The sequence below is a fragment of the uncultured Kordia sp. genome, assembly GCF_947496985.1.
Taxonomy (GTDB): domain Bacteria; phylum Bacteroidota; class Bacteroidia; order Flavobacteriales; family Flavobacteriaceae; genus Kordia.
Genome location: NZ_CANMEZ010000004.1, coordinates 1 through 461,373, shown reverse-complemented (window position 1 = coordinate 461,373; position 461,373 = coordinate 1). Strand labels below are relative to the sequence as shown.

General features: G+C 31.4%; 419 protein-coding genes, 1 tRNA gene and 1 pseudogene (1 of these 421 only partly in view). 213 read left to right on the top strand and 208 right to left on the bottom strand.

The genetic code is table 11. The features are described 5' to 3' along the window. The 5 genes in view from Q0828_RS13300 to Q0828_RS13280 are tightly spaced (at most 31 nt apart) and all read left to right on the top strand, a layout consistent with a single transcriptional unit that may run on beyond the window. Positions 1-821, top strand: partial view of an MATE family efflux transporter gene (locus Q0828_RS13300; protein WP_298421697.1) — the 3' portion only. The gene continues 556 nt to the left of window position 1, outside the view; 821 of the gene's 1,377 nt are visible here — the last part of the coding sequence; the start codon falls outside the window, past its left edge; the stop codon is at positions 819-821. A 12-nt stretch (positions 822-833) separates the two neighbouring features. Beyond that, on the top strand, positions 834-1,061 hold the full coding sequence (locus Q0828_RS13295) for a hypothetical protein (protein ID WP_298421694.1): 228 nt from the start codon (positions 834-836) through the stop codon (positions 1,059-1,061). After that, on the top strand, positions 1,030-1,899 hold the full coding sequence (locus tag Q0828_RS13290) for a hypothetical protein (RefSeq protein WP_298421692.1): 870 nt from the start codon (positions 1,030-1,032) through the stop codon (positions 1,897-1,899). Before Q0828_RS13295 ends, Q0828_RS13290 begins: the two co-directional genes overlap by 32 nt. Before the next feature lie 31 nt (positions 1,900-1,930). Then, positions 1,931-2,806: a hypothetical protein gene (locus Q0828_RS13285; RefSeq protein WP_298421689.1), complete on the top strand. Its 876-nt coding sequence runs from the start codon at positions 1,931-1,933 to the stop codon at positions 2,804-2,806. 11 nt (positions 2,807-2,817) lie between these two features. Then, entirely contained in the window at positions 2,818-3,390 is a 573-nt protein-coding gene (locus tag Q0828_RS13280) for a phosphatase PAP2 family protein (protein WP_298421686.1), read from the top strand. A 34-nt stretch (positions 3,391-3,424) separates the two neighbouring features. Here Q0828_RS13280 and meaB read toward each other — a convergent pair whose 3' ends face one another. Continuing rightward, positions 3,425-4,510, bottom strand: a complete 1,086-nt coding sequence (gene meaB, locus Q0828_RS13275) for a methylmalonyl Co-A mutase-associated GTPase MeaB (protein ID WP_298421683.1) — start codon at positions 4,508-4,510, stop codon at positions 3,425-3,427. A gap of 165 nt (positions 4,511-4,675) precedes the next feature. On the opposite strand from meaB, the gene Q0828_RS13270 reads away from it, so the two are divergent. The 4 genes from Q0828_RS13270 to Q0828_RS13255 are packed head-to-tail and all read left to right on the top strand — an operon-like array spanning position 4,676 to position 8,096. Further along, a complete protein-coding gene (locus Q0828_RS13270) occupies positions 4,676-5,227 on the top strand; it encodes an RNA polymerase sigma factor (RefSeq protein WP_298421680.1) in 552 nt (183 codons plus the stop codon). Further along, positions 5,224-5,745: a hypothetical protein gene (locus Q0828_RS13265; protein WP_298421677.1), complete on the top strand. Its 522-nt coding sequence runs from the start codon at positions 5,224-5,226 to the stop codon at positions 5,743-5,745. The genes Q0828_RS13270 and Q0828_RS13265 overlap by 4 nt, the downstream gene beginning before the upstream one ends. Continuing rightward, positions 5,726-6,889, top strand: a complete 1,164-nt coding sequence (locus tag Q0828_RS13260) for a hypothetical protein (protein WP_298421675.1) — start codon at positions 5,726-5,728, stop codon at positions 6,887-6,889. The genes Q0828_RS13265 and Q0828_RS13260 overlap by 20 nt, the downstream gene beginning before the upstream one ends. A 16-nt stretch (positions 6,890-6,905) precedes the next feature. Then, positions 6,906-8,096, top strand: coding sequence for a redoxin domain-containing protein (locus tag Q0828_RS13255; protein WP_298421673.1), 1,191 nt, complete (start codon positions 6,906-6,908; stop codon positions 8,094-8,096). An 89-nt stretch (positions 8,097-8,185) separates the two neighbouring features. On the opposite strand, the gene Q0828_RS13250 is transcribed toward Q0828_RS13255, so the two are convergent. Then, positions 8,186-8,383: a hypothetical protein gene (locus Q0828_RS13250; protein ID WP_298421670.1), complete on the bottom strand. Its 198-nt coding sequence runs from the start codon at positions 8,381-8,383 to the stop codon at positions 8,186-8,188. Between the two features lie 161 nt (positions 8,384-8,544). After that, complete coding sequence (locus Q0828_RS13245; protein WP_298421667.1) at positions 8,545-8,733, bottom strand: hypothetical protein; 189 nt, start codon at positions 8,731-8,733, stop codon at positions 8,545-8,547. Between the two features lie 298 nt (positions 8,734-9,031). On the opposite strand from Q0828_RS13245, the gene Q0828_RS13240 reads away from it, so the two are divergent. From Q0828_RS13240 to Q0828_RS13230, 3 genes are read left to right on the top strand one after another with little or no spacing between them, the layout of a single operon-like run. Then, positions 9,032-9,577: a sigma-70 family RNA polymerase sigma factor gene (locus Q0828_RS13240; RefSeq protein WP_298421664.1), complete on the top strand. Its 546-nt coding sequence runs from the start codon at positions 9,032-9,034 to the stop codon at positions 9,575-9,577. Further along, positions 9,561-10,154, top strand: coding sequence for a hypothetical protein (locus tag Q0828_RS13235; RefSeq protein ID WP_298421661.1), 594 nt, complete (start codon positions 9,561-9,563; stop codon positions 10,152-10,154). The genes Q0828_RS13240 and Q0828_RS13235 overlap by 17 nt, the downstream gene beginning before the upstream one ends. Beyond that, a complete protein-coding gene (locus tag Q0828_RS13230; protein ID WP_298421658.1) occupies positions 10,144-11,706 on the top strand; it encodes a hypothetical protein in 1,563 nt (520 codons plus the stop codon). Before Q0828_RS13235 ends, Q0828_RS13230 begins: the two co-directional genes overlap by 11 nt. Before the next feature lie 68 nt (positions 11,707-11,774). Here the strand turns inward: Q0828_RS13230 and Q0828_RS13225 are convergent, their stop codons facing one another. The 8 genes from Q0828_RS13225 to Q0828_RS13190 form a co-directional block, all read right to left on the bottom strand. Further along, positions 11,775-12,416, bottom strand: coding sequence for a response regulator transcription factor (locus Q0828_RS13225; protein ID WP_298421656.1), 642 nt, complete (start codon positions 12,414-12,416; stop codon positions 11,775-11,777). A 91-nt stretch (positions 12,417-12,507) separates the two neighbouring features. Then, positions 12,508-13,155 (bottom strand): ATP-binding protein, encoded by a 648-nt coding sequence (locus Q0828_RS13220; RefSeq protein WP_298421653.1) that lies wholly within the window; start codon positions 13,153-13,155, stop codon positions 12,508-12,510. 773 nt (positions 13,156-13,928) lie between these two features. Then, positions 13,929-14,636, bottom strand: coding sequence for a hypothetical protein (locus tag Q0828_RS13215; RefSeq protein WP_298421649.1), 708 nt, complete (start codon positions 14,634-14,636; stop codon positions 13,929-13,931). 230 nt (positions 14,637-14,866) lie between these two features. Beyond that, positions 14,867-15,796: a hypothetical protein gene (locus Q0828_RS13210; RefSeq protein WP_298421646.1), complete on the bottom strand. Its 930-nt coding sequence runs from the start codon at positions 15,794-15,796 to the stop codon at positions 14,867-14,869. A gap of 357 nt (positions 15,797-16,153) precedes the next feature. Further along, on the bottom strand, positions 16,154-17,080 hold the full coding sequence (locus tag Q0828_RS13205; RefSeq protein WP_298421644.1) for a hypothetical protein: 927 nt from the start codon (positions 17,078-17,080) through the stop codon (positions 16,154-16,156). A gap of 190 nt (positions 17,081-17,270) precedes the next feature. Further along, a complete protein-coding gene (gene msrA / locus Q0828_RS13200; RefSeq protein WP_298421641.1) occupies positions 17,271-17,915 on the bottom strand; it encodes a peptide-methionine (S)-S-oxide reductase MsrA in 645 nt (214 codons plus the stop codon). Between the two features lie 56 nt (positions 17,916-17,971). Next, entirely contained in the window at positions 17,972-18,535 is a 564-nt protein-coding gene (locus Q0828_RS13195) for a hypothetical protein (protein ID WP_298421636.1), read from the bottom strand. Positions 18,536-18,631: 96 nt separating this feature from the next. Next, positions 18,632-18,985 carry a DUF6249 domain-containing protein gene (locus tag Q0828_RS13190; RefSeq protein WP_298421633.1) on the bottom strand — a complete coding sequence of 118 codons (354 nt, stop codon included), beginning with the start codon at positions 18,983-18,985 and terminating at the stop codon, positions 18,632-18,634. Between the two features lie 418 nt (positions 18,986-19,403). On the opposite strand from Q0828_RS13190, the gene Q0828_RS13185 reads away from it, so the two are divergent. Continuing rightward, on the top strand, positions 19,404-19,988 hold the full coding sequence (locus Q0828_RS13185) for a sigma-70 family RNA polymerase sigma factor (RefSeq protein WP_298421631.1): 585 nt from the start codon (positions 19,404-19,406) through the stop codon (positions 19,986-19,988). Next, the gene (locus Q0828_RS13180; RefSeq protein ID WP_298421629.1) at positions 19,972-20,364 is read left to right on the top strand and encodes a hypothetical protein; all 393 of its coding nucleotides are present in this window, start codon (positions 19,972-19,974) and stop codon (positions 20,362-20,364) included. The genes Q0828_RS13185 and Q0828_RS13180 overlap by 17 nt, the downstream gene beginning before the upstream one ends. 112 nt (positions 20,365-20,476) lie before the next feature. On the opposite strand, the gene Q0828_RS13175 is transcribed toward Q0828_RS13180, so the two are convergent. From Q0828_RS13175 to Q0828_RS13140, 8 genes are all read right to left on the bottom strand, one after another. Further along, on the bottom strand, positions 20,477-22,654 hold the full coding sequence (locus Q0828_RS13175; protein ID WP_298421626.1) for a S8 family serine peptidase: 2,178 nt from the start codon (positions 22,652-22,654) through the stop codon (positions 20,477-20,479). Between the two features lie 30 nt (positions 22,655-22,684). Then, complete coding sequence (locus tag Q0828_RS13170; RefSeq protein ID WP_298421622.1) at positions 22,685-23,602, bottom strand: hypothetical protein; 918 nt, start codon at positions 23,600-23,602, stop codon at positions 22,685-22,687. A gap of 531 nt (positions 23,603-24,133) precedes the next feature. Then, entirely contained in the window at positions 24,134-27,502 is a 3,369-nt protein-coding gene (secA, locus tag Q0828_RS13165; protein WP_298421619.1) for a preprotein translocase subunit SecA, read from the bottom strand. 71 nt (positions 27,503-27,573) lie between these two features. Further along, positions 27,574-27,795 carry a DUF2795 domain-containing protein gene (locus Q0828_RS13160; RefSeq protein WP_046755590.1) on the bottom strand — a complete coding sequence of 74 codons (222 nt, stop codon included), beginning with the start codon at positions 27,793-27,795 and terminating at the stop codon, positions 27,574-27,576. Between the two features lie 128 nt (positions 27,796-27,923). Further along, positions 27,924-28,499, bottom strand: a complete 576-nt coding sequence (locus Q0828_RS13155) for a cob(I)yrinic acid a,c-diamide adenosyltransferase (protein WP_298421610.1) — start codon at positions 28,497-28,499, stop codon at positions 27,924-27,926. A 270-nt stretch (positions 28,500-28,769) separates the two neighbouring features. Beyond that, on the bottom strand, positions 28,770-29,582 hold the full coding sequence (locus tag Q0828_RS13150) for a class I SAM-dependent methyltransferase (RefSeq protein ID WP_298421607.1): 813 nt from the start codon (positions 29,580-29,582) through the stop codon (positions 28,770-28,772). A gap of 167 nt (positions 29,583-29,749) precedes the next feature. Beyond that, positions 29,750-30,514 (bottom strand): class I SAM-dependent methyltransferase, encoded by a 765-nt coding sequence (locus Q0828_RS13145; protein WP_298421604.1) that lies wholly within the window; start codon positions 30,512-30,514, stop codon positions 29,750-29,752. 3 nt (positions 30,515-30,517) lie between these two features. Next, positions 30,518-32,380: an ABC-F family ATP-binding cassette domain-containing protein gene (locus Q0828_RS13140; protein WP_298421602.1), complete on the bottom strand. Its 1,863-nt coding sequence runs from the start codon at positions 32,378-32,380 to the stop codon at positions 30,518-30,520. A 112-nt stretch (positions 32,381-32,492) separates the two neighbouring features. Here Q0828_RS13140 and Q0828_RS13135 point away from each other — a divergent pair, with 112 nt between their 5' ends. The 36 genes from Q0828_RS13135 (at position 32,493) to Q0828_RS12960 (ending at position 76,991) form a co-directional block, all read left to right on the top strand. Beyond that, positions 32,493-33,293, top strand: a complete 801-nt coding sequence (locus Q0828_RS13135; RefSeq protein WP_298421597.1) for a polysaccharide biosynthesis/export family protein — start codon at positions 32,493-32,495, stop codon at positions 33,291-33,293. 4 nt (positions 33,294-33,297) lie between these two features. Next, positions 33,298-35,751 (top strand): tyrosine-protein kinase, encoded by a 2,454-nt coding sequence (locus tag Q0828_RS13130; protein WP_298421594.1) that lies wholly within the window; start codon positions 33,298-33,300, stop codon positions 35,749-35,751. Between the two features lie 53 nt (positions 35,752-35,804). After that, positions 35,805-37,664 (top strand): carbamoyltransferase, encoded by a 1,860-nt coding sequence (locus Q0828_RS13125; protein ID WP_298421591.1) that lies wholly within the window; start codon positions 35,805-35,807, stop codon positions 37,662-37,664. A gap of 5 nt (positions 37,665-37,669) precedes the next feature. Continuing rightward, positions 37,670-38,809, top strand: a complete 1,140-nt coding sequence (locus tag Q0828_RS13120) for an SGNH/GDSL hydrolase family protein (RefSeq protein ID WP_298421588.1) — start codon at positions 37,670-37,672, stop codon at positions 38,807-38,809. Positions 38,810-38,816: 7 nt separating this feature from the next. Continuing rightward, positions 38,817-38,966: a DUF5989 family protein gene (locus tag Q0828_RS13115; protein WP_173427043.1), complete on the top strand. Its 150-nt coding sequence runs from the start codon at positions 38,817-38,819 to the stop codon at positions 38,964-38,966. Between the two features lies 1 nt (position 38,967). Further along, entirely contained in the window at positions 38,968-39,345 is a 378-nt protein-coding gene (locus Q0828_RS13110; protein WP_298421583.1) for a hypothetical protein, read from the top strand. Between the two features lie 22 nt (positions 39,346-39,367). Next, the gene (locus Q0828_RS13105) at positions 39,368-40,258 is read left to right on the top strand and encodes an ABC transporter permease (protein ID WP_298421580.1); all 891 of its coding nucleotides are present in this window, start codon (positions 39,368-39,370) and stop codon (positions 40,256-40,258) included. Continuing rightward, positions 40,258-41,523 carry an ABC transporter ATP-binding protein gene (locus Q0828_RS13100; protein ID WP_298421577.1) on the top strand — a complete coding sequence of 422 codons (1,266 nt, stop codon included), beginning with the start codon at positions 40,258-40,260 and terminating at the stop codon, positions 41,521-41,523. Before Q0828_RS13105 ends, Q0828_RS13100 begins: the two co-directional genes overlap by 1 nt. Further along, the gene (locus Q0828_RS13095; protein WP_298421574.1) at positions 41,523-42,050 is read left to right on the top strand and encodes a methyltransferase domain-containing protein; all 528 of its coding nucleotides are present in this window, start codon (positions 41,523-41,525) and stop codon (positions 42,048-42,050) included. The genes Q0828_RS13100 and Q0828_RS13095 overlap by 1 nt, the downstream gene beginning before the upstream one ends. Before the next feature lie 5 nt (positions 42,051-42,055). Beyond that, positions 42,056-43,531 (top strand): glycosyltransferase, encoded by a 1,476-nt coding sequence (locus tag Q0828_RS13090; protein WP_298421571.1) that lies wholly within the window; start codon positions 42,056-42,058, stop codon positions 43,529-43,531. A gap of 20 nt (positions 43,532-43,551) precedes the next feature. Next, positions 43,552-44,466, top strand: a complete 915-nt coding sequence (locus Q0828_RS13085) for a glycosyltransferase family 2 protein (RefSeq protein WP_298421568.1) — start codon at positions 43,552-43,554, stop codon at positions 44,464-44,466. Then, complete coding sequence (locus Q0828_RS13080; protein ID WP_298421565.1) at positions 44,466-45,494, top strand: glycosyltransferase family 2 protein; 1,029 nt, start codon at positions 44,466-44,468, stop codon at positions 45,492-45,494. Before Q0828_RS13085 ends, Q0828_RS13080 begins: the two co-directional genes overlap by 1 nt. Next, positions 45,495-46,640 carry a glycosyltransferase gene (locus Q0828_RS13075; protein WP_298421563.1) on the top strand — a complete coding sequence of 382 codons (1,146 nt, stop codon included), beginning with the start codon at positions 45,495-45,497 and terminating at the stop codon, positions 46,638-46,640. It abuts the gene before it with no gap. Next, entirely contained in the window at positions 46,637-47,839 is a 1,203-nt protein-coding gene (locus Q0828_RS13070) for a glycosyltransferase (RefSeq protein WP_298421561.1), read from the top strand. The genes Q0828_RS13075 and Q0828_RS13070 overlap by 4 nt, the downstream gene beginning before the upstream one ends. Positions 47,840-47,905: 66 nt before the next feature. Next, positions 47,906-48,910, top strand: a complete 1,005-nt coding sequence (locus tag Q0828_RS13065) for an N-acetylneuraminate synthase family protein (RefSeq protein ID WP_298421559.1) — start codon at positions 47,906-47,908, stop codon at positions 48,908-48,910. 141 nt (positions 48,911-49,051) lie between these two features. Next, the gene (gene neuC, locus Q0828_RS13060) at positions 49,052-50,209 is read left to right on the top strand and encodes a UDP-N-acetylglucosamine 2-epimerase (protein ID WP_298421556.1); all 1,158 of its coding nucleotides are present in this window, start codon (positions 49,052-49,054) and stop codon (positions 50,207-50,209) included. Between the two features lie 83 nt (positions 50,210-50,292). Next, positions 50,293-50,991 carry an acylneuraminate cytidylyltransferase family protein gene (locus Q0828_RS13055; RefSeq protein WP_298421553.1) on the top strand — a complete coding sequence of 233 codons (699 nt, stop codon included), beginning with the start codon at positions 50,293-50,295 and terminating at the stop codon, positions 50,989-50,991. Next, on the top strand, positions 50,988-52,559 hold the full coding sequence (locus tag Q0828_RS13050; protein WP_298421509.1) for a hypothetical protein: 1,572 nt from the start codon (positions 50,988-50,990) through the stop codon (positions 52,557-52,559). Before Q0828_RS13055 ends, Q0828_RS13050 begins: the two co-directional genes overlap by 4 nt. Continuing rightward, entirely contained in the window at positions 52,544-53,944 is a 1,401-nt protein-coding gene (locus tag Q0828_RS13045; RefSeq protein WP_298421507.1) for a glycosyltransferase, read from the top strand. The genes Q0828_RS13050 and Q0828_RS13045 overlap by 16 nt, the downstream gene beginning before the upstream one ends. Beyond that, entirely contained in the window at positions 53,944-55,080 is a 1,137-nt protein-coding gene (locus tag Q0828_RS13040; protein ID WP_298421504.1) for a glycosyltransferase family 4 protein, read from the top strand. The genes Q0828_RS13045 and Q0828_RS13040 overlap by 1 nt, the downstream gene beginning before the upstream one ends. A gap of 114 nt (positions 55,081-55,194) precedes the next feature. Beyond that, positions 55,195-56,019: a hypothetical protein gene (locus Q0828_RS13035; protein ID WP_298421501.1), complete on the top strand. Its 825-nt coding sequence runs from the start codon at positions 55,195-55,197 to the stop codon at positions 56,017-56,019. 81 nt (positions 56,020-56,100) lie between these two features. After that, positions 56,101-57,111 carry a glycosyltransferase family 2 protein gene (locus Q0828_RS13030; protein WP_298421498.1) on the top strand — a complete coding sequence of 337 codons (1,011 nt, stop codon included), beginning with the start codon at positions 56,101-56,103 and terminating at the stop codon, positions 57,109-57,111. Then, a complete protein-coding gene (locus tag Q0828_RS13025; protein ID WP_298421495.1) occupies positions 57,104-57,655 on the top strand; it encodes a serine acetyltransferase in 552 nt (183 codons plus the stop codon). The genes Q0828_RS13030 and Q0828_RS13025 overlap by 8 nt, the downstream gene beginning before the upstream one ends. Continuing rightward, complete coding sequence (locus Q0828_RS13020) at positions 57,655-58,764, top strand: glycosyltransferase (RefSeq protein WP_298421492.1); 1,110 nt, start codon at positions 57,655-57,657, stop codon at positions 58,762-58,764. The genes Q0828_RS13025 and Q0828_RS13020 overlap by 1 nt, the downstream gene beginning before the upstream one ends. Continuing rightward, positions 58,765-59,814 (top strand): exostosin family protein, encoded by a 1,050-nt coding sequence (locus Q0828_RS13015; RefSeq protein ID WP_298421489.1) that lies wholly within the window; start codon positions 58,765-58,767, stop codon positions 59,812-59,814. A gap of 78 nt (positions 59,815-59,892) precedes the next feature. Continuing rightward, positions 59,893-60,966 carry a glycosyltransferase gene (locus Q0828_RS13010; RefSeq protein WP_298421486.1) on the top strand — a complete coding sequence of 358 codons (1,074 nt, stop codon included), beginning with the start codon at positions 59,893-59,895 and terminating at the stop codon, positions 60,964-60,966. Then, the gene (locus Q0828_RS13005) at positions 60,966-62,282 is read left to right on the top strand and encodes a hypothetical protein (RefSeq protein WP_298421483.1); all 1,317 of its coding nucleotides are present in this window, start codon (positions 60,966-60,968) and stop codon (positions 62,280-62,282) included. Before Q0828_RS13010 ends, Q0828_RS13005 begins: the two co-directional genes overlap by 1 nt. After that, positions 62,279-63,235 carry a glycosyltransferase family 2 protein gene (locus Q0828_RS13000; RefSeq protein ID WP_298421479.1) on the top strand — a complete coding sequence of 319 codons (957 nt, stop codon included), beginning with the start codon at positions 62,279-62,281 and terminating at the stop codon, positions 63,233-63,235. The genes Q0828_RS13005 and Q0828_RS13000 overlap by 4 nt, the downstream gene beginning before the upstream one ends. After that, complete coding sequence (locus Q0828_RS12995) at positions 63,232-64,836, top strand: hypothetical protein (protein ID WP_298421476.1); 1,605 nt, start codon at positions 63,232-63,234, stop codon at positions 64,834-64,836. Before Q0828_RS13000 ends, Q0828_RS12995 begins: the two co-directional genes overlap by 4 nt. Before the next feature lie 9 nt (positions 64,837-64,845). Further along, positions 64,846-65,814, top strand: a complete 969-nt coding sequence (locus Q0828_RS12990; RefSeq protein ID WP_298421473.1) for a hypothetical protein — start codon at positions 64,846-64,848, stop codon at positions 65,812-65,814. Further along, positions 65,815-66,822: a glycosyltransferase family 4 protein gene (locus Q0828_RS12985; protein WP_298421470.1), complete on the top strand. Its 1,008-nt coding sequence runs from the start codon at positions 65,815-65,817 to the stop codon at positions 66,820-66,822. Positions 66,823-66,917: 95 nt separating this feature from the next. Then, positions 66,918-68,195, top strand: a complete 1,278-nt coding sequence (locus tag Q0828_RS12980; RefSeq protein ID WP_298421467.1) for a phenylacetate--CoA ligase family protein — start codon at positions 66,918-66,920, stop codon at positions 68,193-68,195. A gap of 7 nt (positions 68,196-68,202) precedes the next feature. After that, positions 68,203-69,600, top strand: a complete 1,398-nt coding sequence (locus Q0828_RS12975) for a sugar transferase (RefSeq protein ID WP_298421464.1) — start codon at positions 68,203-68,205, stop codon at positions 69,598-69,600. A gap of 281 nt (positions 69,601-69,881) precedes the next feature. Then, positions 69,882-72,695: a DUF6493 family protein gene (locus tag Q0828_RS12970; protein ID WP_298421460.1), complete on the top strand. Its 2,814-nt coding sequence runs from the start codon at positions 69,882-69,884 to the stop codon at positions 72,693-72,695. 44 nt (positions 72,696-72,739) lie between these two features. Then, positions 72,740-74,086 (top strand): SWIM zinc finger family protein, encoded by a 1,347-nt coding sequence (locus tag Q0828_RS12965; protein ID WP_298421457.1) that lies wholly within the window; start codon positions 72,740-72,742, stop codon positions 74,084-74,086. Between the two features lies 1 nt (position 74,087). Further along, positions 74,088-76,991: a DUF6493 family protein gene (locus Q0828_RS12960; protein WP_298421454.1), complete on the top strand. Its 2,904-nt coding sequence runs from the start codon at positions 74,088-74,090 to the stop codon at positions 76,989-76,991. On the opposite strand, the gene Q0828_RS12955 is transcribed toward Q0828_RS12960, so the two are convergent. Together Q0828_RS12955 and Q0828_RS12950 are read right to left on the bottom strand one after the other, a co-directional pair. Further along, the gene (locus Q0828_RS12955; protein ID WP_298421450.1) at positions 76,983-78,155 is read right to left on the bottom strand and encodes a DUF4105 domain-containing protein; all 1,173 of its coding nucleotides are present in this window, start codon (positions 78,153-78,155) and stop codon (positions 76,983-76,985) included. The two genes, Q0828_RS12960 and Q0828_RS12955, sit on opposite strands and share 9 nt — an antisense overlap. Positions 78,156-78,157: 2 nt before the next feature. After that, complete coding sequence (locus Q0828_RS12950; RefSeq protein WP_298421447.1) at positions 78,158-79,216, bottom strand: PorV/PorQ family protein; 1,059 nt, start codon at positions 79,214-79,216, stop codon at positions 78,158-78,160. A 143-nt stretch (positions 79,217-79,359) separates the two neighbouring features. On the opposite strand from Q0828_RS12950, the gene Q0828_RS12945 reads away from it, so the two are divergent. Further along, the gene (locus Q0828_RS12945; RefSeq protein WP_298421444.1) at positions 79,360-80,112 is read left to right on the top strand and encodes a CDP-alcohol phosphatidyltransferase family protein; all 753 of its coding nucleotides are present in this window, start codon (positions 79,360-79,362) and stop codon (positions 80,110-80,112) included. Positions 80,113-80,121: 9 nt separating this feature from the next. Here Q0828_RS12945 and Q0828_RS12940 read toward each other — a convergent pair whose 3' ends face one another. Then, the gene (locus Q0828_RS12940) at positions 80,122-80,589 is read right to left on the bottom strand and encodes a hypothetical protein (protein WP_298421441.1); all 468 of its coding nucleotides are present in this window, start codon (positions 80,587-80,589) and stop codon (positions 80,122-80,124) included. 260 nt (positions 80,590-80,849) lie between these two features. On the opposite strand from Q0828_RS12940, the gene Q0828_RS12935 reads away from it, so the two are divergent. After that, entirely contained in the window at positions 80,850-83,003 is a 2,154-nt protein-coding gene (locus Q0828_RS12935; RefSeq protein WP_298421438.1) for a right-handed parallel beta-helix repeat-containing protein, read from the top strand. A gap of 78 nt (positions 83,004-83,081) precedes the next feature. On the opposite strand, the gene lptB is transcribed toward Q0828_RS12935, so the two are convergent. The 4 genes from lptB to Q0828_RS12915 all read right to left on the bottom strand — a co-directional run bounded on the left by lptB (position 83,082) and on the right by Q0828_RS12915 (position 86,040). Beyond that, complete coding sequence (gene lptB, locus Q0828_RS12930) at positions 83,082-83,822, bottom strand: LPS export ABC transporter ATP-binding protein (protein ID WP_298421435.1); 741 nt, start codon at positions 83,820-83,822, stop codon at positions 83,082-83,084. 88 nt (positions 83,823-83,910) lie between these two features. Next, positions 83,911-84,261, bottom strand: coding sequence for a carboxymuconolactone decarboxylase family protein (locus Q0828_RS12925; protein ID WP_298421432.1), 351 nt, complete (start codon positions 84,259-84,261; stop codon positions 83,911-83,913). Beyond that, on the bottom strand, positions 84,254-85,051 hold the full coding sequence (gene tatC, locus Q0828_RS12920) for a twin-arginine translocase subunit TatC (protein ID WP_366523593.1): 798 nt from the start codon (positions 85,049-85,051) through the stop codon (positions 84,254-84,256). Before tatC ends, Q0828_RS12925 begins: the two co-directional genes overlap by 8 nt. Before the next feature lie 20 nt (positions 85,052-85,071). Continuing rightward, the gene (locus Q0828_RS12915; RefSeq protein ID WP_298421426.1) at positions 85,072-86,040 is read right to left on the bottom strand and encodes a KpsF/GutQ family sugar-phosphate isomerase; all 969 of its coding nucleotides are present in this window, start codon (positions 86,038-86,040) and stop codon (positions 85,072-85,074) included. A gap of 86 nt (positions 86,041-86,126) precedes the next feature. On the opposite strand from Q0828_RS12915, the gene Q0828_RS12910 reads away from it, so the two are divergent. After that, complete coding sequence (locus Q0828_RS12910; protein WP_298421422.1) at positions 86,127-88,334, top strand: ATP-dependent DNA helicase RecQ; 2,208 nt, start codon at positions 86,127-86,129, stop codon at positions 88,332-88,334. Between the two features lie 84 nt (positions 88,335-88,418). On the opposite strand, the gene Q0828_RS12905 is transcribed toward Q0828_RS12910, so the two are convergent. The 3 genes from Q0828_RS12905 to Q0828_RS12895 form a co-directional block, all read right to left on the bottom strand. Beyond that, positions 88,419-89,093: a response regulator gene (locus Q0828_RS12905; protein WP_298421418.1), complete on the bottom strand. Its 675-nt coding sequence runs from the start codon at positions 89,091-89,093 to the stop codon at positions 88,419-88,421. Positions 89,094-89,111: 18 nt separating this feature from the next. Further along, positions 89,112-90,857 (bottom strand): sensor histidine kinase, encoded by a 1,746-nt coding sequence (locus Q0828_RS12900; protein ID WP_298421993.1) that lies wholly within the window; start codon positions 90,855-90,857, stop codon positions 89,112-89,114. 337 nt (positions 90,858-91,194) lie between these two features. Continuing rightward, a complete protein-coding gene (locus Q0828_RS12895) occupies positions 91,195-91,398 on the bottom strand; it encodes a hypothetical protein (protein ID WP_298421415.1) in 204 nt (67 codons plus the stop codon). Between the two features lie 462 nt (positions 91,399-91,860). Between Q0828_RS12895 and Q0828_RS12890 the strand changes: the two genes are divergently transcribed. Both Q0828_RS12890 and Q0828_RS12885 read left to right on the top strand, forming a co-directional pair. Continuing rightward, positions 91,861-92,793, top strand: coding sequence for a peptidylprolyl isomerase (locus tag Q0828_RS12890; protein WP_298421412.1), 933 nt, complete (start codon positions 91,861-91,863; stop codon positions 92,791-92,793). Positions 92,794-92,910: 117 nt separating this feature from the next. Beyond that, a complete protein-coding gene (locus Q0828_RS12885) occupies positions 92,911-93,447 on the top strand; it encodes a YfiT family bacillithiol transferase (protein WP_298421409.1) in 537 nt (178 codons plus the stop codon). A gap of 54 nt (positions 93,448-93,501) precedes the next feature. Here Q0828_RS12885 and Q0828_RS12880 read toward each other — a convergent pair whose 3' ends face one another. Next, positions 93,502-93,933 carry a DUF1330 domain-containing protein gene (locus Q0828_RS12880; protein WP_298421405.1) on the bottom strand — a complete coding sequence of 144 codons (432 nt, stop codon included), beginning with the start codon at positions 93,931-93,933 and terminating at the stop codon, positions 93,502-93,504. A gap of 80 nt (positions 93,934-94,013) precedes the next feature. Then, a complete protein-coding gene (locus Q0828_RS12875) occupies positions 94,014-94,568 on the bottom strand; it encodes a thioredoxin family protein (RefSeq protein ID WP_298421401.1) in 555 nt (184 codons plus the stop codon). A gap of 45 nt (positions 94,569-94,613) precedes the next feature. Here Q0828_RS12875 and Q0828_RS12870 point away from each other — a divergent pair, with 45 nt between their 5' ends. After that, a complete protein-coding gene (locus tag Q0828_RS12870) occupies positions 94,614-94,949 on the top strand; it encodes a tRNA-binding protein (protein ID WP_298421398.1) in 336 nt (111 codons plus the stop codon). Positions 94,950-94,969: 20 nt separating this feature from the next. Here Q0828_RS12870 and Q0828_RS12865 read toward each other — a convergent pair whose 3' ends face one another. Further along, entirely contained in the window at positions 94,970-97,495 is a 2,526-nt protein-coding gene (locus Q0828_RS12865; RefSeq protein ID WP_298421395.1) for a M14 family metallopeptidase, read from the bottom strand. 248 nt (positions 97,496-97,743) lie between these two features. On the opposite strand from Q0828_RS12865, the gene ychF reads away from it, so the two are divergent. The 7 genes from ychF (at position 97,744) to Q0828_RS12830 (ending at position 105,886) form a co-directional block, all read left to right on the top strand. Continuing rightward, positions 97,744-98,835, top strand: coding sequence for a redox-regulated ATPase YchF (gene ychF, locus Q0828_RS12860; protein WP_298421392.1), 1,092 nt, complete (start codon positions 97,744-97,746; stop codon positions 98,833-98,835). A gap of 178 nt (positions 98,836-99,013) precedes the next feature. Continuing rightward, positions 99,014-99,814, top strand: coding sequence for a hypothetical protein (locus Q0828_RS12855; RefSeq protein WP_298421390.1), 801 nt, complete (start codon positions 99,014-99,016; stop codon positions 99,812-99,814). 141 nt (positions 99,815-99,955) lie between these two features. Then, positions 99,956-101,812, top strand: a complete 1,857-nt coding sequence (locus Q0828_RS12850; protein WP_298421387.1) for a DNA topoisomerase IV subunit B — start codon at positions 99,956-99,958, stop codon at positions 101,810-101,812. Between the two features lie 7 nt (positions 101,813-101,819). Beyond that, entirely contained in the window at positions 101,820-102,296 is a 477-nt protein-coding gene (locus Q0828_RS12845) for a hypothetical protein (RefSeq protein WP_298421381.1), read from the top strand. After that, complete coding sequence (locus tag Q0828_RS12840; RefSeq protein ID WP_298421378.1) at positions 102,296-104,920, top strand: DNA gyrase/topoisomerase IV subunit A; 2,625 nt, start codon at positions 102,296-102,298, stop codon at positions 104,918-104,920. The genes Q0828_RS12845 and Q0828_RS12840 overlap by 1 nt, the downstream gene beginning before the upstream one ends. Before the next feature lie 188 nt (positions 104,921-105,108). Further along, positions 105,109-105,513, top strand: a complete 405-nt coding sequence (locus Q0828_RS12835) for a DUF2541 family protein (RefSeq protein WP_298421375.1) — start codon at positions 105,109-105,111, stop codon at positions 105,511-105,513. A gap of 211 nt (positions 105,514-105,724) precedes the next feature. Further along, positions 105,725-105,886 carry a hypothetical protein gene (locus tag Q0828_RS12830; RefSeq protein WP_298421372.1) on the top strand — a complete coding sequence of 54 codons (162 nt, stop codon included), beginning with the start codon at positions 105,725-105,727 and terminating at the stop codon, positions 105,884-105,886. Between the two features lie 393 nt (positions 105,887-106,279). Here Q0828_RS12830 and Q0828_RS12825 read toward each other — a convergent pair whose 3' ends face one another. From Q0828_RS12825 to Q0828_RS12805, 5 genes are all read right to left on the bottom strand, one after another. Further along, a complete protein-coding gene (locus Q0828_RS12825) occupies positions 106,280-106,723 on the bottom strand; it encodes a hypothetical protein (RefSeq protein ID WP_298421369.1) in 444 nt (147 codons plus the stop codon). Positions 106,724-106,805: 82 nt separating this feature from the next. After that, positions 106,806-107,585 carry a hypothetical protein gene (locus Q0828_RS12820; RefSeq protein WP_298421366.1) on the bottom strand — a complete coding sequence of 260 codons (780 nt, stop codon included), beginning with the start codon at positions 107,583-107,585 and terminating at the stop codon, positions 106,806-106,808. 98 nt (positions 107,586-107,683) lie between these two features. Continuing rightward, positions 107,684-108,547 carry a DUF2807 domain-containing protein gene (locus Q0828_RS12815; protein WP_298421363.1) on the bottom strand — a complete coding sequence of 288 codons (864 nt, stop codon included), beginning with the start codon at positions 108,545-108,547 and terminating at the stop codon, positions 107,684-107,686. 163 nt (positions 108,548-108,710) lie between these two features. Beyond that, entirely contained in the window at positions 108,711-109,130 is a 420-nt protein-coding gene (locus Q0828_RS12810) for a DCC1-like thiol-disulfide oxidoreductase family protein (RefSeq protein WP_298421360.1), read from the bottom strand. A gap of 142 nt (positions 109,131-109,272) precedes the next feature. After that, on the bottom strand, positions 109,273-111,444 hold the full coding sequence (locus Q0828_RS12805; protein WP_298421358.1) for a DNA mismatch repair protein MutS: 2,172 nt from the start codon (positions 111,442-111,444) through the stop codon (positions 109,273-109,275). A gap of 145 nt (positions 111,445-111,589) precedes the next feature. Between Q0828_RS12805 and Q0828_RS12800 the strand changes: the two genes are divergently transcribed. Next, positions 111,590-112,255: a uracil-DNA glycosylase gene (locus Q0828_RS12800; protein ID WP_298421355.1), complete on the top strand. Its 666-nt coding sequence runs from the start codon at positions 111,590-111,592 to the stop codon at positions 112,253-112,255. Between the two features lie 7 nt (positions 112,256-112,262). Here Q0828_RS12800 and Q0828_RS12795 read toward each other — a convergent pair whose 3' ends face one another. Beyond that, a complete protein-coding gene (locus Q0828_RS12795; protein ID WP_298421352.1) occupies positions 112,263-114,662 on the bottom strand; it encodes an outer membrane beta-barrel protein in 2,400 nt (799 codons plus the stop codon). Positions 114,663-114,943: 281 nt separating this feature from the next. On the opposite strand from Q0828_RS12795, the gene Q0828_RS12790 reads away from it, so the two are divergent. Together Q0828_RS12790 and Q0828_RS12785 are read left to right on the top strand one after the other, a co-directional pair. After that, positions 114,944-115,981 (top strand): sensor histidine kinase, encoded by a 1,038-nt coding sequence (locus Q0828_RS12790; RefSeq protein WP_298421349.1) that lies wholly within the window; start codon positions 114,944-114,946, stop codon positions 115,979-115,981. Beyond that, positions 115,978-116,685: a LytTR family DNA-binding domain-containing protein gene (locus tag Q0828_RS12785; protein ID WP_298421347.1), complete on the top strand. Its 708-nt coding sequence runs from the start codon at positions 115,978-115,980 to the stop codon at positions 116,683-116,685. Before Q0828_RS12790 ends, Q0828_RS12785 begins: the two co-directional genes overlap by 4 nt. 168 nt (positions 116,686-116,853) lie before the next feature. Here the strand turns inward: Q0828_RS12785 and Q0828_RS12780 are convergent, their stop codons facing one another. Further along, complete coding sequence (locus Q0828_RS12780; protein WP_298421345.1) at positions 116,854-117,357, bottom strand: hypothetical protein; 504 nt, start codon at positions 117,355-117,357, stop codon at positions 116,854-116,856. 272 nt (positions 117,358-117,629) lie between these two features. Here Q0828_RS12780 and Q0828_RS12775 point away from each other — a divergent pair, with 272 nt between their 5' ends. The 22 genes from Q0828_RS12775 (at position 117,630) to Q0828_RS12670 (ending at position 145,014) form a co-directional block, all read left to right on the top strand. Next, positions 117,630-118,532, top strand: coding sequence for a hypothetical protein (locus Q0828_RS12775; RefSeq protein ID WP_298421342.1), 903 nt, complete (start codon positions 117,630-117,632; stop codon positions 118,530-118,532). A gap of 182 nt (positions 118,533-118,714) precedes the next feature. Next, complete coding sequence (locus tag Q0828_RS12770; protein ID WP_298421339.1) at positions 118,715-120,118, top strand: AraC family transcriptional regulator; 1,404 nt, start codon at positions 118,715-118,717, stop codon at positions 120,116-120,118. 84 nt (positions 120,119-120,202) lie between these two features. Then, positions 120,203-120,892 (top strand): DUF2695 domain-containing protein, encoded by a 690-nt coding sequence (locus Q0828_RS12765; protein WP_298421335.1) that lies wholly within the window; start codon positions 120,203-120,205, stop codon positions 120,890-120,892. A 35-nt stretch (positions 120,893-120,927) separates the two neighbouring features. Continuing rightward, entirely contained in the window at positions 120,928-121,620 is a 693-nt protein-coding gene (locus Q0828_RS12760) for a hypothetical protein (RefSeq protein WP_298421332.1), read from the top strand. Positions 121,621-121,809: 189 nt separating this feature from the next. Beyond that, positions 121,810-122,505: a DNA alkylation repair protein gene (locus tag Q0828_RS12755; RefSeq protein WP_298421329.1), complete on the top strand. Its 696-nt coding sequence runs from the start codon at positions 121,810-121,812 to the stop codon at positions 122,503-122,505. Continuing rightward, complete coding sequence (locus Q0828_RS12750; protein ID WP_298421326.1) at positions 122,502-123,083, top strand: hypothetical protein; 582 nt, start codon at positions 122,502-122,504, stop codon at positions 123,081-123,083. Before Q0828_RS12755 ends, Q0828_RS12750 begins: the two co-directional genes overlap by 4 nt. A 177-nt stretch (positions 123,084-123,260) precedes the next feature. Continuing rightward, positions 123,261-124,211: an SDR family oxidoreductase gene (locus Q0828_RS12745; RefSeq protein WP_298421323.1), complete on the top strand. Its 951-nt coding sequence runs from the start codon at positions 123,261-123,263 to the stop codon at positions 124,209-124,211. 9 nt (positions 124,212-124,220) lie between these two features. Then, positions 124,221-125,135: a response regulator transcription factor gene (locus Q0828_RS12740; RefSeq protein WP_298421321.1), complete on the top strand. Its 915-nt coding sequence runs from the start codon at positions 124,221-124,223 to the stop codon at positions 125,133-125,135. A 227-nt stretch (positions 125,136-125,362) separates the two neighbouring features. Next, positions 125,363-125,932 carry a helix-turn-helix domain-containing protein gene (locus tag Q0828_RS12735; protein ID WP_298421318.1) on the top strand — a complete coding sequence of 190 codons (570 nt, stop codon included), beginning with the start codon at positions 125,363-125,365 and terminating at the stop codon, positions 125,930-125,932. A 26-nt stretch (positions 125,933-125,958) separates the two neighbouring features. Continuing rightward, positions 125,959-126,711 (top strand): CPBP family intramembrane glutamic endopeptidase, encoded by a 753-nt coding sequence (locus tag Q0828_RS12730; protein ID WP_298421315.1) that lies wholly within the window; start codon positions 125,959-125,961, stop codon positions 126,709-126,711. Between the two features lie 129 nt (positions 126,712-126,840). Then, positions 126,841-127,590 (top strand): hypothetical protein, encoded by a 750-nt coding sequence (locus Q0828_RS12725; RefSeq protein WP_298421312.1) that lies wholly within the window; start codon positions 126,841-126,843, stop codon positions 127,588-127,590. 72 nt (positions 127,591-127,662) lie between these two features. Continuing rightward, complete coding sequence (locus tag Q0828_RS12720; RefSeq protein ID WP_298421309.1) at positions 127,663-128,715, top strand: histidine kinase; 1,053 nt, start codon at positions 127,663-127,665, stop codon at positions 128,713-128,715. Beyond that, the gene (locus tag Q0828_RS12715; RefSeq protein WP_298421304.1) at positions 128,708-129,478 is read left to right on the top strand and encodes a LytTR family DNA-binding domain-containing protein; all 771 of its coding nucleotides are present in this window, start codon (positions 128,708-128,710) and stop codon (positions 129,476-129,478) included. The genes Q0828_RS12720 and Q0828_RS12715 overlap by 8 nt, the downstream gene beginning before the upstream one ends. A gap of 226 nt (positions 129,479-129,704) precedes the next feature. Beyond that, positions 129,705-130,076 (top strand): BlaI/MecI/CopY family transcriptional regulator, encoded by a 372-nt coding sequence (locus Q0828_RS12710; RefSeq protein WP_298421301.1) that lies wholly within the window; start codon positions 129,705-129,707, stop codon positions 130,074-130,076. Beyond that, positions 130,073-132,877 (top strand): ankyrin repeat domain-containing protein, encoded by a 2,805-nt coding sequence (locus tag Q0828_RS12705; protein WP_298421298.1) that lies wholly within the window; start codon positions 130,073-130,075, stop codon positions 132,875-132,877. The genes Q0828_RS12710 and Q0828_RS12705 overlap by 4 nt, the downstream gene beginning before the upstream one ends. 122 nt (positions 132,878-132,999) lie before the next feature. Further along, a complete protein-coding gene (locus Q0828_RS12700) occupies positions 133,000-134,037 on the top strand; it encodes a helix-turn-helix domain-containing protein (protein ID WP_298421295.1) in 1,038 nt (345 codons plus the stop codon). Positions 134,038-134,211: 174 nt separating this feature from the next. Then, positions 134,212-134,565, top strand: a complete 354-nt coding sequence (locus tag Q0828_RS12695) for a hypothetical protein (RefSeq protein WP_298421292.1) — start codon at positions 134,212-134,214, stop codon at positions 134,563-134,565. Between the two features lie 28 nt (positions 134,566-134,593). Next, positions 134,594-135,067, top strand: coding sequence for a YHS domain-containing (seleno)protein (locus Q0828_RS12690; protein ID WP_298421289.1), 474 nt, complete (start codon positions 134,594-134,596; stop codon positions 135,065-135,067). A gap of 212 nt (positions 135,068-135,279) precedes the next feature. Next, a complete protein-coding gene (locus Q0828_RS12685) occupies positions 135,280-137,394 on the top strand; it encodes an FAD-dependent oxidoreductase (RefSeq protein WP_298421286.1) in 2,115 nt (704 codons plus the stop codon). A gap of 303 nt (positions 137,395-137,697) precedes the next feature. Beyond that, positions 137,698-139,398: a patatin-like phospholipase family protein gene (locus Q0828_RS12680; RefSeq protein ID WP_298421283.1), complete on the top strand. Its 1,701-nt coding sequence runs from the start codon at positions 137,698-137,700 to the stop codon at positions 139,396-139,398. 423 nt (positions 139,399-139,821) lie between these two features. Continuing rightward, complete coding sequence (locus Q0828_RS12675; RefSeq protein ID WP_298421280.1) at positions 139,822-144,660, top strand: immunoglobulin-like domain-containing protein; 4,839 nt, start codon at positions 139,822-139,824, stop codon at positions 144,658-144,660. A gap of 228 nt (positions 144,661-144,888) precedes the next feature. Further along, a complete protein-coding gene (locus Q0828_RS12670) occupies positions 144,889-145,014 on the top strand; it encodes a hypothetical protein (protein WP_298421277.1) in 126 nt (41 codons plus the stop codon). Between the two features lie 426 nt (positions 145,015-145,440). Here Q0828_RS12670 and Q0828_RS12665 read toward each other — a convergent pair whose 3' ends face one another. Then, complete coding sequence (locus Q0828_RS12665) at positions 145,441-146,001, bottom strand: biopolymer transporter ExbD (protein ID WP_298421275.1); 561 nt, start codon at positions 145,999-146,001, stop codon at positions 145,441-145,443. 178 nt (positions 146,002-146,179) lie between these two features. Between Q0828_RS12665 and Q0828_RS12660 the strand changes: the two genes are divergently transcribed. The 3 genes from Q0828_RS12660 (at position 146,180) to Q0828_RS12650 (ending at position 148,711) form a co-directional block, all read left to right on the top strand. Then, complete coding sequence (locus Q0828_RS12660) at positions 146,180-148,114, top strand: hypothetical protein (protein WP_298421271.1); 1,935 nt, start codon at positions 146,180-146,182, stop codon at positions 148,112-148,114. 114 nt (positions 148,115-148,228) lie between these two features. Further along, positions 148,229-148,411: a hypothetical protein gene (locus Q0828_RS12655; protein ID WP_298421269.1), complete on the top strand. Its 183-nt coding sequence runs from the start codon at positions 148,229-148,231 to the stop codon at positions 148,409-148,411. 156 nt (positions 148,412-148,567) lie between these two features. Beyond that, a complete protein-coding gene (locus tag Q0828_RS12650; RefSeq protein ID WP_298421266.1) occupies positions 148,568-148,711 on the top strand; it encodes a hypothetical protein in 144 nt (47 codons plus the stop codon). 88 nt (positions 148,712-148,799) lie between these two features. On the opposite strand, the gene Q0828_RS12645 is transcribed toward Q0828_RS12650, so the two are convergent. From Q0828_RS12645 to Q0828_RS12635, 3 genes are all read right to left on the bottom strand, one after another. Continuing rightward, positions 148,800-149,936, bottom strand: a complete 1,137-nt coding sequence (locus Q0828_RS12645) for a sodium:calcium antiporter (protein ID WP_298421264.1) — start codon at positions 149,934-149,936, stop codon at positions 148,800-148,802. Between the two features lie 120 nt (positions 149,937-150,056). Continuing rightward, on the bottom strand, positions 150,057-151,301 hold the full coding sequence (locus Q0828_RS12640) for a S41 family peptidase (RefSeq protein WP_298421261.1): 1,245 nt from the start codon (positions 151,299-151,301) through the stop codon (positions 150,057-150,059). 102 nt (positions 151,302-151,403) lie between these two features. Beyond that, the gene (locus tag Q0828_RS12635; protein ID WP_298421256.1) at positions 151,404-152,093 is read right to left on the bottom strand and encodes a pseudouridine synthase; all 690 of its coding nucleotides are present in this window, start codon (positions 152,091-152,093) and stop codon (positions 151,404-151,406) included. A gap of 67 nt (positions 152,094-152,160) precedes the next feature. On the opposite strand from Q0828_RS12635, the gene Q0828_RS12630 reads away from it, so the two are divergent. The 7 genes from Q0828_RS12630 to Q0828_RS12600 all read left to right on the top strand — a co-directional run bounded on the left by Q0828_RS12630 (position 152,161) and on the right by Q0828_RS12600 (position 157,317). Next, the gene (locus Q0828_RS12630; RefSeq protein ID WP_298421253.1) at positions 152,161-152,286 is read left to right on the top strand and encodes a hypothetical protein; all 126 of its coding nucleotides are present in this window, start codon (positions 152,161-152,163) and stop codon (positions 152,284-152,286) included. After that, positions 152,258-152,791, top strand: a complete 534-nt coding sequence (locus Q0828_RS12625) for a GNAT family protein (RefSeq protein ID WP_298421251.1) — start codon at positions 152,258-152,260, stop codon at positions 152,789-152,791. Before Q0828_RS12630 ends, Q0828_RS12625 begins: the two co-directional genes overlap by 29 nt. A 33-nt stretch (positions 152,792-152,824) precedes the next feature. Then, positions 152,825-153,181, top strand: coding sequence for a hypothetical protein (locus Q0828_RS12620; protein ID WP_298421248.1), 357 nt, complete (start codon positions 152,825-152,827; stop codon positions 153,179-153,181). 15 nt (positions 153,182-153,196) lie between these two features. Then, positions 153,197-153,700 (top strand): hypothetical protein, encoded by a 504-nt coding sequence (locus Q0828_RS12615; RefSeq protein WP_298421246.1) that lies wholly within the window; start codon positions 153,197-153,199, stop codon positions 153,698-153,700. Beyond that, positions 153,690-154,418, top strand: coding sequence for a DKNYY domain-containing protein (locus Q0828_RS12610; RefSeq protein ID WP_298421243.1), 729 nt, complete (start codon positions 153,690-153,692; stop codon positions 154,416-154,418). The genes Q0828_RS12615 and Q0828_RS12610 overlap by 11 nt, the downstream gene beginning before the upstream one ends. A gap of 52 nt (positions 154,419-154,470) precedes the next feature. Further along, complete coding sequence (locus Q0828_RS12605; RefSeq protein ID WP_298421240.1) at positions 154,471-156,033, top strand: protein adenylyltransferase SelO; 1,563 nt, start codon at positions 154,471-154,473, stop codon at positions 156,031-156,033. 63 nt (positions 156,034-156,096) lie between these two features. Then, positions 156,097-157,317 (top strand): bifunctional alpha/beta hydrolase/OsmC family protein, encoded by a 1,221-nt coding sequence (locus tag Q0828_RS12600; protein ID WP_298421238.1) that lies wholly within the window; start codon positions 156,097-156,099, stop codon positions 157,315-157,317. Between the two features lie 69 nt (positions 157,318-157,386). On the opposite strand, the gene Q0828_RS12595 is transcribed toward Q0828_RS12600, so the two are convergent. Continuing rightward, positions 157,387-157,998, bottom strand: a complete 612-nt coding sequence (locus Q0828_RS12595; RefSeq protein WP_298421235.1) for a DEAD/DEAH box helicase — start codon at positions 157,996-157,998, stop codon at positions 157,387-157,389. A gap of 328 nt (positions 157,999-158,326) precedes the next feature. Between Q0828_RS12595 and Q0828_RS12590 the strand changes: the two genes are divergently transcribed. After that, on the top strand, positions 158,327-158,887 hold the full coding sequence (locus tag Q0828_RS12590; protein WP_298421232.1) for a porin family protein: 561 nt from the start codon (positions 158,327-158,329) through the stop codon (positions 158,885-158,887). A gap of 72 nt (positions 158,888-158,959) precedes the next feature. Here the strand turns inward: Q0828_RS12590 and Q0828_RS12585 are convergent, their stop codons facing one another. From Q0828_RS12585 to Q0828_RS12575, 3 genes are all read right to left on the bottom strand, one after another. Next, positions 158,960-161,143 carry a T9SS type A sorting domain-containing protein gene (locus Q0828_RS12585; protein ID WP_298421229.1) on the bottom strand — a complete coding sequence of 728 codons (2,184 nt, stop codon included), beginning with the start codon at positions 161,141-161,143 and terminating at the stop codon, positions 158,960-158,962. Positions 161,144-161,198: 55 nt separating this feature from the next. Then, positions 161,199-162,413, bottom strand: coding sequence for a multidrug effflux MFS transporter (locus Q0828_RS12580; protein ID WP_298421226.1), 1,215 nt, complete (start codon positions 162,411-162,413; stop codon positions 161,199-161,201). A gap of 1,055 nt (positions 162,414-163,468) precedes the next feature. After that, entirely contained in the window at positions 163,469-163,690 is a 222-nt protein-coding gene (locus Q0828_RS12575; protein ID WP_298421223.1) for a helix-turn-helix transcriptional regulator, read from the bottom strand. Positions 163,691-163,827: 137 nt separating this feature from the next. On the opposite strand from Q0828_RS12575, the gene Q0828_RS12570 reads away from it, so the two are divergent. Beyond that, positions 163,828-164,025 carry a hypothetical protein gene (locus Q0828_RS12570; protein ID WP_298421220.1) on the top strand — a complete coding sequence of 66 codons (198 nt, stop codon included), beginning with the start codon at positions 163,828-163,830 and terminating at the stop codon, positions 164,023-164,025. A 17-nt stretch (positions 164,026-164,042) separates the two neighbouring features. On the opposite strand, the gene Q0828_RS12565 is transcribed toward Q0828_RS12570, so the two are convergent. The 4 genes from Q0828_RS12565 to Q0828_RS12550 form a co-directional block, all read right to left on the bottom strand. Next, positions 164,043-166,910, bottom strand: coding sequence for an ATP-binding protein (locus Q0828_RS12565; protein ID WP_298421217.1), 2,868 nt, complete (start codon positions 166,908-166,910; stop codon positions 164,043-164,045). 938 nt (positions 166,911-167,848) lie between these two features. Further along, positions 167,849-167,980 carry a hypothetical protein gene (locus tag Q0828_RS12560; protein ID WP_298421214.1) on the bottom strand — a complete coding sequence of 44 codons (132 nt, stop codon included), beginning with the start codon at positions 167,978-167,980 and terminating at the stop codon, positions 167,849-167,851. Between the two features lie 228 nt (positions 167,981-168,208). Continuing rightward, positions 168,209-168,847, bottom strand: coding sequence for a hypothetical protein (locus Q0828_RS12555; RefSeq protein WP_298421211.1), 639 nt, complete (start codon positions 168,845-168,847; stop codon positions 168,209-168,211). Positions 168,848-168,878: 31 nt separating this feature from the next. Continuing rightward, the gene (locus Q0828_RS12550; RefSeq protein WP_298421208.1) at positions 168,879-169,100 is read right to left on the bottom strand and encodes a helix-turn-helix transcriptional regulator; all 222 of its coding nucleotides are present in this window, start codon (positions 169,098-169,100) and stop codon (positions 168,879-168,881) included. A gap of 138 nt (positions 169,101-169,238) precedes the next feature. On the opposite strand from Q0828_RS12550, the gene Q0828_RS12545 reads away from it, so the two are divergent. Further along, positions 169,239-169,439 (top strand): hypothetical protein, encoded by a 201-nt coding sequence (locus Q0828_RS12545; RefSeq protein WP_298421205.1) that lies wholly within the window; start codon positions 169,239-169,241, stop codon positions 169,437-169,439. A gap of 19 nt (positions 169,440-169,458) precedes the next feature. Here Q0828_RS12545 and Q0828_RS12540 read toward each other — a convergent pair whose 3' ends face one another. From Q0828_RS12540 to Q0828_RS12515, 6 genes are all read right to left on the bottom strand, one after another. Further along, the gene (locus Q0828_RS12540; protein ID WP_298421202.1) at positions 169,459-169,878 is read right to left on the bottom strand and encodes a hypothetical protein; all 420 of its coding nucleotides are present in this window, start codon (positions 169,876-169,878) and stop codon (positions 169,459-169,461) included. A 13-nt stretch (positions 169,879-169,891) separates the two neighbouring features. Next, the gene (locus Q0828_RS12535) at positions 169,892-170,392 is read right to left on the bottom strand and encodes a hypothetical protein (protein WP_298421200.1); all 501 of its coding nucleotides are present in this window, start codon (positions 170,390-170,392) and stop codon (positions 169,892-169,894) included. Between the two features lie 5 nt (positions 170,393-170,397). Continuing rightward, on the bottom strand, positions 170,398-171,594 hold the full coding sequence (locus tag Q0828_RS12530; protein ID WP_298421197.1) for an XRE family transcriptional regulator: 1,197 nt from the start codon (positions 171,592-171,594) through the stop codon (positions 170,398-170,400). A gap of 500 nt (positions 171,595-172,094) precedes the next feature. Beyond that, a complete protein-coding gene (locus tag Q0828_RS12525) occupies positions 172,095-173,363 on the bottom strand; it encodes a M18 family aminopeptidase (protein WP_298421194.1) in 1,269 nt (422 codons plus the stop codon). Positions 173,364-173,481: 118 nt separating this feature from the next. Further along, positions 173,482-175,779 carry a S41 family peptidase gene (locus Q0828_RS12520; protein ID WP_298421191.1) on the bottom strand — a complete coding sequence of 766 codons (2,298 nt, stop codon included), beginning with the start codon at positions 175,777-175,779 and terminating at the stop codon, positions 173,482-173,484. Between the two features lie 156 nt (positions 175,780-175,935). Further along, a complete protein-coding gene (locus Q0828_RS12515; protein WP_298421188.1) occupies positions 175,936-177,930 on the bottom strand; it encodes a serine hydrolase in 1,995 nt (664 codons plus the stop codon). 202 nt (positions 177,931-178,132) lie between these two features. Here Q0828_RS12515 and Q0828_RS12510 point away from each other — a divergent pair, with 202 nt between their 5' ends. Continuing rightward, positions 178,133-179,146: a histidine kinase gene (locus Q0828_RS12510; protein WP_298421185.1), complete on the top strand. Its 1,014-nt coding sequence runs from the start codon at positions 178,133-178,135 to the stop codon at positions 179,144-179,146. Next, positions 179,146-179,841 (top strand): LytTR family DNA-binding domain-containing protein, encoded by a 696-nt coding sequence (locus tag Q0828_RS12505; protein WP_298421182.1) that lies wholly within the window; start codon positions 179,146-179,148, stop codon positions 179,839-179,841. The genes Q0828_RS12510 and Q0828_RS12505 overlap by 1 nt, the downstream gene beginning before the upstream one ends. 47 nt (positions 179,842-179,888) lie before the next feature. Here Q0828_RS12505 and Q0828_RS12500 read toward each other — a convergent pair whose 3' ends face one another. The 12 genes from Q0828_RS12500 to Q0828_RS12445 form a co-directional block, all read right to left on the bottom strand. Then, positions 179,889-181,541, bottom strand: coding sequence for a tetratricopeptide repeat protein (locus Q0828_RS12500; protein WP_298421179.1), 1,653 nt, complete (start codon positions 181,539-181,541; stop codon positions 179,889-179,891). Between the two features lie 50 nt (positions 181,542-181,591). Further along, a complete protein-coding gene (locus Q0828_RS12495; RefSeq protein ID WP_298421177.1) occupies positions 181,592-182,881 on the bottom strand; it encodes an amidohydrolase in 1,290 nt (429 codons plus the stop codon). Positions 182,882-182,988: 107 nt separating this feature from the next. Then, positions 182,989-183,741, bottom strand: coding sequence for a LytTR family DNA-binding domain-containing protein (locus tag Q0828_RS12490; protein WP_298421173.1), 753 nt, complete (start codon positions 183,739-183,741; stop codon positions 182,989-182,991). Then, positions 183,722-184,816, bottom strand: coding sequence for a histidine kinase (locus tag Q0828_RS12485; protein WP_298421170.1), 1,095 nt, complete (start codon positions 184,814-184,816; stop codon positions 183,722-183,724). The genes Q0828_RS12490 and Q0828_RS12485 overlap by 20 nt, the downstream gene beginning before the upstream one ends. 263 nt (positions 184,817-185,079) lie before the next feature. Then, positions 185,080-187,500 carry a hypothetical protein gene (locus Q0828_RS12480; protein WP_298421167.1) on the bottom strand — a complete coding sequence of 807 codons (2,421 nt, stop codon included), beginning with the start codon at positions 187,498-187,500 and terminating at the stop codon, positions 185,080-185,082. 239 nt (positions 187,501-187,739) lie between these two features. Next, the gene (locus tag Q0828_RS12475) at positions 187,740-189,098 is read right to left on the bottom strand and encodes a DUF1302 family protein (protein WP_298421164.1); all 1,359 of its coding nucleotides are present in this window, start codon (positions 189,096-189,098) and stop codon (positions 187,740-187,742) included. Next, entirely contained in the window at positions 189,058-189,861 is an 804-nt protein-coding gene (locus Q0828_RS12470) for an outer membrane lipoprotein-sorting protein (protein WP_298421161.1), read from the bottom strand. Before Q0828_RS12470 ends, Q0828_RS12475 begins: the two co-directional genes overlap by 41 nt. Positions 189,862-189,863: 2 nt before the next feature. Further along, complete coding sequence (locus Q0828_RS12465; protein ID WP_298421156.1) at positions 189,864-192,191, bottom strand: MMPL family transporter; 2,328 nt, start codon at positions 192,189-192,191, stop codon at positions 189,864-189,866. Positions 192,192-192,238: 47 nt separating this feature from the next. Continuing rightward, positions 192,239-192,640, bottom strand: coding sequence for a MarR family winged helix-turn-helix transcriptional regulator (locus tag Q0828_RS12460; protein ID WP_298421153.1), 402 nt, complete (start codon positions 192,638-192,640; stop codon positions 192,239-192,241). A gap of 131 nt (positions 192,641-192,771) precedes the next feature. Continuing rightward, positions 192,772-193,662: a hypothetical protein gene (locus Q0828_RS12455; RefSeq protein WP_298421150.1), complete on the bottom strand. Its 891-nt coding sequence runs from the start codon at positions 193,660-193,662 to the stop codon at positions 192,772-192,774. Between the two features lie 43 nt (positions 193,663-193,705). After that, positions 193,706-194,911 (bottom strand): serine hydrolase, encoded by a 1,206-nt coding sequence (locus Q0828_RS12450; protein WP_298421147.1) that lies wholly within the window; start codon positions 194,909-194,911, stop codon positions 193,706-193,708. Positions 194,912-194,935: 24 nt separating this feature from the next. Then, a complete protein-coding gene (locus Q0828_RS12445; protein ID WP_298421144.1) occupies positions 194,936-196,768 on the bottom strand; it encodes a beta-lactamase family protein in 1,833 nt (610 codons plus the stop codon). A 186-nt stretch (positions 196,769-196,954) separates the two neighbouring features. On the opposite strand from Q0828_RS12445, the gene Q0828_RS12440 reads away from it, so the two are divergent. Both Q0828_RS12440 and Q0828_RS12435 read left to right on the top strand, forming a co-directional pair. Then, entirely contained in the window at positions 196,955-198,637 is a 1,683-nt protein-coding gene (locus Q0828_RS12440) for a sensor histidine kinase (protein WP_298421141.1), read from the top strand. Between the two features lie 4 nt (positions 198,638-198,641). Next, positions 198,642-199,340, top strand: a complete 699-nt coding sequence (locus Q0828_RS12435; protein WP_298421137.1) for a response regulator transcription factor — start codon at positions 198,642-198,644, stop codon at positions 199,338-199,340. A 36-nt stretch (positions 199,341-199,376) separates the two neighbouring features. Here the strand turns inward: Q0828_RS12435 and Q0828_RS12430 are convergent, their stop codons facing one another. Further along, on the bottom strand, positions 199,377-200,717 hold the full coding sequence (locus Q0828_RS12430) for a DEAD/DEAH box helicase (RefSeq protein WP_298421133.1): 1,341 nt from the start codon (positions 200,715-200,717) through the stop codon (positions 199,377-199,379). Between the two features lie 66 nt (positions 200,718-200,783). Next, positions 200,784-201,125: a hypothetical protein gene (locus tag Q0828_RS12425; RefSeq protein ID WP_298421131.1), complete on the bottom strand. Its 342-nt coding sequence runs from the start codon at positions 201,123-201,125 to the stop codon at positions 200,784-200,786. Positions 201,126-201,504: 379 nt separating this feature from the next. Between Q0828_RS12425 and Q0828_RS12420 the strand changes: the two genes are divergently transcribed. Continuing rightward, a complete protein-coding gene (locus Q0828_RS12420; RefSeq protein WP_298421128.1) occupies positions 201,505-202,065 on the top strand; it encodes a DUF4494 domain-containing protein in 561 nt (186 codons plus the stop codon). A gap of 29 nt (positions 202,066-202,094) precedes the next feature. Here Q0828_RS12420 and Q0828_RS12415 read toward each other — a convergent pair whose 3' ends face one another. The 6 genes from Q0828_RS12415 to Q0828_RS12390 form a co-directional block, all read right to left on the bottom strand. Beyond that, positions 202,095-203,150, bottom strand: a complete 1,056-nt coding sequence (locus Q0828_RS12415; RefSeq protein WP_298421125.1) for a helix-turn-helix domain-containing protein — start codon at positions 203,148-203,150, stop codon at positions 202,095-202,097. Between the two features lie 34 nt (positions 203,151-203,184). Continuing rightward, complete coding sequence (locus tag Q0828_RS12410) at positions 203,185-204,291, bottom strand: type 1 glutamine amidotransferase domain-containing protein (protein ID WP_298421123.1); 1,107 nt, start codon at positions 204,289-204,291, stop codon at positions 203,185-203,187. A 173-nt stretch (positions 204,292-204,464) separates the two neighbouring features. Beyond that, a complete protein-coding gene (locus tag Q0828_RS12405; protein ID WP_298421120.1) occupies positions 204,465-207,815 on the bottom strand; it encodes a CHAT domain-containing protein in 3,351 nt (1,116 codons plus the stop codon). A gap of 20 nt (positions 207,816-207,835) precedes the next feature. Further along, positions 207,836-208,537, bottom strand: coding sequence for a hypothetical protein (locus tag Q0828_RS12400; RefSeq protein WP_298421117.1), 702 nt, complete (start codon positions 208,535-208,537; stop codon positions 207,836-207,838). Between the two features lie 108 nt (positions 208,538-208,645). Continuing rightward, positions 208,646-209,572, bottom strand: coding sequence for a sugar kinase (locus tag Q0828_RS12395; protein ID WP_298421114.1), 927 nt, complete (start codon positions 209,570-209,572; stop codon positions 208,646-208,648). 5 nt (positions 209,573-209,577) lie between these two features. After that, entirely contained in the window at positions 209,578-210,558 is a 981-nt protein-coding gene (locus Q0828_RS12390; protein ID WP_298421110.1) for an SPFH domain-containing protein, read from the bottom strand. Between the two features lie 300 nt (positions 210,559-210,858). Here Q0828_RS12390 and Q0828_RS12385 point away from each other — a divergent pair, with 300 nt between their 5' ends. Further along, on the top strand, positions 210,859-212,913 hold the full coding sequence (locus Q0828_RS12385) for an ATP-binding protein (protein WP_298421106.1): 2,055 nt from the start codon (positions 210,859-210,861) through the stop codon (positions 212,911-212,913). Between the two features lie 83 nt (positions 212,914-212,996). On the opposite strand, the gene Q0828_RS12380 is transcribed toward Q0828_RS12385, so the two are convergent. From Q0828_RS12380 to Q0828_RS12365, 4 genes are all read right to left on the bottom strand, one after another. Next, a complete protein-coding gene (locus Q0828_RS12380; protein ID WP_298421103.1) occupies positions 212,997-213,773 on the bottom strand; it encodes a DUF6503 family protein in 777 nt (258 codons plus the stop codon). Positions 213,774-213,803: 30 nt separating this feature from the next. Beyond that, complete coding sequence (locus Q0828_RS12375; RefSeq protein WP_298421100.1) at positions 213,804-214,355, bottom strand: thioredoxin family protein; 552 nt, start codon at positions 214,353-214,355, stop codon at positions 213,804-213,806. Positions 214,356-214,431: 76 nt separating this feature from the next. After that, positions 214,432-215,007 (bottom strand): carboxymuconolactone decarboxylase family protein, encoded by a 576-nt coding sequence (locus tag Q0828_RS12370; protein ID WP_298421098.1) that lies wholly within the window; start codon positions 215,005-215,007, stop codon positions 214,432-214,434. A gap of 145 nt (positions 215,008-215,152) precedes the next feature. Next, the gene (locus Q0828_RS12365) at positions 215,153-215,731 is read right to left on the bottom strand and encodes a TetR/AcrR family transcriptional regulator (RefSeq protein ID WP_298421095.1); all 579 of its coding nucleotides are present in this window, start codon (positions 215,729-215,731) and stop codon (positions 215,153-215,155) included. A 235-nt stretch (positions 215,732-215,966) separates the two neighbouring features. On the opposite strand from Q0828_RS12365, the gene Q0828_RS12360 reads away from it, so the two are divergent. The 4 genes from Q0828_RS12360 to Q0828_RS12345 all read left to right on the top strand — a co-directional run bounded on the left by Q0828_RS12360 (position 215,967) and on the right by Q0828_RS12345 (position 218,986). Continuing rightward, the gene (locus tag Q0828_RS12360; protein WP_298421092.1) at positions 215,967-216,827 is read left to right on the top strand and encodes a DUF5694 domain-containing protein; all 861 of its coding nucleotides are present in this window, start codon (positions 215,967-215,969) and stop codon (positions 216,825-216,827) included. A gap of 172 nt (positions 216,828-216,999) precedes the next feature. Next, positions 217,000-217,413 carry a nuclear transport factor 2 family protein gene (locus Q0828_RS12355; RefSeq protein WP_298421090.1) on the top strand — a complete coding sequence of 138 codons (414 nt, stop codon included), beginning with the start codon at positions 217,000-217,002 and terminating at the stop codon, positions 217,411-217,413. A 6-nt stretch (positions 217,414-217,419) separates the two neighbouring features. Beyond that, entirely contained in the window at positions 217,420-218,391 is a 972-nt protein-coding gene (locus Q0828_RS12350) for an alpha/beta hydrolase (RefSeq protein WP_298421087.1), read from the top strand. A gap of 64 nt (positions 218,392-218,455) precedes the next feature. After that, positions 218,456-218,986 carry a TetR/AcrR family transcriptional regulator gene (locus Q0828_RS12345; protein WP_298421084.1) on the top strand — a complete coding sequence of 177 codons (531 nt, stop codon included), beginning with the start codon at positions 218,456-218,458 and terminating at the stop codon, positions 218,984-218,986. Here the strand turns inward: Q0828_RS12345 and Q0828_RS12340 are convergent. The 9 genes from Q0828_RS12340 to Q0828_RS12300 all read right to left on the bottom strand — a co-directional run bounded on the left by Q0828_RS12340 (position 218,970) and on the right by Q0828_RS12300 (position 228,443). Then, entirely contained in the window at positions 218,970-219,857 is an 888-nt protein-coding gene (locus Q0828_RS12340) for an EamA family transporter (RefSeq protein WP_298421081.1), read from the bottom strand. The two genes, Q0828_RS12345 and Q0828_RS12340, sit on opposite strands and share 17 nt — an antisense overlap. A 503-nt stretch (positions 219,858-220,360) precedes the next feature. Further along, a complete protein-coding gene (locus tag Q0828_RS12335; protein ID WP_298421078.1) occupies positions 220,361-222,520 on the bottom strand; it encodes a DUF5916 domain-containing protein in 2,160 nt (719 codons plus the stop codon). A gap of 3 nt (positions 222,521-222,523) precedes the next feature. Further along, positions 222,524-222,958, bottom strand: coding sequence for a nuclear transport factor 2 family protein (locus Q0828_RS12330; RefSeq protein WP_298421075.1), 435 nt, complete (start codon positions 222,956-222,958; stop codon positions 222,524-222,526). Positions 222,959-223,058: 100 nt separating this feature from the next. Further along, a complete protein-coding gene (locus Q0828_RS12325; protein WP_298421073.1) occupies positions 223,059-224,108 on the bottom strand; it encodes a helix-turn-helix domain-containing protein in 1,050 nt (349 codons plus the stop codon). 367 nt (positions 224,109-224,475) lie between these two features. After that, positions 224,476-225,267, bottom strand: a complete 792-nt coding sequence (locus Q0828_RS12320; RefSeq protein WP_298421070.1) for an SDR family NAD(P)-dependent oxidoreductase — start codon at positions 225,265-225,267, stop codon at positions 224,476-224,478. A 3-nt stretch (positions 225,268-225,270) separates the two neighbouring features. Continuing rightward, positions 225,271-226,245 carry an LLM class oxidoreductase gene (locus Q0828_RS12315; protein WP_298421067.1) on the bottom strand — a complete coding sequence of 325 codons (975 nt, stop codon included), beginning with the start codon at positions 226,243-226,245 and terminating at the stop codon, positions 225,271-225,273. 13 nt (positions 226,246-226,258) lie between these two features. Continuing rightward, positions 226,259-227,269 (bottom strand): zinc-binding alcohol dehydrogenase family protein, encoded by a 1,011-nt coding sequence (locus tag Q0828_RS12310; protein WP_298421064.1) that lies wholly within the window; start codon positions 227,267-227,269, stop codon positions 226,259-226,261. Positions 227,270-227,288: 19 nt separating this feature from the next. Then, positions 227,289-228,146 (bottom strand): DUF4437 domain-containing protein, encoded by an 858-nt coding sequence (locus Q0828_RS12305; RefSeq protein ID WP_298421062.1) that lies wholly within the window; start codon positions 228,144-228,146, stop codon positions 227,289-227,291. A gap of 6 nt (positions 228,147-228,152) precedes the next feature. Next, positions 228,153-228,443 carry a putative quinol monooxygenase gene (locus Q0828_RS12300; RefSeq protein WP_298421059.1) on the bottom strand — a complete coding sequence of 97 codons (291 nt, stop codon included), beginning with the start codon at positions 228,441-228,443 and terminating at the stop codon, positions 228,153-228,155. Between the two features lie 165 nt (positions 228,444-228,608). Between Q0828_RS12300 and Q0828_RS12295 the strand changes: the two genes are divergently transcribed. Beyond that, positions 228,609-229,490, top strand: a complete 882-nt coding sequence (locus Q0828_RS12295; RefSeq protein WP_298421056.1) for an AraC family transcriptional regulator — start codon at positions 228,609-228,611, stop codon at positions 229,488-229,490. A gap of 98 nt (positions 229,491-229,588) precedes the next feature. On the opposite strand, the gene Q0828_RS12290 is transcribed toward Q0828_RS12295, so the two are convergent. The 4 genes from Q0828_RS12290 to Q0828_RS12275 all read right to left on the bottom strand — a co-directional run bounded on the left by Q0828_RS12290 (position 229,589) and on the right by Q0828_RS12275 (position 232,102). Then, a complete protein-coding gene (locus Q0828_RS12290) occupies positions 229,589-230,050 on the bottom strand; it encodes a cold-shock protein (RefSeq protein ID WP_298421053.1) in 462 nt (153 codons plus the stop codon). Between the two features lie 179 nt (positions 230,051-230,229). Continuing rightward, a complete protein-coding gene (locus tag Q0828_RS12285) occupies positions 230,230-230,421 on the bottom strand; it encodes a cold shock domain-containing protein (protein WP_298421050.1) in 192 nt (63 codons plus the stop codon). Positions 230,422-230,534: 113 nt separating this feature from the next. Next, entirely contained in the window at positions 230,535-231,641 is a 1,107-nt protein-coding gene (locus Q0828_RS12280; protein WP_298421047.1) for an alkene reductase, read from the bottom strand. A gap of 68 nt (positions 231,642-231,709) precedes the next feature. After that, positions 231,710-232,102, bottom strand: coding sequence for a DUF3574 domain-containing protein (locus Q0828_RS12275; protein WP_298421043.1), 393 nt, complete (start codon positions 232,100-232,102; stop codon positions 231,710-231,712). A gap of 142 nt (positions 232,103-232,244) precedes the next feature. Here Q0828_RS12275 and Q0828_RS12270 point away from each other — a divergent pair, with 142 nt between their 5' ends. Continuing rightward, positions 232,245-233,867, top strand: a complete 1,623-nt coding sequence (locus tag Q0828_RS12270; protein WP_298421041.1) for an FAD-dependent oxidoreductase — start codon at positions 232,245-232,247, stop codon at positions 233,865-233,867. 61 nt (positions 233,868-233,928) lie between these two features. On the opposite strand, the gene Q0828_RS12265 is transcribed toward Q0828_RS12270, so the two are convergent. Next, positions 233,929-234,858 carry a hypothetical protein gene (locus Q0828_RS12265; RefSeq protein ID WP_298421038.1) on the bottom strand — a complete coding sequence of 310 codons (930 nt, stop codon included), beginning with the start codon at positions 234,856-234,858 and terminating at the stop codon, positions 233,929-233,931. Between the two features lie 70 nt (positions 234,859-234,928). Continuing rightward, entirely contained in the window at positions 234,929-236,242 is a 1,314-nt protein-coding gene (locus Q0828_RS12260; RefSeq protein ID WP_298421035.1) for a hypothetical protein, read from the bottom strand. A gap of 390 nt (positions 236,243-236,632) precedes the next feature. Between Q0828_RS12260 and Q0828_RS12255 the strand changes: the two genes are divergently transcribed. The 4 genes from Q0828_RS12255 to Q0828_RS12240 all read left to right on the top strand — a co-directional run bounded on the left by Q0828_RS12255 (position 236,633) and on the right by Q0828_RS12240 (position 239,227). Continuing rightward, a complete protein-coding gene (locus Q0828_RS12255; protein ID WP_298421032.1) occupies positions 236,633-237,115 on the top strand; it encodes a hypothetical protein in 483 nt (160 codons plus the stop codon). Between the two features lie 179 nt (positions 237,116-237,294). Further along, the gene (locus Q0828_RS12250; RefSeq protein ID WP_298421029.1) at positions 237,295-237,777 is read left to right on the top strand and encodes a hypothetical protein; all 483 of its coding nucleotides are present in this window, start codon (positions 237,295-237,297) and stop codon (positions 237,775-237,777) included. After that, positions 237,770-238,555 (top strand): ATP-binding protein, encoded by a 786-nt coding sequence (locus Q0828_RS12245; RefSeq protein ID WP_298421026.1) that lies wholly within the window; start codon positions 237,770-237,772, stop codon positions 238,553-238,555. Before Q0828_RS12250 ends, Q0828_RS12245 begins: the two co-directional genes overlap by 8 nt. A gap of 3 nt (positions 238,556-238,558) precedes the next feature. Beyond that, the gene (locus tag Q0828_RS12240) at positions 238,559-239,227 is read left to right on the top strand and encodes a response regulator transcription factor (protein ID WP_298421024.1); all 669 of its coding nucleotides are present in this window, start codon (positions 238,559-238,561) and stop codon (positions 239,225-239,227) included. Positions 239,228-239,232: 5 nt separating this feature from the next. On the opposite strand, the gene Q0828_RS12235 is transcribed toward Q0828_RS12240, so the two are convergent. Genes Q0828_RS12235 through Q0828_RS12220 form a run of 4 tightly spaced genes read right to left on the bottom strand, consistent with a single transcriptional unit; the run spans position 239,233 to position 242,491 of the window. Next, the gene (locus tag Q0828_RS12235) at positions 239,233-239,802 is read right to left on the bottom strand and encodes a hypothetical protein (RefSeq protein ID WP_298421021.1); all 570 of its coding nucleotides are present in this window, start codon (positions 239,800-239,802) and stop codon (positions 239,233-239,235) included. A 9-nt stretch (positions 239,803-239,811) separates the two neighbouring features. Beyond that, complete coding sequence (locus Q0828_RS12230; RefSeq protein WP_298421018.1) at positions 239,812-241,551, bottom strand: CocE/NonD family hydrolase; 1,740 nt, start codon at positions 241,549-241,551, stop codon at positions 239,812-239,814. A 60-nt stretch (positions 241,552-241,611) separates the two neighbouring features. After that, positions 241,612-242,061 carry a nuclear transport factor 2 family protein gene (locus Q0828_RS12225; RefSeq protein ID WP_298421014.1) on the bottom strand — a complete coding sequence of 150 codons (450 nt, stop codon included), beginning with the start codon at positions 242,059-242,061 and terminating at the stop codon, positions 241,612-241,614. A 7-nt stretch (positions 242,062-242,068) separates the two neighbouring features. Then, positions 242,069-242,491, bottom strand: coding sequence for a nuclear transport factor 2 family protein (locus Q0828_RS12220; RefSeq protein ID WP_298421011.1), 423 nt, complete (start codon positions 242,489-242,491; stop codon positions 242,069-242,071). Between the two features lie 114 nt (positions 242,492-242,605). Between Q0828_RS12220 and Q0828_RS12215 the strand changes: the two genes are divergently transcribed. Then, positions 242,606-242,761 carry a hypothetical protein gene (locus Q0828_RS12215; protein WP_298421008.1) on the top strand — a complete coding sequence of 52 codons (156 nt, stop codon included), beginning with the start codon at positions 242,606-242,608 and terminating at the stop codon, positions 242,759-242,761. 32 nt (positions 242,762-242,793) lie between these two features. Here the strand turns inward: Q0828_RS12215 and Q0828_RS12210 are convergent, their stop codons facing one another. Both Q0828_RS12210 and Q0828_RS12205 read right to left on the bottom strand, forming a co-directional pair. Continuing rightward, entirely contained in the window at positions 242,794-243,552 is a 759-nt protein-coding gene (locus Q0828_RS12210) for a type 1 glutamine amidotransferase domain-containing protein (RefSeq protein ID WP_298421006.1), read from the bottom strand. 106 nt (positions 243,553-243,658) lie between these two features. Beyond that, positions 243,659-244,696, bottom strand: coding sequence for a helix-turn-helix domain-containing protein (locus Q0828_RS12205; RefSeq protein WP_298421003.1), 1,038 nt, complete (start codon positions 244,694-244,696; stop codon positions 243,659-243,661). Positions 244,697-244,797: 101 nt separating this feature from the next. Here Q0828_RS12205 and Q0828_RS12200 point away from each other — a divergent pair, with 101 nt between their 5' ends. Beyond that, positions 244,798-245,979 carry a tetratricopeptide repeat protein gene (locus Q0828_RS12200; RefSeq protein ID WP_298421001.1) on the top strand — a complete coding sequence of 394 codons (1,182 nt, stop codon included), beginning with the start codon at positions 244,798-244,800 and terminating at the stop codon, positions 245,977-245,979. A gap of 31 nt (positions 245,980-246,010) precedes the next feature. Here Q0828_RS12200 and Q0828_RS12195 read toward each other — a convergent pair whose 3' ends face one another. Then, the gene (locus Q0828_RS12195; RefSeq protein WP_298420998.1) at positions 246,011-246,256 is read right to left on the bottom strand and encodes a hypothetical protein; all 246 of its coding nucleotides are present in this window, start codon (positions 246,254-246,256) and stop codon (positions 246,011-246,013) included. Between the two features lie 156 nt (positions 246,257-246,412). Between Q0828_RS12195 and Q0828_RS12190 the strand changes: the two genes are divergently transcribed. The 6 genes from Q0828_RS12190 to Q0828_RS12165 all read left to right on the top strand — a co-directional run bounded on the left by Q0828_RS12190 (position 246,413) and on the right by Q0828_RS12165 (position 252,204). Then, entirely contained in the window at positions 246,413-246,796 is a 384-nt protein-coding gene (locus tag Q0828_RS12190; protein ID WP_298420995.1) for a BlaI/MecI/CopY family transcriptional regulator, read from the top strand. Continuing rightward, positions 246,789-248,120 carry a M23/M56 family metallopeptidase gene (locus tag Q0828_RS12185; protein ID WP_298420992.1) on the top strand — a complete coding sequence of 444 codons (1,332 nt, stop codon included), beginning with the start codon at positions 246,789-246,791 and terminating at the stop codon, positions 248,118-248,120. The genes Q0828_RS12190 and Q0828_RS12185 overlap by 8 nt, the downstream gene beginning before the upstream one ends. 98 nt (positions 248,121-248,218) lie before the next feature. Further along, the gene (locus tag Q0828_RS12180) at positions 248,219-249,163 is read left to right on the top strand and encodes a peptidoglycan DD-metalloendopeptidase family protein (RefSeq protein WP_298420989.1); all 945 of its coding nucleotides are present in this window, start codon (positions 248,219-248,221) and stop codon (positions 249,161-249,163) included. Positions 249,164-249,232: 69 nt separating this feature from the next. Next, positions 249,233-249,940 (top strand): hypothetical protein, encoded by a 708-nt coding sequence (locus Q0828_RS12175; protein ID WP_298420986.1) that lies wholly within the window; start codon positions 249,233-249,235, stop codon positions 249,938-249,940. 16 nt (positions 249,941-249,956) lie between these two features. Next, positions 249,957-250,820, top strand: a complete 864-nt coding sequence (locus Q0828_RS12170; protein WP_298420983.1) for a LytTR family DNA-binding domain-containing protein — start codon at positions 249,957-249,959, stop codon at positions 250,818-250,820. Between the two features lie 274 nt (positions 250,821-251,094). After that, complete coding sequence (locus Q0828_RS12165) at positions 251,095-252,204, top strand: acyltransferase (RefSeq protein ID WP_298420980.1); 1,110 nt, start codon at positions 251,095-251,097, stop codon at positions 252,202-252,204. Here Q0828_RS12165 and Q0828_RS12160 read toward each other — a convergent pair. The 5 genes from Q0828_RS12160 to Q0828_RS12140 all read right to left on the bottom strand — a co-directional run bounded on the left by Q0828_RS12160 (position 252,201) and on the right by Q0828_RS12140 (position 258,669). Further along, positions 252,201-254,030, bottom strand: a complete 1,830-nt coding sequence (locus Q0828_RS12160; RefSeq protein ID WP_298420978.1) for an ankyrin repeat domain-containing protein — start codon at positions 254,028-254,030, stop codon at positions 252,201-252,203. The genes Q0828_RS12165 and Q0828_RS12160 overlap by 4 nt on opposite strands. Positions 254,031-254,164: 134 nt before the next feature. Beyond that, positions 254,165-254,839, bottom strand: coding sequence for a DUF4386 domain-containing protein (locus tag Q0828_RS12155; RefSeq protein WP_298420976.1), 675 nt, complete (start codon positions 254,837-254,839; stop codon positions 254,165-254,167). A 100-nt stretch (positions 254,840-254,939) separates the two neighbouring features. Further along, the gene (locus Q0828_RS12150; RefSeq protein ID WP_298420974.1) at positions 254,940-257,021 is read right to left on the bottom strand and encodes a DUF2306 domain-containing protein; all 2,082 of its coding nucleotides are present in this window, start codon (positions 257,019-257,021) and stop codon (positions 254,940-254,942) included. A 145-nt stretch (positions 257,022-257,166) separates the two neighbouring features. Further along, positions 257,167-257,733, bottom strand: a complete 567-nt coding sequence (locus tag Q0828_RS12145) for a LytTR family DNA-binding domain-containing protein (RefSeq protein WP_298420972.1) — start codon at positions 257,731-257,733, stop codon at positions 257,167-257,169. Between the two features lie 300 nt (positions 257,734-258,033). Continuing rightward, positions 258,034-258,669, bottom strand: a complete 636-nt coding sequence (locus tag Q0828_RS12140; protein ID WP_298420969.1) for a peroxiredoxin-like family protein — start codon at positions 258,667-258,669, stop codon at positions 258,034-258,036. Between the two features lie 231 nt (positions 258,670-258,900). Between Q0828_RS12140 and Q0828_RS12135 the strand changes: the two genes are divergently transcribed. After that, complete coding sequence (locus Q0828_RS12135) at positions 258,901-261,408, top strand: T9SS type A sorting domain-containing protein (protein ID WP_298420967.1); 2,508 nt, start codon at positions 258,901-258,903, stop codon at positions 261,406-261,408. A gap of 50 nt (positions 261,409-261,458) precedes the next feature. After that, entirely contained in the window at positions 261,459-261,833 is a 375-nt protein-coding gene (locus tag Q0828_RS12130) for a hypothetical protein (protein WP_298420965.1), read from the top strand. 89 nt (positions 261,834-261,922) lie between these two features. Here Q0828_RS12130 and Q0828_RS12125 read toward each other — a convergent pair whose 3' ends face one another. After that, positions 261,923-263,899, bottom strand: coding sequence for a dehydrogenase E1 component subunit alpha/beta (locus Q0828_RS12125; RefSeq protein ID WP_298420962.1), 1,977 nt, complete (start codon positions 263,897-263,899; stop codon positions 261,923-261,925). A 117-nt stretch (positions 263,900-264,016) separates the two neighbouring features. After that, a complete protein-coding gene (locus tag Q0828_RS12120; protein WP_298420959.1) occupies positions 264,017-264,724 on the bottom strand; it encodes a sulfotransferase family protein in 708 nt (235 codons plus the stop codon). A gap of 282 nt (positions 264,725-265,006) precedes the next feature. On the opposite strand from Q0828_RS12120, the gene Q0828_RS12115 reads away from it, so the two are divergent. The 7 genes from Q0828_RS12115 to Q0828_RS12085 all read left to right on the top strand — a co-directional run bounded on the left by Q0828_RS12115 (position 265,007) and on the right by Q0828_RS12085 (position 270,283). After that, on the top strand, positions 265,007-265,957 hold the full coding sequence (locus tag Q0828_RS12115; protein WP_298420957.1) for a 2-oxoglutarate and iron-dependent oxygenase domain-containing protein: 951 nt from the start codon (positions 265,007-265,009) through the stop codon (positions 265,955-265,957). 160 nt (positions 265,958-266,117) lie between these two features. Continuing rightward, positions 266,118-266,468, top strand: a complete 351-nt coding sequence (locus tag Q0828_RS12110; protein WP_298420955.1) for a translation initiation factor — start codon at positions 266,118-266,120, stop codon at positions 266,466-266,468. Continuing rightward, positions 266,465-267,400: a DUF1835 domain-containing protein gene (locus Q0828_RS12105; protein WP_298420953.1), complete on the top strand. Its 936-nt coding sequence runs from the start codon at positions 266,465-266,467 to the stop codon at positions 267,398-267,400. Before Q0828_RS12110 ends, Q0828_RS12105 begins: the two co-directional genes overlap by 4 nt. Next, the gene (locus Q0828_RS12100) at positions 267,393-268,262 is read left to right on the top strand and encodes a nucleoside phosphorylase (RefSeq protein WP_298420951.1); all 870 of its coding nucleotides are present in this window, start codon (positions 267,393-267,395) and stop codon (positions 268,260-268,262) included. Before Q0828_RS12105 ends, Q0828_RS12100 begins: the two co-directional genes overlap by 8 nt. Before the next feature lie 14 nt (positions 268,263-268,276). Beyond that, positions 268,277-269,131 carry a substrate-binding domain-containing protein gene (locus tag Q0828_RS12095; protein WP_298420949.1) on the top strand — a complete coding sequence of 285 codons (855 nt, stop codon included), beginning with the start codon at positions 268,277-268,279 and terminating at the stop codon, positions 269,129-269,131. 344 nt (positions 269,132-269,475) lie between these two features. After that, positions 269,476-269,634 (top strand): hypothetical protein, encoded by a 159-nt coding sequence (locus Q0828_RS12090; RefSeq protein ID WP_298420947.1) that lies wholly within the window; start codon positions 269,476-269,478, stop codon positions 269,632-269,634. Positions 269,635-269,869: 235 nt separating this feature from the next. Then, positions 269,870-270,283 (top strand): hypothetical protein, encoded by a 414-nt coding sequence (locus tag Q0828_RS12085; protein WP_298420945.1) that lies wholly within the window; start codon positions 269,870-269,872, stop codon positions 270,281-270,283. 67 nt (positions 270,284-270,350) lie between these two features. Here the strand turns inward: Q0828_RS12085 and Q0828_RS12080 are convergent, their stop codons facing one another. The 8 genes from Q0828_RS12080 to Q0828_RS12045 form a co-directional block, all read right to left on the bottom strand. After that, a complete protein-coding gene (locus Q0828_RS12080) occupies positions 270,351-271,007 on the bottom strand; it encodes a LytTR family DNA-binding domain-containing protein (protein ID WP_298420943.1) in 657 nt (218 codons plus the stop codon). 5 nt (positions 271,008-271,012) lie between these two features. After that, positions 271,013-272,014, bottom strand: a complete 1,002-nt coding sequence (locus Q0828_RS12075) for a histidine kinase (RefSeq protein ID WP_298420942.1) — start codon at positions 272,012-272,014, stop codon at positions 271,013-271,015. Positions 272,015-272,021: 7 nt separating this feature from the next. Continuing rightward, positions 272,022-272,927, bottom strand: a complete 906-nt coding sequence (locus Q0828_RS12070) for a tetratricopeptide repeat protein (RefSeq protein ID WP_298420941.1) — start codon at positions 272,925-272,927, stop codon at positions 272,022-272,024. A gap of 247 nt (positions 272,928-273,174) precedes the next feature. Then, positions 273,175-273,804, bottom strand: coding sequence for a class I SAM-dependent methyltransferase (locus Q0828_RS12065; protein WP_298420940.1), 630 nt, complete (start codon positions 273,802-273,804; stop codon positions 273,175-273,177). A 78-nt stretch (positions 273,805-273,882) separates the two neighbouring features. Further along, positions 273,883-275,331, bottom strand: coding sequence for a nuclear transport factor 2 family protein (locus Q0828_RS12060; protein ID WP_298420939.1), 1,449 nt, complete (start codon positions 275,329-275,331; stop codon positions 273,883-273,885). Positions 275,332-275,431: 100 nt separating this feature from the next. Beyond that, on the bottom strand, positions 275,432-276,310 hold the full coding sequence (locus Q0828_RS12055) for a helix-turn-helix transcriptional regulator (protein ID WP_298420938.1): 879 nt from the start codon (positions 276,308-276,310) through the stop codon (positions 275,432-275,434). Positions 276,311-276,422: 112 nt separating this feature from the next. Continuing rightward, a complete protein-coding gene (locus Q0828_RS12050; protein ID WP_298420937.1) occupies positions 276,423-278,624 on the bottom strand; it encodes a TonB-dependent receptor in 2,202 nt (733 codons plus the stop codon). Between the two features lie 79 nt (positions 278,625-278,703). Continuing rightward, a complete protein-coding gene (locus Q0828_RS12045; protein WP_298420936.1) occupies positions 278,704-279,021 on the bottom strand; it encodes a DUF6660 family protein in 318 nt (105 codons plus the stop codon). A gap of 93 nt (positions 279,022-279,114) precedes the next feature. Between Q0828_RS12045 and Q0828_RS12040 the strand changes: the two genes are divergently transcribed. Next, positions 279,115-279,783: a TMEM175 family protein gene (locus Q0828_RS12040; RefSeq protein ID WP_298420935.1), complete on the top strand. Its 669-nt coding sequence runs from the start codon at positions 279,115-279,117 to the stop codon at positions 279,781-279,783. 76 nt (positions 279,784-279,859) lie between these two features. On the opposite strand, the gene Q0828_RS12035 is transcribed toward Q0828_RS12040, so the two are convergent. The 3 genes from Q0828_RS12035 to Q0828_RS12025 form a co-directional block, all read right to left on the bottom strand. Beyond that, a complete protein-coding gene (locus Q0828_RS12035) occupies positions 279,860-280,192 on the bottom strand; it encodes a hypothetical protein (protein ID WP_298420934.1) in 333 nt (110 codons plus the stop codon). Positions 280,193-280,219: 27 nt separating this feature from the next. Beyond that, complete coding sequence (locus Q0828_RS12030) at positions 280,220-281,533, bottom strand: DEAD/DEAH box helicase (protein ID WP_298420933.1); 1,314 nt, start codon at positions 281,531-281,533, stop codon at positions 280,220-280,222. 107 nt (positions 281,534-281,640) lie between these two features. Then, a complete protein-coding gene (locus Q0828_RS12025; RefSeq protein ID WP_298420932.1) occupies positions 281,641-282,561 on the bottom strand; it encodes a hypothetical protein in 921 nt (306 codons plus the stop codon). Between the two features lie 79 nt (positions 282,562-282,640). Here Q0828_RS12025 and Q0828_RS12020 point away from each other — a divergent pair, with 79 nt between their 5' ends. Continuing rightward, positions 282,641-283,720 carry an adenylate/guanylate cyclase domain-containing protein gene (locus Q0828_RS12020; protein ID WP_298420930.1) on the top strand — a complete coding sequence of 360 codons (1,080 nt, stop codon included), beginning with the start codon at positions 282,641-282,643 and terminating at the stop codon, positions 283,718-283,720. Between the two features lie 90 nt (positions 283,721-283,810). Here the strand turns inward: Q0828_RS12020 and Q0828_RS12015 are convergent, their stop codons facing one another. From Q0828_RS12015 to Q0828_RS12000, 4 genes are all read right to left on the bottom strand, one after another. After that, positions 283,811-284,011: a helix-turn-helix transcriptional regulator gene (locus tag Q0828_RS12015; RefSeq protein ID WP_298420928.1), complete on the bottom strand. Its 201-nt coding sequence runs from the start codon at positions 284,009-284,011 to the stop codon at positions 283,811-283,813. Next, entirely contained in the window at positions 284,011-284,460 is a 450-nt protein-coding gene (locus Q0828_RS12010) for a hypothetical protein (protein ID WP_298420926.1), read from the bottom strand. The genes Q0828_RS12015 and Q0828_RS12010 overlap by 1 nt, the downstream gene beginning before the upstream one ends. Positions 284,461-284,716: 256 nt before the next feature. Further along, positions 284,717-285,439, bottom strand: coding sequence for a hypothetical protein (locus Q0828_RS12005; RefSeq protein WP_298420924.1), 723 nt, complete (start codon positions 285,437-285,439; stop codon positions 284,717-284,719). Between the two features lie 138 nt (positions 285,440-285,577). After that, positions 285,578-286,312, bottom strand: a complete 735-nt coding sequence (locus Q0828_RS12000; protein WP_298420922.1) for a hypothetical protein — start codon at positions 286,310-286,312, stop codon at positions 285,578-285,580. 623 nt (positions 286,313-286,935) lie between these two features. Between Q0828_RS12000 and Q0828_RS11995 the strand changes: the two genes are divergently transcribed. Next, a complete protein-coding gene (locus Q0828_RS11995) occupies positions 286,936-288,138 on the top strand; it encodes a TlpA disulfide reductase family protein (RefSeq protein WP_298420915.1) in 1,203 nt (400 codons plus the stop codon). A 32-nt stretch (positions 288,139-288,170) separates the two neighbouring features. Here Q0828_RS11995 and Q0828_RS11990 read toward each other — a convergent pair whose 3' ends face one another. Both Q0828_RS11990 and Q0828_RS11985 read right to left on the bottom strand, forming a co-directional pair. Then, entirely contained in the window at positions 288,171-288,560 is a 390-nt protein-coding gene (locus Q0828_RS11990) for a hotdog domain-containing protein (protein WP_298420914.1), read from the bottom strand. Positions 288,561-288,757: 197 nt separating this feature from the next. After that, entirely contained in the window at positions 288,758-289,657 is a 900-nt protein-coding gene (locus Q0828_RS11985; protein ID WP_298420913.1) for a DUF72 domain-containing protein, read from the bottom strand. 161 nt (positions 289,658-289,818) lie between these two features. Between Q0828_RS11985 and Q0828_RS11980 the strand changes: the two genes are divergently transcribed. After that, the gene (locus tag Q0828_RS11980) at positions 289,819-290,238 is read left to right on the top strand and encodes a glyoxalase (protein ID WP_298420911.1); all 420 of its coding nucleotides are present in this window, start codon (positions 289,819-289,821) and stop codon (positions 290,236-290,238) included. 97 nt (positions 290,239-290,335) lie between these two features. Continuing rightward, complete coding sequence (locus tag Q0828_RS11975) at positions 290,336-290,581, top strand: hypothetical protein (RefSeq protein ID WP_298420909.1); 246 nt, start codon at positions 290,336-290,338, stop codon at positions 290,579-290,581. Here the strand turns inward: Q0828_RS11975 and Q0828_RS11970 are convergent. The 5 genes from Q0828_RS11970 to Q0828_RS11950 all read right to left on the bottom strand — a co-directional run bounded on the left by Q0828_RS11970 (position 290,578) and on the right by Q0828_RS11950 (position 297,489). Further along, a complete protein-coding gene (locus Q0828_RS11970) occupies positions 290,578-291,261 on the bottom strand; it encodes a DUF2461 domain-containing protein (protein ID WP_298420908.1) in 684 nt (227 codons plus the stop codon). The two genes, Q0828_RS11975 and Q0828_RS11970, sit on opposite strands and share 4 nt — an antisense overlap. A gap of 75 nt (positions 291,262-291,336) precedes the next feature. Then, complete coding sequence (locus Q0828_RS11965) at positions 291,337-291,576, bottom strand: hypothetical protein (RefSeq protein ID WP_298420906.1); 240 nt, start codon at positions 291,574-291,576, stop codon at positions 291,337-291,339. Between the two features lie 132 nt (positions 291,577-291,708). Further along, on the bottom strand, positions 291,709-292,815 hold the full coding sequence (locus Q0828_RS11960; protein ID WP_298420904.1) for an FAD-dependent monooxygenase: 1,107 nt from the start codon (positions 292,813-292,815) through the stop codon (positions 291,709-291,711). After that, the gene (locus Q0828_RS11955; RefSeq protein WP_298420902.1) at positions 292,802-294,787 is read right to left on the bottom strand and encodes a LodA/GoxA family CTQ-dependent oxidase; all 1,986 of its coding nucleotides are present in this window, start codon (positions 294,785-294,787) and stop codon (positions 292,802-292,804) included. The genes Q0828_RS11960 and Q0828_RS11955 overlap by 14 nt, the downstream gene beginning before the upstream one ends. A 14-nt stretch (positions 294,788-294,801) precedes the next feature. Next, positions 294,802-297,489, bottom strand: a complete 2,688-nt coding sequence (locus Q0828_RS11950) for an FAD-binding protein (RefSeq protein ID WP_298420900.1) — start codon at positions 297,487-297,489, stop codon at positions 294,802-294,804. Between the two features lie 245 nt (positions 297,490-297,734). Between Q0828_RS11950 and Q0828_RS11945 the strand changes: the two genes are divergently transcribed. Continuing rightward, entirely contained in the window at positions 297,735-299,054 is a 1,320-nt protein-coding gene (locus Q0828_RS11945; protein ID WP_298420898.1) for a DEAD/DEAH box helicase, read from the top strand. Positions 299,055-299,113: 59 nt separating this feature from the next. On the opposite strand, the gene Q0828_RS11940 is transcribed toward Q0828_RS11945, so the two are convergent. The 11 genes from Q0828_RS11940 to hisG all read right to left on the bottom strand — a co-directional run bounded on the left by Q0828_RS11940 (position 299,114) and on the right by hisG (position 310,398). Continuing rightward, positions 299,114-301,327: a chondroitinase-B domain-containing protein gene (locus Q0828_RS11940; protein ID WP_298420896.1), complete on the bottom strand. Its 2,214-nt coding sequence runs from the start codon at positions 301,325-301,327 to the stop codon at positions 299,114-299,116. 97 nt (positions 301,328-301,424) lie between these two features. Continuing rightward, positions 301,425-302,213 (bottom strand): tRNA pseudouridine(38-40) synthase TruA, encoded by a 789-nt coding sequence (locus tag Q0828_RS11935; protein ID WP_298420894.1) that lies wholly within the window; start codon positions 302,211-302,213, stop codon positions 301,425-301,427. 28 nt (positions 302,214-302,241) lie between these two features. Then, on the bottom strand, positions 302,242-302,625 hold the full coding sequence (locus Q0828_RS11930; protein WP_298420892.1) for a hypothetical protein: 384 nt from the start codon (positions 302,623-302,625) through the stop codon (positions 302,242-302,244). 167 nt (positions 302,626-302,792) lie between these two features. After that, positions 302,793-303,392 (bottom strand): bifunctional phosphoribosyl-AMP cyclohydrolase/phosphoribosyl-ATP diphosphatase HisIE, encoded by a 600-nt coding sequence (gene hisIE / locus Q0828_RS11925; protein ID WP_298420890.1) that lies wholly within the window; start codon positions 303,390-303,392, stop codon positions 302,793-302,795. 151 nt (positions 303,393-303,543) lie between these two features. Then, the gene (gene hisF, locus Q0828_RS11920; protein WP_298420888.1) at positions 303,544-304,299 is read right to left on the bottom strand and encodes an imidazole glycerol phosphate synthase subunit HisF; all 756 of its coding nucleotides are present in this window, start codon (positions 304,297-304,299) and stop codon (positions 303,544-303,546) included. Positions 304,300-304,308: 9 nt separating this feature from the next. After that, positions 304,309-305,028 (bottom strand): 1-(5-phosphoribosyl)-5-[(5-phosphoribosylamino)methylideneamino]imidazole-4-carboxamide isomerase, encoded by a 720-nt coding sequence (gene hisA, locus Q0828_RS11915; protein WP_298420886.1) that lies wholly within the window; start codon positions 305,026-305,028, stop codon positions 304,309-304,311. Between the two features lie 170 nt (positions 305,029-305,198). Then, positions 305,199-305,780, bottom strand: coding sequence for an imidazole glycerol phosphate synthase subunit HisH (gene hisH / locus Q0828_RS11910; RefSeq protein WP_298420884.1), 582 nt, complete (start codon positions 305,778-305,780; stop codon positions 305,199-305,201). A gap of 80 nt (positions 305,781-305,860) precedes the next feature. Then, positions 305,861-306,994, bottom strand: a complete 1,134-nt coding sequence (gene hisB, locus Q0828_RS11905; RefSeq protein WP_298420882.1) for a bifunctional histidinol-phosphatase/imidazoleglycerol-phosphate dehydratase HisB — start codon at positions 306,992-306,994, stop codon at positions 305,861-305,863. 168 nt (positions 306,995-307,162) lie between these two features. Continuing rightward, positions 307,163-308,209 carry a histidinol-phosphate transaminase gene (hisC, locus tag Q0828_RS11900; RefSeq protein WP_298420880.1) on the bottom strand — a complete coding sequence of 349 codons (1,047 nt, stop codon included), beginning with the start codon at positions 308,207-308,209 and terminating at the stop codon, positions 307,163-307,165. A gap of 48 nt (positions 308,210-308,257) precedes the next feature. Continuing rightward, the gene (hisD, locus tag Q0828_RS11895) at positions 308,258-309,541 is read right to left on the bottom strand and encodes a histidinol dehydrogenase (RefSeq protein WP_298420878.1); all 1,284 of its coding nucleotides are present in this window, start codon (positions 309,539-309,541) and stop codon (positions 308,258-308,260) included. After that, complete coding sequence (gene hisG / locus Q0828_RS11890; protein ID WP_298420876.1) at positions 309,541-310,398, bottom strand: ATP phosphoribosyltransferase; 858 nt, start codon at positions 310,396-310,398, stop codon at positions 309,541-309,543. The genes hisD and hisG overlap by 1 nt, the downstream gene beginning before the upstream one ends. A gap of 346 nt (positions 310,399-310,744) precedes the next feature. On the opposite strand from hisG, the gene Q0828_RS11885 reads away from it, so the two are divergent. Next, positions 310,745-311,578 carry an OmpA family protein gene (locus Q0828_RS11885; RefSeq protein ID WP_298420874.1) on the top strand — a complete coding sequence of 278 codons (834 nt, stop codon included), beginning with the start codon at positions 310,745-310,747 and terminating at the stop codon, positions 311,576-311,578. A 56-nt stretch (positions 311,579-311,634) separates the two neighbouring features. Beyond that, positions 311,635-312,198: a hypothetical protein gene (locus tag Q0828_RS11880; protein ID WP_298420871.1), complete on the top strand. Its 564-nt coding sequence runs from the start codon at positions 311,635-311,637 to the stop codon at positions 312,196-312,198. 127 nt (positions 312,199-312,325) lie between these two features. Here Q0828_RS11880 and Q0828_RS11875 read toward each other — a convergent pair whose 3' ends face one another. From Q0828_RS11875 to Q0828_RS11815, 13 genes are all read right to left on the bottom strand, one after another. Further along, complete coding sequence (locus Q0828_RS11875) at positions 312,326-313,141, bottom strand: prohibitin family protein (RefSeq protein WP_298420869.1); 816 nt, start codon at positions 313,139-313,141, stop codon at positions 312,326-312,328. Between the two features lie 29 nt (positions 313,142-313,170). Then, complete coding sequence (locus Q0828_RS11870; RefSeq protein WP_298420868.1) at positions 313,171-315,087, bottom strand: VWA domain-containing protein; 1,917 nt, start codon at positions 315,085-315,087, stop codon at positions 313,171-313,173. Between the two features lie 123 nt (positions 315,088-315,210). Next, positions 315,211-315,753, bottom strand: coding sequence for a hypothetical protein (locus Q0828_RS11865; protein ID WP_298420867.1), 543 nt, complete (start codon positions 315,751-315,753; stop codon positions 315,211-315,213). A gap of 22 nt (positions 315,754-315,775) precedes the next feature. Continuing rightward, positions 315,776-316,522 carry a 3-oxoacyl-[acyl-carrier-protein] reductase gene (fabG, locus tag Q0828_RS11860; protein WP_298420865.1) on the bottom strand — a complete coding sequence of 249 codons (747 nt, stop codon included), beginning with the start codon at positions 316,520-316,522 and terminating at the stop codon, positions 315,776-315,778. Between the two features lie 229 nt (positions 316,523-316,751). Beyond that, positions 316,752-319,727, bottom strand: a complete 2,976-nt coding sequence (locus tag Q0828_RS11855; protein ID WP_298420863.1) for a M16 family metallopeptidase — start codon at positions 319,725-319,727, stop codon at positions 316,752-316,754. A 271-nt stretch (positions 319,728-319,998) separates the two neighbouring features. Further along, positions 319,999-320,247: a hypothetical protein gene (locus Q0828_RS11850; protein WP_298420861.1), complete on the bottom strand. Its 249-nt coding sequence runs from the start codon at positions 320,245-320,247 to the stop codon at positions 319,999-320,001. Between the two features lie 195 nt (positions 320,248-320,442). Continuing rightward, complete coding sequence (gene sucD / locus Q0828_RS11845; protein WP_298420859.1) at positions 320,443-321,315, bottom strand: succinate--CoA ligase subunit alpha; 873 nt, start codon at positions 321,313-321,315, stop codon at positions 320,443-320,445. Positions 321,316-321,461: 146 nt separating this feature from the next. After that, complete coding sequence (locus Q0828_RS11840; protein WP_298420857.1) at positions 321,462-322,406, bottom strand: UDP-3-O-(3-hydroxymyristoyl)glucosamine N-acyltransferase; 945 nt, start codon at positions 322,404-322,406, stop codon at positions 321,462-321,464. 81 nt (positions 322,407-322,487) lie between these two features. Beyond that, entirely contained in the window at positions 322,488-323,054 is a 567-nt protein-coding gene (efp, locus tag Q0828_RS11835) for an elongation factor P (RefSeq protein WP_298420855.1), read from the bottom strand. Positions 323,055-323,072: 18 nt separating this feature from the next. After that, positions 323,073-323,858, bottom strand: coding sequence for an acyl-ACP--UDP-N-acetylglucosamine O-acyltransferase (gene lpxA / locus Q0828_RS11830; RefSeq protein ID WP_298420853.1), 786 nt, complete (start codon positions 323,856-323,858; stop codon positions 323,073-323,075). Between the two features lie 57 nt (positions 323,859-323,915). After that, entirely contained in the window at positions 323,916-325,337 is a 1,422-nt protein-coding gene (locus Q0828_RS11825; protein ID WP_298420851.1) for a bifunctional UDP-3-O-[3-hydroxymyristoyl] N-acetylglucosamine deacetylase/3-hydroxyacyl-ACP dehydratase, read from the bottom strand. Continuing rightward, positions 325,330-326,358, bottom strand: coding sequence for a UDP-3-O-(3-hydroxymyristoyl)glucosamine N-acyltransferase (lpxD, locus tag Q0828_RS11820; RefSeq protein ID WP_298420849.1), 1,029 nt, complete (start codon positions 326,356-326,358; stop codon positions 325,330-325,332). Before lpxD ends, Q0828_RS11825 begins: the two co-directional genes overlap by 8 nt. 24 nt (positions 326,359-326,382) lie before the next feature. Next, positions 326,383-327,612 (bottom strand): HD domain-containing protein, encoded by a 1,230-nt coding sequence (locus Q0828_RS11815; RefSeq protein WP_298420847.1) that lies wholly within the window; start codon positions 327,610-327,612, stop codon positions 326,383-326,385. 92 nt (positions 327,613-327,704) lie between these two features. On the opposite strand from Q0828_RS11815, the gene Q0828_RS11810 reads away from it, so the two are divergent. From Q0828_RS11810 to Q0828_RS11770, 9 genes are all read left to right on the top strand, one after another. Then, on the top strand, positions 327,705-329,252 hold the full coding sequence (locus Q0828_RS11810; RefSeq protein WP_298420845.1) for a response regulator: 1,548 nt from the start codon (positions 327,705-327,707) through the stop codon (positions 329,250-329,252). Between the two features lie 52 nt (positions 329,253-329,304). Next, a complete protein-coding gene (tsaE, locus tag Q0828_RS11805) occupies positions 329,305-329,748 on the top strand; it encodes a tRNA (adenosine(37)-N6)-threonylcarbamoyltransferase complex ATPase subunit type 1 TsaE (RefSeq protein ID WP_298421990.1) in 444 nt (147 codons plus the stop codon). Positions 329,749-329,964: 216 nt separating this feature from the next. Next, on the top strand, positions 329,965-330,126 hold the full coding sequence (locus Q0828_RS11800; protein WP_298420843.1) for a hypothetical protein: 162 nt from the start codon (positions 329,965-329,967) through the stop codon (positions 330,124-330,126). Between the two features lie 100 nt (positions 330,127-330,226). Further along, positions 330,227-330,643 (top strand): hypothetical protein, encoded by a 417-nt coding sequence (locus tag Q0828_RS11795; RefSeq protein WP_298420841.1) that lies wholly within the window; start codon positions 330,227-330,229, stop codon positions 330,641-330,643. 167 nt (positions 330,644-330,810) lie between these two features. After that, positions 330,811-330,963 (top strand): hypothetical protein, encoded by a 153-nt coding sequence (locus tag Q0828_RS11790; RefSeq protein ID WP_298420839.1) that lies wholly within the window; start codon positions 330,811-330,813, stop codon positions 330,961-330,963. 253 nt (positions 330,964-331,216) lie between these two features. After that, positions 331,217-331,450 carry a hypothetical protein gene (locus tag Q0828_RS11785; protein WP_298420837.1) on the top strand — a complete coding sequence of 78 codons (234 nt, stop codon included), beginning with the start codon at positions 331,217-331,219 and terminating at the stop codon, positions 331,448-331,450. Positions 331,451-331,714: 264 nt separating this feature from the next. Next, complete coding sequence (locus tag Q0828_RS11780; RefSeq protein ID WP_298420836.1) at positions 331,715-332,242, top strand: hypothetical protein; 528 nt, start codon at positions 331,715-331,717, stop codon at positions 332,240-332,242. Positions 332,243-332,299: 57 nt separating this feature from the next. Next, a complete protein-coding gene (locus Q0828_RS11775; RefSeq protein ID WP_298420834.1) occupies positions 332,300-333,499 on the top strand; it encodes an alanine dehydrogenase in 1,200 nt (399 codons plus the stop codon). A 2-nt stretch (positions 333,500-333,501) separates the two neighbouring features. Beyond that, positions 333,502-333,888: a hypothetical protein gene (locus Q0828_RS11770; protein ID WP_298420831.1), complete on the top strand. Its 387-nt coding sequence runs from the start codon at positions 333,502-333,504 to the stop codon at positions 333,886-333,888. A 4-nt stretch (positions 333,889-333,892) separates the two neighbouring features. Here the strand turns inward: Q0828_RS11770 and Q0828_RS11765 are convergent, their stop codons facing one another. Both Q0828_RS11765 and Q0828_RS11760 read right to left on the bottom strand, forming a co-directional pair. Beyond that, positions 333,893-336,736 (bottom strand): pitrilysin family protein, encoded by a 2,844-nt coding sequence (locus Q0828_RS11765; protein WP_298420829.1) that lies wholly within the window; start codon positions 336,734-336,736, stop codon positions 333,893-333,895. 84 nt (positions 336,737-336,820) lie between these two features. Next, complete coding sequence (locus Q0828_RS11760; RefSeq protein WP_298420827.1) at positions 336,821-337,987, bottom strand: proline dehydrogenase family protein; 1,167 nt, start codon at positions 337,985-337,987, stop codon at positions 336,821-336,823. Positions 337,988-338,084: 97 nt separating this feature from the next. On the opposite strand from Q0828_RS11760, the gene aroB reads away from it, so the two are divergent. After that, a complete protein-coding gene (gene aroB, locus Q0828_RS11755) occupies positions 338,085-339,152 on the top strand; it encodes a 3-dehydroquinate synthase (protein ID WP_298420825.1) in 1,068 nt (355 codons plus the stop codon). 134 nt (positions 339,153-339,286) lie between these two features. Beyond that, positions 339,287-339,562, top strand: coding sequence for a hypothetical protein (locus tag Q0828_RS11750; RefSeq protein ID WP_298420823.1), 276 nt, complete (start codon positions 339,287-339,289; stop codon positions 339,560-339,562). Between the two features lie 6 nt (positions 339,563-339,568). Here the strand turns inward: Q0828_RS11750 and Q0828_RS11745 are convergent, their stop codons facing one another. Then, the gene (locus Q0828_RS11745; RefSeq protein ID WP_298420821.1) at positions 339,569-340,081 is read right to left on the bottom strand and encodes a DinB family protein; all 513 of its coding nucleotides are present in this window, start codon (positions 340,079-340,081) and stop codon (positions 339,569-339,571) included. Positions 340,082-340,185: 104 nt separating this feature from the next. Continuing rightward, complete coding sequence (locus tag Q0828_RS11740) at positions 340,186-340,539, bottom strand: DUF983 domain-containing protein (protein WP_298420819.1); 354 nt, start codon at positions 340,537-340,539, stop codon at positions 340,186-340,188. Between the two features lie 95 nt (positions 340,540-340,634). Between Q0828_RS11740 and Q0828_RS11735 the strand changes: the two genes are divergently transcribed. After that, positions 340,635-341,498, top strand: coding sequence for a helix-turn-helix transcriptional regulator (locus Q0828_RS11735; RefSeq protein ID WP_298420817.1), 864 nt, complete (start codon positions 340,635-340,637; stop codon positions 341,496-341,498). Between the two features lie 138 nt (positions 341,499-341,636). Here Q0828_RS11735 and Q0828_RS11730 read toward each other — a convergent pair whose 3' ends face one another. From Q0828_RS11730 to Q0828_RS11720, 3 genes are all read right to left on the bottom strand, one after another. Next, positions 341,637-344,225 carry a phosphoenolpyruvate carboxylase gene (locus Q0828_RS11730; RefSeq protein WP_298420816.1) on the bottom strand — a complete coding sequence of 863 codons (2,589 nt, stop codon included), beginning with the start codon at positions 344,223-344,225 and terminating at the stop codon, positions 341,637-341,639. A gap of 141 nt (positions 344,226-344,366) precedes the next feature. Beyond that, the gene (locus Q0828_RS11725) at positions 344,367-344,846 is read right to left on the bottom strand and encodes a winged helix-turn-helix transcriptional regulator (protein ID WP_007093644.1); all 480 of its coding nucleotides are present in this window, start codon (positions 344,844-344,846) and stop codon (positions 344,367-344,369) included. A gap of 87 nt (positions 344,847-344,933) precedes the next feature. Beyond that, positions 344,934-346,073, bottom strand: coding sequence for a M14 metallopeptidase family protein (locus Q0828_RS11720; RefSeq protein WP_298420812.1), 1,140 nt, complete (start codon positions 346,071-346,073; stop codon positions 344,934-344,936). Positions 346,074-346,381: 308 nt separating this feature from the next. On the opposite strand from Q0828_RS11720, the gene Q0828_RS11715 reads away from it, so the two are divergent. The 4 genes from Q0828_RS11715 to Q0828_RS11700 all read left to right on the top strand — a co-directional run bounded on the left by Q0828_RS11715 (position 346,382) and on the right by Q0828_RS11700 (position 348,894). Further along, complete coding sequence (locus tag Q0828_RS11715) at positions 346,382-346,792, top strand: helix-turn-helix transcriptional regulator (protein ID WP_298420810.1); 411 nt, start codon at positions 346,382-346,384, stop codon at positions 346,790-346,792. 70 nt (positions 346,793-346,862) lie between these two features. Then, positions 346,863-347,240, top strand: coding sequence for a hypothetical protein (locus Q0828_RS11710; RefSeq protein WP_298420808.1), 378 nt, complete (start codon positions 346,863-346,865; stop codon positions 347,238-347,240). Between the two features lie 21 nt (positions 347,241-347,261). Next, positions 347,262-348,113 (top strand): AraC family transcriptional regulator, encoded by an 852-nt coding sequence (locus tag Q0828_RS11705; RefSeq protein ID WP_298420806.1) that lies wholly within the window; start codon positions 347,262-347,264, stop codon positions 348,111-348,113. Positions 348,114-348,183: 70 nt separating this feature from the next. Next, a complete protein-coding gene (locus Q0828_RS11700; RefSeq protein WP_298420804.1) occupies positions 348,184-348,894 on the top strand; it encodes a metallophosphoesterase in 711 nt (236 codons plus the stop codon). A gap of 232 nt (positions 348,895-349,126) precedes the next feature. Here Q0828_RS11700 and Q0828_RS11695 read toward each other — a convergent pair whose 3' ends face one another. Both Q0828_RS11695 and Q0828_RS11690 read right to left on the bottom strand, forming a co-directional pair. Then, the gene (locus Q0828_RS11695) at positions 349,127-349,927 is read right to left on the bottom strand and encodes an alpha/beta fold hydrolase (protein WP_298420802.1); all 801 of its coding nucleotides are present in this window, start codon (positions 349,925-349,927) and stop codon (positions 349,127-349,129) included. Beyond that, positions 349,928-350,788: an alpha/beta fold hydrolase gene (locus tag Q0828_RS11690; protein WP_298420800.1), complete on the bottom strand. Its 861-nt coding sequence runs from the start codon at positions 350,786-350,788 to the stop codon at positions 349,928-349,930. A gap of 181 nt (positions 350,789-350,969) precedes the next feature. Here Q0828_RS11690 and Q0828_RS11685 point away from each other — a divergent pair, with 181 nt between their 5' ends. Further along, the gene (locus Q0828_RS11685) at positions 350,970-353,885 is read left to right on the top strand and encodes a T9SS type B sorting domain-containing protein (protein WP_298420798.1); all 2,916 of its coding nucleotides are present in this window, start codon (positions 350,970-350,972) and stop codon (positions 353,883-353,885) included. A 65-nt stretch (positions 353,886-353,950) separates the two neighbouring features. Here Q0828_RS11685 and Q0828_RS11680 read toward each other — a convergent pair whose 3' ends face one another. From Q0828_RS11680 to aroC, 18 genes are all read right to left on the bottom strand, one after another. Next, positions 353,951-354,250 carry a hypothetical protein gene (locus Q0828_RS11680; protein WP_298420796.1) on the bottom strand — a complete coding sequence of 100 codons (300 nt, stop codon included), beginning with the start codon at positions 354,248-354,250 and terminating at the stop codon, positions 353,951-353,953. Positions 354,251-354,283: 33 nt separating this feature from the next. After that, positions 354,284-354,571: a hypothetical protein gene (locus tag Q0828_RS11675; protein WP_298420794.1), complete on the bottom strand. Its 288-nt coding sequence runs from the start codon at positions 354,569-354,571 to the stop codon at positions 354,284-354,286. 46 nt (positions 354,572-354,617) lie between these two features. Next, positions 354,618-354,881 (bottom strand): hypothetical protein, encoded by a 264-nt coding sequence (locus Q0828_RS11670; protein ID WP_298420792.1) that lies wholly within the window; start codon positions 354,879-354,881, stop codon positions 354,618-354,620. A gap of 84 nt (positions 354,882-354,965) precedes the next feature. Continuing rightward, positions 354,966-356,726 (bottom strand): AraC family transcriptional regulator, encoded by a 1,761-nt coding sequence (locus tag Q0828_RS11665; protein WP_298420790.1) that lies wholly within the window; start codon positions 356,724-356,726, stop codon positions 354,966-354,968. Between the two features lie 192 nt (positions 356,727-356,918). Beyond that, entirely contained in the window at positions 356,919-357,167 is a 249-nt protein-coding gene (locus Q0828_RS11660; RefSeq protein ID WP_298420788.1) for a hypothetical protein, read from the bottom strand. Between the two features lie 20 nt (positions 357,168-357,187). Further along, entirely contained in the window at positions 357,188-357,448 is a 261-nt protein-coding gene (locus Q0828_RS11655) for a hypothetical protein (RefSeq protein WP_298420786.1), read from the bottom strand. A 236-nt stretch (positions 357,449-357,684) separates the two neighbouring features. Continuing rightward, positions 357,685-357,909, bottom strand: coding sequence for a hypothetical protein (locus tag Q0828_RS11650; RefSeq protein ID WP_298420784.1), 225 nt, complete (start codon positions 357,907-357,909; stop codon positions 357,685-357,687). Positions 357,910-357,967: 58 nt separating this feature from the next. Beyond that, complete coding sequence (locus Q0828_RS11645; protein WP_298420782.1) at positions 357,968-358,255, bottom strand: hypothetical protein; 288 nt, start codon at positions 358,253-358,255, stop codon at positions 357,968-357,970. Between the two features lie 88 nt (positions 358,256-358,343). Next, the gene (locus tag Q0828_RS11640) at positions 358,344-360,098 is read right to left on the bottom strand and encodes an AraC family transcriptional regulator (RefSeq protein ID WP_298420780.1); all 1,755 of its coding nucleotides are present in this window, start codon (positions 360,096-360,098) and stop codon (positions 358,344-358,346) included. A gap of 156 nt (positions 360,099-360,254) precedes the next feature. Continuing rightward, positions 360,255-361,412 carry a tyrosine/phenylalanine carboxypeptidase domain-containing protein gene (locus Q0828_RS11635; protein WP_298420778.1) on the bottom strand — a complete coding sequence of 386 codons (1,158 nt, stop codon included), beginning with the start codon at positions 361,410-361,412 and terminating at the stop codon, positions 360,255-360,257. A gap of 15 nt (positions 361,413-361,427) precedes the next feature. Next, positions 361,428-362,255 (bottom strand): N-formylglutamate amidohydrolase, encoded by an 828-nt coding sequence (locus tag Q0828_RS11630; RefSeq protein ID WP_298420776.1) that lies wholly within the window; start codon positions 362,253-362,255, stop codon positions 361,428-361,430. Between the two features lie 20 nt (positions 362,256-362,275). After that, positions 362,276-362,779 (bottom strand): hypothetical protein, encoded by a 504-nt coding sequence (locus Q0828_RS11625; RefSeq protein WP_298420775.1) that lies wholly within the window; start codon positions 362,777-362,779, stop codon positions 362,276-362,278. Positions 362,780-362,915: 136 nt separating this feature from the next. Next, positions 362,916-363,185, bottom strand: a complete 270-nt coding sequence (locus Q0828_RS11620; RefSeq protein ID WP_298420774.1) for a hypothetical protein — start codon at positions 363,183-363,185, stop codon at positions 362,916-362,918. A gap of 17 nt (positions 363,186-363,202) precedes the next feature. Next, a complete protein-coding gene (locus Q0828_RS11615; protein WP_298420772.1) occupies positions 363,203-364,183 on the bottom strand; it encodes an RDD family protein in 981 nt (326 codons plus the stop codon). Between the two features lie 102 nt (positions 364,184-364,285). Beyond that, positions 364,286-365,107 (bottom strand): sulfurtransferase, encoded by an 822-nt coding sequence (locus Q0828_RS11610; RefSeq protein ID WP_298420770.1) that lies wholly within the window; start codon positions 365,105-365,107, stop codon positions 364,286-364,288. After that, the gene (gene gshB, locus Q0828_RS11605; RefSeq protein WP_298420768.1) at positions 365,107-366,138 is read right to left on the bottom strand and encodes a glutathione synthase; all 1,032 of its coding nucleotides are present in this window, start codon (positions 366,136-366,138) and stop codon (positions 365,107-365,109) included. Before gshB ends, Q0828_RS11610 begins: the two co-directional genes overlap by 1 nt. A gap of 64 nt (positions 366,139-366,202) precedes the next feature. Continuing rightward, a complete protein-coding gene (locus Q0828_RS11600) occupies positions 366,203-367,651 on the bottom strand; it encodes a dicarboxylate/amino acid:cation symporter (RefSeq protein WP_298420766.1) in 1,449 nt (482 codons plus the stop codon). A 27-nt stretch (positions 367,652-367,678) separates the two neighbouring features. Continuing rightward, positions 367,679-368,749 (bottom strand): chorismate synthase, encoded by a 1,071-nt coding sequence (gene aroC / locus Q0828_RS11595; RefSeq protein ID WP_298420764.1) that lies wholly within the window; start codon positions 368,747-368,749, stop codon positions 367,679-367,681. Positions 368,750-368,933: 184 nt separating this feature from the next. Between aroC and Q0828_RS11590 the strand changes: the two genes are divergently transcribed. Then, complete coding sequence (locus Q0828_RS11590; RefSeq protein ID WP_298420762.1) at positions 368,934-369,770, top strand: UDP-2,3-diacylglucosamine diphosphatase; 837 nt, start codon at positions 368,934-368,936, stop codon at positions 369,768-369,770. 112 nt (positions 369,771-369,882) lie between these two features. Here Q0828_RS11590 and Q0828_RS11585 read toward each other — a convergent pair whose 3' ends face one another. Further along, positions 369,883-372,801, bottom strand: coding sequence for an FAD-binding and (Fe-S)-binding domain-containing protein (locus Q0828_RS11585; protein WP_298420760.1), 2,919 nt, complete (start codon positions 372,799-372,801; stop codon positions 369,883-369,885). A 193-nt stretch (positions 372,802-372,994) separates the two neighbouring features. Between Q0828_RS11585 and Q0828_RS11580 the strand changes: the two genes are divergently transcribed. From Q0828_RS11580 to Q0828_RS11570, 3 genes are all read left to right on the top strand, one after another. After that, a complete protein-coding gene (locus Q0828_RS11580; RefSeq protein ID WP_298420758.1) occupies positions 372,995-373,468 on the top strand; it encodes a hypothetical protein in 474 nt (157 codons plus the stop codon). Positions 373,469-373,547: 79 nt separating this feature from the next. Next, on the top strand, positions 373,548-374,699 hold the full coding sequence (locus Q0828_RS11575) for a TlpA disulfide reductase family protein (RefSeq protein ID WP_298420756.1): 1,152 nt from the start codon (positions 373,548-373,550) through the stop codon (positions 374,697-374,699). A gap of 152 nt (positions 374,700-374,851) precedes the next feature. Continuing rightward, positions 374,852-374,933 (top strand) — tRNA-Tyr (locus Q0828_RS11570). 106 nt (positions 374,934-375,039) lie between these two features. Here the strand turns inward: Q0828_RS11570 and Q0828_RS11565 are convergent. Beyond that, positions 375,040-376,188: a hypothetical protein gene (locus tag Q0828_RS11565; protein ID WP_298420754.1), complete on the bottom strand. Its 1,149-nt coding sequence runs from the start codon at positions 376,186-376,188 to the stop codon at positions 375,040-375,042. 12 nt (positions 376,189-376,200) lie between these two features. Beyond that, a complete protein-coding gene (locus Q0828_RS11560) occupies positions 376,201-376,851 on the bottom strand; it encodes a rhomboid family intramembrane serine protease (RefSeq protein ID WP_298420752.1) in 651 nt (216 codons plus the stop codon). Positions 376,852-376,907: 56 nt separating this feature from the next. Here Q0828_RS11560 and Q0828_RS11555 point away from each other — a divergent pair, with 56 nt between their 5' ends. Continuing rightward, positions 376,908-377,804, top strand: a complete 897-nt coding sequence (locus Q0828_RS11555; protein ID WP_298420750.1) for a lysophospholipid acyltransferase family protein — start codon at positions 376,908-376,910, stop codon at positions 377,802-377,804. On the opposite strand, the gene Q0828_RS11550 is transcribed toward Q0828_RS11555, so the two are convergent. The 3 genes from Q0828_RS11550 to Q0828_RS11540 all read right to left on the bottom strand — a co-directional run bounded on the left by Q0828_RS11550 (position 377,805) and on the right by Q0828_RS11540 (position 381,331). Further along, positions 377,805-378,275, bottom strand: a complete 471-nt coding sequence (locus tag Q0828_RS11550; protein WP_298420748.1) for a hypothetical protein — start codon at positions 378,273-378,275, stop codon at positions 377,805-377,807. Between the two features lie 598 nt (positions 378,276-378,873). After that, a complete protein-coding gene (gene glmM, locus Q0828_RS11545; RefSeq protein ID WP_298420746.1) occupies positions 378,874-380,262 on the bottom strand; it encodes a phosphoglucosamine mutase in 1,389 nt (462 codons plus the stop codon). 7 nt (positions 380,263-380,269) lie between these two features. Next, entirely contained in the window at positions 380,270-381,331 is a 1,062-nt protein-coding gene (locus Q0828_RS11540; protein ID WP_298420744.1) for an acyltransferase, read from the bottom strand. 58 nt (positions 381,332-381,389) lie between these two features. On the opposite strand from Q0828_RS11540, the gene Q0828_RS11535 reads away from it, so the two are divergent. Together Q0828_RS11535 and ggt are read left to right on the top strand one after the other, a co-directional pair. Further along, positions 381,390-381,974: an acyl carrier protein phosphodiesterase gene (locus Q0828_RS11535; RefSeq protein ID WP_298420742.1), complete on the top strand. Its 585-nt coding sequence runs from the start codon at positions 381,390-381,392 to the stop codon at positions 381,972-381,974. 10 nt (positions 381,975-381,984) lie between these two features. After that, entirely contained in the window at positions 381,985-383,688 is a 1,704-nt protein-coding gene (ggt, locus tag Q0828_RS11530; protein ID WP_298420741.1) for a gamma-glutamyltransferase, read from the top strand. Between the two features lie 224 nt (positions 383,689-383,912). Here the strand turns inward: ggt and Q0828_RS11525 are convergent, their stop codons facing one another. Next, the gene (locus Q0828_RS11525) at positions 383,913-384,716 is read right to left on the bottom strand and encodes a hypothetical protein (protein WP_298420739.1); all 804 of its coding nucleotides are present in this window, start codon (positions 384,714-384,716) and stop codon (positions 383,913-383,915) included. Between the two features lie 261 nt (positions 384,717-384,977). On the opposite strand from Q0828_RS11525, the gene Q0828_RS11520 reads away from it, so the two are divergent. Next, positions 384,978-385,646 (top strand): DNA alkylation repair protein, encoded by a 669-nt coding sequence (locus tag Q0828_RS11520; protein ID WP_298420737.1) that lies wholly within the window; start codon positions 384,978-384,980, stop codon positions 385,644-385,646. Between the two features lie 244 nt (positions 385,647-385,890). Here the strand turns inward: Q0828_RS11520 and Q0828_RS11515 are convergent, their stop codons facing one another. Continuing rightward, on the bottom strand, positions 385,891-386,415 hold the full coding sequence (locus Q0828_RS11515; protein ID WP_298420735.1) for a hypothetical protein: 525 nt from the start codon (positions 386,413-386,415) through the stop codon (positions 385,891-385,893). A gap of 87 nt (positions 386,416-386,502) precedes the next feature. Between Q0828_RS11515 and Q0828_RS11510 the strand changes: the two genes are divergently transcribed. The 5 genes from Q0828_RS11510 to uvrA all read left to right on the top strand — a co-directional run bounded on the left by Q0828_RS11510 (position 386,503) and on the right by uvrA (position 394,315). Continuing rightward, complete coding sequence (locus tag Q0828_RS11510; RefSeq protein WP_298420733.1) at positions 386,503-387,378, top strand: DUF4846 domain-containing protein; 876 nt, start codon at positions 386,503-386,505, stop codon at positions 387,376-387,378. Between the two features lie 26 nt (positions 387,379-387,404). Next, positions 387,405-388,115, top strand: a complete 711-nt coding sequence (locus Q0828_RS11505) for a hypothetical protein (RefSeq protein ID WP_298420731.1) — start codon at positions 387,405-387,407, stop codon at positions 388,113-388,115. A gap of 123 nt (positions 388,116-388,238) precedes the next feature. Then, positions 388,239-390,962: a reprolysin-like metallopeptidase gene (locus Q0828_RS11500; RefSeq protein WP_298420729.1), complete on the top strand. Its 2,724-nt coding sequence runs from the start codon at positions 388,239-388,241 to the stop codon at positions 390,960-390,962. Between the two features lie 80 nt (positions 390,963-391,042). Continuing rightward, positions 391,043-391,420: a hypothetical protein gene (locus Q0828_RS11495; RefSeq protein WP_298420727.1), complete on the top strand. Its 378-nt coding sequence runs from the start codon at positions 391,043-391,045 to the stop codon at positions 391,418-391,420. 60 nt (positions 391,421-391,480) lie between these two features. Then, positions 391,481-394,315: an excinuclease ABC subunit UvrA gene (gene uvrA, locus Q0828_RS11490; protein ID WP_298420725.1), complete on the top strand. Its 2,835-nt coding sequence runs from the start codon at positions 391,481-391,483 to the stop codon at positions 394,313-394,315. Positions 394,316-395,008: 693 nt separating this feature from the next. Here the strand turns inward: uvrA and Q0828_RS11485 are convergent. Both Q0828_RS11485 and Q0828_RS11480 read right to left on the bottom strand, forming a co-directional pair. Next, the gene (locus Q0828_RS11485) at positions 395,009-395,194 is read right to left on the bottom strand and encodes a hypothetical protein (protein WP_298420723.1); all 186 of its coding nucleotides are present in this window, start codon (positions 395,192-395,194) and stop codon (positions 395,009-395,011) included. 61 nt (positions 395,195-395,255) lie between these two features. Continuing rightward, positions 395,256-396,164, bottom strand: a complete 909-nt coding sequence (locus Q0828_RS11480; RefSeq protein ID WP_298421987.1) for an NAD(P)/FAD-dependent oxidoreductase — start codon at positions 396,162-396,164, stop codon at positions 395,256-395,258. Positions 396,165-396,362: 198 nt separating this feature from the next. Between Q0828_RS11480 and Q0828_RS11475 the strand changes: the two genes are divergently transcribed. Further along, positions 396,363-396,737, top strand: a complete 375-nt coding sequence (locus Q0828_RS11475) for a transcriptional repressor (RefSeq protein ID WP_298420721.1) — start codon at positions 396,363-396,365, stop codon at positions 396,735-396,737. Positions 396,738-396,768: 31 nt separating this feature from the next. On the opposite strand, the gene Q0828_RS11470 is transcribed toward Q0828_RS11475, so the two are convergent. The 3 genes from Q0828_RS11470 to Q0828_RS11460 are packed head-to-tail and all read right to left on the bottom strand — an operon-like array spanning position 396,769 to position 398,611. Beyond that, positions 396,769-397,650 (bottom strand): DUF5777 family beta-barrel protein, encoded by an 882-nt coding sequence (locus tag Q0828_RS11470; RefSeq protein WP_298420717.1) that lies wholly within the window; start codon positions 397,648-397,650, stop codon positions 396,769-396,771. Beyond that, the gene (locus tag Q0828_RS11465; RefSeq protein WP_298420715.1) at positions 397,640-398,185 is read right to left on the bottom strand and encodes a YceI family protein; all 546 of its coding nucleotides are present in this window, start codon (positions 398,183-398,185) and stop codon (positions 397,640-397,642) included. The genes Q0828_RS11470 and Q0828_RS11465 overlap by 11 nt, the downstream gene beginning before the upstream one ends. Positions 398,186-398,194: 9 nt before the next feature. Then, positions 398,195-398,611, bottom strand: coding sequence for a hypothetical protein (locus Q0828_RS11460; RefSeq protein ID WP_298420713.1), 417 nt, complete (start codon positions 398,609-398,611; stop codon positions 398,195-398,197). Between the two features lie 205 nt (positions 398,612-398,816). Between Q0828_RS11460 and Q0828_RS11455 the strand changes: the two genes are divergently transcribed. From Q0828_RS11455 to Q0828_RS11375, 17 genes are all read left to right on the top strand, one after another. Next, positions 398,817-399,935 carry a LytTR family DNA-binding domain-containing protein gene (locus Q0828_RS11455; protein ID WP_298420711.1) on the top strand — a complete coding sequence of 373 codons (1,119 nt, stop codon included), beginning with the start codon at positions 398,817-398,819 and terminating at the stop codon, positions 399,933-399,935. Positions 399,936-400,122: 187 nt separating this feature from the next. Further along, a complete protein-coding gene (locus Q0828_RS11450) occupies positions 400,123-400,812 on the top strand; it encodes a TIGR00730 family Rossman fold protein (protein ID WP_298420709.1) in 690 nt (229 codons plus the stop codon). 41 nt (positions 400,813-400,853) lie between these two features. Further along, the gene (locus tag Q0828_RS11445; RefSeq protein WP_298420707.1) at positions 400,854-402,119 is read left to right on the top strand and encodes a T9SS type A sorting domain-containing protein; all 1,266 of its coding nucleotides are present in this window, start codon (positions 400,854-400,856) and stop codon (positions 402,117-402,119) included. Beyond that, a complete protein-coding gene (locus Q0828_RS11440) occupies positions 402,120-404,936 on the top strand; it encodes a metalloprotease (RefSeq protein ID WP_298420705.1) in 2,817 nt (938 codons plus the stop codon). 71 nt (positions 404,937-405,007) lie between these two features. Further along, the gene (locus Q0828_RS11435) at positions 405,008-405,475 is read left to right on the top strand and encodes a hypothetical protein (RefSeq protein WP_298420703.1); all 468 of its coding nucleotides are present in this window, start codon (positions 405,008-405,010) and stop codon (positions 405,473-405,475) included. Positions 405,476-405,666: 191 nt separating this feature from the next. Continuing rightward, positions 405,667-408,078 (top strand): alpha-ketoacid dehydrogenase subunit alpha/beta, encoded by a 2,412-nt coding sequence (locus Q0828_RS11430; RefSeq protein ID WP_298420701.1) that lies wholly within the window; start codon positions 405,667-405,669, stop codon positions 408,076-408,078. 199 nt (positions 408,079-408,277) lie between these two features. Further along, positions 408,278-408,703, top strand: coding sequence for a MarR family transcriptional regulator (locus Q0828_RS11425; protein WP_298420699.1), 426 nt, complete (start codon positions 408,278-408,280; stop codon positions 408,701-408,703). A 60-nt stretch (positions 408,704-408,763) separates the two neighbouring features. Further along, complete coding sequence (locus tag Q0828_RS11420; RefSeq protein WP_298420697.1) at positions 408,764-409,195, top strand: nuclear transport factor 2 family protein; 432 nt, start codon at positions 408,764-408,766, stop codon at positions 409,193-409,195. A gap of 271 nt (positions 409,196-409,466) precedes the next feature. Further along, complete coding sequence (locus tag Q0828_RS11415) at positions 409,467-410,369, top strand: phosphatidylinositol-specific phospholipase C (RefSeq protein ID WP_298420695.1); 903 nt, start codon at positions 409,467-409,469, stop codon at positions 410,367-410,369. 191 nt (positions 410,370-410,560) lie between these two features. Next, complete coding sequence (locus Q0828_RS11410; protein ID WP_298420693.1) at positions 410,561-411,358, top strand: DUF1853 family protein; 798 nt, start codon at positions 410,561-410,563, stop codon at positions 411,356-411,358. A gap of 19 nt (positions 411,359-411,377) precedes the next feature. Then, positions 411,378-411,851, top strand: a complete 474-nt coding sequence (locus Q0828_RS11405) for a hypothetical protein (protein ID WP_298420691.1) — start codon at positions 411,378-411,380, stop codon at positions 411,849-411,851. Positions 411,852-411,940: 89 nt separating this feature from the next. Continuing rightward, a complete protein-coding gene (locus tag Q0828_RS11400) occupies positions 411,941-413,137 on the top strand; it encodes a helix-turn-helix domain-containing protein (protein ID WP_298420689.1) in 1,197 nt (398 codons plus the stop codon). A 174-nt stretch (positions 413,138-413,311) separates the two neighbouring features. After that, positions 413,312-413,809, top strand: a complete 498-nt coding sequence (locus Q0828_RS11395; protein ID WP_298420687.1) for a DoxX family protein — start codon at positions 413,312-413,314, stop codon at positions 413,807-413,809. A gap of 26 nt (positions 413,810-413,835) precedes the next feature. After that, positions 413,836-414,327: a hypothetical protein gene (locus Q0828_RS11390; protein WP_298420685.1), complete on the top strand. Its 492-nt coding sequence runs from the start codon at positions 413,836-413,838 to the stop codon at positions 414,325-414,327. Positions 414,328-414,360: 33 nt separating this feature from the next. Next, positions 414,361-415,251, top strand: coding sequence for a DUF2807 domain-containing protein (locus tag Q0828_RS11385; protein ID WP_298420683.1), 891 nt, complete (start codon positions 414,361-414,363; stop codon positions 415,249-415,251). Positions 415,252-415,652: 401 nt separating this feature from the next. Continuing rightward, positions 415,653-416,834 carry a cytochrome c peroxidase gene (locus tag Q0828_RS11380; RefSeq protein WP_298420680.1) on the top strand — a complete coding sequence of 394 codons (1,182 nt, stop codon included), beginning with the start codon at positions 415,653-415,655 and terminating at the stop codon, positions 416,832-416,834. Positions 416,835-416,912: 78 nt separating this feature from the next. Continuing rightward, on the top strand, positions 416,913-417,806 hold the full coding sequence (locus Q0828_RS11375) for a hypothetical protein (RefSeq protein ID WP_298420678.1): 894 nt from the start codon (positions 416,913-416,915) through the stop codon (positions 417,804-417,806). Positions 417,807-417,849: 43 nt separating this feature from the next. On the opposite strand, the gene Q0828_RS11370 is transcribed toward Q0828_RS11375, so the two are convergent. From Q0828_RS11370 to Q0828_RS11360, 3 genes are all read right to left on the bottom strand, one after another. Then, positions 417,850-418,515 (bottom strand): YkgJ family cysteine cluster protein, encoded by a 666-nt coding sequence (locus tag Q0828_RS11370; RefSeq protein ID WP_298420676.1) that lies wholly within the window; start codon positions 418,513-418,515, stop codon positions 417,850-417,852. Positions 418,516-418,517: 2 nt separating this feature from the next. Further along, positions 418,518-419,117, bottom strand: a complete 600-nt coding sequence (locus Q0828_RS11365; protein ID WP_298420674.1) for a hypothetical protein — start codon at positions 419,115-419,117, stop codon at positions 418,518-418,520. 74 nt (positions 419,118-419,191) lie between these two features. Then, positions 419,192-420,748: a DUF4157 domain-containing protein gene (locus Q0828_RS11360; RefSeq protein ID WP_298420672.1), complete on the bottom strand. Its 1,557-nt coding sequence runs from the start codon at positions 420,746-420,748 to the stop codon at positions 419,192-419,194. Positions 420,749-420,918: 170 nt separating this feature from the next. On the opposite strand from Q0828_RS11360, the gene Q0828_RS11355 reads away from it, so the two are divergent. After that, positions 420,919-423,252 (top strand): AAA family ATPase, encoded by a 2,334-nt coding sequence (locus Q0828_RS11355; RefSeq protein WP_298420670.1) that lies wholly within the window; start codon positions 420,919-420,921, stop codon positions 423,250-423,252. 10 nt (positions 423,253-423,262) lie between these two features. Beyond that, positions 423,263-424,156, top strand: coding sequence for a retron system putative HNH endonuclease (locus Q0828_RS11350; protein WP_298420668.1), 894 nt, complete (start codon positions 423,263-423,265; stop codon positions 424,154-424,156). 21 nt (positions 424,157-424,177) lie between these two features. Here the strand turns inward: Q0828_RS11350 and holA are convergent, their stop codons facing one another. Continuing rightward, the gene (holA, locus tag Q0828_RS11345) at positions 424,178-425,182 is read right to left on the bottom strand and encodes a DNA polymerase III subunit delta (RefSeq protein ID WP_298420667.1); all 1,005 of its coding nucleotides are present in this window, start codon (positions 425,180-425,182) and stop codon (positions 424,178-424,180) included. 60 nt (positions 425,183-425,242) lie between these two features. Between holA and Q0828_RS11340 the strand changes: the two genes are divergently transcribed. The 5 genes from Q0828_RS11340 to Q0828_RS11320 are packed head-to-tail and all read left to right on the top strand — an operon-like array spanning position 425,243 to position 428,800. Next, the gene (locus tag Q0828_RS11340) at positions 425,243-425,689 is read left to right on the top strand and encodes a type I restriction enzyme HsdR N-terminal domain-containing protein (RefSeq protein ID WP_298420665.1); all 447 of its coding nucleotides are present in this window, start codon (positions 425,243-425,245) and stop codon (positions 425,687-425,689) included. Between the two features lie 3 nt (positions 425,690-425,692). Next, positions 425,693-426,361: a class I SAM-dependent methyltransferase gene (locus tag Q0828_RS11335; RefSeq protein ID WP_298420663.1), complete on the top strand. Its 669-nt coding sequence runs from the start codon at positions 425,693-425,695 to the stop codon at positions 426,359-426,361. A gap of 59 nt (positions 426,362-426,420) precedes the next feature. Further along, positions 426,421-427,422 (top strand): glycosyltransferase family 2 protein, encoded by a 1,002-nt coding sequence (locus Q0828_RS11330; RefSeq protein WP_298420661.1) that lies wholly within the window; start codon positions 426,421-426,423, stop codon positions 427,420-427,422. Positions 427,423-427,465: 43 nt separating this feature from the next. Then, positions 427,466-428,215, top strand: coding sequence for a hypothetical protein (locus tag Q0828_RS11325; RefSeq protein WP_298420659.1), 750 nt, complete (start codon positions 427,466-427,468; stop codon positions 428,213-428,215). Between the two features lie 15 nt (positions 428,216-428,230). Continuing rightward, positions 428,231-428,800 carry a hypothetical protein gene (locus Q0828_RS11320; RefSeq protein ID WP_298420657.1) on the top strand — a complete coding sequence of 190 codons (570 nt, stop codon included), beginning with the start codon at positions 428,231-428,233 and terminating at the stop codon, positions 428,798-428,800. A 45-nt stretch (positions 428,801-428,845) separates the two neighbouring features. On the opposite strand, the gene Q0828_RS11315 is transcribed toward Q0828_RS11320, so the two are convergent. Beyond that, entirely contained in the window at positions 428,846-429,970 is a 1,125-nt protein-coding gene (locus Q0828_RS11315; RefSeq protein WP_298420655.1) for a hypothetical protein, read from the bottom strand. A gap of 366 nt (positions 429,971-430,336) precedes the next feature. Between Q0828_RS11315 and Q0828_RS11310 the strand changes: the two genes are divergently transcribed. Next, complete coding sequence (locus Q0828_RS11310; RefSeq protein WP_298420653.1) at positions 430,337-431,218, top strand: OmpA family protein; 882 nt, start codon at positions 430,337-430,339, stop codon at positions 431,216-431,218. An 87-nt stretch (positions 431,219-431,305) separates the two neighbouring features. On the opposite strand, the gene Q0828_RS11305 is transcribed toward Q0828_RS11310, so the two are convergent. The 4 genes from Q0828_RS11305 to Q0828_RS11290 form a co-directional block, all read right to left on the bottom strand. After that, a complete protein-coding gene (locus tag Q0828_RS11305; protein ID WP_298420650.1) occupies positions 431,306-431,833 on the bottom strand; it encodes a glutathione peroxidase in 528 nt (175 codons plus the stop codon). A gap of 181 nt (positions 431,834-432,014) precedes the next feature. Further along, on the bottom strand, positions 432,015-433,469 hold the full coding sequence (locus Q0828_RS11300; RefSeq protein WP_298420648.1) for an FAD-binding oxidoreductase: 1,455 nt from the start codon (positions 433,467-433,469) through the stop codon (positions 432,015-432,017). Next, positions 433,469-434,512 carry an endolytic transglycosylase MltG gene (gene mltG, locus Q0828_RS11295; RefSeq protein WP_298420646.1) on the bottom strand — a complete coding sequence of 348 codons (1,044 nt, stop codon included), beginning with the start codon at positions 434,510-434,512 and terminating at the stop codon, positions 433,469-433,471. The genes Q0828_RS11300 and mltG overlap by 1 nt, the downstream gene beginning before the upstream one ends. Before the next feature lie 19 nt (positions 434,513-434,531). Then, on the bottom strand, positions 434,532-435,155 hold the full coding sequence (locus tag Q0828_RS11290; RefSeq protein WP_298421984.1) for an L-threonylcarbamoyladenylate synthase: 624 nt from the start codon (positions 435,153-435,155) through the stop codon (positions 434,532-434,534). A 228-nt stretch (positions 435,156-435,383) separates the two neighbouring features. Here Q0828_RS11290 and Q0828_RS11285 point away from each other — a divergent pair, with 228 nt between their 5' ends. The 8 genes from Q0828_RS11285 (at position 435,384) to Q0828_RS11250 (ending at position 443,856) form a co-directional block, all read left to right on the top strand. Continuing rightward, entirely contained in the window at positions 435,384-436,253 is an 870-nt protein-coding gene (locus tag Q0828_RS11285) for an alpha/beta hydrolase (protein ID WP_298420644.1), read from the top strand. A 245-nt stretch (positions 436,254-436,498) separates the two neighbouring features. Beyond that, on the top strand, positions 436,499-439,723 hold the full coding sequence (locus tag Q0828_RS11280) for a VIT domain-containing protein (RefSeq protein ID WP_298420642.1): 3,225 nt from the start codon (positions 436,499-436,501) through the stop codon (positions 439,721-439,723). 206 nt (positions 439,724-439,929) lie between these two features. Then, positions 439,930-440,898, top strand: a complete 969-nt coding sequence (locus Q0828_RS11275; protein WP_298420641.1) for a hypothetical protein — start codon at positions 439,930-439,932, stop codon at positions 440,896-440,898. Next, the gene (locus Q0828_RS11270; protein WP_298420639.1) at positions 440,895-441,869 is read left to right on the top strand and encodes a glycogen-binding domain-containing protein; all 975 of its coding nucleotides are present in this window, start codon (positions 440,895-440,897) and stop codon (positions 441,867-441,869) included. The genes Q0828_RS11275 and Q0828_RS11270 overlap by 4 nt, the downstream gene beginning before the upstream one ends. A 165-nt stretch (positions 441,870-442,034) precedes the next feature. Further along, positions 442,035-442,364, top strand: coding sequence for a metalloregulator ArsR/SmtB family transcription factor (locus Q0828_RS11265; protein WP_298420637.1), 330 nt, complete (start codon positions 442,035-442,037; stop codon positions 442,362-442,364). Next, complete coding sequence (locus Q0828_RS11260; protein ID WP_298420634.1) at positions 442,357-442,803, top strand: SRPBCC domain-containing protein; 447 nt, start codon at positions 442,357-442,359, stop codon at positions 442,801-442,803. The genes Q0828_RS11265 and Q0828_RS11260 overlap by 8 nt, the downstream gene beginning before the upstream one ends. Positions 442,804-442,858: 55 nt before the next feature. Further along, a complete protein-coding gene (locus Q0828_RS11255) occupies positions 442,859-443,365 on the top strand; it encodes a TlpA disulfide reductase family protein (RefSeq protein WP_298420632.1) in 507 nt (168 codons plus the stop codon). Between the two features lie 5 nt (positions 443,366-443,370). Continuing rightward, positions 443,371-443,856: a hypothetical protein gene (locus tag Q0828_RS11250; protein ID WP_298420630.1), complete on the top strand. Its 486-nt coding sequence runs from the start codon at positions 443,371-443,373 to the stop codon at positions 443,854-443,856. Positions 443,857-443,878: 22 nt separating this feature from the next. Here the strand turns inward: Q0828_RS11250 and Q0828_RS11245 are convergent, their stop codons facing one another. From Q0828_RS11245 to Q0828_RS11235, 3 genes are all read right to left on the bottom strand, one after another. Beyond that, positions 443,879-444,763 carry a TlpA disulfide reductase family protein gene (locus Q0828_RS11245; protein WP_298420628.1) on the bottom strand — a complete coding sequence of 295 codons (885 nt, stop codon included), beginning with the start codon at positions 444,761-444,763 and terminating at the stop codon, positions 443,879-443,881. Between the two features lie 49 nt (positions 444,764-444,812). After that, entirely contained in the window at positions 444,813-447,152 is a 2,340-nt protein-coding gene (locus Q0828_RS11240) for a UvrD-helicase domain-containing protein (protein ID WP_298420626.1), read from the bottom strand. Positions 447,153-447,359: 207 nt separating this feature from the next. Beyond that, complete coding sequence (locus Q0828_RS11235; protein WP_298420624.1) at positions 447,360-448,376, bottom strand: hypothetical protein; 1,017 nt, start codon at positions 448,374-448,376, stop codon at positions 447,360-447,362. Between the two features lie 147 nt (positions 448,377-448,523). Here Q0828_RS11235 and Q0828_RS11230 point away from each other — a divergent pair, with 147 nt between their 5' ends. From Q0828_RS11230 to Q0828_RS11200, 7 genes and pseudogenes are all read left to right on the top strand, one after another. After that, positions 448,524-449,771, top strand: coding sequence for a hypothetical protein (locus Q0828_RS11230; protein ID WP_298420622.1), 1,248 nt, complete (start codon positions 448,524-448,526; stop codon positions 449,769-449,771). Between the two features lie 73 nt (positions 449,772-449,844). Then, on the top strand, positions 449,845-450,006 hold the full coding sequence (locus Q0828_RS11225; protein ID WP_298420620.1) for a hypothetical protein: 162 nt from the start codon (positions 449,845-449,847) through the stop codon (positions 450,004-450,006). 154 nt (positions 450,007-450,160) lie between these two features. Then, positions 450,161-451,429 carry an amidohydrolase gene (locus tag Q0828_RS11220; protein ID WP_298420619.1) on the top strand — a complete coding sequence of 423 codons (1,269 nt, stop codon included), beginning with the start codon at positions 450,161-450,163 and terminating at the stop codon, positions 451,427-451,429. 75 nt (positions 451,430-451,504) lie between these two features. Continuing rightward, entirely contained in the window at positions 451,505-454,501 is a 2,997-nt protein-coding gene (locus Q0828_RS11215; protein WP_298420617.1) for an ATP-binding protein, read from the top strand. Next, positions 454,494-455,138: a response regulator transcription factor gene (locus Q0828_RS11210; RefSeq protein ID WP_298420614.1), complete on the top strand. Its 645-nt coding sequence runs from the start codon at positions 454,494-454,496 to the stop codon at positions 455,136-455,138. Before Q0828_RS11215 ends, Q0828_RS11210 begins: the two co-directional genes overlap by 8 nt. Before the next feature lie 105 nt (positions 455,139-455,243). Then, complete coding sequence (locus Q0828_RS11205) at positions 455,244-459,671, top strand: BspA family leucine-rich repeat surface protein (RefSeq protein ID WP_298420613.1); 4,428 nt, start codon at positions 455,244-455,246, stop codon at positions 459,669-459,671. A 5-nt stretch (positions 459,672-459,676) separates the two neighbouring features. Beyond that, positions 459,677-461,373 (top strand): annotated as a pseudogene (locus Q0828_RS11200) (hypothetical protein); the annotation flags it as partial.

Genomic DNA, 461,373 nt, shown 5'->3' with positions numbered 1-461,373 from the left:
TCCCTAAATGGGGAATTATTGGTGCAGCCATAGGAACATTGGCTTCACGTGTGATTATGTTGGCGTTTATTTGGATATTATTACGTTATAAGAAAAAATTCAACCCGTATGTAACGAATTTCAATTTCAAAGAAATAAAAAAATCAGTACTTAAAAAAATTATAGATCTTGGTTTTCCATCATCATTACAAATGCTTTTTGAAGTTGCCATATTTACGGCAGCAATTTGGTTATCAGGTGTTTTAGGTAAAAACTCTCAAGCAGCAAACCAAATCGCATTAAATTTGTCATCTATGACTTTTATGGTGGCGATGGGATTAAGTGTTGCAGCAACCATTAGAGTAGGAAATCAGAAAGGATTAAAGCGTTTCCCTGACTTGCGTCGAATTGCTTTGTCATTGTTTCTTTTAGTTCTCATAATAGATGTTATCTTCGCAATCATGTTTATGGTTTTCAACAATTGGTTTCCAACTTTATATGTTGATGAAACTGATGTAAAAAACTATGTAGACAATCAAGAAGTAATCGCTATTGCAGCAAAACTATTATTAGTTTCTGCATTTTTCCAAATATCAGATGGTATTCAAGTAGTTGGATTGGGTGTTTTACGTGGATTACAAGATGTGAAAATTCCAACATTAATTACGTTTATTGCGTATTGGGTTGTAGGTTTTCCAACATCATATTTTTTAGGTTTATACACTTCATTAGAAAGTGCAGGAATATGGATTGGCTTATTAGTCGGATTAAGTGTTTCTGCAATATTATTGTATATTAGATTCAATTATTTATCAAAAAAACTCATTCGCAATAAAGCATAACATTACGCACATATGGAATTCCCAAAATTTTTATTAGGTGATAATACCGATTATCCCGACGCTATTTTTATCATACATACCGAATTTCCAAGATTCATCATCAATTTGGAAAATGATGAAGTAGAGTGGTTGGAAGAATTTGATAAAGAAGACGAAAAAGAATTAGCTTCTGAAGCTGAAAATTTAGTACAAGCAGCAAACGATTTTTATGACCGAGAATTATCAAGATATGATGACTAAATTACCAAAAACAATTTGTGCAATAGCGTTTCTAGGATTCGCTTTCACTTCATGTGAAATCCCAAAAGTTGAAAAAGTAGATACATTATCCAATGTGTACAAAGAACTTTCAACAACTACAAACGGACAAGTTGACTCATTAGTAAATGGAGTACTTGCAATTGAAGAACTTAAAGACTTTGACAACGCTCTTAAAGTAGTTTCAGTTACGTTAGAAGATGAAATGCAAGCTATTAGAGCTTTAATGAATGTTGCTATTGACGAAATTACATCTCCAGTTCCGTTAGCATTAGACAATAAAAACACCTTATTTCTTCACAGTAAAAATAACATGACAGCTTCTAGTTTTGCGCAAAGAGATACTACGCAATTCAAAACAGGTTATAAATTAGTTTTTGCTAATAAAGGTGAAAATTATGATGAATTACGCACACTTTGGAAACAAGTTGGAAACAAATACGAACCAATGTTCAAAAACGATTCCATAACACAAAAAATCAAAGACAGGATAGAAGCATCGTTTATTGGTAACTTAAAAACGTTACAAGACATTGAATATGTTGTATTAATAGATGACGTATTGTTAATTCCACCAGTAATTGATTATGAACAAGAAGGATATTCAAGTGGGTACGTAGTAAGTCATGTATATACCTATGAAGTAGAAACCTTTGAAAAAGTTGAACAAATGATGGTTATAGCATCCAATGGTGATCAAATTGAATACAGAACATATTCGGATAAGGTTTCAGCAAACACTACAATCATTAACAAAAAATTACGTGAAGATTTATTATCAGAACGTACAAGAGTAATGGATTCAATCTTTGATTTCTAATCAAATTTTATACATTCAAAACAACCGTTTTATGAAGAAAATTTACACCAATATCCTGTTAGGATGTGCTGTTATGTTACTTGTTTCCTGTGGACGTAATTATCCACCAAATGTAGATTCAAGAACAAATGTTTACAAACAATTATCTACTGCAAACAATGGAGAAGTTGATTCTTTAGTGAAAAAAGTACAGAACATTAAAGAAACATTAGATCATAACAAACCGTTAAAAATAGTACGAACTTCTGATGAAATGGATATTATTACGGCGTTTATTGAAGCTTCCATTGATGGAGAGCTCAATGCTGATTCGTTAGGAATGACAGCGGAAAACACAATCTTTTTATCTAGTAATGATAATGTTGGAAATGTAAATTTTAGTACAGAAGATTCTATTTTTGTAAAGAAAGGATATTATGAGCAATTTAGACGTTCAATAACTGGTTATAAATTCTCGGATGCTTCTGAAATATGGCGTGCTGCAAGTAATAATTACATCGTAGACGAAGCACGTATATATAATGATTCTATTACTGAAGAACGAAAAAAATCAGTAGAATTAGCGTTTGATGATAATTTACAAATCTTAAGAAATTTAAAATATGTAATTTTTGAAGAAGATGCTTTATTAATTCCGCCAGTAGTTGAAATAGAAAAAAAAGGATTTACAAGTGGTTATGTACTCACACATTTATATGCGTATGACATAGAAACACAAAAAAAAGTAGGGCAGACGATGTTAGTTTCTAGCAATACAGATGAAATAAGTTACACTTCTTTTTCAGAAGGAAGCAATATTTCTCAATTTGAAGGAAATATGATTACTGGACAATTAAGAATGAATCTTATAGGCCAAAAAGCTAAGATGATTGATTCTATATTCATCAAAAAACCTCAAGATTTATAAAAAAAGGAAGTATGATTGATCAATTAGTCAACTACGATACAGAATTATTTTTATTTTTAAATGGACTCGGAACACCAACTTGGGACGGTTTTTGGTTATTTATTACAAATAAATACTACGCAATACCGTTGTATGCTTTTTTATTAGTCTTAATTCTAAAAACACATAAGAAAAAAGAGATATTCTTTACGTTGTTATTAGTTGCTGTATTGATTACGATTACTGATCAAACGGCAAATCTATTTAAAAAGACTTTATTTTTACGTTTAAGACCTTGTCAAACAGACTTAATAGATTACATGCGTTTGGTAAAAGACGGTTGTGGAGGAAGATATGGATACTTTTCAGGGCATGCGTCTAATGCTATGGCACTGGCTACATTTATTGGACTTGTCTTAAGAAATCATTATAAATACCTCATTTTTATCATTCTATTTTGGGCAGCTTTAGTTGGCTATAGCCGAATATACATTGGTGTCCATTATCCAGGAGATGTTTTTACAGGAATGATTGTAGGAGGAATCTATGGTGGAATGATATTTAAATTTCGAGAATTCTTGATAAAGAAATATGCACAAAATTGAATCGTATGTAATTATGTGTAGTGTATTAAAAATATTATGAATTCAATAACTTCAACAATTGTTGTGCAGCGTTAAAAGGAGAAATAGTACTATTTTCAGTTGCATTTAAATAATTATCCAATACATTTTTTACATTTTCATTGTTGTAAAAATTATGTTTCAGACGTTCTTCAATAGTTTGTAGCAACCAAAAACGATTTTGTTGCTTTCTATGATTTTCAAAATAATCATTGGCTTTAGTGCTTTGTTGAAAATCTTCAATCATTTGCCAAACATCATCAATTCCTTGTTGTTTCAACGCGGAAGCTGTCACTACTTTAGGAAGCCATTCTGAAGCTTTTTGAGGATATAAGTGTAATGCACGCTTAAATTCGGTTCGTGCCATTTGCGCACGTTTTACGTTGTCACCATCGGCTTTATTAATTACAATTGCATCTGCCATTTCAATAATTCCGCGTTTAATTCCTTGCAATTCATCTCCAGCTCCAGCCAATTTCAACAACAAAAAGAAATCTACCATACTATGGACAGCGGTTTCACTTTGTCCAACACCAACAGTTTCAATAACAATAGTATCAAAACCACAAGCTTCACACAAAATGATTGTTTCACGAGTTTTTCTGGCAACGCCACCAAGCGAATCTCCAGAAGCTGACGGACGAATAAAAGCATTTTCATCCTTTACCAAATCTTCCATACGGGTTTTATCGCCTAAAATACTTCCGCTCGAAATAGAACTACTTGGGTCTACAGCTAATACAGCCACTTTTTTGCCAATTCCAGTTAAATATTTTCCAAATGCTTCAATAAACGTACTTTTTCCAACACCTGGAACGCCTGTAATTCCAATACGAATAGAATTATTTGCATGTGGCAAACACTTTTCTATAATTTCAGTAGCTTTTGCTAAATGTTTGGTGTTTTTACTTTCTATGAGTGTAATAGCTCTACTAAGCGCTACTTTATCATGATTCAAAATCCCTACAACCAATTCATCTACAGAAGGTTGCTTTCTTCTATTTTTCTTAATAGAAGCCACCGAAATTTTACTAATAAAATCTGGTTGTGAAATACCATCTTTTTCATGTAAAGCAGATGTATGTTTTGATTTTGAATTCAAAAGAAGTACAGTTTTAAATAATAAAACGAAATTACAATATATTTTTTGTTTTTACTTAAAAGAACTATTTTCAAACATTACTCTTATAATTTTCAAAATAATTTTCACAAAAATGAAACGCTCCAAAAATAGCGTCGTCTTTACAATAGAACACAAACAAAAAGAATGAGCCAACAGCATTTAGGAATCTTAAAAAAATGTATGCGAGGAAATCGGAAAGCACAGATGAAGCTCTACGATTTATACGCAGACGCTATGTATATAGTTACCTGTCGTTACATTTCTAATAGAGAAGACGCAAAAGATGTAATGCAAGAAGCGTTTTTGAAAGCGTTTACACGATTATCACAATATAAAGGAGAAGTTGCTTTTGGCGCTTGGTTAAAACGAATTATGATCAATCAATGTATTGATACCCTAAAAAAACGTTCGTTGGTGTATGAAGAAATAAACGATCAAACGATGACTATTGTTGATGAAGATAGTTCTTGGCATATTAACGAAAATGTTACAAAACAGGAAGTAACTCTAGCTATTGAAAATTTACCAACGAAATACAAATATGTAGTGCAATTGTATTTAATAGAAGGATACGATCATCAAGAAATTTCGGAAATACTAGAAATTCCCGTCAGAACCTCACGAACACAATTAATGAGAGGAAAAACAAAGTTAAAAAACAATTTAAATGATCTTTTAAAACATAAAATATCATGAAAAACATAAAAGATATATTAAACGAAAATGATGAAACTATGGAAACACCAATGTTACCTACAGGACATCGTAATGAATTTTTAGAAAAACTCTCAACTAGAGAAGGAATTACTTCTACAGAAAAAAAGTTTCACTATTGGAAAAGTATTGCTGCAGCATGTGTTTTACTATTGGGAATTGGAGCTTTTATATATTCAAATTCTTCCGGAGAAGAAGTGCAAGAATCTTCTTTGTTTGTAGAAATGAAATCTATTGAGAATCAATATTTACAGAATATTGCTAAAGAATGGGAGTCGTTTCAACTCACAGCAACGGATAAAAGCTTAGTAAAAAAGTACAAAGAACGCTTGGAAAACTTAGACGCGTCGTACCAAGAATTGAAACAAGAATTTTTAGTACAAAAAAATAGCTTGACAACACTTGAAAAAATGATTAAAAACTTGCAAATGCGTTTATCACTTTTGCAGGAAATTCAACAACATTTAAAACGTTTAGAAGATGAACAAAAAAATATATAGTCTCGTAATTTTATTGTTAATCAGTTCGCTTGGACTGGTGGCACAAACAAGAAAGAAATACCAAAAAACATTTTCAGTAGATAAAAAGACAAGTTTAATTTTTCAAACAAATAACATTGATGTCACCTTTAAAGTGTGGGATAGGGATGAAGTGAAAGTTGATTTTAGTGTTGATTTCAAAAACTATTCTGAAGAAGAAATAGGCGCTATTTCTAGTGGAATAGCGGTTGAAGCTAATATGAAGTTTAGTAGGAGAGATGCGAAATATTTACAAATTCAAAATACTTCACCAACTTCTATTGGAAGACTTTCATATCAAATTAAATCTGGAGAAATTCATGTAAATGATATACCCTGGCCGAAGGAAAAACGCAATCGTTACCGAAGTGTCAACGATATAAATAAAGAAGTTTCAAATGATTCTAAAGGGTTTGATGACATTGAAGGTTATGTTGTATTCAAGAATGATAGTATAGCTTTAAAAGACATTAAAAACACCAATCGAAAGGAAATACAAAGCATTCAAGGTTCTTATGTAATCTATGTACCAAAATACATGAAACTAGGTTTATCTGTATACAAAGCGAATATTAATTTTGAAGGCACATTTACAAGTTTGATTAGTGCTATATTTCTGGAAAGTAAAGTTCAAGCCACAGAATTACTTCATAAAAATAATGTGTTTAGTTTTACAAATGGAGCCTTTAAGGTAAAAAAGATTATCGGCGGAAACTTTTCATTTAAAAATGTAACTAGCGCTCTCATTGGTCAAATTGAGAATGCTGTTTTAGAAACTGAGTTTTCAAAGTTAGCTATTGGAGAGATAACTAAAAATGTTAAAATCAAAGACTTTAAAAGCAATTTCTTTATCTATAATTTAGGAGATGAGTTTGATTCAATTCTTATGACTTGTGAATATTCTGACATCAAAATGTATATTGATAAAACGCAGAAACATTATATGGAAGCTGTTGGAAACAATGCCGTTATGAACGATGACGGCATGAAAATTGTCATGCAACCCAATAGAGACGGAAAGAAACTAAAAATGTTCACACGAGGAGAAACTGACGAAAAAGCAAGAAAAAATACCTTCAAATTAGATCTTGTTCACGGTTTTGTAACCTTACTTTACAACAAATAAACTAACAAACTACAAAATGAAAAATATAACAATAGTGTTGATGCTTCTCGCATTGACCAGTACAACGTATGCACAATCTAACCTGAAAATAGGGGATAAAATACCAACTATTGAATTCAAAAACCTATTGAATTCAGAAGCTGTAACAGTTTCTTCTACAAATTTAAAAGGAAAAGTAATTGTTCTTGATTTTTGGGCAACTTGGTGCGGACCTTGTATTCCAGCCATGAAAAACTTGATCGATTTACAAGATGATTTTCCAAATGATATGCAAGTCATAGGTATCGCAGAAGACAAACCAGAACGTTTGCAACGTTTTATAGATAATACACCTTCAAAAGCTTGGTTTGCTTTGCAAACGAAGGAACTAGAAGAATTGTTTCCATATAAAATTTTATCACATGCAATTATCATCAATCCAAAAGGAGAAATTGTAGCAATTACTTCTACAGATAATATTACAAAAGATATAATACAAAAGGTAAAAGATGGAAAAACAATTTCGTTGCCATTTAAACAAGAAAACACAAAATTTGATTATGACGCTGATCCGTTTCCGCAAAAAAATACTGGTTTAAAACGAGTATTATTAAAAGGAGGAATAGAAGGTGTTGCTTCGTATTCTAAAGGGTATTTAAAAGATAAAACATACAATGGTAGACGTATAACTATTATAAATCAAACCGTTCCGAGTATGTATCGAAATTTATATCAAATGACGTATAACAGAACAGTTTTTAATATTGATGAAGAAAAATACAGCTATGAAAATCCTAAAAATAAATACTGTTTAGATATAATTACTGAAAAGGCAGATGGTAGTATGCATGAATTGGGGATTAAAAAATTAAACGAAACCTTTCCTGTAAAAGCCAAGTTAGAAAAGCAAAAAATCCCTGTATACGTGTTAAGTGTTATAGATAAAACAAAGCTGAAAAAGCTAGTTTCAACAGCTAAAGAGCGTAATTTTGAATATAGAGGATATGAATTTCATGCAAAAAAAATACCTATGAAAGAATTTGCAGCGTATATAGAAAATGAAACGCCTGTTCCTGTTGTTGATGAAACTGGTTTCTCAGCATTGTTAGATATTGATTTTGTATTTGACCCACAGAAAAAAGGTTCGTTTAAAGAAGAGCTTGCCAAATTAGGGTTGAAACTCTCTAAAGCTGAGCGTGAAGTAGAGCTATTGGTTATTTATGAATAGTTAAAACGCTTCATTTTAGTATTTTAAAATATAAAAAGAAACTGTCTAAAAAGTTTTTGATAATAACTACTTTTTAGACAGCTAAAAAATTATATTATTGAACCACAGAGTAATGTTTTGAAACATGGTTCACATGTCTCCAAATGACTTGCAGGACAATCTAATGTTTTTGGACATAGTTTAACTGTTTCAGGCCAGTCAGTTTTTCCACCTGTAAGTGTATTATTAGAAAAATTTGAAATTGCTTTTTTATTAAGCTGTAGTAATGTTAGATTCCTTTTTTTCATAATGTATGATTTTAATGATTTATGACACTAAATAAGAAAGAAATACTTGCTATAAAAAATTAAAGAACCTTTGATTATCGAATTAAAGGGATGAAGTTTATGACAATAAAAAAGCGAACATTTGTTCGCTTTTTTATTACATGTATTTGATATTTAGGAGCTTAGCAAACCTGCCATCTGCTACATCCTGGACCTTTGCTAAAACATGCATTATCAAAAGTACACATTGGATTATTTGATGGTCCACAATGAAATGTATTGCCCGTTCCTCCTTTTGTTTTGTTTACTGTAAAATTGCTTACAGTCTTCTTACGAATTACTAACTTACTTTTTGGAATTCTTTTTTTCATGATAAAAATTTTTATGGTTAATCTAAAATTAGTAGAATTTGTAATAAATAGCTTACGGTTTATCCATAGAATTTACATAGAAGTAATAAAAAGCAAATAAATCAAGAAAATATATGGATGATTATAATATGTAATCAAGCTTTGTAAAATCTAGCGTAAGCGAAAAAAGGAATAGAATATAAAAGAAATAAATGTGTCAATTGACACATTTATTTTAAATTTTTGTCACATTGTAATAATTCATGCGTATTTAGAAATGTATAGCAATAACCAAAACTAAAAAAGCTAACTAGTAAGTATGTCTCAAACTGAGCTCATCGAGAAGTGTAAGAGTAATGACAGGAAAGCACAACTGCATCTGTACAGGCAGTATTGTGAAGGAATGTTTATTGTTGCCAACCGATTCTTGAAACATACGCAAGATGCAGAAGATGCCATGCAAGAAGCATTCATTAATGCATTTCAAAAAATTGATCAATACACGGCTCAAGTAAGTTTTGGAGCTTGGTTAAAAAAGATTGTCATTAATAAGAGTTTAGACAAATTAAGAGCTAAACAACAACATTATATTACCATAGACGAAGCGCAGCTAGAAGTAGTTGCCGACGATAGTAATTGGGAAACTAGTGATACAACAACTTTAGAAGAAGTAAAAAAAGAAATTGAAAATCTGCCCGAAAAGTATAGAATTGTCATCATTCTATTTTTGTTAGAAGGATATGATCATCAAGAAATTTCGGAAATACTAAACATTTCTACAACTGCATCACGAACACAATTATTACGAGGGAAAAAAAAGTTACAACAAGCGTTAAAAAAAAGGAATAATGGGACAGGATATTAAAGATTTGTTGAAAAAAGAACAATTGCACATTCAAAATGGCTTATCAGACGGACATGAAGCTCGTTTTTTAGATCGATTGGATAGAGCATTGCCACAAACAGAAGAGAATATAGCTTTTAAAAAGACTCCATTTTCTATCTATAAAATTGCTGCAGCCGTAATTCTACTTATAAGTTTAGGCGGATTAGCATATCAACAATTACAATCAGATCCAGCGATACGAGGAAAAGAAGTTGTCACTAATGAGGCAAAGGAATCGCAAGATCCTTCTCTTAAGAGTTTAGGTGATATTTCTCCCGATTTGAAAAAGATTGAAGACTACTATTTAGCAAGCATTAATTATGAATTGACACAGGTAGAAGTTTCTGAAATTGGAAAACAGTTATTTGAAAGCTACATGGATAAACTTTCATTATTAAATGAAGAACAAAAAGTACTTCAAAACGAATTGACAGAAATTGGTCCTAATGAAGAAACTATTAATGCAATGATTGACAATCTACAATTTAGACTAAAATTGCTATACCAATTAAAGGAAAAATTAAACGAATTAAAAACATCAGAAAATGCCATATAGAAGAAATTATAGACAATGTTTACTGTTAGTAGCATTACTAGCCATCACATTTGGATATTCACAATCAAAAAAACGAACAAAAAAGGAAGTTTTTACTGTAAATAAAGACGTAACCTTAGAAATTAATACATCACATGCAGATGTAGAGTTTGATACTTGGAACAAAAATAAAATAGAAATTGAAGCTATTATTGAGGTAGAAGATGCTACTGAAGAAGAAATTGAAAAGTACTTTAAGAAATGGAATTTTAAAGCCATTGGAAACAGTGAAAAAGTAACGGTTACTTCAAAAGGAAGTCATTCTTTACTAGGGAATGGAGGGCAATTTGTGTTTGCAGATCCAGGAATGATAGAACAAATACAGACACCTATCTTAGCAAATATTCCTAATTTTCAGATTGAAGCTATTCCAGATTTGCCATTAATGGTGATTGAATCTATGGATGATATTAAGTTTGACTATGACGAATATAAAAAAGATGGTGAAGCTTATATGAAGAAATGGCAGAAGCAATGGAAAAATAACTTCGACGAAGAAAAGTTTAAAGAAGGAATGGAGAAGTGGCAAAAAAGTTTTGAAAAGCAACAAGATAAACTTATTGAGTTGCAAGGCCAAATTTTAGAAAAAGCTGAAAAACGAGAGAAAAAGGAAAAAACAGAAAAGAAAGAGAAAAAGGAGAAGCAAGAAAAAATAATGTTTTTAAATGGTACAGCTAAGGAATATCAAGAAAAGTTAGCACAAATAGAAGAGTTAGTAAAAATTTCTGGTGATGTAAAAAAATATAAATTAAAAGAATTGTTAAAAGAAAAAAATGAACTTTTAGAACTTCTAGAAGCAACAGAAAACGGACAATTTCTTAAGCTAAATGGAAATCTAAATTTTAATATTAATACCAATGATGATAATGTGTTTTTTATTTCTTCTGGTAATAAGCGTTTAAAAGTTAAGAAGACTATAAAAATTAAAATGCCTAAAAAAGCAAAATTAAAACTCAATGTTCGTCATGGAGAAGTAACAATTGCTTCTACAAGTGAAAATATGAATGCAAAGCTGTCTTACGCAGCTTTGTATGCTAATGTTATAGATGGTGCAAATACGACGATAGAATCGTCGTATGCGCCTATTCATGTTACTAAATGGAATAAAGGTTCGTTGAAAGTAAATTTTGTTGACAATGTAGATTTACAATTGGTAAAAGATATTAATTTGATGGCAAACTCATCTAAAATAAACGTTGGAACGCTAGGAGAGAAGGGAATTATTAGTGGAACTATAGGGAAATTATTAATTCATAATATCAGTGATTCGTTTCAAACCTTAGATATTATTTTAGAAAATACAGATGCACGTATTCAATTACCAGCAACTGCATTTAAGTTATATTATATAGGTTCAAATTCTCGTATTTCATATCCTGAAACAGTAGTTGGAACTGAAAATAAAACACAGTTTAATACAATTATTCGAGGATATCAAAACAATAATAATAGCAATAGAGAAATCAACATCAATGCAAAATACAGCGAAGTTGTGTTAAATAAAAAGTCTTAATTTATAGTTTGCAGCTTATAAAAATCTATTAAGACGTTAATAAAACTTTTAACTGAGCGTAGTCGAAGTTACGGTAAGTAAATTTTATTTTTTATCGCGTAAATCACGAGCCCGATTCTATTCTTAACACTTAGTTTTTCAAATAAGGCATCACGATATCCATCAATTGTTTTAGGACTCAAACACATTTGATCTGCAATTTGTTTATACGTCATTTCTGTACAAACCAACTTCATAAAAGCAATTTCATTTTCTTTTAATTTTGTACCAGAACTTCCTTTACCGTTCAATGAACCAATTAAAATATTCGTAACATGTTTTGAATGATAAAAACCATTTGTAGTCACTTCATTCAACGCCATTTCTAAGACGCTTTTTTCAACATCTTTCATTAAATATCCTTTGGCACCTGCACGTAACATTTGAATAATCGTACGTTCATCTTCTTCAATAGAAAGCCCTAAAACATCAATGTTTGGATAGTGTTCTGTAACCCAAGTAGTCGTTTCAATACCATTCATCAATGGCATATTAATATCCATTAATACAATATCTGGTTGACTGGAACTCTCTTCTAAACGCGTGATGAGTTCTTTCCCATTTTTGCATAAATAGTTTACCTTAAAACGATCAAACGAATCAACTAAACCACCAATGGCTTGTGATAATAATACATGATCTTCTACGATGGCAACAGAATAGGTTTTCAAAATGTTGTGGTTTTATTTAATGGTTGTTTAATTTTTAGATTCAATGTTTTTACACTGAACTTGTCGAAGTGCAATACTTTATCATCTGCGTTTAAAGATAATGAATAATCGTTAGTTTTGTTCCTTTTTCTAACTCAGATTCTAGCTCTATTTCGGCTCCGATAAGCTTCCCTCTACTTTTCATGTTTTGTAATCCAATACCTTTGTTTAGATTGTTATTAGATTTCTCAAAACCTTTTCCGTTGTCTTTTGCAATGATTGTCAGTACTTTATTTTCATACGCTAAGCTCACATCTAATTGTGACGCTTTTGCATGTTTGATGGTATTTGAAAAGAATTCTTGTAAAATTCGAAATAGAATGATTTCGGCTTTATCATCAATTATTTCTTCATCTCCGTTAATGGTAAGTGTAGCTTCGATAAAATTTAACCGATTAAAGCGTGCTACTTCCAAGCTCAACGCTTCGGGAAGCATAATATTTTTCAATGCATCCGGATTAATCAGTTTTGAAAGTGCGCGTAATTCAGTTAAGCTTTTGGAAATAGTATCACTGACTTCAGCAACATTTTCATTGGTATTATCAAGTTGATGCAGTTGTATTTTGGCAAGTGTAAGGAGTTGCCCGATATTGTCGTGCAACTCCCAACTTATATTTCTAAGTGTTTGTTCTCTAATTTCTATTTGTGTTTCAGCAATAGCGTTTTCAAACTCGCGCTTGGCTTGTTGTTTTTCCGCCAAAAGTTTATTTTTTCGCTTGATGAATACTGAAAAGAAAATTATTATAATAATAATTAAGACCAATAGAGTCAGCGTAGATATAACTATTGTAGTGTCAATATTTATTTTTTCTTCATGCATATAAAACCAATTGTAAATAAAAGATACATCATAATAGCTAAAATATTCTTCACAAAAAACAAAATGTATAATTCAGTTTCACTTATATAGTTATTTATCAGAACTCTTATTGGTATAGCAGCTACAAAGTAAACTAAAAGACCAGAACTTATCCAGAATAATAAATTCTTTTTTAAGTGTAATATCTCTTCAGAATTCAATATTTCTATAAAGTATAACATTATTGTTATTAACAATAAACTTGCAGCTATTATATATGATATACTTGAGTATTCCGTATAAAAATTTTCAAAAAAGATAACATTTATTATAAATGATAATAAGTAGAAAATAAAGAAATATTTAGTCCATTTCTTAAACTTTTCAGATTGTATAGATTTATAATATAATAGAAATAAGAAAGAAAAATTTATTAAATTATAAATGTTATAAAGAATAAGATTGTTACCATCAATATATGCTTTATATAGTGTTCCTAGTTGTTCATTTAAAAATGTATAAATTAGGATTAACAAAAAATATATTAAAAAAGAGTCTTTATACTTATTGATAAATATAATTCCTGTAAATATTGCCAACAATTCAAAATATTGAATTGAACTACCTAATAAGTTTACTAACTCTTGATCAATCATAATTAGATATATATAATATTAATTATCTTTTTTTCTTGGTGGAGGAGAAGCATTTCCTTCATTAAATGAAACACTTGTACCATCATCATCATTTTCTGGATTAGAACTTTTCTGAACTAATTTTTCATTAACTTCATAATTTAAATTTGAAATAGCAGCATTGTATCTCTTCTCTGGATAATATTCATCTACAAGTAATCTCTTGATGATTTTGTATTTTCCTGCATATGGCTTTTGTGGATCATCTGGAGCTATATAAAATGGTAAGTTTTTCATATTTCCATCTTTTTCGGATATGTCAACCTCTATTGTAGGTGTAAAGAAAACGGTTTGTTGATTAGAATAAAGATCATGTGTCTTATAGGCACCAAAATAAACTCGAATACCAGATATAGCTTTATTATTAGGATTTTTGGCTTGAATATTCTCAAGAAACTTCATATATTCCCTCATCTTTTCATATGAAAACCAAACAAATTGAGTATCAATAAAATCAGAATCATTGGTACTATTAACCATTATTTCATTAATTACAGGATAGCGTTCATTTTTATAATTTTCATGTAATGAAACTGCCTGCGCAACTGTTATAATACCATTTGGTGGATTTGGACTAGGATTAACATTAGGAGGCTCAGTATTTCCGCCACCAAATTTTTTACAAATAAAATAACCGATTGCAACACCTATTATAAGTGGTACAGTTAATTGTAGTAAATTTTCCATAAGGTTGTAGTTTTTGTTTATTTTTTGTTCGGTTAAAATTAGCCAAACTTTTTAGAATAAAAACTGGGATATGAAAATTGGGTGTTTTTCCCTTTTCATTAAAAGTGGTTAATGTAATAAATATAAGAAAAAAACTACAAATATTTTTTTTATAACTAAATATTTTAATAAGAATGTAGAAGATAAGCTATTTTGGAGACTTTCAAAATAGTAGGCTTGGAGGAATAAAACTATTTTTTTACAGGAGGAGGAGAAGCATTTCCCTCATTGAATATTAGGCTTTCACCTTCATTATCATTAGTTTCTTTTAGAGATAACTCAGTTTTTATAAAGTTTTTAAATTTTTCTCCTTTCGTATTTATAATTGATTGTTGTTGTGTACTTGCCGTTAAAAACACAGTTTGTGTATTTGACTTTAATTCTAAGTTTGGATCATTATTGTATACTCCAAAGAAAACATCAATTCCTGTAATGGCTAGGTTAGAGGTAGCTGATTTCTTTTTTAGATATGAAATATATCCTTTAATTTCCTGAAATGAATACCAAACTGCTTTTGTGTAATAGTCCTTTGTTACTTTGGCAGCAAAAGGAGTAATGTATTGACTTTCATAGTTGTTAAATAATTCAACAGCTTCATTGTAGGATAGATATCCATTTGGTGAAAGCATTATATTTTGATCATTTTTGGAACCTTTTTTTAGTTTTAAAGATTGATCAATGTGTTTAAATGTCAAAAACTCTCCGTTTTCAATCGTAAATGATTCTTGGTAATCTAAAGAAGCATTTCGTATAGATGGCATTAAAAAAGTAGTTCTTTTACCAGTAATATCAGCTCCAAATATAAAGTTTACACCTGTGATGGGAATGTTATTAGTTGTAGCAAGTTTTTCTAAATGTGCAATGTACTTAGTAATTGTTTCTAATTCAAAATGAATGGTTTTGTCTTCAAATGTAGTTTTCTCGGCCCTAATTTGAGAAAGTCTAGTAATGTGATCATTTTGAAAAAGTGTGGCTGCATCATAGTTGGAAATAATCTTTTCAGGAACTTCCAAAACAGTGTTTAACTGTTCTTCTTCGTCTGGATTTTTTGTCACGCAACTTAGGAAAAATGTAGTACACACAAGTCCTAAAGAAACAAATGACAACATTTTTTTCTTCATGGTTATAGTTTTTACGATAATTATTAAATGGTACTCAGTACAATTCCATTGTTTATGGAATTAATCAATTTGTAGTTTTGAGGGACATTTTTTTAAATTATTATGAATGATTTATAATAAAAAAACGTTTTGTGATGTAATTACAGGTTCAAAAGTAAGAAAAACTCAATGAGACTGAAGAGAAGTTGTATAACTGTCTGTTTTTTGTGTGTGATTGTCAATTTTGACTATTTCAAATATAAAAAATAACAATAGAGGCTATCTAAAAAATATTAAAATTGTCATTATGAGAAAGCGAATCAAGTTCGTTTTGACAATTTTTTACTTTTTGATAACCTCTTTTAAAATTAAATAAATTTAACCTTTAGGTGGAGGAGATAATTCACCGTCATTAAATGTCAAACTTCCATTTGTACTTTCGTCACTATCTTTAGCAAAGAAACCATCTTGTGTATAGCTTTGTAATGTTTCTCCTTTTACATTGATAATAGATTGTTTTCCTGTACTTGCTGATAAAAACAACGTTTGTGCATTCGATTTTAATTCCAAACTTGTGTCATTGTTATACACACCAAAGAATACATTAATTCCAGTGATAGCTAGTTTATGATCGTTGGATTTCTTCTTTAGATACTTGATATATCCTTTTATTTCTTCCAATGAATACCAAACCGCTTTTGTATAATATTCTTTAGTTACTTTGGCTGCAAACGGTTGAATATAGTTTGTTTGATAATTATTAAATAGGTGAGTGGCTTCATTAAAAGATAAATACCCATCTGTTGACAATATCAAATTTTCATCATTTTGAGAACTAACCTGTATTTTCAATTTAGTATTAATTTGTTTGAATGTTAAGAATTGTCCGTTTTCAATAGTAAACGATTCTTGATAATCCAATTCGGCATTTCGTGTAGATGGCATTAGAAACGTAGTTCTGTTGCCATTCGCATCAGCACCAAATACAAAACTAACACCAGTTACAGGAATATTTTTAGTAGTTGCTAAATTTTCTAAATGATTGATGTAGCTTTCTAATGTAGTCAATTCAAAATGAATTGCTTTGTCTTCAAAACGAGTATTTTCTTTTCCAATTTGTGACAAACGTGTTGTTTGATCGTTTTGAAATAATGTTGCTGCTTGTGCATTAGAAATTACTTTTGCAGGTGTTTCCAAAGCAGTTTCTAATTGTTGTTCTTCTGCTTGATTTTTTGTTTCACAACTTAGGAAAAACGTAGTACATACCAATCCTAAAGAAGCAAATGCGATGATTTTTTTCTTCATAATAATAAAATGTTTAATTCTTTAAATTTTTGAATAAACGCGTTTTGTATGTAATTACTTTGTAAAAGTAGGAAAAAGACTTTTATTTAACGAAGATTTTTTATAAGCGTAGTATGTTTTTTATAAGCGTTGAATTTTATCTTGATAATATTTCTAAAACATAAAAAAACCGACAATTCTTAATTCAGAATTAATGTGTTTCTTTTTTTAATAGTTCAGGGAATTTCTTTTGGAAACGCTTCAATCTAGGAATAGAAACTCCTCTAATATATGGATTGTTTGGATTATTTGCTTCATAGTCTTGATGATATGCTTCTGCATCATAAAAAGCAGTATATTTAGTAACTTCTGTTGTAATTGTTCCAGCGAATACTTTATCGGCTATAAGTTTCTTGATGTAGTTATCTACTATTTTTTTCTCTTTTACATCTTTATAAAAAATTGCCGAACGATATTGCCTACCAGCATCAGGACCTTGTCGATTTAATGTAGTAGGATCGTGCGAACCAAAAAATACTTTTACCAAAGTTTGATACGAAACTACTTTTGCATCGTAATATACTTTTACAGCTTCTGCATGATCGGTTCTTCCAGCGCTTACCAATTGGTAGTTAGCTGTTTCTGCTTTTCCTCCGGCATATCCGGAAACGACTTCTTTGACACCTTTTACACTTTCAAAAATTGCTTCAACGCACCAAAAGCATCCACTAGCAAAGTATGCAGTTTCATATTTATCTAATTGTTGTTGTGGTAATTTTTCTTTGTTTGCTGAATTTGAATTACAACTTAATGTAAAGAAGAATAATGTTAATATAGTTAATACGATTGATTTCATTTGTGATTTTTTAAGTAAGTCGACTCATAATTAAAAACTTACGAAAAAGAATTAGTTTATCCTTTTCCATGTCCTATTAGCGTTCCAATACTTTGATTAATTATAAAGATAATGAGCATTATACAAGCTACTATAACAATCGTTTTTAATCTAGTTTTAAACTCAATTTTTTCTTTCTTTTTTTGAGTTGTTAAGATACGAAACACTTCTATGATTTTTTCTTTATGAAAGTATAAAATCCCTAAAAGCATTAAAAAATATATAATAGCATTTACCAACGCGGCATATGCATCTAAAAATATGATATCAAATACAATGATATTTACTAAGATTGGAATTAAAATGATAACGCCAAGCAATCTTGTTTTTTTGAATAGTAAGCAGACAGCACCAATTAATTGTGAAACTCCAACGAATAAAATATAGCTAAATGAATGCCCCATAAATACCCATGCAAGATCAAAACTACTTACATCAACTATTGGAGTTGCTGCAACTTCTGCAGGAATCATACCTTTTCGATAGAATTGTCCGCCCATAATTTTACCAAAGCCATAAAGGCTTATAAATAAGAATACGTACCAGCGAAAAGAAATTTCTAAATAATCACGATATCTCATAAAAATTGATTTTAAATAGCAAAACGACTGCCAATTCGAGAATTAACAATCGTTTTGTCAGATTAACTAACTGTGTTTCTTGATGATGAAATGAAATTAATGCTCTTTTTCTACTAATTTTTTTGTTACAAAGAAACCAGTAAATAAGGAAATTCCACCAACTAAGAAAATTGTTCCTGGGTACGCAACTTCTTCAGGTAAATGAAATACGCTGTGCATCATGTTTCCAATGAAAATACCTAGTCCAATTCCCATCATTAAAACAGCAAAGTTTAGGACTAGTACTTTCCAAGTTGGAGTTAATGATTTTTTTGAATTGAAAAAGATAGATGCATCTGCACCTTTTTCTATAAGTGCTAAACGTTCTTTATTTCTTGATGAAATATACAAATAGTAGATTCCAAAAATTACTCCGAAAATTGCTGGCACTATAATTACTTCTGATCCCATAATAAATTATTTATTTGAATTTAGTTTTTATGTATTTGCCCATTATGACGAACCCTTTTTCGTTTTGGTTACAGAAAATTGTATTTTTTTTATTTTGAAAGTTTAATGATTTATTGAAAATGCTTGTAGTATTGAATACTGAGATACTAGTATTGATAGACTTTAAAAGATATTCTGAAGTTTTCGTAAAGCTGATTAATGAGTCAATAAAAAGTGAAACTTATAAGTATAATAGCTTATATTTTGAATTTATATGAAGAAAAAAATACTAGTAACTGAAGTTGAAGATGTACTTAGTCGAAAATGTATATATTATAATAATTGTTGAATTTAAAGTTTGGTTTCACCCAAATACTCAAATCAAATTTATTTTAATAAAAGTGTAACCGTTTTATAAAAGTGATCGTCTTAACTACAAATGACTCAAAAAACTGACCAAGATTATATTCTAGAGATTCGCTCTGGAAATGTGAATGCGTATGCTATGCTTGTAAATAAATACAAGGATATGATGTTTACATTGGCGTTACGTATGGTTGGAAATAGGGAAGATGCGGAAGAAGTTGCACAAGATACGTTTGTAAAAGCATATAAAGCATTGGATACTTTTAAAGGAACATCTAAATTTTCAACCTGGTTATATAGAATTGTGTACAATACAAGTTTGGATTGTATTAAAAAGAATAAAAGAGTCGTTTTATCAGAACATATTGATGAAATTCATGAGGCTGACATTGGTGTCATGCAAGATGCGATGAGTTATTTGGAAGCAAAAGAGAAGAAACAAACTATTGAAAATGCATTATTGCAATTACCAGAAGAAGAACGTGTGTTATTAACTTTGTTTTATTTTGAAGAATTATCATTAAAAGAAATCTCGGAAATTGTTAAGATATCCTATGATAATGTAAAAATAAAGTTACACCGGAGTAGAAAAAAACTATATCATATTTTAAAAAATGTCGTAGAACCTATATATTTGAGTCATGGAAGCAGAAAATAAAAAATTAGATCAGTTTACAAAGGAAGTCATTCAGGATGCTGGATTGGCAAGTCCTTCTGTAGATTTTTTAGCAAATGTAATGGCAGAAGTTTCCAAAGAAAAAACCGCTATTAAAGTCTATAAACCTTTAATAAACAAAGTTGGTTGGCTTATTATAGTTGCTTTATTTTTAATATTTTCTTTCGTGTTAACACGTTTTTCACTTGGTTTTTCTATTCTTGGCGATTGGGATTTATCAAGCTTGATGATTAAAAAACATGAAATGAAAATTGATATTCCTGTTACGTACGCCTATTGTTTCTTCTTTTTATTGGTATTTGTAATTATTCAAGTAAATATTATTAGTAAACGTTTTTCAAGAAGTTTAGAAAACTGATTTTGACTTCGAGAGTCTCAGTCTACGATTTATTTCATTCTAAATTTATGCAAAAAAATATCTGACAAACCCGAAAGTTTGCCAGATATAAAACTAGGTACTTAGAAAAAATTTATTGTTTAATAACTCTATTTATATATACGCTATCTTGTGTATCTCTAATTTTAACAATATAGATACCAGCTTGTAAGCTAGAAAGGTCTAATTGGTATTGATTTAGATCTTTTTGATTAATTGCTTTTGTATAAACCATTGAGCCACTAATATTATATACTTCAATTGCAGCGATGGAATGATCTTTAAGTCGAACGTTTAACAAATCTCGTGTTGGATTTGGATAGGCTTCAAAACTATTGACATTACTTGTAATACTAGCATCATCGTCTTCATATACGGTACTGTCTGTTTTATATCGAACAATTGGTCTATCTGTATTTTGCGCTACAGCACGATTTACAAAATTACCAGAACAACCTTCAATGTATGCTCTAAATTTTGAACCAGATAAAGCATCAAAACCTGCTTCTAATAATACTTCGTCTCCAGCATGATAAGTTGCTTCTGCTCCAGAAAAGATGCTATTATTTGCAGTAATCGTAAAATCAGCTTCTTTGTTATCAACTCCAGTAGTTACATCAGTAGCAACAGTAATGTTTGGTGGGCAACTGGCTGTTGCAATTCCAGTAACAATTAAAGAATAATTTTGACTGCTAGCAAGTGATCCTTTGTGCGTAATAGTAATTGTATATGTACCTGAAGCACCATTTACATCAACTCTTTCATACGGATCTACAGTATTATCTCCTGTTGTATTTGTTGTAATAGACGTTAGTTTGTAAGGATTATATGTTGTTCCTCCTTTAGTAATTCTAATATCTAGATCGTTTACCAATACTGGAGTTGTCAAATTTGCAGTTCCTGTATTTGCTGTTCCAGCAGGATCTGTCCACGAAATAGAAGCTATTAAAGGATTTACACCATCAGATGTTACTGTAGTTGAGTATACAGCACCAGATGTTAATGTATTTTCTTCAATAATGGAACTTGTAGATGCGTCCGTAATAACTTCGGCAGCTCTTTTTGTATTCATAAGTCCCCATCCAAAAATAACATCTGGTCCAGATGCTCCTGCATCATCGGCAGTATGAAGTGCAAGTCCTTTTAATGTAGCAGCTTTCATGAAGTTTGGATTCAAGTTTTTATAATGTTGCTGTAATAAAAGTAAAGAACCTGTTACACTTGGTGTTGCCATTGAAGTTCCTGAAATAGAGTTGTAGGCTGTGTTACTATTATCATAAGTAGAGTATACGCTTACACCGTTTCCAGCAATATCAGGTTTTATTCTAAGGTCGTCTGTTGGACCTTGGCTACTAAAACTAGCAATGCTAACACTAATTAAATCTCCATTAGTATTTACATTAGCATCATTAGTAGCGGCAACTACCAAACCATTTTTGGCAGCAGCTCTTGGACCTAGTTTATCATAAGTAGAATTTCCATTTAATGGATTTCCGTTATATGAATTATTAACGCCATCATTTCCTGCCGCTTTTACCATTAGATAGAAAGGTGCATTATACATAATATTATCCCAATTTCTAGAAGTCGTTGTATATGCTCCAAACTGCCAATCTGGTAAAAATGCTGGATGCGCTCCATATGAATGATTAGAAAGTAACATTCCATTTCCAGCTGCAGCGCTAGCTTCTGATAGATCACTGTTCCAGTCGTTTGTAATAGCGTTAGATTGGTTTGCCATTCCTTTTGCAGCAGGTACAACTCCTGCAGCAGCAATGGTACCTGTAACATGTGTGGAGTGAAAACTATTTCCATTTAAAGGAATAACTCCATCGCCAACCATTACTCTAGAACCATATTCTTGATGTGAAGTTCTAACTGGACCTCCATCCCAAACATATGCTGTCATGCTTTGTCCATTTAAATTTAATCCAAGGCTTCCGCCAGAATTAAGATGGTTTGCACGACTTGATTTAGACGCATTTACATTACTCGTTTTATAATATATAGGTGTTCTATCTCGTGTCATTCCCATGAGTTCACTTATAGAACCATCTTCATTTTCAATAAAAATTTCCCATCCTTGTTGTCTAGCATAATCTAGTACATTTCTTTTCTGTTCTTCAAATTCACTTTCATATTGTGCTTGAAGCATATTCAGTTCTTGAATATTCGATTTTTCTTTTATAATCTCTATTTCTTCACGTGTTTGTCCAAAGACAGTAACAAAAGCAAATAGAAACAATAAAATTGTTATTTTGATATGTTTCATAATTTAATATGTTTTAAATTAAACTATAAACTACTTATTAATCTTTGCTTCTAAAGCCTGAATTCTTTTCTCTTGCATGATGACATACAACATTAATTCTTCAATCTTTTCTTGTTGAATTTTTGTGATTTCTCCAAGTGATAATCCTTCTTCTTCTACAGTAGCTGCAGATGGAACGTTTGGTAAGTGATTGTTTTCATTAATATATGCTTCAACTTCCATCAATGGAGTTAATACATAATTGTCATCAAAAACATAATCTGCCCAACCTGTACGTACACGTACTTCATCAGATAAGATTCCGCCAGCTACAAATAAGTTGTAGTTGCTTATGTTTGTGCCTCCAATAGTAGTTGGCATGTTTAGCGTTCCTACAGATAATTTTTGAGAAAAATATCCTTTTCCTCTAAAGAAACCACCAAAAGTGTTGTTTCCATTTATCTCATCAACTCCTACAACTCCAGCTGCAAAACCTCCATTTACAGAGTTATTTCCTGCCCAAGCACCTTTTAAGTTACCATATACTCCAGCAATTTGTAGCGCATTAGATCCACTTGTTCCACTTAAATCAGTAATAAATCTACCAGCCATTGTGCTAGAAGTTTGAAAAGATGATCTTGCTGTAGATACTGTAATGCTACTAGCCATACCTAAGGTATTACTTGAAGCTGCCCAGTTGCTATTGTATCCAATATGACCTGTAGTTGTAGAGTTTGTACTACTATAATTAGATGTAGCTCTATACGTTTGTGCAATTTGAGCTCCCTTAACTCCAGATCGCACTCCGCCATCTACATCTAGTTTTACATTGGTAGCAGTTCCTACTGCTACTGGTGGAGCCGTAGTTCCGATTCCGACATTTGTACCATTGTCATTTACTTGTGATTGAACATTTACTGTAAAAAATAGTAATAATGGTAACACGATTGATAGTGTAACTTTTTTCATGATTAAATTGTTTTAATTAGTGTATTGGTTAATTTACAGACTAAAACTAGATATAAATATCTTACATGCTAAAGAAGATAAGCTTTTATGTTTTATGGTTTTTTGTATTTTTTATTAAGAAAAAAATAGTATTTTATGTAAATAAAAGACTATATAGTTAGTAGGTTATTAGTTTTTGTTAAATTATTGAAAATAATTATTTTAGTTTAAATATCTATAAAATAGATTGTTACGCTCTTTTTGGTAAGGTTTTTATTTTGTAAGAAAATCATAATGTGAAATTAATCTTAACAAGTTAGAAACTTAAAGACAGATAAATTATAGTATTTCATTTAATATTTTAGGCTTTTATTTTATTTGATTGTTTTTTAATTTTTAGCAAAATATTTTAGGTGCATTTATATTTAAAACAAAAAAACTCCCATGTTTCCATGAGAGTTTTTATATATTCTAGACTTAGAGAATCTCAAATGCCTTAGTTTTTTTATTTTTTATAAAAAATAAACTAAGATACTATTCTGAAAATAGTAATTATTCTTCAATAATTACCCATTGACCTTTTGCGATTAATGGCTCTGCTTGTTTGTATTTTACAGTTTTATTTTCACCTGTCATTACGTTTTTGATAGTAACACGTTCATTACGACCAATTTTTGGCTTATCACGAACAATTGTTTCAGTTACTTGTGGACGTTGTTGCTGTGATTGTTGCATAGCTTGACGTTGTGCTGCTGCTTTTTCATCACTATTTAATACTTCTTCTTTTGAAGTTGTATAGTTATCTTTTTTACGTTTTTGCTCACGTGCCTCACGTACACGATCAGGATTATTATCTGCTAGTTCTCCCTTGAATAAGAAAGAAAGAATTTCACGATTTACTTTATCAATCACTTCTTTGAATAATTCGAATGCTTCAAATTTGTAGATTAATAGTGGATCTTTTTGCTCGTGAACTGCTAATTGAACAGATTGTTTCAATTCGTCCATTTTACGTAAGTGTGTTTTCCAAGCATCATCAATAATTGCTAATGAGATATTTTTTTCAAAATCAGTTACCAATTGTTTTCCTTGAGAATCATATGCATCTTTTAAATCACTTACAACATTTAATTCTTTAGTACCGTCCGTAAATTTAACAACAATACGTTCGTATTTATTTTCAGGATTTTCATATACATCTTTTATAACAGGAAAAACAGCTTCTGCGTTTTTCTCCATTTTTTCATTATAGCTCTTAAAAGCTGCTGTATATACTTTTCCAATAATTTCTTCTTCGGTCATTTTTGTAAACTCATCTTCTGATACTGGACTAGCAATAGAGAAGTAGCGAATTAACTCAAATTCGAAGTTTTTATAATCATTTGCAGCTTTGTTAGTTTGTGTGATAATTTCGGTAGTATCATATACCATATTCGAAATATCCACTTTTAAACGCTCTCCATGTAATGCATGTCTACGACGTTTGTAGACAACTTCACGTTGTGCGTTCATTACATCATCATATTCTAATAAACGCTTACGAATTCCAAAGTTGTTTTCTTCTACTTTTTTCTGAGCACGTTCAATAGATTTTGTCATCATGGAATGTTGAATTACTTCACCATCTTTCAATCCCATTCTATCCATCATTTTGGCAACTCTTTCAGAACCAAATAAACGCATTAAGTTATCTTCTAGAGAAACATAGAACTGTGAACTTCCTGGATCTCCTTGACGTCCAGAACGACCACGTAACTGTCTGTCTACACGGCGTGAATCATGTCGTTCCGTACCTACAATTGCCAATCCTCCAGCTGCTTTTACTTCATCACTTAACTTAATATCCGTTCCACGACCTGCCATGTTTGTTGCAATAGTAACTTGTCCTGGAATACCAGCTTCGGCTACAATATCAGCTTCTCGTTGGTGTAATTTCGCATTTAATACGTTGTGTGGAATTTTTCGAATCGAAAGCATTCTTCCTAATAATTCCGAAATTTCTACAGAAGTAGTACCAATTAATACAGGTCTTCCTTGTTTAGACAATTCAGTTACCTCATCAATAATGGCATTATATTTTTCACGTTTTGTTTTGTAGATTAAATCTTCTTTGTCTTTACGAGCAATTGGTCTGTTTGTTGGAATTTCTACAACGTCAAGTTTATAGATTTCCCATAATTCGCCAGCTTCCGTAACCGCCGTACCTGTCATTCCAGACAGTTTACGGTACATTCTAAAGTAGTTTTGTAAAGTTACTGTTGCGAATGTTTGCGTAGCATCTTCAATTTTTACATTTTCTTTAGCTTCAATTGCTTGGTGAAGTCCGTCAGAGTATCGACGTCCATCCATAATACGACCAGTTTGCTCATCAACAATTTTTACTTTGTTATCCATTACTACATATTCTACATCCTTTTCAAATAGGGTATAGGCTTTTAGTAATTGACTCATTGTATGAATACGCTCACTCTTGATTCCAAAGTCTCTAAATAATTCTTCTTTTAGTTCAACTTCTTTGTCTTTTTCTAATTCTTGTGCTTCAATTTTGGCAATTTGTCCTCCAATATCAGGCATAACAAAGAAATCTTTGTCATTGCTTCCGCTAGATAAATATTCAACTCCTTTGTCTGTTAAATCAATTTGATTATTTTTCTCTTCAATCACGAATAGTAATTCTGCATCAATTTTGTGCATTTCGCGATTGTTGTCTTGCATGTAATAGTTCTCTGTTTTTTGGAGTAATTGTTTTACACCTTCTTCACTTAAAAACTTGATTAATGCTTTATTTTTTGGTAAACCTCTGTAAACTCTTAATAACAAAACACCACCTTCTTTGGTATCGCCTTCTTTAATCAGTTTTTTAGCTTCAGCTAAAACACCTGTTAAGTATTGGCGTTGCGTTCTTACTAATTCGGCTACTTTAGGTTTTAAATCATTGAATTCATGTAAATCTCCTTGTGGAATTGGTCCAGAGATAATTAATGGTGTACGCGCATCATCAACCAGTACAGAATCGACCTCATCTACAATAGCATAGTTGTGTGGACGTTGTACTAAATCATTAGGTGAATGCGACATGTTATCACGCAAGTAATCAAAACCAAATTCATTATTTGTACCATAAGTAATGTCAGCAGCATAGGCCTTTCTTCTTGCTTCCGAGTTTGGTTGATGGTAATCTATACAATCAATTGTAAATCCATGGAATTGGAAAATTGGAGCCATCCAAGCGCTATCACGTTTTGCTAAGTAATCATTCACGGTTACTAAATGCACACCTTTGCCAGTTAAAGCATTTAAATATACAGGAAGCGTTGCTACCAACGTTTTTCCTTCTCCTGTTTGCATTTCGGCAATTTTACCTTGATGCATTGTAATACCACCGATTAGCTGTACGTCATAGTGAATCATATCCCAAGTGACTTGCTTTCCGGCTGCATCCCAAGAGTTTTGCCAAATAGCATTATCACCATCTAGTGTAATGTAATCAACTGTTCCTGATAATTCTCTGTCGTATGGAGTCGCTTTTACGGTAAGTTCATTATTATGAGCAAAGCGTTTTGCTGTTTCTTTTACCACTGCAAATGCTTCTGGTAAAATTTCTAGTAATACACCTTCCGTTATTTCGTATTCTTCGTCTCTAAGTTTATCAATTTGTTGATAAATATCTTCTTTACGCTCAATATCTGAACTTGATTCTGCTTCTTCTGTTAAAGCAGTTATTTGAGCATTATTTTCTTTACATGCTTCTGCTATTTGCGATTTGAAGTATATAGTACGTGCTCTAAGTTCGTCAATAGACAACTGAGATAGTTGTTGTTCGTGCGACTTAATTTTATTTATGATAGGCTGTAAGCCTTTTATATCTTTCTTGGATTTGTCTCCAACAAAAATTTTCAACATTGAATTTAAAAAACTCATGGTTTATTTTGGTTTTATATTAAACCAAAAAAAAGCCTCGAAATTGAGACTTTTTCCTTGTTTAACTTGTTTTAATATTCATCTTCATTCCAGAGATAATCATCATCTGTAGGATAATCTGGCCAAATTTCTTCGATAGATTCATAGGAATCACCTTCGTCTTCAATGGATTGTAGGTTTTCCACAACCTCTAAAGGAGCTCCTGTTCTAATTGCATAGTCAATCAACTCATCTTTTGTAGCGGGCCAAGGTGCATCACTTAAATGAGATGCTAGTTCTAATGTCCAATACATATTTTTAGATATTATTTTTTTGCAAAAATAAATTTTTAAATGAGAAAGTCAAGTAAAAAAATCATTATTTACACATTATTTTTAAGAACGTTTTTTAAAGAACATCTATTTCCTTAAAAATTAAATAGTTATGAATTCTTCTTAGGAATCCATTTTATTTCATTCGCTTGTAAGTCATTGGACAATTTTCGTGCCAACACAAAAAGGTAGTCAGAAAGTCGGTTTAAGTACTTTAATGAATTTTCATCAAAAGGCTCTAATTCGTAAAGCGCTGATGCTAAGCGTTCTGCTCTACGACATACGCAGCGGGCAATGTGACAGAATGACACCGTTTGGTGTCCGCCAGGTAATACAAAGTGTGTCATTGGTGGCAAAGCAGCATCCATCGTATCCATTTCACGTTCTAAGGCGGTAATATTATCTTCAGAAATTTTTGGAATATTTAAACGATCTTTCCCGTTTTTTAAAGTTGCCTTTTCAGGATCAGTAGCCAACACGGCACCAACTGTAAATAACAAATCTTGAATATCCATTAATACATTTTGATAATGCGGATTAATTTCTTGATCTCTTATAAGACCAATGTATGAATTCAATTCGTCAACTGTACCATAACTATCAATTCGGATATGATGCTTGGGAACACGCGTACCACCAAATAGTGCAGTAGTTCCTTTATCTCCAGTTTTAGTGTATACTTTCATCTTTTTCCTTTTCTAGCTTTTCTTTAAAATGATTTTGTAATCGCTTTTTAGTTTTCTTGTTTTTTATGTAAACAAAAATGCCACCTATAACAAGTGCAACAAGAAGCTTCAAACTAATCATTCTCCTTTTCTTTTTTCTTTTCGTAATAGTTATCCCTGAAATTTCTTCCTTTACGATTATACAGTTTATTCTTGTTCCTTTTGTTATTTAGTAATAGTAAAGGAAACACGATACTTACAATTATAAAAACCCAAAGTAACATAGTATGTTTATTTTTTCTGCATGTGCATTGTTAGATGCATGCAAGTGTATAATTGATGCTCATTAGTTTGCGATTTCTCCCAATCTTTTTGATGCAATTTTTTAATATAATTTAATTTCTTTTTTGAACCAATTGGAATTAAGTTTAGAAAGAAGGCCCATTTGGATGAACCTAAGATTCCATGACGCTCTATTACATTGAATTCCTTGTGAAAACGTTGAACAGTTTTCTTTGAAAAAGGCCATTCCCAATCAGCATCAGACTGAAAAGGTCTGTATATTGCTCTAATTACTTTTAACGGCCAACTAGTTTTTAACGGATCGTATGAAATTAATTGTCCGTTTGGCGCTAACTTTTCTTGTAGTTTATCAAATAACATGTCTAAACTCTCAAAGTGATGTAAAACCCCGTAAGCATAGATAATATCAAAGTCTTTTTCTTTAAAATCAGGCGATAAAAAATCAACTTCTTTTGCTTCTGCATTTGGTAAATCTTTCAAGCGTTCATTCAGTTTTGCAATTGCTTCATCACTTAAGTCAATTCCTAAGTAGCTTTTAGCATTTTCAGCTAAATATAAACTTAAGTAATTTCCAGCAAAACATCCTAAATCCAATACTTTTTTATCTGATAAATCACCTAACCAAACTTTATGTCTGTCATAAACTTGTTCACTGATTTTTAATTCTTTTCTAAAATCAGAAAGCAATTTATTTCGCATATACGACCAAATTTTAGTCGCAAAATTCTTCTTTTTTGTATTGTAGAATTCTTTCTGTCTTTTGTTGACTTCTAATACTTTTTCTAATTGTGTATTGCTCACTTTATTAGGTTTTTAATTGGGAGAAATGCAAATTAACAAAAATTGTCATTAAATTACTTCTTTTGTTTGATATTTAGTGTTACTCTACTTTTATGGTGTTGGTAGTTTGGTTTCTGAGTCCTTTGTAGTATTAGCAAATTAATGAAATAAGTGTTAGCGCGTTCAACTTACAGTCTTATTACAAAATGTTCCTTTGCCTGTTCTTTTCTAAAGAAAACAAATCCCCAAAAAAACGTATCAATAGTTACGGTAACTTTTGAGTGGTTTTTAATACTTTCCCAAGCTTCTATCATTTCCTTACTCCAATGAATATCATCAAATATAAAAACCGAATCGTTATGTATGTTGTTTAGTAATTGATTAAAGTAGGAGAGTGTTGCTTCTTTTTGATGATTTCCATCAAAGTAGATTAAGTCATAGGTTTTGTCTGCGATTTTTGGAAATGTTTTTTGAAATTCATCAATATGAATCTTAATGTTTTTTGCTTGGTATTTTTTAAGTTGTTTTTGTGCGATAGTTGCTGTTTCAGGACAGCCTTCAAGCGTATCAATAGTCGTTGCTTCTTTCATAGCAATAGTAGCAATTCCTAAAGAAGTTCCTAATTCAAGGCATTTTTTTATATCTAAATAAGGAATTAAGCGTGCTAATAGTTTTGCTCTTTTTGGTGTAATTCCTGCATTTTTAGCTATTGCTGAGATTTTTCTTGTATTGGATGAGAATACTCTACTTCCTGCTCCAAAATCTGTAATTTCAATAGTATTATCATTTTGAAGCAACTCTTTCCGGTAACTATCAATAGTATTATAAATTTCCTTCGATTTTGTATCGTAAAAACATTTTGTCACCAAATCATACACAAATGGAGAATGTACACCGTGCTCATTGGTTGATTTTGCTAAGAATTTAAAATACGAAAGAATTTGATACCACATAGTTTATTCTTCTATTTTGGAAGCCAATTCAAACCAACGCTCTGTTTTTTCTTCAGATTCATTGATGATTTTCTGCAATTCTAATGATTTCTCTTGAATTTCGTCTTGTGATAATTCGCTAGTAACAAACAATTGTTCAAGTTTATCTTTTTCTTCTTCTAAACGTTGAATGTCTTTTTCTAAACGTTTGTATTCTTTCTGCTCATTATAGCTTAGTTTTTCGCTATCGTCTTGTCGCCACGATTTTTTTTCTTTTTTCTCTATAGAAGTCTTCGTATCTGGAACAATACTATCTTCATATACTCTAAAATCAGTGTAATTCCCAGGAAAATCTTCAATCAGGCCATTTCCTCTAAAGATAAATAGGTGATCAACAATTTTATCCATAAAGTATCTATCATGTGAAACAACTAGTAAACAACCAGGGAAATCGAGTAGAAAACTTTCTAATACATTTAATGTAACAATATCCAAATCGTTTGTAGGTTCATCCAGAATCAAGAAGTTAGGGTTTTGAATCAAAACTGTACATAAATATAAGCGTTTCAATTCTCCTCCAGAGAGTTTTTCTACAAAATCATACTGACGCTTTCTGTCGAATAAGAAGCGTTCTAATAATTGTGCAGCAGAAATTAAACGACCTTTCTTTAACGGAATATATTCTCCATATTCTTTAATAATGTCAATTACTTTCTGACCTTCTTTCGGGTTGATTCCGCTTTGCGTATAATATCCAAATTTAATAGTTTCTCCTACGATTACTTTTCCGGCGTCAGGCTTTAACGCTCCTGTAATCATATTTAGAAACGTAGATTTCCCAGTTCCGTTTTTTCCAATAATTCCAATACGCTCGCCGCGTTTGAATACATATTCGAATTTATCTAACAATACTTTGTCTTGGAATGATTTGGAAATATTATGCAACTCAAGAATCTTACTTCCCATACGTTCCATGTTGATTTCCAATTGCACTTCATGTTCGTTACGACGTTTGTGTGCTTTTTCTTTAATGTCGTAAAAATCATCAATTCTAGATTTCGATTTTGTTGTACGTGCTTTTGGTTGACGACGCATCCAATCGAGTTCTTTTTTGTATAAGTTTTTAGCTTTTTCTACAGAAGCTTGTTCAGATTGAACACGTGCTTCTTTTTTATCTAAATAATAAGAATAGCTTCCTTTATAATTGTATAATTGACCATTTTCAAGCTCTACAATTTCATTACATACACGTTCTAAAAAGTAGCGATCGTGCGTTACCATGAATAACGTTATACTTTCTTTTTTGAAATATTCTTCTAACCATTCAATCATCTCTAAATCTAGATGGTTTGTAGGCTCATCTAAAATTAATAAATCAGGTCTATTGATAAGAACCGTTGCTAAGCCCAACCTTTTTTTCTGTCCTCCAGACAAGTTGCTAACTTTCTGAGAAAGATTTTCCAGCTTTAGCTTAAATAGAATTTGTTTGTATTGTGTTTCAAAATCCCAAGCATTATGTGCGTCCATTTTTTCAAATGCTTTTTGATACGCTTCTGTATCATCAGGATTTAATAATGCTTTTTCATAATTATGAATAATATCCAAAATAGGATTTTCGGAAGCAAAAATGGTTTCTTCTATTGTAAGGTTTGGATCTAAATTTTCATTTTGAGAAAGAAATGCCATGTGAATTCCTTTTCGCGAAATAATTTGTCCGCTATCAGATTCTTCTCTGCCAGTAATGATATTGAGTAATGATGTTTTTCCGGTACCATTCTTTGCAATGAAAGCTACCTTTTGATCTTTGTTGATTCCAAAAGATATATTTTCAAATAATACACGTTCTCCAAAAGATTTAGAGATATTTTCAACGGATAAATAATTCACTTTATTGATATTTTTTACAAATTAAAAATAAAAAGATCATATATCTTGCATAGAATTTTATTATTAATGCGTAAAAGTTATATTTGCTAATTGAACAAATAGATTTTTTTTAATGAAATTGAAAGCCTCAATATCTATTCTACTTTTATTATGTTTCCTGTCTTCTTGTGTAACAAACAAAGAACTTACTTACTTTGGTGATAAAGAAAAAGATAAGGAACTCATACAGCAAAGTATTAAGGTTAACCAGAAACCATATAAGCTTCAAATTGGTGATTTATTATCGATAAACATCAAATCTTCAGATCCGAAATTAACAGAAATGTTTCAACCTAGTACTAATGATAATGCAAATGCAGCACAATCAGAACAAGGATTGTATTACAATGGTTTTACTGTTGATATGCATGGAAATATAAAAATCCCACTTATTGGAGAGCTTAATGTTTTAGGATATACTACGGATGAAATAAGTAAGATAGTCCGTGAAAAGTTATTAGATGAGTATTTTACAGAAGAGGCAAATATTTTTGTGGTAATAAAACTTGCTGGTTTAAGATTTACAGTAACTGGTGAAGTCGGAAGTACTGGAATTTATACTTTATACCAAGATCGAGTAAATATTATAGAAGCCTTAGCAAGTGGAGGAGATATAAGTACTCTTGGAAATAGAAAAGATGTATTGGTGATACGTCAGTATCCGCAAGGTCAAAAAATACACCATATAGATTTAACGAGTGCAGAGGCATTTAATTCTCCTTATTATTACATAAAACCTAATGATATGATTTATGTAAAACCATTAAAACAGAAATCATTAGGAACTGGAACAACATTAGTGCAGTCTATTACTACTGTTGTTACCGTTTTGTCGTTGGTAACAAGTATTATAATATTATCTAGAAATTTATAGCCACATGGAAGAGGAATTCGAAGAATCAGTATCGCAAAATTCTTTTGATATAAAAGCATTTGCATTACGAGCATTGAGTTATTGGTATCTTTTCGTAATTACTATGGGAATTGCTTTTGTGATTACATATTTCTACAATAAAAGATTACAACGAATTTATAATGTTGAGAGTTTAATTTCAATTAAAGAAGAGCAAAACCCTTTCTTTTCTGCAAATACTAGTTTAGTATTTAATTGGGGAGGAACTAGCGATAAAATTGAAACCATCAAAATTATTCTTGAATCTAGATCTCATAATGAAGAAATTGTTAGTTTACTACAGTCATATATTCATTACTTACGAAAAGGCGAGTATAGATATGAAGATATATATAAAAAAGCTCCATTTAGAGTAGAATTAGATGAACTTCATAACCAAATGATTGATCAGATAATCAAAATAAAATTTATTGATGATAATTCATATGAACTTTCTTTTGATTTTGAAGACAAAACGACATTTAATGTAATTAATTATACAGCAAATGAAATTTCTAGAGAATCAGTTATATCTAAGGAGTTTAAAGAGTCGTATAATATTAATGATACAGTTTTACTACCGTTTTTAAAGTTTAAGTTAATAAAAATTCCAGAAATAAAGTGGAATACCGGACAGGATTACTATCTGCGTTTTTCTTCAATTAAATCTGAGGTAAATAAGTATAAAAACATAAATGTTTTTCTAAAAACAAAAGGAGCTTCATTATTGGTATTGAGTCTTGTTGGGCCGAATAGAGAAATTTTAGCCGATTATTTAAATGCTACTGCAGATGTTTTAAGAGAAAAACAGTTAGAGCAAAAGAATCAATTTGCAGTTAATACGATTGCTTTTATTGATAAAATGATGGTGGGTGTAAAAGATTCATTAGAATCCGAAGAAGATAGAATTAGAGAGTTTAAACAACGAAATCAGGTTTTAAATCCTTCAGCAGAAGGAGATGCTTTATTTACAAAGTTAAGTAGTTATGATGATCAGATAAGTGGCTTAAATTTAAAATTACGATACTGCGAACTTTTAAAAAATTATTTAATTAACGCAGAAGATTATTCAAATTTACCAGCGCCAGCTTCATCAGGTATTACAAATCAAAACATTATACAAGGAGTTACTAAAATTGTAAATCTTTCAGTTACAAGGGCACAGCGAGCAAAAACAACCAAGAATCCAATTTTTTTAAAAGATATTGATCGATCTATAGAAGCAACAAAAAACGTGTTGTTAGAAAGTATTATTACAGAAAAAACATCTATTGAGTTAAATCAGCAAGATGTGAGATCTAGAACAGCTAGAGCGCAAGCAGAATTTAGAAAATTACCTGCTGAAGAACAAGAATTATTCAACATACAACGTAGTTATGAAATAAGTCAGGCTTCATATACAATGTTGCTTACAAAACGGAATGAAGCTGGAATTGCTAAAGCATCTAACGTTTCTGATATTAAGGTGATTGATAGAGCACGTGATCTTGGGCAAGCAGCAATAGCTCCTGATACACAAAAAAATTACTCCATAGCACTTTTTATAGCATTATTACTTCCTGCTTTATTTGTTTTTTTGACAACAATTCTTGATACTAATATTCATACTCCAGACGATTTAAAATCTAACTCAACTATTCCAATTCTTGGAATTATAGGAAGAAGTAAAGTTGCTAATAATTTAGCTGTATTTAATAGCCCTAAGTCATCTGTGGCGGAATCTTTTAGAGGAATTCGATCGAGTCTACAATATATCTATAAGGATTTAGATATAAATAAAACAAAAACAATTATGGTAACTTCTTCAGTCAGTGGAGAAGGAAAAACCTTTTGCTCAATAAATGTGTCTTCTGTTTTTTCCTTAATGGGAAAAAAGACAGTTTTAGTTGGACTGGATTTGCGTAAACCTAAGATATTTGATGATTTTGGAATTACAAACGATTTTGGTGCCGTAAACTACTTAATTGGTCAAAAAACATTACAGGAAGTTGTGCAGTCTACAGGATATGAAAATTTAGATGTAATTACTTCTGGACCAATTCCGCCAAATCCTTCAGAATTATTAATCAGTTCACAAATGGATAAATTCATGGAAGAACTTCATGAAAGTTATGATTATGTTATTTTGGATACGCCACCTTTAGGATTGGTTTCTGATGCTGTAGATTTAATAAAATATGCAGATGCAACAATGTATTTGGTTCGACAAGAATACACTAAAAAGGCAATGCTGAATGTCATTAATGAAAAGTACAAGAAAAAAGAAATAACAAATATAAGCTTTGTATTAAATGATTTCCGTCAAAAAGCCAAATATGGATATAGTTACGGATATGGTTATGGATACGGCTACGGTTATGGAAACTATGGAAATGGTTATCATGAAGATGAACGAAAGTCATTTATGACTAGATTGAAAAATCTGTTCAAAAAAAGTTAAACTAGACAACCCCAAATTAAGGAATGTGTAATGCATTTCGGAATAAAGCGATTATGACGATATTAGGAATATCCGCATTTTACCACGACTCTGCCGCAGCAATTGTTCAAGATGGGAAAATTATGGCTGCTGCGCAAGAAGAACGTTTCACACGTAAGAAACACGATCCTGCGTTTCCAACAAATGCAGTACGTTACTGTTTAGAACACGTTGGAAAAACAATAGATCAATTAGATGCGGTTGTTTTTTATGACAAACCATTATTGAAATTTGAGCGATTGTTAGAAACCTATTATGGTTTTTCGCCAAAAGGTGTTGCTTCATTCATTACTGCAATTCCCGTATGGTTAAAGGAAAAAATGTTTTTAAAGAAACTAATTAAAGATGAGTTAAAAGAAATTCACTCATATGATAAGAAAAAACTAAAACTACTTTTTCCAGAACATCACTTGTCACACGCAGCAAGTGCTTTTTATCCTTCTCCATATAAAAAAGCAGCAATTTTAACTTTGGATGGAGTAGGAGAATGGGCTACAGCTTCTATTAGTTTGGGTGATGGAGAAAATATTACAATGTTGAAAGAATTGCAATTTCCGCACTCAGTCGGATTATTATATTCAGCATTTACTTATTTCTTAGGATTTAAAGTGAATTCAGGAGAATACAAGCTTATGGGGTTAGCGCCATATGGAAACCCGAATTCAGAACGTGTGCAAAAATTTAAAGAAATCATTAAAACCAAACTAATCAAGATAAATGAAGATGGTTCTATTTGGTTAGATCAGAAATACTTTAACTATGCGGTTGGTTTGCGCATGGTATATGATGATAAATGGGAAGTGCTATTTGGTTTTCCAAGACGAACGTCTGAATCTGAATTTGAACAACAACATTCTGATTTAGGCCTAGCAATACAAGAAGTAACAGAGGAAATTATTATCAAATTAGCGAAACATGCTAAAGAAATTACCGGAGCTGACTATTTATGTATGGCAGGTGGAGTTGCATTGAATTGTGTTGCAAACGGAAAACTCCAAAACGAAAATATATTTAAAGAGATATTCATTCAACCTGCAGCAGGAGATGCTGGTGGTGCTTTAGGAGCTGCATTAACTGCAAATTATCTATATTTCGAGCAAGAACGAGAAATAGTTTCAAATGACGCCATGAAAGGTTCGTATTTAGGTCCTGAATTCTCAGATTTAGATGTTGAAAATATCAATAGAAAATACAATGCAAAAGCTACGCATTTTTCTAATTTTAATGAATTAACAAAAGAAGTAGCAAAATATATTTCAGAAGGAAATGCAATAGGTTGGATGCAAGGACGTATGGAATTTGGACCAAGAGCTTTAGGGAGAAGAAGTATTTTAGGAGATGCCCGAAATCCAGAAATGCAGAAAAAACTAAACCTAAAAATTAAATATAGAGAATCATTCAGACCATTTGCGCCATCAGTATTGTCAGAAGATGTAAACGAATTTTTCGATTATAAAGGAATTTCGCCATATATGTTGTTGGTACATAAAATTCACTCAAAAATAAAAAATGAAGTTCCTGTAAATTATCATGAATTACCAATTCGTGAAAAACTATATGTAGAGCGTTCATCATTACCAGCAATTACACATATTGATTTCTCTGGGAGAATTCAAACAGTTCACAAAGAAACCAATGCTGAATATTGGGAATTGATTAATGAGTTCAAAAAAATCACAAATGTTGGAGTAGTTGTAAACACGAGTTTTAATGTTCGGGGCGAACCAATAGTTTGTACGCCAGATGATGCATATCGTTGTTTCATGCGTACAGAAATGGACTATTTAGTTATTGGGAATTACGTATATAAAAAAGAAGAACAGCAAAGTTGGGACGATCCTGATGATTGGAAAGAAGAATTTTTATTAGACTAATTATTGTGTGGAAAACGATAAAATATAATCTCATTGTTTTACTAGTACTTTTAGTATTAGTGGAAGCTTTGTTGTGGTTTTTTCCAGTGTCAGATCCGTATGAGAATGCTAAGAAAAATATGTTTTTTCCAACAATTGGTAACATGTATATAGAATCGCAGTTTGATCGAAATATGAAACTGCAATTCTCTACAGAAGATGGATTGTTAGGATTTGAAAACTATAAAGAAGTTACCGACTTTACGATTAATAACTATGGTTTTCGTGGAGAAGATTTAAAAATGCCTAAACCAAATAGTGAATATAGAATATTTGCAATAGGAGGAAGTTCTACAGAAAATCTATATGTAGATGATAAAGATGTTTGGACGCAGGTTTTGCAAGAAAATTTAAATCGTGAAAACTATCAAAATAAAATTGTAAAAGTATACAATGCAGGTAAATCTGGTGATAACATCCAAGATCATGTAGCTATGTTAGTGCATAGAATTGTGCATTTACAACCTGATGAAGTAATTGTGTTTTGTGGAGTTAATGATGTTACCAGGCTAATGTTAGATGATAATCCCTTAAAATATAATATAACAAAGCAGAAAAAAGAAGAAATTGGTTTCCGAAAAATGTTGGGTATATTTATGTATGAATTTCAAATTCCAAGACGTTTATTTTATGCGTTTAAAAGCGAAGATGAAAATTTAGAAACCATTGGAATTCAATCAAAATATGCAAAAAAAGCAGCGAAAACGCAAGCGAGACTGATTGAAAATAAATTACCTACAGTAGATTATGGTAATTATGTGAATAAAATAAAATCACTTATAGGTATATGTCAAGCTAATGATATAAAGCTTATATTTGCGACGCAAGTAGTGACTTGGGATACGAGTGAAAAAGCCTTAAAAAAATGGCATTGGATGACGTCTCGCGGAGGCATTCGTTACAATGCAGAAAAGTTGCAGCAAAAAGTAGATAGTATCAATATGATTACTGTAAATGAAAGTGTAAAATTTAACATTCCAGTATTTAAAACAGATTCTATCATTTCAAAAACTAGTACCTATTTATATGATGATTGTCATTTTAATCCGGCAGGAAACAAAAAAATGGGAGAAGAACTAGCTAAATTTATAAAAGACACAAAATAACTATCATATGGAATTCTTGAAAGATATATTTAACTTCTTAAAAGAACGAAAAAAATTCTGGTTATTGCCAATGATCATTGTATTACTATTGCTAGGAGTTATCCTAGTTTTAGGAGGAGGATCAGCAATAGCACCATTCATTTACACACTATTCTAGTATGAAAGAAAGTAATACGAAAGTTATATTAGTAATCGTGGCTGGATTTTTAATAATCTCAGCTATTCTAGAGTTTCATTATGTAAAAATAGATGCAGCCAATGCTGTACGGTACATTGCTTTAGGAGTTGGTGTAGCATCGTTTATTCCTCCATTAGAACGTTTAGTTGTCTGGATTTGGGAAAAAATTGCACTAGTTTTAGGATGGATTAATACAAAAATCATCTTATCAGTTGTGTTTTTTATCTTTTTGACGCCATTTGGAATCTTATCGCGTATATTCTCAAAAAACAATCTAAAACTGAAACACGATTCTAACACTACATTTGTAGAACGAAATCATACCTACTCAAAAAAAGATTTAGAAAACATTTGGTAACCATAATAAATACTCAATAAACGTGAACAAACCCCAAGAAAACAATACATGGTTATTTGAGATATCACCCAAAAGCAACCTTTTTAACTTTAAATTTAAAGAAATTTGGCGCTATCGTGATTTACTCTTGCTTTTTGTACGCCGTGATGTGGTTACTTTATACAAACAAACAGTTTTAGGTCCTTTATGGTATCTTATTCAGCCATTGATGACCTCTGTAATTTTCACATTAGTGTTCAATGGAATTGCAGATATAAAAACTGGAACAGTAAATGCCTTTCTCTTTAACTTAGCAGGAATTACTATATGGAATTACTTCGCAGAATGCTTAAAAGCGACTTCTGATACATTTAAAAAAAATGAGAATATCTTTGGAAAAGTATATTTTCCTAGAGCTATTATGCCGCTGTCCATTACAATATCAAACTTACTAAAGTTTGCAATACAGTCATTTATATTTATTGCTTTTTACATTTACTTTTCCTTAAATGGAGAAACAGGAACCTTATCTTGGTATGTATTGCTAATACCTATTGTGGTGATTATCATGGGAGTTTTAGGACTTGGTTTAGGAATGATCATTTCTTCCATGGTTACAAAATATCGTGATTTAAGCTTTTTAGTTCAATTTGGAATACAATTACTAATGTATATCTCAGCAGTGATGTATCCAATAACAATAGTGGAAGATAAATTGCCAACCTATGTTTCATGGTTGGTTGCTTACAATCCTTTAGCACATGTAATAGAATCATTTAGGTATATGGTTTTTTCAGGAGCTTATTTAGATAATGGGCAGGCAATTTTTTCATTAATAAGTATAGGAGTTATGTTTGTAGTAGCTTTCATTGTTTTTTTACTAGGTTTAGTGATATTTAATAAAACAGAACGTAATTTTATAGATACGGTATAATGGAAAAAGATATCATATTACAGGTAGAAGAATTATCCAAACAATATCGTTTAGGAGTTATTGGTACAGGAACTATTACACATGATTTAAATCGTTGGTGGCATAAAATTCGTGGAAAAGAAGATCCGTATCAAAAAATAGGAGATAAAAATGCACGTACTGAAATTGGGACTTCCAACTATGTATGGGCGTTAAAAGACATATCTTTTGATCTTGAAAAAGGGGAAGTATTAGGAGTCATCGGAAGAAATGGTGCAGGAAAATCAACCTTGCTAAAGCTACTTTCTAAAGTAACAACACCAACAAAAGGTGTAATTCGTTCTAAAGGACGAATTGCCTCTTTGTTAGAAGTAGGAACTGGGTTTCATCCAGAATTAACAGGAAGAGAAAATATATATCTAAACGGTGCAATTTTAGGAATGACTAAAGCTGAAATCAAAGTAAAATTTGATGAAATTGTAGAATTTGCAGGTGTTCAACGATATATAAATACACCTGTAAAGCGTTACTCTTCAGGAATGAAAGTGCGTTTGGCATTTGCTGTAGCAGCCCATTTAGAACCAGAGATCCTTATTGTAGATGAAGTGTTAGCGGTTGGAGATGTTGAATTTCAAAAGAAAGCCATTGGTAAAATGCAAGACATCTCTCATGGAGATGGGAGAACAGTTTTGTTTGTGAGTCATAATATGATGACGATACGTCGGTTATGTAGTAGAGCTATTTTGTTAGAAGACGGAATGGTTTCCTACGCAGGAGATGTAGAAAGTACTATAAATAAATACATTGAAAAGAATACGGTTATTAAGGAAACGGATATTGCAACACGTACAGAACGTTTAGGTTCCGGTCAAGCCAGAATAACAAATGCTGTAATACTTTCCAGTGAAATAAAAACAGGTGCTCCGTTTGAAGTAGAACTCAGTTATAAAAATAATTCCAATTTTGAAATTGATGAATTTGGAATTAGTATATGGAAATTGGATGAAACAAAAATTATCAGCATATCATCAAACCTGAAAAAAGAAATTGCTACGATTGACCAAAACACAGGAAAAGTGAGATGTAAAATAGATTCTTTACCTTTAGTTCAAGGTTCGTACTTATTAAACGTATTTGTAGCAAACAAAGCAGGAGTTGCCGATTATCTGGAAAAAGTACTTACGTTTGAAGTGGAAGAAAATGACTATTTCGGAAATGGCAAACTAGTCGATTCTAAATGGGGAACAATAATCGTAGATCATAAATGGAAACACACTAATAAATAATGATTCAAGAATACTCAGAACTTAATAGCTGGCACGATCAAAAAGATCCTTGGGATTATGAAAATAGTGCGGATGACATCAAACGAAAAGATATTCTAATAAGTGAAATTCCACTAAAACATTACGGAACTGTACTCGATATTGGTTGCGGGCAAGGATTCATTACACAAAATTTACCAGGTGATAAAGTGTATGGTGTGGACATTTCTGCAAATGCAATAAAATTTGCAAAACAAAAAGAAACAGATACACTGAAATTTTTAGAAGGAAGTATTTTTGACATTGACAAAATTGCACCTGAAAAATTTGATCTTATTATCATTACGGGCGTATTATACCAACAATACATTGGGAAATCTACAAACTTGATCTATCAACTAATAGACAACATCTTAAAAGAGGATGGAATCTTGATTTCAGTACATATTGACGATTGGTATTATTCTCAATTTCCATACCTACGTGTAAAAGAACTCTTTTACAAATACAGAACCTACAATCATAAACTTGAAATTTACCACAAATGATTTTAATGTATCATAAAATATATTTGGACTCGCCAACTATGTGGTGGGTTACTGTAAATGACTTTTACAGGCAAATGGCAGAGTTATCTTCAAAAGAAGTGGTATTCTTAGAGGATTATGATGTAAACAATCCGAAACATGTAGTAATCACGTTTGATGGAATTTATAAAAACGTGTTGCAATATGCAATGCCCGTCATGAAACAGTTTGGATATCCGTTTGAACTATTTATCACTTCTGACTATTTAGACAAAGACAACGAATTTGATAACGTAGAACCCAATGCACCATTTACAAGCAGAGAAGAATTGCAAGAATTAGTTGCTAACGGAGGAAGATTGCAATGGCACACAAAGTCACATCCAAACTTAAAAGAAGTTACAGACAGAGAATTAATTATAAACGAATTATCAATTCCTGAAGACATCAAAACACTTGATCTTAACGGATTCAATTGGTTTGCATATCCACATGGAGAATTCAATGATGTAGTTCTAGAAGAAACAGCAAAACGCTTCAAAGGAGCAGTTTCATGTAATCAAGGGAATGATTCGGATGTATACAAGCTAAACAGGCTTACGGTTGTCAATGAAACAAGTCTTCGAAAAGAAAAAATAGCATGTATCATAGCAAGTTATAACTATGGAGATTTTTTAATAGAAGCTATAGAATCTGTATTAAAACAAACCATTGTCCCAGATGAAATACTTATTACAGACGATCACTCAGATGATGATACACAATTAATTGCAGAAGGGTATGTGAAAAAATATCCTAATCTCATCAAATACAACAGAAATGAGAAAAACATGGGAATTGTAGCACATTTCAATAAAGCCATCAAACTCACAACGGCTGAATATGTCTTCTTTTTAGGAGCAGACAATCGTTTGGTCAGTAACTATGTGGAAGATTGTAGCAATGTGTTAGATCATAATAAAGACGCGGCAATTGCCTACACAGACTATGCATTCTTTGGTTCAAGAGCAAAATTAACGCATCAAAACTTTACCGAAGAATGGAAAGGCGCAATCATTTTAGATACATTTTATCAAATCAACTTTCCAGAATTTGATACAAAAGAAGCATTAGTTGCGCAAATAGAAAAACGAAACTGTATTCATGGTTCGTCTATGTACAGACGTTCTGTGTTTGACGATGTTGGCGGATACATTGAATCGAAAAAAGCAGAAGATTACAACTTATTTAAACGTATCATAGCGAAAGGCTGGACTGCTAAAAAGGCTGCAAATACAAACTTAGAATACAGACAACACAACATTTATCAGGCAAATAACATAGTTGGAATGCAAATGAAAATGATGCATTACAAAAAGATGTATGAAGAAGTAAGTAAGTATAATAACTCAACTTATTTTAAAACTTCATACAAAGTATACAAGGGCTTGCGATTTATAAAATATAATTATAAAAGACCGTTTAAAGTCTTGAAAGCACTTAAACGCAAGTTTTTCAAGTAATTTTTGAAAATCGAACACGTATGAATGTCGCTATCATCATAGTAACGTATAATGGAATGAAATGGTTATCTAAATGTTTAGATAGTTGTGCAGATATTCCTGTAATTGTGGTCGATAACAACTCTACTGACAATACAGTAACATTCATCAAAGAAAATTATCCAAAAGTGACACTAATCGAAGCTTCCGAAAACAAAGGTTTTGGAGCTGCAAACAATATTGGAATCGCCAAAGCATTAGCAAAAGGAGCAGAGTATTTTTTTCTTTTAAATCAAGATGCATACCTACAACCAAACACGATTTCAAAATTAATTGAATGTCATCAACAAGATGCAAAATATGGAATATTAAGCCCAATTCATTTAAATGGCGATTGGACTAAACTCGATTATAATTTCTCAAAATACATCAGTGAAAACAAAACACTTCAATTTGATGCGATAAAACAAAACTATCAACAGAATATATACGAAGTTTCTTTTGTTAATGCTGCCGGTTGGTTAATTTCAAAGGAAACAATTGATACTGTTGGCGGATTCGATCCTTTGTTTTTTCACTATGCAGAAGACAATAACTATTGTCAACGCTTAAAATATCACGAACTAAAAATAGGTGTTGTTCCTACTGTTTTTTTAGCACACGACCGTGAATACAGAACGAATACGTTAAAATTAAATGAACAGAAAAAGCTACAACTTGAAGAACGAAAAATTAAAACGTTTCTAGCTGATATTAATAAAGATGTAAATAAACAAGTTCAAAATTTCAGAAAAAAATATAGTAGAAATTGTAAAAAATCATTGTTAAGCTTAAAATTGAATGACTATTCATATCATAAAAAAGAACAAAAACTATTAGCTAACTTGTTGCCTGAAATACAAAAAAGTAGAACGATCAACAAGCAAAAAGGAAGGCATTACATTACAACTGATTAATGGAAAAACAAGTCTCCATACTAATTCCAACGTATAACAGAGCGCATCTCATTACGGAAACGCTCAATTCTATTGTGCAGCAAGCGTACGAGAATTGGGAATGTATTGTGGTGGATGATCATTCAAATGATAATACACAGCAAGTTGTAGAAGAATATATAACGAAAGATAGTCGTTTTCAATATTGCAAACGTCCAGATGACAAACCGAAAGGCGCGAATGCTTGTCGTAATTATGGAATAGAGAAAAGTAACTCAGAATATGTAATTTTCTTAGATTCTGAAGATTTTTTAGGTGAAAATTGTCTTAAAGACAGAATGAAAGCTGTAGAGAAACATCCAACAAAAGATGGTGTAATCTTTACAATGGAACGTTTTCCTACGCGTGAACAGCAATCAAATAAAATCAACAAAGACCCAAAAGGAAAACTTGATTCTACAATATATTTAAAAATGTTTTTGGCGCATCAATTACCTTGGGCAATTACCTGTCCTATATGGAAAAAAGAAGCGCTAAACGCAATTGGCGGATTTGATGAATCATTACAACGCTTACAAGATGTCGATCTATCTATTCGATTATTATTAAATAATGTTGAAGTCAAACGCATTCAAAAAACAGATTGTTTCTATAAAATTGACGAAACTGGCGATGCCAAATACAAAGACATCAAATTCATTAAAAAAGCTGTAAAAAGCTTTATTCCATTCATAAATATCACACTAAAAAATATAGATAATAGAAGTGATACAAAGGAATTGCAAGCATATGTAAAATCATCTGTATACATCTTTCTGAAAAACTATATCTTTCCAAATCATGCTGAATTAAACGAAGAAAAAAAGCAACTATACAATGTGTTAAAAGTACATGAAATATGTTCTAACAAAGATTTTCGTTATTTGTGGGTTTTACAATTACTAATCACATTCAAACTACAATCAATAAAAGGAATTGGTGTACATAAATTTACCTCAAAAATCAAGAATCACTTCTTAAAAACATACGAACTAATCCAAGAAAGCTAAATGAAAATTCTGTTTGTTGCCATGCAATACATACATGCGGTACGTTGGATTAATCAACTGAAAGAATCCGGTCATGAAATCTATCTATTCGATTGTTTAGACAGACCAATTCATGAAGGTTTGCAATGGACAAATTACACAACAAACTGGAGCAAACGCAAAATAAAACCCATAAAAGGAGAAACATTCCTTAAAAAACACTTTCCAAATCTAAATGAAAAAGTACAACCACTTTTAAAAGTAACTGCTTCTGAAAAATTAAAAGAACTGATTGAAGAAATTCAACCAGATGTTGTGCATTCTATGGAGTTACAATCAGAAAGTTACCCATTAATTTCGGTTAGAAAAAAGATCAAATTCAATTGGACTTGTTCTACTTGGGGAAGTGGAATCTATCACTTTTATAAAGAATCATTTCATAAAAAACGAATTGATACATTACTAAATCAAATCGATTTTCTGTTTACAGATAACATTCGTGATATCGGTTTAGCAAAACAATATGGTTTCAAAGGAGAATCTTTAGGAAGTTTTCCTGGCGGTGGCGGATTTATAGTAAAAGAAGAATTTATTCAGCCCATACAAAATAGAAATCTAATTTTAGTAAAAGGTTATCATCACTGGGCTGGACGCGCATTACATGCTTTAAAAGCATTAGAAAATAACTTAGAATTGATTAAAAGTTATCAAATTCATGTGTATGCAGCGCATCCAAAAGTAATTGCTAAAATAGAACGTTTACAAACCGAGCATAATTTAAATATTAGTTACACTAAACGTGGAATTGAAGAATCGCATGATTCATTATTACAGAAATTCGGTCAAGCCAGAATAGCTATCGGAATAAACGTTACGGACGGAATACCAAACACATTACTAGAAGCAATGATTTACGGAGCATTTCCGATTCAGACGAATCCTGGAAAGGTTTCAGAAGAATATCTGACACATCAAGAAAATGGATTATTAGTTGAAAATGCTGAAAATATTCAAGAAATTACGGAAACTATAAAAGTTGCCCTTACCAATGAAGATTTAATTTCGAATGCATTCGAGATCAATAAAAAATACCGTTCGTCTTTAAGTTATCAAAACATTCAACAAAAAGTACTTGAAGCATACAAAACGATTGAAAAAACATTATGAATATCCTTTTTCTAGTAAATAACACTAAAATTTCTCCAAATGCTAATGGCGGCGCTTCTGTATATTTTAGTCATTTAGAACTACTTGCAAAATTGGGGTACAATGTATATGTGTTACTCGTAGATTTTCAAGGTGGTGAAACTGCTGAAATTTCATCAGATGTAAATCAAGAGTATATTCAAGAAATAAAAGAATTTTATAATGAAATCAATTACTTTCAAGTAGCGCAAATTCATCCAAAAGGAATGTTCAATCGTATCAAAACAGCAATTTCGCAACCTGAAAAATTTGAATACTTCTTTGTAAATTCAGTAAATGAAAAACTGTTGAAAAATTATATTTCAACAAATAATATAGATTTAGTTTGGGCAGAATGGCGTTGGACAGCAATTTTAGCACAATACGCAAACCTTTCAATTCCTGTGATTTATGCACATCACGATTGGGAGTTTAAACTGCGAAAACTAAAAAGTAAACTCTCATTCTTACAAAAATTTCACCTTAAACAAAAGAAACGAGTAGAATTGGACCTGGTAAAAAACATACAAGGTTGTGTATCTGCTTCGTTTACAGAAACGGAAGAAATAAAAGCATATGGAAATTCAAATGCTATATACATTCCATTAACCTATAAAGAAGTTGAGATTACGTCAAATGACTCAGAAGTCCCTACAATAGTACATTTAGGTGGTATGGGGACGACGGCAAATCGTATTGGTTTGGAGCGTTTTTTAGAAGTATGTTGGGAAGAATTAAAAAAAGAAATTCCAACCATACAACTCAAAGTAATAGGAAGTCTAAAATATGCTTCTGATACATTAAAAAAACGTTTAGAAGACTCACAAATCAAATGTATGGGATTTGTAGAAAACTTAGCACCTGAGCTAAAAGCATACGATATTCACATCATTCCATGGGAATACAATACAGGAACACGAACACGCATTCCATTAGTTTTCAATTATGCACAAGTGTTAGTTTGTACAAAAGCAGCAGCAAGTTGTTATCCAGAATTATCTCACGACAAAAACTGTATTCTGAGTAACGATTTACAACACATGACAACACAATTAATAGATTTGTATAAGAATAAGGAAAAGCGGATATTTACAGCAGACAATGCCCGAAAAACGTTTTTAAATCATTTTACAGTAGATAAGCAAGTAAAGAAGTTGAAAGAGTTTTTGGAAGGCATCTAAAAATGTTGAATTTAAATACAAATAAACGAATCAACATATAAAAAAACAATTACCCAAGATCAAAAAATGAAAAAAACCTACATCATAGCAGAAATAGCTCAGGCACATGACGGAAGTCTCGGAATGGCGCATGCGTACATTGATGCTGTTGCAAAAACAGGTGCGGATGCTATCAAGTTTCAAACGCATATCGCTGTGGCGGAAAGTAGCATTCATGAACCATTTAGAGTAAAATTCTCCAAGCAAGATGCAACACGCTATGAATACTGGCAACGTATGGAGTTTTCATTAGAGCAATGGAAAGAAATCAAAGCACATTGTGATGAAGTTGGTTTAGATTTCATTTCGTCACCATTCAGTAATGCCGCTGTAGATTTGTTAGAAGAAGTAGGTGTAAAACACTATAAAGTAGGTTCGGGGGAAGTCAATAACTTTCTATTATTAGAAAAAATTGCAAACACAGGAAAACCAGTTATTATCTCTTCCGGAATGAGTTCGTTTTCCGAATTGGACGCTACGGTAGCTTTTCTTAAAGAAAAAAACTGTGAATTCTCTATCTTACAATGTACAACGTCGTATCCGACAGCACCAAAACAATTTGGTTTAAATGTAATTCGAGAATTAAAAAATAAATATCAAGTTTCAATAGGGTTTTCAGATCATTCTTCGGGAATAGAAGCTGGAATTGCTGCAGTAACACTTGGTGCAGAAATCTTAGAATTTCATGTCGTATTTAATAAAGAAATGTTTGGACCTGATGCAAAATCATCGCTTACATTTTCAGAAACGACACAACTAGTCCAAGCGGTTAGAAATATTGATGAAGCTTTAAATCATCCAATTGATAAAATGGATAACTCACAATATTCAGAATTAAAACAAATCTTTGAAAAATCATTAGCTATAAATAAAAAATTACCAAAAGGGCATGTGCTAACATTCAACGATTTAGAAGCAAAGAAGCCAAAAAACTATGGAATACTTGCATCTAAATTTCAAGAAGTTTTAGGAAAAAAGCTTGTAAAAGACATGAACCAATGGGATTTTTTGAATGAAGAAGATGTATTGTGAATTGTTAAGTTTTAAATAGAACATCAATAAAAATGTGATTTCGAATGAAATTTTGGAAGAATTTTGTATCGAGAAATACTATAAAATTGAAAATTTAATCTTTTACATCATTTAATTTTTCAATTATTGAATTAAACAAAAATGAGCAAACGAAAAATATGTGCGGTAGTTACAGCACGACCATCATACAGTAGAATCAAAACAGCATTAAAAGCAATTCAAGAACATCCAAAACTTGAATTACAATTAGTAGTTGCCGGTTCTGCATTGTTAGGACGTTATGGAAATGCGGTAAATGTCATAGAAAAAGATGGTTTTAAGATTGACGAAAAAGTGTTCATGGTATTGGAAGGTGAAAATCCAACTGCAATGGCTAAAACAACAGGTTTAGGTGTTATGGAACTTTCAAATGTATTTTACAATCTAAAACCTGATGCTGTCATTACAATTGCCGATCGTTTTGAAACCATCGCGACAAGTATTGCAGCGGCATATCAAAACATTCCGTTAGTGCATATTCAAGGTGGAGAAGTAACAGGTAACATTGATGAAAAAGTACGCCATGCAAATACAAAACTTGCAGACATACATTTAGTTGCTTCAGAAGATGCAAAAGAGAGAGTTATTAAACTAGGTGAAGACCCTGATTATGTAATCAATACAGGTTGTCCATCTATTGATATAGCAAAGCAAGTATTAGAAAATAACACACATGATGTTGATCCAATAAAAAAATATGGTGGTGTAGGAGCTGATTTAGACCTTTCTAATGGATATTTAGTTGTAATGCAACATCCTGAGACAAATCGTTATAAATCGGCACGAGAAGATGTATTAGCTACCTTAAAAGCTGTTCATGAGTTAAATATACCAACATTTTGGTTTTGGCCCAATGTAGACGCTGGTTCGGACGGAACATCGAACGGAATTCGGTATTACAGAGAAAATTTCAATCCTGAAAACATTCGTTTCTTTAAAAACATGGAGCCAAATGACTTTTTGCACTTACTAAAAAACTGTGATTGTTTAGTAGGAAACTCAAGTGTCGGAATTCGTGAATGTTCATTTATTGGTGTACCAACAGTAAACATTGGAACACGTCAAAATCGCCGTCAACGTGGTAAAAACGTGTTAGATGTAGCGTATGATAAAGATTTAATCAAAACCGCAATTGAAGAACGAATTGCGCGAAAAGGAATGCTTTCCGAACATATTTACGGAGATGGAAACTCAGGAAAACGTATTGCAGACGCATTAGCACAATCAAAACTCATTTCACATAAAACAATTATGTACTAATAAATACAGTTTGTCTTAAAATACTAGCGGAATTCTAAATTCCCAATGGTTACACATTACTTAAAAAAATAATAAATTACTATATGAATATTCTCGCAGTCATACCAGCAAGAGGTGGAAGCAAAGGTGTTCCAGGGAAAAATAAAAAATTACTCAATGGAAAGCCATTAATTCAATATAGTATCGACGCTGCGTTGGAGTCAAAGTACATCAATGAAGTAGTAGTGACAACTGATGATGAAGAAATAATTGCAATTTCTAAGTCGCTTGGTGCGAATGTTCCTTTTGTGCGTCCAAAACACTTAGCGGAAGATGCAACACCAACATTACCCGTAATTCAGCATGTAATTTCATATTTCGAAACAGAAGGAAAACACTTTGATGCTATATGCTTATTACAACCTACAAGTCCGTTCAGGCCAACAGGTTTTTTAGAGAAAGCATTAGAGACTTTCAAGGAAAAACAAACAGATTCGTTAGTTTCTGTCTTAGAAGTACCGCACGAATACAATCCGCACTGGACGTTTGAAGCGAATGAAAATGGTGTCTTGCAAATTGCAACCGGAGAAAAGAACATCATTCCTAGACGTCAAGAATTACCAAAAGCATATCATAGAGATGGAAGTATTTACATCACAAAAACAAATATCATACAACAGGAAAATTCGTTATATGGAAACTCATTGTCATATGTGGTTTCAGATAAAAAGTATTATGTTAACATCGACACTCAAAACGATTGGTTAAAGGCAGAACAATTGGCTAAAACAATAACACTGTGAAATTTGAAAAACATACCATAACCAATTTTCATATATCTTTTGACAAAGAGCAATTTCAGGTTGAGTTGTTTAAAAAAGAAAAACAAGGAAGTACATTGTATTGGTTAGAAGATGATAACTACGAAATTATATGGTATTCATCTGATCATACTGAAGAAAAAATTGTTGATTTCTTAGAAGAATTACATCACAATACTACAGAAGCTCTTGTAAATGTTTATAATCATTTAGGAGGTGTTTTTGAACTGTTTATATCTGATAAAAAAAGCACTAATCTATTTATTTTAAATGATTTACATGGTGTTAGTGGAAGTTTTAGTTTAATAAATAAAAATAGACAGATATTCTTTTTAAATTTCCAGAATTTCAACGAATTGCATGTTCCATTAGAATTTGATAAACTTGGAGTGCAAGCACATTTTACATTTGGATATCAAGTCACACCTTTTCCTTTACCGTATAAAAATATAACTCGAATTGAAGGTGGAAAACTATATACTTTTAATTCAGATTTAACATACGACACAACAAAACTAGCAATAGATTTTTCAAATAAAGAACAAACATTTTCATTAAAAGATGGTATATATACTTCTGAAAATTTATTTTTTGGAGCAACGGCAGGAAAAGATAGTTTGGCGTTATTGAGTCAGGTAGAAAAAGGAAATAAGCAGTTAAAAACTGGGAACTTTGGAAATGTATATTCGGCAGATGTATTGCAAGGAAAAGAAATAGCAACTAATTTAAATATTTCATACAGTCACATTACATTGTGTAATGAAATAGAGTTTGAGCATTATGCAAACCAAATTGCTAGTATTTCAGGCGGTTTAGCAACAATTTCCTATGTTGATATGTTGAAATTTGTAGATGAAACCATTCCTGAAAATTACAGTTATGTTATGGGAGAAGCGGGCGAATGTGTACGCATGTTTTTTCAAGAAGACACGAATTTGGCGAAAGCAATGCATAACTACTTAACACCAAAAGAATTTTTATTAGACTCATTTGTTTTTGATTATAAGTTGTTTATGAATGATTATCCTGAAAATATAGCTTTGGCTGTAGCCGAAAATTACGCAGGAAACTCAAATGCTGAAACGTTAATCAACTTTTACAGAAAAGGGCGATTACCTGGTAATTTTGGAAATAGACACAAATTGCTGTCTGTTTTTAGAAATAAAATCACACCATTTTTGCATGAAGATTTCATAAAGTCAACGCATAACTTATCGTATACGCATTATAGAAATGATCAAATTCATGAACAAATTGTTTATGAAGGAAATAAGGACTTATTACAATATTTCAAAAAACCAATTCAATCAGACATAAGCGTGCAAGACTGGAATCACAGAATGCAAAGCGAAATAGGAGAAAAGTTATGCAAACTTCTAGAAAAGCATATTCTTGCATTAAAAACTGTCTTTGACACGGAAAAAATAGTACAACTAGCAAAAAAACAACAAAAAAGTCCGAATAGAGGACTGTATTTTCTTTTCAGAGTCTTATCAATGGCTATATTTGTTGACAATATCAATAACGCTGCCCCATGCGAAAAAAGATAATTTCCATATTTATTGGATTTCAAAGTTTTGAGAATCATTATGCCAGCAATTTCTTCGATATTCCTGAAGAATTTGACATGCATGTTTGGCATAAGGTGAAATCTTCTGCATTGGAAAAATTGCCAAAATCAATAACAACAAGCCAGCTTCCTAACTTTGATTATAATGGCAAAACAGACTTTTTGCGCTATTTAAAAGCAAAAGCTACTTTGCGTTATAATGATAAAGTTCAAGCAAATAAAAACCATCTATTATACAGAGTGGCGCCAGGAGAAAGCAATTTAAAAAAGAAATTGAAATTTAGTGTAATAAACTTACTTTCAATATTTTATGCTTCAAAAAAGGGAATTCAAAAACTAGAAGATACATTCTTTAAATATACTCGTGAATCTAGTTATTACAAGGAATGTTTAGCATACCTAACAACTGAAAATCCTGACTTGATCTATTGTTCGCATCAAGTATCCAGTTTATCGTTAGCACCAGTCGTTGCTGCACGCGATTTAGGAATTAAAGTTGTGAGTTTTATACATTCTTGGGACAATCTTCCGAAAGGAAACAAAATGTTGAAAGCTGACCATTACTATGTTTGGAGTGAATATATGAAGGAAGAAATGCAGCAATATTATCCAGACGAAGTTAAAAATGATAATATTACAGTTACTGGAACGCCTCAGTTTACTTTTTATACGAAATCTGAATATTTGATTCCAAAGGAACTATTTTACAAAACCTATAAGTTGCCGTTAGATAAAAAACTACTCTGTTTTTCAGGGAATTTCACCTCTATAGGAATGGATGACCCTTTATATTTAAAGGATTTAGCGGAATCGGTAAAAGCATACAATGAAAAAAACAAAGATCAATATCATGTAATATTACGTGCAAATCCTGCAGATTACAATCAAGGGTTTGTTCCAATACTAAAACAATACAAGGATGTAATTACGGAAGTGATTCCAACATGGAATACTGATGAAAATCCATTGCCTATATCGTACAATGTAAACTCTAATTTGGGCGTCCTATATAGCACTTTATATTATAGCGAAGCTATTTTTAATATTGGTTCTACTATGGCGCTTGACGCAATATTGCTAAAGAAATTAGCATTCTATTGTCATTACAATCAGCCAAACGGACATAAAGATTTTAACATAGATCGTTTGTATCAATTTGTACATTTCAAAACCTTTGACAAGCATCCAAAAGCAGTGCATGTACTACGTTCAACAGAAGACATCAAAAACATGTTGTATAATTTTGATACCTTGAAATTGAAAAACATGGAAGCACGTCAAAATTGGGCGGAAAGTGTCGCAGCACATCCGTTAGAGAAAGTGCAACAGCGTATGCATACTGCATTTAAAAAACTATTGAGCTAATGCATGTAGGTTTCTTACTTCCTGAATATCCACACGAAAAACTTCCGAAAGCCGCGGGAATAGGAACAAGTACAAAAAACTTGCTCAAAGCATTAGTGGACAAAGGTGTAAAAGTTTCTGTATTTACCTACTTTCAAGATAAACAAGAAGTTTTTATTGATGAAGGCATTATTGTTCATAAAATAAAATTGCGAAAATATCCTGTATTTACATGGCGATTAAACGAAGGAATCATTGCTAAATATGTGAATAAAATCATTAAAAAAGATCAAATAGATGTAATAGAAGTGGTTGATTGGACAGGAATCTCGGCAAATATGAACTTTTCAATTCCAAATGTGATGCGTTTGCACGGAAGTGATACTTTTTTCTGTCATTTAGAAAAACGTCCACAAAAGCAACATAATTTCAATCGTGAAAAAAAGGCATTTCGAAAAGCGGATAAAATTATTGCTGTAAGTGAATTTGTAGCTAAAAAGACAACAATGTTGTTTAATGTTGAAAAAGAAGCGGATGTAATTCCTAACGGAATTTATATTGATGATTTTCAGCCAAATATTTCAAAACGAAAAGATGGCGCAGTTCTGTATTTTGGCACCTTAATTCGTAAAAAAGGAATTTTAGAATTGGCACATATTTTTAATGAATTAATTAAAAAAAATAACGATTGTATATTAGTAATTGTTGGAAATGACGCGATTGATGCTTTAGAAAATCGTTCTACATGGGAAATCATGCAAGAACATTTGAGTACGGAAGCGCTGCAAAAAGTAGATTACAAAGGAAAAGTAAACTATAATGTAATGAAAAAATTGATCAATGAAGCAAATGTATGTGTATTTCCTTCATTAGCGGAATCGTTTGGAATGGTTACAATTGAAGCAATGGCTTTAGAGAAACCATTTGTAAACACAAATTATCCTTGGGCACATGAAATAGTAGAAGATGGTGAAACAGGTTTTTTAGAAAATCCGAAATCATACAAAGCGTTTGCAGAAAAGATTAATATATTATTAACTGATGAAAAATTGGCTTCTACTATGGCTAAAAATGCTAGAAAAGAAGCAATCAAACGGTTCGATATTACTAAAATTGCACAACAAAATATAAAAATATACAAATCTCTAGTACGGTAAAGTAAGTGAAATTTAGATATGCTATACTTTTATTAGATTTACCAACAGTTTGATTCAACAAGAAAAACTAAGATAGAATTCTATAGTTGGTTAAACAACTCAAAACAATAATGAATGAGTAAAAAAATTATTTTTCAAACATCTTATATGCAACGTTGTGGACATAATTTTTTGTCTGAAGTGCTTCGCATATTTTTACCTGTAGATACACCTGTATATGATACTTCGGAGATCGCTATTTCTAATGTTATGGGAAGTATACATAAAACGATTCACAAACAATCTGCGAGGTTCCCACAATTAATAGAATGGACAGAAAGTGTATGTAGAGATGGAATTCGAAAAGAAATTTTAAAACGTGGAACGCAAGAGTTTATCATGATTAAAAATGTAAACGTTCGCGATTTTACTCCTTTCTATGAATCATTTCCAGATGATTATCATCTAATTTTATTCAGAGATCCAAGAAACACAGTTACTTCATTCATAAAAAGTGTAAAACTAAATAAAGGGAAAGCGCATAAAGTCTTTATCAGGAAAATAGCCTATTACTCTGGATATTATCATTATTATTTTGCTAAGAGAGTTAAAAATGAATTGGATATGTTTTTAACGGCATTAGAGAAGCTTAAGGCAAAAGAAAATAAAAAATTTATTTTGGTTACTTATGAATCGTTAGTTTCGGGTGAAGATAAAGAACTTTCAAAATTGATTCAATTTTTTAATCAAAATATGGACGTTGATGAACTAAAGGATAAAATGAGCAAAATTAAAATCTTAAACTCTTCATACAAACATGAAGAAAAAAACAAAAATGAAGTAAACAGTGCAAAGAATAAAGATTTTGATCCTTTTAACAGATGGAAAAAATTACCAATTTTACAACGAAAAGGTTTGTTATTAGCTTTAGATAACATACATCAAAAAATGGGATATTAATTAGTCTGTAAATTCTAATACAACAAAAAGAAGTCATTAAATTAGTTACTATAAAAATTATACACTTTTAGGATAAAAAGAATGAAGTTTACACTCATCATATGTACATACATGCGCCCGAAACCATTGCAAATACTATTGCAATCGGTAAAGAAGCAAATTTTGTATCCCGATGAGATTTTAATTATAGATGGTTCTCGAAATAATGACACGAAAGAAATGTTATCTAAAAATTCATTTGAGAATTTAATCTATTACAAAGTAGATGATTCTGAAAGAGGTTTGACAAAACAGCGTAATTTCGGGATTAGAAATGTAGTAGAAACTAGCGAAATTGTTTGTTTTCTTGATGATGATACAATTTTAGAGGAAACTTACTTTGAGAACTTAATAGGAACATATAAAATCTATCCAAAAGCACTTGGTGTTGGCGGATATATAACAAATGAAGTTAGTTGGACGAAAGTTTCAGTTACACAGAAACCTAATTCAAAGTCATTTGTATATGATGGTTGGTTTCGAACAGAATCATTACGTTTCCGTTTGCGAAAAAGATTTGGCTTACTAGATGATACAAAACCATGCTATTTACCAACATTTTCACACGGAAGATCGGTAAGCTTCTTACCTCCGACAAGTAAAACATATCCAGTAGAACTCTTTATGGGTGGTGTTTCATCGTTCAAAAAAGAAATATTAGATCAAATAAAATTCTCTACATATTTTGAAGGATACGGTTTGTATGAAGATGCTGATTTTACATTGCGTGTTTCCAAATTAGGACAATTATATGTGAATACGGCTGCTCGTTTAGAACATCATCATGATGCTTCTGGAAGACCAAATCAATACAAATACGGTAGGATGGTGGTAAAAAATGGTTGGTATGTTTGGCGTATTCGACACGAAAATCCAACATTGAAAGCAAGATTCAAATGGAATGCAACTGTTTTGTTTTTAACATTCCTTAGATTTGCCAATGTAGTCACACAATCAAAGAAGAAAGAAGCGTTTACAGAAGCTTTAGGTCGCATACATTCTTGGTTTATACTATGGTTTAAAAAACCTAAAAAACATCGTGATAATGTTTAAAAAAATACGATCAGATATCGCCAAATATAAAAAGTATAGCGGAAAAAACGCCTTACTTCTAATCCTCACACAACAAGGTTTGTGGGCAATTATTACGTATCGTTTTTGGAATCGTGTTTATGAGAGTAGATTGCCTTTATTCTTGAAAAATATCATACTTGTTTTTGGAGTTATTTCACAAAAGTGGATAGAAATTATCACAGGAATTCAATTACCATACGCAGCAAAAATTGGGCATTCATTTTACATAGGTCATTTTGGACAAATTATCATCAATGCTAATGCTGTTATTGGAAATAACTGTAATATTTCACAAGGTGTTACCATTGGTGTTAGTGGAAGAGGAGAAAAAAGAGGCGTTCCTGTATTAGAAGATAATATTTATGTTGGAGCAAACGTAACTGTAGCTGGAAAAATCACGATTGGAGCTAACAGTGTTTTAGGTGCAAACTCGTTGGTTGTAAAAAACGTAGAAGCGAACACGACGGTACTTGGTGTGCCCGCTGTAAAAATTAATGATAACGATTCATCTGCTTATATTTAATGAATTTCTTAGTTGTTACATATGCGCCAACCATCAAACGAGAAAATCAATTTTCTTCATATGCACCTTATGTAAAAGAGATGGATATTTGGTTCAAACATGCTGAAAATGTTGGAATTGTTTCCCCTTTTTACTACAAAGAAGCTATTTTAGAAAAAAACTTTAAACGTACTGATATCAAGCGATTTTGGCTGCCGTTTTTCTATTCAAATACATTTGGACAAAAGATAAAAACAGTAATATTATTTCCTGTCATTATATTTCAATTGATAAAAGCATTTATATGGGCAGACCATATTCACTTGCGTTGTCCTGGAAATGTTGGTTTGATTGCTTGTTTTGTGCAACTTCTATTTCCATGGAAAACTAAAACTGCTAAATACGCAGGGAATTGGGATCCAAAAAGCCCACAACCATTGAGTTATCGTATTCAGCGAAAAATATTGTCCAATACATCGCTAACTAAAAAGATGAACGTTTTGGTGTATGGCGATTGGAAAAATCAAACAAATAATATCAAATCTTTTTTTACAGCAACCTATAGAGATTCAGATAAAGAACCTATTATTTCTAGAAAATTAACAGAAACATTAGAATTTAGTTTTATTGGTTCGTTAGTTATTGGAAAACGTCCGTTAGTAGCAATTCAAATTGTAGAAACTCTATTTAAAAAAGGTTATAATGTACGATTAGATTTATATGGAGATGGTATAATGCGATCAGAATTACAAGAATACATTCAAAAAAAACAACTAAAAGAGTATATACAATTACATGGAAATGTACAAGGTGAACTCATCAAAGAAGTGCACAAAACTAGACATTTTATGTTATTACCTTCAAAATCGGAAGGTTGGCCAAAAGTAGTTGCAGAAGCTATGTTTTGGGGTAGTTTACCAATTGTAACAAAAATTTCATGCGTTCCATACATGTTAGATGAAGGAAATAGAGGTGTTTTGATTGATCCGAATGTAAAAAATGCAGTTGAAGAAATTGAAAAAATGCTTCAATCTGAAGAAAAATATCAAATAGCTGTTGAAAAAGCGATTGAATGGAGTCGAACATACACGCTGGATAAATTTGAACAAGAAATAAAATCATTACTATAAATGTTGAACGTTTACACAGATCAAAAATTTTTAGAGAAACATTCAAAAGGAGAAAAGTTTCCACTTGTGTATGCGTTGCTATTTGATGAACGAAACGAATTTACAGAAGTGAAGAATTTCTATCAATTAGTTGAAAATATAGCAGAAGCAGAAGTTGCAATATTACCATGTTCATGGAATTATTATTTGAAAAATAACTTAGAAAAAGTAGCCGAAAAATTTATAAATGATTGCGATGGGTATAATTTAAAAGTATTGACGTACGTTTCTGGAGATCAAGGCGTAATGCCTTCAAATAAAAATGTTTTTGTATTTAGAACAAGTGGTTATAAAAGCAAAAAATTACCGAATCAGATTGCGTTTCCTGCATTTTTCAAAGATCCATTAATTCATTATATAGAAAAAGAAAATCATCAAGTTCGTGTCAAAAGTGAAAAACCTGTAATTGGTTTTGTAGGCCAAGCAACAGCAAACGTTTTAAAAGCTGCAAAAGATATTGGATTTATTGTTTATCGAAATTTAAAATTTCATCTTGGAAGATCCTTATTAGAACCACAACAATGGTTTGCAGCACCCTACATGCGTTATAAGTATTTGAGGCGTTTAGAAAAGAACAATAATATTCAAACGAATATTATTTATAGAGAACGATATAGAGCTGGTATAAAAAGTAATCGTTCTGCAGACAAAACAACGTATGAATTTTATGAAAACATGAATGACTCTGATTATATATTCAACCTAAGAGGCGCAGGAAATTTTTCAGTTCGGTTTTATCAAACATTAGCAATGGGAAGAATTCCGGTTTTGATTGATACAGACTGTTTATTGCCATTAGAAGGAATCATTGATTGGACAAAACATTGCATTCGAATTTTGCAAGGAAATGAACATGAAATGGAAAAACAATTATTAACATTTCATAAAAATCTAACACAAGAAAAATTTGAAGAAATTCAAATTGAAAATCGTAAGCTTTGGGAAGAATATTTAACCTTAACTAGCTTTTTTGCAAGGATTCATGATTTATTGAAAGCAGGTAAACTATAGTCTTTGAGCCTCTGAGACTACTTTACCCTAACAAAAAAATGACAAAATTTAAATTAATTTTATTCATAAACTTATAAAATGAAAACGCTACAAGTCATTGATACATTAGAAGCTGGTGGTGCTGAGAAATTAGCATTAACCTACGCAAATGCATTAGCGACTGAAGTTGATATTTCTTATCTATGTACAACACGCAAAGAAGGAATTCTTAAAAACCAGCTTTCAAATAACGTTGAATATTTATTCTTAAATCGTGCAAAAACATTTGATTTTAAAGCTATCAAACGATTAAAAACATTTATTAAAGAACACAAAATCACAATAGTTCATGCGCATGCTACATCTTTTTTTATTGTGTTCTTAACCAAAATGATCTATCCAAAATTTAAAATGGTTTGGCACGATCATTATGGAAATAGTGAATTTTTAAAGGAACGTAAGTCGTTTGTATTAAAAGTTGCTTCTTATTGGATGAATGGGGTTATTGCTGTAAATCAACAATTAAAAGATTGGGCAGAAGAAGAATTAGCGGTTTCAAAAGTTACCTATTTATCAAATTTTCCTGTAAAGAATACAACTGTAGCAAAAACAACAAATTTAAAAGGAACACTAGGAAAACGAATTGTGTGTTTGGCAAATTTACGCCCGCAAAAAGATCATTTATTATTGTTAGAAGCTTTTAAAAATACTATAAAAACACATAACGATTGGACATTACATATTGTCGGAAAAGATTTTGAAGATGATTACTCTCGAAAAGTACAATTATACATTCATGATCACGGATTAAGTAAAAATGTATTTGTATATGGAAGTAAGGAAGATGTTTCGCATATACTGGCACAATGTGATATTGGAGTATTATCTTCACAATCTGAAGGATTGCCAATAGCATTATTAGAATACGGTTTACATGGTTTAGCGGTTTTAGCAACAGATGTTGGTGAGTGTAATCGTGTAATTGCTGATGATTCAAAAGGATATTTAGTTAAAAGTAAACAAGTTACAAAGTTTGCAGAAAAACTAAATATTTTAATAGAAAACCAATTAGATAGAACAAAAAAAGCAGCAAATTTGCAGAAACATATCAATCAGCATTTTGCACAAGAAGCAATCATACAACAATTAAAAACTTTTTATAAAGAATTATAATGGCTACGTCTGTAGGAAGAATAGAAAGAGAATTATTAGCTATGGGAAAATCAATGTTTCTCAAGCTTTTGCTATTTGGTATTTTAATATCTTATTTCTACAATGTAGCAGTTTTTAAATACAGTATCACGGGAAGCAACGAATTACGATTATATGATTTTTTAGGAATGTTAGTGATCTACAAATTTGTAGAGAATCTAGATACTCTCCTTTGGTTTATCAATCGTAAAAGATATTTACAATACTTGTGGATTTTCATCAAATGGTCGTTGTTTATGATGATATTTACATTCTTGATTAGTTACATAAATGGACGACTTACTTGGATTTTACGTACAGTATTATTCATGTATCACTTCATTACGTTTTACTTTTCGTTCGTGTTTTTTCTTATTCTAATGCGAAATGTCAAGATATTACGTCAATTTGTTTACTTATATATAATTATGGCAATCATAGCTACTTTAGTAGTATTGGGACAGCATTTTGGAGTCATAGGCTATCTATGGAGTGATATAGATAGGAAATCTTATGGAGGATTCCTTTCTGGGATTTTAGGCCCTAATAAAATTGTATTAGGAATGGTTATGATGACTTCATTAATTACGTTCATTGGTTTATTTTTGGAAAAAAACCTAAAAATAAATCGCTTATTTCTTTTAGGAGGTATCTTATTCGCAATTATTGCCCTATCATTAAGTGGTTCACGAACAAGTTATGTTGGATTATTAATCTTTGCGTTATATTTCTTTGTAAAATCTACAGGTAAATTTTTATATATCTCCTTCTTTGTTGGAGCAGGATTATTAGCTGTTGCAGCCTATAATTCAGAAATTTTTTCCATCATAACAGATGTATTCAATGGGCGTGTTATCAATAAACTTTCCGACCCTTCACTAATAGCAGAAGGAGATATAGATGGTTTGTATGAAGATTTAGGTGCTGGACGTAAAAACTTGTCAGTAAAATACATAAATTATTTATTAACACATTTATATATTGTGCCATTTGGGTCAGGTTTTAACAACTTTATTCTCATTGGAAACTCAGCACATAATATTTATCTAACACTAATAAACGAAGTTGGTTTGGTAGGATTGTATTTTTATGTTAGATGGTTATTAAACTATTTTACGATAGATTATAAGCAATTTAAAAACTTAGGTATTGCTATGAAAGGATTGGTATTAGCAATGATGGTTACCTTATTATTTGGTGAACATTTATACGTTTACCGACCTGTTTTTGCTATATTGGGCTTGTTTTTATTTTCAACAGCAGTGTTAATTACACCAAGATATTATAAAAAAGTATGATCAACTTTGAAACCTACACAATTGGAGTTATAATTCCCTATTACAATGCTGCAAAACACATTGAAAATGTAGTGAATAAGTTGCCTGTGTTCATTTCTAAAGTAATCATTGTAGATGATTGTGGAAAAGAACCAATTCCTGAAAGTTTAGTAGCACAATCAAAAACATCTGATCGTATTGTGATTGTTAAGAATGAAAAAAACTTAGGTGTTGGTGGTGCTACTAAACACGGTTTTCAAAAAGCAATTGAATTAGAACTTGACTATGCAATAAAAGTTGATGCAGATGATCAAATGGATAGTAGTTATATACCTGATTTGTTGAAACCCTTAATAGAAAACAAAGCAGATTATGCAAAAGGAAATCGTTTTAAAGATTTTAAAGCCTTGCGACAAATGCCGTTTGTACGAAAGGTTGGAAACTTAGGATTATCATTTTTAATCAAAGTTGCTTCAGGATATTGGAATAATTTTGATCCTACTAATGGTTTCTTTGCGATAAAAGTTGAATTACTTAAGCAACTCGATTTCACAAATATTCACCGAGATTATTTCTTTGAATCCTCATTAATTGCAGAATTGTATTTTCAAGATGCACGAATCAAAGATGTGCCAATGCCAGCAAACTACGGAGATGAAAAATCGAGCATGAAAGTTTGGCAAATACCATTCATATTTATTCCAAAACTGACAAAAACGTTCATAAAACGCATCTTTAAAAGTTATTTTATTTACGATTTCAACATAGCGTCTATATATCTATTATTTGGTTTTCCAATGTTTCTATTTGGTGTGATTTACGGAATTTATAATTGGGTTTATTATGCTTCTTTAGGTGAATTTACGCCAACAGGAACCATTATGCTAATTACAGTTTCACTAATTCTTGGGTTCCAGTTGTTACTACAAGCCATTCAATACGATATTCTAAAAGCCCCAAAATCTGAAGGATGAAGCGCAAACACATCATTGTCATACTATTGAATGTTTGTATTGCTTTTGGATATTATCTAGGAAATCTGTCAGCAAACGAAACACATTTAAGCTCTGATTTACACAACATTATACCTGTATGCCTCAAAAAAGATGATCCAACTTTATTTGCGAAAGATCTATTTTGTAATGATATCAATAATGTAAAATATTATACGCCTTTTTATATTGAAACATTACGCTTTTTAGCAAAATTCACAGACGGAAACTATGTGCAGGCACTAAATATACTTACATTTATCTGTCACATTCTTTTTGGATTACTTTGGTATTTCTTATTATTCAGAATCACCAAAAACTTCTGGATAGCGCTTTTTGTGTCTATCTTTATGAGAGGAATTATTTGGATTCCAGGTTACGAGTATTGGGGAATCTCAGACTTATGGTCTATGTTACCACGCGTTGTCTATTACGCGGTATTGCCATTACCATTTTTACTATTCAACTTTAAAAACAACCTAAAATTATACATAGCTGCTTTTTTAGCAGGTTTATTATTCAACTTTCATCCAATCACAGGTTTAGGCGGTGTTTTATTATTTTTCAGTTATGTGTTTTTACATGACTATTATGAAAAAAAGAAATTATTAAAACTATTAAATTTACGTAATGTAATAGTCATCGTCTTAGCATTTTTAGGAATGTTGCCCTTTTTTCTAACCTATTTTGGAAACGTTTCTACAGACGCAAACTATGATTTATCATTATATCATGAAGCTATAGAACTTAAATTTTCTTCATTTTTACGCGAACCGACAACTTTTTGGAAACAATGGCTACAATTAAAATATATAGTGTATTTTATTCCTGTAGTAGTATTTGCAATCTATGCTTATGCAAGAGGAAATCGAATAGATAAAACACGTAGCAACTACTTATTAATACTAAGTGTAGTGTTGTTTGTATTGCCAAATATATTTACATTTTTAGAATTATTTGTAAATGAAACATTTGACAAAAACATTCGAATGTCATTCCAATTGGTTCGAATTCAAAAACTATTGATCGTAGCATTTTTCTTTGCCATCCTATTTATATTAGATGTTTTATACCGAAATGAACGCTTTCAACAGTTGTTTCCATTCATCTTTGGTGGTTTTCTATTACTTTTAGTAATCTCTAAGCATCAAACATTTGATGCTATTCCTATGGCTTCTAATGATATTGTTCGACGTGTATTGCCAAATTCATTATCAATCGGAAACATTGCAAACGGAAATGATGATGAAGATTTACATGAAGTATTGACGTTTATAAGAGAAAAGACACCTGAAGATGTGTTATTGTTTGCCCCAGATATTGGACGATCAGGCGGAAGACGTTCGGTTGATTTAGATAGTAAAGGCGCTAACATGTTGATTGAAGGAAATCCAAAACGATTTGTAAAATGGTATCAAGACTACAAGGAATTTACAGCGTTAGATAGAGTAGAAGGAAATCAATTTTTACGCAATTATGGTGTAGATTATGTATTAATTTACATAGATTTACCCGAATTAGAGCTCATTATTCAAAAAGGGAAATGGCGATTGTATAAAGTAAAGGAAAGAATAAAACAGTAGTTAATACACATGAAAATCCTAAAAAAAGCCATAGTATTTGTATTCATTATCGGATTTCTCTTTTCGAGTTATATTGGGTATTGCTATTTTATGAAAAAACCTGTGCCTTTCTTTGGACGAAAAATTACAGGAGCTTACTATTCAATAGGAACGAGTGTTTCAAAAAATCCGCTTGAGTGGAATGTTAATGAAGCAGAAGTATTTAATAGAGAAGTGAATGATATTGCTAAAAATCGTTTAATGGCTGATCCTTTTTTGCATAATCACAATGGAAAATGGTATGCTTTTTTCGAAATTATGAACGGAAAACATGCAGATGTTGGTGTAGCTATTGAAGAAAATGGTAACTGGAAATACTTAGGAATTGCATTAGATGAATCTGTTCATTTATCTTATCCATTTATGTTTGAAAAAAATGGAATTTCCTACATGATTCCAGAAACAAAACGTCATGAACAAGTTCGTTTGTATAAAACTGATAATTTTCCATTTGACTGGAAAGTAGATAAAATCCTGATTAAAAATGAACGTTTGGTAGATGCAACATTATTTGAAAAAAATAATGTGTCATATATGTTTGCAACCAAAAATGATGAGTTAAAACTTTATTATTCTGATAGTTTATATGGTGATTGGAAAGAACATCCAAGTTCTCCTTTACGAAAAGAAAACTATACGCGTTCGGCTGGGCGTGTTTTTCAAGAAGATGGAAAAACAATTCGTTTTGCACAAGATCATTTTGGAGGATACGGTCGTGCTGTATATGGTTTTTCAATTGATTCTATATCTAAAACCTATTATAAAGAATCATCTTTACCAAACAATCCAATTTTGAAAAATCAAGGCGATTCTTGGACGAAAAATGGAATGCATCATATTGATATCCATAAACTTCCTAACGGTACATACAAAGCTATTTATGACGGATATGGTTATGGAGTAGAAAAAATAACTTTTAGTTTTTCAAATAATTTCTAGATGATTGTTTATGTTGGAAATATCGTTTCAGGTCATGGAAAAACAGCAACTACGATTGAAACATTGGGGAAGTTGCTACAAAATGAAGATTTTGAAATTCGTGTAACTTCTAACAAACAAAACAAAATCTTACGCATGTTTGATATGCTTTGGACAGTTTTTAAACATCGCAAAAAAACTTCTAAAGTGCTGATTGACACATATAGTACCTCTAACTTTTACTATGCATATTTGGTGAGTAAGTTGTGTATTTTACTGAAAATAAAATACATTCCAATATTACATGGTGGAAATTTAGAAGAACGTTTAAAAAACAGTGTTTCCAAAAGTGAAACGATTTTTAAAAATTCGGAAATAAACGTATGTCCATCACTTTTTCTAAAAACAAAATTTGAAGCACATGGATATACAAACTTGGTTCATATTCCAAATAACATAGAACTAAATGATTATCCTTTTAAAGAGCGAAAACAAGTAAAAGCTAGACTTTTGTGGGTACGTTCGTTTGCCGAAATTTACAATCCAACGATGGCAATAAAAGTTGTGAATGTATTGAAAAATAAAGGTTTAGAAGTAGAATTATGCATGGTTGGTCCAGAAAAAGATGATTCTTTCACAAAAACAAAAACTGTAGCGAAAGAGTTGAATATAGAAGTTACTTTCACGGGAAAGTTATCTAAACATGATTGGATTTCACGTGCTAAAGCATATGATATTTTTATCAATACCACTAATTTTGATAATATGCCTGTAAGTCTCATAGAAGCTATGGCGCTTGGAATGCCTATAGTTTCTACAAATGTTGGGGGAATTCCATTCCTAATTGAAAATTTAAAAGATGGTTTATTGGTTGAGTCAAACAATGTAAATGAAATGGTAAAAGCTATTGAAAAGCTTATCAAATCACCAGAATTGGTTCAAAAACTGACAAAACAAGCCAAACAAAAAGCAACTCAGTTTGATTGGGAAATTGTCAAAAATCAATGGAAAACATTGTTAGATTCATAAAAAAATAATTTTATTAGATCAAAAATAAATCTATCGTCACAAGTACTTTATAACTCATAAAATTTAATTATTTTCACTTTTTATTGACTCAAAATATGCTTCATAAATTACTTTTTAAACTTGGCGAACGTTTACGTAATCCTTCCATTCGGAAGTGGTTTGCCTTTTTAAAAGCATCTGAAAAATGGTCAATTCAAGAATTGGAAAACTATCAATTACAGCAACTTACGGAACTAATCACTTTCGCAAAAGCAAATTCAAGATACTATAAAGAACAATTTAAGGATATTGATGTTAAATCATTTACGTCGCTAGAAGATATCAAACAATTACCATTATTGTCTAAATCTGATGTAATTGAGTATAATGAAGCAATTCATACAAAGCATTCCTTCAAAAAAGTATTTACTGCAACAACTTCAGGTTCATCGGGAGATCCGTTAGTATATAAAAGGGAAGAAGAAGCCGATTCGTTTAACAGAGCTTCTATATTTAGAGGATATTCGTGGCATAATGTACAGCCATGGGAACGAAATGGTTATTTTTGGGGATTCGACTTTTCATCATTTAAGCGTCTTAAAGTTAAAGTTTTAGATGCATTACAAAATCGCTTCAGAGTATTTGATTATAAAGAAGAAGCCTTTAATCAATTTGTGAAAAAGTTACAAAAAGCGAAGTATATTCATGGATATTCATCTATGATTTATCAATCTGCAAAATTAATCAACGAGAAAAATCTTCCTAAACCAGTACATATTAAAATGGTGAAAGGAACTTCGGAGAAAATTTACGATAGTTACAAAGAAGAAATCAAAAAAGCCTTTAATGTTCCTATTATTAGCGAATATGGTGCTGCAGAAACTGGTATTATTGCCTTTGAGTGCGAAAAAGGATACATGCATATAAACATGGAAGGTGTAATTGTAGAAGAAATTGATCATCAAATTGTAGTGACAAATCTACAAATGAAAACTTTCCCAATTATACGGTATCAATTAGGTGATTATATTCAGTTAGCACCTAAAAATAAGGCGTGCGCTTGTGGAAAAGCACATTATATATTAGAAGAAGTTACCGGAAGAATAGGAGAGAACGTATATGGAAAGCAAGAAATATACCCTAGTTTATATTTCTATTATATCTTTAAAAACCTTGGTGAAAAACATAACTTAAAACTTACGTATCAAATTATCCAAAAAGAAAAAGGAATTCTTATATTTAACCTCGAAGAAAACATAACCAATAAACAACAACAATTACTAAAACAAGAGATTTACAACTACTTCAACGATGATATTACCTACAACATTTATCAAAACGTGAAGAAGATGGAAGTGAAAGGAAAAACGAAAAGTTTTATCTCTTATATTTAATTATAGTATGTCCTCAAAATCTAATATGCATTTCGAAATTTCGGAACGTAAGCTCTTACTTAGGGTTTTCGATGTCTTAGCCTTGTTGTTTGGATTGTATATAGTGTCAAGTATTTTTGATTTCGATTACTTTAAAATTACACACGAACGTTGGTTTTGGTCTGTAGTTTTAATTGGGTACTACTTATTATTTTCTACAGTGCTAGAAATGTATGACTTACGAAAAAGTAGTAGATTTGATAGTACTTTCCAGAGTTTGGTGTTAACAGTTTCTATTACTGTATTATGCTACTTATTAACACCGTTCTTTACACCAGAACTTCCTGAAAATCGTTTACAGATACTTTATTTCTTTTTGGCAATTTCTGTTGCAATCTATATTTGGCGTTGTGCGTATATATTCTTTATTTCATCACCTAGATTCTATAAAAACATTCTTATCATTGGAAACAAAGAAGAAGTGTCTATTATAGCAACTGCGATTAAAGATCATACAAAGTATGCGAAAGTAGTCGGTTATATAAACTCAAGTTCGACAACTGCAGACAATAATATTGACTTAAGTGATTTGGAAGAAATTACTAGCTTAGATTTACCAAAGGTTGCTAAAGAAAAAGCAGTTTCAGAGGTTATTATAGCAAGTAATGAACGTGAAGAATTAAATAAGCCGTTATTTGAAGGTTTAATCTCTTTGTTGGAAACTGGCTTACCTATAAAAGAATACATTCAAGTATACGAAGAATTGACATTTAGAGTACCGGTTCAATACGTTGGAAAAGATTTTTACAAATACTTTCCGTTTAGTCGAAGCAATCAAAACAAGTTATATTTATTCTTTCATCGTTTGTTTGATATTCTATTTGCCATATTAGGATTAACAGCAAGCTTGTTGTTTTTACCATTAGTGCTCATTGGAAACTTAATTGGAAATAGAGGACCATTATTCTATACACAAGAACGTGTTGGGAAAAACGGTATTCCTTTTAAGATATACAAATTGCGTAGCATGGTGGTGAATGCAGAAAAAAACGGCGCTGTTTGGGCGACAAAAAATGATAACCGAATTACGAAGTTTGGCAGCTTCTTACGTAAATCACGTTTGGATGAAGTACCTCAGTTTATCAATGTTTTAAAAGGTGAAATGAGCATGATTGGTCCAAGACCTGAACGTCCTGCTTTTGTAAAACAATTATCAGAAAGTCTTACGTTTTACGAAATTCGTCATATAGTAAAACCTGGTGTAACAGGTTGGGCACAAGTAAAAACAGATTATGGAGCTTCTATGGAAGACAGCTTGCGTAAACTCCAATACGATTTGTATTATATAAAACATCGTAGTTTCTTTTTGGATTTAAACATTATCGTAAAAACTCTGAGTACAGTATTGTTTTATCGTGGACGGTAATTTTTTAAATTTAATATTCCTGTCTTTGCAGTAGATTTATAATTTCATTCATATTATCTCTACTATTTTTTTTATCTTACAAGAAGAAAAATAATAAGCGTATTTTTCAAAATTACCCCTCAAATACATAAGTTTAATTTAATACAGAACACTAAATTTCTATTTAGAGGTGTACATTATATGAATATAAAAATACGAAAACTCAGCGCTTCACAATTTCCAGCACTTCATTTTTTAAATATAAAAGACAGTTTTTGTCTAGCTAAATTCAATTATTACGTATGTTGATAAATGAATTTAAGACAATAGTAAAGAAGAAGAAAGATGTACTTCCTTTTTTGAAAAAGTTAACAGCAAAAGAAAAAAGAGAACTCGTTCCTTTTTTAAAACAAATACTCTCGGATCGTAGAAAACTTGTAAGAAAAAAAATTCTAGGTGTTCCATATGGTTACGAGCTTTTATATTCAGATGCTCAATTATTTATTGTAGAAACAGCTTGTTTTATCTGTTACAATAAAACCGATGCACGAAGCCTTTTTTCTAGGCACAACATGATGGTTAGTCAGTATGTAATTAAGGAGATATTGCCTTGGTATGTTCCCAAATGGTATGATGCATTTATAAATGAAGAAACTCCTTGGGTACTTCGGTATGATGAATTGTTAGACATATATCACAAAGGATATATAACAACACTTTCGAAATCATTAGTTGTAGATAAATTAGCGCGAGTTATTATAGATTTTAATGATAAAAGAGAAGTTCTTGTATATACTCCCGAAATACTATGGAAGCATAAAATTACTTTAGATACGCACTTTTGGTACTTTTTTCAAGAAGAATCATTACTTCATGATTATAAACATTATTGGGCTTCAATATACGAGGGAGAAAAAAAAGATTTATGGATAGAAACAATTTTGAATCTTATAAAGGATAACAGAATTGATCGTAAAAAGTTAATAGAAGCCATCATTCTTAGTGGATCGTTACAATTTGAGAAAGCATTGAGTAATTGGTTTCTTAACTTGCTTAAAAAAATTGCACCCGAAAAAGAAGAACTTCTAACATTGCAAGATGCATTATTTGTTGGTCTAAATTCAATAGATCCCACAATAGTACAATCGAATTTAAGGTATGTAAAATTGATAGCTTCTGAACCGAAATTTAATCGTTCAGACTTTATAGAGTATGTATCTATACTATTAAGTTCAGAAACAAAAACGGTGGTTAGTGATACTTTAATCATTTTGGAAAGAATAGCCAAAATAGAAACAAAATTTCATGTAATTATATGTGAAAAAGCTACTGAAGCCTTGTTGCATGCAGATGAAAAAGTACAAATCAAAGCTGCAAAAATTATTCGTAAATATGGTGATGTAAGTGATAAAAAATTCCAATATATAGTACAAAGTCATACAAATAACTTATTTAATGAGTCAAAAGGATTATTAAAAGAATATCTAGATAATTCAACAGCAAAACCCATTTGTATTAAGGAAGAAAGTACAAAAGAAGTTATTGACTTTTTTACAGAAGATAATAAACTTTCGGTCTATGAAACTGTTGATGATTTAATCTTTTTAGTCCAACAGGCATTTCACAACAATGACATACATTATGTAGACCTTGTGATGCATGCTGTTCCTAAATTAACCATATTAATCAACGATGAAAACAGTATTAAATTTGTGCCAATTGTAAAGCGATTTCTTGAAAATGTAATTTTCATAGGAGGAACAGATATTGGTTCTGTAGATTTTGCAGTTTTGTTTTATTTATATGATTTTGGTAAATTTCTTGAAAAGAAATATCCATTAACATTTCAAGATGCTATAAAAGAAAAAGAGCAGCGCATAAAAGAACTTCTTAAAAGAAAAGCTTCTGATGATGAATTTGTTTATTACTCTGATTATAAAGGATTATTTAAAGATTTAGAAGAACAATCAGTTACACATAGTGTATGCAAGATACATTTAGAATTATTAAAAAAGTCTAAAGAGTATATACAAAGCGGTTGTACTATACCACTATTGTCATTACCAACACATTTACCATTTTGGATAACTCCACAAGTACTTATTGATAGAATTGTGCTGTATTATGAGCAAAAAATTGAAATTAATATATATGATTTTCAAATAGCCATTGGAAGATTACCAATTCAGGAAAATTCAAAAGGGATTTTGGAAGAAATAGAACGTATTCAAAATGTAGAACTAAAAGCAGTATTCAAATATCATTTTGATTTAGAAAAGATTCAAAACAGTCATATTACAAAGCCAGCATTTTGGCTACAAAGTGTCATAAGTAAAAACAATAAAGAAGATAGTATTTACTTTGAAACGAAGATCTTGAAACAATCAATGTTTACAATTGAAAAGTTGCCAAAATTCACAGATATTTCAATCCTAAAAAATAATACACTTGGAATTCCATGTATATATAATGAATTATATTTTTCAGATTATTTTTATGAAAAAGGTGGTTTTCCATATATAAATACAGAATTGATAGCTGTTATGCCAAATAATCCAACTGTGTTTTTAAGCAATGCTATTGAAATATCATTACAAGAATCTACTTTTTCTAATGAAAGCACCAATATGTATATTGTTAGTTCATTACAATTATTACATGAAATATGGCATAGATATAATTACAAAGAAACTACTTATCTATTTGTATCAATTGGAATGTTGTGTAGTAATAAAACGGCCAGGGAAATTGCTGCAGAAATTTGGATAAAAGGAGTTTCTAATGATATAATGAATACCACGTTAGTAGGAACATATTTAGGGAAACTACAATATGACACCTATGCACCTATGAAACGTTTTACAGATATAATAGAAATGCAGCTATTACATATATCCAAAAAGCATGATGTACAACTGTTTAAGTTACTGTCAATAATGATTCGTGATATGCATGATACGCCTTTACGCGGAGGAAAAAAGTTATTAGAATTGTTTTTAGAACTCAAACGTAGTTTTCCAACAATTCCAATTGATACAGGAATGAGAGAGAAATTAATGATTTGGAAAGAAACAAAGAGTTTACAATCGGTGATTAATAAGCTTCTCAAAAATTAAAACAAAATAAGTATCTTTTGATACACTAAAGTAATTATAAAAATATGGCAACAAATACACTTAACTATCAATATAACGCGCTTTCAAGTTTACAAAATACAAATGGACAAGAGAACTTATTATTGTCAAAATTTAATGAAGTGCACAAAGGAAATTCGCCATGTTTCTTTTGGGGAAAATTAAACAATCCGTATGAATTATCACGATGTTTAATTACGTTGTCTAACATTGTACAATCGAGTTTCAATTTGTCTCCATTTCAATTAGGATTACTAAAAGATCCAATTGTAACCGCTGGAAATAATCAAATACGATTTGAAGGATTTTCACATTGCGCAGGTGTATATGCTAGGGTAGATGTGTTAGAAAATGGTCAGGATGGTGAATTTATAGAAAACGGAACGACAAACGTAGATTTTAATACACCCTTAATTTCTGAATTAGGAAAAATTAAAAAGAATGATGATTTGATTCTTTCTGTTGGGAAAAAAGAAGTAGGGTTTCATAAAGAAGGAGAAAGTTTTATAGAACGAAAAGTACCATTGCCAACCAAATGGATTAAAGGATTGACAACGGTTCAACATTATTTTTCAGAATCAGATTATGCATTGACATTGAGTCGAATTCAAGCGTTGCAACTTTTTAAATCGATTCCTTCTGGAAAAGTGAAAACAGATTATTTTCTTATCAAAAGAGGAAGCAAATATATGTTTAGTCCACTAAAAGCAAAAAATGCAGTTTGTATTGGTGGAATTCATCGATTAAAATTAGTACAACCACTTATTCCATTAATTAATGAATTAAAAATATATCCACAAAAGGACATGCAATCGGTAACATTTATCCTATGCTTTAATGAACTAAACCTTGTGTTTTCTGTTTCCAGAGATTTTTGGAGAGGATTTTCAGGAGAAGGTGCAGCTTTAGAAGCATTAATAGAAGATTTGCCAGATTCGCTAGTAAAAGCATTTGATAACTATTCATTTACTAATCAAGAATTCAATCCAACATTACTTTCATTTGAAGCTGGTATTGACATTTCTAAAATAGATAAACTTGCGACTAAACTATCTGCCATGGGATTATTAGGCTATGATTTGGACAAAAATGGTTTCTTCTATCGAAGATTACCTTTTAAATTAGAACGAATACTCTCCTTAAATCCAAGACTGAAAGGCGCAGAAAAACTTCTAGAAGAAAATAAAGTAAATATTACGTCTAAAAAAGATAATGAAATAGAAGCAAGGGTAGAAGGTAGTGGCGTACAGCATTATGTAATTTTAAAAGGAGAAACACAAAAATGCACTTGTACTTGGTTTAGTAGAAATCAAGGAGAACGTGGTGTTTGCAAGCATATTTTAGCAGTAAAAAAAATGGCAAAATCATTGTAATATGCTGATCAACGAACTCAAAGAAATAGTCAAAATTGAAAAAGATGTAGTTTCTTTTTTAAAAAGTCTTTCACTTAATAGAAAAGAGAAAACCGCATTTGTTAAAGAGGTTAAAGAATTACGAAATATTGTTTTTGAACGAAAAGATTCTACAAAGAAAACAAAATGGGGAATAGAATATTCTTCAAACCCAACACATAGCGACCAACAACAGCAAACAATGAACTTAGTTTGCTTTTTGCTTTATAATAAAACAGACGCCAGAAGAATTTTTTCAAACAATAACTTTCTTATATCCAAAAAAGTTATTAATGAAATACTTCCTTGGTTTGCACCAAAATGGTACAGTGATTTGGTTAATGAAGCAAATCCTTGGGATTTAGATTATGATTTATTAATCTATTTACAAGAACAGGAATATTTAGAACCTTCCAAGGAGCTTATAATCGCCAAATTACCAAATGCTATTGTGGATAGTACTTGGGTAGATGGTGTGCATAAGGTATCATATAAACCAGAAGTTTTACTAAGAAACGAAGTAACCTTAGAAACACATATTTGGTATTTGTTTGAAGAAGATTCTGGAATTAATTTTTTAGATGTTTGGATAAAAACCATTGTTGATTTTACAAGCAAAGGACATTTAAACAGAAAAAAAGTATTAATCGCTACTATTTATACAGCAACTAAAGGGTTTAATCAAACCTTAAGCGGATGGTTTTTTGAACTTTTATTAAAACTTAATCCAACAAAAGAAGAAGTGTTAATGCTTCAAGACGAACTATTTTCAGCATTAAATTCTCCACATTCAAAAGTAGTTAATACGGTTTTAAAATATTTTAAAATCGCCGCGATTGCTAAAGAGTTTAAATATATAATTTTTATTGAAAATGCTTCTATATTATTGAGTTCTGAAGTAAAATCAGTTGTGAACTCTACCTTAATGATTTTAGATAAAATTGCAAAAACACATAAATCACTTCAGATTGATATTTGTAAAAAAGCAACGGAAGCTTTGCTAAATACTGATGAGAAAATTCAAGTACGTGCCGCTAAAATTATTAATAAATATGGTGATGCAACAAATGAAGAATTAGCTGCTGAAATAGAAATGTATACAGATGCTTTGCTGTATGCCAGTAAAGAGATAATTAGCGATTATATTCATACCGATCCTACGGAATTAGAGGACGATATTTCTGAAACTGTAGAAATGGAAGTACTTTCTGAACATACAAGGTTACCTGTGTATGAAACGTTTGATGACTTAATTTTCTTTGTAAGCCAAGTATTAGCTAATAATGAAATGTATCATATTGACTTATTATTGATGTACTTACCAAAACTAAATCTTTTAATTACTAAAGACAATGCATCAAGATTGGCTCCAATTTTAAAACGTGCTTTTGATTTGTCATTTTCGCATGAATGGAATAGTCAAATAGGCTATATAGAGTCTATGGCTGCTTTATATATTAATGATTTAGGAAAAGAAATTGTCAAGAAATATCCAACTGAATTGAGTAATTTCTGGAAATATAGAGATAAAAAATTTAAAGAAGATACTTGGCGAAATGGTAGCAAAAAGGAATATTTAAGACGGTTTGAATCTCATTCAATACCATATTATGTTTATAACCTACATCGCTTTCTATTTGCGTATTCCTTGGGTAATATTAGAAATAAAAGAACTATACCAGTATTATCAACACCGACGCATGCGCCTTGTTGGATAGCTCCTGAAGTATTCTTGGATAGAATGTTAGATATACAAAAACAAGGAGGGCAATTCAATCTTTATGATTTTCAAATTGGTTTGGGAAGAATTCCGCTAACAGAAATGACTACAGAAATTTCAAGAAAAATTGATCAAATTAATGAAAAAGAAATTCGTTTAGTATTACGCTATCACTTTGGAGGAATTGATTTTGATAATTGCAAAATTATTGAGTCTAAATTTTGGTTACAAAGTATTTTGACAAGAAAAAATCCTGCAAATATTACACGTTTTGAAACAATCACATCAACTAACTTACAATTTCAAATTGCTATGTATGAATGGTCTTGTAAACCCAGAGAAAACACATATAAAGTATATGATTATCAGTCAAGAAAAGATGTTAAAAAAACTATTATTGAAAAACAATTAAAGTTTAATAACTTTATTAGAAAAACACACACATATAGTTCTCCACTTGAAAAAATTAAAAACTTCTTCAATAAAAAAGTAAATAAAAAAGCTTTTGATGATGACAATATATATAAGTTTATTTACTTCAAACGAGAACAATATGTAACAACCATTTTAGCACATGATGATATTAAATTTTTGTATTTAGCTCCTAACAATCCAGGGCCATATTTAGCACAAATCATTCATAATAATATGAAAGAATCTAAATTCTATGATGAGAATAGTAAAAAAAACATGGTTAATGTTTTAAAAGGATTATATGAAATATGGTATCGTAAAGATTATAGCGAAACAACCTATTTATTTTTAGCTACTGGTTTTTTATGTAGTGATAAAGTTGCCCGAGAAATTGCTGCTGAAATTTGGATAAAAACTACAAGTGAACATACAATGAATCATACTTTATTAGGGTATGCCATTGGGAAGTTACAATTTGGTGAATACGCACCAATGAAACGCTTTACAGATATTTTTGGATTAAATATGTTTAATATTTCTAAAACACACAATCTACATTTATTTGAATTGACAGATGCTATCATCAAAGAAATGAATGATACACCAATGCGTGGTTTAAAAAAGCTATTAGAGCTCTTTTTAGAACTCAAACGAAAATTTCCGAATATTGACATTAGTGTAGGAGTAACACAAAAATTACGTATTTGGAAAACATCTAAAACTTTAGAGAAAGTAATTGAAAAGTTAATTTAACCGTCTAAAATAATACGTCAAATATGCATAACGAACAGCTAATCCTATTAGTAAAGGAATAGCGCTTAAAGCGAATATTTGAAAATTAATTAACCATAAGAAAAGCATCACAACGATTAAAGCTAATAAAAAAGTGGAATGTCTCCACAATTCTCTGCATTCTTTTTTAGCAGATAAGAACTTTAATATAAAGAAAATATTAATTGGTAACAGCCATAAAACATTCCAATTCATTGCTGTTGCAGTATGATCGGTTGCAAACCAAAGTAAGGTAATCATGATTCCTGCAAGTCCAGTTGCAAGCATAATTACAGCGTCAAGCCAGCGTGTACGTTTATTCTTTTTATAATCTAAAAACGTAATGATTAGTATAGCCAGTAAGATGAGCGTAAAAATCACATACGGAGAAAATAGCTCACTTCCACCTGACATTTTCCTTCTTGGTTCCTCTAAAATAGTTTTTGTTTCTTTTACAACAGGTTTCCCGTTGAATGTAGCATTTTCAAAGGCTTTAAAAACATATTCAGGTAAAAACTGATATTCTTTAGGTGAAGCAACTTTATCAATGACAGATCCTAGCGCAATATCAATTCCAAAGCTAGACCAAGAATTTGAATTTAGATTATCGTGAATTAAATCTCTAAATGTTTTTTGTTCTGTAAGATGATCTTCGTTAAAAATAATTGCATCACCAAGATTCTCTTCTATAATATCTCTCTTTTTTGTTGCACAATTATTAAAAAAGAAATCATACTTATAAAAACGATTTTCTTCTTTATAATTATTTTCTAAATAGTCTAATAAGGTACGATTCTGCTCAGGAGTAAAGTCTAAAACCTGTTCCTTCACCCAGCGTTTTTCATATTTGTACGTTCGTACAAAGTTTTTAAAACTAGTTCTTCCTAATTGATACGGAAGTTTTCCTTGTGCAAATTTGACATAGAAGTTTGGTGTATTAAAGTCAAACACACCATAATTGTACACAACATCATATCCATATACAGGATCTTTTAAACGAAATGCACTATGTCCAAAAGAAGAATAGAGTTCTTCTCCGGCGCCACAAGTAACTATAGAAAATTTGGCTTCAGGTGAAAGCTTAATTTGCTGTCCTAAAAGGATTCCAGTGTATAAAAAGAGTAGAAGTAGAACAACTTTTTTCATTACTATCTAAATAAACTCCAATCAATTTTAAGAGAGAATACGTTAGAATATACAGCGGCACTTTGATCGCCAATATCCGTCAACGCATAATCAACTTGAATTCCTTTGTATTTAAATCCAATTCCTAAATTTGGTTGAAATGTCAATGATTCTGAACCAAAATTATTTTCGTTTTGAAAATTTCCAACTCCAGCTCTTAAAAATACTAAGTCAGTATATGCAAATTGCAAACCGACAGCAGGTGTAATACTTGCAAACGATGTAGAAATTAAATCATTTGTTTCTGTAAAACGCATATTTAAATCAACTTCGGCAGTTAAGGTATAGTCATAATTAAATCGAAAAGAACGTGCAACTCCTAATTGTAGTTTTGGAATTGTAATTTCTGTTGTTTCTGGTAAATCTTGTTCTGGAATTTGATCACTTACATTATTAAACAAATCTTCATCAATACTCCATGTATTGAAGGTTGTCGTAATATCGCGCGCCATCAATCCAAATTTCCAATCATTCTTTTGAAACTGTAATCCAACATCAAATCCAAATCCCCAAGAAGATGCAAAATCTCCAATAATTCTACGAATCACTTTTGCGTTAATTCCGTAATTAAAACCTTGTACAGGCAACTTACGCGCATATGAAAATGTAATTCCGTAATCTGCGGTAGAGAAGAGGCTAATTCTATTAAAATCAATATTTCCTTGACTGTCTATTAATTGGGTTGTATTTAAGATATCATCAACTCCAAATCGAATTAAAGAAATTCCCCAAGCACTTTGTTCGTCAATAGGCATTGCAAAAGCAGCATAATCATATAATGCAATATTTGCAAAATAACTAGAGTGCATTAAGGCAAGTTGCTTATCTTCTAATTCAACCAATCCTGCGGGATTCCAATATCCTGCATTTACATTATCAATGTTGGCAACAACAGCGTTTCCCATACCAAAAGCAGCTGCATCAACACCAATATTCATGAATTCATTTGAGTATTTCACTACAGTTTGGCTGTTAGCAAAATAAGTACTTATAAGTAGGAGACCGAGTAATAACTTTTTCAAGAGAATAATTTTTATACAAATATGCGATTTTCTAACCTAATAAACTCAAAAAAAACGTAGATATTGTAACTATCGCCTTAACATTTTTCAATCTTTTTGATTGAGTTTGTAAAGTTTATTTATTTTTACAAAAAATCACATACATGAATATCAAAAAACACATTCCAAACTTTATCACACTTTTAAATCTATTTAGCGGTTGTTTAGCTGTTATATTTGCTGTGAAAAACCAATTGGAAATTGCCGCATTTTTTGTGTTTTTAGGAATATTTTTTGATTTCTTTGATGGCTTTGCAGCCAGAATTTTAAAAGTGCAAAGCGAATTAGGTTTGCAACTAGATTCCTTAGCAGATATGGTAACAAGCGGTATTGTACCAGGGATTTTTATGTATCAATTATTTAATAGATCATTGGATATTCATGAAAAAGTAAATGATGGACATTCATGGTCTGATGCACTTCATTGGTTTACGAACGAAGTGCATATGTTGCCATTAGTAGGTTTGATAGTTACGTTAGCTTCTGCGTACCGCTTAGCGAAATTTAATATTGATGACAATCAAACTTCTTCTTTTATAGGATTACCAACACCTGCAAATACATTATTAATCATTTCTTTGCCATTAATTTTAATGTACCAAGGAAGTGAAACAATTGATGCAATCATTTTAAATAAATGGTTTTTAATAGGATTTACAGTACTTTGCAGTTATTTGTTAAATGCAAATATTCCTTTATTTGCTTTAAAGTTTAAAGATTGGAGTTTTAAAAATAACATGACGAAATACATCTTCTTAATCGCATGTATTTTGTTGTTAATCTTTTTACACTTTTTAGCGGTTCCTATAATTATTCTATTATATGTTTTGATTTCATTATTCACGAAAGAATCGTAAAACTAATTCTTAATTGTTACAATCGCAGTCACAATCTATTTTTTGATAAATTCCAGTTTTACTTGAAATATCTTCATGATATTTATATTGAAAAACAGCTAATCTTTCTGTATTGATTTTACCAGAAGTAGTTAACACATTTTCTTTTAAAAACCACTTTATAATATTAACTATAGATTGTTTATAGCTTAATGCTAAGTAATCATAATCAGAAGATTCTATGGTAATCTTTTGGTTTAAGAACTTAATGTTAAAATACACTATATCAGAATAGTGAGAATCAATAGAAAACCGTAAAAATATAATTTCATTTCCATTTAAGTCATAAAAAGAATGTGTATCTTTTCTTGAATCAGATTTCAAAATAGCAACTTCATCAAAATATACAATTCCTTTTTTAATCTTTACTTTTTGCGCATATCCTAATCCCACACTTAGAAAAAATACCAAAAGAATACAAATAGTTTTTAGTTTCATAATAATTCAGTTTTAATGGTTTAATGTTGGTTAATATGATTCAAACTGTATACCTAAAATCTATTATCTCCCTAAGAATAATTTCACATATTGTTATGTTCTGTAGTTGCAGTTAACTAACTGTAAAACAAGGTTATTTAGGTTTGTTGTTTCGTAAATTTGTAGTAATGAAAATAGTCTTTGGCCATTCTATTTTAAGTGTAGTTCATTCTAGAAAAACTACACAACTCAATAAATTATTAATCAAGAAAAAATTAATTATGATTTACGAATACAAAGTTCAGTATGATTCAGGTGGAAATATTACTGGATATGCATATAAAATTATCACAGGATATACTAATGATGATATCTATAATTGTGACATTACTACGAATGTTGATTGCACTATTAGTAGTACTATTGATTGTGACAACAGTGATGATTGTACAGTCGATTCTACAGCTGTATGCACAGCTATATCTTCAGGGACAGTAAACCTTGGTCCAACACCTATTTATACAACATTTACACTTGTTGCTGATGGAGTTACAAATGATTCTCAAGATTTACAAGGATTAATAGAAGCTGTAGCAGCTGAAAACGGAGGAACAATTGTGTTACCCTCAGATACTGTGATTTCATTAAAAAACCATGTTGATCTTAATTCAGACGGAACTGATAATGTTAGAAATTACGCATTAACAATGTCATCAGGTGTAAATTTAAAATCTTTTGGAGGAAAGTGTACTTTAAAAGCAGATTTCTCAGAAACAGAACCTGCATCATCAATTTTGATAATTTCCAATGATGAAAATGTTCATATAGAAAACATTGGCTTTCAAGGAGATGATAAAACAAAGGCAGGAATTGCTGTTTTTAGTAGTGAACGTATTACTATCACTAACTGTGATTTCAAAGATATAGTTTTGCCAAGTAGCTCTATATCTGCTCCTTCAGTAAGTGCAAATGGCGTTACGCAATATAAAGTAGAAAAATGTACTTTTTCTAATGGAGAAATAGGAATTTTAGTGGCTGGCCTAAGTAGCGATGTTTATATAGAAAATAACGTATTTAAACCATCTCTTACAAATAACCCAATTAGAATTTCAGGAGTTAATGAAACTGATCAATATACAGATGGCTTATGGATAAAAGGAAATGATATACGAGTGCAACGTGCGGATGAACCTTATCTAGACAATCCAGCATTAAATATTCAGAGATATGCTGATGGAAGAGTCATCTGGTCAAATGAATATACAAATCTTGTACCGAAACCTATCGGAATTAGTGCTATAAATATTACTTGTGCTCCACAAGAAGATTCAAATGGAAATATTATTAAAGACTCTGTACATCATCAAAATGTAGTTGTTGCTGATAACATTGCAATAGGACCAGATCGTGGTTTCTATGATGGAGGATCTGGTGATTTATTTAGCTTAAAAGATATTTTACGTTTAAAATGTTATGGAAATACATCAAGAAACTCAGGGGATTTAGGGTTTGCCATAGAACGCTGTCATTTTGGATCTGTAGCAAATAATACGGCAGATAGAAATAATTCATGTGGAATTTCAATTTTTGAATCTACTCATATCAATGTTACAGGAAATGTATGTAGTGATAATGAATTAGCAAGAGATGGTGCTTATTTAGGGAATCCTTATGGAGGTATTCGTGTTGAAAAAAGCAGTATTGGTATTTTGGTTGAAGGAAATTATAACTATGCAAACTCTGGAGTAAAAAGATCTTTTGTAAATGGTTTAGCTACTGCACCTGTTGGACCTGAAACGTTTTATAATAAAACTGGTTCTCCAACGCAACGATATGGAGTTATTGTTAAAAATGTTTGGAATGACATACCACACAATGTAAAAGTTGGAACAAATCATACTTCAGGAATGCTTTGGGGAAATGATTATAGCAATGTGAAAGCCTCACAAATGCTAAATACGTATACAGGAGCTACGACTCCTACAAAAGGTGATTATCCTTTAGGAACAAGGTTGCGTAATAATCTCAATGTTAGTTCCACAGCTTCAATTAGCGAATGGCAAGTAGTGAATCATATTCGAATGAAATCCGTAGCGACCTCTTTCACAGGATCAGATACTATAAGAGTTAAAACATTAAATTCACAAAATAGTCAAGCACATAAATTGATAGAAAATAACGATTTTACCACAATATTGGCAGATGATGTTATTGGTATCATGACAGACAAGTATAATATTCATTGGGCAAAAGTGATGAACGTGAATATATCTCCAGCAATTGGTGCTAATGGAGTTGAAATTGGAGAAATTCAGTTTATTCCAGCTTTACCTGAAAATGCAACATACACTGTAACGAGTTTAACTATTGGTGCTCAAAATGAAGATGTTGTAGATGACAAAGATGTTGTTTGCTTACGATGGGAAGCTTTATAATGCTTATAAAAACACAAAAGAGGCGATATATTCGCCTCTTTTCTTATATTATTTTGATAAGTTAAATTTCGATTTGAGTTAGAAATCTAATTTCTTTTCTCGTAATTCAAAATTCTGTCCTAAATATACTTTTCGGACCATTTCATCTTCTGCTAGTTCTCTTGGTTTTCCAGCTTTTAAAATATTTCCTTCAAACATTAAATACGTTCTGTCGGTAATAGCTAGTGTTTCCTGTACATTGTGATCTGTAATTAAGATTCCAATGTTTTTATTTTTTAAATGTGCAATGATTCGCTGAATGTCTTCTACTGCAACCGGATCGACACCAGCAAAAGGTTCATCTAACAATACAAATTTTGGATCTGTCGCTAAAGCACGCGCAATTTCAGTACGTCTTCGTTCTCCACCAGATAATAAATCACCACGATTTTTACGAATATGACCTAAACCAAATTCTTCAATAAGCGACTCCATTTTCATGTTTTGCTCTTTCTTAGAAAGTTTGGTTAATTGTAATACGCTCAAAATATTTTCTTCAATACTTAACTTACGAAACACGGATGCTTCTTGGGCTAAATATCCAATACCATTTTGTGCACGTTTATACATAGGAAAATTAGTAATTTCCATATCGTCCAAATAGATTTTTCCACCATTAGGCTTTATCAATCCTACAATCATATAGAAAGAAGTTGTTTTTCCAGCTCCATTTGGACCTAGTAAACCAACAATTTCACCCTGATTTACTTCAAGGGAAATTCCTTTTACTACTTTTCGTCCTTTATAGGACTTCATGATACTATCGGCTTTTAAAATCATATATTTTGGTCATTAAACAGTGTAAAAATACTAATTTAGAGATAACGCTGATACTTTTTAATAGGAAATTAACTTTGAGCTAAGTGGTCTAAACACTTTGTTCTTCTAGCGCTTCCCAATATTCATAAGCTCTACGTAAATGAGGAATAACAATAGTTCCGCCAATTAATGTAGCAATACTTAAGGTTTCAACAACTTGCTCTTTGCTTAAACCTTCTTTATGACAAGATTCTAAATGATATTTTACACAATCATCACAACGCAAAACAGTTGATGCAACTAAACCTAATAACTCTTTAGTTTTTACATCTAAAGCACCTTCTTTAAAAGCATTTGTGTCTAAATTGAAAATTCGTTTGATTACTTTATTATTATCAGCTAAAATTTTATCATTCATTTTAGCTCTGTAGGCATTAAATTCTTCTACTTGATTAGCCATTTTTTAGTTTCTTTTTTAAATTTTTTTCTACTCTTTTTGATATTACAATTCCTATTTGATAGAGTATCATAATTGGAATTGCCACTACAACCTGACTTGCAACATCTGGAGGCGTTATAATTGCTGCTAGAATTAATACGACAACTAATGCGTGTTTTCTATATTTACGTAAGAACGCAGGTGTAATTAACCCTAGTTTTGACAGGAAATAAATCACTAACGGTAATTCAAACACAAGAGAAACTCCTAATAATGTGTTTGTTAATAAACTTATATGTGACTGTGCTATAATGGTGTTTTTGATTTGATCTGTAATTTTAAAATTATAGAAAAAATACGATGACATTGGCATGATTACATAATAACTAAACAATAATCCAATAAAAAATAGGAGTGATGCTAAGAAAATAAACCATCTTGATTTCCCTCGTTCTTTAGGACTCAACCCTGGTGCAATGAATCGCCATAATTCATATATAATATATGGAAAAGAAAAAATTAACCCGAGAATTAGCGCTGTCCAGATTGCCATTGTAAATTGCCCTGTAACATCAATATTTACTAACTTATCGTCAAATGTTAATGAGCAAAAATCACTTTCAACACCAATTAACTGAAATGATTCGCAAAAAAATTGATAGGTAACAAAATTTCCATCTAAATGAACAATTAATAAATGATCATAAATCGGTTTAATGTATACAAATACAACGCATGCAATGATAAAAATAGCCGTAAAACTTCGGATAAGGTGCCATCTTAGTTCTTCTAAATGATCTAAGAATGACATTTCATTTTTATTTTTCCCCATTATAATATTCCTTCTTTAACTAAATCATGCAAATGTACGATTCCTGCGTATTTTCCTTGCTCTTCTACCATTAATTGTGAAATTCCATTTTCTTCCATGACTTCTAAAGCTTCTACAGCCATGGCATCAGTTGAAATTTGTTTTGGATTAGACGACATTATATCACTTGCTTTTAAGTTTCCGATAAAATCATTGTTAGACAGCATTCGTCGGATATCTCCATCTGTAATTACACCAATAATTTCTTCAACATCATTAACAACGGCAGTTGCCCCTAACATTCCTTTAGAAATTTCTACAATAACATCTTTTACAGAACTGTCCGGATGTACTTGAGGTTTTTGATTTACAGATGCTAAATCATTTACGCGTAAGTATAACTTTTTTCCTAAAGCTCCTCCAGGATGATACTTTGCAAAATCATTACTTGAGAATCCACGTAATTCCAATAAACATACAGCTAATGCATCACCAAGTACTAATTGAGCAGTTGTACTTGTAGTTGGAGCTAAACCGTTAGGACAGGCTTCTTTTTCTGCATATGCATGTAACACAAAATCTGCTTGCGAACCTAAAAATGATTCTCTGTTAGATGTAATTGCAATTAATTTATTATCACTATTCTTAATTAACGGAACCAATACTTTAATTTCTGGCGTATTTCCACTTTTAGAAATACATATAACAGTATCGTCTTTTTGGACAATACCTAAATCGCCATGAATTGCATCTGCAGCATGCATGAAAATTGCAGGAGTTCCTGTGGAATTTAACGTCGCCACTATTTTTGTGGCAATATTTGCACTTTTCCCAATACCCGTAACAACAACTCTACCGTTAGAATTGTAAATGTATGAGACAGCTTCCGCAAACTCGTCGTCAATTAAAGAGATTAATTTTTTTATTGCATCACATTCTGTTTCAATGGTTTGCTTGGCAACACTAATAATACTATCTTTATATTTCAAAATGAATAAGTTTAAAAATTGCTGTTACTAAAGAAAATAGTATCTTTAGTGTATTGCAAATGTATGTAAAATAGTAAAAAGATAGAATGAGTTTATTGGAAATTGACTTACACAAGGAACTAAAGAAGCACTTCGGGTTCGGTCAATTCAAGGGACTACAGGAAGAAGTTATTAAAAGCATTATCAACAATGAGAATGCCTTTGTTATAATGCCTACAGGTGGTGGTAAATCATTATGTTACCAATTGCCCGCATTAATGAAAGAAGGTACTGCTATTGTTGTTTCTCCCCTAATTGCCTTAATGAAGAACCAAGTGGATGCGTTACGAGGAATTTCCTCTGAGAACGGTATTGCCCATGTTTTAAATTCTTCGCTTACAAAAGCTGAGATAAAACAAGTTAAAGAAGACATTACTAATGGTGTTACTAAATTACTATACGTAGCGCCAGAGTCATTAACGAAAGAAGAAAATGTAGAGTTTTTACGAACTGTAAAGATTTCGTTTATGGCGGTTGATGAAGCCCATTGTATTTCTGAATGGGGACATGATTTTCGTCCTGAATACAGAAATCTCAAAAACATCATTAAAAAAATTGAAAATGTAGGAGAAGAAATTCCTATCATTGGATTAACAGCTACAGCAACTCCTAAGGTACAAGAAGATATTCTTAAAAACTTAGGAATGACAGATGCAAAAACATTCAAAGCTTCATTTAATAGACCCAATCTATATTATGAAGTACGCCCAAAAGGAAAAAATGTAGATGCGGATATCACCCGATTTATCAAACAAAACCAAGGAAAAAGTGGAATTGTATACTGTTTAAGTCGCAAACGTGTTGAAGAATTGGCACAAGTTTTACAGGTGAATGGAATTAACGCAGTTCCATATCACGCTGGTTTAGACCCTAAAAAACGTGCGCGACATCAAGACATGTTTTTGATGGAAGAATGTGATGTAGTAGTGGCTACCATTGCATTTGGTATGGGAATTGACAAACCAGATGTTCGTTTTGTAATTCATCATGATATTCCAAAAAGTATTGAAAGTTACTATCAAGAAACTGGACGTGCAGGAAGAGATGGAGGAGAAGGACATTGTTTGGCTTTTTATGCATATAAAGACATTGAAAAGTTAGAAAAATTCATGTCTGGTAAACCTGTTGCAGAGCAAGAAATTGGTCATGCATTGTTACAAGAAGTCGTTGGATATGCAGAAACATCAATATCTAGAAGGAAATTTATACTTCATTATTTTGGTGAAGACTTTCCAGATGATGGAGATGGTGCTGATATGGACGACAATGTTCGTAACCCTAAGAAGAAAGTTGAAGCACAAGACCAAGTTGTTGAATTGTTAAAAACAATTCAGAATACCAAGCAAACATATAAATCACGTAATGTGGTAAATGTATTGATTGGACATGAAAATGCTTTAATAAAGTCACATAAAACACACTTACAACCGTTTTTTGGTTTAGGAAAATCGCATGATGATAAATATTGGATGGCGTTAATTCGGCAAATTTTAGTTGCAGGCTTTCTTCGTAAAGATATTGAAACTTATGGTGTTATAAAACTTACAGAAGCTGGATTAGCATTTATGGAGAGCCCTAAATCATTTATGATGACGGAGGATCATAGTTTTGATGATGCAAGTAATGATAGTATTATTACTGCTGCTAAAGGTGGTGGCGCTGTTGCAGATCAGAAATTGATGAATATGTTGAAAGATTTACGAAAGAAAGTTTCTAAACGTTTAGGAGTTCCGCCTTTTGTTGTTTTTCAAGATCCATCTTTGGAAGATATGGCATTAAAATACCCTATTTCTGTAGAAGAAATGAAAAATATTCATGGAGTAGGTGACGGGAAAGCTAAAAAATACGGAAAAGACTTTATAGAATTCATAAAGAAATATGTAGATGAAAACGATATCGTTCGACCAGATGATTTAGTTGTAAAAAGTACAGGAGTTAATTCTGCTCTAAAACTATATATCATTCAAAATGTAGATAGAAAACTTCCGTTAGATGATATTGCTGCTGCAAAAGGCCTTTCAATGACTGATTTCATTAAAGAAATGGAACAGATTGTATATAGTGGCACAAAATTAAACATTAATTATTGGATTGACGAAGTATTAGATGAAGATCAACAAGAAGAGATTCATGAATATTTTTTAGAATCTGAAAATGATAAGATTTCTGAGGCTATGGAAGAATTTGATGGCGATTATGACGATGAAGAATTACGTTTGTATCGTATCAAATTTATAAGTGATGTAGCAAATTAAAATATACATTCAAGAAAACTAAAAAGCTGTTTGAATTACTCAAACAGCTTTTTTTTATATAATATAATTTTGGGTATTTTTCTATTATAAGAATCCTGTATTTCTAGCTTGTTCTAATAAAGATTCATCTCCTTTCTTTTCAACATCAAAAACTTCTTTCAAGTGTCGTTTACGTTTTTCAATTGCAGCAAGTGATAATGGAATATATTCTGTTAAGTTTTTCGTTTTAATTCCTTTTGAGAGATGAAAAAGTATATTTCTATCAATATCATCTAGCACAACTTCATTGATAATACGAGTTCGAAGTAATTTTGTTACTGTATGACTGTAGTATGGTGGGTCAGTCAATACAACTTGAAAAGCACGCATCAATTCATCAGAAGTAACATCACTTTTCACTAAAAAACCATCAGGATTTATATTCTTTAATATATTATGAATTCTAAAATTATTATTAAACATCGTCAAAATAACGACTTTAGTATCTGGTAATAATTCTTTCACTTTAATACCTAAATCTTCTCCTGAAATAATTTTTCCATCTGCAGAAGGAGGCAATTTAATATCTAAAAACACAACATCATATGCGGTTCCTGTAGAAGCATTTTTAATTTTCGCATAGGCACCATCACAACTATCGGATGTGTCTATTCGCAAGGTCATTTCATCAGAATTAATTCCTAGTAGGGCATTCTTATAGCCTTCAATAATCATTGGATGATCATCTACAATAAGTACTTTAATATCTTTGTTATTCATATGGATAGGTTAAGTTCGCTACGTCATTGGAACGTCAACACTAATAGATGTTCCTTTACCTGGAACCGAGTTTATGGTAAATTGCCCGTGTAGTAAAGTTACTCTCGATTTCATATTTTTTAATCCAATACCACTGCTTCTTTTCTCTTGGTTAAAACCAATCCCATCATCTTTAATGGTTAGAATTATATGATTATTGTTCTTTTTGAAATCTAGTATTACGTTTTTCGCTTTCGCGTATTTGTTAATATTTTGAACAGACTCTTGTATTATTCGATAAATATTGATCTTTATATGACCTGGAATATCTGTCCAAACAATACGATCATCATCCTCAATCTGGTATTTAAAGTTAGTTATTTTTGATTGTTCTTCCAAAAGATTTGTAATCATTGTACTATAACTTGTTGTAGTATCGAAATTATCTAACCCCAATTCATGCGATATATTTCTTACTTCTTCCTCAATACTCTGAAGCTCATTGATATACTGTTCGCGTGTTTTTTTAGAATTGGCATCGTCTTTTGCATTCAAACTTCCTAAACTGAGTCGTGTTCCGAACAATCTTCCTAAAATTCCATCATGGAGTTCTAATGATATTCGTTCTTTTTCACGTTTTCGTCCTTCTTCAATCTTATCTTGTTGATCAATCATTAAATTATAAATCTCCTCATTTGCTCGTTGTTGTTGTTGTTCCATTTCTAACTCTTTATTACGAGTTCGCTGTTGCGTAATCACATAAATCAGAAAACTAAAGAAAATTATGGCAGATGAAATGGCTAGGATCCAGTTATTTTTAATATTTAATTTTTTATTTTCAGTTTTAACTGCGTCAGTTTCATTACGAATACGTGCAAATTTATTTCCTATTGCTCGCTCATGTTTAATAAGACTATCATTTAATCTGATATATTTGTTAAGATAAATAAAATCTTTACTAGGCTGTATTTTTGCTAACAATTTATATGTATCGAGAAGATGATCATTTGATTTTATATCTTTTGCTAATTCCATTGCTTGTAAAGAGTATTTTAAACTCTCTAACGTATCATTTTGTGATAAATAATATTCAGATAAATGCTTCTTATTAATTACGATTCCTGCAGAAATATTTAAATCTTCTCTGATTTTTAGTGATTTATAAAATAAATCAGGTAACTCAGAAAAATCATTCATTTTAAATTTAGAATAGGCTATGTTATCAGTTAAGGTAGCGTATAACTTAGGATTTTTCAAATCTAAACTATCAAAAGCTAAGGCACTATTATAATAATCAATAGCTTTTTGATGGTTTTCCTTATCACGATACACTATTCCTATGTTATTTAAGACAGATGCCTCTAACATTTCCTTTTTAGGAATCTTCTTTAAAGTTTTTAATGCGTCATTATAATAACCAATAGCTTGTTCATGATCTTCTAAATTATTGAAAATAATTCCTAAGTTATTGTAGCATCTATATAAGCCGTCATTATCACTTAATGCATTAAAAACTTCAATAGCTTTGATTGTCGTTACTTCACTTCCTATATAATCTTTAACATTTTTTTGAACTCGTGCCATATTAAAAAGCATTTGCCCCATAAGAAGTTCTTCAGATTTCAATCTATATATTTCTTGTGCTTTATAATAATAATGATATGAGCTATCACTTTTTATAGTTTGAAGAAAACTCCCCAATCTCCAGTATGACCTAGCTATGGAAAGTGAATCGTTTAATTTTTTAGATAAAATTAAAGATTGTGATGTAGTTTTTCTAAACATCAAGGAATTAGAGTTTTTTCTATATAAATTAGATAGAGATAAAATATATTGATTCCTTAATGTATCATTAGAAACTTTATAGGTAAGCTCTAGTGCTTCATCGAGTTTTTGATTTTTTACAGTTTGACTGTATTTATTTTCTTTGAGATTGGAAAGAATAGAGTCAATAGATTCTGTTTTTTGCGAATAACTCTTGTTACAGCAAAAAATGAAAATCAAAATATATATAATATTTTTCCCGCAAAATTTTGTTAAATACATACACTATAAAAATAATAAAAACTATAGTAGCATTACTATAGTTTTTATTAAAAATTAATTATATATAAAATATTATTTAGTTACCAGCACTCGTAGTAGCTGCTGCTGTAGGTGTATTAAGTCCACTATCATCATACTCATTATCATCTTCATCTCCAGTTCCTGTTACATTTTCAAATACGTTATCATCTCCTGCATCAGAAGTACTGTTTGGCTCACATGCAATAAATCCTAAGTTTACTACTAATAATAAGGCGAATAATCCGAATACTTTTTTCATTTTTTAAAATTTTAATTAAGTTATTTACTAGTTATCTTCATTTGATTTAACAAATCATTTTTTCCTACTTTCAAGTTAAAAAAGTCTGCTTTAAGAAATTTGTAAGTTATTACCGTAATAATCTTCCTATATTATTACATAACTTCACTTAAAACTTATTTTACTTTTGTGATTTTTATAAAACGCTGAAGATGATGAATCTTTGATCAGAATTTAACACAATTTCAATCCTTTTTTTAATTTTAATCAAGTTAACTGTCTGATAATCAGTAATTGAAAATTAAAAGATTTTTAACTTGATTTATGAAATCAAGTTAAAATCAAAAAAATGAAATCGGTTATGGTTTTTCAGTAAAAAAAATAAGGGATAACAATAAAATATGCTTTAATAATATTTAAGTATGCCTGTTTCGTAATTGTTAAAGGTTGTGTATCTTCGCACTTTAAATTAAAAATATACCAATGGAAGACGGATTATACGCAAAAATGCATACTAATAAAGGGGAGATTTTATTAAATTTAACTTTTAAGAAAACACCAGGAACAGTTGGAAACTTTGTAGCATTAGTTGAAGGTCAACTTGAAAATAACGCTAAAGCACAAGGAACTCCTTATTATGATGGATTAAAGTTTCATAGAGTAATTCCTGATTTTATGATTCAAGGTGGTTGCCCACTAGGAACAGGTACTGGAAGTCCAGGTTATACTTTTGACGATGAAATTCACCCAGAGTTAACACATAGTGAACCAGGTGTACTTTCAATGGCTAATGCTGGTCCTGGAACAAATGGTAGTCAATTCTTTATTACACATGTTGCAACTCCTTGGTTAGACGGAAAGCATACTGTTTTTGGAAATGTAACACATGGACAAGAAGTTGTTGATGCTATAGCACAAGGTGATAGTGTTGAAAAAGTAGAAATTGTTCGTGTTGGAGCAGAAGCAGAAGCATTTAATGCCGTAGAGGCTTTTAGGTTGTTTGACGGAGCTAAAGCAGCAAGAGAAAAAGCTGCAAAAGAAAAAGCAGATAAAGAATTAGAAGAAATTGCAACCGGATTTGATAAAACTGATAGCGGTTTACGTTACAAAATAATTCAAAATGGAGATGGAGTACAAGCTGAAAAAGGAAAAACAGTTTCTGTACACTATAAAGGAATGTTTCCTGATGGAGGTGTTTTTGATTCTTCATACAAGAGAAATGCACCGATTGATTTCCCATTAGGGCAAGGAAATGTAATTCCAGGATGGGACGAAGGAATCGCTTTATTGAAAGTAGGCGATAAAGCTCGTTTTGTAATTCCTCCACATTTAGCTTATGGAGAAAGAGGAGCTGGCGGTGTTATTCCACCAAATGCAACACTCATGTTCGATGTAGAACTAATGGATGTAAAATAAAAATTATACGAAACGCTCTGAAAATCTCAGAGCGTTTTTTTTTACTTTATATTATTTTCTATAATTTTTCACAGATGCTTGAAAGTTTTAAATTAAAATTTTTACTCATATCATATAATGGATTTAGAAAAACTAAAATATCCTATCGGGAAAACTCAAATTCCAATAATAATAACTTCTGAACATATTTCTGAATGGGTTGAAGTTTTGGCATCATTTCCTAACAGGTTAAAAGACTTAGTTAAGAATCTTTCTAATGATCAATTAAATACTACTTACAGACCAGAAGGTTGGACTATACGACAAGTGATTCATCATGTTTCTGATAGTCATCATAATAGTTATACGCGTTTCAAATGGACATTGACAGAAGACAAACCCGTAATTAAAGCATATTATGAAGATCGTTGGGCTGAATTATTTGATAGTAAAAATGCTCCAATAGAACTTTCTCTAAATACAATAGAAGCCTTGCATGCAAAATGGGTCTACTTTTTAAAAGGACTATCTGATGAAGATTTAGCACAAGTATTCATTCATCCAGATGGAAATGAAGAAGTCTCATTGAAAGAAAATATTGGAATTTATGCTTGGCATTGCAATCACCATTATGAACATATCAATCAATTAATGATCCGCAAAAACTGGAAGTAAGTTTGGCTTCGTTCAGTCACATTATTTTGATGTTTTTATTTTATACTAGAACTACTAATTAGTATAATTTTCTATTTCAGTCGAAGGTAATAAACGAGAATCTTCAAGAGCTGCAGTTCTATGTCCTATAGTTTTTAAATAATCTTTATTTTGAGCAAATGCCATAAATTTCTCAACAGACAGATGTTCAACTACTAAAATAGCGTCCCATTTTTCAGATTCAGGTCCAATTAAAAAGTTTTTACTTTTTCCGTAGTAGATAATTCGTCCTCCAGCTTTTTCCAATTCAGGAAATGTATTTTCTATATATAATTTGTATGCTTCTTCACCAGTAATTTCTTTCTCGGGTTTTATATGTTCTGAGTCTGAATAATCTGCTATTTGACGAAACTTTAATAGGTTTAGCATCACAATCTTTCCTTTATCATGGAAATTCAGATAAAAGTCTTTTCCCGTTTCAGGAGTAGCATCAATATGTTTACGCATGTTATTATATTTTCTATAGAATTTTTTTTTGGTTATTTCTTCAATGTTTTAATAGTTAATTGTTTAAGACAATCTAAACATTAAAACCACTTTATATTACAGCCAATACTTGGTTTTTGAATTTCAGAGATTTCATCTTCGTTTAATAAAGCATCTAAAGCAGTTCGCATATCATTACCAGTTACTGGAATTCCATTATTTGGACGCGAATCGTCTAATTGTCCACGATATACTAATGCCAAATCTTTATCAAAAATATAGAAATCTGGCGTGCAAGCCGCGTCATATGCTTTGGCAACTTCTTGTGTTTTATCATACAAATATGGAAATGAAAACTGTTGTTGTTCCGCATTTGTTTTCATTAAATCTGGAGCATCCGCAGGATAATTTTCAACATCATTGCTTGAAATCGCAATAAAACCAATTCCTTTTGCTTGATAATCATTTGCCAATTGCACAATTCCTTCATTCACATGAACAACAAACGGACAATGATTACAGATAAACATAATTACAGTTCCGTTGCTTCCCTTTTTATCCTGTAAAGAAATAAAGTTGCCTGAAACTGTATCGATTAATGTAAAATCTGGAGCTTTCGTACCTAAAGAAAGCATTTTTGAAGGTGTAAGTGCCATTTGAAATATTGTTTTTAAAAGCCTAAATTTACTCAAAAAAATACAATGGGAGACTTAACTTGGAGCGATTTTGAAAAAGTAGATATGCGCATCGGAACTATTATTGAAGTCAATGATTTTCCAAAAGCCAGAAAACCAGCATATCAACTCACAATTGACTTTGGTTCAGAAATTGGAGTTCGAAAATCTTCAGCACAAATTACAAAACGTTATGCCAAAGAAGAATTAATTGGAAAACAAATTATGGCAGTTGTGAATTTTCCAAAAAAACAAATTGCAAACTTTTTCTCAGAATGCTTAGTTATGGGTGCTGTTGATGGTGATGACGTTATTTTAATGGAACCTTCTGCAAAAATTCCAAATGGTTTAAAAATATCATAAACTAATACCCAAGACCAAATCTACATCATATTTGAAAAGAAAATAGCGTTCATCAATAACTTATTAGTTCCATACCAAAAAGCTCTAAAGTTAGTATTATCTGTGAAAATAATAACACGTCCGCTTCCTAAACGATTTGTCTTAAATGGAACACTATTTTTTAAATGCTCTAAGTTTTCTTCTGAAATATAACCACTTAACAATGGAGTATTTGTATATTGAATTGGGTTATTATAGCTTTTTTCATTTGGATTAATGAATAAAGTCGTGTTTCTAAACATTGGTAATTCATCCTGTAAATACCCAAAGTTAATTGGATGCGAACGATCTATTTTTGTGTTGAAAATTGCACCACCAATCACTTGCGCACCATTATGATTTCTTTTATCAGCAAACGAAACATCTTTAGCTTCAATTCCTGTTTTCTTAAAATCTAATGAAATAAATTTCTTGTCACTCAAAAAACGGCTAGCATTTCTATATCCAATAATAGTTCCGCCTTGTTGTACCCATGTCTTTAATTTGTTAGTGTCATTATTAGTTAATGAATAGGTATTTGGCAAAATAATATGAGTATATTTTGATAAATTCATTCTGCCAAAATTGCGAAGATCTAACTTTGTTAAAGGAATTTCATATCGTTGGTCAAATAAATGCCAAATTTCACCAGCATCATATGAATTTACATTTCCACCGACTAACATAGCAACTTTAATATCTTTAATTGCTTCAAAGTTATTACTTCCTAAATCAATTCCTTCGGTCAAACCAGAACGAACAGCCGTAATATTTACATGACTTTCTTTAGCAACCTTGTTTAAAAATTGTTTTATTTCTTGCGCACTTAAAGTTTGATTTTGCACAGGAACCATAATTGTTCCATAATCATAACTGTTTCCTTCCAGTGTAAATGGCTTCATTGCAACTTTGGCACGCAATCCTTTTGCTTTTATTTGAGCTAATGCTTTAGGCGAATAATATTCATTCCATTCAAAAACGTATGCATAATTACCTGTTCCTTTTATAGTTCCGTTTGGCGCTTTTAAGTCTGTAATTTCAGTTCCAGCATTTGAAAGTGAACTTAAAGTTGAATATGATAAATTGAACGCTAAAGGCAATGTCCATGCAGAAACATCATAAAACAAACTATCCTGAAATTGAGTGCGTTTCTCAAAAATTGCATTAATCAATCTACTTTGACGTTGATTTCTTGGTACAATATAACTTGCACCTTTCTTATATAATTTTCCAGCTACCGTAAAATCATTTTTCACTTCGTGAATTGTAATATTTTGACGTTTGAGTATTTCTGCTAAATGATACGTTTTTGCAGCATCTTTTGCATCTCCAAATACATATGCTTTTGATTTTATACTTGAAGCTTCTCTTTTCGCATCTTTATAAAACTGTTGTTGATACTTTAAAACCTTAGTTCGCATCGTTTTTGCAGCTTCTAAAGTTGACAAAGCTGCTGTAAATTGATTTCGAATTGCAAATGGAAAAGTTAACAAACCATTTTCTGTTTCTTGTACATGTCCGCGCGCACTTCCTTGTTCAAACAAAATTCCAATACTTCCGTTAATATCAGGAAATGTTGAGCCTTTCCCATAATAAAAATCATCAAAGCTCTCTTCAGTATAATATAAAGAACCAATTTTATCAAAAGCTTTTGCATGATATGTAGCAATTTCTTTTGTTAAATCTTGATTCATTTGCGGAGTTAATGGATGTGTTCTAGAAGGAATTCCAGGTTGAAAAAAGAATGTAGAATTAGCCCCCATTTCATGGTGATCTGTCAAAATATTCGGCATCCATTGGTGAAATGACTTTATACGAGCTCTAGACTCAGGTAATTGCACAGGCAACCAATCTCTATTCATATCAAACCAATAATGATTTGTACGTCCGCGCGGCCAAGATTCTGAAAACTCTCTATCTTGCGGATCTGTAATTAAATGTTCACTTTTATGCATATTTACCCAACTTGCAAAACGTTGCAATCCATCTGGATTATAAGAAGGATCTAATAAAATAACCGTATTGTCTAATAAATCATCAATAGCTGTTCCTTCGGCGGCGGCCAAATAATAGGCAAGGAGCAATGCGGCATTACTTCCACTAGCTTCATTTCCATGGATGGAAAAACCTTGATATACTACAATTGGCATATTTGAAACATCCGTGTTTTGTCCGTTAGTTTCTGTCAAAGCGAGATGTTCTTTACGAATAGTTTCAATATTTTGATGATTCTTTGGAGAAGTGATCGTTAGTAATAATAATGGGCGATCTTCAAATGTTTTTCCTCTATCTTCAAGCGTAATTCTATCCGAACTATTTGCCAAAGTTTTCATATACACAACTAACTTGTCGTGTGTTGTGTGCCATTTTCCAACTTCATGCCCAATCACGCTTTCTGGCGTTGGAATGCTTTTATTATACGTAACATCCTGAGATAGATAATACGAAAGAGAAAGAGTTTCTTGTGCATTTATTATAAAAACACTCAGAAAAAGGACAGAAAACACAAATTTTGAAAATTGAGACATGTAATAAGGTAAATTGGTTTGAATAACAAAAATCAACTATTTAGAATCCAATTCAAAATGGTAAAACCGTATTTAACAAAAAAGAGGGAATAAATTATAAATATTAACTACTAAATTCAAATAATTCTACGAACTTAAATGTACTAATTTAGGATATCGTTTCTACTATAATTTAACCCAAAATAAAATTATAATATCTACACATAAATAGTATATTTGCACCACGAATTTTTTATCAAAATAAACACATGAAAGCTGGAATTGTAGGATTGCCAAATGTTGGAAAATCAACGTTATTTAACTGTTTGTCAAATGCGAAAGCACAAAGTGCAAACTTTCCATTTTGTACAATTGAACCAAACTTAGGCGTTGTAAATGTACCTGATACACGAATTGAAAAGTTAGAAGAGTTGGTAAACCCTGAACGTGTAATGCCAGCAACAGTTGAAATTGTAGATATTGCAGGATTAGTTCGTGGTGCAAGTAAAGGTGAAGGTTTAGGAAACCAGTTTCTTGGAAACATTCGTGAATGTAATGCAATTATGCATGTATTGCGTTGTTTTGATAATGATAATATTGTACACGTTGATGGAAGTGTTGATCCTATTCGTGATAAAGAAACCATTGATATAGAGTTACAGCTAAAAGACTTAGAAACAGTTGAAAAACGTTTAGAAAAAGTAAAAAGAGCTGCAAAAACAGGAAACAAAGAAGCTCAAAAAGAACAAGCGACTTTGGATAAATTCAAAACAGCTTTAGAACAAGGAATTTCGGCAAGAGCTGTTGACGTTACTGAAGATGAAGATGAATTAATGAAAGGATTTCAATTATTAACAGCAAAACCTATTCTATATGTTTGTAATGTTGATGAAGCTTCTGCTAAATCAGGAAATGATTATGTGGAAAAAGTGCGTGAAGCTGTAAAAGATGAAGATGCAGAAATTATTGTATTGGCAGTTGGTACAGAAGCCGATATTGCTGAATTGGAAGATTATGAAGAGCGTCAATTATTCCTTGAAGATATTGGTTTGGAAGAACCTGGTGTCTCTCGTCTGATTAGAGCAGCTTACAAATTATTAAATTTACAAACATACTTTACTGCTGGTGTAAAAGAAGTACGTGCTTGGACAATTCCAATTGGTTCAACTGCACCACAAGCCGCTGGAGTAATTCATACAGATTTTGAAAAAGGTTTTATTCGTGCAGAAGTAATCAAATATGATGATTATGTAAGTTACGGTACGGAAACCAAAGTAAAAGAAGCAGGAAAACTATCTATAGAAGGGAAAACATACGTAGTAAATGACGGTGATGTGATGCACTTCTTATTTAATGTATAAATTTTTCAACACATACAAAATACAAACAATGCGAACTTCGGTTCGCTTTTTTTGTGTCAAATTCATATTAAATATTCAAAAAAGTACGTGGAAATAGTAAGATTTTTATAATATAACAGTAATCATTTAGATACATTAAGGTTGTACTTTAGCATGGTAACCAAAAAAATAGTTTACCATGAAAAAAATTACCTATGCACTAAGTGCAATGTTGATGTTATTTGTTGCTAATATGCAAGCACAACAATCAGTTCTTGATGATTTAGATGAAACATTTGATTCTGCAGAAATCATTCGTATTGAAGCAAAAAGAGTAAAAGCTGCTTTAAAAACCTTAACTGTTGATTACTTAGTAAACAACAATGTAAATGCAGATGTTTCTACGTATCTTCAATTGATGGACGGAAGCATGGAAGTTGTAGAAGAATTCAGCGATGAAGTTATCTACTACATTGGAAGTGCTGCGCAAGGAAATAGTAATATTGATCCTGCAAGTATTCAAAGTAAAGCTTCTACTATTGAAGGAAACGAAGATTTTGTACGTAACAAAAGTGCTGATTTACAAACTGCTATTCAGCAAAATAATAGAAATACGGCACGCCAATTAATTCGCGAAATCAGAAGTTTCTTAAACAATCAAATTCGTTTAGCGAACGAAATCAAAACAGAATCAAGAGATTTCAAATCTGTAGCAATGGTTTATAATGTTCGTATTGAGTTGGTTGATGAGCGTTCAGGTGCTTCAGTTCCAGCAGGGACATTACCTGGCTATGGCGCTACAAATCAAGATACAGGAGCAATTTTCTACACAGATTATTACAACTTTGATAGTTTCTCAAACTTACCAGCAGGAACATATCGTTTTGATGCTTATGATGGATATTTTGACGGAGCTTCAAGTGCTACCGTAACGCTAGATCCAAGCTTAGTTGGAAGTGATGGATTTATAGTTGTTACACTTCGTTATTGGTCAGAATAACAAGAATACTTCATAATTCTATAAAAAAGCGCAATATTTATGTAAATATTGCGCTTTTTGTTGATTATTTTCGGGCGTTCTTATTTTATTTTTTAATGGTAAGTGTTATATTAGCATCGAACCCTAATAGCACCTCAATCGATGGCAGAAAACACACAATATACCGAAGACAATATACGTTCACTTGACTGGAAAGAGCATATCCGTATGCGTCCTGGAATGTATATCGGGAAATTGGGTGACGGTTCTTCCGCTGATGATGGTATATATATTCTTGTAAAAGAGGTGCTAGACAATTCTATTGATGAATATGTTATGGGAGCAGGAAAAACGATTGAAGTTTCAATTCAAGGAACAAAAGTAATCGTTCGTGATTACGGTCGTGGAATTCCACTTGGTAAAGTTGTAGATGTAGTTTCCAAAATGAATACAGGAGGAAAGTACGATTCGAAAGCTTTTAAAAAATCAGTTGGTTTAAACGGTGTTGGTACAAAAGCTGTAAACGCATTGTCATCATATTTTAGAGTAGAATCTTCTCGTGATGGAAAATCGAGTTCTGCCGAATTTGCACAAGGAAATCTAACCGATCAAGAATTTTTAGACGAAACATCTAGAAGACGTGGTACAAAAGTAACATTTGTACCAGATGAAATTATCTTCAAAAACTATAAATTTAGAACAGAATACGTTGCAAAAATGTTACGTAATTATGTCTATCTAAATAGAGGATTAACTATTATTTTTAATGGAGAAAAGTTCTTCTCAGAAAACGGTTTAAAAGATCTTTTAGAAGATAATAATAATAAAGAAGATATGCTATATCCAATTGTTCACTTAGAAGGTGATGATATTGAAGTAGCTATCACACATAGTAAAACGCAATACAGCGAAGAATATCATTCATTTGTTAATGGACAGCATACCACACAAGGAGGAACGCATCAAGCAGCTTTTAGAGAAGCAATCGTAAAAACGGTTCGTGATTTCTACGGTAAAAGCTATGAGGCATCAGATATTCGAAAATCAATTATTTCTGCCGTAAGTATTAAAGTAATGGAACCTGTTTTTGAATCACAAACAAAAACAAAATTGGGTTCTACAGAAATGGGAGGAAATTTACCAACAGTTCGTACGTATATAAATGATTTTGTTGGAAGATATTTAGACAACTATTTGCATAAAAACCCAGATACAGCTGATAAAATTCAGCGTAAAATTTTGCAAGCAGAACGTGAGCGTAAAGAATTGTCTGGAATTAGAAAATTAGCAAAAGAACGTGCTAAAAAAGCAAGTTTACACAATAAAAAACTACGTGATTGTAGAGTCCATTTAGGAGATATAAAAAAGGATAGACGTTTAGAGTCTACTTTATTTATTACTGAGGGAGATTCTGCATCAGGTTCCATCACAAAATCTAGAGATGTAAATACACAAGCTGTATTTAGTTTGCGAGGAAAACCATTGAACTCATATTCAATGTCCAAAAAGATTGTATATGAAAATGAAGAATTCAATCTATTGCAAGCTGCTTTAAACATAGAAGAATCTATGGAAGATTTGCGTTACAATAATATTGTAATTGCAACAGATGCCGATGTTGATGGAATGCACATTCGATTACTCTTAATTACATTCTTTTTACAATTCTTCCCAGAATTGATAAAAGAAGGACACTTGTACATCTTACAAACGCCATTATTTAGAGTTCGAAACAAAAAGCAAACGTTTTATTGTTACAGTGAAGAAGAAAGAAAATCCGCCATATTAAAATTATCTGGGAAACCAGAAATCACACGATTTAAAGGACTTGGAGAGATTTCTCCTGATGAATTCAAGCATTTCATTGGAGATGATATTCGACTAGATCCTGTTATGTTAGATCGTGAAACTTCCATTGAAGAATTATTAAAATTCTACATGGGAAAAAATACCCCAAATAGACAAGAGTTTATTATTAACAATCTAAAGGTAGAATTGGACCTTATAGAAGAAAAATAGCGGGTATATGCGGTTTAATAACGCAAAATCAAAAAAGTGGATTCCATTTCTTTATTTTTTTTTAGGAGTGGGAAGTATCGTTGTGATGCTATATTTCACCTTTTTTCAAGATGAATTCAATCAAGCAAAATTATGGTATGTAATACCTATATTCTTAGTATTAATTCTAGGAATGGTCTATAGTACTGCTAAATATTTTGAATTTGATAGTGATGGCAATGTATTAACATTTGTAAATAAAGGACTATTTATCTCAAATTTTATCAATTATAGAGAACAACGAGCTGAATTTCCAAAAGAAAAACTAAAACGATATCGCATACAGAACTATATATTTTTCTGTAAACTCTATATCTATATCAAATCGAGAAGTAATAAAACAAAACGATTGCAGTTCAATATTTCATTACTAAGTGGTAAAAAAAGAAGAGCACTAAGGCAATCATTAGACAAAGTCTTAAAGCATAATAACGCAGTTTCTTAATGGAAGAAGAAAATAACGAATTACATGCTGAAAATCAGCAACAAGAAAACAATCCACAAGATACAATTACCAAAGTTACAGGTATGTACAAGGATTGGTTTTTGGACTACGCCTCTTATGTAATTTTAGAAAGAGCCGTTCCGGCAATTGAAGATGGTTTCAAACCTGTACAACGTCGTATCATGCATTCTATGAAAGATTTAGATGATGGTCGTTATAACAAAGTAGCCAATATTGTTGGACATACAATGCAGTATCATCCACATGGTGATGCCAGTATAGCAGACGCGATGGTTCAAATTGGTCAAAAAGACTTATTAATTGATACGCAAGGAAACTGGGGAAATATTCTTACAGGTGATAGAGCAGCAGCTTCTCGTTATATTGAAGCTCGTTTATCAAAATTTGCATTAGATGTTGTATTTAGTCCAAAAATTACAGATTGGCAACTATCGTATGATGGTCGTAAAAATGAACCTATCAATCTTCCTGTAAAGTTTCCATTACTTTTAGCACAAGGTGCAGAAGGAATTGCTGTTGGTTTATCAACAAAAATATTACCACACAATTTTTTAGAATTAATTGACGCTTCTATAAAGCATTTACAAGGAAAGCGTTTCACTATATTACCAGATTTTCCAACTTCGGGAATCATGGACGCAAGTAATTATAATGATGGTTTGCGTGGTGGAAAAATTCGTGTGCGCGCTAAAATTTCACACCTTGAAAAAAATACGTTGGTTATTACTGAAATTCCTTTCGGAACTAACACAACATCTTTAATAGAATCAATCCTTAAGGCAAATGACAAAGGAAAGATTAAGATTAAAAAAATAGAAGACAATACAGCAGCAGATGTTGAAATTTTAGTGCATTTGCCAAATAATATTTCTCCGGATAAAACAATTGATGCTTTATATGCATTTACAAATTGCGAAAGTTCTATATCGCCTTTAGGCTGTATTATTTATGATAATAAACCTTTGTTTATTGGTGTTTCTGAAATGTTGCGCCGTTCTACAGATCATTCTGTGGAATTATTAAAAGCAGAATTAGAAATTCAATTAGGAGAATTACAAGAACAATGGCATTTTGCTTCCTTAGAACGAATTTTTATTGAAAACAGAATCTATCGTGAAATAGAGGAAGAAGAAACTTGGGAAGGTGTAATTAATGCAATTGATCAAGGTTTGAAGCCGCACATAACACATTTAAAACGTCCAGTCACTGTTGAAGATATTACACGATTGACGGAAATTAGAATCAAGCGTATTTCTAAATTTGATATTGACAAAGCTCAGCAAAAAATTGACGCTCTAGAAGAATCTATTGCAGAAGTAAAGCATCATTTAGCAAATCTAATTACGTTTGCTATTGATTATTTTACACGATTAAAAAAGCAATACGGAGAAGGAAAAGAACGTAAAACTGAAATCAGAATTTTTGATGACGTAGATGCACGAAAAGTAGTAATTCGTAATACTAAACTCTACGTAAATAGGGAAGAAGGTTTTATTGGAACATCTCTCAGAAAAGATGAATATGTAACAGACTGTGCTGATATTGATGATATTATCGTGTTTACACGTGAAGGGAAAATGCAAGTTACTCGCGTAGATTCAAAAACATTTATTGGTAAAAATATCATTCATGTTGCCATCTTTAAGAAAAAAGACAAACGTACCATTTACAACATGATTTATCGTGATGGTAAAAATGGTGCAAGTTATATCAAACGATTTGCCATTACCGCTGTTACACGCGATAAAGAATACGATTTGACGCAAGGTAAAAAAGGTTCAATGGTAACTTATTTTACAGCGAATCCAAACGGAGAAGCAGAAATTATTACTGTATTATTACGCCAAGCTGGTAGTATTAAAAAACTAAAATGGGATGTTGATTTTGCTGATTTAGCGATAAAAGGAAGAGGCGTTAAAGGAAATATTGTCACCAAATATTCTATTAAACGTATTGAACTTAAAGAAAAAGGAGTTTCTACCTTAAAACCACGTAAAATATGGTTTGATGATACCGTTCAGCGTTTAAATGTTGATGGAAGAGGCGAATTAATTGGTGAATTCAGAGGAGAAGATCGTTTATTGATCATTAATCAAAAAGGAGAGTTAAAAACAATTCTTCCTGAATTGACGGCACATTTTGATAGTGACATGATTGTGCTAGAAAAATGGAACCCTAAAAAACCAATTTCTGCTATTTATTACGATGGTGAAAAAGAACGTCATTATGTAAAACGTTTTTTGATAGAAAATACTTCTAAAGTAGAGCATTTTATTACAGATCATCCAAAATCACAATTGGAAATTGTAATGACGGATTGGCGACCAATGGCAGAAGTAGTTTTCTATAAACAACGTGGAAAAGAACAAAAACCAAACATGGAAGTGAATTTAGAAGAATTCATTTCTGTAAAAGGAATCAAAGCGCTTGGAAATCAATTGACATCTGATAAAGTACGCCAAATAAATGCTTTAGAATCTTTGCCATATGAAGAGGAAAAAGAAATTCTTACTGAAGATATAGAAGTGATAGATGAAGAAACCGTAAAAGGTTCCGAAAACGGTGAAAAACTAACAGATGACGGACAAATAGGATTGTTCTAAAATTATATACTTTTTATTCCTGTGTAGACAGGAATTTATAAATAATTAAGAGAAATGTATCTTGAAATGCTTTTTATAGGAAAGTAGTTTTAAGATACATTTTTTTTGCGCACAATTAAACCTTTTCAAAATGTACAGGTCTTAGTAAATGTCTAGACAACAAATTGATAACATTAAAAAGGAAAGATATGAAAGCATTTGGAAGATTAATAATATGCACAATTTTATTGGTTGGATTGTCTAGTTTTACAACCAATTCAGACACATTACTAGCAAAATGGGAACGTTTAGGAAGTAAAAAAGTTAACTACAGTTTAGATAAAGATGTAATTCGTGTTGGCGCACATGAAGGAACGTTTAAAAAATTAAAATTAGTGGTTTCTAAAGGTGCTTTAAATATGCATAGAATGGTGGTTCATTACGGAAATGGTACTAATGAAGAAGTTAACTTAAAACATAGTTTTAACAGACGAAGCAATTCTCGAATTATAGATTTAAACGGAAATAATAGAATTATAAAGAAAATTACATTTATCTACGATACTAAAAACAGATCAAGACATAAGGCAACTTTACATGTTTTTGGCAAATAATGTAAGAACAACTAATAGATTTTAAATACTAAAACGAGAATAATTTAGCTACCATAAGTTGTTCTCGTTTTTTATATGTCAACCTTTGCTAAAATTCATCAATTTTTATCGGGGTTAACAAAACCACTCTTGTTTCTTCCTACATTTAAAAACACAAAAGGCGCTACCTGAAAAGCCTCAATAGAGTAGGGATCATCAAAAAACAAACATTATGTTAAAAAAAATCTTAAACGTAAAAAACGCAGAAACATTAACGAAAGAAACACAATCAAAAATTAACGGAGGAGTTATGATTTACTGTGATAGAGATTCTGACTGTCCTCCAAATTGGGCATGTAGTGGTGCTGGTTTTTGTTGTCCTAATCACTACTAATACTAAGTGTATAAAACAACAACTGTTTTAGGGAAACATTTAAAGCGTCAATTAATTATTTAGTTGGCGTTTTATTTTATTCAATATCTAGTAAAACTGTTCCGTTACAAACAACCGCTTTTCTATCATCTTGATTATAAGTGTATTTCAATTTGAAATTGAATAAAAATGTATTCAATACTATTTGATCTTCTCTATATATATTATAATAATTTGCTGTTATTTTTTTACAGAATCATCTTTATTTAATCGGAATCTGTATAGTAAGACCTTTGACAATTTTATATTTAACTTTTTAACTGCCTTAATTAAAGCTGGCTTGTTATTTATAATAGATTCACGATTAGAATATTATCTACAGTAGTGAAAGGATTACTTTTCTCATGATAGTTATTATTCATCAAAACCTAATGCTTTTTTTAGGTCATAATATCCATTCCAACGACAACCTCCATCAGAGATCATTTGTTGCCTTCCGTTATATGTAATTAAATACGTATCAATAGTTGTACAACCGTAATCATGGGCTCTAGTCAATCCTTTTTCAAACTTTTGAATTGCTTTTATATCAATAGAAGTAAGCATTTTTCGACTCTCTTTAAATACAACATAATATACATCATTTTCCTTTTCGATAGTCATTATTTCTTTAACACTATGGAAGCAACCAGTAGAAGTAAAGTTTATATGCAACTGTTCTTTATCTTGTAATTGGTCAAAAATGGTAACATATGTACTTTTGTGAGCAATTGATTTGTAAGGTGTGTTTTTCTCTTGTGCATGTGTATAAAAAGAAGTTAAGAGGTACAAACAACATATGTAGAGATATTTTTTCATAAGTAATATAGGTTTTATTGCATCTAAACTACAACAAACACAATGACATTAAAATTATGAATGAGTAAACATACTTTCTCAGTTAGGGAATTAACCAATGTCCGTGAAAAGCGGTTTCAAATATAGCAAAAGCGAGTAACCAATCTTCTTCTTCCTTTGTAGGTGTTTCATTTTCAGAAAGCATAATAATTGGAGTTCCAAATCCTAAATGATCAAATACAGAACTCACTGAATGTCCGTATGAAATATCATCATAATTTGGCGCAACGTTTATAGTTGCAAGTTTTCTTCCGTGTAGTGTCAATGGAAATACGCCTTCGCCTAAGCGATGATTTGTTCTTTTAAAGAAATCTATATGGAAAGAAGCCTTAATAGGATGCTTTGCATGTCCAATTTCTTTTCCATCAGGATTATAAATAGTTCCTGATTTATCAAATCGACCTAACAATTTTCCTTCACAATAAAACATTGCTTCCAAACCCGTAAAACTAAAATAGAATTCTTTCTTTTTAGTCATTGCATGCATATGTCCTGTTGTACTCACACCACGTTCAATGCGTTCAAAAACGACAACAGGTTTACGATTTTCATTCAAAATAGTTCCTGAAAGCTTATAATATGTAACGGCTTTTTTATAATTAAAAACCATTGCATCCGTAATTTGTGCATACATTTTTGTTTTATCTGACATTAAGTCTTTACGCTTTTTCAGCACACTAGCGTACATCGTATCCTTTTCATTTTCAATAAATTTGGTCGTTTTGGGTTCAGATAATTTTTTAATCACAAAAGCAATTAAAACCATAAATCCTCCAACAATTAAAACGCCGAAAATGATAAAAGCAATTAGAATTTTCCCCATAAAACTTACTTAAAAATTAGCATTCTTGCGAATATAAGGAAGCTATCTGTTTTATTAAAGTGAAATAAAGACTTGTAAAGATTTGTTTTGTTCTGTGTCTAGAAAATTCGCTTAAAGAATCCTTTTCTATTTTCATCAACTTTACGTAACAAAGCTTCTTCTTCAAACTTATACATGATAATAGATGTTGGGTTTCCTAACAAATCAATTTCTGAATTGTCATGCGCGTCAATTTGAATCTTTTCTGTAGCATTTAAGATTACTTTGGCTTGTTCAGTAGTTGTTACGCTGATTTCTTTTGCTTTAAATAAAGGCGCTAAAAATTCACCTTTTTCTTTCACTTCCAGGAATAAACTATCTGTTTGTCCTTCAAATTGAACGTTTGCAAACTCCACTTGCGAAGTCACTTTAGTAGCGTTTACTTTCGCTTTTACATTTGCGTCTTCAAAAGCTGTTAAAATCAACTCCTTTGTATCAATTTCGTAGCGTTGTTCTGCTTTTCCAAAACTATTAATGGCTAATGAATCTGATTTTATTTTCAAATCCAACTCAGCATCTTCCATTACGTTAATCTCTGCTTTGTTAATGTTTAATGTTGTTAATGATTTGATTTCTGCTTCACTTTCCACGTGAATACGTTCTAAATCTTTGGAAATAGTCACAAAAATCTCTAACTTTTTATGACTCCTAATTTGTTTAGATGTAGAAATGCTCAGCGTTCCATCAATTACATCAATATTGAAAACTTCGTGTAAATTTTCATCTGCATTTACTTCTACTTGTGGCGTAGTTCCATTAATCAGTACAATTTCTAATTCTTCTTTAATTTCTAACGTTGTAAACGGATCCAATTCATAAATAACAGTTGTTACTTCACGATTTCCTTTAATTTTTTCTTTTTTCTGTGCGAATGTAGAAATTGTTATAAATAGGAGGAATGCTGTAGCTATATAGTGTTTCATGTTTTTTCGGTTTAATAATGTAAAAATAGTATTTCTACTTTGCTCCATACAAATCATTGTTTACTTTTTAGCGAAAAGTATACCAAGTGCATTTTTTTTAGATGAAATGAATAGAATTATAACTTTGAAGTAGGTTATAAGTTTTATTATAATTTACAAATAATTACAAAAACTTAGCCTTCAATTCAGGAGTTGGCATCATACAACTTTCTTGTTTACCATACCATTTGTAACGGTTTTTGGCAATATAATTATAGGCAATGTTGCGTAAAAAAGCAGGGGAAATATAGAAGAAATTCATAAGTTTCCAAGCGCCTCCAAATCCATTCATGATTCTTAACGCTGCAGATGATTTTTCGTAATATCTATCAGTTGTGGGTTCATACAGAATCACAGAATCTAAGTCAGTAGGATCTAATTTTAAATGTGTTTGAATCGCAATACCAATAGCTGATTGTAGTGAAGCAAAGCGAAATATATCCTTTGTATCACGCGCAATAACCTTATTGATAGAACTATTGCATAAGTTGCAAACACCATCAAACAATATGATTTTCTTATCTTTTGGTAAGGATTCAATCATTTTTCACCTATTTAGGAATAATACAAAGATACGACAATTGTAATAGTTTTGCGATGTGAGTATTTAGTATTGAGATCTTTTATGAAATGTTCTCGACTGCGCTCGAACTGACAAATTAACATTTTCCAAAAGTGTAGCGTGTCTATTTTTTAGCCTGCACCAATTCCAATTGATCAACAGAAATACTTGTTGTAAATAGTCCGTAATTTACGGTTGCTTTTCCTTTTTCTAAACTGTCAATCGTTCCAACTGCTTTTCCATCAGGCATGCGCACACGATCACCAACTTTTAAAATAGCTTTTGGTTTCTGAGCTTCTTTTTTAGCAGCTTTCTTTTTTTCAATTTTCTTTTCTTCACGAATGACAGCTACTTTCTGAATGACTTCTTTTTTAGCTTCTTTTTGCTTGACTTTCTGTATTTTTTTCTCTTTTACAGTTTGTTTTTTACGTTTAGAATTCTCCGTTTCTACAATGCGTAAAAACTCAGAAATTAATGGACGTTTTTTCTTATTGTCAAAATATCGATCAGCAATTTCGTTGATTTTATTACCTAAATGAATCATACGTTTATCATGATCGTACAATTGTTGGTAACTTTCTAATTTCGATTTTGTTTTCGTATTTAATGCCTCCAAACGTTCATTTTCTTCACGTGCTCTGATTTCTTCTTCTTTTAGTAATTTTGAAGTTTTTTCCATAGCGCTACGCTCTTTTTGAAGTTTCGCTATTGTAGCATCAAAACGTACTTTTCCACGTTCAATTTTCTTCTTAGCTTTGTTAATTAAACTATACGGAATACCATTCTTTTGAGCAACTTCAAAGGTAAACGAACTTCCTGCTTGCCCTAATGCCAACTGATAAATTGGTTGTAATGTTTTACGATCAAACATCATATTTGCATTGGTTGCATGTGGTAATTCGTTTGCTAGTAGTTTTAAATTGGAATAATGCGTTGTGATAATTCCAAAAGCTTCACGATCATAAAATACTTCTAAGAAAGTTTCTGCTAAAGCTCCACCTAATTCAGGATCACTTCCTGTACCAAATTCATCAATTAGAAACAATGTTTTATTATTACATTTCTTCAAGAAATAATTCATCTGTTTCAAACGATAACTATAGGTGCTTAAATGATTTTCAATAGATTGACCATCTCCAATATCTGTCAAAATTCTATCAAACAAACACATTTTACTACGTTCATGCACAGGAACCAACATTCCACTTTGTAACATTAACTGCAATAAACCAATAGTTTTTAGTGTAATACTTTTTCCTCCTGCATTTGGTCCAGAAATAACAATAATCCTATTATCTTGACTGAGTTCAATGGTTTGTGGATATGTTTTTTCGTTTCGTTCTTTATTCGTTAAATAAAGTAGTGGATGATATGCGTCTTTCAATAATAACTCACGGTTTTCTGAAATTTCAGGTAAAATCGCGTTCATAGAAGCGGCATATTTTGCTTTCGCATAACTCACATCTAAATCACTTAAAAAGTCTTGATAATTCTCTAAAAGTGGTGCAAACGGACGAACAAAATCTGTTAATTCTTTTAAAATACGAGTTACTTCTTCCTTTTCCTCGTATTCTAAATTGGTTAACTCACGTGAATATTGCAAGGTAATTTCAGGCTCTATGTATACAATGCTTCCCGTTTTAGAACTTCCCATAATTGCACCTTTCACTTTACGGCGATGCATTGCTTTTACTGCTAAAACTCTACGATTGTCTACAACTGTTTCACGAATTTCATCTAAATATTCAGCCTGATTGTATCTGCTTAAAGCAGAAGAAAAACTCTGATTTATTTTTCCTCGAATGCTTAAAATACCTTTTCGAATACTTGCCAATGCTGGCGAAGCTGTATCTTTTACTTCTCCAAAACGATTGATTACATTGTCAATTTGTGTGACTAATACTTTTGTAAATTCAATTTGTTCTGCGCGTGATTGTAAAGTTGGATAGTATTCATGGAACTTCTTAAAAAATTTCAACAATAAATTGACAGCATTTGAGATCGCCGAAATTTTACGGAATCCTGCAATTTCTAAAAAGCTATTTTCAATAGCTAATAACTTTATTTCTAATGATATTCCATCAAAACCATGATTCGGAATCACGTTTTCATTTTCAAAGGACGCTAGATATTCATTCACATACGCTAAGTTCGTTAGTAACAAATCCTGGTCATGAAAAGGTTGTGTATCACTAATTTTCTGCTTTCCGTAAGCAGTTACAGCATGTTCTGAAACTTGTTGTAAAACCGTTTCAAATTCTAAATCGTCTAATGTTTTGGAATGTATTTTAATCATTGTAAATTTGAGCTAATTTTAATCTACATAGTCATGTGGATTTTTAGTCGATGGCAAAGGTACTTATTTATCTATTGATTTTGAAATGTGCTTTAGAAAGATCATACCAAAACATTAATTTATATACTTTTTAATACAACGTTTGATGAATATAAAAATTGAAGAAAGCTGGAAATTTCATTTACAAGATGAATTTGAAAAGCCATATTTTAAAGATTTAATCAGTTTTGTAAAGTCAGAATACACACAAAATACTTGCTATCCGAAAGGCAAAGAGATTTTTGCTGCGTTTGATCATTGTCCGTTTCATCGTTTAAAAGTAGTCATTATTGGGCAAGATCCATATCATGGTGTTGGGCAGGCTAACGGTTTGTGTTTTTCTGTAAACGATGGCGTTTCACATCCACCATCGTTGATCAATATTTTTAAAGAAATTAAACGCGATATTGGCATTGCGCCACCAACAAGCGGTAATTTAGAACGTTGGGCAAAGCAAGGTGTTCTATTATTAAACGCCACTTTAACTGTTAGAGCGCATCAAGCAGGAAGTCACCAAAAACAAGGCTGGGAAACGTTTACGGATGCTGTTATCAAAGCAATTTCTGAGAAAAAAGAAAATGTTGTCTTCTTACTTTGGGGCGGATTTGCCAAGAAAAAAGGAGCAAAGGTTGATAAAACAAAACATAATGTATTAACTTCTGGACATCCGTCGCCGTTAAGTGCGAATAGAGGTTTTTGGTTTGACAACAAACACTTTAGTCGTTGCAATGATTATTTAGTAAGCAAACGCATTGAAGGCATTCGTTGGTAATTTCAACTTAAAGTCTTTGTTGTTCATCACGTAAATCAATTGCTTTGACACGTTTCTTTTTTCCAGAACCAAAATTATAGGTCAATGAAAGTGTAAACTTGCGCACTTCCCAACGATTGGTCCAATTGGTTCGTACATTATCTTGTTCGGTAATACTTCGCCACCTATTGGTTTTAAAGATGTTATCCGCTCTAAATAACAAACGTAGTTTTTCATTAAAGAAGAACTTCTTTACACGAAATGACATATCATAGGAAGGTTTAGAAACCGTATTTCCATTGCGTCCACGCCCAGAATAGAAACTATTCCAGTAAATTGTCCAATCGTTTTTCAGGTTAAAAGTCTGATTGATACTTGAAAACCAATTTGTTCCAGTTTCATCATATCTAAAATTTGGAACTTCCGATCGAGCATGATTATATGAGAAATCGCCATAAAAATCAATATCCCAAAATTTAAAAGGAGAAACAGACGTATTCAATGAAATACCAACATCTTGTGAAGTCGCAATATTTGCTTGAAACATCGTTGTGATTTGTGTAGTTTCATCATATTCAAAAATACGATCCATTAAATCACTTGTAAACTTCGTATACAACGAAGCAGACGTTTTTTGTTTTCGAACCCAAGTAAAATCAATGGCATGTGTAAACTGCGGTTGTAAATTAGGGTTTCCGACTTCCACATTATATGTATCCACATATTCAAAAAACGGATTCAATGCTAAATAACGTGGACGACGAATGCGTCTGCTATAGGATAATTTAAATTGATTGTGATCTAAATTATGATTAATGCTAAACGATGGAAATAATGATACATAATCGCCCGTATTAGACATTCCGGCAGTGATGGAAGTGGCATTATAATCTATATATTCTGCACGTAAACCTGCTTGAAAACTCCAGTTATTACGATTATAATTGACAATTCCGTACACTGCACCAATCGATTCTGTATACTCTAATTCGTTACTACGATTGGTATCAAACTGAAAATTAGTAGTTGGTTCACGTTCAAACAACATATTATTGTACCGATTGCTTACATAACTATACTTTGCGCCCGTTTCTATGGTAAAAGTATCGTTTAATTCTTTTTCAAAATCTACACGCGTACTCAAAATATTATACTTTGTAGGGTTGTCATTTCTTATAATTTCCGAAGTTCTATACTGTTGATTATCTGAGACATTAAAATAATCATTCCTAGTTGTTTGGTCTTGTGTATTGTTATATGTTGCATAATTTACTTGCGCATCAAATTTGGTATCCAAACTGTCGGAAGCATAACTATAATACACATTTCCTGTTAGGCGCTTATTATTTTCATCTAAGGTATTATTCAATACTGTAAAACGTTCATAATTGCCATTATAAAACTCATTGGTTCTTCCTTCCGTTTCTTCATTACTATTATAGATATTGAAATTCCATGACGTTCCAAGTGTTGCGTTTTTTGAAACTGCATACGAAATTCCCAATTTTGAAGTCAAACTTGTAGATATAGGAAACCAATCATTAATTTGATCCAAAGTCGTTTGTAAATTTGGTTCTTGAATGCTCTGTACTACATTTCTATGATTCACTGATTCAAAATAACCATAATACACACCTGCGTTCAGATTCCATTTTTCTGTCTGATTGTATAAATTTAACCCATAACTATTTTTGATAAATTCTGCATAGCCAACCGAACCATACACATTCCCTGTAAAACCTTGATATACTGGTTTCTTTAATCGAATATTTAAAATTCCGCCAGTCCCAGCAGCATCATACTTTGCAGACGGATTTGCAATAATTTCAACTGCTTTGATATTATCACCAGCCATGGTTTTTAAAAATTGCTTTAACGCATCTCCAGAAAGGAGTGAAGGTTTTCCATCAATTAAGATTTGTAAATTTCCATCACCTCTAAAAATGATATTTTCATCTTTATCCAAACGCATACCTGGCAATTTACTTAGAGTTTCTAGCGCGTCATTTCCAGCGCCGATACCAGATTTATCAATATCTACAATCATTTTATCGCCTGTCATTTTTATCAAACGCTTCTTTTGAAGAATTGTAACAACATCCAATTCAGAGACATCAACTTTCAAACTCACATTCAAAGTTTTCTTTATGTTTGTTTCTGTAAAAGATTCACTTTTGAATATTATATAACCTAAAGTTTCTACTTTTATATAAAATGGTTTATTGGTAAAAGTAATTACATACGTTCCGTTATCGTCTGTATATGCATAACTAATTAATTTGTCAGAGATCGCATCAAATACAGTCACAGCTGCAAGTGGCAAGACTTCGTTTGTTTTCTCTGCACGTATGGTTCCTGTCAATGTCAATTCTTGCGAAAGCGATATAGAACAAAAGAAAAGTATTAGTATAAAAGTGAATTGTTTCATGATTGTGATTTTTAGGACTATTCGTTTTTTGATATTAGTTTGTCTTATATGTTATATTCTGAATCAGGTTCAGAATGACGTATATTTTTTTTGATTAGATCAAAACTAGCTAGGGAACAGTTTATAAAACAGTAAAAAAGATGATCTCATAAAAAGTCAAGACGAAACCCAAAAACGATTCCACTAGATTTTTTGTCTGCTATTTTTTGGTGTTGATATAAAAAAATGGGGACTTTATCCTAAAACAGTAGTAGATTGTAAGAAATAGATACTTTTGTGGTATGGAAATCAAAAAACATTGGAAATATCATGTTATTTTAGGTATCGCCTTGCTACTATTAGAATGGTTAGAAGATTATTCTATTAATGGAATGAAAGGTTTGATGACCAATTTTAGCGGAGAATATCAAGGACTATTACTTACTTTTTACCTGTGTTCAATAGCAATGTATTTCTTAAATTTCTTTGTAGTTGCACCAAAATTATTGTCAAAAAAACGTTTGATTCCTTTTATTGTGGCGGTTTTTGGTATGATATTACTCTTTGCGGGATTGCGCTATCTTACACAAGAAGTGATTTTGTTTCAATTTACAGGACAACATAATTATCATAACAAATCACGTCAATTAATTTATTATGTTTTTGATAATTCATATTACGCAATCAAGCCTATTTTATATAGTACGATCGTATTTTTAGTATTACAATACAATGAAAATAAAGACAAGCTTTTTCAGTTAAAATTAGCGCATAGTAAAGGGGAAGTTGATTTTTTAAAATCGCAAATAAGTCCGCATTTTTTATTCAACACCTTAAATACTTTTTATAGTGAATTAATTGATAAACAACCAAATACAGCTAAAGATATTCATCGATTATCAGAGCTGTTACGATATGTAACCTATGAATCTGATAAAGATTTTATGTCGCTGGAGCAAGAATTAAAGTTTATTGAAGATTACATATACTTTTATAAAATTCGCTTTGAAGATCAATTATTTGTTAGTTTTGAAGTGAATGGAAGTGTAGGAGAGAAGCGCGTACCTTCATTAGTATTGATTCACTTTGTAGAAAACTTATTTAAGCACGGAATTGTGAATGATGAAAGCAATCCGGCAGAAATTTCTATATCGATACACGATGACTTTTTAGAAATACATACTAAAAATAAAGTGTTATTTTCTGAGAAATATATGGATTCAGGTATTGGAGCAACAAATGTAGAAAAACGTTTAAAAGCGATATTCGATCATCAATTTAAAGTCGAGTATACCAATGAAAACGGACAATTTCAATCGTATTTAAAATTACCTGTATGAGCAATGTATTAAGATGTATTATTGTAGATGATGAACCACCAGCAATTCGATTGTTGGAAAAATACGTTGCCAAAATTTCGTTTTTAGAACTCGTAACGGCTACTACAAAACCGTTGGAAGCATTGCAAATTTTAGAAACAGCACAAATTGATGTCGTATTCTTAGATATTCAAATGCCAGAGCTTTCGGGAATTCAATTGTCAAAAATCATCAATAATAAAACGAAAATTATTTTTACAACAGCATATCCACAATTTGCTTTAGAAAGTTATGATTTAGCAGCCGTAGATTATTTATTAAAACCATTTGAATTTGAACGTTTTTACAAAGCAGTTCTCAAACTCAACGAACCAAAAACTATTGAAACAACAACCATTACAGATGATTTCTTATTTGTAAAAACCGATGGTAAAAATAACTTTGAAAAAATCTATATAAAAGATATTCAATATATCGAAGGTCTAAAAAATTATGTTGCTATTCATTTGACAGATAAACAAATTATCACCTATAATACCTTAAAAAACATTGAAGAATGCTTGCCAACTTCTATGTTTATTAAAACACACAAATCCTATATCATTTCTTTGGCTCACATTTCCAAAACAGATTCCAATTCGGTGTATATTGATACTACAGCTATTCCAATTGGTGATACCTATAAAAAGACTTTCTTTGAAAAAATTCAGCAGCGAAAATTATAAATTGTTAGACTTGTTATTCCTGTGAAAACAAGAATCCAATTAGACGTACTCCGCTCAATTCAAGGTTTTTTTATGTGAATACGTTTATGTTTTATAACGTTGTTAAACTGGTATTTATGTAGATCCTAATATTTTTAAATGATTTCTCTTTATGCTTTCTTTGATTCACTAATTCTTATGAGGTATCATTTTAATGAAATTCTCAACTAATTTACAACTGAACCGTTCATTAAGTTGTAAATTAGTTGAGTTAATTTTGATTCGGGAATAATCACCTTCAAATATGGAAGTGCAATTTTTATTATACTGCATTACTTCTTCCAATATGTTTATTTTAGATTGATATTGTGCTTCGGTTAACAAGTTACGTTTTCCATGTTTTTTGAGTGTTTCTGTATTCTCAACAATCCACTTTTCTACTTTTTTTCTACGAAGTAAAATATGTTTTTCTACTATTTTAAATAGTATTTTATATACATCTTCTATATATACATACTCATAAGATTCTTTCTTTTTCGTGATAATTATTTTTTGAGTCTCTCCATAAAAACAACTTCCAACAGTAATATCAATTATTACTTGCTCATTTTCTTGTAAAGAATTCAACGCTGATAAATCAGTCGCTTGTGCATTCAATAGAAAAGGAAATATCAATAGAAATAAGTACCGCATTAGCATAAATTATTTTACTTATAAAAATAACAAGTTCTAAAAGGCTTCTACCATTTTTATAATAATTTTAAGACTATCAGACTTGCTTTGCTGTTAAATTTTTAGACAAATTCAATAGAATTATTGAGAATTACTTCTATACAAATATTTTCGTTATAGTACTTATAATGATGAAATGATTTTATCATTTAATTCGTGTGTTTATCCTGTAAATGAATTTAAATATTGAATACATCCTATATTTATTCAGCATTTATAAATACATAAGAATTATGAAAAATAAAAATAGTCTTCTGCTTTTTGTGCTAGTATTTACTCTTTTTTTCAGTTCATGTGACACTAAAAAACAGAAAGTAAAAGATAATGATTCGCCAATTATAGCACGTTTTTATTTTGGACAAAAACCACCAGGCTTAATTCCAGAAGTTTTTGCTCCTGAAATTGTTAGGAATGCATCTAATATTTCGTTTTCTCCTAATTTAGACGAAATATACTTTTCGGCTCGTAAAAAAGATGATGAAATGGCCATCTATTTCTCAAAACTTGAAGGTAATAAATGGACTCCCGTTAAAAGAGCAAATTTCACTAATGGAAGAAAAAAAGAGGAATTATATCCATTCGTTAGTCTTATTGACAAAAAGATATACTTCACAGCATTTGATTCTATTTTTTCGGATGAGAAAATTTGGTACGTGAATCGTTTAGAGGATTCCTGGAGTGATCCAATACAACTTGATTCACCTTTAAATGATGATCTGGTTTTTTATATTAATCAAGCCAAAAACGGAGATCTTTTTTATACAAGTATTTTAAATGGAAAAATGTATTTTGCTCAGCATAAAAATGGCAAATTTCCGGAAGTACAGGAAGTTAAACTTGAATTTGGTCATCATGGATTTATTTCTCCATCTCAAGAATATTTACTGGTATATGCTCGAAATAGAGAAAATGAAAAAAGAAAAGATTTCGATATTTATGTCTGCTTTAAGAAAAAAGATGGAACATGGACAAAACCTATAAGTTTTGGAAGTGAAGTAAACTCTAATTTTAACGAAGGATGTCCGAGCATCACTCCAGATGGTAAATATATGTTTTTTGGAAGAAACCAAGAAGATGGGACAGAAAACTTCTACTGGGTAAGCACGGAGATTATAGAAAAACTAAGACCAAAGTAAATTGCATGAAGTAACAATAAATTTAGCAAACACAATTTTGATAATAATTCATAAAAATAATAACGGTTTAATCGCTAAAACAAAAATGAATTTTATAAATTAAACATTCCGTAACAAACGGAATAAATACGTTACTATTCATATACAAACACGTTGTGTGGTATTTTACAAACTGAACTAAAGTGAACGAAACACATAGAGAATATCTTAAACGAATAAATTCTATTTTAGATTTCATTGAAAAAAATCTTGATACCAACCTTTCTCTTGCGTCTTTATCTAAGAAGGCGCTCTATTCGCCTTATCATTTTCATAGAGTTTTTTTAACAATAGTAAACGAAAGACTCAATGAATACATAAATAGGAAACGGATTGAAAGGATTGCTTCAATTCTGTTAGTCGAACCAAATTCAACATTAAACGATTTAGCTTATAAATACGGTTTTAATAGTGACAATTCTTTTTCTAGAGCTTTTAAGAAATACTATGGTATTAGTCCTACCAAATTTAAATCAGAAGGAAGAGAAATACTTAGCAAGATTGGTATAGAACCTTTTTCATCTAAAAAATACATTTGTTCCATTAATAATATTAAACAATGGACTACGATGGATACACAAATAACAGTAAAAGAACTTCCAGAATTAAAACTAGCAAGTATATCTCGTATTGGAGACTTTGAAAAGGCGAGTAGTATGTTTCAAAAATTGATGGAATGGGGACATCAAAAAAGAGTATTAGAGATTTCAAATTTTAAAGCTCTAACTATATATCATGACAATCCTAATGTTACTCAAACTTCAAAAGTAAGATTTAGTACCTGTGTAACAGTTACCAAGAATATCAAAACTGATGGAGAGATTAAACAACATAAACTAAATAAAGGTATTTATGCTATTGGTCAGTTTGAAATTAAAGGAGAGGAAATTTCAAAAGCGTGGAAAAGTATGTGTATCTGGATCATTGAAAATAATTACGAATTCAGAGATGGAGACTATTTTGAAATGTACCACAATGATCACAAGACGCATCCCGAACAAAAATTCATATTAGATATTTGTATTCCAATTGAAAAAACGGAAAATATCAAACTTGGAAAAACATACAATTTAAACTTCTCACAAAACAAAATGCAAAATAAACAATGCGAAATAAAACCAGATTATCATCAATTGATAGCCTATATGAAAGAATTGAGAGTTTATTTTCAGAAAGAATATGATACTTATTTTAAACTTGGAAACATCTATCAAGGTGACTCCAATTTTTCTTACTTCTCACTAACAACAAAGGAATTGAAAAAACAAAAACTTAAATTTGTTATTGTTTTAAATCACCAAAATTTGTCTTTCTCAATTTGCTTGTCGGGTCAAAACAAAGAAATTCGAAAAAAGTATTGGAAAATTTTTAAAAATAGTAATTGGAATACATACCATTTAGCAGCGTCAATAGATAACAGTTTGTCAATTATAGACCAAACAATTGTTGAAGCACCAAATTTTAATAATAGAAAAAGTTTAACCGAAAATATTGAAAAGGAATCAATGAAGTTTATAAAAGAACTGAAAGATATTCTTGAATACTAAAAGCGACCAGATAACGGTTAGTATAAAAACAAATCTTTGATATAGCAGCGTTTCGTATACTAGCCGTTTTACTAATTAGAAGAAATGACACTATTAACGAAAAATCAAATTACTGAACTTTGTGTTTTCATAGAAAAACGTATTGAAAAAAAAGGCTGTGATCACTCATTGAAGAACACTTTTGAATGGGCTGAAAAAAAAGGAATTGACATCGCTGACTTGATTGACGTTTTGGAATTTAATGGTGGATTTTGTGATTGTGAAGTAACAATGAATTTGCCCGAAGATTGTGATTTACAATTAGTAGCAGGATATAAAGAATTGGACTTAAAAAACCCATTCAAAATACCGTTAAATTTTCAACAAACCGAAAACAAAATTTATACAAAAGCATTATTTTCTAGTCCTGAATACGCTCATAATAATTACACCAAAAACGAAGAATTAATAATTCCTGCACCTTTTGGTTTTAAGCCAAAAAAGAGAGTTCGAAAAAGCATGCACTTTTTTAACGGAACTGAATCTGAATTGCCAACTGAAATTGGAGTTGTAAAAGAAATTGAACCTATAAATGGAAAAGAATTTGCGAAAAAAATTCGAGATTTAAAGTTAAAGTCTTTTATGAATTTTTCGGAAAGAGATGCTGAATATTACTTTTCGAGAATTGAAAAAATTGATATAGGAAAACCAATGGGAACGCATTTTATGGAGAAAAGTGGAATTGGCGGAACAAAGATTGATTTAAAAATACATAAAGTAATATTTAGAAAATAACAGGTATTCTTGTTCTATTTAAGTTTGAAACACTAATGAAAAAACAAAATCTGATAATAATTCTTCTTGGATTAGCATTTACTCTAAATGCACAATCAAATTATGGTAAAGGAACGTATGCTATAAAGTTTGAAACACCAGTTGGTTGTTCTGCTGAAATTCAGAGTAACAATTTAAAATTTACAAAAGAAAAATTAAATCAAATCATTCCGCTATTGGTTAATTTTCCTTCCACGGACAAAGGGTATTTTAATGAATTTAAACCATTAACAATTTTCCCTTTCAATCAAAAAGGCCTTAAAAAAAAGGATTATCAAGAATTTGCGCAACAACAGTTAAATTTAATAAAACGTAACACCAAAAAGCTTTCAAACTTGAATATTCCAATAGAATTTGAAAGTTTGAGAAACGCACATTTAAATAACAGATCGGTAATATTGCCTTATTATGAAGCATTATTAGAATGGACTAAAGGTAGTAATGAAAAAATGTTTCGCGAAAAAGTATTAATTCTATGCGATAATAAACCTGAAGTAAGTACTTTATTAGATACAATATTTAATCTACCTGAATGGGAAGAACAATTTTTAAAATTAAGTGTTCGAATGCGTAACTTGTACAATAGAATTAATCAAGAAGCTTTTATTTCTTCCAGAGAAATTGAAAAAAAATTATTCTTAGAATATGATATCAAATGTCTGGTTGATCCTGATTGTAAAGATTGCTGAAAATTACGATGCCAAACAACGTTTATATTTATGGTATTAACAAAAGAGAAAAGATGAAAGTAAGATGATTATGATTATGTCAAATGGGCTAACATTTGCACAAATTTGATACGATAATATATCTGAAAACCAGTTTAAAAAGATCAAATTGATTTATAATTTTTTTTTACAATAATAGCCGTTAAAATTATGACACTGAAAGAAACTCTAAAACAACTTGAAACACTGACTGATGAAAAGACACGAAAACACAACTTAAAGAAAGGTGTCGGGGAAAACCAATATGGTGTAAAGCTAGGCGACATCCGCAAGATTGCAAAGAAGATAAAGACCAATCAAATACTGGCTCTTGAACTGTGGAAAACAGAGAATTTTGACGCTCAAATGCTGGCTATACTCATCATCAAACCTAAAGAACTTACAAGTGATGAATTAGATACAATGGTACGCTCTGTGAAATATGAACGTGTGGCTGACTGGATAAATTCCTATGTAGTAAAATTACATCCAGACAATGAAATGTTGCGACAAAAGTGGATGAGGGACGAGAATCCTATGGCTGCTCGTGCAGGTTGGAATCTGACAAGTCTACTAGTGATAAAGAAACCTGAAATGGTTGATATACCAACATTACTTGATCGAATAGAAAACGAAATGTTAACTGCCGCTCCAGAAACACAATGGACAATGAACTTTAGCTTAGTCGAAATAGGTATTCACCATCCTCAACATCGTGTGCGAGCTATTGAAATCGGAGAAAAGTTAGGCGTATATCAAGATTATCCAAATGTAAAAGGTTGTACATCACCATTCGCTCCGATTTGGATAAATGAAATGGTGAGTAGACAAGATAATAGACAAACAGAAACCAATATAGGGAGATGAAACTTAAATTAGACATATCGGAAGTTGATTTTGTAGATAGTGATATTGTAGATTTTTATGATAGTAAAACGATATTCTTCGAACCAACGAACAAATTACCCGAAACAGTTTCATTTAAGATATGGGGAGCAGATATAGATAAAGAATTTCACTGGAATCAGTATGTGAATCTTGATGACTTTCCAAACATTAAAAGAATTCTTGACATCAAACCTGAACGATTTACAATTAAAGGATTCTCTACAATTACTTTTGAAAATGTGGTTGCTGGTAAAATTGAAATTTGTCCTTATGAAAAAGCAAGTTTTGTAAAATTAAAAAATGGGGAAAATCAAACCTTCAAAAGAGAATGGAATATCAGTCAAATAGATACTTCAATTTATTTTCCATATGGCGCTTGCGACTTGAAACTTTATACAAAGGGAAAAGTTTGGTTTGAATTTAATCCGTCTGATTGTGTCAACTATATAGATTACATAATTGATAAAAAGAGAAATGAAACCTTTTTTGGATATCTAAATGAGAAAGAATTATGTGCTAATTCAATAAAATATAATGATGCTGATCCTGAAAAATAAATAACGAAATACCTCCACACAATATGTATGAACAATTGCCATTTATCTATTTACGAGTTTAAATCTAGCTTATTCAATAAACCAAAAAGTATATAACATTCGAAAAAGCGTATAAGGGTTATAGGCTACTTCTATCTGAACTTTGCTGTATTATTTAATCACTAAAAAATAGGCAAAATGAAAAGTAATCAATTTGGTAAAAGCGGTTGGACACCAGATAGAATTGGAAGTTTACAAGGCAAAACATATGTTATAACAGGAACAACAAGTGGTACAGGATTTGAAGCAGCGAAAATATTACTATCAAAAGAAGCGAAAGTAGTAATGCTAAATCGAAACCCAAAGAAATCAGAAGAGACCATTGCTATTTTACATCGAGAGCTTGGGACTGATATAGATGTAACTAATATTCATATGGACTTGGCTGCGTTAAGTTCAATAAGAAAAGCTGCAGAAAATGTGCTAAAAACAATTCCACAAATCGATGCTCTTATCTGTAATGCCGCAATTGCTCAAGTACCAAAACAAACACTCACTATTGATGGCTTTGAAAGTCAACTTGGAGTAAATCATTATGGAAACTTCTTATTACAAGCATTACTTTTTGCACGAATTGAAAAATCGAAAGGGCGAATCGTAACTGTAGGCAGTATGGGCTATAATTTAGGTATTAAAACCATACAATTTGAGGATATGAATTGGAATACGAATTACAGTCCTAATGGTGTATATAGCCAAAGTAAGTTGGCACAAATTATGTGTGTTTACGAATTACAAGACAGACTAGAAGAAGTGGGCAAAAATGATATAAAAATATATGCTTGCCATCCAGGAGCTTCCCGAACTTCATTAATTAAAACTAGTGGTAGCTTAATGACTCGCTTCATTTGGCAACTGATGAAAATGTCACCATTTGTTCAATCGGCTGAAAAAGGAGCTTATCCACAATTAATGTGCGCTACAGAACCAAACCTTGATCAGCATGGTTTTTATGGTCCTACAGGAAGAAATTATTGGACTGGCCCAGTTGGAGAATGTAAATTAGAATCACATGCAAAAGATAAAGCTGTAGCTGAAAAGTTGTGGGAAGTATCTGAAAAGGCTATAGGTTTAAAATGGAATTTATAAATTAGTAGTATGCAACACTTTAAAACATTATCATCATATTTAAATTATTTAGAACTTCCTCGACCTGAACATCCTATGTTTAATGTATTTAACTCAAAAGGTGATGGTTATTTACCCTGTCCAAGAGAAAGTTCTCCTCCAATTACAAATGATTGCTATTCCATTAGTTTAAAAAAATATGTGAAAGGAAATTTAAACTATGGACGCACCAAATATGACTTTACGAATGGTGCTTTAATTTTCATTGCGCCAAGACAAGTTTTACAGTGGGATAGTAGTGTGGTTTTTGAGCAGAAAGGTTTTTCAATAAACTTCCATGAAGATTTTTTGAAAGGAACGGAATTAGCTCACCAAATAAAAAAATATGGCTTCTTTTCTTATACAATCAATGAATCTTTACATCTTTCGCCAAAAGAAGAAAAGCAAATAGAATCAATTGTAGAAAATATTGAAATTGAATATCAAAACAACCAAGATGAATATAGTAAAGAGATTATTCTTGCTCAATTAGATACGCTTTTAAAATATGCCAATCGTTTCTATGAAAGACAGTTTTTAAATCGAAAAGAGCTGTCTAACAATTTATTAGAACAATTTAATCAGTATCTATCAGAATATTTTGAATCTGGACAACTACAAGAAAAAGGGATTCCAAGCATAGAACAAATTGCTGCTAAGATATCGGTTTCACAACGTTATTTAAGTGATACACTCAAGAAAAAAACAGGTAAAACCACTACCGAGCATTTACAGTTACATTTAATTGATGAAGCAAAAAATATTCTATTGCAACCCAATAAGAGTGTTTCGGAAGTGGCTTATGAATTAGGGTTTGAATATCCGCCTTATTTTTCCAGATTATTCAAAAAGAAAGAAGGGATAAGTCCAACAGAATATAGAGAAAAATATAAACCGATAGTGTAAAGAATTGAAATTAGCAGATATAGAAAATTTAATTGATTTATTCCATATTAGTAAGAGTTGATATTTTACCAAATTTTTCTATTCAACATACATAGAGAATTTAAAGAAATAATGGTTTTTGATCTTGAAAACCCTATATTTACTATGAATGACACATACATGACATTTAAATGGCGTGCTAATTACCATAGAAACGCACTAGATTTGCATCAAGCAAAACGCAGAAAATGAAAACGAAATCAATTAGCGAAAATTTAATCTATCATCGAAAGTTAAAAGGGCTTACACAAGAAGATCTTTCTGAAAAAACAACAGTTGGTGTACGTACAATACAACGTATAGAAAAAGGCGATGTACAACCACATTTACAAACGATAAAATTATTGGCAATTGGATTGGAACTAGAAGTTAATGATTTATTAGTTCTTGATAATCCAAAAGAGGAAACAATACAACGTAAATGGATGTTATTACTACACACATCTCCATTTTTTGGATTAATTATTCCTTTTGCAAATGTTTTATTTCCATTATTTATATGGATAAATAAAGCCGAAGACAATAAAGTATACGATGTACACGGAAGAGCAATTATAAATTTTCACTGCACAATAAATTTACTAATAATTATATCACTACTGCTGTTTTTTCCTTTCCCAGGTTTCAATTTCATTGGTACGGGTGCGGTATTTCTTTTTGGTATAATTGTTAGTCTAAAAAACACAATGTCTGCTCTGGACTCAGGTACGTGTTACTATCCATTCTCAATTCCTTTTTTAAAGCCAAAATCGGCTTAGATTTTTAATCTTCAAAATAGTATTACATGTTAGGATTATTAGTAATAATAGTAGTCTCTTGGGCGCTTTTATATTTTATTGCAAACAAGAATATTGAAGTCTTAGGCATTGTCCCTACAGGCAAAAGAATCATTCAATTTATAATTGGTATTGTAGTTATTATGCCTATTTCTTTATTGAATATCTATATTGAAACTATTGTTTTGAACATAGAATGGGAATTGCAATCTAGTATTAACTATCAAATAGTTTTTGACGCATTTGTGTATCATCTTAGGTCTGCTTTAACAGAAGATTTAGTGTTTAGAGGTGCAATACTTTATATACTAATTAATAGGCTAGGTGTTAATTGGGGAATTTCAATTTCAGCTTTGTGCTTTGGTGTTTACCATGTATTTTCATATGGTATGATAGAAGCCGGAATTATTTCAATACTCTATGTCATTCTAATAACTGGATTTATGGGGTACGTATGGGCATACACATTTCATAAAACAAAATCGATTATGTTAGGTTTAGGGTTTCATGTAGGTGTAAATCTTTGTAATACGTTTTTCTTTAAATCACAACCATATGGCGAATTGATTTTAAAGGCAATTAACAAAATACAATTAGCAGATTGGAGTTGGCTTGGTTTTAATCTATTTAAAGGATTGTTCCCTGCAATCATGATCTTACTTTTCGTGAAATTAGTATTCCGTAAGGACTTGAATTTATTAAAAAGAAAAAATCCTAAAGTCTTATGTATTTATCATGATTGCGATGTAAATACAAAATAATTAAATCATATAATATCACTTTTTCGCATTCTTCCTTAGTTCTCTTTAATTTTTCCTGCATTCACAAGAAATGGATTTTTAAAACTCTTTACCACATGTAGTTTTGGGTAACTATTAAATCTATTTATAATGAAAAACACATACAAAGAACTCGTATTTTTAAGAACATTTGCAGTCACTACAGTATTAGGAATATTAGCGTTTGCTTCCATAGCTTTTAAACAGTCTGGTAATCAGAAATTTGGAACTATAGATGTAGAGCGTATTAATATTGTAGAAAAAGATGGAACTACAAAAATGATTATTACAAATGTAGCAGAATTCCCTAATGGAAAAGACACTTTAAACAATAGACCTGTAAACGTAAAACGTAAAAAACGTGCAGGAATGCTATTTTTTAATGAAGAAGGTATTGAATGCGGTGGATTTATATATGATGGAAATAAGAAAGACAATGGACATAGTGCCGGATTATCACTAACTTTCGATCAATACGATGGAGATCAGGCTATGCAACTTTTACATACGGATACTAAACGAAATGGAGAAAGAAGTGTTAGGAGTTCATTAAGGTTTAATGACTTACCTGAAAACTCTACACAATCAAGTATAGCAGAAGCTTGGGAAACATTGGATAAAATAAAGGATAAGGAAGTATGGAAAAAAACATATAACCAATATGTGCAAAAAGGAATTATTGGAGTCACTAAAAGACTCGAACTTGGAAACCTTGGTAAAGGCCGCCCAAATGGATTATTTCTTTATGATGATGATGGAAAAATGAGAGCTATGTTTTGTATAGATTCAGAAAACAATGTCCGATTAGAAATGTACGATGAAAATGGAAACAAAGTAAACTCTTGGCCTACAAAGAACTAAAACTTAAAATTTTCGATGACTTTTTATTGAAAAATCTTCATCGCAAATTCTATATATTTGTAACTATTAATTATGAAAAAAGTAATTAAATATCTAAGAAGTAATCAAACTTTTATCCTTTTTCTATTTATATTCAGCTGGATATTAACACTTAAAAACAAGATAGGATTAGCAAACTCTTGGAATGACCTAATTTTTCATTCAGACGCTCCTTTTTGGGTTTTTATAGGTAGCTTTTTCATCTTTATATTTGTGGACTTCATTAAAAGAAAAACAGAAAAAACAACGCTAAATCAAATGCCGTCAGTATGGCGATATTTTAATTTTTTCGGAATAAGTTTTATAAGCTACCTACTCATTATGAATCTTTTTGGAGCGCTTATGTCGCTTTCTTTTAATACTATAGATAGAAACTTTAGTTCTTCACATCAAGTAACATATCGAGTTTTTAGTCAAACCATTGATTTTATAATTTTTGGAGGTTTTTCACTAGCATACCTATTCTCAAAAGAAAATAGAAATTATAAAAAAAGGCTAAATGCATATAAAATAAGTGATTCCAAAACTAAGATACAACAACTTAAAGCACAGTTAAACCCTCATTTTTTATTTAATAACTTAAATATACTAGACCAACTTATTGAAGAAGACCAAGAGAAAGCTTCGGATTTTTTGAGTCAGTTTTCAGAATTGTATCGATATGTGCTAAAAAATGCAGACAAAGAACTTATTACGATTAAAGACGAATTAGTATTTGCTCAAAACTACTTCGAGTTAATGGAGAAAAAATATCAAGGATATTATCAATTACATATTGAAGAAGCCATTCAAACATCAAATAAGATCGTTCCTCCGTTTAGCTTACAGGTATTGGTTGAAAATGCCATCGTACATAATTTAGGAACAATTGTAACTCCCGTAATAATAAGTATTTCAATTGAAAATGGGATTAAAGTAACGAATAACAAAATTGCATCAAACAGAAACAAAAAAGGGAATGGAGTCGCCTTAAAAAATTTATCAGAACAATTTTCATTACTAACAAATGTTTCTGTTACTATTGAAGATAATGAGGATAATTTTACAGTTATTTTGCCTTTTATTAAAATGAATAACAATGATTAAAGTAGTAATTATAGAAGACGAAGCACCTGCAAGAAAAAAGCTTACAAACTACTTAGCTAAACTTGGGGAACCTATAAAAATTGTAAAAGAAATTGAAACGGTTACCGAAACACTATCGTTTTTTGAAACAACTCCTGAAGTTGACTTAATATTCTCAGATATTGAATTACGAGATGGTAATGTATTTGAAGTCTATAATAAAATAACTATCGATTTCCCTATTATTTTTGCAACGGCGTACGATGAATTTTGGATGAATGCTTTCGAAACGAGTGGTATAGAATACTTATTAAAACCTTACAACTATAATCGTTTTAAAAAAGCTTGGGATAAATACACTTCTCTAAAGAATAATATGAATAGTAATGACAATGAAATTTTTACAAAACTAGAAGCGTATTATAAAGATAGATTAGACTTAAAACCTGAGTATAAGGAGTACATTCCTGTAAAGTCTAACAGTGGAATCTACTTTTTAAAAGTCAAAGACATTATTTTTATTCAATCGGACTATGGTGTCATTTTTGCTTTCGATTCAACCCAAAAAAAACATATATTAAATCAAACTACTCTCAAAGAAATACAAGACATACTTGACCCAACTTTATTTTTTAAAATAAACAGAAGTGAACTTGTTAGTAAAAATTATATTGAAAGAATAAGCCGTTACACTAAAAATACGGTTGCCATTCATATACAATCTTATATTTTAAAAACAAGTCAAAATAGTACTGCATCTTTTAATGCTTGGATGGGATTATAATAGTTATATATACGTTTTTAATGGTTTAAAAATCCTAAAAAAATCAATTTACTCAGAACTTTAGTAGCTTGAAGCACACAAAATATACTAAAAAATTAGTAGCTTTAATTAATTGAATATTAGTACATTAAATTTATTTTAACAATATTCAAAACCAGCTGTCTACTAAATAATTAGTAGTTCTACTAAAAAATTAGTAGGTTTGCAATGTAATCTTTTAGAAACTATGCAAAAACTAACGAAGAGAGAAGACCAAATTATGCAAGTTGTATGGCGATTGAAAAAAGCATTCATTCGTGATATAATAGAACAACTTCCTGAACCAAAGCCACATTACAATACAGTAGCTACTATTGTAAAAATATTGGTCAAGAAAGGAGTCTTGCAATCAGAAATGATCGGGAATACGCATCAATACAGTTCTGCAGTGGATTTTGAAGCGTATCGTGACCAGAATTTGGGAAGCATCAAAAAGAAATTTTTTGGTAATTCTTTTCCGAAAATGATGGCATATTTTGCCAAAGAGGAAAACCTTTCTGAAGTGGAGATAGAAGAGTTGATGGAAATGATTAAATCAAATAAAAACAAAAAATCATGATCGCACTTCTTCTAAAAGCATCCGTTGCAGTGATCATCTTTCTAGTATTTTATAAATTATTTCTAGAAAGAGAAAGTTTCTACACAGTAAATCGCTGGTATTTAATTACTTGTTTACTCTTAGCTTTTGTATTGCCCTTTATTACGGTACCACAATTAGTGGCAAATCAAGGCTATGTATCCGAAGTTATCACAGCTATAGAATCAAATAAAGTTGTAGATGAGTCATCAACAATGATTCCGCCAACAACGGAAAACCCTGATTTCATAGTAAATGATAAAGCAGAAGAACAAATTATTGATACAAAAACGACTGCTACAAAAGTAACAGTAGCAAAACCATCATGGTCGCTACTCGATTGGATTTTAGGAATCTATTTCTTTGGTGTCATCGTGTTTGCATTGCATTTACTGTTTCAAATACTTAGTATCTGTTTAAAAATTATACAAAGTGATGATAAAATACATGATGAAAACGCCATCATAATCAATCATTCAAGTATTAAAGAACCCTGTTCTTTTTTCAACTATATCTTTATCAATCCAGAAAATTATGACTACAAAACCTATGAGCAAATCTTGGCGCACGAACGTGTGCATGTAGATAAAAAACATAGTATAGACTTGTTATTAGCTGAATTGGTAAAAGTATTCCTTTGGTTCAATCCGTTTGTATGGATTTACCGAAAGTCTGTTGAAAAAAACATTGAATTTCAAACCGATGCTACATTACTAAATAATGAAACTATTGAAAATGATCAATATCAATTGAGTTTACTAAAGATTGCTACGTACACAAAACCGTTAACTATCACAACGAATTACAATCAATCATTAATCAAAAAACGAATTGTAAAGATGAACTCAAAAAAATCAAATCCGCATAGCTATTGGAAATATACATTCCTAGCACCAACAGTAGTAATTTTAATTTTATTATTGAATAAGCCAGTAACAGCTGCAACTTCCGAAAATACATTGTTTGATACTTCTATTGTAAACACCAATGTTGAGACTGAAAATAATACCGCTGCTGCAGAAAAACCATTAGAAAATGACACACAAAATGAAACTATTGTAGAAGACACTTCTGAATGTGCTGCATTACTCAAAGCAATTGAAGACAATGATATTGCAAAAGTGAAAGCACTTTTAAAGACAGTAGATGCAAATTGTGTAGATAAAAACGCAGGTAATGCCCAAAGAAAAATGGGAAAATATACAATTGTAGAACGCAAACCGCAAACACCTTTAGTAGGTGCTGCACGTACAGGGAATGTAATGATTGGAAAACTGTTATTTGAAGCAGGAGCAAAGGTAAACTTTTATTCAAATGAAAACGAACCACCTGTGATTGCTGCTGCAATAAATGGTTCTGTAGACTTTTTAAAATTATTAGTTGCTAATAATGTAACAATAGATGAAGCTTACACCAATCGTGGTACAGCTTTAATTTCTGCAGCGTATAAAGGGCATTTAGATGCAGTAAAATATATTCACGGTCAAGGTGCAGACGTAAATAAATCGGTAATGAATGTGGGAACTCCATTAATTGGAGCTTCTACAAGTAAGAATATAGATATCGTCAAGTTTTTAGTAAACAAAGGAGCTGATGTAGATAAGCATGTAATGAATGTGGGAACTCCATTGATTGGAGCTTCTAGAAGTAAAAATATTGATATCGTCAAGTTTTTAGTAAACAAAGGAGCTGATGTAGATAAGCATGTAGTGAATGTGGGAACTCCATTGATTGGAACTTCTACAAGTAAGAATATTGATATCATCAAGTTTTTAGTAAACAAAGGAGCTGATGTAGATAAGCATGTAATGAATGTTGGAACGCCATTAATTTATGCAGCACGCGATAACAACCAAGAAGCTATAAAATTATTGTTAGCTAAAGGAGCTGATATTAATAAAGAAGTTGCTAACGTAGGAACTCCGCTATTATACGCAGCTAGAAATGGTCATACAGAGGCAATTAAATTATTATTAGGCAAAGGAGCAGATATTGATAAACAAGTTGCGAATGTTGGAACGCCATTATTATATGCCGCCCGAAATGGTAATATAGAAGTTATAGAGTTATTATTAGCCAAAGGAGCAAATATTAATAAGGAAGTTGTTAATGTTGGAACGCCATTACTTTATGCAGCTCGTAATGGGCATTTAGAAACTATTGAGCTATTAATAAACAAAGGAGCTGATATTGATAAAGGAGCTGTAAATGTTGGAACTCCTTTGCTATATGCAGCTCGTAACGGACACAAAGAAACTTTAGAGTTATTACTCAAAAAAGGAGCTGACATTGACAAAGAAGTTGCCAACGTAGGAACGCCGTTACTATATGCAGCTCGTAATGGACATACAGAAGTTATAAAACTATTACTCAAAAAAGGTGCTGACATTGACAAAGAAGTTGCCAACGTAGGAACACCATTATTATATGCTGCTCGTAATGGGCATATAGAAGTTATAAAACTGTTACTTGCGAAAGGTGCAGATATAAATAAAGCCGTTCCAAATGTTGGAACACCGTTAATATATGCGGTTCGTAACGGACATACAGATGTTGTAAAATTATTGTTGAAAAAAGGCGCAAAAGTAGATCAAGAAGCTGCTCATGTAGGGACAGCCTTGACAAAAGCTGTGAAAACTAGAAATACTGAAATTGCTACATTATTACTAGAAGCTGGTGCTGATCCATATTATGTAACAAGTCATAACGATTATCCAATGCATTATGCTGTAAAAAATAAAGACAAAGACATGCAGACTTTATTAGAACGCTACAAAAAGTAATATACATCTCATCAATCAAATAGAAAGCCATTATTGTTTACAATAGTGGCTTTTGTTTTAGCATAAAATCTAATATATCTAGTATATTTACGCTTTAAAGAGAACGTAAAACGTAAAACTTCGTGGTAACTAAGATAGAAGCTGAAATCAATAAAATATACTTTATAGAGAAGTATACATTGGTTCATATTTTAGAAGGAACTGGGAATATTCAAGTTGATTTTAAAAACTATCATGACTGGAATGATAAAGCAATTTATTTAGAAAAAGGACAATATATTAAGTTTTTATCTGATGATTTCGTAGTTCGGTTTATTCATTTCCCTGATGAAATCATTTTCAAATCTAAAGACGTTAGAATCCTTTTTAAACATCTAATATCATTGGGATACATTAATTTTAAAGAATGTGACGACTGCAAATCATTTTTGAATACAACTGTGTTTAATAAAAACATGGGAGACCTAATTGATATATCTACAGAACAATGGTACTGGCAAAATCCTTTTCAAGCGAATAAAGATGAATATCAAATCATTTTTGATGTAAAAGAAATCATTGATCAAGAGTTTGCAAATAATATCAATACGGCAGCTTTAGCAAATCATTTAACACACTCTGAATATTCATTAAAACATTTAGTAAAAAGTAAAATTGGATTATCTGTTAAGAATTTGATTCAGAATAAAAAACTAATTGAAAGTCAAAAAAACATTGCGTTTACAGACAAAAACATTCAAGAAATTGCGTACGATCAAGGATTTAAAGATCCAGGGTATTTTAATAGAAATTTTAAAAATAAAACAGGACAAACTCCCAAAGAATTTCGTGACAACTTTGATTACAAAAAGCGTGATCTGTTTATACAAGATTTAATTAATCTTATTCAAGAGTTTCACAAAGAACAACATGCATTAGGTTTTTATGCAGATCAAATGAATATTAGCGTTAAAGCGTTGTCTAAAAAAGTAAAACTAAAGATGAATACTTCTTTAGGGCAACTAATTCGTTCGCAATTGATTCATTCTGCAAAAGAAATGCTTACACAACAAGAAAGCATTAAAAATACAGCACATGCTTTAGGTTTTGAGGAACCTAATCACTTTTCCTCGTTCTTCGCTCACTATGTTGGTATTTCTCCTTCTAATTATAAAAAGTAAACCATCTTTAAAACGTTTGTAAAACATTTATAAGGAATTATCATTAAAAGCTCAACTATTTAATAAAAGTACAATTTACTGCGCCTTTTTTGTAGGTTCTTTACAGCCATTCGTTCGCATATTTGCAATGTTAATCATCACAAAAATCTAATTAACATTTTAAAAATAATAAAGATGAATATTAAAGATCAAGCAACAAAAATGGACAACATCGTAGCGCAAGGCGCAATTGTTGATGCTGTAAAACAATTCTTTGCAGAAAATGCGACCACTTCTGATTATAATGGTTTAGCTACTACAAACAAACATGAAATGGTTCAAAAAATGGAAGGGTTTGCCGAAGCTATTGCACAAGTAAATGGCATTACTCATCACAATACAATTGTAGATGGAGACCTTTCTGCTTCAGAATTTACATTCGATTTCAATATGAAAGACAATAGCAAAATCTATTGGCACGAAATTATTCGTCGTAAGTGGAATAGCCAAGGAGAAGTGATTCAAGAAGAGTACTTCAACGCACAATAATAATTTATACATCAAAGAAATAAAACAAATGAAAAATATCATCAAATCAAGTATCGTAATCTTAAGTCTTTTAGTTTGTACAATTGCATTTTCGCAAGACAATAAAGCAAATAACATTGATAACAGTAATATAGCATTGCAAGGATATAGTCCAGTTTCATACTTAGACTTAGGAATAGCTCAAAAAGGAGTGAAGGCACATAAATCTGAATATAAAAAAGTAATTTACTACTTTACTTCAGCTGAACAAAAAGCAACTTTTGACAAGAATCCAACGAAATACCTTCCTGAATATGGTGGATTCTGTGCCTTTGGAATATATGCAGGTGCAAAATTTCGTCCAGACCCAAATAAATTCATTGTAAAAGACGGTAAATACTTCTTGTATTTATACAATTTAGAATTGGATGCTCAACAATTATGGTTAGCAGAAAGCAATGAAAGAAAATTAATTGCTACCGCCGATAAAAACTGGAAAAAACTAAAGAAAACGTATAATTAAGAAGTAAATTCTATATGATTGTTAGAAACTAAAACTAATAGTCTGTAAAGTGCCAATTAGAGAGCTAAATTCATCATTTTAGATCTCTAATTGGTGCTTTTATATTATTAAAATCTAAATCACGTAGAAATCCCTATTGTACTTCTACATCTAGATCGTTAGCTTTGTGAAAATCAGTTGTACAACTGATAACTAACCTCTAAACCATATTTATGAGTTATTTATCATTTCAACCTGGAAATATATCTCCAGGAAAAGGCAAAAAGAAAAAAGGTTCTGTTAGAAGAGCATTTTCTGATTGGATTATTAAAAACTACGGAGAAGAATATAAAGAAACACTGCTAAAGCAACGTTCTGAAATTGAAAACATTGGTTTACTGAAAGAACAAATTATTGAAGTTTCTGACGATACTGAAAAGAAGCCGTTAGTAGGAATTATTGGTGGTGGTTTTGCAGGAATGTATGCTGGGCTTATTTTACAATCACTAGGAATTGAATTTGAAATTTTTGAAGCTTCTAACCGTGTTGGTGGACGAATTGATACTTGGTATTCTACTGAGTATGATCCAAAAAGTAAAGAAAATAAAGGTTTATACGGAGAAGTAGGAGGTATGCGTATTCCGCAATTCTCTGATGATATGTTGCCAGTACAACATTTAGCTCTTTCGTTAAACTATGTATTAGAGCGTAATGGATTAACAGATAAAATGTTACGTTGGCGTAAATTTTATTACAATTCTGACTATCAGCGTTTGCGATATAATAACATGAAAGATCCGATCATGGCTAAAGATGCAGGATTGAACTCATTAAACTTTGGAAAAGCGCAAGGAGGAGATTTACCAAAAGTTTGGGTAACTGAAAAAACAGCTGAAGACGGAACAAAATACTTACCAATCAATATCATTTTAGATAAAGTAAATGGTCCATTTTTAGATGCGATAGATAAATCATTTGAAGCAGGTTTTGCAAAGTTAATGCGTTACGATAACTATTCAATGTGGGCATACTTAACAAATGTATTTACGTTGGCAGATTTGGAAGAATATTACGATCCAGCAATGGGTGCTCCTTGTGAAAATCTTTCCTATAATATTGCCAGTTACCTAGAAACGACAAACGTGGGGACAGGAATGTATACAGTTTCATTTGTAGAAATGGTTATTGCTGTATATGATTGGGATGGAAGTAAAAATTCATATGATCCTGATGATCCAAACATATATATGATTACGATGAACGAAGGAATGCAACATTTTCCAGATGCTTGTAGAACGGTTTTAAATCTTGAAAAAGGAGTTACTGGAGATGATGGACACTTAGCACAAGTATTAATTGGAATGATTAAAGGGCAGAATAATGAATATGGATATTCACCACCAAATTTAACCAAAGACGCTGAACCACCTAGTTCTGTACCACCAGCCGATCCAAAAGGAAAGGCAAACATAACTCCAGAAACACCAAAAGAAAAGCAACGTGTCTTTATGAACCATAAAGTAACAAAAGCCAGATATGATGAGAAATTGTATGGAACTAATGGAGGAATGCGTTTAACAATAGAGCATACAAAAGATGATATAAAAGAAGTCGTTGAACGTGAATATGCGTATGTAATCAGTACATTGCCAAATGGAGCATACCTAAACGGTCAAGAATACAATAATTTCTTTCAAGACTTGTCATTTGCAAAAGCAAGAGCCTTACGCGAATCGAATTATATGCCAGCTTTTAAAGCGTTTATAACCTTTAACAAACAATTTTGGAAAGATATAGGTGAAAACCGCCAATACGAAGTAGGATTAGGAGTTTCTGCAAGTGATCGTCCAAATAGACAAATCGTATATCCATCATACGGATACGATGCTGAAAAAGGTGTATTACAAATCTATTCGTGGGCACAAGATGCAGAACGAATGGGCGCATTAACTGATGAAGAACGTGTAAATGAATGTTTAAAAGGGATACAATTTATGTATCCAGAGATAGATATCTATAAATATTATGCAGGTTATAAAGATGGTGTTACAACAAAAACGTGGTTTTGGGACCAACATGCAGGCGGTGGCGCTTTTGCATTATTCAATCCTGGGCAATTCAAAAACTTATATCCAACTTTATTAACTCCTGAATTTAAAGGTGTTTTAAATATAGCTGGTGAGTGTTGTTCAGTACATCACGGATGGATTGTTGGCGCATTGGATTCTGCATACAATTCGGTCAATAATATTTTAGAAAAAATGAATGCTACGAAGTGTATCGCTAAAATGCAAGCAACTTGGGGACAATTATCGGCTCCAGACATTGCTGTAAAGCCTAACAAATAATAAATTGAATACCATTATATACTAACAACTATATAGTAATTCAATGCAAAGGAAAGTCTTCATCTCGGCTTTCCTTTTGTTTTTTATAATAATTCAGTAAACAAAACACACAAAGTTAACTAGAACAACATTAAGCTATTGATTTTTATTCAGTTATAGATTTTAATTAAACTTTTTATTTAAATTAAACAAATAGAATAGCTGTATAAAACAATTATAATTTCAAGCTAAATACTTATATTTGAAAAGCTTCCCCAATTGCTTAGTAGTGTTAACCAATAGTACCAACCTAAATAACATAACATGCAAGAAGATTTCATTCCATTAAAAAGTATCGGACTTTGTTTTAGTGGCGGTGGCTATCGCGCTACATTCTTTTCACTTGGCGCAGTTTCATACCTTCATAAAATTCAATTTAAAGACAAACCTTTAATAAATAATGTAGAAGCTATCAGTACAGTGAGTGGTGGCACCTTATTTGGTGTTGCGTATGCGAAAGCCGCACAAGAAGAAGATTTTAACTTCAAAGCATTCTTTCAAAAGTTTTACAATTCATTTGAACCTGCAAAAGATAAGTTACTGGCAACAGCTATTGCAAAACTAAATGATGATGCCATATGGAAAGAGTCGCATAAAAAACGTTCGTTAATCAATGCATTTGCACTTACCTATGCAGATATGGATATCTATAAAGGTAATTTTGAACTATTTGATACACCAACATCACCAAGCTTAAAAAATGTATGTTTTAATGCTACTGATTTTTCATTCGGATTAGTATTTCGTTTTCAAAATGAAGGAAAATTTGGAAATAATCCATTAGGTAGGGCAGAAGTAGCTAAAATAAAGAATGACATACCACTTGCAGATATTGTTGCTTCGTCATCATGTTTTCCATTAGGTTTTGAACCTCTAGTATTTCCAGATGATTATATAGAAAATCAAAATACAACTGAATACAAAGCGGTCAAAGAATTAGACTTATTTAAGAACGGTGTTGGTATTATGGATGGTGGAATTGCAGACAATCAAGGAATTGGAAGCATGATGCGTATTAGCGAGCGTAGAAGAGATGAGCGCAAAGAAATAAACACAGACGGAAAACGTAAACGCGAATTAGACCTTATCATAGTAAGTGATGTGGCAAGTTATAAAATGACACCTTGGAAACCTGAATCAAAAGCAATCTATGAATCTGACAATATAAAAACCAAAGCGTCAAACATTCTCAGTTATTTTGGCGTAAAGCCATTATATTGGATCTTAGTATTACTTGGAATGATGATGATGATGATTAGCTTCTTTGAAATCATCAAAGGACAATCTTGGTCTGCTTTATATATGATTGGCGGAACTATTGCCGGAATTGGAATTATGTTAACTATAATAGGTGTTATTGCAGGAAGAATAAAAGGATTCGCATTAGATTGGGTTACTACAATGTTCCGAAAAAATGTACCAGAACCCTTAGTAGATGAAGTATTAAGCTTCAAAAAGCTAAGTATAGATTTAGTACAACGTATGTTAACAGAACGTATTAGTACAACGGTTGTTATGGTTAATGATGTTTTCTTAAAACAAATACGACGTCTTAATTATAAGTATTTATACTTCAAAAAAGGTACGGAATACAGATCTGTTACGTCAACGGTATATCAACTAAATGGAGCTAAAACAGTATATGGACGAACACCATTTAATAAAAGTATAACGAAACCATCTTCATCGCTTCAAAATATTGCATTAACGGCTTCTGAAACTCCAACGACACTTTGGTGGGATGAAACAGATATAGAAAAAGGACGCATGAACACACTTATAGCTTGTGGTCAATTTACTACCTGTTACACATTGATGGATTATATTATCAAACTTAAAAAAAGTGATATTGAACTATCAAAAGAACAAATAATTGAGCTTGATACGCTTTATACTGCTTTAGAAGCTGATTGGACAAAGTTTAACCAAAATCCACTTTTTTATACGGAATCCTTAAAAGGTTGATCAGTAACTGCTTACTTGAAAAAGGCATTTTTATAAGAAGATGCCTTTTTTATTGAAAAAAATGTAAAAAAATATACGAATCAAATAGAAAAAAACAATTTTGTACGTTAATACCTTATAATGTATAAGGTAAAATAAATCTATATAGCTTCTTTATTCCTTAATTTTAATCTAATACTCATACGTTAAATCGTTAAAACATGTATTTTATCGATTGTTATGTGCATTTTATCGATAGATTTTACCCCAGTCGACTAAATACTCTAGAGATCATTTTAAATGAAACTAGCTTTATAATAGTATTGAAAATAGCCCCAGAAATACACATTTTGCCCTAAATGTCAATTTCAAAAATACGAACTGTTTTAACAGATTATTTGCCCCAAAGTGATCTATTGAACTTAACCTAATTATTAAATAACTATGAAGAAAATTTTACACTTAGTCGTGCTATGTTTACTTACGTCATTTGTACAAGCACAGACTCCAGGCGTATCAATCTTTTACGAACAAACAGCAGGCGATACTCGTAATTACATTGAGTATATCCCAGGAAACTTACCAATCATCATTTCTGCACCACATGGAGGAGTGCAACAATCTGGACAAACAATTGGAGGTATTTTCTATCCAGATAACGACAGTTCTTTACCGGATAGAGGTTGCGGAACCAATGAACGCGATGATAATACTGACATATTAGTGCGTGAAATTCAAAACGAAATATTTCAACTAACAGGTTGTTATGCACATGTTATCATTAATAACTTACACCGATCAAAATTAGACCCAAACCGAGAAATCAATGAAGCTACCTGCGGTAACTCAAATGCTGCGGATCATTGGAGTGCTTTTCATAACTTTATAGATCAAGCTAGTACTGCTGTAGAATCAAACTGGGGAAAAGGGTTATATATAGACCTTCACGGACAAAGTCATTCTGTTCCTAGAATTGAAGCTGGATATAATGTTACTTCAGGTGAATTAAACTCATCAAATCTAAATGCAGCAAACATTATAAATAAATCTACAATTAGAAACCTGGTAAATACAAACCTTAACAACCTTTCTCATGAAGAATTAATAAGAGGAAACAATAGTTTAGGAGAATTATTTCAAAATGCAGCTGGAACTTTCTATGCAAGTCAAGGACATGCTGGTTGTGGAAGTACAAGCGGTTACAGAGCTGTTCCAAGTGCTACGAACAATGGAGGAGGAAGTTGTGACGATACACGTCCAAATGGAAACGCATACTTTGATGGAGATTTTTATAACAACCGTAGACATGGCTCAGGTAATGGAACAAATGATGGAACTGGTGGAGCTGGAACCGTGGACGGAATCATGACAGAAGTTAACAGACGTGTTCGTGACTTAGGAACCTACAATGGACAAGTATATGACTCTAGACCACAAACATTAGTTCCTTTTGCAAAAGATTATGCAGCAACCGTATTAAACTATATTGATGCACATTACAACGACTTTGCAATGTTTACGTTCTTATCAACTACTTATATAGTCACAAATCCAAATCCAACACCTGTAATTGCAGGGATTAGCGGTGGAACATTCTCAAGTCCTTCTGGGTTAATTATAAATCCTGCTACTGGAGAAATTGATCTTGCCAACTCACCATTAGGAAGTCACTCAGTAGTTTATACTGTTGGAACTTGCGGATATTACTCACTTACTAGAAATATTACTATTGTTGATGATGTTAGCGGAGATGTGACTCCTCCAACAGATCCTTCAAACTTAGTAGCTTCAAATGTTACAGAAACAACTACAGATTTAACTTGGACAACATCTACAGATGATATGGATGTAATTGCCTATGATATTTATCAAAATGATGTAATCATTGCATCTGTAGCGCAACTTAACTATATCGTAACTGGATTAACACCAAATACAGCATATGAATTTAAAATAATTGCAAGAGACTTAGCAGGAAACGCATCACAGCCAAGTAACGTTGTAAATATTACTACAGATCAAAATGTTGTCATAAACTATTGTGGATCGCAAAGTAATAATGTAGATGATGAATATATTAGTAGAGTACAACTTGAAGACATAGATAATACTTCGGATGCACAATTCTATTCAGACTTTACAAACATTTCTACAGAATTAATTCGAAATGGTCAATATACTATTACAGTAACACCAACATGGACAGGAACTGTATACAATGAAGCGTATGCTGTTTGGATTGATTACAATCAGAATGGAGATTTCTCTGATCCAGGAGAACAAGTTTGGACACAAGGAAATACAACAGCAGCTTCAGTAAGTGGAACATTTACAATTCCAACCGCTGTACCAAACGGAGCCACGAGAATGCGTGTTTCAATGAAGTACAATGCCATTCCAACTGCTTGTGAAACATTTACCTACGGAGAAGTTGAAGATTATACAGTAAACATTATGTCTTCTATGCCAGATACTATTCCTCCGGTCATTACACTCAACGGAGACAATCCTGTAGATATTTTCGTTGGAGATACATATGTAGATGCAGGTGCTACAGCAATCGATAATATAGATGGTGACGTTACAAATGATATTATTGTAACAGGAACTGTAAATACGGCTGTTGCCGGAACATACACAATTCGTTACAATGTTAGAGATGTTGTAGGAAATAATGCCACTGAAGTGACAAGAACCGTAAATGTAATTACACCTGTAGATACAACTGCACCAGTAATTACCTTAAATGGAGAATCAACACTAAATTTGAATGTTGGAGATTTCTATACTGAATTAGGCGCTACAGCAACAGACAATGTTGATGGAAACTTAACAAGTGCTATCATTATTACTGGAAATGTAAATACAGCTATCGCTGGAACGTACACAATTCGTTACAATGTCTCTGATATAGCAGGAAATGCAGCAACAGAAGTTACACGTACTATAAATGTAGTTGCAGATACTGTAGCTCCAGTAATTTCATTAAATGGAAGTCAAACGATCAACTTAAATATTAATGAAGCATATGTAGAACTTGGTGCTACAGCAATAGATAATGTAGACGGGAATCTTACACCAAACATCAACATTAGCGGAACGATTGATACTTCAACAGCAGGAACATACCTAATCAATTACACAGTAAGTGATGCTACAGGAAACACTGCGCAAATAACACGTACGGTAAATGTACTTGCTGATACAATTGCACCTATAATTGTACTAAATGGAAATGCTACAATTAACTTAAACGTAGGAGAAGCATATACAGAACTTGGTGCTACAGCAACGGATAACTTAGATGGAAATCTTACGAATGCTATTGTAATCACTGGAACTGTTGATACTACTATCGCTGGAACATATAGTGTAAACTATACTGTAAGTGATTCATCTGGAAATACTACACAAGTTACACGTACTGTAAATGTAATTGCTGATACAACAGCACCAATAATTACATTAAATGGAAATGCTACAATTGACTTAAACGTAGGAGAAGCATATATAGAACTTGGTGCTATAGCAACGGATAACTTAGACGGAAATCTTACGAATGCTATAGTAATCACTGGAACGGTTAATACAGCTGTCGCTGGAACTTATCAACTAACATATTCAGTAAGTGATGCTGCCGGAAATACAGCACAAGTTATACGAACTGTAAATGTACTTGCTGATACAACTGCACCAATAATTACATTAAATGGAAATGCTACAATTGACTTAAACGTAGGAGAAGCATATACAGAACTTGGTGCTACAGCAACAGACAACTTAGATGGAAACCTTACAAATGCTATTGTAATCACTGGAACTGTTAATACAGCTGTCGCTGGAACGTATACAGTTCGTTACAATGTAAGTGATACAGCAGGAAATGCAGCAACAGAGGTAACTCGTACTGTAATTGTAAATGAAGTAAGTATTGGTTGTACAAACGGAATTGATACATTCCCATATTCAGAAGGGTTTGAAAACTCATTAGGTGGTTGGACACAATCTTCAGCTGATGATATTGACTGGACAATTCTTAGTAATGCAACACCATCACAAAACACTGGACCATCAAGTGCTATTGAAGGAAACTTCTATGCATACGTGGAAGCATCTGGAAACGGAACAGGATATCCTGATAAGCAAGCAATTTTAACTTCTCCATGTTTTGATTTAACATCGTTAACACAAGCTACATTTAGTTTTAACTATCATATGTATGGTACAGATATGGGAACATTAGCTGTAGAAATAAGTGAAGACAATGGTGCTAATTGGACAACAATTTGGAATCAAACAGGAAATCAAGGAAACGCTTGGCAAACTACAAATATTGATCTTGGAGCATATGTTGGAAATAATGTGCAACTTCGATTCAATAGAGTAACTGGAAGTACTTGGAGAGCTGATATCGCAATTGATAATATTAATTTAATAGATGAAGAAATTATTGTAGAAGGTTGTTCTGGTGGAATTAATACATTCCCATACACAGAAAGCTATGAAAATACCTTAGGTGGTTGGACACAATCTTCAGCTGATGATATCAATTGGACAGTAGATTCAAACGGAACTCCATCACAAAACACAGGACCATCTAATGCTGCAAACGGAAATTTCTACATCTTCGTAGAAGCTTCAGGTAATGGAACAGGTTTCCCTAACAAACAAGCAATTATCAATTCACCTTGCTATGATTTAACAAATGAATTAAATGCATCATTCAGCTTTAGTTATCACATGTTCGGATCTAATGATATGGGAACTATTGCTTTAGAAGCGAGTAACGACAATGGATTATCTTGGATAACTATCTGGTCAGAATCTGGAAATAAAGGAAACCAATGGTTATCTGCCAATGTTGACCTTTCAAGCTATATTGGAGGAAGTGTTCAATTGCGTTTCAACAGAATTACTGGTGGAACTTGGCAAGCAGATATTGCTATTGACAATATCAATTTAGACACAACTACATTACCACGTCAACAAGCAAATAATGCAAAAGAAGATATAACAACTGATACAGTTACTGATGGAAACGAAATATTTACTACTAAAAATAACTTAACAGTATATCCAAATCCAGTTCGAGGAAATGTTTTAAATATCAAATTGAATTTTGGAGCTGTAACTTCATATAGAATCATCAATTTATATGGACAAGAAGTTGCAAAAGGAAAAGAAGCAAACCATATTAAAGTAGGTAACCTTCGTTCAGGTGTATATTTTGTGGAAGTATTTGATGGAAAAAATACACTTACAAAGAAATTTATGAAGCAATAAATAATTAAAAAACCATTATGTAAAAAGTCCGATGCAGTAATTGTATCGGGCTTTTTTATCGCAAAACTTTAAAAAAACAATGACCTAATTTTCAATTGTCATATACGGATCCCTTGTATATTGAGAGAAATCTTGATCGTCAACGGTAAATGCAAATCTGTAGATTCCGCTATTACTATCTTTTGTAGCTAATGCAGAAACGTTCCATCATCGTTGTAATCTGTCGTCATGTTAGTATCTAAAATTCCAGGACTTAATACTTTTACTAAAGTAATTTTAGTTTCTGTATCAAAACTTGAAGCATTTCAAATTACCGTATCTCCGTTATTTACAGTAACACCTAATTCATCTTGAGCTTGATTATAAGGATTTCATCCCTGAAGGAGCTGCCATGTATACACAACTACCTACAGTTGGTGCTGGTGTTGATAATAAACTTTGTGTGTCGATTAATATTTTAATATATCTAGTTGCCATAATTGGTTAATTTTATTTCCTACTCTTTTACATATTAGCTTTTCGGATTTCGCCAGTATCATTAAAAAAATTCGGTGTAGCTACGATAGAAAATTTGTTTTGATTACACTTCAAAATTGCACAATAAAATCATTGATTTTAGAAGAAAAGTCATGAAGCCAGAATAATATGTTATATGAACAGTTAATTAATACCATAAAGCAGAATTAGTACTTTTAAAAGAAAAAACGCCCAAAATCATAGTAGTTTTGGACGTTTTAGATATTAGTGACTTCTAAAAAGATAGAAGCCATGCTAAAATTATTAATTCAAATCTGCTTCTGTAATTCGAAACGGATATGATTCTTGTAAAATAAGTATTTCTTCTTCAGTTAATTGATCTACATTTTTGTTGAACTTCATTTTACATAGTTCTTCGCGCAATTCATAATAAGCGCCTACTAATTCATTTTGGATTTCAATGTAATTGTCATACATCGCTTCACGATCGGTATGAATCGCTATGACAGCTTTTTTAGGATTGTCAGATAATTTCAAATCTTTCTCTCCATGACAATATGTACAGGTTTCATCTCCGTTATTGTCTACAAACGCTTTAATATCTTCACGTAATTCATCAACGTTAATCAACTCATTATTAGCCATCAACTCATTATTTCGGTTGAGTTTGATGGTGTAAATGTTCTTTTCATGAAGTTCGGCAGTGCAATCTTCTTCTTCGGGACAAGGTCTAGGCATCAAGCTTTCAATTCCTTGATCTTCTGGAAATGTGGTAGTAACCAAGAAGAAAATTAATAATAAAAATGCAATGTCGGCCATAGAGCCTGCGTTGACTCCGGAAATGGTTTTTCTGGATTCTTTCATAATATATCGGTTTTAATGTTAAGATAATTTAACATCAAATTTGATACCACAATTACACTAAAAATCACTATGCTTACAGATGTAAAAAGTATTTTTAAATTATTATATTTACCCAACTAAGAGAAATTCCCTCCATTCTCATCCAAAAAAACTGTACCATAATCAACCAAGTCCAATAATGAAAAACTCTTTAAAAGAAAAGTTCTATTATCGTTTAGAACGCTTCATGAGCAAAGGTGGATCTTCTATCTTTTTAAGTTTATTAATACTATTTATCTTCTCGTTTTTAATCCTAATGGGATTACGATTATTACTAATCACGCTATTTCCAGGCTTAGATTATAATGGAAACCCATTTCGAGATATTTGGATTACTTTTCTTGAAATGACCGCTACAGGAAACATGAATCAAGATAACTTAGCGCCAGCATGGTTAAAAGTTATGACGGTGATTTCAGGATTAACAGGTGTTATTTTATTATCCATGTTAATTGGTTTTATTACAACATCACTCAATAAGATGTTATATGAATTCAGAAAGGGAAGAGGAAAGATTATAGAATCGGATCATACACTTATTTTAGGTTGGAATGAACGTGTGGTTGATATTATTCGTGAATTAATTCTTGCAAATGAGAGTGAACGCAAAGCTACTGTGGTGATTCTTTCGGAAGCAGACAAAGAATATATGGACGATTTAATTTCGAAACGTTTGCCAGATACTATGACGACAGATATAATTACCACACAAGGTGATTATGCCAATATCAACGAACTGGAGCGTGTAAATGTAAAAGAGTCAAAATCTATCATCATTTTAGCAAACTGTACAGAAAGTGCTTCTAAAGATAAAAAGGTAGCTTCCGATGTGCAATCAATTAAGTCAATTTTAGCAATTACTTCTTGTCAAGGTGGAAAAAATGAACTGCCAATTGTAGCCGAAGTATTCACAGAAGAAAAGCGTGAAATAATTAGTTTCTTTGAAGATGAAAACATCATAGCCATAGATAGTTGGACTATTATGGGTAAACTATTAGTTCAAACATCATTAACAAGTGGTTTGGAGATGGTTTACAACGAAATACTATCATTTGATGGTTGTGAAGTGTACTTTCATGAAGATCAATGGAACAATATAAATTTCTATGATTTAGCATACTATTTAGAAGACGGAATTCCATTAGGAACCTACTCAGAAGAAGAAGGATTAGTTTTACGTCCAGATCGTGATACTGTACTTAAAAACGGTGATCAGGTGGTGATTTTAGCCGAAGATGATTCCACAATAAAATTAGGACCTAGCAAGCGTTTTTCTCCAAAATCAATTCCTTTAAAAGATGAAAAACTAGAGCAAGTTCAAAAGAAAATATTAATCTTGGGTTGGCATAAAGTTGCTGAAATTTTTATAGAAGAAGCCACTGATTATCTTATTGAAGACTCTGAATTTGACATTCTATTCCACAAACCACCTGCGGAATTACAAGAAATGATTATTGATTTAAAAGAAGAATATCCTGAATTTAAAATCAATTTGATCGATTCTAATCCATTAGCAATAGAATGTTTGGAAAAAGTAAATCCTTCACAGTATGATAATGTAATTGTGTTGTCACAGAGTATGAAGGAGGAAAGTGCTGATAAAATTGATTCAGATACACTAATTATTCTATTAATGTTACGAAAAATCATTAAGGATTTTGAAAATACACACTTACTTACGCAAGTACTAAACTCTGAAAATCAAGAGATTATTAATCAAACCGATGTAGATGATTTTATTATTAGTAACAAGTTGATTACAATGATTTTAGCGCAATTAAGCGAAGAGCCATTAATCAAAACATTCTACGATGATATCTTTTCAGAAGATGGAAGTGAAATTTATGTGAAGCCTACTACATTATATTTTGAAGAATTTCCACAGAAAATAACATTTGCAGAAGCTATGGAAATAGCGAACAAACGTGATGAAATCTGTTTAGGAATTAGAAAAGGCAATTTGAGTAAAGATGTTTCGTCTAATTTTGGTGTAAAATTGAACTTAGAAAAAGATGAGCAAATAGAACTTAATGAGCATGATTTCTTAGTTGTGCTATCTGAAGATGAGTTATAACCCAACCATTTATAAATGACGACAATAAAATGATCTTTTAAGTGAATGATTAATTTTTTGTAAAAGTACTTCCTAGTAACTTTAATCAATAATTAATTTCAAAAACTCATTATTATGAAAAGTAAAAACTTAAAGAAGATCAAATTAAACAAAAAAGTAATTTCTGTATTAGCACAAGAAAAAGTAAGTGGAGGAAATACAACAATTATCAAATTGCCACCACATACAACATTCTGTTCTACATGGTGTGCAAACACTATAGACGACAATACATGCGGTTATTGTACAATTGCTTAACAAACAGTTGAAAGCGAACTTCGGTTCGCTTTTTTTTATACAGAACATGTAAAGAACAGCTATAACCTTTGATTCATGAACTGTAGGCTATAACGTTTGTTTCTAGCTTTTGACTGTCTTAATTTCATTTCGTTATTAATTATTAAAACATATATTATGAAGAAAAGACATTCAAAATTAAAATTGTCAAAAAAAGTAATTTCTGTGTTAAACATAAGCACTATTAATGGAGGGAGACCTCCAAAAACAAGACGAATTACATGCGATAGTTTATTAGAGCAAACATTTACTGAATGCTAAAGTAACAGAAAAGAAAATTTAGGTATAACTGAGTTATCCAGTAATTAAAAGCTGTGGAAACAAAAGTTCTTTCCATGGTTTTATTTAGTTATAAAAGTGTGCTAAAAAAATGTGAAATAGACGATAAACCATCAGAAATACTGGTAATGATTCCTATATCAGTATTCATTCCTTTCAAAACAATATAAAGCACAAACAAGGCATACAATCCAATTAGTAAATATCCGTGCGACTTCTTAATAGTTTTTGGAACTAAATAAATGAAGAATGCTACAATGGTAATAATTAATAATAATACACGTAATTGTCCAACATTTTCTAATGTATCAGGACTCATCGTAATAGGTCCATACATGAGTGTAAATAAAAATAACGGAAAACCTAAAGCAAAACAGATATCAAAAATATTACTACCAAGTGCATTAGCGACAGCGTCATCATAATTTCCTTTCATTGCATCTTTCCATGAAATAATCGTGTCAGGAACACTTGTAGCGGCAGAAGCTAATACAACGGATACAAAGTAAATTGGCATGCCAATAGCTTCTCCAAACTGCTCACAGGCTTCAACAAGCCAATAGCAAGCAATTCCTATAAAGAATACAGAAACTAACATTAACAACCAGGCTTTACCAGTGCTAATAGTTCCATCTCCCAAAACCGTGGTTGCAAAATCGCCTTTACAAAACGCTACCATTCTATTTCCTCCATCCGCTTCAGCTTCGTAATCATTGTCAACTTCTCCAGAACCTTGACTTGTTAGCATGTATGTAATATATACCACATATAAAAGCATTAATACCAAACCATGATACCAATGTAACTCTGTTCCTGTAATTAAAAGAATTAGTACTATTTCACACAAAATAAGTGAAATTCCATCACGCTTTATCACTTTCTTAGAAACATCAATTCGGTCAACAATTCCTTTTCCTATCACAGCCATTATTACAACTGCAGGAATAATCATAGCATTAAATACGGCACTTCCAGCCGTCGTTCCAATTCCGCCAGAAAAACCATCTTTATCTTTTAAAACAAATAAGAAAAAAAGTGTCGTGAATAATTCAGGTAAACTACTTCCAATAGCGTTTATAGTAGCTCCTTTAATTCCTTCTTTCATGTTTCTGCCTAAATAATCAGACGCCATTTCGAAGCCATCACACGCTCTCCAAATAACAATACACGTAATAAAAATTAAACCTAAAGAGGAAACTACTGCCATGAACATTTTGTTTGACTGTAAAATTAAAGATTTAAACAGACATTAAATAATTTAGTTTTGATTATATCCTATTTTTCTAAATCATTACGGAATGAACAATAGCACACGGAAGCAATTCGTTTATTTTTTATGTTGAATATGACTTAGAAGTTTTTTTCGCCTTTCCTTCATATCTGTAGCTTCTATAGAAATATCTGGAATCGTTTTGGTTTCATCATTGGCGCTTCCGTCTGGGTTTAATCCCATTTCCCCAGTAAAACGTATCACAATACCACTATTTGGAAGTGTTAATAATAAAGGATCTGTTCCAACGCCATCACCACTTGTTTTTTCACCAACAACTGTTGCAAACTTTGTAGATTTACAAAAAAAAGCCAACGTTTCCGAACTAGAAAACACAACATTATCAACTAATAAATATACCTTTCCTAAATATTTTTGACTATCTTCAGAAGGAACTATCGTCATATCGTCACGTCTAAATAAATAACTTCCATTTTTCAACTCTTCAGGTGTATTAGGTAAACCAATTTCATCGTAAGTAATCATGTTTTCAAAATAATTTGGTTTAAACTTACGCAGTCGATCTGAATTCTTAAATGCATACACTACAGGCGTGCTAATTGTATCATTAATTAAGTGTGGAAGCATGTTTTGAATCCAATATTCTGTACTTCCGCCATCATTTCCTTGAATGTCAATAATTATATTTTCATATGCTTGCGCTTTGTTAAAAAAGTATTTTAATGTATCAGCATCTTGATCCAAATAGTCATAACTAAACGATTTTACATGAATACTAGCCGTTTTTAATGAATCAATAAAAGTAATGTCTATATTTTCATATGTATTGTTCGTGCTTTCAACTGCTGTATTTTCAACATTTGTATCTGAAAAAAAAAGTTCATGATTAATGTCTTCCCAATATTTAGATCGTATAGAATCTGTTTTCTCCAATTCTTTTACATGTGATTCATATATAGGATGTTGCGCTACTGCTTGTTTATAAGCATCATAGAAATAGCTGTAAATTATAGTAGGGTACGCATCTGTATGACCATTATGCAAATCGTTCATAATATCATTAAAAACATTAAAAAACGCTTTGTCATCCTTCGTCTTTTTGATAGCTTCTATATATTCAGATTTCTTTGCCAACCAATCAGTTTTATACGCTCTTTTATTAATTCCAAAATACGGATACGATGCTTTTAACTCTTGATATAGATACTCAAAATCGGTAAGCTTCTCTTTTTTAGTCAATTGCTTTTGTGAAAAACAGAAATTCACACAAAAAAGTATGATACTAACGGAAAGAATTGATTTTCTGTAAATAGGAGGAAAACACACTTGTTTACGATACATAAGAAAAGAGTTTTTATTATTTTCTTACGAAAAAAACGTAGCTTAGAAACATACAACGCACTTAACTTCTGAAATGCTTTTATTAACTTCTAAAATGAGTTTTTATACCAAACTCCATTCAAAACGCGCAGCAATATTTTTCCAATCAATTGGAAATGGACAATTGATAACAATCTTTTCTTTTGTAAACGGATGTTGAAAAAATAGTGAAGTTGCGTGCAAAAACAAGTTATGCATGTCAAACTCAGTTTGAAACATCCGATTATGAAAGCGATCTCCATATTTTGGATCGCCAATTAATGGATGATTAATTTTGTTTAAATGAACTCGTAATTGATGCATTCTACCAGTTTTTGGAAGTAATTTTATCAAGCTATAGCGCGAAGTTGGAAACGGTTTTACAGGAATGGGAAGCGTAATAGTTGCCAAAGTTTCGTAATGTGTTAATGCTACTTTATGTACGTTGGCATCTCTTCCTTTTACAGGAGAATCAATAACGCCATTTTCAGGCGAAAAGCCTCGGACAATTCCATAATATACTTTTTGAATCTGATTGGCTATAAACAATGCTTGAAACTCAGAAACAAAACTTTTTTCCTTAGCACATAATACAATTCCAGATGTTTTTCTATCCAATCGATGCACAGGAAAAAACTGTTTATCAAACTTTTCTTGAAGCAAACCAACTAACGTCTGTTCTTCAGACTGATTTCGTGCCATAAACGAATGATGTACCAACATATTATTGGGTTTTGCAACAGCAATCACAAAATCATCTTCGTATAAAACCATATGCAATGATAAAAAATTAAATGGAAACTCATGATAAATATGCTTCTATCTGAAAAGAACTCAAAATATGATGTATTTAATTTTTTCAATGACTTTGTCATTGGAGAAGATTATTGTAGTTTTAGACAACACAGGAATTCCTATTACACTAATGCTGTACTTTAATGATACGAATAGAAACAGAACGAATTAAATTAAAACCAATTGAATCTAACGATAATGAGCAAATATTTAAATATAGGTCAGATTCCGAAACAAATAAATATCAGGGTTTTATCCCAAAATCATTAGATGAAGTAGATGCGTTTATTGCAAAAAATGCAACGGAATTTAATCAACCTGAATCTTGGTTTCAATTTGTTATCATTGAAAAAAAATCTAATCTAATAATAGGAGATTTAGGAGTTCATTTTATTGGTAATGATGGGTTTCAATGTGAATTGGGCTGTACATTAAGTAAAAAACACCAAGGAAAAGGATTTGCCACCGAAGCAATGAAAACTACAATTGATTACTTATTTAAAGAATTAAACAAACATAGAATAACTGCTTCAATAGATCCACAAAATATAAATTCTATTCAACTTTTAGAGCGATTGCACTTTAGGAAAGAAGCACATTTTAAAGAAAGCCTCTTTATTAATGGAAAATGGGTAGATGATATTGTATATGGCTTGTTAAAAAGTGAATGGAAATAAGAGTTAAATAACAATATCTAAAATAAGTTACCTATGGGAAACGGAATAATTATTACGTTGACAATTTGTATACCTTTAGGAATAGTTTCACTATTTTATTATTGGTTAGGTATTAGAAAGAAAAGACACTTACAAACAATAGTAACTGATTGGAATAATTTTAATAAAGCAATTACGAACAATCATATTGACGGAATCTTAAAATTTGGCACGGAATTAATTTGGAATGAACATTTGACTATGATTCAACTAAAAGAGATGTCTGAACTCATTAAAAAATTTGAGAAAACAGATTTTAAAACAACCAAAACTAATGAGTATAAAGAATTGAAGTTACTAATCTATAATAAATATTTAGATTGGAATATGGAATATTCTCATGTTATATAAAACACTAAAGAAAAAATGCAAAAACGAACTCCATTATACATCTTACTGTATTTAATATTACTCACAAGTTGTCAATACGATCCATATGCGCACAGATTTACAACTACTGAACCTGAAATAGCTGATTTAATTGGAACGTATCGTTTTCACTCACAAACTGTTAACAGTACTATAGAAGAATTTCAAGATGAAAACGGGGAAATTGTAACACCAAGCATTATAATAAAAGAAAACGGAACGTTTGAAGTAATAAATATTCCTCATTTTAAAGGATTTTTACCCAAATATGAAGAATTGGTTAGTAAAAAAGGAACTTGGGAAATTACTGTTTTAGGAGCAATTGATGTTGGCGAAAAAGAAAATTTAAAACATTGGGGAATACATTTGATGGATCTGCCTATTGAAATAAGAGGAGCAGGACTCATGAATAAAAAATATCCATATGATATAATTTTCACTTTTGGCGATCCAGATCAAGGAGACGTTATGATATTTAAAAAGACAGCAATTGAACTATAAATATTTCATCATACTACTATTCATTGGTATTTCTTGTGAAAAATCAAAATCTGTAACGCAAGATCCAGTTTCTAAAGATTCCGAATCTACAACTGTCGTCGAAAAAAAGCTTTGTAACTATAGTAAAGATTATATAACACTAGGAAACAGAATAGTTGATACCATCAAAGTTGAAACACGATTAATAGATCCAATTGATGATTATTTTGAAGCAACTGATCATGGTTTTGTGAAAAGAGCTGATAAAATTTATAAAAAAGCAAAAACACATCGTAAATGTGAAGGCAAATTTATTGATGTAGAATATTATCAAGAATTTACAAATCGAATAGATTTAGCATCATACAAAGAATATAACGATAGATATTTTACAACTAAAAACAACGTGTATTTTTGGTGGGTAAATTCAGGTGGACATTTAATGATTCCTATAAACAAAGCCGACTCAAAAACATTTAAACCTTTTAAAGACATTTGTGGTGGTGCAGACAAAAAAGGAATTTATTACGGTTGTCCAAACTATGGAATGTATAAACTAAATATTCCTATAACCGCAAAAGTTGAATTTATTCCCAAAGAAGGCAACTACTGGAATTCGCCCAAACATTTCGTAATTATGGACAATAAAGTCTATGACATAAAATATGAACTAGACAAAGGATATTTCTGTGAACGTAACAAATCTATTTCAGTAAAAGAAGTATTAAAATTGAAATGAAAACGCTATTATTCTAAGTCGTATCTTTACAGTTCGAAAAGAATTGCTAAAAATGAAACTCAATATAAAAGATACCTTCAATAAAGAATTACCTGCCGATCCTAATAAAAATAATACTCGACGTAAAGTTTTTGAAGCTTGTTATTCATATGTAACTCCTAGAGTTCCTTCTAACCCAAAACTTGTTCATGTAGCGGATGATGTTGCTAAATTGTTAGGTTTAGAATATGACACAAATTCATCAGCATTTCTAAATGTATTTACTGGAAAAACTGTTTACCCTAAAACTGCACCGTTTGCTATGTGTTATGGTGGACATCAATTTGGACATTGGGCTGGACAACTAGGAGATGGAAGGGCAATTAATTTAGCCGAAATTCGTGTAAACGAACAACATTGGGCATTGCAACTAAAAGGTGCAGGCGCAACACCATATTCACGAACTGCCGATGGATTAGCAGTATTGCGTTCATCCATCCGCGAACACTTATGCAGTGAAGCTATGCACTATTTAGGCGTACCTACAACACGTTCACTGTCATTAGCATTAACAGGTGACGAAGTTTTACGAGATATGCTATATGATGGCAATCAAGACTATGAAAAAGGAGCTGTAGTTTGTAGAGTAGCACCAAGTTTTGTACGTTTTGGGAATTTTCAAATCTTAGCAGCTCGAAAAGATCATAAAAACCTTAAAAACCTTGCCGATTATACAATTCGAAACTTTCACAAAGACATTCATTCGGAAGGAAAAGAAAAATATATTACGTTTTTTCAAAAAGTGGTAAACGCTTCTTTAGAAATGGTAATTCATTGGCAACGTGTTGGTTTTGTTCATGGTGTTATGAATACGGATAATATGTCAATACTTGGTTTAACAATTGATTACGGACCTTATGGTTGGTTAGAAGGATACGATCCAAATTGGACTCCAAATACAACAGATAGTCAGCAGCATCGATATGCATATGGAAATCAACCTGGTGTTGTGCTTTGGAATTTAGTTCAGTTGGCAAATGCATTATATCCATTGATAGAAGAGGCAAAACCTTTAGAAGATGTTTTAGAAAGTTATCAAACAAATTTTGATAAAAAATATGTAGAAATGATGTCTCAGAAGCTCGGTCTAGCCGAAATAAACTCTGATGTAGAAGAACTTATTGAAAATCTAGAGCAGAATCTACAACTAACTGAAACTGACATAACAATTTTCTTTCGTGAACTATCAAGTGTACAAAAAACAAATACTCTACAAGAAGCCTTTCAAAAAATAAACAAAGCGTTTTACAAACCTTTAGAAATAACTGAATCAATTACAGACACTTGGCTAATTTGGTTCTCTAAATATATAGAACGTTTACAAATAGAAAAAGACGAAGACAAAACGAGAAAATTAAAAATGAATGAAGTCAATCCAAAATTTGTTTTACGAAATTACATGTCACAACTTGCCATTGATGCAGCAAATAAAGGGAACTATAAAATCATCAACGAATTATATACCGTCTTAAAACGTCCATATCATGAACAACCGGAATATGCAAAATGGTATGCAAAACGTCCTGAATGGGCACGAAACAAAGTAGGTTGTTCTATGCTTTCATGTAGTTCGTAATGTTTCTTACATTTAGTAGACTAAGCATTCATCAATATCAGTTTTAATCTGAAAAATAAACCAATGAAAAGCACAAAACTTCAAATAAAAAACGCAAAAGGTCATAAACTAAATGCATCCTTAGAATTACCAGCAAATCAGAAACCCAATTACTATGTCATATTCGCACATTGTTTTACGTGTAGTAGTACTTTAGGAGCAGTTAGAAACATTAGCAATACGCTTACAGCTCATGGTTTTGGAGTTGTACGTTTTGATTTTACAGGTTTGGGTAGGAGTGAAGGTGAGTTTTCAGAAAGTCACTTTTCAGGAAACGTTTCAGATTTAATTGCGGTACATCAATACATGAAAGACAACTACGAAGCTCCATGTTTATTAGTTGGACATTCACTTGGAGGCGCTGCGGTTTTAGTAGCAGCTTCACAATTGGATGACATTAAAGCAGTGGCTACTATTGGTGCACCAGCAACTGTAAGTCACGTAAAACATTTATTTTCTCACGATACTGACCAACTTCCTGACGATGCGGATGTACAAGTAAACATTGGAGGCAGACCTTTTAAAATTAATAAAGAATTTGTATCAGATTTTGATAAGACTGACTTACCAGCCATTGTAAAAAAATTACGCAAACCACTACTAATCTTACATTCTCCAGTTGATACAATTGTTGGAATTGAAAATGCAAAACAGTTGTATCACCACGCGCATCATCCGAAAAGTTTTGTATCGTTAGACAATGCCGATCATTTATTGACAGATATAAAAGACAGTCGTTATGCCGGAAATATGATTGGAACTTGGGTTGAACGCTATTTCCCAAAGCAAGAAAACGAAATGTTAGATACGGAAGGAGAACACTTAGTTGGACATTTAAACTTAGTTGAAGATAATTTTACGACAAAAATTCAAACAAAAAACCACAATATGATTGCAGATGAACCAATTTCCGTTGGCGGAAATGACTTTGGTCCATCTCCTTATCAATATCTATATGCAGGTTTGGCTGCATGTACCACCATGACTTTAAAGATGTATGCAGATCGTAAAGGTTGGGATTTACAGGAAGTATTTGTATACATATCGCATAGTAAAAAGAAAAATACCGAATTAGGTATTGAACTAGAAAAACCAACACGTCTTGATTTCATTACAAAAAAATTAAAGTTCGTTGGAAATCTTTCAGAAGAACAAAGACAACGCTTAAAAGAAATTGCTTCTAAATGTCCTGTTCACAAAACACTGGCGAGTCAAGTGGTATTTGAAAGTGAAGTTGTTTCGTAAACTTTTATTAACGATACAAGTTACTTTTTTTTCTTATTTCAGTAATAATGCAATTTAGACATCATTATACTAGGCGGTCACTATTCTAGAATATTCCATGAAGTAAGATTCAAAACGTTTTAGTATCGGATGCATCTTTTCTGAATATATGACGTACTGACATTTGTCAACGCTATTTGTGATAGACATTAATGCGGTATACGCTGATTTTTGAATTAGAAACTCACTATCGTCAATACTGAAAATTTTTAATTGAGAAATGTGTAATCCATTTAATAACAATAGCTTATTCATAGCTATTGGCGTAGAAATGAGAATATCAATGCCTTCAAATATTTCTGATTTTTGGATATCAACATGAAGCTGTTCATATCCAACATAAACGCGTAACGAAGTCTGCTTTGTATACGTCAAAAATGCATCATATAATTCTAATGCTCTTGCTTTATTTTCAACAATAACTACTGCTCTTGGAGAATCTCCTACGGCTTCACATTTTAGTTTTTGTAAAGTAGTAAGTATTAGTGTGGTTGTTTTTCCACTTCCTTTTAAAGCTGTGCAATAAACATTGGCGCCACTTTTTATTACCGGAATACTTTTGCTTTGAAAAGGAGTTGGTGTTATTATTTTGAGAGCTGCTAACTTCTCTTTTATATCAGTATGTAATTTTTTAAAAGGCATAGGAAAATGAGCTAACTATTTTTGATACAGTAATTATAATAATTAAGGCAAATATACTACCTGCAAATGAAATAAAAGGAAGAAGTTTCTTTTCTATTTTATAAAAGCAACTTAAGAACTTTATTTTAAGTTCTGCAAAACTATATAATTGTGTAGCTGTAGCAAGATAATTTATTACTTGTATATTAGAAAAGCATAAATCTTACTAAAATCTTAAAATTTTAATAGTGTTGTTAAAGTTGGTTAAAAACGTTAAATCGATGATAATAAAGAAGGTGAAATATGTAAAAACTATTTCTTTTGTTTAAAACAAATTAAACTTTAAACAATGAAAAAACTATTACTTATTACTGCAATTACAATTTTTGGATTTGCAAATGTGAATGCGCAAAATGACATTAAACTTGGAGCGAAAGTAGGACTGAATTTTGCGAACATTTATGGAGACAATACAGGTAATATTGATCCTATCACCAGTATTATTAATTTTGGTATTGTTGGAGAAATATCATTAAGTGAAAAATTCTCTTTTCAGCCTGAATTAATGTATTCTGTTCAAGGTTATAGCGTTAGTGATGACGTAGTTGCATTAAATTACTTTAATATTCCATTAATGGGAAAGTATTATCTATCAAAAAAATTAAGCGTTGAAGCTGGTCCGCAAATTGGTTTTTTACTTTCAGCAAAAGATGACGGTAGAAGCGTAACCGATAATTTTAAAACCTTAGATTTTGGTGTAAATGTTGGAGTAGGATATGAATTAAACAACGGACTTAACTTTGGTGTTCGATACAATTTAGGACTCTCAAATATTAATGATGTAAGCGGTTCTTCTAATAAAATAAGAAATGGAGTAGCACAGATTTCTGTTGGGTATTTCTTCTTTTAAGGCTTAAAAAATGGCTCTTTCAGTATGTATAAACCGAAAGAGCCAAGTATATAGTATTATAATGATATATTTCTATTGTTTAATCACTTTTTCTTGAAGTACAATTTTACCAACAGCATTATAAGCTTTTATGAAATAAATTCCTGTTTTTAGGTTTGGTAAATTAATAGTTTTTTGTGTTGAATTCATAACTTCTGTAAACAACAAACGTCCTTCAATACTATATAAATCAACTTTTGAAATTGGTTCGTTTTCTGTTTGAATTGTTAATTGATCCATAAACGGAACTGGATATACTTTTGTAGTTGTTGTTTCAAACTCCTCATTGCTTAAAATTCCATTATAATAATCATTTGCTTTGTTGAATACTTTTACACCAATTTCAGCACCAATGATTCTTCCCCTTATATCATCAATTGGCGGATGAATTCCTCCCCAAATTCTTGACAAACTTGTTTGGTCAGAAGCATCACGATATGTTGCCCATTGCAATGTAAATGCTTCACTAGGACCTTTTTCGAAAACGAGAAAGTTATCTTGTGGAATTTCAAACGTTCCCATTCCTCCAGGAAAAAATGCATCACCTGTAATTAAAGTTAAAACTTCTGCTGCTGCTCTTGAAAATGTAGAATGTCCTGAAAGGTATCCAGCAAATGGAGGTGTTACAAATGTTCCTCGTTGATATGGCCACCAACGTTCTGCCAAAATCCAATCAACACCAGCAATATCTTGTGTTGGATCATTTATATAATCAGGTCCTTTCCATGCATATACTTTAACCTTGCCAACATTTTCATCATTTGTGCCTGCCAATGCATCTCCAATTTCTACAACTTCAATATATCCTGGAATTAATGGCAAACCATGTGGATCATAATTTGAAAGTGAATTGTCTGTACTTTGTCCTTTTCCAGCCATATAACGAATAGCAGAAATTGGACGCACATAATCATAATATCCTTTAATTCCCCATGTGTTCACTGCAGCATCATGCATCGCGCCACCGAGCGCTAAATACGACTTTACGTCCCATTCTAAATCGCTTAAAACTGATCCTGTACCATTAAAACGTTTTTCTGTTAATGGATGGTCACTTACGTAATTCATAATTGTAAACCAGTGTCCTGGAGGTGTTTCAGAATCAGGTCCATCTGCCCAAAACTCAGCTAACACACGTGCATAATCGGCTCTTTTAACCATTTGCTGTTCATAAGGCATATTCGTCACAGGATTCAAATTATGTCCTGTACTTGGATCTCCACCTTGCATGATATCATAAAATGCTTTGTATTCTTCAAATGTTTCAGGAAATGCCGTTGTTGGTAAATTTCCAATCGCGCCTGGTGAAATGTCAATCATTGTATTATCAGCAGGATCTAAATGTGAAGACCACAATGAAACCAGCGCAAAATGCCACTTATATGGATCGTCAATTCCATCATTATTATTTGAATCTTGAATATATTCTGGCGGACCTGGATCATTATACACATAACAATCAAATCCTTCATTTATAATTTGTAAATCATCATATTTTAAAGCAAAAGGATATACTTCTCCCCATTCTGGGCTTAGAAAAGCTGGTGTATTTAACGGAAATGGATTTCCACTTTGATCTATAAACACATCAAAAGCCAACGGTTGCCATTTATTTGGATCGATATCGTTTGTTTCTTCGTAAATCTCTAAAATTAAAGGACTATTTTCAGGTTGATAATGTTCATTAGCATAATCATTCTGTTCATTAGATCCATCTTGCGTACCGAAAGCGATAATTTCAGCTGCTAAGTGATTTCCCAAAGCTGCATACGAACCTGAACTATAATCTGTGGATGTAAAATTGACATCATAATTATACGATTCAAAAAGTGTTTGAAAATTCGCTAGGGAAGTGGTTGCTCCTGGAGAATTTGCAAAACGATGTGTTAGCAAGCGATACATAGCATAACTAATGACTTCATGTCGTGCAGCTTCAACATCTGTAGGTGTTGTAATTCCGTTAAAAGTACTTGTGTAAGTACCATATGTTTTTCCTAAAAATACGGTTTCTGCACTTGCATCAAAGATTGCCCACGCATCATACATGGCGATGGAACTGTGAAATAGGTTTCGGGCATGTACTGTTGGACGTGCAAAATCGCCACGAATGGCATTTAATAATTCTTCATTCCAATCACGAGCTACAGAATGTTGTGCTTGAAGTAATGGTACGGCAAGGAATAGACTTAAAAAAGTCGTTACAATTATCTTTTTCATTTTGGTTGATCGAGGTTATTGCGTAAACTTAATTAAAAGATTGTGTTTTTACAAACTATGTAGTTGGCAATGAAGCTGTTTTTGTGATTTTTTTCAAAATAAATAATATAAATAATGAACAGATTCCGCAAATTAAAAAACCAATGAATAGAGGAGAAGCGGTATCTTTTACAAAACCACCAATATACGTTGCAATAGGTACAGCCATAATTGTAGATACAAAACCATTAATTGCTGCGCCAATTCCTGCAATGTGTCCGACAGGTTGCATGGCTAACGAGCGTAAATTCCCGAAAAGGAAACCAATAGAAAAAAACTGTAATCCAAAAAATGTTAATAATACATATACATTAGGATTTGGATCGCCTAGAAATAGCATAAGATACACCAATGCTATCAATGTAAACGAAATCATGAATGTGCGTACAAGTATATACATTCCGTATTTTAAAACAAAAGTTCCATTTAAGAATGTTGCAAAACCAACAGCAATTGCCAATGCTGCAAATAAATAAGGAAACTCATCAACCATATTATATTGTACTTGAAATATTTGATCTGCAACACTTATATACACCATAAATGAACCTGTAATTAATCCAGATATCAATGTAAATGCAACTGATTGTTTAAATTTTATAAAATCTTGAAAACCACTTATAAATAATGATATAGATAGCTTCACCTTATTGTTTGGATCAAGTGTTTCTGGTTGTCGCTTCCAGAGCCAACATATAATAATTGCTCCAAAAATTAATTGACTATTAAAGATAGAGCGCCACCCAAACGAATCAAGCATTAGCTTTCCTAAAGCAGGTGCAATGACAGGTACTAAAATGAAAATTGCGACGATAAATGACATAATTTTTGCCATATAATCTCCACTAAAGCTATCACGAACCATTGCAATACTGATAGTTCTTGGTGCGGCAAGTCCTATTCCTTGAAGTAAACGTCCAGCAACCATCATTTCAACATTTGTAGCATATACACACAAAATACTAGCTAATACAAATAGTATAAACCCTAAATAAATTACAGGTTTACGTCCAATACTGTCGGAAATTGGTCCAAATATTAATTGACCAAATCCTAATCCAAGGAAAATAGTTGTGATTAACAAACGGTTATCTGCTTTTTCAGCAGTTCCAATGGAAATTCCAATTGTTTCTAAAGCTGGCAAAATTGCATCAATAGACAAGGCAACTATTGACATTAGTGAAGCCATTAATAGAATGAATTCCGTTTGAGATTGGTCTTTTCTTTGCATTGCGCAAAAGTACGGTTAAAAAAGTTTTTAGATATTAAAAAAACGAAATAGAACGTACACAAGAATGGTATGTAGATTTCATTACGGATTTAGTCCGAAAAAACGAATGTATAGATTATTAAAAAATGATAAAAACAACCAACATAAGTACAAATAACTTCGTTATGTTTTATATATAAATCGTTGTGGAAAAAATTTTACTCCTTAGATAATTTTAAGCAAAATTTATCACAAATAGAGGAATAGTGAAATATACAGAATTTTAAGAGTTCAATGTAATATTAAAACATTCTATTTAACATAATATAAATTATAGTACAAATACTATATATAGGAAAGTAGCACAATTCCCGTATTTGTAAACCATAATGATATTATGCTAAATATCCCAGAACCATTGTAGTTGCTACTAGAATCATTGTGCTTGGGTCATGAACAATTTTTTAATCGGAACGCTTCGCTACATTATTCTTTGTCCCATAATTTGTCGTTATGCAAAATTGCCGCGCTCAAATGCTCGATTGCTTTCATAAAATCAAATTGTTATTACAATTTATTTTATACGCAATTTTCCAACGCTTTCCAGCCGCACAAAAGCCTACTTTAGAAATTCTATTGAATCATTGTGCTATATAAGAATCTTTTCGTTAGAAAAAGTTTTATGACCTTCTCGTTAGCCTGTCGCATAATTATAAAAATTTTCTGCAAAGAATTTTCTATAACTATGCTAACTATTAATTTTCATAAAAACCTTTTTTGGCTTTTCGTTATGTTAAATAGCTTTTGAGTTTTAATGAGAAATTATTGTAGTTTTTTATTTTGTCTTTTTCTTGATAAAAAGAAACAAAAATCAAGACTTCATAAAACTTTGGAAACAATTACGGCTCGTTCGCTATATTCTAGAAGCGTTTAAGAGTTCTTTAGCTTATTTTGGATTTCAATTAAAATATAGAATCCTCAACGAAAAAACTGCTTCATCTCTAAAATATAGACGCTCACTCGCCTATTGTTTTGACCAAAGTTTTCTGAGGTCGTTTGTGGCTTGCGTTTAAGAATTAATTTTCGTCTTTTAATTTAAGGTCTGCACAGATTTCTTTGAAGATATCACAAGGATCAACGTCAATAGCTAAAGCAATTAGATACAATTCATCTGCTCTTAACTTAGTTTTTTTGTTGTTAGCCAACTCACTAAGTCTAGTTTTACTAATTCCTGTTTTTCTAGAAACATCGGAACGATTCACTGATTTCCTTGATAAGAACAAACCTAATTCGGTCATTATTGTCTGATTTTAAGAACATAAATTTACATAATAAGATAAATTATTCCGATTTTATGAACTATTAATTTTTATTTTATCCGTAATTATGTATATTTGTTCTGATAATCGGAATATTTAACCCTAAAACAAGAACAATGCCATTTCCAAAATATACAAAAGCTGACTTAGAGAAAATCGTATATACGCAACTAGATAATCTAAATGCAATTCATGATTTATTAAAGATTATGAAGCTTCAAAATGAGCTTATTGAAAGCGCTAATAGAAAGTTAAAAGATGAAATTATAGATTTTAAGAAACGTGTAAATTATGGAACTGGGAAGTTTGAATGAAATAATTGATTTTATGATTATAAATATTTTTTCATATAACCTTCCAACTCTTTAAATGCTAGAGGGTATTTTTTAATTCTTTCGTTCATATCAAAAGGTATTATAACGTCTTCTCCAAGATACTTTTTTAATAAAAAATCAAATAAATCATCAGCTTTTGAATTACATTTCAAAGCTGTTTCTCGAATAAAATCAAAATTGTCATGATTTTTTTTCAAAAATGATTTATTTATCGAAGGATTTTTAAGATTCCCAATTGCTAACGCTAAAAAATTATTATACTCATATTTTAATGTTAAATAATTTTTGAACCATGTAGGCATTCTTTTTTTATCATCTTGAAATAAAAAAGCATACTTACTTTTTTTAATGAAAAAATCGCTATGTGAAGATTCATCATTATATGATTCTATACTTTCTATCATCGCACTTTTATAATAATCAATAGAACTAGAAGAATCATCAGAAATTAAAACGAAATTATTACCTATATCTAAATCTAAAGTTTTTAAATTATTATAATTAGAGGTTTTAATATAAATAAGATTGCATTCTGGTAATCTATTGATAAAATACTTATAATTAAGCACATAACCTTTTTTACTAATTAATATTTCTTTTATTTTTTCTAAAGCTTTTGTTAAATAAGCCTTATTACCAAATTCAGGATTCATTCGATTTAAAGGATAACTATAATTAAAATATTTGATAGAAGGATGTGGAAGCGCTTGATTAAGTATCTCTATATTTTTATTATTAACATAACTAATTTGATTGTAGCATAGGAAAAAAGATATGATATCCTTGTAGATGTCAATTAATAAATCCTTACTAAAAGGTAGTTTTGAAATTATATTATTTCTATCTAAAGATATTGGAGTATATCCATTATTATCGAAAATAGAAATATTAGGTTTATTACTTATTAAACTAGCATCCCAAATATTTATACCCAAATAACTATTATTAAGAATAACTATGCCATTACAAACCAATTTGTTATTAGAATAATTATTACTGTAAGTCCACATAATCTTATTGAATCCCTTTGAGTCAACAGAATGCCAGTCATTAGGAATATTCTTATTATTATAATGAGGGTCATTTGGGAGTTTATTTTTTATCTCAATCCCATTTATTGAATAGATAATATTTGGATATTTTTGAGTATACCAATCAATCCATATTTTAGTATCCGAATACCTTCTATTCAAATTATTAAAATATTCAAATTGTTCCTTACTTATTTTGATTTTAATAGAAGTACCTATTTCAATATTCTCTTTTTTTATTACATTAATTTGATCTGTATTTAAATCTGCTTTAAACTCATATCCTAACTTTTGATTTATTCCTCTTGTGACAACTTCTAATGAATCACCTAATAGGAAAGCTGCTAAAACACCTATTCCAAAGCGTCCATTCCTTTGTACTTTAGATTGTCCAGAATCACCAATAAACTTTTTCTTCCATTCTAAACTTTTTCGATATGATGCTCCTGCACTTAAAAAGTATCTTTTTATTTCGCTAGCACTCATTCCTCTTCCATTGTCTTTTATTAAAAAATAATAATTGGAATTTTCATCAAACACATTGACCCTAATAAGTGGATTATAATTTTCATCATGGCTCTCAATCAAGTTTCTTTCTTGACAAGCATCAATTGAATTCTGGAGTAATTCTCTAACTCCATATTTTGGATCATCACCATATAATGGGGCTATTAATAGTTTTGTTATTTCATCATTCGCTTCAAATGTAAAATAATCTCCTACATAATCTTGTTTGTCAATATATTGATTGTCTTCAAGATTAGAATTAATTCTACGATATTTAAGACTAGGTTGATTAGGCATAGTTCCATATAATTCTCCAATAACAGCCCATGAGACGTCAAACTCGTTTTGAATATTACTAAACAACCTTTTTAGTTTCAAATACATCTGACTATCATGAGGTTTTGCAACAACATAAATCCTTTCAGGATCATCTTGGTATTTATCATCAATATGTTCGATTGAAAAATGAGCTTGATGTTCGATTTTTGAAATAGGACTCTCCAAACTTTTAGTTTTCATTACGATTATTGAAGTACGACTTATATCAATTTGTATGTAATCAGATAGTCTCAATAAAATCATTAGATAATTTGCATGTATGCCAAGAGGAACTCTTTTAGTTCTTGTGAATTTTTTATCGATATAATTAACACAACTTCTTAAATTCATTCCATGACTTCTAGCAATTAATCCTATTAAATCTCTTTTATCTATTTCTAAATCTTCTGCAAATGGAATAATACCTATAGATTTGCCAGGAAAACCTGATAAAGAAATTTCATGTGCTAATCTTGGATGGTGTCTTCTTATAAATTCTCCTATTAGCTTTCTATCATCTCCGTTAATTTTACTTACTTTTTTTATTAACGGATTTTCAACAATCGTATCATCATCGCCAAAAATAGCATTAAGTTGTTTACCATTAAACCTTTTTGCTTCAGCTAAATATTCATCCCATAATTCACTCCAAGTCTTTTTATCAAAATCTGTAATTAAAATATTATCATGCCCACCATCTATTAATAATTTAAAACCTTCTAAAGATATATGCATACCAATATCATGAAGAACTATTGATAAAATCAATGATGCTATATCCTCTACTTTAAGAAAATTATTGTACGTCTCTTTAGTTATTAAATTGTCCGCACCATAAATAACATTTTGAATATGTTGAATACCATGATCAGTATATTCTTCGAAAAAATATAAACGATTCTCAGTTAATATTTCAGCATAATTCGCTAAAACTTTTTTTACAATAGCATCTATTTTTTGATTAGTGGATAGCTTAGTTGTGAAACTTTCTGGAAGTAAAATATTCATTTTTATTCTGTGATTTTCGGAATGTTATGTGATAATTATCATGTGTAATATTTATATTATCAAATATAGATATAAAATCTCACTCCACAACTATTCCACTTCGCTCCTACGTCACTTGTGTAAAAATTGTTCCATTACCTTTCATGAAGAAACCTTTAAGTAATAACTTTTTAAAATGTGAAGATTAAACTTTGCTTTTTTCCTAAGCAAAGTTACATAACGCGAGAACATTATGGTACAAATACTATGTATAGGAAAGTAGGATAATCAGCGTATTTGTAAACCATAATGATATTATGCTAAATATCCCAGAACCTTTGTATTTACTACTAGAATCATTCTTTTTGGGTCATGAAACTTATTTAAAAGGAACGCTTCGCTACATAATTCTTTGTCCCATAATTTGTCGTTATGCAAAATTACTCACAGATTTTATATTTGATAAATCTGTGTTCGTGATTACTTCGTAGTTGCCGCGCTCAAATGCTTAGCATTCATGAGCTCTTTAATTTAAAATAAAATGACGCGAATAATTTTCCAACGCTTTCCTGAGTTTATATTGAGCAACGTCGATATGCACAAAAGCTACTTTAGAAATTTTATTGAAACATTCTATAAATTAGAAACATTTCGTTAGAAAAAGTTTTATGACCTGTACGTTAGCCTGCCGCATACTTATAAAAATTTTTTACAAAGAATTTTCTATAACTATACTCGCTTTACGTTTCATAAAAATCTTTTTTTGCTTTTTATTATGTTAAATAGCTTTTGAGTTTTAGTGAGAACCTTTTGTAGTTTTTTATTTTCGTTTTCTTTGCTTGCACAAAGAAAAGAAACAAAAGAAAGTGCATTTTTCCAGAGGTATTTTTAGTTTTTCCCAAAAAGAAAAACTAAAAATACCTCTCTAATTAACAGATTAAAATATAATTAAGAAATTCCTATTCAGTTGATTTACTAGGTTTTAACGAAGGTTTATTTCCTGGAGTATTTTTGTTATCTCTTCTTCTTTTGTCAAGAGTTCCATCTTTCTTTTTAGGCTTTGGACCTGGCTTAATTGCTTGAACTTTCATATAAATTTGAATTTAAAATATTTATAATTCAAAAATAATTCATATCGTAGATAATATTTTGCGGGAATCCGCAATTAATGTAAAATTGAAGAATTAAATTCTATTCAAAACTCCATCTAAGTATTAAACACTCTACTCGCCTATTGTTTTTGACCAAATCGAAGAATGAGATTGCACGATAGTGAAATATCAATCGAGATTCATGAATACCTATTTAATAAAATAGAATTAGATTTTAGTTATTAGACCAAAAACAATATCTGTACTATCATCATTTGTTATATGAGCCTTATATAAATATGTTTTGTCATTTAAAACTTCTATAATTTCTACATCAATAAGATTTCCTTCTTTATGTTTATCCTTATTCAAGGACATTTTTATTGATTCTAAACGATACTTGTGGTCATCAGTCCAATTTATTTTATACTTCTGTGTACCGCCTAAACCACCTTTCTCTATTTGACGTCTTTTGCTTCGTATCATTATAGTTTCACTATAAGCAGGGTTCTCATATTTAAATTTCCCGCGATGAAAGATTTTACATTTTTCACGATCTTCTTCAGGTAATTCATATGTTTTATATTTTGAATTCACAAAATAATAAACTGATTGCCAACATTCACCTGTCATTTTCATTGGGTAAATTAATTTACCTTTTTTAAAATGCTCTAAACATCCTTGTTGCCAACCGTCATTCTTATAAGTGCTTTTTTCTTGGTTGATAGTTATATTATAACGTTTACCATTGTTATCTACACAATAGTCTATTACTACAACCGCTACTCTATCAACGTCATCAACAAAGGTTTGCGAGTAAGAACAAAAAGAAATAATTATAAATCCAAAAAATAGAAATCTCTTCATATGATTAATTTATAGCTCTTGTGTTTAAAAATTAACTTTCCTCTTTTAATTTAAGATCTGCGCAAATTTCTTTGAAGATATCGCAAGGATCAACGTCAATAGCTAAAGCAATTAGATACAATTCATCAACTCTCAATTTCGTTGTTTCGTTTGAACCTAATTGACTTATACGAGATTTGCTGATTCCTGTTTTTCGTGAAACTTCTGCCTTATTAATTGATTTCTTTGCTAAATACAATCCTAATTTAGTCATGCTTGTGCTTATTTTTAATACATAAATATAGAAAGTATATACATTTGTGTAAAATATTAAAACAATGATTTTGAATTTAAGTGTTTTTTCTACATATTTGTATAGAATTACTAAACAATAATATTCAAATTCTATACCATGAGTGGATTTCCAAAATATACAAAAGCTGATTTAGAAAGAATCGTATACACGCGACTTGATAATCTGAATGCAATTCACGATTTATTAAAGATTATGAAGCTTCAAAATGAACTTATTGAGAATGCTAATAGAAAATTAAAAGATGAAATTATAGATTTTAAGAAACGAGTAAATTATGGAAATGGGAAGTTTGAGTGAATTTTAGAATTTAACTTGTTTAAGAATTATGTTGCTTATTATAGATACCTTTATTTTCTAGAACTAGCTTTTTCTCTAATTTTAAAGCTTCGATTCTTGGTTTAGGAGTATCATAAATCATTTCAGTAAATATTTTGCCATCCTTTAGGTGTTCATACATTCTTCTATTTATTCTATGTTCATATGTTATGCCATCATAAACATGTTCAACCTTGTTATCATTTTTATTTTGAAGAAAATAATTAACTGTATCATTGGGACTACCAAATATGTTAGATATACTATATCCAGCTAATCCACCACTTGCTACGCCCATAAATTGGCATCTCATCTTTTCTATACCAGTTAATCCATTATTTTTGGCATGCCAATTTGCCAATATGAACCCTATAGCTGTTCCTGCTAATGTCCCAAATACTTTTTCATTTTTTGTAGCCATAAAATATTTCTAGTTATTCGTGATTAGGTTTACCATATCCTATATGAATATTCAAATCTCTTAAAGTAGTATATAAATCTACCATACTACCTTTATTAATAATCCAAGTAGTAATTAGTTCTAATATTTTTTCTGCATCTTCAATATAACCCATTCTACTATCAGCTCCACGAATACCTTTTTCATCAATTCTATGACCTCTAGTTAAATAAGTGTTTTTCTCTTCATATATATAATCTCTTGCTTTTTTATATTCTTTTCCTTCAGGTAAATGTTTCTTTAATAATTTACTAATTCCTTTATAATAAATATCATACTTTCTTTCAGGATCATCAATATCTCCTAACGCAAATTTCTTAAGCTCATTTTCTGTCTGTATTGAACCATCTATATCGATTGATAATTGTTCTCCTACAACTTCATCTGCTTTTGAAATAAGCATCATTCTTTCCATTTCTTCTTGCTCAGAGAGTTTCTGCGATTCTTTTTGGTCTTTTTTCTTTTTATCACTCATGTATTTTAAATATTAAAAATTTCAGCTTTCAATTTTTCAACAGTTTCATCTATTGATTCACTTTTCCAAATATTTACATTCAGATTATCTATTGCCAAGTTTATATTTGGCATCTTATTCTTAAATTTCACCCAATTATTATTATCGTACATATAAAAATTATAGATAATACTGGTATGCACTTGGGATTTTTCAGCATATTCTCTTACTAGAACGGCTTCATTAATAAAGGGCGCAATATATTTTGATCTTTTATAACTAAAAAGATATTCTCGTGCAAAATCATTAGCTTTTTCTTCTTTTAACCACAAATCTGGTTCTCCAGTCAAATGATATTTCACTTGCTCTATTTCATCAAAATCATATAAAACATGATGTAATTCGTGCATTAGAGAAAACCATAAAGTTGGATATCTTTTATACAAGTCATTTACTACAATACAAGGTTTTCCATTCACAACAAAAGTTGCTCCTCTGACAGAGATATTAGGTAATGATTCTTGATATATTACTGTAATACCAATAGAAAATAGTGCTTTTACAACAGTAATTAATCCTTTTTTTACATTTCTGGTATATGGTCTTATTTTTGGAATTAAATCAATTAGCTTTTCTCTATGATATTCATTAGGGTTTTCCAAAAGTTTAAATTGAGAAAGAGCAGATTGTACCCAAAACTCTCGTATCAAATCACTGGAACTTCTTTTTGTTCTACTAAAAGCAGGAGTAACTATTTCTTTAGCAAAATCAAAAATTGATTCTAGTCCAAAAAAACTTGTTATTCTATTTTCAATATTATCATAATCAGTCTTAGAGGAGATAAATTTTGATTTATGAAGTTGTGGTAAATCAAAATTCTGAACGATAAAGTTATTTCGCTTAGCTTTTTCTAAATCTCCGATTTGTTCAGAGGGTAATTCTTGAAGATAGACTTTAACAAAATCATCAACTGGTAAATTAAGAAATTGAGCAAGCTTGATAATAGTAATGATATCTACTCTTTTAGCTTCTCTATTTAAAATACTATTTAGACTTTTCTTTTCTATACCAAGTACTGCTTCTGCTCTGCTTTGAGTAATCCCTAATTCTTGAATTCTTTTATTGAAAAGCACACTAAACGGTTCCTCACCAATATCATTATTGATGTGCAAAGGTTCAATTAAACGGTTAAACGCTTCAATGAAATCAGAATCTTTATCCATATATTTTAGGTTGATTTACATATTTAAAATGTGTAATATATATGCAAATATATTGAAGTTAGGTAAATTTACCTAACTTTTTTAAATAAGATTAAGTAGAAAAATGCAGAATATATAAAATCCCACTCCACAACTATTCCACTTCGCTCCTACACTTCGACTCCGCTCAGTGTAAACTCGCTTGTGTAAAAATTGTTCCATTACCTATCGTGAAGAAACTTTTTGGTAATAACTTTTAAAAAAATCAGTATGCTAACGCGCTGGCTGGCTCATTCGCTAAAAAGGTCTACAAGATCTTTTTTTAATGCTCTGTCCTGCTTTTTTCCTAAGCAAAGTAACATAACGCGAGAACATTATGATACGTTTTATATGTAATCATAATAAGTCATTATATAAAATTGCTTTTGTGTCGTTTTATAATTGAATATCCTTACAAGCTAATAGTTTACAACTACTGTGTCTGAGTTATTTTGTGAAGAATCTTTTTGGCACCTAAGTATTTAGCTTTTGTAAAATTCAGTAAATACTTTTATGATAGCATCATGATCTTTAACACCACACATTTCTCTGATACTATGCATAGATAACATTGGGTTTCCAACATCTATCGTTGGAATACCTAATTTAGCAGCAGTCATAGGTCCAATGGTAGATCCACATCCAATATCGTTCCGACTACAAAAATCTTGAAAAGGAATAGTTGCCTTCGTACACCATTGTTTGAATTTTGCTATCGAAAAAGCATCAGTTGCATATCGCATGTTAGCATTACTTTTTATTACAGGTCCAACACCAATGTGTGGTTTGTGATTGCTATCATGCTTATTAGAATAGTTAGGATGTACCGCATGTGCCATATCTGCTGATATAAAAAATGAACGTGCTAGGGTTTGAAAATAGGTTTCTTCGTTTGAAGAAATATGCCCATGAATACGTTTTAAAGTAGCTTCTAAAAAGTTAGAATTAGCTCCATTTTGCGATTCTGAACCAATTTCTTCATGCTGAAAGTATACAGCCATTTGTACGTTGTCATTTTCAGAATCGGATAGTTGCAAAGCCTCAAATGATGCATGAACACTCGCTAAATTATCTAACCTAGGCGCAAAAATAAACTCATTATTAATACCTCCTAAACTCGATTTTTCAGCATCAAACAGAAATAAATCCCAACTAAGTATCGTTCCAGAAATTCCTATTTCTTTTTTAATCCAATCATCAAATTGCAGGTCTTTATCAAGCCCAATCACAGGAAACATATGTTCTTGCGGATTTGGTTTAAAACCTTCCTTATTTACGGCTCTATCTAAATGTATTGCTAAGCGCGGTATGCGTAACCTTTTTTCTATTTTAATTATTTTTTGTTCTAACTCGCCATTTTCATTTTCAATAATTAATCGCCCACCAAAATACAAGTCTTTATCAAACCAACTCGTTAATAATACGCCACCATATATTTCAATATTTAATAATTGATAACCTTCTTTTGTTGAAATAGGATTATTTTTTATTCTTAGACATGGTGAATCGGTATGCGCTCCAATAATAGAAAACGCATAGTTACTTGTCCATTTTTTTGGTGTTTTGAATATGACAATTGATCCTTCTGCTCTTGTTACAAAATACTTCCCTCCTTTTTCTAACGACCAATTGGCTTCTTCCTTTAATTCTGTATAATTTTGTTTGAATAATTCATTTTTTAAATTTTCTACAGCATGAAATGACGTTGAACTTTGATCAATAAATTCTAAAAGACTTTGAGAGTAAGACATTTAACGTATTTTGTTTAAATATTTAGATAAAACACCAAGTTAATTAAATTCTCTTTTATAGTCTATTGATTTATAAGCAAATTATATTCAACTTCAATTGTTCTATAATTAAACCTATTTAATGATTGAATATATAGTTTAATAAAACGTCATTGTTATTTAATATATCATCTAATGTTATCGTTATTTTTTTATCAGGAACGATTCCTTTAGTTAAGTCTAATTGTGGCACATTTACAGATTCTCTTTCTGTACCTAATTGTAACGTTAGTTTTGAGTTTTTTAAAGGCTTTAGCACTCTTCCAGGATGTGTACTGTAAGTTCCTCCAGATTCTTCTCCTAGTATAGTTGCTAATTTATTATGTTTGATAACAGCTAACATTTGCGCAGTCGCAGATGCAGAACGACCACTTGTAAAGATGAAGATGTTTTTATCACTTATATTATTTTCTTTTGGTGTTACCGTTGAAGGTCTGTTTCTTCTTTTATTTAGCGCATTGTCTTCATAAAAGTTGAGTTCTTTATTAATGATATAGGACAGTATATGATTTGTGCATTCTGGATTTCCTCCTCTATTGCCTCTGAGATCAAAAACCACTTTTTCTATGTTTTCTTCCTTGATTGTTTTAATGTAAGTGTCAATTTTCTCTTTAAAGAAATCAATGTTTTGTCTTCCTCTTGGGAAATAACTAAAATTCTTAATTCTTATAATTGCAGTATTGTTTTCTTTTTTAACATCTAAACTTAGTCTTGGCGTATTAACAAGTTTAGCTTTGTAGCTCGGTCTTGGCTCATCTATGAAAAATGTGGTCGTAATCTCTCTCTTAGAGTTATATGGCTTAAATTTTATTTTATATGCACTATTAAACCCAAAGTAAGTATGATAATAGTATAAGAAATTGACATTCAAATCTGCTCTGTAAAAGTTCGCATTAAAAGCATCTGCAGAAATCGTTGTTTTCAAAGTATTGTATATTTCTTCGGCAGCTATTCCGTTAATTTCTAGTATTTCGGAACCTACATTCATTTCTGTATTTTCAACACAATTATTTATTGCATACATTTTATCATTTTCAAACCAAACGAGTATTGGCAACCAATACTTATATGGTGTTCTGAAGAATTGATTATCAACTATACGTGTATGTAAACATCCTAAACTAGTAACTATTGGAGCTACTATTTGATAAAATTCTTGAATTGTCATTGAATCTTTTAACTTATCTCGTTGCGTATTTACTAGGTTAGTATAGGATGCTTTGTTTGTAAACTGAAATTGAGATGGATGTTTTTCTAAGGTTTCCAATAACTGATTATAGTCTTCTACTAATTTTTCTTTTTCAATTTTGGTATTGAGTTTTGTGAAGACAGAATCTTTAATCGTTGTATTGGAAATTGAATGATGATATTCTGTTTTTAATAGTTTTAGTGGATTATCTTTGTTATAGCTATATTTTACACGCGTTACTCCTCGCCTTTTCAGTATTTTTCTATTTGTATCATAATTACTGCGTTCAACTAGATTTCCTGTTGTATCAAATGTATAACTAGAATATGCGGAATTATTTCTTTTATCTACCATGTAATTCCCGTCTAAATTGATCGTAGCATATTTTAAGCAATTTCCTTGTTTATCATACGTAGCAAATCCACCAGCAGTTCCTAAAAATGAACCAATAACAGGTTTGTTTTCTGCATCATAAAATTTGAAACTTACTAAGTTATTATCCTCATCGTATATTGCTTTATCTATGGCTATACCAGATTCATCATTTATTAAACTTAGGTTTTCATCAACATTATTCATAGACAACAAGATTCCATTATCATTGAATTTGTATAATACATTATAAAATTTATAATAAGGTCGCATAAATACATTAGCACCACTGATATTTTTCCTTGTTTCTAATACCGTATTAGTATCTATGTGTTTCCAGTTGTATTCAAATATTTTCCAACTATTATTTATAGGTTTCTCATTTTTATCATAAAATTTTAAGCTTATTCTCTTCCCTTTTTTATCATAGGAATATACTTCTTTATAAACTCCCATCCCGTTGGTAGTTGATTTGCCTTCTAAATCATAAAATGTCCTTATTTCTAGATTGTCAATGTATTTAATTTTCGTTTTTGGCGCTAAAGCCCTTTTTCCATCCAGCAAGCCGCTCCTATTCAGTTCGATAAGATTATTTTTATATAGATATTCAATAAGAATTAGCCTATCAGAAGCATCATAACTTAGTTTAAAGTGATTGGTATTTTTACTTTCGTCTTCGGTTAATTGTATTCTCCCTTCTGTTTTTGAATATGGTGTTTCTCGAAATATTAAATGGTTATAATACTTACTAGTATCGGATTGAGCTGTTAATTGCGATACTATAAATAAAGAGAAAATAATTACTATTTGTTTCATAATATATCAGTTTGAAACAAATATAACTAAATATTTAGTTATAACTAATTTATTAGTTTAAAATGAAATGTCTTTCAAAGTAAATTTATGTAAGATGCTCTATTGTGTTGAAAAATCTTAAAATTCCCTAAGCTCAGTTTTTAACTTTAAATCTCCTTATTCCTTAATAAAAGCTGGTATAATGATTTCAGAAATTTGAGCCATTATTTTATCATCTTCAGCATCATGACCAGAAACTACAATGGTTAAATCAAGGGCTTCTATCACTATTACACGTTGTCCACCGCCTCCCCAAGCAAATGTGGCATCATACCTTTTATGACCTATTTTTATGTCTGTTTGATACCAAAAATAACCGTAACGATAATCTTTGGGTATCCAATCTTGAGTAGGTTTTACAATTCCACTAGTAGCTTTAGCAAGATATGCCGTAGAAATAAGCTGCTCACCGTTTAATTTACCATTATTAAGCACCAAATCACCCAATTTGAGCATATCGCGAGACATGAAACGTACACGCCAACCAGCTTCTGGCAAACCGCTAACATGATTTGACCATTTGTATTCTGTAATACCAAGTTTGTCTAGTAATTCCGTTTTAATAAAGTTCTCTGCGGTTCCTGGAACAACTGCGTCAATGACCGTCATCACCAACATCGGATTGAAATTACCGTACAAATACGTTTGAGATTCTTTGGTTATGGGTTTGCTTTGCTCCAAAAGCGTCTGAACTAATCCCTGACCTTTTAATCGTACTGAATCATTTTCAATTTCTTTCCATTTGTCTCTATCTATAGTCAAGCCTCCATGCATAGTTAATGCCTTATGAAGCGTTATTTTCTCAGCACCTTTAGTGATTTTTTTAGGATTTACATCTTTTAGAAAATGAATTAAAGGTTTGTCTAAATCTTCCATGGATAAATATCCCATTTGAATAGCTCTTCCTAAAACCAAACTGGTATACGCTTTTACTGCAGATGCCTGCCCATGTGGCAAGTTGATACGACCTTTTTTATAATAGGATTCAAAAACTAATTTGTTTTTGTGTGAAATGAGTAACGCATCATAATTACCATGTTTGCCATTAAAAATCTCTTGAGAAAGCTTAAGGATTGCGTTTTGGTCATCGCTATTTACCGATAATGTATCAACGGATATCCTGTCTTTTTTATCTTCTGGTGTAGTGCTGACAAATGCGTTGTTAAGATGCGGAATGTCCCAGAATGAGACCTCGTAGTTGTCACTTGAAACATGATTCATTATGGATGACAACCAAGCGACACTTCTAACTGTTGTCATTGGGAATGCAGTTCCATGATTGCCATCAATCACTTCTCTAAGTACAGATAAACCGTCATCTCTCCTATTTTTTAATAGACTTACAAACTCCTCAATAGGTTCAACCATGTTTTTTTCTAATGAACCATATGAAATAAAAACATTTGCTTTTATACTACTATTTCTATTTGACGCCTTGTAAGGTCCAAATTTTGAATTAAGTTCGGATAAATAGGCAACTTCATTTTTGATTGATGGACTGCCAATAATATAGTTGTTAAAGGTATCTGGTTGCGTTAATAATACATAAGCGCCAAATTCACCACCCATAGAATAACCGAAATAAGTACGACTGTTTGGATCAGTTCGATACGTGTTTTCAATATAGGTAATGACATCATTTCTAATAAAGTCTAAATGTTTATTTCCTTGTCCTAATTGATATTTTTTTTGAATTTCAGGTTTATTTGATTTGCGGAAACTATAATCTCGAAATCGACTCACATGCGCTCCTCTTTCTTTTTTCAAATCTTCATTTATGTCTAATTGCCAAGAAATTCCAACTAGAATAACATCTTCTAACATGTATTCTGTAGCGCCAGATAGCATTTCTACATGCCACATAGCATCTGTGTAATAAACGACAGGATATTTTTTGCTATTACTTTTTGAATAACTCTCAGGAAGCTTAATATATAACTCATATTGTCTGTCATTCTTAGTATCCTTTATTGGAGTTACCTGAATTTTGGGTAATTCTAAGGAAGATCTTTCTTCATTTGATGTAGATTCTTGTACTCTATTTTCCTGAGCAAAGGAACTATTTGTTATTGTAAGAAGAATTAAAAGCAATAATCCTGTTTTATTTTTCATAGTTACTTTTTTTATAAAAGTTCGAAATTCATAAATTAATCACTGAATAAAAGTAGAATATAATTCTTGCTCAATACTTTAAATTGGATAAACAAGGGAATTAAATGATAAACTCATTTCGTCATTGACATGGCGCTTTTATAAAGAAATTATAACAACTTGTATTTATAGATAGTATCTTTATTAGATAATAGAATAGTTTATGATTAAAAAGTCTTTAAAGCACATCATACTCCTTAACCTAGGAGCCTTTTTATTAGTACTCTTACTTGAGATATTAAGTATATGGGCTGTAAAAGATAGGTTTGATACTAATTATTCTTTTTACATCCATAATTTTAATTATACAATTGCTATTATGGGCATTATTTGGGTAAATCATTTTGTGTTCATTCCTTTTGTTTTTGATAAAAAACGCTATTTTTTATATACAATACTTCTTATAGGAAGTGTATTTTTTGGAGCATATTTGAAAGGATATGTAAATGATGGCTGGCATGCTGTTTATAAAATGTTTTTTTTTCTCATATATACTACTGGAACTGGAATGGCAGCTTTTTTTGTAAGAAGAAATATAATGTTTAAAAGAGAAAATGATGAGAAAGAAAAGTTGCAAAAAGAGATGGAACTTAATTATTTAAAAGAGCAAGTAAACCCGCATTTTCTCTTTAATTCGTTAAATAGTATTTATTCGCTTTCCAGGCAACAATCACCAGAAACTCCTGATGTTGTAATGCAGCTTTCAGAATTAATGAGATATCAATTAGAAAGTTCTAAAAAAGATACTGTTTTATTAAAAGAAGAACTTGAATTTATAGAGAATTATTTATTACTTGAAGAAAAAAGACTAAGCAACCGTTGTACTATTGAATTTTTAATTAAAGGCGACTTGTTGAAGTTAAGAATTGCTCCAATGTTACTAATTCCATTTGTTGAAAATGCTATTAAACATGGCGCTCAAAGTACTAATGAGCAGAGTTCAATTGATATTACTGTCTCTGTAAAAAACTCCTCTCTTTATTTTTGTGTAAATAATTCAAAGCCTTCCATAACCTCTGGATCAAAACGAAAAGGACTCGGTCTTGAAAATGTAAAAAGACGTTTAAACCTTTTATATCCTGATTCTCATGTACTAGAAATTGAGGATACCGATGAAGGTTATCATATAAATTTATCGATAGATTTAAAAGTTTCAATATTAAAAAAAGATAGTTAATGATTAAAGTTGGTATTGTAGATGATGAAATATTAGCGCGTAAAGTGCTAGAGGAATATTGTGCTAAAATTAATAGCTTCGAATTAGTATTAAGTACAGGAAATCCGCTTGAGTTTGTAAATTTTGCTCAACAAAATGACGTTGACCTCATCTTTTTAGATATCGAAATGCCAGAACTTAATGGTATGGAAATTTTGCGTTCTATGATAAAACCACCTAAAGTTATTTTAACAACGGCCTATTCTGAGTATGCATTAGAAAGTTATGATTATAGTGTTGTAGATTATTTATTGAAACCTGTGAAAATTGAACGCTTCTTAAAAGCTATAAACAAAGTTTCAGCTTCAAAAATAACACAACCTAAAAAAAATATAGGAAGTGAGGAACTTCAAATAAAACATGATGGCATGCCTGTTAATATTTCATTTAAATCAATTTTGTACATTCAGAGTTTTGGAAATTATTTAAAAATATTTACAGATTCAAGAATGTACCTAATCTCCGAAACACTTATTAATATTACTACATTATTATCTGATAATTTCCAACGCACTCATAAATCATATATTAGCAATTTAGAAAGAGTTACTAAAATAACTAGAACATATTTGTTAATTGAAGATAAAAAAGTACCTGTAAGTGCTATGTATAAGGTTATTGTATTTGAAAAATTAAAAGTTTTAGCAAAAATATAAAAAGCCGCATTATGCGACTTTTTAGAGTGTTTTTAAAATGTTTTCAATTATTTCTTAATCGTCATTAGCATTTCTTTGGCGGCTTTACCAATAGCTCCATCTGAATCCAAGGAAATTGTCTTTTTAAGTAAATCACTGGCCTTATCAGTATATCCTGCTTTTAAGTAACTTTCTGCTAAGTTTTTCCAAGCATTTGGTGAATTTGGAAAAAGTTGCGAAACAAACGAGAATACTTGTATGGCTCCTTTTATTTCTCCAGGTCTATTAGTGCTTAACATACGATGTCCGCTTTTGCTGAGTTCAGTTTCGAAATCGAAAAATACATATCTAGGATCTTGTATCATTTTAACAATTTCTGAAGCTAATTTTTCAACATCTCCTGCCATATATAATTCTCGAATATGTTGCATTGGATCGCGCATAAAGTCTTTTCCAGAAAATTTCAATGCAGCATCTAATACGGGATCTTGATTAGACGCGTATTCCTCATAACTCATTGTCACAGGTATTTGCGGAGCCAACCATTCTGCATTGTCCCATGGTGCTTTATTTTGCCACCAGGCATATGATAAAGACACCGTAATATTACTATTTGGCAAGTCTACCAAATTTTGATCGCCCCAAAAATTTAAGTTTTCGGCTGTAGGTTCACCCACAAAAATAGCATTGGTATAATTATCTATTTCATTCACAAGGTTTTGGCTAGCAGAAAAAGTGTGTTTCCCTATAATTACATACAACTTCCCTACTTTATTTATTTTTTTAGTTTCAATAAGTCCTGTAATGATATCTTTGTTTAAATAATTGTTTCCACCACCATTTAAACGTACATCTATAATCAATTTTTCAACTTCGTTATTTTCAACAAAATCAAACACTCGTTTGTAAAAATCTTTAGTCGTTTCTTCTGGATCATCAGCAATTCTACTATGTCTCACATAAACTGCTTTTTCGTTAGCTAAATATTCATAATAATAGATTTTATCAAGGTTTTTTAGGTATAAAGGAATAGCAGATTGATCTCTTGCATTTAACCAATTTTCATTTTGGTGCACATAACCACGATGTGTTGGTACTCTTTCTCCCTTTTCCAATGCAGTAAAGGATTGAGTAAATACTTTTCCGTTTTTTTCTAAGGTAAGTGTTACCGTATTTTGAAGAGTTTTTGTAATCTTTTGAGCATGTAATATCTCAGGATATCGTATATTATTGATTCCGTATGCTTTAAAATATTGAGAGTTCTCTACTTCTACTGTAGGTTCAATTGCTTTTAAAACCTCTGAAATAGGCTTGCCTTCTACCGCTATAACTTTTGCTCCAATAGCTTTTGGATAGTTTTTATGCGTTCCTTGAATGTAAATTCCATTATTGAATTCGTATAAATTGAAAGGAAATTGTGAAAATTTAAAAGATTTTTGATGAAAACTAATATAGGTATGTCCATATTTAAACAAGCTAACAATTTTTGTCATTCCTACGATGATTTCATGCGATTCTAAATTAGGAATGTCTGTATATAATGCTTCAACTTCTGCATCAAAGACTTCTTTAGTCGTTTTTACAAAAAGATGTGAGTAGTCTTTATGTACCGTGTTTTGTAAAGATCGAAGATCTTCTTGCCATTGTGTTGTGGTTAACGTTTTTTGAGACCATAGTTGAGAACATAGAAATAGGCTGAGTAAAATTAGTATGTTTTTCATAATTTTTTAATTTGTTTTTTTGATTGATTTTTGACGGATGTATTTCAATTTTATTTACTGTTCGCTCTTTCTAAGAGTAACGAAGCAAACGATTGTACGCCATACTTTATGGTTGTTTCATCCACTGCAAAGTTTGGTGTATGTGGCATAGAAGTAATACCTTTTTTAACATTAGATCCTCCTAAGAAAAAGAATACGCCAGGTACTTTTTGCTGATAGTATATAAAATCTTCTCCAAAATATGGAACTTGTCCGTACAGTGGTGTAAACATTTCTTTATTATAAAAAACTGAAATTGTTTGTGATGCAATTTTTGTAAGTTCAGGATCATTTAAAGGAGTTCCGGAGTAATCTTTTGCGTATTCAATAGAGATAAAAGAATCTTTAAATTTAGAATCAAGGATTTGTTTTTTTATTTCAAGAGGTACATTATTCACTCTTTTAAGATTAGTTTCAAGAAAACTAGCATTATAAAAAGTAACACCTTTATCAGTATGCAACCTTGCTCCTTGTAGAATAAAGTAATCTTTGAAAATGGTTTCTTTGTTTGTCACCCCAATTTTAGAGTCAGAAATCTTATGAATAATATTCCATGGAGAACCTTTCTGTTCAATATTACGAACAAAACCTTTTAGTACAGTATGCATGAAGTTTTCTAACTCTTTCTCATTGGCATTAGGCTCGAATTTCACTTTTAGTGTTTTTTGATACGCAAATAACTCATTAGCCTTCACATTAATCACTCCTGATGCTTCTGGACCAATATGCAATCCATAAACTTCATCTGGATGAATTATATCGAAAAGACCATCATTAATCATGTCTTTCGCACCTGTAAAAGTTTCTTCTGCTGGTTGAAAAATAAAGTAAACCGTTCCTTTTAGGTTTTCTTTTTGTTGCGATAAAACATTAGCAATTCCTAGAGCGATTGTAGTATGGACATCGTGTCCACATATGTGACGAACACCTTCATTTTTAGAGGAAAAGCTTACGACATCGGGTTCATCCGTTTTAATGGCATCCATGTCTGCCCTCCAAGCTATATTTCTTCCTTTTTTTCCTCCTTTTAGAATGCCTACAACTCCATTTCCTCCAATATTTGTTTGTACTTCTAAACCTAAATTCCTTAAATAGTCAGCTACAATTTTCGAAGTCCTTTTTTCTTGTTTAGCTATTTCAGGATGTATGTGTAAATCACGTCTAACTTTAACTAAGTCATCATAGATTGCATCAGTTTGTGCTATTATTTTATGGTAGTTATTTATGCTTTCATCAGATTTAGTACAACGTATTCCTGTAATAATCAGTAGAAATAATAGTAGTATCAATTTTAGTTTCATGATATAATTTGTTTGTAATTATATCACAAATATTCCCTTATTAAATGGTTGAAAATAATGCTTTTTGTTGAAGTATCGTATTTGATATTTGAAATATCATCAGAGCACTATTTGTTCATCCATTCCTTAAAGTCATTGACCTTTTTTCTACTTACAACGAAGTCTTGATCTTTTGGATTTAAGACAGATAACTTCACACGATGATTAAAATAAGGATCTATTTTTTGAATTGAAGTTTTCGAAACAATCTGTCCTCTATTTATTCTATAAAACATCGTATGATCTAATGAGTCAAATAATTGATCCATTGTTTCATCAATAATATATCGTTTGGTATCCGTTATGCCAAAAGTCATACTATCTTGAGAATATATATATAGTAATTCTGAGGTTTTAATTTGGACAAATCCGCTACCATCTTTAACTAAAATCCCCAAACGTTTTTCTGGCTTTTGCATACTCGCAAGAAGTTCTTTTATAATTGAAGGAACTACAGCATTAGAAGTATTAGCTTTTTTAAACTTAGTTAATGCTTTCGCTAATTCGTCTTGCTGAATAGGTTTTAATAGATAATCGACACTATTTACTTTAAATGCTTGAATGGCATACTCGTCAAAAGCTGTTGTAAAGATAATTGGAGCTGTAACTTCTATTTTCTGAAATATTTCAAAACTCAATCCATCAGCTAATTGAATATCCAAAAAGACTAAATCTGGTGCGGGATTTTCTTGAAACCATACTACGGCGCGTTTAACAGTGTCAATAATGTCTAATAATTGAAAATTAAAAGCATTTTTAGTTAATAATTTCTGCAATTGATTTGCTGCGCGTGGCTCATCTTCAATAATTAGTATTTGCATAATTTTTCTTTTGATCAGACAATTTTAATAAAGGTAAAGAAACTGTAAATTGATTTCCATCATTCATAATCTTAGGTAGCCTACTAGAAATCAATGCGTATCGTTGTTCTATATTTTTTAATCCAATTTTTGTAGAATGTACTTTTGTTGATTTTACTTGAATATTATTTTGAACGACTAAAAAATCATCTTTAACAGTTATTGTTATTGTTAATGGTTCATCTCTAGAAACTATATTGTGTTTTATAGCATTTTCTATTAGTAGTTGTAAACTCATAGGCGCAATCATTGCTGCTAATTTATCCTCTGGAATATTCCAGTTTATTTGCAAATTGTCACCAAACCTTTCAGACTGAACATAAACATAGGCTTTCGCAAACTTTAACTCCTTTTCAATAGCAATTAAATTCGTATTTCCTGATTCTAGTATAAATCGATACACACTAGATAGATTGTCAACAAAATCTTTTGCGTTTTCTCTAGGATCATGATCGATAATATCTCGTAACGTATTTAAACTATTAAATAGAAAATGAGGTTGTGCTTGATTGCGTAATGTATCTAATTGCGTCTGAATCATAGCCTGCTTAGTTTGCTCTTCCTCTCTAATTGATTTTTTAAGCCTTATATTATAATAAATAGCTTCATATATCGACATGATCATAATAACGATCAAAATAATAGGCAGCACTACCTTTAATATTAACATGTGCGAGGAAGGATATCCCAAAAAGGTAAAAAAGTTTGCAAGTAGAAACCCCATTGTAACATCAACAATCAGAATCACGCAAATAATCGCAAAAAATAGCAATGTAATACGCTTAGCATCATCTTTAAAATCAGGATATTTTTTACGTAAAGAAATCGAAATATACCGTAAAATACACCAATCACAGATAGCAGAAGCTAATGAAGCAAACCAACCTATAAGTACAAGTTCTATAGATTCTCTTTCTGATGGATTATTAAATAGATAGTTTGCGATAAAACTTATAATAACTATACCTATTGTTGAAAACCATATATCATTAAAACCTAAATATTGTATACGTGTTTCTTTATTAAATAACCTCATACATTATAACCTTAGTGTAGAATCTTTTGATTTTGCTCGATTGTTGAATATCCAAATAGCGAATAACGGGATTATTTGAATACCGAACAATCAAAAAATGTGAGGAATTTGTATATTAATTCTTATTTATTTTAAAATATAATTAATATTTAAATATCTAATTGCATAAAATAAAAGCCTCAAAAACATCATCGTATACTATTTTTGAATGATAACTTCAGACCAATCCTTTTTAATGAAAATTAATAACTTCCATATAAACATTACCTTCTGACAATAGTATTTTCTTTTATCAATTTTATTTCTAAAAATGCACCTAATGCATCTCTATTTCCTATTTGAGCTTTAACTAGTATATATCCTTGCAAACGATTTGTTTCAGCATTATAGCATACAGAATCAAAGGTGACACCTAAATATCTGTCAGCTTCTGGGCTTTCAATAACAACAATTGGAGTTTGTCCATTTTTTTGAAGTCCATAACGTCTTCCTGCAAATATATCTTGTGATATACTTTCATTTTTATATGTATTTGCAAGATGTTGTCTACCTACATCTAGAGTATATTTTTCGGTTTCGGCACCTACTTCGACTGAAAAGGCTATTTCAAATTGTTTAACCATTGGACCATTTGCCCAAGGTATAAATGTGTTAGGTTTGTCTCTAAAATTATTAGATTCACCAAATCGATTAGAAGCATCTTTTACAATCACCATTACTTTAGATCCATTCGCATTTTCCCACCAAAGTAATTCCGAAGGATGTATTTCTGGTCTATTGCCATGTACTTCTTCTCTAACCCAAGGTCCATAGACACAGATTTGTTGTTCTCCTACTATCAAAAAAGTTCTATTTTCTTCAGTCATAAAATAATGAAAATCATTCAAAGTTGTTGGTGGTGTAACTTCAGCTTCCATGCAAGGTGCTCCATTGCATGTTTTCCATTCATTGTCAGATCGTTCTCTAAATGGCCTTACTTCGTCTATTAATCTTTCAAATCTAGGGTTTGGGTTTATATTTAAATTCCAATCATATTCGCTAGCTCCTCTAATGTTATCAAATACACCTTTTGTAACACCGTAGCTTTCAAGTGTTCCGCATAATATTTCTCTGGTTCCTCTTATTGGATACCAATTTCTTCCCCATAATACAGGTTTCAAAGCTGCTGCTGTACTAATAAAATCACCCATTGGATCACCTCCATCAATACCTAACATTTCACCCATTACGGTTATGAGCCTATCTTTTTGAGTAGTTGTACATTCGATACAATCATCAACATTAAGAAATCTATTTACATCATTTTTATATGTAAAAACTCTTATTGAATTATTATCTTTTACAATAAAGTCACTGTGCCCATCAACATTAAAGTCTCCAGTTACTTTATAATAATTCAATTCTACAAAACTGGTTGCATTACTAAATGCTGTATTTCTTCCCATGATTGCGATACTAAAAAAATTCCCAGCTTCATTTACGCTTATGATTCCAATATGCGTACTACTTTGGATTATGAAATCACTTTGCTCATCACCATTAAAATCGCCAATTCCTAAAATTTTATCCGTTGTTTTGAATCGCCAAAAAGAATCCCCTAAATAATGTCCTGCTTGTCCAATTGTAACTCTGGTAAAATTTCCTGAATCATTAACACTAAGTATCGAAAGATGCGTTTCACTTTTGATGATGAAATCACTACGCTCATCACCGTCAAAGTCTCCAACTCCTAAAATTTCATCTGTTACTTTATATCGCCAAGAAGAATCTCCTAAGTATAGATCTCTAGTTCCTATAGCAACACGCGTGAACTTATTCTCTTCATCTAAACTTAAAATAGATAGATTGGTATCACTTTTTATAATAAAATCACTACGATTATCCTCATTGAAATCTCCAACTCCTAAAATTTCATCTGTTGGTTTGAATTTCCAGAACGAATTACCCAAATAAGAATTTCTAACACCACTTGTAATTGCTGTAAAAGCTCCATTGTTGTTAACACTTATAATGCCTAAATGGCTGTTACTTTTAATTATAAAATCACTTTTATTATCATTGTTAAAATTACCAATCCCTAAAATTTGATCTGTTTTTTTGTAACGCCAACCTTCAAAATATTCATTATTAGCAATAGTATGTGTGGTTAATAAATTATTATTATTGTTTAAAGCCAAAATTCCTAATCCTGAATCATTTTGTAGTAAAATATCATGTTTGGAATTTGCATGAAAATTTCCAACACCGAGTACGTTGTCATTTGTACTTATAGTCCAACTTGGTCGTCTAGAAAAACCTCTTATTGTTGCGCCATTTTCAGCTTGTACTATCGTCGAAAATTCATTATTTGTATCTAATGCTATAATTCCTAAACCTGACTGACCTTGAATAATAAATTCACTTCTACCAACAAAATTGAATTTTCCAACTTGAGATATCTTATCTTGTGATCTCAACATCCAATCATTACTTACACCATTATTTTTAATAGCTATCTGTTCAAAAGAACCTTGTGCAGATATACTATTGATTAGAAAAAAGAGTCCTAATTTTACAGCTAGAAACCGTTGAAAATTGGAGCTTTTAATTTTGCTTATGAGACGAATTATCTTTTTATAAGATTTATTTAAGAATCCTTGTGGAAACTTATCTTCACCTGATATTCTTACAACTGTTTTTACCATGATTTTTTATCTTTTCATCAAATTTATAGTATTGATAATCAGCAAGAAGCATGGTTTTCCCCTTTTCTAAAGGGGTTTTCTCCTATATATTTTTAAATTTTTATTTATTATAGTTACATATATGGTTTTTGATAGAAGGAAAAGGTTTATTGGGAATAATATTTAATTCATAATTCTAAAATTCTTCTATTTTGCTTTCTTGATTGGTCTGTTGTTTTTCTATAAACTTGCCTTTGTGATTATAGACTCCATTTAAAACCAAAGGAAACTCTACTCCTATTCCTAAATTGTCCAAACAACTGATTTTTTTCACCATAGAAAACATGAGAGTTTAAGAGTAATTGTGTATTTGTTGTAAGCCAATAGCTTAATTGTGGGGTTATATAGCCATCGGCATGATTAAAACTATGCACCCAAAGAATCTCAGCCTTTACGTTATCGTTCATCAATTCTTTTGAAATTAATAACGAACCGTTTGTTTCAAATACGTCACGATTGTACGCTGAAATAATTTTTGTTATCCATTCATTAAACAGTTGAACACTCACCATATATTCACCTTTTATATAATCTAACCCAAAAGCCGATTTATAGAAATTACTTTGTTCAATTCCTTGATTTATATTGTTATTTGATGTGAAGTTTTGATTAAAAATATATACAAGTTCTCCTCTAAAAGTTGTGGAGCCAAATACTTTATTGAAAGTTCCTCCTATTAAATGCTGCCGTTTATAAGTTGGAAAAATTTCTATAGTTGTAGTCTGATTATTAAAATTATTGTAAAACACAGGTAAATCATCATAATAGTAAAGGTAATTCAGAGAGAAATCCCAACCTTTCTTAAATCCTGATATTTTAAAACCGATATCAGAATCTTTAAAAAATGCATTTGGAATATTTGTTTGATTTAGCTGTATTGCTATTCCTTCTGGAGGATTTTTGAAAATGCTTTGTGTAAAGAATGGCGCGCTAAAATCTTGAGTGATATGATACGTATTGTCTGGTATCCATACCAATTGAACACTATAATCGTTTATTTTGAAATCAGCTTTTAATGACCAAAGTGGTATTCTACTATCTTCAAAATCATCTAATATAAACTCTCTAAAATTTTGAGGATTTACAACATCTAATAGTTTTAAACCATCGGTTTCTCCCCAAACGATTTGCTGTTTTCCTACGGTAAGTTTTAATTTTTTAAAATTGGCGTAGTAATATAACTCTCTTATTTCAAGGTTTGTACGGTTTCCCAAGAAAAGCCTTTTACTAATATCAGATACCATTTGCTCCGTTGGTTTTCCTTTTTCTAAATTGTCTTGAAACTCGAAGTATACTTGCCCTTTTAGCACAAATTTTGAACGATTTTTTAATTTTAAAACGAATTCAGGCTTTAAAATTAATTCTGTTTTTTGAATTGTTTCGTTCTTAAACTCATACGATGCTTCTGAAACGACAACTAGAGTTCCTTCTAATTTAGTTTTGTTTTGCGCAAATAATAACCCGGATGTAAACACTATAAGTAGGCTGATCATATTGTGTCTTGAAATAATTTTGATTTTATAACCCATTGACCAATGCTTCTTCTGTAAAATAATCATCACTTAATTCCGTTTGGTAATCGTTGTTTTCAAATTTGAAAATCGTTTCATGCTTGGTTTTGTGATTTATGACCAAAATATGGCTGATTGTCCATATATTTTGAACCTTTTTAATATCTGAAATCTTTACAGTTTTAAGGAAATTTCCAGCTACATCCCATGATTCTGATTTACGCATCATCCATAATTTAGAATCAACCCAAAATTTCACTTTACTATAGCCTAACTCTTTTTTTGTAGCGTCATTTTTTGGTATGGCTTCAATAATATAGCAATCGTGATTGTCAATCTTTTCTATGCCAATTGTTGTGTAGTTGTAATCTTCTTTACTTATTTTAGTTTCGAGCTTAATGTCTTCATATGTAAGATCTGTTCCTAAAAAATAATCACCTCTATTGGCAGCAGATATACGTCTTGTTTTTCGCAATGCTGGAAGATAAAGCCATTGATCATCATCTTTTGAAGCTTCTGGGTAATCGAACGTTAGAAATGCTGTGCCTTTTACACTTGATGGTGTTTCATAAAAAATAGCAAGTCTTTTTTCTTTCCCAAAATATTTTCGCAATGCTGTTGTCTTTCTAGTACGTATTTTTCCTCTTTTATCTTTTAATTCCATGATGAGGTTTCGTTTTAATGAAATTCCTTCATTACGTTCATGGGTTTTTTTTGCAATAAGTTGTCCATCCATAAGTGTTTGTTGTGCAAAAATGGAGGATGAATTGATCGTCAAAATGAATACTAAAACTGATATGATTGTTTTCATGATTATTGTTTTTTATTTATGAAAAATTTGGGTTTGGTAAGTAGAATAATTGCTGGTAAAAGTGTCATACTTCCTAAAAAACTTACGATTACTGCAATGGCAACTAAAAAACCAAACTGATTTAATGGAGGAACGGAACTGGTCATTAGAACACTAAATCCAAGTGCTAAAGCTAAAAAGTTGAATAGCAATGCTCTTCCTGATGATTTATAGAATTCTGAATAAGCTTCTTTTAGTGGTAAGTTTTTTTCATTTAAAAAGTATTTGAGCCTATCTATGGTATGAACGGCAAAATCTACTCCAACTCCGATAGCAATGGCGGCAAACATAGACGTTCCTACAGCTAACCAAATATTCATAACTCCCATAACTGTGTATATAAATAATACTGAAATGGTAACAGGAATAACCGTTAAAATACCGGCAGTTATAGATTTGAAACTAATTGCAGATACAAATAATACGACCAATAGTGCTATTATTGCACCTATGAAGTGATTTACACCAAGTTTACCTATCCAATGCGCATCTATGGCTACTTTACCACTTAATGTAGCTTTTATTTCAGAAGAGTTAAAATGTGAGCTTATATATTTTTGTGCGTCTTTAATGACTTCTTTTTCATTGATATATTCTCCAGAATTCATTCGAAATCTAACATTAGCTAATTTATAATCGTAGTCTACATAATTGTCAAAATCCGTTGGATCGCCGCTTGCTGAGTATAATAAAAAGTATTGAGCAACTAATTGATTATTATCAGGAATTTTATAAAACTCTTCTTGGTTTTCGTGCATTGATTGATTCATTTTTTTAATAAAATCAACAATTGATGTACTTCCTTTTACATAAGGAATCGATTCTATATAACTTTGAAGGGCTTCTATTTTGTGAAGGTTTTCTATTTTAAATAAATCTTCATTCTTTGGTGTTTCAATAAGTACATCTAAATATGAAGTTCCATCAGTTTTATCATTAATTAATTTATCGGCAAGAACTATAGGCTCATCATTTTGAAAGTTTTTAACACGATCTTCATTTACTAATAGTTTTAAAGCTCCAGTAACACCTAATATGATAATAAATAGTCCAGTAATAAGAATTGTTTTTGGTCGTTTTATAACTAATTTTCCTAGTTGTAACATTAAATTGCTAAACTTATCTACTTTATCTATTGACTTAAAAACACGGCTTTTTTGAGGTTTTAAAAGCATCATTGCGGAAGGAATCATAAATAAAGCATAGAGCAATGCTACTAAAACGCCCAATGCACCAAATATTCCAAAATAAATCATTGGCGGCATATAAGAAGACAATGCAATCGATAAGAAACCAGAAATTGTTGTAAATGAAGTGATTGCTATAGGTCGCCACATTTTTACCATTGTTTCAACGACCAATTCTTTTTGAGTATGAGTTGGATGCTTTACTGCTAATTCATAATATTCACCAAGTATGTGAATACCGTCAGCTACAGCTATTGCAATAAGAACTACTGGCAAACCGTTTGTGATGACAAAAAAATCAACTCCAAAAGCAGCCATTAACCCTAGTGCTATACCTACAGAAGCCAAAACCATTAAATTTGGAAGTACAACACCTCTTATAGTTCGATATGCAAAAATTAGTATCAAGGCAATAACCAAACCAGCGAATGGATTTGTCCGCATAGCATCTTCATCAATATATTTAATTAAATAACCACTTACAGCTCCTTCTCCTGCCAAATAGAATTTATGATCTTTTTCATGTAAACTTGAAATCATCTCATAAAGACTATTATAGACTTCATGTTGTTTCATATCATAACTATCCAACATTTCTGCGACAATCAAGGTTGTTGTTTTATCATTAGAAACTAGACTTCCTTGATATAACTCAAAGTCATCAATGCTTTTAAATACTTCTATAGCTTTCGCCTCGGTCAACTCTTCCAATTCGTAAAATGGTTCAACTTCAATTCCTGAATCAGTACCTACAATATTGTTTTCTGTTGCTAGACTTGTAATTTGATCTGGATCGATCCCAGGAACAGATGTTAACTTTTCACTTATATCATGAACAATTTTTAATGAATTTTTATTGAAAATTCCTTTTTCATTTACAACTCCTATAACCATAGGATCTTTAAGTCCGAAAGTTTCCTTTAGTAAATCTCGTTTAATAAGTACTGAATCTTTTGCAGGAAGAAAAGCATCATAACGTGTATCTTTAGTAAGCTTTGGAATAAAAAGTACTGAGCCTACAAATAAGACTCCACATAGTATTAAGATGACTTTATAATTGCTGGTTACATTTTTGAAAAATGCTTCTACTCTATTTTGTTTCATATTATAAAATATTATGTTGTATATACAACATTGTAGTTAAAAAAATATTATTTTAATTTTCCTTCTAATTTTTTTAAATTCTCTATTCCTGAATCCCCAAGTTTAAGAGTTAATTCGTTCATTATTTTTTCCCAAACTGGAACTAATTTTTCAACTAGTATAATTCCTTCTTTGGAAAGCGATACCGTTGGTCTATAGTCAGAACTTCTATTAATATATCCTTTATTCGCCAACATTTTAATATTTCTACTTACTGTAGACCTTTCTAGTGATAATACTTGCCCAATGGTACCTTGTTCAACATTGCCTAACTCACTTATAGCAAACAAAATGGTCATTTGATTTTCTGTAATATCAAAATCAGAAATATAGCTTCTAAACACATTATCAACTATACGTGATAATTGCCTTAATCTAGAACCTATACAATCTTGTAACTCATACTTCATGGTGCAAATATAAAAATAATTGTTGTATATGCAACATGAATTGTGTTTTTCATGTTTAATTTTATTGGCTTATGTCCTACATTTTTCGTTGAAAAAATTTATTAAATACTGTATATCAATATTTTAAATAGTCATTCTTTAGGTTTAAGCATTTCAATTATATTCGCATCTACCCAAAAGATATCAACATTGTCGTAGTTATCTGGATTCATATTTCTATTAAAGAAAAGATATTTACCATCTGGCGTTACGTAAGCGACTGCTTCCCAACCAGTCGTATTTATTTTATCTCCCATATTGATAGCTTTTCCCCACGAACCATCGTGTTTTTTAAAACTTATGTAAATGTCAGAATCTCCATATCCGCTCTCTCTTTCGCCATCCCAAATTAAATAAGATTCATCTGGAGCAATGAAAGGATGTGCGTTCATGCGTCCTGTATTAATCTGTTTATCAAAATCTTGTGGCACTTCACGTTTCCCATTTAGTATTCTTGAATACCTAATAATACCATCTCCGTTTGGCATTCCAATTTCATCAAACACATACATTCCGTTGGAAGAAGTCGTAAGTCGCATAATTTGTATTTGTTGGAACGATGCATCTAGTTTTTTCAACTCAGACCAATCGCCAGTTTCTGTACGTTCTTTATATTGTCTGCCCAAATGCATTGTTTTACCATCTGGAGCAATAAAAGGAGTTCCTGTTCTGGGTGATACAATAGATTCTTCCCATTGATTATTTTTATATTGAAACATTGCAAGTTCTCGCTTTTTCGTTTCCGCATTATTCCTAATAAAATAGAATTCTTTTAAATCAGGTGTAAAAACGCCACTGACTTCCCAACCATCAGTGGTAACAATACCTGGAGCAAAAGGTTTAGGTATTAGACCTGGTGGTTTTTGTCCTAGATATAAATTTTCTACAGTTGACGAATTATGATCACTTGAATGTTGTTTTTTAGTATCACAAGCATTTAGTAATAGAAATATAAGTATGAAAATAAGATGCGCATTTTTCATTGTTAGAAGTTTTCTGATGGTTTTTATTATAGAAATAATGATACTAAAGCTTTATAAAAGCTGGTAAAACACGCTCTGCAACTAGTTGAAGAACACTAATTTCTAATCGATGAACAGTAGTCACTATGATTAGATCTAGTTCATCAATTAAAATGATCGTTTGACCGCTACCACCTTGTGCTGAAGTACAAAAATAATTTTTAGTACCAACCTTCATATCTGCCTGCCACCAAAAATAACCATAACCAATATTAGATATATTACCTTCGTCTTTAAAATTTTCATCATCGCTGTGGCGGACAATTCTATGAATTGCTTTGTTAATAAAGGTTTCTGGAATTAATTGTTCTCCATTCCATTTGCCTTTATTTTTAGCTAAAATTCCCCATTTGACCATATCACGTGACGTTAAACTAGTGCGATTTCCTGATCTTGGCAAACCACTAATATCTGTTCCCCAGTTATAATTTGTGATGCCTAATTTGTTAAGAAGTTCTTTTTTAATAAACTCTTTAGCCGAACTAGGAACAACAGCATCCAAAACTTGCATGACCAACATAGGATCGTTTTGATATTTAAAACTTGGTAAATCTGATGTGATAGGCGCACTCTGCTCAAAATAAACTTGAACTTCCTTCTGTCCTTTTAACTCGCTTGGATTTTTCTCAAATTTAGTTCTCTTTTCTTTACTAATTCGAATACCAGAACGCATTGTTAATGCTTGGTTTAGCGTTATTTTATCTGCTCCTTCTACAAATTTTGTAGGATCTAAATCTTTAAGAAAACTAGCAATTGGTTTGTCTAGATCGTCCATTGCTAAATAGCCCAACTGAATTGCACGACCGATTGCCATACTCGTATATACTTTAGTTGCGGACGCTTGCGGATGTGGTAAGTTGATACGACCTTTGGAATAATAGGATTCAAAAACGAGTTTGCCCTTGTGAACAATCAAAAAGCTGTCAAAATTCCCATGTTTATGTTCCGCAATCTCTTGTGCCAGTTTTAGAATCATTGTTTTATTGTCTCCATCAATATCTAATTCACCTACAAAGATTCCATCTTTTTTATCAATTGGAGTTGCATCAACAAAGGCATCTTTGAGTTCAGGAATATCTCTGAATGCGAGCTTAGCTTCAGCTTTAGTAGCTTCTGGTGCTTGACTATCATTTTGTTGAGCGAAGCTACTATTTGTTAGAATCTGAAGTGTAAAAAATACGAACCCTGCTATGTTTTTTGTAATTTTCATTTAATTCTCTCTTTTAAGATTGTTTTATTTACGCATTTGTAGTTCCTTTAGTTTATGGCTAGTACGATTATTTTTAGGATTTAATTCAAGGGATTTAGCATAATTTTTAATTGCTAAATCAATTTCCCCAGCTTTCTCGCAAGCTTCCGCATAACTATCATACACTCTGAAACCATCTGGATACAAGATCATATTCACTTTGAACGTATTTAGTGCTAATTCCATTCTATCCGCATGGAAAAAATCATAGCCTATATCATTTAAATAATCTTCAGTTATTGCCAAGTATGTTGAGTCTTGTTCTTTTTTGATTCTATACGCATTGAGTGCTTTGTCAAAATCACCTTCAAGTAGGAATTCTATAGGTTCCTTTTTATAAGTATTCACTTTAGTAAAAGTTGAAGTTATTACTCCAGTTCTGCTATTTTTAAAAAGTAAATTGAGTGTTGTATTTTCAGGGTTTGGTTTGAATTGTATCAATTGAGTAGAGCTTCTTTTAACAAAATCACTATCTGACACCTTGACTAGCTCTTCTGTTTCTATATCTAGGATATCTTTATAAAAAAGTTGATTGCCTTTTTGAGAAACTTCTACAATTCTACCATTAGACATATATCTACCTGTAACTTTATTGATTAGAGACTGTTCAATTATTAGTTTTTCATGTTTCGTAACATAATTCTCCCAATCATACGTTAGGGCAACTGCACGCATTACTTCTGCGTTGAACGCTGGAAAAGTGGAATTAGTGAATACAACCACACCATAACCATTGTCTCTATGAGCTACAATCTCAGCATAAAAACCTCTATTCCATCCATGATGCCTTAAGTATATTTCATCGTTTCTATTTAAAAGTTGAAACCCTAATCCGAGTGTAAATGACCAATCAGAATTACTCACTCCATAAGGTGTTCCCATTAATTTTGTGAGTTCTTTTGATAATCCTTCGGTACGTTTACCTTGTAAAGTTTGATATCTGTTTGTGATAAATTTTGCATAATCTTCTGCAGTTGTCCATAAACCATTTGTTGCCATTGAAGGATATATACTTCTTCCTCCTTTTACCTTAGATCCGTTTTTTAAATATCCTGTAGCTGCTTTTTCTAATTGTGCTTTTGTTAGAAATTGATTGAACGTGCTATTGTTCATTTCTAAAGGTTGTAATACGAGTTCATTCATAATCTCTGGAAATGATGTTTCCTTTGCAATATCCAACATCAATTGCTGAACAGGCACATAACTAGTATATGCAAAACGAACACTTTCTCCAGGTTCTTTATTTATGGTAACTGGATCATTTTTAGCTGGGTAAGTTCCGTTTAAAATCTCTACAAGTGTTGGAATTTTTTCATCTATATAATATCGTCCTGTTCCACGAGGGTATATTCCTGCAGAATGATTTAAAAGATTTTTTACGGTGACTTTCTTTTCTTTAGTAAATTCATTTTCTGGTACTTTCCAAGATTTGAAATACTTGTTAATATTTTCATCTAAGTCTATATTATTTTCTTCTACAAGACGTAATGCTCCATATGCTGTTACTGGCATACTAGTTGCCGCTGCTTGGAAAAGTGTTTCAGTTGTTACTGGGATTTTACTTTCCTTATCTATAACACCATATCCTTTTGCCCAAGCAACTTTACCATCATGTATGACAGCAATACTAACACCCGGAATGCCATAATGCTTCATACGCTCTTCTATAGACCATGTTGAATCACCTTTTATGTGTACGGGAGTTGTAAGACCAGTTTCTACTTTTTTAATAGGATCTATTGTAATAGTAGTATTTGACTTTTCCGTACAGGATTGAAAAAGAATTAGAATTAAAAGAATTGAGATACTGTTTTTCATGTCACTTCCTTTTGTATATTGAGCTTATTTCTATATGATTTATATCACTTTTTTGTAATTATCTATACAAAGGATGTTTTTTTATCTCATTTATGGAATCAAAATTATGTCAACTGCTCTATGTGTGTATGAACGACTCTAAGAGGATGATTATAATGAGTATATTGCGTCAATAATTTTCATCAAATGAACTTGAAATCTTCGCTTTGTTTTCCTTTAATTGCTACAATGTTACTTTTGACTTCTTGTTCAAAAGAACCTGTCTTTGAAGAACATAAGACCGTATTTCAGTTAGGAGATCAACAAGAATGGGCTGCAAAAGATTTGAATGATCAGGATTGGGAAAAAAGAGTAAGATTAGTTCCTGATGGTCAAGTTTTTTGGTCTAGAACTAAAATAGACATTTTAAAAACTTCCAAAACATTACATCCTTATGGTTTGATGCTACAAGTTTATGGAGAATATGAAGTTTTTTGGGATGGAATTTTGATCGGAAAAAACGGAAATCCTGGACAAGAAGCGTTACTTCAGCCTGAAGGTAAAATGTGGGCTACTTTTAGCATTCCTAAACATTTAACGAAAGTTGGAGAACATGTATTAGCATTACGATCGAGTCTTTATTATTTTCCTGATCATACAACAATAGAAGAACTGAACATTGATGATTATAATGATTTACAAACGGATCGACTTATTGAATCTTCCTACATGCATCTTTTTGCAGGCGCTTTTTTGATTGCCTTTTTCTATTTTCTATTTCTGTTTCTGAGTAATAAAAAGGAATATGCAACCTTAATTTTTAGTATTAGCTGTTTTTTATTTTTCGCATTGATATTGGTAGAGTTTAGTAAAGTATATATTTCCATTCATTACAGTTTGCATGTGATACGATTAAGGGTTATTGGCACTTTGATGCTTAGTATTTCTTTTGCGATTCCGTTTTATTTTTCCATGCAATTTCCGTTTCCGAAACGAAAACTACTGTTGACTCTCTTTGTAGCTGTGTTATTGTACTTTTTCTTCTCAAGACATGTTTTTGAATTGAAAGCCAATAATATGGTGTATGGCATGTGGATTTTTTCATTTATAATTGTAGTATTTGGAGTTTTTAAACGAATGAAAGGAGCTCGTCTTGTACTATTAACACTTTTATTATCGGTATTGATAGGTTTTGTAACTCCGCTTAATAAGAGTCTCTTTGCAGGTTTCTGTTTTATTCTTTTGGGAATGTTTTATTTACTTTCAATGAGGATTAAAGAACAACGATTGGCTTATGAAACTTCTCTGATTCAATCTACGCGTTTACGTTTAGAATTACTAAAAAAGAACATTCAACCACATTTTTTAATGAATACATTAACCTCATTGATCGATTGGATAGAGGAATCTCCCAAGAAAGGTGTGCTGTTTATAGAAGCCTTAGCCAAAGAATTTGATCTTTTAAACCAAATAGAAAACAAAACATTGATTCCTATTAATCAAGAGATTGAACTTTGCCGTACTCATCTTGAAATTATGGAATATCGAAAAGAAATTAATTATTCTTGGCAAGAAGAAGGGATTGATACTGAGCAAAAAATACCTCCTGGTATTTTTCATACACTTTTGGAAAACGGTATTACTCATAGTTTACCTTTACAAGATAATAGTATTCAATTTAAACTTATTTTTGAATTGAATACTGATTATAAATGCTATACGTTTTTAACTTTTGCAAATCGTGCAAACCAAGCCATTCTTAACAAAGAAGATGGTACAGGTATAAAATACATAAAGGCTAGACTCACAGAGAGTTATCAGGAACAATGGAATTTTACTTCTGAACCTGTAGCTTATGGTTGGAAAAACACTATAAAAATATATTTTTGAGAAGATGAATATTTTAATTGTTGAAGATGAGGCTAGAATTGCCAAAAGAATCGAACGCATGACGCGTGAAATTTTTGGAGACAGATTGCAATCTTTAAAGTATATTAATACACTTCATGAAGCGTTAAAATTTATTGAAAATAATACATTAGATCTTGTATTGTTAGATTTAAATCTTAATGGTAATAATGGTTTCGACCTGTTAACGACGGCTGTTTCTAAATCGTTTCATACGATTGTTATTTCTGCTTATAAAGATCAGGCAATCATTGCTTTTGAATATGGCGTTTTAGATTTTGTCCCGAAACCATTTAATAGAGATCGATTGGCACAAGCCTTATATCGAACAGTTACAAAAGAAAAAATAGCAGCAAATACAGTTAAATTTTTAGCTGTTAAAAAAAGACAGAAAGTACAACTAATATCTATTGAAAACATACTTTATATCAAAGGAGCTGGAACATATACTGAGCTTTTTCTAGCTAACGGACATAAAGAATTACACGATAAATCACTTGAAAAATTAGAGCAATTATTATCACATACGTTTGAACGTTTTCATAAATCATACTTAGTAAAAATGTCAGAAGTAAAAGAAATTATTGTACAATCTGGCAGCAAATATATTGCAGAACTAAAAAACGGGAAACGCATTCCTATCGGGCGAACTAAATACAAAGGTCTTAAAGCGAAATGGTTTTAACTACATTTCTCTCTTAGTTGAATAGCATGAGTTTGACTACTTCTTTTTCTTCTTTTTTGGAGTATCAGTATTTATATTGGTAGTGGCAGTTTGTGCTAAATAGTTCGCTAGTATTTTATCGACCAACTCTTCTTTTGTCAGATGATGAAATATTGTTTTTATTTTAGCTTTAAAATCTTCTGAAACATCACGATTCGGCTTTGTTTTGAATATTTTTTTAGCCCATAATAATCCATTGTTTTCTTCAATGCTTTGTGCATCTGCTTTTTTGAATTCTTTGAAAGTAATTCCTAATTCATCTTCAAATTCAGGAATTTCTTCTACTTCTTCCTTTTGTATAACTGATAAGGAAAGTCCTTTTGCTCCTGCTCTAGCCGTTCGTCCACTTCTATGTACATAGGCATCGTAGGTATCTGGTAAATGATAATTGACAACATAGGAAACATCTTTTACATCAATACCACGTGCAGCCAAATCGGTTGCAACTAAGATATCTATAAATCCTTCTCTAAATTGTCCCATGATACGATCACGAATTCCTTGTGTCAAACTTCCATGAATGGCACCAGAAGAGAATTTATTGATTGCTAGTTTTTTTGCTAGTTTGTTTACCGCAGCTTTGGTTTTACAGAAAATAATTCCGCGTTTGCCTTCTTTGGTATTTAAAAAATGAAGTAAGACTTCTAGTTTTTCTATCGGTTCTACCACTACATATTGATGATCTATTCCTTGATGTCCAACCGTTGACATGTCTTCTTCAATATGCACGACATGTTTGGACATGTAATTTTGAACCAATTGTTTGATGGTTCCGGGCATTGTTGCCGTAAATAGTAAGGTTCTTCTCGATTTAGGAATTTCCTTTATAATGCTATCCAATCCATCTTTTAGTGCGCTTACCATTTCGTCCGCTTCATCTAAGATGAAATACGCGATGTTTTTGATGTTGATGGCTTGTCGTTTCACTAAATCTGCCAAACGTCCAGGCGTAGCTACAATGATGTGTGTTGGTTGTTTTAAACGTTCTATTTGAGGTTTTATAGGAACGCCTCCACATATAGAAGCAATAGAAGTTGTAGGACTGTGTTTTGCGAAAGCTTCCAAATTATTGAATATCTGCTGTCCCAATTCACGTGTTGGTGTAAGTATCACAGCTTGAATTCCTGTATTTTCAGTATCAATGAGTTGTATTAATGGCAAACCAAAAGCCGCAGTTTTCCCTGTTCCAGTTTTAGCTAAGGCAACCACATCTTCTTTTTGCTGTAGCACTACCGGAATTACTTTTTCTTGAATATCTGTGGGAACCGAAATTTTTAAGCCCGCTAGACTCTGCTGTAATTCCTCTTGAATTCCTAACTCTGAAAACTCTTTTGCCATCTAAAATAATTTTCGGCAAAGATAGGTAGTGTTTTTGAGGTTTTGGTGGTGATGGGATTGTATATTTTAAATTATTTGAGTTATTCCTAGTCTATTAGAATAAGAACTATATTCGACTTGAATCTCGGATAGTAATTCCTTATTAAAAATTTTCATCTTATTAAAACGTTCATGAAATACATTTGGAGGCAGTGAGAATGCATATCTAAAATCAAAGATTAATGTACAATCATTTCTTTCTTCATCTAAATATAGATGGTCAAATATCTTTAGAGATAAAGGCATTGCATTTTTTCCTTTTAATTTATTTTTTTTTCTGATAGGGTTAAGAATTAATAAACCACCTAGTAATTTTAAGTTTCTACCATATTTATTTTGAGCAATATCACAAGGTCGTGATATAATCATTGCTATATCAATTAATTCAGGACTTCCTTCACCATCATTTTGATCAGTTTGAAAAGATAAGTATTCTGCAATATTATCGTCAAGCTGTTTTATTTAACAAATGGTATTATAGTTCATTTGCTCGGCTTTTTATTTTCTTTCAATATAAGTTTTCAAAGAACTTTCAATTCGAAAACGAAACTACATATTCACTAGAAAAGGATTTTATGGAAAACCACATTCCAACAAAAAATATAAAAAAGAGTTTATAAAAACACCATAACTCCCTAATTCTAAAACCACTACAAAACCCATCTTAAAATTGTGAATATCTATTCATGCGTATCACTTTTTCAACAAAAAGGAAATCCTATATTTGGCGTCCTTAAAATAAAAAGATATGAGCGCAACTTGGTATGAATGCAAGATAAAGTATAGAAAACTTGATGAAGTAACTGGCGAACAAAAACTAAAAACAGAACCTTTTTTAGTAGATGCAATCTCTTATACAGAGGCAGAAAGTAGAATTACAGAAGAAATGGCTGCTTATTTAAGAGAAGGTGAAGAAATTAAAATTACGAATATTAAAGTAGCTAATTACGCAGAAATACATCCGTTTGAGAATTCAGATAGATGGTTTAGATGTAAAGTAAGTATGATTTCTTTTGATGAAGAAAGCGGTAAAGAACGTAAATCGAATCAGTATTTATTGATACAAGGAAATGATGTAAAAGAAGCGTATGAAAATACGGTAACAGCCATGAAAGATACGATGGCAGAATATACGATTCCAGCAGTTTCAGAGTCTCCAATTATGGATGTATTTCCATATTTTTCTGGTGAAGAAAGTGAAACTAAAAAACTGGAAAAATTCATGGAATTGAAAGATTCTGTACCAGTAACGAATGATATTGATGAAGATTTAGCATTTGTTGATAGTTTGACTGTAGAAACTGAATAATTATTACAACTTATTTTAAAAAGGATTGATTAAATATCAATCCTTTTTTTTCTATATGCTGATGGCGTTGTGTTTTCAAATTTTTTAAAAGCGCTGTTAAATGATGACAAACTGTTAAACCCAGTGTCAAAAGCTATTGAAGAAATAGTAAACTTTTCATTTTCCGTATTTGACAGCAATTCTTTTGCATCTTGAATTCGATAATAATTAATGAAATCATTAAAATTTCGTTGTGCATATTGATTGATTACTGAAGATGTTTTCTGCGGACTTTGTTTTATCGCCATACTTATTTTTGAAAGCGATACATCAGACTCAAGATATAATTTTTCGTCTTTGACTAACACAACGATCCTTTTAAATACTACTGAACTATCATTTGCTTTAAAAGCTTCTCCATCAATTTCTGTCGTTTTAAGCAAAAATGCTTTATAGCTTAGATAATAGATAATCAAAGAATACATTATGGGGCCAATTATATACGGAATCTGATCTTCTATTATGTTTAGAAAATATGAAATCCAAATTATAATAAATCCAAAAATCAACAAGTTAAGCCAAGTTAATATTGCTTTTTGTGATTTTGTTTGCGTGTCTTTTTTAAATTGTTTGTGTACTTTTTTTAGTGTTTTCCACGCGATAGTAATGTAACATGCAAAATGCAAGTAAATAAACATCAAAACACTTCCGAATAGTATGATGATTATTTTATTGTTTTCATACAAATCTTTGGTAATAAACAAACTAAGTCCAAAAACCAAACTAAAGGGAATCAGTTCAACTAAATGGCTTCTAGAAATTTTGAAATTTGGACGCGTCATTCCTAAAACATACCATCTAAAAAATGGTCCAATTAATAATAAGATTGCTAATCCTGCAAAAATAAATATAGGTTCTAATCCTTCTCCGAAATTCATCATTACAGATTTACCTATTCTGAATGCCATGAAAATCAGAATTAATCCTAATAATACATTCGTTTGTGTCTTTTTCTTTTTAAAAAAGAATAAATAACAAGCAAATAAAACTCCATGCAAAAGTCCTGCACTACTAATAATGATAAGAAGAATTTGTGAAAAACTCAATAGATTATTTTTTTCAAATTTAGGTTAAAAGTATCTATTTTAATTGTTCTGCTGTACTTTTTGCGTGTGAAGTCAATCCTATTAATCCAAAGAAACGTCCTATTTCTCCTTTCATGACAGCTATAGCACAGTGAGAAGCTATCAAAGTTCTATCAAGTGGTTGTTTGTCTTGAATCATGAGTTTTTGGATTAATTCTTTTGCTTTTTCAGCTCCATCTTTTTCATAAGTCAACAATACTTTTCCAGCATTTTCTTCTCCTGTTATTTCTCTATATTTAGGTTGATATCCTAATTGTTTTACCATTGTTTCTGCTAATTTCCAAGTAGACCAAGGATTTTGACCTGTTATTATATTGTCATCCTGACTAACAGTTTCTAAGTACATAGCACCTTTATTAAACTTGGCGCCTTGCGAAGTTAATTTATCCTGTAAAAGAAATGGAAATATATTTTTTGCATCTGAAATTAGAAGTAATTCTTCTTCGTTTGTAAAACTACTTATCTTTTTATTTTCTAATAGATGCTGACCATTATCTAGTGTTACATTCACCAATGCAGCAGGACCATGACAAACGGCTCCTATTGTTTTTCCTGCTTGATAATAATCACGTACTATTGTCTGAATTTTTTTATTATCTGGGAAATCAAACATGGCTCCTTTACCTCCAACAAAAAATACCGCCTGATATTCTTCAGCAACAACATCAGTTATGGCAATCGTATGACTCGTTTTATATTGTGCAATGGAGTCATTTAGAAAAGCATAATCATATATTCCCATGTCATCGCCATCAATAACAACTGGTGGCTTTCCTCCTAATGGACTTGCTATATCAACTTCAAATCCATTTGCTTCAAATACATAATACGCGCGTGATAGTTCCGTTAATTCATAACCTGTCGGTTTTCCACTAATTCCCATGGTGTCTTTACTTGTTACTACAGCTAAAATTTTTCCTCTTTTTGAGATCACATTTTGTGATAAATAAGAAATATCATTAACCATAGTTGTGGATAAATCTTGTTTCATTTCATCTAAAGGCAATAGATTGATAAACCAAACGCCAAATATTACAAGTAACGTTAAGAGACTAACGAATGAAATTAATGTCCATTTTAGTATTGGATATTTTTTAAGCATAACTTTTTTCCTTTTTTAAATTCTATACGAAATACTTGGAAAAAGCCCATAAAAGCTGAGGAAATGATAATTTCGTCAGTGTAAAATTTATTTACTCTACACTATATGTTTAAAAATATCCTAAATCTTACTTATAAATTTCACATAAATTCCTTTCAGCTATTTCTATACCTTTAAAAATCTCCCATATAATAAAATGCGCCCCAATCTCTATATTCTGGAAAGGAAATTCTGGTTATTTTTTGAGCTGTATAAAAAGCATCTAATTTATTTTGAGAGTCTTTTAAATTTTGATAAAAAGTTGTAAAGAAAAAAGCAGCAGCGGTTGTTTCTACTTCCCACAAGGTACCAACAATCGTTTTTACTCCTGCATGAAAGAATGCAGCTGGTAAACCATATAAATTACTTGCCAAATCGACGCGTCCTAAAGCTGTTTCACAAGCACTTAGAGTTAGGAGTTCTACATTACTAAAATCGTTCCCATAAATTTCATAAGCATTTACAATTCCGTTAGTTTTTGCTGAAGGTTGAAGATATATTGCATGATAACATGGTGCGTATACATTGTGTTCTCCATGTGATGCTAAATGCACATATGTTGACTCTGACATAGCTTTATAAAAAGCTTCTTCAGTTGCATACTCTCCTATAATTGGTTCAACTCCAAAGATATCTCCAATGGCTTTTGCTTCGGCTTCTACATGTACGAGTGGATGTAAATATGCAGGAGCAGCTTCCGTATCTTTGACAGCAAATATGCTTATTTCAGGATTTGAAGTTGTTTTAGTGATGTCTTTTGTGAGATACTGAATATTTGGTATGTATGATATTTTCCAGTGTTTTGCAATAGGTTCATCTTCTTCTCCCAAAAGATGAAAAGGATAGAAAAATAAAGTATCACACGGTACTATACAAAGATGATCGATTCCTTTTTTTCGTAGTTTATTTAGAATTTCTAAAACTGGTCCACCAAAGTATATTTTATGTTCAATTACTAATAAATCAGTAGCTTCCGTACTTATATTTTTAAATCCAGGCTCTTCAACGATGTGCTTACGAATTTTACCTACGAAATAAGTCAACAAATTGTAAGTAACTTTTTTACCTTCAGAAGTCATTGAAATATAACCAGAAGGCACGTCAGCCATATTAGAAACTGTAAAATGCAGATTAGCACTTGTGATTATCGTTATGTAAACCTGAGCGCCTCCTATATGATTTTGTCCAAACGAATAATCAATAACAACTGTATTTTTAGGTATTTTTGATTGTATTTCACTAAAGTGTTTGTGTAAAAACGCGTTTTCATTCAAATGCTGTTTGACTAGAAAACGTTGAAACTTAGCATCAAAAACTTGCTGTAAGTTTAAAATTTTATCTTTTGTTGATTCTCCTTTTAATGAAATCGATTTTCCATATACCGATCCAATAATCATTTCATCATCTAGAATCTTTTTTTCGTAAGGAACACCTTGTTTTTCAAGTTCTAACGTACGCTTTTTTTGTAAGTTTTTTATTTTTGTATCTAGTACTACTAGTTCTTTGTTTTGTGACCAATGAACACTAATTGGCGCCTCCATAATATTATTAAATAAGTAACCTTTATATACTTGTAACAACAGTCCTAAAAGCCGTGTATCATAATCACCTATATGTATAAATTTACTTAGTAATCTTTTAAAAATAGTATTTGCTATTTGTATAGTTTCAACACCAATTCGTATTTGTAAATTTGATAATTGAGTTCCTATGGCTACAGCTACATATCCAATATCATAACCGCTTTTTTCCATAACAATATGTTGAATCCGAAATAATAAATCTTTAGCTTCTTCGGTACGTTTCGCTTTCAACAATATTTTTAATGCTATTATATAGTTTTCAATACTTTCGGTAAAACTATTTTTATCAAAATAATTAACAGCTTTACCTACATAAAGTATCGTTTCTATATGTGTATAGACAGAACGATATTTTTCAACAAATGGTTTATTTGCATGTAAAATGTATTTGAGATGTTCAAGTCCTTTTTCTTCTTGATTTGATTCGGCACACAGTACACAAATTTTTAAATGAGCTGCAGTAATTTCATTTATAGTCCAATTTTCAGCAGAAATACTTTTTTGGAGCGCATGTTGAAGTTCTTCATAAAAATCTGTTTTTATTTTGAAAAATTCAGGGATATATTGATTGAACAAGCAAGACATCATCAAATTGAAATATATTTTTACCTGATTACCATTGGTTTCTTCATAAATCAATGATTCATGCCGTAGTAAAAGATTCAAACATTTCTCTGGTTCAATACTTTGTAAACTTACTCCTATTTTAGTGATATTTATTCTGAGCTCCTTAATACTTTTACTTGTGTACAACTCTTTCAAATCAGTTGTCAGCAGTGCTTCCAATTCTTCGAAGTATGTGTCTTGCAAAGAAGATATTTTTGCTTTTTTTACATAATCAATAATACTTGTAAGTGCTTCGTAACCTTGGCGTTCGTCTGGAAATTCTTTGAATATACTTTGTGCTTCTTCTGCAAATGGTAAAAGGTTCGAAGTGTCAATAGGATATTGCAAGAGTTTTGCTGAAAACATGGCATCTACGACTACTTTTAAACTTCGTGCTCTTGGAATTCCTTTACGAACTTTTATAGCTTTTAGTCCATATTCTATTGCTTTGGGAATGGTTTCTTTGGGCGATGGCATATATTGATCTTTTTCATTCCAATGTTGAATTTCATTTCCAAATTCATATGTCAATTTTAGTTGCCATGCACGAAAGGCACTTTCATAATCAATAAGGCTTTTACCTGCAAAATAAGGATCAAAATGTATGACAGCTAATCTATGAAACAGTTCTTCTTTATCATACAATGAATATCTATCGTCTGTTTTACCAATAAACTCTTTTGCTGTTTCGACAGCATCATTAAAATAGCGAGCGTCAGGAATTTCATTGGTAGCACATGAAACTAGATCTAGCCAAGTTAATACAATCTGTTCTTTGTCTATATCATGCCATGGGTAGTAATTTCTGTGTTCTATGCCGGTTTTTAGTATTTTGAATAATGAAATTGCTTTTCGCCAATTTCCTTCATGTGCAAGCGATTCACAATAGTTACAGAGACAATAAATATAGTTTTCTGTACTTATGTATAATGAATCATTTGTAATCAATTTTTCTGCATATGCTAATGATATTTCTTTAGCTTCAAACTGTTTCCAAATTTGCTCTACAGGTCCTGTGCCAAAAGGATAATCCATAGGAAATTTTGCAAAATGTTTAGACATTGAGATAATACTTTGCATTGGAGCTAATATTTCTTCAGAACTAAGATGTTTTAATCGAGGAATTAACTTAAAATATCCAGCCTCAATACTTTGGTAAACAGCATAACTATTTCTTTTTGAGAATATGATAGGGTTTTCATAAAGATATGTTTTCCAATTCTCTTTTTTTAAAAGTAATAGTTCTTCATATACATGAAACAAATGGTCATAAAATTTCTCTATTTGCGGCGACATTTAATGAGTTTATAGTTGGATCAATTCGTTACAATTGGTTTAATTTCGAATTCTAAAAACGGAATAGCTTCCATTTCTTTTTCTTTGTTAAAAATGATATATGTCTTTTCTTTTAAAACTGTTTTTATTTCAACTTTCCCTTTGATATGATCACTCTTTTTTGTTCTGATAATGATGTAACAAGCATAAGATCCATTAATAGATATATTATTTGTTTTTTCAAATTCCCACATTGGCGATCCTTTCCCTTCTCTAAAACTTGTTATAAAAAAATCTTTGCTTGTAGTTGATTCTTCATGACTAACTTCGCCTTTTAAAAATTTTAGCTCAGAGCTAATTTTTATACTATCCTTCGCTTTCACATCTTCCGCTACATTTTCGGGTGTCAAAGACCAAACTAAGGGTTTTTCAGTAGGATTTTCTTTAAAATGCATAGGAACTGAAATCCAAGCTTTGCTGAAGTGTTCGTCTTTTTTGGTACGGAAAGTACATCCAATTCGGATGATATTGAAACGATATTCTGGATCTTGATTGTCTAAAAAATGAACCATTTCAGGATCATTATCTCCATCAATAGCCGTAATTTGTTGTGAGATTACTTCACTTAGATCTACACTACTAGAATCTATAATATTATCAAACGATTTTCCTCGTGAGTCGCGTTCTTTTTTATAAAGTTTAAAAGTTCGTTTTTTTGACTCTTCAAATTTAATTTCAATCATAATTCAAGCAGTAGTTAACAAATTACATATTGTTAAATTTAAAAATTTCCTTTCAATTTTGATTGAAAAAATGACAATTGTTTATGAATTTACTTTCTATTTGATACACTATCCTATGATTAAAGTTGCTTTTTCATCAGCAATATTTATTTCTACGGTACTTCCTGAGTTAAAATTTAAAAAATCAGTCTCAATACCATCACTAAAAATAATTCCTTTTGTAGGCATATTAGATTCTATTTTTAATGAGCATGTTTTTGTGATGATTCCATAACCAATATTAGTTTGCGACATTTTACTCAAAAACGGTTCTCTTACAACAAAAACTAATTGATCATCATTCCATGCAAAAGTAGAGCTACAATTAGTGGTATTTTGATAATGAAATTCACCTATATTTTTTGTCATATTAAAAACAGAACTTAACCAACCTGTAGAACCAGCTCCTGTTGAAATTATGATTCCACTTGAAGATTGTTGTTCTTTTTTTCCATTGAATTCAATTTGATATCTTGAAGATACATGCGAATCTGCACCAATATAAAAATCATTAAAAGCTAATAATGTTTGTCCGTCATTTAAAGTTGCTTTTGCCATAGTAACCTGTTTAGTTTGATAATTTCCTTTGCTAATTTTTTTTAGCATGCTTTTTAAGTCATTAGGAGAGTGTTTTAAAAGGATTCCGTCATAACGTTCTACATCTGGGTTTATTCCAATAATTGGCAATCCATTAACGTATTTAGCCGTATTTGCAACCAATCCATCTTGACCAATAACAAGTATTAACTCGTTTTCCGTAAAAATATATGTTGGTAAAAATGAACGATGTATTATTTTGTGTTTGAATTTATTAATAGTAGCCGCTTTAATTATTGAAAGAGATTCGTAGAACGTATCGTGTTCTTGTTCAAAAAAAGCAAAGTCGCCACCAGAATTTTCAATATAAAACCGAGCTTGAGCTTTTGAATTAAAGCGTTCTATTAATTGTTCAAGCCTTGTTTTGTCTCTAATAATTAATATTCTTTCAAAATCCATCTCTTTTATGATTTACTTCTAACAATAGAGTCTAACAATTCGGGAGAGATGTTTAAATTTCCTATCTTATCAGCATTTTCAGCTAATTCTCTAAAAGCTAATGCAATATTATTACTAGGATTGTTACCATTATTACCAATTGCCATTAATATTTTCCAGTCTAACTCTTTGTACGGATTCAAACTTGCATTTAGTGTATATTCCTTTACATCAGCTTCCTTCTTTTCATTTGTTACTTGAATATCGATCAATGTTTTCTTTTGCTCTTCTAATGAAATACTCGAAACCATTTCCATTTCTTTCAATTTTTGTTCGTTTTCTTGCTTAACAAGATCCGTTTCCATCTTTTTCTCTACAATTTGCTTTTGCTTCTCCTCAACTGCTATTTCAGTATTTAGCTCACTTTCCTTAATCATTCTTTCTTGCTCAACCGCAAAATTTCTACGCTCATAAACAGCTTGATCTGCTTCTTTTTGTAGAGATTCTCTCGTTTGTGCTTCTAAAGCACGCGCCATTTCTGGTGTAGGAGTCACACCAAGTATATTAACACTTAATACTTCTAATCCTAACATTGCTACTGCTTTAGATTTTTGAACAGTTGTGAATATTTCTTTTTCAATACCTTCTAATTGTCGTAAAGCTTCTTTTAAATGTAATCTTTGAATAATAGCTGCACTTGCTGTTTGTGCTTCATTAATGATTCGTTGCGGAATTTTTTCATAATCATTTTTAAGATACTGTTTCTTCTTATCTACTGTAAAATCTAATATTTCAGCTATTTGCGTTGGATTATTTATCTTATAAGTAATCTGTCCTTGCAAAGTAATTTCTTGATAATCTTTTGTTGTTTCTTTAAATACAAATTGAAAATCATTACTCTGTACAGGAATAGAAACAATAGATGAATTTGGGGAGAAATAAAAAAACGATAATCCTCTTCCCTCTTTCTTGATTCTTCCGTTTTTATAATGGATAACATAATTCATTGAATCAAATTTTATATAATTTATTCCTAACATGCGATTGAATTTAAATTAATGTTTTGTGTAATTATGACACAAATTTAAAATAGAATATAATGACAAACAAATTTATTTAGCGTTATTTTTACGCATTATTATTTACAAGCTCATAATCAGTATATTATATTTTTCAAAAAATATTCAAACTCAAATGAAATTTTGTTATCAATTAATAGTAAAGAAATATTCACAATAAAAGAATTGAAGATAAAAACAGTTATTTCCATAAGTCATTTATATTACTTATTTTGGATATTTATATATATGATTGTAGTAAAAGCAAAAAATTCTCTAATTGATATACCGTTGTTATCTAAACAACTCAGGGAATTCATATGTTTTTTTGCTATTCTATTTTTATCCATTTACTCTTCATTTGCTTTCGCTCAACAAATTAAAAAAGAATCGTATATAACTAATTTTCAAGACACTGTCTTTAATGAACATACAGAAATACTACTAGATTCAGCATGGTTATTTTATTGGAATCAACTTGTAGAACCCGGTAATTTTGAAAACAAACCTTTTGAAAAAGTAACACTTGATAATTGGAGAAATTTTGATCTTTCTGATACTGAAAAATTACCTTCTTTCGGCTGTGCTACGTATCGTTTATTAATTTCTATTCCAAAAGATAGACCACATGTATCACTTTATATACCATCGAGTTATGCAGCTTCAAAAACTTGGATTAATGGAAAGATGATTTCAGAAATAGGTCATGTTAGTTCTTCAAAAGAAGAAACTTTACACAGACGTTTTTCTCAAATTATTCCTTTAAACACTTATGAAACGGAATTCGAAATTGTGATTCAAGTTGCCAATTTCTATCATCATAAAGGTGGAATTACGGAATCTTTAATTGTATCGCCTAGTCATCATTTGTTGAGCATAAAAACGAAACGAGTGATTGCTGACATGATTTTTATAGGAAGTTTAAGCTTTATAGGAATCTTCTTTTTACTCTTCTTTTTGTTTTATTGGAATAAAGATAAAGCTGTACTCTATTTTGCTATTATGTGTATTTCTTTGGCATATATGGCAATGAGTGATCGATATGCGCCTTTTGCAGAAATTTTTGAATCTGCTAGTTGGATATTCTTAACAAAGATTGAATATATAGCCTTATTTTTAGCGGGACTCTCGGCGAGTTTATTCTTTAACGCTATTTTTTCCGACCATACACATAAAATATATGCAAAGATGCTCAAATACGGGTTTTATATACTTGCATTGCTAGCTATATTTCTACCGAGACCATATTTTACTAAATTATTAATGCCATTTTTCAGCTTAATGATTATCAATTTAATATATGTATTTTATGTGATTGTTAGTGCAATTATTATTGGTGAGCGTCAAAAATCAATCTTATTGCTTGTAAGTATGCTATTAGGTTCTTTTGTATTTACAACACATATATTTTTGTTTTTAGGAGAAAATACTAATGCAATTGTATATGTAAACTTCGGTTATATTATTACCTTTTTATTACTTTCAATGCTATTAATGATGCGATTTTCTAATTCGTTTCACGAACTTGAAAAAGCAAAAGAATTTGCTTTAACTCAGAAAAAAGAAATCTCTTTACAATCAAAAGAGCTATCAAATGTGAATATTGAATTGAAAGAAAATCTACGAAATTTAGAGAAATCAAATGCTGAACTTGATAGTTTTAACCATATTGTTTCACACGATTTAAAAGCGCCCTTAATTGCTATAAACACACTTGCTTCCTTTATTGAAGAAGATATAGAAGAGACTATAGATGAAGATGTTAAACATCGTTTTCAATTGTTAAAAGATAGAGTTTCTAAAATGTATGCATTGATAAATGATCTTTTAGAATATTCAAAAATTACCAAAGAGAAGAAGAGTAAAGAGTTATTTAGTTTAAATGATTTACTGAATGAAGTCACCAGTATCGTGAACGATGAAAACAGACATACAATTCATCTTCCTGATGTCGATTTTGAAATTTTTGCAAGTAAGGTTGAATTGAAACATGTTTTTCAGAATCTTATAAGTAATGCTATTAAACATAATGATAAAGATAGCGCCATCATTACGATTTCTTTTTCAAAACTTCCAAATGAATATGCATTTTTTGTGAGTGATAATGGTCCTGGAATTGAAGCCAAATATCACACAAAAATCTTCGAAATGTTTAGTCAATTAAATGTCAATAATGAAGTTGAAAGCACTGGAATTGGTCTTTCTATTGTAAAGAAAATAGTTGCAGAAAATAATGGTGTTATTAGTGTTGAATCAGAAAAGGGAATTGGTACCACTATAAAATTCTCTTGGAAAATTGAGTAGTCTATACTTCTCTCCTATTTTTTAATACAATAAAACAAAAAAGCGAACCGAAGCTCGCTTTGTATCTAATATGAACTTGAATTTTATTTCGTAGGCTTCTCAAACATTGACTTATCTACAGAAACTCCAAATTGTATGTTTGTCCAATTGGTTATATAATATGCTTTGCCTTTTATAGTTCCATTCCAATCAGCTTCAATATATCTACGTTTGCTAGGTATTTTTATCCCAGCTACAGTTTCATACTCAAACGTCATTAAATAAGGATCTGTTACTCCAAAACTTACCACTGTAAATAGAAATTGATCAATTAATTTTGTTTTTTTATTTACATATAGAATGTATGTATCTTGTCCATCACCAACATTATTTCCAAATGTAATTTTGATACGATGATAATTTTTTCCGTTTACCATTTGATCACTTAATAATTCTTGATTCACACCTGAATCAGATAATTTAAAGAACATAGCAAACCAATAGTAATTTGTCTTTCTTAAAAAACGGGCAACACCATTCGCTTGTTTATCTGTTGATAATTTTCCATCAAAAGTTACCCAAGCATCCGTTCCATCATAGCCTTCTACCACTTTTCCATTTGCGCCTGTAAGGCTATGTGTACTGTATGTTGCGTATGAACGCTCACCATCAAACATATAGGTTTCTTTTCCAACAAGTGTGATAGCATTTTCTCCTTTAGGAGCACGATATTCATAATTATAACTTACTGTTCCTTTATTATAAAAATTTTGTTTTCCTCCAAGCGTTTCTGTCACTTCTGATATTATTTCATTTGCTGTTTGTGCTGTTGTAATTGTTGGAATCACCAATAATAACAACGTGTATACTATTTTTTTCATCTTATATTGTTTTATAATTACTTAACTATTCTATTTCCATTTAATGCTACAACCAATACTAGGATATTGTACTTCTGAAACATTTTCTCCTTTAATTAACGATTCTAATGCTTGAATCAATTCTTTACCTGTAGCAGTTCCCATATGAGGTCTTGTAGCATCAAAACGTCCTCTGTATGCTAATAAAAGTTTGCTATCAAACACAAAAAAATCAGGTGTGCATTCTGCTTGATATGCTTTTGCAACTTCTTGATTTTCATCATATACATAAGGAAAATTGTATCCTAGTTCATTCGCTACTCTTTTCATCATTTCTGGTCCGTCTTGCGGATAATATTCAGCATCATTGCTGCTAATTGCAATAAACTGAATTCCTTTTCTCTGATAATGATTGGCTACTTCAACCAATTTAGTATTAATATGATGTACAAATGGGCAATGATTACAAATAAAAGCAATAACAGTAGCTACATCTGATGTAAGTTCTGAAAGTGTTATTGTATTTCCTGTGATCGTATCTGGTAATGTAAATGATGGTGCTATCGTTCCTAAATCCATCATTTTTGATTGTACTAAAGACATAATTTGTTTTTTTAGATTGATAAGAATACCTACCAAATCCGAATATTCATTGGTAGCTATGCTAAATCACAAGTTGTTATACCATTAATTTTTCCCAAGCATTTGGTTCAAAAGCACTATCAACTTTAGTTTGAGCAACAAAATTGATATAATTTGTCATTACTTTTAAACTTACAATTGTAATTACTTCTAGTACATTATCTTGTGTAAAACCTGCGGCTAAAAAAGCATCTATATCTTCTTGCGAAACACGTCCTCTACTAATTGTTGTAGCTTTTACATAGTTACTTAATGCTTCTAATCTTTCGTTTGGAATTGCAGTTCCTGTACGCAATGCATCTAAAATGCTTTGATCAATTTTATGCATCTGTCCTATTGAAGTATGCGCAGCCATACAATAATGGCAATTATTTTCATAACTAGCTGCCAAATAAGCAACTTGCTGCTCTTTAGCACTTAATGTGCTATTAGCGTCTAAATTTGCGTTTCCTTCCCAATAGTTCTTTAATAAAGCTGGATGATTTGCCATTGTTCCTAAAAGATTTGGCACAAAACCATAGGCTTTCTTTGATGCTTCTAAAGTTGATTTAGAGTTTTCAGGAGCATTTTCAATTGTTCTTACTTCATACTTTAAATTTTCTACTATTGTCATTTTACTATTTTTTAAATTATTATTTTTCTGTTTTGACCTCTGTATGTTAATATATAATTGGTCAGTTTTATATATTATTACAAAATAACAGACCGTTCGTTTATTTTTTAGCCAAAAAATAGAAAGTTTAGCTTGCAATCTTTTTTTATACTTTTATAAATGCCATATTGATCTTTAAAAAATGGTTTAAAGGTGTTTTACTACGTTCTACTTTCATTCTTCCCAATGCACCATTAAAACTATCAAACAAGAAGTTTGCTAAATCTAAAGCTTCAATCGTATCAATAATTTCTCCTGCTTCTTGTCCTTTCTTAATAAAAGCTGCTAATCCACTACTCCATCTATCATATACAGCAGAAATAGCGTTAGATACAGGATCAATGGTTCCTGCAACTTCACTACTTAAATTTCCTAGTAGACAACCAACTTTAAAGTTTTTTTCTGTATACCAATTGATATGAATATTGAAATGTTTTTTAATTCTTTCATAATATGATAAAGATGTGTCTGATAAATTCTGTTCAAAATCTTTACCTATAGTTTCTTCAAAATGGCTAATTGCTTTGATGACAAAATCTTCTTTACTTTCAAAAGAATGATAGAAAGAACCTTTAGGCATATTACAAGCTTTTAAAATATCACGTATTCCTGTATTATGATATCCGTTAAGACGAAATAGCTCAATTCCCTTATCTAAAATATTATTTATATCGTGTTTTGCCATTATTAGACCGATCGTTTACAATGCAAATATATAATAATAGACCGATCGTTTCAAAATAATAAAAGTTAAAATTATCCTAACAGTAGTTTTACTCCCAATAACAATATGCAAGAAAGAAGTTGTCAAGTAAAAGTTTGCTTTAGTCACAAAAAATAGTGTGTTCATATAAATAACACTCCTAACCTACTAAAATAGATTAAGTTAGATACCTATAAATCCATTGAAATTCTATCTGATGAAAAATATCTTACGAACTATGCTATTATTTGGTTTACTAAGCAGTTGTACTACGCCTTCTGAAAAACCTTTACAACAACAAGAAGGAACAAAGAAAATTAAAGTTTATCTTTTAGGAACATTTCACTTTACGCAAACGGATAGTACATACAATGTTTTAGATGATAAACATCAAAAAAGTATTCAAGATCTTTGTGATTTAATTGTACTACAAAAGCCTAATAAAGTCTTTATAGAGCGACAACCAGAATTTGAATTTAAAAACAAATATGATAGTTTATTTACAAATTACGTGCAAACTGATGTTTTAAAAGGAAAAAATGAAATGTATCAGGTTGGATTTAGAGTTGCCAAAACGTTAAAACATCCAAAAGTGTATCAATGTGACAATCCAGGACAATTTGGACATTACTACAGAAAAGCACTTGCTTATGCGAAAGAGAATAACCAAATGCAGTTTGTAAATGCTACAGGAAAAGGTACTGTAATTCGTGAAGACGATCAAGTTAATGAAGATTCTTTAATGCATAATAGTTCATTGCTAAAATATATACAATGGATTAATAGTGATGCCGTAATGCGTACATCGCATGCGAGTTATGTAGCAAATGATGTCCTTATTGGAAGCAAAGATTATTATAATTATGATGACGATGATACTTTAATTGGTGCCCAAATTACAGCAGATTGGTATCGAAGAAACATCATGATTTATACCAAAATGGTAAACCAACTAAGCTATAATGAAGATGCTATATTTTTAATTATTGGTGCTGATCATGTGCCAATTATAAAACATTTATTTAATAGTAATCCACATTTTAAAGTCATTGAAACTACAAAATGGCTTAACAAATAAAATTATGTAAATCACTTATTTTCAAATTCTTATATTCTTTTTGTTTATATATTTAATTCATAGAAATTGCTATAAAACAGTTTCTATTAATTATTTTTTCTATAATTATGTAAGGAGCATGTCTTAATATAGACAGACTTGTCTAAACATATTAATTAATTGAATATATATTATGGAACAAAGACATCCTTTACCACCATTTACATTAGAAACGGCATTGCAAAAAGTACAAGCTGCAGAAGATGCTTGGAATACACGAAATCCTGAAAAAATTGCTAAAGCATATACAGTGGATAGCGAATGGCGAAATAGAACTTCTTTTTTAAATGGAAGAAAAGAAATTGAAGCTTTTTTAGAAAACAAATGGGCTACAGAACTCGATTATAAATTAAAGAAAGAATTATGGGGTTTTCGCGGAAATAGAATGGCGGTACGTTTTGAATATGAATATAGAAATGATGCAGGACAATGGTTTCGTGCCTATGGAAATGAAAATTGGGAGTTTGACGAAAATGGATTGATGCAAAAAAGATATGCAAGTATCAATGATTTAGAAATTAATGAATCGGAAAGAAAGTTAAAATAACTTATTATGAAAAAAACCATCTTACTTTTATTACTAATTATTTTTATAAGCTGTAATCAACAACAAGAAACAACGATAGTTTCACAAAAAGTAACTACTGAAACTCCATCAAAAACTCCTACGCTTTTCAAGTCTAAAGTAATTAACGGACTTAAAATTGCGTATAGAGAAGCTGGAAATCCTAAAAATCCAACATTAATTTTATTACATGGTTTTCCTTCTTCATCACATCAATATCGAAAGGTTTTGACTGAATTAAGTGATCAATATCATATGATTGCACCAGATTATCCCGGTTTTGGAGAAAGTGATTTCCCTTCAAAGGAAGATTTTAACTATACTTTTGATAATATTGCTTCAGTAATTGATCAGTTTGTACAAAGTTTTCATTTAGATAAGTATTCACTTATGATTCAAGATTATGGCGCACCAATTGGTTTTAGAATTGCCACAGCACATCCTGAAAAAATAACTTCTATCATCAATCAAAATGGAAATGCCTATGAAGCTGGATTAGGGAAATCTTGGGGGGAAATTGATCAACTATGGGCAAATAATTCTAAAGAAAATAGAGATGCTTTAATGCATGTTTTTTCTAAAGAAGGTTTACAGTGGCAATATTCACATGGAACCCGAAATCCTGAAAAAGTAAATCCTGACACTTGGAATTTAGATTATTTACGATTATCTCGAAAAGGTGCGCACGAAATCAATTTAGATTTATTTTATGATTATCAAAACAATGTAAAACTGTATCCTAAATGGCAAGCGTATATGCGCAAACATCAACCACCAATGTTGATTGTTTGGGGAAAAAATGATTTGTTTTTTCCTGAACCTGGAGCAGAAGCTTATAAAAAGGATCTAAAAAATATAGACTATAATATTTATGACACAGGGCATTTTGCATTAGAAGAAGATGGAGAAGCTATTATTGCCAAAATGAGAGATTATTTAAACACTATTACACAACAATAAAAGTATATTTGTAACATACACTTTCAAAAAACGATCTTTGAAAGTGTATGTTATTTGTTATCATATGAATAAAAACGAAACGAAAGACCGAATTCTTAAAACTGCTCATGCCCTATTTCATAAACAAGGCTATAGCAATACTGGCATTAATCAAATTATCAAAGAAGCTAAGGTCGCCAAAGCGAGTTTATATTATCACTTTGCGACTAAAGAAGAACTTTGTATTGCTTATTTGGATGAACGCCATAAGGTTTGGAATGAAAGATTTCAAGCCTATATTTCTGACAAACAAGATAAAGTACTCGCTGTTTTTGATTTTTTAATAGATGACAATGTCAAAAGTAATTTTAGAGGATGCAGTTTTATTAATATGTCTTCAGAAACACCACCAGAAAAGGAATTGATTTTTGAAAAATTACAACATCATAAAAATAAATTACTTGCCTTTTTTGAAAGTGAAATTACAGATAAATCACTCGCATATACAGTGTATGCTTTGTTTGAAAGTGCTATTGTAGAAAGTCAATTATACAGAAGTCAAGAACCCGGGAAACGTTTGAAAGCAATTGTAGCAGGACTTATTTCTTCGAAGTGATAAAATAGACTCCAATCAACAAAACAACAGCTGCAATAATTGATTGTAGACTCAATCTTTCATCTAAAACATACCAACCTAAAAACAAGGCAACTACTGGGTTTACATAGGAAGATGTGGCTACTTTTTCTGTAGAAACCTTTTTTAATAAATAATTAAACGCTGTAAATGCAGCCAAACTTCCGAGAGTAATTAGTAGAAACATGGACCATTTTACGCTATAACTCCACTCAATTGGAGAAACCCAAGTTTCACCTAATAATAAACTCACTATAACTAATAAAACACACGCAATAATCATTTGATATCCCGTACTTACTAAATGGTTTTTGGGAATATCTGCTTTTGAAACGTACACGCTAGCAAAACTCCAACCAATAATACAAGTGAAAATCATAAGAATTCCAATAAAAGCGCCTTCACCAGCAACTAATTTTTGTTGACTTACCAATAAATACATTCCTATAATTCCTAAAATAATTCCTATTACAGATTTTATTTTAATTTTTTTACCATGCAGTACGCGCATTAATAATAATACAAATAAAGGCTGTGTAGAAGCTAATAATGCAGCAAATCCACTATCAACAAATTTTAATGCCCATACAAAAACACCGTTTCCATACACCATAAATAAGAAACCTACTAATAGTGAGTTTAAAAATTGTTTTTTAGAGATTTTTAATGATTTTCCTGAAACTATAGCAATTCCAAATAATAAAATACTTGCACAAAAAAAACGAAAAGAAGCCAAATAAAATGCAGGTAACTCAGTAACTACTATTTTATTCAATAAATAAGTACTTCCCCAAATGATATAAATAGCTATAAATGCTAGTATAATAAGTACGTTTGATGATGTAGATTTCATGTACAATAAATAAGTCGCAAATGTACAATCTTGTTTTTATTTGTAACGAGTATTTTTAGTTTTCTTATGGATCAATTTCACATAAAAATGTTAGAAATCTGCATTCGTTTTTAGTTTATTTTTTCATAAAATTCATTTTTTTTGAAAGACTCAAAAATAAGTCTCAACTATTTTATTTACAGAATTTTAAGTAATCCAAATCTTTCCAAAAAAGCCGTATATCTTTTAGTTTTAGACTTAAAAAAATAATTCCTGACGCAACCTTTTTTAATTTAGCGTATCTCTTTAATAAGTATCAAGGTTATTGTGAATACTTCATTTTCAAGAAATTACCTTCTTCAAAATCACAATGATTTTATAATATTTTTCATTAGAAAGCACGTTATTAAAAATGACGTGCTTTTTTAATTTAATTCATAAAAAAATAATTCCTGACACAACCGATTTGAAGACACATTTTACAATGTGAAATGTGTCTTCCTTGGTATAAGAAAATCAACTTATTAAAAATCAAAACGTTTGTTCATTTTGAAAGCAATTCCCCAATTTTTTCGTGCTAAGTTTTGTGCAAAATTATCAGAAACTACAAAGTAGATATACGATAAAGGTTTGTATTCCCATTGCAAACGACTGTTAATATTGAAGTTGTCTCGTTGTGTATTATATTGCACATAAGTAGTCCAATTTAAACGGTTTGAAAAGAAAATTTCACTCGTAAATCGTGATAAATGAAAGGTTTCTTTACCTAATTCATTTAAATCGATATGATTCATGTCGTATGTCAATTCTAAATTGGCAAATGGCAATAGTTGATAGTTTACATATGCACCAACTGTGGTTCGTTTTCCATGATAATAGCTTCCTTTTTGCGCATTTACACGATATCTAAATTTTTGATTATTAGCCGAATTGTAACCTACTTTTAAAATTCCAAAACGATATCGATCTGGTTGTAACGAATTTCCATTCCCCAACGGATCAAAACCATATTTTAAATCAACATCATCGTACTTGATTACATAATACACTGCCGATAAATCTTTGAAAAACACAGCCGAATTCAAAAAGTGAGAAGACTGACTGAATTTTCCAGCTTCATCAAAGTACGTATCATTACTATAATTTAAATATCGAATAGAGTTCAATGTTTTAGATTTCTCATAAAATTTTTGATATTCAACACCAGCAGTTGTCTGTGTATATCCTTCACGAACAACAATATCATTAATCGCATCATAATTAAACAATCGTGGTGTAAAACCAACATCGGTTAGATAGTTTTTCTCTACTTTTTTAATTCCAGCATTCCACTCCAAACCTCGTTGATTGTACCAAATTTCAGCATTGTAGAAGTTGTTTTTACTGTTAATTCCATCATTGAAACTTTTACCAACATTGGCAATTCCAATCCATTTATTATTATCAGACTTATAGTTTAAATTTAATCCCGTAACACGATTGTAATCATCTATAAATTCAAATTGATCCGTTTCTTGTCTATTGATCAAATACGCCGTTGTAGTAAAATTTTTTGATAATTGTTGTTCGCCAACTAACACACTAAAATTCTGTGAAGCAACTTCGTTTTCTTTGTCTGTTTGTACATTTAACACACCTATTCGTGTTTTTGGAGCAATATTTCCTGAAAGTTTTAATCCAAACTGGATGTTGCTCTCCGCTCCTATTCTTCTGGAATAAAAAGGATTCACGCCAGTTACACCTAAGTTAGAAAACAAATCAGCATTCTCTAGAAAGAAGTTCCTACGTTCAGGAAAAAATATTGCAAAACGCGTCAAATTTGTTACTTGTTGATCTACATCAATTTGAGAAAAATCTGGATTAATCGTTGCATCTAACTTTAAAGATGAAGTTACATTATATTGTAAATCTATACTTGGCGTAAATGTAGTTTCATCAGTTTCATTTTCTACGTTTTCTTGATAATTTGTAGTAATAGAAGGTGTTAGTGTGAAGCGTGATGTTGCTATATCTGGTAAGTTTTCAACTGTAAATTTCTCCGTAAATCGAAGATCTAAGTTTGCATAATTACGTTTTACATTTTTAAGAATTGTCCAAGAATTATTTTTAATATCTCTCACATAAAATTGAATTCCAAAAACAGGATTTTCTTTATTAAAGTTCAATGATTTTAACGGAATAGCTAGTTCATATTGTTTTTTGTTTCCGTTTAATATAGCTTTTGATTCCCAAACGGCATTCCAACTAAAACTTAGATTGTAACCATTATTAACACGCCCAACCAAGCCATCTGTCTGATTCCCAAGTGAGTTTACAGCAAAGAAGTATCCATTCTGTGCTTGATTCTGCGTATCTAAAATCATGATAAATGAATCACTAAAAGCTATAGAAACGTCTCTTTTTAATGTATTTACACGTGTTTCAGCAGTTGAATCGTTATAAATGGCGCGCACATATAAATATTCTCCATTGTGAAAAAGCTTCACAGAGGTTTGATTTTCTGCCAAACCAATATCTGTTGGCAAATAGTTGTAAAACCCAGTATGTTCAGGAATTTTCTGCCAAACAGTTTCGTTAAACTGTCCGTCAATAGTAACTTTTGCATCAATATATTGAATGGTATTTGTTTGTGAGAAACTATTTATGAAGCTACACAAACAAAGAAATGCTAAAATATATTTCATCAATTATTTCTTAGGATTATCAATTCTAGTAGCTGTTTTACTTATGATTTTCCATTCGTTGTCCATTTTCTTCAGAAGAAACAAGTCTATATATACCCAACTACGATTTGGGCCTGCAATTTCGACTTTAGCCATAGCAATATCTTTTATGATTTCTATAGCTATTACTTTTCCTTCACGACCATTGAATTCTCCTTTCTTACCTTTTTTGAAAAAGCCTGTATATTCTTTTGGTGTATAGCGTTTAAAATCTCCATCTCTTCCTGTAAGGTATAAAGTTGCATTTGCTACGAAGGCACTTTCTAATAAATCGAGTTTATTATATGAGCTTCCATTTATATAATTTTGAAGTGTTTTTTCTACTTGCGCATGTTCTGATTGAGCGCTTGAAATTTGAATTGTAAATAGTGTAATGAATACAAAAATGTACTGTTTCATATCGTGTTTGATTTAATGATTTGATCAAACTTCTTAAAACAGGTAAAAAATGGAGTGATTGATTATAATAGAAGTGTCCGAAATTATAAAATTGGACAGATTAGGAAGCAAAATATTGCTTTTTGAATTCTGCAGGCGTTTTACCAACTAGTTTTTTAAATGTTGCGTAAAAAGTTGATTTTGAACTAAAACCAGCTTCAAAACCTATCGACTCTAAAGTGAATTGATTGTTTTCTTGTAGTAATTTCTTGGCTTCTTCTACTCTATACTCATTGATGAATAATGCAAAGTTTTTTCCAAGATTATCGTTTAATAATTGTGATAATTTATGTGAAGATATATGTAAAACCGTTGCAATATCTTTCAATTTAACGTTTGTATTTTTATGAAATTCATTTGTTTTCATTGCTTTTTTTAACGCAATAATTAATTGTTGTTCTTCAGTTTTATCAATCTTTTTTGCTTGATATTTTTCTGGAATATCTTGAAATATTGTATTTCGATTTTTTTCTGATAATAGAAAGATTAACAATCCATAAAATACAACTGAAAATGTAATCGTACCAACAAAATACAAATAGAAATAACCAACGATATACGCCGTAAATATTAAAATATTTGCTAGTACTAATATTAATAGCCAAATTTCTGAGGTTGTGCAGCTAATATTTTTCTGAAAAATTTTTTTAATAATGTCTTTCAATATGTAGATTGAAAGTGCTAAATATGTTCCCCAAGTTGTATAAATGATAGGAACTACATAATCATACCATAATTCAATGTTGTATATGTATGGTTTTATAATTCCGACCAAAATCATACTGATGAGCAATGTTGAAATATGAATTTTCCATATGATTGGAAGTTTTTTAGTGTTTTCAACTGATGCTTTTAAGTAATGAAATAATGTAACGCCAATTAAAAAACAAGCAGATAATCCTATTTGTAAAATCCAGAGGTTGCGTTCTTCTCTAGGTGTGAAAATTGTGTAGACAGATTTTCCAATTCGCACACATAAAAACAGTAATAACAATCCAAAAAGGAAATTTTGTGTACGTTTTTGTTTGCTAAAAAATAAAAAGTAAATACTCGCAATGAATCCATTAAATACGCCAATTGAGCATACAAAAAATAGTAATGGATTGTTCATAAGGTTTTCTAATTAATAAAATCCAAATATATAAATATTCTGAGTGTTTTCAACCTTCTAGTAGTCATCAAATAATAATTTACCTCTGTAAAATATCAACATATAATCTTTTAAATATTTTGCTTCACCTTCTATGAAAATAGTATCTGCTATATAAACACCATCTAAGCGTATATTTTCGTCTGTATATTTTTTATAGATTAACTACACTCCAATCTTTATTTTTACCAAAGAATGGACAAAAACGTATTACAAGAGTTGTAGCATCTATTTCAAATTTAAATCGTTCACTTCGTCCTTTTTGGATTCCTCCAAACGATTCAGGATAGAATGAATGTTCATTGAAAGATACTTTTTTCCACGCATATTATAAGTTAGCCAAAATATGTTCTGTCTGTTCAATTAATTTTTCTATTTTGTCTTCATCATATGCATCGCTATGTGCATTTCCGTAGGTTCCTTTGTCATTATCAAAATAGACTCCAGTAGCATTTTCATGTCTATCATCAGTTGCCAATTCACACAATATATCTGCGCCTTTATCAACCGAAGACCAATGTGTTCCAAATGCTTCTTTTACCATATTTGTATTTAAAAGTGATCCTGGATTTACCGCAATTATATTCACTTTTGACTGTTTTTTTGCTAGATAAAAACTCCACATAGTCAACGCAAGTTTGCTTTGTGCATATGCAACTTGTTCACTAATTGCATTTTTTCCTACCAAAGCATCTAAAGAAACTGGCGCTTGCGCAGCTGAACTTAGATTAATGACTTTCGAATTTACAATAGATATTAGTTCATTTGTTAACACATAAGGTGCTAAATAGTTCACCACAAATCGTAAGTCTAAACCATTTTGATTGTTTGTTAATTTACTTTTATACACACCAGCATTATTGATAAGTATATCAATTTTTGGAATTTCGTTTTTAATAGTTTCTGCCAATTTTTTCACAGATGCAATAGTCGACAAATCTGCTGTAAAACCTTTGATAGCTTCATTATTAGAAATTGATTTTATTTCCGAAATTACCGTTTCTAACTTTTCAGCATTTCTTCCATGTATAAAGACTTCATGACCTTCTTTTGCTAGTTTTATAGCTGTTAATTTTCCTATTCCGTCTGTACTTCCTGTAATTAATATTGTCTTTTTCATATGTTATACTGTCTTTTTTATCATGTTTGATTGAAATTCGGGTAAAATTACGTTTGCTAAACGTTCTAACGTTTTTTCAATAGAATTTGAATTAAAGCGTAAATTCAGCGCTACGTGATTTACACCAATATCTTGTAAATGCTCTAAATATCCTTGTAAGTACTTCACTCCTATTTGAAAACCAAGATGTATTGGTTGTGGTTTAAAGTCATCATTTTCATGCAAATCTATGTATAATGGTTGAAGAAATGGTTTGTCATATGTTTGCGTTTCTGCTATCAATTTACGCCATTCTGCAATTCTATATTTTTGTTGTGTAGTATCTCTTGGATAATACATCCAACCATCTGCATTTTCAGCATTCCATTTCAATGATTGCTGACTATATCCAGTGACTAACATTGGAATTTTATGTGATGTTGCTTTTGGAAGAATGTCTATGTTTCCTTCTAATTTCCCAAATGCTTTTGAATCAATTGTTGGAAACTTGTTTTGAGCATTTCGGATATATTGAAAACCTTCTCTGAAGAGTTCGCTACGATTGTCATACTTAATGTTCATTGCAGGGTATTCTTCATAACGATCACCAGAAGCAATTCCAAGAATTAATCTTCCACCCGATAATTGATCTACTGTAGCTGCTGATTTTGCAACATGAACAGGATGATGTAACGGCAAAGCTATGCTTGCGATTCCAAGTGCAATTTCATTTGTTTTCGCTGCTAAATATCCTAAATAAGTGAACGGATCATAAGTTTGTCCTGCATCGCCAAATGATGGTACATGAAACGGTACATCACGAAGCCAAAGTGCTTTAAAACCCATTTTTTCAATCAGTTGCACACGTTCCACATGGTTTTCCATGCTAGGAATGGAACTTTGTGCATAGTTTTCAATCGGAACTACCAACCCTACACTTAGCTGATTTTGTTTAAAAACGTTATTGTATCCTTTATTTATTGACTCAAAACCTTTCATATTCCGATCATTATTAAAACTCTTCTAAAACTATTTTTCCTTTCGATTTACCAGATTCTAGAAGTGCATGTGCTTTTCTAAGGTTTTCAGCATTTATTTTTCCAAAATGTTGCCCTACAGTCGTTTTGATAGTTTGTGAATCTATCAGATTTGAAACTTCATTTAAAATATCATGCTGTTTTGTAATGTCTTCTGTTTGAAACATTGAACGTGTAAACATAAATTCAATATGTGTCGAAACAGCTTTCATTTTGAATGGCATAATGTCAAAACCGCCTTTTGGATCATCAATGAATCCAAATTTTCCTTGTGGTTTTATTATTTTTACAATTTCATCTTTATGTTGTCCTGTAGCATTTAAACTTACAATATAATCTGGTTGTGATAAGTCATGTTTTTCGAATTCTTCACTTAGTTTGTTTCTATGATTAATCACATGATCTGCACCAAGTTGCTTCAACCAATCTGTAGTTTCTTCGCGAGAAGCTGTACCAATAATCTTCAGTTTTGTCAATTGCTTCAATAGTTGCGTCATAATTGAGCCTACACCACCAGCTGCTCCAATCACTAAAATACTTTTGTTAGGATTGTCTTTCTCAACTTGCATTCTATCAAAAAGTAATTCCCAAGCCGTTAAGGATGTCAGTGGCAACGCCGCTGCATCACCAAATGATAAGTTTTTTGGTTTTCTTCCTACAATGCGTTCATCAACTAGTTGAAATTCTGCATTACTTCCAGATCGTGTTAAATCGCCAGCATAATACACTTCATCTCCTACCTTAAATAAACTCGTTTCTGCTCCTACTTCTTTGACAATTCCAGCTGCATCCCAACCAATTACTTTCCAATCGTCATTTTCTGGCGCTACATTTTCTCTAATTTTATAATCTACAGGATTGACTGAAACTGCTTTTACTTCTACTAATATGTCTTTTCCTGTAGCTGTTGGAATTTCTAATTCTATGTTTTGTAACGATTTTTCGTTTTCTATCGCTAGTGATTCTTTGTATCCTATTGCTTTCATTTTTCTAATTTCTAGTTTATTATTCTACGATTTTAATTGCGTCATTCGTTCGAATATACAGTAATACTCCTTCATTTTCTTCTATAAAAAGATCATGAATTGCTCGGTTTGAAGCCGTGAAATAGCTTCCCACATCTAACATTTTTACTTCATCTGTAGTTGGCATTACATATTTTAAATTTCCTTTGATAACAATTGCATGAAATATATTTCCAGTACTTGTGATTTTACCATCAAAATTCTTTGGTAACTTTACAAATATTCCTTGTAAGCCATCATTTTTCTTACTTTCCCAGAGAAAACTAATCGTAGCCTTACTGTCTTCTATCCAATTAGTTTTATCTTTTGTTAACCAAACAATATTTGAAGCGTCAATATTTACTGGATATTCTTTGCTTTCAAAAGCCTCATCTGTCGGTTTTACTAAATACGGTCCATAATCAATTTCTACATAGGCAATGTTTTCTTCTCCTTTAGCAGATGTGATATGCGATTGTCCTTTGGGTTGGCTCCAAAAACTCCCTGGTTGCATCCACATATTTGGTGCATTTTCATCATCATTATGAATCATTCCTTTAATCACAACAGCTCTATACGTAACATTATGAATGTGTGGTGGTGATGAAAATCCATCTACAAATTTTGCTAAAAAACCTGTTGCAACTGTTCCTTTTCTATCTCCCCAAATTGTTCCTGCTTTCGGACTTTGATCGCCTCTGGCTGGATTTAGTTTTTCCCAAACAATTTCAGAACTCAATACAACTCTATTTGTTGGATTTTCTATAGTTTCAATAGTATATTTTATTTCATTCTTAGGATTTTTACACGAAAGTATTAATCCAAAGAATAAGCATATATAGATTCCGATTACCTTCATAATAATTTATCCAATTATTGACATTTCATTTAATTCAAAAGATGCGACAGCGCCATCAGTTACTTTCAGATATTCTGCTAAATGATCATTTTGCATATGTTGTTGCCATAGTTCACGATTTTCCCAGTTCTCATAAAACACGAATAGGTTTTCATTTTCATTATCTTGATGTAAATCATAATTGATACATCCTTTTTCAGCTCTTGTTACAGCGATTAATTTTAATAATTCTTCTTTTATAAATGCTGATTTCCCATTTTTTGCTACAATTTTAGCAAGAATTGTTAGTTGACTCATATTTGATTTTTTTTGATTTTTTAATTTGTTGGTACAAATTTAGTTCGGTAATATTAGTATAGCATGTATTTAAAAAGGGGATTTAGGTATAAATAAAGGTTTTTTGGAATAAGAATACATTTTATCTAGTGTTTTTATATAGTTTTGCTTTAAAATAATGTCAAAATGCAAATATTAGAGACTTATAAACCTTTTGAAATACAAGAAGTTGAATTATCTGAATGGAAACAACGTCCTGTGAAAAATAATTTTTTTGAGTTAGTCTTAATCAAACAAGGATCTGGAACACAGTGTATTAATTATAATGAATACGACTATACTGAAGGAAGTATGTTTTTATTACCTCCTTTAAAATGTCACTCTTTCAATATTTCAACACCATCAAAGTTTGTATTTTTAAAGTTTACTGATTCCTTTTTTAAGCATACAAATAGAACTGCAATTGATTTGGATGCTTGGTATAAAGAAGCTTCTTATGTTTTATCAAACTACAATCAATTACCAGGAGATATTATTAAGGGTGATATTGATCGACAACATTTAGAAAGGCTGATTTCGATGATTTTAGCAGAGTCAAAAAATTATGGAGAAGCATCTATTACGCTAATTAAAAGCTTAATGACAAGCATCTTAGAGATTTTAATTCGTAATATTAAGAAGAGTAGTTTTTATGAGGTTTCTAAAGTTGCTACTGATGATAGAATTCACAAAATGCTTACGTATATCAATGAGAATATTGACAAACCAACTCATTTGAAAGTAGACCATTTGGCAGATGTTTTTTCAATGTCATCCACTTATGTGAGTGAGTATTTTAAGAAGCAAATTCATATGCCGTTGCGTGAATATATAATTAAAGCTAAGTTGAAATTAGTGGAAATTCGCTTACTGAATTCAGATTTTACGATTACTGAAATTGCGGACGATTTAGGCTTTACAGACGCAAGCCATTTATCTAAAACTTTTAAACGCTACGTTGGTTCTTCTATTAGAGATTTTAAGAATAAAGGTGAATATGTATTATTGAAACGCGGAACTTGTTGTTGATATTTTAAGTTCTCTATTAAATGTATTTCAATGAAAAAAGTTTAGAATATTGCAATTAGCACTATTCTAAACTCTTTATATATATTATATGATATCTTTTACTTTATCAAGGTAACTTTTACTGCATTGAGTCCTTTTTTCCCTTGTTCAAGTTCAAAAGTAACTTTGTCATTTTCTGTAATTTGATCAATAATTCCGCTAACATGCGTGAAGTATTTCTCGTTGTTTTCAGCATCTATAATGAAACCAAAACCTTTTGAGGAGTCAAAGAAAGAAACTTTTCCTTTACGAACTGGATCTACTTCTTCTTTATCGCTTTCTAATGTTTTTGGGATGCTTACTTCAATAGATTCAATTTCTATTTCTACTTTTTGTGAAGGATCTGGAGGCGTATCAGTTAAATTTCCATTGTGGTCTACATATGCAAACTGAATTCCTTTTTTACCACTTTCTTTTGCTTCGGCTTTTCGCGCAGCCATTTTTTTACGCTTCTCTTCTCTCTTCTTTAATCTCTTTTTTTCTTTTTCAGATTTGTTAAATGTTTGTTGCGATTTTGCCATTCTACTCTTTAAATTGTTTTTTTTAAGGTTATAATTATCCTATAAAGATAAACTATGTTTGTTATATAATGAAATAGAATTGTTGAATTCTATGTTTTTAGGTATAAATTTGAGTTTTTGGTCAATAAAAAAGCCTATCATTTACCTGATAGACTTTTATTAAAGATAGAAATATATGTTTAGATAACTTTTACGTTTACTGCATTTAATCCTTTTCTTCCTTCTTGTAGGTCAAATTCAACCTCGTCACCTTCACGTACTTCATCAATTAATCCTGAAATGTGTACAAAATGTTCTTTGTTTGATCCTTCTTCTGTGATGAATCCAAAACCTTTAGCGTCGTTGAAGAATTTTACTGTTCCTTTACTCATTGTAATATAATTTATTTTATTTGTAATATTTACAGTGCAAAGGTGATGCCATTTATTTGATTTATAACAAATTAATTGATATTTCTTTGTTTTTTTTAAAAAATACCTTGTAATTACCTATCAATACTAGCCTTTGGATAGTCTGTAAATCCCTTTTTACCAACAGTATAGAAGGTTTCTGTATCCCAATCAGCCAATTTTATTCCGTGTTGAAAGCGTTCTACCAAATCAGGATTTGAAATGTATGGCTTTCCAAAAGCTACCAAATCTGCTTCATTAGCTTCCAAAACTTTATTTCCTTTGTCAAAAGTGAAACCTGTATTGATCATTAATGTTCCTTTATATAATGGTCTAAAATGTTTTGCAATTTCTGTCACAGCATGTGGAACTTCTGAAACATCTGAAAACGGTTCTGATAAATGTACATACGCCAAATCGTAATCATTTAGCTTTTTGATAATATATTCAAAAATAGGAATTGTTTCTTTATCAATAGTAATTCCTGCCATTGCCGAATGTAGAGATGGATTAAAACGTACACCTATTTTCTGTTCAGGCATGGTTTGTTTCATCGCGTCAAGCGTATCAAAGAAAAATCGAGCTCTATTTTCAATACTTCCACCATAGTTGTCAGTTCTTTCATTTGAACATTTTGTAAAAAATTGATGAAACAAATATCCATTAGACGAATGCACTTCTACTCCATCAAAACCAGCTTCTAATGCATTTTTACCCGCGTTTACAAAGTCTTGAATCGTTCTATCAATATCTTCTTGTGCCATTGCACGTGGTGTAACTGTATCTTTAAAACCTTCTGGCGTGAACGATTTACGATTCGGATTTATGGCTGACGGTGCTAAAGGTAATTTTCCATTATGAAAATCTGGATGCGAAATTCGCCCAACATGCCATAATTGAATAAATATTTTTCCTCCTTTATCATGCACCCGTTTTGTTACTTTTTTCCAACCTTCAACTTGTGCTTTTGAGTAAATTCCTGGTGTATGAATATAGCCAACTGCTTCTTTGGAAACTTGCGCACCCTCTGTTATGATTAATCCTGCGGAAGCTCTTTGTTCATAATACAAACCTTGTAAATCATCTGTAGGGACATTTCCTTCATTATTTGCTCTACTTCGTGTCATTGGAGCTACAATTACACGGTTTTTGAGTTGTAAATTTTCAGAGATGTAGGGTTGCAATAATGGTTTCTTAGTCATCTATTTTATTTTTTATAAAAATACTGTATACAGTTTATAATTGAGTTATCATAGATCAACTTCTAAGATTAAAAACTAGCGTTAACAGGTGTATCAATTTTTAAAACAGATTCTTGATCGAACTTTTTCTTGTAATTACCTATGACAAAAGCTATTGCAATACTATCTTGCTTTGTTCCTTTATTTAAGTAGATAATTAGTTTCGAATTTTCAGAAACAGTTTCTCCTTTTGGATTGGTCCAAAAACCTTTAGAATTTATTTCTGTATAACCAGAAAACTTTTTACTTATAATATCTGCTTTAAAACCTTTCCATTCTTCCTCAGTAACTACTCCATCCTTTTTTAATAAACCAAAATATAGTTCCGTTTTTATATAGTTTGAAGTAAATTTAGTAGTACTGCACGAAAAAAAAGTAACCGAAATTATAATGAAAATACACATTCTTATGGTAGTAGACATATTGTATATATTTAGATTAATTATTTGCTAAAGTTACTAATAATTATAAGCTATCGTTGCCTTTCTTTTTGAGTTTTCTACTCACTAACGCTATAATTTCTTACTTTTAACATATAAACGTATTATTAACTAACCATTTACCATGAAGCCACTTTTTATAAAAAATGCACCTACAGATTTAAAAATTATTGATAGAGATAATTCTTTATATCATTATGCACGTGTTATTTCTAACACACGTTTTGGTCACATGCCAATTTATATAGCATATTGCAAAAATGCGGATCATGTTTCGTACTGCATTAATCATTGTAGAGATCATAAAATTCCTTTTAGAATTCGCTCTGGCGGACATCAGCATGAAGGAATGTGTTCTGGAAAAAATGTAATTATTATAGATGTATCTGAAATTAATAAAATTACTTACGAAAGTGATACGGTCGCTTGGATTCCTGCTGGAAAGCAATTAGGACAAGTATATGACGAATTAGCTAAAAAAGGAAAAACTGTTCCTGGTGGCGGTTGCCAATCAGTTAATGTTGGTGGACTCACGCAAGGTGGCGGTTGGGGCGTTTCGGTTCGTAAATACGGTTTAACTTGTGATTCTGTTACTGATATAGAAATTGTATTGGCTTCTGGAAAAAGTGTGATCGCAAATGCTGACAACAAATATTCAGATTTGTTTAAAGCGTTAAAAGGCGGCGGCGGTGGAAATTTTGGAGTAGTTATTCGTTTCAGATTTAAATTAGTTTCAATTCTTCCAGTTATTACCAATTTTACAATACGATGGGAAAAACCAGATGAAATTAAAGGAGTTATTACAAAATGGGCAGAATTACATGCTAAAGAAAATGGGATTGACGAAGCACTTTCCGCAACCTGTACGATGTTGATTGCAAAATCAGAAAATGAAAAAAAACATGAAGTTCATGGACGTATGGCTGGAAAATTTTATGGTTCAGAAAAGAAATTAAGAGGATTATTAGAAACGTACTTTAAAGGATTTATTCCAACAGATGATAAAGCGATTCGTTTTACACAAATACCTGAAGATTATGCAGATACAACAGCTAGAAAAAACGCTACATTTTCAGTTAAAAAACAAACTAAAGCGTCAACAGCAACGCTTTCCTATGCTACAAGTCAACGGTTATTAATTGATTTTATAAACCCAACTGGAAGTATACAGTTTTCTAATAATGAGCAAGGTACATGCAAAAAACTAGATTTAACAGTATTACCTGATAAAGGTCCAAGTTCTACGTGTGATCGACCACATCCACATAAAGTATCATCAAGTTTTCCAAAAGATAATGTGAATCATAGAGAATTAGCGGAAGCAATTTATACGTATTTAGACAAATCTTGTTATCATGCAGATGTCAATATGTATATGAGTTTTCATTGTATGGGTGGTGCAGTTACTAGAAGTACAGGAAACAGTTTTGGTTATTCTCAAAAGCCATATATGTTACAAATACAGGCTTGGTGGGACGATGTTTCGAATGCTTTTACAAATGAAGGAAGAAACACAGTATATCTAAAATGGGTAAAAGATTTCAGAGAATCAATTGCCATACATACGGAAGGTTCTTTCATCAATTTCGTTGATAAAACTTTAGTCCCAGATATTGAAAAAGATGAGAACCGATTGAAATTATTGAAAATCTATTACAATGATAAATTAAAAGACCTGCGCACAACGAAAAAGAAATACGATCCTGAACAGTTGTTTCATTTTGAAATGAGCATTTTGCCTGAATAAAATTATAGAAACTGTCATTTATTAAAATTTGAATGATGGTTTTTATTTTTATAGAATTTCCTCATAATTGTTCTATGACAACGCCAACAATTGCTGGATCAACTGTTTTTGAATGTAATGTTATTTGATTGCTATTCTCAAGATCTTCAGGTTGCATATTTAGTACAGTATCAATTCCAAAACATTGAAATGCTGCTGCTGTATTAATGCTATTCATATTTATTTTTTTATTCGATTTAAATGTAAATACAGGGTTATCAGCAATATAAAAGGAAGCTACTCTTGATGTTAATAGTTTTATGCCTTTTGGCATATAGGGTGCTCCTAATTTTAAAATGCTACTGCTAAACCAACTTCCAGGTCTAATAAATATAAGTCCCCATGCATCTGCATATACTTCTACTGTTTCAAATTGCGAAATAAATTCAGACGATTTAGTTGCATCATCATCAAGCATAAATATACTAGATAAATTATCTTCTTTGTGCAATTTCACTTTTATCGTACCTGAATTATGAATGGTTCCTGCAGCTACTTTTTGTTTCCAACTATACACAGATTCTGAGAATATCCAATCGGGTTTCCACTCTAAATTTCCATTCATAAGTACTTTTGTCCATCCATCATCATATGCTTCCGGAGGCGTATTTTTTGCAATTAACTTTTCTAATTCTGCTTTAAGCGGAAAATCTTTATTTGCTTTTAATATATTTAAAAAAGTACGAAAAGCTTCAGATATACTAGTCCCAGAACTAATAAATAATACTTCAGATTTTGACGAAAGTGGTGCCGTGTCACTGAGTTGAAATTGATGATATGAAATTTGACCTATCGGATTTACTTTCCAATCCCAAATAATAGCAGGAGAACACAATTGTGAAATATTTGTAGGTATATATGTTGTTGTTTCAGCATTTAATAAATCAATACTATTTTTTGGAACTACTTTTTCAGCTATGCCTTCAAGATACTCTGATATTGTAAGATTCATAATTTTTTATTTAAATAAACTCACCCAAATGATCTACATTCAGGTGAGTTTTGGATTTATACTTAGTATATTATGGCTTTTCTACTCCTGGAAAACCTACAGTAACTCCAATAATTACTGGATCATCAGAAGTTGATCCTCCTGTAACAGTCGTTCTATTTCCTGTAGTTTGAATTTCCTGATTGTATGATCCACCAGATCCTCCAAAGCTAAATGGCCCAATACGGAATCCGCCACCAGCATTAATTTTTTGCTCATATTCTTTATATGTAGAAGATTTCATCGATATACTAAATGATGGCTTATACGCAACTACAAGCCCTGTAACGATAGTAGAACAAAGCCCATCTTTACCAAATAATGGATGACTTCCACCTGTAGCAGTATAAGGAGATAATATGCTATATCCTTGTCCTTTATTACCATTAATAGCTATTTGTTTTAAAAATCCGCCATCATACCATTCTCCGGGAGTAATATTTACAACTGTTGCAGATTTTAAGTTAATTGTAGCTGTGACACTTTTATCAGATTTTGAAATGTTTGTACGTTCCCAACCTCCGTTAGCGTATACTCCCCAAAATGGGTTTCCATATCCGACATTTCCTCCAGCCCACGTTTTTTCAATTGAACTATCAGATTTGTCTGCTTTTAATACAATTCTTTTTTCACCAATTGTACCATCTGTTAGTTGTTGTCTCCATTCTCTACTTGTTGTAGCGATATTAAATATAGGTTGCCATTCTAAATTACCCGCACTATTTTGCACAACTGTCCATCCACGAGGTGCATTTCCATCACTTGGCTTCGTTGTAGGCAATTTAGTGATATCTAATGCTTCTTTTAGAGTTGTTGGCATTTGCGCTTCATTAAGAGCTTCCATCTGATCAAAAACACTATTTGCTGCTTTTTGCAATCCATCGGCTTCTTTTACGTATACATCACCAGGTCCAGCAAGCCAAGTTTGTATGTCTGGATATTTTGCAGCAAAAACAGCACCACCATTTTGTTTGGCTGTATTGTAAGCTGTATTTGCATTTGTCCAAGTAATTGTGATTTCATTTTGCAACTCTGTCGCTTGGTTTGATAAATCTTGAAGTTGTTTTTGAGCTTCTGGAGATTCATTAAAACCTACATGTGCAAAAATTTGTCTATAATTTTTAAAGGAAGTAGATGCGCCTACACCTCCAAATACACCAATTGGACTATACGCTGGTGCTGCGCTCATAAATTGATATGCTTCTCGCGATAATTGACCTATTGGAGCCACTGGCCAGTTAAACGATACTGCTTCTCCTAACATTTGGAAATATTGTGTGCCTTCTCCTAATACGTTTCTTACGATTTCACTATAGGATTGGCTAAATAAATTTTGATTGTCCATTGTATTAAATTTTATTCCTACTCATATGGCTTTTCGGATAACGCCTCTATACATTACCTTATAGAAAGGTTCGTTTTTTTAAGTGAGTTCTGCTCCACCTTCGTATTCATTAAATAATAAAAAAGGATTAGTTGATTTGTTTTAATACTTCTTGGATTAATGAATATTGATGAAATAAAGTTTTTGCTAGCTGTCTTATTTCTTGCAATAAATCGCTTTGTAAAACTCCAAAAAAACTACTACACAAGTCAAAAGGAAAACGAGGCATTTTTGAAAAGAGGATTTTCCTATATTTTTAAAGAAATACCCTATATTTAAGTTTTTGACTTGTTTTTATGTTTAGTGCTACTCTATATTTGAGTAATTAGTATTAACTATAAAATCTATATTATGTCAACACAAGTACAAACAAAAAACAAGCTTCAAAGTGGAAAAGAAATCACACTTAGTGAAGCTAACAAATTCATTAATGAATTTAATATATTGAAAGATTGCGTCGAAGTTATTCCGAAAAATGGACAAGAAGAAAGGCTAAAAGAAATTAAGGAATTTATTTCATCAACAAATGATTATAACGCATTTGTATTTAGTAAAGATTTGATTAAACGTTTTTTTGATGCAAATAAAGGGAAAGATGAGGCTAATTATTTGGTCGTTGTATTAGGAGCTTATTTTCAAGATGCAACAAACGGCAAAGATGATATAGATTCAAAAAAAGGAGCTTTTACAGTACTTACAACAGGATGTATTAAAGAAAAAGATAGTTATAAAGTTATAGATATTCATAACCCAGTAAATCAGTATGCTCCAAAAATGTGTATTTCTAAATTAACAGTGAACATAGATGAAAATTCATTCAATATAATTCGATAAATATTTTAAATATCCAACACTTTTTAAATTACATATCAATTTTAAGTCCTTGGTTACCTACAATTTTAGGCTTACTATTCTTTAAAAGTCTATTAAAGAAGACAAAATGGATTGTATTTATTGTTTTTATTGCAAGCATTACCCAAACTATACGCTTGTATTTAGGAAGAACTCCAGATATGAACATATTTTATAATATAAATGTTTCACTGGAGTTTCTATTTTTAGTCTTCTTTTTTAAAGGTCGTTTTCATAATAAGAATTTGAACAAATTATATATTTATTCAATTTTTGTAGCTATTACCGTTGGAATCTATTCTTATATACAATTTGATTTTAAAACTAAGTTTTTCACAGAATGGCTTACCACGAATAATTTAATGTATACCATGTGGATTCTTTTGCTTGTATATGATTATTATGAAAGAGATTTACATGATTTTAAGCACGAAAAATCATTACTATATTATTTAATTGGTTTATTTCTATATACAAGTTGTACTGGACTTATTTTTCCGTTGTGGGAATATCTTATGACAAATAGAGATCCTTATTTTATAAGCCCTTGGATTATTCATGATCTTTTTAATATTGCCATGTATATCCTTATTGCGTACGGACTTATTGTAGAATTTAAAACGTCAAAAAAAACCAATGCATAGCGAAATTCAGTCAGATATTGTATTATTTGTAATTATAGGTTCGTTATTAGTGTTCCTTTTAGTTACTTTTTTTATTGCGTTTTTAGTGTTATATCGAAAGAAACGAAGACAACATAGACAAGAGCAAGAAAAACTAGCAACCGAATTTGCTGCAGCATTATTACAATCACAATTAGAGATTAAAGAACAAACTCTTCAAACGATAGGGCGCGAATTACACGATAATATAGGTCATACAGCAAGTATTATAAAGATTTATTTAAACACTATAAATTATGATAATGAAGCCGATAGCAAAGATAAAATCGCCGAATCAAAACTATTATTAAAAGAATTGATCAAAGATATAAAGCAATTGTCGTTAGATTTAAATAGTGACAGAGTGATTCAAATTGGTCTTTGCAATGCACTGTCTATAGATGTAGATAGATTGAATAAAATAAACTCCTTTCATACAAAACTCTCTATTATTGGCGATGAATTTATCTTACCCAAAACAACAATTACCATTTTGTATCGCATGATTCAAGAAACCATCAATAACATTATTAAACATAGTAAAGCGTCAGAAGTAGTTATTAAGCTAACGTTTTTAGAAAATTTACTTACCTTAGTAATTCAAGACAATGGCATTGGTTTTAGTATTGCAAAAGAAAATGATGGTCATGGAAATGGATTAATCAATTTAAAAAACAGAGCCAATGTTATTAATGCTGATTTTCATATAGAAAGTCAACAAAATCAAGGAACTACTATTACGATACAAATACGAAACTAATTCATGAATGCTAACACAATTGTCAAAATAGGGCTCGTTGATGACCACAACTTATTCAGAAAAGGTTTAGTAAGTCTTATTAATATGTTAGCTATTGAGTGTTCAATATTATTTGAAGCTTCAAATGGTCATGAATTACAAACTATTATTGATAAAGATAATTTACCCGACATTATACTTTTAGATGTCAATATGCCCGGAATGGACGGTTTTGAAACTGTTATATGGCTGCATAAAGCATACCCAAGTATTAAAGTTTTAGTTATTAGTATGGTTGGTAAAGAAAATACAATTGTACGAATGCTTAAACTTGGTGTAAAAGGGTATTTGAGCAAAGATGTTGAGCCTGACGAATTACAAGAAGCCATTGTTTCCATTATGGACAAAGGCTTTTATTACACCGACTTTATTACTGGGAAATTAGTACACTCGTTTCAAAATGGTGTTGACGAATTCGAAGGTACACTTAGATTTCATGAATTAAAAGAGCGTGAACGCGAATTTATAAAGTATGCTTGTAGCGAAATGACTTATTATGAAATTGCAGGAAAAATGTTTGTCAGCCCAAAAACCATTGACGGCTATCGAAATGCCATTTTTGAAAAACTACAAATTAAAAACCGTGTTGGTTTGGTGATGCTTGCCATAAAAGAAGGTTGGATTAAATTATAAATAACTTATTCTTTCCAACCCCAAGGTGCGCTTGGTGCTTTTATTGGCTTTTCTAAATCCATCACTACTTTAAATACACGATCGGTTCCTAAACGTCTTAAATTATAGGTAAAAGTTGAAGCGTTAATAGTAATCCACCAAACATTTGTTGCAGCTCCCGGAATCATTTCTTGTGTTTTTGCATCAGCAGGAAACACTTGAATATTCTCTTTTCCTGTACTTGTAGTTGTTCCGCCATAAAAATTGATTTTATCTTCAGAACCATCTTTATGCCTATGGTCATGTTTTAGTGTTATACGATCATTTTTATAGGTTAGAATCCACGTTCGTGATTTATCATCTCCCACAAAAAAAGGAATCTTAATTTCATTTTCAGTACACTTACGAACGTGCATTGTTAATGTTTTACCACCAAAATCTTTGTCATCTTTTGGTAATTCTAATTTTCCTTCGTAAGCTTTTCCACAATGTGATTTTAACGTATTCCAGAATTTTTGAGCAGGTGTTATATCTTGCGCAAGCGCACTAAATGAGATAAGACAAGCAATTATTATTAACTTTAATTTGATGGTCATAAAAAGTAATTAAGGTTTAAAGATAGGTATTTCAATAAAACTATCTGTAAACCATTTTATTTCCAAAGGTTGGCTTGCATCTTTTATGGTTTCTACACTTACATCTTTTCCCGTTCCGTAATTTAATTGAGAAAATTGATTGCTATTTACATCTAAAATTACGAGTAATCGACTTCCCTTTTGTAGTTTTTTGCTAATCAATCGTGTGTTTGAAAACGGAAAAGTGAATAATTCATTTGACGTTAGTAAATTCCGGGTTTTTTCATCTTTCGCATAACTTGCACGACCTATAAAACCTGATAAGTGTAAGTAGGTTCCATTTGGTAACATTTCAAATAGTGTAACTCCAACGTCAACATCTTTTTTATTAATACTAAATATTAACTCACCTTTAAATGAACCACTTATATGTGTTTCTTCTTCAAAAGGTTTTGATACAAACTTAAACCCATTTGTCGGATTTAGAGAGTTTTCAATGATTGGATGAGGATATGAATTGTTATTATTACTTGTGTTTCTATCGTTAAAATCAATTATTTGGGTTAATGATTTTAATTCTTTTTGTTGACTAGCTGATAATTGTAAATGCTCTTTAAATTTTGAATCCGTTATGAATAGTTTTAAATTTTCATGAGACATCGCATCAATAGAACTTGTTGATTTCCAAGTATTGGTTCCCATGACCTGGTAATTGACTTTATCTTTTAAAACACTAGGTTTATCACCGTTTTTCAATATATAATCAAACCATTCATAAGTTATTTTTAAAGGATCAATTAAACCGTTTTCATCTAATTGATAGCCGCGTAAATTTTTACGACCGCCTTTTTGCGATCCAAAATGATCATATGCTCCAATAATTAGATAGTTTTCAGCATTTGCATTGTATTTATAATGTTGTCGATGAAAGTATAAGTTGGAGTTTTGGGAATCATTATAATAACCATCAAACGTTAAAACTGGAATATCAATTTTTGCAAATTCTTCTTTATATGGAATCATACTTTGCCAATATTCATCATAGTCTGGATGAGATATCCAATGTTGAAAAAAAGCATTTGGTGTTCCATCAATACTATCCATTTTTTTATAAGCACTTCCACTATTCCACCAACTAGATTGCATGTTTCTAAAACGTTGTCGATCGTTTCCAGCAATGGTATCCATGGTTTTGTTATTCCCTACAAGAAATGCCCATTCGTAGTTAGGATTAATAAACACATTATTTTCCATTGGCAAACCATTTCCAGGTCTATTGGCTGCAGCTGGAACAATTGTTTTTAATGCAGGATGCAACTTTTTCGTAGCTGCCCATTGTGTATAACCATTGTAACTTCCACCATACATTCCTATTTTTCCATTGCACCATTTTTGTTTGCTAATCCAATCAATTACAGCATAGGTATCCGTAGCTTCATGTTCGTATGGAACAATTTCATTTGGACTTTTATATTTTCCCCTTGTATATGTAATTATACCAATATAACCTTTATCTACAGCATGTTTTAGTGTATTTACATCACGATCTCTTACATAAATTGTGTGTTGCAAAATAACAGGTTTGGGGTTTGAATATTCTTTGTTTCTAACGATTATTCCTGAAATAAAAATGTCTTTTTCGGTTTCTATCAAGATATCATCAATGATATAGTTTCCGTCTATTTTTGTGGATTTTATTTCTTTTTTTTCTTCTTTAGAAGAACTACAACTTATAAAAATAAGGAACAGACATAAGAAGAGTTTTTTCATGATTGATATTGTTTTATTGAAAGACGTTGGTTTTGAATGAATGTGACAGATTTGATTTCGTTATATTGAATTCCAGATATCTAAATACATTTTCCAATCATTTCCTACTCGTTTCCAAACAATAACATATTTTCCTTTCCATGAACTTTCTTCACCGTTAGCTCGTACTGTTGTTCCTTCATAATACCCGTAATCATACGCAGTATTTTTTACAATAGTAATTTCACTTGGCGTGATTTTATGATTGATTGTTTTTACACCTTCTGGCAAAGTCCAATACGTTAAAATGTCTTTAACTCCAACAATAATATTGCCTCGTTGTGGAAATATTTTCGCATCATTTGTATATGAAGCGCCAATCATTTCGTAATTAGAACTATTTACATAGCTTGAAAATTTCTTAGCATTTTGTAAAATTTGATCAATATCTTTTTGATTCCCTGAATAGGTTTGTCCAATTCCAAATTGTATGGAGAATGTGACTAATAGTAGTGTAATGACTGTTTTCATAGTTTAATTAATTATTTTTATTCTTTCTATAATATATTTTATTTACGACTTTCCAAATTCCATTAATTTTAAGCAAACTCATTTGATCAATGAAGAAAAATGTTGGATATTCAATTTCCAATTTCGCCACAGCGATATTTCCATCAATTGTAATACTTTGAATACTTGTTTTTCGATTTTGTTTTGGTCCAGGTTTAATAACTCTCTTGAAAAATTCAATTGCATTTACTTCTTTATAACCATCTTTTGTCACGAATTTCATCATTGCTTTTTCATGAAATGCTTTTTTGACAGTTTCAAAATCGTTGTTTGTTCCACCATCTAAATAGTACGAAACGGTTGTTGTTATGTCATTATAATCATTATTTTGTGCATTACTTATTGTTAGTGTACTTATGAGTAAAACGAGTATTACAATTGTTTTTTTCATTTGATTTATTTTTTAAGTTTTATGATTTTTATTTGTTGAATAAAATTACGGTATTCCCGTAAGTTACTGATAATTAGTTTTTATACTTTGTATTTGTAATCAAATTATAATATTATGAAAAAAAGAAACCTTAAAAATTTAAAGCTAAACAAGGAGTCAATTTCAAAAATTGAATACTCTGATAAAATAGTTGGAAAAGGAACTGTAAATCAAACATGTATCGCTTATCTAACTTTAGGTAATCGTTGCCAAATTTGTGCTGCACAATAAAATTATCGAGCGAACTTCGGTTCGCTTTGCTTTCAATTGTGGTTCTTTTTTAAAAATTCAATCACTTTTTTAGCAACAGTTGCAGAAGCTGTTGGATCTTGTCCTGTGATGAATTGCCCATCTACAATAACAAAATTATCCCAACCTTGCTCTGAATATTGAAAATCACCACCATTTTCTGTTATTTTTTCTTGAATTGAAAATGGAAAGGTTTGAAAGTATGGCGCTTTTTTATTTTCAAATTTGTCAGGGAATCCAGTAATCTTCTTAGTAGCATACAGATAGTTTCCTTTGGAATTCTTCAAATTGGCGATTCCGGCAGTTCCATGACAAACTGCAGAAACGACACCTTTATTTTCATATATTTTTCTTGATATATTTTGAATCGAACTATTTTCAGGAACTCCAAACATAGCAGCTCCGCCTCCGCTGTAATAAACTGCTTTATAATTAGAAGCATTAATTTGAGCTGGTTTGAACGTATTTTTAAGTAAGTTCATAAATGCTTTATCATTCAAATATTTTTGTTGTAAACTGTCATATTTTTTAAGATAACCAATTGGAATTTCCCCACCTTTAGGACTCACAAAATCTACATGATAACCAGCCTTTACAAATTCTTCATATGCATATACTATTTCAGAAAAATGATTGGCAGTTTTCTTATCTGTATTACCATAAATTTTTTGGTTAGAAGTCACAAACAAAATATTTCCTTTGTTCGTTTTTTGAATAGATTGCTGATTGAGAAATGAAAAAAATGATACTAATAGTAAAAGTGTTGTTCGCATGAGTATTTAAATTTGACTCAAATAAACACATCTTCTTATACATAGCGATTCAAATTGATAATGAAGTAGTTCGGATTTATAGAATTGAACAAACTTTTATAAAACCTTAGGAGTGCTTTTTTTTATAAGTTGCTGGAGTTGTTTTTGTTATATTCTTAAACGCGGTAAAAAAAGTAGATTTCGAATTGAAACCACATTCATAGCCAATAGCTTCTATAGTGAATTCTTTTTTGGAGATTAAAAGCTTCTTTGCCTCTTCAATTCTGTATTCATTGATGAATAATGAAAAGCTTTTTCCAAGATTATCATTTAAATATTGTGATAAATTATGTGTAGAAGTTTGTAATTGGTTTGACACATCTTGTAGTTTCAAATCTGGGTTTTTGAATTGCTTTTCTTCTTCAAAAAGTACTTTTAGTTGTGTTTGAATTGAAGTTGCTGTGTTGTCCGCAATTTTCTTATTTCCATATTTAATATCATCTTCAAAGAACAAGGTATTTTTCTTTCGCTTAAAAATCCAAAATAAAACTAATAGATAAAACACAAATGAAAACGAAATAGCGCCAACTATGTATGATGTAAATGAACTAATCATATATCCTGACCAAATTAATAAAACACCTATAAAAATACTGGTTACCCAAACTTCTAATTGTGTAGTTTTATGCTTTTTAGAAAATATTTTTTTAAACACAGGAATTAACAGATATCCTGAAAATAAAATATACACAAACCACTGTACATATATTAATTTCACTATAGTACCTGACCACATTCTTTTGTGAACCCAATATGGGTATAAAATACCTAATACAATCACAAGTAACGCAGCTGGAAGTATGTGCAACAACCAATTAAAACCTTTGTTTTCCTTCCGAATAGTTTTGATATAGAGATATAGAAAAGGACCAATTAATACGCAGGCAGATAGTCCAATTTGTATAAATATTTGTGATAAATTCGGATTAAAATAAAAAAACACCGATTTAATAATTCGGACACTTAACACAAACAACAAGGCTGATAAAAAATAATTTGCTTTCACAGTTTTTTTAGAAACAAATGCAAAGTAGAAACTCAAGAATAATCCATTGATTCCGCCTAAAGCACTGAATAGAAATATAGCTTGTTGTTTGAGTTCCATACGTTTTGAAAACGTAAATATAGGAAGGAAATTATTGAAATAATTCTTTTCAAAACATTATTCCAAAAATTCCCATAACTTTACATTCCTTATAAAAATCAATGTCAAAAGCTGCTATTTTTCTTTTACTTTTTTCACTATTCGCATTTCGCACATTAGTGATTCTATTTCATGAGTTCGGTCATGCGTTTGCAACATTGTTAAATTCTGATGGAGATGTAAGTGTCTATATTGGTTCGTATGGTAATCCTGAAAAATCATTTCGATTTAAAATTAAGCGCTTGGAATGTTTTATAAAATATAATGTCTTTGCTTGGAAAGGCGGATTGTGCGTTCCGCATGGAAAAAATATTTCGTGGAAAAGCAGAATTAAAATTACGCTCTTTGGACCTTTAACCACACTCATTATTGGAGGTATTGCCGCTGCTTCTCTTTTATTGTTTGACACTTATAGTTTGCCCAATATGTTACTTTTTGCTTTGGCTTTTTCATGTGGTTTAGATTTTATATTCAATATTATTCCACGGAAAACACAGATAAAATTACATAACGGATCATTTGCAAATAACGATGGAAAGCAATTATTACATCTTTGGAACATTAGAAACGTATATAATTCATTTCATAAAGCATCCAATCATTATATGGAGAAAGAATATGCAGAAGCTGCCAAGTTATTTGAGAATTGCATTGATGAAGTTTCCAAAAATAGAGATGTTTATAAGCTAACCATTGCTTCTTATTTGAATGCTAAAAATTATAAAAAAGCAATTGCTTTAAACGAGAAGTATACTGAATTGTATGAAAGTGATTTTGACTTAGAAGATCTTGTAAGTATTGGAGTTATTGAAATTTACAGAGAAAATTATATCAAAGCCTTTGAATTATTTGAAAAAGCACTCGAATCGACTGCTGATAATCATATTATATTGAATAATTGCGGATACGCCTTAGGCTTATTAGAAAGATATGACGAAGCAATTGTTTACTTAGATAAGGCAATTTCTATAGATGAAACATTTTCGTATGCTTGGAATAATCGTGGATATGCTAAAATTATGTTAGGTCAATCAGCAGATGGACATTCCGATTTGTTAAAAGCACTTCAACTTGACGATCAAAATAGTTATGCCTATTTCTATTTAGGAATTTATCATTTTCAACTTAAAGAATATCAAAAAGCACTTGACTTCTATGAAAAAGCGTTTGATTTAGATCCTGAAACTCATAAAATTCAAGAGTATATTGATGAAGTGAAAGTTATATTAAAACTTAGTCTGTAAACTAATGTTACAAACTAAGTTTTGTAGATATTTATCGCATTCTACATATACTATCCATTGTAGTAATCAATAAATTTAATGTTCTGCGCCATTTTGGTATAATTGTATATTTAGCAATATATCGTACTACACCATCAATTCTCTTCCAAACATTACAGATAGTTTCCAATATTGTTCCTCTATCAGCTCTCATTCCAACTTCCAAAGTTTTTTCAAGTTGATTGAAGTCTAATTCTTCAACTTTTGCATTTACTTCTTCAAATGTTAATTCTTTCATGATTATGTTTTTTAGATTAATAATTATCTCAAAATTAAAATGTTAATCAATTTAAAAACATCCCTATTCTTAGGTATTTACACTTCCTATGACTACAATTATAGTTTTATGACTATTTTTATAGTCATAATTAAAATATTCTTCTATATTTGCAGCATGAATGAGTTAACAAAAGCGGAAGAACAAGTCATGCAATATGTATGGAAACTTGATAAAGCCTTCTTAAAAGATATTGTAGAGCAGTTTCCTGAACCTAAACCTGCGTATACAACTATATCAACAGTTGTACGCGTATTGGTAAAAAAGAAATTCTTGAATTTTGAAACCTATGGTAAAATTCGTCAATATTCGCCAGCTGTTTCTAAAGAGCGTTATTTTTCACAACATATGAAACAAGTTATTGGTAACTTTTTTAATGGCTCTACACGTAAATTTGCTTCTTTTTTTGCGGAAAGTGATACTTTAAACTTAACCGAATTGGAACAAATGAAAGCCATGCTTGAAGAAAAAATAGAAACGTTAAAATCTAAAAATGAATAGCTTCTTTTTATATCTTTTTCAAGTTAGTGCCATATTTGGTGGTTTTTATTTACTATACAAATGGTTGTTTAGTCAATTTACGTTTCATGCTGTAAATAGAAGTTTATTGTTAGCAATTGTTCCACTTTCATTACTATTACCCTATAGTGCTGAATTGTTTCCTCAATTACAAAACTTTAATCTAGAACTTCCGTTAATCAATGATTTTACAGCATTTTCCGAATTTGAATATTTTGCAGAAGACACAACTATTTCAACTAGTGAAACTGTAAATTATGCTTTATTATTTTTGATAGTATATGCAATTGGAGTTTTAGGATGTTTAGCACGATTTGTAATAACAACATATTCATTATTCAAATTAAAAAGAAACGCGAAAGCAATTATAGCAAATGGTGAAACACTTTATATTGCTGATGTTTCCGAAGTATTTTCATATTTCAATTGGATATTTATTCCGAAATCGGAAACTTCTACTTTTGAAGAATTAATTGTTATACATGAAAAGGCTCATATACAAAAACGACATTCTTTAGATGTACTGTTAGCAGAATTATTTATTGCTTTCTATTGGTTTCATCCACTTGCCTATTCCTATAGAAAGTCATTAAAATCCATTCATGAATTTCAAGCAGATGCTTTTGTGTTGCATCAAAAAGTAAAAAAATCAACCTATTTGGAATTGCTTTTGCAAAGTTTAGAACCCAAAAACACAAATCCAGTTTACAATTATTTTTCACATCCAACACTCAAAAAACGAATAGAAATGATCACAAAATCACAATCAAAAAACAGATCAAAACTTACTTATTTACTATTATTACCTGTAATAGCTTTGGTTTTTATGGCATTTAAGAATTCAACTGGAACATATATTCCTAATGAATTTCTTCCTGTAGAAATTGAACAAACAACAAACTCAACACCTTCTTTATTTCCTGTACAAAACGGAAGTATTAAAAGTATCTCTTCAAAGTATGGAGTTACCAGAAAACATCCAAAGCTAAAAAATACTGCGCCACATGGAGGAATTGATATTAAAGCTGCTCTTGGAACTCCTGTAATTGCAACTGCTGATGGCGTTATATTAAAAGCAAAAAAGGAAGACAAATGGGGAAATCTAATTGTGATTTCTCATGCTGATGGTTTTGAAACTTGGTATGCACATTTAAAAGGTTTCAATATTGATGAAGGTATTTATGTGACAAAAGGCGATATCATTGGATATGTTGGAAATACAGGTTTGTCAACTGCGCCACATTTACATTATGAAGTACGTCAACATGGAAAACGCTTAAATCCAATAGACTACATTATAGAATAACTCTTAAAAACTACTAGTACAATTATTTCCCTCGGATTGCGTTATAAATGCAGATCCCTAAAATTTATTTTCGTAAAACTAAATTGAATACTACCACAATGAAATCACTTTATTTCATCATTTTTACGCTTTGCTTTAGCATTTGCGTACACAGTCAAACACAAGACAGTTTGGCGTTGAAAAAAGAAACAAAAACTACTTTAGAAACTACATCTTCTTTTATTTCACTTGGACTAAAAACTTTTGAAGAGCAAACAATTCCAAAAGATAGTACACATAAAAAGGATTGGATTGCTGAAAATTGGAACACAAAAGTATTTAATCCTTATAAGAAATTTCGAAAAGATTATAAATATCCTTTACATATCACCTTTGACGATAGTACATACGCATCCCCAATTCCGCGTAAAAAGGTAATCACTTCTCGTTATGGCTGGAGAAATCGCAGAGCACATAATGGAATTGATATTGATTTAATTACGGGCGACAGAGTTACAGCCATGTTAGATGGTGTTGTGCGTTATGTAAATAGGCACGCTGGACATGGGAAAACAGTTGTTGTTCGTCATTTTAACGGCTTAGAAACTGTGTATGCTCATTTATCTAAACAATTGGTAAAGGTGAATGATACAGTTCGAAAAGGAGAAATAATCGGTGCTGGCGGAACTACAGGAAATGCACGTGGAAGTCATTTGCATTTAGAGGTTTTATTTCAGGGAATTCCAATTCATCCAGAATATATATTCGATTTTTCTAATGAAGATAATCTAATTCGCGCAAATTCTATTTGGGTTAATGAAAAATGGACAACAGCCTACAGACATAATTCGAAACGAAAATCTAAAGTAGATGTATGTACAACTGAAGCAGAAGCTGCACAAAGTAAAGCTGATGAAAAGAAAATTTATACAGTAAGACGTGGCGATACCTTATCTAGAATTTCCAATAAATACAATATATCTATTGCAACTTTGTGTAAAGAAAATCGTATTCGTAGAACTTCTACACTTAAAATTGGGCAAAAATTGATTGTGACACAGTAAAAATCATTTTCTTAATGTAACTTCGTATGTAGAAAAGAGTGTACGTTAACCACAAAACTGACATTAATTATGAGAAATCTATTTTACCTGATAGTCCTCTTAGCTTTTACCTCTTGCGCAGTTAGTCCTATGGGACAAAGTACAGGATATCCAACTCAGGCTAGTTATGAGGCTGATCCGCCAATTACAAAGTCGTTGTTTAATGACAGAACGGCTACAATTTCAGAAGAAAATATTCAAAAAATCCTTGATGGAAACTATACATTGCCAAAAGATTTAAGGGTTTCTCTTGTAAAATTGGAAAGTACACAAAGTCAAAGAAATTATTATAGAAACAATGAAGCATATTTAAAATCTCAACAAGAATATTTAGATTTATTTACTTCAAAATTTGGAGAATCTACCAGAGTAACAAAAGTTTCTCAGATTCCCGATTTATTAATTTCTAGGAATCCTACTTTTACAACGATTAGAGAAGCTGCTGTACGAACACAATCGGATATTGTTGTCATATATTCAATTAATAGTGATTTATATGCTAAATACAAATTGTTTTCAAAATCTGATATAAAAGCATTTGCTACAACACAATTGATTATTTTAGATGTTAGAACTGGTTTAATTCCATTCTCAACCATTGTCACAAAAGAATTTCAATCTAAAAGACAAGATAATGAATTGAATGAAGCTGAAGCTGCTAATAGAATTAAAAACAAAGCTATTCTTTTAACAATCCAAGAAATTGGACAACAGATCAATACATTTCTGAAAAAATAATTAAAGCATATCGTATTTGTTACCAAAAATTATAAAATACCTTCAGCAACCATATCCTTTTTTATATAGAAATCAGAAACGATTGCTTGTATTTCTCAGTATATTAGGTATTCTAAGTTTTCTGTTTTCTTATACGTTTGATCCTTTTGAAGTCAATTTTGATGAACATAGAATAGATTATTTATGGATACTTTGTATTCATGCATTTTTTCCATTACCTATTGCATATATATTTTTTGTATTATTAAATTATAAGATAAAAGACGATTCTCGCTGGACATTAGGAAAAGAATTATTTTACTTGTCTTTAATTCTTATTATTATTGGAATTGCTAATTTTCTCATTAGAGATCTAATCTACTATAATTCAAATAATTGGTCATTACGGTATTTTTTCGAAGAAATCCGGAATTCATTCTTAGTCAGTGCTTTATTATTGTTTATTGTGCTTCCGCTAAATTTGGAACGCTTGATATACAAACACAGTAAAACACTTCAAAAATTACAACTAAAAACATCAAATACTACAATTGCTTCACAACAAATTACAATTCCATCAGGAAATGAAAAACATGAATTAGATTTGCTACAATTTCTATTCGCAAAAGTAGAAAGCAATTACACTGAAGTCTATATTTTTGATGGAAATACAGTAAAGAAAGGTTTGTTTCGTATTACTTTAAAAGAATTAGAAAATCACCTTCAAGAGTTTCCTCATATTTATAAAACACATCGCTCCTATTTGGTTAATTTGCATAAAATAACAGCCTGTGAAGGAAATGCGCAAGGCTATCAATTATCCTTACAAAATTATACTAAAACGGTTCCTGTTTCGCGTTCTAAGTTGAAAGAGTTTAACGAATATTTTTCAAAAGTATAGTCATTAACTTTCAATTAATAAAAGTACGTTCTTGATAAAACAGATTGCTTTATCCAAACTCCTAATAATAACTAATCAAAAATGCCCGCACTGAGTAAAACCGAAGTGCTTGCGCTGAGCTAAGTCGAAGTGCTCGCGCTGAGCTAAGTCGAAGTGCTTGTACTTAGCAGTATCAAAGCATGTATTTCGTCACAACACCTTGCAAACAGTCACTTTTCAAAATATTACATTAAAATCTTACTTACGTTTGTCATATCAAAAAACGAACGATTTTATGACTACAAAAACACGTAGATACGATTTAGACTGGTTACGCGTCATCGCAATTTTAGCCGTATATTTTCATCACATAGGAATGCCTTTTAATGGTGATAATTTTGACATTATGAATCCGGAATCTAGTAAATTATTAGATGATATTATGGTTTTCTTTGAACAATTCCGATTGCCATTATTATTTTTAATTTCTGGAACAGGAACTATTTTTGCTTTTTCAAAACGCACTTGGGTTCAGTTTGCAAAAGAACGTGCCATCCGTTTATTAATTCCACTGTTTTTTGGAGTATTGGTTATAGTTCCTCCACAAATATATTTTGGAAATATTGAATCTTTTTCTTCATATTGGGATGTATACGCAAACGGACATTTTGATGTAAATCATCTTTGGTTTATTGAAAATCTATTTTGGATGTCTATGATTTTGATTCCGTTTATTTTATTCTTGAACTCACCAAAATCAACTCAATTAGTGACTTTTATAGAACGAGTAACTTCAAAAAAGTTAGGATTGTTTTTAGGTGTAATTCCATTGATTTTAATTTTAACTATCGCTAAAAAATACTTTCCTGACGATAGTAAAAGTCTTATTAACCTATCATCAACACTCTATTTTGGTTTTTTCTTAATTGCTGGTATGTTGTTCGCTTCCGCAGAAAATACTTGGAACCATTTGAAACAATACCGTAAACTAAACGCTGTTATATTTTTAGTAAGTTCCATCCTTTTCTATACGTATTATTTAATGCCGCACGAATTGCTTTCACCTTATTTTTCTACAAATATACTTTGGAATCTTTGGTATGTAGTCTGTTGTTTGGTTGGTTGGAGTTTTGTAATTACTTTGTTAGGATACGCACAAATTTGGTTTAATAAAAAAAGTTCCTTGGTAAAAAAACTCAATGAAGCTATTTATCCGTTTTACATTTTGCATCAAACTGTCATTGTAATCTTTGCCTATTACATCATTCAATTGGATGTAAATATTCCTGTAAAAATAATACTATTAATTATTACTTCTTTTCCTGCAATCATATTGATTTACAAGCTTTTAGTGTATCCATTTAAAATTACGCGTGTATTATTTGGTATGAAAAAGAAAACTTAATCTATCGTTTTCATTTGATTGTATACATCTAAAATTACGGTATTATTAATTTTGTTTATATATGCTAAAAAGTTATACTCGCTATAATGTCTAAACCCCATTTTAAGTAAGGAAATGATCATTTTTTCCTCGTATTTTTTCAACTTTTTTCGATTCTTGACACTATCAATAATACCGCTTAAAGTATCGAATTTACTAACATCATAGCCGTTTTTATATAATAATTCTAACTTCTGAAAAGCAGTGTCTTTAATATCTTTGGAAAAACTTTTATCACGTAATCGAATTTCTATTCGATGCATAATATTTGATAAATGCGGTTCTACATCTACACCTAATTTTATGAGTTCATTAAACATTACAAAAGGTCCGTATTCTGCGCAATCAAAAATACATGGATAACCACTTTCGTCAATCGCATTAATATCTACATTTAACGAAACTAAATAATTTAAAATATCAATTCGATCTTCATACATCAATCGATTTAGAGTTGTTTTTCCGTTATGTAAAGCGTATAATTCAGTGGTATCTGCACCATTATCCAATAAAAATTGAAGCGTTTCCACAGTACTTGTATTTCCCTGAATTGCCAAAATAAGTGGGCTAGTATTTTTTTTGTCTTTATAATTAACATCTAGCCCTTTTTGTAATAGATATTCCACAAGCCATAATCGACCATTTCTCGCGGCCGTATGCACTAAGGTTTGTTTTTCGTACATCCAAAAGCTATCAATAGCCGCTCCATGTTTTAGTAATAGTTTTATAATTTCATCTCCAAATTCTTCATTACGGTAATGACAAGCTTGATGAATTAAAGGCATAAAATCATTCAAATTTGGATTGGCTCCATACGAAAGTAACAATTGAATCATTTCAAAATGCTCAGGCTCCATTTTTTTATACGAATCTATTATTTCATACAATAAAGTATCTCCTCTTCTATCTTTCAGACTATCTGGATGTATTCTTTCTTCTAAAATGGTTTTAATAGCCTTTACATTTTTAGTCCTATAGGCTTCAAACGCTTCTGAACTATATTCAGATTTATTATTGGCAATACGTTCCTTTTTAAGATTTGTTCTAATTTCTTCTTCTAAATAATACGATGTATCATAGTTTTTATATAACAATTTATATCCTTCTTTCTCTTTATTAGCAACCCACTCTTCTCCTATTTTTGGTATTTTGGTATAGTTTACAGACATGCCTTTCATAGGCTTTCGAATTCCCTTCTCTCCTATTTCACCTTCATGATATACCCATTTTCCGCCAAGCGAATTATATAATGCAGTATACATTGGAGGATTAACCGAATAATTTTCTAGATACCAAAACGGACTTCCACTAGCACTTGTAGATTTCCATTGCATTCCTTCTGAAATATGCTCAATGAGTTTGGCGTCTTTAACTGTTATGGCTACATCTGCTTGCATAAGTTCATCAAATGTGGATAAATCAGAATTTTCATCAAAAGGAATATGATATCTGGATTCCCACAAGTGTGCTTGATATCCTGTTTGGATAAAATTAGCCACAATTACAGATGTTATGAGTTGATTTGCCAGAAAGAGACTGTTCTTTTTGATCGTTAGTTTTGAAAATTCAGGATTGATCGTTGTCAACAAATCTTCTGGTGTATTTGGCGCATTTAAAATTGTAACCAAGCCAAACATGTGCGTTCGTGGAGTATTTTCAAAATTTCGACTTAATAGATATACATGTAATTTTAGTCGTTTTTCTTCTTTACTTGTGACAGTTATACCTAAATGATAATCTCCAGGATTTTGGGAACGTGATTCAAAATTCAAATTTTGTATATCCATAAATTGATTGTAGTCTAACAATAGTTTTATTTGTAAACAAGCTAACTATTTATTGGCTACTATCCAATTATTAAAACCTAAAAAGCTCAACAAATTTTGCTGAGCTTTTATAAAGTTTACTATCTAAAATTCTATTATTCTAAGACTATATCTTTTGAAGAATTAAATCCTTTGATTAGTAACCAAATAGGAAGAATCAATTGTATTAAAGCCATCGGAATCATCATATTCATACTGATACTATGTCCAAATATTGACACCGTCATTTCAACAAGCATAAGGGTCGCAGCTAGCATTCCAAAAATTGAAATGACTTTCGGAATTAACTTGGAAGCATACATTGTAAAATACAATACAAATACTGGAAAACACGATACTAATAATGATAAATAGTGTGTCCAGGCATGTCTTTCATACAACAATGTTCCCATGAGTTTAAATAAATCAGTAGTATTTCCTCCTCCTTTTACATAAGCTTGACTTAGGTCTAATAGTGATAATACGCTTATATTATCAATACAAATCATAACACAACTAAGAATACAGAATGCTACATACGTTAAAGCTAGTTTATAGCTATATTGTTTAAAAATCGGAACCAATAATATTGCTATCATAATTGAAATTAACCCACTAACAATACCTAATACTGTTGAAATTATGATATTAGTTGCATTGGCTGCAGTTGCTGTTATAAAATTATCTGCAAATAATGGACTTTGCAAAAATTGATACATTGTTACGCCAATAGCGAAGATGAGCAAGAATAATACACCGATTATTCTTGCTGTTTTTTGGTTTGAATTCATGTTATTGTTTTTTTGATTGATATGTATACGACTCATAATGAGTTAAATTGTTACACTTAAATCAAAAAAGACACTTTGTGTGAAAGTGTCTTTTTGTAAATCATGATTTCATTTTTTTGATTTCATTTTCTAATTTTTTATTCCAAGGATTTAATTCAAAAGATTTTTCCATCAATGGTAATGTTTCGTTTTCTCTACTAAGACCTCGCAAACTTTCTATGTAAAAATCATAAACACGATGTGTGTAATAACCTTCTGGATAGATTTCTAAATTGAGCTTATAAAATTGTATTGCTTCTTTATGTTTTCCTTTTTTTGCTAAAGATGCTCCATATTCATTGATTAATCTTTCAGAAATAGCATACTCAGAATCTTTAGTATATTCCGTTTTGATAAACGCTATAATTTCATTTGTCGATTTTTCTTTTGCTAAATCTGCTAAGGATTTTCTATTCAACATCAAGTTTCGTAAAATCCACCAATAACGCCATGACGGAGTTGAAGTTCTATCTGAAAAGTTTAAAAATGTATAAATATCAACAGTTGTTTTATGAACAACAACAATATCGCGCTTTGGAATAACAGTAATGTATTGTCCGAATGCGCCCCTAGCAGTATAGGCTCCTTCTAAATCTGGATTGTCATAAAAACGATCAAACAACCACCACATATATCCATAAGAAAACTGTACAGGACTTGACGCGTCTCTATTGTAGCGCTTATTTACAGTATCTTTTGGTGTGACTTCAGTTATAGTTTTTTTAATCCAGTTTTTAGAAATTAACTGTTTTCCATTCCAGTTACCTTCTTGCAACATCAATTGTCCAATTTTGGCCATGTCGCGCGTAGAAAGATGTATTTGATATGCTGAATAACGTGATTTTTTTATATTGATCGTTCTATCTTGATTTTTAATATTCCAATCTTGAAAACCCAAAGGGATTGCTAATTGTTCCTCTAACTCTTGAAATACCGTTTCTCCAGTTTTATTTTCCAGAATATATCCTGCCAAATTGTAATCCCAATTATTATAAAGAAAATAAGTTCCAGGTTGTTCACTACCTCGCTCCTTTAGATTTGCAGTATCATATCCATCATTTGCTGCATCATGAAACACACCTGAACGTGCTGTAATAATATGATTTACAGTCGCTCGTTTTTCTATATCTAACAAAGTATCATCTTCATCAATTCCTATATCTCCTATAGTTTGATTTAGATTGATGCTACCATTTTCGACATGTTTTCCATACAACATTGCCAAAATACTTTTTCGAGCAGAAGCATTATCACTTATTTCAGAAACATCTCCATATTCATACACTACTTTTCCGTGCTCTAGCACAATCATGCTTGTAGTATTAGATTCTTCTTTTAAATACGTATCAATTTCAGTTAGTTTTTCTTTAGTAAAACTTGAATTAGCTAGGGCTGTATTTTTTTCAAAACTAGTTCCTTCAAAAGTGGCGTTTTTATATAACCATGTTTGCGGACTCGTGTATGATATGATGAACATTACTCCTATTAAAGCAGCAATTCCGATAGAAACTTTTTTAAGCCTATATTTTTTATAGATCGTTTTGAGGAGTTCTCTTTTGTGAAAGTATAGATATACTGCTGTTACACTTGGAATCCAACTCATCCAAACCGAAATTCCATACGCTGTTTTAAAGCTAAAGAACATCATTAATGGTGGTAGAACTAAACGTAACATTACCGCAGCAAAAGTTCCTGCATAACTATACGCCATAAACTCCTGATGTTTGGTTACATTCCCTTTTCGTATATAACGATACGCTAAATACGTAAATAGTACCCAAATAAGTGCGCCAAATGTAAACCCAACTTTGCTGACAATTCCGCCTTTTACATAAAATCCTATGTAAAACCCGACTGGTCCACTAATGAAGATTGAAAACACATAAATTTTTCCAATGATTCTGTGTAGTTTCATGAATTTCTTACGAAACTTTTTAATAAATTGAATCCAACCAACAAATAATGCAATTCCACCAAAAGTGATGTGTATATAAAAAGGAATCATATACAACTTACTACTTAAGACTTCTAGAGATTTTGTGGATAATAAACCAATAGGTTGGTCTGCAAAAAAGTATTTTATAGGATCGAAACTAATGTAGAGACATAAGGCTATAAAAATTAGCCAAAGTAATTTTTTCATTTTGATTGTTTTTTTGATTGATGAATTTCAAAAATAGAATCAAAAAAACAGTTTTGAATGTGATCTAATTACGAAGGTATAAAATCTATGATTTTAGGTAAAAATGCTTTGTTTAGGTATAAAACACGTGTTTTTTGGTACAAAATTATAGTGCTAAAACGCGCTCTTTATAGTTTTTTGAAACTGGAAGCTCCATTTGCGTCAATGAAATAGTTGCTGAATCTTTCCATGATTTAAAATGCTTCGGATTGATTAAATGTGAACGATGAATTTGTATTAAAAAAGCGAAGTTTTCTTCTATTTTTTTCAATGAACTTCGAATCAATTTCGATTTTAATTCATTGTTTTCAAGATAGAAAATTTCCACATAATTCTGTGAATTAGAAATACAAATTAAATCAGATTTCTTTATTTTTAGAATATCTAATTTATTATCTCCTTTAATAGTAATATCATCATTTTTTGGTGGAATTAGTTTGATAGCATACGTTCTAACTAGAATAAGAATTGGTGTTATAATCAAAGAAGAAACAAGTATGATTTCTACAAAAAACTTTTGAAAATCATATATTCCTTTTATAATAGGGCTCTTATAAAAAAGATAAGTTCCTATACTATATATAACATAGAAAATAAACAATATCAACACTTCAAAACCTACACTCCAATTGGATACTTTTTCATAGATTTTTTTTTGAAGAAAGCTAATCATAGCATAACATATGAAGGCTAATATACTAAAGCCTAGGCTTACCTTTGTCCATACTAGAAGATCCATTCTCCCGTGTTCAAATGGTCGTATGAAAAAAGCAAAAAGAAAAATCCAAACACTAATAAGTATAGCTATTAATATATGATGCTTTATAGATGGATTTAGTTTATTCATGTAACAAAAATAATAATGTTCTTAAAATAGACATTCATTTTTATAATTTGTTACACCAATACATATTTAGAAAACACAAAAAGACCGTTTTCACGGTCTTCTTATATAGCTAATTGCAATACTTTTTTAAAGTACGTTGAGAATATCTTGGGGATCTGCTCTTAATTTGTAATCTTCTTCTAAAAAGTGATATGAAATCGTTCCGTTTTGCTCTACAACATACGTAGCTGCTATTGGAAGTTCCTGATTTTCATTTCCTTGATTCGTTTCTAAATCAATACCAAATTTTTCATATAATTCCTGCAATGCTGTTGGCAATTGATATACTAAATTCATACTGCGCACAACAATCATATCAATATCTGACAAGACTTCAAAAGTTAATTCGTTTTTTTCTGTTGTTGTTAATGAGTTATCGGGTAATTCAGGACCAATAACTACTAACTTAGCTCCTTTGGCTTCAAACTCAGGAACAGCTTGTTGTAAAGCACGTAACTGAATATTACAGTATGGGCACCAATTTCCACGATAAAAAGCAATGACTACTTTGCTTTCTTTCAATATATCATTGACATTTACTTGGTTTCCCAATGCATTTCCTAATACAATTTCAGGAAGTTGATCTCCAGTTTTTAAAGCTTTCTGAATCATTTCGCTTGCTACTAAATCATCAATAGCTTGTTTCATAATAGTTTGTGCTTCACCTGGATGACGTTTTATACTTGCGGCTGCAAATTCTTTTAACTGTGCTGTTAAACTCATATATATTTTTGTTTTTAGACAGTAAAATTTCTAAAACATTACAAATAAGTTGAACTATTTTGTAATCAACACATTAACGAATCCATATATATACAACACGACTATTGAATTCGTTATTAAAATCATAAAAAAATACATATTTAATTAATTTTATAGATAAAAAGTAGGGTGTTTTCAATATAAGCTGTTTAACTCCAAAGAAATTGCTAAACCTAAAAACTAAACTCTCACATGAAAAGAAAACTATGTTTAACGCTTACAGGCGTCCTAGCATTAGGATTTTCCTCGCTAACCTATGGACAAAATTGGCGAACCTCTATTCTTGATGAAAACAGTAACTATTTTGAAATTGTTGAACAAGAAAATCAAGTATTAGCTCCTTTAAGAAATAACACAGATAGAAAAAGTAGAAAAAAAGTTAAGCAATTTGAACGTTGGGCAGCTTTTTGGAAAGATCGTGTATTGCCAAATGGTAAATTTATGCCAGCTTCATACATGGCTAACCTTTGGAATACTGAGCAAGAACAACAACGTACTTCGGATAGTCCTGAAACAGTTGCTGATGTAGCTTGGTCACTTTTAGGTCCCATAACGCCACCCGTTTCAAATATTGGTTTCTATCCAGGAATGGGGCGTATAAATGCAGTTGCTTTTGCAGGAAATGACACAAATACTATGTATATTGGTACACCCGCAGGAGGAATTTGGAAAACAACTGATGGAGGAACAACTTGGACAGCACAAGGAGATGAATTTCCAAATATGGGAATCTCTGATATTGCTATAGACCCTACAAATACAAACATTGTATATGCTGCAACTGGAGATGTAGATGGTTTTCAAAATAGATCCGTAGGTGTATTAAAAACTACTGATGGAGGTAACAATTGGGCAATTACAGGCTTATCGTTTACATTAGGTCAAAGTAATATTATTTCAAAGGTATTGATTGATCCAAATAATGTAAATACAGTTTTCGCTACTACACGAAATAATATCAAGCGTACAACTGACGGGGGAACTACTTGGACAGACGTATTTACTGAAAATGCAGCTATTTTTAATGATATAGGCTATAAAGAAGGAAGTAATACAATTATGTATGCAACTTCTAGATCTGGACGTTTTTATGTTTCTACAGATAATGGAACTACATGGACAGTAGCAGCTAGACCGGCTTTTTCTCGATTAGATTTTGCAACTACGGCAGCTAATACTGATTTAATATTATCAATTGATAATTTTGGAAGAATTAGAAGATCTACAGATCAAGGAAGTATGTGGACACTTGTTGGAAACATTCCTGGCTTCAGCTCACAAGGTGGTTACAATGTTACTTTAGCAATTTCTCCAATAAATGAAAATTTAGTTTTAGCTGGTGGTGTTGATGGATGGCGTTCCACTGATGGAGGTGCTACATGGGAAAAATATTTAGATGGATATTGGGAAGCTGGAAATCCTTATTTTTATGTGCATTCTGATCATCATGATATGAAATTTGTTCCGGGAACTAATATGGCTATTTCTGTAAATGATGGTGGAATTTTTATGGGAGATGCACAATTAGATAATGCTTGGGCAGATTTATCTTCAGGAATTACTATTACACAATACTATAATGTATCTGGAACACCGCAAAATGCAAACTTATTAATTGCTGGAGCACAAGATAATGATATAGGACAATATGATGGAACCGATTGGATTGGAAGAAATCCAGGAAGTGATGGAGTTGAAGGTTTATGGGATTATTCTAACAGTGATATTGCGTGGACTTGTAGCCAAGCAGGAACTATGTTTAGAACAACTAATGGATTTGCTTCTTCACAATTTGTCCCTACACCAAATGGTGCTCCTTTTGTATGGGAATTAGAAATTCATCCAACTGTACCTACAACTATTTTTGGAGGTTTTGGAGATATTTATAGATCAGTAGATCAAGGAAACAATTGGACAAACTTAAATTCAGGTGTTGGAACTGTTGAATTTATCTCTATTGCTCCCTCTGATCCTGATGTAATTTATGTTTCAGGAAGTAATGGCGTACGTAGAACAACTAATGGAGGTCTTTTTTGGGCACCAGTTGCGTTACCACAAGCAGGAAATGTAAAAAGTATAGAAGTACATCCAACAAATCCTACCGAAGTATATATTGCATATTCTGGATATCAAGCAGGGAAAGTATATAAATCTACCACTAGTGGAGCCTTGTGGGTAGACATTACTGGGACATTACCAAACATTCCAACACATAAAATCCTGTACAGAACTGGAACTACAGATGGAGAGTTATTCCTAGCAACAGATTTAGGAGTATACTACAGAACTGATTCTGTTGGCGACTGGGTACGTTTAGGACAAGGATTGCCAAATGTAATTGTAAACGATATTGAAATTCACTATGCAACTAACAAACTACGTGCCGCTACATTTGGTAGAGGTGTTTGGGAAGTTGCTATTGACGAAGCTTCTTTATCTGTTGGGGAAACGCAATTACCACAAAATGCTGTAAAAGTATATCCAAACCCAACTATAGATAAAAAGTTTACTATATCATTACAAAATTTATCAGGAAATAAAAACATCCTTGTATACAACCTTATTGGTTCAGTTGTAAAAGAAATCAATACAACTGCTACTGAAGAAAAAATAGACTTAGATGGTTTTGCAAAAGGTTTATACATGGTAAAAATTAGTAATGACGGAAAAAGTATTATAAAGAAAATTGTTGTTAATTAATGAAACGGTTTTTAATATTATTTATATTATGTGTACTAACACTCAATATAATGGCGTGTGATGAAGGTATAAAGCTAATATCTTCTACAAAGCAAACCATTATACAAGGCACAGATATGACTAAGCCGTACACTAACTATCTTTTTGAGATAACACTGTTAAACACTATCGATCTTCATGTCGATAGTGTTTTAATTTATGATGCAGGCAAAACATATAAAGTGAATCATTATTTATCAAAAAAGAAGAACAATAAAAATTATACACTTAATGCTTCATTAAATGAAGGTAATTTCACGGTTGCTGACACAAAAAGTGCAACTAATGATGTCACTGAAAAAGCGATCATTTACTACAAAGCTAACGATACGAATGGTGCATTGAATATTTCAACATTCAAAGAAAAAACTATAACACGAAGGTAACGCCTTCACTCCTATTTACTACTAACCCAAAAATCCCAATACTCATAGAATATTGGGATTTTTTATGTTTTAAACTAGCTTATTAAAATCTAATACGCTAATACTTCCTTCAATACGTCTTCAAACTCGTTTTTAGCCAAATACTGCTGTTCTAAGCCTTGATCAAATGGAATTGGTGTTTCCATACTAGCCAAACGCTTTACAGGTCCGTCAAGGTATTCAAAACAGTTTTCCATAATCATAGCCGAAATATCGCTAGAAATACTTCCAAACAACGAATCTTCTTGTAAAATAATCGCTTTTCCTGTCTTTTTAACTGAAGCATAAATTGCCGCTGTATCTAATGGTTGTAAAGAACGTAAGTCAATTAAATCTGCTGAAATATCAGTATTCTTACCTAACACATCCAATGCCCAATGTACAGCTGCTCCGTAAGTGATAATCGTTATATCATTTCCTTCTTTTAATACCGAAGCTTTTCCTAATGGTAAGGTGTAATAATCAGTAGGTACATCTTCATAAATACTTCTATACAATGCTTTGTGTTCAAAGAATAATACTGGATTTGGGTCATTAATAGCGGCAGCTAACAAACCTTTTGCATCTTTCGGAAATGCTGGATATACTACTTTTAACCCTGGCGTTTTAGTAAACCAAGCTTCATTTGTTTGTGAATGAAAAGGTCCAGCACCAACACCTGCACCACATGGCATTCGAACCACTACATCTGCATTTTGATTCCAACGGTAATGTGATTTTGCTAATAAATTCACAATTGGATTGAATCCACTCGAAACAAAATCAGCAAATTGCATTTCCATAACAGCTTTCATTCCGTTTACAGAAACTCCATATGCCATTGAAACAATAGCCGATTCACAAATAGGTGTATTGCGTACGCGATCTCTTCCAAATTGATCTATAAACTTATCTGTAATTTTAAAAACACCACCATATTCAGCAATATCTTGTCCCATGACTATCAAGTCATCATGACGTTCCATTGATTGTTTTAATCCTTTCGAAACTGCATCTACAAAACGTATACTCTCAACTTCTTCATTACATATAACTTCCTCAAATAATGAATCTTGATACACGTCACTTAATTCTATACTTTTAGTAGAGCTTATTTTTTCTTCATCAAAAGCTTTTTGTAAATTTTCATTAATTTCAGCTTTAATTTCTTTTCGAAACTCTTCATCTTGTTCAGCTGTTAAAATACCCTCAAGTGTTAAAAAATCACGATAATTATCTATTGGATCTTTTGCTGCCCATTCTGCCATTAATTCCTTCGGAACGTACTTCGTACCACTCGCTTCTTCATGTCCACGCATTCTAAAGGTTTTAAACTCTAGCAAAATTGGTCTTGGGTTTTTACGTATACTATCTGCAAGTTCGGAAACCTTTGTATATACTTCTACAATATTATTTCCATCAATAATATGTGATTCCATTCCGTATCCTTTGGCTCTATCAGCTAAATGCTCACAATTATATTGCTCCGAAGTTGGTGTAGATAAACCATATCCATTATTTTCTATACAAAATAAAACTGGTAAACTCCATACAGAAGCTACGTTCAATGCTTCATGAAAATCTCCTTCACTTGTTCCCCCTTCACCAGTAAAAACAGCACATGCATGTTTATTATCTTTCAATTTATTTGCCAAAGCAATTCCGCTAGCAACGCCCATTTGTGGTCCTAAATGCGAAATCATTCCCACAATATTAAACTCTTGCGTACCAAAATGAAAACTACGATCACGTCCTTTGGTAAAACCATTGGCTTTTCCTTGCCATTGTGAAAACAAGCGAAATAAAGGGATTTCTCGTGTAGTAAATACACCTAAATTACGGTGCATTGGTAAAATATATTCCTCTTTTGTTAATGAAGAAGTAACTCCGACTGCAATTGCTTCTTGTCCAATTCCGCCAAACCATTTTGAGATTTTTCCCTGACGAAGAAGAATTAACATCTTCTCTTCTATCATTCTCGGCTTGAGCATTTTTTTATATAATGAGATCAACGTATCGTTGGTCAAATTTCCCTTGTCGTATAACATGAATTTGTGTCTGGTTGGTTGGTGTATGGTCACCATTAATTATATATTCAAAAATGACCAAAAAAAACGGTTCATCAAAAATTTTTTTGATAATATTTCTTTAGAAAAAAAGTAGCATCAATATCCAAGCATTTTTTTGATTTTATATATCAACTGACGCTTCTTATTAGTTTGATCTCCTACTGAACTTACATGTGGAAATGTATACAGTGGCTTTCTACGATTTAAAAAAGAACACAATTTGTTCCAATTGTCGCCATCTGCCAAATTCATTTCTAGAAAGTTAGGATTTCCTTCAAAAAAAGCCTTTACTTCTGCATTATGCATTTTAAATGTTTCAATATACAAATCTTCATTTCCTATTGGATCTCCATTTCCGTTGTAAATCCAACTATGAAATTTCCAATTCGGATTTCCTCCAAAATGATTTGAAACACTACGCATCCACTTTTGCGGATTTCTACTAGAAAGAATAAATTTTGCATTCGGATAGCGCTCGTGTAATTCTTTATAAAACCAGAACCAAGGCGTATCTTGAAAGGCATCATATGTGTCAAAAATTGACTCAATAGTATTCAATACTTCTTTCTTATTATTGAGAAATTCAATATCGGTATGATCTATACTTGGGAAAGCACCACAAACTCTATAGCCCAGCATTTGCAATGCTTTTCCTAGTGATGAAGTTCCTGTTTTATGAAATCCAATAACAAATATTTTCTCTTTTGGAGATATAAATAGCCGTCTAAATATGCCTTTTATAAACGAAATTGAAGGCGACATACTAACGCTTTTTTCTTTATTTGAAAATTCTGGAAATTTCATATACTAGGTATCGTATTAATTATCTTTAAAACTACTAACATTAACAGTAGTTATACAGCTAAAAAGTATTATTTTCAGGAGGTGAATATACTAAACTTTCCAACTGTATTTCTTTAATTCACCAAATTGTTAATAACTCTCTTTTTTGGACAGTATTTTTTTAGCTACATTTGTAACTATAAGCGATGAAACGCTATAAAGTTATTAACAATTTGGTTTTACCCTGATGTATATATTAGATAAATAAACCATGTGTTTTACAAATATTAAAACCTGAATTACATGAAAAATATTCCAAGTGTAAATCTTCAAGATTTCTTATCTGATGATCCGACAAGAAAACAAAAATTTATTGATGAAATAGGAAAAGCCTATGAAGACATTGGTTTTGTTGCCTTGAAAGGTCATTTTTTAAGTGATAAACTTGTAGATGATTTATATGATGAAATCAAGAAATTCTTTGGATTACCGTTAGAAACTAAAAGCAAATACGAAATTGAAGGTATTGGCGGGCAACGTGGATATGTTTCATTTGGAAAAGAAAGCGCAAAAGGTAGAAAAGTTGGTGATTTAAAAGAGTTTTGGCATTTTGGTCAGTATGTAGAAGATAATGATGCTTTAAAAGCCGAATACCCTGATAATGTAACAGTAGAAGAATTATCAGATTTTAATGCTGTTGGAAAGGAAACATATCAAATGCTTGAAAAAACAGGAATCTATGTATTAAGAGCGTTAGCTTTACATTTAGGTTTGGACGAATTCTACTTTGATAATTTTATTAAAAACGGAAACAGTATTTTACGTCCTATCCACTACCCACCAATTACAAGCGAACCAAAAGATGCAGTACGTGCAGCAGCACATGGAGATATCAACCTGATTACTTTGTTAATGGGATCACATGGTAAAGGATTGCAAGTACAACGACATGATGGCGAATGGCTTGACGCTATTGCTGAGCCAGATGAATTGGTAATTAATGTTGGAGACATGTTATCACGTCACAGTAATAACAAATTAAAATCTACAATTCACCGAGTAGTAAATCCACCAAGAGAACTTTGGGGAAGCTCGCGCTACTCTATTCCTTTCTTTATGCATCCTATTAGCGAAATGCCGTTAGATTGTTTAGAAAACTGTATTGACGAAGAAAACCCTAAAAAATTTGACGATATTACTGCAGGTCAATTCTTAAATGAACGACTTATTGAACTTGGTCTAGTAAAAAAGTAACACCATTCGGAATTACATATAAAAATTCCCAAGCGATACAAAAACACTAATAGCTCTTGCTGTTAGTGTTCTTTTTTTAAAAGCATCCAATTTAGTACTTTTCATACGCTAAATTGTGTATATTTAAAACAATAAACGAATTACAAGTATTTAGTATATAATGGCAAAGAAAAAACTTAGTAGTTTAGAAGACTTAGGAGGTTTTGTATTCTCCACAAATGATGATTTTGAACTCGAAAATAACTCTGCAGAAGAAACACTTTCTCCTAAAGAACAAAAACTAGAAGCACACTTTAGCAATAAAGGTCGTGGAGGAAAAATTGTAACGGTTGTAAAAGGTTTTGTTGGATTAGAAGACGATTTAAAAGCATTAGCCAAACTCTTAAAGGTAAAATGTGGAGTTGGTGGAAGCATCAAAGACAATGAAATCCTTATTCAAGGAAATTATCGTGATAAAATTATTCAAATATTACAAAAAGAAGGATATAATGTAAAACGTGTTGGTGGATGAAAATGACACAAAAAACACTTCATATTATTAATGGTGATAGTTTAGTATCACGACTTCACGATATCGGAATTCATGACGATCAATTAGTTTGGCGTGAAATGTTATGCGAAGGTAAAACTGTATTTAATTTAGCCTCTGACGATTTCAAAAACGCACGCGTCAATTATTTAGCACAGTTTGAAGCTACCGAAGAAACCTATGTAACATCGTTTCTAAAACCTTTATTAGAAACTAATTATAAAGAATACACTTCTATAGTATTATGGTTTGAATATGATGTATTTTGTCATATTAATATGATTGCCGCATTGAGCTATCTAAAAACCAAGAAATTAGATATTCCTATCTATTTAGTTTGCAGTGGCTGGATTCCTAAAGAAACACATTTAAAAGGCTTAGGTGAACTTACGGATAAACAATTACTAAAACACTACAACGAAAAAATTACACTCACAAAGTATGACATCATGTTAGCCAATGAATTATGGCGATTGTATTGTACAGATGATCATACAATTTTTAAGGAGTTTGTTACTCACAAATCTTCTTTTCCATATTTATCAAACTGTATAAGTGCGCATTTGAAGCGTTTTCCAGATGTTACTAACGGATTAAATATTTTAGAAACCAATATTCTAAAAATCATTAAAAAAGAAAAAATAAAAAGTATACACCATCTTACAGGCTATGTATTACAATATCAAGGATATTATGGTTTTGGTGATTTACAGATAAAAAATATAATTCATAAATTAGCTGGCTTTTTTGAAATACAAAAAGAACAGGTAGTTCTTAATAGACAAGGACATTTAGCACTTGATCATATTAAAAGTTTTTATGATCTAGTAACGGATGATACCATTTTTGGTGGTTGTAAGAAGTATGAATATTGTTATCATCCTACACAACAAATATTAACAAAACATGAGTAGAATAGCAGAATCAGAATTGATTTTAAACCCAGACGGAAGTATTTATCACTTAAACATTCTTCCCGAAGATATTGCATCAACTATTATAACTGTTGGTGATCCAGATAGAGTTTCTTCAGTAAGTAACTATTTTGATACGATTGAAGTTAAAAAAGGAAAACGTGAATTTATCACACACACAGGAACCTACAAAGGCAAACGAATTACTGTAATTTCTACAGGAATCGGAACCGACAATATTGATATTGTTTTCAACGAATTAGATGCTTTGGTGAATGTGGATTTTAACACACGACAAGTAAAAGACACACACAAACAATTAGACATTATCCGTATTGGAACTTCGGGTTCTATACAATCAAATATTCCTGTGGACAGTTTTTTAATCAGTGAATATGCCGTAGGATTTGACAGCTTACTACATTTTTATGATAGTGAACACGTTCAGGATACTGCCATTGCAGAAGCGTTTGCAAAGCATGCAGATTGGTTTGCAAAAAAATCAATGCCATACGTAGTGAAAGCTCACAAAGGTTTAGTCGACCAAATAGCGTCCGAACAAACTGTTTTAGGTTTTACTGCGACTAATGTTGGTTTTTACGGACCACAAAGTCGTAAAATACGTTTAAATCTTCAAGATGAAGGCTTAAATGATAAACTAGCTTCATTTAATTATGAAGGTACACAAATTACAAATTTAGAGATGGAAACTGCCGGAATTTACGGTTTGGCTAGTTTATTAGGACATAGAGCCATTTCTATGAATGCCATTATTGCAAACCGACCTTTGGGTCAATTTAGCAAAACACCTAAACAAACAGTTGATCAATTGATTCAATATACTTTAGGTAAATTAGTATAATACAAAAGTCTCAAATGAAGAAAATAAAAATTGGTGGAGTTCCTGAGCATTTCAACCTAGCTTGGTATCTTACACTTAAAGAACGTGCTTACGAGAAAGAAGGAATTGAGCTTCGTTGGAAAGATTATCCTGGTGGAACTGGCGCAATGTGTAAAGCGCTTAGAAGCGAAAAAATTGATATTGCTGTTATTCTTACAGAAGGAATTATTAAAGATATCATTGCTGGAAATCCTTCTAAAATAGTACAAACCTTTGTACAATCGCCTTTAATTTGGGGAATTCATGTAGCTGCAGATTCACCCTATAGCACTATAGATGATTTAAAAGGTACTAAGGCTGCCATAAGTCGTTATGGTTCAGGTTCGCATTTAATGGCGTATATAAATGCTGAAAACAATGATTGGGATACCGATAACTTAGATTTTGAAGTGATCAAAAATCTTGAAGGTGCTATTAATGGTTTAAATAAAGGCAAAGGTGATTATTTTATGTGGGAACACTTTACAACTAAACCTTTAGTAGATCAAGGGATTTTTAGACGAGTGCATGACTGTCCTACTCCTTGGCCGTGTTTTGTAATTGCTGTTCGAAATGAATTATTAGCAGAAGATGAAGAAACAGTTAAAACAATATTACGTATTATCAACGATATGACAACTGATTTCAAGCAAATTCCGAATATCGACGAAATGATTGCTGCACGATATGAACAACAATTAGAAGATGTACAAAAATGGTTGTCATTGACCGAATGGAGTCAAGAATTAATCGACGAAAAAACCATTACCAAAGTACAAGACAAACTACTCAGTTTAGACATTATTCCTGAAAAATGGAACTACAACGATCTGACTCACAAATTTCTATAAAAACAACGGCGAACTACTCTAGTTCGCTTTTTTTATACCAATCATACAAGTTACAAAGTTATTTATCAATAAACACACACGTATATCTACCTGTTCTCTTAGGGGGTTTTTCCCCTTTTGAAAAGGGGGAAAGTGTCGACGAATGGTTATTTTCCCTCTTCGAATAGTCAAAAAAGATCGTTTTTATGTAATTTAACGATAATTTAAACAGGTAAACGATTAAATGTTTCGGTTAACGACTCACTATATACATTTGTTTTCAGAAAGTAGTAAGGGCAAAACATTACTTTCTAGGCTTAAGAAAATCAATTTATCAGATTATTAACATTACAACTACTATCATTATGAAAAAATCATTATTATTAATCGCTGCAGCAGGTTTATTGTTAGCATCATGTGGATCTAACTGTATGGGAAAAGGTGTTAATTTTGCAGATACAGATGACGCAAAAGAAAATTACATCATGACAGCTGAAGACGCTTCTTGCGTAGAAGTTTACTAAGAAAAACTATCCAATTATATATACTTTCACAGGTTGTAACATTAAATGTTACAACCTTTTTTATTTTAAAGATATTTCTATCCTTAAAAAAACTTTTTACATTTGAACTGAAATTACTGTAAAATAAGGAAGTTTATCCCATAAAAATGCGAATTCCCTCATTAATAGTTGTTTCAAATAGTATAAAAAGCTATATTAGAGACATATTAGCAAAAACCAACAAGACTTATAAAGAATGAAAAAGTTAATCGTAGTATTACTAGTACTCCTTACCGCCTGTTCAAAAGACCTAGAAACTGATATTTCCAATGAACGAGATTTTAGCAAATTATTAGGTAAAAGAATCACCATTGAAGGAACAGCAAGCAATACGAAGTATGGAGCACTCGTTATTACGAATGACAATGCTTCTATTTGGATTGACAAATTAGAAAGTTGGCCTGCAGAATATAACGCTTCAGGAACGGATGGAAAAACCGTTATTGTTACTGGAGTTATTGTAGAAACATATGATTCTCCTGTACAAATACAAAAACGTGAAAGCGCATCGCAAAGTAAAGAAACACCAGCAACGAGTGCTACAGGCTCAGATAGCCCGACTCGTAGATATGTGATTAAAGATGCTACTTGGGGATTAATATCTAATTAACTACACATAAACACATTATTTAAAATATATAGAAATAACAGCTACTTATAAGTAGCTGTTATTTTTTTTAGGTATATCGTTTTTTTACAATTGACTTATAAGTGCTACCAATAGGAATTTCGACAGTTTCCACTAAAACAACATTCGATTTTATCTTCTTTAAACGATTTGTATTAACTATATACGATCTGTGAATTTGGATAAAGATGGAAGTATCTAACTTTTTCAACCAACTTGACAAACTACCAAGCGTTAATATTTTTTCTTCTAACGTAACAATTGCTACATAATCAAGTTCTGATTTAATGTAAAGAATATCATTCCGTTTTACTTTATGCGTTACTTTATCTGCGTAAATGAATATATATTCCGTATCATCTAACAATAATTTTGTGGTTCGTATTCTATTCACAGCCGTTAAAAAGCGAACATACGAAAACGGTTTTATCATATAATCAACAACAGCTTGTTCAAAAGCTTCAATAGCAAAATCTGGATAAGCCGTTGTAATAATAACTTTTGGAGGATTTGTAAGTGTTTTTAAAAAAGTCAAACCGTTTAATTCTGGTAATTCCATATCTAGAAACATAAAATCTACTATTTCTAGCCGTTCTTGCGGAATATCCAAACCTGATTCGTATACACCTATACAACTGATAAAGTTTGTCTTTTCAATATAATGCAATAGAATTGATTGCGCATTTTTTTCATCTTCTAGAATCATACATTTTAACATAAACGAAGTTTTAAAGTGACAATAAATTGATTTTTTTGATCGTCTATTTTTAATTCATGTTGATTTGGATATAATAATTCCAATCGTTTTTGAGTATTCTTCAACCCTACTCCGCTTGACTTCCAATCGTCGGTCAAAACATATGCAGCATTATACGGATTTTGACACTTAAAAAACAATTCCTCATCATTCACTTTCAATTGAATAACTATATTATGCTTTCCTTTTAATTTACTTGTATATTTAACTGCGTTTTCCACAAAAGTGATTAAAATCAAAGGTGAAATGATTACATTTTTATTCGTAATTTCTTCTGAAACTTCAAAAACAATTTTGTTTTCCCAACGCAAACTATTGATATAAATATAATCTTTAATGTGCTCCCAATCTAACTGAAGCGAAACCTGTTCTTTTTTACCTTCATGTAATACATATTTGAAATTATCAGATAGTTTCAAGATTAATTCCGAAGCTTTTGCATCATTTGTTAATGTATACGCATAAATATTATTCAACATATTAAACAAGAAGTGTGGATTTATCTGAGCTTTCAAATTTTTCAATTCTGCAACTCGAAGATGATTACTTAGTATGTATGATTTTTTAAAACTATAAAAACTATAAAATATCAAACCGACCAATGCATATTCACTCAAAACTCCTAATGCATGCGTTTTATACGAATAACCATCCAAATGATAGATATAAAGGTTTAGAATGTATTCAGAAAATAACACACCAAGAATTGTCATCACAGCAAAAAATAACAGTAAGACTGGAATTTTATAGCTATTACGCCAAGAAAAGAAAAAGCAATAACACGTATATACCGTAACTAAAAGCAATACAATATTACTATTTGCCGCAACCCATTGTACAAAAATATAATTACTGTCTGTATATTTAAATAACGGATACATAATATATAGTATCCAAAATATCAGATGTAAATACACTTCTTTTTTAATGATATTTTCAATACGAAATGATATCATGTATTTCTTATTTCTTTATTTCAGAAAGAATATTAGTTGCATTCGTATTTTCAGGATTTAAATCCAGTGATTTTTGATAGTTTTTAATTGCATTTATAGTATCTCCCAAAGCTAAAAAACACTCCCCGTAACTATCAAATGTATTGAAACCACTAGGGTACAACTCTGTATTTAGCTTAAAAATAGCTAGTGCATCTTTAGTATTTCCACTAGTCATTATACTATATCCAAATACATTGATACCGCTTTCAGATAAGTCGTACTTTGATGCTTTTAAATCTTCATTTTTGATGAATGTGATAATTTCTACAATCGATTTTCCTGACGCTGTCAACTCGGATAGTTGTTTGCTATTCATCTTTTTTACACGTTCACGTTGTTCTGCTAAAGTTTGCACACCATATTCCAAACGTACGTCATCAGTGATTTTTGTAGTATCCATCTTTGATAATTTCCACAATTCACCTTGTTGTCTTTCATATTGCGTACCATAAATTTGTGGTTCATTTTTACTTAACAAATATCTATCGGTAGCTGCTGCCAATAACCACTTATCCGCTGTACTATCTAAATCAACTGATTTTTGCATAAGTCGCACAGCCATTCCATAATCTGTAGAATCACGTCCGTGTTGGAAAATCATGGCCGCGTTGTGATAATCTAACGAAGTATTCACTTTGTTTTCTGCCAACAATTCACGAACTCGAACCCTATGCAAACTATCATTTTTAGACACAACTTTCCAGTCTATATTATCAACTTTGCGCGATGCCTGATCTTGTTTATAAATTTCTTTCAATTCTTCATTGTCAGCCAACATAACCGCTTTTTGTGTTGTTTCTGCTTGTTCTTTCGGTTGATCTTTACAAGCATGTAGTAACATAATACTTAAAATTAGAATTACTTTTTTCATACGATTTTTTTTGATTGCTATTCGTTTTTTTGATTGTTGACACAAACTTCTAAAACTTCCTCTAATTTATCAAAAAACATCTATCGACTTCCCTTTTTCATCTATGAAATTGTAAATATGAAGTATTATCAATCTAATACATTGCTATTTATGATTTCTTTATGACTCTATAAAAATTTGTTAAAAGGAGAGCATCTTCATTATAAAAAATTTACAAATTTCCTTATATTTTACTTAAATAAAAATACTATTTCAAAGTAATTAGCATCACTTTTCCATGATATTTTGATTCTAATTGATATTTTGAATTTTCGCTAATCGTTCTTAAAAATGCTTGCACATCAGACATATCAGCATTGTCGACATAAATAATAGTGTCTTTTTGAAAATTAGACTCTAGCATTTGAAATAATGGTAGGTATAAATCTTTCCAACCATCTAGCAATAAAAAATCTATTGCTTTGCTATAATTATTCAACGTTTCTAAAGCATTTCCGATTCTCATTTCAATCAATTCGTTTACACCTGCTTTTGTGAAATTTTGAATAGCTTTTTTAGCTTTTGATTCAATTAGTTCTGTTGTAACAATATAACCGCTTGTTTCCATCGCCGCTTGCGCTAGATATAAAGTTGAGATTCCAAATGAAGTTCCAAATTCAACAATATTTTTACTATTGCTCTCTTGTATGAGCTCTATTAAATTTTCTCCCTGTTCTTTTGAGATAGAAAGATACGCTTCTTTAAAATCAGCAGGTTGCAAAGGTCTAAAGATTCCTTTTGCGATGCCTTTCGCCATTTTTATATAATCATTTTTTGAATCTTTGAATAATTCATTAATGACCATTTCTATTTGTTTTTTCGTTGTTACTATTTGCATTTCTTTAATTTTTTGAGTTAAAAAAAGGAACATCAAACATGTTGATATTCCTTTTATAGTTAGTAATTCGAGGGATTTTTAAAATTTTCCGTTCTCATTTTTCCATCCTGATTTTGGAGGAATTGCAGAAATTACATCCCAATGTTCTACAATTTGACCGTTTTCTAATCGAAATAAGTCATAAAACGCTGTGTGTTCTCCTTTTCCAAATTTTCCTTCACTCATAGTCAATACAAAATTTCCTTGCCCAAGTACTTTATGAAGTTTCGTATATTCCATTACCAATCCGTTTTCAGCAAAATACTTCATTGCAGCTCCAAAACCATCCAAACCATCAGCTACCGCTGGATTATGTTGCAAGTATTTTTCAGGATTGATATACGTAGTTAGTTTATCCATTTCGTGATTTAGCAATACGTTTTCTATGAACCCTTTCACAATTTCCTTATTTTCAGCTGTTTTATCTAAATCCGTAATTTCAGTAGTTCCATCAAACTGAGTTCTTCCGCTTGGATTTGCTGGTTGAGTTTCCAATAAGTTATCCCAATGCTCTACAATTTTCCCGTCTTCGAAACGAAATACATCGAAACCTGCTTTAGGTCCAAAGAAATCATATTCTGTATGCGTTACTACATAATTTCCATCTTCAAAAGCTCTTATTACATTTGCTTTAAAACCTTGTGGTGGTGCATGCTGCATAACTTCTCCAAAACCTTGTAGGCCGTCACCAACAGCTAGATTGTGTTGAATGTATTTTTCAGGATTGATATACGAAATAGGTGTTGTATCGCCTGTATTGAAACTGTTTAATAGTGCTACTACTTTGTCTTTTTTTGATAATTCCATTGTATTATTTTTTAATGATTTAAGTGTTTGATAACGTCCAATATGAATTGATGATTGATTCATCATTCCCATAAATTCTTTAGCAATAGGATTTTGCATAAATGGTTTTAATGCTTTATCAGAATTGGTTTTTGTATCCCAATACACAGCTACTACTTGCGTCCCTTTTTCGTTTTCCCCAATAATTCGCTGTAAAAAACCTTCTTGTTTTACTGTAAATCCAGTTTCAACCTTTTTATTAGTTTCCTGAAAAACTTCTAGATTCGCATCAGCCTTAGTGTCAAAAGACATCACCTCAATAAAATCACTTGTAGTTGCTTTGAAAGCATCATTATTATTGTAGCGTGCCATTTTCATAGAATTTCCATCAATCATAGCCGCAAAATCAGCTACAGATGTATCATTCATAAATTTTTGCATGGATGCTTCTGCAGCTGACATTGTACTCCAATACACTAACACAACATATTCGCCGTGTTCATTTACACCACTTTGGCGTTTAATAAAACCTGGTTGTTTACTTGTGTAATTTGTTTCAACTTCCGCATCTAACTTGTTGAATTCAATAGAGTTTGCAGTAGATTTTAATTTGAAAGTTGTAACTTCTAATACAGATTGATCGTTTTGACAACTTGTAAATAGTAGCCCAATAATTCCTAGTACTAATAATTTGAATTTCATGATCCGTTTTTTTGTTATTTGTAACTGGTACAAAATTGAAAAAACGTTTAATTTTAGCGATTATCAAACTGAAACAAAAAATAGTAAAAGTATAACTAGCCTATAATTGTTTTCTAAATTTCAATGGAGTTAGCTGTGTATTTTTTTTGAAGAATTTGATCATATTTGCAGGCTCATCAAACCCTGTTGTGTAACTTATTTCCTTTACAGATAAAGAAGTAGAAGCCAAATAACGCTTTATTTCAATAGTCACAAAATCATCAATAAAAGCTTTGACGGTTTTACCAGTTGTTTTTTTAACTACATCATTTAAAAATTTATATGAAATATGTAAATCAGCAGCATAACTTCTTGAATTTCTTTTATTTGCATAATTTAACTCAAGCAGTGTTTTAAATTCATTAAATACTTGTAACCAATGTGATTTAACCGTATTTATGGATTGTTCGTGCTTTACTCTTTCTGCTTTAAGCAATATAATATTGATATACGCACGAAGCATTTCTACTTTTGCAAAATTATTGGGAAGTCTATATTCAAAATAGAGTTTTTGAATAATACTTATAAATTCGTCTTCGCCAATTTCTTCAGGATGTATTACAGGAACTTCCAAATGGTAATTATATAACCTATTTAGCGTGTTATTTTTAGAAAATAAATAGTTTTTTTCTAAGAAATGACTATTTAAAATAATTGTAAAACCTGCTGCTTTTTGAAAATCTTCTGTAAAGTGATGTACTTGATTTTTAGCTATAAAAATTACGCTTCCCTCTTTTAAATCATAACATTTAAAATCTACATAATGTGCGTAGGTATTTTTTGTAACAACTAAAATAATATAAAACTGAATTTTGTGTGGTGCAAAAGGATCATGACCATCAACACTTGTAAGTTTTTTGTAGGTTTCAGCAAAAGTCATTACTTCAATATCAAGTGTAGCATTTGACTTAAAAGCAATTTTTGGTAAAACCTGTTCCATGCTATAAAAGTAAGGAATTTAAAAATATATTAAATTAAAAAACCGCTATTGTAAGTACAGTAGCGGTTTTCTGTTTAATTCGAAGATTTAAAGAATCTAAGAAATCTATATTTTAATGATCATCATGATGTTCACTATGATTTCCGAATGGTTTGATGATAATTCCTAAACTAAAGATAAAACCATCTGTTGGCGCATATATTTCTGGAAATGTTGGATTGCTATGCGGTGGCGTTACCAATGGTGAAAAACGGCTTTGTCTTCTATCGGTAAAGTTTTCAAAGTTGGCATAAATTCCGCCCCAATCAAAGTTTCGCATTGCTAAGAATCCCATCGAAATAAAATCAGTAGTTTTTGTACCATTTGATAATACTTGTGAACCCGTATAATAGGTTTCATATCCTAAACGCCAAGTGCTAGTTTCATACATAATTACACTTCCTGCATTGTGCTTAGCTGTTAATGGTTTTTGTGGATTTCCTGGCAAATAACGAAGTTTAGCATCAATCAGCGCATAGTTTACAAACCATTTGAAATCATTATATGAGAATTTAATATTGGTTTCTGCTCCTTTACTTAAGATTTCTCCGTCTGCATTTTGATATTGAAATAGGTTATCTGCATTTAAATTTAACAACAATCCATTATCAATAGAAGTTACATAAAATAATTGATTGATAGAAAAACCAACAGTTTCATTAAAGATTTTAGTTTTATAGTTAAAATCTAGGTTTAAACCGTATGAGCGTTCAGCTTTTAGTAAATTTTCATCAATTCTTAACACATTTTCAAAGTTGATAAACTCTGCTTCTTCAGTAAATAAATCAGGTGTTTTATATCCTAATCCACCACCTAATCTACTTGAAAATCCAGTATCATTTTTATATAATAACGAAACTCTTGGCAACACAAAAATTCCCCAACCTTTTGCAAAATCAGTACGTAAACCAGTTTCTAGAATCCAATTGTCCGATAAATCGAAATTTGAATTTACAAAAGCTCCAAATGTAACATCAGTTTGATCGCGTTGCAATGGCGCGCTATCATCTTCATTAAAATTGGTTGTATATAGGTTAGCTCCTAAAGTCCAATCATTTTTATCATAATTGTGTTGTATTGTCACTTCACTAAAGGAATTTAATTGCTTTCCTTTGAATTGCATATTGGGAACATTCAACTCACGATCAAAGAATGAAAAACTGTTTTTTATATTGAATACACGTGTAGAATCTAACTTTGTAGTATATACAATTTGACTACTTAAACGTTTCGAAATGTTTTCTTCAGTATATTGATGAATTCCATTTTGTCCATTTTCTATTTTATCAACATCTCCACCAATACGATCGTCATAACTAGCATTTAATCCAATCCAAAATGTAGTGTCTTCAGATGGATAGTAGTAAAATTTTGGATTAAATGCCACAGAAGTAGTTTCAGGCAAATTGCTAAATCCATCATCTTCCGGATCGTATACTTTTTGATAGTTTCCAGAAGCATATAAACTCATACCGTATTTTTCATTTCGTTTGCTATAAAAAACATTCGCCGTACTTCCTAAGGCATGAGTTTGCGTGAACATAATATCTAATTCAGGCTCAAAACCTGGCGTTTTAGATACTAAATTTACCAAACCTGCAATTGCACCACCACCGTATAAAGTAGAAGCACTTCCTTTGATTATTTCAAATTGTTTTAAATCTAAGGGTGGAATTTGCATGATACTTAATCCACTTGAAAATCCTCCAAATAAAGGAAAACCATCACGTAATAACTGTGTATAACGTCCGTCCAAACCTTGAATACGAATGTTTTGGTTTCCACTACTTAAAGAAGTTTGCTGCATTTGAATTCCGGTACTTTCACGTAATACCATAGAAATATTGGTAGGATTCATCATGTTTTTTTCTCCTAGCTCTTCGCCTCCTATTACTTCTATTCGTGTTGGAATTCGTCGGATATCACGTGTAGTACGCGTAGCTTCAATTATAACGGTATTTAATGCGCCTTTGCTTTCTTCTAAATAAAATTCTATCACATTACTTGTCGGAAGTGTGATTGATGTTTCAATCGTTTTAAACCCAACAAAAGAAATCATTAGCTTGTGTGTTCCGTTTGGAATTCCTGTAAAAGTTGCTATCCCATCATTATTGGTTATTGCACCTTTTTTAAGGTCTTCAAACAACACGTTTGCACCTAGTAATGGTTCTTTTTCATGTTCTGAGAATACTTTTATATTGATGTCACTGTTTTGTGCGTTGACAACTCCGCATATGATACATAGGAACAAAACGCTCCATATACGTATTTGCATAATATTATGTTTTTATGTTATTTCACTAAAATGACACTTCGATTCCGATTAGTGTCCTAAAATTCAAATTTTCAAAAAATTATGAAATAACTTGTGGAGGTTGCCATATGGAAAATAACATATTGAATCGGTAGTGCGATTCGTAATGCGAATTGATTGTTGTAGAGATTGTAATTTTTGATTGCAGTGTAAATGTTGGTGGTTCTTGATGCACAACTAACGCTCCACAACAATTACATACACAAAGCATTGCACAAGAATCATCATGGTCATTTTGATGATTGTGCTCCATACCAATTTCTAGGTCGTCTTCGTGTTCTGTGTTCAATCCGTCAGAACATGGTTTTAACGCCAATGCTAAAATTAAAAATCCAAGTATGAAACTGATGCTTTTCATTTGTCTTACAAATATAGGAAAAGGTTTTTTGTCAGATTAAGAATATTATTTTTTGTTTGTTAATATATCTTATATTTGAAAAAACTGTACTGAATGGAACCCATAACTTTCGATAAATCACGCGTAGTGAGTTTTAGTGATGCCGTATTTTCTATTGCAATGACTTTATTGGTATTAGAAGTAGCCATTCCTGATGCGAAAGAAGTTACTACAAATTCATTAGGCAGTATTTTAGGAAATCGTATTCCTAGTTTTATTGGATTGATCGTTAGTTTTCTGGTTACTGCATTGTATTGGATTGCACATATGCGTATTATGCGATATGTGAAAGAAGTAAGCTATAAACTACTTTGGTTAAATATTTTACTATTACTTTTTATCGTACTACTACCCTTTTCTACGGGTTTGTATGTAAAAGGGTTTAATGCCGTTTCTCCTTTTGCTTTTTACTGTTTCAATTTATCTGCTATTGGATTTTTTAATTATTTAATGATTCGTTATATCTCAAAACATGAAGAAGAAGTTACGCCCATTGTAGGTCAATCAGAAAAAGCACGCGCCTTAATGAGTATGTTTGTGTGGATTTTTTCAGGAATTTTGGCTTTTATACTTCCATTGACTTCCCGATTTGTATTTGTGCTAATTTTTGTTTTTCAACCATTTATCAATCGTTATTTTAAGAAGAAAAAAGCAGCGTTAACCTTAAGTTCCGCTCAGACTACTGAATCTGTTGAAACTACTGAAGATGACGAACAAGAGTAATTAATCAAATACTTGTTTGATTAATTACTCTTTTCTATCAAAAATCAACAATATAAATCTGAAATTGTACATCGTTTTAGTCCATTCCAGGAAAACTGGTTACAAACTTCACTTTAATATCTGCAAAGCTTTCTGCAACATATACTTTTAAGTCTTCGCCATATTCTACGACTTGCCATTCTCCACAATCATCAGCAAAGTTTTCTACTAATTTTACTTTTAAATCGGGAAAGTTATTGACTATCTTAATTTTTACATCTGCATTACTTGCACTTTCTACAAAACGAATTTTACCGTAGAGTTTTTTACCTTCAAACTTACAATCATCATCTTGTAGTTCATGTTTCGTTGCCGAAATACATAGTGTACTAAGTATAAGTAAACATGTAATATTGAATAGTCGCTTCATTTCTTTTTTAGAAAATAATTCCGAATTTTAAATTAATGTTACTCTTACTTTTTTCTTTTTTAAACGTGTATCGGATGTAAGCTTGATCACCTCTTTTACTTTGGAAGCTACTACAGCTACAAATGCACAATCGCTTTTGAGCTCTATCATGCCCAATTCGTCTTTGTTCAGTTTTCCTTGCTTCATGAACAAACCTGCAATGTCTCCTTTAGAAATTTTGTCTTTTCGTCCTCCAGAGATAAAAAGAGTTTTCCAACCGGAAGCTTTCGGTCTTGCACCAGAAAAAAGTTCTTCTACAACTTCTACTTCTGAGATAAATTCTGGAACAGTTTCATTTTCCCATTGTAACACAAAAGCAGTTCCTTCTGCATGCATGCGCGCTGTACGTCCGTTACGATGTGTAAATTCTTCACTACGCATAGGCAATTGATAATGAATAATATATTTAATCTCAGGAACATCAATTCCTCTTGCGGCTAAGTCAGTTGCGATAATAATTTGGTGTGTTCCATTCCTAAATTTGATCAACGCGCGCTCTCTTTCTTTTTGCTCCATTCCTCCATAGAAACAACCATGCGGAATACCTTTGGATGATAAAAAGTCACTTACGTATTGAATGGTATTTTTAAAATTACAAAAGATGATTCCGGGTTGATTTGCGACAAGCGAAATTGTATTTAAAAGCGTATCTAATTTATCTTTTGATGGAGACAGCATACGTTTTACTTTAAGCTTGGCAATCTTTTCACCTAAATAATTTATTGTCAACGGATTGTTCATTCCTACAAAACGTGGAATATCCATGTCCTTTGTAGCCGATGTTAACACACGTTTTTCAATATTTGGCAATAATGAAATGATGTCTTTCATTTCATCTTCAAAACCAACTTCTAACGATTTATCAAATTCATCTAATACCAAAGTTTTGATTTCTTTGGTAGAAAATGTTTCTCTACGCAAATGATCTGCTACTCTTCCTGGTGTTCCTACTAATATTGCTGGACGATGTTTTAATTCGACTTTATCTTTTGAAAAGTTACGTCCACCGTATACTTCATTGGTTTTGAAACCTGTTCCCATCTCTCGTGTGACTTGCGCTATCTGAATTGCCAATTCGCGCGAAGGCGCTAAAATTACAACTTGGACTTCATTACTATTTGAGTCCAATTCGGCAATAATAGGCAATAGAAAAGCGATCGTTTTTCCTGTTCCTGTTGGTGATAACAGAATTGTGTTTGGATGCGAACTGATAGACAGTTTTGCTTCTTCCTGCATTTCATTGAGCTTTGAAATGCCCAATTTTGCTAAGATATCACGTTGATTTTTAATGTTTTTTGACATGCCGCAAAAATACAGTTATTTGTATTAATTAAAAGACTAAATGCTTGAAAGATTAAGTGATTAGAATTCTATTTAATAAAAAAACAGCCTTGATAGTCATTACAGGTTTACTTTACAGGTACCGATTGAAATTGATAAATCAATAATTGACTTTGAATGTTCATAGGTAAACCTAGTATTTTTTCAGAAGGTTCATATAAGATATCTCCAACACTTCTTCCAACCGTTAACACATCTTCCACTTCTCCGTTCGTATTGATTTTCATTATTTTACCTGTATTCCAAGCTGAGATTAAGAAACTGTCTTTACCATATACTTGCACTCCATCTAAATTTCCAAGTGTGTCTTTTGAAACTTTAATAATTTCTTTGGTTTTCATGTTTAATTTTAGAAAGTTTCCACTTTGTTTTTTGTTATCACCTTCTCCAATCATATTTCCCCAAGCTGCTACATACATATAGTTTCCAACATTTAACAAACCGTTTGGATGTTCTAATGCTTCTGAATTTAACCATTCTGAGAATGTTCCGTCTGTAGCTAATGCAAATATGGACGATTTTGCAGTGTCAGAAACATATACTGTTCCATCTTTTGCAATTTCTACATCATTCAAAAATTGAGCGTTTTCATTGGTATGTTCATGAACGACTTTTCCCGTATTTAAATCTGCTTCCACCAAAATCGTTACATCACTTACATATAACTTATCATCAGTTATTGCAATTCCTTTTGGATCATTTAAACCTTTGATAAATATAGAATCAATTAGCTTTCCGTCTGCGCTAACTTTGGCTATACTTCCATCTCCTTTTTCTCTATTTCCGATAAGTGAAGCATAATATACTTTCCTTTTTTTATCATATACAACAGATTCACAATGTGTTAATCCGTTTATTTCATATAATTGTTTAGGAACTTCTTTTGTAGCTACAATTTCCTTTTCAGGAGTTTTCTCTGGTGTTTTTTTTTCAGTCTTACAAGCAAAAAAGAGGCTTGTTACTACTAATACTTTGATGAAAGTTTTCATATATCGGTTTTTTATAATTTGTTACTAAAATACATATTCAGTCGCAATATTTATGATTTAGTTTTAGTATTTTGCATTCATGATGAGAACGCTACAACAATATTTGTTATTTACATTACGATCAATCATCTTTTGGATGTTAGCATTTAGTTTTATGATTATCATTCGTTATTTTGGGATTTTTGAAGAAAAAGGCGTTAATATTCTTCCGAAGTATGAACTCCCTATACTTGATTTGTTAACTTTTGTAGGTTTGTCATCAATTCCATTTGGAATTTTTTATGCAGCAATAGAGTTTTTGTTTGATCGCTATTTGGCTAAAAACCTCGCTTTAGGTGTTATTATTTTTTCAAAAACCTTTATTTACTTAGTTACACTTATTTTCTTAGTGACTAATGTTGTAGAATATACAGGTTATGTTTTAGAAGTTGAATTGTACGATGGTGGCGATTGGTGGCGAACTAATAAAACGTTTTGGTCTATTGTAATTTACTTTATTGTCGCTTCGTTGGTTTTTTCATTTATAAAAATTGCCAATGAAAAATTTGGACGCGGTGTATTTATTAAAATGTTGTTAGGAAAGTATAGAAAACCACAAGAAGAGAAACGTATTTTTATGTTTCTCGATTTGAAAGCTTCTACTACAATTGCTGAAGAACTAGGCCATTATACTTATAGTCAGTTGATTCAGGATTGTTTTTATGATTTGAATACGATTGTTCGAAAGTATGATGCCGAGATTTACCAATATGTTGGTGATGAAGCCGTTTTAAGCTGGAAATACGCCAGAGGGATTAAAAAAAATAGAGCTGTATTATTGTTTTTTGCTTTTCAAGAAAAGATACAATCAAGAAAGAATCATTATCAAGAAAAGTACGATTTGATTCCTGAATTTAAAGCAGGAATTCATGGCGGAACACTGATGGTTACAGAAGTTGGCTCTGTAAAGAAAGAATTAGCGTATCATGGTGATGTTATTAATACTACTGCGAGAATCCAATCTGTTTGCAATACGTATAATTCAAATGTATTGATTTCAGAAGAGTTGTTAAACGATATGAATTTGCCTAAAAATTATACAACAAAAAGTATTGATGATTTACTGCTAAAAGGAAAAGCAAAAACCATCAATATTTATAGTATTACAAAAGAAGCTTGAATTTAATAAAGAACTCTATTCATTTTCTATTGTTTCTCGACTGCGTTCGAAGTGACATAAACTAAATTTAGTATGTCAAACTTGCGTGAATCAATCCGTTTCTTCTAAAAAAAAAAATTCATTTATTGGCTTCTTGAAAATTTCACTTAGTTTCAACGCTAATACTGTGGAAGGCACATAACGTGATTTTTCAATAGAATTAATTGTTTGTCTTGAAACACCTATCTTCTTTGCCAAATCGTCCTGAGTAATGTCTAAAATGGCGCGTTCTATTTTAATTCTGTTCTTCATTACAATCTTTTTTTAATCATATAGAAAAACAATAAATACATTGTCAGAAGAAACCAAAGCACTTGAAAATCACCAACATCAGATAAAGGTTCTTTGTCTTTTTCTACAAAAAATGCAACAATATAGTTTATTAAAGGTTGGATTAATGTGTATACAACTCCAGCAATGAATGCCATTTTAAATGCTTGGCCGCGAATGGTTCTAATCATTTCATCTTCTATTTTTTCTTTTGAAATCGCTACCATAAGCAATCCAATTAATACAACTCGTTTCAATATAAATTTTAAAGTAGTTGCAACTTCTATATCAAGCAGTTTACGTGCAAACATAAAAAGTATTGATACAACAACTAATACAATTCCTATTTTTTTAAATGTATGCGGTAAGCCAAAGTTTTTAAATTTATTAAACCTTCTTTGTTCCGTTTCGCAAAATGTTTCTTTTTCCATATAAATATATTTGTTTTTGATTGACAAGTTTATTTTTCATTATGTCAAATATACTTTACATTTTGTAAAGTGCAAAATATTTTAATAGAATTTTAGTTTTGTTAGATCGTTAAACTGAATTAGTTAAGCATTTTAATTGTTGATTATAGTATAAAAATGTATTGTGTTTTAACTATAAACATTCGGAAGTAAGTTTAGTAACCTAAAAGAATTATGAAGTATAAGAAATATTAATATACAGTAAGTCTAAAGAAAGTTACTCTTTTACAATAATCATTGTTGCTTTGATACCAGTAGTTAGGTTCCACTCGTTTGCAGATATGAGTTCACCTTTATCATCGTATACACGAAATTCGGCAGTATTTGGTCCAGAAGAACCTTGATTTAGTGCTTGAAATTGTATTTTATTAAATCCTTTTGCTAAGGTTACATCTATTTTTTTGTAAGCAGCTTCTAAGCGAATGTTATCCGCAATAACCACATCATTTACATATACACGTACGCGATCACCATCAACATATTGATGATCTCTACAAACAATTTCAACAAATTCTCCATTACTTCTAAAATCGCCTAAGTATTGTGCAATTTTATATTCAGGGCGAACTTCTCTATCATTTTTATTTAATTTCTTTTCAAACTCTTTATTACGCGTTACGTATTGTTCTTGGCCTGTAAAGTATACTTCTTTCTCCTTTTTTAAGGAAGCAGGTTTCGATTTTGGTAAAGTAATTAAGCTTGTACGTTTTTTAGTTAACAAGCTTGGTGTGTTAAATTCCATAAAACGATCTGCCTTTTTTTTGGGCGTTGGTGTTGGATCTTTTGGTTTTGGAAATGGCAATTTAATACGACCTTTGGTAATATCTACATCAGTTGTCTTTGTTTTGGTTGTATCTTTTTGCGCATACGCAGAAAACATCCCTAAAAGAATGCATAGTAGAATCAATCGTATGTTTTTATGTATTTTATTGGCTAACACAAATAGTTTTTTGTCAATTGCAACTGCTTATTACAATATTACGTTTTTTTTAATCACTAATTCACGTGTTAACACACAATTATCATTCCAAGTTAAAGAAATTATAAAATTTTGCCCATACTTTTATTTCGAAGTTAATTATGTCCACAGAATTTCTGTGTGTTCTAAGTGTACAATTTTCTTCAATCCAAGTTTAATATTTTTTCGTTTCCAAAAACCACTATTTGGATGATGTACTTGGTATTCTACATCAATAACACGTGATAATTCTTGCGAAATAATTCCTTTAAAAGCACTTGTACTTCCATTGATATAATAATCGAATTCATGCTGTTTTAAATAGTTCATGAAATCGTTTCTGTATTTCAGATTAATCCAACCATAAAACCAAAAGTTTAAACGTGTTTGATTGCTTCCTCTTTTTCCTAATAAATAATGCAATGACGTTTGATACGGTACTAAGGTGTAAAAAGTAATTTCAAAGTTAGTCAACTCCTCTTCTGAAACTTGCTGCATTACTTCAAGAAAACCTGTTTTAAAACTCTGAAAATATCCAACTAACGGATTCATTGCTCTAAAATCATTCTTATAATCAAATTCATTCTTATCAGGCGCTTCTACAGTAAATAACACTTTTGTATGAGTAATATTTTCTGAAGGTTCAAGCTGTGGTTTTCCGTTTTCAATCCAAAATGTCCAAGGTTTTACTAAATGCGGGACTCTAAAAAAGCGATCTTTTATAATTACAAAGTCACCTTGTACATCAAAAAATTCTTCATTTTCATTGTTAATAGACTGAAAATCATCTACCTTAAGACTTGTGACACGCTTGCTTTTTCTGTTATATACAGGAATCGTCTGAACTATTTTCATATCGGGGAATACATTTTCAGTGCATATTTAAGTATTCTTAGCCAAACTGAAAACTATTTTTTTTAACAATCAATTTGTTAATTTCTTTTTGGCTATATTAAAAAAGGGATAAAACAAGGAAAGAGAGCATGTAGCTCTCTTTCCATTTTAGGGGGGAATATGTTTATGAATTAACATAACAACAGTTCAAAAGTATACTTTTTCTTACTTTTTGTAATTTAAAAACGTCTAAAAGAAGATTTATATCGGTGAAAAGCACGTTAAAATCGATGTAATTAACTATTTAAAAGAATATGAGAAATTTTCACAAAAAACGTCCTCAATATTAGTAAATTAAGGACGTTCGCTAGTCAATATATTAAGCCGAATTGACTAGTATTTCGAAAAAATATTAACTAAACAGCAAATCTATGTTAATTTTTTTCTAATTAAATATACAAAAAAAAAGAGCCCAATTGACATATTGAGCTCTTAAAAACTTAAAGAAGTTTTTGATAGTATTGCTGAAGTGCAAACGTACTACTTTTATTTTTTGTAGGAAATTATATTTGCATTAAATATGATTTTATTCGTTAATATTGAAATTTAAATTTATTATATTGATTATTACTAAGAATAGTTTTATGAAGAAATACGGAATTATATGTGTACTTATTGTATGTTTTTTGAGTTGTGAAAACGATACCAAAGTAACAAAACCTACTGAAACTACAACAGAAAAAGAAAAAATAGTAGATGGATATTTAATAAATGGAACAACTGTAAAAGCAAATGGACAAAAAATATCACTGTATGAAGTTCATCCCAATGATAGTTTACATTTAGTAACAACAACAACTGTTCTAAATAATCAATTTAAATTTACTGGAAAGGTGGAAAACCTTGATTTTTATTTAGTTAAAATTGATTCCAGTCGTAAATGCAAACTTTTATTATCAAATAGTACACATGAGGTTTTAATTTCAGATAAAAGCTATAAAAACGACATAAGTAGTGATAATTACTTTTCCAACTCATATGCATTATTGCATTATCAATTGAATAAATTTCGACAAGGAGAATATCTTTATAGAGATATTTATAAAAATGCTGTTCAACAAAATAATACCGAAAAAATTGCAGAATTGAATGAAAAGTTAGCCGAATTTGAAGATTTTAAAAGAAGACGAATTTCAAGTTTTGTTACCAATAATAGAGAAAAACCATTGGTTGCTTTAATTGTAAAAGATCAAATAGATTTTTTGGATCTTAAAGTAGTTAAACAAGTATATGACTCATTACCTTCTAAAATTCAAAGTAATACAACAGGGAAGTTTATTGCTAACTATATTGAAAAGAAAGAAAAAATAAAAGAACTTACTGTTGATGTTCTTACTAATACAAAAACTATTCTACCTAAAAAGAAAACCGAATTTAGACCTACAGCATATACATTTTCTGGGAAAACTATAGATGGATCTACACTATCTTTACCTAATATTACCACTGGAAACGTTATTTTAATAGATTTTTGGGCAAGTTGGTGCCAGCCTTGTAGAGTGCAAAGTCCACATATCGTTTCTTTGTATAAGAAATATAAAGATCGTGGTTTGGTTATATTGAGTATTTCAGAAGATACGAATGAAACTGCTTGGGTAAAAGCTATTGAAAATGATCATTTTACCTGGAATACACATATTATTGATGTAAATAAATCTATCGCATTTCGTTACGGAATTGAAGCCATTCCACATACTGTTTTGATTGATAAGAACGGGAAAATTGCCGCAGAGAAACTCTCTGGAAATGGTTTAGAAGCTAAAATAAAACAGTTATTGAATGAATAATTACAATCAATTTCTTCTACAATAATTTGTAATTAAGAATCCAAACGATCTTTTACGAATTCGACTTCTTTTTTTCCGTGTGGTAATGCGTTTCCGTCTGCATCAAGATTTACCATTACAATATTATCAACAGTTAAAATAGTTTCACGTGTCATTTTGTTACGTACTTCACATTTTAAAGAGAGTGACGAACGTCCAAATTTTGTGACTTCTATTCCAATTTCGACAATGTCTCCCTTTTTAGCCGAGCTTCTGAAGTCGATTTCAGACATATATTTAGTGACAACTTTAGGGTTTTCAAGCTGAATAATAGCATACAACGCTGCTTCTTCATCAATCCAAGCAAGTAATCGTCCTCCAAATAAAGTTCCATTAGGATTTAAGTCTTCGGGTTTAACCCATTTACGTGTGTGAAATCTCATATGTTATTTTTTGTAAAAGTACAATATGCTTCGCTCCTATTGTAGTGTTTTGGATAGAGTTTATCAATATTGGTCTTTAGATAATTTATACTTAAATCTAGTTTCTGTTACGTTCTTCTATGGTAAACCAAGGAATTTCTAAATATCCTTTTTGAAAATAATTGAATCTTTTACTATTCAAATTGTAAGAATGTCGTTTAAAACAACGTTTGTGGTTTTTCAGGTTTTGTAATCGTTTTAGGAACTGTTAGGTTTAATTGAAAACGTTTGTTTAGTTTTTTGATAAAATATGCTGAAAGTAATGGCGATTCGACTTCTAAGTTTTGATGAATGAAAAAGTGAATATTTTGCAATCCAAAGTTTGTCCATTCTTCTAAACGATCAACCCAATTATCTAAACGTGTATAATCACTTTCATGATTGGCGCCAACATAACGAATAAACGCTTCATTGTTAGTCATTCGCATGTGCATAATATCACGTCTTCCAGCTGTATCTACCAATACATTTGCGATATTATTTTCTTGTAATACATGATATAATTCATTGGCAACTTTTTCATCATTGTACCAATCAGTATGTCTAAATTCCATTGCCAACGGGATTTCTTTTGGCCAAAATTCAGCAAATTGCACTACGCTTTCAAAATCTTTTGGAGAAAAATTAGAATGCATTTGCAAAAAGATAGTTCCGAGTTTATCTTTTAAATGTGTGGCATTATAAATGTACAAGTCAACCAAAGCTTCCGTTGCTTTCAAACGTTTCCAATGGCTAATTTCCTGTGTTATTTTTGGAAAAAACTTAAAATTATCAGGTGTTTTATCTCTCCATTTTTCAAATTGTTCAGCAGGAAACAAACGGTAAAATGTAGCATTTAATTCTATAGAATTGAACTGAGAAGCATAGTATTTCAATTCATCTTTAGTGCCACGCGGATAAAAGCCTTTTAAATCTTGTTTATTCCATTTTGCACAACCTACATAAATTGAAGGTTTTACATCATTTTTATAGGATTGTAATACAACTTCCGTTTCTGGATGGTTTTCAGGTAAGGTAAAATCTATAATTTCTGGATTGAGTACTTTTCCAAATTTCATTTGTTAGCTTTTGAACTTTTTCAAGTATAAAAATACGGATTTCCTACGTTATATATGATATGAATCTACTTTTTCATTATGTTGATAACTAGGTTAACAAGTTGTTCATAACCTGTTCATTATCAACATTATTATTTTTAATTTTAATAAAACTTATTGTCATGAACGATCGAGAAAACGATTTGGTTAAAGCAAGACCACAGATTTCCCCAAAGTCAATTTCGGCTAATATGTCTAATGATGAACGCTTTCAAAATGTAACTTTACGCCCAGTAATTAAGCTTCAAAGTCCTTTATTAATTGCTGCTTTTAGAAATTACATCAAGAAACATAAAAATGTTTTTCATGGATTATCTATGGAAAAACGTTTATTATATATAGAAAATGCAATTCAAAAAGACATGAAATTCCGAAACTCTTTAAAAGGAATGATTATAGGTCAATTTACTTTAGAGGAATATCATCTATATATCGAAAATTCATCTTCTTTAAATAAGCGTATGATGAATATTGTTACTGAACGCCTGAAAGATCACGTATTACTTTTTGAAAAAGATGTAATGTTTAGCGCAGTTATATAGCACAACAACACCACATAACTAATTCATTATTAATGATATACATTTTATTTGTAAGTTTTTTTTCATATATTTAGGAGTAATTTAAACTTTTATAACCATGAAAAAAAGAAATTTAAATGATCTAAAGTTAAAGAAACAAACCATTTCTAACTTAGACTCACGACTTAGTGGTGGCATTGCATCTATCCCAACCTTAGGAGTTATTTGTACAACTGTATATTCCTATTTTCAATGTGATGATATTATACATACATCAAAAGATCATGATGGACAAAAATGTGATATTGCTACCGTAAGAGATAGTTGTTTCACTCTTTGTGATAATATGTGTAACGATTTTTAATCCTCTATCAAAGAAACACCGTTTAAATCGGTAGTTAGCACTTCGCTCATATAATCAAAAAATGGGCGAATTGCTTTAAATGATTTTCCTATTTCTTTCATAAAATCAGGTGACGTTACTTGTTTGTCGGTCAACTTTTGAGTAAAAATAAATTGCTTCTTTTTAATTAAATCAATTGCAGGATGTTCTTTACTGAAACCTTTTGGAGCAGTTTTCACCTCATCTCCTTCAAATCCTCCCCAAACTTCTTTGAATGATTTTTTAGAAATAATTTTTCGAATTTCCGTATCATCCATTTCAAATTCTTTACGAATTCGCAACAAATCTTCCTTTTTAGGTTCCCAAAAACCTGTAGCAATAAACGATTCATTATTTGGCGCTATCTGAAGATAGTAACCTCCTCGAAGTTCAGGTTTTACTCTATGAAAACTACCTCCAAAGTGGGTTTTGTAAGGTGTTTTATCTTTTGAAAAACGAACATCACGATAAATACGAAAAACTTTTACTTTATCAATTTTGTCATGTTTATTTAATTCTTCTGATAACTGATTGTAAAATTGTTTTACTTCTTTTTCAATCTCTTTGAATTCTTTTTTATTTTCAGTAAACCATTCTCTATTATTATTTTCACTAAGTCTGTTTAAAAAAGAAAAGGTTTCGCGAGGGATTGTTTCGTGCATTGTTAAGTTTTTTACTAAACTACAAAATAAATATGTCACGTAAAAAATCTTAGAAGTTGTAATTATGAAAAATTACTAAGGTGCCGAAGGTGGCCTTGTTAGTATGATATAAATTATTCCGAATAAAGCAATTAAAAGGGCAACCATAAATATGATTCCAATTATTGACAATAATAGTTTCATACCAGCTACGGCATATCGATCTTCGTAATATTCTTGTTTTACTTCAGCTACTTTTTCACTGTTTCTATACCGAATCCATAAGTAAACAAAACCGATTGATGCATATACTATACTTCCTAAAATATGTCCCATAGCTACATTCAAATATAGAAAAAACGAACGTTGCAACTCATTTTAATCTATTATTTTACAATTTTATGAAATTAATAACAATTAGATTTAAGTAGTAAATTGATGTATAAAAAATGTCTTATTTGTCGTTTCTCAACGTATTTCTGAATTGAATAATGCCAAACGATTTATCCAATAGTAGCTGTGCTCCCATCTTTTTTCTAAATCGTAATGTGCAATGAGTTTTTGTAGGTAGGCTTGAAAAGCGTTTTCTACAACATATCTATATACATCTAAAACTTCTTGTTTTCCGTTTAAAAAATCTGCCACAGCATGACCTCCATAAAAGCCTGAAGCCAACGCAGATGTGATTCCATAAGAAGATATTGGATCAAAAGAATATGCAGCATCTCCAACGGCTAACCAGTTTTCTCCGAAAGGAATTTGTAAACAGCTTGTTCCTGCAGGCATTATTTTATAGGTTGAAATTGTGATGTTTTGAATCTGTTTCGAAAGATGTATTGTTTGTACTAATTCATCTTTAAGAAACGCTGTCATCTTTTCCTTGGCAGGAAGTAATGCTTTTAGTGTAAAAAACATCATCGTAACTTCATTTTCAGCATATGGAGCTACATACCACCAACCATTTTTAGTGGCTTCCACAATAATTTCATTTGGAATTCCATTGGAAAGTTTTGTATTAAACGTAATTGCAAATTGTGAATCTAAGTTTTCTTTTTGAATGCCTAAATGTCTACAAACAGACGCCTTTCTACCTGTAGCATCAACAATAAATTGACTTTCTAGTCTAATTGTTTTTTTATCATTTTCAATAGTTGCAAGCATTTCATTATCATTCGACACTACTTTTTTTAGCTTGAAACCTTTGTAAAATTTATTGTTTGTAGATGTGTATATAGTTTGTAATTGTGTTTCAAAGTGCAATCGGTCTAATAGAAATCCATGACCTAAACGATCTGAAATGAATTCTTTTTGTTCTAATTGATCACTTCCCCAACAACTTTTGTTTCCATAATAAGCTTTATGTTTTTCATCCTCTACCAAAGATAAAATCCCCAATTGTTTGAGTAACGGTTTTGCATTAGGAGGAATGGCTTCTCCAGCTTTCCTAAAGGGTTTTTTATGCGCTTCTACAACACAACAACGAATTCCTTTTGCATGTAATGTAATAGCGGTGGCGATTCCTGCAGGACCGCCACCAACTATAACTACTTGATATTTATGATTATCGTTCTCCACGTGAAAGTTTTCTTCTTTTACGCTTGCTAGTTTCGGAATGTGAAGCAGCTTTTGCAGATTGCAATACATTCTTGGTAAGTAAACCAACTGTGTCTACAGCGGCTTTCTTCGCTTTTGTATCTAATCCGTCTGTGATGGTCTCTGCTCTTATTACTTGTGCAAATGTAGCATCGTGTTCACCAAATTCACGACCTGTTTCTTTCCAAACAGTATCTGGCAAGAAACCTTCTTTGTTATTAGCTGCTTTATCTTCAATTTTGGCAATAATTCCAAGTTCATGCCATTCCGCAATCATATGATTGATTTTCTTTTGATATACAGTTCCTAAATCACGTAACCAATCTTGACGATAGTCAAAATGTTTTAAACGTTGTGCTATGTTTAGCTCTCCAGCTTCAATACTACGTTTATAGCTATCTTCACTTAATACTTGATTAGGAACACGTGCTGCCCAGAAAGAAGGCAATGGCAAGTATGTTGTTACATCATAACCTGATAAACAACTTGCTTCGTCTGTTTGCCAAGGAACTCCTAACCAACGTGTTAATGCTCCTGGACCGCTTTTTGACAATGGTCCGTCTTTATATTGCCCATCTTTATCTTTAAGTTTCGCTTTTCCTAATACAATTGCTGGTGATAGTAATGGTCCGAAATCTAAATCTGTTGGATCACCTTCATCAACTACATTCAAACGATATGGTTTTTTCCACATTTGTTTCACACGCATTGGCCAAGTTAATTCAATTCCAGGGTGAAATGGTCCACCAAGACATTCTTCCATTGGCGCTTGATTTAGCGCATTGATTTGTGCTTCTGGCGATAATTCGTCAAAAGGAAGATATTTTTGAAGTTTTCCAGTAGTGAAATCTCCTTTTGCCCATTTCTGCAAACGTCCATATTGTATACGTGTAATTGGTAAATCGACAATGGCAATTTTTTCATACTCACCAAAACCATCTCCATAAAATGGTGGTACTTTTTCTGGTGTATAATCATTAGAAGTAGGATCTCTAAACCATTCAAAAACACGTTCTCTTAAGGTTTTACTCTTATCAGAAGGATCTGCAAGTTGTTTTACGAAATTTGGATTTGAAAAGTCTGAAGGAGAATTTTTCCCAAACAACATAAAGAATCCTGAGTTTACCCATTGTGTATCTGTCATACGAGCTAACATTGGATAAATATGTTCATAAAATACAACTCCATTTGCAGCTGAATCTGGATAGTTCATTTCACGAATAAATAAATCTTGAACAACATCATTCATGGTGACAACTCCGTATAAACCAGGTCCAAAGTTTGGTGGTGTTACTGCTACATTTGCGGGTTCTGCCTGAAATTCTTTTCCGTCTATATTAACTGTTGCACGCACAACTCCATCACAGGTATCATCATGCCAACCTTCATTATTGGCAAACGTAATTGCTGGTTCGTTATCTTTTGAAGCCGAATCACCATCACCGCCGAAAAATAGTAAACGTCCATCTTCGTCCGTTTCTACATGACCTAATTTTACTTTTTTGCCAAAGAATTTACCATCATCAAAGTCATACTTTTTTCCTTTTGTATTTTTTCCAGTAATTGAAACTGGACTTGGTAGAATAGCCAATTGACCTCTATCGGACACATCCGAATTTCTATATTCAGAAGGAATTCCAGCGCCAGGTAAATCTAAGGCATTGTTAAACATATACCAAGCCGATTTTATATTTGCCACTTGCAAACGCCAATGAATACTAGCTTCTTTTGTTTCTGTTATTTCGCCTAATGCTTTTCCGTTTTTGTCAAAAGCATAGATTCTAAAACGTGCAACTTGCTTTTTTACACGTCCTTTTTTGTCTTTATAACCGCCTTTAGGCGTCAACTCTACACCTGGGATATCTGGTGCAAAAAAGTATTTTTTTGAGTTTCCAATACGTGCAATTCCTATTGGAGGATAAATTGCTACGCTACTAATGTCTTTTATGTTCATAGGTTTTTGGTTGGTTAAATAATTGTTTTTCTGGTTCTAAAATGATTTAATGGATCTTTGGAATAGCTTTTTTTGACTTGAATTAAATCATCATAGTTATCTCCAAAGTATGTTTTTGTTGGAATGGACGCATCTTTAAAACTTATAAATGAGCCACCTGAATTTTCTATTTCGTAATCACGACAAACTTGCATCCAATCTAAAGCTCTATTTGTTCTATTATACACATCATTGTTCTGTTCTTGCTCTTTTTGAAGCAACTCGGTATTCCACCATGTTTGATATTGAATCGTATATGAATTGTTTTTATATGGAAAAGCACTTCTATTCTTTGCTGTTTCCGACATCGTATCATAGAATTCTCCCGAAATTGCACCCAAGGTAATATACGTAAATAAACCAAGTTTACGATTATCATCCAGAATCAACTTTGAGGTTAATGAACTTATGAGTTGATTTGCTCCTATATCTCCTAAACCATCTTTATCAGCCAAACGAGATGTGATTTTATGTGGTGCTGGCGCATCTAAATCTGGTGGTAATGGTTTTTTAGTCGAACTCAATTGAAATTGATTTGATACCATATCCATTTCACTATTATTTGCTACAGTTGTGGCTATTTTGTAAATTCTATCATAGGTTTCTTCTCGTACTTTTGTAGTTACATTATTTGCTTTCATTGTATCAAATTCTTCTAATCTAATACTCCTACTGATTGCGCTGTACGAAACTCTATCCCATTCACTCATTAAACCATCGTCAGCATAATCTAAGCGTTGTCCGCCTTTTCCAATAATACGTAACTCTTCAGGTAATACATTTGCATAAGATGTTTTTACAAAGGCAATTAAACTTTCTTCTGAACCGTCCCAATAACCATACATGATACAGTTATGAATTTCTAATGCTGGTTTAAAACATTTCGGATCACCTTGTAAATGTTTTCCTGAAATTTTTAAGTTAGTTCCAATTAATTGATCATTGGTAAAACCATCTGTTGATGAAGCTTTAACTTTATTCATAATTACATTCTCCCAAGCTTGCAGTATTTCTTTTGTGCATTTATCACCAGTTAATACACACGGATTATTTTTTTCATACGGATTCCATTCTAATTCAAATTTGATGAGCTTTTTAGGTAATGGAAATACTTTTAATTGTAGTTCTGTTACAATTCCGTAACTCATTCCTCCTCCACCTTTTAAAGCCCATAATAGATCTTTTTTATCGCTATTTTCTGCTTGTAATTTTACTACATCACCATTTCCAAGTACAACTGTTGCTCCTACCAAACCTTCACAGTTCATTCCATGTTTACGAGTCCACGGTCCCCAACCTCCACCAAAAGTGAATCCTGCAACTCCAACAGTTGCACAAGTTCCGTGAGGAATCATTACATCATTAAAAGCAAGTTGCGGCGTTAAGTCTTTGAATCGAATTCCAGGTCCAATACGTGCATATTTTTTGTTATGACTTACTTCCACATGATTGATTCTTGTCATGTCTAATAAAATAACATTTGTTCCTGTACATTCTGCTTCATGGTCGTGTCCGCCAGATCGTACTCTAATCGGTAAGTTATTCGCAATTGCATCTTTATATACACGTTGAACATCTTCCGTAGATTCACAAAAAATGATTGCAAACGGTTTTTTCTGAAATCTACGATTGAATACTTGACTAGCTTTGTTGTATTCTATTTGATCTATTAGGTTTCCGCCAGGTGTTTGAATTTGATCACAATTCAAATGACCACGCAATCCATTAAGGAAATTGTAAACATTCCTCATATTTACCACTACATTATTTTCTCCAATGACTAATTCGGCTTTTGCAAATAACGTCTCGTTTTCTTTGATGGCTAAATCATTAACTAAATCTTTTTCTGACAAGGCAGTTATTACAGTATTGAATTTGTTTAAATTTTTATGAATAACAATTGTTGTACTTCCACTTTTGTTTTCATAGATGAACTCACGATTGATTACTGAAAATATGCCGCTTGTTAAGAAAATTACTTCTTCTTCATTTACAGCAATCGTCTTGGGAACATCATTTGAATAGTTAGCTGGATCTCTTAGATGAAGTGTTTCAAATGAAGTATTTCGGACTTTTATAGTGACTGATAAATCAAAATTATTTGGAGATATACTGTCTAATTCATCTTTTATTAGGCTTACAGTTTTTATAAGTCCTTCAATTCCTGAGATATCTTCTTGTTTTGTAATGAAAGTTACTTCATTTTCAAGCAAAGCTTTATTCCAAATAGCGACTTGACTTATATTTCCTGTAAAAAAACTTGCTTTCGAAGTTCCTCCAACCCTAAACGTATCAGTCTCATTCGTGATTACAAGCTTCTTAGTACTATTCTCTATTATTAGATTAAATTCATTGATATACAGATATAAAAATGTATCCGTTTTTATAGCTGTTATATGATACCATTCATTATCCGTTACAGAAACATTTGTAGCCGTAATTGTTCGTGCATTTTCTTTCGTATTTACAGAAAACTCAATGTTTCCTTTTTCATTTACTTGTAAAGAGAATGTAGTTTCGGTTGTATATTTGGAAAGAATTTCACCAGCTGTTTCTGTCTGTATCCAACATTGAAGTGTAAAATTAGAATTTTGGAAGTTATTGTTACTTAACTCCTTATCTGTCTTATTCTCTATTCCTGAGAAATTATAAGAGTGATTCATAAAAGATTTGGGTTATTATGGTTATTACAGTTAGGGAAATTAATAGGATTTTGTAAGATAAACAACACGTGATAGTACTTGATTTTTATCTTTGATTCACAAATCTACTCTCCATTTTCTATTTCTAAAGATTATGAAGCACTAACTTACAAATCGCTAGTTTTTATCTAAAAAATGGTTGTACCTTGCACGTTCAACCAGAAATGAGGTTTTATGTAGAGATTGTCATTTCACAAACAATTTTTATGTCATTCAAATCATTAGGTTTATCTGATGCTTTATTACGCGCCATCAGTAAAAAAGGTTATACGACGCCTTCTCCCATTCAAGCAAAAGCAATTCCATTAGTTTTAGAACGCAAAGATGTATTAGCATCTGCACAAACAGGTACTGGAAAAACAGCTGGTTTTACTTTACCAATGTTACAATTGTTATCACAACAACCTCCATTACGCAAAAGACCTATAAGAGCTTTAGTTTTAACACCTACACGTGAATTAGCTGCTCAGGTATATACAAACGTAAAAGAGTATAGTACATTTTTAGATATACGTTCTACCGTTATTTTTGGTGGTGTAAATGCAAAACCACAAATTGCGACTTTACGAAATGGTGTTGATATTTTAGTTGCCACACCAGGAAGATTGCTCGATTTGCATAGTCAGAAAGCATTGTCATTGGCAAAAGTAGAAATGCTAGTCTTGGATGAAGCAGATAGAATGTTAGATATGGGCTTTTTACGCGATATTAAACGTGTGATAGAACTTGTTCCGAAACGAAGACAGAATTTGTTGTTTTCGGCAACGTTTTCAAAAGATATTAAGAAGTTAGCTCAGAGTATTTTACACAATCCCGTTTCGGTTGAAGCAGCTCCAGAAAACACAACTGCTGAAAAAGTAAATCAGACAGTTTATAGAGTTGATAAGCCTCAAAAAACAGAATTATTAATCAAATTAATTTCTGAAGGTAATTGGAGTCAGGTTTTAGTATTTACACGAACCAAACACGGCGCAAATAGATTGACAAAGAAATTGATTGCTAAAAATATTAGTGCGGCAGCTATTCATGGAAATAAAACACAGAATGCACGTACCAAAGCTTTGGATGGTTTTAAGAAAGGAACGATTCGAATTTTAGTAGCTACAGATATCGCAGCACGTGGTTTGGATATTCCATTGTTACCACATGTGATTAATTATGAATTGCCTAATGTTCCTGAAGATTATGTACATCGTATTGGTCGTACAGGTAGAGCTGGTGCAAGTGGTGAAGCTATTTCGCTTGTTTCAGCAGAAGAGTATGAATATGTAAAAGGTATTGAAAAGTTGTTAGGTGAAAAACTTCCTTCTGAAGAAATTGAAGGTTTTGAAGCTGATCCAAATTATACGCCTCCACCAAAACAACAGCGTCCACAACGATCATCAAAGAAGAAATCGAATTCTTCACAAAAAGGTACTTCTGGCGGAGGCCAAAAGAAAAGAAATAACTCATCTAGTAATCAGAGTTCAAATTCTAGAAATAGTAATACTAAAAATTCACGTTCACGAAGAAGAAGACGTGATTAGATAAAATATAAAAAGGCTCGTATGATTATACGAGCCTTTTGCTTTGTAATTACAATAGATTAATTCTTTATGACTTTAATTGTCTCTGAATTATTAATCGTTAAAAAATACATTCCTCTTGATAGTTTTTCAACTTTAATTTGTTGATTATTAGAAACGTCACCTTCTTGAACTTTGACTCCATTTATATTATAAATAACATACGAGCTTTCATCTGAAATGCCTATTAATGTAATGGCATCATTTACTGGGTTTGGATAAGTTTGCAGTTTAGTATTTGTGTTTTCAAACAAATCAACCATATTGTTTGCAACTCTTGATACATTATCATATTCATGACAGCCAATGTCATAAAGTCCCGTATCTCTATTATTTCCAAAAATATCATGAGTTACATAAGAAGAAGGATTAACTGCTTCATCTATTGCAGAAGAATTTGCTGTTAGCAAAAACATGCTATTAAGTGTATTGTATTCTAACTTAGGGTCTATGGTAGTTGATACAGGATTTATTCCTGTTTGTGGCCAATTATTTATTAATTCATGTTCTTCATTTTGATAATAAATATTTGAATAAAAGCTATTTGTTAGAAAGTCATTTTCATCTCCAGTGCCTAGCGTAAAGTCACCATCTATAAAGATGAAGGCAGTAAAAAATTCAAATGTTGATGTTTCACCATCTGTACTAAATATATTGTTCTCAAATTTACAATCTCTTGGCATTTCAGTAGCATCTATAGTGCTATCTTTTCTAAAATGTATGTTCATTTTACAATTTATTGCTGTGTTAAACGAAAACTTAGTATTTTCAACTCTTTCATATGTATAGTCAGTTGGGCTTCCTCCTTGAAACTGAATCACATAATCGCTCAGACCTTCAAAATAATTATTATAGATTTCATGATTTTTCCCTGAAGCAAAAACTCCTCCTTGTTTATTAAAATCAGTTTCATCTCCAAATACAAAAACATCATTATTACCATAAAATTTATTCCCAGCTACAACTACATTATTTCCACATCTAAGTTTAAGGTTTCCTGAACAATTTTTAAACGTGTTATTTAGATAAGAGTTTCCAGAAGATTTATTTGAAATTATTTCCGTATAATCATCTAAATTATAATTATAATCTTCAAAAGTATTGTTACTAACAGTAACATTCATTGTTGAAATTTCGTTTGAATTATTAAGTAAGCATGAGCCAATTTTAATCATAGAAGAAGCTTCTAATTGAAATTTTGGTCCAAAATAATTATCATCAATTAATCCTCTTAAATTATCATGCCCTGATTCCGGAGAATAATCAATATAATGACCTCTAGAGAATTTCCTTAAAAAAGTATTTGAAGATATGTTTGGTAGTGAGTCATTTACTAATTTTATATATGCCTTTAATTTACTATTTTTTATGACTCCATTCTCTTCATCATTATCATTTGGTAAATCATCATCTTCTTTAAATATATTATTTATAATTTTATTATTAAGTCCAGCTTCCAAATGAACATACGTTAAATAGCTATATTTATTTTTCAAAATACAATTATTAATTAGAAGATTCTCACTGTCTTTAGCATATATGTATCTTTTTCTGTGCTGTGCGTAGTATGATATTGGAATTTCATCTAAAAGTGAAGGAAACAAACTTGGGTCAGTTTCACGAAATGTTGAATTTGAAATTGTAGTATTTAGAGCACCATTTGTTATGGACACGTAAGTACCTTTGCTATATTTATTTTGAAAAATAGAGTTATCAATAGTATTGTTTATTCCTCCATTCATTCTTATATATAAATTGACCTCATCCGGAGCTGTAGAAGCACTAGTTTCTGAAAAATTACTATTTTTTATGGTATTCATGTTACTAGTAGGTCCAAAATCAATAATTCCTGTAACTCCACCATAAATGCTTCGCAGAAAAATAAATCCGTCTATCGTTAATTTTTTAGAATTATTAAGTTTCCATGCAACATCACCCTTGAGATAAACTCCTTGGGTAGATTCTGCTTTTATTGTGCATGGACAAGCATTTTCAACACTAACATTATTATTTACAGTTATATTTCGATTTAATTCCCCTGTTAAAGAAGTATAAATCCCATCTTCAACAATTATAGTTGTTTCCGTATCAACAGAGTTTAACTCCATCAAATCAATTTTTACATTTAATTCTGCTATAGTATTCACTGTATAGGTTACAGAATATGGGCATTGTGCTTTTACTATTGCTTGAAATCCCACAAACAATAGCATACATAGGTATATTTTTTTCATAAAAAGGGTTTTAATTAATGTTTACCTTAAAATACGAGTTATGCGATTGAACTCAAAAGAATGTTAATTAAAAAACCTGTCTTTGCAGTTAATTATTTCATAAATCCTTAAACGTCATTTTATTTAACATTAAACCTGAAGCTGGTGCAATGTAATTGACTTCTAATGTAGAATTTGGTAAGAGTGAACGCTTGATGAAATCTAAATCGAGTTCGTGTCTTCCTAATAGAATTAATGTTCCCATCATCATACGAATTTGATGACGTTTGAAACCTGCTCCTTGTACACGTAATACATAGCTTTGTTCAGGAAAGAAACTTGCCGTATGAATATCATTTTCAACAATTTCACACAATTCAATTTCACCTTCTAAAATGGTATGTTCTGTAGGTTTGTAGCAATAGGTTTTTAGGTAATGATTCCCTTCAAAGAGTTTTGCTCCTTTTTTCATCAATTCAATATCTAAATCGCCTAAAACATTTGTCATATATGGTGCTGCAAACGGATGATATTTTTTGCCAAACGCAAATAAATAGATATATTCTTTTACTTTCGGATGTTGAATGATATTAAACTTTTCATTTGTTTCTGTAATCGCTAAAGCGCGAATGTCTTGTGGTAAGTTTTTATTGAAAAGTGGTAAAAACTCAGGAATATTAAGCGTTTCATTATCTAAAAACAATTCGATAGCAATTTCATTAGCCGAAACTTTTGCATCAGTTCTTCCTGATGCTAAGAGCTTAAAATTTTTATGCCCAAATACATACGCCAACGTACGTTCTGTCATACGTTGTACTGTATTTACATCTGGTTGTTTTTGCCAACCATGATATCGAAATCCTAAGTATTGTAAGGTAATGAGATAGTAATAACGTTTTCTTCTCAAACTATATGAATTAGTTTTTAGACTAGATTTAAGTGGCTTTGAGTAAAATGAGTCCTAAGCCAAATATAACAACAGGAATACTCCAAAGTTTCCAGATTTCAGTAGCCGTTACTTTGTCTTTGATTGCTCTATTTTTGATTTGTAACATACGCTTTCCATTGTAATACATTGAATTGAATATATATAACACAAATCCTGTTAAAACTACATAAAATATAAGTGTATAGGTTTCGTAGAATAGAAAAAAGCTACTATTTGTTGCTCTCACTAAAACAATACTTACCACACATAAAATACTTAATTGTAAAAAAGAAATATACATCGTTGCTAACGATACTATCTTTGTATGTTTTTGCTTCTTTGAGCGCGCTTTATAGCTTAGAATTGCCTTGTAAAATAATTGTTCAAACATGGTTTTGTATGGAATACTATGCAATAATAGTCTAAAATTTGCAGAAAGGGTAATTTTGTCTATTGGTTATTCACTTGATTGTTGATTTCGTGATGGTTAATTAAAAAATGAATTATTCAAAAATTAATTCATTACATATTTATGTATTTTTATGTTATCAAATTGAATCACTTTTCTCTACTCTTCAACACATTTACAATATCATTGAGCTTAAAACCTTTTGCTTGCAATAATATTAAATAATGAAACAATAAATCTGCACTTTCATTTAAGAATAAATCATCATTCTCATCTTTGGCTTCTATGACAACTTCTACAGCTTCCTCTCCTACTTTCTGTGCAATTTTATTAATTCCTTTTCGAAATAAAGAAGCAACATAACTTTTTTCATCCTCTTTATTTTCTTTACGATTTTGTATCGTGTCTTCTAATTGATTTAGAAATCCAAAAGACGTGGTATTTTCTTCATTCCAACATGTATCTGAACCTTTATGACACGTTGGTCCGGCAGGTTTTACTTTGATTAATAACGTATCTTCATCACAATCATTTTGAATGCTTATCAGATTAAGAAAATTTCCACTTTCTTCTCCTTTTGTCCATAAACGTTGTTTTGTTCTACTAAAAAAAGTTACTTTTTTCGTTTCGACAGTTTTTGTATATGCTTCTTCATTCATATAACCCAACATTAATACATTTTTGGTTGTATTGTCTTGAATGATTACCGGTACTAACCCGTCGTTATTTTTATTGAAATTGATGTTCATTATTTGGTAATTGGATTTTAGGTATTGGGTATTGGTTATTTGGTTTTGAATCTCGATAGTTACGCTAGATATTTTCAATAATACTAGATGTGACAAATTTACTATTTATTATCTCTTAGTGTTTTTCTAACTATCTAAAAATCTAAGAAGTCTATAACCTCACATTGATTCCGTTAGCTTTTAGGTTTTGTTTGAGTTCTGGAATTCCAATTTCTTTGAAGTGGAAAACACTCGCAGCTAAGGCAGCATCTGCTTTTCCATTAACAAAAGTGTCTTTGAAATGCGTCATATTTCCTGCGCCTCCTGAGGCAATAATTGGAATGTTTACGATTTCTGATAGTTTCGCCAACGCTTCATTAGCAAATCCATCTTTGGTTCCGTCATTGTCCATAGACGTGAATAGAATTTCGCCAGCGCCACGTTTTTCTACTTCTTTTGCCCAATCAAATAGCTTGATATCAGTTGGCACTTTTCCACCAACTAAGTGTACAATCCATTCTCCATCAACATTTTTAGCATCAATTGCTACCACAATACATTGGTTTCCAAATTTTGAGGCTAGTTCATTGATTAATTCTGGTCGTTTCACCGCTGCTGAATTGATAGAGACTTTGTCTGCGCCGGCTTGTAACAATCGATCAACATCTTCTGTAGATGAAATTCCACCACCAACTGTAAACGGAATATCTACTTGTGCAGCAACATCTAATACTAGTTTCTGCAATGTTTTGCGACGTTCTTCCGTTGCAGATATGTCTAGAAAAACTAATTCATCCGCTCCTTCATCTGCATATATTTTTGCCAATTCTACAGGGTCACCAGCATCACGCAAATTCACAAAATTGACACCTTTTACTGTGCGTCCATTTTTAATATCTAAACAAGGAATGATTCTTTTTGTAAGCATGATTTTAAATTAAAGTAATGTTTCTAGCTGTTTGAGTGAAATTCTATTCTCATAAATTGCTTTTCCTATAATAACACCTTCACAACCTAATATTTTCAGTTTTGGTAATTCATCAAAAGTAGAAATTCCGCCTGAAGCAATTAGCTTTAAACTGCTATCCGATTTTTTAAGGATTTTTTCATACAAATCAAATGATGGACCTTCTAACATTCCGTCTTTGGCAATATCTGTACAGATTACGTATTCAATGCCTTTTTGTTGGTATTTTTGAATGAATGGAATCAATTCTTCATTACTTTCTTCTTGCCAACCGCTGATAGCAATTTTTTCATCCATCGCATCTGCGCCCAATATGATATGTTCGCTGCCATATTTTTGAATCCAATTTGTAAAAATTTCTTCATTTTTTACAGCAATACTTCCGCCTGTAATTTGTGTTGCGCCACTTTCAAAAGCAATGTGTAAGTCTTCATCTGACTTTAATCCGCCACCAAAATCTATTTGTAAATTCGTTTTTGAAGCAACTTCTTCTAGTATTTTATAATTTACAATATGTTTCGCCTTAGCGCCATCTAAATCCACCATATGTAAATACTGAATTCCAGCATCTTCAAACTGCTTTGCCACTTCTAATGGACTTTCATTATATATTTTTTTTGTGTTGTAATCACCTTTGGAAAGACGCACACATTTTCCGTCGATGATATCTATTGCTGGTATGATTCTCATGAGTTAGTATTGAGGTTTTAGTAATGAGTATTGAGATTGCTTGTTTTACTCGCTTATTTTTTACTTTTTTATTGATTTGTTTGTTTGTCTTTTGTTAGTGAAGGTTGATTTAGAATTCAAACTGTACTTTGAAACTTCTCAATTCTAAATTCTCACATCTCATGACTACTTTATAGTTTTAGAAAGTTTTCTAATAGTTTGCTTCCAGCTTTGCTACTTTTTTCTGGATGAAATTGCACACCATAAAAGTTGTCTTTTTGCAAAGCAGATGCATAATTGATATCATAAGTGCTTTCTGCGATCATTTCACTTGATTTTTTAGCGTAATAACTGTGAACCAAATACATATATTCATTCTCACGAACATTTGCAAACAAAGGACTTTCTAGATTTTGAATCGTGTTCCAACCAATTTGTGGCACTTTTACATTCTCAGAAAAACGAACAACATCTGTGTCAAATATTCCTAAACCTTTCGTATTTCCTTCTTCTGAAGTATTGCACATTAATTGCATCCCTAAGCAGATTCCTAATACTGGTTGCGTTAACGTTGGAATAATTGCATCAAGTTGACTTTCTTTTAGCTTTTTCATGGCACTGCTCGCCTCTCCTACGCCTGGAAAGATGACTTTGTCTGCATTTCTAATTTCTTCCACATTATTACTCAAAATCGCTTCCACACCAAGTCGTTGCAATGCAAATTTGATGCTTTGTATGTTTCCTGCTCCGTAATTTATGATGACTACTTTCATTTTTATAGTATTGAGATTTTAGATGTTAGTATTGAGATACTTTGAAACTCAGTTCTCATTATTAACATCTCACAACTATTTTACAACATTCCCTTGGTTGATGGCAAAATCATTTTTTCTACATCTCTTTTCACCGCTGCTTTGATTGCTTTTGCAAACGATTTGAAGATAGCTTCAATTTTGTGATGCTCATTCGTTCCTTCTGCTTTAATGTTTAGATTCGCTTTTGCGCCATCTGTAAACGATTTGAAGAAGTGGAAAAACATTTCTGTTGGCATTTCCCCAATCATTTCACGTTTGAAATCAGCTTCCCAAACCAACCAGTTTCTTCCACCAAAGTCAATGGCCACTTGCGCTAAACAGTCGTCCATTGGCAAACAGAAACCGTAACGCTCTATGCCTAGTTTATTTCCTAAGGCTTCCGCAAATACTTCGCCTAGGGCAATTGCTGTATCTTCAATTGTATGATGTTCGTCAACTTCTAAATCGCCTTTTACGGTAATGTCTAAATCTAATTGTCCATGACGCGCAATTTGATCTAACATGTGATCGAAAAACGAAATTCCCGTATCTATGTTAGATTTTCCAGTTCCATCCAGATTTAAATCAATTTGAATTTTCGTTTCGTTCGTATTTCGTGTCAATGAAGCTTTGCGTTCTTTTGCTTTTAGGTATGTGTAAATTTCATCCCAATCATTTGATTCTAAACCTATATATTCATCTAATTCAGAGCGTTTTACTGTAATCTCATCAGTTCCTAAAAACGTTTCATCATTGATGTAAATTCCTTTTGAACCTAAATTTTTTGCCAATTCAATGTCTGTTAAACGATCACCGATGACAAATGAATTTTTCAAATCATAGGTTTCTGAGAAATATTCTGTTAGTAAACCTGTATTTGGTTTACGTGTTGGCGCATTGTCTTTGGCAAATGTTCTATCAATGACAATTTTATCAAAAATAATATTCTCACCTTCAAGTGTTTGCAAAATAAAATCATGTACAGGCCAAAATGTATTTTCAGGATATACTGCTGTTCCTAAACCATCTTGATTGGTAATCATTACCAATTCAAAATCGAGTTCACTTGCAATTTTTCGTAGTGCAGACAATGCTTTTGGGTAGAATTCTAGTTTTTCAAAACTATCTATTTGTTCGTCTGCTGGTTCTTTAATGATCGTTCCATCACGATCTATGAATAATACTTTACGCATAATATTTTTCTTTTGTCATTCCTGCGAAGGCAGGAATCTATTTGTTTTATTTTTTGTGTGACACTGAATCAAGTTCAGTGTGACGTTTCTTGTAATTTTCGTCATGCTGAACTCGATTCAGCATCTTATAGTTTTGTTTTTGGATTCCTGTCTGCACAGGAATGACACTCAGGATTTCGAAATTGATAATAATTCTTCTATTAGTTTTTCATTCTCTTTTTCAGTTCCAACCGTTAATCGTAAGCAGTTTTCACATAAAGGTTGTGTCGTACGATTACGAATTACAATCCCTTTTTCTATCAATTGATTGTAACGTATATTGGCATCATCTACTTTTACCAATACAAAATTTGCATCCGAAGGAAAGATCTCAGTGATGAATTTTATGCTTTTCAATGCATTGATCAATAGCGTTTTATTCTTCTCTATTTCTACAATTTCTATTTGCACACCTTCTGCATCTTCTATACGTTCCAACGCATACGCTTGCGTCAGCAAATTTACGTTATACGGTGGTTTTATACGATTTAAAATGTCAACAATAGTGAACGAAGCATAACAGATTCCAAGTCTGATACCTGCCATCCCATACGCTTTTGAAAGCGTTTGCGTTATGATAAGGTTTGGAAATTCCTCTAGTCGATTCAACCAACTTTCTTGACCAGAGAAGTCTATATATGCTTCGTCTATCACTATAATTCCATTAAATTCTTTCAGTAATTTTTCAACCGTTGTTTTGTCAAAACTATTTCCTGTTGGATTGTTTGGTGAACATAAAAACAAGATTTTACTGTTTTTGTCAGCAGCGCTTAAAATTTCGTCTGCTTTGGGTTGAAATGATTGTGTTAATAATACTTCTTTGGTTTCTATATCATTAATACCTGCCAACACTTTGTACATTCCGTATGTTGGTGGTAATATGATGATATTGTCTTCTTTTGGTTCACAAAATGCTCTGAAAATCAAATCGAGTATTTCATCACTTCCATTTCCTAAGACAATATTTTTTGGATTGCAATTTTTCACCTTTGCTAAAGCTACTTTTACATCTTTTTGTCTTGGGTCTGGATAACGATTGACACCATTTTCATATGGATTTTCGTTTGCATCCAGAAAAACCATTTTGCTTCCAGAAGCTTTATATTCATCTCTTGCAGAAGAATACGGTTTGAGTGTTTTTATGTTTTCTCGTATGAGATTTTCTATGTTGATCATTTTTGTTATAGCTTTTGGATTCCTGCCTTCGCAGGAATGACAACTGAGTTATTTTAGACTTTCTAATCGTAGGGTTACGGCGTTTTTGTGTGCTTGTAAACCTTCTGCTTCTGCCATGAGTTCAATAGCATTTCCAATGTTTTGAATTCCTTGTGATGTAATTTTTTGAAACGTCATGCTTTTTTGAAAACTCCCTAGGTTTACACCTGAGTATGCTTTTGCATAGCCGTTTGTTGGCAAGGTATGATTGGTTCCAGAAGCATAATCCCCTGCACTTTCTGGCGTATAGTTTCCAACAAAGACAGAACCTGCATTTTGAATTCCTCTCGTATAGAAATCTTCATCATTTACACAAATGATAAAGTGTTCTGGACCGTATTCATTGATTAATTCCAATGCAGTTTGATCAGTTGAAACATAGATTAATTTTGAATTTGCTATCGCTTTGGTTGCAATTTCTTTTCGCGGTAAGGTTGCTAGTTGCGATTCTACAGCAATTTCTACTTTCTCTAAGAAATCTTTTGAGGTTGTCACTAATATTACCTGACTGTCTGTTCCGTGTTCTGCTTGACTTAATAAATCTGATGCTACAAAACCTGCATTTGCTGATTCGTCTGCAACTACTAATAATTCGCTAGGTCCGGCAGGCATATCAATGGCAACTCCGTATTTCGTTGCTAATTGTTTCGCAACTGTTACAAATTGATTTCCAGGTCCAAATATTTTGTATACTTTAGAAATGGTTTCTGTTCCAAAAGTCATTCCTGCAATCGCTTGAATTCCTCCAACTTTGTATATTTTAGTAATTCCGCATAGTTGTGCAGTATATAATATTGCGGCATTCACTTTTCCTTCTTTGTTTGGTGGTGTACATAAGATAATTTCGTTACAACCAGCTATTTTTGCAGGAACTGCCAACATTAAAATCGTAGAGAATAATGGTGCTGTTCCGCCAGGAATGTACAATCCTACTTTTTGAATGGCTCTTTTTTCTTGCCAGCATCGAACTCCTTGTGTAGTTTCAATTTCTATTTTTGGTGTTTCTTGTGCTTTGTGAAATTTGCTAATGTTCGTTTTTGCAATAGCAATGGCTTCTTTGAGTTCTGTTGAAACTTCAGCGTTTGCTGAGTCAATTTCAGCTTGACTGACAACTAAATCATCTAACTTCACATTATCAAAGAACGATGTATATTTTTTGATCGCTTGATCACCATTTTTTTGAACTTCCGAGAATATTTGTGAAACTGTCGCTTCGATGTCGTCAACAGTTTGTGTTGGTCGTGCTAGTATTGTTGTCCAACTAGCTGGTTTTGGGTTAAATATTTTGTTCATTAGAGTACCATTTTTTCGATTGGACATACTAAAATTCCTTCTGCTCCATTTTGTTTGAGTTCATCAATTACCGCCCAAAAATCTTCTTTTTTGATTACTGAATGTAATGAACTCCAGCCTTCTTCCGCTAAAGGAAGTATTGTTGGACTTTTTAAAACTGGTAAAATTTTACTAATGGCTTCTATTTTTTCATTAGGAGCGTTTAATAGTATGTATTTTGAACTTCGTGCTGTAAGTACAGCTTGAATTCGAAATTGTAATTTTTGAAGTATTTGTTTTTCTTCTGCTTGTATTTTAGGTGAAACCGCCAAAACCGCTTCACTTTTTAGCATTACTTCTACTTCTTTCAAATTGTTTTTGAATAGTGTGCTTCCGCTAGAAACAATATCACAGATAGCATCTGCCAATCCAATATTTGGCGCAATTTCTACAGAACCATTGATGATGTGTAACTCTGCATTGATATCTCTTTCTTTTAAATATGTTTTTACTGTTTCTGGATATGAAGTCGCAATACGCTTGCCTTCGAAGTCTTTTACGGAGTTGTATGTCTCTCCTTTTGGAATTGCCAATGAGACTTTACATTTAGAAAATCCGAGCTTTTCTGCAATGGTAATATTATTTCCTTTTTCAACTAATACATTTTCTCCAATGATGGCTATATCTACAACACCATCCCGTAAATACTGTGGAATATCACCATTTCTGAGATAAAACACTTCTAATGGAAAATTACGTGCAGAAGCTTTGAGTTGATCTTTTCCATTGTCGATGGAAATTCCGCAATCTTTTAAAATTTTAAGGGAATCTTCGTTGAGTCGCCCAGATTTTTGAATAGCAATTTTTAACTTTTTCATTTTTGTTTTTTTAGTTTGAAGTCAAAAATTGGGCATAAAAAAACCCGTTTGATGAATTCAAACGGGTTTTAAATATATTTTAAATTACTTCAATACATTATCATCTCGCTTGATTGCCAGTGTGAAAATGATGATGATGTAATTGTGTAAATGTCATTTGTTGTTTTATTTGATGCAAATGTAATTAATAATTTTTATTGTCTGCAACTATTTATATAAATATTTTTTTGTCCAATGATTGCCGTTTATCGAAAATATGATACGAATTACTGTATTTTTATTTTTTTAGATTGTGATATCGAAAATGAATTCCTATTTTTAGAAGCGTTATTAGCCAGCCCACTCTATGAAACATTTTTTTATTGCCTTTGTCCTGTTTTGCACATGGTTTTACTTTGGTTTTCAGTACTATGAATGTAAAGTAAAGAATTTATGTGAAGACACTATGGTTGTAGTTGAAGAACCCAAAGTTATTGCGCCAAAACCTGTAGAAAAACCACTTACTTTTTTACCTTTTTCTATTCAGAAAAATATGGATATTGTGTCGATTATAGACAGCACGTCCAATCCTTTACAGACATATTTTGATTATTTAAATAAGCATCAGAAAGAAGAATTAGTGATTACTTCCTTTTTTAGTAAAGCAGAAAATGGAACTATTGCACTTTCACGAAGTGAATCTGTAAAGAAAAAATTGGCTGATTTTGGAATTAATACAGATCGTGTTATTTTTCAAACAAAACAAAGTGATATTACATTTGAAAATGACACATATGTGAATGGTTTTGCTTATGAATATCAAACAATGTCAGATGAACGTATACAAGCAATTGATAAAGGAATTGCGTCTAAAATTTTGTATGCTGGATTTGGTTCTAAGACCTTTAAACCAGATAATACATTGAAAGCATATGCGCAAGAATTGAAAAGTTTTTTAGTTAAACATCCTACGAAACATGTTGAAATTATTGGTCATACTGATAGTAATGGAGAAGCTGAAGCGAATATGTGGTTTGGAAAACAACGTGCTAAAAGTGTGATGGATTATTTTATTGCACAAGATATTGATGCTTCTAGATTAAGGATTACTTCTAAAGGAGAAACAGCTCCGATAGCACCAAATACTAGAGAAGGACAACGATTGAATAGACGAATTGAAATTAATGTTACAGATAATTAATTATAAATAACTCAAACCCTACAAACCAATACTAACTAACACAACTGATTAACCATATGTCACTTTTATTTTTACAAAACCTCACTCCTGTTACTAGTTGGGAATATTTTGTCGTTTTCATACTTGGATTTGGATGCTTTCTGATAGGATGGTTTTTTGCCAAACGCAAGACAAAACGTAAGTATGTAAAATTACTTGAAGAATGCGAATCTAAAAAAGCTGAAATTATTAATACAAATTACGCTCCTTCTGAAGGTGTCCGTGCTGTAAAAACGCGTGAACGTTCTGGAAAAGCAGTTGGTTCTGAAGGAGATACTAGTATAGATACTGAAAATTCGCCTTTGAACTTTGAAAGCTTTGGCGTTGCCGATGCTTCTCAGAAAGATGATTTGAAACGTATTAAAGGTGTTGGTCCTTTCATTGAAGAGAAATTGAATACGATTGGAATTTACACTTTTGATCAAATTAGTAAGTTTACACCAGAAGACATGCAAACTGTAACCGAATTGATTTCTTTTTTCCCAGGACGTATTGAACGTGATGATTGGAAAGGTCAGGCAGCAGTATTGAAAAAAGCTGGAAATACTGATTTTAGTAAACGTTTGAGTTCTGAGACTTGATTTCGACTTACGCTCAATAACCGAGCTTCAACTATGCTTAGTCGATAAGTTTTGAATTTACTCAATGATTGATATAAAAAAAGGGAAACAATATTGTTTCCCTTTTTTTATATGCATGATTTGATTTTTATTGATTTCCAAGAATTAATGGCATTCCGCTATCTCCTGAACCAATTACAATTACTTTACTGTTTGGTGATTCTGACAGTTTTATAGTTGCTTCTATTCCTTTGTCTTGTAGAATTTTATCCGTTAATGATGCACTTAAAATTTTGTTTGCATCTGCTTTACCTTGTGCTTCAATACGTACTTTCTCTGCTTCTTTCTGTGCAGTAACTAATCTAAATTCATATTCTAAAGATTCTTGTTCTTGCTTTAGTTTACGTTCAATTGCTTGTTTAATTGTTGGTGGTAAAGTAACATCTCTAATTAAAACTCTTTCTAAAATAATATACTGCTCATCAACTATTTTCTTTGTTTCTTCAAAGATTTCTTGTTGAATTGCATCACGTTTACTAGAGTATAATTGTTCTGGAGTATAACGTCCAACTACACTACGTGCCGCACTTCGAACAGCAGGTTGCAATACACTTCTTAAGTAACTTTCTCCTTTTTCATTGTGTAATCTTCCCAAATTAGCAACATCAGGCATATATTGAACAGATGCATCCAATTTTATATCTAATCCATTAGAAGATAATACAGACATCGCTTCAGGGACTTCCTGTAAACGTGTTTCATAATCAATAACTTTGTTCCAAGGTGCAATTAAATGAAATCCTGGGCCTAAAGCATCTTCGTCAGAATCAACTCCATTTCCTAATGTTTCATATAATACACCTGCATGTCCTGCATCAATTGTTACTGAAGATTTCACTACAACAATTATTGCTATTAATGCTATAACTAGCAACGGTATTCCAATTTTAGGTACTTTATCCATCTTGTTTCTTTGTTTTTTATGTTCTTTTATTAAATAAGTCCGTTATATTTTCTTGAAAACCACTCCAACGCGAGGCAAATTGTAATGAATGCGAGCAAGTATTTCCAATCTATCAAAGATACGACCTTTTCGTTACTTTTCTCAATAGTTTTAAAACGCTGATCACTTAGTAAGGTAGAAATTAATTGTGCTGTATTATTATTTACATGAAATGTTTTTCCATTTGATTTATCTGCAATGGCTTGCAATCGTATGGTATCAGCATTTAAGAATTGTTTTTCAATGTCAAATTCTAATATTTTGAAACTTCCCGATTTTCGAATATTCTTCCCTTCTGCTCTCACTGTAAAATCATACGATCCTGACGGCAAACTGTTTAAGTCAACTGTATAAAAACCAGCACTTAATAACATTGGGTATGTCGTAGTGGTTTCAGTATCTGTATTTTTAATGATTGCCGTTAAGTTCGCATTGGCGTCAAATTCGTACGAAGGATTGAAATATTGTGCCGTTAGTTGAATTTCTCTATTTCCATAATAGAATGATTCATATCCAAGAGTTAACCGTTCACGTTTTTTGTTGGATGCTAAATATTGAATCAGTTTTCCTAAAAATGTATCAAATTCAATAAAGTTTTCTTGTGCTAAAAAACTATGTGCGCGCCACTTCCAAATGTTTTCACCAGCTAAGATCGCTGCACGTTTATTATCTACTGAATAAGTTGCTAATAAAGCACCATCAGTAGAAACACCAGATATTAATTGTGATAATATAATTTCATGTGCAACGTTGAACTCTACTTCACCAAAAGCATTTTCTAGTGGTGGATATTCTGAAAAGTCAATATTATCTATTAAAAAATTACTATAGTTTGTGTTTAAACGTCCTTGAACTTCTTCAGTTTCTGAAAGTTCTTCTTTTTTAAAACTTGTTTGGATATCATTTAAGAAATTCCAATCCGTTTGTGTACCAGTTATTGTAAGTGTATTTTTTTGTAATTGCTCACTTGTTTCAAATACTTGTTGAAATTTTCGTGTTGGCTGATAGAAAATAACTAATTGATAATCATTTAGTTTACTTGAAGCTTCATTCGATTTTAAAATATCAACACTACGCAATTCATTGCTTTCCAAGCTTTTTTTCAATGCGCCCAAATCTGGATGAATGACATCTGAAATCAGTGCGATTTTCACTTTCTGATCAATAACTTCAACGGCAAAGTATCGTATGTTATTTTGTTTGTTTTTTTCTGTATTTAAAGGAATTAATGTAGCTTGTAATGTTTGTACACCAATTTTTGAAGCTGCTATATTAAGATTGACAACTTGTGAATTGTCCGTTGGAGAAAACGTTAGTTCTTTACTCGCCAAACGCTTTCCATTGGAAGAAAGCACCAAATTCGTTTGAACCGTTTCGTTTCCAGTATAGGTTGCAATTATTTCTACTGGAAATTTATTTTTTAGATACGCATATTTATTCGCGTTAAGCTGATTAATTTTTAAATCAACATATGTTATGGTGTCTCCTACTATGATAGGGAAAATAGGTTGTTTTATTTTTGAGGAAAGAAATTGATAATCATTTCCATAGGTTTGGTTTCCATCCGTAATTAGAATTGTAGGTGCAATTACATCTTTATAGAGCTTGTTTACATCTACTAAAGCTTTGCCTATATTCGTTTGTTGTCCATCAAAATTAATAGAATCATTTTCAATTAATTTGTTTGAAAATGTATAGGTGTCAATTTCAAACTTGTTTTGAAGTTCTTTTGAATTTCTTAATGAATTCAACACTTCTAAGACTTTAGCATCGTATCCTAATTCAGTAATTGATGAAGAATTATCAACCGCAATTGTTAAGTTTGGCTTTTCCGCGAAATAACTTTTTTGTTTAAATTTTGGGTTGATGATTAAGAGTAATAATGAAAATACACTTAAGAATCTCAAAAACGAAAAAAACACTAATTTTTTAGTGCGTTTTTTCGTTTTGTAGTAATAATGAAACAGCGCTACAAGTGCTGAAAATATTACTGCTATACTGATATATACTATCGTTACTGTTTGCAATCGTTAGTTTTGTTTTGTTTTAATGATTTCAAAAGAGTTTAAAAAACGTTGAATACTAGCGTTTTTATCTTTGTCTGTTAAGCAAATTACTTGTGTAATGAACATAGGGTTTTCAACTAAATATGCATTGATATAAATAAATCCATCTTGCATTTTAATTTTGATACTTCTTCCTGGATACCCATTGAATTTGACTTTATTGTCATATACAAGCTTTCCTTGCACATTTTTAACAGCGCCTTCAACAGCACCATCTAATACGCCACTATTATAATCATCATCTGCGTCTTTAAATTGAGCTTCTGGATAATCTGAACGAATTATTGAATATATGGCATTGTCGTCTCCTTCAACTGGCGCATGCATAATCATGTGCATATCTAATTCTCCAACAGCTGTATTTACTTTTTGTACTGTTCGTTTCGGTTCTTTTGGAAACGTGGCTACAAAAGCTAAATCTTCCGATTTATATTTTGTCCAATCTTGTGCATCTACAGTACTGAATGACAGAAATAGTACTGTTAATACTAAAAACGTTTTCTTCATATGTGATTTTTATTAGTGGGTTTTATGTTAACATTCCACCGTCAACATTGAGGACTTGCCCTGTAATATATGCTGACATATCGCTTGCAAGAAATACACATACATTTGCTACATCTTCTGGTGATCCTCCTCTTTTTAATGGAATTGCTTCTCTCCAGCTTTTTACAACATCTTCTGCTAATTTTCCAGTCATTTCAGTTTCAATAAAACCTGGTGCAATTACATTACTACGAATGTTTCTTGAGCCTAATTCTAAAGCAACTGATTTTGAGAATCCAATGATTCCTGCTTTTGAAGCCGCATAGTTAGTTTGTCCAGCATTTCCTTTAACACCAACAACAGAACTCATGTTTATAATTGAACCTTTACGTTGCTTTAACATGGTACGTTGTACCGCTTTTGTCATGTTGAATACAGATTTCAGATTTACTTCTATTACTTTGTCGAAGTCTTCTTCCGAGATACGCATTAATAGGTTATCTTTTGTAATTCCAGCATTGTTGATCAAGACATCTATAGAACCAAATTCTTTTAATACTTCTGCTGCTAAATCTTGTGATTGTTGAAAATCTGCAGCATTACTTTGGTATCCTTTAGCTTTTACACCTAAAGCATTTAATTCTTTTTCTAACTCGTTTGCAGCATCTACTGATGAACTGTATGTAAATGCTACGTTTGCCCCATGAGCTGCAAATACTTGCGCTATTCCTTTTCCTATTCCTCTACTTGCACCTGTAATGATGGCTGTTTTGCCTTCTAGTAATTTCATGTGTTTGTTTTTATGTCTTTTCTCAATTATATGTAACATTCACATAATTGATTCTATATAATAGCTATTATTCATAGCCACATATTTTTAGAATGGTTTGTTATTTTTAGTCGTTTACACAGTTATTATAAAAACAACTTTGTGTTTATACTTCAAATATAATTTTTTTAGTGCTAGATAGAAAGATATTGACATAAAAAAAGCGCTTCTTTCGAAGCGCTTATCTTTTTTATTGTTTTATATCTTTTGCTTTTTCATAGTTGAAAAGATAATCAATGTCCATTTCTTGAATTTTACCAAGTTTTGATAACGCATCCATGTCAACATCTTTCTTGTTTCCAATCACCATTACGTTGTATTGTTCTCCTTTGATATTTTCGTTAAAGAATGCTTTTAAATCAGCAAGTGTCATTTTTTCAATTGCTTTGTACATTTCTTCTCTGTGGTCATAATCAATTCCTTGTTTTTGAAGTCTTTCATACGTCCAAAAAATATTTGATTTCGTGATACGTTGTGCAGCAAGTTTTTTAAGTGTAGCTTCTTTTGCTGCATTGAATTGATCTTCAGCTTCAGGCATATCGTTCATTAGGTTCATCATTGCATCAACTGCTTGTGGCATTTTGTTTGCTTGTGTTCCAATATAAGCCATTACATAGTTAGCATCGTTTTTATCAGATGCTTGATTATAGAATGAATATGCAGAGTATGCTAATGATTTAGATTCCCTAATTTCTTGGAATACAATTGATGATAATCCAGCTCCAAAGTAAGTATTGAATAATGTAGAAGCGGCCATGTTTTCTGGCTTAAAAGGGCTTCCTTTTGCTAAGAACATCATTTCTGCTTGTACCATATCATAATCAACAAAGAATACATTTCCTCCAGTTTCAAGTTCTACGTAATCTGTTGCTGCAGGATAGTCTTTTAAATCATCTGCAACTTTATGGTTTGTATTTAATGCTGCTACAGCTGCATCAACATCTTTACCATAATAGAATATACGCTGATCAAAGTTTTTAAGATCTTTTACGATATCAACTAATTCTTGAGGATTCATTGCCTCTAAGTCAGAGTTACTGTATATGTTACGTAGACGAGAGTTTTCACCATATTTAGCATAACTCATTAATCCTCTTTGTAAAATACTACCTTTTCTTGTTTTGTTATCTTGTCTTCCTTTGATAATTTGCGCTACATATTTGTCATATGCTTCTTGATTTGGCACTGCATTGTCAAGTAAGTGAGAAAGTAACTCTAATCCTTTAGGTAAATTTTCTTTTAAACCATTTAAACCAATATATGATTTTTCAGAACCAGCGCTTACATAGTAGCTAATTCCTAATTTGTAGAATTCTTTCTTTAATTCTTCTGCTGAGTATTTGTCAGTTCCTAAGTATTCTAAGTATCCAACTCCTAAACCAAGTTTTTTGTCATTATCTCTTCCCATGTCAAAAATGATATTCATATCGAATAAATCATTCTTCTCATTTTCGATGTATGAAACTTTGATTCCGTTTTCTAATTTAGTTTCCTTGATAGCTGATTTGAAGTCTACAAACTTAGGTTGTAATGGTTCAGCTTGTATTTTATTGAATTCTTTTATGAAATCAGAACTCTTATCTCTATTAAGTTTTACTGGCGTAATTCCTGGGTTCTGAACTTTTACGATAGAGTTATCAGCTCCTTTACGTTTGTACGTTACTACATAATTATCTTTGTAGAATTTGTTTGCGAAGTCTACTAATTCTTGCTTTGAGATTTTTTTAAGTTCTCCTAAGAATTTTACTTTTTTAGCCCAATCTTCATGGTGAATAAATGCATTAACATATGCATCTGCTAAAGCTGAACTATTCTCGTATTGTTGTGTTTGACTTAATTTTAAATCATTGATTACAGCATCAATCATCCATTCGTCAAATTCACCTTTTTTAAGTTTTTCAATTTGCTCTAAAAGCAAATTCTTTACTTCATCAAGTGATTGACCTGCTTTTGGATATCCTGTGAATGAGTGGTATCCGTAGTCATTTAAGAATGTTGGAGAACATCCTGCATTTTGCACAACTTGTTTTTGATTTAAGTTTAAGTCAATTAAACCTGCATTTCCGTTCGCAAGAATCATATCTGCTAAGGTTACAAATTTTTCATCTTCAGAGTTTACACCATCTGTACGGAAAGCGATTGAAATGTTTTCAGCCGTTGGCCCAAAAACTTCTTTTACTACAGGAGAAGTGATTGCTTCTTCTTTTGGTAATGTTGGATGTACAACTTCTTTTTTCTCCATTGTTCCGAAAGAAGCATTTACTTTTTTGATTGTTTCATCAAAGTCAAAATCTCCAACTAATACCATTGCCATATTATTTGGCACATAGTATTTGTCAAAGTAGTTGTGAATTGATACCATTGAAGGGTTTTTTAAATGCTCTCCTGTACCAATTGTAGTTTGTTGTCCGTATGGGTGATTTGGAAATAAACCATCTAACATTGCAGCATAACTTTTTCTAAAGTCATTATCTTGCCCTCTGTTAAATTCTTCAAATACCGCTTCTAATTCTGTGTGGAATAAACGTAATACTAATTTACCAAAACGTTCATTTTCTAACTTTAACCATTTATCTAATTCATTAGCTGGAATTTTGTTAGTATAAACCGTTTGCTCAAACCATGTATATGCATTTGTACCTGTTGCTCCTAAAGAACTTGACATTTTATCATATTCATTAGCAACACTATAGTTAGATGCCTCTAAAGATACTTGGTCAATTTTCTTGTATAATTCATTTTTCTTAGCTGGATCAGTTTCTGCTTTGTGTTGTTCATACAAATCAGATATTTGTTTAAGGTATTCTTTTTCCTTTTCCCAATCTACTGTTCCAATTTCATCTGTACCTTTAAATACCATATGTTCCAAATAGTGTGCTAAACCTGTAGCTTCTTTTGGATCATAATTAGAACCAGCTCTTACAGCAATATATGTTTGAATTTTTGGCTCTTCACTGTTTTTACTTAAATATACTTTTAGTCCATTGTCTAAAGTATATAAACGCAATCCAGTTGGATCATTGGTAACGGTTTCATATGATATACCGTTAGCATCTTTGTGTTGTTCTATTTTGATGACATCAGCATCAGAACTACCATCTTTTTGTTTACAACTGAAAATCGCTAGTGTACAAACGATTAGCAGCAGCAGATTGATTCTTTTCATTATAATTTTGATTAGTTTATAGTAACTTAAACGCTAAAAATATGATTATTATATATAAGATATGATAATTCCTTATTTTTTTAACATTTAATTAATTTATGCGTGATACGTCTATTATAAAACTCTTTTGTTACAGTTTAAATGTTAATTTTTAAAAGAACAAATCTTTAGTAGTTTTTAACCTATTTTTATTTAAGGAAATAAGATACTTTTTGTTTTGATTCCACAAAAAAAGCGAACCGAAGTTCGCTTCATATATCATAGTATTTACTTAACAAATACCTACTGGCTGACAAGAAATACTTGGAAAACAATTAGCCGTTTGAGGGCAAGAGTTCGTTTGGTTACATCCAACTTGTGTTCCGCAATTATTCGTTCCACAATCATCTGTAAGAGGTCCACAAATTCCTATTGGCTGACAAGAAATAGTTTTCATTCCTCCTTTAACAGCATCTTTGTTTCCTAAATTAGAGATTGATTTTTTGTTAAGTGATAAACTTGTTAGATTCTTTTTTTTCATGATTAAAATATTTTTATAGTTAATAATTTACCTAAAACTATAAAGAGAAATCTACATCTAAAAGAAAGTATTCTTCATATTCATAAATCGTAAGAAGATATAAAACAATATAACTTGCTGATTTTTAAATTTTAACATAAAAAAAAGCGCAGTATCTTATTGATACTGCGCTTTTATATTTTATGCTATGATGAATTATCCCATCACCTCTGCTACTTTCTTTCCAATCTCTGCTGGAGAATCTACAACGTGAATTCCACATTCGCGCATAATTCTTTTCTTAGCTTCTGCTGTATCATCAGCTCCACCAACAATAGCTCCTGCATGTCCCATTGTACGTCCTGCTGGTGCAGTTTCACCTGCGATGAAACCAACAACTGGTTTTTTACTTCCATTTTCTTTGTACCATTTAGCAGCATCAGCTTCTAATTGACCACCAATTTCACCAATCATTACTACACATTCAGTAGCTGGATCGTTAATTAATAATTCAACAGCTTCTTTTGTAGTTGTTCCAATAATTGGATCTCCTCCAATACCAATAGCAGTTGTAATTCCTAATCCTTGTTTTACTACTTGATCAGCAGCTTCATATGTTAATGTTCCTGATTTAGAAACGATTCCTACTTTTCCTTCTTTGAAAACAAATCCTGGCATAATTCCAACCTTTGCTTCTCCTGGCGTAATTACTCCTGGACAGTTAGGTCCTATTAATCGACAATCTTTATTAGCGATATATGCAGCAACTTTTGTCATATCTGCAACAGGAATTCCTTCTGTAATTGTAATAATTACTTTGATTCCTGCATTAGCAGCTTCCATAATTGCATCAGCAGCAAATGCTGGCGGTACAAATATAATTGTAGTGTCTGCTCCTACTTTTTCAACAGCTTCTGCAACTGTATTAAAAACTGGTTTGTCTAAGTGTGTTTGTCCACCTTTTCCTGGAGTTACTCCACCAACAACGTTAGTTCCGTACTCAATCATTTGACCTGCATGAAATGTTCCTTCACTTCCTGTAAATCCTTGAACAATTATTTTTGAATCTTTGTTTACTAAAACGCTCATTTGATATTTGTTTTTTGGCTGAACAAAAATAGTTTTTTATCTACTATTTATAAAGTATTTTTTCAGTTTTATCTGCGAATTGATTTTCACTCTTCTTATTTCCTGAAAAATGGAGTAAATTCAACAAATAGTTTCTATAAAATTTACTATTTTTTTTCTAAATTTTCTATTCTTTCTATCAATTCTGGTATTTGACGAATTGACGCAATTTCTTTGTATTTTTTTCTAAAATCATCTGCTGGTGTTCCAAAGTAGCTTTTTCCTCCTTCTAATCCTTTACTAACTCCTGACTGTGCAGATATAACTGTTTTTGCACCAATAGTTATTCCGCTTGTGATTCCTACTTGTCCCCAAATGGTTACTTCATCTTCAATGATAACACAACCTGCAATTCCTGTTTGCGAAGCTATTAAACATTTCTTTCCAATTATAGTATCATGACCTATGTGTACTTGATTGTCAATTTTTGTCCCTTCTTTTATAGTTGTATCACCTGTAACACCTTTATCAATGGTACATAATGAACCTAAATCTACATTATCTTCTAAAACAACACGTCCACCAGAACGCAATTTATCAAAACCTTCTGGGCGTTTTTTGTAATAGAAAGCATCTGCTCCTAAGACAGTTCCGGAGTGAATTGTAACATTATTTCCAATAACAGCATTATCATAAATTGCCACATTTGCATGAATTACGCAATCATTTCCAATTGTAACATTATTCCCTACAAAACAGTTTGGCTGAATTACCGTACGTTCCCCAATTTTTGCAGAAGGTGCTATTGATGCTGAAGCACTTACAAAAGGTCTAAAATGATCCGTAAGTGTATTAAAATCTCTAAAAGGATCATCTGAAATTAATAATGCTTTTCCTTCTGGACAAGTAACTTCTTTGTTGATTAATACAATGGTAGCTTTTGATTCCAATGCTTTGTCATAGTATTTTGGATGATCGACAAAAACAATATCTCCAGCTTCAACTACATGTATTTCATTCATTCCATGTACAGGAAATGAATCATCTCCAACATATGAAGTGTTTATGATTTCGGAAATTTCTTTAAGTGTATGTATTCTAGGGAATTTCATCTGCGGGCTTTTTATAGAATTATTTCAGATGTGTAGAAATTAAAAAGCTCAATATGTAATTATTGAGCTTTTTAACTGTATTTATTCTTTTATACGTTCCATGTAGGAACCTTTTTCTGTTTCAATTTTAATTTTGTCACCTTCATTTATAAATAAAGGAACATTTACTCTCGCTCCAGTTTCAACCGTTGCGGGTTTAGTAGCATTTGTTGCCGTATTACCTTTAACACCTGGCTCTGTATGTGTTACTTCCAAAATAACACTTGCAGGCATGTCTACTGATAATGGCATGCTATCTTCAGAGTTGATAAGGATTTTAACATTTTCTCCTTCTTTTAATAAATCTGGTGCATCTAAAACATTCTTTTGAAGTGTAATCTGATTGTAATCAGATGTATTCATGAAATGAAATGTATCTCCATCGCTGTATAGATATTGGAATGTATGTGTTTCTACACGAACATCTTCAATTTTGTGTCCAGCAGAGAAAGTGTTATCAATTACTTTTCCAGTGGTTACACTTTTTAGTTTTGTACGTACAAATGCAGGTCCTTTTCCTGGTTTTACGTGTAAAAATTCTATGATTTTAAATATGTCGTGGTTGTAACGAATGCACAATCCTTTTCTAATGTCTGATGTTGATGCCATTGGTAATTATTTTATTTTTTAGTTTGAAGCAATGTATCCTTTCATGATACCTCTGTGAGAGTTTTTGATGAATTGTAATATTTCATCGCGCTCTGTAGTCGCTTCCATTTCTGCCTCAATGATTTCAGCAGCTTGTGTGTTATTGTAATTTTTTTGATATAAAATTCTAAAGATATTTTGAATCTCGCGAATTTTTTCTGTTGTAAATCCTCTTCTACGTAATCCGACTGAGTTGATTCCCACATATGATAATGGTTCACGAGCCGCTTTCACATATGGAGGAACATCTTTACGAACTAAGGAACCACCTGTAACAAAGGCGTGATTTCCAATAGAACAAAATTGATGCACAGCTGTCATTCCTGCTAAGATCACATGATCTCCAACCGTAATGTGTCCTGCCAATGTACTGTTATTTGAAAATATACAGTTATCTCCAACAATACAATCGTGTGCAACGTGGCAATACGCCATAATAAGGCAGTTTTTACCAATTTTTGTTTTCATACGATCCGAAGTACCTTTATTTATGGTTACACATTCACGTATGGTAGTATTGTCGCCAATTTCTGCAATGGTATCTTCTCCTTGGTATTTTAAATCTTGTGGTGGTGCTGAAATTACCGAACCTGGAAAAATGTTACAATTTTTCCCAATTCGTGCACCTTCCATGATGGTTACATTTGAACCGATCCAAGTTCCTTCACCAATGATAACATTGTTATGGATGGTTGTAAAAGGCTCTACAACTACATTTTTGGCGATTTTTGCTCCTGGATGAACGTATGCTAAAGGTTGATTCATCTACTCTGTTTTAGTTATTCTTCTCGTTAGATTCTCTACACAGTATTGTATACCGTGTTATTTTTTTACTATGTCTTCTTCTTTTTTTCGTGCAATTTGCGCCATTAATTCTGCTTCGGCTACTACTTTTCCGTTTGCATAGGCAAACCCGCGCATGTGACAAATTCCTCTTCGTATTGGAGTTATTAATTCCGTTTTGAAAATTAATGTATCACCAGGTACTACTTTTTGCTTGAATTTTACTTTGTCGATCTTCATGAAGAATGTTAAGTAATTTTCTGGATCAGGAACAGTACTTAAAACTAGAATTCCTCCTGTTTGTGCCATTGCTTCTACTTGTAATACTCCTGGCATTACTGGTGCTCCTGGAAAATGTCCTACAAAGAATGGTTCATTCATAGTTACATTTTTCACTCCTACTACATGTCTATCAGATAATTCTAATATTTTATCAATAAGTAAAAATGGTGGTCTATGTGGCAACATCGTCATGATTTGATTGATATCCATTAAAGGAGTTTTATGCAAATCATATGTTGGGACATTGTTACGCTTCTCTATTTTTATAATTTTCGCTAGTTTTTTAGCAAATTGAGTATTTACAAAATGTCCTGGTTTGTTAGCTATCACTTTTCCGCGAATGCGTGTACCAACTAATGCTAAATCACCTATTACATCAAGTAATTTGTGACGTGCAGCTTCATTTGGATGATGTAATGTTAAGTTATCTAAGATTCCATTCGGTTTTACTGCAATGTTATCTTTTCCAAATGCAACTCTTAGTTTGTCCATTGTCTCTGGAGATAATTCTTTATCAACATATACAATAGCATTATTTAAATCACCACCTTTTATTAAACCATGTTCTAACAACATTTCTAATTCGTGTAAGAAACTAAATGTTCTTGAACTAGCAATGTCTTTTTTGAAATCAGATATGTGTTTTAAGGTTGCGTTTTGTGTTCCTAATACTTTCGTACCAAAGTCAACCATTGTAGTTACTTGGTATTCATCAGAAGGAATGATTGTGATTTCACTTCCTGTTTCTTCATCAATGTATGAGATTACATCTTTTACAATATATTCTTCACGAGGTTTATCTTGCTCAACAATTCCAGCTTCTTCTATAGCTTCTAAGAAAAATTTTGCCGAACCATCCATAATTGGAGGCTCAGATTCGTTTAATTCAATAAGAACATTGTCAATTTCTAATCCAACTAATGCAGCTAACACATGCTCGCATGTTTGAATTTTGACACCTCTTTTTTCCAAAACTGTTCCACGCTGTGTATTTACTACGTAGTTAGCATCTGCTTCAATTATCGGATTTCCTTCTAAATCAACACGCATAAAAGCGTATCCATGATTTTCTGGCGCAGGCTTAAAAGTTAGTAATACTTCTTTCCCTGTGTGTAATCCAACACCTTTTAGCGATATTTCTTTGGCGATGGTTTTTTGTTTAACAATAATCTCACTCATTGTTGTTTATTTTTTTTTCTAGTTGATTGATTGTTTTTGCAAGTTTAGGAAGATTTTTGAAGTATACATACGATTTGTTGTAATCTCCATAGTTTAATGCTGGAGAACCTTGTAATGTTTCTCCATCTTTTATGTTTCTCCCTATTCCTGATTGTGCTTGAATTTTTACGTTGTCACCAATAGTAATGTGTCCTACGATTCCAACTTGCCCACCGATCATGCAGTTTTCTCCAATTTTGGTTGAACCCGCAATTCCTGTTTGCGCTGCAATTACCGTATTTTTTCCAATTTCTACGTTGTGTGCAATTTGGATTTGATTGTCAAGCTTTACTCCTTTTCTGATGACTGTTGAACCAAGTGTAGCTCTATCAATTGTAGTTCCTGCGCCAATGTCTACATTCGCTTCCAAAATTACATTTCCAGTTTGTGGAACTTTTTGATATTCTCCTTTTTCATTTGGTGCAAAGCCAAAACCGTCTGCACCTACAATGGCTCCACTATGAATTACGCAGTTATCACCAATTACGGATTCTGAGTAAATTTTAGCTCCAGCGAAAATAACGACATTGTTACCAATAGTTACATTATCACCAATGTATGCGTTTGGATATACTTTAACGTAATCACCAATTTTCACATTGTCTCCCATGTATGAGAATGCTCCGAAATAGAGTTCTTTTCCGTACGTAGCTGTTTCTGAAATGAACGCTGGCTGTTCTATTCCAACTTTATTCAGTTTTACTTTATTGTAGTATTCTAAAAGCTTTGAGAATGATTTGTATGCATCATCAACTTTAATTAATGTTGTTGTTAAATCTTCTTCAGCACTAAATTCTTTATTTACAATTGTAATGGATGCACGCGTACTATATATGTACTGTGTATATTTGGGATTTGCTAAGAAAGTTAATGAACCTTCTGTCCCTTCTTCTATCTTTGAAAGTTTGGATACTTCAGTGTTTGGATCACCTATGATATCTCCTTCTAAAATACCCGCTATTTGTGTCGCTGTAAACTTCATTCTGGCAAAAGTATAAAAAAACTCCTAAAGTTTATCTTTTGGATAACATATATAATATTTTGTGACTGGTTTTGAGAGTGCTTTTAGGTTTAATTGATCTGAAGCCTTGACAACATCCTGAATTTTTCCAGTCTTCATTAAAATGTTTATGTTTTGACTTGTGGTTTTGTATGCCTGATTAGATATTTCGCCTGAGAACACAAAATACGAGGCTTCAGCTTCTGAAATATTATGTTTTTCTAGTAAGCTCTGTGTTTCATTTTGAACTTTTTTTGCGGATATCTTTTTGTTTTTGATCTTAATACGAAGTAAATCTCTGTTAATAATCATATTACATAAATTAGATAATACAAAATCATCTTCATTCATCCATTCTTTCATTGCAGATACAATATCATAATCGTCAAGCTTTGCAAAAGTATCTAATACTTCATAATTGAAATCTTCAATAGATATTTCATTTCGAATAAAAAAAGATAAAGCTGCACTTGCTTTTAATTCTGTTCCTTGTAATGTGAGTTCTTTGGCTCTTTTTAGTACACGAATTAATAATTGCTCAGCTACTAAACTTGTTTTGTGCAAATACACTTGCCAATACATTAATCTGCGTGCAACTAGAAATTTTTCAACAGAATAGATTCCTTTTTCTTCTATCACCAATTCATCATCTACAACGCTTAACATGGTAATAATTCGTTCTGAATTGATATTTCCTTCAGCAACACCTGTATAAAAACTATCACGCTTTAAATAGTCTGCTCTATCCATATCAATTTGACCAGATATTAACTGATACATAAATTTTCGAGGGTAGTTCCCTTTGAATATTTCGATTGCAAGCGTTAAACTTCCGTTAAATTCTTTGTTTAATTGCTCCATGAGTAAGAGTGAAATCTCTTCATGATGGACACTATTTACAATACTATGCTCCATAGCGTGTGAGAAAGGTCCGTGACCAATATCGTGCAATAATATAGCTATTAACAATGCTTGTTTTTCTTCTTCAGATATTTTAACTCCCTTAAAACAAAGGACTTGAATTGCCTTTTGCATTAAGTGCATACAACCCAACGCATGATGAAAACGTGTGTGATGCGCACCTGGATATACCAAATATGACATCCCCATTTGCGAGATTCTGCGTAAGCGCTGAAAATATTTATGTTCAATGAGATCAAAAATTAACGGATTTGGAATTGTAATAAATCCGTAAATTGGGTCGTTTAAAATCTTAAGCTTATTTCTAGTATTCAACTTGTACTTTTTTATACGTTTTTAAGAATAAGCACAAATATAAGTACATTAAACAAGACACCTTACTAATAATATACTAAATAAAGACATACATGAGTGCATTCAAGATTCTTTGGGTTGATGATGAAATTGATTTATTAAAACCACACATTTTATTTTTAGAGAAAAAAAATTACGACGTTACCACGTGTACTAGCGGAACAGAAGCAATAGAACTGATTGATGAAGATCGGTATGATATTGTGCTTTTGGACGAAAACATGCCTGGTTTAACAGGAATTGAAACGCTTTCTGAATTAAAAGCTAAACAAAATAATCTTCCTGTAGTAATGATTACGAAGAGTGAAGAAGAATATATTATGGAAGAAGCAATTGGTTCTAAAATTGCCGATTACTTGATTAAACCTGTAAATCCGAATCAAATTTTATTGAGCTTAAAGAAAAATTTAGATCATTCGCGTTTAATTTCGGAAAAAACTACATCTAATTATCAGCAAGAATTTAGAAAGATTGCTATGGATATGGCAATGGTAAATTCGATTGAAGAATGGATTGAGCTATATCAAAAGTTGATTTATTGGGAATTACAATTGGAAGATATTGAAGATACTGGAATGTTTGAAATTTTAGAATCTCAAAAACACGAAGCCAATGTTCAGTTTGGAAAATTCATTGATAGAAATTACCCTGATTGGTTTGGAAATGAAGAAGCGCCTATAATGTCGCACACTTTATTTAGAGAATTGGTTATGCCAGAAATTAGCAAAGCACAACCTACTTTATTAGTAGTAGTTGATAATTTACGTTACGATCAATGGAAAGCATTTGAACCAATTGTAAATACACATTATAAGAAAGAGAAAGAAGTTCCTTTTGTGAGCATCTTACCTACCGCAACACAATATGCTAGAAATGCTATTTTCTCTGGCTTAATGCCTTCTGACATGGAAAAACTACATCCTGAATACTGGAAGAATGATACTGATGAAGGCGGAAAGAATTTGCATGAAAATGATTTCCTAAAAGCGCAATTAAAGCGTTTGGGACTAAATATCAAGCATGAATATCATAAAATCACCAGTTTAAAAGGCGGAAAGAAGCTCGCAGATAACTTTAAATCCCAAAAAGACAATGACTTAACAGTTGTAGTTTATAATTTCGTAGACATGCTCTCACATGCTAAAACTGAAATGGATGTAGTAAAAGAGTTAGCTTCTGATGACAAAGCATACAGATCATTAACACAAAGTTGGTTTAAAAACTCTCCTTTATTAGATATCATACAACAATCGCAACGTTTAGGTTTTAAATTGATTATCACAACTGATCACGGGACAATTAATGTAAAACATCCTTCGAAAGTAGTTGGAGACAAAAACACAAGTCTAAACTTACGTTACAAAACTGGTAGAAGTCTTACCTACGAACAAAAAGATGTGTTAGCAGCTAAAGATCCAAAAACAATTCACTTACCAGTAATCAACATGAGTAGTTCATTTATTTTTGCAAAGACAGATTTATTTTTTGCATATCCAAATAATTACAATCATTACGTAAGTTATTACAGAAATACCTACCAACATGGTGGTGTATCTTTAGAAGAAATGATTATTCCGTTTGCAGTTTTATCGCCAAGATAATGTCATAAAAATAAGCTCACTAAGTGATTTTATAGGCAATTAGAGAAATTTTATTAAATTTGGGGAAAGCCTCAAAAATGAAATACTTGTGCAAAAAGAATATAATCTATCACAAATTGACGAAGTAGCTACAGCTATTTTAGCGCAATCAAAACATAAAATTATTGCTTTTCATGGAGAAATGGGTGTTGGAAAAACAACACTTATAAAAGTTTTGGCAAAGCAATTAGGTGTAAATGAACTCACTAACAGTCCAACATTTTCAATTGTGAATGAATATCGTACAGCAAAAGATATTCTATATCACTTTGATTGTTATCGAATAGAAGATGAAGTTGAAGCCTATGATATTGGGATTGAAGATTACTTATATAGTGATGCTTGGTGTTTCATAGAATGGCCTGAAAACATTGAAAATCTATTGCCAGATGAGATCACTGAAATACATATTGAGAAAATCAATGAGCAATTACGCTCTATTCGTCTAAAAAATTAAGCACTTTAGCGAAAAACAACAACCATAACCACAAAATAAACCTAAAAGACTGACAAATAACTGACTTTTACACTATATTGAATGAAAATTCTTATAGATACGTAAAAAGAGAAAAATTGATAAAAATACGGAGAAAATAAAATATGGTAATTTCCTAAAAATCACTTGTTTAAATGGATAAGTTTGCATCATCGTAAAACTAAAACCTAAAACAAAATGAAATTAAGAAATTATGTATTCGCAGCAGTCGTATTAGCATCAGTAACATTTGTGTCTTGTAACCCAGATAGCATTGCAGACGAAGACAACCCATATCAAACAGAAGAAGGAGTCGACAAAAGTAAAATTAGAATCCCAGGATCAACAAACAATAATTAAGAAGGACTCTAAAGCAAAGCAAAAATCTATTGTTAGATCAACTATCATAACAAATACAATTTTTGCTTTAATAATAGCTTTAACTCCTTACCTGTTTCAATTGTACGAGTATGCTCCAGAGAATACACAAACATGGGAAACATCGTGGTTTACAATTAAAGATACTAATTATCTAGATTTAAGAACTGCCTTTTGGGTATACATGAATAAGTTAATTCCATTAATCTTAATGATTATTTGGTTTTTCACATGTAAAAAATGGTGGTATCATGTTATTTTAATACCAATGTTTATGTATGGGTTTCAATTCTATACAGCATTAAATAACAAAGCTAGCATATTAGATATTGTAGAAATTTATTGGTTGATACCAATAATGATGGTCGTAATACCTTTTGTGTATTTAATTAGAATAAAATTGATGGATAAATTGGTACATGGAATAGATTTAAAAAAGATCGATGCAGAATTAGCAGCATATGAACGTAAAGAAAAAGAGTTAGAGTCCCAAAAGTAAAAAGTTCATTGAAATAAAATAAATATACTATTTTCTACGTATTTTGTTAAAATTAGATAAAACTAGCAAAAATACGTAGAAAATATATTATGCTTTTTTTAAAGGTAACTGTTGGTTATTCAATAAGTTTGACCCATCGTTAAACTAAATAATCTAAATCATTTAAGATGAAAACTAAATTCTACCTTTACTTATTAGCAGCCGTATCAACAATTTTATTTGTATCTTGTAATCCAGATAGCATTGCTGATGAAGACAACCCATACCAAACAGAAGAAGGAGTTAGAAAAGACAAACTCGATCACCGAAACCAAGATTAATAAAAATTTAATTGTAGGTAGTATTGTTGCTATATTAATAGCCATATCTCCTTACATTTTTTATTTATACAAAGGGTTACCTCGAGAAACAATATGGAAAGGGTACTTTTTTACTATACAAACTGAATACTATCAAGATGTTAATATTTATGTTTGGTCTATTTTAGGAAGATCAATACCTCTTTTGCTATTAACCTTATGGTTTCTTACATGCAAACATTGGTGGTATCATGTCATATTAATTCCTATAGCCATGTATGCTTTTCAGCTATTTAACGTTCTAAATAACGAATCTAGCTACATAGATGAATTTGAAATAACCTGGCTTATACCCATTATGATGGTTATTATACCTTTTGTTTACCTAATAAGAGTTAAATTATTTGATAAATTAGTTCTAGGAATAGATTTAAAGAAAATAGAAGCAGAGTTAGATGAATATGATCGTAAAGAAAAAGAAGCTCAAAATATAAATGAACTAAAATAAATCTGTATATTCGCGAAAATACTTACGGAAAAATACAAAAAACTTAAAATTCTACGACTTTTGTTTGTTCTACCCAAAACTGACAAAAGTACGTAGAAAATATATATACCTATTTTTCTGATAATTAGTTGGTTATTCAATAAGTTTGACCCATCGTTAAACTAAATAAACCTAATTATCACATGAAAACTAAATTCTACCTTTACATTTTAGCAGCCGCATCTACAATATTATTTGTATCTTGTAACCCAGACAGTATTGCTGATGAAGACAACCCATACGAAACAGAACAAACAGTTGACGGGAGAAAAATCAAAATCCCTACTCACGGGTAGTATCCTAGCTATTATTGTAGCTATATCACCTTATATATTTTATTTATACGAAAGTCTCCCAGAAACAAAAACTTGGGAGACTTCCTTATTTACTATAGAGAGTAATTATCAAGAAAATGTTCGTATATATGGATGGCTTTTTATGCAAAAAGCTATACCATTATTATTTTTAATATTTTGGTTTTTCACCTCCAGGGATTGGTGGTATCATGTTATTTTAATTCCAATAGCGATGTATACTTTTCAAATTATTAGCGTCATCAAACAAGAGCTTGATTTTGATGAAACTGAAATATACTATATTATTCCTGTAATGATGATCATCATTCCTATTGTATATTTTATTCGCATTAAACTTTTCGATAAATATGTTTACGGAATTGATCTAGCCAAAATGGATGCCGAGCTCGCCGAATACGAACGAAAAGAAAAAGAAATGCTTGAAGCTAACAAATAGTGTTTTTTTACTTCATTTTTATTTGTAACTTCATATTCTAAATCAATTGTATGCTTCATGGCAGAATCTTTATCACCATTTACCAAACAACAATTACTCCCACAGGAGGAAACACTTGAAATTCTAAAGCATAAGCAAGAATTATTCATTGGAATTCCAAAAGAAACTTCGTATCAAGAGAAACGTGTCTGTCTCACACCTGACGCCGTAGCTGCATTGGTTGCGCATGGACATCGCGTGCTAATTGAAAGCTGTGCTGGAAAAGGAGCTAATTTTTCAGATAAAGACTATACAGAAGCTGGAGGAGAAATCACAAATGATACTCGAAAAGTATTCTCCTGCCCTATTATTTTAAAAGTTGAACCACCAACGTTGGCTGAATTAGAATTATTGAATCCACAAACGATTTTAATTTCTGCATTACAGATTAAGATTCGTTCCAAAAAATATTTTGAAACACTAGCAAGCAAACGTGTTACAGCATTAGCTTTTGAATATATTAGAGATGAAGATGGAACGTATCCAGCTGTACGATCATTAAGTGAAATCGCAGGAACTGCCTCTGTTTTAATTGCTTCCGAATTAATGGCAAACGTCAACAATGGTAATGGATTAATGCTAGGAAATATTAGCGGTGTTCCACCTGCCGAAGTTGTAATTGTTGGCGCAGGAACTGTTGGAGAATTTGCTTCCCGCTCAGCTTTAGGATTGGGCGCAAATATTAAAGTTTTTGACAATTCAATTACAAAATTACGCTGTATTCAAACGAATTTGGGAAGACCAATTTATACTTCTACCATTCAACCAAAAAATTTATTAAAAGCATTAAAACGTTGTGATGTTTTAATTGGAGCAGTTCGCGGAAAAAATAGATCGCCTATTTTAGTAACAGAAACAATGGTTGAGCATATGAAAAAAGGTGCTGTTATTATTGATGTAAGCATTGATATGGGCGGATGTATTGAAACAAGCGAAATTACAACACACGATCATCCTACTTTTGAAAAGCACGGTGTAATTCATTATTGCGTTCCAAACATCCCTGCCAGATACTCCAGAACAGCCTCAGTATCAATTAGTAACATATTCACACCATACTTATTAAAAATTGCCGAAGATGGTGGTCTAGAAAATTCTCTTCGTTTTGACAAAGGATTAAAAAATGGTTTGTACTTTTACCACGGAGTTTTAACAAATAAATCTGTTGCAGATTGGTTTAATCTCCCATATACAGATATTAATTTTCTAATTTTTTAGTAATGAATAGCAGTCTTTTAAGACGAGTAGGATTTTATTTAGGTGGTGTCGCTATTGGTTTAGTAATTTTCGCTTTTTTAATTCGTGGACGCGGTGTAAAATGTGAATTTGACTATCTTCCTAATGCACGTACGCTGAAAAACATACGAATGAAAGAACGTCATTTCTCTCCAGAAATAAGACAACTAATTGACAATAAAGAAATCGATACCGCCGAAATTTCAAATATTCTAAAACATGGAGATGTTGATTTCTCTAGAAGCAAAACTAAGGTTGACAGCTGCAAACTATACATTGTTGAAGGAATGCTACGCAATAAAGAAATAGAACTTACCATATTAAATTGCGATAGTACTGCACGAATTCAAAAAATAAAAATGATCAATTAAAAAACTATTTTTTTAAGTTTCCATAAATATCTAACTCAATTGCTTCCCCTTTTCCAAACTTATTGATTTCTTCAAGCTGTGTTTCTTTATCTCCTACAACTAAATAAAACATTTCCGACTCATCAATATGCTCATTTATAATATCATGGAAATCAGATAATTTCATATCAACTAATTCTTTTTGGTTTTCTTCTAAATAATTAAAAGACCTTCCATATTTACTAATTTGCCTAAGAATTCCAATTTTATCGTTTAATTCTTCAAAGTCTTTTGCACTACTTTTTAAAACTTTATTTTTAGTAATCTCAACTTCTTTTTCCGAAAAATTAGTAGCATAACTCCCTATTAAATCTTCAATAATTTTCAACGAAGGCAATGTGGCATTTGTTCGAACACTTGTCTGAACAACTATAGGTGCTTTTTCTTCTAAGCGTTGTAAAAACGAATATGCTCCATATGTATATCCTTTTTCTATTCTTAAAGTTTGAAATAAACGTCCACTTGAACCACCTCCGAGAATTTGATTCGCATAAAATAAATTATTATACATGGAATCAGCTTCAGAAAGCGCCAATTTACCCGTATAAATAGCGGATTGTTTTGCCCCTGGAAAGTCTATGAAGAATAATTTTCCAGCATGCTTTTGTTCTGGCAATTCATATGTTGGAAACGAAACTTCTTTTGTTTTCCAATTATTACCAAGACTCGTAAGCGACTGACCAACTTTTGCTTTATCAATTGCGCCAGCCACATGAATAGCTACTAAACTTGCAGAAATATTGCTAGCGTAATATTCCTTTAAATCATCTAAAGAAATATTTTTAACCGTTTGTATTGTCCCTAAACTTGGAATTCCCAAAATATGATCATTACCATAGATTAATTTCCTAAACGACTGATATGCAATTGTTCTAGGATTTGCCTCTCTTCCTTTCAAAGTGGTTAATAAAGATGTTTTTAACCTTGAAAATTCAACTTCATCCCATCTTGGATGCAATACTATTTCTTCAATTAATTTAACAGTTTTATCAAAATTCTTTGCCAAACAACTTCCAGAAACATACATTCCTTCATCCCCACTTCGCACACGGATACTCGCACCCAACATCTCTATTGCTTCTTCAAGTTCCGAAGGTGTTTTAAACTCTGTTCCCTCCATCAGCATACGACTCAGCAGATTTGCCAGTCCAGCTTTATCTTTTGGATCTAAATAATGCCCTCCATCAATTGTAATATCAAAAGAAACCAATGGAACTTCATTATTTTCAATTCCAAATACCTTGATTCCATTTGCAAGTTTACTTGTCCAAATTTTTGGCGATTTAAACAATGGCAATTCACCAAAAGGTGGCTCAGAACGATCATGCTTTGTCACTGTTTTTTTATAAATCGCTTCTTCACCTTGCCTAACTTCTTCATTTACTTTTCCTTGCACAATTTCTTCTTGATAAACTTCTGCTTTGACAGCTCCTTTCATCGCTAAATTCGCTTGTCCTTTCGGAACAAAAGAAGTCATTACATAGTTTTTATCTTTTATATACGTATTGTAAACCCTAATTACATCTTGTTTTGTAACCGTATTTGTATATTTTATATCTTTCAATTTACGTGCAGGATCGTCAGCATATACATTTCCATTTGCTAATAAAAATGCTTTATCTGTCAAAGATTGATTCTCTTGATATAAAGCAACTTCTAGTTTTGCTTTTATTCTTTTTAATTGTGCCTCATCAAAATTTTGCTCAAAATCAACAAGCGCTTTATCAATAGCTACTTTTACTTTATTTAAATCAACATTTGCATTCCCTCTGACTCTGAATACAAATTCTCCTGACAATTCACTACTAGAATTCGACGCATCTGCGTTTGGCGCTAATTTTTTAGAGGTAACAATTTCCTTATATAATGGAGATTTTTTACTTCCACTAAGTACTTCTCCCAAAACATCTAGCGCATATTGATCTTCATGATACAACTCAACAGTTGGAAATACCATACGGATTTCTGGTAGTTTTGCAAAGTTATCTTCAAAGTACAACGATTTAGTTTCCAACAAAGTCACCGGCATTGGCTTCATCTTCTCAACATTTTTCCCTCTTTTAATTTCTCCAAACCATTTTTGAACCAACTTCTTCGTTTTTTCAATATCAATATCTCCTGCAATCACTAATGTTGCATTATTTGGCCCATAAAATTCATTGTAAAATTCCTTTACATCCTCTAAAGTTGCCGCCTGCAAATCTGGCAAAGAACCAATTACCTCCCAATTATACGGATGATTTTTAGGATATAAATTTGATTTAATCACTTCAGAAGTAAAACCATAGGCAACATTATCATTTCTCTGACGCTTTTCATTTTTCACAACCTGCTTTTCACGCTCCAAAGCTTCTGTCGTTACTGTATTGATCATGTATCCTAATCGATCAGAATCAATCCAAAGAATTTTTTCAAAAGCATCTTTAGGCACAACTTCATAATATATAGTTCCATCTGTCCAAGTTGCACCATTTCGCGTGCCTCCCCATTGTGGAATTATTTTTCTATTAGAACCTCTTGGGACATTTTCAGAATCATTAAATGCCATATGCTCAAAAAAGTGCGCAAATCCTGTCTTTCCAGGCTTTTCTCTATTAGAACCAACATGCATCAAAGTAGCTACTGCAACTATAGGATCCGAATGATCTTCATGAAGTACAACTTCAAGACCATTTTCTAAAGTAAACTTTTCATAATCTAACGAAAAACTAGTTTCATCATCTGTTTCAGTAGGTTTTTCACTTTTGCAAGAGCACATCAAAATGATGGACAACACAAGAAGTGTTAACGTAGATAGGTTGGTTTTCATAGGTTGGTAATTTGTTGGTATTGGTTATAGGTTTGGCTATGAACTCATTTAAATGAATTCAATATAAAAAAAAGGAAAGTGTAGCTACAATTTCCTTCTTTTCTTTTCTTGCTTTAACAAGCTTAATTCTCTTGATGTTTGACCCGCAACAGAAGTGTTTTCTTCTGCTCTTCTAATTAAATATGGCATAACATCTCTAACAGGACCAAATGGTAGGTATTTAGCAACATTATACCCTTCAGCCGCTAAATTAAAACTAATATGATCACTCATTCCATATAATTGACCAAACCAAACACGTGAATCGTTATTTTCAACTTGCTTGGTTTTCATAATTTCTGCCACTTTATACGAACTTTCTTCATTGTGCGTTCCCGCAAAAATTGCCATACAATCTAAATGATCTAACATATAAGACACACCAGCATCAAAGTTTTCATCTGTTGCTTGTTTGGATATACATATGGGGGATTTATATCCTAGTTCTTCTGCTCTTGTATTTTCTTTTTCCATATACGCGCCACGCACTAATTTCATCCCTATATGAAATCCCTGCGCTTTTGCATCAATATGTAATTGCTTTAAATATTCTAAACGATCCCAACGGTACATTTGCAATGTATTGTACACAATCGGTTTCTCTTTATTATATTTTCGCATCATATCCGCAACTACATCGTCGGCTGCATCTTGCATCCAACTTTCTTCTCCATCAATTAATAAAGCGACATCCATTTCATGTGCTTTTTTACAAACCACATCAAAACGCTCAACAACTCTTTTCCATTCTTCCTCTTCGTCTGGAGTTAACCCTTTCCCTTCTCCGACTTTTTGGTATAATGAAATTCGTCCGAACCCTGTTGGTTTAAAAACGGCAAATGGAATCGCTTGTTTTTCTTTTACAAAGTTTAAAATTTTTAAGATTTTTTCTAGTGTTGCATCAAACTGCGCTTCCTCTTCTTTTCCTTCAACAGAGTAATCGAGTACACTAGACACACCTTTTTCAAACATTTTATCTACTACAGGAATACATTCTTCTTCTGTAGTTCCTCCACAAAAATGATCAAAAACAGTAGCTCTGATAAGACTTTCTACTGGCAAATGTGCTTTAATTGCAAAATTTGTAACCGCAGTTCCGATACGAACAAGTGGCTGATTTGCGATAAGTTTGAATAAAAAATAAGCTCTTTCGAGTTGAGAATCTGTTTTTAGTGCAAAAGCATTCTCTGTATTATTGAAAATTTGGTCCATTTATAATTGATTACTATCACAAATATAGTTATTGAATTATTATTTTTTTGTTTAAAAAAGGCTTTATTTTGTCACCATCTAAAGTTTTTTATAGTTTATGAATTCCATTCAGGCAGCGAATTATTTCGTTCATTTCAATTCAAATTGTTACACGAAACTCCACGAACACTTACAAGATAGCAATTATTCTAAGATTTTCATCTTGGTTGATGTACATACGCATGAATATTGCTTACCAAATTTCTTAGCTGTTTTAGCTACAGAAACTCCTATAGAGGTGATTCAAATTGAAGCAGGAGAAATTCATAAGAACATTGAAACTTGCACAGGTGTTTGGAATGTTCTTTCCGAACTAAATGCTGATCGAAAAAGTTTAATGATTAATGTTGGTGGTGGCGTTGTTACAGATCTTGGAGGATTTGTAGCTTCTACTTTTAAACGTGGAATTTCATATATAAACGTACCAACCTCTTTATTAGCAATGGTTGACGCTTCTGTTGGAGGTAAAACAGGTGTTGATTTAGGAACACTTAAAAATCAAATAGGTGTGATTAACATCCCTGAAATGGTTTTGATTGACACAGCCTTTTTAAATACACTTCCTGCCAATCAAATGCGTAGTGGTTTAGCTGAAATGTTGAAACATGGCTTGATTTACGATGAAGCATATTGGCAAAAAATGATCAATCTTTCAAACTTTACTATTGAAGATTTAGATATTTTAATTTATGAATCTGTTCAAATTAAGAATAAGGTCGTAACAGAAGATCCAACCGAAAAAGGGCTTCGTAAAATTTTAAATTTTGGACACACACTTGGGCACGCTATTGAATCGTATTTGTTAACACACGATGCAAAAGAAGCGCTTTTACACGGTGAAGCTATTGCTATCGGAATGATTTTAGCTTGTTATATTTCAAATAAACAAGAGCAATTTCCAATAGAGAAATTAACTAATATTAAAAAGGTAATTTTAGATATGTACGGAAAAGTTCATTTTGATGATTCTGATTACGAGTCTATTATAGACCTCATGAAGTATGACAAAAAGAATTCACACGGAAATATCAATTTTGTATTATTAAACGATATAGGAACACCCGTTTTAGATAGAATTGTACCAAACGCTACAATTATTGACGCTTTTAACTTTTATAACTCTTAACCTTAAAAAGACGTTAAGATGATATTTATTTTTTCTTTTCAAAAAAAATAGTTGTACTTTTAGTATAATCTAATTAGTAAAAGATTCCCACTATTTACCTATGACCGTAGTATTAATTTTAAACAATTATTCCTATGAGAAAAGCAATCATAGACTATAAAAAAGTGACACCTGAAATTCTTCAACTTTTACAAGAACGCTATCCTGGCGGCTATAGAGATCGTGATATTGTTATATTTGACGATCACCATAACAACACTATTGAAGCCGTTGAAGTAAAAACAACAGATACCATTTATTTAGTAAAAGTTAGTAGCAAATTACACTACACAATGGCTAACATTTCTACCGAATCTAATGATTTAGAAGAAATCGTTCCTGATAATGTTGAAGATTTTTCAGAAGAGTGAGTTTTATTACAAATAACGCTCTTTAATAACGTTCATGTGATGATGCTCATGTCCCGTAACTACGTGTGCAATAGCCCTAACAGACATATCGTTTCCACTTGCAACTCCTACTCTTGCTAACATTTCGTCCGAGAAACCTTGAAACAACGAAATGGTAGCCTGACGAATTGCATTGTATTCTCGCAGCATTTCCATACTATTACGCTCATTTGCTCCAGAAAAAGGAACATAATCATCTTGTTCAAATCCTGGTAATTCCGTTTTGTCATTTCGCGCAAAGCGTAACGCTCTATTACAAAAAATACGTTCTGTATCCATAATATGCTGCAACACTTCTTTTATCGTCCATTTTCCTTCAGCATAAGCACTTTGCAACTTTTCCTCTGTCAAAGAAGTCATTAAATCATTGACTTCTATTAAACCTTTCTCTAAAGATTCTAATACGTTTTGCCCTTCTAAATATTGAATGTATTGTGCGTAATATGGATTGTATTCAGATGTTTCTGGAAATAATATCATGACTATTTAAGATTTACGACTGTAGTTTTTATTTTTTGAATGCTAAAAATACTATTATTTCAGCATCTTGAAAAATTATTAATGACAGATTAGTCGTAAGATATTTAGTTTTTAAACAAGTGAATCCAAATTGTTCTGGAAATACGCATGTTAAAAAACGACAATCCAATCATTGTAGCTGCAATTAGCAAGAAAATTTGAAAATTATCGTCAAATTTAAATATGTACGCGAGAATCATGTACAAACCAACAGCCTGACCAACCGTTAGCATATAACTAACATACATAGCTCCGTAGAAGTATCCCGGTTCTTTTTCAAATTTATATCCGCAAACTGCACAGTTTTCATGCATTTTGGGCATTCGCATTTTATACAGCAATCCGTTTTTTTCAAAAATTTTCCCTTTACTACAGCTAGGACAAGTTCCTCGACAGATATTCCCTATTGCATTTCCCATGTTTTCTATATTTTATACAAAGTTAAAAATCAAGCAATTGAAATAAAGTTTGTATTTTCGCTTTTTATAGCACAAAAAAGACATTTAACAGCAACATGCAATTACTTCCTGTTTATAACATTTCACAATTTAAAGATGAAGATTCAAGCAAACACTTGTATTGTAATCTATTTCAAGAACATTTACGCACACATCCATTTATTGAAAAACCACATAGACATGATTTTCATTTGTTAGTTGTATTCACAAAAGGCAACGGAACACATGTTGTTGATTTCAACACATTTGAAATTAAACCCGGAAGTGTGTTTGTCTTACAACCAGGGCAAATGCATCATTGGAATTTATCTGAAGATATTGACGGATATATTTTATTTCATTCAAAAGAATTTTATAATGTACATTTCAGACATAAACAAGTAAATGATTATCCGTTTTATTTCTCAACTTACAACACACCTGAATTACATTTACATAAAACACAAGTTGAACACATTTCTACATTTTTTGAATTGATATTAAAAGAATTTCATTCAAAAGAACTCTTTCGAGAACACACAATTTTGAGTTTACTTGAAGTTATATACATTGAACTATCACGTCACTATGTAACATCTACCAAATTACAAATCAAGCGATATCACACTGTTTTACAAAACTTTGAAGTATTACTTGAACAGTTTTATAAACATGAAAAAAAACCTTCGTTTTACGCTTCTAAATTAAACATCACATTGAAACATTTGAATCGTATTTGCAAAGAAACTTTACAGAAAACAGCAACAATTGTGATTACAGATAGAATTATTTTAGAAGCAAAACGACTATTATTATCCCCTGAATTATCTATAAACGAAATCGCAAATCGTCTTGGATTTGAAGATTACTCCTATTTTTCACGATTGTTTAAACAAAAAACGAATCAGACGCCTTCAGAATTTAGGAAGCTAGACCATTAGATACGTTATATTTTGAATTGTTAAAGATTATTTTTCATCACCAATTTACGAATGTTTTAGTGGTTTCCTTTTGTCATTCCCGCACAGGTACAGGCAGGAATGACAAGTATAATAATCAAAAGCATAAGCGCAGCTAAATTAAGCCGAATTACGACTCGCATTAATGTTCCCGAATAGCGAACGTGTAACCATTTTTTCAAAGGTTTTCAATTCTTCTTCGTTAGCATTTGGATCTTTTTGTAATTCTTGAATTTTACGTAATGCATATTGCTGAATCGTTAATAATGGTAATACTATTTTTTCACGCGCATGAATCGATGCTTTTCCAGCTTTCTGATTCTCCATTAATTCTTGATAACCAGTTAATTTTAACAGCATGCGTTTTGTACGCTCATATTCTTCAAAAATAATAGTCCAAAATCCACCAAATTCCTCGTTTTCTTTCATATACGCAGTTAACTTAAAGAAAGACTTCGTTAAGCTCATCATACTATTTTCAAGCAATGTTCTGAAAAAAGCTGAGTTTTTGTATAGATTTACAACCTGATCAAATTCTCCGTTTTTCTCCATATGCTCTAACGCGGTTCCAACTCCGTAAAAACCTGGAACATTTTGTTTCAACTGACTCCAACTTCCCACAAAAGGAATGGCACGTAAGTCTGAGAAGTTGAACTCTTTAGATTTCGAACGCTTTGACGGACGACTTCCAATATTCGTTTTTGCATAGTATTTTAACGTACTCATTCGCTCTAAATATGGCAAAAACATTGGATGTTTTTTAAACGCTACATACGTATCATAACTTACCGTTGCTAACTTTTCCATCGTTTCTTTACTTTCCTGAGAAAATTCTGCTTTAGCACTTGAAAATATTTCATTTGAGATTCCTGAACTCAACAATTGCTCTAAGTTATATTGACACGATTCCAAGGTTCCAAAATTAGAACTAATCGTTTGCCCTTGTACGGTAAGCTGAATTTCTTCGTCTTCTACTGTATTCCCTAAAGAAGCATAGAATTGATGAGTTTTTCCTCCTCCACGTGCTGGCGGTCCTCCTCTACCATCAAAGAATATGACTTTGATTCCGTATTCACGAGAAATTGCTGTAAGTTCTTCTTTTGCTTTAAAAATACTCCAGTTTGCCATTAAATAACCACCATCTTTAGTCCCATCAGAGAAACCTAACATAATGTACTGTTTCATTCCTCTACGCTTTAAATGCGCTGCATATGCTTCATTTTCATATAAAGTTCGCATGACAGCTTGTGCTGCTTGCAAATCTGGAACCGTTTCAAACAATGGAGATACATCAACAGCAGGTTGTTGCCAATTACACAGACGCAACATTGTAAATGCTTCCATCACATGAACTGCCGATTGATTATTACTTATGATATAACGATTTGCGCCGCGTTCACCATTACGTTCTTGAATAGTTTTCATTGCGTAAATTGACGAAACTGTAGAATGTGTAATTTCCTCATTAAAGTATTCGGGCTGAATAACTTCCGATATATTTGTAAGCATTTCTACTTTTTCTTCAGGAGTTGCTTTTGCATATTCTTCTAAAAACAAAGAATTTCCTTTCGATTTCATCACATCTACAATGTTTTCAAAGACACCAGCGTGTACTCTTGAATCTTGACGAATGTCTAACATTGCAAAATGATAACCAAATAGCTTTACTTTATTGATTAAATCTTCTATTTCTGCTGAAAACAACGATTGGTGCTTCTCTACTATAACTGCTTTTATAGCTTTTAATTCTTCTTCAAACGCTGTTAGCGACAACATTCCTTCTTCTTTTCTCAAGTATACATTATCATACAGCATACGCTCTAAACGCGCTAAACGTTTTTCCACACCATCAAATGTAAGTCTACGTTTTAGTTTACGAATATCTCTATAATAGTTTAGCAAAATAGTACTACGTAAACGCTCCGCAACTTTTAGCGTAATTTCAGTAGTTACAAACGGATTTCCATCTCTATCGCCACCTGGCCAAAAACCTAAGTCAATTACTTGATTATCGATTTCTTCGTCTTTAAATATATTTTGTTGAATGTAATTGTATATTTTACTTGCCGAATGGTAAAAAACGTTCTCTAAATACCAAATTAGACTAACTGCTTCATCATACGGTGTTGGTTTCTCTTTTTTGAAAAATGGTGTTTTCCCTAGTTGTGCTAATAATTTTTTAATCGCTAATAAATCATCTTTCTCTATAGCTTCCGCTAGATCAGTAATAATTCCTAACACTTGCCCAGGATAAAACTGTGTTGGATGCGCCGTTAACACAGGTCTGATTTTAAAGCGTTTTAGATACGTTTTTAACGCTTCTAACTTATGCTTCTCCTCTGCTTCCTCTTTGATGTTTCGTAAAGTTCCACGTCCATCCATGTTGTTTACAATCGCAAATGAAGCATCTTCCACTGCATCAAACAAAACCACCTGTCGTTCAATATATTGAATAAAACGAAATAGCAAATCAATCTTTTCCGCTTCTGTTTTATCTTTTTCAACATAACGTTCAAAAAACTTTTTTACAATTTCAGACGGATTTTTATCTAAAGCATATCCTTTTTCACAAATCTCACTAAATAAAGGCAATAAAACACCTGTATTTGAGATTCCATCAAAGGGCAATGTCATAAAAATGCTATTGTAGATTTGATATTTTGCAGAGACATTTTCTTTGAAACGTTCTAATTTTGGCTTGCGAGACATGAATTTTGTGTTTTACTGGTGATTTTTAATAAATAAAAGAAATATTTCTAAGAACTTGATTTTCATCAATATTGAGCTTTACTAATAAAAAAACCCTCACACGAAAAATGCAAGGGTTTATGCTATAATTTTCGTTTCTCTTTATAAATCATTAAAGATTGAATGCATCAAACGGTTTTTATCGTTAATACTTTCCTCTAATGAAATCATCGTTTCAGTACGTGAAACTCCTTCAATATCATCAATCATAAAGATGATATCTTTGGCGTGTTTCGTGTTTTTTGCACGTACTTTACAGAAAATATTAAATTTCCCTGTTGTAATGTGCGCAACTGTAATGTATGGTATTTCGTGAATTCTGTTTAACACAAATTTTGTTTGCGATGTTTTCTCTAAGAAAATACCAACATATGCGATAAACGAGTATCCTAGTTTTTGGTAGTCTAATGTTAATGAAGAACCTTTAATGATTCCTGCTTCTTCTAATTTCTTTACACGAACGTGAACCGTTCCTGCCGAGATTAAAAGTTTTTTTGCGATGTCCGTAAATGGAATTCTAGTATTCTCAATCAGCATGTCCAATATCTGATGATCTACTTCATCTAACCTAAATTTTGCCATGATTATCTTATATTATTTTTTAAAGATAATGCAAAAAAAACAAAAAAATTCGAATAATAATGCATAAAACACTAGAAGATATGTTAACTAATTGTCAATTTTATTGAATATTCTTAAATATTCGTTAACCTCACTTTCCAACGAAAACGATTGAAATATAGTACTCTGAGTGTTTGTGTTCTGAAAATCAATGATTTTGTGTCCGAATGATTTTTTTAACATTTTTTTATCTTCAATATATGGTTCAAAGTCAATTTCACCATTTTTCAACACTTCTTTATACGTTACACCGACATCAAAAGTTTCGTTTTGATCGGTTTTTAGGTTTTTTAGAATGATATCATAATACTGCTTACCATTTTCAGGAATGTCAAAATACGCTGCTGTAGCGCTTCCTTCTATTTTGTTTAATGAAATGTACTGAATAGCTTCTATTATTGCATAAAAGATCAATTCACGTGTCTTTTCACGTTTATAATCGTTAGGGAAGTGCCCTGCTTCAAACAAAACTGTTGGTGTTCCGAATGATTGAAATGTATCACCTACACAATTAATATTAAAACCATCATCATAACGCCCAACATGATTTGGAATTCGATTTTGCAGCATTTCATTCATTTTAACGATGATTTCCATGCTTTTTTCACGGTTTGGAGTAATAGAACGTTCTTTATCTTCAGAAGGTGTTAAAAATGACAGTATTGATGATTTATCGGTGCTTCCTATACTATACATTGTTCGTTGCCCATGAAGATTAAAGCAATAATCAGGTTGAAACTCATCATATATTCTTCTTAAAACCACACTTTCTGGTTGTGAACGCGTTTGCGCATCACGATTTAAGTCAACTCCATTTGCATTTACACGTGTATACGCTGCCGATCCATCAGGATTTAACATTGGAATGATACAAAGTGTACAATTATTCAGAATTGCCTCTGTACCATTTGAAGATTCATTTAAGTAGTTTAATACATCAAAAACTGCTTTCGTAGTTGTTGATTCGTTTCCATGCATTTGTGACCACATCAATATTTTTTTCTTTCCAGTTCCGATCGTTAATGAATGAATAGGACGTTTTAAAACAGAAACTCCTATTTGTTTTAGATTGACTTTTTTGGGCTGTATATCCAATAGGGAAGTAATATGATCAAGAGTAATATATCGACCTTGTAAAGTTGATTCAATATAGGTTTGATGCCAATTAGTTTTGTGATGTTGCTGCATAGTTATTGTGAATTACAAGTTACAAATGTAAACACTATTTATTTTACAATTGTAAACATAAGATTGTAACAACTCTGTTTATTCTTGTAAACACAATTCATGTCTATAACATACGTATTTCTATTCTAAATGACTATATTAAACACAAGTACTCATGTTAAAATACAATTATTTTGCTTTCAGACACTTAAGCTAATTTACTTAAAGTAATATTTAACCGTTAATATTGAATTAACATTGTTTATTTGCTTAAACAACATAAACTATTTACTTTTGTAAACATACTAACACATCAATTCTTGTTTACAATGATAAACACTACTGATTTTTCTAAAAGATTGAAAAAAGTCATTGATTATTATGGGCTTTCTGCCTCTGCTTTTTCTGAAAAGTTAGGTGTACAGCGCTCTAGTATTTCACATATTTTATCAGGAAGAAATAAGCCAAGTTTGGAATTTGTAATGAAGATTTTGAATGCTTTTCCTGAAGTAGAATTGTATTGGTTGTTGAATGGAAAAGGAAGTTTTCCAAAAGTCACTTCAGAAAAAATTGAGTCAACTCCTCCTCCAATTTCGATACCAAAAATTGAAAAGCAAGTTGCACAACAATCATTGCCTTTGACAGAAAATGTAGTTTCAAAAATTTCATCTAATGAAAAAACAATTGACAAGATTGTTATTTTTTATACCGACGGAACTTTTGACGCATATCAAAAATAATTGTATTCTTTTTTTGCCAACTTAAATTTTTAGTTTCTTTGTAGTGATATTCATTTTAAAACTACAATCGGTGAAAAACTTCTTTTTTGTCACTTGCCTTGCCCTACTTTTGAGTTCTTGCTATTCTGTAGAACGAAACTGCAAAGATTTCCAAATAGGAACTTTTGAATTTACGTATGAAATTAATGGAGAAACTAAAACAGGGAAATCTGTCCGAACAGATTCGTTGAGCATTGATTATTATGATAGTAAAATTGATACATTTACAATTCGTTGGGTAAATGAGTGTGAGTTTGTTGGAAGAAAGTTACATCCTATTGATTTTGTAGACAGCAAACCAATTCAAATGAAAATTATTTCTACAAAGGATAATACTTATTTATTAGAATATTCATTGTTGGAAGATCCAAAGACTAAAAAACGCGGTACCGTTACAAAAATTAAATAGATTTATATTTTGCTATTGCCTATGGTACAGATTGAAGAAATAACAACCACTCCAACATTTTCTAGTCAATTAGAAAATAAAGTGTTATACTCTCATCATACTAGTGATATTGCAGTATCCTATAAATCTACTTATACTTTAAAATATGTCATTGAAGGTGTAAAACAGTATCATTATAATAATCAAGCTATTGAAGTTTCTAAAAATCAATATTTAATTTTAAACAATAATAGTACTATTACTACGGAAGCCAAAAGTGGCGTAAAAGGCTTATCCTTCTTCTTATCACAAAGTTTGATTGATGAAATTTATAATTATCATGCTGATGATGCTTCACAGTTAGAGTTTTTAGAAGTGATTCATAAAAAATCAACTAGTGAAGTAAGTTCTTTACTCCATAAGGCTGCAAACCTTTATAGGTTTGATAAAGTTAATTTTGAGCAATTAATGGAAAGTTTGTTTATTCAAATTTCAGAAATCGTTGTAAAAGAACAGGTTGATATCGATACTAAATTTACTGCCCTCAAAATAGTTAAACACAACACAAAGAAGCAATTATTTAAATTAATTACTGCTGCAGAAGAATATTTAAATGACCATATGAGTGAGAATATTTCACTCGATAAAATTAGCAGCGACATTGGAATAAGCAAATATTACTTACACCGCTTGTTTACAGAGCTTCACGGATATACTCCGCTTTACTACCTAACTTCTATTCGTTTGGGAAAAGCAAAACATAAACTTCAATATTCCAACGATTCTATTTTAGAAATTGCTATCGCTTGTGGTTTTGATAATATATCATATTTTTCAAATGTTTTTAAAAAGCATATTGGTTTTTCTCCAACTCAATTTAGGAGCAAAATATAAAATCCGCAAGATTTTATAAATCCTTCATACGATACAGCATTATTTTTGTTTTTATAAAAACTACTATTGTATGAACGAACTAATAGCACATATTACGGATCTACATTTAGACGAAACTTTTCCTTTTAATGATTGCATAACCGCAAGAAAACGATTTGACATTGTTTTAAAAGCTATTGAACGAAATAATATTACTCAGATTGTTTGCACTGGTGACATTGGAGAAAATGATGGTGTAGCCTATTTTTTCAAAAAACTCAATACTAAGGATTTGACAATCGTTTTGGGGAATCATGATACCTATGCAGAAGTTTCTAAGCTCTATAATTTTAAAGCCAACTCTACGTATTATAGTATTTTAAAAGAATATTATAAGTTCATTTATTTAGATTCTTCTACTGGAATCATTGACAGAGAACAATATTACTGGCTTGAAAAAGAATTGATTTCAACAAAACCCATTATTATTTTTATACATCACCCTATTCTTGGCATAAATCTAAAAGTTGATAAAATTGGAAAACTTACCAATAGAAAAGAACTTATTTCTTTATTGATAAAATCTACCATGGAAGTCACCATTTACTGTGGTCATTATCATATGGAAAGCAAATTAACTTATAAAAATATTACTCAGTTTATAACTCCTGCTATCTCTTATCAAATTCAGAAGAAAACTGATGTTATTGATATTGATACTACTGTTTTTGGTTATAGAATTATTGAGTTGAAAGGTGCTAAACAATTATCAAAAATTCAACTTCTGAGCAATGCAGACTAAAAAACAATCATTATTGGAAAGTCTCTTAAATGTTACGATTGGTTTTTTTATCACTATGATTTCGTTAGAAATTATATTTCCATTGTTAGGAATAGAAAACCATTCAGGGAAAAATATAGTCATAACCTTATACTTAACCATATTGAGTATTTTAAGAAACTATTTTTTGAGAAGATATTTTAATAGAAAAGTCAATAAGTGAATACAAAAATTATAAAAGGAGCTATTTACTTTATTTTAAAACTTCATCTAATGCCATGAAATACTTAGGATAACCCACAAGATTATTATGTTCTCCTCCTTCTATAGTGTAGAGTTTTTTAGCACTACTACCCGACTTCTGATATAACGTTTGTCCGTGCTCATAAGGAACAACTCCATCTTTTGTTCCGTGAATGAAGTATGTTGGAATTGAAATTTGTTGAATATTTTCATCATTCTGAAAAGGATATTTTAACAACCATTTTAGTGGTAAAAACCAAAATCTTTTGCTTCCAATAGCATACACACTTGTAAATGTAGATTCTAATATCAAACGTTTTGCATTAGTTTTTGTTGCTACATGCGTTGCAAATGCACCACCTAACGAACGACCAAATATTGTTATTTGATCTTCTGAAAATTTCGTTTTACAATATTCATAAAACAACATTCCATCTGCTAACATCGTCTCAAAACTCCGTTTTCCTTCGCTTTTTCCATAACCGCGATAATCCATAATTACTACATCATATTGATATCTTTTGGACAATTCTTCAGCCCATTTCCCCCAATATTCTAAGGTTTGTGCATTTCCGTGAAAATAAATTAATACACCTTTGGGATTTTCTTGTTTATAGTGCAATCCATTTAAAACAGCACCATCAGGAGCTTTCAAGAATAGTTCATCAAACGCAAGAGACGATGTAAATGCAAAGTCTTTTGGCAAAGTTTGACTTCTAAAAATAAGTTGTTCTTGAAAATTGAGTAACATAAGTGAGATCACTAAATAAAGTGCAATGATACTAATACCTATAGTTTTTAAACGCTTCATTTACTGTTTTTTTCGTCTAAAGTTTAAACTTGAAGTCTTCGGATCTATTTCTTTGGGTAATTCTGAATGCAATATTTCTTCTAAAAAACGATGATATTGCGGATAGGTGTGCAAATTGTTGTGTCCACCATCAATTACTGGATATAAACGTGTCCATTTTGGATTAATTTTAGACAGTTTTACGCTGGTTTTAAACGGAATTAACTTATCGTTAGTTCCATGAATTATTTTGATTGGACATTTTACATATTCAATCCAACGATATGTTTTTACAGGAAATCTCAGAATTAACGACATCGGCATTATTGGTAAAAAACGTTTTGTAATGTGTTTTACACTGTAATAAGGTGCATCTAATATTAGTAATCGTGGATTATTATTAGAAGCAAGTTTTGTTGCAAATCCTGAACCCAAAGACCTACCATACAAGGTAATATACTTCTCATCAACTTGCTCTTTTAAACGATCGTACACATATTGTAAATCTTTTTTGATTCCTGCTTCTGTGCGTTTTCCTGTACTTTTTCCATATCCACGGTAATCTACCATTAACACATCAAAACCATGTCGTGTAAAATCTACTGCAAATTTCCCCCAACCTTTAATACTTCTTGAGTTTCCTTTCAAATAAAGTACAACTCCTTTTGGGTTTCGGACTTTAAAATGGATTCCGTTTATATTTACACCTGAATCAACTTCAATATTATATTCATCAAAAAGTTGATTCTCATAATCAAACTTGAAATCACTTGGTAGTTTCTCTGCTTTGAAAATGAAACGTTCTTGCAAAAAGTACAATATGATATTCGCGATAATGTAAATAATGACAAAAACTATGATTCCAATTGTCCAATATGACATATATAGTAACGATTTTAAACCTTTAAGATAGTAATTCTTTCTGACTCTATCTCTGTTATGAAAATTCTCACTTATTATTTGATATTTACAGAAGGATTATTCATAAAAAATATTTAAATTTACGTTCCTCCGTCCTAATATCTTTATTATAAGCCCACTAAATTCATTTTACATGTAAAGCATGAAACAAAAAATTATAGTGTTTATTCTTTTAATACTGAATGTATCTTTTTCTTTTTCACAAGGAGAAGCTAACATTTGGTACTTTGGAGAAAATGCTGGCTTAGACTTCAATAGCGGTGTTCCTGTAGCCATTACAGATGGACAAATCAATACTTTAGAAGGTTGTGCTACTATTTCGAACCCTAATGGCGAACTTCTATTTTATACAGATGGAATTACCGTTTGGGATAGAAACCATGATATTATGCCAAATGGAACTGGATTACAAGGAAATCCTTCTAGTTCTCAATCAGGAATTATAGTTCCGTATCCTGGTGATCTTAATAGATATTATGTTTTTTGCGTGGAAGATAACGTTCAAAATGGAGGTCTTTTTTATAGTATTGTCGATTTAACCCTGAATGGTGGCATGGGTGATGTTGTACAAGGACAGAAAAATATAGAACTATTAGAAAGAAGTGGCGAAAAGATTGCTGCTATTAGTGATGATCAAGATGGTTTTTGGGTTATTGCCTATGCTGGAGAAACTGGTGCTGAAAGTACATATGACACATATCATTCATACAGAATAACAACCGCAGGTATTGATACTAACTCCGTTACATCTTCATATCCAAACTGCGCTACGCAGGATGCTAGAGGTTATTTAAAAATCTCGCCAGACTCTCAAAAAGTAGTCAATTGCAATCAAAATTTAAATCATGTTTGCCTTCATGGGTTTGACAATGTTACAGGAATTGTGAGTGAAGAAATTGAAATGCTAACCGTTTTAGACACACCTTATTGTGCTGAATTTTCTGCAAGTTCTGAAAAATTATATGTTTCTTCTGGTGGACAGTTTTCTGGAGATGCATATTTATTTCAGTTTTCATTAAACACTACTGATATTTCTAGCACAAGAACTCAAATTTATTACGAATTTAAACAACGTGCAGCATTACAATTAGCCACCGATGGAAAAATATATTATGCGCGTCCAGATGAGGAATATCTTGGTGTAATTAACAATCCAGAAGCTGATGGAGCCGCTTGTAATTATGTAAATGAAGGTGTTGATTTGGCCGGACATGTTTCTAAACAAGGATTACCACCTTTTATACAATCGTTTTTTAATGTGGGAATTCAAATTTCAGAAACCTGTTTTGGTGATATTACTGAATTTACAACTAACTCCAATGAATCTATAGTTTCAATTTCTTGGGATTTTGGAGATGGAAACACTTCTAATGAAGAAAACCCGTCACATACGTATGCAGCTACTGGTTTTTACACCATATCAGTTACAGTTGAATCTTCTTCGCAATCATTAATGCTTACGCGAGATATTACTATTTATGAAAACCCTATTGAACATACAATTACGGATGTTGTTGTGTGTGATGATCTTTCAAATGATGGAATTGAAACATTAGATTTAAGCACAAAAGATGTTGAAGTTTTAGCTGGGCAACCTACCGGCAATGAATTTGATGTTGCATATTATGCTTCTTTTGAAAATGCACTAGATCAAGAAAATCCAGTGCCAACAACACATACGAGTAGTTCAAATAATGAAGAAATTTTTGCGAGAGTGTTTAATGTTCAGAACCCAAATTGTTTTTACATTACAAGTTTTAGATTTATAATTCATACAGCACCAACTCCCGAAACACTTGATGATTTCAATATTTGTGACAATTTTAATGATAACCAAGAATCAGTAAATCTTACTCAGTTTACAAACCATGTGTTAGGAACGCAAGATAGTACTACATTTAATGTGTATTATTACGAAGAGAGCATACATGCAGAAAATGATACTGACAGATTACCTGCTAGTTACCTACTTCAAAATACTACACAAACTATTTTTGCTAGAAAAGTAAACACTGAAAATACTGAATGTTCTATAATTATCAACTTCAACTTAGTACTTCAAACGCAGTATACGGCAAATCCTGTTGGTGATTTGATTGTGTGTGACGATGTTAGTAATGACAACACAGAAGTATTCAATCTAGGAATCCAAAATGAATTTATTGCAAATGGTCAAACTGGTGATTTTTCTATTAAATACTATACTTCACAGGCAGACGCGGATGCTGATGTGGATGAAATAACAACTAATTTCGCAAATGACGTAAATCCGCAAGAAATTTTTGTTCGTATAGAAAACAATATAAGCCCACATTGCTACGATACTACTTCTTTTTTCATAGAAGTTAAAGAAGTCCCTAATGTAAATACGGATGAAATTATTACATATTTATGTTCGAACGAAAATGTTCTTATTAGTGCTGATTCTGGCTATGATGGATACCTTTGGAGTACTGGAGAAACTACACAAAGTATTATCGTCACAGAAGCTGGATTGTATACTGTAGATGCTATAACGGATTACAACTCTACTCCTGCTATTAGTTGTAGCAATACGCAAACTATTCGTGTTATTGAATCAGATGAAGCTATAATTACTGATGTAGAAATACAAGATTGGACGTATAATTCGAATCAAATTGAAATTATTGTAGAAGGAATTGGCGATTATGAATATTCTATCGATGGTTTTAATTATCATGATAGTCCAATTTTTAATAATTTATTTGCCGGACAACTTACAGTGTATGTTAGAGATAAAAACGGTTGTGGAGTTGTAAGTAAAGAAATTAGCTTGTTGTTCTATCCAAAATTTTTCACACCAAATAATGATGGACATAATGATTTCTGGCAGATCATCTCATCTGAATATGAACTCGATTTACGCATTCATGTTTTTGATCGTTACGGAAAATTACTCACTATTTTAAAACCTGAATCTACAGGCTGGGACGGCACATTTCATGGAAGAAAATTGCCTTCTTCAGATTATTGGTTTATGGTAGAACGACCAAGTAATAATCAAACCTATACGGGACATTTTACACTAAAACGATAATTAGATTATAATAAAAAAAGCGCTAATTGTAATAATTAGTGCTTTTATCTTCTTCTATTTGTTTTTTATCCTGAGATAATAGTTCCTGGCGTATTACATGATAATACAAACGTTGGTGTTCCTATACTTCGTGTAGCATCATTTGTTATACAGCCTGTGTCATCGAATGAAGTACAATCATAACTGCATGCTACAACACTTACTTCACATTCTTGTGTTTGTGCAATTCCTGTAAAAGTTGTTGTATGCTGATCTTCATGGCATTCAAAAGTTCCCGCAGTTCCTCCTATAACACGGCCGAGTTTATTTAGGTTTGAAACTTTATATTTTCGAAATTTAAGTGCTGCTATTTTTCTTTTTTTCATAATAATGTGATTTTTAAACAATTTGTGATGTTACTATAGTTGAGTGTTATTTATGCAATTCATGCCTGTTCCAAATCTATTACACGCTATTACAAATGTTGGTGTTCCCAGACTTCTCGTTGTATCATTTGTCATGCAATCAGTAGGGTTTTCAGATTCACCATGTTGTTGTGTATATGTTTCACAGTTTCCTTCACAGTCTGTAATTAACGTTTCCAAGGCATTTATTGAACCAGTTCCGCCAATAAAATACCTAAGTGCATTCAAGTTCGAAACCTTACATTTTATCAATTTTAGTTTAGAGATATTTCGTTTTTTCATGCTAATACAATTTTAGATATTATTTTTTTAGTCAAAAAAATGTTTGCTAACAAAGTTCACCCGTTGCAAAGGCATTACACAACTCTACAAATGTTGGTGTTTCCATACCTCTAGTTGTATCATTTGTAATACAGCTAGTCATATTCCCCATTGTAGCACAAGTTTCGCAATATGTTAATTGTGTTTCTACACATTCATATGTAGGGTTTTCATCATTAACAGACCCCTTTCCTTTTATACTATTTACAAAGTTTAAATTAGAGATACTGTTCTTTCTCAATGTTAATAAGGATAAATTCTTTTTTTTCATTACAGTACAGTTTAATGTTAATACGGTAAAGGAACTAAAAAAATAAGTGTTTTCAAGGGCTTAGGATTGACAGTTCATAAACTATCAATTAATTTGATCACCTTCTCGAAGTTTTTTAAGGTATTGTGATGGATAGATTCCTGTTTGAGATTTAAAAGCTTTTGAAAACGTTTCCTGACGCTTAAACCCAAAGTCCTCGGCAATAGCTTTTATAGTATATGATCGTAGTTTATGATCATTTTTCAAACGTATTAAGGCTGCATTAATACGCAACTCTGTAATGTACGACTTGAAAGTTTGATTTTTATAATTATTAATTACATTTGAGATATACGAAGTATTTGAATCTAGTTTTTCCGCCACAAAACTCAAACTACAATCTTGTGATAAAAACTCTTCAGCATCTTCAAACTTTTTTAATTTTTTTAGTATTAATTTAGCTTTGCTATCTGTAACTTTTTCTGAAATACTTGCTGTTGAAACTGTTTTTTGTTTTTGTTGTTGTTTTTCTAACTTCTTTACTTTTTCTAAAACATTTTCTACATTTTTTTGAATGCGTTTTACTTTTATTTTATAGAAAATGATACTAATTATAAGTAAAACTACAAGTATTATCGAAATAATATAAAGCCATATTTTACGTGTTTTTTCAGTTTTAATACGTTTATTCTGCTCTATGATTCGATCTTCAAGATCAACTACATCACTGCGTTTATGTATGTTTGAAATTACTTTAATGTCTGTTCGACTTTTTTCATCACGAAGCTCTTTATATTTTTCTAGATGAAATTGTGTTTTTTTGCTATTTCCTATAAAGGTGTAACTCATTGCAAGCATATCATGTAACAAACGTTCATTAGAGTATTTCCTTTTCGATTTAGAAATAATATCATAAGCCTTTTCTAAATACAAAATCGCTTGTTCGTAGTTTTTAACCTTATAATTATTCTTACCAATATAAAAATAAGAGGTACAGAGTTGCGCTTCATCTTTAACACTCAACCCATACTCAATAATTTCTTCTGCAATTGCTATACTTTTTGCATGATTTTCTTTTTCAAATTCAATAATTACTTCATTTAATAAAAACGTGTAGTAATAATTAGTGTATTTTTCTTTGGTAGATATTTTTAAAGCTAACTTATTATAATAGCTTGCTTCTTTTGTAAAATCTCCCAAATCCACTTCCTGCATTCGTAGGTAAGTATCAGGAATGTTCATTAAAATTCCTATCTTATATTGTTCTTTTACTTCTTCTGAAACTTCAATAGTCTCTATTTTTTTTAAGTTTTCTTTATAGATAGTTAATGCATCTTCATAGTCATTATGCATTTTTTTTACATATGCAATATTGTTTGAAGCGTTAATAATTTTTAAAGGACTCTTGGTTGCTATTGCGTTTTCTTTTGCTATTATAAAGGCATCTATTGCTTCTATAGCTTTTCCTTGATCAGACTTTATCAGTCCTTTTAAAATATAACTATTAAAAAAAAGCGATGTTGTATTCTTTGACGGTAAACTGTATTCAATAGATTTTTCTAGCAATTTTAACGCTTTGGAGGTATTTGCCAATGAATAATTACAAAAAGCTAATGAATAATAGGTATTCGAAATTTTTAAATTATCTTTTGAAGCTAAAGCCTTTTCATGTGCAGCTTTTATATATATATGTGCAACTTTTTTATCCTTATAAATAGTACTTCCGAAAAGTTTTGTAAGTTCATCATAGGACTTCGTTGCTAATGAATCTGCCTGAGCAAATACATTAGAAATACTAAATATACATATAAGAGTAATAAAAACTTTGAAAAATGGGGAACAGTGATTCTGTTTGAAATTCAACATGTTTTGATTTTGAAATAAGAGATTTACAATATAAACAATCTTCATACACTTATACGTATGAATTCTCTTAATATTGTTACGCCAATTACAAGATCTGTTGCCTTTACTTTATCAATAAAGCATTGACAGAATAGTAATCCCATCAATACTTTATCTTTTTATCACAAAATAATCAACTGATTAAAACACTCATTAACATCTACGAGTTTCTGTATTATAAAAACCTGTTCTATCTTCCCATGTTTTTAATGTACCATCATTTGTATCACATTTCGTAGGCACAACACTGTAGGTACACACTGCATTACGTGTTTCCATACAAGCATCATTGTAGGTAGGAACTTCTGTTTCTTTAACTGGTTCTGTATACGTATTTCCTCCCATTAGTTTATGAGAAATACACAATGATGATATTTTCTGTTTTTTTAATTTCAATTTCATATGCTTATTATTTTAGAAGCTTAACAAGTTATTGTTGCTGGGTTTACGGTTTTTACATAATTTACACATTCTCTTGGTTCATATGTTTTAATGGTTCCACATGCTGTTCCATACTCAGAATGGCAAGTCATGTGCTCAGAAACACATTCATAGTGACACGTAATTTCACCAGCCGTTAAACAGTTCGTAAGTGTAGTTCCTGGAGCAGATAGCTTGCCTCCAAAAAAATTAGAGATTTGCTTCTTGTTTAACTGTAACCTTTTTAATTTTTTTTTTTTCATAATCAATCATTTTAAAATTTTAATTACCCTAAAGTAACAGCTAAACTCACCATTTATAAAGAATTACAGTTGCGTATTTATAAATTCTCAATCATATTTACTTGTATAAGAATACACTTAGAAGATTTGAAAATGAGTAATTTGTATCTGTTTTCAACATAAAAAAGTATTGATACAAACATACATTTACATCAATACTTTTACTTTTAAATTGAATAATTTAACTGATTAGAATACTAACAATATAGAACTCTTGACCTTCCGTCAGGTTTAGAATTATTATTAATATTCCATGTTTTTAATGTCCCATCATTGGTGTGACAATCTACTGGATTTAATGATATTGTACACTCCATTTGTTCTGTTAAATCGCAAACTTGCATATTTGTTGGTCCTTCACTTGGCGGCACTGTAACTGTCATATGATTAACATCAGTACCTTTTCCTTTTATTCTTTGCATTAGATGGAATGACGCAATTTTTTGTTTTTTAAATTTTAATTTCATCTACTTTAATTATTTATCCTTTAGAAACTCCAACTCCGATAGTTGCTATCGTTACATCACACCCATAAGGTTCAAAAGAAGGCAATGTTCCACATGCAGGTCCATATTCAGAAATACACGTTCTTAATGCTGATCCACAATCAGATTGGCATGTATTTTGAAAAATTGTCGCACATGAATCGCTTAAACCAACTCCCGTACCAACTCCTGTTCCTGTTCCATATTCATTATACGAACCACCATAGAGTTTTGAAACTTGCCCTTTGTTTAACTGTAATTTTTTTAATTTTTGTTTTTTCATGATTACATTGTGTTTAAAATTTTAGTACTGTAAAGTAACAGTTAAACTCAATGTTTATAAAGGGTAAGAATTGCGATTTTATAAATTCTCAATCATCTTTTGTTGTTTGACTCAATTTTTTGAGATATTGAGACGGATAGATTCCAGTTTGTTGTTTAAATGCTCTTGAAAATGTTTCTTGCCGTTTAAATCCAAATTCTTCAGCAATCCCTTTTATAGTATATGAACGTAATTTTGCATCATTTTTTAGTTGAATCAATGCTTTATTAATACGTAATTCATTAAGATATGAGTTAAATGTTTTCCCTTTGTACGTATTAATTACTTTAGATAAATATGTTGTATTCGATTTTAATTGCTCTGCAACATAAATAAGTGTGCAACCTTGCACCATGAACTCTTCATTTTCTTCAAATGCTTTCAACTTGGTTAGAATTTCTAGCGCTTTTTTATCAGGTATTTTTTCTGTAGTTGTGACTATCTTAGTTTTGTTCTGCGTTTTTACTTTTTCTAAATCATTTACTTTTTCTAGTACTTGTGCGACTTTTTCCTTGATTTTTTTAACTTTTCTGCGATAGAAAATAATACTTACAAGTAATATTAAACCTAAACCTGCTGAGATAATGTATAGTATAGATTTCCTTCTTTTTTGATGTGCCAAACGCGTATCTAGCTCATCTACTTGTTCTTTTAGTGTAGGAACATCGTTTTTAGTGTGAATATCGTTGATAATTTTAACATCTTGTTGACTTTGCTCCTTTTCCAGTTTGGTAAATTCTGCAAAATGAAACTTCATTTTATCTAAAGCTTCTGTCTGACCAAAATTATATGTCAATAATTCATGTAATTCTTTTTCATTGGAATATTTACGTTCAGACTTCTTTATAATGTCATACGCTTTTTCCAAAAAACGAATAGATTCCTTGTAATTTTTGAGTTTATGATAGTTTTTTCCTAAATAGAAATACGTTGTACAGGTTAAACTTTCATTATTGTTTTGTATGGCATAATCCGCTACTTCTTTCGTAAATTTTATACTTTCATCATATACTCCATTTTCATATTGAATAATAGCCTTATTCATTACAAATACATAATAAAACACCGTGTTTTTCTTAGTAGAACATCTTTTAAGACCTTTATTATTATAGTATTCAGCTTCTTTCACAAATTGACTTCCACCATTTTCTTTCATACGCAAATACGTATCTGCAAGATTCATTAAAGTGATTAACTCATACCTATCTTTTGCCGCAGCATCAAACGTTACTTTCTCTAAACGCTTTAAATTTTCTTTTAAAATAACTATTGCATCTTCATAATCACGATGTAGTTTTTTAATGAATGCTATATTGATTTCCAACAAAATCAAATCGCGCTCTTTTTCACTGAATGCACTATATTTTTTTGCTTCTAAATAGGCTTCTAACGCTTTTGATTCTTCTCCAATATTGTTATATACATTTCCTTTGAGGCTGTTGCCTCTAAAAAGTAATACCGAATCCTTTAATTGTTTTCCTATACTAAGAACTTCCTGTAATTGTTCTAACGCAAGTGTATTGTTAGATAAATCATTGTTCGATTTTGCAATGAAATATAAAGACTCCGCTATTTCTTTTTGATTGTTTTTCTTAGTCGCCAACTCATGCGCAGCAGTTGCGTAGTGAAATGCACGCTTCGCATCTTTTTTGATAGCAATTATATATAATGTAGCTAATTCTTCATACGTTTTATATGCTAAAGAATCCGTTTGTGCATTACTTACAGAACACGAAAGCCCTAACCATAATATGAATAGTATTTTTAAAAAATATGAATTGGAATAGCGTTGGTAGGCAAGCATATTTTATATTTTGAATAATGTAATGATTGGCAATATAAATAATCTCACTACTATATACGTATGAATTCTCTTTATATTGTTGTTCTTTAACAGAGATTTAGAATATGCCTAAACTTAACCGAATATTTTGTGTAAATCTCTTAAAAGCCGAGATGGTTATTTTAAATTTTCTAATATAAAATCAACCGTTTTATTGGTGTTTTTACACTCTTTGTATGAATCTGTAAGGTGTTTTGAATCTACTGCACAACCATTTTTTGCTAAAGAAGCAATGTTTTCTTGGTAAGCTAATGAAATTTTACCGCGAAGTAACGGTTTCATGTCTTTTCCAGATTTGTAGTAATCATATACTTTTTTCAAACCTGTTAGGTATAAATAATCCTTGGTAAATCCACCGCCACGATGCGCACGAACTGAAATATTGAATGCGGCTTCTCTGTCTAAATCATATGTATTGACAAACATTCGGAAGGTTTTTGAAAACGAATATCCTTTTGCCAAACTATCCACAGCAATCACACGATACGCCAACTCCTTTAAACGTTTTACCGTTAAGTTATTACTCATGTATTCTGAAAAAACAGCCAATCCTTCTTGTGTTTCTTCATAGTTAGGAAAACCGTTTGAAAATATTTTTAGCGGATGCAACAACCCGTTCATTGTTGTAACCATATGTACACCAATTTCATGATTGGTCAATACTTCGATTTCATTGTCAGAAAAAACATGGTTTTCATTAATTACTAAAGTTTTAATATTGTTTAAAACCATTGCAATAGCACTCATATCTTTCGAAAACCGGATTGTATACGTAAAGTCGTATTGCTTAGAATATGCTCTAAAAAGTGCTTCTGTTTCTTTTGCGTTGTATTTTGGTTGAAATTGTGTTTCGCTTTTGTTTTCTTCTTCAAAATGCAATATAAACTTAGCATTTTCCACATCTTGTTCAGTTGGTGTTCCAAATGAACGCAAACTATTGTAATAGAATTTATGCTTTGTTCCTATTGTTTCAATACATTGAATTAAGCCAGAATACGCATAGATAATATCTTCGTATAATTCTCTTGTATTTTTGTCTTCAATACGTTCAATAGGTTGAGAAAAAAGTTTTCTGTGTAATTGAAAACGGTCGAAATCAATTTCAGGATAGATGAATTTTGGGTCTGTTAGATATTTAGATTGAAAGAATTTTTGCTTTTCTTCTTCCATGTTTAAAGGGTTGACATAACTTAATAGTTCAACCTTTTTTACAAGTTCATCAATATTTTTATCTATTTCAAAAAGCACTTCGTTTCCTACATATATATCATTCATCCTAAAAAAATCTTCTTATTTATATTTTGCGTAAAACGCGGTTGCATGCTTTGGTAGCATTCGTCGCAGCTCTTTTTCTATAGCAGCTACAACTTCGGGGAACATGACTTGATTAATTTCGTCGCAATATATCTTTTTTACTTCGGTTGCCAAAACTAAAGTATTGCTAAAATGCTGCGTGATGTACTTTAAAAAGTAGCCATTTCCTTGAAATGTATCGTTTATTTTAGATGTTGATTCTATATCATTAGGCAATTCAATCATAGAAAGCATTTTACGCCAGGATTCTATGGATTCCCCAAAACGCTCATTATCAACATTTCCTGTCCCTAAATTGAAAGTTGGCACTTCCCTATCCCAACGTTTCCAATTGTACGAATGCATATCATATACCACACAAGCGCCAAATTTTTCTTCAAGTTTTGTAATGAGCGCATGTACAACTTTGTAAAAGTTAGTATGCTTGTCCAAGCTTTTTTGTTTCATTTCGTCCGCAAGTGGCTGATGCCAAAGTTGTTTTCCCCAAGCGTCTTCATAAATAGCACTTTCTGGCGCACGATTTAAGTCGTATTCAAAGCGTGAGTCCATTCCGGCGATAATAATAGGATGTGTTTTCACCATTTCCCGTGTAGCTGGATCTTCTTCAAACCAACGTTCGTATTCTGTATGTTTACAATTGTCCCAAAGTTCGCGTCTAAACTGATGTCCATCGTGTACAGCGCCACAAGCATAGGGAACATATGCGTCAATTTTTATTGTAAAAGAATAGTCTGACGAAACTGCTCTAAATACTTCTTCATTTTCAATTTTGGCAACAATCTCTTGAATGGTTAGTTTTTTCATGAGGTATTATATTAATATACTTATTGTTTTGTTCTTCGCAATTTTACTGCTGTAAGATAGTTTTCATCTTCAAAATTAATATCATATCCGTAATCATATAATTTTAGAATGGTATCTAAACGATCTTTTTGTGATTTCGCGGTTTCTACTTCTTCTCTATATTTAATAAATGGGGCAAATCCATATCCTATCAATCCTAATCCTAGTCCAATACCAACAATACTCACGGTGGAAATCCAACCAGATTCATATAAATATTGTGTAAAGTATATATCAGCAATAAGAATAGCAGCGCCAATTATTGTATAGAGTACCAAATGTCCAATGACATCAACTTTACGATCTTTTATTGTTTTATGTTTTAGATTGATTTCAGCAATTTTTTCTTTTGCGTTTGTATCAAAACTTATTTTAGGACACTTTTTGATAAAATCAGCTTTCTTTTTGGTTAGTCCACATAAGTTTCCCGTTGTAAAATCAAATTCTTTATGTTCACAAAAATTACAATGACTTACGTTTTCCATACTTCTATCCTATTCTAACTATTTGCATACTTTTCTTTACATCAAATTCACCTTTAGCATTTTTAGTGACGTAAATGTCAGCTTTGTAGTCTAAATTATCTTTTTTTAGTAGAATTTGCAAGTCTTTACGTTTTTCTTAAGCTTCTCCCCAATCATTTTTGAATTGCTGTAAAGGTCGTAATGCTACTGCCAATATTACACCGCCAGCAAAGATGAGAAATGGAATTACAGGATATTCCGTCCATTCTGCATATTGTATATAAAAACCGACTAGAATAACTCCAAATCCTATGCATCCGATGATTGCTGCATCTTTTAAGATGCCTTTGCGGACAATTTTTAGTTTCTCCAATTCTACAAGAATGTCTAAAAGTTCATCTTTTAATAGCACTCCTTGATTATTCATCGTCATTCAAAAATAGTTTAAAACTTATCTATTAAGTTTAATATTACAAATACTAAAAAGGTCAATGCTAAAATACTTAAAATGATTTTTGCAATTTTTCCATATTTTTTATCAGCTTCATGTTCCACTACAACTGTATTTGATAACTTATCGTGCCAACCATTGGTTGTCGTTCCTAAAAAAGAAAATGCTTCAAAAGGGATTCTTCTGGAAAGTGTTCTAATAACAATTTGACCAAAACTAATACGATTATCCTTAGCGTGAATTATACCAGTATACATCAAATATTTCCCTGGTGTTGCTTTAAAAAGAGTTTCAAATAGTAGATAATAAAAAGTACTCACAATAAAATACAGCAAAAACATAGTCAACCGATCTCCAATAAAATATACAAGATCTTTGATCACATCTGACATTGTAAAAATAAATTTTGAGAATAAGAATACTATCATGAAAAAATCAATAAAGTAATGCCCAAAACGCTGTAACTTGCTTGCTTCTTGATATTTTGGTATACTTTCAACTCCGTTGTTTTTTTTATATATTTTTATAAAGTTTTCATCTAAAAGAATTAGTTTTTTGTCCTTATAACGCTTTCGCAGATACACATAACTTATAAATAGAATTACTGCTAATTTTAAAATGTATATGATTAATAATAAAAAATTATAATCTTCAAATATATTTCCACTAGCTAGAAAGATTCTAATACTAAATTCAAATAATAGGTTGATTACACTAATTATTCCTGATATAAAGAGTATAGAAAAAGAAAAATCTAACAAACGGCTTTCTTTCTTACCACTTATTGCATATAAGAGCGTTCCTGCTAAAAATAAGAGTATATATAATGGATTTAAGATAGATATACCGTAGAAATAATTAACTGTTTTTGAAGGTAATATAAAAAATTCGTTATTGAAGAATGCCAAATCAACAGTAGACACATCTAATATATATACTGTATACCAAAGCATATCGGGGATTAAATTGGGCATTAAAGACGTTACATAAACCAAGATAGACATCACTGAAATATATAAAGCGATGTAAAAAATGTTATTGTTTATTTTATCTAGAATATGCATGTCTATTGTCTTTTATTGATACAAACTTCCCCATTCGGTCCATGAACCGTCGTATACAGAATAGTTTGTATTTCCAGAATATTCTGCTGCTAATGCTAGAATACAGGCTGTAATTCCTGATCCGCAAGAAAATACAAACTCTTTTTTATCTGTTTGCAAAGATTCAAAAATGGCTTTGATTTCTGACTTTGATTTTAGTTGATTGTTCAGTAATAACTCTGTATATGGAAGGTTTTTCGATGTTGGAATTTGACCACTTCGTAAGCCTTTTCTTGGTTCAGGTACTTTTCCTGTAAATCGAGCTGAAGATCGTGCATCTAGAATTAAGCTTGACTCGTTTTGAATTTCTTGCAACATTCCTTCATAATTTCGAAATAATTCTAAACGATCTTTTCCTTCAAAATCACCTTTTTCACCATTGTAAACTCTTTTTTCTTCACACAAATATCCTTTTGCCTTCCATAATGGAAAACCTCCATCTAAGACTGCTATATTTTCAAACCCCATTGCTTTAAACATATACCAAACACGTGGAGCTACATAGATTCCTAGTTCATCATATACGATAATGGCACTATCTTTATTTATTCCTAATTCCTGCGCTTTTTGTGTAAATGTTACTACATCTACCATTGTATTTGGAAAAGGTGCGTTTGAAACACTAAATACTTTTTTGATATCGAAAAAACGTGCGCTTGTGATTTGTTGTGTTTCAGATGAAGCTTCACCTATAACTTTTGGAATGGTTCCATTTAAAATAACAAGATTGGTTGCATGAAAATTTTCTTGCAACCAATCTGTAGAAACTATTGGATTAGATAGTTGTATGTTCATTAGGCATTATCAACTGTGTTACGTAATCGTACGCGTCTGTCAAATGCTTGTAATTTATCAACGACTTTGCTTTCTACAAAATCGATTACTTTTTCTTGAAGTTTTGCTTTGTACACCTTGTTTATGTACGTTATTCCTCCTGGTGACATTACATTTACTTCAACCAATTTTCCGCCAATCACATCAATTCCAACAAAATATAGTCCGTCATTTACAAGTTTTGGACCAATTTGTTTGCATAATGCTTTTTCTGCTTTGGTAAGCGTGTGTTTTTGCACACTTCCGCCAGCACTAACATTGGAACGATGATCGTCGGTTCCAGGTACACGTTTCATGGCTCCAATTGGTTCACCATTTAACAGCAAAATACGAACGTCTCCTTGATCTGCACCTTCGATATAATCTTGCAGAATTACATAATTTGAAGAGCCATCACCACTTGTAATATAAAAGTCGAGCAATGATTTAATATTATTCATTGCAGATTTCTCAATTAAAATCACTCCTGAACCTCCAAAACCATTTAATGGTTTTAGAATCATTTTATCAGCTTTAGATTCTTTAATTTGTTGTACTAAATAATCTTTATTTTTAGATACATGCGTATTTGGAATAATGTTACTATGAGCATCACCAAAGGCTGCTGTATATAGTTTGTTATTCGCTTCACGCATTCCTTGTAATGAGTTTACAATGAATACATCATCTTTTACAGAATCCAAGAAATTTAGCATTATTGGATCTAATGGTGGATTTGCACGCATGAATATCACATCGAACCCTGCTAATGGAAGCATTTCTTCACGCAATACGGCTTTCATATAGAATGATTTTAGCGTACTTGGTGTTTTTTCCATTCTTCCAATTACGGTACAAAAAGCATTGGTAACACTATCACGAATTGTTAAGTTAGAAGGTGTACACATGGCAACACCATGTCCTCGTTTTACGCATTCTTTTATTAATGCTAAGCTTGTATCATTTTCTGGATCAATTTCTTCCCAAGGATACATCAAGAAGCAGATATTCATAGTCGATTTTTTTTGGTTGTTATTCTGGTCTTCTAATTTATATAAAATTTATTGATTTTTTAGATTATTCTGCCACTGGGTAATTATCGTCCCAATTTTTAGGTTTTGAATCGTGTAATTTCCCTAAAGATTTTGCTACCAGCATAGAAACAGTAGCATCTCCCGTAACGTTTACAGTAGTTCTACACATGTCTAACGGTCTGTCTATTGCGAAAATTAGTGCTAATCCGATTGGTAATAATGCTGGATCAAACCCTACCGATTCTAATACAATTACTAACATTACCATTCCTGCACTTGGTACAGCTGCACTTCCTATAGAAGCTAGTAATGCTGTAAATACGATGATTAATTGCACTTCAAGTGTGATGGCTTCGGGTGTCAATACTTGCATTATAAATACTGCTGCAATTGCCTGATACAAGCTTGTTCCGTCCATATTAATGGTAGCTCCAACAGGCAATACAAATCCTGTAACTTCTTTGTCAACACCTAAATGCTCTTCAACTCGTTCCATTGTCACTGGTAATGTAGCAGCACTTGAACTTGTTGAAAATGCTAACAACTGTGCTGGACTGATTTGTTTTAAGAACCAGAAAGGTGATTTCTTGGTATATACACTTACAATTACTAAATAGAATACAATCATTAATAACAATCCAAAAACAACACATAAACCATACGATAGTAATTTCAGTAATATTTCAGGATCATCAAAGGCGACAATAACGTTTGCTAATAATGCAAATACCGCATATGGTGCAAATAACATGATTAAATCTACCATTTTCATGACGACTTCATTGAGCGAATCAAAAATATCTATCATTGGTTTTGCCTGTTTTTCAGGAATTAATAATAAACAGATTCCAACAAATAACGCAAAGAATATAATTTGAAGCATTTTTGCGTTTCCTAATGCTTGAAATATGTTTTTAGGGAATATATCAACCAACGCTTGTAAAGGACCTGCATCATTTTGCGCAGCAGCTTTTTGTAATTTATCATTGACTCCGTCAGAAGTAGCGTATTTTTCTTTAATTTTTTCAATAGTTTCTTGCGGCATTCCAATACCTGGTTTTATGGTATTTACAATTCCTAAACCTATAATAATCGCAACAAGCGTCGTTACTACATAAATCGCGATGGTTCGTAATCCCATCTTTTTTATTTTGGCAATATCTTTTAAATCAGATACACCTTTTATTAACGAAGCTAAGATTAACGGAACCGCAATTAGCTTTAATAAGTTGATAAAAATTGTCCCGAAGGGCTTTATCCATCTACTTATAAAATATTCAGCGCGTGACGTTTTTATTTCTTTAGCATCAATTTGTTTTACAGTAGTTACAACTTCACCATTTACAATTTCTTGCACTATTTGCTCGGAAGCTGGAATTGTTTTTGTGGTAATCATTTCACTTCCCCAAGAAGTCGAAAGTAGAATGAACGAGAATATGATTCCCAAAACCATTCCTATTAATATTTTCCAATGTAATGCTAATTTCTTCATATAGTTAATGTTATATAATACTATCTGTTATGATGCGTTGTGAATACTTTTATTTAGTAAATAATAATCTGCTAAAACTAATGCTGCCATCGCTTCTACAATAGGAACAGCTCTTGGTACTACACATGGATCGTGACGACCTTTTCCTTGCATTTCTACAATATTACCATCTTTATTAATGGTTTCTTGATTTTGCATAATGGTTGCCACAGGTTTAAAAGCAACAGAAAAATATATGTCCATACCGTTACTTATTCCGCCTTGAATTCCTCCAGAAAGGTTCGTTTTTGTGGTTCCGTCAGCGTTGAAAATATCATTGTGTTGACTTCCTTTCATTTTTGCACCTTCAAAACCACTTCCATATTCAAAACCTTTTACAGCATTGATAGAAAGCATTGCTTTGCCAAGTTCTGCATGTAATTTATCAAATACAGGCTCACCTAAACCAACAGGAACATTCTGCAATACACAACTAACGATTCCTCCTATAGTGTCCCCTTCTTTGCGAATTTCTCTAATTTTAGCTTCCATTTCGGCTGCTTTTTCAGGATCTGGACAACGTACTGGATTACTTTCTGTTAGATTAAAATCGAGTTCTTGATACGATTTATCTAAAGATATTTCACCAACCGAAGATACAAAAGCATTTATTTTGATATTGGAAAGCATTTGTTTTGCTATTGCACCAGCTACTACTCTAGAGGCTGTTTCACGTGCTGAACTTCTTCCACCACCACGATAATCGCGATGTCCGTATTTTTGATCGTATACATAATCGGCATGAGATGGACGATAGGTTTCTTTAATGTGCGAGTAATCGTGTGATTTTTGATTGGTATTGTGAATCGCAAATCCGATAGGAACTCCTGTCGTTTTACCTTCAAAAATTCCTGAATAGAAAGCTACTGTATCAGGTTCTTTACGTTGTGTTACTATGGCTGATTGTCCCGGTTTTCTACGATTCATCTCTTCTTGAATCATTCCCATATCTAATTCTATTCCTGCTGGACAGCCATCAATTACTCCTCCAATTGCAGTTCCGTGTGACTCTCCAAAAGTGGTCAATTTGAATAGTGTTCCAAAGGTATTTCCTGCCATAGTATTTTTTTATCAAATGTAAATTTAATCTAACAGATTTAAAAACCCAACTAATGCTTAAAATTAACTTAACATTTCCTTCAATTCCTTTATATATAATTAACATTCAAGCAACTAAGCTTAACAGTATTTTTTCATGAATCCTTAGGGTTTGTTATTTATTTGCTGTGTGAAAAATGATTTTTTGAAAAAACGAAAAATAGACCTCGTTGTCATATCCGATGTTCATCTAGGAACATATGGTTGTCATGCCAATGAATTACTTTCGTATTTGAATAGTATTGATCCGAAAAAAATAATTTTGAACGGTGATATTATTGATATTTGGCAATTTAGGAAACGTTATTTTCCGAAATCTCACTTAAAAGTAATTAAGAAATTGATCGATTTTTCTACCAAAGGCGTTGAAGTCGTTTATATTACAGGAAATCATGACGAATCGTTACGACGATTTTCAGATACTACTTTGGGCAATTTTTCACTAGTTGACAAACTCGTATTAGAACTTAACGGAAAGAAAGCTTGGTTTTTTCATGGTGATGTGTTTGATGCTTCTATTCAAAATGCCAAATGGATTGCCAAATTGGGAAGTTGGGGTTATGACATGTTAATTCTTCTAAACCGTTGCATTAACTGGTTTTTATTAAAAATTGGTCGTGAAAAGTACTCTCTTTCTAAACGCATTAAGAATAGTGTAAAAAAAGCCGTAAAGTATATCAATGATTTTGAGGAAGTTGCTGCAGATTTAGCTATTGACAATGGGTACGAATATGTTGTGTGTGGACATATTCATCAACCGCAAATGGAGAAGAAAACCAATAGAAAAGGTTCATGTATATATTTAAATTCAGGTGATTGGATTGAGAACTTAACGGCTTTGGAATATCATAAAAATCGTTGGAAACTTTACCGCCATACAGAAGATCGACTTACAGCTTTTTATGCCGATGAAGAACTAAAATCAATGGATTATAAAGATTTACTAGCTGCTATTACGATTGTACAACCGCCAAAAAAGTAGGTCATCGCTTCACTCAATTCAAGAATTTAAAGATATCTCGACTGCCATGATAGGATATTTGTTGATTTACTGTTAAGTGTCAGGAAAAATTGAATTGATAAATCAACAATAGTTACAAAAGTGCTTTTCGCAAAATTGTAATTGGATGTAAAGCATCTTTCTGAGTTCCGTCTTTTATTTGATGACGACAACTTGTTCCGTTCGCAGCCAAGATTGTATCCATTGAAGCCTTTCTTATTGCAGGAAACAGAGTTTGCTCACCAACATTCATGCTAACTTCATAATGTTCTTCTTCATACCCAAACGAACCTGCCATTCCACAACAACCTGAAGCAATAATCGTTGGTTTATAGTTTACTGGAAGATTCAATATATCATAAGTACATTTCTGATTCGACAATGATTTTTGATAACAATGCACATGTATTTTTATGTCTTTTGTTTCTCTTGTAAATACTTCAGAAGTAATCTCGCCAGCTGCTATTTCTTTTGCTAAAAATTCTTCGATTAGATATACATTTTCAGCAAGTTGTTTTGCTCCTTCTTTATCATTTGCCAATCGAATATATTCGTCACGGAAAGTTAAAATTGCTGAAGGTTCAATTCCTACTAAAACAGCATTTTCAGTAATGATATTTTTGAATATTTCTACATTGGCATTTGCTACTTTTTTAGCTTCCGCCAGAAAACCTTTTGAGATAAATGTTCGTCCACTTTCTTTGTGTGGAATATAGTTGATTTCGTATCCTAATTTTGATAATACAGTTAATGCATCCTGTCCAATTTCTGATTCTAAATAGTTTGTGAATTCGTCATTAAAAATATATACCTTCTTAGATTTTGAAATGTTTTTATTTAACTTATTTAATGTTTTTTGAATTATCCTATCTAAAGTTTTACTTGAACTCAAAGGCAATGTTCGTTCTTGTGCTACCCCTAATCGTTTTTTAATAATTTTTGAAGTGAAATCATTCTTTTTTGCAAAGTTGGAAAGTCCCGAAAACTTACTGGCTAATTTGTTTGATTTTGTTGAAAACGCAAACATTTTATCACGATATGTTGGTGGGTTTGATTTGTAATATTGATGCAAAAATTCCGCTTTTAAGGCAGCTACATCTACATTACTTGGGCATTCGCTTGCACAGGCTTTACAACTTAGACATAAGTCAAAAACTTCTTTTAATTCTGTATGATCAAATTTGTTTTCTTTCTCTGATTGAGTTAAAAATTCACGCAATGCATTTGCACGTGCGCGTGTTGTATCTTTTTCATCTTTTGTTGCTCTGTAACTTGGACACATGGTTCCCGAAAAAGAAGCTGGTTTTCTACAATCTCCAGAGCCATTACATTTCTCGGCTGCTCGCAAAATTCCTTCACTATCCGTAAAATCGAAGAGTGTTTCTATTGCTGGTTCTTTTCTATCAATTTCGTAACGTAAAGACGTGTCCATCTTTGCCGCATCTACTATTTTCCCTGGATTGAATATGTTATTCGGATCAAAAACCTGTTTCACTTCTTTCAGTAATTCATAGTTCTTCTCTCCTATCATTATTGGAATAAATTCCGCACGTACAATTCCATCTCCATGTTCTCCACTAAATGAACCTTTGTATTTTTTGACCAATTTGGCCACATCATGCGTAATTTTTCGAAACAAAACCACATCTTCCTGTTTCTTTAAATTTAAAATTGGACGTAAATGCAATTCTCCAGCGCCAGCATGTGCGTAATAGACAGCTTGCTGCTCATATTTCTTCATCAACTCGGAAAACTCCGCAATATATGGCGCTAAATCAGGCAAGGCGACTGCTGTATCTTCAATACATGCGACTGCTTTTCGGTCGCCAATGATGTTTCCTAACAATCCCAAACCTGCTTTGCGTAATTCCATCGCTTTGCCAATTTCTTTTCCCTTCAGAATTGGATAATGATAACTTTTTCCTTCTTCTTGCAAAGAAGTCACTAACGCTTTTGTTTGTTCTACTAAGTCATTTTCGTCTGTTGAGCGTAATTCTAGTAGTAAAATCGATTGTGGATCGCCTTCTACGAAGAATCTATTTTTGGCTTGTGCCAGATTTGACTTTGTACAGTCTAAAATGATTTTGTCCATCATTTCGCAAGTGTACAAATTGTGTTTCATGGTCAAAGAAACCGATTGTAAACAGTCTTCAATACTTTCATAATGTGCAGCAACCACACAATGATGTTTAGGTGGCAACACATCTAGCTTAAGTTTTATTTTTGTGGTAAATGCTAGTGTCCCTTCACTCCCTGAAAGGAGTTTACACATATCAAAGCGATCACTTTCTTTGTTAAAAGGTGCAAAATGTAGTAATTTATCAATGGCATATCCTGTATTTCGTCGATGAATTTCAGGTTTTGGGAATTCAATTCGAATTCGTGCTTGATTATTGGAATCGCTAAGTGTTTCGTATATTTTTTGATAGATGTTTCCCTCTAATGATTCTTGTGCTCTTTTTTCGTGAAATGTTTCTGTGGAAATTGTTTCAAAAGTAGCTTCACTTCCGTCAGACAATAAGGTTTCTAGCGATAATACTTTATCACGCGTAACGCCATATTGAATAGATGTTGTCCCAGATGAGTTATTTCCAACCATTCCACCAATCATACAACGATTTGATGTTGATGTATTTGGTCCAAAAAATAATCCAAATGGTTTTAGGTATTGATTTAATTCATCACGTACAACTCCGGGCTCAACCGTAACCGTTTGTTCCGTTTCATTTATATCTAATATTCTGGTAAAGTGTTTAGATACATCAACTACAATTCCTTCTCCAACACATTGTCCTGCCAGCGAAGTTCCGGCAGTACGAGGAATGAGTGATACATTTTCTTTTGTAGCAAAGTCAATAAGTTTTTTTAGATCTTCCGTATCTTTCGGATACGCAACTGCTAATGGAATTTTACGATAAACAGACGCATCAGTAGCATATAGTATTTTGTGCAAATCATCATAAAAAAGCGTTCCTGATAAATTATTTTTTAAGACTTCTAGTTTTGTATTCATGCCACTAATTTGATCGCTATTCCTTATTTTTTCAGCAATATAAACTTATTTTTTTAGTTATAATACTAGAATCAAACTAAGAATAATTATAAAATATCAACAGATGAAATCCTCATAAAGTATCTGTCAATTAAAACTGGCACGATATTGGTTAATTTCATCCAATAACAACAACAAAATAAATAGAAAACAGATGAAAAAGTTAGTGATTTTGAGTATTTTATTTTTTGGATATGTAGCCACAGCGCAAGACATTTCAGATCATGCAATTGGATTGCGCCTTGGTGGTAATAATGGTTTTGGAACCGAAATTTCATACCAACTTGGATTGAGTAATACGAATAGAATAGAGCTCGATTTGGGTTGGAAAGATAATGATGATTATGACGCGTACAAATTAACTGGATTGTACCAATGGGTTTGGAATATTGATGGTGGATTTAACTGGTACGCAGGTGCTGGTGGCGGATTAGGAAGTTGGAATAGCAATAGAGGCGCTACAAATGACGGTTTTTATGCTTTTGTAGCTGGAGATGTTGGTATTGAATATGATTTTGATTTCCCACTGATACTTTCCCTTGATTTTAGACCTGAAATTGGTTTTGTTGATGGATTTAATAATGATTTAGATTTTGACCTAGCTCTAGGGATTCGCTATCAATTTTAATTTTACTAGCGTAATTATATACATTTAGTTAAATTTGCGACTTAACTTTTAAATTTAGTCTATAAAAATGTATACAAACGTGAAAAAAGTATTTTTAATCGCATGTGTTGCAGGTATGTTCTTATTCACTTCTTGCGGAGGAAAACAAGAAGAAGACAACAGAGATAATTCATACGCAGTAGAAACTACTATTGATGGTATGCCTGATGGTATGCGTGCATTTTTAAAAGTGCGAAATGAGCAAGGACAACCAGTCTCAAGAGACACTGCTATTGTACAAAATGGCAAATTTACTTTTTATGGTACTTCTGATGTTCCTGAAATGGGATTCATTTATATAAATGGGGCACAAGGAAATATAAATTTTATTATTGAAAAAGGAGACATTAAGGTTCAAGCTGAACGAAATAGCTTATCGAAGGCAAAAATTACTGGAGGAAAACACAACCAAGAATACACTGATTTTGTAACAAATTCACAAGATCTTTCTGCTAAAATTAAATCGATTAATCAGCGTTATGCCGTTGCTTCAAAATCTAAAGATAGTGCGTCTGTTGCTACTTTGAAACAACAAGCTAAAGATTTAGAAACGCAAGGAACAAATTTCCAGAAAGATTATATTAAAGAGCATCCAGATTCTTTTATCTCTATTCAATTAGTGAATCGTATGTTACGTTATAAAGTAATGCCAGTTACAGAAGTAAAGGCTTTTTATGACAAGCTTCCTGAAGACATGAAGCAAACGAAAGTTGCTAGAGAAATGAATCAGAAAATCATGGAAATGAAAAGAGCCGCTATCGGATCTATAGCTCCTGACTTCAAAGCACCAAATCCGCAAGGAGAACTTGTTTCTTTGTATGATATTAGAGGAAAAGTAACTATTATTGATTTCTGGGCAGCTTGGTGTGGACCTTGTCGTAGAGAAAATCCAAATGTAGTAAGTATTTATAATAAGTATCATGCTGATGGATTAGAAATTATTGGGGTTTCGCTTGACGGAAGACAAGGACAAGGAAATGCAAAACAAGATTGGATTAAAGCTATTGAACAAGATGGTTTGCCTTGGCATCAAGTTTCGAATCTTGCAGGATTTAAAGATGGAACTGCAAGAACTTATAATGTACGTTCTATTCCTGCCACGTTTATTTTGAATGAAAAAGGAGAGATTGTTGCCAAAAATTTACGTGGTGCGCAATTAGAAGCAAAAGTGAAAGAATTATTAGGAAAATAGTTTTTACATAAAATTAATTCAGAATTTTGAATTATGTAAAACTGATTTTCAACGAGTTAGTTTTTTACCAAAAAAAACGTTCATTTTTTATTTGCACGTGTAAAAAACAATGGTATATTTGCAACCGATTTGAAACAAAAATCATACTCGTTGGGGAGATACTCAAGCGGCCAACGAGGGCAGACTGTAAATCTGCTGACTATGTCTTCGCAGGTTCGAATCCTGCTCTCCCCACTAAAAGAGAATTATCATACATTATGATAATTCTCTTTTTATTTTTATCTAATTTGCCTTAACTGATATACTTTATCAAATCTCAAGTCCTCTCAATAAAAAAAGACTACTGCTGTAATTTTTTAATATGATTTGCAAGCGCTTGTCCAGCTTCGTGATGTCCTTTTTTATTCCAATGTGCATCTTGATCAAAGTATGAAGATTCGCTTAATACTGGCATTGGATCAAAGAAATCAATATTTCGCTTTGTAAGTTCTTTTTGAATCGTTTTATACACATTGTCACCCTCAATGACTTCTGTAATTTTCTCTTTTAATTCTGGATGAATATGCGGATTTTTCCTAGAAAAGAAATAATTCTGAGGAATTAATAAAACAGTTAATTTTCCGCCACGTTCAGCAATTATAGTATCCAATTCTTGCAACGCAATGATTCCTCTATTATTCTCCAAGCTTTCTTGTCCTGTTTCTAATGCTACACTGTTGGGAACATTAGGTAATAAATTTTCAAATAAGACCGCTCTGTAGTGAGATCTATTGATCATCTTCACTACTAATTTTGTAAAGTAACTGTACTTAATAAGCTTGTTTACAGGAAAGACATACAATTTTGGCGCGTTATAAATAGAGCCTTCTTCCGAAATCATTCGCATAGGAATTTCTAAACTATTCGTTTCTCTATCATAGTTTGTTTCTTGAATATCTGAAGCCAAATCGTTTCCAATATACATTCCAACAATGACATGTTTTGCTTTTAAATCTTTATTATTTCGAATAAAATACTCGTAATGTTCTGGCTGAAAACCACTGAAATACCCATAATTAGCGACTTTAAAGTTTGGCAATGAATCTGCTAATACATCCGAATAACGATCTTCTACTTCTACTCCATGTCCAAATGTAAAAGAATCACCAAAGAAAGCAATATCCACTTCATGGTTTTCTAGTGTTTCAACATCTCGCATTCCTCTATCATTTGTTTTTACAGATATATTAAATTCCCTATTTGCCCAACGTGATTCATAATTTTCTTTTACAGGAACAACAACCTTTTTTAAAGGTTCTATAATACCTTCTTCATTTTGTTGTTTGTAGATTGTTAAGGGAATATTTACATATGCAGAGGTGGTTTGTGCATTTTTTGAACTTGAAGATGAAGTCACTCTCAAAACAATGTATGAACCTATTTCAAGAAATATCAAAGTAATAACAAAGATGATGAGGTACTTTTTTAGATTATTTAAAAACTTCTTCATATTTCTTGTGATTTAAATTTTCCCTGTTTTAATCATTACAAACAAAGCAATAATTGGCAAAGCCATCGCAATAACAATGTATGTGTCTGTATATAGTATATTAGTCCTAAGTGCCAAAGTGATAACAAATCCTGCGACAGCGCCACCAAAATGCGCATCATGACCAATATTTCCGAGTTGTTTTTTCATACCATAAATAGAAAATACTAGATATAGAATTCCAAAAATATATGCTTTTATAGGAATTGGAATAAACATAATAAATAATTCCATATTTGGATAGAGTAAAATTGCTGCATACAAAATCCCTGTAACCGCACCACTTGCCCCCAAAGCTGTATAATGATATTCTTTTTGATGAAAAAAGAAGGATAATAGACTTCCTAATAATAGACTTGCAAAATAGATGAGGACAAAGTTTAATTGCCCAAAATTTGAAATTACGATATCTGCAAAGAAATAAAGTGTAAGCATATTAAAGAACAAATGTGGCGGATTGGCATGCAAAAAACCTGAAGTAATCATACGGTAATGTTGCCCATTTTGAATAGCTCCGATATTGTAGATGTATTTGTTTCTGAATTCATAATCATCGAATCCTTTTATAGATACTAATACGTTTGCAATAATGATTCCTATTGTCACCAATTCTAAATTCATCATAAATAGCCTTTATTAAGTGTCAAATATAGCTATATTTGTCAAAATTTAGCACACATATGCAGCTTATCGCGTTCATTATTATATATCCAATTCTTTGGTTGATTTCTATTCTTCCATTTCGCTTACTTTACTTGTTTTCTGACTTTTGCTATGTACTTGTTTATTATGTTATTGGTTATAGAAAGAAAGTAGTTCGTGGAAATTTGGCGTTGGTATTTCCTGAAAAGAGTGATGCTGAACGCTTAAAGATTGAAAAAAAGTTTTACAGTCACTTGTGTGATATGTTTCTGGAAATGATTAAATCATTGACAATTTCTGATGCGCAATTACGCAAACGCTTTGTGTTTACTAATATTGAATTGATTAATGAATATGAAAAACTAGGACAAAGTATTATTTTAGTTTCTGGACATTATGCCAATTGGGAATGGATGAATATAATGAAAGAGTATGTTTCACATAAAGGTTATGGCGTTTATAAGAGACTAACTAACAAGTATTTTGATAAACTTGTCCGTGATATTCGTGAAAAGCGAGATTCTACATTAATTACCACAAAAAACACGTTTAAAACCATCAGGAAAAATCAAGATAACGATGTATTGGGTATTTATTACATGGTAAGTGATCAATCACCAAAACCATTGCCAAATTATTATTGGACTGATTTTATGAATATTACTGTTCCTTGTTTTAATGGTTTTGAAGTATTAGCTCGTAAAGCAAATATGCCTTTTATTTATTTTAAGATTGAAAAAGTAAAACGTGGACACTACAAAGCAACTTTTAATCCACTAACACCAGAAGGAATAAAAAACTATCCTAAAAACGAACCTACTGAATTATTCTACAGAGAGTTAGAAAAACAATTACACGAAGCTCCAGAATATTATTATTGGGTTCACAAACGTTGGAAGCACAGAGATAAAGTACCGCCAGAATACCAAAAATAGCTATACTACTCTACCTTCTTTTGCTGCTTTGGCATCTAAAGAACTTCCGATAGCAACACCTATTGCCAAACCAATTGGCAAGCCTAAAGCTATGTTACCAAATGCAACGCCCCAGGGCATTCCCAATCCTATACCTAGCCCCATCCACATGCTAATATAATATCCTTTGGTCACTAATTTATGCTTAGAAGTAGCTGTGTTTTTAATAGTAGCTTTCTTTTTCATGAAATTGCGACGTACAATTTTGTTTTCAAAATCAAATTTGGACGGAATTGCTTCAATAAGCACATCCATTTGTTTCTGAAAAGTAATTAATGCTTCAGGAGAAGCTGCATGTGTAGACATTTTTTCCAACAATCTTTTTAAATAGGCTGTTTCTATTTTTTTATGTAGTATTTCAGAAAACGAAGCAGTTTTTTCTTCAATGCTACGAATCGCTTGCTCTTTCCAAAGTGTATAGGTGGTTTCCATAAATGTAGTGTAGTTTTGCAATTTTATATATAAGTAGCGAATTTGAATTATTTGTTACATTTCGGAACGTTCAATCTTAACAAATATTCTTTTACTTAATAGGTTTCATTTTCCAAATTATCCAAGATACAAGAAAAGAAATAAAAATTAATGATATGGAAATTACACTATCCTTGAATACCCAATAAGAATCTTGCGCATAATTACTATGAAAATTTGCTAATGCACAAAATATAATTTTATAAGAAGTCCAAAATGCATGTATTAAAGTTATTATCAGATTAACTCCCCAAAATACTTTTCTGTTAAATACTATTGATCCAATTAATAGTAGAATAACCATAATTGCAAAAAGATACTCATCTATTATGACTGGGCTAAAACCATATTTATACTTTAAAAAGTTTACCCCTAAAAATATCCACAACAATAAAATCCCAGCATAAACAAAACGTTGAATTTTATCAATTCTTAAATATGTTATCATAAAAAACTTCTTCTCAATTTATCGTTTTGCTAAAATTCACTTTTAAATCACTAATTTAACTAAAAAAAGCCATCCAAATGGACAGCTTTCTTTGTATGATTTTAACAATGTTTACAGATTTGCGATCGCTTCAATTTCTTTAATGATTCGCTGTGCTAAACCATCTGCTTCTTGTTGTGATTTTGCTTCTGTATAGATTCTGATAATTGGTTCTGTATTTGATTTACGCAAGTGTACCCAATTCTCAGCAAAGTCAATTTTTACACCATCAATCGTAGTTACATCTTCATTTGTGTATTTTTCTTCCATTGCTTTTAAAATTCCATCAACGTCTAACTGTGGCGTTAATTGAATTTTATTTTTACTCATAAAATAACTTGGATAACTATCACGTAATTCACGTACGGTCATTTTCTTTTCTGCTAAATGTGTTAAAAATAAAGCAACTCCAACTAGTGAATCACGTCCGTAATGTGAATCAGGGTAAATGATTCCTCCATTTCCTTCTCCACCAATCACAGCGTTAGTATCTTTCATTTTAATTACGACATTTACTTCACCTACAGCACTTGCTTGATATGTTCCGCCATGCTTTTCAGTCACATCACGCAACGCTCTTGAAGATGATAAATTAGAAACTGTATTTCCTTTTACCTTTCCTAAAACATAATCTGCACAAGCAACTAAAGTGTATTCTTCTCCAAACATCTCTCCGTCGTCACAAATAAATGCCAAACGATCAACATCTGGATCAACCACCACTCCGAAATCAGCTTTTTCTTTGACTACTAATTCTGAGATATCTGTTAAATGTTCTTTTAATGGTTCTGGATTGTGAGGAAAATGTCCGTTTGGCTCACAGTATAATTCTATAACATCTACATTTAATGCTCGCAATAACTGTGGAATTGCAATTCCTCCCGTAGAATTCACACCATCAACAACCACTTTAAAGTTTGCTTTTTTAATAGCCTCTACATCTACTAATGGGAGGTTTAATACTTCTTCAATATGCTTTGTAATGTATGTATCATTTGGTGTTACAGTTCCTAAATCATCTACATCTGCAAAATCAAAATCATCACTTTCTGCAATCTCTAAAATTTGAGCACCATCAGCACCATTTAAAAATTCTCCTTTATGATTAAGTAATTTTAAAGCATTCCATTGTTTTGGGTTGTGACTTGCTGTTAAAATAATTCCTCCATCGGCATTTTCTAACGGAACAGCTACTTCAACTGTTGGTGTTGTAGATAAATCTAAATCGATTACATCAATACCTAAACCAACTAATGTATTAACCACCAAACTCTGAATCATTGCTCCAGAAATTCTGGCATCTCTACCAATAACTACTGTAAGTTTTGATTTGTTATATTCTTTTTTCAACCAAGTTCCGTAAGCACTTGCAAATTTTACTGCATCAATTGGCGTTAAATTTTCTCCAACATTTCCTCCGATAGTTCCACGAATTCCTGAAATTGATTTGATTAAAGTCATAATTATCTTATCTAAATTTATTTTTTAGTTTTAAAAATGGTTTTTCAAAGTACACATATGAAAAATGCGATACTATAAAAGTTACTCCAAACACGAGTCCATACGAAAGTATGACAATCAAGATGTCTGGCATGTCAATTTTGGCTACTAATTTAAGTAATATCAATCCTATCAACTGCATCACTAAGGGATGATACATATATATTCCGTACGAAATTTTCCCTAAATAATTTAATGGAGCATTCCGTATGTTGATCACAGGTTTGTAACTTAAGGTCAATATTACAAAACTAAACAATATCATGCTTATAAAGTGATATAAATTTAGGTTAATTCCTTTGATAATATCTGTACAAAAATACAGTAGAAAAGCTATTAAAATGGCAAATTTTAAATATTTATGCATCTTATTCCCTAGGTCATATCTTTCATGAAGTACTGCCAATAAACCACCTGCAGAGAAATAAAAGTATAAAAAGTCAAAACGCTGTAAAAAAGGGAAAATATTACTCGCAAAAATAGCAAAGTAAATCACCGTAAAGATGATAAAGAATTTGACAAAGAATTTCTTTCGTAAAAACAATAGCATTGGCGGAATTATCAAATAGAACTGTTCTTCTATTCCTATTGACCACAATATTTCAATAGCGCCACCAGGATGATATAGTGCTGTTCCTACATTGGGCAAGAAAAATGTATATAATAGTAAGGCATTTACTAGGTTATAATCATTCTCATAAGGAATTCCCGCTAAATCCAAGACGACATTATAATATAAAAAGCCTGAAATTAGAATGACGAAATATAACGGGTAAATCCTTAATATACGCCGCATATAAAACTTTTTGATATCTATTTTTCCGTTATCATGAACTTCTCTATAAAGCAATCGAATAATTAAAAAGCCACTTAGCACAAAGAAAACATATACAGCTTCTACTCCTCTATGAAAAATAATTCCATCGTTAAAGTACGGTAAATCTCGATTTCTAAAGAACTCAGGAATATGGACAAGCATCACAAGAAACGCCAATATGAAGCGCAATGGATTTAAATTTGGAAGTGTCAAGTACGTTTTTTTTACAAATATAATATTCTTAGAAAAATATTCTTATTAATTTTAACAAATGAACTTCTTAGCACACATTTATCTTTCTCATAATGACGACGAAATTAAAATTGGAAATTTTATAGCTGACAGCATTCGCGGAAAGAAATATAAAAATTACCCTGCTCAAATTCAACGTGGTATTCTATTACATAGACATATTGATACGTTTACGGATGCGCATCCGACAGTGCGTCAAAGCACCAGGCGTTTACACAAAAACTACAGTCATTACAGTGGTGTTATTGTAGATATTCTGTACGATCACTTTTTGGCAAAAAACTGGAAAACCTATTCCGATATTCCACTTGAAACGTTTGTCGATGATTTTTATCACTTGCTAGAAGACAATTTTGACATACTTCCGCTCAATGTACAACGTCTGCTTCCACACATGATTCATGACAATTGGTTGGTAAGTTATGCTTCTATTGAAGGAATTACAAAGGTTTTAGAAGGAATGAACAGACGTACGCAAAACCGTTCTAAAATGAATTTAGCTGTTGTAGAACTTCAAGAATTTTATGATGAATTTGAAGCCGAATTCACTTCTTTTTTTAATGAATTGATCGAATTTTCCAAACAAAAAATAACCGAATTATAAATATACCTCCATGAAAAACATAATACTTATTACCGTTTTTAGTGTATTGCTCTTTTCTTGCAAAAAAGAACAATCACAAAAACCTGAAGCTAAAATTGTTGGTGTAGTTTCAGAAAATGCAATGGTCGTTTCTGCACGTGAAGAAGTTTCTAAAATTGGTAATATAATTCTTCAACAAGGCGGAAATGCTTTTGATGCCATGGCTGGAATGGAATTAGCATTAGCAGTTGCCTATCCGTATGCAGGAAGTTTGGGCGGTGGCGGATTTATGGTATACCGCTTACAAGATGGCAACATTGGTGCGTTAGATTTTCGTGAAAAAGCACCTTTAGCAGCTACTAAAAACATGTATATCAACCCGGAAACAGATAGTATTATTCCTAATAAAAGTACACTTGGCGCAATGGCAGTAGGAATTCCTGGAAATATTGCTGGAATTTACGCGTCACATGACAAATATGGAAAATTACCGATGAAAGATATCATTACTCCAGTAATTGCGTTGGCAAAGAAAGGAGTAATTGTAACCAAAAAACAAGAAGATCGTTTAAGCAAATATCGTAAATACTTCCTAAAAGTAAACGACTCTAATTTCTTTCTAGCCAAAGCTTGGAAAGCAAATGATACCATTAAACGTATTCAACTTGCAAAAACCTTAGAACGCATACAACAAAATGGACGTGACGAATTTTATAAAGGTGAAACCGCACAAAAACTAGTTGATTTCATGCAGAAATCTGGTGGCATCATGACGATGGAAGATTTGGCAAAATATGAAGCACAATGGCGAACACCTGTAACATTTACTTATGATGATTTGCGCGTAATATCTATGTCGCCGCCATCAAGTGGAGGAATATGTTTGGCTGAAATCATGAAAGCCATTGAACCATACGACTTAGACACATTTGGGCACAATACTAAAAAATCTATTCAATTGATTACAGAAGCAGAACGTCGTGCGTATGCAGATAGAAGTCATTTTTTAGGTGATCCTGATTTTGTAAGCATTCCAATAGAAACTTTACTTAGTGAGGCATATTTAAATAAACGCATGCAATCCTTTTCTTTTGAAAAAGCGACGCCTTCTTCGGAAGTTTCACATGGAAACATAGAAATTGTAGAAAGTGATGAAACGACGCACTACTCTATCGTTGATCAGTTTGGAAATGCGGTTTCCGTAACAACCACAATTAATGGCGCATATGGCTCAAAATTATTTTGTGAAGCGTTAGGTTTCTTTTTAAATAATGAAATGGACGATTTTAGTGCAAAACCAGGCATTCCAAATATGTTTGGACTCATAGGAGCTGAAGCGAATAGTATTGCGCCTGAAAAACGCATGTTAAGCTCAATGACTCCAACAATTGTTGAGAAAAACGGAAAATTATATATGGTTGTGGGCACACCAGGTGGATCAACAATTATTACGTCTGTTTTGCAAACTATTTTAAATGTTCATGAATATGATATGGGCATGCAAGAAGCCATCAATCAACCACGATTTCATCATCAGTGGTTGCCAGATACTGTAAAGATGGAACCAGGAGGATTTAGTGAAACGATTCAAAAAGAGTTGGAACAACTTGGTTATACAATTGACGTAAGCGAAAGCATCGTTATTGGAAAAGTAGAAGGTGTTTTGGTATTACCAGATGGAAAACTAGAAGGTGGCGCAGACCCAAGAGGTGATGATAAAGCTGTTGGATTTTAGACATTATAAATCTACAATTCAAATTTTTAAATAGTTTAGCTTGATTGTCGTTACAATGTCGTTTTGGTTTTAGTTCTTTTTTTCGTCTTGCTAAAACTGATTACGTATTCTTTATGCGAGCAAAAAAAATGGAAATAATGAAATGAAAATTAAGGACCTAACACTTAATTTGAAAAATAGATTCAAAATTTTACTTTAGTAAAAGTAGAACTCACATTCTTTAATTATTTATACAAATCATTAATGTAGTTTTTCTTACCATCAATTCTTTCTAAAGAAATATCTATTGAACTTTTATCATTTATTTGGCCTGTTAAACTTATTGAATCTAATGTGCCTTTGAGTGTTTGTAAACCAAATTTTGTAGCACCTTCAAAACCAAGATGAATGTTTTCTTTTTCTACTAGATATGCACCAATATACAGTGTGTCTTCAACAGATAAAACAATTTGATTATTATTTTCTATAAATAACATAGGGAGTTTACCAAGCTTACCTTTTTTAGGCGTAAAGGTAGAATCTTTCAATTGAATTTGTTTTATTTCATAAGCACCAATAACATTAGGATCTCCTATGTAAACAGATTTGATATATAATGAAAAAGAAAAGTAACCTACAGACAAAACCAAAAGAAATACGACAGGAAATATTTTAGCAAATTTATGTTTTGGTTTTATTGATGTACTATCTAATTTACCACCTAGTTTGATAAAAAATTGATACAAATCTTTTCTATAACCAATTAATAAGATTAACGTAATTGCAAAATCTAAGATAATGTGTGAGGTTGCAAAAATAATTTCAAACTCAATATTTAAAACTAAAATATTTAAACAAACGCCTAAGGAAATTAGTAATGCTATTAATCGAGTTCTTTTAAATAAAACAAGTGCTCCAATTAAAAACTCTGATATTCCAATAAAAATATTGTAATTTTCTGACCTTCCAAAAAATGACCACATATGCTGATACTTAGACATTTCCGCTAGATAGATATACGAACTATAATTAGGAATTCTAAATTGCATAAAAAGGATTTTTGGAATAGCAAAACATATCATTTTTACAGACAAATAGTAGATTAATAAGTATTTAAGGGCGTTTAGAATATTCTTTAGCATAATCTTTTTTATTTGACAATTAAAGTTTTATTTTTTGGGTTTGGTTTGAAATGAAGACGAATCAACTTTTGCATTGTTACATTAAAAATTAATATTCTATTAACTAAGATATTTTTTTGGCAGCATAAAACAAGTAAGTAATGACGTAGTGTAAAATTTATATTATTAATGGAATTCGTATCAAAATTACAAGAGGTTTTTACAGCAAATACAGATGTTGGGAATCAACAGCAGATGCAAGTCTATATGCGTAATTTGTTTCATTTTCATGGGATTAAAGCACCAGTTCGCAAGCAATTGACCAAAGAGTTAACCACTGAACACAAACCGTTTCTACAAGAAAATATTCGTGCAGTTGTAACAAAACTGTACAATTTGCCACAGCGTGAATATCATTATACAGCGATGGAATTGTATCAAAAATTTTCAAACAAGAAGTACGAGTTAAAAGATGGACGTTTTTTCACACGCATGATTACTACACATTCTTGGTGGGACACGGTTGATTTTTTAGCAAAGCACGTATTTGGCAAGTATTTGTTGCAGTTTCCCGAACAGAAACGAAAAATGCTTGATTATTATTCGGAAAATGACAATATGTGGTTGAATAGATCTGCAATTTTGCACCAATTGAGTTATAAAAACGAAACGGACGAAGTTGAATTATTCAAACAATGTATATTACACAAAGAATCAGAAGAATTTTTTATACAAAAAGCCATTGGTTGGGCTTTGCGCGAATATGGAAAAGTACAACCTGAAGCTGTTTTAAACTTCGTAAAAACAACTAAACTTAAAGAATTGAGCGAACGAGAAGCGATTCGGAGATTAGTTTAAAGGTGCTTTGTTTTGAACTTCCAAGAATATTAGTAAAACCTGTATAAATTTTGAGATTTAATTTAACCTGTTTCAAATAGTAATTTTTCAACATTAGTAACGGAATAATCCACGTTATCGACGTCGTTGTAATGCCATAATTAATGTTGGTTAGTTTTACAAATAAAGGAGCAGTTTTCAATGAAAACTGCTCCTTCTTATTGTACTAGATGTTAATTTAAAACAAAATTAGTAAGCTATACTATTACTTAGAACGAGAACCTACAAATTGCTGTGATTTGTTCTTAAACAATACATTAAATGTGGTCAAACTTCCATATATACGTGTAATATATTGTTGTAAATCTATTTTTTCTTGTTCGTCTAAATTACTTGAATTTATTTTTTGCTCCATTACTCGAATACGATCACGAACCATGACTATTTTATGAAAAAAGCCATCAATTGGAAGTTCTTTTCCCTTCAAGTTGGTATCACCTGGTTCCAATACAAGCTTTCCTCCTTTCCATTTGTCAGCAATTGGAATAATTTCAGACACATCTGACCATTTTTTAAGCATATTTCGCAGAATTGTTTCCACTTCATAAAAACTCACACTGTCAACTTCATCTTCAACGGCATCAATTACTTCAAAATCGCTATCAATAGCAATTGTTTCCAATCCATTTTCAATAAAAGTAACCCAATAATGCTTAGAGGTTACGTTAGTTACCACACCTAATCCGTATTCTGGATGTTTAATTCTTGAGCTTATTCCTAAAATATTCATTCTTTTTCGTAGTTATATATAATAATTTATTAATTGCCTATAATATTTTGTAGCTTTAATAGCCAAAGTATTCTCACAAGGAGATTCATGAGTAAAAATAAACATACATTGCGAAATTTGACAAAACATTCGATAAAAAATATAGGAACGCTCGTTTTTCTTAGTATTCTATGTTTCGCTTGCGCGAAAGAACAAAAACAGACTTCAAATCAAACAAGTGAACTTATTGTACAGAAAAATACGATTGAAGAGGAAAACTTAATCAACAAAACTGGTAAAACGATTGAAGCTCGTTTTAATACTCCAAGAAATTACACAAGAATTCCGCTTGAAGCTACTCATTTCGGTTCATATTTAAGGAAATTACCTTTAAAACCTTTTGACAGTCCTGTAAAATATTATGACGGTCGCGAAAAGTATAATAGTAATGTATACGTTTCTGTTGTTGATATGGAAATTGGTACGCGCGACCTACAACAATGCGCAGATGCTGTGATGCGATTACGTGGTGAATATTTATTTGCGCAAAAACGGTTAAACGATATTCACTTTAATTTTCTATCTGACGGAAAACCAAGATATTTCAATACATATGCAAAAGGTGATCATTCCTATAAAAAGTTTCGAAAATACATGAATTATATTTTCGCATATGCAAATACTGCATCGTTGCGAAAAGAATTGGCTAAAGTAACAGACATTAAAGATATTCAAGTTGGTGATGTATTTATTCAGCAAGGAAGACCATTTGGACATGCGGTTATTGTCATTGATGTAGCTGTAAATGAACAAGGAGAAAAAATATTCATGCTAGCACAAAGTTATATGCCTGCACAAGAGACTCAAATTTTAGTAAATAGAAAAAATACCACTTTAAGTCCTTGGTATAAAGCCAAATCAGGAACACTTTACACACCTGAATGGACTTTTGAAAGCACTGATTTACGGCGATTTAAAGAATAAAGCTAACCGTTATAAATACCAAATTAATGAAAAAAGCATTTAAAATTATAGGTAAAGGTATTTTAGGTATTATTGTTTTAGTATTATTACTATTTGCTTTCGTGTACTTTACATATAATGAACCTTTACCAAAAGGAGTTTCTGGGCCAGAAGCTGATGCGCTTGCTACAAAAATACTTAACGCTGTACAGCACGAGCAATATAAAAACACACGATATCTAAGTTGGACATTTCGTGATGCACACCATTATATATGGGATAAAGATCAACAAAAAGTGGAAGTTTCTTGGGATACTGTCAAAGTAAATTTAAACTTAAAAGAGCCAAAAATGAGCATTGTTTCTGTTGACGGTACTAAAACGACTCCTGAAAATGCTTCAAAATATATTGAAAAAGCACTTGCATACTTTCATAATGATTCATTTTGGGTTGTTGCCCCACATAAAGTATTTGACAAAGGTGTAACACGTAGTATCGTTTCTTTAGAAGATAATGAAACAGGATTATTAGTTACTTACAAAAGTGGTGGCACAACACCGGGAGATTCTTATTTGTGGTTGTTAGATAAAAATTATCGTCCAAAAGCTTATAAAATGTGGGTTAGCATTATCCCTATTGGTGGTTTGTATGTTACTTGGGATAATTGGCAACCTACAAAAAGTGGCATCACATTACCTACTGCTCACAGTATGTTTATATTGAATATACCCATCAAAGATGCAAAAGCATGGAACTAAATAGCTGACTTTATGTTAAATTTTAACATTTATTTTAGAGAATTGTTAAATCTTTTATAAGGTATTTTAAAAAAAGAATTAACTTTACCACACTTTTATTAAACTAAAATCAATCTTTTAATTATGAGAAAGAACTACTTTTTTATATTATTATTAATTCCTATACTAGGTTTTTCGCAAGGAAGATCTTTTTGGCAACAAGCGGACGAAACTAAAGTCCAACAATCTGACTTACTTGTTAGAAATTCAACTCCAATAGCTTATGATTTATTTAATTTAAACATGGCTGCTTTAAAACAAGAATTAGCAAATGCTCCTGATAGAGAATTTAATATTCCATCAGAAGTTGTTGTTCAATTCCCAGTAGCAAATGGAGAAATGGAAAACTTCGAAGTATACAATGCTTCTGTAATGGACCGTGAATTTGCTGCGAACTACCCAGAAATTCAATCATATGTAGCTGTAAGTAGAGAAAATACAGGTACTATAATCCGTTTTTCTACAACAGTTTTTGGATTTCATGCTACGGTTCATACAATTGGAAAAACTTACTATATAGATCCAATGACAACAGATTTGCAAACATATATAATGTATGCTAAAGAAAATTTATATGGAAATAGCTTAGAAGAAAAAATTGGATGTATGGTAGATGATGCTGCATCTGATGAAAATAGAACTCATGATAATGGAGGCTTCACTCCTGAAAATGCAAATGATGGTACGTTAAGAACATTCCGTTTAGCTTTATCATGTACACAAGAATATGCGAACTATCATATTAATGCTGCTGGGCAAGCTGCTGCTATAGATGCTGTTAAAAGAGCAACTGTATTAGCTGCAATGAACGTAACAATGACTAGAGTAAATGCCGTTTTTGAAAGAGACATGTCATTAACAATGACTTTAGTAGATAATACAAGTATTATATTCCTTGCTGAAAATGATGGATTTACTGACGATAACGCAAATTTATTAATCGGTGAAAATCAAGTAATTATAGATGCAAACATTGGTACTGCTAACTACGATATAGGACACGTATTCACTACAGGTGGAGGTGGATTAGCTTCCTTAGGTGGTATTTGTTTCAGTAATGCTAAAGCAAGAGGTGTTACTGGTTCGCCAAACCCTGTTGGAGATCCTTTTGATATTGATTTCGTAGCACACGAAATGGGACACCAATTTGGAGCACCACATACATTTAACGGAAGTCAAGGTAACTGTTCTGGTGGAAATAGAAGTTCTACAACAGCTGTAGAACCTGGTAGTGGAACAACAATTATGGCATATGCTGGAATTTGTGGTTCTGATAACGTTCAAAACAATAGTGATGATCATTTCCATGCTATAAGTATTGATAATATGTGGACTAGATTAAATCAAGCACCTGTTTGTTCTTCAAATACAGCTAATGGAAATACAGCACCAGTTGTAGATGCTGGTAATGACTATACAATTCCTTATGGAACTGCTTTTACATTATCTGGAACGGGAACTGATGCTAATGGAACTACATTATCATACTGCTGGGAACAAGTAGATGTTGGACTTGTTGCAGGTGTGCCAAATACGACAAGTACAACTGATCCACAATTTAGATCATACTCTCCAATGGCAACAGGAGAACGTACATTCCCTCAATTAAGTGATATCTTAGATGACAACTTAACACCAACATGGGAAGTAATGCCAAGTGTAGCAAGAACAATGGACTTTGCTTTAACAGTAAGAGACAATGGTACACCAAATGGAGGACAAACAAATAGAGACGATATGACAGTTACATTGGCTAATACTGGCCCATTTAGAGTAACTGCACCTGATACAACAAATGAAAGCTTTTCAACAGGAGCTACAACAACAATTACTTGGGATGTTGCTGGAACAACAGCAAATGGAATCAACACTTCTAATGTAAATATCTTATTATCAACTGATGGTGGACTTACATTCCCAACTACATTAGCTGCTAACACAGCAAATGATGGTTCTCAGTCAATTACATTCCCATTTGTATTTGAACCTTATTGCCGAATTAAAATTGAAGCTGTTGGAAATATTTTCTTTGCTATTTCAAAATCATTCTCTGTAGGAGCTACCGTAACAACAGCTATGAGTTGTAATACATACACTACAGGACCTATTGCAACTGCAATTCCTGATGGAAATGGTGTTGCTCAACCAGCAGCAGGTAACCCTGTTTTTGTTCCTATTACGGTAACAGAATCAACTCCTGTTACTGACATTAGAGTAAGTGTTGACATGACACATACTTTTGTTGGTGATATACTTATGCAATTACAAGAACCTAATGGTAGTAGTATCTCAAATGTTTGGAGTGGTAACTGTGGATCTAATGATGATGTTGATATTACTTTTAAAGATGATGAAGGAGCAATTGTTTGTGGAAATCCTACAGTAGGATTAGCTGCTCCTGCAAACCCATTGAATGTATTTAATGGAAGTAACCCTTCTGGGACATGGAATCTAGTATTTGTTGATTTCTTTAGTGGAGACACAGGAATTGTTAATGAAGTATCTATCGAGCTATGTACAACTGTGACTACGGTTGTTTTAAGTAACGAAGAGTTTGCTTTAGAAAACTTCTCTTTATATCCAAATCCGAACAAAGGAGAGTTCTCATTATCATTTAACTCTCAATCTGGAGAAAATATTGATGTAGCTGTACACGATATTTCTGGAAGATTAGTTCATTCTAAAAAATACAATGCTACATCTACATTTAAAGAGAACATTTCTTTAAATAACGTAAGCACAGGTATGTATTTAATTACAGTAACTGATCAGGAAAAGACAGTAACAAAGAAGTTGATTGTAGAGTAATCATTCTTCACAAAATATATCAAAAACTCCGAAGCAATTGTTTCGGAGTTTTTTTATGAAATTAAATCGTAAAAAACTTAGTGCAAACTATATTCGATTACACATATCAACTATTAATGATAATAGCTAATTTCACAGGTTTTACGTATAAAGAAATTAATATCATTATATGGTTTATAATTATTCCACTTTCATGGATAGTACTACTTGATAAAATATACAAGCAACGAAAACTAACCATCATATTCTTACTATTCATAATCGCTTCACTCCTACTCATTCCAAACTTTACAAGGTTTTGTGATTGGTTATTTCAACAATCTGTAAATTTTCTAAACCTATTCAATAGTGCAGGAAGTAATTACGTTGCTTCTTCCGTTATTATTTGTGTATTGATTCCAATTATAATCTATGTAATTTTGATTCGAAAAGCATTCTTTAAAAAAAGTAATAATTAGGATTATTCTAGTTTAATAACTGCTTCCAAAATTCGTATCTTTGCACTTTTGCAAAAAACTATGACGAATTACGAGGAAAATATAGAAGTTCAGGGAGCAAGAGTTCATAACCTAAAAGATATTGACGTTACGATTCCAAGGGAGAAATTGGTCGTGATTACAGGACTTTCAGGAAGTGGAAAATCATCTTTAGCCTTTGACACCATTTACGCAGAAGGACAACGACGTTATATAGAAACATTTTCTGCGTATGCGCGACAATTCTTAGGTGGTTTAGAACGACCAGATGTAGACAAAATTGATGGTTTATCACCCGTAATTGCCATAGAACAAAAAACAACAAGCAAAAGTCCACGTTCTACTGTGGGAACGATTACTGAAATTTACGATTTTCTTCGACTTTTATTTGCCCGAGCTTCAGATGCGTACAGTTACAATTCTGGTGAAAAAATGATTAGTTATAGTGATGAACAAATCAAAAAATTAATTCTATCAGATTTTAACGGAAAACGTGTCAATGTACTTGCTCCTGTAATTCGCTCACGTAAAGGTCATTATCGTGAGTTATTTGAAAACATTGCTAAGCAAGGTTTTGTAAAAGTTCGTGTTGATGGTGAAATTTTAGACATTCAAAAAGGAATGCGACTCGATCGTTATAAAACACATGACATTGAAATTGTAATTGATCGTTTAGTAATTAATGATGAAGTTGATAATGACAAACGTCTTACAGAGACGATCAAAACGGCGATGTATCACGGTGATGATGTATTAATGGTTATTGATCAAGATGCACCAACGGAAGCACGTTATTTCAGTCGTAATTTAATGTGTCCATCTTCTGGAATTTCATATCCAAATCCTGAACCAAACACTTTCTCATTCAACTCTCCCAAAGGAATGTGCCCTAATTGTAACGGATTGGGAACTTTGCACGAAGTCAATGAAGCAAAAGTAATTCCCGATACAAAAGCCACAATAAAAGGTGGAGGAATTGCTCCTTTAGGCGATTATAAAAAGTCTTGGATTTTTAAGCAATTAGAAATTATTGCAGAACGTTATGAGTTCAAATTAAGCGATCCTATCAAAAATATTCCAAAAGAAGCCATGGAAGTAATTCTAAATGGTGGAAACGAAAAATTCTCAGTAGTTAGCAAAACTCTTGGTGTTACACGCGACTATAAAATTGATTTTGAAGGAATTGTAAGCTTTATAAAAAGTCAATATGAAGATAGTGAATCTTCTTCTATCAAACGTTGGGCAAAAAATTACATGGACAAAGTAGATTGTTCAGAATGTGGAGGATCACGCTTACGCAAAGAATCATTATATTTTAAAGTAAACGAAAAAAATATTGCTGAATTAGCAACAATGGATGTTGTAGAATTGGCTGCTTGGTTTGATAACTTAAAAGATAATCTTTCTGAAAAACAACAAAAAATAGCAACGGAAGTAGTTAAAGAAATTTCTACACGATTGCGCTTTTTGTTAGATGTTGGTTTAAATTATCTCGCATTAAATAGAAGTTCGAAATCTTTATCAGGTGGAGAAGCACAACGTATCCGATTGGCAACACAAATTGGTTCTCAATTGGTAGGTGTTTTATATATTTTAGATGAACCAAGTATTGGTTTACATCAACGAGATAATGAAAAACTAATTAATTCTCTGGAATCTTTACGTGATATTGGAAATTCTGTTATTGTGGTCGAACATGATAAAGATATGATAGAACGCGCTGATCATGTGATTGATATTGGTCCGCACGCAGGAAGACATGGTGGTGAAATCATTTCAGAAGGAACACCAAAAGAATTATTAACGCATGATACGCTTACGGCTGCATATTTAAACGGAAACAAAGAAATTGCTATTCCAACTGAACGTAGAAAAGGAAATGGTAAAAAGTTGATCTTAAAAGGAGCTACAGGAAACAACTTGAAAAATGTTTCTGTAGAATTTCCATTAGGTAAAATGATTGGTGTTACAGGTGTTTCAGGAAGCGGAAAATCGACTTTAGTCAATGAAACCCTCTACCCTATTTTGAATGCGCATTTCTTTAATGCAGTAAAAAAACCAATGCCATATAAAAGCATTAAAGGGTTAGAACATATTGACAAGGTAATTGATATTAATCAATCGCCAATTGGCCGTACACCACGATCAAATCCAGCAACATACACAGGTGTTTTTAGTGAAATACGTAGTTTATATGCAAAAACACCCGAAGCGATGATTCGTGGTTACAAACCAGGAAGATTTAGCTTTAATGTAAAAGGCGGACGTTGTGAAACCTGTCAAGGTGGTGGATTGCGTGTGATAGAAATGAACTTCTTGCCAGATGTGTATGTAGAATGCGAAACGTGTAATGGAAAACGATTTAATCGTGAAACCTTAGAAATTCGTTACAAAGGAAAATCTATTGCCGATGTGTTAAGCATGACTATGAATGAAGCGGTGAGTTTCTTTGAACATATTCCAAAAATCTATAGAAAACTGAAAACCATCAAAGATGTTGGTTTAGGCTATATTACACTTGGGCAGCAAAGTACAACGCTTTCTGGTGGTGAAGCACAACGTATTAAACTTGCTACAGAATTATCAAAAAGAGATACTGGAAATACTTTTTATATTTTAGATGAACCAACAACTGGACTGCATTTTGAAGACATCCGTGTGTTGATGGAAGTTTTAAATAAACTCGTTGATAAAGGAAATACAATTGTTGTTATTGAGCACAATATGGATGTAATTAAAATGGCAGATTATATTATAGATATTGGTTATGAAGGTGGAAAAGGTGGCGGACAAGTGGTTACTAAAGGAACTCCAGAAGAAGTTGCTAAACACAAAACAAGTCATACAGCACGCTTTTTGAAGAAGGAATTAGCATAATTAAAGTCTGTAATAATATAAAAAAATGAACATATACAGATATTTGCGTACATATACTGTATCAATGCTTCTTATAAAGTTTCTATGTAACCCTCGATTCTATTGAAGCATTTCTATAAGGAATTTTTAAGGTACTTTATAGAATGTAATAGTTATAAAACAAAAAGAGTGTCTCATATGAAACACTCTTTTCTTCCTTGAATTAATAAATAAACTACGTAAAACTAAACTATTTTTTTATGCTTTTATCGTTCGTTTTGTAACTTTCAAGTTACTTTTCTGTATTTATAATGCTTAAAAAGCACATTTCTGGTTCGAACGAAAAGTTGTTAATTTGTAGTGTTTTCTGCAAATTCTCATTTTCTTGATATTCTCTTCTTCCAGAAATGTAACAACTAAATAAATTAAGGTGAGAAATATAAATTCTTTTGGAGATACAATTAGATATTTACATTAATAACTGAATAGCTTTTTCATCATTTGCATTTTTTTGTTTGACTAATTTTATGATGCAAATAAAGCCTCAAAAGTCCTATAATACAATGCAAATATGGTGAAGTGGAAAAATGAGCCTTGAAAGTGACTATTGAAAGATTGACTAAATGTCATAAATTTGGATTATTACCTATTATGCAATGAATATTTAATTTCCACTCATTAATTACTAGAAATAATATTATATAATTCAAAGAATTAAGCATATATCTTATCTTTCATAATTTCACATACAAATCCTTTTTTACTAATTAATGAAACTATTTTTTCAATACTAAAATAGATTCCTTTTATTCTAATAACTGTATGACCACATGGATAGGGTAAATTAGTTTCGTCCATATCATAATCAATTTTCAATTCAGGAAACTCAGTTTTGAGCATCTTTACTACTTTTTTAGCCTCTATAGTTTTCCTAATATTTGTAATAAAAACTTCTATCATTCTAAAATTGTTCATGTGTTAATTCCATATTAACCATTGCTCCAGCAATATTACCGTTAGCAACTGCATTAGCAACCGATCGCATCATCGTTGAATTATCGCCACAAGCAAAAACACCTTCTATCGTTGTTTTTTGAAAACTATCTACTTTAATATATCCTTGTTCTGTTAGCTCACATCCTAGAGAAATTGGTATTTCTGAATGTTGTTTAAAAGGAAGAGCTGCATAAACAGCATCAAATTTCATTTTGCTTCCATCTTTAAAAATAAGATTACTTATATGTCCATTAGAATGTTCTATTTCTGTAACTTCTTCTTCTACAACATTAATAGTATGTTTATTTAATTTAGTGAGTTGCTCTGTATTAAAATCTTCTTTTCCTGAAGTTAGAATTGAAATAGTATTTGTTAGATTATTAACTAGTGAAGCTACATGAATTGCCTTATCACCATTTGCCATAATTCCTGTTTTTTGACCTTTAAATTCATATCCATGACAATATGGACAGTGTATAACTGAAATTCCCCAACATTCTGAAAAACCTTTTATATTTGGCATTATATCTTTTATTCCTGTTGCAAAAATTATTTTTTTACCGATAAATTCTATCCCTTTTTCTGTAGTGATATGAAAACCTTTATCAGATTTCTTTCCTTTTATAGCAAAATCTTCAACGAAACTAACCGTTTCATAATTCAACACTTGCAACTTTGCTTTACTTGAAATTTCAGCTGGTGGAATTCCGTCCTGCGTTATAAAATTATGAGAATGTGGTGTTTGTCGATTACATGGTAAACCGCCATCTATTATTAATACATTACGCAATGAACGTCCCAACGTCATTGCTGCAGAAAGACCTGCATAACTTCCTCCAATTATTATTACTTCAAAATTTTTATTGTTTCCCATAGTATTAAATTTTATGAAACTTGTTAATGAGATAGGCATTGCCAATGCTAAAGCAGCCATTCCTGTTTGTTTTATTACTTCTCTTCTCGTCATTACACCATTCATTAATGCAATGTTGTCGCATTAATTGTTTTGCAAATATATTATCTTTTTGTATTATTGCAACATAGTCGCACTAATTTTTTTTCAACTATGGTAATGAAAAGGAGAAATACACCTACTAAAGAAGCTGTTATTAATGTTTTATCAAAAACTGGTAAAGCAATGAGTCAAAGTGCTATTGAAAAAAAAATAAATTTAAAAAGTGATAGAGCTACTATTTACAGAGTCTTAAATCGTTTTTGTGAAGATGGTGTTTTACATAAAATTGTTGCAGAAGATGGCAAACAATATTTTGCACTTTGTGTTAATTGTAAGGAGAATAAATTACCTAAAAATCATTTTCATTTTCGCTGCACAAGCTGTCAAACCATAGAGTGTTTACATGAGCCTGTTCATTTTTCAGTTCCTAAAAACTATTCTGTAGAAAGTATTAATTGCGTTTTAACAGGCACTTGTCCAAAATGCATCTAAATTCTCTTGTTGACCTATATGATTTAACCAACTAGAACTGAATATGATAGGTAGCATGAAATCCAAAAAAGAAGTTGCCATCATTAAAATTGAAATTCTTTGTGGTTTGCGTAATAAAGCTATCTTCTGTAAAAAACGGATTGTTCGTCATTTTAAACTGTAATAACAACTTGCTTACTTCCCAATTAGCACCAAGTGAAAATGCTCCGTAAGTCTCGCGCGATTCCAACTCATTGACAACATAATAATATTCAGATACTATAGATACGTGATTGCTCAACTTATAACGTCCACCAAAACCAACAGCAAAATGATTATGATCATCCAATGCTGACTTTGATGAAGTTCTGTGAATAAAAGTTGGCGCTATTTGCAATGAAAAATTTCTAGAAAATTTGTGTGCAATCAACACTTGTGACGTGAAAGCAAGTTTACTTCCAAAATCATTTCGTGATTCAATTCCGTACACAAAACGAGTTCGATATGCTGCTGTTTGTAAAAGTGTAATACTCAATGGATTTTTGCCATCATCAGTTTGACGAAACAATCTATATTTCAAATACGCATCCATAATTCCGCTAGCAGGATTTCCTGCTCCATAGCCGAAACCAAAGGTCAATCGATCAGAAATTCCATAATCTAAACCAAAACGCGTACTCATTTTATCTGCAATAAAAGATTTTCCATTAGAATTTGGAATATCCCAATAACGTGACATAAAAGAAATTTCGAGTGTATTTCTTTTACGTGTTTCCACGGAATGTCCAATGGATATATGAGTTCCTTTAAAAGTAGCCATTGTATAATTGTCAATATCCTGTGACTCATTATTTAATTTATCTAAAAGATTTTGAGCCGTTACAAATGGAGATATACTTAAGAAAAGTACCCAAATTACATATTTACTTTTCATAGGGTGCATAATTAAAATTAAACGAAACTTCTATTTTTTTTGAAATGTTTGGCGATAATAATGGTGGTACATTAATGTTATAATCATCAATCAATACATCCAAAGTACCAGAAATGGTATATCTATTATCGCTTCTAGTTATAGTTGCTTTTACTTCAACAGGTTTTGTGATGTTTTTAAGCGTAAAATCACCTTTTATAATTTTAGTTTGTGTTTCTTCATCTTTAGCATCAAAACCAATAATAGTACCTGTAAATGTTGCTTTTGGATATAAATCAGATTCTATATAACTTTCGTTAAAATGTTCTCGCATTAATGTTTTTTTAAACACAAAAGCACGCATTAAAATACTGACTGCAATTTCTTGTGTTTCAGGGTTAAAAAGACTTAAAACTTGATTATTAGTTGCCTGAATATTTTCTACGGAAGTGTATGAAAAGAAAGTCACCTGACCTTGCCGTTCAATATATTCATTGGTTTCAGAGGTAATACTAGAGGAAATAATAAAAATTAATGCTAGTAAAAATTTATTCATAAATTCTTCTTATATAATTACACAGTGTAAAAGGATTATATCCATTAAAAATCCTTTCAAAATTCCTTTTAACTTTATGTTTTGTCCAGCATAAAGCTTTACAATATCTCTATTTTGGTTAATCTGCATTTCGCACAATATATATGTTTTATCAGAATCTCCCTTTAAAATTAAACTATATTTCCCATCTTGATACGTAATTTCTTTTATTTCACCTTCAATTTCAATTGCTTTTTCAATAAAACCTTCTAGTTTTTGCTGTTTGTTTTCTAGTTTCAATAAAAGTTCGTTAGTCGTGAAAACTTCTGCTGTTTCTATTTTTGTGGTATCTATTACTCCACTATTCAACATCTTAATTATAAAAACAAGGCATAAAATAACCATAGACAATACAATTACTATTTTGTGTTGTTTTTTTGTTTTCATAATTACACTAAAAGCTTATTCATAATAAGATTCAATTTTTGTAATAAATATTTCATAAAAATACTCTTTTCCCGCCGCTTACAACGGTCGAAAGTATCTGAAACGGAAAATAAAACCTTAAAACGGAATATTAAATGCTAAGATTCACGGGTATAATGCAACGATATGTTATTTTAGTACTTTATAAAAAGAATTGTTTTTATCAATGAAAAATTCCAGAATATATCTATATACTACTTTAGGATTTGTGTTAGTATATATTTTAATTATTGTTTTACTGGTAATGCCACTAACGGTAAAGTTTAAAAGTACTACTGTATTACAGAACAATATCAATTTAGCCACACAGGAAATACATCAAATGAGTATTGTAACCGGTGATGCTTTAGCAAATAATATAGACAAGAAAATTATTATTAATAGTATCAAAAAAGCAACTTCAGGAAGCGATAATGAAAGTATCTACTTATCTGTTTTTGATTGGTCAGGGAAATTTGTTAGTTATCCTGATGTGACAAAAATTGGAGAAAAAAATCAACAAAAAAGCAATACCATTTCCAACATGAAAAGTGTGGTAACAGGTAAAGAATTATATGATTTAGTTCAAAATAGAAACCCTGATGCCAAAGAAACTTCAGAAGTTATTGCCATGCGTCCAATTGCAAATTCAGATTTAATTATTGCAGCGCATTTAAATATCAAAAACATACAGCTACAAATCAGTACATTTAAAGAACAGCTTAAAACCATTTTTTTAATTCTAGGATTAATCTTGTTAGTACTAGTTTTAGTCATTACAAGAATACTATCTTTATATTATGAACGCATTATCGATAGTAAAACAGCTAAACTTGAAGATGGTGTTTTAAACTTATCCAAATTAAACAACTCGCTCGAAATCTATCAAAAAAGTGTTGCTTCATTACAAAATAATACACCCGAAAAAAGAGAAGAAGAAAGCATTGAAGTAAATTCAAAGGAAATTCCCAAACAACGTTTACTTACTTTTATTAGAAATGAATTAATGCCTATTGCTATTACAGATATCTCATATATCTATGTAGAAAACTCTATATCCTACGTGGTTCGTAAAGATGGAAAACGTTATACCGCAAACGATAGTTTAGATCAACTATATGCAACTTTAGATTCTAAATTATTTTTTAGAGCTAACCGACAAACTATTGTAGCTATTTATGCCATTGATAAAATCATAAAATACGGTAATAGCGCGCTCAAAATAGAAATGCAACCGATTTCAGAAATTGATATTATCATTGGTAAAAATAAAGTAGCTGTCTTCAAAAAATGGTTAGACATGTAAAAATCAAGGAGTTTAAAATCAATTTTAATAAACGACTTAATACTTTGTTAAAAAGAATACGACTTCCAAGCTTGATTTTTATCTTTACATAAAGAACATTTTTATAGGAATAAGCATAAAAAATTTGATCACAATTCTATATAAAATAGTATCTTAGCACGTTTTGATTAAAAATTAATTATAGAATATGAGAAAAGAAAAAAACCACAAAGGTTGGAATGAGATAAAAACAAACGATTCTTGGGCACTTTTTAAAATCATGGGAGAATTCGTAAACGGATTTGAGAAAATGAGCCAAATTGGTCCTTGTGTATCTATATTTGGATCTGCACGTACAAAACCAGAAGACAAATACTATAAACTTGCTCAGGATATTGCACACAAAATTGTAGATCATGGATATGGTGTCATTACTGGTGGTGGACCTGGAATTATGGAAGCAGGTAACAAAGGAGCGCATTTAGGTGGCGGAACTTCTGTAGGACTAAATATTGTACTTCCTTTTGAACAACACGACAATCCATATATTGATTCAGATAAAAATATCAATTTTGATTACTTCTTTGTTCGTAAAGTGATGTTTGTAAAATATTCACAAGGATTTGTAGTAATGCCTGGAGGATTTGGAACATTAGACGAATTATTTGAAGCAATTACACTAATTCAAACGAAAAAAATTGACAAATTCCCTATCATATTAGTTGGTACAGAGTTCTGGACAGGATTGATGGATTGGGTAAAAGCTACATTATTAGACAAGTTTGGTAATATTAGCGCTCACGATTTAGATCTAATCCATATTGTGGATAATGAAGATGAAGTATTAGACATCTTGGATGCTTTCTATAAGAAAACAAACCTAAGTCCTAACTTCTAAAAAAAGAAGTTTTGTAGAATAATTGCACCCGAAAAAGAAAAATGAAAAAAATACTATTCATCCTTTGCTTGCTAGGCTTAGGATTACAACAACATAATGCTCAGGAAAATATCAAGACGATGTTTTATAACGTCTTGAATTTTCCTGACATTTCTCCAAGTCGAATTGATGATTTAGAGACGGTATTTACGGACTATCAACCAGATTTATTTATGGTATGCGAGCTGAACGATTCGTTTGGTGCTGAGCAAATTTTAACCCGATTGCAAACCATCAATCCAAATTATGCACAAGCAACATTTTTCACAAATACATCTGATGACAACTCTGGCGATTTCAATTCGTTGCAAAATTTGATCTATTATGATAGTTCAAAATTTATTTTAGAAGGACAAGATATTGTACAAACTACAATTCGCGATTTCAATCGATATACTTTAAAACTAAATACAGTTGACCAAACAAATAATCCAATTCGTTTGGAAGTATTTGTTGGGCATTTAAAAGCTGGAAACTCTCCAGAAGATGAATTGCGGCGTTTTTTAATGGTGGAAGAATTAATTTCGTATTTATCTACGCTTGACGCGAATAGTAATATATTATTTGCTGGCGATTTGAATCTATACACAAGTAATGACATTACGTTCAACAAACTTACAGATGCTACAAATGCGATCACATTAGCAGATCCAATCAATCGTTTAGGAGATTGGCATAACAACAGTAGTTTTGTAGATATATTCACACAGTCAACACGTACACAAAGTGGTTTAGGTGGTGCTTCTGGAGGATTTGATGATCGTTTCGATTTTATCTTAACTTCTGAAAACATGTTGACGAATACAGATATATACTATGTTCCAAACTCGTATAAATCATTCGGAAACAACCAAAATCCTGATTGTTATAACAGAGCAATCAACTCATCTGACTGTGCAGAAGTAATGAATTCTGGAATCAATTACTCACAAAGTTTACGCAACGCATTACACGACATGAGCGATCATTTACCAGTAGTGATGGAATTAGAAACAACAGAGCAATTATTAAGTACTTCAGAATTTAATCAAAAAGTTACTTTTAACTTCATACGAGGGAACGTAACCTCAAATGAACTTTCATTTGTGTTAAATTCTTCCAAAAAAGACAATGAATATGTTATATATAGCGTTTTAGGTCAAAAATTACAGTCCGGAACTATAAAAAATAACGATATTACGACTATAAATGTTGGAACACTTCCGAAAGGAATTTATTATCTAACAATAGAAAATTATATAGAAACAAAAAAATTCATAAAACAATAATTGAGCACTACACGCATCTACTTCGTTCCCTACTTACTCTTGTTCTTTAGCGTTTTAGCTTTTGGACAACATAAAAATACAATCACAGCTACTTTACAAGCTGAGGAAAACAGCATGGTTATTTCTCAAGAAATTACCTATACAAATGAAACAAATACTACTCTCAATGAAGTTTATTTCAACGATTGGAGTCATAGCTTCTCTGGGAAAAATACGCCTTTAGCGAAACGCTTTGCAGAAGAATACCACCGTAATTTTCACTTAGCACGAAAACGTAAGCGTGGAAATACAAATATCAAGAATTTTACACTTAATGGAAGTGCTGCAAATTGGGAACGACTAGATGAACAAGTAGATATCATAAAAGTAACCTTAGATTCACCTTTGCAACCGAATCAAAGTATTACCTTCAATTTAAATTATACAGTCAAATTGCCTAGTGACGAATTTACACGTTACGGATACAAAAATAATGGTGATTTCAGTTTACGCTTTTGGTATATTACACCAGCAGCATACAGAAATGGTTGGAAGCTTTACAGTAACAAAAACTTAGACGATTTATACACAGAACAAGCGGAACATGATATTACACTTATCTATCCGAAAAAATACAATGTAGTTTCTAGTGCAGATACGAAGGAAGAAAGTGAAAAAGGATACACAAAACTCAAAGGCGCTAACGTAAAAGAAATTACAGTATTATTACGTCAAAACTCAGAGTTTAAAACATTTCAAACGGATAAAGTAAACATTACTACAAATTTGGATGCCTATGGTTTGGATGAAAAAATGCAAGCAATTGCCGTTGATAAAGTTGTACAATTTATTTATGAGAATTTAGGTGAGTTTCCTCGAAAAGAAATGTTGATTTCTAGAATTGACAATAAAAAGAATCCAGTATACGGATTGGGACAGTTACCTTCTTTTATTCGTCCGTTTACAGACGATTTTCAATATGAAATAAAAATTCTAAAAGCGATTCTTACCAAAAACTTAGAAGAATCGATGTGGATGGATACACGTACAGAAAAGTGGATTTCTGACGCTTTAGAAACATACATGCTAATGGTGTATGCAGAAACGCACTATCCAAACATGAAGTTAACTGGTGGATTATCAAAAGTTTGGGGAATTCGTTCGTACGAATTTGCTAAACTAGAATTCAATGATCAATATCCGTTTCTATTCATGTTAATGGCGCGTAAAAACATTGATCAACCATTAAGTACATCAAAAGATTCGCTAGTAAAATTCAACAATAATATCGCCAACAAATACAAAGCAGGAGTTGGATTAAAATACCTAAAAAGCTATTTTGACAATACTGTAATTGACGAATTTGTAAAAGAATTCTATACTAAAAACAGATTGAAAAAAGCAACACGTGCTGATTTTCAAAACTTATTAGAATCCAAAGCGCCAAAAGACATTAATTGGTATTTTGACAACTATGTAGATTCCAGAAAACGAATTGATTACAAAATAAAAAGTGTAGAAAAAGTAGATGATTCACTTCAAGTGACAATCAAAAACAAATATGATGGTAACTTCCCTATTTCACTTTTTGGAATTAAAAACGATACGGTTGTTTCCAAACATTGGGTAACTGACATTGGCGAAAAGAAAACGGTAACCATTCCACGAGAAGGTGTAGATCGGTTGGTACTAAATTATGATAAAATCATTCCAGAATTTAATCAACGTGACAACTGGAAATCATTAAATGGATTTTTTGCAAACAATAAAAAATTAAAGTTTACTTTCTTTAAAGATGCCGAAAATCCACATTACAATCAAATATTCTTTGTGCCAATTGCACAATTCAATTTATACGATGGTTTTACGCCAGGAATGCGTTTTTACAACAAAACATTCCTAACAAAACGCTTATTATACGATTTAAAACCTTCGTACGGATTGCGTTCGCAAAAAGTAGTAGGTTCAGGAAGTGTTTCCTATCGTCATGATATTGAAAGTAAAAGCGATTTATATTTTGCTCGTTTTTCCATGTCTGGAAATTACTATCATTACGAAGAAGATTTAGCGTATACGCGATTTGTTCCGAAAGTAACATTTGGTTTTAGAAATCCTGATTTTAGATCCAATCAAAAAGAATTCTTAGACTTTAGATATGTTATTGTACAACGTGAACAATCTGAACTTATAGAACTTGAAAACGAACCAAATTACAGTGTTTTCAATGCACGTTATGTGTATTCAAATCCTGATCCAATACGTCATTTAACGTGGTTTACAGATTTTCAAATAGCAAAACGATTTTCTAAGGTTTCATTCAATCTTAATTATAGAAAGCTTTTTCAAGATAACAGACAGTTAAATGTGCGTTTCTTTGTTGGTAAATTTTTATTCAATGATACCAACTCGGACTTCTTTAGTTTTGCCTTAGACAGGCCTACAGATTATTTATTCGATTATAACTATTATGGACGTTCAGAAGATGAAGGATTGTTCAGTCAGCAATTAATTGTTGCCGAAGGTGGATTTAAATCAAAACTAGACAATCCATTTGCGAATAACTGGATTGGAACTGTAAATGCAAGTTATAGCATTTGGAAATGGATTGAAGCATATGGAGATATAGGAATGATAAAGAATACAAACATAAACACACGTTTTGTATACGACTCTGGAATTCGTTTAAATTTAGTACCTGACTATTTTGAACTTTATTTCCCTGTATATTCTAACAATGGTTGGGAAATTGCACAACCTGGCTTTGACGAACGTATTCGATTCATTGTAACATTAAGTCCAAAAACACTGACGAAACTATTCACACGAAAGTGGTTTTAAACACTATTCTTTTGATTACAAATTATCAATAGAAATAATAGGAATTCCTGTTATACTATATATCATAAACCATGTTTAGAATATTTTTCTTTCCAAATAAACCCTATCTATTCAAACCGAAATTGAAAACTCGAAGATTTGGGTTAATGTGGTTTGAAAAAAGAAGGAAAAATCAAGAAAGTCATTATCAAGGTTATTTCACTTTCAAACCTACAATTAATAATAAGGTAAACATATTCATTGATGCTAAAAAAGGAGAATTAAGTCGAGAGTCACTTCTCTTTTTTGATGAATTCGAACGAAATTATACCAAAATTTGTGATAACTTAAAGAAACCTTTATCTGATAAATTAAGCCAACAGGAATTACCCAAAATTGAAATCAATAATATAAAGCATGATTTCAAATTAGATGCTATAATTATAAAAAAAACGACTCCTGAAAAACAACTATGGCGCGTACGCTTCACAAATTCAGATATTGCAATTACGGGTGTTACTTTTCATTTCGAAAATTGGGATTTAGTAAAAATCACTTAAAAAAACCGCATAAAACAACCTGTGTCAAAATTTAAATAATTATCAGTGAAAAAGTCTTTTTCCTACGAATTTTAAATAAATCACAATTAAAATTAACTTTTACTGAATAATTCACATTTTTTTAAGATGTTTAGCTGTTGCAAAAACGCTCACTTTTTGTTACATTTGCAACACTTCAATCCACAAGAACTATGCAAGCAAAAGTTGAAAACACACAAGATATTTCATTCGATCAATTCAAAGAAGAAATCATTCGCGATTATACTACAGCAGTAATCAGTAGAGAATGTAGTCTTCTTGGTCGTAGAGAAGTATTGACTGGAAAAGCCAAGTTTGGTATTTTCGGAGACGGAAAAGAAGTTCCTCAATTAGCCTTAGCAAAAGCATTCCAAAATGGGGATTTTCGATCTGGTTATTATAGAGATCAAACTTTTATGATGGCAATTGGCGAACTAAACATTCAACAATTTTTTGCTGGTTTGTATGCACATACAGATATTGATGTAGAACCAATGTCAGCCGGAAGACAAATGGGCGGACACTTTGCTACACATAGTTTGGATAAAAATGGTGAGTGGAAAAACTTGATGCAACAAAAGAATTCAAGTGCCGACATCTCTCCTACTGCCGGACAAATGCCGCGTTTGCTAGGATTAGCACAAGCATCAAAAATATATAGAAACGTTTCAGGAATCAATACAGAAAAATTCTCTGATAACGGAAATGAAATTGCTTGGGGAACTATAGGTAACGCAAGTACAAGTGAAGGTTTATTCTTTGAAACCATCAACGCAGCCGGCGTTTTACAAGTTCCTATGGTGATGAGTGTTTGGGATGATGAATACGGAATTTCTGTTCATGCAAAGCATCAAACAACAAAAGAAAATATTTCTGAAATCTTAAAAGGTTTTCAACGTACAGAAACTGAAAAAGGATATGAAATTTTCACCGTAAATGGTTGGGATTATCCTTCGTTAATAGCAACGTACCAAAAAGCATCTGATGTTGCACGTGCAGAACATGTTCCTGTGTTAATTCATGTTCAACAAGTAACGCAACCGCAAGGACATTCTACTTCTGGTTCGCATGAACGCTATAAGAGTAAAGAACGTTTAGCTTGGGAAGTTGAATACGATTGTAATGCGCAAATGCGTAAATGGATGCTAGAAAATGGTATCGAAACGGAGGAAAACTTAAAAACCTTAGAAAAAGATATCAAAAAACAGGTTCGTGATGGTAAAAAAGCAGCCTGGAAAGCGTTTGTAGCGCCAATGAAACAAGAACAATTAGAAGCTGTAAGTTTATTAGAAAATTTAGCACAATCAAGTCCTAATAAAGTATTCATCAATAAGCTAAAAGAAGAATTAGCTGCTATTGCAGAGCCAATTCGTAAAGAAATTGCAAGTTATACTCGTAAAGCATTGCGTATAGTTGTTGGTGAAACTTCTATTGAAAAACAAGCCTTAGCACATTGGATTAAAGCATATTTTGAAAAAATTCAACCTAAATATAGTTCACACTTATACAGTGAATCTAACAAAAAAGTAGCTAAAATTGATGCAAGCGCACCAACATATAGTGAAAGTTCAGAAGAAGTAGATGCACGTTTGATATTAAGAGATAACTTTGATGCTATCTTTTCAAAATATCCAGAAGTATTAATTTTTGGTGAAGATGCTGGAGAAATTGGTGATGTAAACCAAGGACTAGAAGGAATGCAAGAGAAATATGGTGAATTGCGTGTTTCGGATACGGGAATTCGTGAAGCAACCATTCTTGGACAAGGAATTGGAATGGCAATGCGTGGATTACGCCCAATTGCTGAAATTCAATACTTAGATTATTTACTATATGCGTTGCAAATTATGAGTGATGATTTAGCAACCTTACAATACAGAACTAAAGGAACACAAAAAGCACCTGTAATCATTAGAACGCGTGGGCATCGTTTGGAAGGAATTTGGCATTCTGGTTCGCCAATGGGCGCAATCATCAATGCAATCAGAGGAATTCATGTATTGGTTCCAAGAAACATGACCAAAGCAGCAGGGTTTTACAATACTTTATTAGAAAGTGATGAACCTGCACTGGTAATTGAATGTTTAAACGGTTATCGTTTAAAAGAACAGTTACCAACAAACTTAGGTGAGTTCAAAACACCTTTAGGCGTTGTAGAAACAATCAAGGAAGGAACTGACATGACTATTGTTTCGTATGGCTCTACCTTACGAATTATAGAACAAGCTGCCAAAGAATTACAAGCAGTCGGAATTGATATCGAAATCATTGATTGTCAATCCTTATTGCCTTTTGATATCAGTCATGATATTGTAAAAAGCGTTGCTAAAACAAATCGTTTATTAGTTATTGACGAAGATGTGCCTGGTGGTGCTTCGGCGTTTATTTTACAACATATTGTAGATGAACAAAATGGATATAAACATTTAGATAGTAAACCACAAACATTAACAGCAAAAGCGCATAGACCTGCATACGGAACGGATGGAGATTACTTTTCTAAGCCTTCTACTGAAGATGTGTTTGAAAAAATTTATGCCATGATGCATGAATCAAATCCTACGGAATATCCAGAATTATACTAATTCTGTTGTTATGTTGAACTTTATTCAACACCATCATAAAATATACAAACGCCAAACTTTATCGAGTTTGGCGTTTTATGTAAAATGATTTTGCCACTAGCCTACTTCTTTCAAATTAGTTCAAAATACTTTAGACTTTTAAAATTAAATAATACAACTAATATAGTTGTCTAGCTAACTATATTTAGTATATTTGCATATGATTAATCATAATTTATATTTTCAAATAGAGATTACAGCTCGAAAGATTAGACATTTTGGTCAAAGCATACTTAATAAATATCAACTAGACATTACAATAGAACAATGGTTGGTTTTAAAAACCATATTAGAAAATGAAGGTGTAAGTCAATTAAGAATTGGAGAATTACTTCTGAAAGACAAGCCAACTATTTCTAGAATGATTAAACATCTAGTTAATTGTGGATATATTAAAAAAGAAAATGATGCTTTAGATTTAAGAAAGTATTCAATCAATCTAACTGATAAAGGTCATGAACTAATGGACAAACTGCTTCCTATAATTGAAAATATTAGATTACAAGGACTAAATAGTATTACAGAAAGTGAACAAACTAGTTTAAATAACATTCTTTTAAAAATTCAAAATAATATAGCTAAATAATTTTTTACACATATAGTTGTCTAGCTAACTAATTACAAACCTTTTAAATAATTCAGAAAAATGAAAAAGTCAATTTTAATTTTAACAGTCATCGTATTAACAGCAATCAATGCTACTGCACAAAAAAATTCCGAAGAAAAAGCCTTGAAAGCCGCTTTATTAAGTTACATCAAGGCCGGTGATAATAATGATACTGCAGCGTTAAAAAAAGTACTTCATCCAGATTTTAGAGTATCATTATATGATTCTAGCAAAGATGCGGTAAGCATTTTAGATCGTAAAACTTATGTTTCCTTTATAAATAAAAAAAAGTTTGGTGGTTATGTTAGAACTCCAGAGTTCCATTCTATACTATTTATCGGAAAAAATATGTCTTCTATAAATGTAACACTAACTAGCCCAGGAAAACCGACCTTAAAAAACTTTTACTCTATGGTGAATCTAAATGGAAAATGGGTCGTACTGCAAGATTTTGTCACACTTATTAAGTAGTTGATAGTTTATAATGTATCTCTCTAGTAGATATACTAACATTACTTCAAAAACAATATACAAAACGTCAAACTCAATAAAGTTTGGCGTTTTTTCGTATCAATTAATATATTATCACCACAAAAACTAGTTAATAAACTTACAATCCGCCCAAATTAAAAGCTACAATAAAACTAAGTTTCATAACTATTTCGTATTTTACAAGAACTTAACCATAGTGACATATACACTATATATCACTAAACTTTAACCATATTATTTATATAGAAAAATGGCAACAACAACACAAAATTGGATGAGTAGTCTTGACGATGAAATCACGCTCGACAAGATTTCCATTCCTGGTACACACGACTCAGGAACTGAAAAAACAGGTGCAGGACCAGCACATACGCAGAACTTTGGTATTAGTACTCAATTGAATGACGGTATCCGTTTTCTGGATATTCGTGTAAAGTATAAAAAAGGTAACAATCCCGATGATCCGCTTCAAATATATCATGGAATCATAAACTGTGATATTTCTTTTGGAGATGTGCTTACTGATTGTCTAAATTTCTTGAATACCAATTCACAAGAAACAATTATTATGTTGATAAATTCTGCATCAGGTAATGGAAAAGATATTCAGCAATATTTTGATGTCTATCTTAGTCAAGCAAAATATCAGGATTTGTTTTATTTAGATCCTGTCCCTTCCAAACTTAAATCACTGAGAGGAAAGGTTGTTTTATTTCGAAGATTTCCAGGTACTGGTGGCGTAGATTTATCCGTTGGTTGGCAAGACAACAAAACGTTTCAATTAACCACTCCACAAGGTGTACAATTCATGATAGAAGACGAATATAGTCAACATAATACCAAGAAAAAATGGAGTGCTGTAGAAACAAATATCAATACTGCTAAGAACAATCCAACAGATGGTATCATTTATATTACTTACAACAGTATTTCTTTTGGTGCACATACGCCATATCAATACGCTTGGGGAGGCGGTATTGGACGGGTTAATCCAAAAATGAATCCAGAGTTGACATCTTATTTACAAAGTAATTCAGGTACTAAAAGATTTGGTATCATTCCACTTGATTTTTACAATAATAAGACCGGTGATATTGATAATAGAAATGCCGAATTGATTATAAACTCTAATGCAGGTGTACAGTTAGCATAATTTATTTTACATCATATGAAATGAATTTGCATTTTTAACATCTTTATATTCATTAATTGCAGATGACCTTTAATTGATGTAAAAAGAATAAATGTTGATACCTAAATAAGGTTTATTAGTATAAATACAAAACGTCGACTTCTTTTTAGTTGGCGTTTTTATATATAAAGAAGCTATCTTTGAATGTTATAATGAATACAAACTCAAGAATAACATCCGTATTAAAAGCTGCGCATTTAGATAATGCTATTACTGGTTTGCCTACATTTTTTTTATCAGATTTAAATTTGGAAACAGATTTACAATTTGAATTGCCTACCAATCTCAGACTAGGTCACATGGTTGAAAAAATTGTTTCGGAATGCATCAAATCATCTTCCAATTACAAAGTTCTTTTTGAGAACATTCAAATACAAAAAGATAAAGATACCATTGGCGAGCTCGATTTTATTATTGAAGAATTGAAGTCGAAACAAGTCATTCATCTCGAATTAGCCTATAAATTTTACTTATACGATCCTACACTTTCTGAAAACTCTTTCCATAATTGGATTGGTCCTAACCGACGAGATTCATTACAAGAGAAATTAGATAAACTAAAACACAAACAATTTCCACTCTTATATAATCAACATACAAAAGAAAACTTGTCAACTTTAGATATTGATAATGTATCGCAAGTATTATGTTTATTAGCTTCTTTATATATTCCGTATACATATAAAGAAACCTATAGCCCTAATTTTCAAAAAGCAATTAAAGGATATTATGTAAACTTTGAAACCTTCATAAACTTTGATCATACGGATAAAATGTACCATTTACCCACAAAAAAAGAATGGGGAATTGATCCTGTAGAAAACAAAATTTGGACACATTTTGAAGAAACCCAAATAGAAATTGAAAGGCAGTTACAAAAAAAGCACGCGCCTTTATGTTGGTTAAAACATATTGATTCTTATGAATGTTTTTTTGTAGTTTGGTGGTAATTTCTAATTAGAAAAAAAGATGGGACATATATTATCCTTACTAATGCCATTTATCATTTACTTTTTATTGCTATTACCACCTTCAATATGTTTCCTTGTAGTAATAGCAAAAGGAAAGAAATTCTTCAAAAAAGGAATGATTATTCTATTTACAGTCTCCATTCCTTTAATTGTAAAAATTAGATCAGATTACATTATATATAAAGAAAGTAAGTATAAATATCCAGGAGAATATTACTTAACAGAATATCCCAATTGTACTTCTTGCACCTTACATTTGAAAAAAAATAAAACCTATATCATTATAAATGATTCCACAACACTCGAAAAAGGCACTTGGAATTACCGAAAAGGAAGTAGTTACGCTATCATTACTATGAATTCGGATAAGCAACTTGGAGTTGGAAACTATTCGTATGATACAGCAAGCAGAACTAAAGAGACCATGACTCAATTCAAAGATTCTATTCGTCAATTGAGTTTCTTTGACTAACTTTTCAAAGCTAAGTTTCACTAAAACAAGGTCTCAAATCGTATCATGAGTCGATTTACAGTCTTAAAAATTCAAAAAGTTTAGTAGATTTGGACACAATCAAAATTACGCAAGCAATGTTTCCGCAATTCAATGTTTATAGTACACCATTATTAATTCTTGTCATACAAGGATTAATCTTAATGGTTTTATTATTGAAACGCTATTTTGAAAAAAAGAACACTTCTGATGCTATTTTAGCTGTTTTATTATTGATTGTCTCCTATACGCAAACCTGCTACACGATTGGTTTTATGGGCTGGTATGATACGTTTCGGAATACAAAAATCAATTACTTTCTTATTCCTACTGGAACCGCAATTGCTCCGTTAATTTATCTCTATGTAAAATCGATTACGAAATCAAACTTCAATTTTCTACGTAAACATTGGTGGCATTTTGCTATTCCAATTACTTTAGTTCTCTATCGCCTAACGATTTATACATATGATTATTCGCAATCAGGATTTCAGGAAACACAAAATGGTGTTTTAAAAATTGATCTTGACGAAGCTATAATACAACCAATTTTAAATGTTGTTGATTTCTCTGTAATGCTGCTATACTTAGCATTTACGATTCAATTGTATATTCATTATAAACAGAAAATAAAGCAATACTTTTCTAATGTTTTTAAGTTAGAACTTAACTGGATTCGGAACTTTTTAATTGTATTTACCTTTTTATTTTTATATAGTTCGATACAAAGTGTTGTAGGGAGTTTTATTATTGATTTAGGTTATAATGAACGTTGGTGGTTGAATTTGGCAATGGCAATTTGTGCGATTTACATTGGTGTAAAAGGCTATTTTACAGATACAACCAAGCTCAATAAGTTAGATTTTAGTTTTTCTCCGAAACAAATTTCAATTCCTGAACATACAAAAGAAGCAAAAAAAGAAATCTCAGAAATAGCTATTGAAGCAATTGCCGCTTTGATGGAAAGAGAAAAACCATACTTAAATCCTGATTTAAATTTATCCGAACTCGCCAAACAAGCAAATTTAACACGCGGACAACTTTCAGAAATTGTGAATAGTGGTTTTAATATGAATTTCAATGACTTTGTAAACTCATATCGTGTCAATGCATTTAAAAGTATGTTAAAAGAGGGAAAACATGAACAATTATCTTTACTTGGTGTTGCTTTCGAATGTGGTTTTAATAGCAAAGCAACTTTCAATAGAGTTTTTAAAAAACTTACAAGCTTCTCTCCTACGCAATACTTGCAGTCGCAATCCAATTAATGTAAAATTTTATCATACATTCACTTTATAAAATACTAGAATACAAACCTCCTAATTTACCGAAATAAGACGTCTCAAATCGTAAAATAAGCCTTCTCAATACGTTTTAAGTCGCTAAATCACTGATGATATAGCAAATTTGTATCAAACAAAACGATATAAATTTTATGCTTCATGAAAACGCTAAAAAATTACTTTAAAAGAATTACAACTCCAATCAATCAAAAAGATTGGTTTGCAGATTTACTATTTGCTTTTATTAGAATTATATCTGGAATTTTACTCGCCGTAGATTTTGGTGCTGGAAAATTTGGAATGCCTTGGACAGACGAAAGTCAAAACTTAAACCTATTTGAAGTTGCGGCTTGGTTTCCAGAAGATGTAGCAAACTATGGAGGTATATTTGCTGTATTTCCAGTATTCTTTGCTTGGATGGGCGCATTTAGTGAAGCCGTTGGCGGAATTTTTCTTGCATTAGGATTACAAACACGTATTGCTTCCTTTTTACTTATGTGTACCATGTTAGTTGCCATCTTTCTTCAAAAATGGGGACAATCTACTTGGTCTATGCTTCCTGCAATGGGCTTTTTGTGGATCGCTATATACAATCTATATTTTGGGTCAGGACGTTTCGGATTGGACCATCTAATTACTAAAAAGTATAACGCATAAACAATCATTAAATCAAAAATAAAATTATGAAAACAATTATTTCAGTATTGATCGTGCTTATAATGTCAACATTCGCGCAAGCACAAGAACAAAAAATAACTATTGCCGATTTTGAAAGTTTACACAATACCAGCTGGACTGGCGAACTCATGTATGTAAATTATTCAGATAATAAAGAAGTTACCTTACCAACAATGCTAAAACTTGAAGTAAAAAAGAATAAAATCATATTTAATACAAAATATACAACAGAAGAAAGTGCCAATAATAAAAGTTCGTTGAAAATTAAAAAAGGCGGAACATATATAGATAATCAACAAATTATGAAAGTTGTAAGATCTAAAAACGGAAGCATCGAAATTGAAACTACTTATAAAGGAAAAGATGATAACAAAGATGCTACAATATACATTACGTATTTCTTTAATAGTACAACACTTTCTATGAAAAAAGAGGTTGAATTTAAAGATGTTTCTGGAAAATTTATTCGCAATCAATACACATATACAAAATTATAAATCAAGATAGTATTCATTTAAAAATATAACATTATGAAACAATTATTCATTTTATTGTTGTTGATCGGCTATACGGCAACTGCACAAAAAAAAGGAAATAAAAAGATTGTGACACGTACATTTTCATTAGAAAATATTCAGAAAATTAATATCAATTTTTATGCAAAAGTCACAATTGATCAATCTGTCAAAGAAGGAATAACGATTACAACAGATGAAAATTTAATGGATTTAATTGATAAAGAAGTTGTCGGAAACACTTTGTATTTAGGTCAAATAGAATGGATTCAACCATCAAAAGCAATTATCACCATTGGTGCGCCAAATATTCGTCATATTGAAACAGGAACACATGATGTTACTAAAATAATTAATATAGATAATGATTATTTACAATTAACGTCTCCTGTAGGAACTATTATTTTAGAAGGGAAAACCAAAGAATTACGTATTGGTTCGGAACTTGCCAAAATAGATGCTTCAAAGTTAGTGTCAGAAAATGCTTTTGTAAATATTTGGAGTTGGGGAAATGCAAAAGTAAATGTCATTAATACATTGAATGCAGAAGTGAGCAATAGCGGAAAACTTATCTATGTAAATTCGCCTAAGAAAATAAAGCAGAAAACAAAAAAAGATGGACAAATATTAAGTTTGGCTGAAAAAAAAGCTATTAAAAACACTGATACTGAGTGGATTAAATTCAAAATAGAGAATAATAATTTTAATAGAAATAATTTTTTTGTTGTTGGACCAAAAAAAGATGGTACAAAGTTTAGCTACGGTTTTCCAATGATGCCAAATGCATTGCGAAAAGAAAACTGGACAGTTGGTACTAAAATATACAAAGTCAACAGTTTAGGATTCCGAAAACTATTGGTAACTATTACAAAAGAAAATGCAGGAAAAGTAGTGAAACTGTTTTAATACATTCAAAAAGAAAAAGCGAACCTCGGTTCGCTTTTAGCATTGTTAAAAAATTACATCTACTACGATCATACTTCCTCCAATAATTGATTGTGAATTTTCAATTTGATGATTTTCTAAGTTTTCTAACATCGTAAATAATTTAAAAATTAGTATATAAATAAGTCCCAACAAAGGAAAAATGTTACCCAAAGAAGAAAAATAGTCAAGTTGACATAAACAACTAAAAAACAACATTTTAACAGCAAACAAGAGATTTCTTTAAAGTCTATTATTTTATTTTATTAAAAAAAATTAAACTATCCCGCAAGTTTTTAGTCAAATAAGCATCCTATACTAAAACCACAATTTATTTGCCTATTGAAGAAATGCTACTTTACGAATCCTAAAACCATCACCCTATGAGAAAGTATGCATTCTTATTTTCAATTTTATTAGTTTCTTGTGCATCAGATGAAGATGTATATACGGATATACCTACTGAAAATACAGATATTCCAGTAGTTCCGACTGATCCAATCGTTGGCGGCGTTGACATGTCTGATTATTTTACCATCAATTTTGAAGCTTTATCAAATTACAGCAACCCAGATTATCCAATTCACTACATAAATAGTGTTGGAGACAACAATGAACCTGCTACTAATATCACAACTGACAATGGTGCAACATTGGGTAGAATTTTATTTTTTGATAAACAACTAAGTATCAATGATGCAGTTTCCTGCGCAAGTTGCCATCAACAAGGAATTGCATTTACCGATAATAATCAATTTAGTACAGGTTTTGATGGTGTAAGTGTAACAGGCGCACATTCCATGCGATTGTTAAATGCACGTTTTTATGAAGGTGAATCGTTCTTTTGGGATAAACGCGCACCAACTTTAGAAGCACAAACAACAGAACCAATTGTGAATAGTGTAGAAATGGGATTTGATGCTAATAATGGCGGATTAGACGCATTGATTACGAAGATGAATACTATTGAATATTATCCTGCATTATTCGAAACCACTTTTGGTGACACTACAATTAGTGTAGATCGAATTCAACGTGCGTTGGCGCAATATATAAGAGCAATGGTTTCTACTGATAGTAGATTTGATGAAGCATTTGCACAAAACTTTAATCCAAATGCACCTGGAAATGGTATTGGACAAGATTTTCCTCAGTTTACAGCTCAAGAAAATTTAGGAAAACGAATATTTACTACAAATCAAGGGAATATTAACTGTTCGGGCTGTCATCAATTACCAACATTTGCTTTAAATGATAATGTGCGAGGTATTGGTTTAGACGCTAACGAAACAACCATATTTAAAGCGCCTTCATTGAAAAATATAGGAACTTCAGCACAATTTATGCATGATGGTCGTTTTACAAGTTTAACACAAGTTGTTGAATTTTATAATTCAGGAATTCAATCTGGTGCATTACTGGATAACAGACTAATGCAGAATGGACAACCAAGACGTATGAATCTTACGGAGGCAGAAAAACAAGCATTAGTAGCCTTCTTAGAAACACTTACAGATGATGTTGTTATAAATGATCCTAAATTCTCAGATCCTTTTATTCAATAATAAACACAAACATATTATACTTCTAAAGCCTGTTTATTAAAACAGGCTTTTTATATTTGTTATACTAAATCCAACTTTATGAAAACCATTGATGTTGTTATTTTAACTGACAAACGCTATACAAATCCAACAGAAAAAAGCCCATACATAGATAATGTTTTGTTAGAAGATCAATTAGTAAAAGAAGCATTAGAAAAAGAAGGACTACACGTTGAAAAAATTGCTTGGGATGATGTCAATTTTGATTGGAATACTACAAAATATGCTCTTTTCAGAACAACTTGGGATTATTTTGATCGCTTTCAAGAATTTTCTTCTTGGCTAAAAGACGTTGAGCAGAAAACGATTTTACTAAATTCAACAAAAACAATTTATTGGAATATCGACAAACATTATTTACAAGATGTTGACAAAGCTGGAGTAAAGATCGTTCCTACCTATTTTATGGAAAAAGGTGATACACGAACACTTGCGCAACTACATCAAGAATTAGGATGGAAACATACCGTTTTGAAACCTTGTATTTCTGGTGCAGCCAGACATACTTATAAATTGAATCTTCATACCATTAAAAAACACGAAATTCTGTATAAAAACTTAATTTCTGATGAAGCCATGATGTTACAACCATTTATGGAGCAAATTGTAACTAAAGGAGAAATCTCATTAATTGTGATTAATGGCAACTATACACATGCGATCTTAAAAAAGGCAAAAGCAGGTGATTTTAGAGTACAAGATGATTTTGGTGGAAGTGTACATGAATATAATCCCAGTCAAGCTGAAATTGAATTTGCCGAAAACGCTGTAAAAGCATGTATTGAATCGCCAATGTATGCGCGTGTAGATATTATTTGGGATAACGATGATAAGTTAGCAATTTCTGAAATTGAATTGATCGAACCTGAATTATGGTTCCGTTTCAACAATGACGCGGCAACACAATTGGCAAAAGGAATTAGTAAGTTGTAGGTAAAATTAATTTTTCATTATTGAATTCTTTAATCTTCTAAAATCAACTTTTTACTTTATACTCAATTTTTTCTTCAGGAATCATATACACGCCTTGCAATTGAATTTTTCGTTCTTGTAGATTGTTTTCAATCCATTCGGTATTGAGTTCCATCTTTTCAAAATTTGTCCAAATACGTGTATCTTTTGCACAACTGTACTTTCTACATACTTTTGGACGATCGTTATAAATGGTACAACATTGTTTGTTTTCATCTAAGTGTGTACAATATCCTGTTGATTTTTGCCGGATATAATACGGTTGTCCTAAATCCCACTTTGACTTTCCTCCTTCTATTTCATCTACAGACAAGGCAAAATTGAGTTTACAACAAACACCTTTACAAATGTGCATGCGTTCATCACAATTGACAGGAACAAAAGTATCCTTCTTGGCTTCTTCTCCATCTACTCTTATGGCAATTCCTGCATGGAAATGTTCTTTACGTTCTACTGTTTCTGTGCGTACTTTTTGCACAACTTCTTCTAACTTCTCTTTCTGAACTTTTCCATCATCAATTAAAGTGTCAATTAAACCATATAAGAACGATTCTATTTCATTGATACGTTCTGCCTGATTACTCAACGAACTATGCGTAAAATAGCCTGAACGCTCTAATTGACGTTCTAACTCTTGTACAATTTCTACATCTTGATTTAGTGCATCCATAGTTATTCGTTTTCTAAAAGTTCTTTTAATCGTTCAATTTCTGCATCTCTTTTTTCAAAATTTTGATAAAACGTCATTGGTATATCTTTAATTTTTGAAATATAAAATGCTGCGAAGTCTTTGATTCTGTATTGGTATCTATTTCCAATTAAGGCATCTCCACTACCTATGTAAAGTACTTTTCCTTCTATGACTAATAACTCTGTTAAATGTGGAATCGCTTTATTTCCAAATTTAATAAGTCGTTTCCCTAAAACACCAATAGCTTCTTCTTCATATAAAAAGCCCCATGAATTACCATTTATTCCAATAAAATTCTCATCTAGCATATTAGTTTTCTCTAAAGCATATACATAAGATTCACTGATCACTTCATAATATTTTTCATTAATTTCTGCATCATTCATGAATACTACTTCTGACGCTAAAAAACGCCCTAATAAAGATGAATTTTTACTTGAAATTATGTTGTAAAGTTTGCCTCTATTTAAGTCATGTTTCCAGATATTTTCATAATTTTCTTTTGTATTTGTCTGAAATACATTTTGATACCCATTTGCAATTAATTCTTGTTCAAATGTATTATTTACTTGTTTTTGCATACTTTGAGATTTATTTTTTTCACACGAAAAAATTAAAAATATTAATATATATGAAAACCACTTAATTTTTATCATTATCTGTAGCTTGCATCTTTATTTACTAATTCCTTTGAAATATATCCTCTAATCAAGTTACCTGTAATTACTGCCGCTTGCCCATGTCTGTTTAATACAATTCCAGCTTGTGTTTTATCGAGCTGCACACGTAACCAACTTGAAGAATCATTTAATACCGTTAATGTAGCTCCTCTAGGAATATCTGCTAAAATTTGTGAACCTGCAGACTTACCTGTTCTTAATGCAGCTAAAGGAGTATTATGAATTGTTCCAGTCCATTGTAAAGGTAAATTAGCTGTTTCAGCTCCTCCTGATGATTTTGAAGCATTCCATAGTTTAGCTGCTCTCATGAAGCTAACTGTTGGAACTCCATCATTTACTTTCTTAAAAGGGACTTTAGTATGTATACCTTTAGCATCTGTTTTCCAGCCCCATTGAACAGAGCCGTAATACATTCCTTCTTGATTACCTTTCAAAGCCAACGCAGTAGTTTCAAATATTTGTGATGAATTTTTTGTTCCTCCAGTTGTAGGTCCATCATATAATAATGCATCTTGCATACTCCATCCCTTTCCTACCTTCTTTCTATACCCTAAGCTATATGTAGCATTTCCTCCACCAGTAACTCCTAATTTTAATGCCTTACCACTAGAATTATTATCCATTGGTGTTTTTTCTAATCCATCGCCTTTTGCTAAACTATTTGTTCCATAAATAGGATTGTTTTTTGAACTAGATCTATCTATATGAAGTCCTTCTTCTGATTGTCCGTTTACAACTTTGGCATCTTTAGCACTTATTGATCGTCCTTTAACAGTTGGGTTTATAGCATTAACTTTACCATTAATAATTGTATTCACAGATTGAGTTAATCCAATTAATTCTGCATCAGCATGCTTTGGTGTAAATCTAAGTGCAATATCAACACCTCTTGATCCTGCAGAAACCGCTCCATATGGATCTTTATTCTTTCGAAGCGCATAAGTATCTGTTTTCCAATCTCCTCCTGAAGTTGAAACCATCTGCATCACATTACTTTTAGCTTGAGCAGTTCTAACAGAACTTCGCATGCCTAAACCAGTAGAACGATATTTAGAAACGGCTTCTCCTCTAACCGCTTTACGTCCAAAATTATCTGCTTCACTTTCCAAACCACGATCATCATTAATCATGACACCTTTTTTCAAGGCTTTGGTTGGTTTTACAATACCTGCGCGTTGTTGTGCAATATGTGTGAATTCATGTCCAATTAAGTTTTGTCCTGAAGTTGAACTTGGATTGAATTCACCCGGTGCGAAATGAATTTGTTCAGATTGTGTAAAAGCTCTCGCTTTCATTTGAACCGCTTTTTGTGAATTTGTATGAATCCCAACATTTGAAAAATCGTGTCCCAATGAACTTTCCATATTGGACTGCAATTTAGCTGGCAAACTTTTATTTTGCTTTCCAGAAGTTTTCGGAGGTGCAAAACTATTACTATCGCCTTTGGGTTTTACAAACGATTTTCCTTCCTTCCGTTGTATGACATTGTTCGTTTTTTCTTGTGGCTGTTTATTTTTCCTTTCTGCTTTCATATCTGCATTTTTATAAATTCTTATAAAAGAAATAATAATGACACAATGTACTGATACTACTACATTTATATTAGGGGAAAAACACCGTATTTTACTTTTGGCATTTTGTTTCTTATAATTTTTCACGTACTTTAACTAGTGAAGAAATTATTCTATCTAAACAGTATATTGTGATTAAAGTTGACAGACAAAAAATTGATAAGCCCAAGTTTTTCTATTCAAAAGAATATGACCGTTTACACCAAGAAATAGGCGATTTTTATGGAATGCGTAAAAACTCACGTTCACAACGTACGTTTAACGTTGGTTACCTTCCTGATGAAGTGATTGATCCGTTAGCTAAACTTTTTGATTATAAATGTGCATTTTGCGAATCTTCTTTGATGGCTAGAAAACCTGGTTATGAAAGTTATTTGCATCGTTTCCGTCCAGACAGTTATACACAAGGCTTTGATTCTAAAGAAATTGATCAAGACCATTATTGGTGGCTTACATATGAATGGGAAAACCTATATATGTGTTGCCATAGTTGCAGTCGATTTAAATCAAATATGTTTCCAGTAGTAGGAAAACGAGCAATTATTGAAACACCACATGAGGAAATCTTAAAAAAGGAAAAAGCTTTAGTAATTGATCCATGTTTGGAAGATCCAAGTCAGTTTTTTTACTTTGATATTTTAAGTTGTGAAATTTCTTCTAAACCAGAAACTATTCCTGAGTTTTTTAAAAAAAGTAATGATTTTTCAAGTCAAATAGAGTTTAATATTCAAAAAGCAATAGCAACTATTAAGGTTTTCGGACTCAATAGACAAGACTTGGTTAATGAACGTAAAGCAGTAGTTGAAAAATTAAAAAATCAATTCAAAACGCTTACCGATCGAGGAAAGTTATCGTACACAATTATTGAGGAATGGAAAAAAGTTCTTGAAAAAACATCAACACAAAATCATTTGCTAGTAAGGAATGCTGTGATTAATGATTACATCACTAATAAAGAATCACAAAGTCGATTGGGTTCTTTTATGAATGAATTTGATAGTTATATTTCCCTTGATTATGAAAATAATACAAAACCAGATTCATTCATAAATATAAAACAAGAAGCGTCACAAGAAAGTATTAAAGGAGGTTTTGACTTTAATGATTCTTTTCCAATGTCATCTGGAAACATTGCACCACAAAAAGAAACTGCCATCCCTGAAGAAGATATTTTTGAAGGAATTCTTAAAAATGTATATCTCGACAGAATTGAATTGAAAAATTTTAAATGCTTTTCTGATTTAACCTTAAAGCTTCCCGATTATTCCGATGATACAAGTTCAGAGCCTTGGTTGGTATTTTTAGGTGAAAATGGTGTTGGAAAAAGCTCAGTTCTAAAAGCAATCGCACTTGCTTTGATGGGACAAAAGTATTTAGACACACTTAATCTTGAAGTGAATGATTTGTTGAAATATGGAAAACGTAAAGGTTTTATACGTGTGTATGGAAAAGGAAAAGGTGAATTTTATGAAATTACTTTTAATAAAAAAGAAGATGCTATCGTTTCAAACATTCATCATCCATCAGCATTTTTAATTGGTTATGGTTCTACCCGATTGTTACCAATTGGAAATTTACAACCAGAGCAAAATCATCCAAATTATATCAAAGTTAAAAACCTTTTTGACGCTTCTGTTTCATTGTCAGACGCAAAAGATTGGTTTTTGAATACGAATAGAAAAACGTTTAATGAAGTTTCTCGTTCGTTGAAAAGTTTGTTGTTATTAGATGATAAAGATTCGATCCGAAGAAGTATTGTCAACAAACAAATTTTTATCAAATATCATCACACAGGCGATAATATCAATATAGATCATCTAAGTGATGGGTATAAGTCTGTTTTTGCAATTGCTATTGATATGATTCACACCTTATCTAAAGAAAATATTGTGTATTCCTTAGCGGAAGGAATTGTATTGGTTGATGAAGTTGGAACACATTTACATCCTCGTTGGAAAATGGAAGTCATCGATCGTTTGCGCGGAACTTTTAAGAAAATGCAGTTTATAATTACCACACATGAACCTTTGTGCTTGCGTGGAATCAAAGCCGATGAAGTGGTAGTTTTACGAAGAAATGAAGAAAATACAATTGATGTCATTAGCGATTTACCTGATCCGAGTAGTTTGCGTGTTGATCAGTTATTAACCTCTGAATATTTTGGATTGAATAGTACAATGGACGTTCAAACAGAAAAACTATTCAAAGAATATTACGAGTTATTAGCTATTGATGTGTCCAATCGTACAGAAATACAAAAAACAAGAATAGATGAATTAGCTAAAGATGTTAAAGAACTGAAATATATGCGTTTTGGAAATGACAAACGCGAAGAATTAGTATATCAGGTTGTCGATGAAATGATGGCTAAAGATATGCGTAAGAAGCAATTAAAGATTGAAACGAAAGACATAAAACAGGAAACAATTGATACTGTTAAAAGTCTTTGGGATAGTTTAGATTAAGGGAAGAAGCATGATTTTTATAAAACGAAACTCGGTAGAAATTCCTGATATATTGAAGGAAGGAAGTGTCAAACTACAAAAAGAACTTGACGAAGCTATTGCGCATTATTCAGATCCTGATAACTTAAAAAAAGCATATAAGTTTAAAGTCTACAGTAATGCCAAAGTGAAAGCGGCACTTATTGAAATGGGAAAAGGCAAATGTGCGTATTGCGAATGTGATATTTTGGCAACGTATGTGGGCGATATTGAGCATTTTCGTCCCAAAGGAGAAATTGAAGAATTGAAAGCTACGGGCAACTCAAAACCAGGTTATTATTGGTTGGCTGCTGATTGGAATAATTTATTATTATCATGTAGAAATTGCAATCAAAAATCAAAACAAAGAACTTCTAGCAATGATGAATTGAATAGTATGGGAAAGATGAATCAATTTCCTTTATTTGATGAAGCTAAAAGAATTCGATCGCATGAAGATGATTTAGAACAAGAAGAAAAAGTACGTCTCCTACTGAATCCGTGTGTGGAAGATCCTGAAGAATATTTTAAATATGATATCAATTCTGGTGTAATTCAACCCAAAAAAAGAAAAGAATTTTTAAAACAACGTGCTGTTTCATCCATCAATGTTTTTGCTTTGCAACGCGTACCATTAGTACACGCACGTGCCAAACGAGCCATTGAAATTTCTGCACAAATGCAAACAGTTGAAACTGCTTTTAGAACTTATAATAACTTTTATGATGCTGCCAATGCAGATACACATTACTTACGTGATGAGTTAAAGAAACAGTTAAAACGATTGAAAGGTTTTTTAAAGGAAAAAGAACAGTTTCTTGGATTAGCTAGACAGATGATCGGGAAATTCATGAAAAATTTCAATACTGAAATTGAAGCAACTTAATAGAAAGCGAAAGTAATATGATTAGTTCATAATCCTTACCAACAATTCTTTCAACAAATCGCCATTAGACAAATTACTGGCGCCAACACCTTTACTTTTTACGTCCATTTCACGTAAAGTAGCCACAATTCCACTCACTTTTTTCATTGGGTAATTTCGTGCTGCTGCTTGGTATTCTTTTACAAAATACGGATTGATTCGTAATACAGAAGCTACATTTTTAGGGTTTTGATCACGCAAACCATGATATTGTAAAAGTTGCGAGAAGAAATTAAACAACAACGAAACCGTTACCACTGTAGGATTGTCTTTTGGGTTCTCTGAAAAATAGGTGATAATTCGGAATGCTTTTTTCACATCTCTGTCACCAATGGCTTTTCGCAACTCAAAATTGTTATAATCTTTACTAATTCCTATGTTTTCTTCAATGGCTTCGGGTGTAATTTCGCTTCCTATCGGCAAAATTAATTTGAGCTTTTCTAGTTCATTATCAATCTTACTCAAATTCGTACCTAAAAACTCTACCAACATCTGTGCAGCTTTTGGTGTAATTTGATACTTTTTACCTGCCAATACTCTACGAATCCAATCAGCTACTTGATTTTCATATAGTTTTTTGCTTTCATAGATTATACCGCTTTTTTTAGCTGCCTTGTATAATTTCTTGTTTTTAGCAATCTTTTTATACTTGTAACAAATCACTAATACGGTTGTTGGTTGTGGGTTTTCTATATAACCTACCAATTTATCAATGGTTCTCGATAAATCTTGCGCTTCCTTTACAATCACTACTTGTCGTTCCACCATCATTGGATAGCGTTTCGCATTCGCAACAATATCATCTACAGTTACATCACGTCCATACAACACCATTTGATTAAAGCCTTTTTCTTCTTCAGCTAACACCTTTTCTTCAATATATTCAGCAATTTTATCAATATAATAGGCTTCTTCACCCATTAAAAAATAAATAGGTTTGATGTTTCCTTTTTGTATATCAACGACAATCTGTTTTGCTTCTTCCATGTATGTGACAAATGTGGAATTGTATTGGTTTTCGGTGCACGAATCCTTAGTTTTGTGCCTATGGAACCTTTGAATTTTCCAAAATATACATTCCGCTTCAAAAATAGGGAAAATAAAATCTATATTTTTGATGCAATTCGGAAAAAATTTGTCGTCTTAACTCCTGAAGAATGGGTTAGGCAACATACCGTACAGTTTCTTTTGCAAGAAAAAAAGTATCCGATAAGTTTAATGAATGTCGAAAAAGAACTCATATTCAATGGATTAAAGAAACGCTACGATGTCGTTATTTTTAATTCGGACGGAAGTATTTTTTTAGTGGTTGAATGCAAACGAAGTACTATTACCATAAATCAGAAAACGTTTGATCAAATTGCACAATATAACATGATCTTAGAAGCAGAATATTTAATGGTTACAAACGGTTTGAATCATTATTATTGTACGATGGATTATGAAGCAAAACGTTATGATTTTTTAAGGGAAATACCTGATTATAAAAGATAAAAAATGAAGTCAGTAGAAATATTTGAAAACCAAAGAGCATCCAATTATAATACATTTGTAGAAACTTGGATTCCAAATTATCATTATTTTATGAATAATTTGCCCAATATTTTAAATGATACAGAAAATAAAAACTTATTGGTCGTTGGTTGTGGAACAGGTGCTGAAATAGAGCGTTTTACAAATACTTCTACATCATGGAAAGTTACAGGAATTGATCCTTCTCCAGAAATGATTTCACAAGCAATTGAGAAATTTAAAAACGTTGGAAATGTTCAACTTATTGAAGGAACAATAGATGATATCAATAGTGCTGAAAAGTTTGGTGCAGCAACTCTTTTATTAGTACTTCACTTTATAGAAGGCATAGAAGCAAAATTTGACTTATTAAAAAGTATTTCCGCCAAGCTGGAAAGTAATGCTCCTTTTGTATTGCTTGATATTACTGGAACTAAACAACAAATTAAAGAAAACTTAAAAATACTTTCGCATTTATTACCAACTAATCTGGATAAAGAAGATGTTAAAAATCGATTGTATAGAATTGAAAATAAGCTTCATGCTATTTCTGAAGATCAATTAAAAGAAATTATCGTAAAAGCTGGATTTGAAACACCAACACGTTTTTTTCAAAATTCAATTTATATGGGTTGGATTACAAGGAAACGTTAAAAAGATAGCTTCAAATTGTTACATTTACATATTCAATATATTATTAATCTTTCACGCTTTTGAATACAAATAAAATTGCAGTCGTCATTTTAAATTGGAATGGAAAACAGTTATTAGAGCAGTTTTTACCTACTGTGATTGCTTTTTCTAAAGAAGCAACTATATATGTCGCGGATAATGCCTCTAGTGATGAGTCTGTTACGTTTGTGAAAGCAAATTTTACAGACGTAAAGATTATTCAAAATATTGAAAATGGCGGATATGCAAAAGGGTATAATGATGCGTTACCAAAAGTAAAAGAAGAACTCTTTTGTTTGTTGAATTCAGATATTGAGGTGACTGAAAATTGGCTCGCTCCTATGCTATCGGAATTTGAATCGAATCCAGAAACGGCAATTATTCAACCAAAAATTTTAGATTTTAAACAAAAAACACATTTTGAATATGCTGGCGCAGCTGGCGGATTTATTGATAAATACGGTTATCCATATTGCCGTGGACGTATTTTTCACACACTTGAAAAAGATACCAAACAATACAATGATACTTCCGAAATTTTCTGGGCTTCTGGCGCGTGTTTATTTATAAGAAAAACTGTATTTACAGAATTAAATGGTTTGGACGAAGACTTTTTTGCACATCAAGAAGAAATTGATATGTGTTGGCGTGCGTTGAATTTAGGATATAAAATCAAGTACATTCCTAAAAGTGTTGTGTTTCATGTTGGTGGCGCAACGCTGGAAAGTACAAATCCGAAAAAAACCTATTTAAATTTTAGAAATTCATTGTGCATGCTCGCGAAAAATCTTCCGAAAGGAAAACTATTTCCAATCATATTTTCTCGATTAATTCTGGATGGAATTGCGGCACTACAATTTTTAATCAAATTACAGTTTACACACTTTTTGGCAGTCATAAAAGCGCACTTTCATTTTTACGCTCGCTTACCTAAAATGTTAAAGAAACGTCAAAAAACACAACAAAAACAGTACTTTCAACACAACTCAATTATATTTTCATACTTTGTAAAAGGAAAAAAAATCTATTCGGATTTATTATAACTTACATTGTTTGAAAAAAACCATATTCTTCATAACTCTATTTTTGAGTTCACCAGTAGTAGCTCAAAATACTTCTGATGAAAATTTAGATCAATATAATGAGCTTCTCAATTACATTCCAAAAAATCTTACAATTGATACCATTTACAGACCAGATCATAATTTTTTAAAAAAAACATCAAACTCAATTGGAGGTGTAAGCATTTATTATAACTATAAAGCTAATCAGAAACTTTCTGATGATGATAGACAATGGCTTGAACAAAGAATTGAGAAATTGGCTACTGCCCTATTTCATGATGGCGTATATATTTTATTAGGGAAAACTGGAGGCGCTTCTGGTTGTCCAACGAATAAACTCCTTGATACGATTCAATTGAAAATCTTCACTATTACAAAACTAAAATTCTGTTATACCTGTACTATCCCTGATAATTACGAAAAGTTGATTGAAATTTTCAATGCTAAAATGTATGATTTAATGCAACTGAGACCTCCAGATTTCAAAACGCATAGATTTTATGGAACGTATGAAGGTAAAGGCAAGCATCATGTAAGAATCAATTTAGTTTTAACTAAAGATAGAACGTTTAAATTTTGGGAAAACAAAAGTCATCACCGTTCAGATTTCACTCAAGGTTTTTGGGAAAATAGAAATGACACTTTAGTCTTACAGTCTAAAAAATTAAGTCAAGCAGATAGTATTGATTTTAATACAATTAAATTTAAACTAAAAAGAAATAAATTAATTGGTTTAGAACGTGAAAAATGGAAATTAAAAAGGATTGAATAAAATAATTTTATGACTATGAATAACCTTTCTTTAAAAGCATCTGTATTATTTGTTTTTTGTTTAATTATAGGTTGTAAAGACACTAAATTTAAAAGCGAATTCATCTATAATTATCCTACTAGCATTGACATGTCGGCGGTTCAATGTTTTTTGAAAAATCCAATAAACAATTCACAAATGTATGAAAATAGTTATAAGTCAAAATGTGAATTAAGCTTAAATCAAGATTCTTTAAATTTGACAAGTGTTCTTCGTAAATATTATGATTGCACCTATTTTAATAAAGGAAAAGTTATTGCCAAAATTAATTCTTCAGTTTTCAAAACAGATTCTACTTGGACGCTTGGTACAAACGGATATAAATTACATTATTTTGAAACGAGTGAACAAACATTTCCTTTGAAAAAAGAATTAAACATAGGTTCGTCTATTCATGATTTTTTTAAATTATTTGGAAAACCTAAAAGATTAAAAAACAGTTATATATATAACTATAGATTTCAAGAATTTTCTAGTGCATTAGTTTTAGAATTTACACATGAAGTTGTTACAAAAATAACTATTACAAATACGATGTCTCACTAACAGATGTTAAAGTATTTATATAAGAAATTTACAAAACTTTGTAAATTATTTTCTCGCCATTTGTATGATTGTCACCAAATCATTGCTTTTCATTTTTGTTTCTACAAACGCAACAAAATCGTCATTTTCATAATAGTCTGATTGTATAATAACGCCTGTGCGCTTCGATCCGCCTTCTACTTTTTTATATCCTCTTTGTTTTAATTCACTCACAAAGTGTTGTGCATCCATATAGCCACATACATAAGCAATTTCGGAATTATCAATGAATTTAAGTGCTGCTTCTTTATTTTCGTTATACCAAGCTCCAGAAGAACCGTCTTTTCTCCAACCTAATGAAATTTTATTCAAGCCTTTGACCGTTGGTATAAATTCTTCTGTCAAAATAGCTTCCATATCTTCAGGCGTTAAATCGCGTTCTTCTGTGTCTGTAAACTGTCTAATATTATCTTCCTGCGTCAACAATCGCATAATAGAAGGATATTTAGACGAATACACAATATTCACACGTTGATCTTTATAATATCTATTAAACTCACTGTTTCCAACTTCAGTTTTTATTTCTTTCATTTTACCATCTTCTGTGGTAAATCGTACAACAATAGACGAATAGGTTCCTGTTCCTGAACTTGTTGAAATTCCCGAAATAATGATTCCATCAGTTCGCACTTGCGTTTCCGATAAAATTCTATCTTCCACTGCATCAAACCGAGCTGAGAATATAAAAAAGAGCACAATCGCTGGAATAATAGCTACTGCAAAAGCAGCTGTGTAATCTGGATTGAGTTTGTCTTCTACTTCCAATTCAATTTTTTCAGGCTTCCATCTATTCAAATACATAAATGTCATCACAGCAAAAATGATGAATAATAGTACGCCAATAACTGCTAAAATAATAGTGATTCCATAAATATCATATTCTGGAAACACAAACATAAATAGTACAAATGTGAGTATCGTTAATGAAAGAAATGTGGCAAAAATGATTTTATTCTTGGTCGGTAATTTTTGTAATTTTTCTTCCCTTATATTTTTTTTAGCTTCCGCTAGAATTTCCTCTTGCTTTTCTTCTGAAAGTCCTTTACTTCCTAAGTATTTTTTTATTTGGTATGAATATTCATTGCGTTGAATTCGCTTGATTACTTCACTTAAAAGATCTTTTCTTTTCATACTATTTACTATTATTTAATCGGTCTGAGTTTCAAATGAACATAAAAATAGAATGTTATCAAAATAACATTGCCGTAAATTCACGAATTATGGTTTATTACCCGCAACAATAAATAAAATTTTAAAGCGTTATTCATTTCTTAAAATAAAAATTATTGAATAGTTATACATTCATGATTTACAAAGCTAAATCTCCTACTTTCTAGCAAGATTCATGTAATTCATGATTTTTAGTACTCATTAAAACTAGGGCTAACTAAAACGTTATAGGTTTAAAAGTTTGTTAATCCTTGTAAATTCAATATCATTTTTAATATTTTTGAGTTTAATTTTGAAAAAACCGTTTTAATTATAAAAATAAGATTTATGAAGAAGATCCTCTTATTGACAGCAACTATCTCTATATTGCTTTCATCTTGTGTTTCTAAAAAAGAGTTTGCCGATTTGGAGGCAAGACATAAAGAAACCAAAGATTTATTAAATTCTGCAACCGTAAAACTAAATTCATGTTTAGAAGAAAAAGCCTCTTCATCTGCACGTGCTGAAGCTTTACAAGATCAGGTTTCAGATTTAAGAAAGTCTAATAATGACTTAAAAGAAGCAAACCAAGGATTGATTCAAAATACAAAAGAAATGACTGTTTTGACAGCAAAAGGAGCTGACAACCTTGAAAAGTCATTAGAGAGTATGAAAGAAAAGGATTTGAAAATCACACGTTTACAAGATGCTTTAAATAAAAAAGATAGTGTAACGTTGGCAATTGTTTCTAGCTTGAAAAAAGCTGTTGGAATTGACGATCCAGATATTGAAATCAACGTTGAAAAAGGTGTTGTATTTATTTCTATTGCTGACAAATTATTATTTAAAAGTGGAAGCTACAACGTAACTTCAAGAGCAAAAGAAGTTTTAGGAAAAGTTGCGAAAGTAGTAAATAGCAAGCCTGACTTTGAATGTATGGTAGAAGGTCATACAGATAATGTACCTTATAAAAAAGGTGTTTTGATTGACAACTGGGATTTAAGTGTAAAAAGATCTACTTCCATTATTCGTGTATTACAAGAATTGGGTGTAAATCCTGGGCAATTAATTGCAGCTGGAAGAAGTCATTATGTTCCTTTAGTTGAAAATGATACAGCAACAAATAGAGCTACAAACAGACGCACACGTATTGTTGTATTGCCAAAAATTGATCAGTTCTATGACATGATCGAAAAAGAAATGAAAAGTCTTTCCGCAGAAGGAAAATAATATATTGTTTTAGGCATTTTATTGAAAAAGCGCTCTCACTTATGTGAAGCGCTTTTTTTGTTTTCAGTTGAATTGTATTTGCGAGAATTATTTTAAATGTCTTGTGATTTTTGGACTCATTGGTTTTGTAAACGAATAATAATAATCAATCAGTGCTCCTTTTTCGTCAATCACATATTTTTGAAAATTCCATTTTACACTAGAGTTCTTCTTACCATTCAGTTTTTTAGATGTTAACCATTTATATAACGGATGTTGATCTTTCCCTTTTACATTTAGTTTTTCAGTCAATGGAAATTTTACACCAAAGTTGATACTACAAAATTCTTGAATTTCAGCAGCATTGTCAGGTTCTTGTCGTCCAAACTGATTGCATGGAGTACCAATAACAACCAATTCATCTTTGAAAACATCACTTAGGTTTTGCAATTCATTATACTGCTTCGTAAATCCGCATTTTGAAGCTACATTGACAAATACTATTTTCTTTCCTTTAAAATTTGCCAACGACATTGGATTGCCGTTTATATCATTAACTTCAATATCATAAAGAGAGGTATTGCATATTTCTTTAGTAGCATTTGATTTTAGTTTTGCTTTTTCGAGTGTTTTCATAGCTATGTTTTAGGTAGAACGTATTTATCTAAATAGTGATATAGTACAAAAATAAACATTTTTGTTTAACTTAATTAATAAATTGTTAAACAATAAAAATAAGAAACGTGCAATTAGTTATGAATTAAGATTCATTGTTTTTGAAGTATACATGTCTTTTTCTTAAAATCAGATTAAAGTATTATACCTTTATACTTTGCGGATGTTGTATACGATTGTCAGGATCAAGTTGTTTTTTGATTTCTTGTAGTTCTGGAAGGTACTTTCCGTAATATGCTTTTTGCCAATCTTTGAAATTGATATCTGGATAGTTTCTGTAATGCTTACGGATTCCATGATCGTAAAAACGCTGTTGAATTTCTTGAAACGCTGTAACTAAACGTTCTTCTTGTGTTGGTTTTTCCCAATATGATTGTAATTCTGACCAAAACGGTAAATTTCTGTGTGGAAATACCGAACGTTTTTCTAAAGATTTAGAATTCACATTCCCACCAACTGTATTTACTTGATAAATCAAACCGCTGGTTGTAATCACTTTTTTAATGATATCATCAATACATCCTTCAATTTCTGAAAAATCCTTGTACAATCCTGCGCAAGCATTTTTAAAATACAACGGATGTTGTACGCCATAAAATGTTTTTAGAGCTTTTGGTAATGCACGTTTACTTCCAATCGTTCCTTTGTTTGATATCTTTTTTAAAGCATTATATACTTTTAAAACGGCTGCTTCTGCTCTATCGTCATAGTTTGTGATAAGAATTGTCAATGTTTTTCCATTCAATACAAATGCAGAAAAACTCGATTTTGGTAACGTTCCAGCCAATTCAAACCATGTTTTCAATAAATTTTTAGCGCTTGCAGTATCTAATTTATACGATTTACAACGAAATGCTTGAAAGTATTTTGGCGCCTGATAGGTTCTGAATTCCATTTTGGTAATAACGCCAAAGTTACCGTTTCCGCCACCTTTACAGGCTTTTAATATGGCTGATTTGCCTGTTTCCTTATGTACGTTTCCATTTCCATCAACTAATGTAATAGCTTCCAAACTATCACATGTCAAACCATATTTACGACTAAAAAAACCGTAGCCACCACCTAAAGTTAAACCGCCAATTCCTACTGTGGCACACGATCCAGAAGGAATTATGCGCTGTTTTGGCAATAGTTCATTATACAGCTCTTTGAGTACACAACCTGTTTCCACCACAATACTATGATCTGCATTCCATTGCATTTTTTTCATTGCCGAAACGTCAATCACCAAACCATCATTTGTACTTGAAAAACCTTCAAAACTATGTCCGCCGCTTTTTACAACCACTTTTAAATCTTTAAAAATGGAAAATTTCATTGCTGCAACAACACCTTCCGTATTGAAACATTGTGCTATAAACGTTGGAGCTTGCTGAATTCGCTTGTTGAATCGGATTGCTAATTCTTGGTATTCAGCATTTGCTTTTTCGTAAATTTTTATGTTTTCGGGAAGTAATTCGGGCATTTTAGGTGTTGCTACTTCTTCAGTAGCTTTTCCTTTTTGCGCTGTTTTATCATCTGCACATGACCAAATCGTGTAACCGATTCCACCAAGTACAATTAATTTTGAAAAATCTCTACGACTGTATTTAGACATTAGCGATAAATATTTCTTTCGTTTAATGCTTTATGGTATTTGCGGGCATTGATTTCGTGTTGTCTGTTGGTTTTTGCAAAGTTTGAATAGCCTGAGAAATCTTCTTTCGCACAGAAAAAGATATAATCATGTTTTTCATAATTCAACACGGCGTCTATATACTGCTCAGAAGGAATGTAGATGGGTCCTGGTGGCAATCCTGTATTTTTGTAGGTATTATAAGGAGAATCGAGCTCTTTATCTTTGTTTAAAATTCTTTTGATTTCAAAATCGCCTAAAATCCACTTCAACGTCGGATCGGCATCTAAAGGAATCCCTCTTTTCAATCTGTTGACATATACACCAGCTATTTTAGGCGCTTCGTCCATTTTGATGGTTTCACAAAGCACTATGGAAGCTAATGTAGAAACTTCCGCTTGCGACATATTTAACGCTTTGGCTTTGGCTTTTCGTGCTGGTGTCCAAAAACGTTTGTATTCTTTGGCAAGTTTAGCAATTAAGTCATCCGCTGAAATATCCCAATACGCATTGTATGTGTTTGGAATAAACATCGTATTGATTGTTGTCGTATTAAATCCATATTTGCTTGTAAAAGCTTCGTCTGTAACTCTTTTTAAAATGTCATCTGCTGATAATTCAAGATTTACAGCAATTTTTTCCGCAAGTTCTTTCTTTGTTCGTGCGTTATTGAAAGTAACTTGCACTTCTTTTTCTCCATTTCCTTGGCGCAAATCTTCTAAAACTTTACTATAAGCAACATTTTTAGCAAAGCTATATTTTCCAGCTTCTAGTGTACCTTGTTTTAGATTTCTAAATGCAGCATATTCACTAAATTTTTCAGTATCATCAATGATTCCTTTATCTTTTAAATCCTGTATAACTTCTGAAAATACTGCGTCTGTTTTTACAAAAAAGTTCGTTGTTTCTGTAATTGAAGACGTTTTCTTTCCATAGAAATACATGGAAGCTTTTGGATAGACAAAAATTCCTCCAATGATGATTCCGATTAGAATAATAAATCCAATGATTTTTAAATATTTCATGTATTACTTTCGCTTTAATTTAAAAAATAACATCTATATCTCCTTTTCCTTCTCTAATAATTTCTGGTTCATAACCAGATAAATCAATGATTGTAGACGCCACATTATCGCCATAACCACCATCAATAACAATATCAACCAAATTGTCCCACTTTTCCAAAATCAACTCAGGATCCGTTGTATATTCTACAATATCATCTTCATCGTAGATTGATGTAGATACAATTGGATTTCCTAATTCTTGCACTATGGTACGTGCAATAGTATTGTTTGGCACACGAATTCCGACCGTTTTACGCTTTTTGAATACTTTTGGAAGATTGTTATTTCCAGGAAGAATAAACGTGTACGGACCTGGTAATGCCTTTTTGAGAATTTTATACGTTGCTGTATCAATTTGTCGAATGTAATCGCTAATATGGCTTAAATCGTTACAGATGAAAGAGAAATTTGCCTTCTCAAGCTTGATGCCTTTTATTTTTGCGATGCGTTGCAAAGCTTTAGTATTTGTGATATCACAACCCAATCCATATACCGTATCGGTTGGATAAATAACCAATCCGCCATTTCGAAGTACATCAATTACCTTTTTGATTTCTTTCGGATTTGGATTTTCGTTATATAGTTTTATAAATTGAGCCATCGTATATTCACAACTTTGTGACACAAAAGTAATTGATTTTTAGTAATTATATACATTCTTTCCATAAACTAGATTTTACAGTATATATATATGATTTCAATTAAATATAAATCATTGATTATTAAGCCTTTTAACATCATGTATTTGTTGAAAATTTAAGTTAATATTAAGATTTTTGTATACTTTTTTTTAAGATATTGCGTTTGCATTACTATTAAAACCAATCTCATGAAAAAATCATTTTACGCAGGTATTTTAAGTCTTTTCATTTTACTTACCTATGCTTGTTCAGAAGATAATGACACAGTACTTTCGCCAACGCCAACGGATGAAACCACTGTAGAAGCAAAAACGATGCTGAATGTTTCGTATGGCGCTGATAGTGATCAAGTATATGATATTTATTTACCTCAAAATAGAACACTTGCAACCAAAGTGATGATTTTAGTACATGGTGGTGGTTGGACTTCTGGTGATAAATCAGAGATGTCAACGTTTATAGAATTGATGCAAACTGACTTACCTGAATACGCAATTGTGAATATTAATTACCGTTTGGCAAATGACACTACTTCTCCGTTTCCAATGCAATTAGAAGATATTTCGGCTATTATTAATGACTTAAAAACGAAAAACGAAGAATATATTATTTCGGAAGATTATGGTTTTTTAGGTACAAGCGCTGGTGCGCATTTGTCAATGCTTTGGAGTTATGATTATGACACTGAAGCAGATGTAAATATGGTGGCAAGTATTGTAGGACCTACAAATTTAGCAGATCAAGCGTATTTAGATAGTGCTGATCCAGCTATTCAAGCGTATATAGATTTATTAGGAATGGACTTAGTTGTTCCTCTTTTGGAAGGTTTTAGTCCTTTTCATAAAGTAACAGCTTCCGCTCCACCAACAATTTTGTTTTATGGCGGACAAGATCCTTTAATTCCAAATTCGCAAGGAATGGATTTAAGTGATAAACTCACAACTTTAGGAGTTACACATAGTTTTACGTTTTATCCAAATGAAGGACATGGTTGGGTTGGACCAAATGCTGCCGATACGTGGAATAAGTTTAAAACATTTGTTGCAGAGCATCATTAATTGGAATGTTTCTCTTGTTAGGTATTGGTTTTTTGGACGCTTCGCTTTTGGGTTATGGTAGTTATTAAACTTTATGATAAACTATTATGACATATTTTTTATTTCTATATGCTGAAATTACTTTCTTACGTTTTGTAATTATTATAAAATTCTACATTTATAAATCTGCAATTCTTAAAGTTTTCTAAAAATGGTATAAAAATTGATTAAAAACACACAATACTTTAGTCTCAAAAACCGATATTATGAAAACACTAATACCATTCGTGTTATTACTATTTTTTACCACAAATAGTATCGCACAAAAGTCGCCTATCTTAAAAGCAGGCAAAACCCAAGTAGGTCTTTCTTCTTTAGATATTACTGTTGAAATTATTGGAAACAAAGCCACTACAACTTTTGACATGTTGTATTACAATCCTACAAATCAAGTACTAGAAGGTGAATTATCATTTCCGTTAGGAATGAATTCAGAAGTTTCTCGCTTTGCATTAGATGTTAATGGAAAACTAAGAGAAGCCGTTGTAGTTGATAAAGAATTAGGTAGAATTGCTTTTGAAGAAGTTGTTCGCCGTAGAGTTGATCCGGCATTGCTTGAAAAAGGAACTGGAAACAATTACAAAGCGCGTATCTATCCAATTCCTGCCAAAGGATACAAACGTGTTGTATTAGCGTATGAACAGGAACTTATTTATAAGAAAGATGGTTATTATTACGATTTACCATTAGATTTTAAAAACAAATTAGATACATTCAAGCTAGCAGTTACTGTATTTGAACAAGAAAAGATACCTGTAGTTCAAAAAGGACAGGTTTCTGGATTAAAGTTTGAAAACTGGAATCGCAACTTTAGCACTAATATCAGTAAGACAAATTACATTCCAAATAATAACATTTTAATTAAAGTTCCGGCAGCAATTGATACAAAAAAATTATTTATTTCAGATGATTATTTTTACTCGCATATCATTTTAAATCCTAAAAAAATAATTCGTAAAAAAGCAGATGAAATTACCCTATTTTGGGACGCTTCATTTTCTATGAAAGAACGAAATATTCAAAAAGAATTGAAGTTTCTAGAAACATATTTTTCATATCTAGAAAATGTAAAAGTACATTTCAAATCGTTTAGTAATGTGGTTTTAACCGATAAAACATTTGATATTTGCAACGGAAATTGGAGCGGTTTAAAAAACGAAATTGAAAATACAATTTATGATGGAGGAACCAATTATAACATACTGAACTCCAATATTAAAAGATCTGATCTTGTATTATTATTTTCAGATGGAATTCAGTCATTAAGTAATGCAACCTACGATTCAGAAACATCTTTAATTATAGTAAACAGCTTAACGAAATCGAATCATACAAGCTTGACTCAAATGGTAGAAGCTTCCAATGGAAAGTATATCAATTTAAGTACTAAAACTGTAATAGAAGCTTTTTCGGACATTAAATATGAACAATATAAATTCTTAGGTTTTTCGTCAAATTCCAAACAACTTGAAGTATATCCAAATACACCAAAAATTGTTGAAAACACATTCTCCATTACTGGAAGAAATATGCAAAACGATGATAGCATTATTTTAAATTTTGGACATGGTAGTACAACTGAAGAAACCATTATTTTAAACTTCAAAGACGGACAAGCAAATGTTGCTGGAATTCCACGTATGTGGGCACAAAAAAAATTAGCGCATTTACAAAAAAATGTTGAACAACATAAAACTGAAATTGTAAACTTAGCTACAACCTATAGTTTGGTTACCGATTATACTTCATTGATTGTCTTAGAACAAGTAATGGACTATGTACGTTACAAAATTGAGCCGCCAGCAGAGTTATTAGAGGAATACAATAAAATACTTGCAAAAATAGAGAAAAACCCCAATTATAGACCTACTGAAATAGTTCTTACTGAAGATATTGAAGAAGAAATTATCGTTTCTCAGAACTTACAGATGTTACAAGGATCTATTAGTATGTCAGATGGCTATATAAATTCTCAATCTGAAAACTTAAATTTCACCTTACCAGTAGGTACAGAAACTATAGATATTTTTGAAGATGAGGAGGAAATACTTGAAGAAGTTCCATTTACAATTATAGAAAATGCTCCCGTGTTTCCTGGTTGTGAATCAATTGCAAATAAAAGTGAGCAAAAACAATGCTTTTCCAAAAAAGTACAACTACATTTTACTGATAATTTTAATACGACTATTGTTAATGAACTTAATTTACCATCTGGTAGACAGCGTATTTCGACCATGTTTACAATTAATCAAGAAGGCAATGTGGAAGCGATTTTAGTACGATCGTCTCATGAACGTATTTCTGAAGAAGTAAAACGTGTAATAAACTTGCTACCACAAATGATTCCTGGAAAACAACGCGGTCAAAATGTTGAAGTTCGGTATGCATTACCTATCGTTTTTAATGTTGATGCTGAAGGAAATGTGAATTCTCAAAATTCGGAGATACAACAACAGCCACAACCTTCTGCACATGAAACGAAAAAGATACAGACATACAAAGGTTCATTAAAAGTTGCTGATCAAATTGTAAATACACCTTATGTAAAGGAATTACTAGCATTTAAAACGATGGAAGAAGCGTACAGTTTTTATTTGATACAGCGCTCAAAATATAGAAAAACACCAGCATATTATGCTGATGTTTCTAATCTATTTAGAAATCATTTTAATGCTATTGTTTATTCTGATCGAATTTTATCAAATATTGCTGAGACTGACTTTGACAATTACGAATTATTGAAAGTATTTGGCTATCAATTGCAAGCAAACAATCAATATAATTTAGCATTATTTATTTTTAAACGTGTGTTGGAATTACGAACAGAAGACGTACAGTCGTATCGTGATTTAGCTATTGCACACGAAAATGTAGGCGAATGTCAAAAAGCCTTTGATTTATATGAAAGCATTCTTTCTGGTAAGATTTATAAAAATACCAACAGACGTAATTTTCCTGGTTTGAATTCAATTGTTTCACATGAAATCAATTATTTGGTTGAAAAATATAAAGGTGATATAGATACAAGTGCGCTTGATAGCATAAAAGTTGATCCAAAATTTGAAACATTTGATGTACGCGTTGTCGTTGATTGGAATCACAATGATACAGATATCGATTTGTATGTAATTGACCCAAAACTTGAAGAATGTTCATATCAACATACTAAAACAAGAATTGGCGGAAGAATATCAATAGATATGACACAAGGTTTTGGACCAGAAGAATTTACGCTAAAAAAAGCCATCAAAGGCGATTATTTTGTGAAGATAAACTATTACGGAGATCGCTACCAAAAAGTGGAGAATCCAACGTTTATGAAAGTGACTATGTACACATATTACGGAACTGATAAGCAAACCAAAGAAATAAAAATCATTCGTTTAGCAAAATCAAAAGACAAACAGATTATAGCGAAGTTGCAGATTTAATCGAATGTTAGAACGTTTCACTTCCATCTTAGGTAAAAATTCCATTATGAAGAACGAAGCAATCTTTTAAAGCAGATAGCTTCACTAACGTTCATAATGATGTTTTTTTAATATTTTTAAATGCTAAAAACCTATTAAATCTTTCTTAAACTGTCACAAAATTCAAAAACTGTCGTCTATATTGTATCATCATCAATCAAAATAATATGCGAAAATCTATCATAACCGTCATCGCATTCTTTCTCTGTTGTGTTCATTTATTGGCCAATGAGGAAGATACTTCGGTTGAAATTCTGTTTCCAGAAGCAGAGTTTTTGAATCATTATACTGCGCGAATTCCTTTTAAAGTTGTAGATCAACTTATTGTTGTAGAAGCTGAATTTCTTAATCAAAAAGGTGATTTCATCATTGATACAGGTTCAGAAACCTTAATTCTAAATAAAAATCATTTCCCGAAAGGGCAACGATTGACTAAGAAAAAAGCTAAAACGACTGGCATTACACGTATTATTGATCAACCATATGAACGAAAGTTGAGCGAATTCATTCTATCCACGTTTAGTCTAAAAAATAAAAAGTCTGATGTGATTGATTTATCACATATTGAACAAAGCAAAAAAATGCATTTATTGGGTATTATTGGGTATAATATTCTGAAAGATTATGAAATTTTCATTGATTTATATCTGAATCAAATTACGCTTAGTAAAGTTGATAAACATGGTAATAAATATGACGATAAAGTATACGCAGAAACGATTACAGATAGTTTAGATTTTGATTTAAAAAAACATACGATTGTTGTTTCTGGGACGATTAACAAACGAAAAGTTAGATTTGCTTTAGACACTGGCGCAGAATTTAATCAACTTAATAAAAATAGTCATCGAAAGATATTGGAACAGTTTCGTCCAATGCGTATCTTATCACTTGTCGGCGCTGGAAACAGAAAAATTAAGGTTTTGGCAGGAAAATTGTATAATTTCAGAATGAGTGAAACGCAAGGTGTTGGACCAATGTACACCGTTGTTACAAATTTGCGTAAAATGCGAGAAGCTTATGGAACTTCAGTTGATGGCGTTTTAGGCTACGAATTTTTAAAATACAAGCGTACGATTATCAATTATCAAAAACAAAAACTATATTTCATTAAATCACCTATATTTAGACCTTGAAAAATAGCATACAACATATTATTCTTTACTTCCTATTTTGCGTAACAGCTAGTGTTTTTGCTCAGCAAGAAACGACAAAAGGCTATCGTATTGAAGGTGATGAAGTCGTTTTTACGTTTGATAAACGTGACTATTTTGAAGTTACTGATGATGTTAGTCAAGAACGCATTCCTATTGGAAATGTATCAGCTAACATACAAAATGTAGCGGTTTCGGGTCAATTCAATAATTGGGTAAAAGACAAATGGATCATGACGAGAATTAACGAAAATCGTTATGAATTCAGAAAAAAAGTAGCTGATTTTGATGATGAATTTTCTTGGGAATTTAAATTTGTAATCAATGAAAATTATTGGGCTGAGCCAGAAGAAAATACTCCTAATATAGCTTCCGCGAAAGATAAATATGGAAAAAATTTACAAGTTTACAATCTAAAAATGTATTCCGCTTTTGCTTCGGAAGAAGGAAATACTTCTTTTTATTTAAAAGGATATGAAGATGCTGAAAAAGTAATTGTTGCTGGTTCGTTTAACAAATGGAATGAACAGCTATTTCAAATGACAAAAGTAGACAATGGCTGGTATATTACACTGCAATTACGACCAGGAATTTACGAATATAAATTCATTATTGATGGCATGTGGATTAGTGATGAAGCGAATCCAAACAAGAAACGAAACGAATTTGATCAATTCAATTCGCTTGTGGAAGTAAAAGCATATTATACCTTTAAACTTCGTGGTCATAAGAATGCTAAAAAAGTATTACTATCCGGAACTTTTAATAATTGGTCAGAAGATGGTTTCAAAATGATCAAAACGGATTACGGTTGGAAGTTCACCATACTCCTATCAGGTGGAAAACATCAATACAAATTTATTGTAGACAACCAATGGATTCTTGATCCTTCAAATCCTGTCAAAGAGTACGATTACAAAGGAAATGTCAATTCCGTTTGTATGGTACGGTAATTTGGGTTTTAAGTTTTAGTAAATTATAAAAACCGACCATTTAAACATCTCTAATTTCTATTGTTAAAGAAACTTTTCTACACTTAATATTTGAAATTATTCTTAAAAAAATTTGCGTAACCAAATAGTTACATTTACATTTGTAACCGATTAGTTACATAAATTATGAGAAGAGATGTTTTTCAGGCAATAGCCGATCCAATTCGAAGAGATATTATAGAAATGCTTGCAAAAGATACGTTGTCAATCAACGCAGTTGCTGATGAGTTTGATATCAGTCGACCAGCAATTTCAAAGCATTTAAAAATTTTAGAAGAATGTGATGTCATTTCCATAGAAAAGCAAGGCAGAGAGCGCTTCTGCACGATTCAACCAAAGCAACTAATTCCAGCATTTTTGTGGATTGATCAATACAAACAATTGTGGGAAGATAAGCTTGATAATTTTGAGAACTATTTACATCAATTACAATCTAAAAACAAAAAACATGAGTAATTTAGACAATCGTACCATTACAATAGAGAGAACGTTTAATGCACCCTTAGCATTGGTTTGGGAAGCTTGGACACAACCTGAACATATTGCATCTTGGTGGGCACCAAATGGCGCAAAGTTAGACATTGTAGAACATAATTTTACTGTAGGCGGAAAGTGGAAATTTAGCATGCCAATGCCAAATGGAAATCAATTTATCTCTGAAGGAATTTATACTGAAATTGTAGCGCAAGAAAAGATCGTATTTACTGCCGATTTTAAACCTATGACTGAAAATGTTGAGATTCATGTACTTTTTAAAGCTGATGGTGATAAAACAAATTTTACTTTCCATTGTGTACACGAAACGGAAGAGTATTGCCGTCAACAAGAGAAAATGGGGATTTACAATGGTTGGGGAAGTGCTTTTGATCGATTAGAAACATTTATAAATTCTTAAAAACTATTTTATCTTTTTATTTATATCTTGTTAGAACATTCAAACAAACTTTATCATGCGCATAAAATTAGTGCTTACTGTTGTGTTTAGTTTTTTTATGTTGGCTGGATACAGTCAAGATGGAGATGTAGCTAAAAAAGGACAAAATGTTTCTGACTTCGTTTTTAATATAGAAAATAATAAAAAGATTCAACTCTCAGATTATAAAGGAAAAGTCGTTTTTATAAACTTTTTTGCCAATTGGTGTCCACCGTGTAAATTAGAAATGCCATATCTGGAAAAAGATGTTTGGTTAAAACACAAAGACAATAAAAACTTTGTCATGCTCGCGTTTGGTCGTGGTGATGATTTAGCAAAAGTGCAACAATTTCAAAAAGATTTTAAAGTGACTTTTCCTATGTATCCTGATACTTCTAAAGCTATTTACAACAATTTTGCTACCAAGTATACTCCTAGAAATTATATTATAAAAGATGGTAAAATTATATATGCTTCTACAGGATTTACAAAATCCGAATTTGATAAAATGGTTGCATTATTAGATAAATTATTGAAAAAATAATAAATATGAATCTAGCTTCCTTCAAAGAAAAGTTACAAGCAAAATCTATTTTTTATTCTGATTCAGTTCTTATCGAAGATATGCCTTCTGTGGTTGGTTATGACAAGCAATTCCGGTGGAGTTGGATGGCAACACAATTAAATACTTTTATCATTGCATCTGATTGTAGCGGTACACTCATTACCAAACCATTTTTAGAAGCGCATTTAAAGTCATCATTTATGTATTCTAAAGTCGAATACAATGGTTGGCCGAGAGGTTTACAAGCGGCTACAGCTGTAATTAGTATTTTGATTGCTGATAACATTACTGAAGAAGCCAAAACCTATTGTAAAAAACTACAATCTGGTAAAAAATGGGCTGGTTTTACCATTCCCGTTGTAATTGACAGTAATACAAAAGAAATGTTCTTCTTTCACAGAAGACCTATGTGGGGACGAATTTACTTTCCTTATTTTGCCGAAATAATTATGGAATTGACTTCTAAATAAATACAATTTTTTCATTAAGAACTTATAGAAAAGTTATTCTATTAACTTTCTTATTATCTTTTGTAACAATATCTAGTTTAAAATTGAGATGTTTAGACAATCTATCTATTAAATCAGTCAATATTAATTCTTTTGAACCTTTACTTTTAGACATTACTGATACATCAAAACTAATATCTTCTGGTAAATTGCCTTCCCATATAAAAGCATTAAAATTTCCAAGTTCATTGTACATAATTTCAATAACACTTTGATACCAAATATTTTGCATCTTTAATAGAAAGCCATTATTGTACTCCATTTTTAATGACTTACTTTTTGTATTATCACTTTTAATAAATTCTAAATCATAATTGAGGTCATCATATTGATTCATTTTTTGTAGGGTAACACTTTGTTTTATAGTGTAGTTTATTCCCGATTCTACAATGATTGTATCCGTTTTCAAAAATGTATCTATAAATTCTTCTGTAAGATCTTTCGGGTTTCCTCTCCATCGAATTTTTCGATTTGCATCAATTAAAATTGTTGCCGGAATTGCACCTATTTCTAAAGAATTTGTAAGCTGTTTTTGTGCATCCATAACGACAAAAGAAGAAAATGTGTGATTTTTCATTACATCTTCTATCTTTTCTTTTGAATCATATGAGTTTACAGATAGAAAAGTAATTTTGTCACTATACTTTTTTGATAAAGAATTTACATGAGGTAATACTTCTAAACATGGAGCACACCAACTTGCCCAAAATTCTAATATTATCGGCTTATTTTTCAATGTATTTTTAGCTACATCTGTATCAAACCAATATGTGAAATTTAGTTCTGGTGCAGTTTTTAATTCATTTGACGATTGCGCTATTGCACATTTAGAAATAAAAATTGCTATCAAAATTATATAAACTCTCATATACTACTTTTAGGAGTTATAGTTCAAGCCTAATTGTAATTGAAGTATATTAAGAAAGCACTTTCAACTTTGCAAAACGTAATAATAATTTCTTAATTCCTCCAACTTGAAATTTAATTTCAGCTTTTTTATCGCCACCAACGCCTTCTATTCGTAGAATTTCTCCACGACCAAATCGTGTGTGTTCTACTTTTGTTCCAGGTGTTAAATCTCCGTCAAATAAACTTGGACTTGGTGTTGAACTTTCTGATGTTTGCGGTTTTAACTTGCGCAATTTACGCACTTGTTCAGGCGTTGGACTTCCCACAACTGGTGGTCTCCCCGATTTTGGTTTTTGTAAACGCAACTTACTTTTGTCTACTTCTCCAAAAATATCTTTATCTACCAAAGGTTTGAAACGATACGTATCAATTGGTGTAATATAATCTAGATATTTATCATCAATTTCTTCTATAAAACGACTTGGTTCCGCATCAACCAGTTTTCCCCAACGATAACGACTTTGCGTGTATGTTAAATATGCTTGCTTTTCTGCTCGTGTTAACGCAACATAAAACAAACGACGTTCTTCTTCTAATTCGCTTCGTGTATTCATACTCATTCCCGAAGGAAACAAGTCTTCTTCCATTCCCACAATATACACATATGGAAACTCCAATCCTTTTGCTAAATGAATCGTCATCAAGGCAACTCTGTCATCATCTCCTTTGTCATTATCCATATCAGTTGCCAGCGCAACATCTTCTAAAAATTCTGCCAAAGCACCTGTTGCATCCGCAACTTCTATTTGTCCTTCCACAAAATCTTTGATACCATTCAGTAATTCTTCAATATTTTCAATTCGTGCAATTCCTTCTGGCGTTCCATCTTTTTTAAGTTCTTGAACTAAACCAGTTTTTTTGGTAATGTGTCCAGTTAATTCAAATGCATTTGCACCTTCATTCATAATTTGAAAACTTCGAATCATCGTGACAAAGTTTTCTAATTTCGTTTTTGTTCCGCTATTTATTTTTAGATCGATTTTGGAAATATTTTCCATCACTTCAAACATAGAACGTCCGTAATGCTTAGCAGCAACAACTAGTTTATCAATTGTTGTTTGCCCTATTCCACGAGCTGGATAGTTGATTACACGTTTGAGGCTTTCTTCATCTTTTGGGTTTACCACTAAGCGTAAATATGCCAAGACATCCTTAATTTCTTTACGTTGGTAAAATGATAAACCTCCGTAGATTCGGTATGGAATATCACGTTTACGCAAGGCATCTTCCATTGCTCTGGATTGTGCATTGGTACGATATAGAATAGCAAATTCACCATTGTGTAATTGCTCACGCATTTTAATTTCGAAGATAGAGCCTGCTACAAAACGACCTTCTTCTCCATCGGTAACACTTCGGTTTACTTTTATCTTTCCGCCAGGATCATTAGCTGTCCAAACAACTTTATCTAATCTTGTTTTGTTGTGTTCTATAACGGAGTTTGCTGCTTCTACGATGTTTTTTGTAGAACGATAATTTTGTTCCAAACGATACATTACAGCATTATCATAATCTTTCTGAAAATTTAAGATATTGTTGATGTTTGCACCACGAAATGCATAAATACTTTGTGAATCATCTCCTACCACACAAATGTTCTGAAAACGATCTGCCAAAGCTTTTACGATTAAATATTGTGAATGGTTTGTATCTTGGTACTCATCTACCAATATATAACGGAAACGATCTTGATATTTTGCTAATACATCTGGAAAACGATTCAATAATTCATTGGTTCTCAATAATAAATCATCAAAATCCATTGCGCCTGCTTTGAAACAACGATCTACATATTCTTTGTAAATCTCACCCATTCTTGGACGTTTTGCCATTGCATCAGCTTCTACTAAATCAGCATCATTATAATAGGCTCTAACCGTAATTAAATTATTCTTAAACGAAGAGATACGCGATCTAACTTGCTTATATTTATAAACATCTTTATCCAACTGCATTTCCTTGATAATAGAACGAATAAGACGTTCAGAATCTTGCGTATCATAAATGGTAAAGTTGCTTGGATACCCAAGTTTATCAGCTTCAAAACGCAAAATTTTGGCAAAGATTGAATGGAATGTTCCCATCCATAAGTTTTTTGCTTCACTTCCACCCACAATATCAGCAATACGCTTTTTCATTTCACGTGCTGCTTTGTTGGTAAATGTCAACGATAATATATTAAACGCGTCAATTCCTTGACTCATTAAATACGCAATTCGATACGTAAGTACTCTTGTTTTTCCTGAACCTGCACCAGCTATTACCATTAACGCTCCATCTTTGTGAAGTGTTGGCGCTCGTTGCGCGTCATTTAGCTGATCTATATAGTGATGAATGTCTTGCTGCATAATTGCATCAAAAATAAAACACTCAACTCGCTATTACAATATCTTTATACGAAAGTTATGCACTTTTTGTGTTTATTAATACGAATGAGGAAAAAATTGTAGAATTTCAAGAAAATAATATCGAAGTTAGAAAATAGACTTTGATTTTGAATACTGAATACTGAATTCATTTAATCAACAAAAACAGATAAACTAATAGACAAAAAACTACTGTGCAGCATCTTCTCTAATGAGTTCAGCTCTTTTAATTTGAAAAGGTGTAAACCAATCCCAACTGACACCAATAGATATTTGATTTCCAGAATCAACAAAACGATAGTTATAGTTGTCATGTCCATAGATATAGCTTGCAAAAATACCAATATCACGATCAAATGGATACAAGGTAAATGTAGTTTCGCTTCGTAACGGTTCTACAAAAGGATGTGCACCTTGAATGAGTTCAATTTTTTGTTCTATTGAATAACGTAATTTAGGTTTCCAAACATGAATATATTCGTACCCTAAACCAAATCGATTTCTACCATAAATATTAATATCAAAATCTGTATAACCACCAAAATCAAGTAATCCGATAAATTTATTATGATATAATTCCCAAGAAGCTGTAAACGAATGTACTTTGTATGGTTTATCAAATTTATTTAGATTATTGAATCTAAAATTAACCGATAGTTTAGTGGTATTGGTAGAAAAGTTTCCGTTTTTTCTATTTAGCAATTCTGATAAATTACTATCATCTGTAATCGTTGCATGAAAATCAGTACATGGCATGGTTTCATCATCTTCACCTGCTAAAAAAGCACAACCAGACTGTCCATTTGAATAATGTCCTGTTTCAAAAGCCCAAGCAAAGAAGTTATTATTTTTTGTTTTGTATAATTGTTGCCAACCAAGTAAAATACGATACGAAGGTGTTTTTACAGGTTTCGAATTTTCCGCATACATACGAATATGTGGTTGAAACGTTATATAGATTGCATCACTACGCCTCTTGGTTCCTTCTTGCATAATTCGACGCATATTATTATATACGCTATAATACACAATTGGTTTTGCATCAAACAAAATACTTTCATGAGAGTTTATGTTTGATTGATAGCTAAATGTAGGTTTTGCAGCAATTGGATAATAATCTGTAAATCCATTATCATTGTTACTGTCTTGTGCTGCTACTACATTTAAAAATATAACCGCAACTAAAGTTAGTATACATCTGTTCATAACTCACCTTTTAATGATCGTGATAAAAGTAATTGATTTTTTCACATAATGAAATAGTGTTTATCCATATATTTAACACAAAAATTACGTAAAACTACGTTACTACAACTTTGGAATATTTTGCTAATTTTAGAAAAAAAATAATACATGGGACATCCTAAAGAAATCTTGATACTTAGACATGCAGAAAAACCTACTGAAGCAAGTAATGAAAATTTATCTATCAAAGGTTATGAACGTGCCGCGGCACTGGCCTATTATATGCCAGCTACTTTTGGTACTATTGATCATATCTTTGCTGCCGGTGTTGGACATAAAAGTCATAGCAAACGTCCTGTAGAAACTATTACTCCATTGGCAGAACGCTTAGGCAAAAAAGTACATGATTCTTATTTAAAATATGAATATCCAGAAATGATTACACATATTTTTGGAGACGATAAATATACTGGAAAAACAATTGCAATTGCGTGGCAACATACGGATATTGAAGATATTGCCACTAAATTTGGTGCACTTGAAGTACCTACTTCAAAATGGCCTGGCGATTGTTTTGATTTGGTTTGGAAATTGACTTTAAATGATGACAATAGCTATACATTAAATCAAATTCCACAATTATTAATGTATGGTGATTCTGATGATGTTATTACTGATCCGTTAACAAAAACTTTTTGTGAAGAGTTAAAATCTATTGATCCAAGAGAACTCTGCGGTACACAACCTATTTTACCAGCTGGAAACTTTCCAAATATAGCAATGACCTGCATTTTTCAAGTTCCAGAAGCGTCCGTTCCAGAAGGACTAACTGAACAATATATTTTTGTAGGAGCTGGTTATTTATTAAACGAACAAAACATTATTGACAATAAAATTGCAGCAATCTTAAATGTTGCGTATGATGAAAATGATGCTAAAGATTTACAAATTCCGTTTTCAGATCCTACTGTTGATAAAAGACCTGCATTACCTTTTAAATTAGCTGATAATGAAAAATACTATTTAAATCAATTGGATAAAGTTGGCTTGGTTGATGGAAATGAAAATGATATTAATACACTTGTAGCGGCTGTTTTAGAGGCTGAGCAATTACTAAATTTCCCAACACCTACGCAACAAAAAGCAGATGGAGTTGTCAATTTTTATGCACAAGGAAATTTAGTTATTCACTGTCATGATGGAGGAAGTCGTTCCGTAACAGTAACTGCATTGTACCTATACTACAAGTATTATGTAACGACAGACATTCCGTTCCAAGATATATATAAAAGTATTATTTGCCTACGTTGGAATCATTCTGTTAATAATCATCCAACACAGGGTATTTGTGAAAATGCTTATGAGGTTTTAAATACATTTGAAGCATTATTTCCGGAGCCAATTCTTAAAAAATAAGATGTATGGTTTTCCCTTACTTTTGATAACGTGATATTTTATAATTTTAAAATCTAACTTAAAATTATAAATCATGAAAAAACAAAAATTAAAAAACTTAGCATTAAACAAAGTAGCAATTTCTAACTTTGAAATTAAAGGAGGACGTGCGCCATTAAGAGGAGAATCTTTATTTAATACGGTTTGCCCGATGTGTGAAACAGAAGATTGTCCTTCAAAAAATGAAGAACGATAAATCTTTAATTTATATCATACTTAAAAGCTTTCAGGAAACTGGAAGCTTTTTTAGTTATTCATATTACACAACTGTAGATCATTTCTGAATTTTTATCCACAAATAAAAAAATTGAATATCTTTGATTTTATAACCATCCCAATCAACACATACTATGAAGAAATTATTTCTTATCATCTTTTTACTTTCTTTCTGTTTTATAAACGCTCAAGAAGGATTTGAAAAAGATATAGATGCTATTGAAGCAAAATTAATTGAATGGAGACGTGATTTTCATGAAAATCCAGAATTATCTAACAGAGAATTTAAAACTGCGGAAAAGATTGCAAAACACTTAAAATCATTAGGGTTAGAAGTACAAACTGGCGTAGCGCATACAGGTGTTGTGGGAATTTTAAAAGGCGATCTTCCAGGAAAAGTATTAGCGTTACGCGCTGATATTGACGCACTTCCAGTAACAGAACGTACAGATATTCCATTTAAATCTAAAGTAAGAACAACGTTTAATGATGTTGAAACTGGTGTAATGCATGCCTGCGGACATGATACACATATTTCTATCTTAATGGGCGTTGCTGAGATATTTTCAAAACATAAAGATAAAATCAGAGGAACTATAAAATTCATCTTTCAACCTGCCGAAGAAGGCGCTCCAAAAGGCGAAGAAGGCGGCGCAGAACTAATGGTAAAAGAAGGTGTATTGAAAAACCCAGATGTAGATGCCATTTTTGGTTTACACATCAGCGCTGGACAAAATGTGGGAACAATTAATTATAAACCTGGCGGAATTATGGCAGCTTCTCAAAGTTTTGAAATTACTGTGAATGGTAAGCAAAGTCACGGTTCACGACCGTGGACAAGTATTGATCCAATTATGGCAAGTGTAAAAATTATTGATGGTTTACAAACCATTATCAGTAGAGAATCAGAATTGACAAAAGAAGGTGCAGTTATTACCATTGGAAAATTTACAAGTGGTGTACGAAGCAATATCATTCCTGAGAAAGCTACATTGGTTGGAACCATCCGCACGTTAGATTATGATATGCAAGCCTTTATCAATAAACGAATGAAAGAAATGGTTCCTGCTATTGCAAAGGCATACAGAGCCGAAGCAACGATTGAAATTGAAAAAGGATATCCTATTACGTATAACGATCCAAAGTTGACTGCACAAATGTTGCCTTCACTTCAAAAAGCTGCTGGTGCGGATAATGTAAATGAAATCAGAGCTATTACAGGTGCAGAAGATTTTTCATTCTTTCAAAAAGAAGTGCCTGGATTGTATTTCTTTTTAGGTGGAAAACCTGTTGGAAAAGAAGCAACTTCGCATCATACTCCTGATTTTTATATTGACGAAAGTGGAATGAAACTTGGCGTAAAAACTTTTGTACAACTTACGTTAGATTACCTTAACAATTAACAAGAAAATAACGACTTACATTTTTTAGATACCTTTACATTGCTATTATAAGAATACTAACTTCTAAAATTCCCCATGAATAAAAGTATATTATACTTACTATTCTTTTATACAATTGTATCATTTTCGCAATCTAATAAACTGTATCATAAAACATACAATAAGCAAGATGGTTTAGCAATAGACAACATCGCTACGTTATGTTTTGACACTGATGGTTTTTTATGGTTAGGCGGAAATAATTTAGATAGTAGAACCATTGTAGTTAGCGATAAAAAATTAGCGTTACAGCGTTTTGATGGTCATATATTCCATGATATAGTATTACCAGCATATGAAAACTCAATTGTGGGAATACAACAATTATATAAAAGAAACGATGGCAAATTTTATGTAGTTTGCAAATTGTCTAAAGGTCGTACATTGCTACTCTTCGATCCATATACAACTGCTTTTAGTGTGGTAGAAATTGATGAGTTTGATTTTGCTAAAATTGGACTATCGCATATCGTTTCCTATAATAATGAAGATTATGTGTTAATACAAAAAGATAGAACGGTTTCTCTTGTAAAACTAAAATACGATGTATCATCCTCAACGATTTTCAGTTTCACGGACACAGAAAATAAATTTATTATAAATAACTTCAGTAGAATTATTCCGTTTACAGATTTTGTAATGATTTCTGATGATAATTTTACAGTTAAAATTTTTGATTGGAATGGCAACTTACTAAAACAAATTGATACCGTAGATACAAGTACATCACCTCAGCAAAAAAGAATTGTTATTGATGAAGTCTTTATTAAAAATAATACACACTATGTCTTTTTGCATAAGAATCCAAACCTTTATAGAATAGACGAAATAAAAAAAGATATTATACGTGTCAAAAATAATGAGTTACCTAATATTCACTTAAATACGTACACAGATACTCTTGGTAACACACGTATTGTTGCTTCAAACACAGAAAACATTTCTTTTCACTCTTTTAAGGACAATTCATTAATATCTGATTATCAAATTAATATAAATGCTCTTCATGGTTTAAAAGTTGAATCAAAAAATATAAATAACGATTTATGGTTAGCAACCAATGGTAAACTTCACTATTTTAAATTTCCAAGTACTACTGTAAAAAACTTTCTACCTGACTATCAACTAAGAACTTTAAAACCATTAGATAATGATTATGTTTTAGCAACTACAGAAGCTAATGGTTGGTTTACAATAAATACAAAAACTAATGAAGTCTCTCCATATAAAATCACCCTAAATAATAAACTCTTTAAGGCTTCTTCGCGAAATATCATTCTTGAAGATAGTATACTATGGACCAATGGTAACTACGGTATTGTAAAAGTAAACACAAAAACAAAAACGGCAAAAAGCTATCGGCATTACCCAGTTATATCTCTTGAAAAACTAAATGACAGCATTCTTGTGTATGGTACAAAAGGTTATAATTTAATGGAGTTTCATACGAAAACTGGAATACATACGCCTTTAATAGCAACAGATTCGCTTGAAATTTATGACATTGAAATTAGAAAACATGACAAGCTTATTGTAGCGGGAACAAATAAAGGTTTACTGACCTATGATTTAGTCACAAAAAACACCAAACTTTATACTAACAAAACAGCCCTAGAAGATCCTTTTATTTTAATGCTAGATTATCATAAAGACTACGGATATTTATTAGGTTCTCGTTCTGGAACTGTTGTAGCTTTTGATCCTAAAAGTGAAAACTTTACAACTATCTATAAGGACGAATTAAACACAGGAATCGCAACTATTTTAGTTGATGACAATTTTTGGTGGATCAATACTTTTAACGGCATTGTAGCTTTTAATCCTATAGATAAAACAACAACACGTTTTTCGGAAAAAGATGGTTTCACACATTATGAAGCTAATAGATATAGTGCTTTAAAAACAGACAAAGGATTATTTATTGGTATGATAAAAGGCTTAAATTATTTTGACTCAAAAGCATTAAAAACACAAAAAGATTCAGCCAAATTAACACTATTAAGAGTTAGACATTATAACAAAACAGCTAAGGTTTTTAAAGATAAATTTAATAGAAATACCTTTAAAAATAATTATAGCATTTCACTACCTACTGAAAATCGTGCTTTAGATATTGACTTTGGCTTAAAAAACATAAACGCCGTAAGCAAAGAGTATAGCTTTAGATATAGACTTAATGATAAAAATTGGGTTGAACTAAAAGACAAAACCAGTATTCAATTTCCAAATTTAGCGGCAGGAAACTATATCTTAGAAATTGAAGCCGAAGATTTTTCGGGACATAAACTCGGCAAATCATTAAAAATACATATTAAAAGCAATGAGTTTTTTTATAAAACTTGGTGGTTTTTCACATTAGTCTCGTTAGCTATTATAGCTTTTCTTAGTTGGTTATTATTTCAAACTAAGCAAAGAAAACGATTGCAAGAACAGTTTTCTCAAGGGTTAATACAATCGCAAGAAAACGAACGCAAACGTATAGCAAAGGAATTACACGATAGTATTAGTCAACAACTCACACTGATAAAAAAGAAAGCACAAAACACGAACCAAGACGAAATTACGTCACTCACACACAATACACTAGAAGAAGTACGTGCTATTTCTCGTGGTTTATATCCGCCTTTATTAAAACAATTAGGACTCACTGAAAGTATAGAGCAATTGATTTTAGAAGTTGATGAACAAACCGATTTATTTGTCTCTGGAGATATCGATAAGATAGATGCTTTTTTTAATGAAGATCAAACATTAAATTGTTATCGTTTTATTCAAGAATGTATTCATAACAGTTTAAAGCATGCTAATGCTAAAGCACTTTCCGTAAGCGCATTAAAATTGGGTAATACGATTAAAATTAGCATTCAAGATAACGGAAAAGGTTTTGATGCCACCAATGCACAAAAACAAAATAGTTTAGGTTTAAAAACGATATACGAACGTATTCGTATATTAGATGGCGAGTTAACTATTGATAGTAAACCAAATCAAGGCACCATAATCATAGCTAAAATCCCTTTGAAGAATGGCTGAAAATTTAACAATTGTAGTGGCAGACGATCATCCAATGTTATTAAAAGGGTTAACCGAAGAGTTAACAGCTAATGATTATAATGTTATTGATACTGCCCTAAACGGCGCTATTGCATTAGAACTTATTACTAAACTGAATCCAGATATTGCTATTTTAGATATTGAGATGCCTTTATTAACTGGTTTTGAAGTGATCAAAAAATGTGAAGATAAAAACTTAAAAACTAAGTTTATTGTCTTGACTTCACATAAAGAAAGTCGTTTTATATATAAAGCCAAAACACTTAATATTTCTGGATATTTACTTAAAGACGAGCCTTTTCATGAAATTCAAAAGTGTATCCATACCGTTTTTAATGGTGAATATTACTACAGTTCAACATTTAATGATGTATTTGACAAAGAGATTTCTCCAAAAATTCAGAAAATAAAATTATTATCGCCATCAGAGCGAACCATCATACGTCTTATTGCTGACAATAAATCTTCAAAAGAAATTTCAGAGAGCTTGCTTATTTCCATAAGAACAGTTCAAAAACACAGATCTAATATCATCAACAAATTAGACTTAAGTTCTGATCAAGATGCACTTAGTAATTGGGTATCAACTAATAAATTACTTCTCGCCTCTATATAAAAAAATCATCACTACGTACCCCTACGTAATTTTTGCAGTACCTACGTATATCATAGCATGCTTCTTTCAACGTATTTTTGTCTTATTGACTAATACCCCTATATTATGAAAAAAGTATTGTTTGTAGCCATGCTATGTGTGTATAGTGTGACATTTTCACAGAATTTTGATTTTCAAGGTTTATCGTATAGTATAAACACAAGTGATCCTACTACAGTAACTGTAACAGGAAGAGTTGCTACTAATACAAATACTGACATAGTGATTCCAGATATGGCAAGTGACGGTACTAGCTTTTTTACAGTTAGCGGTATAGCAAATTTTGCATTTTTGCAGGATCAATTAATAAGTGTCATTATTGGAAATAATGTGACTAGTATTGGAGAAAATGCTTTTAGATTTAATCAATTAACAAATGTTGACATTCCTAATAGTGTGATCAGCATAGGAGGCGAAGCATTCAAAAATAATCTTTTAATAAATGTCACAATTGGCAATAGCGTTAACACTATAGGAAACCAAGCATTTGCAAATAATCAAATAATAAGTGTGACTATTCCTGATAGTGTGACCACTTTGGGAAGTCAAGCCTTTCAATTTAATCAATTAACAAGTGTCACTATTGGCAATAGCGTTAGCAGTATAGAAAACCGTACTTTTTTCACAAATCAGTTAGCAAGTATTACCATTCCTGATAACGTGACTAGTATTGGAGAAGCTGCGTTCTCTCAAAATCAATTAACAAGTGTGCACATTCCTAATAATGTGACCAATATAGTAGCTTTTGCGTTTTATCAAAATCAATTAACAAATGTCACTATCGGAAATAGCGTTAGCAGTATAGGTATTTTTGCTTTTCAATTTGGAATGGTAACTACTATAGGGACTGGAGAACATAGCGTTACTTTTTTAGGGGAAACTCCTCCTACAATTGAATCTAACAGTTTTGTAAATGAATTTATTGGTAATAATCGTAGTGACATTGCGGTAACTGTGCCCTGCACGTTTGTAACAAACTATACAAGTAATGCACTATATACTGATTTTTTCGGATTTACTCCACCAGCAGAAACTTTTACCGCTCCAGTAGATGTATGCTTTGATGCTGGTATACAAACTGGATTATCTGGAGGCGCTCCAGTAGGTGGTGTTTATAGTGGCCCTGGCATTACTGATGATGGTAATGGAATGACTTATAGTTTTGACCCAGTAATAGCAGGAGTTGGAATTCACACAATAAGCTATGACATAACAGATACTGTTAATTGTACTTATATAGCTACTGACATCATAGAAGTGTTAGCATCAACCGCAGCTACATTTTCTGCGCCACCAAACCTAAGCCTTAATGCAGGTATACAAACTGGTCTTAGTGGAGGAACTCCTGCGGTAAGTGTATTAGCTACGACAGTTACCATAAATGTTGATTATGATGAAGTTGGCTTTCAAGGTTTTATGGGTGGAAATATCGTATTTGATAGCACTGGAGCTATGGTATCAACAAACGTTACTGCTAGTAGTGGTGTTGTTGGTACTACAATTAATTTATTGGATGCAACTGCTTCGGGAGATACTATAACACTAACGTTTGATAATGGGCAAACACCAACTATCGTCGCAGACACTACTATTATAGGAGCTTCAGGTACTATAAATTTCATCTCAGGTACTAGCTTCACTATTGATGGAGATTCTCAAGATTTTGTATCGGGTACTGGTACAGCAATTACAAATTTCATTGGTTCTCGTCAATATTCTGGACCTGGTGTAACAAACGATGCTAATAGCATAACCTATAGTTTTGATCCAGCCGCAGCTGGTGTAGGCACACATACAATTACCTATACCTACACAGGTGATAATGGCTGTACTGTTAGTGCCAGTGATACGATAACCGTATTTGTTGAAATGTCTGAATTCATAACCACTTGGAAAACCGATAATCCAGGAACTTCTAATAACAACCAAATTACGATACCTGCCATAGAAGGCAACTATACAGTAGATTGGGGAGATACCTCTACTCCTGATACAAATGTTTTCGGACCAATAACACATACCTACGCCGCGGCTGGGACGTATACGGTAACTATTTCTGGAGCCTTCACAACAATATATTTCAATGACGGAGGCGATAAAGAGAAAATCCTTTCTGTAGAAAATTGGGGAGATCCTGTTTGGAATTCAATGGGAAGAGCTTTTAAAGGTTGTACCAACCTAGTTGTCAATGCGCCAGATATGCCAGATTTATCACAGGTTACTAGTATGGCAGGTATGTTTGATGGAGCCGTTGCTATGAATCAAGATATCGGTAACTGGGACGTAAGCAATGTACAAAATATGGATGGGATGTTTAGAAACACATCGTTCAATCAAGATATAAGTAATTGGGATGTGAGTAATGTAAGTGTTTTTGCCTTTATGTTTGATGGAGCCACTGCATTTAATCAAAATTTAAGTGCTTGGGGAACTCGTTTAGGAAGTGCAGATAACATGGCATCGATGTTTAGAGGTGCTACTAATTTTAATGGAAATATAGAAAACTGGAATGTAACAACAGTTACCAATATGGTAGGAATGTTTGAAGGCACAGCTTTTAATAGAAATATCAATACTTGGAATGTAAGTAATGTACAAAACATGGCTTTTATGTTTTCTGATGCGACTGTGTTTAATCAACCACTAAATGATTGGGCTACTCGCTTAGGGAATGTAACAGATATGACCAATATGTTTGAAGGTGCTATTTCATTTAATCAAGACATAAGCAATTGGGATGTTAGTAATGTACAATTAATGGCAGGAATGTTTTCTGGCGCTACCGCTTTTAATATGCCTATTGGAGCTTGGGGAGCAAATACAGCCAATGTTGAAAACATGGAATTTATGTTCAACGAAGCAACATCGTTTGATCAAAATATAGGAAACTGGAATGTTGAAAATGTAAACAATATGACTTCGATGTTTTTTGGAGTAACATTATCTGTTTCAAACTATGATTCTTTACTTACAGGTTGGAGTACACAAATGCTTCAGAATAATGTAGAATTTGATGCTGGAAATAGCGGATACTGTACGGCAGAAGCAGCAAGACAAAGCATTATAAATACCTATAACTGGGATATTATAGATGTAGGTGTTGAAAATATGCCTCCAACATTTTTTGGTTGCCCAACTGATATTATACTATCAGAACCTACAAACCCAGGAGATTGTGGAGCCATTGCAACTTTTACGGCACCTACAGCTACCGACAATTGCTCTTCGGCTACAGTGACTCAAACATCAGGATTAGCTTCAGGTTCATTTTTCCCTTCAGGGACAACAGTAATTACATACACTGCTACTGATGATGCTGGCAATGTTGCCGAATGCACATTCAATGTCATTGTACAAAACGCATCGCCACCAATTGCTAACTGTAAAGACTTTACACTAGAGCTCGATGCAAATGGATTCGGAATATTAAATGGCGCTGATATAAATGACAACAGTACCGATGATTGTAATATTTTAAACTTATCCGTTTCACAAAGCCTATTTACTATTGCTGACATAGGTACACATGTGGTAACATTAACCGTTGATGATGGAAGCGGAAACTCAGATAGTTGTACCGCAACCGTTACAGTAGAAGATAATGTAGCCCCAATAATGCAATGTCAAGATATCACACTAGATCTAGGTATGACAGGAATGGTAACGTTAAACCCAATTGATATATTAGATGATTGGTCTAATTATGAAATTACATTAGTAAGTGGTGACAACCAATCTAATAATGAAGGGTTTTCTGACTTGTCAGTTACAATAACCGAAGCTACTACCCTAACTTTTGATTGGGAGTTTGATTCTTCTGATGATCCAGCGTATGAATCATTTGGATACCTCATTAATGGAACATATACGCAATTAAGCTCTAATACTGATCCAATACCACAGACTGGAAATGCAAGCATCGTATTAAATCCAGGTGATGTTTTTACACTAAGAGGAGTTACTGCAGACAATACTTTTGGCAATGCCACAACGACCATTACAAACATATCATCTAGTTTGTCTTTTGGGCAATTTACCAGCTCAAACTGGATGGAAACTTTAACCGAGTCCGATGGTTCAACAGATGTTAGTGGTTTTGCTGTTTCAGATGCTAGTGGTTTGTTGTCATTTACCATGAGCCAGACTGACTTTGATAGTAATCATTTAGGAACTAATACGATTACGTATACCTCTCAAGACAATCAAGGCAATACAAATACCTGTACAGCAATAGTGACTATAACAGGTAACACATTATCATTAGATGCTATTGATGTAAGTTCTTTTATGATATATCCTAATCCAACTACGGATGCCTTGTATATTAACGGTTTAAATCAATCAGAAACCGTTGAAATCTATAGCATAAATGGACAACAGTTATTCACCAAAACTATTGATACAAATACTAATAAAATTGATGTTGCTAAATTATCGGTAGGTGTGTATTTTTTAAAAATTAAAGACACTACTTTAAAGTTTATTAAAAACTAATCCCTATGAAAAAACGACTACTTTTACTACTTGCACTAACTAGCATTTATCTACAAGCACAAACCACCTACACCTACACAGGTAATGGTTATTGGGGAAATGCAGCCAATTGGTCACCCTCTTATCCTGGTACAACTATAGTAGCTGGAGATACTGTAATTATTAACGGAAATGTTGTCGAGGTAGATATAATAAATGCTGGACACTTAACTATTTCAAGTTCTGGAAGTATTACAACTGGTATTAATTCTGGAATTTCTAATACCGGGACATTAATTAATGAAGGCGCTCTTATTGCGACAGAATTTGGAGGGTTTTCTGCCTTTATAAGTACTTCGGGAACACTTTCTAATACAGGGACTATTACTATAGGTCTTGGTTCAAGTGTAGATGTCACGGGATCACTTATAAACACTGGAGTAATTGAAATACAATCAGTTGCCAATTTATTTTTTAGTCAAAACGCTACAATAGAAAATTCTGGAACAGGAATTATTAATAATAACGGTTCTTTTAACACAGCAGCAACGTTTACTAATATGGCAACAATAAACAATGTTGCCACGTTAACAAATACTGGAGTTTTCACTAATGCTCAACAACTAAACATATCGGGTACGTTTACAAATACTGGAACTTTCACTAATAATCAACTACTAAATATATCGGGTATGTTTACAAATAACGGAACTTTTGTAAATGTACAAACAATAGAAAACACAGGTGCTTTTGTAAATAATGACCAGAAAACGGCAACAAACAATGGTACCTTTAATAACACGAATAGTGTTACAAATAATGGAATTTTCGTTAATCCTCTAACACTAAACAATACAGGAACCTTTGTAAATAATGCCACTTTAGAGAATACTTCTCTTTTTAACAACACGGGAACGCTTACTATAGCCGCAACTGGTACTATGCTGAATTTAGGTACCTACACAAATGAAGGTACTATTACAAATAATGGTACTATTACAAATAATGGTACCCTTAATAACCCTCTATTATTTACAAATAATGGTAATTACACAAACAATAATATATTTAATAATACTGGAACCTTAAACTGTAACGGCGCATTTACAAATACAATAGCATTCTCGAACGTAGGAATTATAAATATTGAAACACAAGGAACACTTACTGTTTCTCAAACTATAAACAATCAACCTACGGGTAGTATAACTAATGCTGGTACAGTAACTACGCTCGCATTAGGTACACTTAATAATTTTGGTACATTTTCTAACACCAATGCAACATTTACAAACGCAGGAACTGTAGTGAATAACACCAATGCAAATTTCGAGGTTACCGATAACACCTCCATGCATTTGTTTAGAAATCAGGCTACATTTACAAATCATGGTACACTTACATTAACACTTGCATCTAGTCCTTCTAATACCAACACAGGAACGATAAATAACACAGGAGTTTTTGATATACCTAATAATTTTCCTTTTACTTTTCCAAATCAGGGAACTATTGCAAATCATGGTGTGTTTACTATTAATACTGATCTAATTAATGATGGTGTATTCCTTAATACAAATGAGTTTAATGGATCATATCGAGGTTCAGGGAGTTTTGCAAATGAAGGAATCATAATGGGGGGGTACATAGTCATTCGAGATTTTGGTTTACTTACAAATACAGGTACCATAAATACTACAAGTATAGGTATGTCTTTTGATAG

What these genes read in the sequence shown, in the direction of transcription:
- Q0828_RS12895 (WP_298421415.1), bottom strand. Translation starts at nt 91,398, where the DNA reads ATGAAAAAAGTATTCGGATTATTCGCCTTATTATTAGTAGTAAACTTA.
- Q0828_RS12100 (WP_298420951.1), top strand. Translation starts at nt 267,393, where the DNA reads ATGAGTAGAATAGCAGAATCAGAATTGATTTTAAACCCAGACGGAAGT.
- Q0828_RS11675 (WP_298420794.1), bottom strand. Translation starts at nt 354,571, where the DNA reads ATGAAAAAACGAAATATCTCTAAACTAAAATTGATAAAATGTAAGGTT.
- Q0828_RS12905 (WP_298421418.1), bottom strand. Translation starts at nt 89,093, where the DNA reads ATGAATAACAAAGATATTAAAGTACTTATTGTAGATGATCATCCAATG.
- Q0828_RS12410 (WP_298421123.1), bottom strand. Translation starts at nt 204,291, where the DNA reads ATGCTTAAAAAATATCCAATACTAAAATGGACATTAATTTCATTCGTT.
- Q0828_RS12330 (WP_298421075.1), bottom strand. Translation starts at nt 222,958, where the DNA reads ATGAAACAGTACATTTTTGTATTCATTACACTATTTACAATTCAAATT.
- Q0828_RS11475 (WP_298420721.1), top strand. Translation starts at nt 396,363, where the DNA reads ATGAAAAGGAGAAATACACCTACTAAAGAAGCTGTTATTAATGTTTTA.
- Q0828_RS13040 (WP_298421504.1), top strand. Translation starts at nt 53,944, where the DNA reads ATGCATGTAGGTTTCTTACTTCCTGAATATCCACACGAAAAACTTCCG.
- Q0828_RS12515 (WP_298421188.1), bottom strand. Translation starts at nt 177,930, where the DNA reads ATGAAAAATAAAACAGGATTATTGCTTTTAATTCTTCTTACAATAACA.
- Q0828_RS11695 (WP_298420802.1), bottom strand. Translation starts at nt 349,927, where the DNA reads ATGAAGCGTTTAAAAACTATAGGTATTAGTATCATTGCACTTTATTTA.
- lpxA (WP_298420853.1), bottom strand. Translation starts at nt 323,858, where the DNA reads ATGAATCAACCTTTAGCATACGTTCATCCAGGAGCAAAAATCGCCAAA.
- Q0828_RS13270 (WP_298421680.1), top strand. Translation starts at nt 4,676, where the DNA reads ATGAGCCAACAGCATTTAGGAATCTTAAAAAAATGTATGCGAGGAAAT.
- Q0828_RS11985 (WP_298420913.1), bottom strand. Translation starts at nt 289,657, where the DNA reads ATGAAATTTGGAAAAGTACTCAATCCAGAAATTATAGATTTTACCTTA.
- Q0828_RS11510 (WP_298420733.1), top strand. Translation starts at nt 386,503, where the DNA reads ATGAGTAAAAATAAACATACATTGCGAAATTTGACAAAACATTCGATA.
- Q0828_RS11450 (WP_298420709.1), top strand. Translation starts at nt 400,123, where the DNA reads ATGAGAAAAGAAAAAAACCACAAAGGTTGGAATGAGATAAAAACAAAC.
- Q0828_RS12660 (WP_298421271.1), top strand. Translation starts at nt 146,180, where the DNA reads ATGAAAAACTCTTTAAAAGAAAAGTTCTATTATCGTTTAGAACGCTTC.
- Q0828_RS11265 (WP_298420637.1), top strand. Translation starts at nt 442,035, where the DNA reads ATGAGAAGAGATGTTTTTCAGGCAATAGCCGATCCAATTCGAAGAGAT.
- Q0828_RS11745 (WP_298420821.1), bottom strand. Translation starts at nt 340,081, where the DNA reads ATGATATTATTTCCAGAAACATCTGAATACAATCCATATTACGCACAA.
- Q0828_RS13085 (WP_298421568.1), top strand. Translation starts at nt 43,552, where the DNA reads ATGAATGTCGCTATCATCATAGTAACGTATAATGGAATGAAATGGTTA.
- Q0828_RS12645 (WP_298421264.1), bottom strand. Translation starts at nt 149,936, where the DNA reads ATGGCAGTAGTTTCCTCTTTAGGTTTAATTTTTATTACGTGTATTGTT.
- Q0828_RS12025 (WP_298420932.1), bottom strand. Translation starts at nt 282,561, where the DNA reads ATGAAAACTTTCATCAAAGTATTAGTAGTAACAAGCCTCTTTTTTGCT.
- Q0828_RS11995 (WP_298420915.1), top strand. Translation starts at nt 286,936, where the DNA reads ATGAAGAAATACGGAATTATATGTGTACTTATTGTATGTTTTTTGAGT.
- Q0828_RS12800 (WP_298421355.1), top strand. Translation starts at nt 111,590, where the DNA reads ATGAATATAAAAATTGAAGAAAGCTGGAAATTTCATTTACAAGATGAA.
- Q0828_RS11420 (WP_298420697.1), top strand. Translation starts at nt 408,764, where the DNA reads ATGAAAAAGTCAATTTTAATTTTAACAGTCATCGTATTAACAGCAATC.
- Q0828_RS12155 (WP_298420976.1), bottom strand. Translation starts at nt 254,839, where the DNA reads ATGAATTCAAACCAAAAAACAGCAAGAATAATCGGTGTATTATTCTTG.
- Q0828_RS12325 (WP_298421073.1), bottom strand. Translation starts at nt 224,108, where the DNA reads ATGAACAATCCATTACTATTTTTTGTATGCTCAATTGGCGTATTTAAT.
- Q0828_RS11670 (WP_298420792.1), bottom strand. Translation starts at nt 354,881, where the DNA reads ATGAAAAAAAAGAATTTATCCTTATTAACATTGAGAAAGAACAGTATC.
- tatC (WP_366523593.1), bottom strand. Translation starts at nt 85,051, where the DNA reads ATGTCATTCTTAGATCATTTAGAAGAACTAAGATGGCACCTTATCCGA.
- Q0828_RS11880 (WP_298420871.1), top strand. Translation starts at nt 311,635, where the DNA reads ATGTCACTTTTATTTTTACAAAACCTCACTCCTGTTACTAGTTGGGAA.
- Q0828_RS11770 (WP_298420831.1), top strand. Translation starts at nt 333,502, where the DNA reads ATGAATAGCAGTCTTTTAAGACGAGTAGGATTTTATTTAGGTGGTGTC.
- glmM (WP_298420746.1), bottom strand. Translation starts at nt 380,262, where the DNA reads ATGACTTTAATCAAATCAATTTCAGGAATTCGTGGAACTATCGGAGGA.
- Q0828_RS12035 (WP_298420934.1), bottom strand. Translation starts at nt 280,192, where the DNA reads ATGAAGCGACTATTCAATATTACATGTTTACTTATACTTAGTACACTA.
- Q0828_RS12115 (WP_298420957.1), top strand. Translation starts at nt 265,007, where the DNA reads ATGAAAAATATTCCAAGTGTAAATCTTCAAGATTTCTTATCTGATGAT.
- Q0828_RS12295 (WP_298421056.1), top strand. Translation starts at nt 228,609, where the DNA reads ATGCAAATATTAGAGACTTATAAACCTTTTGAAATACAAGAAGTTGAA.
- Q0828_RS13195 (WP_298421636.1), bottom strand. Translation starts at nt 18,535, where the DNA reads ATGAGATATCGTGATTATTTAGAAATTTCTTTTCGCTGGTACGTATTC.
- Q0828_RS13215 (WP_298421649.1), bottom strand. Translation starts at nt 14,636, where the DNA reads ATGGAAAATTTACTACAATTAACTGTACCACTTATAATAGGTGTTGCA.
- Q0828_RS11640 (WP_298420780.1), bottom strand. Translation starts at nt 360,098, where the DNA reads ATGCTTGCCTACCAACGCTATTCCAATTCATATTTTTTAAAAATACTA.
- ychF (WP_298421392.1), top strand. Translation starts at nt 97,744, where the DNA reads ATGAAAGCTGGAATTGTAGGATTGCCAAATGTTGGAAAATCAACGTTA.
- Q0828_RS12910 (WP_298421422.1), top strand. Translation starts at nt 86,127, where the DNA reads ATGAGTTTATTGGAAATTGACTTACACAAGGAACTAAAGAAGCACTTC.
- Q0828_RS12580 (WP_298421226.1), bottom strand. Translation starts at nt 162,413, where the DNA reads ATGCAAAGAAAAGACCAATCTCAAACGGAATTCATTCTATTAATGGCT.
- Q0828_RS12200 (WP_298421001.1), top strand. Translation starts at nt 244,798, where the DNA reads ATGTCAAAAGCTGCTATTTTTCTTTTACTTTTTTCACTATTCGCATTT.
- Q0828_RS12485 (WP_298421170.1), bottom strand. Translation starts at nt 184,816, where the DNA reads ATGAGGTTATTTAATAAAGAAACACGTATACAATATTTAGGTTTTAAT.
- Q0828_RS12510 (WP_298421185.1), top strand. Translation starts at nt 178,133, where the DNA reads ATGATTAAAAAGTCTTTAAAGCACATCATACTCCTTAACCTAGGAGCC.
- Q0828_RS12300 (WP_298421059.1), bottom strand. Translation starts at nt 228,443, where the DNA reads ATGAGTCAACTAACAATTCTTGCTAAAATTGTAGCAAAAAATGGGAAA.
- Q0828_RS13145 (WP_298421604.1), bottom strand. Translation starts at nt 30,514, where the DNA reads ATGTGGTATCAAATTCTTTCGTATTTTAAATTCTTAGCAAAATCAACC.
- Q0828_RS11305 (WP_298420650.1), bottom strand. Translation starts at nt 431,833, where the DNA reads ATGAAAACACTCGAAAAAGCAAAACTAAAATCAAATGCTACTAAAGAA.
- Q0828_RS12880 (WP_298421405.1), bottom strand. Translation starts at nt 93,933, where the DNA reads ATGCGTAAACATATTGATGCTACTCCTGAAACGGGAAAAGACTTTTAT.
- Q0828_RS12315 (WP_298421067.1), bottom strand. Translation starts at nt 226,245, where the DNA reads ATGAAAGGTTTTGAGTCAATAAATAAAGGATACAATAACGTTTTTAAA.
- Q0828_RS11950 (WP_298420900.1), bottom strand. Translation starts at nt 297,489, where the DNA reads ATGAATCACTCTTATAATTTCTCAGGAATAGAGAATAAGACAGATAAG.
- Q0828_RS12270 (WP_298421041.1), top strand. Translation starts at nt 232,245, where the DNA reads ATGAAGCCACTTTTTATAAAAAATGCACCTACAGATTTAAAAATTATT.
- Q0828_RS11310 (WP_298420653.1), top strand. Translation starts at nt 430,337, where the DNA reads ATGAAGAAGATCCTCTTATTGACAGCAACTATCTCTATATTGCTTTCA.
- Q0828_RS13240 (WP_298421664.1), top strand. Translation starts at nt 9,032, where the DNA reads ATGTCTCAAACTGAGCTCATCGAGAAGTGTAAGAGTAATGACAGGAAA.
- Q0828_RS11275 (WP_298420641.1), top strand. Translation starts at nt 439,930, where the DNA reads ATGCGAAAATCTATCATAACCGTCATCGCATTCTTTCTCTGTTGTGTT.
- Q0828_RS11945 (WP_298420898.1), top strand. Translation starts at nt 297,735, where the DNA reads ATGTCATTCAAATCATTAGGTTTATCTGATGCTTTATTACGCGCCATC.
- Q0828_RS13185 (WP_298421631.1), top strand. Translation starts at nt 19,404, where the DNA reads ATGACTCAAAAAACTGACCAAGATTATATTCTAGAGATTCGCTCTGGA.
- Q0828_RS11555 (WP_298420750.1), top strand. Translation starts at nt 376,908, where the DNA reads ATGCAGCTTATCGCGTTCATTATTATATATCCAATTCTTTGGTTGATT.
- Q0828_RS11990 (WP_298420914.1), bottom strand. Translation starts at nt 288,560, where the DNA reads ATGAGATTTCACACACGTAAATGGGTTAAACCCGAAGACTTAAATCCT.
- Q0828_RS12845 (WP_298421381.1), top strand. Translation starts at nt 101,820, where the DNA reads ATGCGGTTTAATAACGCAAAATCAAAAAAGTGGATTCCATTTCTTTAT.
- Q0828_RS12215 (WP_298421008.1), top strand. Translation starts at nt 242,606, where the DNA reads ATGAAAAAAAGAAACCTTAAAAATTTAAAGCTAAACAAGGAGTCAATT.
- Q0828_RS12165 (WP_298420980.1), top strand. Translation starts at nt 251,095, where the DNA reads ATGACTACAAAAACACGTAGATACGATTTAGACTGGTTACGCGTCATC.
- Q0828_RS12780 (WP_298421345.1), bottom strand. Translation starts at nt 117,357, where the DNA reads ATGCGGTACTTATTTCTATTGATATTTCCTTTTCTATTGAATGCACAA.
- Q0828_RS12345 (WP_298421084.1), top strand. Translation starts at nt 218,456, where the DNA reads ATGAATAAAAACGAAACGAAAGACCGAATTCTTAAAACTGCTCATGCC.
- Q0828_RS13030 (WP_298421498.1), top strand. Translation starts at nt 56,101, where the DNA reads ATGAAGTTTACACTCATCATATGTACATACATGCGCCCGAAACCATTG.
- Q0828_RS11765 (WP_298420829.1), bottom strand. Translation starts at nt 336,736, where the DNA reads ATGAAAACCAACCTATCTACGTTAACACTTCTTGTGTTGTCCATCATT.
- Q0828_RS11955 (WP_298420902.1), bottom strand. Translation starts at nt 294,787, where the DNA reads ATGAACATAAAAGACATTAGTAGCGTAGCAATTTATCCTCCAATAGGA.
- Q0828_RS11320 (WP_298420657.1), top strand. Translation starts at nt 428,231, where the DNA reads ATGAATAACCTTTCTTTAAAAGCATCTGTATTATTTGTTTTTTGTTTA.
- Q0828_RS12530 (WP_298421197.1), bottom strand. Translation starts at nt 171,594, where the DNA reads ATGGATAAAGATTCTGATTTCATTGAAGCGTTTAACCGTTTAATTGAA.
- Q0828_RS12685 (WP_298421286.1), top strand. Translation starts at nt 135,280, where the DNA reads ATGAGTTATTTATCATTTCAACCTGGAAATATATCTCCAGGAAAAGGC.
- Q0828_RS12385 (WP_298421106.1), top strand. Translation starts at nt 210,859, where the DNA reads ATGATTGTAGTAAAAGCAAAAAATTCTCTAATTGATATACCGTTGTTA.
- Q0828_RS12050 (WP_298420937.1), bottom strand. Translation starts at nt 278,624, where the DNA reads ATGCAAATACGTATATGGAGCGTTTTGTTCCTATGTATCATATGCGGA.
- Q0828_RS12355 (WP_298421090.1), top strand. Translation starts at nt 217,000, where the DNA reads ATGGAACAAAGACATCCTTTACCACCATTTACATTAGAAACGGCATTG.
- Q0828_RS11850 (WP_298420861.1), bottom strand. Translation starts at nt 320,247, where the DNA reads ATGAAAAAAAAGAATCTAACAAGTTTATCACTTAACAAAAAATCAATC.
- Q0828_RS11750 (WP_298420823.1), top strand. Translation starts at nt 339,287, where the DNA reads ATGAGAAAAGCAATCATAGACTATAAAAAAGTGACACCTGAAATTCTT.
- Q0828_RS11810 (WP_298420845.1), top strand. Translation starts at nt 327,705, where the DNA reads ATGAGTGCATTCAAGATTCTTTGGGTTGATGATGAAATTGATTTATTA.
- Q0828_RS12970 (WP_298421460.1), top strand. Translation starts at nt 69,882, where the DNA reads ATGTTGATAAATGAATTTAAGACAATAGTAAAGAAGAAGAAAGATGTA.
- Q0828_RS12175 (WP_298420986.1), top strand. Translation starts at nt 249,233, where the DNA reads ATGAGAAATCTATTTTACCTGATAGTCCTCTTAGCTTTTACCTCTTGC.
- Q0828_RS11410 (WP_298420693.1), top strand. Translation starts at nt 410,561, where the DNA reads ATGAATACAAACTCAAGAATAACATCCGTATTAAAAGCTGCGCATTTA.
- Q0828_RS11615 (WP_298420772.1), bottom strand. Translation starts at nt 364,183, where the DNA reads ATGCCCAATTTAATCCCCGATATGCTTTGGTATACAGTATATATATTA.
- Q0828_RS11580 (WP_298420758.1), top strand. Translation starts at nt 372,995, where the DNA reads ATGAAAAAGTTAGTGATTTTGAGTATTTTATTTTTTGGATATGTAGCC.
- Q0828_RS13170 (WP_298421622.1), bottom strand. Translation starts at nt 23,602, where the DNA reads ATGAAAAAAGTTACACTATCAATCGTGTTACCATTATTACTATTTTTT.
- Q0828_RS12455 (WP_298421150.1), bottom strand. Translation starts at nt 193,662, where the DNA reads ATGAAAAATGCGCATCTTATTTTCATACTTATATTTCTATTACTAAAT.
- Q0828_RS13110 (WP_298421583.1), top strand. Translation starts at nt 38,968, where the DNA reads ATGAAAGAAAGTAATACGAAAGTTATATTAGTAATCGTGGCTGGATTT.
- Q0828_RS12440 (WP_298421141.1), top strand. Translation starts at nt 196,955, where the DNA reads ATGAACTTGAAATCTTCGCTTTGTTTTCCTTTAATTGCTACAATGTTA.
- Q0828_RS11250 (WP_298420630.1), top strand. Translation starts at nt 443,371, where the DNA reads ATGAATCTAGCTTCCTTCAAAGAAAAGTTACAAGCAAAATCTATTTTT.
- Q0828_RS12030 (WP_298420933.1), bottom strand. Translation starts at nt 281,533, where the DNA reads ATGTCAAAAAACATTAAAAATCAACGTGATATCTTAGCAAAATTGGGC.
- Q0828_RS12725 (WP_298421312.1), top strand. Translation starts at nt 126,841, where the DNA reads ATGAAAAACACATACAAAGAACTCGTATTTTTAAGAACATTTGCAGTC.
- Q0828_RS13205 (WP_298421644.1), bottom strand. Translation starts at nt 17,080, where the DNA reads ATGAAGAAAAAAATCATCGCATTTGCTTCTTTAGGATTGGTATGTACT.
- Q0828_RS12465 (WP_298421156.1), bottom strand. Translation starts at nt 192,191, where the DNA reads ATGAAACAAAATAGAGTAGAAGCATTTTTCAAAAATGTAACCAGCAAT.
- Q0828_RS12630 (WP_298421253.1), top strand. Translation starts at nt 152,161, where the DNA reads ATGATGTATTTAATTTTTTCAATGACTTTGTCATTGGAGAAGATTATT.
- Q0828_RS12265 (WP_298421038.1), bottom strand. Translation starts at nt 234,858, where the DNA reads ATGAATCTTACAATATCAGAGTATCTTGAAGGCATAGCTGAAAAAGTA.
- Q0828_RS11840 (WP_298420857.1), bottom strand. Translation starts at nt 322,406, where the DNA reads ATGAAATTCCCTAGAATACATACACTTAAAGAAATTTCCGAAATCATA.
- Q0828_RS12705 (WP_298421298.1), top strand. Translation starts at nt 130,073, where the DNA reads ATGATCGCACTTCTTCTAAAAGCATCCGTTGCAGTGATCATCTTTCTA.
- Q0828_RS12600 (WP_298421238.1), top strand. Translation starts at nt 156,097, where the DNA reads ATGAAAAGCACAAAACTTCAAATAAAAAACGCAAAAGGTCATAAACTA.
- Q0828_RS12755 (WP_298421329.1), top strand. Translation starts at nt 121,810, where the DNA reads ATGACACTGAAAGAAACTCTAAAACAACTTGAAACACTGACTGATGAA.
- Q0828_RS12120 (WP_298420959.1), bottom strand. Translation starts at nt 264,724, where the DNA reads ATGAAATTTCCAGAATTTTCAAATAAAGAAAAAAGCGTTAGTATGTCG.
- Q0828_RS12045 (WP_298420936.1), bottom strand. Translation starts at nt 279,021, where the DNA reads ATGAAAAGCATCAGTTTCATACTTGGATTTTTAATTTTAGCATTGGCG.
- hisG (WP_298420876.1), bottom strand. Translation starts at nt 310,398, where the DNA reads ATGAAAAAGTTAAAAATTGCTATTCAAAAATCTGGGCGACTCAACGAA.
- Q0828_RS13100 (WP_298421577.1), top strand. Translation starts at nt 40,258, where the DNA reads ATGGAAAAAGATATCATATTACAGGTAGAAGAATTATCCAAACAATAT.
- Q0828_RS12320 (WP_298421070.1), bottom strand. Translation starts at nt 225,267, where the DNA reads ATGAAAAAGACAATATTAATTACAGGAAGTACAGACGGAATAGGAAAA.
- Q0828_RS11930 (WP_298420892.1), bottom strand. Translation starts at nt 302,625, where the DNA reads ATGTTTGAACAATTATTTTACAAGGCAATTCTAAGCTATAAAGCGCGC.
- Q0828_RS13045 (WP_298421507.1), top strand. Translation starts at nt 52,544, where the DNA reads ATGCGAAAAAAGATAATTTCCATATTTATTGGATTTCAAAGTTTTGAG.
- Q0828_RS12855 (WP_298421390.1), top strand. Translation starts at nt 99,014, where the DNA reads ATGAAAAAAATTACCTATGCACTAAGTGCAATGTTGATGTTATTTGTT.
- Q0828_RS11350 (WP_298420668.1), top strand. Translation starts at nt 423,263, where the DNA reads ATGATTTTTATAAAACGAAACTCGGTAGAAATTCCTGATATATTGAAG.
- Q0828_RS13210 (WP_298421646.1), bottom strand. Translation starts at nt 15,796, where the DNA reads ATGAAGAAAAAAATGTTGTCATTTGTTTCTTTAGGACTTGTGTGTACT.
- Q0828_RS11620 (WP_298420774.1), bottom strand. Translation starts at nt 363,185, where the DNA reads ATGAATAATCAAGGAGTGCTATTAAAAGATGAACTTTTAGACATTCTT.
- Q0828_RS12360 (WP_298421092.1), top strand. Translation starts at nt 215,967, where the DNA reads ATGAAAAATATCTTACGAACTATGCTATTATTTGGTTTACTAAGCAGT.
- Q0828_RS11650 (WP_298420784.1), bottom strand. Translation starts at nt 357,909, where the DNA reads ATGCAAAGAATAAAAGGAAAAGGTACTGATGTTAATCATATGACAGTT.
- Q0828_RS12560 (WP_298421214.1), bottom strand. Translation starts at nt 167,980, where the DNA reads ATGAAAGTTCAAGCAATTAAGCCAGGTCCAAAGCCTAAAAAGAAAGAT.
- Q0828_RS11425 (WP_298420699.1), top strand. Translation starts at nt 408,278, where the DNA reads ATGATTAATCATAATTTATATTTTCAAATAGAGATTACAGCTCGAAAG.
- Q0828_RS11760 (WP_298420827.1), bottom strand. Translation starts at nt 337,987, where the DNA reads ATGGACCAAATTTTCAATAATACAGAGAATGCTTTTGCACTAAAAACA.
- Q0828_RS12810 (WP_298421360.1), bottom strand. Translation starts at nt 109,130, where the DNA reads ATGATTGAATCCTTACCAAAAGATAAGAAAATCATATTGTTTGATGGT.
- Q0828_RS12750 (WP_298421326.1), top strand. Translation starts at nt 122,502, where the DNA reads ATGAAACTTAAATTAGACATATCGGAAGTTGATTTTGTAGATAGTGAT.
- Q0828_RS13255 (WP_298421673.1), top strand. Translation starts at nt 6,906, where the DNA reads ATGAAAAATATAACAATAGTGTTGATGCTTCTCGCATTGACCAGTACA.
- Q0828_RS13070 (WP_298421561.1), top strand. Translation starts at nt 46,637, where the DNA reads ATGAATATCCTTTTTCTAGTAAATAACACTAAAATTTCTCCAAATGCT.
- Q0828_RS12960 (WP_298421454.1), top strand. Translation starts at nt 74,088, where the DNA reads ATGCTGATCAACGAACTCAAAGAAATAGTCAAAATTGAAAAAGATGTA.
- Q0828_RS12635 (WP_298421256.1), bottom strand. Translation starts at nt 152,093, where the DNA reads ATGGTTTTATACGAAGATGATTTTGTGATTGCTGTTGCAAAACCCAAT.
- Q0828_RS12130 (WP_298420965.1), top strand. Translation starts at nt 261,459, where the DNA reads ATGGCGTGTGATGAAGGTATAAAGCTAATATCTTCTACAAAGCAAACC.
- lptB (WP_298421435.1), bottom strand. Translation starts at nt 83,822, where the DNA reads ATGATTTTAAAAGCCGATAGTATCATGAAGTCCTATAAAGGACGAAAA.
- Q0828_RS12690 (WP_298421289.1), top strand. Translation starts at nt 134,594, where the DNA reads ATGAAAAATATCATCAAATCAAGTATCGTAATCTTAAGTCTTTTAGTT.
- Q0828_RS12965 (WP_298421457.1), top strand. Translation starts at nt 72,740, where the DNA reads ATGGCAACAAATACACTTAACTATCAATATAACGCGCTTTCAAGTTTA.
- Q0828_RS12160 (WP_298420978.1), bottom strand. Translation starts at nt 254,030, where the DNA reads ATGGATATACAAAATTTGAATTTTGAATCACGTTCCCAAAATCCTGGA.
- msrA (WP_298421641.1), bottom strand. Translation starts at nt 17,915, where the DNA reads ATGAAATCAATCGTATTAACTATATTAACATTATTCTTCTTTACATTA.
- Q0828_RS12565 (WP_298421217.1), bottom strand. Translation starts at nt 166,910, where the DNA reads ATGAATATTTTACTTCCAGAAAGTTTCACAACTAAGCTATCCACTAAT.
- Q0828_RS12935 (WP_298421438.1), top strand. Translation starts at nt 80,850, where the DNA reads ATGATTTACGAATACAAAGTTCAGTATGATTCAGGTGGAAATATTACT.
- Q0828_RS12220 (WP_298421011.1), bottom strand. Translation starts at nt 242,491, where the DNA reads ATGAAAAAAACAATTGTAATACTCGTTTTACTCATAAGTACACTAACA.
- Q0828_RS11390 (WP_298420685.1), top strand. Translation starts at nt 413,836, where the DNA reads ATGAAAACAATTATTTCAGTATTGATCGTGCTTATAATGTCAACATTC.
- Q0828_RS12305 (WP_298421062.1), bottom strand. Translation starts at nt 228,146, where the DNA reads ATGAAGGTAATCGGAATCTATATATGCTTATTCTTTGGATTAATACTT.
- Q0828_RS12350 (WP_298421087.1), top strand. Translation starts at nt 217,420, where the DNA reads ATGAAAAAAACCATCTTACTTTTATTACTAATTATTTTTATAAGCTGT.
- Q0828_RS12615 (WP_298421246.1), top strand. Translation starts at nt 153,197, where the DNA reads ATGCAAAAACGAACTCCATTATACATCTTACTGTATTTAATATTACTC.
- Q0828_RS12010 (WP_298420926.1), bottom strand. Translation starts at nt 284,460, where the DNA reads ATGGAAAAAGAAACATTTTGCGAAACGGAACAAAGAAGGTTTAATAAA.
- Q0828_RS11395 (WP_298420687.1), top strand. Translation starts at nt 413,312, where the DNA reads ATGAAAACGCTAAAAAATTACTTTAAAAGAATTACAACTCCAATCAAT.
- Q0828_RS13190 (WP_298421633.1), bottom strand. Translation starts at nt 18,985, where the DNA reads ATGGGATCAGAAGTAATTATAGTGCCAGCAATTTTCGGAGTAATTTTT.
- Q0828_RS11535 (WP_298420742.1), top strand. Translation starts at nt 381,390, where the DNA reads ATGAACTTCTTAGCACACATTTATCTTTCTCATAATGACGACGAAATT.
- Q0828_RS11260 (WP_298420634.1), top strand. Translation starts at nt 442,357, where the DNA reads ATGAGTAATTTAGACAATCGTACCATTACAATAGAGAGAACGTTTAAT.
- Q0828_RS11485 (WP_298420723.1), bottom strand. Translation starts at nt 395,194, where the DNA reads ATGCTCAAAACTGAGTTTCCTGAATTGAAAATTGATTATGATATGGAC.
- Q0828_RS11230 (WP_298420622.1), top strand. Translation starts at nt 448,524, where the DNA reads ATGGGACATCCTAAAGAAATCTTGATACTTAGACATGCAGAAAAACCT.
- Q0828_RS13180 (WP_298421629.1), top strand. Translation starts at nt 19,972, where the DNA reads ATGGAAGCAGAAAATAAAAAATTAGATCAGTTTACAAAGGAAGTCATT.
- Q0828_RS11360 (WP_298420672.1), bottom strand. Translation starts at nt 420,748, where the DNA reads ATGAAAGCAGAAAGGAAAAATAAACAGCCACAAGAAAAAACGAACAAT.
- Q0828_RS12665 (WP_298421275.1), bottom strand. Translation starts at nt 146,001, where the DNA reads ATGAAAGAATCCAGAAAAACCATTTCCGGAGTCAACGCAGGCTCTATG.
- Q0828_RS12945 (WP_298421444.1), top strand. Translation starts at nt 79,360, where the DNA reads ATGAATATCAAAAAACACATTCCAAACTTTATCACACTTTTAAATCTA.
- Q0828_RS12285 (WP_298421050.1), bottom strand. Translation starts at nt 230,421, where the DNA reads ATGAGTAAAGGAACAGTAAAATTCTTCAACGACGCTAAAGGTTTTGGA.
- Q0828_RS13230 (WP_298421658.1), top strand. Translation starts at nt 10,144, where the DNA reads ATGCCATATAGAAGAAATTATAGACAATGTTTACTGTTAGTAGCATTA.
- Q0828_RS12505 (WP_298421182.1), top strand. Translation starts at nt 179,146, where the DNA reads ATGATTAAAGTTGGTATTGTAGATGATGAAATATTAGCGCGTAAAGTG.
- aroB (WP_298420825.1), top strand. Translation starts at nt 338,085, where the DNA reads ATGAATTCCATTCAGGCAGCGAATTATTTCGTTCATTTCAATTCAAAT.
- sucD (WP_298420859.1), bottom strand. Translation starts at nt 321,315, where the DNA reads ATGAGCGTTTTAGTAAACAAAGATTCAAAAATAATTGTTCAAGGATTT.
- Q0828_RS12430 (WP_298421133.1), bottom strand. Translation starts at nt 200,717, where the DNA reads ATGGCAAAAGAGTTTTCAGAGTTAGGAATTCAAGAGGAATTACAGCAG.
- Q0828_RS11790 (WP_298420839.1), top strand. Translation starts at nt 330,811, where the DNA reads ATGAAAACTAAATTCTACCTTTACTTATTAGCAGCCGTATCAACAATT.
- Q0828_RS12760 (WP_298421332.1), top strand. Translation starts at nt 120,928, where the DNA reads ATGAAAAAACAAAATCTGATAATAATTCTTCTTGGATTAGCATTTACT.
- Q0828_RS12625 (WP_298421251.1), top strand. Translation starts at nt 152,258, where the DNA reads ATGATACGAATAGAAACAGAACGAATTAAATTAAAACCAATTGAATCT.
- Q0828_RS12015 (WP_298420928.1), bottom strand. Translation starts at nt 284,011, where the DNA reads ATGAAGAACAGAATTAAAATAGAACGCGCCATTTTAGACATTACTCAG.
- Q0828_RS12150 (WP_298420974.1), bottom strand. Translation starts at nt 257,021, where the DNA reads ATGAAAAAATTACTTTGGCTAATTTTTATAGCCTTATGTCTCTACATT.
- Q0828_RS13130 (WP_298421594.1), top strand. Translation starts at nt 33,298, where the DNA reads ATGGAAGAGGAATTCGAAGAATCAGTATCGCAAAATTCTTTTGATATA.
- hisIE (WP_298420890.1), bottom strand. Translation starts at nt 303,392, where the DNA reads ATGAACATCAATTTCAATAAAAATAACGACGGGTTAGTACCGGTAATC.
- Q0828_RS12245 (WP_298421026.1), top strand. Translation starts at nt 237,770, where the DNA reads ATGCATAGCGAAATTCAGTCAGATATTGTATTATTTGTAATTATAGGT.
- Q0828_RS13280 (WP_298421686.1), top strand. Translation starts at nt 2,818, where the DNA reads ATGATTGATCAATTAGTCAACTACGATACAGAATTATTTTTATTTTTA.
- Q0828_RS11280 (WP_298420642.1), top strand. Translation starts at nt 436,499, where the DNA reads ATGAAAACACTAATACCATTCGTGTTATTACTATTTTTTACCACAAAT.
- Q0828_RS11520 (WP_298420737.1), top strand. Translation starts at nt 384,978, where the DNA reads ATGGAATTCGTATCAAAATTACAAGAGGTTTTTACAGCAAATACAGAT.
- Q0828_RS11740 (WP_298420819.1), bottom strand. Translation starts at nt 340,539, where the DNA reads ATGGGAAATGCAATAGGGAATATCTGTCGAGGAACTTGTCCTAGCTGT.
- Q0828_RS13015 (WP_298421489.1), top strand. Translation starts at nt 58,765, where the DNA reads ATGTTGAACGTTTACACAGATCAAAAATTTTTAGAGAAACATTCAAAA.
- Q0828_RS12520 (WP_298421191.1), bottom strand. Translation starts at nt 175,779, where the DNA reads ATGAAACAAATAGTAATTATTTTCTCTTTATTTATAGTATCGCAATTA.
- Q0828_RS12900 (WP_298421993.1), bottom strand. Translation starts at nt 90,857, where the DNA reads ATGTTTAGAAAAACTACATCACAATCTTTAATTTTATCTAAAAAATTA.
- Q0828_RS12540 (WP_298421202.1), bottom strand. Translation starts at nt 169,878, where the DNA reads ATGGCTACAAAAAATGAAAAAGTATTTGGGACATTAGCAGGAACAGCT.
- Q0828_RS12185 (WP_298420992.1), top strand. Translation starts at nt 246,789, where the DNA reads ATGAATAGCTTCTTTTTATATCTTTTTCAAGTTAGTGCCATATTTGGT.
- Q0828_RS11825 (WP_298420851.1), bottom strand. Translation starts at nt 325,337, where the DNA reads ATGAGTGAGATTATTGTTAAACAAAAAACCATCGCCAAAGAAATATCG.
- Q0828_RS11255 (WP_298420632.1), top strand. Translation starts at nt 442,859, where the DNA reads ATGCGCATAAAATTAGTGCTTACTGTTGTGTTTAGTTTTTTTATGTTG.
- Q0828_RS13075 (WP_298421563.1), top strand. Translation starts at nt 45,495, where the DNA reads ATGAAAATTCTGTTTGTTGCCATGCAATACATACATGCGGTACGTTGG.
- Q0828_RS12555 (WP_298421211.1), bottom strand. Translation starts at nt 168,847, where the DNA reads ATGAAGAGATTTCTATTTTTTGGATTTATAATTATTTCTTTTTGTTCT.
- Q0828_RS12135 (WP_298420967.1), top strand. Translation starts at nt 258,901, where the DNA reads ATGAAAAGAAAACTATGTTTAACGCTTACAGGCGTCCTAGCATTAGGA.
- Q0828_RS11865 (WP_298420867.1), bottom strand. Translation starts at nt 315,753, where the DNA reads ATGAAGAAAACGTTTTTAGTATTAACAGTACTATTTCTGTCATTCAGT.
- Q0828_RS11705 (WP_298420806.1), top strand. Translation starts at nt 347,262, where the DNA reads ATGGTACAGATTGAAGAAATAACAACCACTCCAACATTTTCTAGTCAA.
- Q0828_RS12335 (WP_298421078.1), bottom strand. Translation starts at nt 222,520, where the DNA reads ATGAAATATATTTTAGCATTTCTTTGTTTGTGTAGCTTCATAAATAGT.
- Q0828_RS12090 (WP_298420947.1), top strand. Translation starts at nt 269,476, where the DNA reads ATGAAAAAATCATTATTATTAATCGCTGCAGCAGGTTTATTGTTAGCA.
- Q0828_RS12840 (WP_298421378.1), top strand. Translation starts at nt 102,296, where the DNA reads ATGGAAGAAGAAAATAACGAATTACATGCTGAAAATCAGCAACAAGAA.
- Q0828_RS13010 (WP_298421486.1), top strand. Translation starts at nt 59,893, where the DNA reads ATGAAAACGCTACAAGTCATTGATACATTAGAAGCTGGTGGTGCTGAG.
- Q0828_RS12985 (WP_298421470.1), top strand. Translation starts at nt 65,815, where the DNA reads ATGATTGTTTATGTTGGAAATATCGTTTCAGGTCATGGAAAAACAGCA.
- hisF (WP_298420888.1), bottom strand. Translation starts at nt 304,299, where the DNA reads ATGCTTACAAAAAGAATCATTCCTTGTTTAGATATTAAAAATGGACGC.
- Q0828_RS13080 (WP_298421565.1), top strand. Translation starts at nt 44,466, where the DNA reads ATGGAAAAACAAGTCTCCATACTAATTCCAACGTATAACAGAGCGCAT.
- Q0828_RS12550 (WP_298421208.1), bottom strand. Translation starts at nt 169,100, where the DNA reads ATGACTAAATTAGGATTGTATTTAGCAAAGAAATCAATTAATAAGGCA.
- Q0828_RS11610 (WP_298420770.1), bottom strand. Translation starts at nt 365,107, where the DNA reads ATGAACATACAACTATCTAATCCAATAGTTTCTACAGATTGGTTGCAA.
- Q0828_RS12995 (WP_298421476.1), top strand. Translation starts at nt 63,232, where the DNA reads ATGAAGCGCAAACACATCATTGTCATACTATTGAATGTTTGTATTGCT.
- hisA (WP_298420886.1), bottom strand. Translation starts at nt 305,028, where the DNA reads ATGAGAATCATACCAGCAATAGATATCATCGACGGAAAATGTGTGCGT.
- Q0828_RS13260 (WP_298421675.1), top strand. Translation starts at nt 5,726, where the DNA reads ATGAACAAAAAAATATATAGTCTCGTAATTTTATTGTTAATCAGTTCG.
- Q0828_RS11380 (WP_298420680.1), top strand. Translation starts at nt 415,653, where the DNA reads ATGAGAAAGTATGCATTCTTATTTTCAATTTTATTAGTTTCTTGTGCA.
- Q0828_RS11375 (WP_298420678.1), top strand. Translation starts at nt 416,913, where the DNA reads ATGAAAACCATTGATGTTGTTATTTTAACTGACAAACGCTATACAAAT.
- Q0828_RS11215 (WP_298420617.1), top strand. Translation starts at nt 451,505, where the DNA reads ATGAATAAAAGTATATTATACTTACTATTCTTTTATACAATTGTATCA.
- Q0828_RS11660 (WP_298420788.1), bottom strand. Translation starts at nt 357,167, where the DNA reads ATGAAATTGAAATTAAAAAAACAGAAAATATCATCATTGTGTATTTCT.
- Q0828_RS11600 (WP_298420766.1), bottom strand. Translation starts at nt 367,651, where the DNA reads ATGAAGAAATTAGCATTACATTGGAAAATATTAATAGGAATGGTTTTG.
- Q0828_RS11505 (WP_298420731.1), top strand. Translation starts at nt 387,405, where the DNA reads ATGAAAAAAGCATTTAAAATTATAGGTAAAGGTATTTTAGGTATTATT.
- fabG (WP_298420865.1), bottom strand. Translation starts at nt 316,522, where the DNA reads ATGAAATTACTAGAAGGCAAAACAGCCATCATTACAGGTGCAAGTAGA.
- Q0828_RS11625 (WP_298420775.1), bottom strand. Translation starts at nt 362,779, where the DNA reads ATGGAAAACGTAAGTCATTGTAATTTTTGTGAACATAAAGAATTTGAT.
- Q0828_RS12500 (WP_298421179.1), bottom strand. Translation starts at nt 181,541, where the DNA reads ATGAAAAACATACTAATTTTACTCAGCCTATTTCTATGTTCTCAACTA.
- Q0828_RS11855 (WP_298420863.1), bottom strand. Translation starts at nt 319,727, where the DNA reads ATGAAAAGAATCAATCTGCTGCTGCTAATCGTTTGTACACTAGCGATT.
- Q0828_RS11975 (WP_298420909.1), top strand. Translation starts at nt 290,336, where the DNA reads ATGAAAAAAAGAAATTTAAATGATCTAAAGTTAAAGAAACAAACCATT.
- Q0828_RS12975 (WP_298421464.1), top strand. Translation starts at nt 68,203, where the DNA reads ATGTCCTCAAAATCTAATATGCATTTCGAAATTTCGGAACGTAAGCTC.
- ggt (WP_298420741.1), top strand. Translation starts at nt 381,985, where the DNA reads ATGAAAAACATAATACTTATTACCGTTTTTAGTGTATTGCTCTTTTCT.
- Q0828_RS12210 (WP_298421006.1), bottom strand. Translation starts at nt 243,552, where the DNA reads ATGCGAACAACACTTTTACTATTAGTATCATTTTTTTCATTTCTCAAT.
- Q0828_RS12875 (WP_298421401.1), bottom strand. Translation starts at nt 94,568, where the DNA reads ATGGCACTTACACCTTCAAAAATGCTTTCTTTAGGTACGAAAGCTCCA.
- Q0828_RS11300 (WP_298420648.1), bottom strand. Translation starts at nt 433,469, where the DNA reads ATGTCTAAATACAGTCGTAGAGATTTTTCAAAATTAATTGTACTTGGT.
- Q0828_RS11205 (WP_298420613.1), top strand. Translation starts at nt 455,244, where the DNA reads ATGAAAAAAGTATTGTTTGTAGCCATGCTATGTGTGTATAGTGTGACA.
- Q0828_RS11470 (WP_298420717.1), bottom strand. Translation starts at nt 397,650, where the DNA reads ATGAAAAGTAAATATGTAATTTGGGTACTTTTCTTAAGTATATCTCCA.
- Q0828_RS11940 (WP_298420896.1), bottom strand. Translation starts at nt 301,327, where the DNA reads ATGAAAAAAATATACCTATGTATGCTATTGTTTGTGGGATTTCAAGCA.
- Q0828_RS13250 (WP_298421670.1), bottom strand. Translation starts at nt 8,383, where the DNA reads ATGAAAAAAAGGAATCTAACATTACTACAGCTTAATAAAAAAGCAATT.
- Q0828_RS11245 (WP_298420628.1), bottom strand. Translation starts at nt 444,763, where the DNA reads ATGAGAGTTTATATAATTTTGATAGCAATTTTTATTTCTAAATGTGCA.
- Q0828_RS12395 (WP_298421114.1), bottom strand. Translation starts at nt 209,572, where the DNA reads ATGGATTTTGAAAGAATATTAATTATTAGAGACAAAACAAGGCTTGAA.
- Q0828_RS12435 (WP_298421137.1), top strand. Translation starts at nt 198,642, where the DNA reads ATGAATATTTTAATTGTTGAAGATGAGGCTAGAATTGCCAAAAGAATC.
- Q0828_RS12370 (WP_298421098.1), bottom strand. Translation starts at nt 215,007, where the DNA reads ATGACAATAGTAGAAAATTTAAAGTATGAAGTAAGAACAATTGAAAAT.
- Q0828_RS11715 (WP_298420810.1), top strand. Translation starts at nt 346,382, where the DNA reads ATGATAAACACTACTGATTTTTCTAAAAGATTGAAAAAAGTCATTGAT.
- Q0828_RS11465 (WP_298420715.1), bottom strand. Translation starts at nt 398,185, where the DNA reads ATGAATAAATTTTTACTAGCATTAATTTTTATTATTTCCTCTAGTATT.
- Q0828_RS12240 (WP_298421024.1), top strand. Translation starts at nt 238,559, where the DNA reads ATGAATGCTAACACAATTGTCAAAATAGGGCTCGTTGATGACCACAAC.
- efp (WP_298420855.1), bottom strand. Translation starts at nt 323,054, where the DNA reads ATGGCATCAACATCAGACATTAGAAAAGGATTGTGCATTCGTTACAAC.
- Q0828_RS11235 (WP_298420624.1), bottom strand. Translation starts at nt 448,376, where the DNA reads ATGAACAGATGTATACTAACTTTAGTTGCGGTTATATTTTTAAATGTA.
- Q0828_RS12235 (WP_298421021.1), bottom strand. Translation starts at nt 239,802, where the DNA reads ATGACCATCAAATTAAAGTTAATAATAATTGCTTGTCTTATCTCATTT.
- Q0828_RS13115 (WP_173427043.1), top strand. Translation starts at nt 38,817, where the DNA reads ATGGAATTCTTGAAAGATATATTTAACTTCTTAAAAGAACGAAAAAAA.
- Q0828_RS12590 (WP_298421232.1), top strand. Translation starts at nt 158,327, where the DNA reads ATGAAAAAACTATTACTTATTACTGCAATTACAATTTTTGGATTTGCA.
- uvrA (WP_298420725.1), top strand. Translation starts at nt 391,481, where the DNA reads ATGACGAATTACGAGGAAAATATAGAAGTTCAGGGAGCAAGAGTTCAT.
- Q0828_RS12990 (WP_298421473.1), top strand. Translation starts at nt 64,846, where the DNA reads ATGAAAATCCTAAAAAAAGCCATAGTATTTGTATTCATTATCGGATTT.
- Q0828_RS11435 (WP_298420703.1), top strand. Translation starts at nt 405,008, where the DNA reads ATGTTTAGAATATTTTTCTTTCCAAATAAACCCTATCTATTCAAACCG.
- Q0828_RS12795 (WP_298421352.1), bottom strand. Translation starts at nt 114,662, where the DNA reads ATGAAACAATTCACTTTTATACTAATACTTTTCTTTTGTTCTATATCG.
- Q0828_RS12075 (WP_298420942.1), bottom strand. Translation starts at nt 272,014, where the DNA reads ATGATATCATTTCGTATTGAAAATATCATTAAAAAAGAAGTGTATTTA.
- Q0828_RS12640 (WP_298421261.1), bottom strand. Translation starts at nt 151,301, where the DNA reads ATGTATCGTAAACAAGTGTGTTTTCCTCCTATTTACAGAAAATCAATT.
- Q0828_RS11970 (WP_298420908.1), bottom strand. Translation starts at nt 291,261, where the DNA reads ATGCACGAAACAATCCCTCGCGAAACCTTTTCTTTTTTAAACAGACTT.
- Q0828_RS12290 (WP_298421053.1), bottom strand. Translation starts at nt 230,050, where the DNA reads ATGGCAAAATCGCAACAAACATTTAACAAATCTGAAAAAGAAAAAAAG.
- Q0828_RS11690 (WP_298420800.1), bottom strand. Translation starts at nt 350,788, where the DNA reads ATGTCATATTGGACAATTGGAATCATAGTTTTTGTCATTATTTACATT.
- Q0828_RS11455 (WP_298420711.1), top strand. Translation starts at nt 398,817, where the DNA reads ATGAAAAATTCCAGAATATATCTATATACTACTTTAGGATTTGTGTTA.
- aroC (WP_298420764.1), bottom strand. Translation starts at nt 368,749, where the DNA reads ATGGCAGGAAATACCTTTGGAACACTATTCAAATTGACCACTTTTGGA.
- secA (WP_298421619.1), bottom strand. Translation starts at nt 27,502, where the DNA reads ATGAGTTTTTTAAATTCAATGTTGAAAATTTTTGTTGGAGACAAATCC.
- Q0828_RS12085 (WP_298420945.1), top strand. Translation starts at nt 269,870, where the DNA reads ATGAAAAAGTTAATCGTAGTATTACTAGTACTCCTTACCGCCTGTTCA.
- Q0828_RS11550 (WP_298420748.1), bottom strand. Translation starts at nt 378,275, where the DNA reads ATGGAAACCACCTATACACTTTGGAAAGAGCAAGCGATTCGTAGCATT.
- Q0828_RS13295 (WP_298421694.1), top strand. Translation starts at nt 834, where the DNA reads ATGGAATTCCCAAAATTTTTATTAGGTGATAATACCGATTATCCCGAC.
- Q0828_RS12715 (WP_298421304.1), top strand. Translation starts at nt 128,708, where the DNA reads ATGATTAAAGTAGTAATTATAGAAGACGAAGCACCTGCAAGAAAAAAG.
- hisH (WP_298420884.1), bottom strand. Translation starts at nt 305,780, where the DNA reads ATGAAAGTAGTCATCATAAATTACGGAGCAGGAAACATACAAAGCATC.
- Q0828_RS12065 (WP_298420940.1), bottom strand. Translation starts at nt 273,804, where the DNA reads ATGCAAATAGTAACAACGAAAAAACAAATAGAAATGGTCATTAATGAA.
- Q0828_RS13135 (WP_298421597.1), top strand. Translation starts at nt 32,493, where the DNA reads ATGAAATTGAAAGCCTCAATATCTATTCTACTTTTATTATGTTTCCTG.
- Q0828_RS11700 (WP_298420804.1), top strand. Translation starts at nt 348,184, where the DNA reads ATGAACGAACTAATAGCACATATTACGGATCTACATTTAGACGAAACT.
- Q0828_RS12955 (WP_298421450.1), bottom strand. Translation starts at nt 78,155, where the DNA reads ATGAAAAAAGTTGTTCTACTTCTACTCTTTTTATACACTGGAATCCTT.
- Q0828_RS12710 (WP_298421301.1), top strand. Translation starts at nt 129,705, where the DNA reads ATGCAAAAACTAACGAAGAGAGAAGACCAAATTATGCAAGTTGTATGG.
- Q0828_RS12775 (WP_298421342.1), top strand. Translation starts at nt 117,630, where the DNA reads ATGAAAAATAAAAATAGTCTTCTGCTTTTTGTGCTAGTATTTACTCTT.
- Q0828_RS11735 (WP_298420817.1), top strand. Translation starts at nt 340,635, where the DNA reads ATGCAATTACTTCCTGTTTATAACATTTCACAATTTAAAGATGAAGAT.
- hisC (WP_298420880.1), bottom strand. Translation starts at nt 308,209, where the DNA reads ATGATCAACATAGAAAATCTCATACGAGAAAACATAAAAACACTCAAA.
- Q0828_RS11730 (WP_298420816.1), bottom strand. Translation starts at nt 344,225, where the DNA reads ATGTCTCGCAAGCCAAAATTAGAACGTTTCAAAGAAAATGTCTCTGCA.
- Q0828_RS12585 (WP_298421229.1), bottom strand. Translation starts at nt 161,143, where the DNA reads ATGAAAAAGATAATTGTAACGACTTTTTTAAGTCTATTCCTTGCCGTA.
- Q0828_RS11210 (WP_298420614.1), top strand. Translation starts at nt 454,494, where the DNA reads ATGGCTGAAAATTTAACAATTGTAGTGGCAGACGATCATCCAATGTTA.
- Q0828_RS12195 (WP_298420998.1), bottom strand. Translation starts at nt 246,256, where the DNA reads ATGAAAGAATTAACATTTGAAGAAGTAAATGCAAAAGTTGAAGAATTA.
- Q0828_RS12080 (WP_298420943.1), bottom strand. Translation starts at nt 271,007, where the DNA reads ATGATTCTAGAAGATGAAAAAAATGCGCAATCAATTCTATTGCATTAT.
- Q0828_RS12105 (WP_298420953.1), top strand. Translation starts at nt 266,465, where the DNA reads ATGAAAATGACACAAAAAACACTTCATATTATTAATGGTGATAGTTTA.
- Q0828_RS12140 (WP_298420969.1), bottom strand. Translation starts at nt 258,669, where the DNA reads ATGAGTTTAACAGCACAGTTAAAAGAATTTGCAGCCGCAAGTATAAAA.
- Q0828_RS11415 (WP_298420695.1), top strand. Translation starts at nt 409,467, where the DNA reads ATGGCAACAACAACACAAAATTGGATGAGTAGTCTTGACGATGAAATC.
- Q0828_RS12605 (WP_298421240.1), top strand. Translation starts at nt 154,471, where the DNA reads ATGAAACTCAATATAAAAGATACCTTCAATAAAGAATTACCTGCCGAT.
- Q0828_RS11340 (WP_298420665.1), top strand. Translation starts at nt 425,243, where the DNA reads ATGGAACCTTTGAATTTTCCAAAATATACATTCCGCTTCAAAAATAGG.
- Q0828_RS11445 (WP_298420707.1), top strand. Translation starts at nt 400,854, where the DNA reads ATGAAAAAAATACTATTCATCCTTTGCTTGCTAGGCTTAGGATTACAA.
- Q0828_RS12145 (WP_298420972.1), bottom strand. Translation starts at nt 257,733, where the DNA reads ATGATTAGCTTTCTTCAAAAAAAAATCTATGAAAAAGTATCCAATTGG.
- hisB (WP_298420882.1), bottom strand. Translation starts at nt 306,994, where the DNA reads ATGCGTAAAGTATTATTCATAGATCGTGATGGAACGATCATTAAAGAA.
- Q0828_RS12595 (WP_298421235.1), bottom strand. Translation starts at nt 157,998, where the DNA reads ATGCCTTTTAAAAAATTACATACTGATATAAAAGAGAAGTTAGCAGCT.
- Q0828_RS13025 (WP_298421495.1), top strand. Translation starts at nt 57,104, where the DNA reads ATGTTTAAAAAAATACGATCAGATATCGCCAAATATAAAAAGTATAGC.
- Q0828_RS11680 (WP_298420796.1), bottom strand. Translation starts at nt 354,250, where the DNA reads ATGAAAAAAAGAAAAATAGCAGCACTTAAATTTCGAAAATATAAAGTT.
- Q0828_RS12375 (WP_298421100.1), bottom strand. Translation starts at nt 214,355, where the DNA reads ATGTCTTTAGTACAATCAAAAATGATGGATTTAGGAACGATAGCACCA.
- Q0828_RS11780 (WP_298420836.1), top strand. Translation starts at nt 331,715, where the DNA reads ATGAAGACAACCCATACGAAACAGAACAAACAGTTGACGGGAGAAAAA.
- Q0828_RS11635 (WP_298420778.1), bottom strand. Translation starts at nt 361,412, where the DNA reads ATGAATGATATATATGTAGGAAACGAAGTGCTTTTTGAAATAGATAAA.
- Q0828_RS12765 (WP_298421335.1), top strand. Translation starts at nt 120,203, where the DNA reads ATGACACTATTAACGAAAAATCAAATTACTGAACTTTGTGTTTTCATA.
- Q0828_RS12310 (WP_298421064.1), bottom strand. Translation starts at nt 227,269, where the DNA reads ATGAAAGCAATAGGATACAAAGAATCACTAGCGATAGAAAACGAAAAA.
- Q0828_RS12405 (WP_298421120.1), bottom strand. Translation starts at nt 207,815, where the DNA reads ATGTCGCCGCAAATAGAGAAATTTTATGACCATTTGTTTCATGTATAT.
- Q0828_RS11630 (WP_298420776.1), bottom strand. Translation starts at nt 362,255, where the DNA reads ATGAAAAAACTAACCATTCAAGAGATTGTTGCCAAAATTGAAAATGAA.
- Q0828_RS12380 (WP_298421103.1), bottom strand. Translation starts at nt 213,773, where the DNA reads ATGAAAAAAATAGTATACACGTTGTTATTATTGGTGATTCCAACAATT.
- Q0828_RS12490 (WP_298421173.1), bottom strand. Translation starts at nt 183,741, where the DNA reads ATGCAAATACTAATTATTGAAGATGAGCCACGCGCAGCAAATCAATTG.
- Q0828_RS13175 (WP_298421626.1), bottom strand. Translation starts at nt 22,654, where the DNA reads ATGAAACATATCAAAATAACAATTTTATTGTTTCTATTTGCTTTTGTT.
- Q0828_RS12275 (WP_298421043.1), bottom strand. Translation starts at nt 232,102, where the DNA reads ATGTCTACTACCATAAGAATGTGTATTTTCATTATAATTTCGGTTACT.
- Q0828_RS12655 (WP_298421269.1), top strand. Translation starts at nt 148,229, where the DNA reads ATGAAAAGTAAAAACTTAAAGAAGATCAAATTAAACAAAAAAGTAATT.
- Q0828_RS13055 (WP_298421553.1), top strand. Translation starts at nt 50,293, where the DNA reads ATGAATATTCTCGCAGTCATACCAGCAAGAGGTGGAAGCAAAGGTGTT.
- holA (WP_298420667.1), bottom strand. Translation starts at nt 425,182, where the DNA reads ATGGAAGAAGCAAAACAGATTGTCGTTGATATACAAAAAGGAAACATC.
- Q0828_RS12745 (WP_298421323.1), top strand. Translation starts at nt 123,261, where the DNA reads ATGAAAAGTAATCAATTTGGTAAAAGCGGTTGGACACCAGATAGAATT.
- Q0828_RS11460 (WP_298420713.1), bottom strand. Translation starts at nt 398,611, where the DNA reads ATGAAAACAAAAAAACAACACAAAATAGTAATTGTATTGTCTATGGTT.
- Q0828_RS12420 (WP_298421128.1), top strand. Translation starts at nt 201,505, where the DNA reads ATGAGCGCAACTTGGTATGAATGCAAGATAAAGTATAGAAAACTTGAT.
- Q0828_RS13155 (WP_298421610.1), bottom strand. Translation starts at nt 28,499, where the DNA reads ATGAAAGTATACACTAAAACTGGAGATAAAGGAACTACTGCACTATTT.
- Q0828_RS12205 (WP_298421003.1), bottom strand. Translation starts at nt 244,696, where the DNA reads ATGGAACTCAAACAACAAGCTATATTTCTATTCAGTGCTTTAGGCGGA.
- Q0828_RS11980 (WP_298420911.1), top strand. Translation starts at nt 289,819, where the DNA reads ATGAACGATCGAGAAAACGATTTGGTTAAAGCAAGACCACAGATTTCC.
- Q0828_RS12495 (WP_298421177.1), bottom strand. Translation starts at nt 182,881, where the DNA reads ATGAAACTAAAATTGATACTACTATTATTTCTACTGATTATTACAGGA.
- Q0828_RS11725 (WP_007093644.1), bottom strand. Translation starts at nt 344,846, where the DNA reads ATGGCAAAATTTAGGTTAGATGAAGTAGATCATCAGATATTGGACATG.
- Q0828_RS12425 (WP_298421131.1), bottom strand. Translation starts at nt 201,125, where the DNA reads ATGATTATATCACGACCTTGTGATATTGCTCAAAATAAATATGGTAGA.
- Q0828_RS11220 (WP_298420619.1), top strand. Translation starts at nt 450,161, where the DNA reads ATGAAGAAATTATTTCTTATCATCTTTTTACTTTCTTTCTGTTTTATA.
- Q0828_RS12940 (WP_298421441.1), bottom strand. Translation starts at nt 80,589, where the DNA reads ATGAAACTAAAAACTATTTGTATTCTTTTGGTATTTTTTCTAAGTGTG.
- Q0828_RS12575 (WP_298421223.1), bottom strand. Translation starts at nt 163,690, where the DNA reads ATGACCGAATTAGGTTTGTTCTTATCAAGGAAATCAGTGAATCGTTCC.
- Q0828_RS11430 (WP_298420701.1), top strand. Translation starts at nt 405,667, where the DNA reads ATGCAAGCAAAAGTTGAAAACACACAAGATATTTCATTCGATCAATTC.
- Q0828_RS11370 (WP_298420676.1), bottom strand. Translation starts at nt 418,515, where the DNA reads ATGGATGCACTAAATCAAGATGTAGAAATTGTACAAGAGTTAGAACGT.
- mltG (WP_298420646.1), bottom strand. Translation starts at nt 434,512, where the DNA reads ATGAAATATTTAAAAATCATTGGATTTATTATTCTAATCGGAATCATC.
- Q0828_RS12830 (WP_298421372.1), top strand. Translation starts at nt 105,725, where the DNA reads ATGTTAAAAAAAATCTTAAACGTAAAAAACGCAGAAACATTAACGAAA.
- Q0828_RS13235 (WP_298421661.1), top strand. Translation starts at nt 9,561, where the DNA reads ATGGGACAGGATATTAAAGATTTGTTGAAAAAAGAACAATTGCACATT.
- Q0828_RS11800 (WP_298420843.1), top strand. Translation starts at nt 329,965, where the DNA reads ATGAAATTAAGAAATTATGTATTCGCAGCAGTCGTATTAGCATCAGTA.
- Q0828_RS11655 (WP_298420786.1), bottom strand. Translation starts at nt 357,448, where the DNA reads ATGAAAAAAAAAAAATTAAAAAGGTTACAGTTAAACAAGAAGCAAATC.
- Q0828_RS12230 (WP_298421018.1), bottom strand. Translation starts at nt 241,551, where the DNA reads ATGAAAAAACTCTTCTTATGTCTGTTCCTTATTTTTATAAGTTGTAGT.
- Q0828_RS12445 (WP_298421144.1), bottom strand. Translation starts at nt 196,768, where the DNA reads ATGAAAAACAGTATCTCAATTCTTTTAATTCTAATTCTTTTTCAATCC.
- Q0828_RS13245 (WP_298421667.1), bottom strand. Translation starts at nt 8,733, where the DNA reads ATGAAAAAAAGAATTCCAAAAAGTAAGTTAGTAATTCGTAAGAAGACT.
- Q0828_RS12695 (WP_298421292.1), top strand. Translation starts at nt 134,212, where the DNA reads ATGAATATTAAAGATCAAGCAACAAAAATGGACAACATCGTAGCGCAA.
- Q0828_RS12535 (WP_298421200.1), bottom strand. Translation starts at nt 170,392, where the DNA reads ATGAGTGATAAAAAGAAAAAAGACCAAAAAGAATCGCAGAAACTCTCT.
- Q0828_RS12740 (WP_298421321.1), top strand. Translation starts at nt 124,221, where the DNA reads ATGCAACACTTTAAAACATTATCATCATATTTAAATTATTTAGAACTT.
- Q0828_RS13160 (WP_046755590.1), bottom strand. Translation starts at nt 27,795, where the DNA reads ATGTATTGGACATTAGAACTAGCATCTCATTTAAGTGATGCACCTTGG.
- Q0828_RS11285 (WP_298420644.1), top strand. Translation starts at nt 435,384, where the DNA reads ATGAAAAAATCATTTTACGCAGGTATTTTAAGTCTTTTCATTTTACTT.
- Q0828_RS12475 (WP_298421164.1), bottom strand. Translation starts at nt 189,098, where the DNA reads ATGATTATTTTACAGAAGAAGCATTGGTCAATGGGTTATAAAATCAAA.
- Q0828_RS13265 (WP_298421677.1), top strand. Translation starts at nt 5,224, where the DNA reads ATGAAAAACATAAAAGATATATTAAACGAAAATGATGAAACTATGGAA.
- Q0828_RS12055 (WP_298420938.1), bottom strand. Translation starts at nt 276,310, where the DNA reads ATGGAACAGGTTTTACCAAAAATTGCTTTTAAGTCAAATGCTACACTT.
- Q0828_RS13095 (WP_298421574.1), top strand. Translation starts at nt 41,523, where the DNA reads ATGATTCAAGAATACTCAGAACTTAATAGCTGGCACGATCAAAAAGAT.
- Q0828_RS11225 (WP_298420620.1), top strand. Translation starts at nt 449,845, where the DNA reads ATGAAAAAACAAAAATTAAAAAACTTAGCATTAAACAAAGTAGCAATT.
- Q0828_RS11480 (WP_298421987.1), bottom strand. Translation starts at nt 396,164, where the DNA reads ATGGGAAACAATAAAAATTTTGAAGTAATAATAATTGGAGGAAGTTAT.
- Q0828_RS12365 (WP_298421095.1), bottom strand. Translation starts at nt 215,731, where the DNA reads ATGGCAAAACACGATATAAATAATATTTTAGATAAGGGAATTGAGCTA.
- Q0828_RS12545 (WP_298421205.1), top strand. Translation starts at nt 169,239, where the DNA reads ATGAGTGGATTTCCAAAATATACAAAAGCTGATTTAGAAAGAATCGTA.
- Q0828_RS13035 (WP_298421501.1), top strand. Translation starts at nt 55,195, where the DNA reads ATGAGTAAAAAAATTATTTTTCAAACATCTTATATGCAACGTTGTGGA.
- Q0828_RS11875 (WP_298420869.1), bottom strand. Translation starts at nt 313,141, where the DNA reads ATGGATAAAGTACCTAAAATTGGAATACCGTTGCTAGTTATAGCATTA.
- Q0828_RS11560 (WP_298420752.1), bottom strand. Translation starts at nt 376,851, where the DNA reads ATGATGAATTTAGAATTGGTGACAATAGGAATCATTATTGCAAACGTA.
- Q0828_RS12650 (WP_298421266.1), top strand. Translation starts at nt 148,568, where the DNA reads ATGAAGAAAAGACATTCAAAATTAAAATTGTCAAAAAAAGTAATTTCT.
- Q0828_RS12255 (WP_298421032.1), top strand. Translation starts at nt 236,633, where the DNA reads ATGTCAACACAAGTACAAACAAAAAACAAGCTTCAAAGTGGAAAAGAA.
- Q0828_RS12260 (WP_298421035.1), bottom strand. Translation starts at nt 236,242, where the DNA reads ATGGACAATCAAAATTTATTTAGCCAATCCTATAGTGAAATCGTAAGA.
- Q0828_RS11405 (WP_298420691.1), top strand. Translation starts at nt 411,378, where the DNA reads ATGGGACATATATTATCCTTACTAATGCCATTTATCATTTACTTTTTA.
- Q0828_RS12225 (WP_298421014.1), bottom strand. Translation starts at nt 242,061, where the DNA reads ATGAAAACAGTCATTACACTACTATTAGTCACATTCTCCATACAATTT.
- Q0828_RS11685 (WP_298420798.1), top strand. Translation starts at nt 350,970, where the DNA reads ATGAAACAAAAAATTATAGTGTTTATTCTTTTAATACTGAATGTATCT.
- Q0828_RS12470 (WP_298421161.1), bottom strand. Translation starts at nt 189,861, where the DNA reads ATGAAAACAATCATATCAGTTTTAGTATTCATTTTGACGATCAATTCA.
- Q0828_RS11240 (WP_298420626.1), bottom strand. Translation starts at nt 447,152, where the DNA reads ATGCAGCAAGACATTCATCACTATATAGATCAGCTAAATGACGCGCAA.
- Q0828_RS13065 (WP_298421559.1), top strand. Translation starts at nt 47,906, where the DNA reads ATGAAAAAAACCTACATCATAGCAGAAATAGCTCAGGCACATGACGGA.
- Q0828_RS12525 (WP_298421194.1), bottom strand. Translation starts at nt 173,363, where the DNA reads ATGTCTTACTCTCAAAGTCTTTTAGAATTTATTGATCAAAGTTCAACG.
- Q0828_RS11775 (WP_298420834.1), top strand. Translation starts at nt 332,300, where the DNA reads ATGGCAGAATCTTTATCACCATTTACCAAACAACAATTACTCCCACAG.
- Q0828_RS12340 (WP_298421081.1), bottom strand. Translation starts at nt 219,857, where the DNA reads ATGAAATCTACATCATCAAACGTACTTATTATACTAGCATTTATAGCT.
- Q0828_RS12060 (WP_298420939.1), bottom strand. Translation starts at nt 275,331, where the DNA reads ATGAAATTCAAATTATTAGTACTAGGAATTATTGGGCTACTATTTACA.
- Q0828_RS13020 (WP_298421492.1), top strand. Translation starts at nt 57,655, where the DNA reads ATGAATTTCTTAGTTGTTACATATGCGCCAACCATCAAACGAGAAAAT.
- Q0828_RS12620 (WP_298421248.1), top strand. Translation starts at nt 152,825, where the DNA reads ATGGGAAACGGAATAATTATTACGTTGACAATTTGTATACCTTTAGGA.
- Q0828_RS11500 (WP_298420729.1), top strand. Translation starts at nt 388,239, where the DNA reads ATGAGAAAGAACTACTTTTTTATATTATTATTAATTCCTATACTAGGT.
- Q0828_RS12885 (WP_298421409.1), top strand. Translation starts at nt 92,911, where the DNA reads ATGGATTTAGAAAAACTAAAATATCCTATCGGGAAAACTCAAATTCCA.
- Q0828_RS12925 (WP_298421432.1), bottom strand. Translation starts at nt 84,261, where the DNA reads ATGGCTAATCAAGTAGAAGAATTTAATGCCTACAGAGCTAAAATGAAT.
- Q0828_RS12180 (WP_298420989.1), top strand. Translation starts at nt 248,219, where the DNA reads ATGAAATCACTTTATTTCATCATTTTTACGCTTTGCTTTAGCATTTGC.
- Q0828_RS12480 (WP_298421167.1), bottom strand. Translation starts at nt 187,500, where the DNA reads ATGGTAAAAACAGTTGTAAGAATATCAGGTGAAGATAAGTTTCCACAA.
- Q0828_RS12460 (WP_298421153.1), bottom strand. Translation starts at nt 192,640, where the DNA reads ATGAAGTATGAGTTACAAGATTGTATAGGTTCTAGATTAAGGCAATTA.
- Q0828_RS13000 (WP_298421479.1), top strand. Translation starts at nt 62,279, where the DNA reads ATGATCAACTTTGAAACCTACACAATTGGAGTTATAATTCCCTATTAC.
- Q0828_RS12020 (WP_298420930.1), top strand. Translation starts at nt 282,641, where the DNA reads ATGATGAGAACGCTACAACAATATTTGTTATTTACATTACGATCAATC.
- Q0828_RS11565 (WP_298420754.1), bottom strand. Translation starts at nt 376,188, where the DNA reads ATGAAGAAGTTTTTAAATAATCTAAAAAAGTACCTCATCATCTTTGTT.
- Q0828_RS12280 (WP_298421047.1), bottom strand. Translation starts at nt 231,641, where the DNA reads ATGACTAAGAAACCATTATTGCAACCCTACATCTCTGAAAATTTACAA.
- Q0828_RS12790 (WP_298421349.1), top strand. Translation starts at nt 114,944, where the DNA reads ATGGAAATCAAAAAACATTGGAAATATCATGTTATTTTAGGTATCGCC.
- Q0828_RS12980 (WP_298421467.1), top strand. Translation starts at nt 66,918, where the DNA reads ATGCTTCATAAATTACTTTTTAAACTTGGCGAACGTTTACGTAATCCT.
- Q0828_RS12040 (WP_298420935.1), top strand. Translation starts at nt 279,115, where the DNA reads ATGGAACCCATAACTTTCGATAAATCACGCGTAGTGAGTTTTAGTGAT.
- Q0828_RS12805 (WP_298421358.1), bottom strand. Translation starts at nt 111,444, where the DNA reads ATGATTAAAATACATTCCAAAACATTAGACGATTTAGAATTTGAAACG.
- Q0828_RS12070 (WP_298420941.1), bottom strand. Translation starts at nt 272,927, where the DNA reads ATGAAAAAAGTAATTCTAATTTTAAGTATTATGTTACTACATGCTTGT.
- Q0828_RS12730 (WP_298421315.1), top strand. Translation starts at nt 125,959, where the DNA reads ATGTTAGGATTATTAGTAATAATAGTAGTCTCTTGGGCGCTTTTATAT.
- Q0828_RS12110 (WP_298420955.1), top strand. Translation starts at nt 266,118, where the DNA reads ATGGCAAAGAAAAAACTTAGTAGTTTAGAAGACTTAGGAGGTTTTGTA.
- Q0828_RS11335 (WP_298420663.1), top strand. Translation starts at nt 425,693, where the DNA reads ATGAAGTCAGTAGAAATATTTGAAAACCAAAGAGCATCCAATTATAAT.
- Q0828_RS12865 (WP_298421395.1), bottom strand. Translation starts at nt 97,495, where the DNA reads ATGTCTCAATTTTCAAAATTTGTGTTTTCTGTCCTTTTTCTGAGTGTT.
- Q0828_RS12680 (WP_298421283.1), top strand. Translation starts at nt 137,698, where the DNA reads ATGCAAGAAGATTTCATTCCATTAAAAAGTATCGGACTTTGTTTTAGT.
- Q0828_RS12670 (WP_298421277.1), top strand. Translation starts at nt 144,889, where the DNA reads ATGTTAGTATCTAAAATTCCAGGACTTAATACTTTTACTAAAGTAATT.
- Q0828_RS12190 (WP_298420995.1), top strand. Translation starts at nt 246,413, where the DNA reads ATGAATGAGTTAACAAAAGCGGAAGAACAAGTCATGCAATATGTATGG.
- Q0828_RS12825 (WP_298421369.1), bottom strand. Translation starts at nt 106,723, where the DNA reads ATGAAAAAATATCTCTACATATGTTGTTTGTACCTCTTAACTTCTTTT.
- Q0828_RS11365 (WP_298420674.1), bottom strand. Translation starts at nt 419,117, where the DNA reads ATGCAAAAACAAGTAAATAATACATTTGAACAAGAATTAATTGCAAAT.
- Q0828_RS13005 (WP_298421483.1), top strand. Translation starts at nt 60,966, where the DNA reads ATGGCTACGTCTGTAGGAAGAATAGAAAGAGAATTATTAGCTATGGGA.
- Q0828_RS12125 (WP_298420962.1), bottom strand. Translation starts at nt 263,899, where the DNA reads ATGTTATACGACAAGGGAAATTTGACCAACGATACGTTGATCTCATTA.
- Q0828_RS13290 (WP_298421692.1), top strand. Translation starts at nt 1,030, where the DNA reads ATGACCGAGAATTATCAAGATATGATGACTAAATTACCAAAAACAATT.
- Q0828_RS12250 (WP_298421029.1), top strand. Translation starts at nt 237,295, where the DNA reads ATGAACATATTTTATAATATAAATGTTTCACTGGAGTTTCTATTTTTA.
- neuC (WP_298421556.1), top strand. Translation starts at nt 49,052, where the DNA reads ATGAGCAAACGAAAAATATGTGCGGTAGTTACAGCACGACCATCATAC.
- Q0828_RS11885 (WP_298420874.1), top strand. Translation starts at nt 310,745, where the DNA reads ATGAAACATTTTTTTATTGCCTTTGTCCTGTTTTGCACATGGTTTTAC.
- Q0828_RS11665 (WP_298420790.1), bottom strand. Translation starts at nt 356,726, where the DNA reads ATGTTGAATTTCAAACAGAATCACTGTTCCCCATTTTTCAAAGTTTTT.
- Q0828_RS11720 (WP_298420812.1), bottom strand. Translation starts at nt 346,073, where the DNA reads ATGCAGCAACATCACAAAACTAATTGGCATCAAACCTATATTGAATCA.
- Q0828_RS11290 (WP_298421984.1), bottom strand. Translation starts at nt 435,155, where the DNA reads ATGGCTCAATTTATAAAACTATATAACGAAAATCCAAATCCGAAAGAA.
- Q0828_RS12450 (WP_298421147.1), bottom strand. Translation starts at nt 194,911, where the DNA reads ATGAAAATTACAAAAAACATAGCAGGGTTCGTATTTTTTACACTTCAG.
- Q0828_RS12820 (WP_298421366.1), bottom strand. Translation starts at nt 107,585, where the DNA reads ATGGGGAAAATTCTAATTGCTTTTATCATTTTCGGCGTTTTAATTGTT.
- hisD (WP_298420878.1), bottom strand. Translation starts at nt 309,541, where the DNA reads ATGAACAAAATATTTAACCCAAAACCAGCTAGTTGGACAACAATACTA.
- Q0828_RS12850 (WP_298421387.1), top strand. Translation starts at nt 99,956, where the DNA reads ATGGCAGAAAACACACAATATACCGAAGACAATATACGTTCACTTGAC.
- Q0828_RS11585 (WP_298420760.1), bottom strand. Translation starts at nt 372,801, where the DNA reads ATGAATACAAAACTAGAAGTCTTAAAAAATAATTTATCAGGAACGCTT.
- Q0828_RS12835 (WP_298421375.1), top strand. Translation starts at nt 105,109, where the DNA reads ATGAAAGCATTTGGAAGATTAATAATATGCACAATTTTATTGGTTGGA.
- Q0828_RS12720 (WP_298421309.1), top strand. Translation starts at nt 127,663, where the DNA reads ATGAAAAAAGTAATTAAATATCTAAGAAGTAATCAAACTTTTATCCTT.
- gshB (WP_298420768.1), bottom strand. Translation starts at nt 366,138, where the DNA reads ATGAATATCTGCTTCTTGATGTATCCTTGGGAAGAAATTGATCCAGAA.
- Q0828_RS12570 (WP_298421220.1), top strand. Translation starts at nt 163,828, where the DNA reads ATGCCATTTCCAAAATATACAAAAGCTGACTTAGAGAAAATCGTATAT.
- Q0828_RS11965 (WP_298420906.1), bottom strand. Translation starts at nt 291,576, where the DNA reads ATGGGACATATTTTAGGAAGTATAGTATATGCATCAATCGGTTTTGTT.
- Q0828_RS12400 (WP_298421117.1), bottom strand. Translation starts at nt 208,537, where the DNA reads ATGATTGAAATTAAATTTGAAGAGTCAAAAAAACGAACTTTTAAACTT.
- Q0828_RS11315 (WP_298420655.1), bottom strand. Translation starts at nt 429,970, where the DNA reads ATGAAAAGAAAAGATCTTTTAAGTGAAGTAATCAAGCGAATTCAACGC.
- Q0828_RS11385 (WP_298420683.1), top strand. Translation starts at nt 414,361, where the DNA reads ATGAAACAATTATTCATTTTATTGTTGTTGATCGGCTATACGGCAACT.
- Q0828_RS12890 (WP_298421412.1), top strand. Translation starts at nt 91,861, where the DNA reads ATGGAAGACGGATTATACGCAAAAATGCATACTAATAAAGGGGAGATT.
- Q0828_RS12675 (WP_298421280.1), top strand. Translation starts at nt 139,822, where the DNA reads ATGAAGAAAATTTTACACTTAGTCGTGCTATGTTTACTTACGTCATTT.
- Q0828_RS11785 (WP_298420837.1), top strand. Translation starts at nt 331,217, where the DNA reads ATGTATGCTTTTCAGCTATTTAACGTTCTAAATAACGAATCTAGCTAC.
- lpxD (WP_298420849.1), bottom strand. Translation starts at nt 326,358, where the DNA reads ATGAAGTTTACAGCGACACAAATAGCGGGTATTTTAGAAGGAGATATC.
- Q0828_RS12095 (WP_298420949.1), top strand. Translation starts at nt 268,277, where the DNA reads ATGAAGAAAATAAAAATTGGTGGAGTTCCTGAGCATTTCAACCTAGCT.
- Q0828_RS13125 (WP_298421591.1), top strand. Translation starts at nt 35,805, where the DNA reads ATGACGATATTAGGAATATCCGCATTTTACCACGACTCTGCCGCAGCA.
- Q0828_RS12735 (WP_298421318.1), top strand. Translation starts at nt 125,363, where the DNA reads ATGAAAACGAAATCAATTAGCGAAAATTTAATCTATCATCGAAAGTTA.
- Q0828_RS12785 (WP_298421347.1), top strand. Translation starts at nt 115,978, where the DNA reads ATGAGCAATGTATTAAGATGTATTATTGTAGATGATGAACCACCAGCA.
- Q0828_RS12390 (WP_298421110.1), bottom strand. Translation starts at nt 210,558, where the DNA reads ATGAATTATGTTATCCATTATAAAAACGGAAGAATCAAGAAAGAGGGA.
- Q0828_RS12000 (WP_298420922.1), bottom strand. Translation starts at nt 286,312, where the DNA reads ATGAAAATAGTTCAGACGATTCCTGTATATAACAGAAAAAGCAAGCGT.
- Q0828_RS13090 (WP_298421571.1), top strand. Translation starts at nt 42,056, where the DNA reads ATGTATCATAAAATATATTTGGACTCGCCAACTATGTGGTGGGTTACT.
- Q0828_RS12815 (WP_298421363.1), bottom strand. Translation starts at nt 108,547, where the DNA reads ATGAAACACTATATAGCTACAGCATTCCTCCTATTTATAACAATTTCT.
- Q0828_RS12870 (WP_298421398.1), top strand. Translation starts at nt 94,614, where the DNA reads ATGGGAGACTTAACTTGGAGCGATTTTGAAAAAGTAGATATGCGCATC.
- Q0828_RS13285 (WP_298421689.1), top strand. Translation starts at nt 1,931, where the DNA reads ATGAAGAAAATTTACACCAATATCCTGTTAGGATGTGCTGTTATGTTA.
- Q0828_RS11525 (WP_298420739.1), bottom strand. Translation starts at nt 384,716, where the DNA reads ATGCAATTTAGAATTCCTAATTATAGTTCGTATATCTATCTAGCGGAA.
- Q0828_RS11645 (WP_298420782.1), bottom strand. Translation starts at nt 358,255, where the DNA reads ATGAAAAAACAAAAATTAAAAAAATTACAGTTAAACAAAGGGCAAGTT.
- Q0828_RS11515 (WP_298420735.1), bottom strand. Translation starts at nt 386,415, where the DNA reads ATGAATATTTTAGGAATAAGCTCAAGAATTAAACATCCAGAATACGGA.